Origin of the sequence: Streptococcus sp. S5, assembly GCF_034134805.1 — a bacterium.
GTDB classification, from domain to species: Bacteria; Bacillota; Bacilli; order Lactobacillales; family Streptococcaceae; genus Streptococcus; species Streptococcus lingualis.
This window is the reverse complement of sequence record NZ_CP139419.1, coordinates 1,035,628-1,497,000: the sequence shown is the minus strand read 5'-3', so window position 1 is coordinate 1,497,000 and position 461,373 is coordinate 1,035,628. Positions and strand designations below refer to the sequence as shown.

The 461,373-nt window shown below is 41.8% G+C and carries 455 protein-coding genes, 5 tRNA genes, 1 other RNA gene, 6 pseudogenes, 2 riboswitches and 2 other annotated features (1 of these 471 only partly in view); of the genes and pseudogenes, 283 read left to right on the top strand and 184 right to left on the bottom strand.

Annotated elements, in window-relative coordinates; translation table 11 throughout:
• From glgB to SM123_RS07065, 23 genes are all read left to right on the top strand, one after another.
• On the top strand, positions 1–1,672 hold the 3' portion of the coding sequence (glgB, locus tag SM123_RS07175; protein ID WP_320909331.1) for a 1,4-alpha-glucan branching protein GlgB. 236 nt of this gene lie to the left of the window's left edge; only the last 1,672 of its 1,908 coding nucleotides appear in the window; the start codon falls outside the window, past its left edge; its stop codon occupies positions 1,670–1,672.
• Positions 1,673–1,722: 50 nt separating this feature from the next.
• Positions 1,723–2,865: a glucose-1-phosphate adenylyltransferase gene (locus SM123_RS07170; RefSeq protein WP_320909330.1), complete on the top strand. Its 1,143-nt coding sequence runs from the start codon at positions 1,723–1,725 to the stop codon at positions 2,863–2,865.
• On the top strand, positions 2,855–3,991 hold the full coding sequence (glgD, locus tag SM123_RS07165) for a glucose-1-phosphate adenylyltransferase subunit GlgD (protein WP_151190975.1): 1,137 nt from the start codon (positions 2,855–2,857) through the stop codon (positions 3,989–3,991). Before SM123_RS07170 ends, glgD begins: the two co-directional genes overlap by 11 nt.
• Positions 3,991–5,418 carry a glycogen synthase GlgA gene (gene glgA, locus SM123_RS07160; protein WP_320909329.1) on the top strand — a complete coding sequence of 476 codons (1,428 nt, stop codon included), beginning with the start codon at positions 3,991–3,993 and terminating at the stop codon, positions 5,416–5,418. The genes glgD and glgA overlap by 1 nt, the downstream gene beginning before the upstream one ends.
• A 234-nt stretch (positions 5,419–5,652) precedes the next feature.
• Positions 5,653–11,607 (top strand): ZmpA/ZmpB/ZmpC family metallo-endopeptidase, encoded by a 5,955-nt coding sequence (locus tag SM123_RS07155; RefSeq protein WP_320909328.1) that lies wholly within the window; start codon positions 5,653–5,655, stop codon positions 11,605–11,607.
• A gap of 228 nt (positions 11,608–11,835) precedes the next feature.
• Positions 11,836–12,036 carry a F0F1 ATP synthase subunit C gene (locus SM123_RS07150; RefSeq protein WP_003006433.1) on the top strand — a complete coding sequence of 67 codons (201 nt, stop codon included), beginning with the start codon at positions 11,836–11,838 and terminating at the stop codon, positions 12,034–12,036.
• A gap of 33 nt (positions 12,037–12,069) precedes the next feature.
• Complete coding sequence (atpB, locus tag SM123_RS07145) at positions 12,070–12,783, top strand: F0F1 ATP synthase subunit A (RefSeq protein ID WP_023917700.1); 714 nt, start codon at positions 12,070–12,072, stop codon at positions 12,781–12,783.
• 19 nt (positions 12,784–12,802) lie between these two features.
• Complete coding sequence (gene atpF / locus SM123_RS07140) at positions 12,803–13,297, top strand: F0F1 ATP synthase subunit B (protein ID WP_004219970.1); 495 nt, start codon at positions 12,803–12,805, stop codon at positions 13,295–13,297.
• Positions 13,297–13,833 carry a F0F1 ATP synthase subunit delta gene (locus SM123_RS07135; protein WP_013903319.1) on the top strand — a complete coding sequence of 179 codons (537 nt, stop codon included), beginning with the start codon at positions 13,297–13,299 and terminating at the stop codon, positions 13,831–13,833. Before atpF ends, SM123_RS07135 begins: the two co-directional genes overlap by 1 nt.
• Positions 13,834–13,848: 15 nt before the next feature.
• Positions 13,849–15,354 carry a F0F1 ATP synthase subunit alpha gene (gene atpA, locus SM123_RS07130; RefSeq protein ID WP_009732555.1) on the top strand — a complete coding sequence of 502 codons (1,506 nt, stop codon included), beginning with the start codon at positions 13,849–13,851 and terminating at the stop codon, positions 15,352–15,354.
• A gap of 15 nt (positions 15,355–15,369) precedes the next feature.
• On the top strand, positions 15,370–16,251 hold the full coding sequence (locus SM123_RS07125) for a F0F1 ATP synthase subunit gamma (protein ID WP_013903320.1): 882 nt from the start codon (positions 15,370–15,372) through the stop codon (positions 16,249–16,251).
• 85 nt (positions 16,252–16,336) lie between these two features.
• Entirely contained in the window at positions 16,337–17,743 is a 1,407-nt protein-coding gene (atpD, locus tag SM123_RS07120; RefSeq protein WP_070589431.1) for a F0F1 ATP synthase subunit beta, read from the top strand.
• A 13-nt stretch (positions 17,744–17,756) separates the two neighbouring features.
• Entirely contained in the window at positions 17,757–18,176 is a 420-nt protein-coding gene (locus SM123_RS07115; RefSeq protein WP_003002471.1) for a F0F1 ATP synthase subunit epsilon, read from the top strand.
• Positions 18,177–18,272: 96 nt separating this feature from the next.
• Positions 18,273–18,503, top strand: a complete 231-nt coding sequence (locus SM123_RS07110) for a DUF1146 family protein (protein ID WP_195529252.1) — start codon at positions 18,273–18,275, stop codon at positions 18,501–18,503.
• Between the two features lie 66 nt (positions 18,504–18,569).
• The gene (murA, locus tag SM123_RS07105; protein ID WP_320909327.1) at positions 18,570–19,853 is read left to right on the top strand and encodes a UDP-N-acetylglucosamine 1-carboxyvinyltransferase; all 1,284 of its coding nucleotides are present in this window, start codon (positions 18,570–18,572) and stop codon (positions 19,851–19,853) included.
• The gene (locus SM123_RS07100) at positions 19,843–20,031 is read left to right on the top strand and encodes a DNA-directed RNA polymerase subunit beta (protein WP_024056063.1); all 189 of its coding nucleotides are present in this window, start codon (positions 19,843–19,845) and stop codon (positions 20,029–20,031) included. The genes murA and SM123_RS07100 overlap by 11 nt, the downstream gene beginning before the upstream one ends.
• Positions 20,032–20,114: 83 nt before the next feature.
• The gene (locus SM123_RS07095; protein ID WP_320909326.1) at positions 20,115–20,954 is read left to right on the top strand and encodes a DNA/RNA non-specific endonuclease; all 840 of its coding nucleotides are present in this window, start codon (positions 20,115–20,117) and stop codon (positions 20,952–20,954) included.
• An 81-nt stretch (positions 20,955–21,035) separates the two neighbouring features.
• On the top strand, positions 21,036–21,758 hold the full coding sequence (locus SM123_RS07090) for a M57 family metalloprotease (RefSeq protein WP_009732560.1): 723 nt from the start codon (positions 21,036–21,038) through the stop codon (positions 21,756–21,758).
• A gap of 103 nt (positions 21,759–21,861) precedes the next feature.
• The gene (locus SM123_RS07085) at positions 21,862–23,769 is read left to right on the top strand and encodes an ABC-F family ATP-binding cassette domain-containing protein (protein ID WP_320909325.1); all 1,908 of its coding nucleotides are present in this window, start codon (positions 21,862–21,864) and stop codon (positions 23,767–23,769) included.
• A gap of 205 nt (positions 23,770–23,974) precedes the next feature.
• Positions 23,975–24,331: a hypothetical protein gene (locus tag SM123_RS07080; protein ID WP_320909324.1), complete on the top strand. Its 357-nt coding sequence runs from the start codon at positions 23,975–23,977 to the stop codon at positions 24,329–24,331.
• Positions 24,332–24,335: 4 nt separating this feature from the next.
• Positions 24,336–25,211 carry an XRE/MutR family transcriptional regulator gene (locus SM123_RS07075; RefSeq protein WP_320909323.1) on the top strand — a complete coding sequence of 292 codons (876 nt, stop codon included), beginning with the start codon at positions 24,336–24,338 and terminating at the stop codon, positions 25,209–25,211.
• Positions 25,212–25,232: 21 nt separating this feature from the next.
• On the top strand, positions 25,233–26,411 hold the full coding sequence (locus SM123_RS07070; protein ID WP_320909322.1) for an MFS transporter: 1,179 nt from the start codon (positions 25,233–25,235) through the stop codon (positions 26,409–26,411).
• Positions 26,412–26,519: 108 nt separating this feature from the next.
• On the top strand, positions 26,520–27,707 hold the full coding sequence (locus SM123_RS07065) for an MFS transporter (RefSeq protein WP_320909321.1): 1,188 nt from the start codon (positions 26,520–26,522) through the stop codon (positions 27,705–27,707).
• Between the two features lie 52 nt (positions 27,708–27,759).
• On the opposite strand, the gene SM123_RS07060 is transcribed toward SM123_RS07065, so the two are convergent.
• Genes SM123_RS07060 through murT form a run of 3 tightly spaced genes read right to left on the bottom strand, consistent with a single transcriptional unit; the run spans position 27,760 to position 30,156 of the window.
• Positions 27,760–28,014, bottom strand: a complete 255-nt coding sequence (locus tag SM123_RS07060) for a LapA family protein (protein WP_031573378.1) — start codon at positions 28,012–28,014, stop codon at positions 27,760–27,762.
• Between the two features lie 10 nt (positions 28,015–28,024).
• Positions 28,025–28,813: a lipid II isoglutaminyl synthase subunit GatD gene (gatD, locus tag SM123_RS07055; protein WP_320909320.1), complete on the bottom strand. Its 789-nt coding sequence runs from the start codon at positions 28,811–28,813 to the stop codon at positions 28,025–28,027.
• Positions 28,813–30,156: a lipid II isoglutaminyl synthase subunit MurT gene (gene murT, locus SM123_RS07050; protein WP_320909319.1), complete on the bottom strand. Its 1,344-nt coding sequence runs from the start codon at positions 30,154–30,156 to the stop codon at positions 28,813–28,815. The genes gatD and murT overlap by 1 nt, the downstream gene beginning before the upstream one ends.
• Positions 30,157–30,259: 103 nt before the next feature.
• Here murT and cdaA point away from each other — a divergent pair, with 103 nt between their 5' ends.
• From cdaA to whiA, 11 genes are all read left to right on the top strand, one after another.
• Entirely contained in the window at positions 30,260–31,108 is an 849-nt protein-coding gene (gene cdaA, locus SM123_RS07045) for a diadenylate cyclase CdaA (protein WP_320909318.1), read from the top strand.
• Positions 31,105–31,854 carry a CdaR family protein gene (locus tag SM123_RS07040; RefSeq protein ID WP_049523653.1) on the top strand — a complete coding sequence of 250 codons (750 nt, stop codon included), beginning with the start codon at positions 31,105–31,107 and terminating at the stop codon, positions 31,852–31,854. Before cdaA ends, SM123_RS07040 begins: the two co-directional genes overlap by 4 nt.
• A 22-nt stretch (positions 31,855–31,876) precedes the next feature.
• Positions 31,877–33,226, top strand: a complete 1,350-nt coding sequence (gene glmM / locus SM123_RS07035; RefSeq protein ID WP_129824250.1) for a phosphoglucosamine mutase — start codon at positions 31,877–31,879, stop codon at positions 33,224–33,226.
• A 45-nt stretch (positions 33,227–33,271) separates the two neighbouring features.
• Entirely contained in the window at positions 33,272–34,633 is a 1,362-nt protein-coding gene (locus SM123_RS07030) for an Ig-like domain-containing protein (RefSeq protein WP_320909317.1), read from the top strand.
• A gap of 117 nt (positions 34,634–34,750) precedes the next feature.
• Positions 34,751–34,882, top strand: a complete 132-nt coding sequence (locus SM123_RS07025; RefSeq protein WP_003011566.1) for a DUF4044 domain-containing protein — start codon at positions 34,751–34,753, stop codon at positions 34,880–34,882.
• 33 nt (positions 34,883–34,915) lie between these two features.
• On the top strand, positions 34,916–36,229 hold the full coding sequence (gene obgE, locus SM123_RS07020) for a GTPase ObgE (protein ID WP_320909316.1): 1,314 nt from the start codon (positions 34,916–34,918) through the stop codon (positions 36,227–36,229).
• Between the two features lie 51 nt (positions 36,230–36,280).
• The gene (locus SM123_RS07015; protein ID WP_003006512.1) at positions 36,281–36,445 is read left to right on the top strand and encodes a hypothetical protein; all 165 of its coding nucleotides are present in this window, start codon (positions 36,281–36,283) and stop codon (positions 36,443–36,445) included.
• Positions 36,446–36,463: 18 nt separating this feature from the next.
• Positions 36,464–36,847 carry a RidA family protein gene (locus SM123_RS07010; protein ID WP_003006514.1) on the top strand — a complete coding sequence of 128 codons (384 nt, stop codon included), beginning with the start codon at positions 36,464–36,466 and terminating at the stop codon, positions 36,845–36,847.
• Positions 36,848–36,924: 77 nt separating this feature from the next.
• Positions 36,925–37,815, top strand: coding sequence for an RNase adapter RapZ (gene rapZ, locus SM123_RS07005; RefSeq protein WP_049483889.1), 891 nt, complete (start codon positions 36,925–36,927; stop codon positions 37,813–37,815).
• Positions 37,812–38,789 carry a YvcK family protein gene (locus SM123_RS07000; protein WP_129824247.1) on the top strand — a complete coding sequence of 326 codons (978 nt, stop codon included), beginning with the start codon at positions 37,812–37,814 and terminating at the stop codon, positions 38,787–38,789. Before rapZ ends, SM123_RS07000 begins: the two co-directional genes overlap by 4 nt.
• Positions 38,786–39,703, top strand: coding sequence for a DNA-binding protein WhiA (gene whiA / locus SM123_RS06995; protein ID WP_003006525.1), 918 nt, complete (start codon positions 38,786–38,788; stop codon positions 39,701–39,703). Before SM123_RS07000 ends, whiA begins: the two co-directional genes overlap by 4 nt.
• 290 nt (positions 39,704–39,993) lie before the next feature.
• Here the strand turns inward: whiA and SM123_RS06990 are convergent, their stop codons facing one another.
• Entirely contained in the window at positions 39,994–40,962 is a 969-nt protein-coding gene (locus tag SM123_RS06990) for an NAD(P)/FAD-dependent oxidoreductase (protein ID WP_049490569.1), read from the bottom strand.
• Between the two features lie 178 nt (positions 40,963–41,140).
• Between SM123_RS06990 and rpsU the strand changes: the two genes are divergently transcribed.
• Positions 41,141–41,317: a 30S ribosomal protein S21 gene (rpsU, locus tag SM123_RS06985; protein ID WP_000048054.1), complete on the top strand. Its 177-nt coding sequence runs from the start codon at positions 41,141–41,143 to the stop codon at positions 41,315–41,317.
• Between the two features lie 100 nt (positions 41,318–41,417).
• On the opposite strand, the gene mscL is transcribed toward rpsU, so the two are convergent.
• The gene (gene mscL / locus SM123_RS06980; protein WP_021152922.1) at positions 41,418–41,798 is read right to left on the bottom strand and encodes a large conductance mechanosensitive channel protein MscL; all 381 of its coding nucleotides are present in this window, start codon (positions 41,796–41,798) and stop codon (positions 41,418–41,420) included.
• A gap of 214 nt (positions 41,799–42,012) precedes the next feature.
• Between mscL and dnaG the strand changes: the two genes are divergently transcribed.
• The 14 genes from dnaG (at position 42,013) to SM123_RS06910 (ending at position 56,435) form a co-directional block, all read left to right on the top strand.
• Complete coding sequence (gene dnaG, locus SM123_RS06975; protein WP_049496671.1) at positions 42,013–43,791, top strand: DNA primase; 1,779 nt, start codon at positions 42,013–42,015, stop codon at positions 43,789–43,791.
• A 2-nt stretch (positions 43,792–43,793) separates the two neighbouring features.
• Positions 43,794–44,903 carry an RNA polymerase sigma factor RpoD gene (gene rpoD, locus SM123_RS06970; RefSeq protein WP_021152924.1) on the top strand — a complete coding sequence of 370 codons (1,110 nt, stop codon included), beginning with the start codon at positions 43,794–43,796 and terminating at the stop codon, positions 44,901–44,903.
• A 171-nt stretch (positions 44,904–45,074) separates the two neighbouring features.
• Positions 45,075–45,404 (top strand): metal-sulfur cluster assembly factor, encoded by a 330-nt coding sequence (locus SM123_RS06965; RefSeq protein WP_004220168.1) that lies wholly within the window; start codon positions 45,075–45,077, stop codon positions 45,402–45,404.
• A gap of 168 nt (positions 45,405–45,572) precedes the next feature.
• Positions 45,573–46,280, top strand: coding sequence for an ABC transporter ATP-binding protein (locus SM123_RS06960; RefSeq protein WP_118228334.1), 708 nt, complete (start codon positions 45,573–45,575; stop codon positions 46,278–46,280).
• 9 nt (positions 46,281–46,289) lie between these two features.
• The gene (locus SM123_RS06955; RefSeq protein WP_070586565.1) at positions 46,290–47,084 is read left to right on the top strand and encodes a hypothetical protein; all 795 of its coding nucleotides are present in this window, start codon (positions 46,290–46,292) and stop codon (positions 47,082–47,084) included.
• A 102-nt stretch (positions 47,085–47,186) separates the two neighbouring features.
• Positions 47,187–47,535, top strand: a transfer-messenger RNA (tmRNA) gene (ssrA, locus tag SM123_RS06950).
• A 10-nt stretch (positions 47,536–47,545) separates the two neighbouring features.
• Positions 47,546–47,633: transfer RNA gene (locus SM123_RS06945), tRNA-Ser, on the top strand.
• An 83-nt stretch (positions 47,634–47,716) separates the two neighbouring features.
• Positions 47,717–50,818 carry a DNA polymerase III subunit alpha gene (locus SM123_RS06940; protein WP_320909315.1) on the top strand — a complete coding sequence of 1,034 codons (3,102 nt, stop codon included), beginning with the start codon at positions 47,717–47,719 and terminating at the stop codon, positions 50,816–50,818.
• An 84-nt stretch (positions 50,819–50,902) separates the two neighbouring features.
• Complete coding sequence (pfkA, locus tag SM123_RS06935; RefSeq protein ID WP_021152956.1) at positions 50,903–51,916, top strand: 6-phosphofructokinase; 1,014 nt, start codon at positions 50,903–50,905, stop codon at positions 51,914–51,916.
• Between the two features lie 69 nt (positions 51,917–51,985).
• A complete protein-coding gene (gene pyk, locus SM123_RS06930) occupies positions 51,986–53,491 on the top strand; it encodes a pyruvate kinase (RefSeq protein WP_013903352.1) in 1,506 nt (501 codons plus the stop codon).
• A gap of 164 nt (positions 53,492–53,655) precedes the next feature.
• Entirely contained in the window at positions 53,656–54,216 is a 561-nt protein-coding gene (lepB, locus tag SM123_RS06925; RefSeq protein WP_003006560.1) for a signal peptidase I, read from the top strand.
• Between the two features lie 98 nt (positions 54,217–54,314).
• Positions 54,315–54,956, top strand: a complete 642-nt coding sequence (locus tag SM123_RS06920) for an amino acid ABC transporter permease (RefSeq protein ID WP_049490580.1) — start codon at positions 54,315–54,317, stop codon at positions 54,954–54,956.
• Positions 54,957–54,968: 12 nt separating this feature from the next.
• Positions 54,969–55,598 (top strand): amino acid ABC transporter ATP-binding protein, encoded by a 630-nt coding sequence (locus SM123_RS06915; protein ID WP_003014104.1) that lies wholly within the window; start codon positions 54,969–54,971, stop codon positions 55,596–55,598.
• Between the two features lie 9 nt (positions 55,599–55,607).
• Complete coding sequence (locus SM123_RS06910) at positions 55,608–56,435, top strand: amino acid ABC transporter substrate-binding protein (RefSeq protein WP_014713119.1); 828 nt, start codon at positions 55,608–55,610, stop codon at positions 56,433–56,435.
• A 295-nt stretch (positions 56,436–56,730) separates the two neighbouring features.
• Here SM123_RS06910 and SM123_RS06905 read toward each other — a convergent pair whose 3' ends face one another.
• On the bottom strand, positions 56,731–57,921 hold the full coding sequence (locus tag SM123_RS06905) for a cation diffusion facilitator family transporter (protein WP_320909314.1): 1,191 nt from the start codon (positions 57,919–57,921) through the stop codon (positions 56,731–56,733).
• Positions 57,922–58,072: 151 nt separating this feature from the next.
• Between SM123_RS06905 and pcrA the strand changes: the two genes are divergently transcribed.
• The 4 genes from pcrA (at position 58,073) to SM123_RS06885 (ending at position 63,285) form a co-directional block, all read left to right on the top strand.
• Complete coding sequence (gene pcrA, locus SM123_RS06900; protein WP_049488187.1) at positions 58,073–60,358, top strand: DNA helicase PcrA; 2,286 nt, start codon at positions 58,073–58,075, stop codon at positions 60,356–60,358.
• 367 nt (positions 60,359–60,725) lie between these two features.
• Entirely contained in the window at positions 60,726–62,000 is a 1,275-nt protein-coding gene (locus SM123_RS06895; protein ID WP_320909313.1) for a DUF2130 domain-containing protein, read from the top strand.
• A 9-nt stretch (positions 62,001–62,009) separates the two neighbouring features.
• Complete coding sequence (locus SM123_RS06890) at positions 62,010–62,453, top strand: GNAT family N-acetyltransferase (protein WP_320909312.1); 444 nt, start codon at positions 62,010–62,012, stop codon at positions 62,451–62,453.
• A gap of 31 nt (positions 62,454–62,484) precedes the next feature.
• Positions 62,485–63,285 carry an alpha/beta fold hydrolase gene (locus SM123_RS06885; RefSeq protein WP_320909311.1) on the top strand — a complete coding sequence of 267 codons (801 nt, stop codon included), beginning with the start codon at positions 62,485–62,487 and terminating at the stop codon, positions 63,283–63,285.
• 34 nt (positions 63,286–63,319) lie between these two features.
• Here the strand turns inward: SM123_RS06885 and SM123_RS06880 are convergent, their stop codons facing one another.
• Entirely contained in the window at positions 63,320–64,636 is a 1,317-nt protein-coding gene (locus SM123_RS06880) for an FAD-containing oxidoreductase (RefSeq protein ID WP_320909310.1), read from the bottom strand.
• A 181-nt stretch (positions 64,637–64,817) separates the two neighbouring features.
• Here SM123_RS06880 and truB point away from each other — a divergent pair, with 181 nt between their 5' ends.
• From truB to SM123_RS06815, 13 genes are all read left to right on the top strand, one after another.
• Positions 64,818–65,714 carry a tRNA pseudouridine(55) synthase TruB gene (gene truB, locus SM123_RS06875; protein ID WP_320909309.1) on the top strand — a complete coding sequence of 299 codons (897 nt, stop codon included), beginning with the start codon at positions 64,818–64,820 and terminating at the stop codon, positions 65,712–65,714.
• Between the two features lie 4 nt (positions 65,715–65,718).
• Complete coding sequence (locus SM123_RS06870; protein ID WP_320909308.1) at positions 65,719–66,654, top strand: bifunctional riboflavin kinase/FAD synthetase; 936 nt, start codon at positions 65,719–65,721, stop codon at positions 66,652–66,654.
• Between the two features lie 309 nt (positions 66,655–66,963).
• On the top strand, positions 66,964–67,365 hold the full coding sequence (locus SM123_RS06865; protein ID WP_021152971.1) for a Spx/MgsR family RNA polymerase-binding regulatory protein: 402 nt from the start codon (positions 66,964–66,966) through the stop codon (positions 67,363–67,365).
• Between the two features lie 12 nt (positions 67,366–67,377).
• The gene (locus SM123_RS06860) at positions 67,378–67,656 is read left to right on the top strand and encodes a UPF0223 family protein (RefSeq protein WP_214259817.1); all 279 of its coding nucleotides are present in this window, start codon (positions 67,378–67,380) and stop codon (positions 67,654–67,656) included.
• Positions 67,646–68,416: an inositol monophosphatase family protein gene (locus SM123_RS06855; RefSeq protein ID WP_061455451.1), complete on the top strand. Its 771-nt coding sequence runs from the start codon at positions 67,646–67,648 to the stop codon at positions 68,414–68,416. The genes SM123_RS06860 and SM123_RS06855 overlap by 11 nt, the downstream gene beginning before the upstream one ends.
• The gene (locus SM123_RS06850) at positions 68,417–69,721 is read left to right on the top strand and encodes an RsmF rRNA methyltransferase first C-terminal domain-containing protein (RefSeq protein WP_320909307.1); all 1,305 of its coding nucleotides are present in this window, start codon (positions 68,417–68,419) and stop codon (positions 69,719–69,721) included.
• 107 nt (positions 69,722–69,828) lie between these two features.
• Entirely contained in the window at positions 69,829–70,695 is an 867-nt protein-coding gene (locus SM123_RS06845; RefSeq protein ID WP_320909306.1) for a phosphate ABC transporter substrate-binding protein PstS family protein, read from the top strand.
• Positions 70,696–70,711: 16 nt separating this feature from the next.
• Positions 70,712–71,623 carry a phosphate ABC transporter permease subunit PstC gene (gene pstC / locus SM123_RS06840; protein WP_049483388.1) on the top strand — a complete coding sequence of 304 codons (912 nt, stop codon included), beginning with the start codon at positions 70,712–70,714 and terminating at the stop codon, positions 71,621–71,623.
• Positions 71,613–72,497: a phosphate ABC transporter permease PstA gene (gene pstA, locus SM123_RS06835; protein WP_003006597.1), complete on the top strand. Its 885-nt coding sequence runs from the start codon at positions 71,613–71,615 to the stop codon at positions 72,495–72,497. Before pstC ends, pstA begins: the two co-directional genes overlap by 11 nt.
• Before the next feature lie 10 nt (positions 72,498–72,507).
• Positions 72,508–73,311, top strand: a complete 804-nt coding sequence (gene pstB, locus SM123_RS06830) for a phosphate ABC transporter ATP-binding protein PstB (RefSeq protein WP_003006600.1) — start codon at positions 72,508–72,510, stop codon at positions 73,309–73,311.
• Between the two features lie 29 nt (positions 73,312–73,340).
• Complete coding sequence (pstB, locus tag SM123_RS06825) at positions 73,341–74,099, top strand: phosphate ABC transporter ATP-binding protein PstB (protein WP_003003393.1); 759 nt, start codon at positions 73,341–73,343, stop codon at positions 74,097–74,099.
• A gap of 12 nt (positions 74,100–74,111) precedes the next feature.
• Positions 74,112–74,765, top strand: a complete 654-nt coding sequence (phoU, locus tag SM123_RS06820) for a phosphate signaling complex protein PhoU (RefSeq protein ID WP_320909305.1) — start codon at positions 74,112–74,114, stop codon at positions 74,763–74,765.
• 130 nt (positions 74,766–74,895) lie between these two features.
• The gene (locus SM123_RS06815; protein ID WP_320909304.1) at positions 74,896–77,439 is read left to right on the top strand and encodes a M1 family metallopeptidase; all 2,544 of its coding nucleotides are present in this window, start codon (positions 74,896–74,898) and stop codon (positions 77,437–77,439) included.
• Positions 77,440–77,971: 532 nt separating this feature from the next.
• Here SM123_RS06815 and SM123_RS06810 read toward each other — a convergent pair.
• On the bottom strand, positions 77,972–79,249 hold the full coding sequence (locus SM123_RS06810) for a sensor histidine kinase (protein ID WP_320909303.1): 1,278 nt from the start codon (positions 79,247–79,249) through the stop codon (positions 77,972–77,974).
• Positions 79,249–79,959, bottom strand: a complete 711-nt coding sequence (locus SM123_RS06805) for a LytR/AlgR family response regulator transcription factor (RefSeq protein ID WP_070660283.1) — start codon at positions 79,957–79,959, stop codon at positions 79,249–79,251. Before SM123_RS06805 ends, SM123_RS06810 begins: the two co-directional genes overlap by 1 nt.
• 106 nt (positions 79,960–80,065) lie before the next feature.
• On the opposite strand from SM123_RS06805, the pseudogene SM123_RS06800 reads away from it, so the two are divergent.
• Positions 80,066–81,021: pseudogene (locus SM123_RS06800) on the top strand (ABC transporter ATP-binding protein).
• 1 nt (position 81,022) lies between these two features.
• Positions 81,023–81,745, top strand: coding sequence for an ABC transporter permease (locus SM123_RS06795; protein ID WP_320909302.1), 723 nt, complete (start codon positions 81,023–81,025; stop codon positions 81,743–81,745).
• Between the two features lie 152 nt (positions 81,746–81,897).
• Here SM123_RS06795 and SM123_RS06790 read toward each other — a convergent pair whose 3' ends face one another.
• Complete coding sequence (locus SM123_RS06790; RefSeq protein WP_320909301.1) at positions 81,898–82,431, bottom strand: biotin transporter BioY; 534 nt, start codon at positions 82,429–82,431, stop codon at positions 81,898–81,900.
• A 205-nt stretch (positions 82,432–82,636) separates the two neighbouring features.
• Between SM123_RS06790 and SM123_RS06785 the strand changes: the two genes are divergently transcribed.
• From SM123_RS06785 to SM123_RS06765, 5 genes are all read left to right on the top strand, one after another.
• Positions 82,637–83,158 carry a hypothetical protein gene (locus SM123_RS06785; protein WP_320909300.1) on the top strand — a complete coding sequence of 174 codons (522 nt, stop codon included), beginning with the start codon at positions 82,637–82,639 and terminating at the stop codon, positions 83,156–83,158.
• A 135-nt stretch (positions 83,159–83,293) separates the two neighbouring features.
• Positions 83,294–83,974, top strand: coding sequence for a response regulator transcription factor (locus SM123_RS06780; protein ID WP_021152983.1), 681 nt, complete (start codon positions 83,294–83,296; stop codon positions 83,972–83,974).
• The gene (locus tag SM123_RS06775) at positions 83,958–85,316 is read left to right on the top strand and encodes a sensor histidine kinase (RefSeq protein ID WP_320909299.1); all 1,359 of its coding nucleotides are present in this window, start codon (positions 83,958–83,960) and stop codon (positions 85,314–85,316) included. The genes SM123_RS06780 and SM123_RS06775 overlap by 17 nt, the downstream gene beginning before the upstream one ends.
• A gap of 32 nt (positions 85,317–85,348) precedes the next feature.
• Positions 85,349–85,729, top strand: a complete 381-nt coding sequence (gene gloA / locus SM123_RS06770) for a lactoylglutathione lyase (protein ID WP_023917784.1) — start codon at positions 85,349–85,351, stop codon at positions 85,727–85,729.
• Between the two features lie 258 nt (positions 85,730–85,987).
• Positions 85,988–87,370, top strand: coding sequence for a polysaccharide deacetylase family protein (locus tag SM123_RS06765; protein ID WP_320909298.1), 1,383 nt, complete (start codon positions 85,988–85,990; stop codon positions 87,368–87,370).
• A 42-nt stretch (positions 87,371–87,412) separates the two neighbouring features.
• Here the strand turns inward: SM123_RS06765 and SM123_RS06760 are convergent, their stop codons facing one another.
• Positions 87,413–88,498 carry a DEAD/DEAH box helicase gene (locus tag SM123_RS06760; protein ID WP_320909297.1) on the bottom strand — a complete coding sequence of 362 codons (1,086 nt, stop codon included), beginning with the start codon at positions 88,496–88,498 and terminating at the stop codon, positions 87,413–87,415.
• Positions 88,495–89,475, bottom strand: a complete 981-nt coding sequence (locus tag SM123_RS06755) for a Gfo/Idh/MocA family protein (RefSeq protein WP_201037161.1) — start codon at positions 89,473–89,475, stop codon at positions 88,495–88,497. The genes SM123_RS06760 and SM123_RS06755 overlap by 4 nt, the downstream gene beginning before the upstream one ends.
• Before the next feature lie 127 nt (positions 89,476–89,602).
• Between SM123_RS06755 and SM123_RS06750 the strand changes: the two genes are divergently transcribed.
• The 16 genes from SM123_RS06750 (at position 89,603) to SM123_RS06675 (ending at position 107,604) form a co-directional block, all read left to right on the top strand.
• A complete protein-coding gene (locus SM123_RS06750) occupies positions 89,603–90,313 on the top strand; it encodes a glycosyltransferase family 2 protein (RefSeq protein WP_049472007.1) in 711 nt (236 codons plus the stop codon).
• Position 90,314: 1 nt separating this feature from the next.
• Positions 90,315–90,650 carry a DUF2304 domain-containing protein gene (locus tag SM123_RS06745; protein ID WP_049472006.1) on the top strand — a complete coding sequence of 112 codons (336 nt, stop codon included), beginning with the start codon at positions 90,315–90,317 and terminating at the stop codon, positions 90,648–90,650.
• A complete protein-coding gene (locus tag SM123_RS06740; protein ID WP_320909296.1) occupies positions 90,640–91,917 on the top strand; it encodes a lipopolysaccharide biosynthesis protein in 1,278 nt (425 codons plus the stop codon). Before SM123_RS06745 ends, SM123_RS06740 begins: the two co-directional genes overlap by 11 nt.
• A complete protein-coding gene (locus SM123_RS06735; protein ID WP_320909295.1) occupies positions 91,901–92,683 on the top strand; it encodes a glycosyltransferase family 2 protein in 783 nt (260 codons plus the stop codon). Before SM123_RS06740 ends, SM123_RS06735 begins: the two co-directional genes overlap by 17 nt.
• Before the next feature lie 98 nt (positions 92,684–92,781).
• A complete protein-coding gene (locus SM123_RS06730) occupies positions 92,782–93,756 on the top strand; it encodes a glycosyltransferase family 2 protein (protein ID WP_320909294.1) in 975 nt (324 codons plus the stop codon).
• Positions 93,757–93,812: 56 nt separating this feature from the next.
• Positions 93,813–94,739 carry a glycosyltransferase family 2 protein gene (locus SM123_RS06725; RefSeq protein ID WP_320909293.1) on the top strand — a complete coding sequence of 309 codons (927 nt, stop codon included), beginning with the start codon at positions 93,813–93,815 and terminating at the stop codon, positions 94,737–94,739.
• A gap of 65 nt (positions 94,740–94,804) precedes the next feature.
• Entirely contained in the window at positions 94,805–95,656 is an 852-nt protein-coding gene (rfbD, locus tag SM123_RS06720) for a dTDP-4-dehydrorhamnose reductase (protein ID WP_320909292.1), read from the top strand.
• Positions 95,657–95,762: 106 nt separating this feature from the next.
• Positions 95,763–96,911, top strand: a complete 1,149-nt coding sequence (cps2T, locus tag SM123_RS06715) for a beta 1-4 rhamnosyltransferase Cps2T (RefSeq protein WP_320909291.1) — start codon at positions 95,763–95,765, stop codon at positions 96,909–96,911.
• Positions 96,908–97,846, top strand: coding sequence for a glycosyltransferase family 2 protein (locus SM123_RS06710; RefSeq protein ID WP_320909290.1), 939 nt, complete (start codon positions 96,908–96,910; stop codon positions 97,844–97,846). The genes cps2T and SM123_RS06710 overlap by 4 nt, the downstream gene beginning before the upstream one ends.
• A gap of 2 nt (positions 97,847–97,848) precedes the next feature.
• The gene (locus SM123_RS06705; RefSeq protein WP_214259797.1) at positions 97,849–98,655 is read left to right on the top strand and encodes an ABC transporter permease; all 807 of its coding nucleotides are present in this window, start codon (positions 97,849–97,851) and stop codon (positions 98,653–98,655) included.
• Positions 98,655–99,878, top strand: a complete 1,224-nt coding sequence (locus tag SM123_RS06700; protein ID WP_023026986.1) for an ABC transporter ATP-binding protein — start codon at positions 98,655–98,657, stop codon at positions 99,876–99,878. Before SM123_RS06705 ends, SM123_RS06700 begins: the two co-directional genes overlap by 1 nt.
• Before the next feature lie 12 nt (positions 99,879–99,890).
• Positions 99,891–101,240 carry a glycosyltransferase gene (locus SM123_RS06695; RefSeq protein ID WP_320909289.1) on the top strand — a complete coding sequence of 450 codons (1,350 nt, stop codon included), beginning with the start codon at positions 99,891–99,893 and terminating at the stop codon, positions 101,238–101,240.
• A 1-nt stretch (position 101,241) separates the two neighbouring features.
• Positions 101,242–102,987 carry a rhamnan synthesis F family protein gene (locus SM123_RS06690; protein WP_320909288.1) on the top strand — a complete coding sequence of 582 codons (1,746 nt, stop codon included), beginning with the start codon at positions 101,242–101,244 and terminating at the stop codon, positions 102,985–102,987.
• A gap of 10 nt (positions 102,988–102,997) precedes the next feature.
• On the top strand, positions 102,998–104,485 hold the full coding sequence (locus SM123_RS06685) for a DUF2142 domain-containing protein (protein ID WP_320909287.1): 1,488 nt from the start codon (positions 102,998–103,000) through the stop codon (positions 104,483–104,485).
• A 22-nt stretch (positions 104,486–104,507) separates the two neighbouring features.
• On the top strand, positions 104,508–107,033 hold the full coding sequence (locus SM123_RS06680) for an LTA synthase family protein (RefSeq protein ID WP_320909286.1): 2,526 nt from the start codon (positions 104,508–104,510) through the stop codon (positions 107,031–107,033).
• A gap of 94 nt (positions 107,034–107,127) precedes the next feature.
• Positions 107,128–107,604 carry an EbsA family protein gene (locus SM123_RS06675; RefSeq protein WP_023917814.1) on the top strand — a complete coding sequence of 159 codons (477 nt, stop codon included), beginning with the start codon at positions 107,128–107,130 and terminating at the stop codon, positions 107,602–107,604.
• 9 nt (positions 107,605–107,613) lie between these two features.
• On the opposite strand, the gene SM123_RS06670 is transcribed toward SM123_RS06675, so the two are convergent.
• Positions 107,614–107,814, bottom strand: coding sequence for a ferredoxin (locus SM123_RS06670; RefSeq protein WP_320909285.1), 201 nt, complete (start codon positions 107,812–107,814; stop codon positions 107,614–107,616).
• 45 nt (positions 107,815–107,859) lie between these two features.
• Here SM123_RS06670 and SM123_RS06665 point away from each other — a divergent pair, with 45 nt between their 5' ends.
• The 17 genes from SM123_RS06665 (at position 107,860) to SM123_RS06585 (ending at position 121,764) form a co-directional block, all read left to right on the top strand.
• Positions 107,860–108,315 carry an SAG1386/EF1546 family surface-associated protein gene (locus SM123_RS06665; RefSeq protein WP_320909284.1) on the top strand — a complete coding sequence of 152 codons (456 nt, stop codon included), beginning with the start codon at positions 107,860–107,862 and terminating at the stop codon, positions 108,313–108,315.
• 14 nt (positions 108,316–108,329) lie between these two features.
• Positions 108,330–109,010 carry a (d)CMP kinase gene (gene cmk, locus SM123_RS06660; protein WP_031574170.1) on the top strand — a complete coding sequence of 227 codons (681 nt, stop codon included), beginning with the start codon at positions 108,330–108,332 and terminating at the stop codon, positions 109,008–109,010.
• Between the two features lie 23 nt (positions 109,011–109,033).
• Positions 109,034–109,162, top strand: a sequence feature (ribosomal protein L20 leader region).
• Positions 109,163–109,178: 16 nt separating this feature from the next.
• Positions 109,179–109,709: a translation initiation factor IF-3 gene (gene infC / locus SM123_RS06655; RefSeq protein ID WP_003003721.1), complete on the top strand. Its 531-nt coding sequence runs from the start codon at positions 109,179–109,181 to the stop codon at positions 109,707–109,709.
• A gap of 33 nt (positions 109,710–109,742) precedes the next feature.
• Entirely contained in the window at positions 109,743–109,943 is a 201-nt protein-coding gene (gene rpmI / locus SM123_RS06650) for a 50S ribosomal protein L35 (protein WP_001125942.1), read from the top strand.
• Between the two features lie 49 nt (positions 109,944–109,992).
• The gene (rplT, locus tag SM123_RS06645) at positions 109,993–110,352 is read left to right on the top strand and encodes a 50S ribosomal protein L20 (RefSeq protein WP_000124830.1); all 360 of its coding nucleotides are present in this window, start codon (positions 109,993–109,995) and stop codon (positions 110,350–110,352) included.
• Positions 110,353–110,604: 252 nt separating this feature from the next.
• Positions 110,605–111,072: a deoxycytidylate deaminase gene (locus SM123_RS06640; RefSeq protein ID WP_129824413.1), complete on the top strand. Its 468-nt coding sequence runs from the start codon at positions 110,605–110,607 to the stop codon at positions 111,070–111,072.
• Between the two features lie 173 nt (positions 111,073–111,245).
• Positions 111,246–111,686: a hypothetical protein gene (locus SM123_RS06635; protein ID WP_320909283.1), complete on the top strand. Its 441-nt coding sequence runs from the start codon at positions 111,246–111,248 to the stop codon at positions 111,684–111,686.
• Between the two features lie 138 nt (positions 111,687–111,824).
• Positions 111,825–112,256: a hypothetical protein gene (locus tag SM123_RS06630; protein WP_320909282.1), complete on the top strand. Its 432-nt coding sequence runs from the start codon at positions 111,825–111,827 to the stop codon at positions 112,254–112,256.
• A 135-nt stretch (positions 112,257–112,391) separates the two neighbouring features.
• Positions 112,392–113,624 carry an ABC transporter permease gene (locus SM123_RS06625; protein ID WP_320909281.1) on the top strand — a complete coding sequence of 411 codons (1,233 nt, stop codon included), beginning with the start codon at positions 112,392–112,394 and terminating at the stop codon, positions 113,622–113,624.
• Between the two features lie 262 nt (positions 113,625–113,886).
• Positions 113,887–115,077 (top strand): methionine adenosyltransferase, encoded by a 1,191-nt coding sequence (gene metK / locus SM123_RS06620; protein WP_320909280.1) that lies wholly within the window; start codon positions 113,887–113,889, stop codon positions 115,075–115,077.
• Positions 115,078–115,268: 191 nt separating this feature from the next.
• Positions 115,269–116,528: a UDP-N-acetylglucosamine 1-carboxyvinyltransferase gene (locus SM123_RS06615; protein ID WP_320909279.1), complete on the top strand. Its 1,260-nt coding sequence runs from the start codon at positions 115,269–115,271 to the stop codon at positions 116,526–116,528.
• A gap of 56 nt (positions 116,529–116,584) precedes the next feature.
• The gene (locus SM123_RS06610) at positions 116,585–117,136 is read left to right on the top strand and encodes a GNAT family N-acetyltransferase (protein ID WP_003003737.1); all 552 of its coding nucleotides are present in this window, start codon (positions 116,585–116,587) and stop codon (positions 117,134–117,136) included.
• Positions 117,129–118,406, top strand: a complete 1,278-nt coding sequence (spxR, locus tag SM123_RS06605; RefSeq protein WP_049515543.1) for a CBS-HotDog domain-containing transcription factor SpxR — start codon at positions 117,129–117,131, stop codon at positions 118,404–118,406. Before SM123_RS06610 ends, spxR begins: the two co-directional genes overlap by 8 nt.
• Positions 118,407–118,427: 21 nt before the next feature.
• Positions 118,428–119,288, top strand: a complete 861-nt coding sequence (locus SM123_RS06600) for a methionyl aminopeptidase (protein ID WP_003003694.1) — start codon at positions 118,428–118,430, stop codon at positions 119,286–119,288.
• 83 nt (positions 119,289–119,371) lie between these two features.
• Positions 119,372–120,343: a YihY/virulence factor BrkB family protein gene (locus SM123_RS06595; protein WP_320909278.1), complete on the top strand. Its 972-nt coding sequence runs from the start codon at positions 119,372–119,374 to the stop codon at positions 120,341–120,343.
• A gap of 252 nt (positions 120,344–120,595) precedes the next feature.
• On the top strand, positions 120,596–121,060 hold the full coding sequence (locus SM123_RS06590; RefSeq protein WP_003006732.1) for a MarR family winged helix-turn-helix transcriptional regulator: 465 nt from the start codon (positions 120,596–120,598) through the stop codon (positions 121,058–121,060).
• Complete coding sequence (locus SM123_RS06585) at positions 121,057–121,764, top strand: B3/B4 domain-containing protein (protein ID WP_320909277.1); 708 nt, start codon at positions 121,057–121,059, stop codon at positions 121,762–121,764. The genes SM123_RS06590 and SM123_RS06585 overlap by 4 nt, the downstream gene beginning before the upstream one ends.
• Before the next feature lie 25 nt (positions 121,765–121,789).
• Here SM123_RS06585 and SM123_RS06580 read toward each other — a convergent pair whose 3' ends face one another.
• Positions 121,790–122,233, bottom strand: a complete 444-nt coding sequence (locus tag SM123_RS06580) for a GtrA family protein (protein ID WP_320909276.1) — start codon at positions 122,231–122,233, stop codon at positions 121,790–121,792.
• Positions 122,234–122,261: 28 nt separating this feature from the next.
• A riboswitch (PreQ1 riboswitch) is annotated at positions 122,262–122,368 on the top strand.
• On the opposite strand from SM123_RS06580, the gene SM123_RS06575 reads away from it, so the two are divergent.
• The 4 genes from SM123_RS06575 to pulA all read left to right on the top strand — a co-directional run bounded on the left by SM123_RS06575 (position 122,366) and on the right by pulA (position 128,277).
• Positions 122,366–122,875 carry a QueT transporter family protein gene (locus SM123_RS06575; RefSeq protein WP_049471983.1) on the top strand — a complete coding sequence of 170 codons (510 nt, stop codon included), beginning with the start codon at positions 122,366–122,368 and terminating at the stop codon, positions 122,873–122,875. Its footprint overlaps the riboswitch before it by 3 nt.
• A gap of 85 nt (positions 122,876–122,960) precedes the next feature.
• Entirely contained in the window at positions 122,961–124,919 is a 1,959-nt protein-coding gene (gene ligA / locus SM123_RS06570) for an NAD-dependent DNA ligase LigA (protein WP_320909275.1), read from the top strand.
• 9 nt (positions 124,920–124,928) lie between these two features.
• The gene (locus tag SM123_RS06565) at positions 124,929–125,891 is read left to right on the top strand and encodes a diacylglycerol kinase family lipid kinase (protein WP_003006748.1); all 963 of its coding nucleotides are present in this window, start codon (positions 124,929–124,931) and stop codon (positions 125,889–125,891) included.
• Between the two features lie 76 nt (positions 125,892–125,967).
• Positions 125,968–128,277: a type I pullulanase gene (gene pulA / locus SM123_RS06560; protein WP_320909274.1), complete on the top strand. Its 2,310-nt coding sequence runs from the start codon at positions 125,968–125,970 to the stop codon at positions 128,275–128,277.
• 52 nt (positions 128,278–128,329) lie between these two features.
• Here pulA and SM123_RS06555 read toward each other — a convergent pair whose 3' ends face one another.
• Positions 128,330–130,489, bottom strand: a complete 2,160-nt coding sequence (locus SM123_RS06555) for an LTA synthase family protein (protein ID WP_045759328.1) — start codon at positions 130,487–130,489, stop codon at positions 128,330–128,332.
• Positions 130,490–130,719: 230 nt separating this feature from the next.
• On the opposite strand from SM123_RS06555, the gene SM123_RS06550 reads away from it, so the two are divergent.
• The 23 genes from SM123_RS06550 to SM123_RS06440 all read left to right on the top strand — a co-directional run bounded on the left by SM123_RS06550 (position 130,720) and on the right by SM123_RS06440 (position 149,722).
• On the top strand, positions 130,720–131,883 hold the full coding sequence (locus SM123_RS06550; protein ID WP_320909273.1) for a class I SAM-dependent rRNA methyltransferase: 1,164 nt from the start codon (positions 130,720–130,722) through the stop codon (positions 131,881–131,883).
• Complete coding sequence (aroD, locus tag SM123_RS06545) at positions 131,880–132,557, top strand: type I 3-dehydroquinate dehydratase (protein WP_003014374.1); 678 nt, start codon at positions 131,880–131,882, stop codon at positions 132,555–132,557. Before SM123_RS06550 ends, aroD begins: the two co-directional genes overlap by 4 nt.
• The gene (aroE, locus tag SM123_RS06540) at positions 132,547–133,419 is read left to right on the top strand and encodes a shikimate dehydrogenase (protein WP_320909272.1); all 873 of its coding nucleotides are present in this window, start codon (positions 132,547–132,549) and stop codon (positions 133,417–133,419) included. Before aroD ends, aroE begins: the two co-directional genes overlap by 11 nt.
• A 161-nt stretch (positions 133,420–133,580) precedes the next feature.
• Positions 133,581–134,654 (top strand): 3-dehydroquinate synthase, encoded by a 1,074-nt coding sequence (gene aroB, locus SM123_RS06535; RefSeq protein WP_320909271.1) that lies wholly within the window; start codon positions 133,581–133,583, stop codon positions 134,652–134,654.
• A gap of 6 nt (positions 134,655–134,660) precedes the next feature.
• A complete protein-coding gene (gene aroC, locus SM123_RS06530) occupies positions 134,661–135,827 on the top strand; it encodes a chorismate synthase (RefSeq protein ID WP_195487124.1) in 1,167 nt (388 codons plus the stop codon).
• A 16-nt stretch (positions 135,828–135,843) separates the two neighbouring features.
• Complete coding sequence (locus tag SM123_RS06525) at positions 135,844–136,950, top strand: prephenate dehydrogenase (protein ID WP_320909270.1); 1,107 nt, start codon at positions 135,844–135,846, stop codon at positions 136,948–136,950.
• A 100-nt stretch (positions 136,951–137,050) separates the two neighbouring features.
• On the top strand, positions 137,051–137,389 hold the full coding sequence (locus SM123_RS06520) for a YlbF/YmcA family competence regulator (RefSeq protein ID WP_003014453.1): 339 nt from the start codon (positions 137,051–137,053) through the stop codon (positions 137,387–137,389).
• 172 nt (positions 137,390–137,561) lie between these two features.
• The gene (gene aroA, locus SM123_RS06515) at positions 137,562–138,845 is read left to right on the top strand and encodes a 3-phosphoshikimate 1-carboxyvinyltransferase (RefSeq protein ID WP_320909269.1); all 1,284 of its coding nucleotides are present in this window, start codon (positions 137,562–137,564) and stop codon (positions 138,843–138,845) included.
• Positions 138,838–139,323 carry a shikimate kinase gene (locus SM123_RS06510; protein WP_320909268.1) on the top strand — a complete coding sequence of 162 codons (486 nt, stop codon included), beginning with the start codon at positions 138,838–138,840 and terminating at the stop codon, positions 139,321–139,323. Before aroA ends, SM123_RS06510 begins: the two co-directional genes overlap by 8 nt.
• Positions 139,314–140,168 (top strand): prephenate dehydratase, encoded by an 855-nt coding sequence (gene pheA / locus SM123_RS06505; RefSeq protein ID WP_320909267.1) that lies wholly within the window; start codon positions 139,314–139,316, stop codon positions 140,166–140,168. Before SM123_RS06510 ends, pheA begins: the two co-directional genes overlap by 10 nt.
• On the top strand, positions 140,165–141,478 hold the full coding sequence (locus SM123_RS06500; RefSeq protein ID WP_320909266.1) for an LCP family protein: 1,314 nt from the start codon (positions 140,165–140,167) through the stop codon (positions 141,476–141,478). The genes pheA and SM123_RS06500 overlap by 4 nt, the downstream gene beginning before the upstream one ends.
• 64 nt (positions 141,479–141,542) lie before the next feature.
• Positions 141,543–142,901, top strand: coding sequence for a 23S rRNA (uracil(1939)-C(5))-methyltransferase RlmD (gene rlmD / locus SM123_RS06495; RefSeq protein WP_320909265.1), 1,359 nt, complete (start codon positions 141,543–141,545; stop codon positions 142,899–142,901).
• A 391-nt stretch (positions 142,902–143,292) separates the two neighbouring features.
• Positions 143,293–143,721, top strand: a complete 429-nt coding sequence (gene aac(6'), locus SM123_RS06490) for an aminoglycoside 6'-N-acetyltransferase (protein ID WP_002912789.1) — start codon at positions 143,293–143,295, stop codon at positions 143,719–143,721.
• Between the two features lie 47 nt (positions 143,722–143,768).
• A complete protein-coding gene (locus SM123_RS06485; RefSeq protein ID WP_320909264.1) occupies positions 143,769–144,377 on the top strand; it encodes a Type 1 glutamine amidotransferase-like domain-containing protein in 609 nt (202 codons plus the stop codon).
• A gap of 106 nt (positions 144,378–144,483) precedes the next feature.
• Positions 144,484–145,362 (top strand): aminoglycoside phosphotransferase family protein, encoded by an 879-nt coding sequence (locus tag SM123_RS06480; RefSeq protein WP_195487132.1) that lies wholly within the window; start codon positions 144,484–144,486, stop codon positions 145,360–145,362.
• A gap of 131 nt (positions 145,363–145,493) precedes the next feature.
• Positions 145,494–146,270, top strand: a complete 777-nt coding sequence (locus tag SM123_RS06475) for an alpha/beta fold hydrolase (RefSeq protein ID WP_195487133.1) — start codon at positions 145,494–145,496, stop codon at positions 146,268–146,270.
• Positions 146,271–146,302: 32 nt separating this feature from the next.
• Positions 146,303–147,040, top strand: a complete 738-nt coding sequence (locus tag SM123_RS06470) for a DUF4336 domain-containing protein (RefSeq protein ID WP_070665972.1) — start codon at positions 146,303–146,305, stop codon at positions 147,038–147,040.
• A gap of 259 nt (positions 147,041–147,299) precedes the next feature.
• Positions 147,300–147,593, top strand: a complete 294-nt coding sequence (gene relB, locus SM123_RS06465) for a type II toxin-antitoxin system RelB/ParD family antitoxin (protein WP_049474732.1) — start codon at positions 147,300–147,302, stop codon at positions 147,591–147,593.
• Positions 147,586–147,924 (top strand): type II toxin-antitoxin system RelE/ParE family toxin, encoded by a 339-nt coding sequence (locus SM123_RS06460; protein WP_320909263.1) that lies wholly within the window; start codon positions 147,586–147,588, stop codon positions 147,922–147,924. Before relB ends, SM123_RS06460 begins: the two co-directional genes overlap by 8 nt.
• Before the next feature lie 14 nt (positions 147,925–147,938).
• Positions 147,939–148,376 (top strand): hypothetical protein, encoded by a 438-nt coding sequence (locus SM123_RS06455; protein WP_195487134.1) that lies wholly within the window; start codon positions 147,939–147,941, stop codon positions 148,374–148,376.
• Between the two features lie 172 nt (positions 148,377–148,548).
• Positions 148,549–148,749, top strand: coding sequence for a helix-turn-helix transcriptional regulator (locus SM123_RS06450; RefSeq protein ID WP_003003382.1), 201 nt, complete (start codon positions 148,549–148,551; stop codon positions 148,747–148,749).
• Entirely contained in the window at positions 148,736–149,254 is a 519-nt protein-coding gene (locus tag SM123_RS06445; protein WP_037615666.1) for a DUF3278 domain-containing protein, read from the top strand. Before SM123_RS06450 ends, SM123_RS06445 begins: the two co-directional genes overlap by 14 nt.
• A gap of 24 nt (positions 149,255–149,278) precedes the next feature.
• Positions 149,279–149,722, top strand: a complete 444-nt coding sequence (locus SM123_RS06440) for a GNAT family N-acetyltransferase (RefSeq protein WP_407073122.1) — start codon at positions 149,279–149,281, stop codon at positions 149,720–149,722.
• A 278-nt stretch (positions 149,723–150,000) separates the two neighbouring features.
• Here the strand turns inward: SM123_RS06440 and SM123_RS10280 are convergent.
• The 4 genes and pseudogenes from SM123_RS10280 to SM123_RS06425 all read right to left on the bottom strand — a co-directional run.
• A pseudogene (locus SM123_RS10280) lies at positions 150,001–150,138 on the bottom strand (CPBP family intramembrane glutamic endopeptidase); the annotation flags it as partial.
• Between the two features lie 125 nt (positions 150,139–150,263).
• Positions 150,264–150,977, bottom strand: coding sequence for an ABC transporter permease (locus tag SM123_RS06435; RefSeq protein WP_320909262.1), 714 nt, complete (start codon positions 150,975–150,977; stop codon positions 150,264–150,266).
• Positions 150,974–151,789: an ABC transporter ATP-binding protein gene (locus tag SM123_RS06430; RefSeq protein WP_320909261.1), complete on the bottom strand. Its 816-nt coding sequence runs from the start codon at positions 151,787–151,789 to the stop codon at positions 150,974–150,976. The genes SM123_RS06435 and SM123_RS06430 overlap by 4 nt, the downstream gene beginning before the upstream one ends.
• Positions 151,786–152,589 (bottom strand): MerR family transcriptional regulator, encoded by an 804-nt coding sequence (locus SM123_RS06425; RefSeq protein WP_320909260.1) that lies wholly within the window; start codon positions 152,587–152,589, stop codon positions 151,786–151,788. The genes SM123_RS06430 and SM123_RS06425 overlap by 4 nt, the downstream gene beginning before the upstream one ends.
• Before the next feature lie 128 nt (positions 152,590–152,717).
• Here SM123_RS06425 and SM123_RS06420 point away from each other — a divergent pair, with 128 nt between their 5' ends.
• The 15 genes from SM123_RS06420 (at position 152,718) to SM123_RS06350 (ending at position 166,384) form a co-directional block, all read left to right on the top strand.
• Positions 152,718–153,737, top strand: coding sequence for a DNA/RNA non-specific endonuclease (locus SM123_RS06420; protein WP_320909259.1), 1,020 nt, complete (start codon positions 152,718–152,720; stop codon positions 153,735–153,737).
• Between the two features lie 119 nt (positions 153,738–153,856).
• Positions 153,857–154,033, top strand: coding sequence for a hypothetical protein (locus SM123_RS06415; protein WP_320909258.1), 177 nt, complete (start codon positions 153,857–153,859; stop codon positions 154,031–154,033).
• Positions 154,034–154,425: 392 nt separating this feature from the next.
• Positions 154,426–156,177, top strand: coding sequence for a glycoside hydrolase family 13 protein (locus tag SM123_RS06410; protein WP_320909257.1), 1,752 nt, complete (start codon positions 154,426–154,428; stop codon positions 156,175–156,177).
• A 102-nt stretch (positions 156,178–156,279) separates the two neighbouring features.
• Positions 156,280–156,798: an RDD family protein gene (locus tag SM123_RS06405; RefSeq protein ID WP_320909256.1), complete on the top strand. Its 519-nt coding sequence runs from the start codon at positions 156,280–156,282 to the stop codon at positions 156,796–156,798.
• Positions 156,799–156,858: 60 nt separating this feature from the next.
• Positions 156,859–157,302 (top strand): 8-oxo-dGTP diphosphatase, encoded by a 444-nt coding sequence (locus SM123_RS06400; RefSeq protein WP_320909255.1) that lies wholly within the window; start codon positions 156,859–156,861, stop codon positions 157,300–157,302.
• 220 nt (positions 157,303–157,522) lie between these two features.
• The gene (locus SM123_RS06395) at positions 157,523–158,383 is read left to right on the top strand and encodes a MerR family transcriptional regulator (protein WP_320909254.1); all 861 of its coding nucleotides are present in this window, start codon (positions 157,523–157,525) and stop codon (positions 158,381–158,383) included.
• A 150-nt stretch (positions 158,384–158,533) separates the two neighbouring features.
• Positions 158,534–158,845, top strand: a complete 312-nt coding sequence (locus SM123_RS06390; protein WP_003006843.1) for a hypothetical protein — start codon at positions 158,534–158,536, stop codon at positions 158,843–158,845.
• Positions 158,846–159,007: 162 nt separating this feature from the next.
• The gene (locus SM123_RS06385) at positions 159,008–159,784 is read left to right on the top strand and encodes an Ltp family lipoprotein (protein WP_227038537.1); all 777 of its coding nucleotides are present in this window, start codon (positions 159,008–159,010) and stop codon (positions 159,782–159,784) included.
• A gap of 160 nt (positions 159,785–159,944) precedes the next feature.
• Entirely contained in the window at positions 159,945–160,832 is an 888-nt protein-coding gene (locus SM123_RS06380; RefSeq protein WP_003003357.1) for a DUF4300 family protein, read from the top strand.
• Between the two features lie 3 nt (positions 160,833–160,835).
• On the top strand, positions 160,836–161,252 hold the full coding sequence (locus tag SM123_RS06375) for a hypothetical protein (RefSeq protein WP_320910002.1): 417 nt from the start codon (positions 160,836–160,838) through the stop codon (positions 161,250–161,252).
• Between the two features lie 22 nt (positions 161,253–161,274).
• Entirely contained in the window at positions 161,275–162,030 is a 756-nt protein-coding gene (locus SM123_RS06370; RefSeq protein ID WP_320909253.1) for a CPBP family intramembrane glutamic endopeptidase, read from the top strand.
• The gene (locus SM123_RS06365; protein ID WP_320909252.1) at positions 162,027–162,782 is read left to right on the top strand and encodes a CPBP family intramembrane glutamic endopeptidase; all 756 of its coding nucleotides are present in this window, start codon (positions 162,027–162,029) and stop codon (positions 162,780–162,782) included. Before SM123_RS06370 ends, SM123_RS06365 begins: the two co-directional genes overlap by 4 nt.
• A 157-nt stretch (positions 162,783–162,939) precedes the next feature.
• Positions 162,940–163,611, top strand: coding sequence for an ankyrin repeat domain-containing protein (locus SM123_RS06360; protein WP_320909251.1), 672 nt, complete (start codon positions 162,940–162,942; stop codon positions 163,609–163,611).
• A gap of 187 nt (positions 163,612–163,798) precedes the next feature.
• The gene (glpK, locus tag SM123_RS06355; RefSeq protein WP_320909250.1) at positions 163,799–165,319 is read left to right on the top strand and encodes a glycerol kinase GlpK; all 1,521 of its coding nucleotides are present in this window, start codon (positions 163,799–163,801) and stop codon (positions 165,317–165,319) included.
• 300 nt (positions 165,320–165,619) lie between these two features.
• Complete coding sequence (locus SM123_RS06350) at positions 165,620–166,384, top strand: (S)-acetoin forming diacetyl reductase (RefSeq protein WP_320909249.1); 765 nt, start codon at positions 165,620–165,622, stop codon at positions 166,382–166,384.
• Between the two features lie 114 nt (positions 166,385–166,498).
• Here SM123_RS06350 and SM123_RS06345 read toward each other — a convergent pair whose 3' ends face one another.
• The 4 genes from SM123_RS06345 to SM123_RS06330 all read right to left on the bottom strand — a co-directional run bounded on the left by SM123_RS06345 (position 166,499) and on the right by SM123_RS06330 (position 168,526).
• Positions 166,499–166,741 carry a type B 50S ribosomal protein L31 gene (locus tag SM123_RS06345; protein ID WP_003016441.1) on the bottom strand — a complete coding sequence of 81 codons (243 nt, stop codon included), beginning with the start codon at positions 166,739–166,741 and terminating at the stop codon, positions 166,499–166,501.
• A 161-nt stretch (positions 166,742–166,902) separates the two neighbouring features.
• On the bottom strand, positions 166,903–167,160 hold the full coding sequence (locus SM123_RS06340) for a hypothetical protein (protein ID WP_320909248.1): 258 nt from the start codon (positions 167,158–167,160) through the stop codon (positions 166,903–166,905).
• 12 nt (positions 167,161–167,172) lie between these two features.
• Positions 167,173–167,487, bottom strand: a complete 315-nt coding sequence (locus tag SM123_RS06335; RefSeq protein ID WP_320909247.1) for a hypothetical protein — start codon at positions 167,485–167,487, stop codon at positions 167,173–167,175.
• A 94-nt stretch (positions 167,488–167,581) separates the two neighbouring features.
• Positions 167,582–168,526: a DHH family phosphoesterase gene (locus SM123_RS06330; RefSeq protein ID WP_320909246.1), complete on the bottom strand. Its 945-nt coding sequence runs from the start codon at positions 168,524–168,526 to the stop codon at positions 167,582–167,584.
• Positions 168,527–168,674: 148 nt separating this feature from the next.
• On the opposite strand from SM123_RS06330, the gene SM123_RS06325 reads away from it, so the two are divergent.
• The 19 genes from SM123_RS06325 (at position 168,675) to SM123_RS06235 (ending at position 181,622) form a co-directional block, all read left to right on the top strand.
• A complete protein-coding gene (locus SM123_RS06325) occupies positions 168,675–168,944 on the top strand; it encodes a TIGR04197 family type VII secretion effector (protein ID WP_320909245.1) in 270 nt (89 codons plus the stop codon).
• A 17-nt stretch (positions 168,945–168,961) separates the two neighbouring features.
• On the top strand, positions 168,962–169,321 hold the full coding sequence (locus tag SM123_RS06320; protein ID WP_320909244.1) for a DUF3958 family protein: 360 nt from the start codon (positions 168,962–168,964) through the stop codon (positions 169,319–169,321).
• Complete coding sequence (locus SM123_RS06315; RefSeq protein ID WP_320909243.1) at positions 169,311–171,293, top strand: DUF3114 domain-containing protein; 1,983 nt, start codon at positions 169,311–169,313, stop codon at positions 171,291–171,293. The genes SM123_RS06320 and SM123_RS06315 overlap by 11 nt, the downstream gene beginning before the upstream one ends.
• Positions 171,214–171,861: a hypothetical protein gene (locus SM123_RS06310; RefSeq protein ID WP_013903472.1), complete on the top strand. Its 648-nt coding sequence runs from the start codon at positions 171,214–171,216 to the stop codon at positions 171,859–171,861. The genes SM123_RS06315 and SM123_RS06310 overlap by 80 nt, the downstream gene beginning before the upstream one ends.
• A 97-nt stretch (positions 171,862–171,958) precedes the next feature.
• On the top strand, positions 171,959–172,657 hold the full coding sequence (locus SM123_RS06305; protein ID WP_229099228.1) for a hypothetical protein: 699 nt from the start codon (positions 171,959–171,961) through the stop codon (positions 172,655–172,657).
• A 162-nt stretch (positions 172,658–172,819) separates the two neighbouring features.
• Positions 172,820–173,263, top strand: coding sequence for a flavodoxin (locus tag SM123_RS06300; protein ID WP_009730912.1), 444 nt, complete (start codon positions 172,820–172,822; stop codon positions 173,261–173,263).
• A gap of 62 nt (positions 173,264–173,325) precedes the next feature.
• A complete protein-coding gene (locus SM123_RS06295) occupies positions 173,326–173,598 on the top strand; it encodes a chorismate mutase (RefSeq protein ID WP_320909242.1) in 273 nt (90 codons plus the stop codon).
• Positions 173,599–173,644: 46 nt separating this feature from the next.
• Positions 173,645–174,808, top strand: a complete 1,164-nt coding sequence (locus SM123_RS06290) for a chloride channel protein (RefSeq protein WP_320910001.1) — start codon at positions 173,645–173,647, stop codon at positions 174,806–174,808.
• A gap of 123 nt (positions 174,809–174,931) precedes the next feature.
• Positions 174,932–175,279 carry a 50S ribosomal protein L19 gene (gene rplS / locus SM123_RS06285; protein ID WP_003003254.1) on the top strand — a complete coding sequence of 116 codons (348 nt, stop codon included), beginning with the start codon at positions 174,932–174,934 and terminating at the stop codon, positions 175,277–175,279.
• Between the two features lie 43 nt (positions 175,280–175,322).
• Positions 175,323–175,394: transfer RNA gene (locus SM123_RS06280), tRNA-Arg, on the top strand.
• 204 nt (positions 175,395–175,598) lie between these two features.
• A complete protein-coding gene (locus SM123_RS06275; protein WP_320909241.1) occupies positions 175,599–175,853 on the top strand; it encodes a hypothetical protein in 255 nt (84 codons plus the stop codon).
• Positions 175,853–176,407: a hypothetical protein gene (locus SM123_RS06270; protein WP_320910000.1), complete on the top strand. Its 555-nt coding sequence runs from the start codon at positions 175,853–175,855 to the stop codon at positions 176,405–176,407. Before SM123_RS06275 ends, SM123_RS06270 begins: the two co-directional genes overlap by 1 nt.
• Before the next feature lie 69 nt (positions 176,408–176,476).
• On the top strand, positions 176,477–176,899 hold the full coding sequence (locus tag SM123_RS06265; protein WP_320909240.1) for a hypothetical protein: 423 nt from the start codon (positions 176,477–176,479) through the stop codon (positions 176,897–176,899).
• Positions 176,900–176,914: 15 nt separating this feature from the next.
• Positions 176,915–177,343, top strand: a complete 429-nt coding sequence (locus SM123_RS06260) for a hypothetical protein (RefSeq protein ID WP_320909239.1) — start codon at positions 176,915–176,917, stop codon at positions 177,341–177,343.
• Between the two features lie 101 nt (positions 177,344–177,444).
• Positions 177,445–178,104, top strand: coding sequence for a DUF6572 domain-containing protein (locus SM123_RS06255; protein WP_320909238.1), 660 nt, complete (start codon positions 177,445–177,447; stop codon positions 178,102–178,104).
• 346 nt (positions 178,105–178,450) lie between these two features.
• Complete coding sequence (locus SM123_RS06250; protein ID WP_320909237.1) at positions 178,451–178,738, top strand: hypothetical protein; 288 nt, start codon at positions 178,451–178,453, stop codon at positions 178,736–178,738.
• 287 nt (positions 178,739–179,025) lie between these two features.
• Positions 179,026–179,994: a DUF6287 domain-containing protein gene (locus SM123_RS06245; RefSeq protein WP_320909236.1), complete on the top strand. Its 969-nt coding sequence runs from the start codon at positions 179,026–179,028 to the stop codon at positions 179,992–179,994.
• Between the two features lie 170 nt (positions 179,995–180,164).
• A complete protein-coding gene (locus SM123_RS06240; RefSeq protein ID WP_049513773.1) occupies positions 180,165–180,656 on the top strand; it encodes a hypothetical protein in 492 nt (163 codons plus the stop codon).
• A 153-nt stretch (positions 180,657–180,809) separates the two neighbouring features.
• Complete coding sequence (locus SM123_RS06235) at positions 180,810–181,622, top strand: PrsW family glutamic-type intramembrane protease (RefSeq protein ID WP_320909235.1); 813 nt, start codon at positions 180,810–180,812, stop codon at positions 181,620–181,622.
• 38 nt (positions 181,623–181,660) lie between these two features.
• Here SM123_RS06235 and mnmE read toward each other — a convergent pair whose 3' ends face one another.
• A complete protein-coding gene (gene mnmE, locus SM123_RS06230) occupies positions 181,661–183,034 on the bottom strand; it encodes a tRNA uridine-5-carboxymethylaminomethyl(34) synthesis GTPase MnmE (protein WP_320909234.1) in 1,374 nt (457 codons plus the stop codon).
• Between the two features lie 161 nt (positions 183,035–183,195).
• Here mnmE and rpiA point away from each other — a divergent pair, with 161 nt between their 5' ends.
• The 9 genes from rpiA (at position 183,196) to SM123_RS06185 (ending at position 191,209) form a co-directional block, all read left to right on the top strand.
• Complete coding sequence (rpiA, locus tag SM123_RS06225) at positions 183,196–183,867, top strand: ribose-5-phosphate isomerase RpiA (protein ID WP_247913680.1); 672 nt, start codon at positions 183,196–183,198, stop codon at positions 183,865–183,867.
• A gap of 248 nt (positions 183,868–184,115) precedes the next feature.
• Positions 184,116–185,327, top strand: coding sequence for a phosphopentomutase (locus SM123_RS06220; protein WP_129824785.1), 1,212 nt, complete (start codon positions 184,116–184,118; stop codon positions 185,325–185,327).
• A gap of 1 nt (position 185,328) precedes the next feature.
• Entirely contained in the window at positions 185,329–185,871 is a 543-nt protein-coding gene (locus SM123_RS06215; protein WP_320909233.1) for a DUF1697 domain-containing protein, read from the top strand.
• 13 nt (positions 185,872–185,884) lie between these two features.
• Positions 185,885–186,694 carry a purine-nucleoside phosphorylase gene (locus SM123_RS06210; protein WP_320909232.1) on the top strand — a complete coding sequence of 270 codons (810 nt, stop codon included), beginning with the start codon at positions 185,885–185,887 and terminating at the stop codon, positions 186,692–186,694.
• Between the two features lie 4 nt (positions 186,695–186,698).
• Positions 186,699–187,934, top strand: coding sequence for a chloride channel protein (locus tag SM123_RS06205; protein WP_320909231.1), 1,236 nt, complete (start codon positions 186,699–186,701; stop codon positions 187,932–187,934).
• Positions 187,931–188,641: a type 1 glutamine amidotransferase gene (locus SM123_RS06200; RefSeq protein ID WP_320909230.1), complete on the top strand. Its 711-nt coding sequence runs from the start codon at positions 187,931–187,933 to the stop codon at positions 188,639–188,641. Before SM123_RS06205 ends, SM123_RS06200 begins: the two co-directional genes overlap by 4 nt.
• 358 nt (positions 188,642–188,999) lie before the next feature.
• Positions 189,000–189,710, top strand: coding sequence for a purine-nucleoside phosphorylase (deoD, locus tag SM123_RS06195; RefSeq protein ID WP_003007097.1), 711 nt, complete (start codon positions 189,000–189,002; stop codon positions 189,708–189,710).
• Positions 189,710–190,477, top strand: a complete 768-nt coding sequence (locus tag SM123_RS06190; RefSeq protein ID WP_320909229.1) for a hypothetical protein — start codon at positions 189,710–189,712, stop codon at positions 190,475–190,477. The genes deoD and SM123_RS06190 overlap by 1 nt, the downstream gene beginning before the upstream one ends.
• Positions 190,478–191,209 (top strand): NAD-dependent protein deacylase, encoded by a 732-nt coding sequence (locus tag SM123_RS06185; RefSeq protein ID WP_223141946.1) that lies wholly within the window; start codon positions 190,478–190,480, stop codon positions 191,207–191,209.
• 182 nt (positions 191,210–191,391) lie between these two features.
• Here SM123_RS06185 and SM123_RS06180 read toward each other — a convergent pair whose 3' ends face one another.
• Positions 191,392–192,300, bottom strand: coding sequence for a LysR family transcriptional regulator (locus tag SM123_RS06180; RefSeq protein WP_003003594.1), 909 nt, complete (start codon positions 192,298–192,300; stop codon positions 191,392–191,394).
• Between the two features lie 242 nt (positions 192,301–192,542).
• On the opposite strand from SM123_RS06180, the gene SM123_RS06175 reads away from it, so the two are divergent.
• The 27 genes from SM123_RS06175 to SM123_RS06045 all read left to right on the top strand — a co-directional run bounded on the left by SM123_RS06175 (position 192,543) and on the right by SM123_RS06045 (position 216,998).
• Positions 192,543–193,979, top strand: a complete 1,437-nt coding sequence (locus tag SM123_RS06175; protein WP_320909228.1) for a DUF6688 domain-containing protein — start codon at positions 192,543–192,545, stop codon at positions 193,977–193,979.
• Positions 193,980–194,164: 185 nt separating this feature from the next.
• On the top strand, positions 194,165–194,971 hold the full coding sequence (locus tag SM123_RS06170) for a dihydroorotate dehydrogenase electron transfer subunit (RefSeq protein ID WP_320909227.1): 807 nt from the start codon (positions 194,165–194,167) through the stop codon (positions 194,969–194,971).
• Between the two features lie 9 nt (positions 194,972–194,980).
• Positions 194,981–195,919: a dihydroorotate dehydrogenase gene (locus SM123_RS06165; RefSeq protein ID WP_049504335.1), complete on the top strand. Its 939-nt coding sequence runs from the start codon at positions 194,981–194,983 to the stop codon at positions 195,917–195,919.
• 180 nt (positions 195,920–196,099) lie between these two features.
• Complete coding sequence (gene pyrF / locus SM123_RS06160; protein ID WP_195529500.1) at positions 196,100–196,792, top strand: orotidine-5'-phosphate decarboxylase; 693 nt, start codon at positions 196,100–196,102, stop codon at positions 196,790–196,792.
• A gap of 353 nt (positions 196,793–197,145) precedes the next feature.
• The gene (gene pyrE, locus SM123_RS06155) at positions 197,146–197,778 is read left to right on the top strand and encodes an orotate phosphoribosyltransferase (protein WP_003003338.1); all 633 of its coding nucleotides are present in this window, start codon (positions 197,146–197,148) and stop codon (positions 197,776–197,778) included.
• A gap of 142 nt (positions 197,779–197,920) precedes the next feature.
• Positions 197,921–198,520: a hypothetical protein gene (locus SM123_RS06150; protein WP_320909226.1), complete on the top strand. Its 600-nt coding sequence runs from the start codon at positions 197,921–197,923 to the stop codon at positions 198,518–198,520.
• 55 nt (positions 198,521–198,575) lie between these two features.
• Positions 198,576–199,067 carry a DUF3592 domain-containing protein gene (locus SM123_RS06145; RefSeq protein WP_320909225.1) on the top strand — a complete coding sequence of 164 codons (492 nt, stop codon included), beginning with the start codon at positions 198,576–198,578 and terminating at the stop codon, positions 199,065–199,067.
• A gap of 66 nt (positions 199,068–199,133) precedes the next feature.
• Positions 199,134–199,631, top strand: coding sequence for a hypothetical protein (locus SM123_RS06140; protein WP_239681882.1), 498 nt, complete (start codon positions 199,134–199,136; stop codon positions 199,629–199,631).
• Positions 199,632–199,829 (top strand): hypothetical protein, encoded by a 198-nt coding sequence (locus tag SM123_RS06135; protein ID WP_049506507.1) that lies wholly within the window; start codon positions 199,632–199,634, stop codon positions 199,827–199,829.
• A 76-nt stretch (positions 199,830–199,905) separates the two neighbouring features.
• Positions 199,906–201,411, top strand: coding sequence for a glycosyltransferase family 39 protein (locus SM123_RS06130; RefSeq protein WP_320909224.1), 1,506 nt, complete (start codon positions 199,906–199,908; stop codon positions 201,409–201,411).
• Between the two features lie 277 nt (positions 201,412–201,688).
• Positions 201,689–202,342 (top strand): uracil-DNA glycosylase, encoded by a 654-nt coding sequence (locus tag SM123_RS06125; protein ID WP_023917989.1) that lies wholly within the window; start codon positions 201,689–201,691, stop codon positions 202,340–202,342.
• 9 nt (positions 202,343–202,351) lie between these two features.
• Positions 202,352–202,816, top strand: coding sequence for an NUDIX hydrolase (locus SM123_RS06120; protein ID WP_254742026.1), 465 nt, complete (start codon positions 202,352–202,354; stop codon positions 202,814–202,816).
• Positions 202,817–202,827: 11 nt separating this feature from the next.
• Positions 202,828–204,096 (top strand): dihydroorotase, encoded by a 1,269-nt coding sequence (locus SM123_RS06115; protein ID WP_049522562.1) that lies wholly within the window; start codon positions 202,828–202,830, stop codon positions 204,094–204,096.
• A gap of 14 nt (positions 204,097–204,110) precedes the next feature.
• A complete protein-coding gene (locus SM123_RS06110; RefSeq protein ID WP_049522561.1) occupies positions 204,111–204,953 on the top strand; it encodes an SGNH/GDSL hydrolase family protein in 843 nt (280 codons plus the stop codon).
• Entirely contained in the window at positions 204,922–205,554 is a 633-nt protein-coding gene (locus SM123_RS06105; protein ID WP_320909223.1) for a YpmS family protein, read from the top strand. The genes SM123_RS06110 and SM123_RS06105 overlap by 32 nt, the downstream gene beginning before the upstream one ends.
• A gap of 561 nt (positions 205,555–206,115) precedes the next feature.
• Positions 206,116–207,678, top strand: coding sequence for a 2-isopropylmalate synthase (locus SM123_RS06100; protein ID WP_320909222.1), 1,563 nt, complete (start codon positions 206,116–206,118; stop codon positions 207,676–207,678).
• A 12-nt stretch (positions 207,679–207,690) separates the two neighbouring features.
• The gene (gene leuB / locus SM123_RS06095) at positions 207,691–208,728 is read left to right on the top strand and encodes a 3-isopropylmalate dehydrogenase (RefSeq protein WP_320909221.1); all 1,038 of its coding nucleotides are present in this window, start codon (positions 207,691–207,693) and stop codon (positions 208,726–208,728) included.
• A gap of 1 nt (position 208,729) precedes the next feature.
• Positions 208,730–208,999: a DUF1294 domain-containing protein gene (locus tag SM123_RS06090; protein ID WP_320909220.1), complete on the top strand. Its 270-nt coding sequence runs from the start codon at positions 208,730–208,732 to the stop codon at positions 208,997–208,999.
• Between the two features lie 33 nt (positions 209,000–209,032).
• Complete coding sequence (leuC, locus tag SM123_RS06085) at positions 209,033–210,415, top strand: 3-isopropylmalate dehydratase large subunit (RefSeq protein WP_023917999.1); 1,383 nt, start codon at positions 209,033–209,035, stop codon at positions 210,413–210,415.
• Between the two features lie 11 nt (positions 210,416–210,426).
• Positions 210,427–211,017 carry a 3-isopropylmalate dehydratase small subunit gene (gene leuD, locus SM123_RS06080; protein ID WP_201090147.1) on the top strand — a complete coding sequence of 197 codons (591 nt, stop codon included), beginning with the start codon at positions 210,427–210,429 and terminating at the stop codon, positions 211,015–211,017.
• Positions 211,018–211,115: 98 nt separating this feature from the next.
• Positions 211,116–211,901 (top strand): L-threonylcarbamoyladenylate synthase, encoded by a 786-nt coding sequence (locus SM123_RS06075; RefSeq protein WP_201090146.1) that lies wholly within the window; start codon positions 211,116–211,118, stop codon positions 211,899–211,901.
• Between the two features lie 98 nt (positions 211,902–211,999).
• Positions 212,000–212,365 carry a hypothetical protein gene (locus SM123_RS06070; RefSeq protein ID WP_201090145.1) on the top strand — a complete coding sequence of 122 codons (366 nt, stop codon included), beginning with the start codon at positions 212,000–212,002 and terminating at the stop codon, positions 212,363–212,365.
• Positions 212,366–212,421: 56 nt separating this feature from the next.
• Positions 212,422–212,832 carry a hypothetical protein gene (locus SM123_RS06065; RefSeq protein ID WP_320909219.1) on the top strand — a complete coding sequence of 137 codons (411 nt, stop codon included), beginning with the start codon at positions 212,422–212,424 and terminating at the stop codon, positions 212,830–212,832.
• A 358-nt stretch (positions 212,833–213,190) separates the two neighbouring features.
• Positions 213,191–213,967 carry an SDR family NAD(P)-dependent oxidoreductase gene (locus tag SM123_RS06060; RefSeq protein WP_320909218.1) on the top strand — a complete coding sequence of 259 codons (777 nt, stop codon included), beginning with the start codon at positions 213,191–213,193 and terminating at the stop codon, positions 213,965–213,967.
• Positions 213,964–215,106 (top strand): glycosyltransferase, encoded by a 1,143-nt coding sequence (locus SM123_RS06055; RefSeq protein WP_320909217.1) that lies wholly within the window; start codon positions 213,964–213,966, stop codon positions 215,104–215,106. Before SM123_RS06060 ends, SM123_RS06055 begins: the two co-directional genes overlap by 4 nt.
• Positions 215,099–215,755, top strand: a complete 657-nt coding sequence (locus SM123_RS06050) for a hypothetical protein (protein ID WP_320909216.1) — start codon at positions 215,099–215,101, stop codon at positions 215,753–215,755. Before SM123_RS06055 ends, SM123_RS06050 begins: the two co-directional genes overlap by 8 nt.
• Positions 215,715–216,998, top strand: coding sequence for a glycosyltransferase (locus SM123_RS06045; protein WP_320909215.1), 1,284 nt, complete (start codon positions 215,715–215,717; stop codon positions 216,996–216,998). Before SM123_RS06050 ends, SM123_RS06045 begins: the two co-directional genes overlap by 41 nt.
• A gap of 82 nt (positions 216,999–217,080) precedes the next feature.
• On the opposite strand, the gene plsY is transcribed toward SM123_RS06045, so the two are convergent.
• Entirely contained in the window at positions 217,081–217,725 is a 645-nt protein-coding gene (plsY, locus tag SM123_RS06040) for a glycerol-3-phosphate 1-O-acyltransferase PlsY (RefSeq protein WP_320909214.1), read from the bottom strand.
• A 187-nt stretch (positions 217,726–217,912) separates the two neighbouring features.
• Here plsY and parE point away from each other — a divergent pair, with 187 nt between their 5' ends.
• The 12 genes and pseudogenes from parE (at position 217,913) to SM123_RS05980 (ending at position 229,220) form a co-directional block, all read left to right on the top strand.
• Positions 217,913–219,862: a DNA topoisomerase IV subunit B gene (gene parE, locus SM123_RS06035; protein WP_277839315.1), complete on the top strand. Its 1,950-nt coding sequence runs from the start codon at positions 217,913–217,915 to the stop codon at positions 219,860–219,862.
• 51 nt (positions 219,863–219,913) lie between these two features.
• Complete coding sequence (locus SM123_RS06030) at positions 219,914–221,161, top strand: YecA family protein (RefSeq protein WP_320909213.1); 1,248 nt, start codon at positions 219,914–219,916, stop codon at positions 221,159–221,161.
• A 280-nt stretch (positions 221,162–221,441) separates the two neighbouring features.
• On the top strand, positions 221,442–221,816 hold the full coding sequence (locus tag SM123_RS06025; protein WP_215195180.1) for a GNAT family N-acetyltransferase: 375 nt from the start codon (positions 221,442–221,444) through the stop codon (positions 221,814–221,816).
• 66 nt (positions 221,817–221,882) lie between these two features.
• Positions 221,883–222,101 (top strand): annotated as a pseudogene (locus tag SM123_RS06020) (GNAT family N-acetyltransferase); the annotation flags it as partial.
• A 16-nt stretch (positions 222,102–222,117) separates the two neighbouring features.
• A complete protein-coding gene (locus SM123_RS06015) occupies positions 222,118–222,960 on the top strand; it encodes an aminoglycoside 6-adenylyltransferase (RefSeq protein ID WP_315377516.1) in 843 nt (280 codons plus the stop codon).
• Positions 222,961–223,174: 214 nt separating this feature from the next.
• A complete protein-coding gene (gene parC / locus SM123_RS06010; RefSeq protein ID WP_320909212.1) occupies positions 223,175–225,628 on the top strand; it encodes a DNA topoisomerase IV subunit A in 2,454 nt (817 codons plus the stop codon).
• 176 nt (positions 225,629–225,804) lie between these two features.
• Entirely contained in the window at positions 225,805–226,827 is a 1,023-nt protein-coding gene (locus tag SM123_RS06005) for a branched-chain amino acid aminotransferase (protein WP_320909211.1), read from the top strand.
• A 236-nt stretch (positions 226,828–227,063) separates the two neighbouring features.
• Positions 227,064–227,294 (top strand): DUF2969 domain-containing protein, encoded by a 231-nt coding sequence (locus SM123_RS06000; protein WP_023918020.1) that lies wholly within the window; start codon positions 227,064–227,066, stop codon positions 227,292–227,294.
• A gap of 52 nt (positions 227,295–227,346) precedes the next feature.
• Positions 227,347–227,427: transfer RNA gene (locus tag SM123_RS05995), tRNA-Tyr, on the top strand.
• A gap of 49 nt (positions 227,428–227,476) precedes the next feature.
• Positions 227,477–227,548: transfer RNA gene (locus SM123_RS05990), tRNA-Gln, on the top strand.
• A gap of 168 nt (positions 227,549–227,716) precedes the next feature.
• Positions 227,717–228,916, top strand: coding sequence for a 30S ribosomal protein S1 (rpsA, locus tag SM123_RS05985; protein ID WP_003011990.1), 1,200 nt, complete (start codon positions 227,717–227,719; stop codon positions 228,914–228,916).
• 232 nt (positions 228,917–229,148) lie between these two features.
• Positions 229,149–229,220 (top strand) — tRNA-Arg (locus SM123_RS05980).
• A gap of 93 nt (positions 229,221–229,313) precedes the next feature.
• On the opposite strand, the gene SM123_RS05975 is transcribed toward SM123_RS05980, so the two are convergent.
• Positions 229,314–230,300, bottom strand: a complete 987-nt coding sequence (locus tag SM123_RS05975; RefSeq protein ID WP_320909210.1) for an L-lactate dehydrogenase — start codon at positions 230,298–230,300, stop codon at positions 229,314–229,316.
• Between the two features lie 198 nt (positions 230,301–230,498).
• On the opposite strand from SM123_RS05975, the gene gyrA reads away from it, so the two are divergent.
• The 4 genes from gyrA to radC all read left to right on the top strand — a co-directional run bounded on the left by gyrA (position 230,499) and on the right by radC (position 234,898).
• Positions 230,499–232,955, top strand: coding sequence for a DNA gyrase subunit A (gene gyrA / locus SM123_RS05970; RefSeq protein WP_320909209.1), 2,457 nt, complete (start codon positions 230,499–230,501; stop codon positions 232,953–232,955).
• A 13-nt stretch (positions 232,956–232,968) separates the two neighbouring features.
• On the top strand, positions 232,969–233,712 hold the full coding sequence (locus SM123_RS05965) for a class A sortase (RefSeq protein WP_014713268.1): 744 nt from the start codon (positions 232,969–232,971) through the stop codon (positions 233,710–233,712).
• Positions 233,713–233,881: 169 nt separating this feature from the next.
• On the top strand, positions 233,882–234,160 hold the full coding sequence (locus SM123_RS05960; protein WP_049474901.1) for a hypothetical protein: 279 nt from the start codon (positions 233,882–233,884) through the stop codon (positions 234,158–234,160).
• A gap of 54 nt (positions 234,161–234,214) precedes the next feature.
• Positions 234,215–234,898, top strand: coding sequence for a RadC family protein (gene radC, locus SM123_RS05955; RefSeq protein WP_287312491.1), 684 nt, complete (start codon positions 234,215–234,217; stop codon positions 234,896–234,898).
• A gap of 202 nt (positions 234,899–235,100) precedes the next feature.
• Here the strand turns inward: radC and SM123_RS05950 are convergent, their stop codons facing one another.
• The 6 genes from SM123_RS05950 to SM123_RS05925 form a co-directional block, all read right to left on the bottom strand.
• Positions 235,101–235,748 carry a redox-sensing transcriptional repressor Rex gene (locus SM123_RS05950; protein WP_049472498.1) on the bottom strand — a complete coding sequence of 216 codons (648 nt, stop codon included), beginning with the start codon at positions 235,746–235,748 and terminating at the stop codon, positions 235,101–235,103.
• Between the two features lie 130 nt (positions 235,749–235,878).
• Entirely contained in the window at positions 235,879–236,094 is a 216-nt protein-coding gene (locus tag SM123_RS05945) for a DUF4649 family protein (RefSeq protein ID WP_254728082.1), read from the bottom strand.
• Position 236,095: 1 nt separating this feature from the next.
• The gene (locus tag SM123_RS05940; RefSeq protein ID WP_009730974.1) at positions 236,096–236,443 is read right to left on the bottom strand and encodes a DUF1831 domain-containing protein; all 348 of its coding nucleotides are present in this window, start codon (positions 236,441–236,443) and stop codon (positions 236,096–236,098) included.
• Positions 236,444–236,452: 9 nt separating this feature from the next.
• Positions 236,453–237,565 (bottom strand): cysteine desulfurase family protein, encoded by a 1,113-nt coding sequence (locus tag SM123_RS05935; RefSeq protein WP_320909208.1) that lies wholly within the window; start codon positions 237,563–237,565, stop codon positions 236,453–236,455.
• A gap of 9 nt (positions 237,566–237,574) precedes the next feature.
• Positions 237,575–238,531, bottom strand: coding sequence for a ribose-phosphate diphosphokinase (locus tag SM123_RS05930; protein WP_320909207.1), 957 nt, complete (start codon positions 238,529–238,531; stop codon positions 237,575–237,577).
• A gap of 72 nt (positions 238,532–238,603) precedes the next feature.
• Positions 238,604–239,161, bottom strand: a complete 558-nt coding sequence (locus tag SM123_RS05925) for a CYTH domain-containing protein (RefSeq protein ID WP_320909206.1) — start codon at positions 239,159–239,161, stop codon at positions 238,604–238,606.
• Between the two features lie 95 nt (positions 239,162–239,256).
• On the opposite strand from SM123_RS05925, the gene SM123_RS05920 reads away from it, so the two are divergent.
• From SM123_RS05920 to mutY, 5 genes are all read left to right on the top strand, one after another.
• Positions 239,257–239,928: a GTP diphosphokinase gene (locus SM123_RS05920; RefSeq protein WP_023918039.1), complete on the top strand. Its 672-nt coding sequence runs from the start codon at positions 239,257–239,259 to the stop codon at positions 239,926–239,928.
• Complete coding sequence (locus tag SM123_RS05915; protein ID WP_282188909.1) at positions 239,912–240,730, top strand: NAD kinase; 819 nt, start codon at positions 239,912–239,914, stop codon at positions 240,728–240,730. Before SM123_RS05920 ends, SM123_RS05915 begins: the two co-directional genes overlap by 17 nt.
• Positions 240,727–241,620, top strand: a complete 894-nt coding sequence (locus SM123_RS05910) for an RluA family pseudouridine synthase (protein WP_320909205.1) — start codon at positions 240,727–240,729, stop codon at positions 241,618–241,620. Before SM123_RS05915 ends, SM123_RS05910 begins: the two co-directional genes overlap by 4 nt.
• 21 nt (positions 241,621–241,641) lie before the next feature.
• Positions 241,642–242,616: a phosphate acetyltransferase gene (pta, locus tag SM123_RS05905; protein WP_320909204.1), complete on the top strand. Its 975-nt coding sequence runs from the start codon at positions 241,642–241,644 to the stop codon at positions 242,614–242,616.
• A gap of 92 nt (positions 242,617–242,708) precedes the next feature.
• A complete protein-coding gene (mutY, locus tag SM123_RS05900) occupies positions 242,709–243,863 on the top strand; it encodes an A/G-specific adenine glycosylase (protein ID WP_257738670.1) in 1,155 nt (384 codons plus the stop codon).
• Between the two features lie 27 nt (positions 243,864–243,890).
• On the opposite strand, the gene SM123_RS05895 is transcribed toward mutY, so the two are convergent.
• The 5 genes from SM123_RS05895 to SM123_RS05875 all read right to left on the bottom strand — a co-directional run bounded on the left by SM123_RS05895 (position 243,891) and on the right by SM123_RS05875 (position 248,147).
• On the bottom strand, positions 243,891–244,238 hold the full coding sequence (locus SM123_RS05895; RefSeq protein ID WP_320909203.1) for a DUF6568 family protein: 348 nt from the start codon (positions 244,236–244,238) through the stop codon (positions 243,891–243,893).
• 257 nt (positions 244,239–244,495) lie between these two features.
• A complete protein-coding gene (locus SM123_RS05890) occupies positions 244,496–246,211 on the bottom strand; it encodes a phospho-sugar mutase (RefSeq protein WP_320909202.1) in 1,716 nt (571 codons plus the stop codon).
• A gap of 151 nt (positions 246,212–246,362) precedes the next feature.
• A complete protein-coding gene (locus SM123_RS05885) occupies positions 246,363–246,923 on the bottom strand; it encodes an ECF transporter S component (RefSeq protein ID WP_003007203.1) in 561 nt (186 codons plus the stop codon).
• Positions 246,920–247,459 carry a phosphopantothenoylcysteine decarboxylase gene (gene coaC, locus SM123_RS05880; RefSeq protein WP_049490880.1) on the bottom strand — a complete coding sequence of 180 codons (540 nt, stop codon included), beginning with the start codon at positions 247,457–247,459 and terminating at the stop codon, positions 246,920–246,922. The genes SM123_RS05885 and coaC overlap by 4 nt, the downstream gene beginning before the upstream one ends.
• Positions 247,460–247,469: 10 nt before the next feature.
• Positions 247,470–248,147 carry a phosphopantothenate--cysteine ligase gene (locus SM123_RS05875; protein WP_320909201.1) on the bottom strand — a complete coding sequence of 226 codons (678 nt, stop codon included), beginning with the start codon at positions 248,145–248,147 and terminating at the stop codon, positions 247,470–247,472.
• Positions 248,148–248,322: 175 nt separating this feature from the next.
• Between SM123_RS05875 and SM123_RS05870 the strand changes: the two genes are divergently transcribed.
• Complete coding sequence (locus tag SM123_RS05870; RefSeq protein WP_070674055.1) at positions 248,323–249,993, top strand: formate--tetrahydrofolate ligase; 1,671 nt, start codon at positions 248,323–248,325, stop codon at positions 249,991–249,993.
• Between the two features lie 68 nt (positions 249,994–250,061).
• Here the strand turns inward: SM123_RS05870 and SM123_RS05865 are convergent, their stop codons facing one another.
• Positions 250,062–251,405, bottom strand: coding sequence for an MATE family efflux transporter (locus SM123_RS05865; protein ID WP_320909200.1), 1,344 nt, complete (start codon positions 251,403–251,405; stop codon positions 250,062–250,064).
• A gap of 96 nt (positions 251,406–251,501) precedes the next feature.
• Here SM123_RS05865 and SM123_RS05860 point away from each other — a divergent pair, with 96 nt between their 5' ends.
• Positions 251,502–252,056 carry a GNAT family N-acetyltransferase gene (locus tag SM123_RS05860; RefSeq protein WP_003011957.1) on the top strand — a complete coding sequence of 185 codons (555 nt, stop codon included), beginning with the start codon at positions 251,502–251,504 and terminating at the stop codon, positions 252,054–252,056.
• Between the two features lie 185 nt (positions 252,057–252,241).
• Here the strand turns inward: SM123_RS05860 and SM123_RS05855 are convergent, their stop codons facing one another.
• A complete protein-coding gene (locus SM123_RS05855; protein WP_320909199.1) occupies positions 252,242–253,270 on the bottom strand; it encodes a YdcF family protein in 1,029 nt (342 codons plus the stop codon).
• Positions 253,271–253,405: 135 nt separating this feature from the next.
• Between SM123_RS05855 and brnQ the strand changes: the two genes are divergently transcribed.
• The 3 genes from brnQ to SM123_RS05840 all read left to right on the top strand — a co-directional run bounded on the left by brnQ (position 253,406) and on the right by SM123_RS05840 (position 256,410).
• Positions 253,406–254,722, top strand: a complete 1,317-nt coding sequence (gene brnQ, locus SM123_RS05850; RefSeq protein WP_070665849.1) for a branched-chain amino acid transport system II carrier protein — start codon at positions 253,406–253,408, stop codon at positions 254,720–254,722.
• Between the two features lie 395 nt (positions 254,723–255,117).
• A complete protein-coding gene (ccdA2, locus tag SM123_RS05845; RefSeq protein ID WP_003007221.1) occupies positions 255,118–255,825 on the top strand; it encodes a thiol-disulfide oxidoreductase-associated membrane protein CcdA2 in 708 nt (235 codons plus the stop codon).
• Between the two features lie 21 nt (positions 255,826–255,846).
• Positions 255,847–256,410: a TlpA family protein disulfide reductase gene (locus tag SM123_RS05840; protein ID WP_083312671.1), complete on the top strand. Its 564-nt coding sequence runs from the start codon at positions 255,847–255,849 to the stop codon at positions 256,408–256,410.
• Positions 256,411–256,447: 37 nt separating this feature from the next.
• Here the strand turns inward: SM123_RS05840 and SM123_RS05835 are convergent, their stop codons facing one another.
• From SM123_RS05835 to SM123_RS05825, 3 genes are read right to left on the bottom strand one after another with little or no spacing between them, the layout of a single operon-like run.
• A complete protein-coding gene (locus tag SM123_RS05835; protein WP_049507732.1) occupies positions 256,448–257,692 on the bottom strand; it encodes an NAD(P)H-dependent oxidoreductase in 1,245 nt (414 codons plus the stop codon).
• An 18-nt stretch (positions 257,693–257,710) separates the two neighbouring features.
• Positions 257,711–258,316, bottom strand: coding sequence for an NADPH-dependent FMN reductase (locus SM123_RS05830; protein WP_320909198.1), 606 nt, complete (start codon positions 258,314–258,316; stop codon positions 257,711–257,713).
• A 25-nt stretch (positions 258,317–258,341) separates the two neighbouring features.
• Positions 258,342–259,265, bottom strand: a complete 924-nt coding sequence (locus tag SM123_RS05825) for an FAD:protein FMN transferase (protein ID WP_320909197.1) — start codon at positions 259,263–259,265, stop codon at positions 258,342–258,344.
• 224 nt (positions 259,266–259,489) lie between these two features.
• On the opposite strand from SM123_RS05825, the gene nox reads away from it, so the two are divergent.
• The 15 genes from nox (at position 259,490) to ilvD (ending at position 276,931) form a co-directional block, all read left to right on the top strand.
• On the top strand, positions 259,490–260,866 hold the full coding sequence (gene nox / locus SM123_RS05820) for a H2O-forming NADH oxidase (protein ID WP_320909196.1): 1,377 nt from the start codon (positions 259,490–259,492) through the stop codon (positions 260,864–260,866).
• 346 nt (positions 260,867–261,212) lie between these two features.
• Complete coding sequence (locus tag SM123_RS05815) at positions 261,213–262,757, top strand: ClC family H(+)/Cl(-) exchange transporter (RefSeq protein WP_320909195.1); 1,545 nt, start codon at positions 261,213–261,215, stop codon at positions 262,755–262,757.
• A gap of 110 nt (positions 262,758–262,867) precedes the next feature.
• Complete coding sequence (efeO, locus tag SM123_RS05810; protein WP_320909194.1) at positions 262,868–263,740, top strand: iron uptake system protein EfeO; 873 nt, start codon at positions 262,868–262,870, stop codon at positions 263,738–263,740.
• A 5-nt stretch (positions 263,741–263,745) separates the two neighbouring features.
• A complete protein-coding gene (gene efeB, locus SM123_RS05805; protein WP_320909193.1) occupies positions 263,746–264,951 on the top strand; it encodes an iron uptake transporter deferrochelatase/peroxidase subunit in 1,206 nt (401 codons plus the stop codon).
• Positions 264,929–266,614 (top strand): FTR1 family iron permease, encoded by a 1,686-nt coding sequence (locus tag SM123_RS05800; protein WP_320909192.1) that lies wholly within the window; start codon positions 264,929–264,931, stop codon positions 266,612–266,614. The genes efeB and SM123_RS05800 overlap by 23 nt, the downstream gene beginning before the upstream one ends.
• Positions 266,601–267,320 (top strand): twin-arginine translocase subunit TatC, encoded by a 720-nt coding sequence (tatC, locus tag SM123_RS05795; protein ID WP_150906053.1) that lies wholly within the window; start codon positions 266,601–266,603, stop codon positions 267,318–267,320. Before SM123_RS05800 ends, tatC begins: the two co-directional genes overlap by 14 nt.
• Positions 267,320–267,517, top strand: coding sequence for a Sec-independent protein translocase subunit TatA/TatB (locus tag SM123_RS05790; protein WP_320909191.1), 198 nt, complete (start codon positions 267,320–267,322; stop codon positions 267,515–267,517). The genes tatC and SM123_RS05790 overlap by 1 nt, the downstream gene beginning before the upstream one ends.
• A gap of 715 nt (positions 267,518–268,232) precedes the next feature.
• Positions 268,233–268,850: an SAP domain-containing protein gene (locus SM123_RS05785; RefSeq protein ID WP_070450088.1), complete on the top strand. Its 618-nt coding sequence runs from the start codon at positions 268,233–268,235 to the stop codon at positions 268,848–268,850.
• A gap of 303 nt (positions 268,851–269,153) precedes the next feature.
• Positions 269,154–269,696, top strand: coding sequence for a hypothetical protein (locus SM123_RS05780; RefSeq protein WP_320909190.1), 543 nt, complete (start codon positions 269,154–269,156; stop codon positions 269,694–269,696).
• A 24-nt stretch (positions 269,697–269,720) separates the two neighbouring features.
• Positions 269,721–270,446 (top strand): alpha/beta fold hydrolase, encoded by a 726-nt coding sequence (locus tag SM123_RS05775; protein WP_195327141.1) that lies wholly within the window; start codon positions 269,721–269,723, stop codon positions 270,444–270,446.
• Positions 270,447–270,628: 182 nt separating this feature from the next.
• Positions 270,629–271,612 carry a GMP reductase gene (gene guaC, locus SM123_RS05770; RefSeq protein ID WP_320909189.1) on the top strand — a complete coding sequence of 328 codons (984 nt, stop codon included), beginning with the start codon at positions 270,629–270,631 and terminating at the stop codon, positions 271,610–271,612.
• Positions 271,602–271,697: riboswitch (purine riboswitch) on the top strand. It overlaps the preceding gene by 11 nt.
• A 91-nt stretch (positions 271,698–271,788) precedes the next feature.
• Positions 271,789–272,370 (top strand): xanthine phosphoribosyltransferase, encoded by a 582-nt coding sequence (locus SM123_RS05765; protein ID WP_003001484.1) that lies wholly within the window; start codon positions 271,789–271,791, stop codon positions 272,368–272,370.
• Complete coding sequence (locus SM123_RS05760; RefSeq protein WP_254732508.1) at positions 272,370–273,632, top strand: nucleobase:cation symporter-2 family protein; 1,263 nt, start codon at positions 272,370–272,372, stop codon at positions 273,630–273,632. The genes SM123_RS05765 and SM123_RS05760 overlap by 1 nt, the downstream gene beginning before the upstream one ends.
• A 110-nt stretch (positions 273,633–273,742) precedes the next feature.
• A complete protein-coding gene (locus SM123_RS05755) occupies positions 273,743–275,086 on the top strand; it encodes an MATE family efflux transporter (protein WP_061604233.1) in 1,344 nt (447 codons plus the stop codon).
• A 126-nt stretch (positions 275,087–275,212) separates the two neighbouring features.
• The gene (gene ilvD, locus SM123_RS05750; protein ID WP_320909188.1) at positions 275,213–276,931 is read left to right on the top strand and encodes a dihydroxy-acid dehydratase; all 1,719 of its coding nucleotides are present in this window, start codon (positions 275,213–275,215) and stop codon (positions 276,929–276,931) included.
• Between the two features lie 59 nt (positions 276,932–276,990).
• Here the strand turns inward: ilvD and SM123_RS05745 are convergent, their stop codons facing one another.
• Positions 276,991–277,173, bottom strand: coding sequence for a 4-oxalocrotonate tautomerase (locus SM123_RS05745; protein WP_001117401.1), 183 nt, complete (start codon positions 277,171–277,173; stop codon positions 276,991–276,993).
• A 114-nt stretch (positions 277,174–277,287) separates the two neighbouring features.
• Here SM123_RS05745 and SM123_RS05740 point away from each other — a divergent pair, with 114 nt between their 5' ends.
• The 10 genes from SM123_RS05740 (at position 277,288) to SM123_RS05695 (ending at position 285,557) form a co-directional block, all read left to right on the top strand.
• On the top strand, positions 277,288–277,872 hold the full coding sequence (locus SM123_RS05740; RefSeq protein ID WP_003007269.1) for a thymidine kinase: 585 nt from the start codon (positions 277,288–277,290) through the stop codon (positions 277,870–277,872).
• Positions 277,873–277,893: 21 nt separating this feature from the next.
• Complete coding sequence (locus SM123_RS05735) at positions 277,894–278,373, top strand: GNAT family N-acetyltransferase (RefSeq protein WP_195227400.1); 480 nt, start codon at positions 277,894–277,896, stop codon at positions 278,371–278,373.
• Positions 278,374–278,382: 9 nt separating this feature from the next.
• Positions 278,383–279,462, top strand: a complete 1,080-nt coding sequence (gene prfA, locus SM123_RS05730; protein WP_003007273.1) for a peptide chain release factor 1 — start codon at positions 278,383–278,385, stop codon at positions 279,460–279,462.
• The gene (gene prmC / locus SM123_RS05725; protein WP_320909187.1) at positions 279,462–280,298 is read left to right on the top strand and encodes a peptide chain release factor N(5)-glutamine methyltransferase; all 837 of its coding nucleotides are present in this window, start codon (positions 279,462–279,464) and stop codon (positions 280,296–280,298) included. Before prfA ends, prmC begins: the two co-directional genes overlap by 1 nt.
• Entirely contained in the window at positions 280,285–280,896 is a 612-nt protein-coding gene (locus SM123_RS05720) for an L-threonylcarbamoyladenylate synthase (RefSeq protein WP_320909186.1), read from the top strand. The genes prmC and SM123_RS05720 overlap by 14 nt, the downstream gene beginning before the upstream one ends.
• Before the next feature lie 38 nt (positions 280,897–280,934).
• Positions 280,935–282,191 (top strand): serine hydroxymethyltransferase, encoded by a 1,257-nt coding sequence (gene glyA, locus SM123_RS05715; protein WP_150906071.1) that lies wholly within the window; start codon positions 280,935–280,937, stop codon positions 282,189–282,191.
• Between the two features lie 8 nt (positions 282,192–282,199).
• Entirely contained in the window at positions 282,200–283,174 is a 975-nt protein-coding gene (locus tag SM123_RS05710; protein WP_023918106.1) for a nucleoid-associated protein, read from the top strand.
• The gene (locus SM123_RS05705; RefSeq protein WP_003007284.1) at positions 283,174–283,776 is read left to right on the top strand and encodes a lysozyme family protein; all 603 of its coding nucleotides are present in this window, start codon (positions 283,174–283,176) and stop codon (positions 283,774–283,776) included. Before SM123_RS05710 ends, SM123_RS05705 begins: the two co-directional genes overlap by 1 nt.
• Before the next feature lie 238 nt (positions 283,777–284,014).
• Positions 284,015–285,025 (top strand): DUF1002 domain-containing protein, encoded by a 1,011-nt coding sequence (locus tag SM123_RS05700; protein ID WP_021153192.1) that lies wholly within the window; start codon positions 284,015–284,017, stop codon positions 285,023–285,025.
• A 157-nt stretch (positions 285,026–285,182) separates the two neighbouring features.
• On the top strand, positions 285,183–285,557 hold the full coding sequence (locus SM123_RS05695) for a DUF805 domain-containing protein (RefSeq protein WP_195529450.1): 375 nt from the start codon (positions 285,183–285,185) through the stop codon (positions 285,555–285,557).
• Positions 285,558–285,758: 201 nt separating this feature from the next.
• Here the strand turns inward: SM123_RS05695 and guaA are convergent, their stop codons facing one another.
• Positions 285,759–287,324, bottom strand: a complete 1,566-nt coding sequence (gene guaA / locus SM123_RS05690; RefSeq protein ID WP_320909185.1) for a glutamine-hydrolyzing GMP synthase — start codon at positions 287,322–287,324, stop codon at positions 285,759–285,761.
• Between the two features lie 128 nt (positions 287,325–287,452).
• Between guaA and SM123_RS05685 the strand changes: the two genes are divergently transcribed.
• From SM123_RS05685 to xerS, 12 genes are all read left to right on the top strand, one after another.
• Positions 287,453–288,151, top strand: a complete 699-nt coding sequence (locus SM123_RS05685) for a GntR family transcriptional regulator (RefSeq protein ID WP_003007291.1) — start codon at positions 287,453–287,455, stop codon at positions 288,149–288,151.
• A gap of 239 nt (positions 288,152–288,390) precedes the next feature.
• Positions 288,391–289,668, top strand: coding sequence for a glycosyltransferase (locus SM123_RS05680; protein WP_320909184.1), 1,278 nt, complete (start codon positions 288,391–288,393; stop codon positions 289,666–289,668).
• Positions 289,665–290,642, top strand: a complete 978-nt coding sequence (locus tag SM123_RS05675; RefSeq protein WP_320909183.1) for an NAD-dependent epimerase/dehydratase family protein — start codon at positions 289,665–289,667, stop codon at positions 290,640–290,642. Before SM123_RS05680 ends, SM123_RS05675 begins: the two co-directional genes overlap by 4 nt.
• Complete coding sequence (locus SM123_RS05670; protein ID WP_320909182.1) at positions 290,617–291,444, top strand: MBL fold metallo-hydrolase; 828 nt, start codon at positions 290,617–290,619, stop codon at positions 291,442–291,444. The genes SM123_RS05675 and SM123_RS05670 overlap by 26 nt, the downstream gene beginning before the upstream one ends.
• Positions 291,410–292,675, top strand: a complete 1,266-nt coding sequence (locus SM123_RS05665; RefSeq protein WP_320909181.1) for a F390 synthetase-related protein — start codon at positions 291,410–291,412, stop codon at positions 292,673–292,675. The genes SM123_RS05670 and SM123_RS05665 overlap by 35 nt, the downstream gene beginning before the upstream one ends.
• A 12-nt stretch (positions 292,676–292,687) precedes the next feature.
• Complete coding sequence (locus SM123_RS05660) at positions 292,688–293,632, top strand: 3-oxoacyl-[acyl-carrier-protein] synthase III C-terminal domain-containing protein (protein ID WP_320909180.1); 945 nt, start codon at positions 292,688–292,690, stop codon at positions 293,630–293,632.
• Between the two features lie 80 nt (positions 293,633–293,712).
• A complete protein-coding gene (locus SM123_RS05655) occupies positions 293,713–294,045 on the top strand; it encodes a putative DNA-binding protein (RefSeq protein ID WP_003001435.1) in 333 nt (110 codons plus the stop codon).
• A 2-nt stretch (positions 294,046–294,047) separates the two neighbouring features.
• Positions 294,048–294,263: a hypothetical protein gene (locus SM123_RS05650; RefSeq protein ID WP_037606554.1), complete on the top strand. Its 216-nt coding sequence runs from the start codon at positions 294,048–294,050 to the stop codon at positions 294,261–294,263.
• A 17-nt stretch (positions 294,264–294,280) separates the two neighbouring features.
• The gene (gene ffh / locus SM123_RS05645; protein WP_024055635.1) at positions 294,281–295,852 is read left to right on the top strand and encodes a signal recognition particle protein; all 1,572 of its coding nucleotides are present in this window, start codon (positions 294,281–294,283) and stop codon (positions 295,850–295,852) included.
• Positions 295,853–295,918: 66 nt separating this feature from the next.
• Positions 295,919–296,686 (top strand): alpha/beta hydrolase, encoded by a 768-nt coding sequence (locus tag SM123_RS05640; protein WP_320909179.1) that lies wholly within the window; start codon positions 295,919–295,921, stop codon positions 296,684–296,686.
• 104 nt (positions 296,687–296,790) lie between these two features.
• On the top strand, positions 296,791–297,774 hold the full coding sequence (locus SM123_RS05635) for an acetylxylan esterase (protein WP_320909178.1): 984 nt from the start codon (positions 296,791–296,793) through the stop codon (positions 297,772–297,774).
• 191 nt (positions 297,775–297,965) lie between these two features.
• Positions 297,966–299,036: a tyrosine recombinase XerS gene (gene xerS, locus SM123_RS05630; RefSeq protein ID WP_003001539.1), complete on the top strand. Its 1,071-nt coding sequence runs from the start codon at positions 297,966–297,968 to the stop codon at positions 299,034–299,036.
• A gap of 83 nt (positions 299,037–299,119) precedes the next feature.
• Here xerS and SM123_RS05625 read toward each other — a convergent pair whose 3' ends face one another.
• From SM123_RS05625 to SM123_RS05550, 16 genes are all read right to left on the bottom strand, one after another.
• Positions 299,120–299,761, bottom strand: coding sequence for a hypothetical protein (locus SM123_RS05625; protein WP_320909177.1), 642 nt, complete (start codon positions 299,759–299,761; stop codon positions 299,120–299,122).
• 109 nt (positions 299,762–299,870) lie between these two features.
• Complete coding sequence (locus tag SM123_RS05620) at positions 299,871–300,860, bottom strand: lipoate--protein ligase (protein WP_014713327.1); 990 nt, start codon at positions 300,858–300,860, stop codon at positions 299,871–299,873.
• Positions 300,861–300,928: 68 nt separating this feature from the next.
• Positions 300,929–302,635: a dihydrolipoyl dehydrogenase gene (lpdA, locus tag SM123_RS05615; protein ID WP_155167736.1), complete on the bottom strand. Its 1,707-nt coding sequence runs from the start codon at positions 302,633–302,635 to the stop codon at positions 300,929–300,931.
• A gap of 41 nt (positions 302,636–302,676) precedes the next feature.
• Positions 302,677–303,720, bottom strand: a complete 1,044-nt coding sequence (locus SM123_RS05610; protein ID WP_070665775.1) for a dihydrolipoamide acetyltransferase — start codon at positions 303,718–303,720, stop codon at positions 302,677–302,679.
• A gap of 316 nt (positions 303,721–304,036) precedes the next feature.
• Positions 304,037–305,029: an alpha-ketoacid dehydrogenase subunit beta gene (locus tag SM123_RS05605; RefSeq protein ID WP_023026810.1), complete on the bottom strand. Its 993-nt coding sequence runs from the start codon at positions 305,027–305,029 to the stop codon at positions 304,037–304,039.
• A 16-nt stretch (positions 305,030–305,045) separates the two neighbouring features.
• Entirely contained in the window at positions 305,046–306,014 is a 969-nt protein-coding gene (locus SM123_RS05600; RefSeq protein ID WP_320909999.1) for a thiamine pyrophosphate-dependent dehydrogenase E1 component subunit alpha, read from the bottom strand.
• Between the two features lie 219 nt (positions 306,015–306,233).
• Positions 306,234–307,400, bottom strand: coding sequence for an ATP-grasp domain-containing protein (locus tag SM123_RS05595; protein ID WP_320909176.1), 1,167 nt, complete (start codon positions 307,398–307,400; stop codon positions 306,234–306,236).
• A 21-nt stretch (positions 307,401–307,421) separates the two neighbouring features.
• Positions 307,422–308,162, bottom strand: a complete 741-nt coding sequence (locus SM123_RS05590) for an esterase family protein (RefSeq protein WP_320909175.1) — start codon at positions 308,160–308,162, stop codon at positions 307,422–307,424.
• A 38-nt stretch (positions 308,163–308,200) separates the two neighbouring features.
• Positions 308,201–309,028, bottom strand: coding sequence for an alpha/beta hydrolase (locus tag SM123_RS05585; protein WP_320909174.1), 828 nt, complete (start codon positions 309,026–309,028; stop codon positions 308,201–308,203).
• 93 nt (positions 309,029–309,121) lie between these two features.
• Positions 309,122–310,456, bottom strand: coding sequence for a methylenetetrahydrofolate--tRNA-(uracil(54)-C(5))-methyltransferase (FADH(2)-oxidizing) TrmFO (gene trmFO / locus SM123_RS05580; RefSeq protein WP_320909173.1), 1,335 nt, complete (start codon positions 310,454–310,456; stop codon positions 309,122–309,124).
• Between the two features lie 203 nt (positions 310,457–310,659).
• Positions 310,660–312,741, bottom strand: coding sequence for a type I DNA topoisomerase (gene topA, locus SM123_RS05575; protein WP_320909172.1), 2,082 nt, complete (start codon positions 312,739–312,741; stop codon positions 310,660–310,662).
• Between the two features lie 86 nt (positions 312,742–312,827).
• Positions 312,828–313,676, bottom strand: a complete 849-nt coding sequence (gene dprA / locus SM123_RS05570; RefSeq protein WP_118398370.1) for a DNA-processing protein DprA — start codon at positions 313,674–313,676, stop codon at positions 312,828–312,830.
• Between the two features lie 60 nt (positions 313,677–313,736).
• Entirely contained in the window at positions 313,737–314,666 is a 930-nt protein-coding gene (locus tag SM123_RS05565) for an ROK family protein (protein WP_201089147.1), read from the bottom strand.
• Between the two features lie 3 nt (positions 314,667–314,669).
• Complete coding sequence (locus tag SM123_RS05560) at positions 314,670–315,437, bottom strand: ribonuclease HII (RefSeq protein WP_320909171.1); 768 nt, start codon at positions 315,435–315,437, stop codon at positions 314,670–314,672.
• Positions 315,424–316,275, bottom strand: a complete 852-nt coding sequence (ylqF, locus tag SM123_RS05555) for a ribosome biogenesis GTPase YlqF (protein ID WP_254732486.1) — start codon at positions 316,273–316,275, stop codon at positions 315,424–315,426. Before ylqF ends, SM123_RS05560 begins: the two co-directional genes overlap by 14 nt.
• A 111-nt stretch (positions 316,276–316,386) precedes the next feature.
• A complete protein-coding gene (locus SM123_RS05550; RefSeq protein ID WP_003001449.1) occupies positions 316,387–316,725 on the bottom strand; it encodes an ATP cone domain-containing protein in 339 nt (112 codons plus the stop codon).
• A 738-nt stretch (positions 316,726–317,463) separates the two neighbouring features.
• On the opposite strand from SM123_RS05550, the pseudogene SM123_RS10275 reads away from it, so the two are divergent.
• Positions 317,464–317,511 (top strand): annotated as a pseudogene (locus SM123_RS10275) (hypothetical protein); the annotation flags it as partial.
• Between the two features lie 8 nt (positions 317,512–317,519).
• On the opposite strand, the gene dapA reads toward SM123_RS10275, so the two are convergent.
• From dapA to SM123_RS05315, 46 genes and pseudogenes are all read right to left on the bottom strand, one after another.
• The gene (gene dapA, locus SM123_RS05540; protein WP_049483556.1) at positions 317,520–318,455 is read right to left on the bottom strand and encodes a 4-hydroxy-tetrahydrodipicolinate synthase; all 936 of its coding nucleotides are present in this window, start codon (positions 318,453–318,455) and stop codon (positions 317,520–317,522) included.
• Between the two features lie 252 nt (positions 318,456–318,707).
• Positions 318,708–319,784, bottom strand: a complete 1,077-nt coding sequence (locus SM123_RS05535) for an aspartate-semialdehyde dehydrogenase (RefSeq protein WP_254732483.1) — start codon at positions 319,782–319,784, stop codon at positions 318,708–318,710.
• 144 nt (positions 319,785–319,928) lie between these two features.
• On the bottom strand, positions 319,929–320,480 hold the full coding sequence (locus SM123_RS05530; protein WP_024055977.1) for a LemA family protein: 552 nt from the start codon (positions 320,478–320,480) through the stop codon (positions 319,929–319,931).
• Positions 320,477–321,478, bottom strand: coding sequence for a DUF3137 domain-containing protein (locus tag SM123_RS05525; RefSeq protein WP_070846332.1), 1,002 nt, complete (start codon positions 321,476–321,478; stop codon positions 320,477–320,479). The genes SM123_RS05530 and SM123_RS05525 overlap by 4 nt, the downstream gene beginning before the upstream one ends.
• A gap of 285 nt (positions 321,479–321,763) precedes the next feature.
• Entirely contained in the window at positions 321,764–322,423 is a 660-nt protein-coding gene (locus tag SM123_RS05520) for a DNA alkylation repair protein (protein ID WP_320909169.1), read from the bottom strand.
• Positions 322,424–322,438: 15 nt separating this feature from the next.
• Positions 322,439–324,013: a cardiolipin synthase gene (gene cls / locus SM123_RS05515; protein ID WP_320909168.1), complete on the bottom strand. Its 1,575-nt coding sequence runs from the start codon at positions 324,011–324,013 to the stop codon at positions 322,439–322,441.
• A gap of 105 nt (positions 324,014–324,118) precedes the next feature.
• On the bottom strand, positions 324,119–324,628 hold the full coding sequence (locus SM123_RS05510) for a GNAT family N-acetyltransferase (RefSeq protein WP_320909167.1): 510 nt from the start codon (positions 324,626–324,628) through the stop codon (positions 324,119–324,121).
• 112 nt (positions 324,629–324,740) lie between these two features.
• Positions 324,741–326,768, bottom strand: coding sequence for a right-handed parallel beta-helix repeat-containing protein (locus SM123_RS05505; RefSeq protein ID WP_320909166.1), 2,028 nt, complete (start codon positions 326,766–326,768; stop codon positions 324,741–324,743).
• 190 nt (positions 326,769–326,958) lie between these two features.
• Positions 326,959–328,737, bottom strand: coding sequence for an ABC transporter ATP-binding protein (locus tag SM123_RS05500; RefSeq protein ID WP_070673966.1), 1,779 nt, complete (start codon positions 328,735–328,737; stop codon positions 326,959–326,961).
• Between the two features lie 13 nt (positions 328,738–328,750).
• The gene (locus SM123_RS05495; protein WP_320909165.1) at positions 328,751–330,487 is read right to left on the bottom strand and encodes an ABC transporter ATP-binding protein; all 1,737 of its coding nucleotides are present in this window, start codon (positions 330,485–330,487) and stop codon (positions 328,751–328,753) included.
• Positions 330,488–330,664: 177 nt separating this feature from the next.
• The gene (locus SM123_RS05490) at positions 330,665–331,114 is read right to left on the bottom strand and encodes a hypothetical protein (RefSeq protein WP_045759482.1); all 450 of its coding nucleotides are present in this window, start codon (positions 331,112–331,114) and stop codon (positions 330,665–330,667) included.
• A gap of 108 nt (positions 331,115–331,222) precedes the next feature.
• Positions 331,223–331,675, bottom strand: a complete 453-nt coding sequence (locus SM123_RS05485) for a hypothetical protein (RefSeq protein ID WP_003007432.1) — start codon at positions 331,673–331,675, stop codon at positions 331,223–331,225.
• Between the two features lie 147 nt (positions 331,676–331,822).
• Positions 331,823–332,266 carry a hypothetical protein gene (locus SM123_RS05480; protein ID WP_023918201.1) on the bottom strand — a complete coding sequence of 148 codons (444 nt, stop codon included), beginning with the start codon at positions 332,264–332,266 and terminating at the stop codon, positions 331,823–331,825.
• Between the two features lie 238 nt (positions 332,267–332,504).
• Positions 332,505–332,873 carry a 50S ribosomal protein L7/L12 gene (rplL, locus tag SM123_RS05475; RefSeq protein WP_003001622.1) on the bottom strand — a complete coding sequence of 123 codons (369 nt, stop codon included), beginning with the start codon at positions 332,871–332,873 and terminating at the stop codon, positions 332,505–332,507.
• Positions 332,874–332,948: 75 nt separating this feature from the next.
• Positions 332,949–333,449, bottom strand: a complete 501-nt coding sequence (gene rplJ, locus SM123_RS05470; protein ID WP_003001722.1) for a 50S ribosomal protein L10 — start codon at positions 333,447–333,449, stop codon at positions 332,949–332,951.
• A 38-nt stretch (positions 333,450–333,487) separates the two neighbouring features.
• Positions 333,488–333,622, bottom strand: a sequence feature (ribosomal protein L10 leader region).
• Positions 333,623–333,683: 61 nt separating this feature from the next.
• A complete protein-coding gene (locus SM123_RS05465; RefSeq protein WP_070594841.1) occupies positions 333,684–334,481 on the bottom strand; it encodes a formate/nitrite transporter family protein in 798 nt (265 codons plus the stop codon).
• A gap of 166 nt (positions 334,482–334,647) precedes the next feature.
• The gene (locus tag SM123_RS05460; protein WP_021153281.1) at positions 334,648–335,352 is read right to left on the bottom strand and encodes a glucosaminidase domain-containing protein; all 705 of its coding nucleotides are present in this window, start codon (positions 335,350–335,352) and stop codon (positions 334,648–334,650) included.
• Positions 335,353–335,501: 149 nt separating this feature from the next.
• Positions 335,502–336,104 carry a ribosome biogenesis GTP-binding protein YihA/YsxC gene (gene yihA / locus SM123_RS05455; protein WP_003016353.1) on the bottom strand — a complete coding sequence of 201 codons (603 nt, stop codon included), beginning with the start codon at positions 336,102–336,104 and terminating at the stop codon, positions 335,502–335,504.
• 11 nt (positions 336,105–336,115) lie between these two features.
• A complete protein-coding gene (gene clpX, locus SM123_RS05450; RefSeq protein ID WP_049493014.1) occupies positions 336,116–337,348 on the bottom strand; it encodes an ATP-dependent Clp protease ATP-binding subunit ClpX in 1,233 nt (410 codons plus the stop codon).
• Positions 337,349–337,556: 208 nt separating this feature from the next.
• Entirely contained in the window at positions 337,557–338,066 is a 510-nt protein-coding gene (locus SM123_RS05445) for a dihydrofolate reductase (RefSeq protein WP_320909164.1), read from the bottom strand.
• 146 nt (positions 338,067–338,212) lie between these two features.
• Complete coding sequence (locus SM123_RS05440) at positions 338,213–347,524, bottom strand: CshA/CshB family fibrillar adhesin-related protein (RefSeq protein WP_320909163.1); 9,312 nt, start codon at positions 347,522–347,524, stop codon at positions 338,213–338,215.
• Positions 347,525–347,727: 203 nt separating this feature from the next.
• Positions 347,728–348,567 (bottom strand): thymidylate synthase, encoded by an 840-nt coding sequence (locus SM123_RS05435; protein WP_195487589.1) that lies wholly within the window; start codon positions 348,565–348,567, stop codon positions 347,728–347,730.
• Positions 348,568–348,645: 78 nt separating this feature from the next.
• Positions 348,646–349,605: an ROK family glucokinase gene (locus SM123_RS05430; RefSeq protein WP_320909162.1), complete on the bottom strand. Its 960-nt coding sequence runs from the start codon at positions 349,603–349,605 to the stop codon at positions 348,646–348,648.
• A gap of 86 nt (positions 349,606–349,691) precedes the next feature.
• Positions 349,692–350,210: a hypothetical protein gene (locus tag SM123_RS05425; protein ID WP_201089121.1), complete on the bottom strand. Its 519-nt coding sequence runs from the start codon at positions 350,208–350,210 to the stop codon at positions 349,692–349,694.
• A gap of 9 nt (positions 350,211–350,219) precedes the next feature.
• Complete coding sequence (locus tag SM123_RS05420; protein ID WP_320909161.1) at positions 350,220–352,088, bottom strand: ABC-F family ATP-binding cassette domain-containing protein; 1,869 nt, start codon at positions 352,086–352,088, stop codon at positions 350,220–350,222.
• The gene (locus tag SM123_RS05415; RefSeq protein WP_320909160.1) at positions 352,085–353,296 is read right to left on the bottom strand and encodes a CCA tRNA nucleotidyltransferase; all 1,212 of its coding nucleotides are present in this window, start codon (positions 353,294–353,296) and stop codon (positions 352,085–352,087) included. The genes SM123_RS05420 and SM123_RS05415 overlap by 4 nt, the downstream gene beginning before the upstream one ends.
• Complete coding sequence (dapB, locus tag SM123_RS05410; protein WP_045759494.1) at positions 353,293–354,060, bottom strand: 4-hydroxy-tetrahydrodipicolinate reductase; 768 nt, start codon at positions 354,058–354,060, stop codon at positions 353,293–353,295. The genes SM123_RS05415 and dapB overlap by 4 nt, the downstream gene beginning before the upstream one ends.
• 10 nt (positions 354,061–354,070) lie before the next feature.
• Positions 354,071–354,919, bottom strand: a complete 849-nt coding sequence (locus tag SM123_RS05405; RefSeq protein WP_070449946.1) for a DegV family protein — start codon at positions 354,917–354,919, stop codon at positions 354,071–354,073.
• Between the two features lie 3 nt (positions 354,920–354,922).
• Positions 354,923–355,297, bottom strand: coding sequence for a DUF1149 family protein (locus SM123_RS05400; RefSeq protein ID WP_003001888.1), 375 nt, complete (start codon positions 355,295–355,297; stop codon positions 354,923–354,925).
• Positions 355,298–355,436: 139 nt separating this feature from the next.
• Positions 355,437–356,519: a hypothetical protein gene (locus SM123_RS05395; RefSeq protein WP_320909159.1), complete on the bottom strand. Its 1,083-nt coding sequence runs from the start codon at positions 356,517–356,519 to the stop codon at positions 355,437–355,439.
• A gap of 57 nt (positions 356,520–356,576) precedes the next feature.
• Entirely contained in the window at positions 356,577–357,014 is a 438-nt protein-coding gene (locus tag SM123_RS05390; protein WP_320909158.1) for a hypothetical protein, read from the bottom strand.
• 123 nt (positions 357,015–357,137) lie between these two features.
• Positions 357,138–359,110, bottom strand: a pseudogene (locus SM123_RS05385) (PTS fructose transporter subunit IIABC).
• Positions 359,107–360,018: a 1-phosphofructokinase gene (gene pfkB, locus SM123_RS05380; RefSeq protein ID WP_320909157.1), complete on the bottom strand. Its 912-nt coding sequence runs from the start codon at positions 360,016–360,018 to the stop codon at positions 359,107–359,109. The pseudogene SM123_RS05385 and the gene pfkB overlap by 4 nt, the downstream one beginning before the upstream one ends.
• Positions 360,015–360,758, bottom strand: a complete 744-nt coding sequence (locus tag SM123_RS05375) for a DeoR/GlpR family DNA-binding transcription regulator (protein ID WP_320909156.1) — start codon at positions 360,756–360,758, stop codon at positions 360,015–360,017. The genes pfkB and SM123_RS05375 overlap by 4 nt, the downstream gene beginning before the upstream one ends.
• Positions 360,759–360,987: 229 nt before the next feature.
• Positions 360,988–363,309: a CAP domain-containing protein gene (locus SM123_RS05370; protein WP_320909155.1), complete on the bottom strand. Its 2,322-nt coding sequence runs from the start codon at positions 363,307–363,309 to the stop codon at positions 360,988–360,990.
• Between the two features lie 138 nt (positions 363,310–363,447).
• On the bottom strand, positions 363,448–364,164 hold the full coding sequence (gene trmD / locus SM123_RS05365) for a tRNA (guanosine(37)-N1)-methyltransferase TrmD (protein WP_003007469.1): 717 nt from the start codon (positions 364,162–364,164) through the stop codon (positions 363,448–363,450).
• Positions 364,154–364,672, bottom strand: coding sequence for a ribosome maturation factor RimM (rimM, locus tag SM123_RS05360; RefSeq protein ID WP_070675786.1), 519 nt, complete (start codon positions 364,670–364,672; stop codon positions 364,154–364,156). The genes trmD and rimM overlap by 11 nt, the downstream gene beginning before the upstream one ends.
• 36 nt (positions 364,673–364,708) lie before the next feature.
• Entirely contained in the window at positions 364,709–365,491 is a 783-nt protein-coding gene (locus tag SM123_RS05355; protein WP_070675480.1) for an alpha/beta fold hydrolase, read from the bottom strand.
• 75 nt (positions 365,492–365,566) lie between these two features.
• Positions 365,567–365,899 (bottom strand): MazG nucleotide pyrophosphohydrolase domain-containing protein, encoded by a 333-nt coding sequence (locus tag SM123_RS05350; RefSeq protein WP_003001737.1) that lies wholly within the window; start codon positions 365,897–365,899, stop codon positions 365,567–365,569.
• Between the two features lie 42 nt (positions 365,900–365,941).
• Complete coding sequence (kphA, locus tag SM123_RS05345; protein ID WP_003001620.1) at positions 365,942–366,181, bottom strand: RNA-binding protein KphA; 240 nt, start codon at positions 366,179–366,181, stop codon at positions 365,942–365,944.
• Positions 366,182–366,201: 20 nt separating this feature from the next.
• Complete coding sequence (gene rpsP, locus SM123_RS05340) at positions 366,202–366,474, bottom strand: 30S ribosomal protein S16 (RefSeq protein WP_003007475.1); 273 nt, start codon at positions 366,472–366,474, stop codon at positions 366,202–366,204.
• 123 nt (positions 366,475–366,597) lie between these two features.
• Complete coding sequence (locus SM123_RS05335; RefSeq protein ID WP_155124859.1) at positions 366,598–367,287, bottom strand: pyrimidine 5'-nucleotidase PynA; 690 nt, start codon at positions 367,285–367,287, stop codon at positions 366,598–366,600.
• On the bottom strand, positions 367,287–367,781 hold the full coding sequence (locus tag SM123_RS05330; protein WP_003001664.1) for a YkgJ family cysteine cluster protein: 495 nt from the start codon (positions 367,779–367,781) through the stop codon (positions 367,287–367,289). Before SM123_RS05330 ends, SM123_RS05335 begins: the two co-directional genes overlap by 1 nt.
• 232 nt (positions 367,782–368,013) lie before the next feature.
• Entirely contained in the window at positions 368,014–368,658 is a 645-nt protein-coding gene (locus SM123_RS05325) for a hypothetical protein (RefSeq protein WP_320909154.1), read from the bottom strand.
• 308 nt (positions 368,659–368,966) lie between these two features.
• Positions 368,967–370,793, bottom strand: coding sequence for a translation elongation factor 4 (gene lepA, locus SM123_RS05320; protein ID WP_031577086.1), 1,827 nt, complete (start codon positions 370,791–370,793; stop codon positions 368,967–368,969).
• A 66-nt stretch (positions 370,794–370,859) separates the two neighbouring features.
• A complete protein-coding gene (locus SM123_RS05315) occupies positions 370,860–371,297 on the bottom strand; it encodes a GNAT family N-acetyltransferase (protein WP_195326822.1) in 438 nt (145 codons plus the stop codon).
• A 197-nt stretch (positions 371,298–371,494) separates the two neighbouring features.
• Here SM123_RS05315 and SM123_RS05310 point away from each other — a divergent pair, with 197 nt between their 5' ends.
• The 3 genes from SM123_RS05310 to pepT are packed head-to-tail and all read left to right on the top strand — an operon-like array spanning position 371,495 to position 374,291.
• Positions 371,495–372,250, top strand: a complete 756-nt coding sequence (locus SM123_RS05310; RefSeq protein ID WP_031577084.1) for a LexA family transcriptional regulator — start codon at positions 371,495–371,497, stop codon at positions 372,248–372,250.
• Entirely contained in the window at positions 372,247–373,068 is an 822-nt protein-coding gene (locus SM123_RS05305; RefSeq protein WP_315376393.1) for a Cof-type HAD-IIB family hydrolase, read from the top strand. The genes SM123_RS05310 and SM123_RS05305 overlap by 4 nt, the downstream gene beginning before the upstream one ends.
• 2 nt (positions 373,069–373,070) lie before the next feature.
• Complete coding sequence (pepT, locus tag SM123_RS05300) at positions 373,071–374,291, top strand: peptidase T (RefSeq protein ID WP_320909153.1); 1,221 nt, start codon at positions 373,071–373,073, stop codon at positions 374,289–374,291.
• A gap of 250 nt (positions 374,292–374,541) precedes the next feature.
• On the opposite strand, the gene SM123_RS05295 is transcribed toward pepT, so the two are convergent.
• The 20 genes from SM123_RS05295 to SM123_RS05200 all read right to left on the bottom strand — a co-directional run bounded on the left by SM123_RS05295 (position 374,542) and on the right by SM123_RS05200 (position 391,420).
• On the bottom strand, positions 374,542–376,281 hold the full coding sequence (locus tag SM123_RS05295; RefSeq protein WP_320909152.1) for an ATP-binding protein: 1,740 nt from the start codon (positions 376,279–376,281) through the stop codon (positions 374,542–374,544).
• On the bottom strand, positions 376,278–377,369 hold the full coding sequence (locus SM123_RS05290; protein WP_061590598.1) for a carbamoyl phosphate synthase small subunit: 1,092 nt from the start codon (positions 377,367–377,369) through the stop codon (positions 376,278–376,280). The genes SM123_RS05295 and SM123_RS05290 overlap by 4 nt, the downstream gene beginning before the upstream one ends.
• A gap of 124 nt (positions 377,370–377,493) precedes the next feature.
• On the bottom strand, positions 377,494–378,417 hold the full coding sequence (locus tag SM123_RS05285; RefSeq protein WP_003007497.1) for an aspartate carbamoyltransferase catalytic subunit: 924 nt from the start codon (positions 378,415–378,417) through the stop codon (positions 377,494–377,496).
• 46 nt (positions 378,418–378,463) lie between these two features.
• The gene (pyrR, locus tag SM123_RS05280) at positions 378,464–378,982 is read right to left on the bottom strand and encodes a bifunctional pyr operon transcriptional regulator/uracil phosphoribosyltransferase PyrR (protein WP_003001719.1); all 519 of its coding nucleotides are present in this window, start codon (positions 378,980–378,982) and stop codon (positions 378,464–378,466) included.
• 259 nt (positions 378,983–379,241) lie between these two features.
• The gene (locus tag SM123_RS05275; RefSeq protein ID WP_129824599.1) at positions 379,242–379,880 is read right to left on the bottom strand and encodes a Pr6Pr family membrane protein; all 639 of its coding nucleotides are present in this window, start codon (positions 379,878–379,880) and stop codon (positions 379,242–379,244) included.
• Between the two features lie 44 nt (positions 379,881–379,924).
• On the bottom strand, positions 379,925–380,260 hold the full coding sequence (locus SM123_RS05270; protein ID WP_009731127.1) for a zinc ribbon domain-containing protein YjdM: 336 nt from the start codon (positions 380,258–380,260) through the stop codon (positions 379,925–379,927).
• A 128-nt stretch (positions 380,261–380,388) separates the two neighbouring features.
• A complete protein-coding gene (locus SM123_RS05265) occupies positions 380,389–381,141 on the bottom strand; it encodes an HAD family hydrolase (RefSeq protein WP_320909151.1) in 753 nt (250 codons plus the stop codon).
• Positions 381,116–381,520: a PaaI family thioesterase gene (locus tag SM123_RS05260; protein WP_003016342.1), complete on the bottom strand. Its 405-nt coding sequence runs from the start codon at positions 381,518–381,520 to the stop codon at positions 381,116–381,118. Before SM123_RS05260 ends, SM123_RS05265 begins: the two co-directional genes overlap by 26 nt.
• Before the next feature lie 84 nt (positions 381,521–381,604).
• The gene (locus SM123_RS05255) at positions 381,605–382,702 is read right to left on the bottom strand and encodes a hypothetical protein (protein ID WP_320909150.1); all 1,098 of its coding nucleotides are present in this window, start codon (positions 382,700–382,702) and stop codon (positions 381,605–381,607) included.
• A 3-nt stretch (positions 382,703–382,705) separates the two neighbouring features.
• Positions 382,706–383,410 carry an ABC transporter ATP-binding protein gene (locus SM123_RS05250; RefSeq protein WP_320909149.1) on the bottom strand — a complete coding sequence of 235 codons (705 nt, stop codon included), beginning with the start codon at positions 383,408–383,410 and terminating at the stop codon, positions 382,706–382,708.
• Positions 383,411–383,701: 291 nt separating this feature from the next.
• The gene (locus SM123_RS05245; protein WP_320909148.1) at positions 383,702–384,169 is read right to left on the bottom strand and encodes an 8-oxo-dGTP diphosphatase; all 468 of its coding nucleotides are present in this window, start codon (positions 384,167–384,169) and stop codon (positions 383,702–383,704) included.
• 26 nt (positions 384,170–384,195) lie between these two features.
• Positions 384,196–384,627 (bottom strand): hypothetical protein, encoded by a 432-nt coding sequence (locus SM123_RS05240; RefSeq protein ID WP_320909147.1) that lies wholly within the window; start codon positions 384,625–384,627, stop codon positions 384,196–384,198.
• Positions 384,624–385,154, bottom strand: coding sequence for a hypothetical protein (locus tag SM123_RS05235; protein ID WP_320909146.1), 531 nt, complete (start codon positions 385,152–385,154; stop codon positions 384,624–384,626). The genes SM123_RS05240 and SM123_RS05235 overlap by 4 nt, the downstream gene beginning before the upstream one ends.
• A 30-nt stretch (positions 385,155–385,184) precedes the next feature.
• Positions 385,185–385,808 (bottom strand): NAD(P)H-dependent oxidoreductase, encoded by a 624-nt coding sequence (locus SM123_RS05230; RefSeq protein WP_320909145.1) that lies wholly within the window; start codon positions 385,806–385,808, stop codon positions 385,185–385,187.
• A 93-nt stretch (positions 385,809–385,901) separates the two neighbouring features.
• Positions 385,902–386,399 carry a GNAT family N-acetyltransferase gene (locus tag SM123_RS05225; protein WP_320909144.1) on the bottom strand — a complete coding sequence of 166 codons (498 nt, stop codon included), beginning with the start codon at positions 386,397–386,399 and terminating at the stop codon, positions 385,902–385,904.
• Positions 386,365–386,928 (bottom strand): GNAT family N-acetyltransferase, encoded by a 564-nt coding sequence (locus tag SM123_RS05220; RefSeq protein WP_320909143.1) that lies wholly within the window; start codon positions 386,926–386,928, stop codon positions 386,365–386,367. The genes SM123_RS05225 and SM123_RS05220 overlap by 35 nt, the downstream gene beginning before the upstream one ends.
• A 9-nt stretch (positions 386,929–386,937) precedes the next feature.
• Positions 386,938–388,926, bottom strand: coding sequence for an excinuclease ABC subunit UvrB (gene uvrB, locus SM123_RS05215; protein ID WP_320909142.1), 1,989 nt, complete (start codon positions 388,924–388,926; stop codon positions 386,938–386,940).
• A 299-nt stretch (positions 388,927–389,225) separates the two neighbouring features.
• Positions 389,226–389,915 (bottom strand): hypothetical protein, encoded by a 690-nt coding sequence (locus SM123_RS05210; protein WP_151378828.1) that lies wholly within the window; start codon positions 389,913–389,915, stop codon positions 389,226–389,228.
• Positions 389,896–390,708 carry a hypothetical protein gene (locus SM123_RS05205; protein WP_320909141.1) on the bottom strand — a complete coding sequence of 271 codons (813 nt, stop codon included), beginning with the start codon at positions 390,706–390,708 and terminating at the stop codon, positions 389,896–389,898. The genes SM123_RS05210 and SM123_RS05205 overlap by 20 nt, the downstream gene beginning before the upstream one ends.
• A 1-nt stretch (position 390,709) precedes the next feature.
• Positions 390,710–391,420 carry an ABC transporter ATP-binding protein gene (locus SM123_RS05200; RefSeq protein ID WP_023918267.1) on the bottom strand — a complete coding sequence of 237 codons (711 nt, stop codon included), beginning with the start codon at positions 391,418–391,420 and terminating at the stop codon, positions 390,710–390,712.
• Between the two features lie 158 nt (positions 391,421–391,578).
• Between SM123_RS05200 and SM123_RS05195 the strand changes: the two genes are divergently transcribed.
• Positions 391,579–392,250 carry a response regulator transcription factor gene (locus tag SM123_RS05195; RefSeq protein ID WP_070662304.1) on the top strand — a complete coding sequence of 224 codons (672 nt, stop codon included), beginning with the start codon at positions 391,579–391,581 and terminating at the stop codon, positions 392,248–392,250.
• Positions 392,235–393,311 (top strand): sensor histidine kinase, encoded by a 1,077-nt coding sequence (locus SM123_RS05190; protein ID WP_320909140.1) that lies wholly within the window; start codon positions 392,235–392,237, stop codon positions 393,309–393,311. Before SM123_RS05195 ends, SM123_RS05190 begins: the two co-directional genes overlap by 16 nt.
• A gap of 102 nt (positions 393,312–393,413) precedes the next feature.
• Here SM123_RS05190 and SM123_RS05185 read toward each other — a convergent pair whose 3' ends face one another.
• A complete protein-coding gene (locus SM123_RS05185) occupies positions 393,414–394,352 on the bottom strand; it encodes a CPBP family intramembrane glutamic endopeptidase (protein WP_320909139.1) in 939 nt (312 codons plus the stop codon).
• A gap of 83 nt (positions 394,353–394,435) precedes the next feature.
• Between SM123_RS05185 and SM123_RS05180 the strand changes: the two genes are divergently transcribed.
• The 3 genes from SM123_RS05180 to SM123_RS05170 are packed head-to-tail and all read left to right on the top strand — an operon-like array spanning position 394,436 to position 397,538.
• Positions 394,436–394,588 (top strand): hypothetical protein, encoded by a 153-nt coding sequence (locus tag SM123_RS05180; protein ID WP_320909138.1) that lies wholly within the window; start codon positions 394,436–394,438, stop codon positions 394,586–394,588.
• Between the two features lie 26 nt (positions 394,589–394,614).
• Positions 394,615–396,798: an amino acid ABC transporter substrate-binding protein/permease gene (locus SM123_RS05175; RefSeq protein WP_320909137.1), complete on the top strand. Its 2,184-nt coding sequence runs from the start codon at positions 394,615–394,617 to the stop codon at positions 396,796–396,798.
• On the top strand, positions 396,798–397,538 hold the full coding sequence (locus tag SM123_RS05170) for an amino acid ABC transporter ATP-binding protein (protein ID WP_003007564.1): 741 nt from the start codon (positions 396,798–396,800) through the stop codon (positions 397,536–397,538). Before SM123_RS05175 ends, SM123_RS05170 begins: the two co-directional genes overlap by 1 nt.
• Positions 397,539–397,780: 242 nt before the next feature.
• On the opposite strand, the gene SM123_RS05165 is transcribed toward SM123_RS05170, so the two are convergent.
• The 7 genes from SM123_RS05165 to SM123_RS05135 all read right to left on the bottom strand — a co-directional run bounded on the left by SM123_RS05165 (position 397,781) and on the right by SM123_RS05135 (position 406,617).
• A complete protein-coding gene (locus SM123_RS05165) occupies positions 397,781–399,523 on the bottom strand; it encodes an ABC transporter ATP-binding protein (RefSeq protein WP_320909136.1) in 1,743 nt (580 codons plus the stop codon).
• Positions 399,520–401,247 carry an ABC transporter ATP-binding protein gene (locus SM123_RS05160; protein WP_320909135.1) on the bottom strand — a complete coding sequence of 576 codons (1,728 nt, stop codon included), beginning with the start codon at positions 401,245–401,247 and terminating at the stop codon, positions 399,520–399,522. The genes SM123_RS05165 and SM123_RS05160 overlap by 4 nt, the downstream gene beginning before the upstream one ends.
• Before the next feature lie 116 nt (positions 401,248–401,363).
• A complete protein-coding gene (locus tag SM123_RS05155) occupies positions 401,364–402,563 on the bottom strand; it encodes an MFS transporter (protein WP_320909134.1) in 1,200 nt (399 codons plus the stop codon).
• Positions 402,564–402,621: 58 nt separating this feature from the next.
• Positions 402,622–403,359, bottom strand: a complete 738-nt coding sequence (locus SM123_RS05150; RefSeq protein WP_320909133.1) for a DUF1003 domain-containing protein — start codon at positions 403,357–403,359, stop codon at positions 402,622–402,624.
• Between the two features lie 70 nt (positions 403,360–403,429).
• Positions 403,430–404,776 (bottom strand): asparagine--tRNA ligase, encoded by a 1,347-nt coding sequence (gene asnS / locus SM123_RS05145; RefSeq protein ID WP_003007581.1) that lies wholly within the window; start codon positions 404,774–404,776, stop codon positions 403,430–403,432.
• Between the two features lie 148 nt (positions 404,777–404,924).
• On the bottom strand, positions 404,925–406,103 hold the full coding sequence (locus SM123_RS05140; protein ID WP_049506462.1) for a pyridoxal phosphate-dependent aminotransferase: 1,179 nt from the start codon (positions 406,101–406,103) through the stop codon (positions 404,925–404,927).
• A gap of 16 nt (positions 406,104–406,119) precedes the next feature.
• Positions 406,120–406,617 (bottom strand): cell wall elongation regulator TseB-like domain-containing protein, encoded by a 498-nt coding sequence (locus SM123_RS05135; RefSeq protein WP_320909132.1) that lies wholly within the window; start codon positions 406,615–406,617, stop codon positions 406,120–406,122.
• A gap of 207 nt (positions 406,618–406,824) precedes the next feature.
• Between SM123_RS05135 and SM123_RS05130 the strand changes: the two genes are divergently transcribed.
• A complete protein-coding gene (locus SM123_RS05130) occupies positions 406,825–407,271 on the top strand; it encodes a MarR family winged helix-turn-helix transcriptional regulator (protein WP_003001765.1) in 447 nt (148 codons plus the stop codon).
• A gap of 118 nt (positions 407,272–407,389) precedes the next feature.
• Here the strand turns inward: SM123_RS05130 and yaaA are convergent.
• A pseudogene (yaaA, locus tag SM123_RS05125) lies at positions 407,390–408,115 on the bottom strand (peroxide stress protein YaaA).
• Positions 408,116–408,181: 66 nt separating this feature from the next.
• On the opposite strand from yaaA, the gene SM123_RS05120 reads away from it, so the two are divergent.
• The 3 genes from SM123_RS05120 to SM123_RS05110 all read left to right on the top strand — a co-directional run bounded on the left by SM123_RS05120 (position 408,182) and on the right by SM123_RS05110 (position 410,672).
• Positions 408,182–408,682, top strand: a complete 501-nt coding sequence (locus SM123_RS05120; protein ID WP_320909131.1) for a DUF1836 domain-containing protein — start codon at positions 408,182–408,184, stop codon at positions 408,680–408,682.
• Positions 408,657–409,304, top strand: coding sequence for a PAQR family membrane homeostasis protein TrhA (trhA, locus tag SM123_RS05115; RefSeq protein WP_003011253.1), 648 nt, complete (start codon positions 408,657–408,659; stop codon positions 409,302–409,304). The genes SM123_RS05120 and trhA overlap by 26 nt, the downstream gene beginning before the upstream one ends.
• A gap of 63 nt (positions 409,305–409,367) precedes the next feature.
• Positions 409,368–410,672 carry an aminotransferase-like domain-containing protein gene (locus SM123_RS05110; RefSeq protein ID WP_320909130.1) on the top strand — a complete coding sequence of 435 codons (1,305 nt, stop codon included), beginning with the start codon at positions 409,368–409,370 and terminating at the stop codon, positions 410,670–410,672.
• 17 nt (positions 410,673–410,689) lie between these two features.
• On the opposite strand, the gene SM123_RS05105 is transcribed toward SM123_RS05110, so the two are convergent.
• The 14 genes from SM123_RS05105 to SM123_RS05040 all read right to left on the bottom strand — a co-directional run bounded on the left by SM123_RS05105 (position 410,690) and on the right by SM123_RS05040 (position 424,566).
• The gene (locus SM123_RS05105; protein ID WP_320909129.1) at positions 410,690–410,938 is read right to left on the bottom strand and encodes a hypothetical protein; all 249 of its coding nucleotides are present in this window, start codon (positions 410,936–410,938) and stop codon (positions 410,690–410,692) included.
• A gap of 92 nt (positions 410,939–411,030) precedes the next feature.
• Positions 411,031–412,785: an ABC transporter ATP-binding protein gene (locus tag SM123_RS05100; RefSeq protein ID WP_320909128.1), complete on the bottom strand. Its 1,755-nt coding sequence runs from the start codon at positions 412,783–412,785 to the stop codon at positions 411,031–411,033.
• Positions 412,772–414,526, bottom strand: a complete 1,755-nt coding sequence (locus SM123_RS05095) for an ABC transporter ATP-binding protein (RefSeq protein WP_320909127.1) — start codon at positions 414,524–414,526, stop codon at positions 412,772–412,774. Before SM123_RS05095 ends, SM123_RS05100 begins: the two co-directional genes overlap by 14 nt.
• A gap of 1 nt (position 414,527) precedes the next feature.
• Positions 414,528–415,193 carry an MmcQ/YjbR family DNA-binding protein gene (locus tag SM123_RS05090; protein WP_155124838.1) on the bottom strand — a complete coding sequence of 222 codons (666 nt, stop codon included), beginning with the start codon at positions 415,191–415,193 and terminating at the stop codon, positions 414,528–414,530.
• Positions 415,194–415,296: 103 nt separating this feature from the next.
• Positions 415,297–415,932: a copper homeostasis protein CutC gene (locus tag SM123_RS05085; RefSeq protein ID WP_320909126.1), complete on the bottom strand. Its 636-nt coding sequence runs from the start codon at positions 415,930–415,932 to the stop codon at positions 415,297–415,299.
• A gap of 21 nt (positions 415,933–415,953) precedes the next feature.
• Positions 415,954–416,556 (bottom strand): hypothetical protein, encoded by a 603-nt coding sequence (locus tag SM123_RS05080; protein WP_195189585.1) that lies wholly within the window; start codon positions 416,554–416,556, stop codon positions 415,954–415,956.
• Positions 416,557–416,831: 275 nt separating this feature from the next.
• Positions 416,832–417,788 (bottom strand): ABC transporter permease, encoded by a 957-nt coding sequence (locus tag SM123_RS05075; RefSeq protein ID WP_003007618.1) that lies wholly within the window; start codon positions 417,786–417,788, stop codon positions 416,832–416,834.
• Positions 417,788–418,849, bottom strand: a complete 1,062-nt coding sequence (locus tag SM123_RS05070; RefSeq protein WP_003007621.1) for an ABC transporter permease — start codon at positions 418,847–418,849, stop codon at positions 417,788–417,790. The genes SM123_RS05075 and SM123_RS05070 overlap by 1 nt, the downstream gene beginning before the upstream one ends.
• Positions 418,842–420,377, bottom strand: a complete 1,536-nt coding sequence (locus SM123_RS05065) for an ABC transporter ATP-binding protein (RefSeq protein WP_118095264.1) — start codon at positions 420,375–420,377, stop codon at positions 418,842–418,844. The genes SM123_RS05070 and SM123_RS05065 overlap by 8 nt, the downstream gene beginning before the upstream one ends.
• A 128-nt stretch (positions 420,378–420,505) precedes the next feature.
• Complete coding sequence (locus tag SM123_RS05060) at positions 420,506–421,567, bottom strand: BMP family lipoprotein (RefSeq protein WP_003001669.1); 1,062 nt, start codon at positions 421,565–421,567, stop codon at positions 420,506–420,508.
• Positions 421,568–421,642: 75 nt separating this feature from the next.
• Positions 421,643–422,032, bottom strand: a complete 390-nt coding sequence (locus SM123_RS05055; RefSeq protein ID WP_227038338.1) for a cytidine deaminase — start codon at positions 422,030–422,032, stop codon at positions 421,643–421,645.
• Positions 422,019–422,681, bottom strand: a complete 663-nt coding sequence (gene deoC / locus SM123_RS05050; protein ID WP_320909125.1) for a deoxyribose-phosphate aldolase — start codon at positions 422,679–422,681, stop codon at positions 422,019–422,021. Before deoC ends, SM123_RS05055 begins: the two co-directional genes overlap by 14 nt.
• Positions 422,682–422,698: 17 nt before the next feature.
• Positions 422,699–423,976 (bottom strand): pyrimidine-nucleoside phosphorylase, encoded by a 1,278-nt coding sequence (locus SM123_RS05045; RefSeq protein ID WP_320909124.1) that lies wholly within the window; start codon positions 423,974–423,976, stop codon positions 422,699–422,701.
• Complete coding sequence (locus SM123_RS05040) at positions 423,973–424,566, bottom strand: class I SAM-dependent methyltransferase (protein ID WP_118095266.1); 594 nt, start codon at positions 424,564–424,566, stop codon at positions 423,973–423,975. The genes SM123_RS05045 and SM123_RS05040 overlap by 4 nt, the downstream gene beginning before the upstream one ends.
• 90 nt (positions 424,567–424,656) lie before the next feature.
• Here SM123_RS05040 and coaA point away from each other — a divergent pair, with 90 nt between their 5' ends.
• The 3 genes from coaA (at position 424,657) to SM123_RS05025 (ending at position 426,498) form a co-directional block, all read left to right on the top strand.
• Positions 424,657–425,577: a type I pantothenate kinase gene (coaA, locus tag SM123_RS05035; protein ID WP_118228093.1), complete on the top strand. Its 921-nt coding sequence runs from the start codon at positions 424,657–424,659 to the stop codon at positions 425,575–425,577.
• Between the two features lie 96 nt (positions 425,578–425,673).
• The gene (rpsT, locus tag SM123_RS05030; protein WP_003007640.1) at positions 425,674–425,922 is read left to right on the top strand and encodes a 30S ribosomal protein S20; all 249 of its coding nucleotides are present in this window, start codon (positions 425,674–425,676) and stop codon (positions 425,920–425,922) included.
• Positions 425,923–425,988: 66 nt separating this feature from the next.
• A complete protein-coding gene (locus SM123_RS05025; RefSeq protein WP_151191204.1) occupies positions 425,989–426,498 on the top strand; it encodes a DNA topology modulation protein in 510 nt (169 codons plus the stop codon).
• 476 nt (positions 426,499–426,974) lie between these two features.
• On the opposite strand, the gene ldcB is transcribed toward SM123_RS05025, so the two are convergent.
• From ldcB to hemW, 20 genes are all read right to left on the bottom strand, one after another.
• Positions 426,975–427,754: an LD-carboxypeptidase LdcB/DacB gene (gene ldcB / locus SM123_RS05020; RefSeq protein WP_151191205.1), complete on the bottom strand. Its 780-nt coding sequence runs from the start codon at positions 427,752–427,754 to the stop codon at positions 426,975–426,977.
• 10 nt (positions 427,755–427,764) lie between these two features.
• The gene (locus tag SM123_RS05015; RefSeq protein WP_320909123.1) at positions 427,765–429,549 is read right to left on the bottom strand and encodes a TcaA second domain-containing protein; all 1,785 of its coding nucleotides are present in this window, start codon (positions 429,547–429,549) and stop codon (positions 427,765–427,767) included.
• Between the two features lie 66 nt (positions 429,550–429,615).
• Positions 429,616–430,791, bottom strand: a complete 1,176-nt coding sequence (locus tag SM123_RS05010; RefSeq protein ID WP_320909122.1) for a DUF6574 domain-containing protein — start codon at positions 430,789–430,791, stop codon at positions 429,616–429,618.
• A gap of 165 nt (positions 430,792–430,956) precedes the next feature.
• The gene (locus SM123_RS05005) at positions 430,957–431,241 is read right to left on the bottom strand and encodes a rhodanese-like domain-containing protein (RefSeq protein ID WP_201087731.1); all 285 of its coding nucleotides are present in this window, start codon (positions 431,239–431,241) and stop codon (positions 430,957–430,959) included.
• A 13-nt stretch (positions 431,242–431,254) separates the two neighbouring features.
• Positions 431,255–431,746 (bottom strand): prolyl-tRNA synthetase associated domain-containing protein, encoded by a 492-nt coding sequence (locus tag SM123_RS05000; RefSeq protein WP_003001656.1) that lies wholly within the window; start codon positions 431,744–431,746, stop codon positions 431,255–431,257.
• Positions 431,747–431,758: 12 nt separating this feature from the next.
• Positions 431,759–432,343, bottom strand: a complete 585-nt coding sequence (locus SM123_RS04995; protein ID WP_254726799.1) for a uracil-DNA glycosylase family protein — start codon at positions 432,341–432,343, stop codon at positions 431,759–431,761.
• A 52-nt stretch (positions 432,344–432,395) separates the two neighbouring features.
• The gene (gene pepV / locus SM123_RS04990; RefSeq protein ID WP_320909121.1) at positions 432,396–433,802 is read right to left on the bottom strand and encodes a dipeptidase PepV; all 1,407 of its coding nucleotides are present in this window, start codon (positions 433,800–433,802) and stop codon (positions 432,396–432,398) included.
• A gap of 34 nt (positions 433,803–433,836) precedes the next feature.
• Positions 433,837–434,442, bottom strand: a complete 606-nt coding sequence (locus SM123_RS04985; RefSeq protein ID WP_003001591.1) for a nitroreductase family protein — start codon at positions 434,440–434,442, stop codon at positions 433,837–433,839.
• 148 nt (positions 434,443–434,590) lie between these two features.
• On the bottom strand, positions 434,591–435,433 hold the full coding sequence (locus SM123_RS04980) for a metallophosphoesterase family protein (protein ID WP_320909120.1): 843 nt from the start codon (positions 435,431–435,433) through the stop codon (positions 434,591–434,593).
• Between the two features lie 108 nt (positions 435,434–435,541).
• Positions 435,542–436,339, bottom strand: a complete 798-nt coding sequence (imm47, locus tag SM123_RS04975; protein WP_320909119.1) for an Imm47 family immunity protein — start codon at positions 436,337–436,339, stop codon at positions 435,542–435,544.
• A gap of 172 nt (positions 436,340–436,511) precedes the next feature.
• Positions 436,512–436,919, bottom strand: a complete 408-nt coding sequence (locus tag SM123_RS04970; protein ID WP_320909118.1) for a hypothetical protein — start codon at positions 436,917–436,919, stop codon at positions 436,512–436,514.
• Positions 436,916–437,656 carry a hypothetical protein gene (locus tag SM123_RS04965; RefSeq protein ID WP_320909117.1) on the bottom strand — a complete coding sequence of 247 codons (741 nt, stop codon included), beginning with the start codon at positions 437,654–437,656 and terminating at the stop codon, positions 436,916–436,918. The genes SM123_RS04970 and SM123_RS04965 overlap by 4 nt, the downstream gene beginning before the upstream one ends.
• Positions 437,657–438,205: 549 nt before the next feature.
• The gene (uvrC, locus tag SM123_RS04960; RefSeq protein ID WP_320909116.1) at positions 438,206–440,038 is read right to left on the bottom strand and encodes an excinuclease ABC subunit UvrC; all 1,833 of its coding nucleotides are present in this window, start codon (positions 440,036–440,038) and stop codon (positions 438,206–438,208) included.
• A gap of 136 nt (positions 440,039–440,174) precedes the next feature.
• Complete coding sequence (locus tag SM123_RS04955; protein ID WP_320909115.1) at positions 440,175–440,645, bottom strand: hypothetical protein; 471 nt, start codon at positions 440,643–440,645, stop codon at positions 440,175–440,177.
• A gap of 205 nt (positions 440,646–440,850) precedes the next feature.
• Entirely contained in the window at positions 440,851–441,834 is a 984-nt protein-coding gene (locus SM123_RS04950; RefSeq protein WP_049485450.1) for a CPBP family intramembrane glutamic endopeptidase, read from the bottom strand.
• Entirely contained in the window at positions 441,831–442,451 is a 621-nt protein-coding gene (locus SM123_RS04945; RefSeq protein ID WP_320909985.1) for a TIGR01906 family membrane protein, read from the bottom strand. The genes SM123_RS04950 and SM123_RS04945 overlap by 4 nt, the downstream gene beginning before the upstream one ends.
• On the bottom strand, positions 442,444–443,214 hold the full coding sequence (locus SM123_RS04940; RefSeq protein ID WP_320909984.1) for a TIGR01457 family HAD-type hydrolase: 771 nt from the start codon (positions 443,212–443,214) through the stop codon (positions 442,444–442,446). Before SM123_RS04940 ends, SM123_RS04945 begins: the two co-directional genes overlap by 8 nt.
• Positions 443,215–443,901, bottom strand: coding sequence for a hypothetical protein (locus SM123_RS04935; RefSeq protein WP_320909983.1), 687 nt, complete (start codon positions 443,899–443,901; stop codon positions 443,215–443,217). It abuts the gene before it with no gap.
• Positions 443,891–444,646 (bottom strand): acyl-ACP thioesterase domain-containing protein, encoded by a 756-nt coding sequence (locus tag SM123_RS04930; protein ID WP_254732417.1) that lies wholly within the window; start codon positions 444,644–444,646, stop codon positions 443,891–443,893. The genes SM123_RS04935 and SM123_RS04930 overlap by 11 nt, the downstream gene beginning before the upstream one ends.
• 3 nt (positions 444,647–444,649) lie before the next feature.
• Positions 444,650–445,780 (bottom strand): radical SAM family heme chaperone HemW, encoded by a 1,131-nt coding sequence (hemW, locus tag SM123_RS04925; protein ID WP_320909982.1) that lies wholly within the window; start codon positions 445,778–445,780, stop codon positions 444,650–444,652.
• A gap of 318 nt (positions 445,781–446,098) precedes the next feature.
• On the opposite strand from hemW, the gene SM123_RS04920 reads away from it, so the two are divergent.
• Entirely contained in the window at positions 446,099–447,622 is a 1,524-nt protein-coding gene (locus tag SM123_RS04920; RefSeq protein ID WP_320909981.1) for an ATP-binding cassette domain-containing protein, read from the top strand.
• Between the two features lie 34 nt (positions 447,623–447,656).
• Here SM123_RS04920 and proC read toward each other — a convergent pair whose 3' ends face one another.
• From proC to lacA, 14 genes are all read right to left on the bottom strand, one after another.
• Entirely contained in the window at positions 447,657–448,472 is an 816-nt protein-coding gene (gene proC / locus SM123_RS04915) for a pyrroline-5-carboxylate reductase (RefSeq protein ID WP_320909980.1), read from the bottom strand.
• Between the two features lie 3 nt (positions 448,473–448,475).
• Entirely contained in the window at positions 448,476–449,723 is a 1,248-nt protein-coding gene (locus SM123_RS04910; RefSeq protein ID WP_320909979.1) for a glutamate-5-semialdehyde dehydrogenase, read from the bottom strand.
• Positions 449,724–449,733: 10 nt separating this feature from the next.
• Positions 449,734–450,843, bottom strand: a complete 1,110-nt coding sequence (gene proB, locus SM123_RS04905) for a glutamate 5-kinase (RefSeq protein ID WP_320909978.1) — start codon at positions 450,841–450,843, stop codon at positions 449,734–449,736.
• A 224-nt stretch (positions 450,844–451,067) separates the two neighbouring features.
• Positions 451,068–451,958 carry an RluA family pseudouridine synthase gene (locus SM123_RS04900; RefSeq protein WP_320909977.1) on the bottom strand — a complete coding sequence of 297 codons (891 nt, stop codon included), beginning with the start codon at positions 451,956–451,958 and terminating at the stop codon, positions 451,068–451,070.
• Positions 451,948–452,409, bottom strand: a complete 462-nt coding sequence (gene lspA, locus SM123_RS04895; protein ID WP_320909976.1) for a signal peptidase II — start codon at positions 452,407–452,409, stop codon at positions 451,948–451,950. The genes SM123_RS04900 and lspA overlap by 11 nt, the downstream gene beginning before the upstream one ends.
• 3 nt (positions 452,410–452,412) lie before the next feature.
• A complete protein-coding gene (locus SM123_RS04890) occupies positions 452,413–453,315 on the bottom strand; it encodes a LysR family transcriptional regulator (protein WP_003001728.1) in 903 nt (300 codons plus the stop codon).
• A gap of 279 nt (positions 453,316–453,594) precedes the next feature.
• Entirely contained in the window at positions 453,595–455,001 is a 1,407-nt protein-coding gene (gene lacG, locus SM123_RS04885; protein WP_320909975.1) for a 6-phospho-beta-galactosidase, read from the bottom strand.
• Positions 455,002–455,214: 213 nt separating this feature from the next.
• Positions 455,215–456,915 carry a lactose-specific PTS transporter subunit EIIC gene (locus tag SM123_RS04880; protein WP_155124827.1) on the bottom strand — a complete coding sequence of 567 codons (1,701 nt, stop codon included), beginning with the start codon at positions 456,913–456,915 and terminating at the stop codon, positions 455,215–455,217.
• A complete protein-coding gene (locus tag SM123_RS04875; protein WP_049498249.1) occupies positions 456,915–457,232 on the bottom strand; it encodes a PTS lactose/cellobiose transporter subunit IIA in 318 nt (105 codons plus the stop codon). Before SM123_RS04875 ends, SM123_RS04880 begins: the two co-directional genes overlap by 1 nt.
• A gap of 34 nt (positions 457,233–457,266) precedes the next feature.
• Positions 457,267–458,100 (bottom strand): PRD domain-containing protein, encoded by an 834-nt coding sequence (locus tag SM123_RS04870; protein WP_049498248.1) that lies wholly within the window; start codon positions 458,098–458,100, stop codon positions 457,267–457,269.
• 309 nt (positions 458,101–458,409) lie between these two features.
• Positions 458,410–459,390, bottom strand: a complete 981-nt coding sequence (lacD, locus tag SM123_RS04865) for a tagatose-bisphosphate aldolase (RefSeq protein WP_049498247.1) — start codon at positions 459,388–459,390, stop codon at positions 458,410–458,412.
• Between the two features lies 1 nt (position 459,391).
• On the bottom strand, positions 459,392–460,321 hold the full coding sequence (locus tag SM123_RS04860) for a tagatose-6-phosphate kinase (protein WP_049498246.1): 930 nt from the start codon (positions 460,319–460,321) through the stop codon (positions 459,392–459,394).
• A 10-nt stretch (positions 460,322–460,331) separates the two neighbouring features.
• Positions 460,332–460,847, bottom strand: coding sequence for a galactose-6-phosphate isomerase subunit LacB (gene lacB, locus SM123_RS04855; protein ID WP_003002763.1), 516 nt, complete (start codon positions 460,845–460,847; stop codon positions 460,332–460,334).
• Between the two features lie 16 nt (positions 460,848–460,863).
• The gene (gene lacA / locus SM123_RS04850) at positions 460,864–461,289 is read right to left on the bottom strand and encodes a galactose-6-phosphate isomerase subunit LacA (RefSeq protein WP_003007724.1); all 426 of its coding nucleotides are present in this window, start codon (positions 461,287–461,289) and stop codon (positions 460,864–460,866) included.
• Positions 461,290–461,373: the final 84 nt, after the last annotated feature.

Sequence of the window (461,373 nt, the reverse complement as noted above, 5' to 3'; positions counted from 1 at the left end):
AGAGGGAGATATATACAAGTATTTGGTGACTCGACAAAATGGTCATCAGGTGCAAAAAATCGATCCTCTAGCATTATGGATGGAAAAGAGACCCAATACTGGATCTATTATTAAGACCATTCCAGAGAAAAACTGGAAAGATGGTCTCTGGAGAGCACGCCGCAAAAAACTTGGTTTTAAGGAACGACCTGTTAATATTTATGAGGTTCACGCAGGATCGTGGAAACGTAATGAAGATCACAGTTCCTATACCTTCAAACAACTAAAAGAAGAATTGATTCCATATTTGGTGGAGATGAACTACACCCACGTGGAATTTATGCCAGTGATGGCCCATCCATTGGGCTTGAGTTGGGGCTATCAGCTCATGGGATATTTTGCACTCGAGCAGACTTATGGTAGCCCAGAAGAGTTTCAAGACTTCGTGGAAGAATGCCACCTCAACAATATCGGAGTGATCGTGGATTGGGTACCAGGACATTTCATTATCAATGATGATGCCTTGGCTTATTATGATGGAACACCAACCTTTGAATACCAGGATGAACATCGTGCCCATAACTACGGATGGGGAGCCTTGAACTTCGATTTAGGGAAGAATCAAGTCCAGTCATTCTTGATTTCTAGTTTGAAGTTTTGGATTGATACCTATCATTTAGATGGGATTCGGGTCGATGCTGTGAGCAATATGCTCTATCTTGACTACGATAGTGGTCCATGGACACCAAATATTGATGGTGGAAACCTCAACTACGAAGGCGTTCATTTCCTTAGACGTTTGAATGCGATTATCAAGAACGAACACCCAGATGTCATGATGATTGCAGAAGAAAGTTCTGCTGGTCAAAAGATCACGGGTCCTGAAGAAGAAGGTGGACTTGGCTTTGACTATAAATGGAATATGGGTTGGATGAATGATATCCTTCGATTCTACGAAGAAGATCCCATCTACCGGAAATTTGACTTTAACCTGGTAACCTTTAGTTTCATGTATGCATTTTCTGAAAACTTCTTACTACCGTTTTCACACGATGAAGTGGTGCATGGTAAGAAGAGTTTGATGCATAAGATGTGGGGAGATCGGTACAATCAATTTGCTGGACTCCGTAACCTCTTGACCTATCAGATCTGCCACCCTGGTAAGAAACTACTCTTCATGGGTTCAGAATTTGGTCAATTTTTGGAATGGAAGTCAGAAGAGCAACTGGAATGGGGCAATCTAGAGGATGAAATGAATGCTAAGATGCGTCGTTTTACTTCTCAGCTCAATCATTTCTACAAAGAACACAAGGAATTGTGGGAGATTGATGATAGCTTTGATGGCTTGGAGATTATAGATGCAGATAACCGGGATCAGAGCGTCTTGTCTATGATCCGGAAAAATCGTAAAGGCGATCTTTTGGTTTGCGTCTTCAATATGGCACCAGTAGAACGCAAGGACTTTACGATTGGTGTGCCTGTATCAGCGGTCTATGAAGAAATTTGGAATACAGAATTAGAAGAATGGGGAGGTGTCTGGAAAGAGCACAATCCGACAGTTCAGTCTCAAGATGGACTGTGGAAGGATTATGAACAAACTTTGACCTTTACTTTGCCGGCTTTAGGGGCTAGCATTTGGAAGGTGAAACGGAAGGTTCGCAAAACGAAATCTAAAACATCAGATAAAAAATGATGATCGGTTGACTCTAAGGGAGTCCAAGCTTTAAAAAGAGGAAGTAGTCAATGAAGAATGAAATGCTCGCTTTAATTCTTGCCGGAGGGCAAGGAACACGTCTTGGAAAATTAACCAAAAACATCGCGAAACCTGCGGTTCAATTTGGTGGGCGCTATCGGATTATCGATTTTGCTCTCTCAAACTGTGCCAACTCAGGAATTCACAATGTTGGTGTGATTACACAGTATCAACCACTTGCCCTTAACAGCCATATTGGGAATGGTTCCAGCTGGGGCTTGGATGGAATCAATACGGGTGTGTCTATTCTCCAACCTTATTCAGCTAGTGAAGGAAATCGGTGGTTCGAAGGAACTAGTCATGCGATTCTTCAAAATATCGACTATATTGATAGCATCAATCCGGAGTATGTCTTGATTCTATCTGGGGATCATATCTACAAGATGGATTACGATGACATGCTTCAAGCACACAAGGATAATAACGCAAGCTTGACTGTTGCCGTCCTAGATGTACCTTTGAAGGAAGCAAGCCGTTTTGGAATCATGAATACAGATGCCAATAATCGGATTGTCGAATTTGAAGAAAAACCAGCTGAACCAAAATCAACTAAGGATTCAATGGGGATTTACATCTTTGACTGGGCTCGTCTGCGCAATATGTTAGTTGCTGCTGAAAAGAGCGATATCGATATGTCAGACTTCGGTAAAAATGTCATTCCAACGTATCTAGAATCAGGCGAAAGTGTTTATGCTTATGAATTCAATGGCTATTGGAAAGACGTTGGTACAATTGAGTCTCTTTGGGAAGCCAATATGGAATATATCGATCCAAATAATGCCTTGGATAGTCGCGATCGTCACTGGAAAATCTATTCACGCAACCTCATTTCTCCACCAAACTTCTTTGGGGAACATGCTCACATCGAAGATTCTCTTGTCGTCGATGGTTGTTCGGTAGACGGTACAGTCAAACACTCCATCTTATCAACAGAAGCTCAAGTTCGTGAAGGAGCAGTTGTCGAAGATGCTGTCGTGATGAGCAATGCCATTATCGGTAAAGGAGCTGTTGTGAAACGCGCGATTATTGGAGAAGGCGCAGTCATTGCAGAAGGTGTCGTGATTGATGGAACAGAGGAAGTACAAGTTGTCGGTTACAATGAAAAAGTGGGGGTAGCAACAGATGAAGATTGATAAATATTCAGCCATTTTAGGAAATACAGTTGGGTATCATGATATGTCCACTTTGACCAGCCATCGTCCGGTAGCCTCCCTACCGTTTGATGGGAAATACCGCTTGATTGACTTCCCATTGTCTAGCCTTGCGAATGCTGGTATTCGTAGTGTTTTTGGGATTTTCCAACAAGAAAATATTAGTTCGGTCTTTGACCATATTCGTTCAGGTCGTGAGTGGGGCTTGTCTACTTTATTGAGCCACTATTACCTTGGAATCTATAATACTCCAGTTGAAAATACAACGGTAGGGCCAGAATACTACCAACAATTATTGACCTATTTGAAACGGTCTGGTTCCAACCAAACAGTTGCTTTAAACTGTGATGTTTTGATGAATATTGACCTCAATCAAGTTTTCCACTTGCATAATAGCGTTGACCGTCCGATTACAGTTGTTTACAAAAAGTTGCATCCTCAAAATATCTCTGAAGTGAATGCGATTCTACAGATTGATGAGACAGACCATGTTACGGAGCAAAAACTGTTTGACAGCAAGTCTCCTGATGAAGTCTACAACATGTCAACAGATGTCTTTATTGTGGATACCCCTTGGTTGATTGAAAAAATAGAAGAAGAAGCCAAGAAAGAATACCCACAAAAACTGCGCTATATCTTGCGTGATTTGGCGGTGGAATACAATGCTTTTGCCTTTGAATATACAGGCTACCTTGCCAATATTCATTCAGTGGAATCCTACTACCAGGCAAACTTGGATATGTTGGAAAACCAAAAATTCATGAAGCTCTTTTCACCAAATCAAAAAGTGTATACGAAAGTGAAGAATGAAGAACCAACGTATTATTCCAAGACTTCACATATTAAATCGTCTCAATTTGCTTCGGGTAGTATTGTAGAAGGAACCGTTGAACGCTCCGTTGTTTCACGTCGGGTACACCTTCATCAAGGTTCAGAGGTCCGCAGTAGTCTTCTCTTCCCTGGTGTTGTGATTCATGAAAATGCAATCGTCGAACATGCCATCCTGGATAAGGGTGTCGAAGTGGCTGCTGGTGTGACGATTCGTGGGACAGAAGAAGCACCTGTCGTGGTTAAAAAAGGAACGATTGTTACAGAGGATATTGTCTAATGAAACTATTATTTGTTGCAGCTGAAGGAGCACCGTTTTCTAAAACAGGTGGTTTGGGAGACGTTATTGGCGCTCTTCCTAAATCCTTAGCGAAAAGTGGTCATGATGTGCGCGTGATCCTCCCTTACTATGATATGGTAGAGGCCAAGTTTGGAGATCAAATCGAAGATGTCTTGCATTTTGAGACCAAGGTTGGCTGGAGAAGTCAATATGTTGGTGTGAAACGCATTGTACGTGATGGAGTCACCTTTTACTTTATTGATAACCAACACTATTTCTTTAGAGGACATGTGTATGGTGACTTCGATGATGGCGAACGCTTTGCCTTCTTCCAGCTCGCGGCCTTAGAAACGATGGAACGAGTTGACTTCATTCCAGATGTTCTTCATGCCCATGATTACCATACAGCGATGATTCCTTTCTTGCTGAAGGAAAAATACCGTTGGATTCAAGCTTATCATGGAATTAAGACAGTATTGACCATCCATAATTTGGAATTCCAAGGTCAGTTTGACCCAGGAATGTTGTGGGACCTATTCGGAGTGGGATTTGAACGCTATGCAGATGGAACGCTTCGGTGGAATGATTGCCTGAACTGGATGAAAGCTGGTATTCTATATGCTGACCGTGTAACAACCGTTTCTCCTAGCTATGCGCAAGAGATTATGACTGCTGAATATGGTTGTGGCTTGGATCAGATCCTTCGGATGGAGTCTGGCAAGGTGACCGGTATTGTTAACGGGATTGATGCGGATCTGTATAATCCTGAAACGGATCCACTCTTGACTCATCACTTCAGTCTCTCAGATCTTTCAGGTAAAGCAGCTAGCAAACGAGCTCTTCAAGAACGTGTGGGTCTACCTGTTCGCGATGATGTTCCTTTGTTTGGGATCGTCTCTCGTTTGACACGTCAAAAAGGTTTTGATGTGGTGGTAGAAGAGTTGCATCAACTCTTGCAAAAGGATATTCAGATTGTCTTGCTCGGTACAGGAGATCCTGGATTTGAAAATGCCTTTGCTTGGTTTGGTCAAGCCTACCCAGATAAACTTTCAGCGAATATCACATTTGATGTCCAATTGGCTCAAGAAATCTATGCAGCATCAGATGTCTTCTTGATGCCAAGTCGCTTTGAACCGTGTGGCCTTTCTCAAATGATGGCCATGCGTTATGGAACCCTTCCTTTGGTGCATGAAGTCGGCGGACTTCGTGATACGGTTCAACCGTTTAATGCTGTTGATGGAAGTGGAACAGGCTTTAGCTTCAATAATTTGTCTGGCTATTGGTTTAACTGGGCAGTTGATGAAGCCTTGGCTGTCTACTACAATGATAAACAGGCTTGGTATGGTCTCCAAGAACAAGCTATGACGCGTGACTTCTCATGGGATACGGCTAGTCAACGATACAATGATTTGTACCAATCCTTATAAATAGATCTATGATACAAACGCCTTTCGAGGCGTTTTTTTGTGTTGCTTTCTTCCTATAAAGAAAACGGTTTATATTTTTGAGTTTTAGAGCTTGCTAAAATAGAATAAAAAAGATAAGATAGGTAAAGGTAAAAAATCCCGGGAAGGTTCTTATTTCTGGAAAGGATCCCAGCCTCTCTAAAAATAATCAGGTCCCTGCTCGAGGATTAAATATTACTATATAGGAATTTTAGGATGAAAAAAGCGAAACAAACGTTTGAAAAAATGACCAAATATTCGATTCGAAAATTATCTGTCGGTGTTGGTCCGGTAGCCATTGGAGCCTTTTTATTAGGAGGAAGCTTGTTAGGAGCTCGTCCTGTCCAAGCTGATCAGATGACTCTACCTGCTCATGTGCACTTAGGATATGTGACAGAAGAAGAGCTGACTGCTGAAGAAAAAGCACAGGTGATTCATGCAATCCCTGAAGCATATCAAAATGAAGATACTTTCTATCTCGTCTATAAGAAGAAGGAAGTAACTCAGTCGGTTCTTCCTCAAACAGGAAGTCAGGAAGTTGCCCTTTTTGGGCTAAGTCTAGCCACTGCTTCCTTTGCGGTCCTCTTACTCTCTAAAAAGCACCGGAAGAAGGTCATGGGCGTCCTTTTGATTGGAGCCATGGGACAAAGTCTTCTACTTCCAGTTGAAGTCGCAGCCCTACAAAATCAAGTTTTGCGCGCCTATAATCAGGATCTTGCGATCGCATCGAGCAAAGATCTTGCAAATGGCGTGATTCAAATTGACGGCTATGACTATATTGGTTATCTGCGCTACCCGTCAGTCCAAAAGACGAGCTTACAAGAGCCAAAGGCTATGCAGGAAACGAAACCTTCTGTAGAAGGAACGATCAAAACAAGTACAGGGATTCCACAAGTGGAACCACAAGCGCGTGTGACCCCAGAAGTCGCTCCAGCCTTTCCTCAAGTTGAAAAACCAAGCCTGGAAGTCTCTACTGAGCCTGTGCCATTTGAAACTGTCAAACAAGCTGATCCTACATTACCTAAAGGGCAAACCAAGGTGCTGACTGCTGGTCAAAATGGGGAGCGAACCTTATTGACGGAAGTGAGTATGGTAGATGGACAAGAAGTTCGCAGAGTCGTTGAAAGCAAGGTCACTAAAGAACCAGTTTCACAAATTCTTGCTGTTGGAACAAAAGAAGATGCCCAACCAACCCCTCAACCCATTCCTTCTCAAGTTGTAACGGCTAAGGGGACACAAGAAGAAGGTCATGTCGGTGAAGCTCCTGTTCAACCAGAGAATCCAGTCTATACAGGTGTGGTAGAAGCTAAGGGAACGCAGGAAGAAGGCCATGTAGGCGAAGCCCCTGTTCAACCGGAGAACCCAGCCTATACAGGTGTGGTGGAAGCTAAGGGAACACAGGAAGAAGGCCATGTCGGCGAAGCTCCTGTTCAACCGGAGAACCCAGCCTATACAGGTGTGGTGGAAGCTAAAGGGACACAAGAAGAAGGCCATGTCGGCGAAGCCCCTATTCAACCGGAGAACCCAACCTATACAGGTATGGTGGAAGCCAAAGGGACACAGGAAGAAGGCCATGTTGGCGAAGCCCCCGTTCAACCGGAGAATCCAACCTATCAAGTTACGGAAGGGACGGTAACCGAGACAGAAACGGTAATCCTTCCATATGAAACAGAGTATGTAACGGACGCCAATCGTTACACCGATGAAGAAAGCCTCCTTCAAAAAGGAGAGGCTGGTAGCCAGGAGATTCGTCGTGTTTATAAGACGGTCAATGGTGAGAAGATTGGAGAGCCTCTCAGTACGACCACTGAAACGGTCAAAGCTCCTGTGACAGAAAAAATTAGTCGTGGGACTAAGGCGATTGAAGGCCAAAAAGAGGAAGTTGCTTTTGAAGAAATTCCATTTAAGACGGTAACCGAACAAGATGCCACCTTGCTAAAAAGAACTGAAAGGGTTTCTCAAGTCGGTAAAAATGGGAAGAAAAAAATCACCAAGGTCTATAAGACCATTAAAGGTGTCAAAACAACGGATGCTCCTACAATTTCTGAAGAAGTAGTAGAACAAGCCCAAGATCAGATCATTCAACAAGGGACAAAGGAATTAGACAAGCCAACCTTGACCTTGACCAATCTTGATCAGGAAGAATTGAAGCGCAGTGCTAAAGCTACTTATCATTTGGATAAACCAGACGGTGTGACCATCAAGTCCATCCAGGCTGTATTGAAGAAGGGTGATCAAGTGGTGAAAACCCTGACCCTTTCAGAGACGGACTTGGCAGCTGCTTTAGCGGACTTGGACTACTACAAGGATTATACGCTCGCAACGACCATGGTGTATGACCGTGGAAATGGGGATGAAGAAGAAGTTCTCAAGGAAGAACCACTGAGAATTGATCTTAAAAAAGTTGAAATCAAAAACATCAAGGAAACCAGTCTGATTAGCGTGGATGACCAAGGTCTTGAGACCGATAGCAGCCTCTTGTCTGAAACACCATCAGATGTGAAGCCTTACTACTTAAAGGTCACTACCTATGATAATAAGGTTACAAAACTAGCCGTTGATAAAATTGAAGAAGTAACGGTAGATGGCGTGACCCTCTACAAAGTAACAGCCAAAGCTCCTGATCTCATTCAACGGACTGCGGACAACCAGTTCAGTGAGGTCTATGTCCACTATATTGCGAAACCCAAAGCACATGAAGGTGATATCTACTACAATTTCAACGAACTTGTAAAAGCTATGCAAGCCAATCCGACTGGTACCTTTAAACTGGGTAGCAATATGAATGCGGCTAATGTCCAGCCAGCAGGGAAATCCTATGTGACCAATGCCTTCAAGGGAATTTTGGAAAGTACGGATGGGAATACATTTGCCATCCATAACATTACAAGACCATTGTTTGGGAACATCGAAGGTGGCTCGGTTAAGAATCTCTTGCTTGAAAATGTCAATATCGACCTACCTGGGACAGATAGAGTAGCCCCAATCGCAGGTGTTATCAAAAATAATGCAACTGTCGAGAATGTTAAAGTAACAGGAAGTGTTGTCGGGAACAATGATGTAGCAGGAATTGTCAATAAAATTGATGGTAGTGGGAAGGTCAGCAACGTTGCCTTTATCGGTAAACTGCACGCTGCTGGGAACAAAGGTGGCTATCTAGCGGGTGTTGTTGGTGAGAACTGGAAAGGTGTCGTTGAAAAAGCTTACGTTGATGCTGAAATCACTGGTAATAAAGCTAAAGCTGCAGGTCTCGTTTATTCCTCTCAAAATGGTGGAAATAACCACACAGTAGGTAAAGAAGGGGTTCTCAGAAACTCCGTTGCTAAAGGTTCGATTGAACTAAAAGAAGCTGTTCAGTCTGGTGGATTACTAGGGACCAACTGGGCCTTGGGGACTATTGAAGACAACATCACCATGATGAAAGTCAAAACTGGTGAGATGGTCTTCGGACACTCCGATATCGACGCAGATGATTATTTCACCTATTCAAGAACCAAGCGCAATTACAGTGTGGAAGGCGTGAGTGAAGGGAAGAAATCCTTTAACAACTCCCGTAAAATTCCAAGCATCTCACTAGCAGAAGCTGAGCAGAAAATCGAAGCAATGGGAATCACTGCTGATAAATTCACCAGCAGCAAACCGATTGAAGATACGCTCAATCACCTTGTTAGCAAAGACGATCAATACAAGGCCATCACTGGTTACGATGCGACTCGTGAGCTAGCTTACCGCAATATTGCTAAATTGCAACCATTCTACAATAAAGAGTGGATTGTCGACCAAGGGAATAAATTGGCTGCGACGAGCCCTCTTTTGACCAAGGAAGTCTTGTCTGTGACCGCTATGAAGGGCAATGATTTTGTCACTGAACTAGCAGATGCTGATCACATCCTGATCCATTATGCCGATAAGACCAAAGATGTCTTTAGCATGACACCGAAAGATTCTAAAGTCAAACAAGTCAAAGAGTACAGTGTGGCGGAGCTCGGTGAAGTAGTCTACACGCCAAATATGGTGGACAAGGACCGTAGCGATCTCATCAGTGCCATCGTAGAGAAATTAAGTCCTGTAGAATTGCAATCAGATCCAATCTACACTCACTTAGGTCGAACAGGACCTAACAAAGTCAATGCCATTAAGAACCTTTACCTCGAAGAAAGTTTCCAAGAAGTCAAGGATAATCTGACTCACTTTGTCAAACAACTGGTTGAAAACCAAGACCATCAATTAAACACAGATGAGGCTGCTAAACGTGCCCTTATCAAGAAAGTTGATGACAACAAGGCGGCCGTTCTTTTAGGGCTTTCTTGCCTCAATCGCTATTACGGAGTGAAGTTCGATGATGTCAATCTTAAGCAGCTCATGTTGTTCAAGCCAGACTTCTATGGGAAGAATGTTGATGTCTTAGACCGTTTGATTGAAATTGGTTCAAAAGAAGACTACATCAAAGGAACTCGTACCCATGATGCCTTCCGAGAAGTCGTTGCGAAGTCTACTCTTTCTAGCAACCTAAATGACTTCCTGAAGTACAATATGGACCTCTTTACAACTGATACAGACTTGAATGATTGGTTCATCAAAGCAACCAAAGACAATGTCTATATTGTGGAGCCTGAGACGACCAATCCAGCTTTCGCATCTGCTAAGCATAGAGCCTATGAGGGCTTAAACAATGATATTCACGGTAAAATGATCTTGCCACTCTTGAATCTTAAAGATGCGCACATGTTCTTGATTTCAACATACAATACCTTGGCCTATAGTTCCTTCGAGAAATACGGTAAAAACACTGAGGCAGAACGAAATGCCTTCAAGGCGGAAATTGATAAAGTAGCAAAAGCCCAACAGGACTACTTGGATTTCTGGTCGCGATTAGCAGCTGATAATGTTCGCAACCAGCTCCTAAAGAGCAATAATATGGTGCCGACCCCTGTCCTTGATAATCAAAACTATAAAGGCATTAGTACAGACCGTTATGGCCATACGAATAGTGGAAAAGATGTCGCTCCAATTCGTGAATTATATGGACCAACTGATCGTTACCATGCGACAGATTGGCGCATGGGAGCAACCGCTCGTGTCTATGGAAATCCTTATAAAGATGATTCGGTCTTCTTTATGGTGACGGATATGATCAGTGACTTTGGGATTTCTGCTTTTACCCATGAAACGACGCACGTCAATGACCGTATGGTATACTTGGGTGGCTGGAGACACCGTGAAGGAACGGATCTAGAAGCCTATGCTCAAGGCATGCTCCAAACGCCATCCGTATCCAATCCAAATGGGGAATACAAAGCTCTAGGTCTCAACATGGCCTATGAACGTCCAAACGATGGCAACCAATGGTACAATACCAATCCAAACAATCTTCAATCACGTGATGAGATTGATCGCTACATGAAAGGTTATAACGATACGCTCATGCTTCTGGATTACCTAGAAGGGGAAGCTGTATTGGACAAACATAGTAAGGACTTAAACAATGCTTGGTTCAAGAAGGTTGATAAACAATACCGAGGAGCGAACACCAAGAATCAATTCGATAAGGTTCGGGCTTTGAGTGATGAGGAAAAAGCGATCACCTTACATTCAGTAGATGATCTCATCACCAACAACTTCATGACCAATCGTAGTCCTGGAAATGGAGTCTATAATCCATCTGACTTTGGCTCAGCCTATGTGACGGTACCGATGATGACAGGTATCTATGGTGGGAACACCAGTGAAGGGGCTCCTGGAGCCATGTCCTTCAAACACAATACCTTCAGACTCTGGGGTTACTATGGCTATGAAAAAGGATTCCTGGGTTATGCTTCAAACAAGTATAAACAAGAGTCCAAACAAGCTGGACGTGCCACTCTAGGAGATGACTTCGTCATTCAGAAGATTTCTGATGGAAGATTCAGTACCCTTGAAGACTGGAAGAAAGCTTACTTCAATGAAGTGGTGACCAGTGCCAAAAATGGAATTCAGGCTATTGACATCGATGGGAAGACCTACAATAGCTATGAAGGCTTGAAACGTGCATTTGCTGAAGCAGTGGATAAAGATAAGGTTACTCTAAGTAACGGTTCTGTCAAATTTGACAATACGGTTGCACTGAAAGAAAAAATCTTTAAGAAATTGCTGCAACAAACAGACAGTTTCAAAACGTCTATCTTTAAATAATCGAATTCTCTCATCTGCTGAGCAGGTGAGAGTTTTTTAGAAGAAAAAATGAATAGAGGTGGACAAAGCGTCTAAAAATTAAAAGAAATCAATCGTAGATAGGAAAAATTATCATATTAAAAAAATAACGTAATTTCACTAAAACGCTTACTTTTATAGGAAATATTTGACTATTATATCTTTTAGGAGTAAACTAAGGTATTAAAATTTATAAAAGGAGAATTCATCATGAATTTAACATTTTTAGGTCTTTGTTTAGCCTGTTTTGGTGTATCACTGGCAGAAGGTTTGATGATGAGTAGCTTATTGAAATCTGCGTCTCGTCAACCAGAAATTATCGGTCAATTGCGTAGTCTCTTGATTCTTGGTGTTGCCTTTGTCGAAGGTACTTTCTTCGTAACCTTGGTTATGGCCTTTATTATCAAATAGACGCTTCTATTTTAGAAAAGGAGGTGTCAAACCTTGGAAGAAAGTATCAATCCAACGATTACTCTTGGACCTGTATCTTTTAATTTGACCCTACTTGCTATGACCCTGATTTCTGTTTTCGCCGTTTTTGGCTTCATTTATTGGGCCAGTCGAAAAATGTCGATCCGACCAAAAGGCAAACAAAATGTGCTGGAATACGCATATGACTTTGTCGTAGGCTTTACAAAAGGAAATATTGGGGAACATTACATAAAGGACTATTCCTTGTTCTTGTTTGTTCTTTTCCTCTTTCTTTTAGTAGCCAATAACATTGGATTGATGGCTAAAATCGAAACGACCAATGGTTACAATTTGTGGACATCACCAACCGCTAACCTGGGTTATGACTTTGCCTTTTCATTTTTGATCACCTTAATCGCCCATGTAGAAGGAATTCGCAGACGTGGTGTGAAGGAATATTTAAAGGCTTTTGTGACACCCGGATTTATGACCCCCATGAATATTTTGGAAGAATTCACGAATTTTGCCTCCTTGGCCCTTCGGATCTTCGGAAATATCTTTGCGGGTGAGGTACTAGCAAGCTTGCTTGTGACTTTGTCGCATCAAGCTGTTTATTGGTATCCATTTGCCTTTATTGGAAGCATGGCGTGGACAGCGTTTTCGATTTTCATTTCATGTATCCAAGCCTATGTGTTTACCATGTTGTCATCAATCTATATTGGTAAGAAAATTAATGGTGAAGAGTAAGTAGAGGAGGAGTAGAAGAATGCATGTATCAATGAGTGAAATTATTGGTAACTTTATTCTCATTGCTGGTTCCTTCCTATTATTAATCTTTTTAATAAAGAAATTTGCATGGAACAATATCAATGGAATTTTAGAAGCGCGTGCCAAAAAGATTACAGATGATATTGATGGAGCAGAATCAGCTCGTCAAAAAGCTGAGGAACTAGCAAGTAAACGTGAAGAAGAGTTGGCAGGTAGCCGCAAAGAAGCTGCGTCTATTGTCGAAAATGCAAAGGAAACTGCAGAAAAGAACAAATCTCAGATCCTTTCAGAAGCCACTCAAGAAGCAGTACGTTTGAAAGAAAAAGCGCAACAAGAAATTGCGCATAACAAAGAAGAAGCATTGAACAGTATCAAAGGCGATGTGGCAGATCTCACTGTCAATCTTGCCAGCAAATTGTTGAGTCAACAGCTGGATGCTGAAGGTCAACGCCAACTGATCGATCGCTATCTTGATGAATTAGGAGAAGCCTAATGGACAAAAAGCAACTGATGGTGATTGAGAAATATACCCAGCCTTTTGTTCAATTGGTCTTTGAAAAAGGAGAACAAGATCTTGTCTTTGAAAAATTGACCCAAATCAAGGGCATTTTTGAGGAGACTGGACTTGCTAACTTCTTAGCTCATATCGGTGTAGAGGATGAAGAGAAAGCAAAAAGTCTAAGACTTTTTCAACCCTCTGATTCACAATTACTCGACCATTTGATTGAAGTGGTTATTCTCAATCATCGTGAAGCCTTATTTTATGACATTGTAACGATTTGTTTGGATCAGATTCAACTGTTGAGCAACGCATTTGTCGTCACTGTTACGACAGTTGCTGGTTTGGATCCTGTTCAAGAGCAAAAGCTAGTACCCATTATCGAAAGAAAATTTGGGATTCAAGTTCGCTCGATCCAACAAAAGATCGATCCAGATTTAATTGGTGGCTTTGTCGTGACAGCCAATCATAAAACGTTGGATACCAGTCTCAAACACCAATTGCAAGTTATAAAATCTAAATTGAAATAGAAAGTGGTGTGAATTTTGGCGATTAACGCACAAGAAATCAGCGCTTTAATTAAGCAACAAATTGAAAATTTCAAGCCAAACTTTGACGTCACTGAGACAGGTGTTGTAACCTACATTGGTGACGGGATTGCCCGCGCTCATGGGCTTGAAAATGCCATGAGTGGTGAGTTGTTAATCTTTGAAAATGGCTCATACGGGATGGCCCAAAACTTAGAAACAACGGATGTCGGGATCATCATCTTGGGTGATTTCACGGATATTCGTGAAGGAGACTCTGTCCGTCGTACAGGTAAAATCATGGAAGTCCCTGCAGGGGATGCCTTGATTGGTCGTGTTGTTAACCCACTTGGCCAACCAGTAGATGGTTTGGGTGAGATTGTGACAGATAAATTCCGTCCAGTTGAAACACCAGCTCCTGGTGTTATGCAACGGAAATCTGTCTCAGAACCCCTACAAACTGGTTTGAAAGCCATTGATGCCCTTGTTCCAATTGGACGCGGTCAACGGGAATTGATCATCGGGGACCGTCAAACAGGGAAAACTTCGATTGCCATTGATACCATCTTGAACCAAAAGGGTCAAGACATGATCTGTATCTATGTGGCGATTGGTCAAAAAGAATCAACAGTTCGTACGCAAGTAGAAACTCTCCGTAAATACGGAGCTATGGATTATACGATTGTGGTAACCGCTTCGGCTTCTCAACCGTCTCCATTGCTTTATTTGGCACCTTATGCTGGGGTTGCCATGGCAGAAGAGTTCATGTATAACGGTAAACATGTTTTGATCGTCTATGATGATTTGTCAAAACAAGCCGTAGCTTACCGTGAATTGTCCCTTCTTCTTCGTCGTCCACCAGGACGTGAAGCCTTCCCAGGGGATGTCTTCTATCTCCACAGCCGTTTGTTGGAACGTTCTGCGAAAGTTTCGGATGAATTGGGTGGGGGTTCTATTACAGCTCTTCCAATCATTGAAACCCAAGCAGGGGACATCTCCGCTTATATCGCAACCAATGTGATTTCGATCACAGACGGACAAATCTTCTTGCAAGATAGTTTGTTTAATGCCGGTATTCGTCCAGCCATTGATGCCGGATCTTCTGTTTCCCGGGTTGGTGGATCTGCTCAAATCAAGGCTATGAAGAAGGTTGCTGGTACCCTTCGTATCGACCTCGCTTCCTACCGTGAGTTGGAAGCCTTCACGAAATTTGGTAGTGATTTGGATGCGGCCACTCAAGCGAAATTGAACCGTGGTCGTCGGACAGTGGAAGTCTTGAAACAACCTGTTCATGAACCATTGACAGTTGAAAAACAAGTCGTGATCTTGTATGCCTTGACTCATGGTTTCTTAGATAGTGTTCCAGTAGACGACATTCTTCGTTTCCAAGAAGAGTTGTTTGATTACTTTGAAGCACATTATCATCAAATCTTTGAGACGATTCGTTCGACACATGATCTTCCAGCAGAAGAAGAACTGGATGCAGCCCTTACTGAATTTGTCAACCAGTCAAATTTCAAATAGAAATAGGAGTGGAAGATGGCAGTTTCATTAAATGATATTAAAAATAAAATTGCATCCACAAAAAACACCAGTCAAATCACCAATGCCATGCAGATGGTGTCCGCTGCCAAACTTGGTAAATCTGAGCAGGCAGCCAAGGATTTTCAGGTTTATGCTGCTAAGGTTCGTAAGCTCTTAACAGACTTGCTCCATGGCCACGAAACAGAAAATACCAAGTCCCATCCGATGTTGGTGAGTCGGCCGGTAAAAAAGACAGCTTATATCGTGATTACATCCGATCGTGGTTTGGTCGGAGGCTACAATGCCTCCATCCTTAAAACCATGATGGAAATGAAGGCAGAATACCATCCAACTGGGGATGACTTTGAAGTGATCTGTATTGGAAGTGTCGGGGCGGATTTCTTCCGTGCCCGTGGGATTCAGCCGGTTTATGAATTGCGTGGTTTGCCTGATCAGCCTAGCTTTAAGGAAGTTCGTAAGATCATTTCGAAAACAGTCCAAATGTATCAGGAAGGCTTGTTTGACGAGTTGTACGTCTGTTACAACCATCACGTCAACAGTTTGACTAGCCAAATGCGGGTGGAACAGATGCTTCCGATTATTGATTTGGACCCCAATGAAGCAGATGAGGATTATGTATTGAATCTAGAATTGGAATCTAGTCGAGATGCCATCTTGGATCAATTGCTCCCTCAATTTGCTGAAAGCATGATCTATGGTGCCATTATTGATGCTAAAACAGCTGAAAATGCTGCGGGGATGATGGCCATGCAAACTGCAACAGACAATGCCAAGAAAGTCATTGATGAATTAACGATTCAATACAACCGTGCTCGTCAAGCAGCGATTACACAAGAAATTACCGAAATCGTTGCAGGTGCTAGCGCCCTTGAATAGTTGTCGGATACAATTTTATATACAAAAACAGATGCTCGAAAGAGAACTTTTGAGCAGTAGAAATTACTTAGAATAGGAGAATGACATGAGTTTAGGCAAAATTTCTCAGGTCGTAGGTCCCGTCGTAGACGTTGCCTTTTCCGTTGGAGATAAACTTCCTGAGATCAATAATGCGCTTGTAGTCTATAAAAATGACCAACAAAAATCAAAAGTCGTTCTTGAAGTAGCTTTGGAACTTGGTGATGGGGTCGTACGGACCATCGCCATGGAATCAACTGATGGTTTAACACGTGGAATGGAAGTCTTGGACACAGGTCGTCCAATCTCTGTTCCAGTCGGAAAAGAAACCTTGGGACGTGTCTTCAATGTTCTTGGAGATACCATTGACTTGGATCAACCTTTTCCTCAGGATGCTCCTCGTGACTCCATCCACAAAAAAGCTCCATCCTTTGACGAGCTCTCTACTTCAGAAGAAATTCTTGAAACAGGGATCAAGGTTATTGACCTCTTAGCCCCTTATTTGAAAGGTGGGAAGGTCGGACTCTTCGGTGGTGCCGGAGTTGGGAAGACCGTCTTGATTCAAGAATTAATCCATAATATTGCCCAAGAACACGGTGGGATTTCTGTATTTACCGGTGTTGGGGAACGTACTCGTGAAGGGAATGACCTTTACTGGGAAATGAAAGAATCTGGCGTTATTGAAAAAACAGCCATGGTCTTTGGACAAATGAATGAGCCACCTGGAGCACGGATGCGTGTTGCTTTGACTGGTTTGACCATTGCGGAATATTTCCGTGATGTTGAAGGTCAGGACGTTCTCTTGTTTATCGACAATATCTTCCGTTTCACCCAAGCTGGATCTGAAGTATCAGCCCTTTTGGGACGGATGCCATCAGCCGTTGGTTACCAACCTACTTTGGCAACTGAAATGGGGCAATTGCAAGAACGGATTACGTCAACGAAGAAAGGTTCTGTTACATCGATCCAAGCCATCTATGTGCCAGCCGATGACTATACAGACCCAGCGCCAGCAACCGCTTTTGCCCACTTGGATTCAACCACCAACTTGGAACGTAAATTGGTACAATTGGGGATCTACCCAGCGGTGGATCCATTGGCATCAAGCTCACGTGCCCTTTCTCCAGAAATCGTAGGAGAAGAACACTATGCAGTCGCTTCTGAGGTCAAACGCGTCCTTCAACGTTACCATGAATTGCAAGATATCATTGCTATCTTGGGGATGGATGAATTGTCTGACGAAGAAAAGACCTTGGTTGCTCGTGCTCGCCGGATCCAATTCTTCTTGTCACAAAACTTCAACGTTGCGGAACAATTTACAGGTCAACCTGGTTCTTATGTCCCAGTTGGAGAAACTGTTCGTGGCTTTAAAGAAATTTTGGATGGGAAATATGACCATCTTCCTGAAGATGCCTTCCGTGGTGTTGGATCGATCGAAGATGTGATCGCCAAAGCTGAAAAAATGGGATTCTAAGAAGAGGTGAAAGATGAGTCAAATGAACGTCCAAATCGTTACACCGGATGGACTGGTTTATGATCATCATGCCGCATTTGTATCTGTCAAGACAATTGATGGTGAATTAGGGATTTTACCTCATCATATCAATACCATTGCGGTTTTGGCTGTAGACCAAGTAAAGGTTCGTCGTGTCGACGATGACAAACATATTGATTGGATTGCAGTCAATGGTGGGATTATCGAAGTAGCTGATAATGTCATTACCATTGTTGCTGATTCTGCCGAACGTGCTCGAGATATTGACATTAGTCGTGCAGAACGTGCCAAACTGCGAGCTGAAAAAGCGATTGAAGAAGCCAAAGATCAGCATTCGGTTGATATGGAACGTCGTGCTAAAATTGCTCTTCAACGCGCCATTAACCGGATTAATGTCGGAAATCGTTTATAAGATATTCAAAATAAGGTGGAGGTATGTCCTCACCTTATTTTTGTTGGGAGAGAATCAAAAGAAGAAAGTACGGACCAAATATGGTATAATAGCTGTATGATTCAAATGATTTTTAATCTTTCAAGCCATCTATTGTTTATCTTTTTTGCCTATTACCTATTGATGAACCTGGTTCAATGGGAAAAGTTTTTAAAAGTAAGTGCTGAAAATGCGGTTAAAATCCGTTTTTTGATCTTGATGATCAGCATTGGAATCGGCTATCTAGCCAGCTCATTTTTTATCAGTGTCTATGAGATGAGTCGGCAGATTTTTATTGGCCAATTCTAGCCACATTTTATAAAAAATATGGTATGATAGAAAGCGTGACTTTAAGAAATTGGAGAACAATCCCGTATGGAAAAAATAATCGTTAATGGTGGTCATAATCGACTGGTTGGAACCGTCAAAATCGAAGGAGCAAAAAATGCTGTCCTTCCTCTTCTTGCTGCAACAGTTCTAGCAAGCGAGGGCGTGACAACCTTGAAAAATGTACCTGTTTTATCAGATGTCTTTACAATGAACAATGTTGTTCGTGGGTTGAATGCACAAGTAACCTTCAATGAAGAAGACAATACAGTTGTCGTAGATGCGCAAGCAAAATTATCAGAGGAAGCGCCTTATAAATATGTGAGTAAGATGCGGGCTTCTATCGTTGTCCTAGGTCCTGTCTTGGCACGCAATGGCCATGCCAAAGTTTCCATGCCTGGAGGCTGTACGATCGGTAGTTGTCCGATTGACCTCCATCTCAAAGGTCTGGAAGCTATGGGAGCTGAAATTACCCAAACGGCCGGCTATATTGAAGCAAAAGCAGATCGTCTCAAGGGTGCACACATCTATATGGACTTCCCATCAGTAGGGGCGACACAAAATATTATGATGGCGGCAACCTTGGCAGATGGAGTTACTGTGATTGAAAATGCAGCTCGGGAACCTGAAATTGTTGACCTAGCACTCTTGCTAAATAAAATGGGGGCTAACGTCAAGGGAGCAGGAACTGAGACCTTGACCATTGTTGGTGTGGAGAGCTTGCACGGTGCAAACCACAATGTCGTGCAAGACCGCATCGAAGCTGGAACTTTTATGATTGGGGCAGCCATGACTGGTGGAGATGTCTTGATCGAAGATGCCATTTGGGAACACAACCGTCCGCTTCTATCTAAGATGCAGGAGATGGGTGTAACGGTAACCGAGGAAGAAAATGGAATTCGGATTCAATCGGATATCAGTAAGCTTCGTCCAGTAACCGTTAAAACTCTTCCGTACCCAGGATTCCCAACTGATATGCAGGCTCAATTTACAGCCTTGATGGCCATGGCTAAGGGTGAGTCCACCATGATTGAAACCGTCTTTGAGAATCGTTTCCAACATTTGGAAGAGATGCGTCGAATGGGCGTTCACTCAGATATTATGCGGGATACAGCTCGTATCGTAGGAGGTGAAAGCTTCCAAGGTGCAGAGGTCATGTCGACCGATTTGCGCGCGAGTGCAACGCTTGTCTTGATGGGCTTAGTGGCAGAAGGAGAAACAAAGGTCAGCAAATTAAGTCACTTAGATCGTGGTTATTATCAATTCCATGAGAAATTGGTGGCACTAGGTGCAGACGTGAAACGTGTAGAGGAAGAAGACGATGAAAACTAATCTTCGCTATGTTGGAAAACAGCTAGGAATTGTCCTCCTGTTGGCTGTGATTGCCATCATCATTTTTGCAGTTGGCTTGGTCATTGGCTATGGAGTGATTGGCGATGGGAAAAATCCATGGTCCATTCTCTCTCCGGACACTTGGTCAGAGATCATTGGAAAGCTAACAGGCAAATAAGCTTTTAACTAAAATTGAGTAAAAAGGAGAGCAGCGAATCGAGTCAATGACCCATCTAGCGCTGCTCTTTTTTGGAGAGAGATATGGCAAAACAAACAGTAAGCAAACGAACCAAACAAACCCTAGCAGGTTTTGTGGTGGCAACGGCCCTAGCTATTGGGGGCTATTATTTTAATCAACCGGCGGTAAAAGAAGCAACGGATCAGGTTGTTTCGGTGGTAACTAGTAGCCAGCAAGAAACACCTAGTAAAGAGTTAGCTAGCTCTGTACTAACGAAATCTGCCCGTTCACAATTAGGAAATGACTTGGAATGGAATGGTGCTGGAGCCTTTGTAGTTAAGGGAAATCGAACAGATCTGGATGCCAGTGTGGCTAGTCAACCCTATGCAGATAACAAGACAAAAGAAGTCAATGGAAAGACCGTGCCGACGGTTGCGAACGCTATTATGACCAAGGCGACTCGCCAGTATAGAGATCGGGAGGCAACAGGAAGTGGTCTAACCGATTGGAAACCAGCAGGTTGGCATCAGGTCCATCATCTGTCAGGCGAGTATGACCATGCTGTGGATCGCGGTCATCTATTGGGCTACGCCTTGATCGGTAATCTCAAAGGTTTCGATGCTTCGACTAGCAATCCCAAAAATATCGCTGTACAAACGGCTTGGTCCAATCAAGCCAATGATCCTCATTCCGCCGGTCAAAACTATTATGAGACCCTGGTCCGAAAAGCACTGGATAAGAACAAGCGGATCCGCTATCGGGTGACCTTGATCTACAACCATCCAGAAGATCTGATTCCATTAGGATCACAGATCGAAGCCAAATCGAGTGATGGGTCCCTTGAGTTCAATGTCTTTGTTCCTAATGTTCAAAGTGGGATTAGCCTGGATTACCAGACAGGAAAAGTAACCGTTCATCAATAAGCTGGAAAACGTAGTTATTTAAGTTATTTTTAAGAATGGGGTGTTACAATTGCATACCTTCTTTAAGAGAAAGGAGAATGTATGAGAACCATTTTTCGATTTTTCAGAGGAATCCTTCGCATGGCTTGGAGTCTTTTTTGGGGATTTTTCTGGACCATTGCGATCAGTTTTCTCGTCCTAGTGGGGATCATCTATTTCACAGATTCTCCTAGTTCTGGTATGGATGGATTTGGACGAGCTGCCCAAAAGGTTGTCTATCAGGTTGGCAATTTATTTGGTGATCAGGGCTTTGCATCGCGGTTTGGAATGACACCTAGCTCACAGACCACGCAGACGGACAATCATGAGCATAGTGGCGCTCGCTGGGAAAAAGCGGAAGCTACGGTCTACCTGGATCCCAATATCAGTCAAACTTTTGTAAAAGCTTATCGGGATGCTATTGAGGCTTGGAACCAAACAGGCGCCTTTACCTTCAAGCTGGTTACAAATGAAAAAGAGGCTAATGTGGTCTTGACGGAAATGGATAACGCATCGGTTTCTGCTGCTGGAGAGACTGCCTCTCAGACCAACCTCTTAACCAACCGCTTCACCCACATCACAGTGCGTCTCAATCGCCATTATCTTTTAAATTATGTCTATAACTATAGTTATGATCGAATTGTCAATACAGCTGAGCATGAGCTAGGCCATGCGATTGGGCTGGACCACACTGATGGAGAATCGGTCATGCAACCGGCTGGCTCCTTCTACAGTATCCAGGATACAGATGTGGAAGCAGTCCGACAATTGTACAAGGAAGAATAAAATACAATTTATCATTGAAAAGTTCTGGGCCCCAAGGGCTCAGGATTTTTTTGATGGCTCGTCTTTCCTTGTTTAATATGAAAAAAGATAGTAAAATAAGGACATGATTATTTTACAAGCCAACAAAATTGAACGCTCTTTTGCAGGGGAGGTTCTTTTTGATAATATCAGCCTGCAAGTGGATGAACGAGACCGGATTGCCCTGGTCGGAAAGAACGGAGCAGGTAAGTCTACGCTCTTGAAAATCTTGGTGGGGGAAGAAGAACCAACTTCTGGGGAAATCAATAAAAAGCGCGACCTTTCTCTCTCTTATTTAGCCCAGGATAGTCGCTTTGAGTCGTCCAATACTATCTACGATGAGATGCTCCACGTCTTTGACGATCTCCGTAAAACGGAGAAAACTTTGCGCCAGATGGAACTTGAGATGGGGGAAAAAACTGGGGCTGACTTAGAAAAACTCATGCAGGACTATGACCGACTATCGGAAGAATTCCGTCAGGCAGGTGGCTTCACCTATGAAGCAGATATCCGAGCTATTCTCAACGGCTTCAAGTTTGATGAGTCTATGTGGCAGATGAAGATTGAAGAGCTATCTGGTGGGCAAAATACCCGTCTCGCTCTGGCCAAGATGCTTCTAGAAAAACCAAATCTTTTGGTACTGGACGAGCCGACCAACCACTTGGATATTGAGACCATCGCCTGGTTGGAAAACTATCTGGTCAATTATAGCGGGGCCCTTCTCATTGTCAGCCACGACCGCTATTTTCTCGATAAAGTTGCTACCATTACACTGGACTTGACCAAGCATTCTTTGGACCGCTATGTCGGCAATTACTCTAGCTTTGTCGAGCAAAAAGAGCAAAAATTGTTGACCGAAGCCAGGAACTACGAGAAGCAACAAAAAGAAATAGCTGCTCTCGAAGACTTTGTTAATCGCAATTTGGTGCGGGCTTCGACTACCAAGCGGGCTCAGTCTCGGCGTAAGCAGTTGGAAAAAATGGAGCGCCTAGACAAGCCTGAAGCTGGGACCAAGTCTGCCCATATGACCTTCCATGCTGATAAGACTTCGGGAAATGTCGTCCTGACAGTAGAAGAGGCAGCCGTCGGCTATGACGATCAAATCCTCTCAGAGCCTATTAATCTGGATATCCGCAAGATGAATGCGGTCGCTATTGTGGGACCAAATGGGATCGGGAAATCGACCTTAATCAAGTCCATCGTCGGGCAGATTCCTTTTATCAAGGGTGAAGCTCGTTTTGGGGCCAATGTCGAGGTGGGTTACTATGACCAGACCCAAAGTAAACTAACGCCTCACAACAGTGTCTTGGATGAGCTCTGGAATGACTTTAAACTGACGCCAGAAGTAGAAATTCGCAATCGACTGGGAGCCTTTCTTTTCTCTGGGGATGATGTCAAGAAAACCGTCGGCATGCTGTCGGGTGGAGAGAGGGCGCGTCTGCTCTTGGCCAAGCTGTCCATGGAGAATAACAACTTCTTGATTCTCGATGAGCCGACCAACCACTTGGATATCGATAGTAAGGAAGTGCTGGAAAATGCCTTGATTGATTTTGATGGCACCCTGCTCTTTGTCAGTCACGACCGTTACTTTATCAATCGGGTGGCTACACAAGTCTTGGAACTGTCGGAAGAAGGCTCAACTCTTTATCTAGGAGACTATGATTATTATCTGGAGAAAAAAGCGGAGTTAGAGGCCCTTGCTGCAGCACAAGCAGAAGCTATGCCTGTTTCTTCGGCCGAAGAAGTCACCAGCAATGACTATCATCTGCAAAAGCAAAACCAAAAGGAACTCCGGAAAATCACTCGTCGCATTGAGCAATTGGAAGCAGAAATGGAAGAGCTGGATCAGAAAATCCAAGACATCACCGAAACCATGCATAGCACCAACGATGCAGCCGACTTGGTCCAACTCCAAAGCGAGCTGGATCAACTAACTGTCCAGCAGGAAGCAGTCATGGAAGAGTGGGCAGAACTGTCAGAGCAGGTGGAATAGATGGACGATCTTGGCAAAGTTTTTCGTGAATTTCGAATCAGCAAAAATTATTCGTTAAAAGAAGCTGCGGGCCACTGACGCTGGCGAACTCATGGAGAGCCAGTAGCAAATCAACCAGCTGACCACGGCCCAAGAAGAAGCCATGCTAGAATGGGAAGAACTAGCGCAGTAAGTATAGTTTTCTAATTTGTATAAGGAGAACATTATGGCGACTGAAAATGATTGGTTTATGAAGCAGGTTAAAGGTGTAGCCGACATGATTGGTACAACTTTGCGCCTACAGATTCAAAATTTAGATTTGGGTCAGTATGAGGATGAGGAAGGAAGACTCATCAACGGGTCTCACTATCTTCAGCAAGTTCTAGAAGAGCAGCGCTTTGCAGAGGCCATTTCTTTTGTTGAAGAGCAGATGAAACGCCTACCTCTTCATCAGTATGATCTATTGGTTGATTGGCTGATTTCCTACTTAAGACAATTAGATGTTTCCGTGAAAGAAGATCAAGGATTCTACGAAGGGTACTTGCAAGAGTTAGAAAGGCACTTAAAGGAATTTAAGTGGTAATCAAATGGAAGATTTAGGCAAAGTTTTTCGTGAATTTCGAATCAGCAAAAATTATTCGTTAAAAGAAGCTGCAGGAGAAGCTTGCTCGACCTCCCAATTATCTCGTTTTGAATTGGGGGAGTCGGATCTGGCTGCGTCGCGCTTCTTTGACATTTTGGACAATATCCATGTGACGATTGAGAATTTTATGGATAAGGCCAGAAATTTTCAACACCATCAGCATGTCGCTTTGATGGCTCAGATTATTCCGCTATACTACGCAAATGATATTGCAGGTTTTCAAAAACTTCAAAGAGAACAACTTGAAAAAGCCAAACATTCCACCAATCCCCTCTATTTTGAACTGAACTGGATCCTGCTACAAGGCCTGATTTGCCAGAGAGATGCCAGCTTCTCGATGAAGCAGCGTGATCTGGACAAGGTGGCGGATTATCTCTTTCAAACGGAAGAATGGACCATGTATGAATTGATCCTCTTTGGCAATCTCTACAGCTTTTATGAGGTGGACTATGTCACACGGCTTGGGAGAGAAGTGATGGAGCGTGAAGATTTCTACAAGGAAATTGGTCGCCATCGCAAACTGGTCTTGATTCTAGCCCTGAATTGCTACCAGCATTGTTTAGAACACTGTTCTTTTGAAAATGCCAGCTATTTTGAAGTCTATGTAGAAAAGATTATCGGCAAGAGCATCAAGCTCTACGAACGCAATGTTTTTCATTATCTTAAGGGATTTGCTCGGTACCAAAAGGGGCAAACAGAAGAAGGGCGGCAGCAAATGCAGGAAGCCATGCATATTTTTGACGTGCTGGGACTGCCGGAGCAGGTGGCCTATTATCAAGAACACTTTGATAAATTTGTAAAAAATGAATGTTCTAAATAGGACAGTGATAAAGGAGATTTTATGAACCGACATGCGGTCCAATTAATTAGTCGTGGAGCTATTAACAAAATTGGAAATATGCTCTATGACTATGGAAATAGTGTCTGGCTAGCCTCGATGGGGACTATAGGAAAGACGGTATTAGGGATCTATCAAATTTCTGAGTTAGTGACAGGGATTCTCGTGAATCCTTTTGGAGGAGTGATTTCAGACCGTTTTTCTCGTCGCAAGATTTTGATGACGACCGACCTGGTTTGTGGACTCCTTTGTTTGGCGATTTCTTTTATCACAAATGATAGCTTGATGATTGTGGCTCTTATTTTTGCCAATATTGTTCAGGCCATTGCCTTTGGTTTTTCTCGACCTGCCAATAAAGCTATTATTACCGAGGTAGTAGAGAAAGAAGAGATTGTGACCTATAACGCTCACTTGGAGTTAGTCTTACAGGTTGTTAGTGTCTGTTCACCTGTTTTTTCTTTCCTAGTTCTACAATTTGCCAGTCTTCATATGACCCTCTTATTAGATGCGCTGACCTTTTTCATTGCCTTTGTCCTAGTGGCTTTCCTTCCGAAAGAAGAAGCTAAGGTGCAAGAGAGGAAACAGTTTACCGGGAAAGATATTTTTTCTGATATCAAGGATGGGTTAGACTATATCTGGCGTCAGAAAGAGATTTTCTTTCTCTTATTAGTGGCTTCTAGCGTCAATTTCTTTTTTGCGGCTTTTGAGTTTTTACTTCCCTTCTCGAATCGTCTATACGGGGTTAAAGGAGCTTATGCGACCATTTTAACGCTGGGAGCTATTGGATCTATTCTAGGAGCACTTGTTGCCAATAAAATGATATCAAGTATGAGAATTCTCCTGTTTTTACTGCTTATGGCAGGGATAGGAGTGTTCATAATGGGCTTGCCCCTTCCACCTTATCTTTCCTTTTCAGGAAATCTGGTCTGTGAATTTTTTGTGACCATTTTCGACATCCACGTTTTTACCCAAGTACAAACCAAGGTGGAAGATGATTATCTGGGGAGAGTCTTGAGCACAATTTATACCTTGGCTGTTCTCTTTATGCCCATCGCCAAAGGGTTGATGACTTGGTTGCCAAGCGTCCGTATGGAATCATTTCTCTTGATTGGAGCTGGGGTTATTCTCTTTTCACTCTTGGCTCAACTAGTAGCTAAGCAGCTTCAATCAAAAGAACAGTAGGGATCCTTTGATAAATTTGTAAACCATTATTTTTCCCAAATAGGGGACAAAATGAAAACCTCTTTCATGAACTGATACAATAGTTTCAGAAAATGAAGGAGGTTTTTTATGAATCGACATGCAGTCCAATTAATTGCTCGTGGGGCGATCAATAGAATGGGAAATATGCTCTATGACTATGGGAACAGTGTTTGGCTGGCCTCGATGGGGACGGTAGGAAAGACAGTGTTGGGGATCTATCAGATTTCTGAACTCGTCACCTCCATTCTAGTCAATCCATTTGGAGGCGTGATCTCAGACCGTTTTTCCCGTCGCAAGATTTTGATGACAACCGACTTGGTTTGTGGTCTCCTTTGTTTGGGCATTTCTTTTATCACGAATGATAGCTTGATGATTGCGGCCCTGATTTTTGCCAATATTGTTCAGGCCATTGCCTTTGCTTTCTCTCGTACAGCCAATAAAGCCATTATCACAGAAGTTGTAGAGAAGGATGAGATTGTGACCTATAATGCCCACTTGGAGTTGGTCTTACAGGTTGTTGGTGTCAGCTCTCCTGTGTTCTCTTTCCTTGTTTTACAATTTGCCAGTCTCCATGCGACCCTCTTGCTGGACGCGCTAACTTTTTTCATCGCCTTTGTCCTAGTGGCATTCCTTCCGAAAGAAGAAGCCAGAGCTCAAGAGAAGAAACGGTTTACGGGAAAAGATATTTTTTCGGATATGAAGGATGGATTGCACTATATCTGGCATCAGAAAGAGATTTTCTTTCTCTTGTTGGTGGCTTCCAGCGTCAATTTCTTTTTTGCAGCTTTTGAGTTTTTACTCCCCTTTTCCAATCGCCTTTACGGGGTCAAAGGAGCCTATGCGACCATCTTAACCTTGGGCGCTATCGGCTCTATCATCGGAGCCTTGATCGCCAATAAATTTAAATCAAGCATGGAGATGCTACTTTTCTTATTGATTTTAACAGGAGTAGGAGTCTTCATGATGGGCTTGCCCCTTCCGCATTTTCTCTCCTTTTCTGGAAATTTGGTCTGCGAACTCTTTATGACAATTTTTAACATTCACTTTTTTACCCAGGTTCAAACCAAGGTAGAAGGAGACTATCTGGGCCGGGTCTTAAGCACCATTTTTACCCTAGCCATTCTCTTTATGCCCGTAGCTAAAGGATTGATGACCTGGTTACCAAGTGTCCGAGTAGAATCCTTTCTCCTGATTGGAGCTGGCGTCATCCTCTTTTCACTCCTAGCTCAAGTAGTCGCCAAGAAATTACAAGCAAAAGAAGGTACATCAGCATGAAAAAAGCACCGACCGGTGCTTTTTAGTTGTTTTCTTTTTCTTCTGTCTTGATTTATTTTTTTGCTTCTTCCAGTTGTTTTTGAGTGCTCTTGAGTTCTCTTTTTAGGGAGAAGCCCTTTGAAAAATTAATCAAATTCATGACGAATGCACCTAAGAGGACACAGAGCAAGATCAGAATGATCAAAGGCAATTTAAATTGGACCAAGAGGAAATTTACGGTAACCGATTGCATGTTTGCAAGGGAAATACCAGCAATCAATAAAATTAAAAGTAATAAAGCAATGTAGTGTAGATTATTTTTGTTCATCATTATCTCCTTATTGTTCAGCAGGGGCCTTGCTTTTCACATCAGCGTATTCTTCCGGCTGCTCTAGGCTTAGAATCTCCTCATAAGCCGGTAGGGAAAGGTCCTTGCCATATTTATTTTTTAAAGCAGTGCTCACTAGGCGATAGGCCAAATTGGCATTTCGGGACAAGATAGGACCGTGGAAGTAGCTGCCAAAGACGTTCTTGTAATGAACCCCTTCGCATCCATCTTCTTTGTTGTCCCCATTTCCATAGACGACCTTGCCCAGTGGTTTTTCATCCTCAGCCAAGAAGGTCCGACCTTGGTGGTTCTCAAAACCATAATAGGTTTCGTTAAATTCTTCGTTATGGATTTTGATATCACCGATATAGCGGTTGTTGACTTGGTTGAGCGTATAGTGGCCCATAATACCGAGGCCCTCAATGCGTTTGCCAGAAGCTTCAATGTAGTATTGGCCTAGAAGCTGAAAGCCACCACAGATGGCAAGGACTACCCCGTCGTCATGAATGAAGCGTTCGAGGTCTTCTTTTTTATCTGGTAGGTCTTCAGATACAATGGTCTGCTCGTAGTCTTGTCCGCCGCCGAAAAAGGCGATATCGTAGGCATCAGGATCGAACCGGTCTTTGAGAGAGACGATATCAACAGTGACATGGGCTCCAAGCTTTTCCGCAACGTACTTGAGCATGAGGATATTCCCATTGTCCCCATAGGTATTCATTAAGTTGCCATAGAGATGGGCAATGCGCAGGCTGTAGGGATACTGTGCCTGATCAGAAGATTCTAGGGAAGTATAAGTCATTAGTGCATCTCCTTTTCAATCAGGTGTTCTTGGGCCAAGAGTTCACGGAATTCTAGCATGGCTGTATAGGTAGCTAAAATGTAAGCGTGAGGGGTTTCCTGTTGCTTGATGTGTTGGAAGACCTCTTTTAAATCAGCCATTTCTGTGATCTTTTCAGCAGGATAGCCAGTGACCCGAAGTCGTCGAGCAATCTCAGAGTGGCGCACCCCGCCAGCATTGATCTCTGGAATATCCATCTGGGTGATTTGCTCAAAGTCGGCATCCCAAATCCAGCTCGTATCGATTCCGTCTGCATAATTCGCATTGAGGAGGACCGACAAGCTAAAGGAATAAGGCGCTAGTTTGATCATTTCAATGGCTTGGGTCGCACCAACCGGATTTTTGATCAGGACCAAGGTACATTCCTTATCCCCAATCTTAAAGGTTTCCTGACGACCAAAGACAGCGCGACTGCGATCAAATCCTTGCTTAATGACTTCAGGTTGCACTCCAAAGAATCCGGCAACAGAGACAGCTGCTAAGGCATTGTAGATGTTGTAGAGACCACCGATATTGATGTGGTAGTCTTGCCCTTGGATACGGAAGTTGGAAGAGCGCTGGGTTAAAGAGAGGAGGTCCGATACGGCATAGGTCAGAGGTGGCCGGTGGAAACCACAGTGCTCACAAACATAGTCGCCAAGGTTAGCATAGGTATTGAGCTTGTACTTGAGGATGTTGTGACAATGCGGACAGAGGATTCCTTCCGTATTGTAATGGGCTAGTTGTGGCTCTGATTTTTCTGTATCAAATCCATAATATTGAATCGGATTGGATAAGGTCTGACTATGAAAGAGCGGACTATCTCCATTTAACAGAACCGTCGCAGTTGGGACCTTGTGAATGGCATCCAAAATCATTTGGTAGGTTGTATAGATCTCACCGTAGCGGTCCATCTGGTCTCGGAAAATATTGGTGACCACAAAAAGGCTGGGCTTAATATAATCACAAATCCGAGAGAGGCTGGCCTCGTCAATTTCAAGTACCGCAATCGGTCGATTTGATTTCGAATGTTTGGCTCGTAAGAAGGTTGTTGTAATCCCAGAGATCATATTGGCCCCACTTGGATTGGTTAAAATCGGTCCAAAAGCTTCTTGGAGAATACCTACGGTTAGCGCAGTGGTTAGGGTTTTCCCATTTGTCCCTGTAATCACAACAATCTCATAGTTTTTTGCCAGTTGACTGAGAATATCTTTATCAAATTTGAGGGCTACTTTACCTGGTAGGGTAGATCCCCGCCCCATTTTTTCTAGAATAGAGCCGGAAAGCTTTCCTGCCAGAAGGCCCAAGGTTGTATTTATCTTCATAAATCATATTTTATCATAAAAAGCACCAGAAGGTTACAGAAAAATCTGTTGAAACGTGTTATAATAGGATGATGTCTTTTAGAGAAGTGGTAGGTATGAGAATATGAATATTCAACAGTTTACAAATCCACAATTTTGGACCAGTTTGTTCCCGAATTGGTGGAGTGTTGTTATCAATATCATCGATATTGCCCTGGTGGCTTGGTTGTTGTATTTTTTGATCAAGGCCATCGTCGGGACCAAGATCATGATTTTGGTTCGTGGAGTTATTATCTTTTTCTTGGTGCAGTTTTTAGCCAATTTCTTAGGTCTTACGACTATTTCATGGCTGATCAATCAAGTCATTACCTATGGGGTTATCGCTCTGGTTGTGATTTTCTCCCCTGAGATTCGGATTGGTTTAGAACGTCTGGGTCGAGCGACAGAATTCTTTACGACGAGTGAAGTCAGTCAAGAAGAGAAGATGGTACAGGCCTATGTTAAGGCGGTGGCTTATATGAGCCCACGTAAGATTGGTGCCTTGGTAGCCATTCAAGGAGCCAGAACCCTTCAGGAATATATTTCCACAGGGATTCCATTAGATGCAGATATTTCAGGAGAATTGCTGATTAATATCTTCATTCCTAATACTCCCTTGCATGATGGAGCCGTCATTGTCCGCAATGATAAAATCGCTGTTTCTTGTGCCTACCTGCCCTTGACCGAAAACACTGGAATTTCAAAAGAGTTCGGAACGCGTCACCGCGCAGCCATTGGTTTGTCTGAAGTTTCGGATGCCTTTACCTTTGTGGTATCAGAAGAAACGGGCGGGATCTCTATGACCTATAATGGAACCTTCCGACACGATTTAACCTTAGACGAGTTCGAGGCAGAATTGAGAGCCTTCTTGGTTCCTGAAGAGAATAAAACGACTAGTTGGAAAGAGCGTCTATTTGGGAGGGTGACAAAATGAGATCGAAAAAAGAATTTCTTTATGTTTTTGCCTCCGTCTTATTGTCCTTTATCTTGTTTATTAATGCGTCATCCTTTAATTTTCAAAATAATAGCAGCGCTAGACAAGTGAGTTCAGAGACCTACACCAATACCTTGACCAATATTCCGATTGATGCCAAGTACAATGACAAGACATACTTTGTCAGTGGGTTAACATCGGAAGTAACAGTCTTTCTAAAGGGTTCAAACCGGGTCGCTCTAGCAAGCGAAATGCAGCCGGGAACTCGGAAGTTTCGCGTGGTAGCGGATATTCGTAAGGCCAAGGAAGGTACCGTCGAAGTTCCTTTGATTGTAGAAGATCTTCCAGCAGGTTTGACCGCAACCGTAGAGCCTCAAAAAGTTTCTGTAAAAATCGGGAAGAAAGCCAAAAAATCGTTTGCTGTCAGGGCTACGATCCCGGACAATCAAATTGTGGATGGAATAACGGTTTCGAATATTTCTCTTGAAACCACCAAGGTAGAAGTGACCAGCGATCAAGAAACCTTGAGTCGCATTGATCATGTCCAAGCGGTCTTCCCATCCAGTGAGATCATTAGTGGAAATTATAGCGGAACCATTTCCTTAAATGCAGTAGATGCCCAAGGAAATGTTCTACCAGGTCTGGTCAATCCGAGTGAAACACGGATTCAAGTGACCACAAAGAGTAGCTCGTCTACGTCAAGCTCAAGCAGTTCGTCGTCGACCTCCTCCAGTTCAAGTAATTAGAAAGTAAAAAAGGTAATGAAGAATGGGTAAATATTTTGGAACGGACGGTGTCCGTGGAGAAGCAAATGTAGAATTAACGCCAGAATTGGCTTTTAAACTAGGCCGTTTCGGTGGCTATGTCTTGAGCCAACACGAAGAAGAAACGCCCTTGGTATTTGTTGGACGTGATACACGTATTTCTGGTGAAATGTTAGAGCATGCCTTAATTGCTGGCCTCTTATCTGTTGGAATTCGCGTCTACAAGTTGGGTGTGATTGCAACACCAGGTGTCGCTTATCTAGTTCGTACGGAAAAAGCCAGCGCCGGAGTTATGATTTCTGCTAGCCACAATCCAGCCTTGGATAATGGCATCAAATTCTTTGGTGGTGATGGCTTCAAATTGGATGACGATCGCGAGCTTGAAATTGAAGCCTTGCTTGATGCTGCTGAAGATACGCTTCCACGTCCAAGTGCCCAAGGTTTAGGAACAGTCATGGAATATCCAGAAGGCTTGCGTAAGTATCAAGAATTCCTTGTATCGACAGGCGTCCAACTCGAGGGCATGCACGTAGTCTTAGATACAGCAAATGGTGCAGCCTCTACTAGTGCCCGTCAAATCTTTGCAGATTTGGGAGCTCAATTGACTGTCATCGGTGAAAACCCAGATGGTTTGAACATCAATGATGGGGTTGGTTCTACTCACCCAGAGCATTTGCAAGAGAAAGTCAAAGAAGTAGGTGCAGCGATTGGTCTTGCCTTTGACGGAGACAGCGATCGCTTGATTGCTGTTGATGAAAATGGAGAAATCGTTGACGGAGATAAGATCATGTACATCATCGGTTCTTATCTTTCAAGCAAGGGCTTGCTCGAAAAAAATACGATCGTCACAACCGTCATGTCCAATCTCGGCTTCCACAAGGCATTAGATGCGAAGGGAATTCAAAAAGAAATCACAGCTGTTGGAGATCGTTATGTGGTCGAAGAAATGCGCAAGTCAGGATACAATCTTGGTGGTGAACAATCTGGTCACGTAGTCATCATGGATTACAACACAACAGGTGATGGTCAATTAACAGGCGTTCAATTGACAAAAATCATGCAAGAAACCGGCAAGAAATTATCTGAATTGGCTGCTGAAGTAACCATTTATCCACAAAAACTGGTCAATATCCGGGTTGAAAATAGCATGAAAGACAAGGCGATGGAAGTGCCTGCTATTCGTGAAATCATTGAAAAAATGGAAGCGGAAATGGCAGGAAATGGACGCATCCTCGTGCGTCCAAGTGGAACTGAACCCCTCCTTCGTGTCATGGCAGAAGCTCCTACCGACCAAGAAGTCGATTACTATGTGGATACCATTGCTGCAGTTGTCCAAGCAGAAATTGGTCTTTAAATCTATAAAAAATAGCTCGCAAACAGGCGAGCAGAGGAGGAATTTATGAAACAGGTCCGTCAAATTGTATGGTCACTTGTCTTAGTGCTAACGATTCTATTCACAGCTGGTTTGACTAAAACAATTCAGGCCGCTGAAGTCTCGTCTTATACACAGACAGCACGCTTAACGAAAGATGGCAATCCTTTAACGAATGGCAGCAAGGTGTTGACGAATGAAAAATTGTCAGCAAGCATTTCTTTGACCTTCCCTGATTCGCAAGCCATTCAAGCTGGTGATACTTTAACAATTAGCTTACCAAAAGAATTAACCCTCTACACAGCATTGGAATTCAATGTTCTTGAGGAAGGCCAATCAAATGGTCAAACTGTGGGGAAAGCTGTCGTTGATACAGGTAAGAAAACAGTGACCGTTACCTTTAATGATTATTTCGCATCTCATCCACTTAACAAGCGAGTTGCCTTGCATTTTGATGTAAAAGTAGACTCAGAAGTGGTCACTAAAACATCCCCAATCCAATTTAAACTAGGCAATACAGATTTTTCATTGAATTATGAAAAGACTGATGGAGAAGCTGGAGACTATGAGATGAAATATGGCTACCAAGATAAGTCTGATCCAACCATTATTAAATGGCGAATTATCTTAAATGCCCGCCAAGATATGCTTCGTGGAATGGTTATTAAAGACCAGTTCGGAGATGGTTTAACTTTAGTTGAAGGTAGCTTGCGTGCGGTTCGCTATGCTCCTGTAGAAGGTGGGATCAAGAACGAAGCTCAGATCTTGAGTCTCCCAGTTCTAGATAACTTTACTAAAAAAGCTGTTTTCGATAAGAATGCAGATGGAAAGATCACAGGTTTTACAATTGAATTTGGTGATAATTACAATTGGCCAATGTATATTGAATATTCTACAAAAGTAGCTCCTGGAACTAAAGTCGGTGATATTGTCCATAATACATTAACATGGACGGCAACCAATTTCCCAGCACCGCGTAGTTTAACCCGTGAGGTGAGATTGGAATCAGGAACCGGAGAGGGATTAGGTGAGAAAGATCAAACGCCACCGACATCTAGCTCAACCTCCTCATCAAGTTCTAGTTCTTCATCAAGCTCATCATCTTCAACGAGTTCTAGTTCTTCATCAAGCTCATCATCTTCAACGAGTTCTAGTTCTTCATCAAGTTCATCATCTTCAACGAGTTCCAGTTCTACATCGAACTCAATATCCACATCAAGTTCTTCATTGAAATCATCTTCATCTTCTGTTAAAGAAGAAGCCCCAAAACCTGGTAAGAAAAAAGTTCTTCCAAGTACAGGTGAAAAGATGACACCGGTGGTTCTTATCATGGGTGTCTTCCTAGCAGTTCTATCGGTTGGTATTTTACGTGTAAAAAAAGATTCTTAAAATGATCAATGAAAGATCAGACTTCTGTCTGGTCTTTTTGTGTAGGCTCGATTTGAAAAATCCCCTATTTCGTGGTAAAATAGGGCTAATGAATTTATAGTAATCGAGGTATTAGAAGTGGCTTTTGGAGATAACGGAAAACGTAAAAAAACACCATTTGAAATGATCACGATGGTTGTCATTGTGATTATGTTGATTGTAACGGTTGGTGCAATCTTTGCAACCGCAATTGGTGCTCTTTCTTACTAAGACGCACGCAGAAATAAAGGAAATCATCTATTTATGAGTATGTTTTTAGATACAGCCAAGATTAAGGTCAAGGCTGGAAATGGCGGCGATGGCATGGTGGCCTTTCGCCGTGAAAAATATGTCCCTAATGGCGGACCTTGGGGTGGTGATGGAGGTCGTGGTGGCAATGTCATCTTCGTTGTAGACGAAGGCTTGCGTACCTTGATGGACTTCCGTTATAACCGGCATTTCAAAGCCCAAAATGGGGAAAAAGGAATGACCAAAGGGATGCACGGACGGGGAGCAGAAGATCTCTATGTGCGAGTACCGCAAGGAACGACCGTCCGAGATGCTGAGACTGGCAAGGTCATTACGGACCTAGTCGAGAATGGACAAGAGTACATTGTTGCCCACGGTGGCCGTGGCGGACGTGGAAACATTCGTTTTGCCACTCCTAAAAATCCAGCCCCAGAGATTTCTGAGAATGGGGAGCCTGGTCAGGAACGCGAACTCGAATTAGAACTCAAGGTCTTGGCAGACGTTGGTTTGGTTGGCTTTCCTTCTGTTGGAAAATCAACCCTTCTCAGTGTGATCACTTCAGCCAAACCAAAGATTGGAGCTTATCATTTCACAACCATCGTTCCAAATTTGGGCATGGTTCGGACACCGTCAGGTGAATCCTTTGCAGTCGCAGACCTTCCTGGATTGATTGAAGGGGCTAGCCAAGGGGTCGGACTCGGAACCCAGTTCCTTCGCCACATCGAGCGCACCCGTGTTATCTTGCATGTTATTGATATGTCAGCCAGTGAAGGACGTGACCCTTATGAAGACTATGTTCAAATTAATAAAGAGCTTGAAACCTATAATCTTCGTTTGATGGAGCGGCCTCAGATTATCGTGGCAAATAAGATGGACATGCCAGAGAGCCAAGAAAACTTGAAAGAGTTCAAGAAGAAATTGGCTGCCAATTACGATGAGTTTGATGAACTGCCACAGATCTTCCCGATCTCTAGTTTGGCGCATCAAGGTTTGGACAACTTGTTAGAAGCAACGGCAGAATTGTTAGACAAAACACCAGAATTCCTCTTGTATTCAGAAGACGAAATGGCTCAAGAAGAAGTCTACTATGGCTTTGATGAAGACCAGCCAGCCTTTGACATCAGTCGGGATGATGATGCCGCTTGGGTCTTGTCTGGTGAAAAACTTGAAAAACTCTTTAATATGACGAATTTCGATCGTGATGAAGCGGTCATGAAATTTGCTCGTCAATTGCGTGGCATGGGTGTTGATGAAGCTCTCCGTGCGCGTGGGGCAAAAGATGGCGATATCGTCCGGATCGGTAATTTTGAATTTGAGTTTGTAGATTAGGATAGATCCCCAGCGGATCAAGGATTCCAAATAAGAAGTGAGGCTTTTTCAGTGGGAGATAAACCAATATCTTTTCGAGATGAAAATGGAAATTTTGTTTCAGCAGCCGATGTTTGGAATGCTGAAAAACTAGAAGAACTCTTTAATACGCTAAATCCTAAGCGCAAATTGCGCTTACAAAGGGAAAAATTAGCAAAAGAAAACCAGCAGAAGTAAATAGACTTGGAGAATACTATGGCAAAAACAATTCATACAGACAAAGCACCCGCAGCAATTGGACCTTATGTTCAAGGGAAAATCGTAGGGAATCTTCTCTTTGCAAGTGGACAAGTTCCCTTGTCACCTGAAACAGGCGAAATCATTGGCGAAACCATCCAAGAACAAACAGAACAAGTCTTAAAGAATATTGGGGCTATTTTGGAAGAGGCTGGGACAGACTTTGACCACGTGGTGAAAACCACTTGTTTCTTAAGTGATATGAATGACTTTGTACCTTTTAATGAGGTCTATAAAACAGTCTTTACTACAGAGTTTCCAGCTCGATCTGCTGTTGAAGTAGCACGCCTGCCACGTGATGTGAAGGTTGAAATTGAAGTTATTGCGGAAATTAAGGCCTAATAACCATTCAAAGACAAAAAGACAGAGTGGAGAGCAGGAAACTGTAGGCCACTCTGTTTTATTTATGGGAGGAGAAAATGACAGAAAGTAAGATTCAACTGGTCATGGTAACAGGGATGAGCGGTGCTGGAAAGACCGTCGCCATCCAATCGTTTGAGGATTTGGGTTACTTTACCATCGATAATATGCCACCCGCGCTCTTGCTGAAATTTATTGAGCTCATGCGCCACAGTCCCGATAACAATAAATTAGCCGTTGTTGTGGATATGCGGAGCCGTTCTTTTTTCAATGAAATTCGCACCATTTTGGATGAATTGGACAACCAAGAAGACCTCGATTTCAAGGTCTTGTTCTTGGATGCCACTGATAGTGAGTTGGTAGCACGATACAAGGAAACCCGTCGTAGCCATCCATTAGCGGCAGATGGCCGTGTCTTAGATGGGATTACCCTAGAGCGCGAACTCTTGTCCCCTTTAAAAAATATCAGTCAAAATGTGGTGGATACGACTGAGTTGACGCCTCGTAATCTGAGAAAAACGATCGCAGAACAATTTGCCAGTCAAGATAATCAGCCAGATTTTCGGGTTGAGGTCATGTCATTTGGGTTTAAATATGGCCTTCCGATCGATGCTGACCTTGTCTTTGACGTGCGTTTCCTTCCAAACCCCTACTACAAATTGGAACTTCGGAATTTAACCGGTCAGGATCCAGCAGTCTATGATTATGTCATGGATCACCCTGAATCAGAGGAGTTTTACAGTCATCTTCATGACTTGATTGTTCCTATTTTACCGTCCTATAAACGTGAGGGTAAATCCGTTCTCACCATTGCTATGGGATGTACCGGTGGGCAACACCGTTCAGTAGCCTTTGCAGAGCGCTTAGCGCATGATTTAGAAAAAAATTGGCAGGTCAATTGCAGTCATAGAGACAAGGACAGACGGAAAGAAACGGTGAATCGCTCATGAGAAAACCTAAAGTAACCGTTATTGGAGGAGGAACAGGGATTTCTGTTATTCTCGATAGTCTGAGAAAGAAACCGGTCGATATCACTGCCATTGTAACCGTTGCAGATGATGGCGGGAGTTCAGGTGAATTGCGGAAGAACATTCAAAAATTGACACCACCTGGGGATCTTCGAAATGTGCTGGTTGCCATGTCAGATATGCCTCGTTTTTATGAGAAGGTCTTTCAATACCGCTTTGCTGACGATGATGGCCCTTTGGCTGGCCACCCTTTGGGAAACTTGATCATTGCAGGGATTTCAGAGATGCAAGGCTCGACCTATAATGCCATGCAGTTGTTAACTAAATTCTTCCATACGACCGGCAAGATCTATCCTTCCAGTGATAGTCCTTTGACCCTTCATGCCGTCTTTCAAGATGGAAAAGAAGTGGTAGGAGAAAGCCACATTGCCAACTACACCGGCATGATTGATCATGTCTATGTGACCAATACCTTTGATCAAGAGCGTCCAAAAGCTAGTAAGAAAGTGGTGGAAGCTATTCTTGAAAGTGATATGGTCGTCTTGGGTCCTGGTTCGCTCTTTACCTCTATCCTTCCTAATTTGATGATCGATGAGATTGGGAAAGCCATCCTTGAAACCAAGGCTCAGGTAGCCTATGTTTGTAACATCATGACCCAAAGAGGAGAAACCGAGCATTTCACAGACAGTGACCACGTTGCCGTTCTCCATAAACATTTGGGAGAGAAGTTCATCGATACCGTCCTTGTCAATATCAATCAGGTTCCCGCAGTTTACATGAACAGTAACAAATTTGATGAATACTTAGTGCAGGTAGAGCACGATTTTAAGGGGCTACACTCACAAGTTCCTCAAGTGATTTCTTCCGATTTCTTGAAGTTGGTCAATGGAGGAGCCTTTCATGATGGCGAAAAAGTGGTCGAAGAGCTGATGCAGATCGTGCAGGTGAGAAAATGAGTTTTACGGTTCGTGTCAAAGAAGAATTATTGTCTCTCAAGCGATTTGAAAAGAGCGAATTGGCTGCCATTATCAAGATGTCTGGAAGTCTTGGGATTTCAATGGGGGGCTTGACGCTTTCGGTGACGACAGAAAATGCCAAGATTGCCCGCCATATTTATGAATTGTTGCATCATTTCTATGAGGCCAAATCGGATATTCGCCACCACCAAAAAACCAATTTGAAAAAAAATCGTGTCTACACAGTATTCTTGGATGAAAAGGTGGAAGAGATTCTAGCTGACTTGCATTTGGCAGATGCCTTCTTTGGGATTGAAACAGGTATTGATGCCAGTGTTTTAGAAGATGAAGTAGCCAGTCGTGCTTATCTTCGAGGAGCTTTTCTGTCGAGTGGTTCCATCAAGGATCCTGAAAAAGGGAAGTACCAGTTGGAAATTCATTCTGTTTATACAGACCACGCAGAAGGAATTGCCCTTCTTATGCAAGGATTTTTACTAGATGCGAAAACCATCGAGCGGAAAAAAGGGGTGGTGACCTATCTGCAACGAGCGGAAGATATTATTGATTTTCTCATTGTAGTAGAGGCCATGCAAGCCATGCAGGAATTTGAGTCTATCAAGGTCATGAGAGAGACGCGCAATGACCTCAATCGGGCCAATAATGCCGAAATGGCCAATATCCAGCGCACAGTCACAGCCAGTATGAAAACCATTAATAATATTAGTAAAATTGTGGATACGGTCGGTCTAGGAAGTTTACCAAGTGACCTGCAGGAAGTTGCCTATATCCGGATGAACCATCCAGATTATTCTATCCAGCAGATCGCCGATAGTTTGCAACAACCTATTTCAAAAAGCGGTGTTAACCACCGCTTGCGTAAGATCAATAAGATCGCAGACGATTTAGACAAATAAAAAAGGCCAAAGGCCTTTCATAATGAGGTTAAAGTCTTTTTAAAAACTTTCCTTAGGTGAGTACGGACGTCAGCGAACTTCGTAGAAGTTCCATGACTTAGTTTTTAGCCTAATGTCTCAAAACTCCCGAGTGCCTGAAACGTAATGTTTCAGGCACTTTTCTCGCAGCGGAAAGTTTTTGTATTTTCTTGATTCATACTAAAAATAGGAACTCATTTTTACTTCTTTGCAGAATCGATTAACTTAAAATAGTTTGACTTCAATTTAAAAAAGGCCAAAGGCCTTTTTTATTATAAACTAGTTGAGTGGGTTGGTTGGACTTTCTTATCTGGATAGATGTAGTTGATGGCATTGTTTACGGCTGTTGGAGCTTCCCCCAGACCTGTAGCGATGAGATCGATCTTTCCTTCATAGAAGCAGCAGTCTCCACAAGCATAAATTCCAGGAAGGCTGGTTTCTTGTTTTTGGTTGACCTTGATTTTATGGCGTTGCAATTCTACACCCCATTCTTTCAAGTTTCCGATTGAAGATTTAAAGCCATAGTTGACAAATAAGTGATCAATCGGAATGAGTTCGGTTTCATCGGTTTTAACTTTTGTGATTTCAAGATGAGTGGCATGACCATTTTCGCCAATCAAGCGGCTAGGAACAAATGGTGTTTTGATGCTAACAGAAGATTGTTTGAGTTCTTCTACACTATGTTCTAAAGCACGGAAGTTATCCCGACGATGAATGATCGTAGTTGGAGCAATCTTGTCAAAAGCAAGAGCCCAGTCTACAGCAGAGTCTCCACCACCAAGGACGGTCACCTGCTGTCCTTCATATTGTTGGATGTTCGAAACATGATAGTGGACGTTATCAAAGTCTTCAGCTCCCTCAATGTCAAGGGCGCGTGGCTTAAAGGCACCACCGCCCATGGCTATAATGACTGCTTTAGACTGATGCACTTGGCGAGAAGTAGTGATGGTGAAGAGGTCGCCTTCTTTTCGAATATCCTCTACAGTTTCATTGAGAAAGATCGGTGTATCAAACCGTTTGACTTGCTCGATCAAGCGGTTGCTCAATTCTTCACCAGTCAAATTGGTAAAGCCAGGTACATCGAGGATACTCTTTTCTGGATAGAGAATAGCTGGTTGCCCTCCCAGTTGAGGTAAGGAATCAATCAGTTTGACTTTTACTTGGCGCATATTGCCATAAAAAGCAGCAAACAGACCAACTGGTCCGCCCCCAACAATTGTAATATCATAAATTTCTGACATAGTATCTCCTTCAGGGTTTTCTTTGTTTCCATTGTATCATAAAATGGGAAGAATGAAAAAGTTGGAAAAAGAAATGACATGAAGGCTAGGAGGGCTAGAAAAGTTTCAAAAGATCTTGACAGCGTCCTTAAAGTGTGATAAAATTATTAAGATTTTAGGCTTGAAGGGAGTGAAAAATATGTCAAAAACAGTAGTACGTAAGAATGAATCTCTTGACGATGCTCTTCGTCGTTTCAAACGTGCGGTTACTAAAGCTGGTACTCTTCAAGAAACACGCAAACGTGAATTCTATGAAAAACCTTCTGTAAAACGTAAACGTAAATCAGAAGCAGCTCGTAAACGTAAAAAATTCTAATTGAATACAAGAACAGACTTCGGTCTGTTTTTTGTTTTTTTCATCCGTTAAAGACAAAAAAACCGATCTTCTAGCTAGAAGATCGGATCTTTTTATCTGATTATTTGTTTGCAAGCAAGTCGCGGATTTCAGTAAGCAACTCTTCTTGAGTAGGAGCAGGAGCTTCTTCTTCGACAGCTTCTTCTTTTTTACCAAGGTTTTGAGCTTTTTCAGCAGCTTTCACTACGAAGAAAAGAACAGTACCAACAACAAGGAAGTTGATCACAGCGCTCAAGAAGCTACCGTATGCAACACCGTTCCATGACAAATTAGCAATCTTATCAACACCAGCAGCTTTCATAGCTGGTTTCAAAATAAGTGGAGTGATGATATCGTTAACAAGTGATGTTACGATAGCTCCAAATGCAGCTCCGATAACGACTGCTACAGCAAGGTCAACAATATTCCCACGAAGGAGAAAAGCTTTCAAATCTTTTAACATATCCTAAATATGTCCTTTCATAATAATTTTTTACTATGATAGTATAACGGAAAAATATTCGACTGACAAGGAATATGCCTCATTTTTTAAAATTAGTGATAAAGGTTGAAAATCTTTTCTTTTATGTGTGAAATCGGTAGGAAAAAATTTACTTTTACTAACTTTTAGTATAAAATATAAAGTGATAATCTATGGTAAAATGGAGGCACTGTTTATGGTTGATAAAGAGCTAATTGCAGAAATTAAAAACAGTGTAAACATTGTTGAAGTTATTGGAGAAGTTGTTTCTTTGACCAAGGCTGGCCGTAATTTTTTAGGGCTCTGTCCTTTTCATGGTGAAAAGACTCCTTCTTTTAATGTCGTTGAAGACAAGCAGTTTTACCATTGTTTCGGATGTGGTCGCTCGGGAGATGTCTTTAAGTTTATTGAGGAATACCGTGGAGTCGCTTTTATGGATGCGGTCCAGATCGTAGCAGAAAAAGCGGGTATTGCGCTTCAGTACCAAGCAAGGCCGGCTCAACCAACGTCTATCAATCCCAACCAAGAACTTTATGAGATTCATCAGGAAGCCAGTAAGTTCTACCAGGCGATTCTGATGACGACAAAGATGGGAGAAGAAGCGCGAAATTATCTGTATGAACGTGGATTGACGGATGAGGTCATCCGACATTTTCAATTGGGCTTAGCCCCAGCAGAAGGGAATTATCTCTATCGAAATCTCTCTGAGAAGTTCTCTGAGAAAGTGATTACCGATTCGGGGTTATTCACAATCTCAGATGCTGGAACAGTTTTTGATGCCTTTCAGGATCGGATTATGTTTCCTTTGACGGATGATAGTGGACGTGTCATTGCTTTTTCTGGTAGACTGTGGAAACTAACGGATGATGGCAGTCATCAAGCCAAGTACAAGAATAGTCGAAGTACCCGTCTATTTAATAAGAGTTATGAACTTTATCATTTGGATCAAGCTAAGACGAGCGCCAAAAAGCAACATGAAATGTATATCATGGAAGGCTTTATGGATGTCATTGCGGCTTATCGAGCTGGGATTGAAAATGCAGTCGCCTCTATGGGGACAGCCTTGACACCAGAGCACGTCCAGCACCTGTCTCATTTTACCAAAAAGGTCATTTTGACCTATGATGGGGATAAGGCGGGACTTGAAGCAACCGCTAAGGCCTTGGATGTCTTGCAGGATCTGGAGTTGGAGATCGTCCGTATCCCTGATCAGATGGATCCCGATGAGTACCTCAAAAAGACCTCCCCAGAAGATCTAGCTTCCCTCTTGAAGAATTCGCGGATCAGTAAGGTTGAATTCTTGATGCACTACTGGAAACCCCAGTATATTGAGAACTTACAGGCACAGATTGAGTTTGTCGAGAAGCTGGCACCGATGATCGCCCAGACGCGCTCCATCACAGCGCAAAACACCTATATTTATAAGTTGGCAGATTTATTGCCAGACTTTGATTATTTGCAGATTGAGCAGATTGTCAATAATTGTCGCTTGCATCAACGGCAGGAGGATCAAAGTGGTGGACGATCAAGAACGTCGAATTTTTCAGTCGATCTCCTGCCTAATCGTGGGATGACGCGCTTGATCAAGGCGGAAAATCATTTATTAAGTAGGATGAAAGATTTTCCAATGGTGCTTAATGATTACCGTTTGCGACCTGATTTTGTCTTTGACACACCGGAGTTACAGATCTTGTACCAATTACTCTGTCAAAATGGAGAAGTCACATCTCAGGATTTGTCCGAGCAACCTGAAGGGGTCCAGCACGCCTGGTACCGGATGGTAGAAGAAGATTTGCCAGAAGAGATAGCGGATGGTGAATTAGAAGAAGTGGAAGAAACGCGAAATCGTGAGCTTCTTCGCAAAGAAAGTCAACAAATTGGAAATAAAGTGAAGGAAGCTTCCTCGACAGGGGATGCGGAAAAAGCTTTATTGGAACTCGAGCGTTTGATCGCTCAAAAAAGAAGAATGGAGTAGGAATGGCTAAAGAACAAAAAGATATTACAACATTGGACGTTCAAATTGCAGAGTTTATTCGCAGCCACAAGAAAAGTGGAACTGCAACAGATGATGAAATTAATGACAAGTTGGTTATTCCATTCACACTAGATGCAGATGGGATTGAAGATCTTTTGCAACGGATTCAAGATGCAGGAATTTCGATCACGGATAAAGATGGTAACCCAAGTGCGCGTGTGTTGAACAATGAAGAAGAGCCAGAATTGTCAGATGAGGAATTGCTTGGAAGCAACTCTGCCAAGGTCAACGACCCAGTACGGATGTACTTGAAAGAAATTGGGGTTGTTCCTCTTTTGACAAATGAAGAAGAACAAGAATTGGCTATCTTAGTGGAACAAGGTGACTTGGAAGCCAAGCAACGTCTTGCAGAAGCCAACCTTCGTTTGGTTGTATCCATTGCGAAACGTTACGTTGGTCGTGGAATGCAATTTTTGGATTTGATCCAAGAAGGAAATATGGGCTTGATGAAGGCCGTTGATAAGTTTGACTATACCAAAGGGTTCAAGTTCTCTACCTATGCTACTTGGTGGATTCGTCAGGCTATCACTCGTGCCATTGCAGACCAAGCACGGACCATTCGGATCCCTGTTCACATGGTGGAAACCATTAACAAGTTGGTTCGTGAACAACGCAATCTCTTGCAAGAATTGGGACAAGACCCAACGCCTGAACAAATCGCTGAACGCATGGATATGACGCCTGATAAGGTACGCGAAATCTTGAAGATTGCCCAAGAGCCTGTTTCTTTGGAAACGCCAATCGGGGAAGAAGACGATAGCCATTTGGGAGATTTCATCGAAGATGAAGTGATTGAAAATCCAGTAGACTACACCACTCGTGTGGTTCTACGTGAACAATTAGATGAAGTCCTCGATACCCTGACAGACCGTGAAGAAAACGTACTTCGTTTACGTTTCGGTTTGGATGATGGAAAAATGCGGACCTTGGAAGATGTGGGTAAAGTCTTCAACGTGACCCGTGAACGGATCCGTCAGATCGAAGCCAAAGCCCTCCGTAAACTCCGCCACCCAAGCAGAAGCAAACCATTGCGTGATTTTATTGAGGATTAAAAAGATCCTGCGGATCTTTTTAACGGCCACCTAAAAATAAGAGAGTGGCCCAGGTCCAGTGGACATTTTTAACGGCCACCTAAAAACCAAAGAGTGGCCAGATCCTGCGGATCTTTTTAACCCGAGCCAAGAAATTCTATCGAGAGTAAAATAGCAAAAAAAGGAAGTCATATGGCATATACAACTGAGCAAATTGAAGAAATTAAAAATAAAATTTTAAATGCTTTGGAAGAGGTAATCGATCCTGAGCTTGGGATTGATATTGTCAATTTAGGTCTTGTCTACGAGATCCATTTTGACGGTGAAACTGGAGCAACCATCATTGATATGACCTTAACGACCATGGGATGTCCATTAGCGGATCTTCTGACAGATCAGATTCATGATGTTTTAGCAGAAGTAGAAGAAGTGACGTCTGTGGATGTGAAGTTGGTCTGGTATCCTGCTTGGACGGTTGAAAAAATGAGCCGCTATGCACGGATTGCACTTGGAATTAGTTAAAAATTCTATTCATGAAAACAAGAGGTTAGGGGCTTCCCTAACCTCTGATTTGTTTACATCTGTATTTTTGAACAACCATTTTCAAATTCTTAGCAAATTTTCAGATAAAGTTGCAATCATCAAGAGGACAAGGTATAATAGCATAAATAGAAAATAAAGGAGATTTACATGAATCAGTATCCTTTGGTCTACTTGGACCATGTGACAAAGAATTATGGGCATGAAGTTGCTCTCATGGATGTTAGTTTGAACATCCAACCTGGCCGTATTATTGGCCTTTTGGGGCCTAATGGTAGCGGGAAAACAACCATCATTAAATTGATTAATGGTTTATTGCAACCAAGCCTTGGAAATATCTATATTCATGGGCAATTACCATCCCCAGCTTCTAAAAAAGTTGTTTCCTATTTGCCGGATACGACTTATCTGAGTGAAAATATAAAAATTAGTGATGCTATTAGCTATTTCCAAGATTTTTATTCAGATTTTAATGTCCAACGAGCTTACCAATTGCTCAACGATTTGCATTTGCATCCAAATCAAAAATTGAACAGCCTTTCAAAAGGGAACAAGGAAAAAGTGCAATTGATTTTGGTGATGAGTCGTGAAGCTGACTTGTATGTTCTTGATGAACCAATCGGTGGGGTTGACCCAGCGGCGCGTGATTATATTTTGCGGACCATTATTCAAAACCGACGTCCAAATTCTTCTGTCTTGATTTCTACTCACTTGATTGCGGATATTGAGCAAGTTTTGGATGAGGCCATTTTCATCAACCAAGGAAGAATCCTCTTGCATGAAAATACGACTGTTATGCGCAATCAACACGGAAAATCAATCGATGAGATCTTCCGTGATCAATTCCGTGTTTATTAGGAGGAACCCATGTTTGGTAAATTATTAAAATATGAATTTAAATCGACAGCTAAGTGGTATTTATTGATCACCCTGATTGCACTAGGTTTGTCAGTGATTACAGGTGTTATTGGTGGAAGTGCTACAAACGGTTTTGTGGATATGGAAACCAATAGTATGCAAATCATAACAGGGACTCTTGGGATTCTCATTTTTGGAGGAGTCATTGGTCTTTATCTTAGCAACTACTATATTATTATCCGTCGTTTCTATTCCAACTTATACGGACGTGAAGGTTACTTGACCTGGACTCTTCCAGCTAGCCCCCATGCGATCATTTTGTCAAAATTTGTGGGAGCTTTAGTAGCGAGTCTTTACTGCCTATTCCTTCTATTTTTTAGTGGTTTTATCACAATTATTGTGATGGGTGCTGTCATTGGACAAGACCTCTCTCCTGTATTTAGTATTATCGCTGAGGCTTTTAGTCATTCTATTGCTTATTGGATTATCGTTTGGTGGATTTTTACCACAGCTTCAGGAATCTTACTATTTTATGTATCGATCGCACTTGGCCAACTCTTCCAAAATCGTCGTGGATTTAAGGCTATTCTGTTTTTCTTTCTCTTGTGCATTGTTTTAAGTATCATTGGTACAGCATTTAATCCATTAAAAGATTCATATGCTGTCGGGTCTGCATTGGTTTATGGAAATATTGATGATTTTGGACCTAACTTTATTCCAGGTCTCATTTATGAAGTCATTAAAATTGTTTCTATGTACTTCACCATTCACTATATCAGCAAGTACAAGTTGAATCTTCAATAATAATATGGAATTGAGCAAGAAACTTCCAAATGGAAGCCTTCTTGTTCAATTTTTTCTTTTGCATTTTTAGCTACATTTTGATATACTAATTGTATTCGTTTTGGGGTCGTTACGGATTCGACAGGCATTATGAGGTATATTTTGCAACTCATCTAGCGGATGTAAAACGCCAGTTAAATATAACTGCAAAAAATAATAATTCTTACGCTTTAGCTGCCTAAACACCAGCAGGCGTGACCCGATTCGAATCGCTCGTGTTTGATGACAGGTCTTTATTTTAGCGAGATACGATCTAGCTTGGTCTAGGAGTTAGATAAGAGATTGATAGACTCGCAGGTACAGGGCTTGAGTTATGTGTCATGTAGCTGTTAAAAGAAGACATAACCTATGGTTGTAGACAAATATGCTGGCAGGTGTTTGGACGTGGGTTCGACTCCCACCGGCTCCATATTTTTATTCATGGAAGATTACTCAAGAGGCTTAAGAGGCCGTGTTGGAAACGCGGTAGGCGTGTAAAAGCGTGCGTGGGTTCGAATCCCATGTCTTCCGTTGTTGAGACATCATTGTGTAGCAGTGGTGTTTTTTTGTACAAAAAAGAGTCCCAAAAATAGACAAGTGAGGGAGGAGAAAAAGTGATTGCACAGCTAGATACCAAATCAGTCTATACTTTTATGGAAAGCCTTGTGACCATAAAAGACTATGTCCAAGTGGCTAAAAGCATGGGGTATGGCGCATTGGGAATCATGGATGTAGATAATTTGTATGGTGCTTATGAATTTATCGAAGCCTGTCAGGCCCATAAGCTCAGCCCCTTGGTCGGTTTAGAAATTGGATTAGAGGTAGATAATGAAACAATTCCGTTTAGGCTGATCGCCCTGTCCACGAAGGGCTACCAGAATCTGATGAAGATGTCGACCGTCAAAATGATGGGGAAGAGCAATTGGGAGGATGTGAAGCACCTAACAGAAGGCGTAGCAGTTATTGTCCCAGCTCCTTTTGCTAGTGGAGACTTGCCGCTTGGTCTAGATTACTTCATCGGAGTTTTTGCGGATACGCCGGTCCAAGAGTTTAGCCACCCTGTGCTCCCTCTTCATACTGTGCGTTTCTTTGAGGTGGAAGATGTGGAAGCCATGCAGATGCTGGCAGCCATCAAGGACAATCAAAGCTTGACGGAAACAGGGCCAATTGATCCGACAACAGTCCTAAAAACTCCTCAGGATTTAAAGAATGATTTTGCAGAGCGATTTCCTCAAGCCATCACAAATCTGGAAAAACTAGTCCAAGGGATTCAATACGATATTGATACTCAGTTGAAATTGCCTCGCTTCAATCCCCAGAAATCAGCAGTTGAGGAACTGAGAGAATTAGCCCAAGCGGGTCTTCTTCGAAAGAACTTGACCAGTCCGGTCTATCAAGAACGTCTGGAGCATGAATTAGACATTATTCACCAAATGGGCTTTGATGATTATTTCTTGATTGTCTGGGACCTTCTTCGTTTCGGACGGAGTCAAGGCGATTATATGGGAATGGGACGTGGGTCTGCTGTAGGCTCACTGGTAGCCTATGCCCTAGGGATTACAGGGATTGATCCTGTGGAGAAAAACCTCCTGTTTGAGCGCTTTTTAAATGTGGAGCGCTACACCATGCCGGATATTGATATTGATATTCCAGATATCTATCGTCCAGAATTTATCCGCTATGTGCGAGACCGTTACGGGAGTTACCATGCAGCTCAGATCGTGACCTTTTCAACCTTTGGGGCCAAACAAGCCATTCGAGATGTCTTCAAACGTTTTGGGGTACCTGAGTATGAATTGACTTCCATTACCAAGCGGATTGGCTTTAGGGATACACTGACGACTGCTTATGAACAGAACCTAGCTTTTCGACAAGTGATTCATAGCCGAGCAGAATTTGAGCGTGGCTTTGAAATTGCTAAAAGAATTGAAGGCCAACCAAGACAGACCTCTATCCATGCGGCTGGGGTTGTGATGAGTGACCAGGATTTGACGGATCACATTCCTCTCAAGTATGGAGAAGACATGTTTGTCACCCAGTATGATGCCCATGCGGTTGAAGCCAATGGTCTGTTGAAGATGGACTTTTTGGGTCTGCGAAATTTAACCTTTGTTCAGAAAATGAAGGAAGCCGTCTATGAAAAGTACCAAGAAGAGATCGTGATTGAAGCCATTGATTTAGAAGATCCAGAAACCTTGGCCTTGTTTGCTGCAGGGGATACCAAGGGGATTTTCCAATTTGAACAGGCTGGAGCCATTCGCCTCTTGAGACGTGTGAGACCCAATCATTTCGAAGAAGTGGTAGCGACCACCTCTCTCAATCGTCCAGGGGCTAGTGATTACATTGATAATTTCGTCAAAAGAAAGCACGGCCAAGAAAAAGTTGAGATTTTAGATCCAGCTATTGAAGAAATCTTAAGGCCCACTTATGGGATCATGCTCTACCAAGAACAGGTCATGCAGGTTGCCCAGCGTTTTGCAGGCTTTAGTCTAGGGAAAGCCGATATTTTACGTAGGGCTATGGGCAAAAAAAATGCGGCTGAAATGCATCAGATGGAAGACGATTTTGTCTCAGGTGCTCTTAAACTTGGGCATACGGAAGAAAAAGCCAAAGAGGTCTTTGCGATCATGGAAAAATTCGCAGGCTATGGGTTTAACCGTTCCCATGCCTACGCCTATTCTGCCTTGGCCTTTCAGATGGCCTATTTCAAGGTCCATTATCCAGATGTTTTCTTTGATGTCATGCTCAATTATTCGAGTAGCGATTATCTGACAGATGCTCTCCAGTTTGATTTTAAAGTCGCGCCATTATCCATCAACACCATCCCTTACAGAGATAAGTTCCAGGATCGAAAAATTTACTTGGGAATGAAAAATATCAAGGGACTCCCAAGAGATTTCGCGTATTGGATCATTGATAATCGTCCCTTTGAAAGTGTCGAAGATTTTATTTTACGCCTCCCCAATCAGTATCATAAATTACCTCTGTTAACACCTTTAGTGGAGCTTGGATTGTTTGATATTTTTGAAAAAAATAGACGCAAGGTGCTTCACAATTTGCCGAATTTGTTTGTCTTTGCTGATGAGCTAGGCAGTTTGTTTGCGGATTCTAACTATTCCTGGACAGAAGCGGAGGACTTTAGCCAAGCTGAAAAATATGAGAAGGAAGAGGCCATTATTGGCATCGGGCTCAGTACCCACCCATTGGTTGCGATTGGACAAACGAGTCCCTACGAGATCCAACCAATTTCTCAACTCATATACGGAGAGCAGGCACGCATTCTCATTGAGGTACAAAGCATTCGAACCATTCGAACCAAGTCGGGTGATCTCATGGCTTTCTTACAAGTCAGTGATACCAAGAAAAAATTGGATGTGACCCTTTTCCCTGAAACCTACAATCGATTTTCCTCCTTGATAAAAGAAGGCGGCTTTTATTACTTGACAGGGAAGATACAAGAGCGTGATGGGCGCTTGCAGATGATTCTAGCAGAGGCGCAACTGGCAACCAATGAAAAGTTCTGGATCCAGTTGCTCGATCATCGTCAGGATAAAACGATTCTTTCTATCTTGAAAAAATATCCGGGCCCATATCCTGTAATATTACGCTATGAAGACGAGAAAAAAACTCTTCAATTGAAGGGCTATACAGTCCAGAAAAACAAAGAATTGGAAGATGAATTAAAGAATCTCGTTATGAAAACGATTTATCGGTAAAAACTGCGAAAAATACGAGAATTTTAGTCTTCTTTGTGTTATAATTACGTAGAATGTAAAAGAAAAAAAGGAGCAAACAACGAAATGAAACGTATTGCTGTTTTAACTAGTGGTGGAGATGCCCCTGGAATGAACGCTGCCATCCGTGCAGTTGTTCGTCAAGCAATTTCAGAAGGAATGGAAGTTTTCGGTATCTATGATGGATATGCGGGAATGGTTGCTGGTAAAATTCAGCCCCTTGACGCCTCATCCGTTGGAGATATTATTTCCCGTGGTGGTACCTTCCTTCATTCAGCTCGTTACCCTGAATTCGCACAACGCGAAGGTCAATTAAAAGGGATCGAGCAATTGAAGAAACACGGGATCGAAGGTGTTGTCGTTATTGGTGGAGATGGTTCTTACCATGGTGCGATGCGCTTGACTGAGCTTGGATTCCCAGCTGTGGGTCTTCCTGGTACGATCGACAACGATATCGTCGGAACTGACTTTACAATTGGTTTTGATACGGCAGTCACAACTGCAATGGACGCGATCGATAAGATCCGTGATACTTCATCTAGTCACCACCGTACTTTCGTTATCGAAGTGATGGGACGTAACGCCGGAGATATCGCTCTTTGGGCAGGGATTGCATCTGGTGCAGATGAAATCATCATCCCTGAAGAAGGATTCAAGATCGAAGATGTTGTTGAGAGCATCAAAGAAGGTTACGCAAAAGGTCGTACCCACAACATCATCATCTTGGCTGAAGGCGTGATGTCTGCAGATGAATTTGGTAAAGCGTTGAAAGAAGCTGGTGATGAAAGTGACCTTCGTGTGACTGAGCTTGGCCACATCCAACGTGGTGGTTCACCTACTGCGCGTGACCGTGTTCTTGCTTCACGTATGGGAGCACACGCTGTTAAATTGTTGAAACAAGGAATCGGTGGTGTAGCCGTTGGTATCCGTAATGAAAAAATGGTTGAAAACCCAATCCTTGGTAAAGCAGAAGAAGGAGCCCTCTTTAGCTTGACAGAAGATGGTAAGATTGTGGTAAACAATCCACATAAAGCTGATCTTGGTCTTGCCGAGTTGAACCGTAGCTTGTCTTCAATCTAATTTTATTTCATAAATTCGTTAACCTTGTCTTAAAAAGACAGATATATTTAAAAAGGAGTCATATATATCATGAACAAACGTGTAAAAATCGTTGCAACTTTAGGTCCTGCGGTAGAAATCCGTGGTGGTAAAAAATTCGGTGAAGATGGATACTGGGCTGAAAAACTTGACGTTGAAGCTTCAGCACAAAACATTGCTAAATTGATCGAAGCTGGTGCTAACACTTTCCGTTTCAACTTCTCACACGGTGACCACCAAGAACAAGGTGAACGTATGGCGACTGTTAAACGTGCAGAAGAAATCGCTGGTAAAAAAGTTGGTTACCTTCTTGATACAAAAGGTCCTGAAATCCGTACTGAATTGTTCGAAGGCGAAGCTAAAGAATATTCATACAAGACTGGTGAACGTATCCGCGTTGCTACAAAACAAGGCATCAAATCAACTCGTGAAGTGATTGCTTTGAACGTTGCTGGTGCGCTTGACATCTTTGATGATGTTGAAGTTGGTCACCAAGTATTGGTTGATGATGGTAAATTGGGTCTTCGCGTTGTAGAAAAAGACGCTGCAAAACGTGAATTTGTTGTTGAAGTTGAAAACGATGGTATCATCGCTAAACAAAAAGGTGTAAACATCCCTAACACTAAGATTCCTTTCCCAGCACTTGCTGAACGCGATAACGACGATATCCGCTTCGGTTTGGAACAAGGTATCAACTTCATCGCGATCTCATTTGTACGTACTGCAAAAGACGTTCAAGAAGTTCGTGCTATCTGTGAAGAAACTGGTAACAGCCACGTTCAATTGTTTGCGAAAATCGAAAACCAACAAGGTATCGAAAACTTGGATGAAATCATCGAAGTTACTGATGGTATCATGATCGCTCGTGGTGACATGGGTATCGAAGTACCATTCGAAATGGTTCCAGTTTACCAAAAAATGATTACTTCTAAAGTAAATGCTGCTGGTAAAGTTGTTATCACTGCAACAAACATGCTTGAAACAATGACTGAAAAACCACGTGCAACTCGTTCAGAAGTATCTGACGTCTTCAACGCAGTTATCGATGGTACTGATGCTACAATGCTTTCAGGTGAATCTGCAAACGGTAAATACCCACTTGAATCTGTAGCTACAATGGCGAAAATCGACATGAACGCTCAAACACTTTTGAAAGAATATGGTCGTTTGAACCCAGCTTCATTCGAACGTAACTCTAAGACAGAAGTTATGGCTTCAGCTGTTAAAGATGCTACAAACTCAATGGATATCAAATTGGTTGTAACATTGACTAAGACAGGTCACACTGCACGTTTGATCTCTAAATACCGTCCAGATGCTGATATCTTGGCATTGACATTTGACGAATTGACAGAACGTGGATTGATGTTGAACTGGGGTGTTATCCCAATGTTGACAGATGCTCCTTCATCAACTGACGATATGTTCGAAATTGCTGAACGTAAAGCGGTTGAAGCTGGTCTTGTTAAATCTGGTGATGATATCGTTATCGTTGCTGGTGTACCAGTTGGAGAAGCTGTTCGTACAAACACAATGCGTATCCGTACAGTACGTTAATAGACAATTATATCTAAAGCCTTGCTGGTTGGTCCGAAAGGATTGACCGCGAGGTTTTTCTTTTTCTTCTGGTGTGTGTTGATAAGAATTCTCACTAATGCTTACTTTCTCTTTTTTAAAGATCAAAAACATGGTATAATAATTAAAAAGGAAGGGAGACATACATGCCAAGGAGAGATTTAATTAGAAATGTCATCATTGTCGGTGTACTGGTTTTGGCACTGATTTTGCTTCGAATCTTTGTATTTCATCCATTTAGTATCAATGATAAAATGGCCAATGCTTCTGTGAAAACTGGAGATCTTGTGGTAGCGACTAGAAATGCTCAGGTAGATCGCAGTGATTTGGTCTTATACAAGGTCGGTGGAAAAGAATACCTTGGACGTGTCATTGCCAAAGAAAACGACGAAGTCAGCTACGTAGATGACGTCCTCTATTTGAATGGACAGGCAACACCAGAACCTTACCTGAATAAAATGCTGAACAAACATCTAGCTGCTCCAACGAGTAATGGGTATTATACGGATGATTTTTTCTTATCAGAGTTAAAAGGGACCAAGGCTGGTCGTGTACCATCCGATACTTACCTAGTCTTAAATGATAACCGTGGAGATACAGAAGATAGCCGTGAGTTTGGTTATATCCATAAAAATCAGATCGAAGGAGTCGTGAATCTACGTCTCTATCCTCTCAATAAATTTGGATTTATAAAAGTAGAAGAATAGCCGAAAGGCTATTTTTTTATAAATATCAAAATGAACTAGTTTTTTTTCCATTTTTGTGGTAAGATGTTCATTAAATTATTTTTTAGGAGGAGAATGCTATGCAGTATGCTTTGGAAATTTTACCAAGTTTGTTAAAGGGAGCAAGCCTCACCTTGCAAGTGTTTGCTTTCGTATTGATTTTATCGATTCCACTAGGAATCGTTGTTGCCTTTTTGCTTCAATTGCGCTCAAAGATCCTGCATGGACTCCTAACAATTTATATCTGGATCATGCGAGGAACTCCTCTTTTGCTTCAGTTGATCTTTATTTATTACGTCCTTCCAAGTATCGGGATTCGGATTGATCGGTTGCCTGCGGCTATTACAGCCTTCACCCTCAATTATGCAGCCTATTTTGCGGAAATCTTCCGTGGAGGAATTCTCGCCATTCCGACAGGTCAGTATGAGGCGGCCAAGGTCTTAAAATTGAGTTCATGGCAAACAATTCGATATATTATTTTACCTCAGGTGGTGAAGATCGTTCTTCCAAGTGTCTTCAATGAAGTCATGTCCTTGATTAAAGACACCTCCTTGGTCTATGCTCTGGGAATTAGTGATTTGATCCTGGCTAGTCGGACGGCAGCTAATCGTGATGCCAGTCTAGCACCCATGTTTTTAGCGGGAGCTATTTATTTAATCCTCATTGGGATCGTGACCATCATTGCTAAGCGAGTTGAAAAGAACTTTTCATATTATAAATAGGAGGAGAAGCATATGTTAGAATTAAAACAAATTTCGAAACGGTTTGGGGATAAGCAGATCTTATCAGATTTCAATCTTCTCGTTCCTGAAAAACAAATTGTCGCCATTGTTGGTCCTTCTGGGGGAGGAAAGACTACTTTGCTTCGCATGCTAGCTGGTCTTGAAACCATTGATTCTGGTCAGATCATCTACAATGGTGAAAACTTGCCTCTGGATGCCTTAGAAAAACGAAATCTTCTCGGTTTTGTCTTTCAAGATTTTCAATTATTTCCACATTTATCAGTCATGGAAAACCTTATCTTGTCTCCTGTTAAGACCATGAATGTGACCAAGGAAGAAGCGAGTAAAAAAGCCATGAGCTTACTGGAGCGTTTGGGACTCGAACAACATGCGGATGCTTATCCCTTCTCTCTATCTGGTGGTCAGAAGCAACGGGTGGCACTGGCTCGTGCTATGATGATCGATCCAGAAATTATTGGCTATGATGAGCCGACTTCGGCCTTGGATCCAGAATTGCGATTAGAAGTTGAGAAGTTAATCTTGCAAAACCGGGAACTGGGGATGACTCAGATCGTTGTTACCCATGATATTCCATTTGCAGAAGCAATTGCGGATGTTCTTCTCAAGGTTGAGCCTAAATAGGAGGAGAGGATGAAACGAGTAATACCATGGCTGCTAGGTGTCCTTAGTCTCGTTCTTCTGACTGCCTGTGGACAGACAGTGAGTGATCCTAAAGTGGACAACTGGCAAAAATACCAAAAAGAGCAGTCCATCACGATTGGTTTTGATAATACTTTCGTTCCCATGGGCTTTGAACAAAAAGATGGGAGCTACGCTGGTTTTGATATTGATTTGGCTAATCAAGTCTTTGAATCTTATGGGATTCATGTCAACTGGCAACCCATTGATTGGGATATGAAAGAGACGGAACTGAAAAATGGTACCATTGATGCCATCTGGAATGGCTATTCGGCAACAGATGAACGCCGGGAAAGTGTTGCTTTTACCAAGCCCTATATGAAAAATGAACAAGTCTTGGTCACTAAGAAAGCCTCTGGGATCCAATCAGTCGATGGGATGAAAGAGAAACGATTAGGTGCCCAGACCGGATCGTCTGGCTATATGGATTTTGAAGCTAATCCTAAAATCTTAAAAAATAAGGTTAAAAATCAAAAGGCTACCCAATACCAGAGTTTCAACGAGGCGCTGATCGATCTTCAGAATGATCGGATCGATGGGCTCCTAATCGACCGTGTCTATGCCAACTATTATTTGCAAACGGAAGGAATTTTAAAAGACTACAATGTCTTTCCTGTCGGTTTTGAGACAGAATCCTTTGCGGTAGGGGTGCGCAAGGCGGATAAAACCTTGAAGAAAAAAATTGATGAAGCCTTCGTAAAACTCTATCAAAAGGGCCAGTTCCAAAAGATCTCTAAGAAGTGGTTCGGAACGGATGTAGCAACAGACGATATCAAGTAAAAAAGCTAGGAAATGATTCCTAGCTTTATATTAAAGACAAAGTTATCTCAAAAACTTTCCTTAGGTGAGTACGGACGTCAGCGAACTTCTACGAAGTTCCATGACTTAGTTTTGAACCTAAGGTTTCAAAACTCCCGAGTGCTAGAAACATCACTGTTTCTAGCACTTTTCTCACAGCGGAAAGTTTTGGTATACTTTTGATTCATTTTAAAAATTAGAAAATTTTTAGAGGATCAATTAACTTTTTTTATAAGGTTTGGCTGCTCTCTCAAGCTAGGAAATACTTCCTGGCTTTTTAATCTGTTTTATTTGTAATTTGATGGAAAATCTTCTGCCAAGTTTCGTGGCGACGCCAGAGACTGGTATGGATTTGACCGTCTAGTTCATAGCGTATGAGTTTGGTTTTTTGACTGATGGACTCCAGTTCAAAGTTTTGGAATTGAACTTGGTCGCTTGCGAGAGCCTCTATTAATTCTGCCTTGTTGTGTTCGTGACCGGTATCGTCAATCAAGGTATAATTATCCGCTAGCAGTGTATCAAATTCTTGCTTAGCATAGAGGATTTTTTCGTAGGTCAAGAGTTTCTTTTCAACGTTTTCGATCAGCTCATCTTCAGGAATTGAGCTAGGTTCTACATGGACGTCAATGTCAAAGACTCCAAATTCTTCTTTTAGGAGATCCTCGACTTCTTCAGTGATGGCATGACTTTCATAAACTGAAAGATCGGGATTCATTTCCAAGACAACGTCCAGATAGATATTGCTTCCATAGGTCCGTCCGCGTTGAGATTTCACACGCGCAATCTTAGGGAGTTTTAAAATAGCTTTTTCGTAATCTTCGAGGAGACTATCGTCAAAGCCGTCTGAAAGACTAAAGGAAGATTCCATAAAAATATCGTAGGCAGTTTTGAGGATAAAGAAGGTGATGATGATGGCTGCGATTTTATCGACAATTGGATAGTTAAAAGCACTAGCGGCAATCGCAATCGACGTCCCAAGAGATGTGATGACGTCTGAAAGATTGTCTTTTGCGGCCGCTTTTAAGGCTTTTGATTTGGCCCGTTTTGCTAAGCGAAGATTGTAGAAATAAACGCCTAGCATGACAAGGGCTGAAACCACTCCGACACCAGCACCGAGTGGATCAATGCTAACGGTTTCATTGCTGAAGATCTTTTGGAGGGTATCGCGTAAGACATCAAAACCGACATAAAACATAATGATGGAGGTGACTAGACTAGCTAGATCCTCGATTTTCCAGTGACCAAACTTGTGATCACGGTCAGCAGGTTGGCGAGCGAGACGAATCCCGATGAGCAGGGCAGCATTGCTGATAATATCTGATAAGTTGTTAAATCCATCGGCTACCAAACTAGAGGAGTGAAGCAGATGGCCAGTAGCTAATTTTGCTGAAGAAAGTAGTAAATAGGCTAAAATACTGATGATGGCACCACGTTCGGCCAGTTTTAAGTTACTGTATGGTTTTTCCAAAATTTCCTCCTACAACCTCGGATATGAACCTGTTTTCTTTAAACTACTATTATATCGCTTTTGGAAGGGAAATTCAAATGAGTCTTTTTTAAAAGAAGCTAGGTCGGTTTTTGTGGTATAATAGAACGATTGAATGAATGAGGAGAATGAGATGAATCCTTTATTGAATGGTATGAATGACCGCCAAGCGGAGGCGGTCCAAACGACAGAAGGTCCCCTCTTGATCATGGCGGGGGCGGGTTCTGGTAAGACACGTGTCTTGACCCATCGCATCGCTTACTTGATCGATGAAAAAATGGTCAATCCTTGGAATATTTTGGCCATTACCTTTACCAATAAAGCCGCTCGGGAGATGAAGGAGCGGGCTTATCAATTGAATCCAGCCACCCAAGATTGCTTGATTGCCACCTTCCACTCCATGTGTGTGCGTATCCTCCGTCGCGATGCGGATCATATTGGCTACAATCGCAATTTTACCATTGTCGATCCAGGTGAGCAACGGACCTTGATGAAGCGCATCTTGAAGTCTTTGAATTTGGATCCTAAGAAATGGAATGAACGGACCATTTTGGGGACCATTTCCAATGCCAAGAATGACTTAATTGATGAAGTGGCTTATGCCGCCCAAGCGGGGGATATGTACACCCAGATCGTCGCCAAGTGCTATGAAGCTTACCAAAAGGAACTCCGTCAGTCAGAAGCGGTGGACTTTGATGATTTGATCATGCTGACCTTGCGTCTCTTTGACCAGCATCCTGATGTGCTGACTTATTACCAGCAGAAGTTCCAATACATCCATGTAGATGAGTACCAAGATACTAACCATGCCCAATACCAATTGGTCAAACTTTTGGCTTCTCGCTTTAAAAATATCTGTGTTGTAGGGGATGCGGACCAGTCTATTTATGGCTGGCGGGGAGCAGATATGCAGAATATCCTGGACTTTGAGAAGGATTATAAGGAAGCTAAGGTCGTCCTCCTAGAAGAGAATTACCGCTCGACTAAGACGATTTTGCAAGCAGCTAATGATGTCATCAAAAACAATCGCCACCGCCGTCCGAAGAATCTCTGGACACAAAATGAAGACGGGGAAGAGATTGTTTATTACCGGGCTAATGACGAGCAGGATGAAGCAGTCTTTGTTGCTAAAACCATTGAAGAGCTTAGTCGCGAAGCTGGCTACAAACACCGTGATTTTGCCGTTCTCTACCGGACCAATGCCCAGTCACGGACCATTGAAGAAGCCCTGCTCAAGTCCAATATTCCCTACACCATGGTAGGGGGCACCAAGTTCTACAGCCGGAAGGAAATTCGGGACGTCATTGCTTATCTGAACTTGATTGCCAACCTCAGTGACAATATCAGTTTTGAGCGCATTATCAATGAACCCAAGCGGGGAATCGGGCCAGGTACAGTGGATAAGATTCGTGACTTTGCTCAAATGCAAGAGTCCTCACTCCTGGATGCTTCAGCCAATATCATGCTCTCTGGCATCAAAGGAAAGGCTGCCCAAGCCATCTGGGACTTTGCCAATCTCATTCTTGATTTGAGAGAAAGATTGGACCAGCTGACCATTACAGAGTTGGTCGAAGAAGTCCTTGATAAGACGGGCTATATGACGGCTCTAACCAATCAGGGGAATCTAGAAAGTCAAGCCCGCATCGAGAATATCCAAGAGTTCCTGTCTGTTACTAAGAATTTTGATGAAAATGGGGAAACCGTCGACGACGAATCAGGTGTGGAGACCTTGAGTCGTTTCTTGAACGATTTGGCTTTGATTGCCGATACAGATGATGGGGCCCAAGAAACTTCAGAAGTGACCTTGATGACTCTTCATGCAGCCAAGGGATTGGAGTTCCCAGTCGTCTTCTTGATTGGGATGGAAGAAAATGTCTTTCCTCTTAGTCGTGCGGCAGAGGATCCAGATGAGTTGGAGGAAGAACGGCGCTTGGCTTATGTAGGGATCACGCGGGCAGAGAAGGTTCTCTTCTTGACCAATGCCAACTCACGTTTGCTCTTTGGACGGACCAGCTACAACCGGCCAACGCGTTTCATCAATGAAATTAGCTCGGATTTATTGACCTACCAGGGCTTAGCCCGTCCAGTTAATACCAGCTTTAAGGCTTCGTATAGCAATGGAGGCGGAACGACCTTTGGAAAAGGCATGAGCCTGTCACAAGCCCTTCAAGAGCGCAAGAGACAAGCAGCTCCAAGTACTCTCACATCATCAAGTCTCCCCTTTGGCAATAGCAACCGAGCTGCTGTTAAAGAAAGCGTCGCTTGGTCCATTGGCGACATTGCCATTCACAAGAAGTGGGGTGAAGGGACTGTCCTAGAAGTCTCTGGTAGTGGTAGTACCCAAGAGCTCAAGATCAACTTCCCAGAAGTGGGTCTAAAGAAACTCTTGGCCAGTGTCGCGCCAATTGAGAAGAAATAAGTGGAGACCAGTAAGCTAAGTCCACTGTTTCAGATTATAAACAAGCAACATCTTTTCAGAAATCTAAAGTTATTACTGAATGAGACTATTGAAAAAATATTTTGGAACTAGTGCAAAATAGATTGAGACTTTTCGCCGTGAGGAAAGCATCAGAAACGCATTAGTTTCTGGTGCTCGGTAGATTTGAGACGTAAGGCTCAAATCTAAGGTATGGAATCCCAAAGGGAGTCGCTACCGTCCGTCCTCACTTAAGGAAAGTCTCTATAGAGAAATGAATATTCAGTTAAAACCAGCAAGCTTCGTTTGCTGGTTTTGATTTTACTGGTGGCATGATATAATATACTAAGAATAGAGAAAGAGGCATGCTATGAACGAAATCAAGTGCCCCAACTGTGGGGAAGTTTTTACAGTCAATGAAAGTCAATACAGCGAACTCTTGTCACAGGTACGGACAGCAGAGTTTGACAAGGAAATTCATGAGCGAATTCGGCAAGAGTTGGCTTTGGCTGAGCAAAAGGCCCTTAATGAGCAGCAAGAGAAGTTAGCAAAGAAGGATCAAGAAATTGCTCAGTTACAAAACCAGATTCAACAGTTTGATACTGAAAAAGAATTGGCCAAAAAAGAGGTAGAGCAAAGCGCTAGCCAAAGTCTGTTAGAAAAAGAAAAAGAGGTCCAAGCTCTTGAGAATCAATTGGCCACCTTGCGCTTGGAGCATGAGAATCAACTACAAAAAACACTTTCTGACCTGGAAAAAGAACGCGATCAGGTCAAAAATCAGCTCCTTTTGCAAGAAAAAGAAAACGAGCTTTCTCTTGCTTCTGTTAAACAAAACTATGAAGCACAGCTTAAAGCAGCTAGTGAGCAAGTTGAGTTTTACAAGAATTTCAAGGCACAACAATCTACAAAAGCTATTGGTGAAAGTCTAGAACAGTATGCAGAGAGCGAGTTTAACAAGGTTCGTAGTTTTGCCTTTCCAAATGCTTATTTTGAAAAGGACAACAAGATTTCTGCGCGTGGTTCTAAAGGAGACTTCATCTTCCGTGATTTTGATGAAAATGGGCTGGAATTCATTTCCATCATGTTTGAGATGAAAAATGAAGCGGATGGAACTGAGAAGAAGCACAAGAATGCTGATTTCTACAAAGAGTTGGATAAGGACCGCCGTGAGAAGAACTGTGAGTATGCTGTATTAGTATCGATGTTAGAAGCCGATAATGACTACTTTAACACAGGGATTGTGGATGTCAGTCATGAGTATGAGAAAATGTACGTCGTGCGTCCTCAATTCTTTATTCAGTTGATTGGACTCTTACGAAATGCTGCCCTTAATTCCCTAAAATACAAGCAAGAATTGGCGCTTATCCGTGAGCAAAACATTGATATTACTCATTTTGAAGAAGACTTGGATGCCTTTAAGGTTGCCTTTGCTAAGAACTACAATTCAGCTTCGGTCAACTTCGGTAAAGCCATTGATGAAATTGACAAGGCAATCAAGCGGATGGAAGAAGTCAAGAAATTTCTTACCACATCTGAAAACCAACTTCGCCTCGCTAATAACAAGTTGGATGATGTTTCCGTTAAAAAATTGACACGGAAAAATCCAACCATGAAAGCTAAGTTTGATGCCTTGAAGGAAGACTAGGAGGATCCTATGAAGATACGAAAAGCAACCTTGAAAGATGCTGAAGCCCTACTGTCTCTATACGAAGACTTGGGCTATCCAACGACCGCTTCTAAGCTGTCTCGACGTTTAGAAATGATTCTTTCTCAGCCACATTATGGCTGTCTTCTAGCTGAAAGAAACGGAGAAATTTTAGGTTTCTTAGGTTATGCAAAGCTCTTCTTTTTTGAAACAGATGGATCTTACTATCGTATTTTAGCTTTGTCAGTTGCAAAAAAAACAAGACGACAAGGAATTGCTAGTAGGCTAATTGATGAATTGAAAAAACAAGCGATAAAAGAAGGAGTTAAGGCACTGGCTCTAAATAGTGGATTAACCGCTGAACGAAATGCTGCACATCAGTTTTATCAGGCAGTTGGATTTGAAAAAGTGACTGCCGGCTTTGCCTTGCATTTAAAAACTCAACCTAAATAAATCATGAAAAAATAGTAGAGGGAACGAAGTAATGTCTTCAACAAAAGGGGAAACCTTATATTTTAACGAAAAGAGCATGGACTATGTGACATTTGGAAAAGGAAAGGACCCTCTAGTAATCATACCAGGCTTGGGGGATGGGTTGCAGACGGTTAAAGGAAAGGCCCAGCTCTTTTCCCTCTCTTATCGTCTACTTGCTAAGCGTTATAAAATCTATGTTTTTTCTAGAATCAATGAGTTGAGGCAGGGCTATACGACGCGGGATATGGCAGCAGATGTAGCAGAAGCAATGGAGGTGCTGAACTTGGATACAGCCTATGTCATAGGGATTTCACAAGGTGGAATGATTGCCCAATGGTTGGTGGCGGATTTCCCTGAAAAGGTACAAAAGATCATTTTAGCTGTGACCACTGCAAAACCTAGTCAACTTGCTAGAGAACGAATTGAGCATTGGCAAAAACTTAGTCAATCTGGAAATTTTAAGCATCTCATGCTGGATATTGCAAAGCATTCCTATACGCAAAAGAGCTATCAAAAGTGGCGGTTGCTTTATAATACTATGGGTCTCTTGGGGCGAATCAAAGATGAAAATAGAATAGCCATTCAGTCTCAGTCTTGCCTGGAACATAATAGCCGTGAGATCTTAAAGGAAATTCAGTGTCCAACCTTTGTCCTTGGTGCGCTTGAAGATGATGTGATTGGTGTGGACGGATCTAAGGAACTAGCAAAAGCGATTTCGGGTTGTCAACTCCTCATTCTTAAGCATTCTGGCCATGCTCTTTATGAAGAAAATAAAGTATTTCAGGAGACTGTCTGTGAATTCTTAAACTAAAAAAAGCTGGAATTTTCCAGCTTTTTTATGTTAGTTAAATCGCAAAGAGATCGTTTAGGTTTTCTGCCATGGTTGGGTGAGTAAAGATTTGTTTTGCGATGTAAGTATAAGGGATCTTGTTGTCCATCGCCATGGTAATCAGGTTGATGATTTCGCCTGCAGCTTCTCCAAAGAGCGTCACTCCAAGAATTTCTTTAGTTTCTGGGTTGACCACGGCTTTGAAGGCACCTCGAAGGTCTGCATTGACGTGTCCGCGTGGCATAGCAGCAACTGGCAATTCTTTAACAGCAACTGGAAGTCCTTTGTCACGTGCTTCTTGCTCGGTCAAGCCGACTTGGGCAAGTGGAGGAGCAATAAAGAGTGTTGTCGCATAATTTCTACGAGTTTCGAGATTGTAGCTACCATCGCCTGTAAGGTAGTTGAAGACAATGCGGAAGTCATCGAGTGACATGTAGGTGAATTGAGGACCACCATTAACATCCCCAACTGCAAAGACACCAGGAACGCTGGTTTCCAAATGACGGTTGACTTGGATCGCTCCACGATCAGTGACTTGGATATCTGTGTTTTCAAGACCAAGTCCAGCTGTGTTTGGTTTACGTCCTGTTGCGTAGAGAAGGATATCAAACTCGAAGTCTCCCTTATCTGTGACAACCGTTAAGCTGTTTTGGCCATCTTTGATTTCTTGGGTATGAACACCTTGCAAGAATTGAATACCGTCTTCTTCAAGGTAGCTTTTTGCAAGAGCTGCAATACTTGGTTCGATCCGTGGCAAGAATGTGTCCGCAGCATCCAATACTGTTACTTGGCTGCCCAAGGTATTGTAGAGATGAGCAAATTCCAATCCGATTGGTCCACCACCAAGGACGCCGAGGCGTTTAGGTAGGTTTTCCAAACGTTGAATACCGGTTGAATCCACAGCAAATTTACTTTCAGCCAATCCTGGAATCGGAAGGACATTTGGCACAGCACCAGTATTAATAATAATGGTTTCAGCTGTCAATTCTTCCTTTTCATCTCCAGCTTGAATTTCGATGACCTTGTTAGAAACGAAACGAGCCGTCGCGTCGATAATGTCTACACCAGTTCCAGCAATCGTTGCGTAGTTCTTGCCATTGAGACGAGTAGTGACTGCATTTTTCTCATTCATGGCTTGCTCAAAATCCAAGCCTTTTTCTGCTGCAACAATCAAGGTCTTGGTGGGAATACAAGCGATATTGATACAAGTACCACCATACATAGACTTGCTCTTTTCAAGAAGAGCGACTTTTTTTCCTTGGCTTGATAATTTCGCTGCGAGTGTTTTACCAGCTTTACCAAATCCAATCACAATAACATCATACATTAACATATGTTACACCTTCTTTCGCTTTCTATTGTATCAAACCCATTTTAAAAAGTCTGAAATCTGCTACAGGATTTTTTAGGAGTTCATGGGAAGGGGGAAAGAGGGACAAGAAGTCTTGTTTCATGGTATAATAAAGGGTCGGTGGACCGGATGGTCACACAATCAGTTAGAAAGAGCAAATCAGATGGACGGAATTATCAATGTAAAAAAAGAAGCAGGCATGACCTCACATGATGTGGTCTTTAAACTGCGAAAAATTTTAGGAACTAAGAAGATCGGCCATGGGGGAACGCTGGATCCGGATGTGGTGGGAGTGCTTCCGATAGCAGTTGGAAAGGCGACCCGGATGGTCGAATTCATGCAAGATGAAGGCAAGGTCTATGAAGGAGAAATCACTTTGGGATTTTCTACCACGACGGAGGATGCCAGCGGGGAAGTCGTAGAGCGGACCCCAGTGGAAGCACCTTTAGATGCAGGAGAGGTCGATCGCATGATTGCCCAAATGGTGGGAAAAATGGAGCAAGTACCACCTATGTATTCCGCTGTCAAGGTCAATGGACGTAAGCTCTATGAATATGCGCGGGCAGGAGAAGAAGTGGAACGCCCTGTCCGACAGGTAACCATTTATGAATTCACGCGCACTAGTGAGATTGGCTATGAAGAAGGCCTGGCCCGTTTTCGTTTCCGGGTCAAATGCAGCAAGGGCACCTATATCCGGACCTTGTCGGTGGATTTGGGTCAAAAACTGGGCTACGCAGCGCATATGTCCCATCTGACACGGACCAGTGCTGCCGGTTTGTCACTAGAAGATGCCCTGACCTTAGAAGAAGTGGCTGAAAAAGTAGCACAAGGAGATTTGAGCTTCCTTCACCCACTTGAAATTGGCACCGGGGATCTGGAAAAAGTAGAGCTGACAGTAGAAGAGGTTGGCGAAGTCCAAGTGGGACGCTTTATTCCAGTTGAGAGTGACTCCAAAGAGTTAGCTGCTTTTTACCAAGGAAAATTGGTAGCCATTTTAGAAAAAAGAGAAGAACTTTACAAACCTCGAAAAGTCTTTCTAACAGAAAGTGTGTTACAATAAATTCATGAATATTCGTACGATTACTACTGCTAACCAGATCCATTTGGAAAATGAGACAGTTTTGGTTCTGGGCTACTTTGATGGCCTGCATCTGGGGCATCAAGAACTCTTTAAAAAGGCGCGTCAGATAGCGGATGAAAAAGGCTTGAAGGTCGCTTTGTTAACATTCCCTGAATCTCCTAAGTTAGCCTTTGTTCGCTACCAACCAGAATTACTACTCCATTTGCAAAGTCCTGAGGATCGGTTCCAAAAATTAAACGAACTAGGAGTGGATGAGCTCTTCCTCATTGATTTTACGACCGATTTTGCTTCTAAAACAGCCAAAGAATTTGTTGATCAATTTGTCACAGCTTTGAGGGCCCGAGTTTTAATTGCTGGATTTGATTATAGTTTTGGCTCTGATAAGAAAACGGCCTCTGACTTAGCTGATTATTTTGATGGTCAAGTGGAAGTCATTTCTCCTGTATTGGATCAGGGTGAAAAGATTAGTTCGACCCGCATTCGTCAAGCTATCCTAGAAGGACGCGTCCACGAAGCTGCCCGTCTACTTGGTCACCCTTTATCCAGTCGAGGAATCGTTGTGCATGGGGATGCGCGTGGCCGCACCATTGGCTATCCTACAGCCAATCTAGCACCGATTGACCGGACCTATCTACCATCAGATGGGGTTTATGTAGTTGATGTCGATTTTAAAGGGCATACCTACCGTGGGATGGCTTCTGTCGGGAAAAATGTCACCTTTGATGGAAAAGAGCTTCGTTTCGAAGTCAATCTCTTTGATTTTACAGGAGATATCTACGGTCATACCCTGACCATTCATTGGTTAGATAAGATTCGAGAAATGGTCAAATTCGATGGAATCGATCAACTAGTGGCTCAACTAGAAGAAGATGAAGCAGTTTCACGAAACTGGACCAAGAGGCTGGGACAGAAGTCCTAGCCTCTCAATTGTTTTTGGATTGTCGAGCAAGACGCAGTGGTTGAGTGGGCTCTACTACGCTGATTTCATCAGCTTTTACAGCCCTACTCAACTGTGCGGAGGTGGGACGACGAAATCGAATTCTAACGAATTACCGATTTCTGTCCCACTCTCTTTTTTCGGGCCTCTTCTTGGGAAAAATGAAAGGGATTTCTTTTTTCCACTGAAATTCAGAAAAATCGTCGAGAAATCAAAAAAGCGCTTTTCAAGCACCTATTTTTTTTGTATAATAGAGTCAGATAGTTATATATAAAAAAAGAAGTGAACCACATGATTACATTATTTTTATCACCGAGTTGTACATCATGTCGAAAAGCTCGGGCTTGGTTAAAAAAGCACGATGTTCCATTTAAAGAACACAATATTATGACAAGTCCTTTGAGCAAACAGGAGTTGACAAGTATATTGGCCTTGACCGAAAACGGAACAGACGACATTATTTCAACTCGTTCAAAAATTTTTCAAAAATTGGATGTTGATGTTGAAGATTTATCCATCTCAGCTTTGATCCGTCTGATTGAGGAAAATCCTAGTCTCTTGCGGAGACCGATTATTTTAGATAACAAACGCATGCAGATTGGCTTTAACGAAGATGAAATTCGGGCCTTCTTGCCACGGAGTTATCGCAAACAAGAGTTACGCTCTGCCACTCTAAGAGCAGAAATAAACTAAGAAGTATGTCGAATGCAAAAAAATTATAGTTACCCACTGGACTTATCGTGGAGCACTGAAGAGCTTGCTTCAGTGCTTTCTTTTTTCAATAAAGTTGAAGAAGCCTATGAAAGTAAGGTAGAAGCCAAAGAATACATGGAAGCCTACCGCGCTTTTAAGAAGGTCGTACCTAGTATCGGAGAAGAAAAGCGTCTTGGACGGGAGTTCGAAGAAGTGAGCGGTTATTCTCTCTATCGTGTGACCCAGGCTGCAAAGCAAAAAGAGGAAGGATGGTTTTCTCTTGAAGAATAAGTTAGAGTTTGCCAAACAAATCGTTTTAGAGGCTGGAGACTACTTACGTCTTCATCTCCATGATGACTTGATGATCTCAAAAAAGACTGGGCCAACAGATTTAGTAACCCAGATGGACCAACAGGTTCAAAAGGATTTGGTTGAAAAAATCACACATCGCTACCCAGAAGATCGGATTTTTGCGGAGGAAGATGGCCTTCGCTCCCCGATTTCAGAAGGATCCGTTTGGGTGATTGATCCCATTGATGGGACCAATAATTTTGTGACCCAAAAGGAAGATTTTGCGGTGATGGTGGCCTATTTTGAAGACGGAATTGGTCAGTTTGGCCTGATCTACGATGTGATGCGGGATCACCTTTTTTACGGGGGTGGAGAATTCCCTGTTTATCGCAATGAGGTTGAACTGACGCCCTTTGTGGACCAACCTCTGGAAAACCTTTTGATTGCTTCAAATGTCGGCATGCTTGAGAAAAATGACTGGGGCATGGCCGATCTTGGTATGGACTCTCTTGGCATTCGGGTCTACGGAAGTGCCGGTATTAGTTTTTCAAAAATTCTCTCAGGTGGGATTCTAGCTTATTTTAGCTATATCTGGCCTTGGGATTATGCCGCAGCTGCGATCATGGGGGAACAGTTGGGCTATACCGTTTTAAATCTAAATGGAGATAAACCTAATTACCAGTCAGTGGAACCCATTATGATGGTTCCAAAAGTGAAGTTAACAGAAATTCAAACTTATCTTAAGAAAGGGAGAAGTTAAATGAATTTTCCCAATGGTTTTAAAGAAAAATACCAGCATCTTCTAGGTGAGGATGCTGCTGCTTTTTTTGCGACCTTTGAACAAGAAGCAGTATCTGCCTTTCGGACTAATCCTTTGAAAGAAACTCAAAAAGCATTTGATGATCCGATTCCCAATACCCCTTGGGGCCATTATGGAAAGGTCTCAGGAAAATCCATCGAGCACGCAACGGGCTTGGTCTATTCGCAAGAGCCAGCAGCTCAGATAGTGGCCCAAGTCGCCCAGCCTAAGCCAGGAATGAAGGTCTTAGACTTGGCCGCAGCTCCTGGGGGAAAGACCACCCAACTCTTGTCTTATTTGGACAATCAGGGACTCTTGGTCTCCAATGAGATCCACAAGGGCCGCTCGAAAATTCTTGTAGAGAATGTCGAACGCTTTGGTGCGCGAAATGTGCTAGTAACCAATGAGTCTGCCGATCGTCTAGCAAAGGTTTTCTCAGGCTTTTTTGATCTGATTGTACTAGACGCCCCTTGTTCAGGTGAGGGGATGTTCCGCAAGCAACCAGATGCCATGGACTATTGGTCTGTCGATTACCCTCGAGAGTGCAGTCTCCTTCAAAGAGAGATTCTAGAGGATGCCCTCAAGATGTTGGTTCCAGGTGGTTCCTTGGTGTATTCAACCTGCACCTGGGCTCCTGAGGAAAATGAAGAGATCGTATCCTGGCTTGTGGAAAACTATAATCTGGAGCTGGAAACGATCGAGAAGATCAATGGTATGGCAGAAGGCATTGACCATCCAGAAACGGCGCGCATGTATCCTCATCTCTTTAAAGGGGAGGGACAATTTGTTGCTAAGTTCCGTTATCTAGGAGAGAATCGACCTGCCAAAATCCCTTCCAAAAAGGACCAATTATCTGCAGAACAAAAGAAATGGTGGCAGGAGTTTGCTAAGAAACACTTGAAGATCACTCTAGAAGGTGTCCTCGAAACCTTTGGGGACGAACTCTACTTGGTTTCACTTGGTTTACCAGATTTGCGAAAAGTAAAAATCGCCCGAAATGGCTTGCATCTAGGCACCTTCAAGAAAAATCGATTTGAACCTAGTTTTGCCCTTGGCCTTGCTCTAAAACCGAGTGAGGTCAAAGAGACCGTTTCGATCACGCCTGAAGACTTTGTTCATTATGTGGCGGGAGAGACGGTTCAATTAAAGGAAACGCATCCAAATGGATGGTACCAGGTCCTGGTTGAAGGCAATGGTTTGGGCTTTGCCAAAGTGACCGGACAGACCCTGAAAAATTTCTATCCAAAGGGGCTTCGTTTTAGGTAAAATGCTGGGCAAAGAACCCGTTCTATGATATAGTGGAAGTACAGGTTTTTTTGAAAAAAACTTGTCAAAATCATAAGTGAAATAGTGAAATATCAAGGAGACATGATTTGAAAAAGTCTAAAAAGCTGATCCTAGGACTAGCGACGATCGCATTAGCAGGAAGTTTATCTGCTTGTGCGTCTTGGATCAATCGCGGAGAATCCATCACTGCTGTCGGATCGACTGCCTTACAACCCTTGGTTGAAGGAGTAGTAGATCGCTACATTGAAGAACATCCTGGTAAGATTGTGAATGTACAAGGAGGAGGTTCTGGTACAGGACTTTCACAAGTTCAATCAGGCGCTGTTGATATCGGAAATAGTGACCTTTTTGCAGAGGAAAAATCTGGGATTGATGCTTCTAGTCTGGTCGATCACCAGGTAGCCGTAGCAGGGACAGCCATCATTGCCAATAAAAATATCTCAGTAGATAATTTGACAACAGAGCAATTGCGAAAGATCTTTACGGGTGAATATACCAACTGGAAGCAATTGGGAGGTCCAGATCTTGAAATCACGATTGTGAACCGAGCGGTTGGTTCTGGTAGCCGTGCTGTCTTTGATGCCATTATTATGGATGGCAAACAACCCAAGCAGGCTCAAGAGCAAGACTCTAATGGAATGGTGAAAAACATCGTTTCTCAGACGCCAGGAGCCATCTCTTATCTAGCCTTTACCTACTTGGATAGCAGTGTTAAAACCATGAAGCTTAATGGCTATCAACCAACTAAAGCCAATGTCGTCAACAATAACTGGCCAATCTTGTCTTACGAACACATGTATACTAAGGGAAAACCTAATGAGTTGTCTAAAAAATTCATTGACTACATGATGACCGATGAGGTTCAGCAAAAAGTTGTTGGCAAGATGGGTTATATCCCGATCAATGACATGAAAGTTACCCGTGATTTAAAAGGGAATGTGACAAAAAAATAAAAGAATTAGGTAAAAAATGAACGAAGTAGCAAAAAAAATGCTGACGAAATCAAAAAACTCCCGCCTAGAAAAATTTGGCAGAACCATTACTTTTCTATGCATGAGTTTGATTGTTGTCGTCGTTGCCATGATTTTGATTTTCGTGGCCCAAAAAGGTTTATCGACTTTCTTTGTCAATAAAGTCAATATCTTTAGTTTTCTATTTGGGAGCTCTTGGAATCCTGCTGCAAAGGAATTCGGAGCCCTACCAATGATTCTAGGTTCCTTTATTGTAACCTTGCTTTCTGCCCTCTTGGCAACGCCGTTTGCCATTGGTGCAGCTGTTTTCATGACAGAAGTCTCTCCTAAAGGAGCTCGTTTCTTGCAACCAGCGATTGAGCTCTTAGTGGGAATTCCTTCAGTTGTTTACGGATTTATTGGCCTTCAAGTGGTCGTCCCATTTACGCGTAGTCTCTTTGGTGGGACTGGTTTTGGGATTCTCTCAGGGGTCTTTGTCCTCTTTGTTATGATCCTGCCAACTGTCACCTTTATGACGACCGATAGCCTCCGAGCTGTTCCCCGTCATTACCGGGAAGCTAGTATGGCCATGGGTGCGACCCGCTGGCAAACCATTTGGCATGTCACGCTCAAGGCAGCCCGCTCAGGAATTTTTACAGCGGTTGTCTTTGGTATGGCGCGTGCCTTCGGGGAAGCCTTGGCTATCCAGATGGTGGTCGGAAACTCGGCAGTGGTACCAACCTCGCTCACAACACCAGCTTCCACCCTCACCTCTATTTTGACCATGGGAATCGGAAATACCGTCATGGGTACGGTCAATAACAATGTTCTTTGGTCACTAGCCTTGGTATTGCTCCTCATGAGTCTTGCCTTTAACAGTGTGATTAAACTGATTACGAAAGAAAGAGGTAAGAAGAACTATGCACGCTAAACGAATGGATAAAATTGCAACAGGAGTGCTGTATGCTATTTCAGGGATCATCGTTGCGATTCTTGCCTCATTGATCCTTTATATCTTGGTCCGTGGCTTGCCCCATGTATCTTGGCACTTCTTGACTGGGAAATCTTCTTCTTACCAAGCAGGAGGAGGGATCGGAATTCAATTGTATAATTCCTTCTTCCTCTTGGTCATTACCTTGGTGATTTCCTTCCCACTTTCTCTTGGAGCTGGGATTTACCTCTCTGAGTATGCTAAAAAAGGTCGTTTGACCAATTTGGTTCGTACCTGTATTGAGATCTTGTCTTCTTTGCCATCTGTCGTTGTAGGTCTCTTTGGTTACCTGGTCTTCGTTGTCCAGTTCAAATATGGATTTTCGATCATTTCAGGGGCCTTGGCCTTGACCGTCTTTAACCTGCCACAGATGACCCGCAATATCGAAGATAGCTTGCAGCACGTTCACCATACACAGCGCGAAGCAGGTCTAGCACTGGGCTTGTCTCGCTGGGAAACTGTGATCCATGTCGTGGTTCCAGAAGCTCTTCCAAGTATTATCACTGGGGTTGTCTTAGCCTCTGGACGGATCTTTGGGGAAGCTGCAGCCTTGATCTATACAGCAGGTCAGTCGGCTCCAGCCCTTGATTGGTCAAACTGGAATATCTTTAGTGTGACCAGTCCAATTTCGATCTTCCGTCAGGCTGAAACCTTGGCCGTCCATATCTGGAAGGTCAACAGTGAAGGAACTATTCCAGACTCGATCGAAGTCTCAGCCGGTTCTGCCGCCGTTCTTTTGATCTTTATCTTGATCTTTAACTTTGGAGCGCGCAAACTCGGAAGTTACCTCCATAAAAAACTAACATCTGCTTAAAGGAGAAGAAATGTCAAAATACAATTGGGATGAGAGACACATCATTACTTTTCCTGAAGAAAAGGTGGTCCTATCGACCAAAGATTTGCATGTCTATTATGGAACGAACGAGTCCATTAAAGGCGTCGACATGCAGTTTGAAAAGAATAAGATTACAGCCTTGATCGGTCCCTCAGGATCTGGGAAATCAACCTACCTTCGTAGTTTGAACCGGATGAATGATACCATCGATATTGCGCGTGTAACGGGTGAAATTTGGTATGAAGGAATCGATGTCAATCGTCCAGATATCAATGTTTATGAAATGCGCAAGCACATTGGGATGGTTTTCCAACGGCCCAATCCTTTTGCCAAATCGATTTATAAAAACATCACCTTCCCGCATGAACGTGCTGGGGTGAAAGACAAGAAGATCTTGGACGAATTGGTCGAAACTTCTTTGAAACAGGCAGCTCTATGGGATCAGGTCAAGGATGATCTTCATAAATCAGCTCTGACACTTTCAGGTGGCCAACAGCAACGACTTTGTATTGCCCGGGCCATCTCTGTGAAGCCAGATATCTTACTCATGGATGAGCCTGCTTCAGCGCTTGATCCGATCGCGACAGCGCAATTAGAAGAAACCATGCTTGAGTTGAAGAAGGATTATACCATTGTCATCGTGACCCACAGCATGCAACAAGCAGCCCGTGCTAGTGATTATACTGGTTTCTTCTACCTTGGAAACCTCATCGAGTACGATAAGACTTCGAATATTTTCCAAAATGCGAAATTGCAATCGACCAACGATTATGTATCGGGTCACTTTGGATAAAGTAAAATGACAACAAAAAGGAAAATAGAATGACAGAACCAATTTTGCAAGTCAAGGACTTGTCGGTTTATTACAATAAAAAGAAGGCTCTAAATAGCGTCTCCTTGGACTTTGCTCCAAAGGAGATTACGGCCTTGATTGGTCCTTCAGGATCAGGGAAATCTACCCTTTTAAAAGCCATTAACCGCATGGGCGACCTCAACCATGAGGTCACTACCACAGGAACCATCCTCTACAATGGACATAATATCTACGGACCACGGACCGATACGGTCGAATTGCGTAAGGAAATCGGAATGGTCTTCCAACAGCCCAATCCTTTCCCAATGTCCATTTATGATAATGTGACTTATGGATTGATGATTAATGGTGTCAAGGACAAGGCTGTCTTGGATGAAGCAGTTGAAACCTCTCTGAAACGCGCTTCCATCTGGGATGAAGTCAAGGATCGCCTGCATGATTCAGCGATCGGACTTTCCGGTGGTCAGCAGCAGCGGGTCTGTGTGGCGCGGGTTCTTGCGACCAGTCCAAAGATTATTCTTTTGGATGAACCAACTTCAGCGCTGGACCCAATTTCAGCTGGGAAAATTGAAGAAACCTTGTATGGACTAAAAGACCGCTACACCATGCTCTTGGTGACACGTTCCATGCAACAAGCAAGTCGGATTTCCGATAAAACAGCCTTTTTCTTGGATGGAGATTTGATCGAGTACAATGACACCAATGAAATGTTCTTGAACCCAGCTAAGAAAGAAACAGAAGACTATGTCTCTGGTAAATTTGGATAGGAAGAAAATAAAATGTTACGAGTTCAATTTGAAGAAGATTTAGATAAGTTGCATAACCAGTTTTATGCAATGGGAAATGAAGTGTTGAGTCAGATCAACCGTACGGTTCGTGCTTTCGTGACCCATGACCGTGAATTGGCCCGTCAGGTCATCGAAGATGATGCGGAGATCAACGAATACGAAGTGAAGCTTGAGCGCAAGTCTTTTGAGATTATCGCGCTTCAACAGCCGGTTTCACAAGACCTTCGCGTCGTGATGACCGTCTTAAAAGCAGTCTCTGACTTGGAGCGGATGGGGGACCACGCAGTATCGATTGCCAAGGCAACGATTCGCATGAAAGGGGAAGTCCGTATCCAATCTGTTGAGGAAGAAATCAGCAAGATGGGCCGTGAAGTCAAAGATTTTGTCGAAGCGACACTAGATGTTTACCTCAAAGGCGATGTGGATTTGGCCTATGAAGTTGCTTCACGAGATGAAGTCATCAACCATTACTTCGATAGCATCCAAGAATTAGCAACAGAAGAAATTCGGAAAAATCCAGAGTCCATCGTGACTGGTCGTGATTATTTCCAAGTGATCAACTTCTTGGAACGCATCGGAGATTATGCAAAAAATATCTGTGAATGGGTAGTTTACTTTGAAACAGGTAAAATTATCGAAATGTAAGATCATGGAGTCTTTTCGATCTCAGACAGGCATTGTCATGCTTGTCTTTTCTTTTATCCCAACTTTGTGATAAAATAGTTTTATTAGGGCTTTTGATTGGAAAAGCGTGAAACATTTAAAGGAGGAAATTATGCAAGCAGTTGCACATTTTGTAGAAACATTCGTTCCAGAACATTATGAAGTGTTTTTGGATTTAAGTCGTAAAACCAAGACCTTTAGCGGTCGTGTGGTGATCACGGGTCAAGCCAAGGCGGACAAGATCTCGCTTCACCAAAAGGATTTGACCATTGAAACAGTAGAAGTAGCCGGTCAAGCCCGTCCATTTACGGTTGATGATGCCAATGAAGCAGTTTATGTTGAATTGGAAGGCACAGGTCAAGTGACAGTTACCCTGACCTATTCTGGTAACATCACAGACAATATGACAGGGATTTACCCATCTTACTACAGCATTGATGGCGTGAAGAAGGAAGTCCTCTCAACTCAGTTTGAGAGCCATTTTGCGCGTGAAGCCTTTCCAAGTGTGGACGAGCCTGAAGCCAAAGCAACGTTTGATCTTTCTTTGAAATTTGACCAAGAAGAAGGGGAAATTGCCCTCTCCAATATGCCTGAAATCGATGTGGAAAACCGCAAAGAAACAGGAATTTGGAAATTTGCTACGACTCCACGGATGTCTTCTTACCTCCTTGCCTTTGCTGCAGGAGACCTTCAAGGAATCACAGCTAAAACCAAAAATGGTACTCTCGTAGGTATCTATTCAACCAAGGCCCATCCGTTGAAAAACTTAGAATTTTCTCTTGATGTAGCTGTACGTGTCATCGAATTTTATGAAGACTATTATGGCGTGAAGTATCCAATTCCTCAATCTCTTCACGTAGCGCTTCCTGACTTCTCAGCTGGAGCGATGGAAAACTGGGGCTTGGTGACTTACCGTGAAGTCTACCTCCTCGTAGATGAAAACTCAACTGCAGTTAGCCGTCAACAAGTCGCTCTTGTAGTTGCTCACGAATTGGCTCACCAATGGTTTGGTAACCTAGTAACCATGAAGTGGTGGGATGACCTCTGGTTGAACGAAAGTTTTGCCAACATGATGGAATATGTATCTGTCAATGCCATCGAACCAAGCTGGAATATCTTTGAAGACTTCCAAACAACAGGTGTTCCATTGGCTTTGAAACGCGATGCAACCGATGGGGTTCAATCTGTCCATGTAGAAGTCAAACACCCTGATGAAATCAATACTCTTTTTGACCCAGCCATCGTCTATGCGAAGGGAAGCCGTCTCATGCATATGCTTCGCCGCTGGTTAGGGGATGATGCTTTCCGTAAAGGACTCAAAGCTTACTTTGAAAAACACCAATATGGCAATACCATCGGTCGTGACCTTTGGAATGCCCTAGGTGATGCTTCTGGTCGTGATGTAGCAGCCTTCATGGATTCTTGGTTGGAACAACCTGGTTATCCAGTCCTTACAGCAGTGGTAGAAAATGATACCTTGAAGATCAGCCAAAAACAATTCTTCATCGGAGAACATGAAGACCAAGGCCGTCAATGGGTTGTGCCATTGAACAGCAACTGGTCTGGTATTCCAGATACACTTGAAACAGAAACGCTTGAAATCCCAGGTTATGCTGCCCTTGCTGCTGCAAATAGTGAACCGCTTCGTTTCAATACGGAAAATACAGCCCACTACATTACCGATTACCAAGGAGAGCTCTTGGATGCGATTGTAGACAATATGGCTTCCTTGGATAACTTGAGCAAGCAACAAATCCTTCAAGAACGCCGTCTCTTGGCAGAAAGTGGTGTCATCTCTTATGCAAGTCTCTTGCCAGTCATCGAGAAATTGACCCAAGAAACGACTTATTTGGTTGTATCTGCAGTTTCATCAATCCTTCAAGGGCTCAGCCTCTTTGTGGATGAAGGGACGGAAGTAGAAGCAGCCTATAAGAAGTTGCTCGTAACCTTCAACCAATTCAACTTTGAACGCCTTGGTTTTGAACCAAAAGCTGGAGAAGCAGATGAGGATGAAATGGTTCGTCAATTGGTTATTTCAAATATGATCAAGGGTGATGATGCAAAAGCAAGCGCTAAAGCAAGTGAAATCTATGCAGCCCATGCAGAGGATATCAGCAAGCTTCCAGCCGCTATTCGTTTACAAATCTTGATTAACCAAATCAAACACCATGAAAGCAAAGAATTGACTGATTTGTACTTGAACACTTATGCTCAAGCGACAGATGGTAACTTCAAGCGTCAATTGTCTACAGCTCTGGCTTATACAACCGATGCAGACACAGTTGAAAAGATTTTGACAGAGTGGAAGAACAAGGATGTTGTGAAACCACAAGACTTGGCAATGAGTTGGTATTTCACCTTCTTACACCATGAGTTCACTCAAGAATCTGCCTGGACTTGGGCGCGTGAAAATTGGGAATGGGTCAAAGCAGCTCTTGGTGGAGACATGAGCTTTGACAAGTTTGTCATCTACCCAGCCAATACCTTCAAAACAGCAGAGCGCTTAGCAGAATTCAAAGCCTTCTTTGAACCACAATTGTCTGATATGGCTATCAGCCGAAACATCAGCATGGGAATCAAGGAAATCGCAGCGCGTGTGGATTTGATTCAACGGGAAAAAGCAGCAGTAGAAGCCGCTATCCTTGCGACAAAATAGATTTAAAAAAGATGCTACAGAATTCATTCTGTAGCATCTTAGAATGTAGACAACGTCATCTTTGAAACTTTCCTTAGGTGAGCACGGACGTCAGCGAACTTCTTTGAAGTTCCATGACTTAGTTTTGAGCCTAAGGTCTCAAAACTCCCGAGTGCCTGAAACAATTGTGTTTCAGGCACTTTTCTCACAGCGGAAAGTTTCAGTGTATATTTGATTGAGACTTAAAAAATATATTATTTTAATTTCTGGGGCATCATTTAGGTTGGTTAATGATAGTTTAACTACATCCTAATGGAGTGGGAAAGAAGTCCTCTCTTTTCAATTTTTCCACCCCCGCATAGATACAACAGTCTGGGAGAGTGTTGGAGGTTGCAGATAAAGGAAATACTGTTTACGTCACCTCAAAGCAGTGCTATGAGCAATCAACCAATGTGTTAAACTGTTATTTCTATCTAACATCAAAGGCTGGACAGATTTTGCCCAGCCTCTTTTTCTATAAATAAGCTGAATAAGACCTCGAGGAGAAGGATCATTAGTTTATTGGACTTGGTAAGAGAATTTCCGTTCGATAGTGGCCATTTTCTTTGAATCGTTTGATAGTTCCTTGGTATTCTTGTACTAGGGCATCAACGTTTCGCAAGCCCCAACCATCTCTTTGACGTGTTTTACGAGTCTCTTTTTCCTGTTCATTAAAGGTATTGTTGATCGAAATAAATAGATTTTGTTGAAAATAACGTATATTCAGAGACAATGTTCTCTCTGATTTATCAGTCAATCGAAGACAGGCTGAAATACTATTATCCAAACAATTTCCTAAAATAACAGCTAGCACATCTGGCTGAATAGATAGTTCTTGTGGTATAAAGCAGTCAATTTCCAATTCAATTTCATCTTCCACATCGTGCAGTTTTTGATTCAGTAAATAATTAACCGTTGGATTTTTGGAGTAAAAGGTTTGTTTTCCTGAAATACTATCGGTTAACGATTGAAGGTACTCTCTAGCCTCATCAGGATTTTCTTCTAGAAGTGCCAAGAGGGTTAAATGTTTATTTTTTAAGTCATACCGAAGACTTTGCAATCGTTGGTATTCTTCTTGAGACTGTTGTGTTTCTCTTAATTGGAATTGAAGTTGTTCTTTATCTAATTTATTTTGATAATCAGCGTGCTGTTGTTGAGAAAGATGTAAGGTAAAATACAGCGAGGAAAACGACAATACAATAAGAGATAAGAGTGAAATGACAGAAAGATAATCTGGTCCAAATACTTGCCCTTGAATAGCAGATACAGTAAAGGCAAAAATAATCGATAAAATCGGCACGATAAATTGATAAAGCCAATTTCTTCTAGATGTTGCCATGGTTAACTTTTGATGTGTTCGAAATAGTTGTCGAAGAACAAGAGTGATCACAGTTGAAAAAAGAAAACTGATGGCAAGGTAACCACTAATCAGTTCTAAATTTTTCGATACTTTTGACAGTGGAAGAAATAGTTGGATAGCTTGATTGAGGACAGCTCCGGCTAATAATGTCAGGCTTGTTTGTAAGAATATCCAAAAAGAAGAATCACGAAAGGAGAAATCAAAATAGAGTCCTACAAGAGCGGATTCTACAATACTCAGAAAGAGATTGCTAACTAAAAAAACGCGACTTTCTAAAAATAGAAAAACAAGAGCCACATGAAAAAGCAAGAAACAACAAAGGGCTAAAAGTGTCTCTTTTGAATGTTTACTTTTGGATATTGGCCTATAAAATAAAACACTTGCCAGAAATAAGTCAAACAAGATACTAATGATCCGCAATCCTATTAGCATTAGAAATTCCTTTCACTGAGATAGTTATAGTATTTTTCTTTAAAAGAAGACTGGAACTTACGACTAATTGGAAGTGAATGTTCCTCGGTTCCATTTAGCAAAATAGTTACTGTTTTCGCATCAAAATCTTTGATATATTTGGGATTTACAATATAAGAAGCATGAATTTGAATAAAATAATCAGGTAGTTTATCTAAAATGTCTTGAGTTTTCAGTAAGGACTTATAGGTATCTGCTAGTGTGTAAATAAAAACGGAACGCTTATCTTTCTCAAAATAGGTAATGTCACTTAAAGGAATAGAGTAACTTTGTTTTCCAAATGAGAAGTTAAAGATGGTTTGTCCTAAATCTAAATAACGTAAAATTCTGTCTACTACCTTATTTAGCCTTTGAGGTTCGATTGGTTTTACTAAGTAATCAAAAGTCTGTACTTCAAATACTTGTTCCATGTAATCACGATAGCTGGTCACAAAAATAATGGGGATAAAAGGATTGAACTGACGAATTTCACGTGCAAGGTCAATTCCAGTAATTTGTGGCATATCAATATCCAAAAAAACACAATGTGTATCTCTTGTTAACTGTTCTAGCATTTTTTGTGGATTTGTATATAATTTTGTTTCTACAGGAACCTTGTCGTAAGAAAGTAAATACTGTTCTAACTGACTAGCATCTCTAGTTGAGTCATCACAAATAACGACGTTTAACATAAGTCCCCCTTATCAAATTGAGTTGGCTAATTATGACACTAAAATGGTCAATCATGACGTAAACCATGGAAAGTCATATGTTTATTATACAATAATCTTATCAAAAATGAAGGAAGCTGGGAAAATCTTCTCAGTCTTGAGTGATGAGATGAAGACATTTGCGACACTGACTATTAAAGATTTGACAAAATCATTTGATAAGCAACATTTTGCTAATAACCATATTTCCTTAGAAATAGAAGCTGCTAAAATTACAGCTTTTTTAGGACACAATGGTGCTGGTAAGTCCACCCTCTTAAATCAAATGATTGGTTTTACCAAACCTGATAAAGGAGATGTATGCTATGGAGATATTTCTTTTGTACAGAATCGTAAACAAGCTCGCTCAATGATGAGCTATATGTCGCAACAGTATGCACCACTTGAAAAATTAACGGTGGAACAAAACTTAGAAATGCTTGGAAGAATGAGAGATTAAACACCTTAGATTTACAAAAAGAAATGGATCAGCTCTTAACCGACTTGGAAATTAAGGAGTACCGGGCAAAACAAGGGAAGGATCTCTCAGGCGGTTTAAAGCGTCTAACTTCTTTTGCAATGGCTTTGATCGGATCTCCGACTATCATTCTTCTTGATGAACCCACGAACGATGTTGATCCAATACGTCGTGAAAAACAGTGGCAATTATTACAGAAGCTAGCCCATAAAGGTCATACCATTATTATTGTGACACATAACTTGTTGGAAGTTGAAAAATATGCAGACAACTATGCCTTATTTAACCATGGGAAGTTAATCAAATCAGGCCCAGTTCAGCAAATAACCTATCAAAAGCAGTATCAAATCTCTTTTGAGTTTAGGAATGAAGATAGCTTAGCTCTATTCCAAGATTATACCATTATCAATGGTTCGATTTGCCAGATTGAAGTAGAAGAGAAGGAGATAACGATTCTGCTACCAAAAATAACACAGGAATTGGATAGAAAGAATATTTTTAATCTGTCACTTACTCAGAAAAACGTATCCATTTCAGATCTTTATAGAGAGGAGTTGACAAACTGATATGACTCAATTTTTTTACTTACTTCGTTGGAACTATCTTCGTCAAAAAGATCTATTTCTACTCTTTACGCTAGCTCAGGTTCTGTTATCCATTTCACTTCTTTTTGGTTATCCACTAGTGATTGGTGAGATTGATACGACAGCTGCCTACTATCTCTCTTCTGGTTCAGTTCTGATAGGAATCATTTCTATTGGCTGTACGATCTCATCCCCTGTTATAGCAAATGCGAAGTCAGAAGGACATGTAGACTATGTACGAGCCCTTCCAATACCTCGAATTCTGATTTCCTTAGCAGATCTTTGGATGTGGATGATTGCTATTTTGCCTGGAGTATTCATTTCTGTTATACTGGGCTATTTTCGTTTTTCTGTCCGCCTAAATGTATCTGTTCTGGCTGTTTTCATTCTATTTCTGATCTGTCTTACGATGATTAGTCTTGGATTTGCCATTGCTTATACTTTTTCTCCCAATATTGTCACGCTGATGTCTCAGTTGATTCTCATGATTGGTTTGATGTTTTCTCCAATCATGTACCCAGCGAGTCGTCTTCCAGATTGGATAAACCATCTCTACCATGTTCTTCCATTTGTCCCTTCTGTCAACCTCCTACGAGCTTGTGTCTATAGTCATGGTCACGTCTCATTTTTTGACTTCACCATTCTGATCATCTGGACTTTGTTAACACAGTTACTGATCTTGAGAGTTCTTTATAAGGAAAAATAAAGGAAGGAGGATCTATGTTTTTCATCATTAAAACAGTGTTCTCTTTAAAAGGAATTCAATTGAAGAGATTTACCAATGCATCCCTACAACAAAAATCAACATCTGCGTTCAGATGTTGATTTTTTTAATATATCCGCTAAGCCCTTTGTATCTTATTTGAAATACCAGTGGTGTTTGAGGCTGGCAAAAATTGCCTTGCTGGTGATCGTGATGATGACCAGTTTGATGAGGTCAGCAAGGATAAAGGGAGCAACGACCAAAGCAAATGCTTTTTGGAGATCGGTATGCGTGACCAGCATAAAGCCGATAGCTCCTGACACGAAGAGGAGAGCACTACTGAGGAGATTGGCCAAAAAGATAGTGACAAGGCTGGATTTAGCACTCGTGAACAGAGACGTGATCCATGCTCGGAATGGGAAGAAGAGGAGGAAACCAGCAGTAGGACCAAGGAAATGCGAAGCACCACCAGCACCTCCGGCAAATACTGGGAAACCTAAGAAGCCTAAAAGCAGGTAAAGACAGACAGTGACAAAGGCATGGCTGGGTTTATAGATGGTCCCGATGATCCCGATCATGAGTGTCTGTAGGGTCAAAGGAATTGGACCAAAGGGAATAGTGAATTGAGATAGGACGGAGATCATGGCCACTCCAATGGAGATGAGAACTAAGGGAAAGATTTTCTTCATAACAGTTAACCTCTGATTTATTTTATGGTAACTATTCTACAATAAGGGGCTCAACCTGTCAATAGCCCACGCTTGTTTTAGGATTTTTTAAGTAAAAATTTAGGCAGGCTTAAGACTCCTAAAGTATAATCGCCTTACTAAAGGATCGAGCTCCCTTTAAATTTTAAAAGACAAGTACTTGTACAAAAAGATAAAAGGTAAAAAGATGAATCAAAAAGAAACAAAACAAGTAGTCGAAACGCAAGAATCCAAAGAAAAAATGGTTGTCCTCAAACGAAGTCCTAAGTGGTGGATTGGCATGGCAGCCGTTGGTGGATTGTTGGTTGGTGCTGGAAGTGGCTTTGGTGTCGGTGTCATCGCCTCACAATCTTCCAATAATCAACAATTTTCTCAACCGGTCCAAACGGCTCAGAACCAAGGATCCAATCAGCAACAAAATAGTCAAAATGGCCATGCTTCACAAGGAAACCAGCAAAATGGTGGCCCACAGGACGGCGGTCCTCAAGGCGGTGGTCCTCAAGGTGGCCCGCAAGGAGGTGGACCTGGTCAAATGCCACAGGAAGGCAATGGTGGCCCTCAAGGAAATGGTCCAGAAAATGGCATGAACCAATCTGGCGGACAAGATGAAAACCAGGGTTCTTCTAAGAAGTCCAATAAGAAGAATTCAAAAAATAAAAACAAGACGAGTGATAGTCAAAATAACAAAGAAAACACGACAAACTCATAAAACAAGCCTTCCTCAGATAGACTGAATTTGATCATCAAACCAGGTTCTAAACTATAGGAAATGAAGGCAAGTCGTGTTATAATGGTTAAGAATAGATTAGAAAGACTCACTCAGGAAAGAGAAGAGGATACGACGATGATTAAAATTCTATTGGTCGAAGATGACCTTGGTTTATCAAATTCAGTATTTGATTTTTTAGATGATTTTGCGGACGTTATGCAGGTCTTTGACGGAGAAGAAGGTCTTTACGAAGCAGAAAGCGGGATCTATGATTTGATTCTGCTGGATCTCATGCTTCCTGAAAAAGACGGCTTCCATGTTCTAAAAGAGTTGCGTGAAAAAGGCGTGACAACCCCTGTTTTGATCATGACAGCTAAAGAAAGTCTGGATGACAAAGGGCACGGCTTTGAGCTAGGTGCAGACGATTACCTCACCAAACCTTTCTACCTAGAAGAACTCAAGATGCGGATTCAAGCCCTCTTGAAGCGCTCAGGAAAGGTCAATGAAAACACCCTTAATTATGGCAATTTGAAGGTCAATTTATCTACCAATTCGACTTATGTGGATGGGAAAGAAGTGGAACTTCTTGGGAAGGAATTTGATCTTTTGGTCTATTTCCTTCAAAACCAAAATGTCATCCTTCCAAAGACCCAGATCTTCGATCGTCTCTGGGGCTTTGATAGTGACACAACCATCTCAGTGGTTGAAGTCTATGTTTCAAAAATCCGTAAGAAATTAAAAGGTACTGATTTCGTTGAGAACTTGCAAACATTGCGCAGTGTGGGGTATATCTTAAAAGATGCTAACCAGAATTAAGAAAACCGTCGGGGAAGATGATTTTTCCTACTTCATCCGATATTTTGGGCTCTTTACTTTGATATTCTCAGCCATGACCCTGATTATTATCCAGGTCATGCGCTCGAGTCTCTATACAACGGTCGATGAGAACCTCAAGACTCTCAGTCAGGATCCCTACTCACTTGTAGCGATTGCTTATCGAGACCAGCGACAGTCAAATACCAAAGGAGATGATAATGATCATGAGATGATGATCCCAGATCATGATAAATCAGAACCTAAAGGGGATGTCACATCCAATACCACTGTTGTTTTGCTCAATAAAAAATATGAAAACTTGACAACCGGTAATGGGTTTTTAAACTTCAAAACGGTGACGTTTGGTCGAAAGCTCCTCAACAAGGTTTCCCAGCTTCAAATTACAAATAGCTATGGGAAAAAAGAAAGTTACCGGGCCTATATGGCAGAGTTGAGTTTATCTGATGATGAAAGTGATAGTGACATCAAGTATGCGGTTGTCATGACCAATATTAGTCAGCTAGAGCAGACCAGTGAGGAACATGAAAGCCAGATCGCTCTTGTCATGATTTGCTTCTGGGGAATCTCCTTGTTTGCGAGTCTCTTCCTTGCCCGTCTCAGCGTTAAGCCGCTGCTTGAGAGTATGCAAAAGCAAAAGTCTTTTGTAGAAAATGCTTCTCATGAGTTGCGGACGCCTCTAGCAGTCTTACAAAATCGCCTCGAAACGCTTTTTAGAAAGCCTGAAGCGACCATTATGGAATCGAGCGAGAGCATTGCATCTAGCTTAGATGAAGTTCGAAATATGAAGCTCTTGACCACCAACCTTCTCAATATCGCCCGAAGAGATGATGGCTTGAAGCCAGAGATGGAAGACATCGAACCAAGCTTTTTCGATCAGACCTTCTCGAATTTTGAGATCATTGCGGAAGAAAATGACAAAATCTTCCGAGGAGACAATCAGGTGGACAAAGTCATTTGTTCTGATAGAACGCTCCTCAAGCAATTGATGACCATTCTCTATGATAATGCCTTGAAATATACCGATGAAGATGGCGAGATCCAGTTTGAAGTTCAATTGAAGGACAAAAATCTACTTTTGAGGGTGCTGGATAATGGTCCAGGGATTCGAGATGAGGATAAGAAACGGATCTTTGATCGTTTTTACCGGGTCGACAAGGCCAGAACCCGTCAAAAAGGTGGATTTGGTTTGGGGTTATCCCTCGCTAAGCAGATTGTAGAAGCCTTCAAAGGGACCATTCAAGTCAAAGATAATAAACCCAAAGGGACCATCTTTGAAGTGAAATTATCCATTAAGACGGAAAGTCGTAAAAAAAATCGTTGATAATTTTTTAAAAATAGAAAAGAGGAATACCTATGAGTTCAAAAATGTTACACACTTGCCTTCGTGTGGAAAACTTAGAAAAATCAATCGCTTTTTACCAAGATGCATTTGGTTTTGAAGAAAAACGCCGGAAAGATTTCCCAGACTACAAGTTCACTATCGTGTACTTAGGCCTGCCTGGAGATGACTATGAGTTAGAATTGACTTATAATTACGATCATGGTCCCTATGTGATTGGAGACGGCTATGCTCACGTGGCATTGAGTACTCCTGATCTAGAAGGTTTGAATGCTGAACACAAGGCTAAAGGCTATGAAGTGACAGAACCAAAAGGTCTTCCAGGAACACAACCGAATTACTATTTTGTTGTAGATCCAGATGGTTATAAGGTAGAAGTCATTCGCGAAAAATAAGAGGGACTAAAAATAAGGGGGCTGGGACAAAAGTCCTAGCCTCTCAATTATTTTTGGATTGTCGAGCAAGACGCAGTGGTTGAGTGGGCTCTACTACGCTGATTGCATCAGCTTTTACAGCCCTACTCAACTGTGCGGAGGTGGGACGACGAAATCGAATTCTAACGAATTACCGATTTCTGTCCCACTCTCTCTTTTTTATGAAACCATTTACAAAAAAGGACTGTTTTTTCGAGAGAAATTTGCTATAATAAAGTTATGAGATTCAAACACACGAAAACTATTTTATTAATCATTATAAATCTCCTTTTTCTGAGTCTTTTGTATATCGGGTATCAAAAGATTCAAAGGCTTCGTGAGCAAAAAGCCTATCAAGATCAGTTTGCTAAGGTTACCCAACTAGAGAAAAGCTCTGAAAAAGGAAAAGATGCCCAGGTTCAGGAAGGAATTTTAGGAACTTCTTATGTGACTGCTTTTTATCCTACTAAGGATGGACAGCCTGTTGAGATTATTAAAGAGAAGATCCAAGAAGACCTTCAGCGTCTAGGAACCGATGAGAAAACCAAAGAGCCTAAGCATCTGACCTTCTACCATAGTGAAGAAGCAGAAGCACCTTTTGTTGGTTATCATCCTATCCAAATTAAACGGGCTGAATACCAGTACAAAAAAGGAAAATTCATCAAAGATGAGACGGTGAAGTTGCCTCTCTTTTACTTGGATGATGAGGACAATCCTTTGACCCTGAGCCAGGTTTTTGCGGATCCAGATGGAGCCAAACAGATCTTTTTGGAGGAACTACGAGGGAATCTAGCCTTTCGTCAGCTAGATGAGGAAAGCATTGATCAAATGGTTGCCCACTTCTCAGAGTTGGACTTGAGCCAATGGGAATTCCAATATGAAAAAGGGAATTTCACCATCCCGTTTCCAAGCAAGGTCAAGGGAGATGATACCTTTACTGTTCCCTTATCTAAATTCTATGATGTGATCGATTCAGAGCGCTTGCTTCCTGATGATCTAGCTTCTTACGAATCCTATATAGAAGAACGCCACCGTAAGATGATTGCTCTGACTTTTGATGATGGACCAGATCCAACCACGACTCCTCAGGCGCTGGCCATCTTAAAGAAATACAATGCTAAAGCTACCTTCTTTATGGTTGGAAAAAATGTCAGCGCGAATCCGGATATTGCTAAGCAAGTCCGCAAAGAAGGTCATCAAATCGGGAACCATACCTGGGATCATCCTCAGTTGCCAAAATTGAGCTTGGATAATGCTAAAAAAGAGATCTTGGATACCCAAGAAGCTATTCAAAAAGCGACAGGTGTGCAGACCAAGATTACCCGTCCTCCGTATGGAGCCATCAATAGTGCCATCCAATACGGTGTCGACCAATCCTTCATCATGTGGGATGTGGATAGCCTAGATTGGAAGACGCATAATACGACGGCTATTCTCAATGAAGTGAAAAAAGAAGTCAAACCGGGTTCGATTATCCTCATGCATGATATCCATCAAACCACGATTGATGCTCTACCGACCGTCCTTGACTACCTCAAATCACAAGGCTATACTTTTGTAACGGTGGATGAATTGTTGGATTATCAACTTGAAAGCCATCGCATCTATTACAATGGAAATTAACGTAAAAATCCTCTGCAGTTCATTCACTAGCAGAGGATTTTCTTATTCATTTAAAAAGAGTTCGGAATTTTTTAAAACTAGTTCACGGACAGAAGCGTATTTTTTTAAGGATTTGAGTTCTTCTGAGTGGGTGATAAAGGTGATTACATAGCCATCACGCCCCATTCGTCCTGTTCGACCGGCACGGTGGGTATAGGTCTCCACATCACGAGGAATATCGTAGTTAATCACACACTCAAGATGTTCAATGTCGATTCCACGAGCGACTAAATCGGTGGCCAGCAAGAGGGTCAGCTGATGGTCTTTGAAGCGTTCCAGAATGACCTTGCGGTATTTGACATTGACATCACTGGCGAGCGATACAGCCTCAACACCACGGTATTGTAGTTTTTCCTCAGCACTACCCAGATCAGACAGGCTATTGAAAAAAGCCAGACCACGAAAATCTTCGACGTAGGCGAGTTTGCGGAGCAATTCGACCTTGTCCCGCTTATCCACTTGCATATAAAAATGTTGGATATTGTCCAAAGAAACTCCATCAACCGTAACGCGAAGAGTATTTTCCTCTAATTGGTCTGGATCGACCTTGGCTGTGGCGCTCATGTAGATATATTGGTGGTCACGGGGAACATAGTGGTTGATCTTGTCGACGAAGTGGTACTGAGAATCGCTCAGTAATTGGTCGAATTCATCTAAAATGATGGTTTCCACATTCATCATTTTGATCTTTTTCAGCTTGATCAGTTCAAAGATCCGACCAGGCGTCCCAACCAGGATTTCGGGTCCTTTTTTGAGGCGTTCGATTTGCCGTTTTTGACTAGATCCTGAAAGGAAGAGTTGTGTCTGGAGACCGAGAGGATCTGCCCATTGTTTGGTGACATCAAAAATTTGTCCTGCTAACTCTGTGTTAGGAGCCAAAATCAAGAGTTGTTGGGCCTTCTTCGGTTTGAGTTTGAGCAAGCTCGGAAAGAGGTAGGCAAGTGTCTTACCAGTACCGGTAGGACTGATCCCGAGGACATTTTCTCCTTCATAGATAGGGGAGAAGATCTGTTCCTGAATTTCAGTGAATGCATCAAATCCGAGTGTTTCTAACTGGTCTTTCCAGGTTTGTGGAAATTGTTCTTTCATTCTTTTTCATCCTTAAATTGTATTCCAGCGCTTTGACGCATATGGTAGAGGGTTTCATGGACCTGCTCAGCTGTTTGTAACCATTCAAGATAAGCAGCTGGCTTTTGATGAGCGATGGCAAGGGCAAAGGCTTCCGCCTCTTCTTGCATTTGGTGCGGGCAGGGCTGGATCGGAAGGTCGATAACTTCCCCAGAATGGCTGACGAAGCGAGCCTGGTTGATGGCTGCTACAGCATTGAGAGTCAGCGTTCCAGTCTTGGTGTAGATTTCAGCAGGTAGATGGCTGGTGATATTTTTCCCTGCCTGAATGGCAACCTGAAACTCTGGATAAATCAAGACACCTTGACCATAGAGATCAACCGAATTGGGTAATTGCTGAGCGGTGTAGTGACTGGAGATCGGTTCTCCAAAGAAGCCAATCGCCAAGTAGAGGCAGTAGACACCCAGATCCATCAAAGCTCCACCTGCATAGACATCTGAGAAAATATTGGGCATCTCACCTGCAAGAAGGGCTGGCAATTTGGAAGAATATTTGGCAAAGGTGAAGTTGGCGCCCAGTATTTCCTGATTAGAGAGGAAGTCTTTAACTACTTGAAAGGCTGCTTCTTGGTAATTTCTGGCAGCTTCAAAGAGATAGACCTGGTGCTCCTTAGCGAGCTTGACCAGCTCCTTCCATTCAGAAGGCTTGGTCACAGCCGGTTTTTCAATGATGACATGCTTCTTGGCCAGAATAGCAAGCTTGGCCTGAGCGAAATGAAGAGAATTGGGGCTAGCAATGTAAATCACATCCAGCTCACTGTCTAAGAAGTCGATGAAATCCGTGTAGCAAGAGACCGCCCCATAAGGCTCACAAAACTCTTGAGCTGTCTTCATCTTTCTCGAATACACAGCATGCAAGTGATAGTGGCCTGTCTGATGAGCAGCTGTAATAAATTCATGTGAAATCCAACTCGTACCAATAATTCCCAGCTTTAACATAAGGTGTCCTTCCGTAATCGATTCACTCTATTATACCATGAAAAGGGGGAGGGGACAGTATAAAGTAGAAAATATGCACTGATTATTGTATAATGAAGTGATATGCTTAGAAGGGAAAACAATAGGATTGAGAAATTCAGAATTACTGATCATTATTCCTGCTTATAATGAGAGTGGAAATATTGAAAAAACAATCAAGATGATTGAAGAACATACACCTGAATTTGATTATGTCATTATCAATGATTGTTCTACAGATCATACACTTGAAATTTGTCGCAATAACAACTTTAACGTTATCGATTTACCGATTAATTTAGGAATTGGTGGTGCTGTCCAGACTGGTTATCAATATGCAGTTAAAAATGGCTATCAATATGCTGTTCAAGTGGATGGAGATGGTCAGCATAATCCTGAATTTATCAGAAAGATGCTTCAAGTCCTTCAAGAGAAGAATGTGAACATGGTGATTGGCTCTCGTTTCATTGAAAATCAAGGTTTCCAATCCTCCTTCGCGCGACGGATTGGAATTTCATTTTTTGAAAAATTAATTAAGATTTTAACCGGTCAAAAGGTAACAGATCCAACCTCAGGATTGCGAGTGGCTGATCGAAAGGTGATTGAAGAATTTGCTAAACAATATCCAAGTGATTATCCAGAACCAGAGACGATTGTGTCCCTCTTAACCTCAGGCTATTCCGTTGCAGAAGTGCCGGTCTTGATGAACGAGCGAGAACATGGAGAATCATCGATTACATTCAGTAAGTCTGTTTACTATATGATCAAAGTGACAATGGCAATGCTATTGGCTAGAATTGGTGGAGGATATAAGAAATAACATGCTAAATATTTGGTTAACCCTTATTGTAATTATTTTTATCGTTTATATTCTACGCCTAGTTGCAAAGAAAGTCGTTGAACTGAGAAATGTCATTTCTTGGCTCATTCTTTGTTTGCTATCGTTGCCAGTCATTTGGTTTCCTAATTTGATTGGAGCAATATCTTTATTTCTTGGTATTCAGACGCTAAGTAACTTTATTTTTTTATTAAGTACATTTTTATTAATATTTTTAATTTTTTCATTAACTCGTACTGTATCAAAACAATCAGTACAGATTAAGAAATTGTCACAAACGATTGCTTTATTAAGAAGTGAGAATGAAAATGAACAATAAAGTAAATAGGAGTATTTATTTTTGGAATTTTGCAGGAAATATAGCAGCAGCTGCAGTCTCAATATTGTATTTGATTATTGTCTCTCGTTATACTTCCGCAAGTGATGCTGATAATTTTAGTTTGGCTTATGCAATTGGAAACCTATGGGTTGTAATTGGTATTTTTCAAGTTAGAAATTATCAGGCGACTGATTTGAAAGAAACGTACTCGTATTTGGAATATTGGCTAACTAGGGTTATTACTGTTTGTTTAATGTTAGTTTCACTATTTCCGTATTTATTTTTTAGTGGAAATAATGTTGGAAAAGGGGATTTATTTTTAATTATCATCCTAACGGTGCTTTATCGTTCTTGTGATGCTTTTTCTGATTTATTCCAAGGATTATTTCAACAACATGAACGTTTAGATATTGCAGGGAAATTAATGGTGCTTCGTTATAGTTTAAGCACAATCATTCTCCTAATTAGTTTGTTACTTTCAAATTCTTTAATTTTTTCTTTAATTTGTTTATGTTTTTTTAATGTTCTTTTTGTTTTTGGAGGTGATTACATCCAATCCAAACAAATAAGAACGATACCTTTTAATCAGATTTCATCTGCTACATTTAAGCGATCAATTAGCATCATGAAAACTTGCCTTCCATTGTTTGTCAACGGCTTTTTATTGGTATATGTATTGAATTATCCAAAACAAGTGATTGATAAATTGCTAGTAGAGGGCGTATTACGTGAAGGTGCTCAAAGGGATTTCAGTATTCTATTCATGCCTGTTTTCTTTATGAGTTTATTTGTATTAGCACTAAGACCGTTAATAACCGATTTGGCAAAACAATGGTCAGAAAAAAGATTTCATACATTTAATGCTATGATTCGTAAGATTTTATTATTGCTTATGATTTTGGGACTAGTAGTATCAATACTGGCCTATTTGATAGGGATTCCTATTTTGAATATTATAAGTGGTATTGATTTATCAAATTATAGTTTATTACTTACTATTTTAGTGCTTTCCGGCTTTTTATATTCTATAGCTTCTGTCATAGGTGATTTTTTAATTATATTGAGGAAACAAGTCTATCTACTCTATGTTTATGTCGCAATGGCGTTATTGACGAATATTCTTACGCCTATAGTGATGAGGGAGTTTGGCTTGTTTGGAGCAGGGCTTAGTTTTGTTATTGTTATGTTGTTTTACACCATTGCTAGTTGGATTGTCTTTGTGATTATGAGAAGGAAGGAGATTCAAAAATATGAATCAGTGGAATGATCATACATTTGTAATCTGTGCTTATGGGGATAGTCCTTTTTTAGAGGATTGTATAAATTCGTTATTAAGCCAAACCGTAAAAAGTAATATCATTTTGTATACTTCTACTCCAAGTGTATTTATCGAAAGTATTTGCCAAAAATATGCCATTCCGTTTAATACAACTGTAGGTGGCGGGATTGGGAAAGATTGGAATAATGCTTTATCTTTTGTTACTACCCAATATGCTACAATAGCCCATCAAGATGATTATTACGAACCAACCTATTTAATGGAAATTCAAGAGAGGATAAAGAAGCATCAAGATGCTATCATTCTTTATTCTGATTATTTTGAAGAAAAAAATGGAGAGGTCATTAAACCGACTTCAAATCTAAAAATCAAATCATTAATGTTAAAAACAATCTCATTATTCCCTAAAACTAAGTGGTGGAGAAATCGGATTCTTGCTTTTGGAAATCCAATTTGTTGCCCTGCTGTAACTTATAATTTAAAATTGGTTAAGGGCTTTAGATTTGATGAGGAATGGAGAGTTAGTCTAGATTGGCTTGCCTGGTACCATTTGGCTAAATTTGATGGCAGATTTGTATATGTTCCAAAGAAATTAATGTGTCATCGTATTCATGAAGACTCTGAAACGAGTAATACCATTAGTGACAATACTCGAACAAAGGAAGATTACATGATGTTTAAACTCTTTTGGCCAAACGTATTAGCGAAATGTTTAAATCGTTTTTATAAAAAGAGTCAGGATACGAATGGTTAAAGATTGCGTGCTCGAGGTTTGATAACAATATAAAAGTTTGAATATCTTAATTATTTGCAAAACTATGGGTTCTATTAAAATATATAAAGGATAAGATTGTGAAAGAAGCGCCTAAGATTAGTGTCATTATTCCAGTATATAATGCAGAATTATATCTCAAAAGATGTATAGATTCCGTTTTAAATCAAAGTTTTAAATCATTTGAAATTATTGCAATTGATGATGGTTCAAAGGATAATTCGTTTAAAATATTGAATGAATACCAACAATTTTCTCCAAATATTAGAACTTTGAGTCGAGAAAATAAAGGTGCAGCCTATACTAGAAATGAAGGTATCAAGCTTGCAAAAGGTGAATTCATCATGTTTATCGATAGTGATGATTATATAAACCCAGATTACTTGCAGGTGTTTTATGATGAAATATCAAGTGGGATAGATGATGCAGTTATTGGAGGTCTTCAGAGAGTAAACCAAGATGGTAAACAACTATTTTCTATCCAATTGGGTAAAGATAAATGGTCGAAATATAGATCGATTTCACCATGTGCTCGCATCTATAGAAAAAAATTTTTAGTAGATCACGAACTTTCTTTTCCAGATATTCCGCTGGCTGAGGACTTGTTATTCAGCTTAACGGTATATACAAAATCTGAAAATATAAGAACTATCCCATATTGTGGATATAATTGGTTTTTCAATGAGAATAGTGCGTCTAATACATTAAATAAAGGATTTAATCCAAATTTAGATATCAAGAATGTACTTGATAAAATAGCAGCGATTATCCCTAAAGATTTTTCTGAAACTAAATTAATTAAATTTTTTATAAAAAAATTTACTCTTTATTGGTTATTGGACGGTGGGAGACATTCTACAAGTGCAGAGTTTTTACGTCAATATAAAGAAATTAATGATTGGATCAGGATAAATGGAATGAAGTCCACTCTTTCTGTTTTTAATCGAGAAATTAGAGATGAGAGGTTTATGGTTAAACTAGCTATCTTTACAATGAACTTGATTGAAAAGTTCGGTTTATTAAAACTGTTTGCAAAACTGTATTGTAAAGGGTAGTTAGAAGATATACAGTTTACTGATAAGTTAGTAGCAGATGTTAATAGGAGCAATGAATGGTTATATCAGTTGTAGTCCCATGTTTTAACGAAGAAGAATCGATTCCATTATTTTATCGAGAAATGGAACGTGTTCGGATGAAGATGGGAGAAAAGTTTGAATATATTTTTATAAATGATGGCTCTTCAGATGGTACACTATCCGTTCTTCGAAAGCTACATGTTACAGATTCAAATGTGCACTACCTTTCTTTTTCTCGAAATTTCGGGAAAGAGGCGGCGCTGTACGCTGGACTTGAGCGTGCTAGTGGTGAATATGTGACCGTCATGGATGTAGATTTGCAGGACCCACCGGAGTTATTGATTGAAATGAAGCAGAAGTTGGAGGAACAGTCGGATTTAGACTGTGTCGGAACGAGACGCGTAACCCGTGATGGGGAACCACCGATCCGCTCTTTCTTTGCGCGTATGTTTTATAAATTGATCAATCATATTAGCCAAGTGGAAATGGTTGACGGGACGCGTGATTTCCGTTTGATGCGCCGTCCCATGGTCGATGCCATTATGGAGTTATCGGAGTACAATCGTTTTTCAAAAGGGATTTTTGCTTGGGTAGGATTCGAGACAGAATACCTCGAATATAAAAATGTAGAACGCGTAGCAGGAGAGACGTCTTGGAATTTTTGGTCCCTTTTTAAGTACTCGATTGAAGGGATTATCAATTTCTCGGATGCCCCATTAAACATTGCCTTTATTGGTGGACTGTTATCTTGGATTTTGGCTTTTATCATGATGATTTTGATTGTAATCCGCACCTTAGTCTTTGGGGATCCTACTTCAGGTTGGCCATCCCTTATGACAGTGATTCTATTCCTTGGAGGATTCCAATTATTGACCATTGGGATTTTAGGAAAATATATCGGAAAAATCTTCATGGAAACCAAGAAACGTCCAATCTATGTCATCAAAGAGAAAAGTGAGTAAAAAGCAGAAAACTTCTGCTTTTTTTGCTATAATGATAGGGAAAAAGCATTTGAAAGGAATTTAACATGATTTTAATTACAGGAGCAAATGGGCAACTTGGAACAGAACTTCGCCATTTGTTGGATGAACGAAATGAAGAATATGTAGCTGTTGATGTGGCTGAAATGGATATCACTAATGCAGAGAAAGTAGATGAGGTATTCGCAGAAGTGAAACCAACCCTAGTCTACCACTGTGCTGCTTACACAGCTGTTGATGCGGCTGAAGATGAAGGAAAAGAGTTGGACTATGCTATCAACGTGACGGGTACGGAAAATGTAGCAAAGGCATCTGAAAAGCACGGTGCAACTTTGGTCTATATCTCAACGGACTACGTTTTTGATGGGAAAAAACCAGTGGGACAAGAATGGGAAGTAGATGATCAACCAGATCCTCAAACTGAGTACGGTCGTACCAAACGTATGGGGGAAGAATTGGTTGAGAAGCATGTGTCTAACTTCTATATCATCCGTACGGCTTGGGTATTTGGGAACTACGGTAAGAACTTTGTCTTCACCATGCAAAACTTAGCTAAGACGCACAAGACTTTGACCGTCGTCAATGACCAACATGGTCGCCCAACCTGGACCCGTACTCTTGCAGAGTTTATGACCTATTTGGCTGAAAACCGTGAGGAGTATGGTTATTACCACTTGTCTAACGATGCGAAAGAAGATACAACTTGGTATGACTTTGCAGTTGAAATCCTCAAAGACACTGATGTAGAAGTGAAACCAGTGGATTCTAGCCAATTCCCAGCTAAGGCGAAACGTCCACTTAACTCTACGATGAGCTTGACTAAGGCTAAGGCTACAGGGTTCGTCATTCCAACTTGGCAAGATGCCTTGAAAGAGTTTTACAAACAAGAAGTGAAATAAGTGAAAATTGAAGCGACCCTTGTGGTCGCTTTTCTGTTTGGATTAGGCAAAAAGCCTAGAAAATGGTATAATTGAATAGACTGTAAATTGTTAGAAAGGAAATTTTATGCAACACGTTTTTATTATCGGAAGTCGTGGGCTTCCGGCTCAATATGGCGGTTTTGAGACTTTTGTGGACCAATTGGTTTCGCATCGAGTGTCTCCAGATATCCAGTACCATGTTGCCTGCCTTTCTAATGATCAAGCCTATTACCATTTTGACTACAAGGGTGTCGATTGTTTTACAATTCAAGCCCCTAAACTTGGGCCTGCGCGTGTCATTGCCTATGATATGATGGCCATCAACTATGCCTTGAAGCTTATTAAGAAACAAGGAATTGAACAGCCGATTTTTTACGTCTTGGGAAATACAATCGGAGCCTTTGTGGCGCCTTTTGCGCGTAAGATCCATAAGATAGGCGGACTATTTTATATCAATCCAGATGGACTGGAGTGGAAGCGGGCCAAGTGGGCCAAGCCGATCCAAGCCTATCTCAAGTATTCTGAAAAGATCATGACGCGCCACGCTGACTTGGTGATATCTGACAACCCGGGTATTGAGTCTTATATCAAGGAAGCCTATCCTTGGTCCAAGACGACCTATATTGCCTACGGAACGGACTTGTCTCCAACCAGCCTGATCAGTCAGGATAATAAGGTCCGAGAATTCTATCAGAAATGGCAGACACAGGAGAAGAACTATTATTTGATCTTGGGCCGCTTTGTTCCAGAAAATAATTATGAGCCTGCCATTCGTGAATTTATGGCCTCTTCCACCAAACGGGATTTGGTGATTATTTGTAACCACGAAGGCAATCCTTATTTTGAGGAACTCCGAGCTCGAACTGGATTTGATCAGGATCCACGCGTCAAGTTTGTAGGAACGGTCTATGATCAAGAACTGTTGAAGTATATCCGTAAAGAAGCCTTTGCTTATATCCATGGTCATGAAGTGGGCGGAACTAATCCTGGTCTCCTAGAGGCTCTTGCCCAGACGGATCTCAATTTGGTTTTAGGAGTCTCCTTTAACCAAACAGTCGCAAAGGACGCAGCTCAATATTGGACTAAAGAAACTGGGAATTTGGCGCATTTGATCGACCAGGTCGATCCTTTAGAAGACGTATCTGAATGGGGTCAACGAGCCAAGGTCAATATGAAGCAAAACTTTACCTGGGAAAAAATTGTAGGTGAGTACGAGGAATTATTCTTATCATGAAAGTAAATATCTTGTTGTCCACCTATAATGGTGAACAGTATCTAAAAGAGCAGGTCAAAAGTATCCAAGACCAGACTTATCAGAATTGGCAACTCTTGATCCGAGATGATGGGTCAACAGATGGTACGGTGAAGATCATTCAAGAGTTGGTGGCCCAGGATGAGCGCATTCGCTTTATCAACCAAGGAGCTATCGAAAATCTTGGTGTTATCAAGAGCTTCCATACGCTTCTGAAATATGAAAAAGCGGATCTTTATTGCTTCAGTGACCAAGATGATGTTTGGCTACCAGAAAAGATTGCCCTGCAAGTAGCAGAAGCAGCCAAGCATCCTCAAGAAGAGCCTTTGCTGGTTTACACAGATTTAAAAGTGGTCGATGAAAACTTGAATGTGCAACATGAGAGTATGATTCGCACCCAGTCTGATCATGCCAATACAGAACTGATTCAAGAGTTGACGGAAAATACGGTAACTGGCGGAGTGGCCATGATTAACCACGCGCTGGCTGACTTATGGACAGGTCAAGAAAAACATGCCCTCCTTATGCATGATTGGTACTTGGCTTTGTTGGCAACTGCCTTTGGAAAGCTCATCTATATCGATCAGCCGACAGAATTGTACCGTCAGCACAGTAGCAATGTTCTGGGGGCTCGTACCCTTAGAAAACGGGTCAAAAACTGGGTTCGCCCTCATATTTTGTTTGCTAAATATTGGAATCTCATCGAGTCCAGTCAAGAACAAGCAAAAAATTTATTGGATCTGCCTGTCAGTTCCCAAACTAAAGAAATCATTGAAAACTTTGTCACCATTATGGATGTTCCACTAAAAGAACGTTTGAGACGGATTCGTCAGTACGGTTACCGGAAGAACCGGGCTTTTCATACGGTTGTGTTTACCAGCTTGATTCTGACAAAGTTTGCATATCGAGGTAAATAATAATGTTTGACGTTTTTAGTCAGAAAAATCGAATTTTATTACGAGAGTTAATTAAAACGGACTTTAAATTACGCTACCAAGGGTCAGCGATTGGCTATCTTTGGTCCATTTTAAAGCCCCTGATGACCTTTACGATCATGTACGTCGTCTTCATCCGCTTTTTACGCTTGGGTGGGGATGTGCCCCATTTCCCAGTTGCCCTCTTGTTGGCCAATGTAATCTGGGGCTTCTTCTCAGAAGCCACATCCATGGGGATGGTGTCGATCGTTAGTCGAGGCGACCTGTTGCGCAAGTTGAATTTCTCCAAACACATCATTGTTTTGTCTGCGATTTCAGGAGCAGCCATCAACTTTGTCATTAACCTGGTTGTCGTGTTGATTTTTTCATTCTTCAATGGGGTGACATTCTCTTGGACAGCTTTGATGGTGATTCCGCTATTCTTTGAGTTGTTCTTGATGGCGACAGGATGTGCATTGATTTTAGCGACATTTTTCGTTCGTTTCCGTGACCTAGGTCAAGTTTGGGAAGTGCTCTTGCAAGCTGGATTGTATGCGACGCCAATTATCTACCCAATTACCTTTATCGCAGACCGCAATCCGTGGGCTGCCAAATTGGTCATGATGAATCCTTTGGCTCAAATCATCCAAGACATGCGTTATTTCTTAATTGATAAGGCCAACACCCCTGTTTGGCTTTTGGTAGAGAATAAGTTCTTGGTTCTGATTCCTTATGTTTTACCAATTCTTATTTTTGTCGCTGGCTTTGCTTACTTTAACAAACATGCTAAGAAATTTGCGGAGATTCTCTAATGACAGATAAACAAATTGCAGTAAAAGTAGACCATGTCAGCAAGTACTTTAAGTTGCCAACGGAGGCAACCAATAGTCTTCGAACTGCCCTGGTCAATCGCTTTAAAGGCATTAAAGGCTATAAAGAACAGCACGTTCTCAAGGATATTTCTTTTGAAGTAGAAAAAGGAGACTTTTTCGGGATCCTCGGAAGAAATGGTTCTGGGAAATCAACCCTCTTAAAAATTATTTCTGAAATCTATGTACCAGAAAAAGGTACTGTCACTATCGATGGGAAACTGGTGTCTTTCATTGAGCTTGGAGTGGGCTTTAACCCGGAACTGACTGGTCGTGAAAATGTCTATATGAACGGGGCCATGTTGGGCTTCTCAACGGCTGAAATTGATGCCATGTATGATGATATCGTAGACTTTGCTGAGTTGCATGAATTCATGAACCAAAAGCTCAAAAACTACTCATCAGGGATGCAGGTTCGTCTAGCCTTTTCGGTCGCGATTAAGGCCCAAGGTGATATCTTGATTTTGGACGAGGTCCTTGCAGTAGGAGATGAGGCCTTCCAACGCAAGTGTAACGATTACTTCCAAGAACGCAAGAAATCAGGGAAAACCACGATCCTGGTTACCCATGATATGGGAGCCGTCAAGAAATATTGTAACAAGGCTGTTTTGATTGAAAATGGATTGGTGAAAGCAATTGGTAGTCCTGAGAATGTTGCAAACCAATATAGTTTTGATAATACAGCTCCTTTGCAACAGGGAGGAGAAGCTAATGGAGCAGGTAATTCAAACCAGGAAGAAAATGCCTTGGTTGAAAATTTTCAGCTTCAGTTGTTAAGTTCGAACAAATTACGCCCTCAGGATCCTATTCAATTCCAGATTGATTTTGATGTTCGTGAAGATATCCAGACATATATCGCTCTGTCTTTGACGGATATCGATCGGAACATATGGATCTATAACGATAATTCTATGAATCAGCTGATCAGTGGGGCTGGACATAAAACGGTTCATTATACTTGTTCACTGCCAACAGTAAATGACTTGAAAATGAAATTAGAAGTGACAGTAAGGGATGCTGAAGGGCAGATGTTGGCTTTTTCAGATGCTACCCAAACTCCACTGATCTTTATCAATCGAGATGATATCGCTTTGGATGATAAATCAGCAATGGATGCGGCAAGTGGCTTAATCCAACGCAATGGAACATGGTCAATGACTGACTAGACTGAGGGAAATATGGAAACGACGCCTTTTGTTTCGATTATTTGTACGGTTTTTAATAAAGAGCCCTGGTTAAAGAAGACGATTGATAGCTTCTTAGCCCAACAAACTGAGTTTGATTATGAGATTATCTTGGTGGATGATGCTTCAAGCGATGGATCTCGTTCTATCATTCAGGATTATCAAGCCAACTACCCTGATCTGATTCGTGCCTTTTATCAGGATGAGAATCAGGGAATTTCTAAAACCTGGGTCTCTATCTGTAAAGAAGCACGTGGAAAGTATATTGCCCGCTGTGACGGAGATGATTTTTGGTTAGACCCTTTAAAACTTCAGAAACAGGTTGACTTATTAGAAAGTGAGCCTGATTGCAAATGGTCCAATACGGATTTTGATATTTATGATGAAAACGGAACTCTCGTTTCTAAGGCTGGCTTTGCTAATCATACAATTCCATTAGCAGATACCTATGAAAAGATGCTTGCAACAAGAGGTTTTACCATGGCCTCTACATGGCTAGTTGAAAGAGATCTGATGTTAGAAGTCAATCAAGAGTTAGATTTAACGACATCAGATGATACTTTCAACCTCCAATTGGAACTCTTTCAACGGACTTCTTTAGCCTATCTGGATGAAGCGACAGTTGCTTATACCATTAATCAAGGATCGGATTCTCGTCCTACTGATTTTAAAAAATTAGAACGACGATTTCATAAGTTGTTGAAAACACAACTTGAGTATCTTGATAAATATCCAAATGCCGATTATAAAGAGATGACGAAGATCCTTTTAGATCGTAATAATACTTATGAGATTCGTCTTTCCAAACCAATGGATTCTCTTTCACACATCGGAATGGAGTCTGTTACAATTTATTTTGGTGACGAAGAAAATACTTATTCGGAAGATCGTACCATGACCAAACTTCTTCAAAAAGAAGATAGTCTGGCAATCGAAATTCCGAAGGGAACTTCTGTTATCCGAGTTGATCTGTCTGAAAGTCCAAGTTATTACTATGATGTTGAATTGAGAGATTCTAACGGAAAGGTTTGCTCGCCAGTTTATAGTAATGGTATCGTTACAGATAATTTGTTTCTTTTTAGTGAACCAGATCCTCAATTGATTTATGAAGTTGAAGAAGAAGTTGTGTATCAACTGAGCTATAAAATGATTTCTATAGATAATCCCTCTGCACCGGATTATATTGGAAAAGTTTTTGCTGCTGAAATGTTAGATTGTCAAAATAGTTTGAAAAATCTTGAGGCAGAGTTGCAAGCTACGAAAGAAGCATATAATACAGTCATCCATTCTCGTCGTTGGACCATTCCAACAAAGATCTTGAAATTCTTTAGAATAAGGAAATAATATGCAACGTTTACTTTTATATGTTCACTACAATAAGTTTAATTTTATTAGTGGACATGTACTTTACCAATTAGAAAACATTCGTCCCTTGTATTCACGGGTGGTCTTTATCTCTAATAGTCAGCTACCAGAAGATGTGAAGTCTAATTTAGTAGCACAGCATCTGGTAGACGATATTCTAGAGCGCCAAAATAGTGGCTTTGACTTTGCGGCCTGGCGGGATGGAATGAAGACAGTCGGCTTTGACCAACTGGCTCATTTTGATTCGGTTACCCTCATGAATGATACCTGCTTTGGACCTCTTTGGGATCTAGAACCAATCTATCAGCGGTTTGAAAATGATAATGAAGTGGATTTCTGGGGAATGACCAATTACCGGAAAGACAAGGATTTTAACGAGCATATTCAGAGTTATTACCTTAGTTTTAAAAAACAGGTGCTGACATCAAGTGCCTTCCATGAATTTTGGCAGGGAGTTCAAGACTTCACTAATGTTCAAGATGTGATTGATAACTATGAAACCAAGGTCACAACGAATTTATTAGATGCTGGTTTTCGCTATAAGACGGTCTTTGATACCATTCATGAAGACACCACAGGGATGCTCTATCCAGACTTTTCTTACTACAATCCTACCGCCATTCTCAAACATAAGGTTCCTTTTATCAAGGTCAAGACCATTGCAAACAATGAAGGAATCATGCCTTACATTTTTGACGAATTGGAACGTATATCGGAATATCCATTAGATTTGATTCTTAACCATATGTCTATGATTGATCGTCCGGACTATCCGTATTTGTTATCGCGTAAGTACTTGATAAACCAAGAATTGGCAGATGATTTTGATAAAAAAGTTGCGGTGCATCTCCATGTCTTTTATGTGGATCTTTTAGAAGAGTTTCTAGATGCTTTCCAAGCTTTTCATTTTGCTTATGACTTATGGATTACGACAGATGTAGAAGAGAAGAAGCAGGATATTGGACAAATTCTTTCTAATCGGGCACAAGATGCGACGGTTGTGGTGACTGGAAACATTGGACGAGATGTATTGCCAATGCTGCTCTTAAAAGAGCAACTCTCTCAATATGATTATGTTGGCCATTTCCATACTAAGAAATCTAAAGAAGCAGATTTCTGGGCAGGTGAATCTTGGCGAAAAGAATTGATCGAGATGTTGGTCAAACCGGCTGATAAAATCCTAGCCAATATGGAAGTCAATCCAAAAGTCGGAATCACTATCGCAGATATTCCAACTTTCTTCCGTTACAATCGAATAGTGGTTGCTTGGAATGAGGCTCTTATTTCACCAGAGATGAACAAGCTCTGGGAACGAATGGGAGCGACCAAGACGATTGACTTCAAAAATCTCAATACCTTTGTCATGAGTTATGGGACCTTTGTTTGGTTTAAATACGATGCTTTGAAACCACTCTTTGATTTGAATTTGACAGTAGCAGATGTTCCGGCTGAACCACTACCTCAAAATTCGATATTGCATGCGATCGAACGTTTGTTGATCTACATTGCTTGGGATCAAAAATATGACTTTAGGATCTCTCAAAACCCACATGTTCTGACACCATTTATTGATAATAAGCAATTGAACAATCGCGAAGATCTTCAACCCCATACCTTTGTGGACTTTAATCAAATTGGGGGGATCAAAGGAGCCTTGAAGTATATCGTAATTGGTCCTGCAAGAGCTGTGAAATATATACTAAAAAGAATGATAAAAAGAAAGTAGAGTCAATTATATGGGAGTTATTGATAAGACTAGAATTAGAAATATTTTAATCGCTATATTTTTAGTATTATTTTCAAGGGTGTTTTTGGCTAGTTTATTTCAGTTTACTATCAACCTCAAAATTATACTATTAATTATTGGTATTGTGATTTATTTTATTCTTTTTGATCCAAAAGATAAAAAGAAATTGCCAATTAATGCTTTTTTTCTGATAATTATTTTTGGTAGTGTAATTTCAGTAGTGAAACCAGTCCAATATGGATTAGATGAAGAGTCTCATTTACCAAACGTAATTAGTATTTCGGATAGTCCTATTTTTAAATATTCTAATGAGAAATTGGAAGATTATAATTCAGTTTTTAAATATGACGCACTAAGAAATCCTAGTAAAAAAGATAAAAATTATTGGTTCAATGTTGAGCATAAGGAAAGTAAGATTAAAGGAGTAAGAGTTGGATTTGATAATCCAGCCTTCATTCCTAGTGCAATTGGATGGAATATAGGTAGATTAATCTCTAAAAAAGTGTTTGTTTCCTATTATTTGGGAAGAATCTTCGAAGTAATAGCATATGCCATTCTAGTATTTATTGCATTAAAAATCAGCAAAGTTTATAGAGAAGCGATATATTTATTTTCTACATTCCCTGCAGTATTGTACATCATAGCAGGTTATCATTATGATTATTTATATTTTGGAGCCACTTTAATTAGTCTTGCTATATTGACAAATATTCTATCAGGTGAACGTAAAATTGATAGAAAATATGCTTTTGTATTTCAATGCTCTACATTATTATTTTCATTTGCAAAATTTCCGTTTGTATTAATTGGAAGTCTATTTTCAATATTGCCAAATAAGTATTATCAGGATAAATCAGTAAGAAAATTCAGTTCAATACTGTTTGGTTTAAATTTATTCATTTCCTTTACATACGTTGGAATCATTAAATTGTTTGCTTCAGACAATGCTTTGTCAGGCAAAGGCCCAGGACTATTATATTTTGTAACACATCCATTACCATTAATTAGAACTTTACTTTTAGCGCCATACGGTATTATTCATGATTTTGTTTCTGAACCATTGAAATATGTTTCAGAATCGTCTCCGTTTTTAATTGCAATTTCGATAGTTATTTTCTTTTTCGCTATGTTTGTCATTGTATTAAAAAATAAAATTGAAATGCCAACATTTTTTAAATATTACTGTCTTCTTTTACTTGCAGGTATTGCCTCATTAATAGTAATTGCTATATCAGGAGATCCGAGGGTATACCACAAAGGTGATATTACTGTAGGTGGTGTACAAGGTCGTTATTATTATTTTATTCTGATGTTTTTGCCACTTTTTTGTGGATCCTGGTTTAGAAAATTATTTGGTTTTTTAGATATGACTATTCAGAATGAAGATTCGAACTTCGAATGTAGCTTGCAATATATGTTAGTGTATTTAAATATTTTAACAATTAGTATCGGAATTTATACTCAATTGCAGGGATAAAAAATTTTAGGAAGGATAAAAAATGAAGAGAAAGAGGAAATTAGATTTTAGAGATTTTCTTTTTAAAATTTATAATAAAATAACAAGAACACAAAAGTACTGTATAGCTCTCTTTCTTTTATTTTTTATAAGCAACACTTTCTTAACACAAAATTTGATTTCTAAAGAGATCAAATCAACAGGATCTGTATTATTCTTAGTTAATCAGTTTGGTATTTGGTTTGGAATAGCCTTCTTAATTCTGGTTTTACTAATTTCACAATACACTTTAAAATGGATTTTTTTCCTTAAAATTTTAGTTTCATACGTAATCTATTTAATACTATCATACTCGATTGATGTTTCGCTTAATATTAATAATCCTAGTTATAAGATTGATCATTTCCAAAAAAATAATTTTTGGCAATTTAATTCTCTAGTATTTATTTTATCATTGTTAGTGATTTCTTATGTTTTGGGTCAGATAAGAAAATCATATGATAATAAAGCGAATAGAAAAAAATTAGAACCTATTGGGAAACTGTTCGAATATGTCTTGCATTCTAGCATAGTTTGTTCGTTCATTTTTACTGATTCTAAAATTCTTTCTTTTTTGAATCGTACATCATGGTATGTATCTGGAAATTTTGAGAAATTAGGAGCAGGAAAGTACTCCTTGAGTCAATTTTGGATTTTAGAATTTTATTTGCTACTCTTAAGTATTTTCCTGACTTTAGTTGGCTTGCTTTTTGTAAAAGGACAAGTTGATGTAGTAAAAAATAGGTCTAGTTTTTCGCTAGCTGTATTTACAAGTATTAGTCTTGCAATATTATTTAATACAGGAATTCAATTGGGGCTAGGACATGGGGAACCTTTGGTTGGATACTCAATATTTCCTGGTGGTGTAATCTTTCAGATATTATGCTTATCTTATCTGTTTATTTTTCTATACATACTTCTTAATAGATATTTATTTACGACAATATTGATTTTATTTGGTGGGGTTCTGTTTATTGTTGCGAATGCTTTAAAATTTAGTATGCGTGCGGAACCAATTTTGCCAAGTGATTTGGTCTGGGTATTTCAACCTTCTGTTTTATTTAGTTTTGTAGATGCTTCGGTTTTAATGACTGTAAGTATTTCCTTACTCATTTTTACGTTTATCTATATAATAGGACGGAGATATATTTATCCAGGTAGAATTATTCGTGCAACGATCTTAAGATTTATTTTATTAGGACTTATACTCTTATTGTCCATTAATGTTTATTCTATTTTTAAAAGAAAAGATAATGGAAAAATTATTGATGACGTTCCGATTATTACTTTGTTAAATAATTTCCAAGATACAAAATGGTTAGGAAATTCTATAAACGCTAGATATCGATCGTTGTCATATGTATGGTTGAATCAAATAACAACAGATCCAATTATAGAACCGAAGGGATATAGTAAAGAAAAAATCAAAGAAATTGAGAAGAAATATGATCAAGTAGCTTTAGAAATCAATAAAAATAGAAATGAGTTAATTGATAATCAAACGATTGTTTATGTTTTAAGTGAGAGTTTTGCTGACCCATCAAGAATTGAAGGGGTAAGTTTATCTAGAAATCCTATATCAAAAATTCAAGAAATTAAGGCAAAAGTTACAAGTGGATTAATGCAATCGGATGGTTATGGTGGTGGAACTGCAAATATGGAGTTCCAAACATTGACGGGGTTACCTTTTTATAATATTAATCCTACAGTTTCTGTATTGTACTCAGAGGTTGCTCCTAAAATGAAAAAACTAATTTCAGTTAGTGATTCATTTAATAATAAAGAAGTTATTCATTTCGAATCTCCAATTAATTATTCTAGAAATGTAATTTACAATAGATTGAAATTCAATAAATTTATAAGTATTGATGATAAAAAGAATTATGATTTAGGTTATCAAGAAGTGCATATAAGTGATGAATCTACGTATAAGGCAGTATTAAAAGAGATGGATGCTAAAAAGAATCAGTTCTTTTCTGTCATTACAATTCAAAATCACTCCCCATTTATAGCAGGAGAACCTTCAGACTTAACAGCAACAGGCAGAGGTTTTTCAGATGATGAAAATACCAAGCTAACGAATTATTCACGTCTTTTAACCTTTACCGACACCGCCACCCAATCCTTCCTGGAAAGTCTTTCTAAAATCGATAAGAAGATTACAGTGGTATTTTATGGGGATCATTTGCCAGGTCTTTATCCTGAGTCCGCCTTTAAGAATAATCCGGAGAGTCAGTATCAGACAGACTACTTCATTTGGAGTAATTTTGATGCACCGAAATTGAACTATCCTTTGGTTAATTCAAGTGATTTCTCTGCTATGGTCTTTGAACAGACCAATTCAAAAGTTTCACCTTACTATGCTTTGTTGACAGAAGTGCTGAAAAAAGCAAGTGTCGATAAAAAGGCCTTAGAAGGAGAAGCGCAAGAAATTGCAGAGGATTTGAAAATGGTTGAATACGACTTGATTAGTGGGAAAGATTACCTTTCTAAAGACTTCTTTAAAGTTCCAACTAATAAATCCAATTAAAAGGAGAGCAAGCAGTTAAAAATCTTTGTGATTTTGGCTGTCTGGCTCCCTTTTTTTTGTTTTTTATGCTAAACTATTAGATGGGGGTGCGCTCATGATTAAGATATTTGGAAAGGTCCATTATCATTGGCAACCGGACTTATCTATTCTTGTGACTTATTGGTCCATTGCAGTGATTCCGGTCTTTATTGGACTGGCCTTGATGTATGAGAGCTCTAGTGTGCCAACGCTAGTTTTGTTTTCGTTCTTTTTATTTATGGTCTTGCTCGCGATTGGGGTCCATCGTTACTTCACGATCTATGAGGATGGGATCTTGCGGATTATTACAGCTAATCCTTTTACTCCAATCAAGGTGAAGATTGACTCGATTGAAAAGGTCGAAGTAAATAAGAAATCGATCAAGCTCATTTTTAATGATGGTTCGCGCAGTCGGACATTCTGTATGCGTAAATGGCCGAAGAAATATTTTATCAATGCACTTGCCTTAAATCCTTATTTTAAGGGAGAAGTAATCCTGACGGACAATTTCATCCATGTGGATTACTACGAGATGTATTATGCAAACAAATAAAAAGCCCTCTTAATCTTTTAAGAGAGCATGAGTGGGGCATTCTTTGATAGCCTCGAGAACATCGTTTGTGACAGAAACTTCCTTTTCAAGGAGGTCGTCCTCTTCAGAAGCAAATTTAACGATGCCATTGTCATGGTAATCAAATAATTCAGAATAGGTCTGACAGAGACCGCAAGCGATGCAACGATCTGGAATTAACGTAACTTTCATACTTCTATTGTAATGATTTTTACGAGAAAAAACAAGGAGGAAGTCATGGCAAAAGAACCATGGGAAGAAGATATTTACGATGATGGAGAAGAAACATTGAAAAGAACGAGTAAGTTAAACGGAATCAAGGCAGATCGTCTGTTGACGATTTTAGCCATTATTTTCTTTGTAGTAGTAGTGGCGATGGTCTGCTTGTTGATCTTCCTTTCAACAGGTGGCAGCAATAAATCAAAACAAATGTCTGGTTTCTACAATGGAGAGACAAAGATTGAACAGAAATCATCAGCCCCTGCAGCACAAACTGACCAAGCGGCTAAAGACGATAGTTCAAAAGATGAGAACTCTGAAGAAGGTACGATCACTGTTCAAGCAGGTGAAGGGGAAGCAGCGATTGCTGCGCGTGCTGGTATTTCCATTGCCCAATTGGAACAGTTAAATCCATCTCACATGTCTACAGGATCTTGGTATGCCAATCCTGGTGATGTCGTTAAGATTCAGTAGGAGTTGAGGACAGCATGAAACAAATTCAAATTGCCATTGATGGACCGGCTTCCAGTGGAAAATCCACGGTTGCAAAGATCATTGCCAAGGATCTAGACTATACGTATCTAGACACAGGAGCTATGTACCGTGCGGCGACTTATCTAGCTTTGCAAAATAATCTGACAGCTGAACAGGTTGATGACCTCTTAGCCCTTTTAGATCAGTATCCAATTAGTTTCGGTCGTTCAGAAGAAGGAGAGCAGCTTGTCTTTGTAGCAGACGTGGATATTACCCACCCAATTCGCGATAACCAAGTGACCAACAATGTTTCATGGGTTGCAGCGCTTGCGCCAGTCCGTGAAAAACTTGTCGCTCTACAGCAAGAAATTGCAGCAGAGGGAGGCATCGTTATGGATGGACGCGATATTGGGACGGTCGTCCTTCCACATGCAGAGTTGAAGATCTTTTTGGTTGCTTCGGTTGAGGAGCGGGCAGAACGTCGTTATAAGGAGAATGTTGAAAAGGGCATCACAGCGGATCTTGAATTGTTGAAAAAAGAAATCGCTGAGCGGGACTATAAGGACAGTCACCGTGCCGTTTCTCCTTTGAAACCTGCAGCTGATGCCATTCATTTTGACACAACGGGTGTTGGAATTGCAGACGTTGTTGCCTTTATTGAAGAAAAAGCAAAAAAACTTCTTGACAAAGAATAAAAAACTTGATATCATATAAAAGTTGAGAAAAGCAGAAGTGAGAACTTCTCGCCTTGTGACGCAAGTTGCCTGGCTCCTACGGATCAAGTTTCAGAAATGAAATACATCATGTAGTTCGGGCCTATTTTGCAGGTCCGTTCTTTGTTTTTCTCGAATAATAAAAAAGAGGTGAAAACCATAGCAAAGCAAGACTTATTCATCAATGATGAAATTCGTGTACGTGAAGTTCGCTTAATCGGTCTTGAAGGTGAGCAATTGGGTATCAAACCACTTAGCGAAGCGCAAGCACTTGCGGACGACGCTAATGTTGACTTGGTTCTCATTCAACCGCAAGCTAAACCTCCTGTTGCGAAAATTATGGACTACGGTAAGTTCAAATTTGAGTACCAGAAGAAGCAAAAAGAACAACGCAAAAAACAAAGCGTTGTGACCGTTAAAGAAGTTCGTTTGAGCCCAGTGATTGACAAGGGTGATTTCGATACAAAACTTCGCAATGCTCGCAAATTCCTTGAAAAAGGAAATAAAGTGAAGGTATCCATTCGCTTTAAGGGTCGTATGATTACCCACAAAGAGATTGGTGCTAAAGTTTTAGCCGACTTCGCTGAAGCGACACAAGATGTGGCGATCATCGAACAACGAGCTAAGATGGATGGACGTCAAATGTTCATGCAATTGGCGCCAGCAACTGACAAGAAATAATCTGTCAGAAAGTTAAAAAAAGGAGAAAATATCATGCCAAAACAAAAAACACACCGCGCATCAGCTAAACGTTTCAAACGTACAGGTTCTGGTGGACTTAAACGTTTCCGTGCTTACACTTCTCACCGTTTCCACGGAAAAACTAAGAAACAACGTCGTCATCTTCGTAAAGCATCTATGGTGCATTCAGGAGATTTCAAACGTATCAAAGCAATGCTTACTCGCTTGAAATAATCGCGTATTCGTAAGTAAAGAATTCTAGGAAATATTGGAGGAAATATAAATGGCACGTGTTAAAGGTGGCGTTGTATCACGCAAACGTCGTAAACGTATTCTTAAATTAGCTAAAGGTTACTATGGAGCTAAACATATCTTGTTCCGTACTGCAAAAGAACAAGTAATGAACTCTTACTACTATGCATACCGTGACCGTCGTCAAAAGAAACGTGACTTCCGTAAATTGTGGATCACACGTATCAATGCGGCAGCTCGTTTGAACGGACTTTCATACTCACAATTGATGCATGGTTTGAAATTGGCTGAGATCGAAGTAAACCGTAAAATGCTTGCTGACTTAGCTGTTAACGATGCAGCAGCTTTCACAGCTCTTGCAGATGCAGCTAAAGCAAAACTTGGTAAATAATGTTTATAATAGGCTGGGCAAAAGTTGTCCAGCCTTTGATGTATGATAGAAATAACTGTATGACGCAGTGGTTGATTGGTATCTTTATTCGCTTTTTAAGCTCTAAAGATGACCTAATCAACTGTGCGGGGGTGGGAAAACGAACTCTTTTTTACTAGTCAGAGTTCTTTCCCACTCCCTTTTTTTCTTGTTGATTTCATGCTATAATGAAAATAATCGTAACTGATATGAGGAGAGATGGAGGATACAAAGGTGACACACAATCGACTAGCATGGGATGAGTATTTTGCAGCTCAGGCCTTACTGATTTCGAATCGGGCGACCTGTAATCGGGCGAAAGTAGGGGCTGTTCTGGTTAAGGATAATAAGGTCATTGCAACCGGCTATAATGGATCTGTTTCTGGAACAGATCATTGTTTAGAGGATGGCTGCCTCATGGTCGAGGGACACTGTGTCCGCACCATTCATGCAGAAGTTAATGCGATATTGCAAGGAGCTGAAAGAGGGATTCCCAAAGGCTTCACAGCTTATGTCACGCATTTTCCTTGTCTCAATTGTACTAAGCAGTTACTCCAAGTTGGCTGCAAGCGGGTGGTATACATCCATCAATACCGCATCGATGAATATGCCGAATACCTCTACCGTGAAAAAGAAGTAGAACTGGTTCATCTGCCAATTGAAGAAGTCAAAAAGGCTATTGCAGAGGCAGACTTCATTTAAAAAAATCCTGTCTAAAACTTGATATAGATCTAATAGAAAGCTTGTTTTTGAGATCACGCTTGCCTGATTCGTCTAGAGGAAGGAGAGTGTGATGATACGTATAATTTGCTATCTAATTTTCTTATTCGCCCAGGGACCTGGGTTTGTTGTTATATGAAAGGTATGAAACCGTGATGACAGACAAAGAGAAGCATTTTGAAGAAAATAAGGAACATCGTAAGATCAGTGAAGATCATCCCAATTCTGTATTTGTTCAGAATCCTCTAAAAGAAAATGGCTTACATTCTATTCTTCTTTCAGTGACCTTTTACTTATCCATTATCTATCTTGTATTGTTTGTCTCTCTCTTTGCACTTTCGGGTTATGGATGGGGATTTGTGGTTTTAATTTTCCTTGGACCAAACTTATTAAGTCTTGCGATTGGGGCCTTTTTACTTCGACTAGGGATGAAGAAGGGGAATAAAAGCCTTCTTTATGCGAGTATTGGACTCTATCTGCTGTCAATCATCTTGGCTTTTGATCCAGACTGGGAAATTTTTCGAATTGCTCCCTTATGTTTAGGTGTTCTGGATTTAATCGGAACACTCCTGGTTAAAGAAGAGAAAAACTATTAATGAAAAAGGTAGGTATTGACAACTTTACTCAATAAAAAGTATTCGGGTCGATCAAAACGATCGTTAAATCAATTCTTTTTGTCGATGTTTGAGTACTATTATTTTAAAGGACGACTAAGAACTTTAGGAGAAAATGAAATGTCAGATCAACCAAAACATTCTGAAGTAAAAAAAGAGAAAGAGGAAAGGATTACAGATGAAGTTCGTTCACCTGTTGGTGAATTTGATTCAGAAAAGAGAATTGGGAAATCTGGAATACTTGCTTTTGCCCTGCTCATAGCCATTGCTTATATCATTTTGCTTTTATTAGGTCTCTTTTCACTAGGATCATGGGTTGGTGGTTTTTTGTACTTTTTGGGAATCCATATGATTAGCTTTGTGATTGCAACCATCCTACTTTGGAATGGAAATGTGAACGGCAATAAAGCAACTCTTTATATAGCAGCAGCTATTTATGTTCTTTCATTTATTGCTGCGGGTGATCCTTCTTGGGTGATTAATCATATACCACCGTTTGTGGTAGGAGTGTTGGTATTGATTGGAACTGTATTGTTAAAAAATGAAGAGTGATGATAGCAGGTAGGGTGTTTAAACCTATCTTTTTTATTTATTTCTGACAACTCACTAGGAAAACGGTTACAAACTGTGTTATAATTTAAATAAATGGATCGTTAAATACTTTTCTTAGAAAGCGGAGGAGAATCTATGTCTAGAAAAAAATGGTATGGTATACTGCTAATTCTTGAAGCAATTCTTTATCTTGTTTCTTATGGTAGTAGTCTAGTAGAGAGCTATAATGTCCAAAATTTAAATGGAAATACACCACTGATCACTACCTCTAGTATTTTTTCTATATGGAATGGAATGATTATTTGCTGGGTAATTTGGAGAATCATGAAGCAACGTTTAAATGTTGAAGGATTGATAGCTGTTCTTCTCCTCTCAATTACTCAACTACTGATGTTTTTTTTACCACCTTTTTCCCCAACAAATCTGCTGAACATTTCCTTTGTGCTAAATATCATTTGTTTAATATGGATTTGGTTGCTTATAAAGAATGTAGAAATGAGGGAGCTTTTAAACAATTGGAAAAGTAAAGATGGTTGGAAATCATCGATAGCTTATTTAGTACTATTTGTTGCCTCTACAAATATTTCTCCACTATTTATATTGATTGGTATGGATAGAACGAGTGATATTTACGCTTTTACACTTCGATACAGTGTAATGGAGTTAATGTTTTTACTTCTGATTAATGTTATGATCACAAGTACAAGTGATAAACTTCAGAAAGTCTTTTCTCTTTTGCTCATTTTATCTTCCCTTGTTGAGATAGGTATAGTATACTCTTTCATCACTCGTATAAGTTTTTACGGTCTCTTTTATCTTCTCTTATCGATTTATATTGCTTGTCGTGTTTTTAGTTTACTTGAGAAAGTTGCAGCTAGCTGGGAGTCCAAGGTGAAAGTACAAGAAGTATCATCTATTGAAATTAAACCAGAGATGGAATACCCTCAAGTAGAAGGAGAGATAGATGTAAACGATCAGTTGAATGCTGATATACAATCAAACAATGATAAAGAAAATTCGCCAAAGAGGATCATTCTTCATTCGTCTTGGTTATGGAGCGCCCTTATAATAGCAGTCTGCCACCTTGGTATTATGATTTTTCCTTTATTTTTAGGAAACCCCATGTATCTACTGATCTTATATATTGGTGCCATCCATTATATTTGTTTTATGATTGCGACTATATTACTTTTCATAGGTATGAGGAATGGAAATGTGGGTCTCTTAAATACATCAGCCGTCTTATTTATTGTTTCCATCATAGGTACGCTAGATCCTTATTGGACAGGTCCAAATATTTTATCCTTGGTTTTAGGAGTCCTGGTATTTATTGGAGGTATATTTCCTAAAAATCTAAATAAAGAATAGGAAAATTTGGAGTATTCTACTAAATGTGGCAACTGTTATATCATTCGCGTTCAACTTTCTACTTTAAACAACTTGAAATTTCCTATTAGGGATTAAGGAAAAAGATATAGTTTTAAACTATATCTTTTTCTTTTTAGAAATAAAGAAGTTATGAGAGAAATTGTGTTATAATTAGATGTTATATGGTCCCGATAAGGTGGTAGAAATCTTCTATCAGTACTTTGTAACTCTATAACAATATTTTTTAAGGGGGGACATTTTTATGTCAGAACGTAAACTTTTCACGTCTGAATCAGTATCTGAGGGGCATCCAGATAAGATTGCAGACCAAATTTCAGATGCTATTTTAGATGCTATTTTAGAGCAAGATCCAGAAGCTCACGTGGCTGCCGAAACAGCTGTTTATACTGGTTCCGTGCATGTCTTTGGCGAGATTTCAACGACTGCTTATGTGGATATTAATCGTGTGGTTCGTGATACCATTGCAGAGATTGGTTATACTAATACGGAATATGGATTCTCAGCTGAAACTGTTGGAGTACACCCATCATTGGTGGAACAATCTCCTGATATCGCTCAAGGGGTAAACGAAGCCCTAGAAGTACGTGGGAATACGGATCAAGATCCACTCGATTTGATTGGTGCAGGAGACCAAGGTCTCATGTTTGGTTTTGCGGTGGATGAAACAGAAGAACTCATGCCATTGCCAATCTCACTCAGTCATAAGTTGGTTCGTCGTTTGGCAGAGCTTCGTAAGTCTGGGGAAATTAGCTATCTTCGTCCAGATGCCAAATCACAAGTCACTGTTGAGTACGATGAAAACGATCGTCCAGTGCGCGTGGATACGGTTGTTATTTCAACCCAACACGATCCAGATGTCAGCAATAAACAAATCCACGAAGATGTGATTAATAAGGTCATTAAAGAAGTGATTCCAGCTTCTTACCTAGATGATGAGACAAAATTCTTCATCAACCCAACAGGACGCTTTGTTATAGGTGGTCCTCAAGGAGACTCAGGATTGACAGGTCGTAAGATCATCGTCGATACCTATGGTGGTTATTCACGTCACGGTGGTGGTGCCTTCTCTGGTAAGGACGCAACCAAGGTGGACCGTTCGGCTTCTTATGCAGCTCGTTACATTGCTAAAAACATTGTGGCAGCTGGTCTTGCTAAGAAGGCAGAAGTGCAATTGGCTTATGCGATCGGGGTGGCTCACCCAGTATCTGTTCGTATCGATACTTTCGGTACTGGAACAGTCGCTGAAAGCAAGCTTGAAAAAGCAGCGCGTCAAATCTTTGACCTTCGTCCAGCAGGAATCATCCAAATGCTGGATCTCAAACGTCCAATCTACCGTCAAACAGCGGCTTATGGACACATGGGACGTACAGATATCGATCTTCCATGGGAACGCTTGGATAAGGTTGATGCCTTGAAAGAAGCTGTAAAATAATTAGTTGAAATGGAAAAGTTAGGGTCAAGTTGATCCTAGCTTTTTTCGTTTTGAAAATTCCTACAGATGGAAAAATAGGTCGATCTGTGGTATAATAGATGCAGTATTTTGAATACGTTGTCCCTTTTATTTCCGTTACAAAAAACGATAGTAAAAGGAAAAAGACTTGAAAGAGCTAATAAATTATTAAGATGAAAAAAATTGTAATAAATGGTGGTCGCCCTCTAAAAGGAGAGGTGACCATTAGTGGTGCAAAAAATAGTGTAGTAGCCCTGATTCCGGCGACCATTCTGGCGGATGATATCGTGACCCTTGATGGGGTACCGGATATCTCCGACGTGGCGAGTCTGATTGAAATCATGACCATCATGGGGGCTAAGATCGAGCGCAAAGAAGACAGTTTGATTATTGATCCACGTGGGGTGAAGAATATGCCCATGCCATTTGGAAAGATCAACAGTCTGCGAGCTTCCTATTATTTCTATGGCAGCTTACTAGGACGCTATGGTCAAGCAACGGTTGGACTACCTGGTGGGTGTGACCTTGGACCACGTCCTATCGATTTGCATTTGAAGGCCTTTGAAGCGATGGGAGCCGCTATGACCATGGATGGCTCTAGTATGAAACTTGCGACTGATGGCAAGCCTCTTCAAGGAGCTAACATTTATATGGATACTGTTAGTGTCGGTGCAACGATCAATACGATTTTGGCAGCGGTCAAAGCTGAAGGTCGGACAGTGATCGAAAATGCGGCTCGAGAACCTGAAATTATCGATGTGGTGACCTTGCTCAACAACATGGGAGCTCATATTCGTGGAGCAGGAACAGACATCATTATCATTGATGGTGTTCCACAATTGCATGGAACGAGACATCAGGTGATTCCAGATCGCATCGAAGCAGGAACCTATATTGCGCTTGCAGCTGCTATTGGGGAAGGTATCCAGATCAATAATGTCCTATATGAGCATTTAGAGAGCTATATTGCCAAGTTAGAGGAAATGGGTGTGCGCATGACCATTTCTGAAGATAGTATCTTTGTAGAAAAGCAGACGGGTTTGAAGGCCATCCAGATCAAAACGTCTCCTTATCCTGGTTTTGCGACTGATTTGCAACAACCGATCACACCTTTGCTCTTAACGGCTGCAGGACGTGGACGAATCGTTGATACGATTTATGAAAAACGGGTCAACCATGTACCAGAATTGGCTAAAATGGGGGCCACCATTTCGACCTTGAACGACCACATTATCTATGAAGGGCCAAATCAATTGGCAGGATCCAGTGTGAAAGCGACGGATCTTCGAGCTGGTGCGGCTTTAGTGATCGCCGGTCTCATGGCTTCTGGAACAACAGAAATTACAAATGTGGAATACATCCTTCGCGGGTATTCAGATATTATTCATAAATTGACCCAACTTGGAGCAGACATCCAGTTGGTTGAGGAATAGTGACAGAACGAGAGATCTGATAGTGGCGGCTGGATACACGAACAATGGAGTTTGAAATGAATATTTGGACGCACTTAGCTGCCTATTCACTAATTGAAACACAAAGGTTGTATTTACGACCTTTTCTCTTTGAGGATGCGGAAGATTTTTATAAGATTGCTTCGAATCCTGATAACCTACAATTTATCTTTCCTGCACAAGCCGATCTTGCTGAAACTCAATATGTACTAGCCAACTATTTCATGAAAAATCCCTTGGGGGTTTGGGCAATCTGTGATAAGGAAACTAATCAGATGATCGGCTCTATCAAGTTTGAAAAGTTGGATGAAATTAAGGGTGAGGCTGAGTTAGGCTACTTTTTACGCAAGGATTTTTGGGGAAAGGGCCTGATGACAGAAGCGGTCAAAGAGTTGGTTTATCTATCATTTGAGAAATTTCAACTGAAGGAGCTTAAGATTGTCACCCATGTTGAAAATGCAGGGAGTCAAAAGGTCGCTTTAAAGGCTGGTTTTCGTCTCTTTCGTCAATTCAAAGGGAGTGACCGCTATACGCGTAAAATGCGCGATTATTATGATTTCCGCCTAGGTAGAGGGGACTTCTATGAGTAAACACCAAGAGATTTTAGACTATCTCGAAAAATTACCGATTGGAAAACGTGTCAGTGTCCGCAGTATCTCCAATTTTTTGAATGTCAGTGATGGGACGGCCTATCGTGCCATTAAAGAAGCTGAAAATCAAGGAATTGTGGAAACGCGTCCTAGAAGCGGAACCATCCGTGTCAAATCGCAAAAAGCTGTACTAGAGCACCTGACTTATCGGGAAATTTTAGAAATCACCGGTTCTGAAATATTAGCTGGTGAAGAGGGACTCGAAAAAGAATTTAATAAATTTTATATCGGTGCCATGACAGAAAAGCACGTCCTTGACTATGTGTCTGAAGGGGGGCTTTTGATCGTGGGTGACCGCACTAGCATCCAACGATTGGCTCTTAAGCATGACAATGCGGTCTTAGTGACGGGTGGCTTTGAAGTGAGTGAGGATGTGATTGATCTGGCCAATCAGGTACAAATCCCAGTCATCCGAACTTCACACGATACCTATACCGTCGCGACCATGATCAATAAGGCCTTGTCTAACATGCAGATCAAGACGGATATCTTGACAGTCGAGCAGGTCTATCGGCCCTTCCATGAGTACGGCTATCTTTCTGAGACGGATACGGTCCGGGATTATTTAGATTTGGTTCGAAAGAATCGCTTTAGTCGTTTTCCGGTTGTCAATCAGCACCAGATGGTGGTGGGGGTCGTGACCATGAGAGATGCTGGAGATAAGGCGCCTCAGACGACCCTTGATAAGGTGATGTCACGGACCATTTTTACCACTAATTTGTCCACCAGCATTGCGACGATTAGCCAACGGATGATCGCTGAAGATTATGAAATGATTCCTGTTGTTCGTAATAACCAGACCTTGCTGGGTGTTATTACGCGTCGGGATGTCATGGATCGGATTAGCAAGGTGCAGTTTTCGAGCTTACCAACCTTTAGTGAGCAAATTGGTCAAAAGATTCAAACAGAGAACGACCATTACCAATTCACAGTGGAGCCAAGTATGCTGGAGAAAAGCGGTGTTTTGGCCAATGGGGTCATGATCGAAGTGCTGATGAAGGTTATTCGCAAGATGATGCAACACAGTGGGCGTAGCTTGATTGTCGAACAGTTGATCATCAATTTTTTACAGGCTGTGCAGGTGGATGATGTGATCCGCATTGAACCCCAACTTGTTCGGCGAACTAGACGTTCGGCCTTGGTTGATTTTAGCTTGTATTTAGATCTGCAGCTAGTCGCGAAAGCAACCATTACGATTAAGATTAATTAAACAAAAAGAAATGAGGAGACAATGATTACATTAAAATCACAACGTGAAATTGAAGCCATGGATCGTGCAGGAGATTTCCTTGCCAGCATTCATATTGGATTACGTGACTTGATCAAGCCAGGGCTTGACCTATGGGAAGTTGAAGAATATGTCCGTCGTCGCTGTAAAGAAGCCAATGTCTTGCCGCTCCAGATCGGTGTAGAAGGCAGTCTCATGGATTATCCTTATGCGACTTGCTGTGGTTTGAATGACGAAGTAGCCCATGCTTTTCCACGTCATGTCATTCTCAAAGATGGTGATCTCCTCAAGGTAGACATGGTCTTGTCAGAACCACTGGATAAATCTGTTTTGGATGTATCGAAATTAGATTTTGATAATGTAGCCCAAGTGAAGAAATACACGGAGTCTTATAGTGGTGGCTTGGCGGACTCTTGCTGGGCTTATGCGGTTGGAAATGTTTCGCAAGAAGTCAAAGATTTGATGGACGTGACCAAAGAATGTCTCTATAAGGGAATTGAGAAAGCAGTCGTAGGTAATCGCTTGGGAGATATTGGTGCAGCGATTCAAGAGTATGCCGAAAGCAAAGGCTATGGCGTGGTGCGTGACTTGGTCGGACACGGTGTCGGGCCTACCATGCATGAAGAGCCAATGGTCCCACATTATGGTCGTGCTGGACGCGGTCTTCGCTTACGTGAAGGGATGGTCTTGACGATTGAGCCAATGATTAATACCGGTACTTGGGAGATTGATACAGATATGGAAACTGGTTGGGCCCATAAGACCCTTGACGGCGGCCTTTCTTGTCAATACGAGCATCAATTTGTGATTACAAAAGATGGTCCAGTGATCTTGACTAGTCAAGGTGAAGAAGGAACATACTAAAAAATAGAGAGGAAAGAATGGAGCTGAAGGCAAGTGTCTGGTTTCGCTCTTTGCTCTTTTTTAGTAAAATGGGGAGGTGACGAATGAAAAAGGTCCTACAAAAAATACTGGGACAGCCATTTATAAAGGGCTTCGTGCGGTTTTATCAGAGTGCAGAGTCTGATATCACCAGCATTGCGGTGGCTTATTATTTGCTGATCTCCATTTTCCCTTTGATGCTGATTGCAGCCAATATTTTACCCTACTTTCATATTCGTCCCACTCAGATTCTATTAAGCTTACAAAAAATTTTGCCAGCCTCCTTATATCGAATAGTGGCACAGATGATTTCGAGTGTCTTGACCAAACCTTCGACAGGCTTACTGAGTTTCTCGATTATTTCTGCTTTGTGGATCTTCTCTCAGAGCATTGCCTACCTCCAAAAAGCCTATAACAAGAGTTATGGGGTGGAAAAGGAGCGTGGTATTATCTGGGGGCGACTCTTTAGCTTTCTGATCAGTTTTGCCTTGCAGGGCTTGTTTGGACTTTCGCTCATTCTTTCCATGTTTGGGAAAATGATCGTTCGATATCTCTATAAGACCTTTTCATTTGATCGGACGATTTATGTGCGCTTACTGAATTTGACAGAGCCGACCATCTACCTCTTACTTTTTGTCAGTCTGGTCTTGCTCTATTACACCCTTCCAAATGTCAAAATTCCAAAATTTAGATATGTATTGCCAGGGGCGACCTTTGTTGTTGCTGTCCTGTATGCGATCTTGAATATCTTTTGGAAATATGTGGATCGTTATGTGAGTCATTTCTTAGATGCTCGTTTCTTCGGTTCGGTCGTCCTAGCGGTCATCATGTTCTGGTTCATCTTGGTGGCTAAAATCATGATTATTGGTTGTATTTTAAACGCCAGTATCCAATTTGCCAGAGAAGCCAAGTTCCAAACGCGCAGTGGAGAAATTGTCTCTAAGTTAAAATCAGAAGAAGTGGACTTTCGGCATAGAGAAGTTTCACAAAAATTAAAGCGTCGGTTACGCTTGATAAAAAAAGAAAAAACGGAATAAGGGAGAGTGGGACAGAAATCGGTCATTCGTTAGAATTCGATTTCGTCGTCCCACCTCCGCACAGTTGAGTAGGGCTGTAAAAGCTGATGAAATCAGCGTAGTAGAGCCCACTCAACCACTGCGTCTTGTTCGACAATTCAAAAATAATTGAGAGGCTAGGACTTTTGTCCCAGCCTCTTTTTTGTTATCTATTTTTATTGCATTTGCAATAAAAATGTGTTATGCTATTGTCAATAGGAAAGGAGGAGTGAGATGAGTATTTTGCGTGAGATAGGCATCATTGCGCGAGCACTGGATTCTATAGCAAATATTGAATTTCGAGATTTAGATTTGGCGCGTGGTCAATACCTCTATCTGGTGCGAATTGCCGAGCAACCTGGAATGATTCAGGAAGAACTCTCTGAGCTCTTAAAAGTCGATCGCTCAACTGTTGCCCGATCCGTAAAAAAACTAGAAGAACGAGGATTGATTCAGCAGCGCCCAAGGGGTGAAAACCTTAAAACCAAGGAATGGGAATTAACTGAAAAAGGCAAGCAGATTTACCCCTTCATTTTAGGGGAACATCTTTACTCTGAGACAACTGCCTTAAAAGGATTTTCCAAAGAAGAAGTCGCACAGTTAGAGGAGTATCTGATCCGAGTTCGTGAGAATATCACCCTGGATTGGGAACTAGTCAAAAAAGGTCAAAAAAGAAATTATAGTGAGGTAAAGCAATGAAAGTGACAGTCGATCAAGCATTTTGGGATTTATTTCCAACAGCTAGAATTACAGTGATGTCCTTGTATGGCATTGATAATACAGTAGATGAAGCCAAGGATCCTTATTTCAAAGAATTATTGGACAAGGGTGCCAAGCGAGCATGGGAATTTATCGATGAAGAAAACTATACCCAGAGTGAGTTTGTTCAAGAGTGGCGCCAAGCTTTTGGCAAGTTCAAAACAAAAAAAGGAGCTCGATCTTCCATCGAGGCACTCTTAAAACGGGTTCACCAGGGGCGTGAATTCTATCCGATTAATCCTTTGGTGGATCTTTACAATAGCGTTTCTATGGCTTATGCCCTTCCTTGTGGGGGAGAAGATATGGATAAATTGGTGGGTGGACTCTCTCTAGGCCAAGCGAAAGGGGGCGAACCTTTCTTTCCATTAGGAGCTGACGAAGATGCGCCAGCTTTGGAAGGGGAGATCATCTACTACGACCAAGAAGGCGCCGTTTGCCGTTGTTTGAATTGGCGTGAGGCTCAAAGAACCATGCTAACTGAAGATACCAAGGACGCTATTTTAGTCATTGAAGCCATCAACGAGGAGCAGGCCAAACGGGCACAAACAGCCATGCAGGAATTGAAAGATCTAGCTAAGGATTATTTTGGGGTTGAAGGCACCATCTATCAATTAAGTGCAGAGCATGCAAGTATAGAAGTTTAAAAGAATAAGGCTTGAAACAATCGTTTCAAGCCTTGTTTTTATTTTTAAAGACAAAGAGTTTACTAAAGACGTAATTGAGGACCACAATGGCCACTTGTGCAAAGAGGGTTTCGATCAGATTGATCTGGCTCTTGTTATTGTGGACGAATTGCCCGATAATTCCTGGGAACTGCTTGACAAAAATCTCGGTCAAGGCCATGTCCAGTATAAAGGTCCCAGAGCGCGCAATTGCAAATCGGATTAAGCGCTGAAACCAGCCCTTTCTTTCTTGTTTAAAGACGATGGTATCGTTGGTCGCAAAGGCAAAGAGGATCCCAGCAATGTTTCCAATCGCTGTCGCTAATCGTTCATCACGAGACATATGATAGATGAAGAGGCGGGTTCCGACGGAAACAAAGGTTGTTGCCACACCAAAGAAGAGATAGGATAAAATTTCATTATCAAAAAATTTTTTAATTAGTGTTTTCATAAATTCAGTCTACCATAAAACCTCAAAATATGCTATACTTGAAAGGTTGAAGAAATCAAACCTTCAACCCTTGGCGCTTAAGATCCTTTCGCCAAGCATATTACACGCGGGAAAACCGCTAAAGGAGAATAGATGAAACAGTTAACTGCTCGTGATATGGCACAAATTGCCATTGTTGCTGCGATTTATATCGTATTGACCATTACCCCACCTCTCAATGCTATGGCCTACTATGGCTATCAATTCCGTGTTTCGGAGATGATGAATTTCTTAGCCTTCTACAATAAGAAGTACCTGATTGGGGTGACGCTTGGTTGTATGATTGCTAACTTATTTAGTTTTGGATGGATCGATGTCTTTGTCGGTGGAGGTTCGACCTTTGTCTTCTTAGGACTCGGACTCATTTTATTTGGTCGTTTTAAAAACAAGTTCTTGTTTGACGGTCTTATTCGATTGGACCATTTCTTGTTTGCGATTTTCTTTTCCATTTCCATGTTTACGATTGCCTTGGAACTTTATTACCTTCAAGGCCAACCATTCTTCTATAACTGGTTGACCATGGGATTGGGTGAATTTGCATCCTTGATTTTTGGAGCGATTGTGATCAATCAACTTTCAAAACGGATCGATTTTACAAAATAAGAAAAGGGAGCTTTGGCTCCTTTTTTTAATGCTAAGAATGCAGTAAATTCAAGGCTAAATTAAGATTTTATGATAAAATAAGAACATGAAAACCAGAATGAAAGAATTAGTGGAATTACTCAATCGATATGCTTACGAGTATTACACAAAAGACGCTCCATCTGTTTCAGATAGTGAATATGATCAATTATATCGGGAGTTGGTGGAACTAGAAACCGCTCATCCTGATGAGATCTTACCAGAGAGTCCAACTCACCGTGTAGGTGGGGTGGTTTTAAAAGGTTTTACCAAATACCAGCACCAGTATCCCCTTTATAGTTTGCAGGATGCTTTTTCGCGTGAAGAATTAGAAGCCTTTGATCAGCGTGTCCGTAAGGAATTTCCTTCTATCAGCTATGTATGTGAGCTGAAAATCGATGGCTTGTCCATTTCCCTCACCTATGAAAATGGTGTCCTTGTAACAGGAGCGACACGTGGGGATGGTTCTGTCGGTGAGGATATTACAGAGAACCTCAAGCGGGTCAAGGATATTCCTTTGGTGTTACCAGAGCCAGTGAACATTACAGTTCGAGGCGAGTGCTACATGCCACGGGCTTCCTTTGATCGGGTCAATCAGATCCGTCAAGAAAACGGTGAGCCGGAGTTTGCTAATCCGCGGAATGCTGCTGCAGGAACACTTCGCCAATTGGATACGACAATCGTGGCCAAGCGAAATCTTGCAACTTTCTTGTATCAAGAAGTGAGCCCGACGGATCAAAGCAGTCAAGAAGGCGTGCTTGAGAAATTAGCCCGCTTAGGCTTTGTCGTGAACCAAGAGCGAGTGCTGGCTGAGGATATGGAGCAAATTTGGGACTTTATCCAAAAAGTAGCTCAACTTCGAGAGGATCTTCCCTACGATATCGATGGGATCGTCATCAAGGTCAATGACCTAGCTGTTCAAGAAGAACTAGGCTTTACCGTAAAAGCCCCTAAATGGGCTGTCGCCTATAAGTTTCCAGCTGAAGAAAAAGAAGCGAAAATCTTATCGGTGGATTGGACGGTTGGACGAACCGGTGTTGTGACGCCAACTGCCAATCTAACTCCAGTCCAGCTAGCAGGAACCACTGTTAGTCGGGCAACCTTGCACAATGTGGACTATATTGCTGAAAAAGATATCCATCAGGATGATACCGTCATTGTCTACAAGGCGGGTGATATCATTCCTGCGGTCTTACGTGTCGTCAAAGATAAACGGGTATCTGATCAAGCATTAGCCATTCCAACTCATTGTCCGAGCTGCCAGAGTGAGTTGCTTCATTTTGAGGATGAGGTGGCCCTTCGCTGTATCAATCCGCTCTGTCCAGCTCAGATTAAGGAAGGATTGAACCACTTTGCAAGTCGGGATGCTATGAATATCACAGGCTTGGGTCCAGCTGTTGTAGAGAAACTCTTCGCGGCTCAGTTGGTAGAGGATGTAGCTGGGATCTACCGGCTCACTGTAGAGGATCTATTGACCTTAGAAGGCTTCAAAGAAAAATCGGCTGAAAAACTCTATGAAGCCATTCAAGCTTCAAAAGAGAATTCAGCTGAAAAGTTACTCTTTGGTTTGGGAATCCGCCATGTCGGAAGCAAGGTCAGTCAAATCTTACTCCAAGAATTCCATGACCTCGATCAACTGGCTACAGCTGATCCAGAACGGATTGCAGGTATTGATAGTCTCGGTATGGTCGTGGCTGAAAGCCTCAAGTCTTATTTTGCACAAGAGGGATCCAAGCGCCTATTGCAAGAGCTTAAAGAAGCTGGAGTCAATCTGTCTTATCTTGGTGAGAAAGTCGCTGCTGATGCGGCCCTTTCAGGGATGACAGTCGTTTTGACTGGGAAGCTAGAGCGACTCACGCGTTCAGAAGCCAAGGCAAAATTAGAAAGTCTGGGCGCTAAGGTAACTGGATCGGTTTCCAAAAAAACAGATTTGGTCGTTGCAGGTAGTGACGCTGGTAGCAAGTTAACCAAAGCACAAGAATTAGGAATCCAGGTAGAAGATGAGGCCTGGCTTGAAAGTTTATAGAGGATCTTTATGGTAGAACGAATCAAAAAAGCCCGTTTAATTTATAATCCGACCTCTGGGCAAGAAATTATCAAGAAAAATATTGCGGAAGTCTTGGACGTACTCGAAGACGTGGGCTATGAAACCAGCGCTTATCAAACGACTCCAGAACCATTTTCTGCCCAAAATGAAGCAGAAAGAGCCGCTAAAGCAGGCTTTGATTTAATCATTGCCGCTGGTGGAGATGGTACGATTAACGAAGTGGTCAATGGGGTCGCAGGTCTGGAAAATCGTCCGCAGATGGCCTTTATCCCGACCGGTACCACCAATGACTATGCGCGTGCCTTGAAGATCCCGATGGGTGATCCTGTGGCGGCTGCTCGCATTATCGAAAAGAATCAAACCATTCAGATGGATATTGGTCGTGCCTATGGCAGTAAGTATTTCATCAACATTGCTGCTGCAGGAACCATGACAGAATTGACCTTCAGTGTTCCAAGCAGTGTTAAGTCTCGCTTGGGTTACTTTGCCTATGTGGCTGAGGCAGCTAAAATGTTGCCGCGAAACAAGGCTCGTAAGGTGCGGATTGAGCATGACAATGGTGTCTTTGAAGGGCCAGCGTCTATGATTTTTGTGGCCTTGACCAACTCGATTGCTGGCTTTGAAAGTGTCGCACCAGATGCTAAGCTTGATGATGGGAACTTTACCTTGATTATCGTAAAAACTGCTAAGCTCTTTAACATGTTGTCCTTGATGATTCAGGCCATCAATGGGGGCAAGCATGTGCACGATGAAAATGTAGAATATCTCAAGACCAAGAAGTTGACGATCGAAATGTTAGGGAAAAATGCTCAACCATTCCGCATCAATCTAGATGGGGAATACGGGGGAGATACGCCAGTTGAATTGGAAGTCTTCCATAATCATTTGGAGTTCTTTGCAAATATTGATGAAATCAACAACGATGCTTTGGTTCACCCATCTGAAGAGTAAAAACAAATAGTTGAGCCATGTACGTGTTTTACGAGGAATGGTTCCTTCGGTATTAAATTGGAAATAGGAAAATGTTATGCGACAATACCATGTAAAGCTTCATTTTCATAAGCAAAAAGGAAATTATTTTGCCTATGATATGTGGCAATGGCAGGATCAAGTAGAAGGAAAATCAGTCTCTTTCTCCAAGTTGGATTATTTTGGAGTAGAGGGAAATCTGGTATACGAGAGTGAGCATGCCTTGAACCGGGGCCATGTCCTGGTTAAAGAAGGGGATTGGCTCACTAAGACCCGTGATTTTGAAATCGAACTCTTACCAGAAGGGCATGTTCGAGAAGTGTGGATTCTCGATGGAGACGATACAGTCTATTATTCTTTGCAAGCTGCTTTGACGAGTCATGCATACAGCCATCGTCAGCCTCATGCCTACGATATGGCGATGCGTCCTAGAGAGTTTGATGCTAAATGGGCGTATCAAGGATGGCTCGGTCATCGGGAGGAAGAAGGGGAGCATTGCTTTAAACTGTGGGCACCAACGGCTAAGAAAGTTGAATTGTTGCTCTATCAATCTACAGACTTGGATGCGCCTATTTGGAAGAGCATGCCGATGACGCGTGGTAAACAAGAGTCTAGCTACCACCCAGAAAATACCCATGGTGTTTGGATTTTAGATTTTTTAGGAAATTTAAGTGGCATGGCCTATCAATATCGTGTGCATTTTGAACACCATACTCAAGTGACGCGTGATCCTTATAGCATTGCAACGACAGCGGATGGGATGCGCTCAGCCATTCTTTCAAGAGTAGATCGTCAGTTTGATTGGGGCACTAAAAAAGGCGCCGATGCGACTCCTTGGCGCTTGGACAATCCTTGTCAAGCAGTGATTTATGAGATGCATCTTCGAGATTTGACCAAGTCACCGACTTCAGGTGTGGACGAGTCTTTACGTGGGACTTATCTGGGGGCTTGCCAAGAAGGAACTGTCAATAGCCATGGCGATGCAACTGCCTTTGATTATATTCGTCAGTTAGGGGTTAATGTCGTGCAACTGCAGCCCATATCTGATCGCTTTAAACAGTACGATGAAGAAGGCCAGGTGACCTACAATTGGGGTTACGACGTTCAGAATTATTCTGCACCAGAAACTAGTTTTTCAACGGATCCATCCAATCCGAAACAAACCATGAAAGAGCTCAAAACCATGATCCGGGCTTATCATGAGGCAGGAATTTCTGTGGTCATGGATGTAGTCTACAATCATATCTATTCGACCGAACATGGTCCTTTCCAAAATACAGTACCCGATTATTATTACCGGATGGAGCCAGATGGTCGCTTCCAAAATGGGACAGGTGTTGGGAATGAAACGGCTAGTGAGCATGAAATGTACCGCAAGTACATGATTGATTCCCTCACGTACTGGGTCAAGGAGTACCAGATCGATGGCTTCCGCTTTGATTTGATGGGCATTCACGATGTAAGGACGATGAATGCTATTCGGGAGGCTATGGATGCTCTGGATCCTCGTATTCTCCTTTACGGAGAAGGTTGGGACATGGGGACAGGTCTCGCACCAGAAGACAAGGCTAAGAAGGACAATGCAGCGCAATTGCCTCGAATTGGATTCTTCAATGATACGGAGCGCGATGCCATTAAAGGGGCTGAGGTTTATGGTTCCATCAAACGTGGCTTTGTCAGCAGAAAATCAACAGAGTATATCGTTGCGCGTGCTGTATTAGGTAGTGCAGAGCTTGGCAATTATTTAAGTCCCAATCAGGTCTTGAATTATGTGGAGGCTCATGACAATTATAATCTCTATGACTTGCTTCAGACCCTTCATCCGAATGAAAAAGTAGCAGGATTGGTCAAGCGCTCAGAGTTGGCTACGGCTATGAATCTGCTCTTTCAGGGCATGGCCTTCATGCAATTGGGTCAAGAGTTTATGCGGACCAAATTGGTAGCGACAGGTCCTGATGGGGAAATCACACCTTTGGATCGTGAACGGGCCATGAATTCCTACAATGCTCCAGATTTTGTGAATCAGGTCAACTGGGATCTGGTCAGTCAAAACAAGGAATCAATTGCCTATATCCGAAGCTTGATCAATTTGAAGACAAGTCTTCCTGTCTTAGGGCTTGAAAGCTATGATAAAATCTACCAACAAGTCTTTATCCAATCTGCAACTGATTGTAGTGGACTTCTGATATTTGAACTAACAGGAGACAAGAAGTACTTGGTCATCTTCAACGCCAGCGGACTTCCATATTACCTCCAAAATTCAAATAAATTGAAATTGATGGTTGGGAATAGTCGTCATAAACGACCATTCTATGTGGAGAATTTAACAGCTTCTGTTTTTGAAGTCCTAGATGAAGGTAAAGCGTAATCTTTTTAAAGAAATCACAAAATCCCTGAGTTTTTAAACTCAGGGATTCTCTTTATTTAGAAGAACTGCTACTGGTCTCTGTTGAGGAAGAACTATCGTCTTCTGGGTGCAATTCTTTATAAGTAGGTGCCTTGAAGAGATCAACGGTGGACTGATTGCCACGTTGGTTATAAAGGCTGGTTGATTTGTCACCTTTTTCCTTTTCAATCTTCTTCAATGCCTTGAAGGAATTAGTGTAGGAATAATCATCTGGATTGACTTTTCCAAGATCATTGCCCTTGAAGAAGCGAAGGAGGTCACCGGTCTGGATGCTATCGCTAATCTTCAATTGCAGGTTAGCAGCCTCCCTAATCTTGTCCAGTTCTTCCTTGGTTTTTTCGTCTGGGTTCGTGATTTCCTCACCTGTTTTGGTGTAATAGGTCCGGCCACTATAGCTTGTATACTCTGGAGTTACAAAGTAGTTAGCAGAGCGGAAGGCGACGATTTGATCATGTTCTGGTGAGAGCATATCTTGACCAACTTGGAGGAATTTGTTGGATTCAATGCCTAGCAAATGTTCCAAGGTTGGGAGCATATCGATTTCGCCACCATAGGTATCAATGATGCCACCCTTATCCATACCTGGAATAACTACCATATAAGGAACGCGTTGCAACATGGCATTGTCATAACTTGACCACGTTTCAGAGTTCTTACCAAGTAGAGGAGCAAGAGCTGGGTTACGAGAGTTTGAAATTCCGTAGTGGTCCCCATAGAGAACGATGATGGAATTTTTGTAAAGACCAGATTCTTTCAGGTAATCAAAGAAGGCCTTGATCGAAGAATCTAGGTAGTTAGCGGTCGCAAAATAGCCATTGATGGTTTCGTCCTGTGTCTTAGCTAGAGGGAAGCCAAGATCATCTCCTGACAAGCTGGTTGTATAAGGATAGTGGTTGGAAACCGTAATGAACTTCGTATAGAAAGGCTGTTGCAATCTTTCTAGGTATTTGATGGAATCCTTGAGCATGTATTTGTCATTAAGACCATACTGGAAGGAATTGCTGCTGTTTTGTTTGGTGAAGTAGCTGGCATCAAAGAAGTAATTGTAGCCCCATTGTTTATAGGCGGTATTTCGATTCCAGAAACTTCCAGCATTTCCGTGGAAAACAGCGCTCGAGTTGTAACCATTTTTTGAAAGAATAAATGGTGCAGCCTGTTGGGTATTGGTTCCACCATAGTTCACCATAAAGGAACCTTGGTTGAGTCCGAAGAGCCCAGTTTCAATCATGGTCTCAGCATCGGACGTTTTCCCTGCCTTGACTTGGTTAAAGACATTTGAAAAGGCAAAGGTTTCTTTCGAGTGGTAAAGTGAGTTTAAGAAAGGTGTTACTTCGTATTCTTTATCGTCTACTTTCAACTTGTAATCGATCAAGAATTGTTGGAAACTTTCCAAGTGAATGTAGATGACGTTACGGCCTTTGGCCATTCCAAAGTACTCAGGATTAGGCTTGGCGTAATGCTGTTGGATATATTCTTCCACCGGTTTTAGATCTGCTTCGGAGGCTTTGGAACGTTCTTTGTTGGCAGCATAGGTCTGATTAGCGCTATACCCCAGAAAGGCTGGTAATCCTAGGGCACGAACGACATAGTAGTTTGAGAACCCACGAGTCAAGAGCTCAGGTCGGTCAATTTCTGCGAGGAAAAGGTTGGCCGAAAAGAGCATAGCCGATAAAGAGGTAACCGCAAAACTAGCTCGTTTATTGAAGGGACGATTGTCCATTCGAATCCATTTCTTAAAGAAGAAGAAAGCGAGGATAGGGAAATCTAGAATGTAGATCACATCCCAAGGGCGGAACAATTCTAAAGCAGCAGCTCCGAGACCGGCAGAAACCTTGCTGGAAGCCAACATGGTATTGACCGTTACGAAGTCTGTAAACTCTCGATAATAGATGGAATTGGAAATCAACCAAATAAATAAGAGAAGGTAGATCCCAAAGGCCAAACTATAAAAGAGCTTGGTTCGTTTGATATAGAGTGCTAGACCGATGAAGAGCAGACTGATCGGCAATGGGTTGATCACTGCTAGAAAAATCTGATAGGGTCCTTGAATGTCTAAGTTAAAATCAACTGAATAGGCCCACATGGTTTTGAACCAGTAGAGCAACAGAAGGGTCAAGACAAATCCTAGTCTGGTACTCATGAAATTGAGTATCGAATTCGTAATTTTTTTCACAAAATGTTACTTCCTTGTCTTATTTCCTAAAAATTTTCATATACAAGTATACCACAATTTTATGGAGAAAGAAAAAAATGACTGTAAAGGAGAGGAAAGAAATAGGAAAGATCAGCTATATGAATTCGTAAAAAGCTAAAGGAGAAGAGCTGAAATAAAATAGCAAAAAAAGTTCTAGTAAATAAAGCCTCCCTTTGTGAAAAACACAGACTTTTGCTATAATAGAGGATATGAAAAAACTCACAGTCAGTCGCCAAGTCGCAACAAAAATCAAACAAGGACAATCTCTTCTTGAAAAGCAAGATTTTGACTCACTTCCTGCTTTGGATCAAGCGGTTCAATTGCTTTCAGGAGATGGACAATCCCTCGGGGTCGGATACTTATCTGAACAAAATAAAGGGATTGGATGGTTTGTTTCGCAAGAGTTGGTCGCTTTTGATCAAGACTTTTTTAAAAAGCTTTTCATCAAAGCCAAGCAATACCGTCGTTCTTATTATGCGGATGAAACGACGACGGCCTTTCGTCTCTTTAACCAAGAGGGAGATGGTTTTGGTGGTTTCACGGTTGACTTGTATGGTGAGTTTGTTGTTTTTTCTTGGTACAATCCTTTCGTATTTCAGATCAAGGGAACCATTCTAGCGGCCTTTCAAGAAGCTTTTCCAGAAGTCCGAGGGGGCTATGAAAAGATTCGCTTTAAAGGCTTGGACTATGAATCGGCTCATGTCTATGGAGAAGAAGCTCCGCAAGAATTTTTGATTCTTGAAAATGGAGTTTCTTACCAGGTCTTTCTCAATGATGGCTTGATGACGGGGATCTTTTCGGATCAGCATGAAGTTCGAGGTAGCTTGGTAGAGGGCTTAGCAGCTGGCAAGTCCTTGCTCAATATGTTCTCCTATACGGCGGCCTTCTCTGTGGCTGCGGCAATGGGTGGAGCAGTTGAGACAACATCGGTCGATCTGGCTAAGAGAAGTAGAGAATTATCAGAAGCGCATTTTGTGGCAAATGGCTTGGCGCTGGATGCTCATCGTTTTGTCGTGATGGATGTCTTTGACTATTACAAATATGCCAAACGCCATGACCTAAGCTATGATGTGATCGTGCTCGATCCGCCTAGCTTTGCGCGGAATAAAAAACGGACTTTTTCAGTCGCTAAAGATTACCATCGGTTGGTCAGCGAGGCCCTTGAGATTTTAAATCCAGGTGGGACCTTGATTCTCAGTACCAATGCGGCAAATGTGACCAAAGATAAATTTAAAAAACAAATCGAAAAGGGATTTCAAGGTCGTAAGCATCGCTATGTAGCGGAATATGGACTTCCGGGTGATTTTCGATGGAACAAGAAAGAAGAAAGTAGTAATTACTTAAAAGTATTTACGATTAGGGTGGATGTATGAAGTTAGTTGTTTCGATTATGCCTCGCTCCTTAGAAGAGGCGCAACAACTAGATAGTTCGCGTTACGAGGATGCAGATGTTATTGAGTGGCGTGCGGACTTTTTAGAAAAAAGCGAGATCTTAACCGTCGCTCCTGCAGTTTTTGAGAAATTTGCTGGACGCGAAATTTTATTCACCTTGCGGACTCGAGCTGAAGGTGGAGAGATGGAGCTGACCAACGAGGAATATGTTGGAATCCTGAAAGATATTCAATCCATCTATCATCCGGATTATATCGATTTCGAGTATTATAGTCACCGTGAAGTCTTTGAAGAAATGTTGGAATTTTCAAATCTTGTTCTCAGCTACCATAACTTCCAAGAAACTCCGGAAAATATGATGGAGATCTTATCGGAATTGACCAGCTTTTCTCCAAAATTAGTCAAAGTATCTGTCATGGCCCACAATGAACAAGATGTTCTTGACTTGATGAATTATACGCGTGGTTTCAAGACACTGAACCCTGAGCAAGAATATGTAACGATTTCCATGGGCAAGGTCGGGAAGATTTCGCGCTTGACAGCTGATTTGACAGGTTCTTCCTGGTCTTATGCTAGAGTCGGAGATGAAAGTGCCCCAGGTCAAATTCCTCTTGAAAATATGAGAAGAATTCGGGAGTTATTAAATGAAGATTGACGGATATACTCGGATGGCAGCGGTCATTGCCCATCCCATTCGTCATAGTATTTCTCCTTTCATCCATAATCTAGCTTATGAATTAACAGCGACCAATGCTGCTTATCTAGCTTGGGATATTGCTGAAGAAGACTTAGAAAGCACCATCAGCCAAATTCGTAAGTTGGATATGATTGGGGCCAACATTTCCATGCCCTATAAGCAGAAGGTCTTTCCTTATCTAGATGAAGTGGATGAGATGGCCCGAAAGATCGGTTCTGTCAATACCATTGTTCACCGTGATGGCAAGCTTAAAGGCTATAATACGGATGGAATTGGTTTCTTTCGTAGTTTACCTCCTGCTTTCTCTATTAGGAGAAAAACAATGGTTCTCTTAGGTGCAGGTGGTGCAGCTTTAGCGATTATTGCACAGGCCATTCATCTAGGTGTGAAACGTATCCTTGTCTTTGTGAGAGAGGAAAGATTGGTTCATTATCGTTCAATAGTTCAGTTGATTGAAGATGGCTTTGATTTCTTGATAGAATTGTATGCGATTGAGAAAGATGAAGAAGTTCAAAACTCTTTTAATCAAGCCGATCTCATCTTAAATGCCACTGGTGTAGGCATGGATGGTCATTCTCTTCCGATAGCGAGTTACTTGACCTTTCCCCTACATGCCTTAATCGTAGAGATGGCCTACTATCCGGCAGTGACCCCCTTTCTGCAATTAGCAGTGAATCAAGGAAACCAGAGGGTAAATGGGCTGGGAATGCTCTTTTATCAAGCTGAAGCTGCCTTTGAATTAATGACTGGGAAAGTATTTCCTACAGAGTCTGTATGGGAAGCATTGACAACAGAATATCGCCAATTTGTATGTGACTAAGAGAGAGTTTTACCTTTCCCTATTGAAAAGCTTTATGAGATTAGAACAGGAACTGATTTTTTAAAAAACAGTCTTGCTCTAGTCTCTTTTTCATTTTGTTTGAGACATGTGCCCTATTTCATGATAAGATAGAATCAAAGAAAAACGTGAAGGAGATTCCTATGAACGTATCGGTACCTATTCCAGGACATTCCTATGGTATTGTGATTGAAAGAGGTGGTCTTAACCAGGTTGGAGACTGGTTGCGCACTCTTTGGAGCGATAAAAAAGTCGCGATTATTTCCGATAACCGCGTGGCTAAGCTATATGCGTCTATCGTAGAGAAGAGCCTTGAGAAAGCTGGTTTTCAAGTGGTGCGCTTTGAGTTTCTTCAAGGGGAAGCCAGTAAGAATCTAACCACTGTTTCAAAAGTTTATGAATTTCTAGCTACCCAGGGCATGACGCGCAGTGATGGAATCGTTGCTCTTGGGGGTGGCGTAGTTGGTGATTTGGCTGGTTTTGCTGCCTCGACCTATATGCGGGGAATTTCCTTTGTTCAGATCCCGACTAGCTTGACCGCACAGGTAGATTCTTCTATCGGGGGAAAGACGGGGGTCAACACAGCACTTGCTAAAAACATGGTAGGGACCTTTGCTCAACCAGACGGTGTGTTTATTGATCCTGAAGTGTTGAGCACGTTGGGGCAACGTGAATTGATCGAGGGGATGGGCGAAGTCATCAAGTACGGCCTCATCCAAGATACTGAACTCTGGGAAGAATTGGAAGCCATGGATGGTTCTGTCCAGAGTATTTTAGAGCATGCAGAGAGCATCATTTCTCATTCTTGCCTGGTGAAGCGAGACCATGTTGTGGCAGACGAGTTGGACAATGGCATTCGCCTGTATCTCAACTTTGGGCATACTATTGGACATGCTATTGAAGCGACAGCTGGTTATGGGCAGGTTATGCATGGAGAAGCCGTCAGTATGGGCATGGTGCAGCTCTCCCGAGTTGCAGAAGAAAAGGGCTTGATGCCAAAAGGAATCAGCCAACAAATCGAAGAAATGTGCCGGAAATTTGGCCTTCCGGTGACCTATGAGAACTGGGATAAAGAAGCCCTTTATCAAGCCTTGACCCATGACAAAAAAGCGCGTGGGACGAACTTGAAATTAGTAATTGTTCCAGAGTTGGGGCAAGCAGCGATTCATCAAATCCCTCTTCAAGAAATGAAGGACTTTTTAGAAAGAAAGGTATAAGGTCGTATGAGATATTTAACAGCAGGAGAGTCCCATGGACCTCGACTAACAGCCATCATCGAGGGGGTTCCGGCAGGCCTTCCTTTATCTGAAGAGGATATTAATAAAGAACTCAAACGTCGACAAGGTGGCTATGGTCGTGGTGCTCGGATGAAAATCGAGAGTGACCGTGTTGAGATCACATCAGGGGTCCGTCATGGCTTGACTATAGGAGGTCCGATTACTCTGAATGTGACAAATCTGGATCATCAAAAATGGCTAGAGATCATGAATGTAGCACCGGTCGAAGAGAAAAAGAAAAATCTGCGTAAGATCACCAAGCCACGTCCTGGTCATGCCGATCTAGTCGGAGGGATGAAATACCGTTTCGATGATCTCCGTAATTCCTTAGAGCGTTCTTCTGCCCGTGAGACAACCATGCGTGTAGCCGTTGGTGCAGTTGCTAAACGGATTTTAGAAGAGATCGGCCTTGAAGTAGCCAGCCACATTGTGAATTTTGGGGGAATCGAGATTGCAATTCCCGAGAATCTAACCGTTTCAGAAATCAAGGAAAAGGCAGCGAAGTCGGAAGTTTCGATCGTTGTGCCAGAACAAGAAGAAGCAGTTAAGGCCTACATTGACCAAGTAAAAAAAGATGGCGATACCATCGGGGGAATTGTGGAAACCTTGGTTGGTGGTGTGCCTGTTGGACTAGGATCCTATGTGCAATGGGACAAGAAATTGGATGCCAAAATCGCTCAAGGAGTGGTCTCTATCAATGCCTTTAAGGGTGTTGAGTTTGGCCTTGGTTTTGACGCAGGTCGCCTAAAAGGTAGTCAAGTTATGGATGAAATCATCTGGTCTGAAGAAGCTGGCTATACCCGTCGCACCAATAATCTTGGAGGTTTTGAAGGGGGGATGACCAACGGAGAGCCCATTCTGGTTCGTGGCGTCATGAAGCCTATTCCGACCCTCTACAAACCCTTGATGAGTGTGGATATTGAGACCCATGAGCCCTATAAGGCAACGGTTGAGCGCAGCGACCCAACGGCTCTACCAGCTGCAGGAGTGGTAATGGAAGCAGTGGTCGCAACGGTCCTTGCTACAGAAGTGCTTGAAAAATTCTCATCCGATAACTTGGAAGAATTGAAAGAAGCCGTTGCTAAGCACCGGGACTTTACGAAGAATTTTTAAGAGAAAGAGTTTTCCTTTGGAGAAGAAAGTTGTATATATTGCAGGCTTGGGCTTGATTGGTGCTTCACTCGCTCTAGGTATTAAGAGAGCCCACCCAAACGTGACGATTCTTGGTTACAATCGTAGTGAAGCCTCTCGAACCATCGCCCTTGAAAGAGGAATGGTGGATCAGGTGACGGATGATTTCGCAGCCTTTGCCCCTTTAGCAGATATCATTATTTTGGCCCTTCCCATCAAGCAAACCAAGTCTTACTTAGAAACCTTAGCTAGATTGCATTTGAAAGACCGGGTACTAGTGACAGATGCAGGCTCTACCAAGGCAGAAATTGTCGCACAAGCTGAAAAAGTGTTTACAGATAAGGATGTACGCTTTGTGGGAGGACACCCCATGGCTGGTAGTCATAAGACAGGTGCTGCAGCAGCAGATGCAACCTTATTTGAAAATGCCTATTATATTTTTACCCCTTCCAGCTTGACGACAGGGGGTGCCATGGAAGAGTTGAAAGAGCTTCTGAGTGGATTGGGATCTCGATTTATTGAAATCGATGCCGAGGAACACGATCGAGTGACTTCCCAGATCAGCCATTTTCCTCATATTTTAGCCTCAACTCTGGTCGAGCAGGCCGTAGCTTATGGGGAAGAGCATGAAATGACCCGCCGTTTTGCGGCTGGTGGCTTTCGGGATATGACACGGATTGCGGAAAGTGAGCCAGGCATGTGGACTTCTATTCTCTTGTCCAACCCTCAAGCGATATTAGAGCGGATTGCAGATTTCAAAGACCGTTTGGATCAGGTGGCTGAGACCATTCAAGCAGATAACGAAGAGGCCCTTTGGTCCTTTTTCCATGAGGGGCGCAAGCACCGAAAAGAAATGCAGATCCATCAGCGTGCTGGACGCGATAGTGCCTATGATCTCTTTATCGATGTCCCAGATCAGGAAGGTGTGATCCTCGAAATCTTACAACTCTTACAAGGGATTTCCTTGGTCAATATTCACATCAATGAAGAGAATCGGGAAGATATCCACGGGATTTTGCAGCTGACCTTTAAAAATGCAGAGGATCAAGAGCGGGCTCAAACATTGATCAGCCAGGCGACGTCTTATACCGTCCTTGCTCGCTAGGTCTACAGAAGGATTTGCATCAAAAGGCCTGCTTCATTTTAGGAATATTGAAGGAAAAACAGTATAATAGAAGTATCTTATCAGTAAAGGAGCCTAGAAAATGGCAAATATTTATGATGTAGCAAATGAACTCTCTCGGACCCTTCGAGATCTTCCTGAATACAAGGCTGTCGTAGAAAGCAAACAAGCGATCGAAGCAAATCCAGAAGCGAAAACACTGTTTGACGAATACGTCGCTTTCCAAAATCAACTGCAAGGCTTGATGCAATCTGGTCAACTTCCAACAGAAGCTGTGCAACAAGAAATGAAGGACTACATGGAAAAAATCCAAGCAAGTCCGATTGTGAATGAATTTTTCACTAAACAACAGCAATTGTCTATTTATCTTGCAGATCTTGAAAAGATCATCTTTGAGCCAATTCAAGATTTATACAAATAGAAATTTCTACCAGAGTTGTCATTTCGACTCTGGTATTTTCGTTCGCCACTAGAGGAAAACAAGCTCAAAAAATGCTTGGAAACATTCGTTTTTTGTTCCAAATTTTTGATCAAAAATTGAATTCATGTCCTATTTATGATAGAATATGTGGAAAAGCACTCTGGAGATGGCAATGAAATTAAGAACCAATAGCAAGGGTCTAAAGGGAACCATTCGTGTCCCTGGTGACAAATCCATCAGTCACCGATCCATTATTTTTGGAAGTCTTGCAAAGGGCGAAACCAAGGTTTATGATATCTTGCGAGGCGAAGATGTGCTTTCTACCATCCAGGTGTTTCGAGATTTAGGAGTCTCCATCCAAGATGACGGGGATGTGATTCGGATTCAAGGAGTAGGCTTTCAAGGTCTTCAAACTCCGACCGCTCCCCTTGATATGGGCAATTCAGGAACTTCTATTCGTTTGATCTCCGGTGTCTTAGCAGGTCAGGATTTTGCTGTGACCATGGTTGGAGACGACAGCCTATCCAAACGTCCCATGGATCGTGTCGCGATTCCACTGCGTCAGATGGGAGTAGAGATTGCTGGTCAGGGAGAGCGCGATTGCCCACCTTTACATGAAAAAGGGACCCATCAGCTTCAAGCCATTCATTACCGTTTGCCAGTGGCATCGGCCCAAGTCAAGTCTGCTCTCATTTTTGCGGCTTTACAGGCTGCGGGTGAATCGACGATTATCGAGAAGGAAAAGACGCGTGACCATACGGAGGATATGATTCGCCAATTTGGTGGAGAGATCCAGGTGGATGGAAAAACCATCCGCATCCAAGGTGGACAAGAGTTCCAAGGTCAAGAAGTCATCGTTCCTGGAGATATTTCCAGTGCAGCCTTTTGGTTAGTGGCTGGCCTCGTTCTGCCAGATAGTGTGATCAAGATTGAAAATGTGGGCACCAACCAAACGCGGACTGGGATTCTCGAAGTGATTCAAGAAATGGGGGGAGATCTCACCATGGAGGATCGCGATGAAAAAGCGGTCTCTGCAAGTCTCACTGTTAAGACTTCGTCCTTAAAAGGGATTCGGATTGATGGGGAGTTGATTCCACGCTTGATTGATGAATTGCCGATTATTGCTTTACTAGCGACACAAGCAAATGGCCAGACCGTGATTGCGGATGCTGAGGAGCTTCGTGTGAAAGAAACGGATCGCATCCAGGTCGTAGCAGATAGTCTCAATGCTATGGGTGCCAATGTCGTGCCAACGGAAGACGGTATGGTCATCACCGGACCAACTCCCCTACATGGAGCTGACTTAGAGACCTTTGGAGATCACCGGATTGGGATGATGGCTGCCATTGCTGCCTTATTGGTGAGAGATGGAAATGTGGTGTTGGATCGGGCAGAGGCCATTAACACCAGTTACCCTAGTTTTTTTGAAGATTTGGAGACCTTACTGCATGGCTAAAATTTTACTTGGTTTTATGGGAGCTGGGAAAACGACCGTTGGTCGCATTCTTGATCCAAAGTTCCATGATATGGATGAATTAATTGTTGAAGAGATCGGTATGTCGATCAATGACTATTTCGCAGTGGAAGGAGAAGCTGCCTTTCGTCGTCGCGAGGCTGAAATGCTGGAGCGTTTATTGGAAAATGAAGCAGCCATTATTTCTCCTGGAGGCGGGATTGTCGTCAACCCTCATAACCGTGCGCTCTTGGAAAAAAATCCTCACAACATATATCTGCGGGTAGATTTTGAAACCTTGTACAGACGCATTCAAAATGACAAAGCCATGCAACGTCCCCTCTTTTTAAACCACACCAAAGAAGAATTCAAGAAGATTTTTGATGGTCGTTTGCCTTTGTATGAGGATATTGCTACCCATATTGTGGATGTCGAGGACAAAACACCTGAAGAAATTGCGGAGATCATTCGATGCTTGTAGGCTATCTTGGTCCCAAGGGATCTTTTACCCATGATGTGGCCACTCATAGCTTTCCGACTTCTGAACGCATCGCCTATCGGACGATCACAGATGTCATCAAGGCTTATGAGAATCAAGAGATCGATTTTGCAGTCGTCCCAGTTGAAAACTCGATTGAAGGCAGTGTCCATGAGACCATTGATTACCTCTTTCATCAAGGGACGATTCAGGCCGTTGCAGAAGTGGTCTATCCCATCAAGCAACAGCTCTTGGTGGCTAAAAAAGATCGCCCCATTCGAACAGTCTATTCGCATCCACAGGCCATGGCCCAAGGGAAGGCTTTTCTAAGGGCCCATTATCCAGATGCGGCTATGGAAATGACGGCTTCAACAGCCTATGCGGCCCGCTATGTAGCAGAGCATCCAGACTTGGAAATTGCAGCGATTGCCCCTCTGGCAGCAGCCAGTGAGTATGGCTTGGAAGTCCAGGCCAAAGATATTCAAGAAATCGAGGACAATTATACACGTTTTTGGATTTTAGGAGCCAAAGAGCCAGCGATCTCAAAAACTTTAAGTCCAGCCCTTCAAAAAGTTAGCTTGGCCTTGACCTTGCCAAGTAACTTGGCAGGAGCCCTCTATAAAGGATTGTCTACCTTTGCTTGGCGGGGGATCAATTTGACCAAGATTGAAAGTCGTCCCCTAAAAACAGCTTTAGGAGAATACTTTTTCATTATTGACCTCCTAAACGAAGCGCCTGATCTTTTGCAATTTGCCTATCAAGAATTAGACAGTTTGGGCATTCAGACAAAAGTCTTGGGTCAGTATCAGGTCTATACCTTAAAAGATAAAGGAATGGAGAAAAAATGAGTAAGGAATCCAACTTTCTATCTCACCATGAGCGAAAGCGATTAGAGTACTTATACTCAAATTTTCATTATTTGAATGAACGAGAACAACTAGAATACAATTACCTGCTCAAGAAGAGCCAAGGAGCTTATGAGGAAGCAGAAACCCTTCAACCTGAGGTAGACGCTACAGAAGAAGTGCAAGGTGAGATTGCTGAACCGATTGGAGATCTCCCTGTTTACCAATCACGTAGCAAAAAGTCTAAGAAGAAAGCAGTTGCTGCGACGAGCGATATACCTAAGAAACCACGGAAAAAGATCCGCGTCAAACGGATTCTCAAGTGGATTGCTGTCTTTTTCTTGCTCATTATCGGTGGCATGGTCTTCATGTTTGTGAAAGGCCTCAACAGCAAGCCGACAGGTCCAGATGCCAAACCGGCTGTCGTTGAGAAATTTAACGGCAAGAAGTCGCGAGATGGGGTCAATATCCTGATCTTGGGGACAGATGGTCGGATCGGTGAGAAATCGGATGAGACACGGACAGACTCTATCATGGTGGTCAATGTCAATAACAAAGAAGGCAAAATCAAGATGGTCAGCTTCATGCGGGATACATTGGTCCATATCGATGGTGTCAGCCAGCAAAATATTCCAGAGTATGATGGCTACTACGACCAGAAGCTCAATACGGCCTTTACTATCGGGGAGCAAAATAACAACCAAGGAGCTGAATTGGTGCGTCAGATGCTCAAAGACAACTTTGACATTGACATCCAATATTACGCCATGGTCGATTTCAAGACCTTTGCGACAGCGATCGATACCCTCTTCCCAAATGGGGTCGAGATGAATGCGCAATTTTCAACGGTTGATGGCGAAAAAGTCAGTGAAGTAGAAGTACCAGATGATTTGAACATGAAAGACGGTGTCGTTCCGCAGCAAACCATCAAGGTTGGAAAACAACGGATGGATGGCCGGACCCTTCTCAATTACTCGCGTTTCCGCAAGGATGATGAAGGAGACTTTGGTCGGACCCGTCGCCAGCAAGAGGTCATGTCCGCTATCATGCATCAGATCAAGGATCCAACCAAACTCTTTACGGGATCTGAAGCCCTTGGGAAAGTCTTTGCCATGACGTCTACCAATGTTCCTTTCTCCTTCCTATTGACCAATGGACTTGGACTAGTCGGAAGTGCTGGAAAAGGAATTGAACGAGTGACCATCCCAGAAAATGGGGATTGGGTCGATGCCTACGATATGTACGGTGGCCAAGGCTTACTCGTCGATTTCGATGCTTATAAAAAGAAATTGTACCAAATGGGACTGAGATGATATAATAAGGGGATAGGAGTTTTGAAAACTCCATCCCATTTAATTTGTAGAAAGATAGAAAACGATGTTAAAGAAAAATGAAATTGTAACGGTTGAGATTGTCGATTTGACACACGAAGGAGCAGGAGTGGCTAAGGTCGATGGCCTGGTCTTTTTTGTGGAGAATGCCCTGCCAGGCGAAGTCATCCGTATGCGCGTGCTCAAGGTCAATAAGAAGATTGGCTACGGAAAAGTAGAGGAGTACTTGGAAAAATCTCCTCACCGCAATGAAGAGTTAGACCTGGCTTACTTGCGAAGCGGTATTGCCGACTTGGGCCACCTGGCTTATCCAGAGCAGCTGAAATTCAAGGCCAAGCAGGTCAAGGATAGCCTTTACAAGATGGCAGGAATCTCTGATATCGAAGTACCCCTGACCTTGGGGATGGACCACCCTGTTCAGTACCGCAACAAGGCCCAAGTCCCTGTCCGTCGTGTCAATGGTCAGGTAGAGACAGGCTTCTTTCGCAAGAACTCTCATGATTTGATGCCGATTGAAGATTTCTATATCCAAGATCCAGTCATTGACCAAGTGGTCTTGGCACTTCGGGATTTGATTCGTCGGTTTGACCTCAAGCCTTATGATGAAAAGGAACAGTCTGGCTTGATTCGCAATCTTGTGGTCCGCCGAGGTCACCATTTAGGAGAAATCATGGTCATTTTGGTCACTACTCGTCCTAAGATTTTCCGTGTGGACCAGTTGATCGAGCAGTTGATCAAGCAATTCCCAGCCATCAAATCCGTTATGCAAAATATCAACGACCAGAATACCAATGCCATTTTTGGAAAAGAATGGCGGACACTTTATGGTCAGGATTACATTACTGACCAAATGTTGGGCAATAGCTTCCAAATCTCTGGACCAGCCTTTTACCAGGTCAATACCGAAATGGCAGAGAAGCTCTATCAGACAGCCATTGACTTTGCGGAGTTAAGAGAAGATGATGTCGTGATTGATGCCTACTCCGGAATTGGGACCATTGGCTTATCCGTTGCCAAGCACGTCAAGGAAGTCTATGGCGTAGAAGTCATCCCTGAAGCTGTGGAGAATAGCCAGAAGAATGCTAGCTTAAACGGTATCACCAATGCCCATTATGTCTGCAATACAGCAGAAAATGCTATGAAGAATTGGCTCAAGGAAGGTATCCAGCCAACTGTTATCCTAGTCGACCCGCCACGCAAGGGCTTGACCGAGAGCTTTATTAAAGCAAGTGCCCAAACAGGCGCTGACCGCATCGCTTATATTTCCTGTAACGTCGCTACTATGGCGCGTGATATCAAACTCTACCAAGAGTTGGGTTATGAACTGAAGAAAGTGCAGCCGGTGGATTTATTTCCGCAAACGCATCATGTCGAGTGTGTTAGCTTGTTAGTGAAACGCAATTAATCCTCAAAAGGTTCACCCAAACCTTTTGAGTCCCACAAACGCACCATGTCGAGTGTGTAAGCTTGTTGGTAAAACGCAGCTAATCCTCAAAAGGTTCACTGAACCTTTTGAGTCCCACAGACGCACCATGTTGAGGTCGTATCACTACTTGTACGAGCTGAGGCATCAGCGAAGTAGAAGTAGATGCTCCGCCCATGCGATATGACTCGCAGAATGAGGAAGGAAACCGACGAAATGATACGGCAACAGCGAAGCGCCGAGTGTGTGGCTTTGCTCTTCCGATCTGAGACAGTCGAAAAGTAGAAGGGGATGGTATTGGTATCAATCAATGAGTAACAAAGTAACGGCATGATTCGAAACATTTTCTTGTAATTTGCGGAGGAACATCAATATGGATGGAATAACAAAAGATTCTATAAAAACGGCTAAACTAATGAAACAATTATGGCCCCAATTGACCGATAAAGAAGCTATTGATGAAGTAAAAAGATATACGAATGGCAAAAATACTGCAATCTTTACTGAAGTTGAAGGTGACACAATTGTAGGTCTAGCACTATGTTCACTCAGATTTGATTATGTTGAAGGTTGTAAATATAGTCCTGTTGGATTCTTAGAAGGGATTATTGTCGACGAGGAATATCGTTTAAAGGATATTGCTAAAAATCTCTGTACAAAATGTGAGGAATGGGCGAAAAATAAAGGATGTAAGGAATTTGCAAGTGACTGTACTTTAACGAATACGGATTCTATAAGATTTCATCTCAATATTGGATTTCAGGAGGCAAATAGAATTATTCATTTTAAGAAGAAATTATAATTTCAGAACGTGGTCAAAATTTATGTATCTTTAGGAAGTGTGAAAGATTGGACGAACAAATTTTTTTGATGGGTGGAAATCCGCCGATAAAGAACCATACGATTGTTAATAAAATTGTGTCATCAAGGAAGATCGAAAGAATTGTCATTTTTACAGTTTATCGAGAAAATTGGCAACCCTATATGAAAAAGTACACGGAAGTTTTCCAAAGTCAATTTTCTAACCTAAACACTGATTACTTACTCTTGGACACTGAGCAGATTGATTTTGATAGCTATCTAGATGCTGATGTCATCATCATCGGTGGTGGAAATACGGAAAAGTATCTAGCTACTTATGTCAATCAGGAGTTCAAAAATTATATCGTTCATATGCTGAATAAAGGGGCGAAAGTTATGGGATTTTCTGCAGGAGCCCTATTATTAGGAGAAAAAGTCTATGTTTCACCTAATGATCATTCAGATCATCATATAAAGATAAAAAATGGATTAGGACTCTTTAGTCAGTTTTTAATTAGTGTCCATTATGATTCCTGGAATGATAAAGCTAATAAGGATAGAGCTGAAGAACTCGTTCATGTTCCCATAATTCCACTAAATGATCATTCATGTCTTGTATTGGATAAACTTGGAAACATTATTGAGAAAATTGACTAGTTTTCATTATCTAAATCTTGATCTAGGTAACTAAAGTGTAGACAAACTGGATGGGTTACTAGTGAAAACTGCAAGAAGTGTTGGAAAGTGAATCGGAGAGTGCGTGATGAATTTTAGTAGTAAGATAGCCATAAATAAAGGCTGGTCAGATGATAAAAAATATTGTGTGACAGATCAAAATCAGCAAAAATATTTCTTGCGTGTTTCTGATAAGGAGAAGTTAGATTCTAAAAAATTTGAATTTGATATGATGGAGAAAGTGGCTTCTCTTGGAATTCCGATGTGTAAGCCAATTAGCATAGAACTCTGCGATGACGAAGTACATTCTTTACACGAATGGATAGACGGGAAAGATGCTCGAGAAACCATTTTAACTGTTTCGAAAGAACAACAATATACTTATGGAGTAGAAGCAGGAAGTATACTTCGAAAAATTCATTCACTTCCTGTTACAGAAGTTCGTGAAGATTGGGAGGTCTTTTATAATCGAAAAATTGATGACAAAATCTCCAAATACAAAGAATGTCCCGTTCAATATAAAAATGGTCAGATCTTTATTGATTTTTTAAATGCAAATCGTGAATTGTTAAAAGATAGACCTCAGGTTTTCCAACATGGAGATTATCACATCGGGAATTTCATGATTGGTGAAGATCATAAAATTTATGTCATTGATTTTGATCGCTTTGACGTCGGGGATCCTTGGGAGGAATTCAATCGTATTGTATGGTCTGCTCAAGTCTCTTCCTCTTTTGCGTCTGGTATGATAGATGGATATTTTGATCATAAGGTTCCGGATTTATTTTGGAAGCTTCTCGCTATCTATATTCTAAATAACATAGTTGGTGCTCTGTCATGGGCTGTACCTTACGGAGCTGAAGAAATATCAGTAATGCAACAACAAGCTAAGGAAATTTTAGAATGGTATGATGATATGAATCAAATCATTCCTAGTTGGTACTTGAACAAGAAGAAGACTGAATAATGTAAACGTTGGAATATCATTTTTGGAAAATATGACACGATTATTTGCCCAAATTTAAACACATCTGACTATCTTTAATATGGGTGATTTTAATCAATACAAGTTAAACTGGTATAGTAAGGAGTTTAAATATGAAATTCCATGAATTTGGTGATAAGAATTTGTCTCCTATCTTACTGATACATGGCGGTGGCAGTTCTTGGTGGAATTATCTTCGTCAAGCACGGATCTTGTCAGAAGAATACCGTGTTATTCTACCCACGCTGAATGGCCACGGTGAAGAATATCCACTCGATTATGTTTCTACGGAAGATTCTGCTTTGGAGATCCTAAACTATGTCAAAGCAAACTGTGGTGGAAAGGTGTTTGCGATCGGTGGCGTTTCACTTGGTGGTCAAATTGCCATGGAGCTTTTGACATTAGACAGCGAGATAGCTGAGAAGGCCGTCATAGATGGAAGCCTCTGTATTCCTCAACCAAGGCTAGCTAAAGTCAGCATCTTTCTAGTAGCTCTATTTGGTAAATTGATGTTCAGTAAATTCTCTTGCAAACTTCAATTAAGCATGATGGACAAACTCTATCCTAAACTGGCTTATCCAGAGGAAATAAAAGCATATTATTTGGAGGATCTCCCAAGGACGCCTATCAAAACATTGGTGACCATTTACAAAACCTATATGGGGCGTTACAAGCTCAAGGACACAATTTCTGCTAGCAAGGCGCAGGTTCTGTATATCTACGGTGAAAAAGAATTGAACTGTGTGAAAGCATCAGCGAAATTATTTCATCAGCTACATCCCAACACGATCCTGTATGAAGCAAAGGGCTATAACCATGGCTATTTATCAGCTTACCTGCCTCAAGAGTGGATTGATTTGGTGGTACCATTTTTGGAGAATAACGATTGATTATACTTTATTAATTTAGAAAGCAGAGTTTCATGGAAGTCAAAAAATATAGTCCGCTCAATTCCTTAAAAAAGATAGCAGATAACCTCTGGATTGTAGATGGGGAAGAAGTACTGATGAATTTCAAACTCTTCAAAGTGCCTTTTTCAACTAGAATGACAGTTATCCGTCTGCAGAATGGTGGTCTTTGGGTGCATTCGCCGATTAAGCCTAGTGATAATTTACTTTTTGAAATCAAGCAATTAGGTGAGGTAAAACACCTTATTGCACCCAATGTCTTACATTATAGTTATATAAATGAGTGGCACGAACTATTTCCGGAAGCAGAAGTATGGCTAGCTAGTGGTGTTCAAAAGCGTGCCGGAAAATCGGGAATGAATTTATATTATGGTCATGAACTAGAGAAAGCCAATTGGAACGAGGAAATTTGTTTTACAACATTTGAGGGAAGTTTTTACGTGAAAGAGGTTGTTTTTTTCCATACTGAAAGTTCAACTCTAATTTTAACGGATCTTATTGAAAACATAGAAACAGAAAATTTATCGATTTTTGAAAAGCTACTGTTAAAAATAGGTGATAATCACTATCCAAATGGTAAAACACCAAGAGATTTAAGAATGACTTTTTTATTTGGTAAAAAACAAGCATTGAAGAGTTATCATAAAATAAAGAAATGGGAACCTAAGAATATTATTATTTCTCATGGACCGTGTATCATTGGACAAACAAAAGAGATGTTAAACCAAGCGTTCTTTTGGCTAGAGAAATAGGAATTTACTATAAAGAAATTAATAAAATATATCTAATATAATTGACTAAAATTACTTGGAGTTGTTAAATTAAGATGTGGAATCTACTTAAATTGTTGATTCTAAGAGGTATCAGTTGACACGAGAGAAAGAATATAGATTAACTAACGGTATCTCTTAATTAGATTTAGTGAAAGAAGAATCCATTTTTCACTTGAATCCCTTCTCTTTCGTATGGTAGAATGTATATACAAATTGTATGTACAAAGGAGAGGTAGAAATGGCAAACACGAAAGCAGTGAATTTTCGAGCAGATGAGATGTTTTACCAGAAAACAAAAGAGGTACTTGCTGATGAAAAAATTTCTGTGTCAGATGTCCTAAATGCAGCACTTCGAAAAATTGCTAACGGGACTGTGGATCCAAGAGAATTTGTTTCAAGTGATTTGCAGAACACGCAGTATCAAGTGGCCTTTGAGGATTTGAAGAAGGAGATTTTAGTTGGGCACCAGGAAATTGCTCAAGGGAAAGTCACTTCTGTAGCCGATGTGAGAAAGGAATTTGGTCTTGACTAAGTTGAAACGCTATCAGGTCTTTCTTGCAGATCAGGCTAAGCAGGACTTGCGTGGCATTCACGACTATATTCTTGTGAATTTTTATAGCCAGCAAGCTGCAGATGGCAAAGTTGATTTGCTATTAAGTGCTCTTGAGACCCTAGAACTGTTTCCAGAAGCCTGTCCTCTGGTATCAAGCCGGGGCTATGGTGAGATGACGAATGATGTGAAACCCTATCGTTATATGCCAATAGAGAACTATCTCGCATTTTATTATATGGAGAAGCATAGGGTGTATGTTGCTCGTATCCTCAGTGCAAAGCAGGATTTGGTCAAGATTTTTTATAAGTAGATTGAGGAACCTCCATGTTAAAATCAAATAAGCTAATCATTTTTTTAATTTCTCTACCCTTTCTGATGGTCCTTGTTTTCTATTCTCTTAGTGAGCATCCTGGATATAGTGATGATGGGAATTTCGTCAGAAATCATGAGACTGCTATTAAGCGTGAGATCATCGCAAACTTAGCTCGGGAAAAGCAGGGCATAGAATCTGTGACCTTATTGCCAAATACTGCTAGGGGCGAGTATGATAATGGTGGTGATGTGAGTGGACATTACCATATCTATTTTACAGCCTACGTCAATCATAATCGCGAGCGAACGATAAGCGTAGAACTATTCTTCCCAGATGCCAGCATCCCCCCTTTCACCTTGTTTCCTCCTAACCCTTATAAAGACAAGGGCAAAAAGATGTCCAATTGGGTGATGGGGAATATTGAAGTATCGGAAGAAACCTCTAGATAGTATATAAAAGAAATCACAACGATAGCTACAGAAGTCTATCGTTTTTTAATGCTTTTAAAGTTGAGAAAATAGTTTTAGGAAACGATGTCAAATATACTTGACATCCAGCAACTAGTATTGTAAAATAAATGTATCAAATATATTTGACACATTTACATTTAGGAGGTGCCAAGTGAACCGTGTGAAAGAATACAGAGTCAATCTTGGTCTTTCTCAATTGGCTTTGGCAAAAAGTATTGGAGTTTCCAGGCAAACGATTAATATGATTGAGAATGGGAAGTATAACCCTTCCCTAGATCTCTGTATCAATCTAGCAAAAGAGCTTGGGACGGATTTGAATTCTTTATTTTGGAGGATCGATGATGATGAATAAAAACTGGCAATTGAAATGTGTGAAAGCTTTCTACGATATTACAGGTGAGCTTGACGAATACAAGGAAAAAGAATTGAGTACTTTTGGGAACAACATGTACATGCTCTTTATGTCGGGAATTATCCTTGGATTCCTGCTCAGTTTCATGTTTAATACGGATTATGTCAGTGTGATCACGTTTTTAGTATTTTGCTACTCCCTGTACCAACAAGAGCAAGTGATTCATCGTTTGGAACTCGACATCTATGAGGTTTCAGAAGATGAAGTAGGAGAGGCAAAGAAAAAGATGCTAAAAAGAACTTTCCTTCAAACCTTGATTGTGATGGGACTAGCTATTTTTGTTGCGATTGGTCTTTGGAGAACAGGATTGCTACAAGAAAATAAGATAAGCTTTGAAATGTATTTCACTTTTATTTTCCCTCTTGTCATTGGGCTGATTACCATGATTAGTTTCTTGAGTAATTTCATTGCAAATAGAAGAAAAATCAAAGTGATCCGGGATTAGATCCATCAGAAATAAGAACAAGTCATGATGAATAGAATAGTAGACGAACAGATAACGCTTATTCCTTATTATAGGAATGATGACATTTCCCTTCTTTGGTATCAAGATAGTGAGGTTTGCAAACAAGTAGATAATACTGATCAGATTTACGATCTAACAAAACTTCATAAAATGTATGATTACCTAACTTCACACGGATCTTGCTATTATATCCAATATGAGGGAGTGTTAGTTGGAGATGTGACACTTCAAGATAACTCGGAACTTTCTATAGTGATCAGCAAAGAGTATCAGAATTTACAGATCGGAAGACGATGTGTTTCTGAAATGATACAGCTGGCGAAAGAACAAAAAATGGTAAAGGTCTCTGCACAAATATATCCTTTTAATACTCAAAGTCAAAGAATGTTTTTGGCTTTGGGATTTCAGAAAGTAGATGAAGAGTGGTATGAATTTAAGTTGATATAGAACAGTTGTATATTTCCATATATATTAAGAATGTAATCTGCTGTTTATAAAATAATGTTCATGAAAAAGGAGATAAAGGGTACCTACTGATCCATGGACAAGAGTTTTGTTCAGAAATCTAAAAATGAAGAGAACACCAACAGATGATATTTTGTTGGTGTTCTCTTTATGTGATTTTACATTCTATCTCGTTTTTTTGTTTGCAACAAGTTAGATAGACAGTTTGTAAGAAGAATTCAAACTCAAAATTTTGTACAATTAATGAAAGCTTTTCCCCATTATAATCTGTCCACAGTTCTATTACGTATATGTATTGCAATCGGTGTGATGATTAGGTATAGCAAGGTCAAAATGATAAAAAATCCGACATCGGCATCCAAAAATACATAAACTATATTAAATCCAAAATGCATGAAAAAAATGACATAGAGTAACCTAGTTAGAAACCACTAAAAACAGCAAAGCGACGAGATCAGAAACAATCTCGTCGCTTTTTTCTTTTTAAAGTAAATGCTGCCATGGAATCATTTCAGGCACTTAGTTAGATTTTTTGTTTATTCAACAGGAGGATACATGATATTATTGCAATGCAAGATACAAGAATCAGATACCAGAGATTTTCAAGACTACAACCATTTTCTAGCATCAATCTATATCCCCAATAAGCTGGGAAAACTTGTCCTATTACTTGGAGAAAATCAGGCAGTAAGGTGATAGGAAACATGATTCCTGAGAGCATAATTGAGGGTAAAAAGACAAGTTGTGCTATCATGGTCAGCTTTGCTTGATTTTTTACAGTAAGACCCAGTATACTTCCGATACTCAACGATACAAAAATATAGATAGCTAGTGCGAGAAAGAATAAGGGAAGTTGACTCGGTAGACTTGCGTTAAATAAAATTGGAGCAAGTAGTAGGATCACCATGCAGGTCATTGTCAAATGAACAAAGGCAGAAAGAACCATTGTCACCAATCCTAAGTGAATAGGTACACCATTTGCTTTATAAATCTTTTTTATGTTGCTTCCGTATGTTTCAATCAAGGAAGGCGGTAAACCGAGAAAGGCTCCCATTGAAACACTCATGACAATCATTGACTGTATAAGTGTGCTACCCATTTCAGGCATAACGGAAGTAAAAATACCACCCATGAGAAGAAAGAAAATAAGCGGTACAATATAGTAAGTAACCAAGAGAGACTTACTTCGTATGTCCAATTTCCACTGTAATGTTAGGCTATATAAAAACCCAGTCATTTCAAACCCCTCCTTGCCATTTCGATGAAATGCTGCTCCAGTGTGCCACGATCAACCTTGATATCCAATATCTGGATATTTTTCTGTTTGCATTCTTCCAATAATGAAATCAAGGTATCCTCGATTGTATCTGTTTCATATGTTTCCTCTCCTTTTTGTGTTTTTAAATGGATGAAATATTTTCTTCCAAGTTTTTCTGTTAGTTCTGAAGGAGTACCACAAAAGGCAATCTTTCCGCGATTCAAAATGGCAATGCAGTCACATAGGGTTTCAACTTCTGCCATATCGTGACTTGCCAAGACGATTGTCTTTCCCTGTGATTTGAGCTTTTGGATTTGTTCGTGGAGGGATAATCTTCCTTCAACGTCAAGTCCCGCTGTCGGCTCATCGAGAAATAGAATATCGGGATTGCCGATAAGTGCAAGAGCAAGATGTAGTCTTCTTTTTTGCCCAGTAGATAATTGTATGTATTGCAACTGTTCGATTTCTTTTATGCCAAGAGTCTTTAGCATGGTAGCATCAATGTTTGTATGATTCCATTTTGCAAAAAGCTTTATAGCTTCCATCGGTTTGATATGGGCGGGTAGAGAGGCGGACTGTAGTTGAATTCCGGTTTTCCCGTTTACAACTATAGTGCCTTCATCATATTTTCTCAGGCCTTCGATACATTCAAGAGTTGTTGTTTTACCAGCTCCGTTCACACCGAGCAGAGCAAATATTTCTCCTTGTTTGATTTGAAAATCGAGATCTCTAAGAATCAATTTGCTACCATAACTTTTCTTTAATCCAGAAATCTTTATCGCGTTTTTCATGGTTCCACCTCTTCAAAGGGATTTGTTCCAAGCCGTGAAAAATAGACTTGTAAGGCGGGTCCTATATAATCATTGACGATTTTTTGCTTTTCTTCCCAAGCGTTTGAGGCGGTGTCAATAGTACCAACTTCCATCAACTTCGGAAGCATGCTCATATCACCATTTGTAAACTCCATAATCAAGCCCCAATATTCTTTCACAACTTGTTGGCTTTGTTCGCTTTCAGATGGTACGTTTTCTTTTTGAAGTTCCACGATTTGATCACTTAGGTGGTTCAATCTGTTCATAAAGTCTAGTCCACTTTTTTTGTCAAAACGATTGCGTATCTGGTCGAGTGTATCATCATCAAAGCGCTTAATGAGAGAGTAGGAGTCATTCTTCATCTGTAGATTGACAATGATGTCTGCATACTTCTTAAAATTGACCGTTTGTATTTGTAAAACTTCGGCCTTTAGCTGCTCTAGTGCGGCCAAAGAATCCTTAAGTTGTACTATATTTTTACGAATAGTATCTGCCTGCTCTGTAAGAGCTTTAGCAACATCATCAGGTGTTTTTAAAGAGATCAAACGCTCCTTGATATCCTTGAGAGAAAAACCCAGTGATTTTAAAGACAATATCTGGTGGAGCAGCACTAAATCTTTATCAGTATAAAGTCTGCGACCACCCTCACTTTCTGCCGATGGGGAAAGTAGCCCCTCTTTATCGTAGTATTGTAGAGTACGGATGGTAACGCCCATTTTCTTAGCAAGTTCCCCAACTGTCATAAATCCTTCCGGAATTGCTCTATATTTAACCATCATTACCCACCTCCTCATCTCTATTATACATCGTTACGTAAGGTCATGAACAAGAGTTTTTTTAAAAAATATTTATTTGTAACCGCTTTTTTCTGCTATAATAATACTAGATAGTAATGCGGGAGTTTATTATGGTTACAAAACGGTTTTTGAAAAATGTCATCGTTGGGATAGTCGCGGTTTTCATGTCCTTAATCTTTGTTCAAGGGGCTCAAGCTCAGCAAACTGGACTCGATTACCAAAGTCTTAACCTGCTCCCTTTTACTGGTAGCAAGCAGCTCGTTTTAGGTGAGTTTGATCATTTAGGTCGTGCGACTTCAGCTCATATACAGTTACAAGACAAGGATGAACCAAAGCAGAAAAGAGAGCCGCGGCTTACCTACAATCCAGTTGGCTGGCATAATTATAAGCTGTCCTATGGAAACAAAGGGAAGAAGGCCTGGTTGTTCCATAGAGGGCATCTGGTCGGCTATCAATTTAGTGGCTTGTCTAATGATGGGAAAAATTTAGTTCCCTTAACTGCATGGACCAATACGGGGAATTATAAAGGGACGGCGGATAGCAATGTGGAGGGCATGCTCTACTACGAGAAACGACTCGATAGCTGGCTATCCACCCACCCCAATTATTGGCTGGACTACAAGGTGACTCCGGTCTATACGGGGGATGAATTAATTCCTAGACAAATCACCTTGCAGTATGTAGGGATTGATCAAGAAGGTAATTTACTCCGTATAAACCTAAGAAGTCCTAAAGAATCAGTTGATGCTTATGGGATTACCACCGTTACCTTAGACAACTACTCTAAGAATGCAACGATTGATTATCTGAAGGGAACAGCTAAGCCGTCCTTGGTGCCAACGGAGCCAAGTAGTCAACCACAACCTGCCAGTCCTCCTGTCGAGACCCAACCAAGTCAAGCTCCTCAACCGAGTCAAGCAGTAGAACCAGCTCAGCCAGTTCAACCTGTGGAGCCTACAGAACCAAGTCGTCAATTGGCTCCAGTAGTATATGTAGCAAGAAATGGGAGTGCGGATGTTTATTGGTATTCTTTGGACAGTATGCCTCGCAATACTAATTTTTCTAAGGTTGTTCAAATGTCAGAAGAGCAAGCGCTAAATCTTGGAAAGAGGCATACAAGTAAGGAATGAGTATCAGTTATTTTGATAATGAGAAAGCCCAATCGCTGGGCTTTTTGTGTAGGGTAAGTACTAAATAGGAGAACTAAAATGATTGAAAATATGCTATAATAATAGGACGGAGGTAGAATATGACCTTAGATGTAGATAAAGAAAAAATGATGATTATGGGTGTGGTTTTTGACAACAAAAAGGTTTTTAAGAGTGTCTGGTTTGCCCTGAGCACCAATATGATTGAAGGATGGCATCCCACGGTAGAAGACGTGGAGCGACTGAGAGAAGAGGCCATTCTGGAAAGTGCAAACTAGAATGGCCTGTTTTTGAACTATACTTGTAGGTTTAATTTTCTGATTGTATGAATAATTGCGTTAGTAAATGTTAAAAATACGAATAACACTTGAATTATCTAGTAAAGACTGTACAATATAATTAATAGGACCGCCCACCTCTCTTTGATGTGACAAGGCGGACATTTTGTATAAAAATATTGAAATAACTATTTAAGAATAATTCCACCAAGATCTTTAAGCCCAATTGTTGGGCTTTTTGTGTGCAATACAATTATAAAAAGTGAGGAATCTAAAATGATCTCTCAGAATCTTGCAAACGTTTTTATAAAGTAGTATACTAGAAATAGTTTATGGAATCGTTTGCATAAAATGGTAAATGATAAAAGAGAGTATAGTAGGAGACGAGACAGATGGAATTAACAGCGATTTATCATCGGCCTGAATCGGAGTATGCCTATCTTTATAAAGATGGCCAGCTCCATATTCGCATCCGGACCAAGAAAGAAGATATCAAACGGATTGTCTTGCACTATGGGGATCCCTTTATTTTTATAGAGGATCTTTATGAGGCAACTAAGGAAATGGACAAGGTGACGACAGACGACCTCTTTGATTATTGGCAAGTGTCGGTATCTGTCCGCCATGCCCGGATCCAGTACCTCTTTGAATTAGAGGACACAGCGGGAGAGAAGGTCTTGTATGGGGATCGGGGTGTGGCAGCCTACACCAAGGAGAACCTGGACTTTGTCATGAACGGCTTTAAGCTTCCTTTTATCCATGAGATTGATGGGTGTGCTGTTCCAGATTGGGTGGCGCAGACGGTTTGGTACCAAATCTTTCCTGAGCGCTTTGCCAATGGGAATCCAGCTATTTCGCCAAAAGGCGTTCGCCCTTGGGATGCCTCTATTGCTCCTCAAGTATTGGATTTCTTTGGTGGAGATTTGCAAGGGATCATCGATCATCTGGACTACTTGCAGGAGTTAGGGATCACAGGGCTCTACCTTTGTCCTATTTTTGAGTCTCCAAGCAACCACAAGTACGATACCATTGATTATTTTGAAATTGATCGACATTTTGGTGATAAGGAGACCTTCCGCCAGCTAGTGAAAGAGGCCCATGCGCGTGGGATGAAGATTATGCTGGATGCCGTCTTCAACCATATTGGCTATGATTCACCCCAATGGCAGGATGTGGTCAAATACGGGGAGGATTCGATTTACAAGGACTGGTTCCATATCAAAGAATTCCCTGTCTCCTCAGAAAATCTGTGGAATAGTCGCGACTTGTCTTACCATGCTTTTGCCTTTGCAGGCTATATGCCTAAGCTCAATACGGCTAATCCAGAGGTGAAGGCTTATCTCTTGAAGGTGGCGACTTACTGGATTGAAGAGTTTGATATCGATGCTTGGCGTCTGGACGTAGCCAATGAGATCGACCATCAATTCTGGCGAGATTTCCGTAAGTCGGTCCTGGCCAAGAAGCCGGATCTCTATATCCTCGGGGAAATCTGGCATTCGTCCCAACCTTGGCTTAAGGGCGATGAGTTCCATGCCGTGATGAACTATCCGCTCTCTGAAAGTATCAAGGATTATTTCCTACGGAGGCATAAGGAGACCCAACGCTTCATTTGGGAGATCAATAGCCAGTCTATGTACTACAGGCAACAGATCTCTGAGGTCATGTTCAACCTCTTGGACTCGCATGATACAGAGCGCATCTTGACGACGGCCAAAGGCGATCTTCAGTCTGTCAAGTCTGCCCTCGCCTTCCTTTATCTGCAACGCGGAACGCCGTGTATCTATTATGGAACGGAACTAGCCCTCATCGGTGGCCCAGACCCAGATTGCCGCCGTGTCATGCCTTGGGAACGCGTGGCAGCGGACAATGATATGCTGAACTTTATGAAGGACTTGATCCAACTCCGAAAAGAAGTGGCAGGAATAATCCAGCATGGTAAAGTAAGCTTGGAAGAAGTAGAGCCAGATGTAGTAGCAGTAGAATGGCAGCATGAAGGCCATCTTCTCAAAGCCTACTTTAACCACTCGAAGAAAGCCTTTGTCTTAGAAAGAGGACAAGCAGATCTGATCAGTCATGGGACCATTTCCGATGATCGAATGGTTATCCAACCAAATGGCTTTGTTATTTATAGAGAAGATTGGTAAGAAATAAGCCTGGAATCGAAAGATTGCGGGCTTCTTTTATAAATAGTATCTTTATTCGTGCCCTTATATTATAATAGGAGATGAGAAAGGGGAGAGACAGTGATGAAGATGTTAGCAATCAATCCTATTTCGTTTAGAAAAAGAATGACAGAATTTCTGTTTGATTATCTTTTCATTCTAGCTTATTTAGTACTTCTGTTTTTAGGTTCGATGCTTATTTACATTATCTTTTTTAAAGGTGTCCCAGAGTTTACAGAGATTCAGTCGCAGTGGCTTGTATTTTTTACCTCTGTTTTGCCAATCACGCTCCTGTTCACATTCTTGGATTATAAAAATGATGGCAGTTTTGGGAAGGTAAAAGCGGGACTGGAACTGGTCTACCAGAAAAAAACAGTGCAGGCTAGCTTGATCAGAAACGTCATCAAATTTTTACCTTGGCAAATTGGTCATATGGGCACGATTCATGGCTTTTATAGTGATTTTGATGGGTTATCCATTATCCTTTCTATTTCAGCGACTTTACTCGCAGTTTTGCTACTAGCAATGACGATATTTAGGAAAGATAAGAGGCATCTAGGAGACTTGCTAGCTCATACGCAAGTCCAACCAAAAAAAGAATAGGGTACAGATTGTTTATCCTATCCTTAAAGAAAAAGACAAACATAGTTAGGAAGTATCTGTATGAATGAGACTGTTGAGTTTACAAATCTTTGTATGGTAAGAGATGGCGATAGAGTTCTTATTATTGATCGTAAAAAAGAGGACTGGCCAGGCATAACCTTTCCTGGTGGTCATGTCGAAGCAGGAGAATCATTTACGGAAGCAGTGATCCGTGAAGTGAAGGAAGAAACTGGCTTAAAGATTGCTTCTCCCCAGATGTGTGGAATGAAAGATTGGGTGGAAGACGGGATTCGTTATGTAGTTCTCTTTTATAAGACAGAAAAGTTTGACGGAGACTTAATATCCTCTGAAGAGGGTGAAGTCTGGTGGGAGAACCTGAAAGAATTGCCAAATCTAGACCTCTCCTTAGATATGGAGGATATGCTTCGTATTTTTCTTGAAGAAGACCTGTCTGAATTTTTTTACTACCAAGATGGAGGAGATTGGAAGTACGATTTAAAGTAAAATTAAATGCTGATACTTCTAATAATTAACTTAATAATTTTTTTAAGTAGCTAACCCAATGGTTGGCTGTTTTTCTTTTTTAATGACTGATTTATTCGTGGAAGCTTGTTATAATAGGAAATGAAAGTGATTTGAATAATGATCGTCTTCTGTTTATAAGGTAAAGGTTGACATGCCCCTTGGGGACAGGAGTATCATATAGTAAAGGGGGTGCAAGATCATGTTAAGAAATGATATTCAAAGAATAACAGGTTTAACTCGAAAAGCACTAGAATACTATGAAGAAAAAGGTTTTATTCATCCTCGGAGGTTAGAAAATGGGTATAGAGAATATTCGGAAAAGGATGCAGAGATTTTGAATAAGATTGCATTGTTTAAAAAATTAGGGCTAACCATAACAGAAATAAAGGACTGTCTGAAGACAGATGGGGCTACTGCATCTATTTTTCTCAGAAGAAAAGAGCAGGAACTAGAAAGTGATAAGAAACGGAAAGCAGTGTTCGATCTCTATATCAAAGGCGAAGACACGGATCTGATCAATGAAAAACTTACGGTCATCGAAGCTGAGGACTCCATTTATAAGAGACTCGAAAGAGCATTTCCAGGATACTTAGGTCAATGCTTATTTGCTGCCTATCAACCTTTTTTACAAGAGCCTTTGTCAAAAGATGGAGAAGAGGCATTTGAGAAGTATATTCAATATTTAGATAGCCTTCCAACCTTTGAATTAAGCAGAGAAGAACAGTATTATATTGATGAACTCAGTTCTAGTTTTAATATGCAGACCCTAAAAGACGTTAATGAAGCCAAGATAGCTGCGGTAGAAAATTATGAAAAGTGGCATAATGAAAATAAGGACACAATTTCTATTTATGATCGCTATTTGAACAGTGATGATTACAAAACAAGTCCAATGAAAAATATTCAAGATCAACTGAAAACATTTTTGATGGACCATCACTACTATGAGGTCGCTATTCCGCTGATTAGACAATTTAGTAAGAGTTACGATCATTATTATAAAAAACTAACTGAGGCAAGTGACTATTATTTAAAGCAAAAGGGTGATGCTCCACAGTAAATCGGAAATTAATATCCTTCATAAGATTTTACGATTAAGAGATAGAGTGAGGGATGACTTGCCCTTGCTCTATTTTTCGGTTCCTTTAATTGTACTTTTCTCTACATAGGTGTATAATATGTCCTTAGATAAACAAATGAGGAATTTACTATGGAATTAAAAGATTTTACAGAAAAAGAACAAGAACAAATCAAGCAAGGATTGAGTACAGCTGAGATTTCTGATAAAGAAGCAGCGAAGAAGTTGCTCGCTTTAGTCCCGCAAGAATGGATCAAGCGTATTCCATTCTTTGTCAGAGGGCATGCGACGACCAAGACAGTTGAGCGTGTAGCCAAGCAATACCCTGAACTTTATGCAGTGGCCAAACGTCAAGGGGATCTTCCTGAAAAAGAAGGAGAAGAGCTCCGCAAGATTATGACAGCCATCTTTGAAGAAAAGATGAACAAACACAAGATCAAATAATCTTTTATAACACTTTGTTATTTTTTATCTCACAAATGAACGAGTGATTGCAGTTGAACTATTGCAGTCGCTTTTTTGTTTACTAGTATGAAGACTTTTACATTAGTTAATAAAAAAGAAGAATATTTCATGATATAATACTAATGAAAGTAGTTCAAGAGGATGAAAGATTCCATTGGAGAAAAACAAGCAAAGGTATTCATTATGAAAAAATTTGTTATATTTATTTTTACGATGTTTGGATTGATGGTAGGAATGTTAGCTTTGATGGCAATTGAGTATCAAATAAGTTATAATAAATGGATAAATTCACGTTCAGGATCACAGCTGACTAAACCTGTACAAAAATACTCTTCTTCAACTGATGGAAATAAGGATGATTTTGAATCATCAAAACAAGAATACGCTTCTTCAAGTGACAAAAAAAATAAGGATGATTTAGAATCATTAATGAATATGTTTAAGAAAAGAGTTTATCCTTTACCTTTACTAGATGCAGAATATACAAGTGCATATGCAACAGCTAAAGAATTTTTAAAGAAATCTCCTTTATCGATGCAGCAAATTAAAAATGATCTTACTAAGAATGACAGGTATTCAGAAGATGCTTCCCTGTATGCTATCGATAAGCTTAATATAGACTGGAAAGAGCAAGCACTTTTAAAAGCAAAATCATATCAAATGTATCATTATTCAAAAGAAAAGTTAGTTGATCAACTTATAAAATTTGATCTATTTACTCAAGAAGAGGCTGACTATGCTGTGGAGCAAGGTCATTTTGATTGGAAAGAGGAAGCTGTTAAAGCAGTGGAATCTTTTGGAAGCGGTGGCAACTATTCGAAAGAAAGATTATTAGAAAAACTTGTTGAAATAAGAAAGTTTACTCAAGAGGAAGCGGAGTACGCAATAGAACATGCCAAAATAGATTGGTCTGATTAAACGATAATTTTAATTTTGATTTTTGTTACTTATAAACTTTTCTCATTTCGTAAAAAATAGTTGGAGCAAAGCTAGTTTTAAACTATAATAGAGGAAAAGGATTATCGATATGAAAAATTTATAGAACAAACATTTTAATCAATAGAGAAGGAACCAGTTTATGAAACCATCTAAAAAATTCATGCTCCTTACTAGCTGTGCCTTGGCGATCTTTGCTTTAGTGGCTTGTAGTAGCAACCAAAAGCAATACAAGGAAAAGCAGGCAAGTTCCACTGTACAGAAATCTAGTTCAGATAAGGAGCGCTACAAGGGAAGCTACAGCAACCTCAACAGCAAGGCGAGTGTCGAAGAAGTGCGGACTCTCTTGTCTGCTTATTTGGATCAGGACAGTGTAGATAAATTTTTGGGTCTGGTAACAGATTACGATAGCATTGTCGGCTCGGTCGGCTTAACGGGTGACTTCAGCACCTTCAAGAAAACAGACTACAATGTTGAGAAGATCAGTGACTTGTGGACCAAGAAAAAGGGCGATTTCGTCGGGACCAACTGCCGGATCAATAGCTATACTCTTCTGAAGAATCGCATCGAGATCCCTAAGATGAAAGCGGATAGTGAACTCTTGTTCGTGGACAATGATGCCATTGACAAAGGCAAGGTCTTCGATGAGGCAGACAAGGAAGCCTTTAACATTCTGTATTCACGGGTTCCGACAGAGGCGACAACGGATGTCAAGGTCCATGCCAAGAAGATGGAAGAGTATTTTTCTCACTTCAAGTTCAATGAAAATGCGCGCATGCTTTCTGTTATAGTTCATGATAACCTGGATGGAAATACCCTTTTTGTCGGCCATGTCGGCGTTTTAGTTCCTGCCAAGGACGGCTATCTCTTTGTTGAAAAGCTAACCTTTGAAGAGCCCTATCAAGCCATCAAGTTTGCGACCAAGGAAGATGTCTACAAATACTTGGAGACCAAGTACCAAGACTACACAGGCGAAGGTCTAGCTAAGCCCTTTATCATGGATAATGAAAAATGGGTTGAGATGAAGTAGATGATGAAAGACAGCGTGTTAGAATTTAGAAAGATAATGGAGTATGCTCCGATTCTATATGTGCTCATTTTCTTGCTCGTTTTCACTGTTTTCCTTTTCCTGAGAAGAAGGGCAATCGTGAGACGGAGTAGTGGTCCCTTCTTTGCTCCCTTCCATATTAACCGTGGCATCTTCTACATTCATGTGCCTTTGTGTTTCAGTCGGCGAATGATCCCACTGAAAGAGATCAAGCAAATCACCTATGCAATTTTTCGTGGACGATCTGGTGGTGGGAGTCGCTATGCTTTCTATATCGAGCTTAGAAATGGAAAGACTATTCCCTTCTTTTTTGGAAAAAGTAAGCGGAATGAAGAGCTAGTGAATAAACTCAAACGAAATGCTGGCAGGTATGGGTTTAAGGTAGATAGCACTGGAAATTAATTGAAAGAAAAAGGAATCACGAATGAATAGAAAGCAAGCCCTATCCATGTATTTGATAGGAACCTTTGGTCAAGTATTAGGAGTCAGCCTTCTGGTTTGTTTTTTAAGAGCAGGAGGAGTCAAGGTTGATTTTACATCATCATTGGGGATCATCGCTGTTGCTTTAGCTGGCTTATCATCTGCTTTTTGGGGGAGTCTTGCTAGTATTGGCTACCATCAATCTAGTTTCAAACAAATTCTAAAAGATTTTTTTCAAGTCAAAGACAGTTTGGTTAATTATTGTTTGGTACTTGTTTTCTTGCTACTCGACTTTTTACCTTTTATCTTTGGCGGTAAGATCACCACTCAATCGTTGGTCTTGCTAGTAGGGCTTTTTTTCAAGGCTCTTCTTTTTGGTGGAGTTGAAGAAATTGGCTGGCGTTATTTCTTTCAACCAACTTTGCAGGAAAAAATACCTTATTTTTCAGCTACTTTGATCACCTTTTTAGCCTGGTCTAGTTGGCATCTTTTCTACTTCTACATCGATGGTTCTTTAGGTGTCATTCAATTGTTTCCGTTTCTAGTAGGTCTGCTAACTAACTGCTTTATCTTATCGGCCTTGTATCATAAAACGCAAAATTTATGGCTCTGTGTCATGACCCATGCCTGCATCAATTCCTTGTCTCAGATTCTAGTGAATGAAGAGGTATGGCTATCTATCGTCAGTAAAATTCTTATTATTAGTTTAGCAATCATGATTGCAAGAAAGAAGTATGTAACTGTAAAGGAAGAAAAATGAGCAAATTTATTTCAAAACAATCAGTCGCTATCTGGTATGCATTGACTGCTCTCCTTGCTACAGTTCTAGTAGGGCAAGTTATTCTTTGGTTTTTCCCAGATAGGACTAGTATGGGTGCCTCACTACTATTTATCCTAATGAACTTGATTCCCATGATTGTGGCTGCTGTCTTTTCTCTGGTGTTGAGTGAAGTCAACTCCTTGGGTGAATTTTTCAAAAAGGTCTTTCTTCAAAAAGAAAGTTACCTATCTTGGATCCTAGCTTTCTTCATCCCCGTCATCTATTATGGGATTTCCATCCTGCTTATGAACGTTCGCTTTACTGGGAACTCCCTCTTGGCCTTCTTCCTTTATTTCCCCTGGACCTTATTATATGGAGGCCTAGAAGAAGTCGGTTGGCGTTGGTTTTTACAAGATCATCTTTCCTTTAGTAAGCACTTTATACCTAAAATGATGGTTCTTTCCATTGTCTGGTTCCTCTGGCATATTCCTATCTATCAACTCCCTTGGATTACAGCTGGCTCGTCCAACTATCTCATCTTTTACCTGATGATTTTAGGGAATACCTTCCTATTTGGAGCACTTAGGGAGTACTCGAAAGGAGCTGTCCCTTGTATCCTCGCTCATATGCTAATTGATAGTCTGGCTGTCCTTATGCTGGTTCAAAGTTCTCTTCCTCAGATTATCCTTCTGGTTAGTTTCGAAATCCTAGTAGCCTCTTGGCTGGTGGCTGCACGAAAATCAGAGAAATAGAATTGTACCTCTTTCGGTGGGAGTCTGTCATCTTTAGCCTTTAGGACTTCAATGTAGAGTCTATAAAATGCTATAATCAGTTTAACGAAGATGCTAGAGTTAGGATCAAAGTATCAACATAGTGTTATTTTTATCTATAATGAGAGGGGGAAAGACCATGCAAAAAACCTTTCAGCTGTTGCGAAGAGGAGATCTAGAGGCCGTCCGTCAGATATTGGACAAAAAGCCTGAAGAAGTCAATGCTGTTTCGGGTGACAAACCTAAAAGAGATCAGGGACAGTCGCTTCTTCAAGTCGCTATCAAATCGGGACATTTAGATATTGCAGACTTACTTATTGATAGAGGAGCAGATCTTAACTTTATTGAAGAGCCGACAGAGCTGAATCCATTTTGTCAACCAGTCCTCCAAACAGCGGGTGGACGAGCTGTATTTGACTGCAGGCGCATGATCAAACGTTGGAATGGCCAATATGAGATGTATTCGTCTAAGGAAAAAGCTGACAAGTCTTTCAAGGTTTTTGAGAAAATGTTGGAACTTGGGGCCGATATCTCTCAGAAGGACAGCCATGGTGGGACTTTGTTGCAAACTATTTTAATTGAAACCAAGGAAGTGCTGCCATCTTATTATTGGAAAACAAAAGAAACCAGCGATAATGTCCTCATAACGGATGAATTACGACATGATTTAAATCGTATTTATGATCTATTAATTCGTTACGGTGTGACTGCGGACGAAATAGCTGTCTATCAGAAGATTCCTCTCAAAGAACTTTACCAAGACAGCCCTACCATGGAGTTCTTAAATCGGTTAGATCAGAGCAGATCTTGATAAGCATTTGAACTACTAGTTAAAAGAGCCTCAGGGCTCTTTTTGCTTGGTCTGATAGAGCTGGAAGTACTAGGAAAATGTTAGACCGAATTTTCTTTAAAAAATGGATACAAATCCATGATGAAATAGAGTATACTAGTTGATGAAAGAACAAGATTTTTAAGTATCGAATTCAGGAGGGCAGTTTATGTCTCAAGAAACTTTCATCATGGCGATTGACCAGGGAACAACTAGTTCGCGGGCTATCATTTTTAATGAAAAAGGCGAGCAAGTCAGCTCTAGTCAAAAGGAATTCACTCAGATTTTTCCGCAGGCTGGTTGGGTGGAGCACAATGCCAATGAGATTTGGAACTCGGTGCAGTCGGTGATCGCTGAGGTCTTTATCGAAAGTGGCATCAAGCCAAATCAAATAGAGGCGATCGGCATTACCAATCAACGGGAGACGACAGTTGTTTGGGATAAGAACACGGGGCTTCCTATTTACAATGCCATTGTCTGGCAATCACGGCAAACTGCTCCAATGGCTGAGGAACTTAAAAACCAAGGCTATGTAGAAACCTTCCATCAAAAGACAGGTCTAGTTATCGATGCCTACTTTTCAGCGACTAAAGTTCGTTGGATTTTGGACCATGTTGATGGGGCGCAAGAGCGTGCGGAGAAGGGCGAATTACTTTTTGGAACCATTGATACTTGGCTGGTCTGGAAGCTGACGGATGGAGCTGCCCACGTGACAGACTATTCCAATGCTGCCCGGACCATGCTCTACAATATTAAAGAGCTGAAATGGGATGATGAGATTTTGGAAATCCTCAACATTCCTAAGGTAATGCTTCCTGAGGTGCGGTCAAACTCTGAAATCTATGGTAAGACAGCGCCTTTCCATTTCTACGGTGGACAAGTGCCGATTGCAGGGATGGCGGGGGACCAGCAGGCTGCTCTCTTTGGCCAATTGGCCTTTGAACCTGGGATGGTCAAAAACACTTATGGAACTGGATCTTTCATCATCATGAATACGGGTGAAGAGATGCAGTTATCAGAGAATAACCTGCTGACGACGATTGGATATGGGATTAATGGCAAGGTCTATTACGCCCTTGAAGGATCTATCTTTATCGCTGGAAGTGCCATTCAATGGCTTCGTGACGGTCTGCGTATGATCGACAGTTCTCCTGAATCTGAAGCTTATGCTCTGAAGTCTCAGAACCAGGATGAAATCTATGTGGTTCCTGCCTTTACTGGTCTTGGAGCGCCATATTGGAATCAAGAGGCGCGTGGTTCTGTCTTCGGACTTACCCGGGGAACGACCAAGGAAGACTTTATCAAAGCAACCCTTCAATCCATTGCCTATCAAGTACGCGATATCATCGACACCATGCAGGTAGATGCCAAAACTCCTATCCCTGTCCTAAAAGTAGACGGAGGAGTAGCGAAAAATGATTATTTAATGCAGTTTCAGGCAGATATTCTTGGAATTGCAATTGCTCGCGCGAAAAATCTGGAAACAACGGCTTTAGGAGCGGCCTTCCTAGCAGGTCTGACAGTAGGCTATTGGAAGGACTTGGAAGAATTAAAATCTCTTCATGGAGCAGCCCAAATCTTTGAACCAAAGATGGATGAAGCTCGTAAAGAGGATCTGTACAAGGGGTGGAAGAAAGCAGTCAAAGCCACTCAACCACTGCGTCTTGCTCGACAATCCAAAAATAATTGAGAGGCTAGGACTTGTGTCCCAGCCTCATGTAGTTTTTACAGAATAGAACAATAATCCGTTTTGGCTAAAAGCTATATTCTATTTCTCGTTCCAGTTCATTTATCACTAAATAAAAATATCATATAAATAAACTATTTTTTTAAAAAAATAGGCTAGAGATTGAAATATTTTTCACAAAAGAGTATACTGTTAGCATAGTTTTGTCGGATATTTATAAAAGACCCCATCAAAACTAGTTGTCAACCCTTGCTGTTCTGATAGGAACGTTTGCTGGTATCGTTGATACCAAGGAGGAATCATATGTCTAAAGTAGCTATTGTCACAGGTGCTGGTCAAGGAATTGGTTTTGCAATCGCAAAACGCTTGGTACAAGATGGCTTTAAGGTTGGAGTATTGGACTACAATGCTGAAACAGCTGAAAAAGCAGTTGCTGAGTTGTCCGCAGAAAATGCTTTTGCGGTCGTTGCTGATGTATCCAAACAAGCAGAAGTAGCTGCAGCTTTCCAAAAAGTTGTTGACCATTTTGGAGATTTGAATGTTGTCGTGAACAATGCAGGTGTTGCGCCAACTACACCACTTGATACAATTACAGAAGAACAATTTACACGTACATTTGCTATTAACGTTGGTGGCGTGATTTGGGGTGCTCAAGCTGCACAAGCTCAATTCAAAGCGCTTGGCCATGGCGGAAAAATCATCAATGCAACTTCACAAGCAGGTGTTGTAGGTAACCCTAACTTGACTGTTTATGGTGGTACTAAATTTGCAGTTCGTGGTATCACACAGACTTTGGCGCGTGACTTGGCGGATTCAGGCATCATTGTCAATGCGTATGCACCAGGTATCGTCAAGACTCCAATGATGTTTGACATTGCCCATGAAGTTGGTAAGAACGCAGGTAAAGATGACGAATGGGGTATGCAAACATTCGCTAAAGATATCACTTTGAAACGTCTTTCAGAACCAGAAGATGTAGCAGCAGCGGTTAGCTTTCTTGCTGGACCTGATTCAAACTACATCACAGGCCAAACCATTATCGTGGATGGTGGAATGCAGTTCCATTAAGATGAAAAAAGAGGTTGGGATCAATGTCCTAACCTCTTATTTTGTGCATTCACAATAAAAGAAACAGAGATCAAAAAAACCACTCCCGAAAGGGAAGTGGTTCTGTGTTGGTTCTTATTTGAGACCGTATTTTTTGTTGAAACGATCCACACGTCCATCTGCTTGAGTGAACTTTTGACGTCCAGTGTAGAATGGGTGTGAGTCTGATGAAATTTCAACACGGATCAATGGGTAAGTTTCACCTTCGAATTCAACTGTTTCGCTAGAGTACTTAGTTGAACCGCTGAGGAACTTGTAACCAGTAGTAGTGTCCATGAAGACAACAGGGCGATATTCTGGATGGATATCTTTTTTCATTTTGCAATATTTCCTTTCTGCCATGGTCTCTTTCCGAGCCATAGATTGTTACTAAGCTAGTGTACCAAATTTCCAGGATCTTGACAAGTATTTTCACTAATTTTATTTAAATTAATGATCAAAAAAATCACCCTAGCTATGCTAAGGTGATGATCATCTTATTATTGTTCAGATTGATTTGGATCTTTTGGTGCTTCTACTGGTTGATCAGCTTGTCCTTCAGTATGTTCGTGTGTTTCTTTTTTGATTTCATCTACAGCAGTTTTTACAGTAGAAGTTGTCACGCGTCCAACAGATTGGGCAAATCCTTTACCAGATTCAGCAAGTTCTTCGAAGGTTCCTTTTGTGATTTTACCACCTGACATCGCCAAGAGACCAGTTACAACAATAGCGATGCTTGCAATTAAAGCAAGGATCAAACCAAAGCCAATTTAAACGCCATAACCATTGAAGTCAACAGCGTATTTGTTCACACCGAAGACATCGATCAATGTTACGATAGTTGAGAGAGCTCCTGCTACGATAACACCAATTGCAAAACCTTTTGGTAGTGAAGATTTTACATCGTTCAAGCAAGCAAGGACAATCGCAACGACTGCGAAGATAATAACGAACCATCCATCTCCGCGAAGGCCATTCCAGCTGTATGAACCAAAGGCACCAGCATTCAGGCTTGCCCATGGCAAGAAAGAGCTAAGAATCGCTACCGCAGCAGAGATAATGATAAACAAACGATTTTTTTCCATAATAAGTCTCCTTAAAATTTATTAGCTTTATTTTACCATAAGAAATATCAAATGAAAACCCCGTGACCAAGATAAAAAGGCTGAGAAACCGTTCTCAGCCTTCGTTTGTGCGTGCCACTTCTTGTAGCTCTTTGTAGATTTGGTCGTTTTCCTCAAGAGAGTAGGAGTTGGCTCCACTCGCTAGTGGATGGCCACCACCGTTATGGCGTTTAGCAATTTCGTTGATCACTTTGCGTTTGCTACGCATCCGGACACGGAAGTGACCGTCGGCCTGCTCAACAAAGATAGCCCAAACAGATACGGTATCGATGCGTCCAGGAGCTCCGACAATTGCAGCAGTCTCTGAATCACGTAGATCAAATTTCTTCAAGAGTTCTTGTGTTAGGGTCACACGCGCAGCGCCATGTTCATCGATCTCAAGATGGTCATAGACATAGCCTTGAAGCTTAGCTGTCTTAAGGTTGATCGTATCCATCTGCCGAGCAAGTGCTGTAAAATCAAAGGGAATGCTTCGAAGATAGGCAGCGATCTCAAAGGTCCGAGTCGAAGTAGCAGGATAAAGGAAGCGACCTGTATCGCCGACAATCCCAGCATAGAGAAGACGCGCAGCACTAACTGGAAGCTCAAGATCCAATTCCTTAGCAAAAAGTGCGATTAACTCACTGGTAGAGCTAGACTCAGTATCGACCCAGAGCAGATCGCCATAAGCATCGTCATTTGGGTGGTGGTCGATCTTGATCAGGAAATCACCATTCGTATAGCGCTTGTCATCGATGCGAGGAGTATTAGCCGTATCACAGACAATCACCAAAGCTTCAGCATAGTCCTCATCCTTGACTTCATCCATTTCAGCAAGCCAAGTCAAGGTCGGTTCATCATAGCCAGTTGCTAAGACCCTCTTTTGAGGGAAGTGCGCACGCAGGAGATCCCGCAAGCCCACCTGGCTACCAATCGCATCCGGATCCGGATTCTGATGACGGTGGATAATAATCGTGTCATAAGCCTGAATCTTTTCAAAAATTTCATTCATTATGTTCATACATTACCTCATTTTCTCTGTCAATTTTAACATAAGAAAGGCCCATCCAGCAAGCATTTATCACTAATTAGGAGCTATGGAAGCGGTTTTACATTAGTTCAATATTTTGGTAGAATGGATAAATAGATTTAGTATGGGAGGGACTAGGATGATTGAAATTAAAAGTAATGCTGATACGGCGCAAGAGTTAGCGGCTTCTTTAAAAAGTAGTGGAGAGGCACTTTTGGGAGTTGCATCAGCTTCAAAAGATGAACAAACCAAACTATCTGGTAATGATGCGGCCCATCAAGCCATTGATACTGCTAAAACCAAAGCAGAAGAAATTGCAGCGGCGATTGAATCAATCGGGACCAACTTGCAAAGTGTTTCAATTGGATTTACAGCAGTGGATGAAGCGACTGCTGCGAGCATTCAATAGCTTGAAAGAGTAGGAAGATGAATCACGATCAACAACTATCGGAATTAAGAATACAAGAAGACCAACTTTCCCAAAAAGAAAGAGAAATTGTAAGAGAAAAAAGAAATCTGGAAGATGAGTTGAACCGCTTTGAGGGCTATAGCTCTGATGCGCACCGTTATTTATGGGATGCATTTGAATCCTATCCTTCCTCTAGAAATTTTTTTGACCAACTTCAAGAGGGATTTCTTCATGAATCGCGAAAAATTTCAAATAGTTATTTAGAAGAGCTGGATGAATTAGCTATTCAAAAAAGAAAAGTCGAAGATGATTTAAATGATATCTATCATGAACGGAAAAAATTAATGATTGAAGAGGAGTGTGACGATGGGAATTGAAGTTTATCGCGGTAGTTTGGATAGCCAAGCTAGTAGCACAGGTACTATGATTGAGCAACAATTGAAAGCTTATGAATCACTAGAAACATCATTAACTCAAATAGAAAATTCTGCCTCGCGCTTGTCTGGCCAAGCTTACGACTCTTTTAGAAGCTTTGTGACAAGTGTTGTCCAGCCATTGAAGGAGGCCGGTGTAGCTTTAGCAGAAGCTACACAAGAAAGTGTGAAGAAGCTTCCAGCATCCTATCGCTCGGAGGTGGCTGACGAGGACTTACAGGAAGAAAAGTTGGTTTCTGATATTGAACAGTGTGATCGGATGATTGCTATCTTTCATGCAGAGATCAATGAAATTGCTGCTAGTAAATCGACTAGTGCTGGAGATTTTCAACGGTTGCAGAGATTACAGAGGATTCAAGGATTAAATGTATTAAATGGTATTTTTCAGGCTGCTAGAAACAAACTACAAGAAAAATTAAATAAACTCAGAGCATTTAATGCGACATCGCCAAGTATCTTCTGGGAAATTGATGTTTTAGCCCAAGCTATTCAAATAGCTGTCAATCAAATTAACGTAGCGTGGAATCCAAATACTGGAATGTATTCTATTCCAAAGGATTTATCCTGGTCTGATCTCGTAAATGAAACGATTAAGAATAAAGAGTTTGAAAATGAATATTTGCCAAAGAAACCAAAGGATGTAACAGCGTTTGAATATAACCAATTTCTTACGGGATTACGTGAACAATCAGTGAACCTTAAAGAAATAGATGGCTGGGATAAGGATGCCATCAAAGGTTATGTTAAAGGCGTTTCAAAAAGAACTGCTGATGCCAAGACAGGCAGTGAGTTAAATGCAAGGAGAGATGCTTTGTATGCAGAAACCAAGGAGATTGGATCAGATATCTATACAGAAATGTATGCTAGTAGTAAACTAGATTCAAAAGCAAAAGTAGAACTGGTTCTTAAGCAATTAGGTGCAGAAACGGATGATAATCAGTTTATGCATTTGACAAGCAAAACGCATAAGATTTCAGAGAATCTACCACCACATGGTGATTTCAACATGTATTTCAGACGTGATGTTGTAAAAGCATTCGGTGATAAACATCTTAATTCATTGAGCGGTGAAAAACTTACTGATAAAGAACGTAAAGAAGAACTTAAGAAAATTAGTCAAAAAGAAATAGCATTGCGACAGCAAGTTCATTTTTTCCGTTATTATCTGGATCGCCAAGCAATTTACTATATTCGCAATCATTACGAAGGCGCAAATGATTACGAAAAACTGTTAGCATATGGTAAAGAAAATAATATTGAATTTGATTACACAACCGGCTCTAACTACCATAACCGCTTTAATCCAAAAGATGGCTTCAAACGTCCCTATAATATGAAAGTTCAAGTCCCTCAGGGCAATTCAGCTAAAGGAAAAGATTTGAACAATGCCCGGATGGTGGAATTTATTGTGAATTTGGATACCGGCGAGTTTGACAGTCAATGGGATGCCTATGATAATCACAAGCTAGCAAATGGTCGCTATGATTCTAATCCAAATAATTATTTTAAAGATGAATTAAGGGAAATTGCTAACACGGAATCATTTAATTACGGCCCTTCAAAAGGTAATAATACGGATGTTTCGGGAATTTATCAAGGAAAACATGGAATGCTTGATGTGGATGGTACTCCTGAGCCAGCTACTCGAACTGAAGCAAAAAGACTATTTCGCTATGAAAATGATTTGGGTAAAACAGATGAAAAAACTGCTCATGTAGGTCAATTTGCGGATATTGTAAAAGGAGGAGGACATGAAGACTATGAAGCATGGCAACGTAATACAAAAGGAATGTCAGAAAAAGAAAAAATGGAAGAGTATAATAAATATAAAAGTTATGCTAGTGGCATTAAGCCTAGCGATCGCGGGTATAATAAGTATACTCGTAGCCCTGAGTACATCAAAGAGCATAAGTGATACTCATTCAATATTAATAAATAAACGTTATATTGAGACTCAAAGTATTTCAGATAATGATAAAAAATTATCAATCAGTGCAGGTTTTGATTTAAAAGAAAAAGATTTTTTTTATTACCATGGAGCTGCAATAAAAAATAATAAATTGTATGGTGGTAGTCAGGAATATAGTGCTGCGGAGTATTATAAAAGAGCTTTGGATATTGAGCTCACTTCAGCACTTTTAAATCACCAAATTAATATTAAAGATATAAAAGATTCCAACTATCAAATCACTCGTTCAACTGATTCATTCATCAATAAAAAATTATTAGAAGAAAAACATCCGCCTGAATTTGAAGGTAGATATTCTATCAAGGATAGTCAGTTTTCCAAAGTCCGTATCACCTACAACAAAGAATTTCTACCAACAAAAATTGAGTGGTACTATAAGGGTGAAGAAGGACTAAAATGGTACACTTGGCGCACCTATTCGTATCCCTTCAAAAATAAGTCTGATTTTGATAAAAAGCTGGATGAAGAAATTGAAAATATTAAAGAAATTCAAGAGGAAAATGAGGGAGATTAACCTAGTTTTGAGATAAAGCTGAGCTTACATATGTCTCAGCTTTTTGAATAGTTTAACACTTCACTTTGGATGTATATTTTGCTAGAATGTGATGGATATGATGAAAGAAATTAAACAGAGAGGATTCAGTTCGAAAGTCTTTCTAGTTGCTTTGTCTCTAGTAGTTGTTGCTGGTGTTTTCATTGCATTCCGCAGAGGCAAGATTCAAGAAAATTCAAAATCGATATTAGAACAACAGCGGTTTATTGTTGTGGATGATTCGGGCGATGAAAATTTATATCGATCTTATTTTGAGAATGGCTATGACTTGAGGAGCAATAATTCTTATAGTAAAACTCAAGTAGTAGTAAAAAATGGGAAAAAATATGGCAGTTATTCGGACGAAAAACCATCCGATAGGTATCATAGAGACTTATACCGAAATATTACTTCCGCAATTTTGAACTTAAAAGTTTCGAGAGAAGAGATCGAAAAATCAAACTTTGTTATTGAGCGAGATCCGAAATCGTTGATTACTAAATCTCTAGTGAAGGAAGGGAAGACACCTGATTTTGAAGCCAAAGTTTTAAATGAAAAGAATCAATTTTCCAAAGTTCGGATCACCTATAATCAAGATTATTTACCGATCAAACTTGAATGGTATTTTAAAGGGAAAGATGGGTTGAAGTGGTATACCTGGAGCCGTTTTTCATATCCATATAAGACTGAATCTGAATTTAATAAAAAACTAGATGAAGAAATCCAGCGTATTAAAGATATTAAAGAGGAGTACGAGTTGGAGAAGGAAAACAGATAATAATTGAACTATTAAAGCAATTCAAGAAGAAAATGAGGGTGATTAGGTTGAATCGGTCCAAATTCTTGAAACGTGTCCCTTCTTTCAGCTTATCGGGAAAGGTTTCGTGCAAAATGCTTGAAAAAGTGGTATAATACGGGAAATAGCTTTTGGGAGGAAATTATGACTGTAGCGAAGATTGTTTTTGCTAGTATGACTGGAAATACTGAAGAAATTGCTGATATCGTAGCGGACAAATTCCGTGATCTTGGTGTCGAAGTAGATGTGGATGAGTGTACAACTGTGGATGCGGAGGACTTCCTTGAAGCAGATATCGCAGTGGTAGCGACTTATACATACGGTGATGGAGAGCTTCCAGATGAGATCCAAGATTTCTACGAAGATTTGGCTGGCCTTGATCTCAAAGGCAAACTTTACGGTGTGGTAGGATCAGGTGATACCTTCTACGATGAATTCTGTAAAGCAGTTGATGATTTCGACCGTTGCTTCGCTGCGACTGGTGCTGAAAAAGGTTCTGAGTGTGTCAAAGTTGATTTGTCTGCAGAAGACGAAGACATCGAAAAATTAGAAGCCTTTGCAGAAGAACTTGTAGCAAAAGCAAATTAATGACTAAGAGGATGGATCGATGGATTACAGCCTCGATTTATATCCAAAAAAAGAGGAGACACATGGATTTAGATCAGATTCGTAAGGACATTGACCAGATCGATCAAGAGCTTGTAGCCTTGCTGGAAAGACGGATGGTCTGTGTCGGTCAGATTGTAAAATATAAGGAGCAGCAGCGCTTACCTGTGCTCGATCAAGGAAGGGAAAGAGAGGTACTTGAGAAAGTCGGCTCTCTCGTGACGGATGAACAGTATCGTGCGACCATTCAAGCTCAGTTTCAAGATATGATGAAGCGCTCGAGAGACTATCAAGAGGAGGTGAGGGCGCGTGACTAGTCTATCGATCAAGCAAAAAGCACAACAGTATGTGGTCCTAACAGGGATGGCGCTATTCATTGGTCTCTTGGTCGGTGCCATTGACATGATTTTTGGTCAAGGTCTTCTCTTGATAGGAGATTTCCGTAGCCAGCATTGGCCTTTGATTCTTTTTCTAGCCTTAGCGGGGCTTGTCATCGTTTATCTTTATAAACGTTTTGGTGGCAAGGCTTCAAAAGGGATGGGCCTCATCTTTGATGTCGGACACGCGCGTGAGGAGAGAATCCCCTTGGTCTTGGTACCTTTGATCATGCTGACGACCTGGATGAGCCACCTCTTTGGTGGTTCGGTCGGTCGGGAAGGCGTAGCGGTCCAGATCGGAGCGACCCTTTCGCATCGTTTTGCGCGTCATATCAAGATTCCAGATGCTTCGCGTATCTTTCTCATGACCGGGATGGCAGCCGGTTTTGCGGGTCTCTTTCAGACGCCACTGGCAGCAACCTTCTTTGCTCTTGAAGTCTTGACAGTTGGGGAGTTGCAGTTGATGGCTCTCTATCCAGCGCTCATTGCCTCAATCGTGGCTAGCTTCACCTCTCATGCCCTTGGCTTGGAGAAATTTGCTGTGCCACTAAAAGAAACGCTGAGCTGGACACCAGAGACCTTGATCAAAGTTGCCCTTCTTGGCCTAGCTTTTGGTCTCGCTGGGAAACTCTTTGCTGTTAGCCTTTCATGGTTGAAGAAAACAGTCGCTCAAGTCTTACCTAATCCTTATATCCGGATTGCGCTTATAGGGGCTGGACTTAGTTTGGTCCTCTTAACCCTCCAGCTGACCAAGGTCGGAACATACAGTGGTCTTGGAACCAATCTGATTGATATGGCTTTTCATCAGGGCAGTGCGCAGAGTTATGACTGGATCTTGAAGCTCCTCTTTACCGTAGTGACCATCTCTGCTGGATACCAAGGGGGAGAAGTGACCCCGCTCTTTGCGATCGGAGCTACGCTTGGAGTCTTCCTTGCTCCTATGCTAGGTCTTCCAGTCTTAGTCGTGGCTGCTATCGGATATGCCAGTGTCTTTGGCAGTGCGACGACGACCTTGCTCGCACCGATCTTGATCGGAGGAGAAGTCTTTGGCTATGCCAACCTGCCATTCTTTGTCATTGCTTGCGCCATCGCCTATTGCCTACCAAAAGAGTGGAGCATTTATTCCGGACAAAAAGTTGCGAAAAAGTAGAGAAAAGAGCTTTACAAACCTGAAATTATCTGATATGATAGTTTCTGTGCGTAATGGAAGCACAAAAATACAGTTTATCCGCTGAGGGAGGTCCCTCAAGATTGACGAAGATAGGAGAATAAAATGAATCCATTAATCCAAAGCTTGACTGAAGGTCAACTTCGTACTGATATCCCTGCATTCCGTCCTGGTGACACTGTTCGTGTACACGCGAAAGTTGTCGAAGGATCTCGTGAACGTATCCAGATCTTTGAAGGCGTTGTTATCGCTCGTAAAGGTCAAGGACACACTGAAATGTACACTGTTCGTAAAATCTCTAACGGTGTCGGTGTTGAACGTACATTCCCAGTACACACTCCACGTGTAGAAAAGATTGAAGTTGTACGTTACGGTAAAGTACGTCGTGCGAAATTGTACTACCTTCGTGCATTGCAAGGTAAAGCAGCTCGTATTAAAGAAATCCGTCGTTAAGACGAACAAGGAGGCGGGAGTGATCTCGCTTCTTTTTTTATCGGTCCCCTTAGTTCAATGGATATAACAACTCCCTCCTAAGGAGTAGTTGCTGGTTCGATTCCGGCAGGGGACATAAATAGAAAAGAACACTGAATCTTCAGTGTTTTTTTGTTGGTTTATGCAAGGATGGATCTTGGGGAAAGTTCTTGTATGGTATAATAGTGGAAAACGTAACATTGATTTTTAAGGTAATTCTATTATGTTGGAATACCAAATTAAGAAGATTATGAGTGCTCTATAAGTTTAGTCTAAAAGGGATATAAGAAAAGGAAGTAAAATGAAAATTTCTAGTACAAGGTCTATCATCACTTTTGATTATGAAAATGGTATTGTTTTAAAAGCAAAGGGAGAATTGTTGATTGATGGAAATTTTACTGTATATAGGCCAAGTATACAGAATTGTGAGGCAGCATTCAACCACATTCGTATCACACAGAACGAGATAGATAAACTTGTCGAGGAAGTGCAGTCCATGATGACTGAGCAAACGATACATCTCGAATTTATCTTAGTTAGAGTAGGAGAAGGATGATGAAAATCGTTTACGGTGAACGGATGGTCATATGGGAGTGGGATGGTTGCGTAATAAAGATAGAACAACCAGATATCATTCATGCGGAATATAATAAAGATGATAACATTGTTATCGTCTATAGTGGAGAAAACTTTGTAAGCAAAATCATTTTCTACTTTAGTTTAGAAGGAAAATTGTTAGGGCAACAAAATCTACTAGAAGGAACCCTAGATTGGAATCATAATGGGAAGCATCAGATTAGTCTTCATCATTTACATTATCTTCGCTTTAGCCCTAAATATCAGCGTATCTTCAGTATATTTCGCTCATCCAGCGATTTTGACGTTCCATCAGAACTAGAGGTTTATAATTTAGAAGGTGAGAAAATCGACCAAATTGAATCTCCTGCAGGATTTACTATGCTATATATTTCTGAGATAAGTAAGAAGAAACTGAGAATTGTATGCGAGGCTCTTAAAGAGGATTGTTTTGATAAATCTGGTCGAAGATATTTCTATTTTAATTTGGAGTTAGAAATTAGAAAATGGGTAAAAGATGGCATCGCCTATTGAGGAAGAGAAAAAGAAGCCTGATTTTATGATAATCTGGTTGAGAGAATAACTTGCACTAGGAGAATACAAATGAAACCAACAAAACTAGAATGGGAAGATGTTATCCAGTTTGAAGAAGTTGAAGGATATGGGAAATCCATCTGGAAAAATGAGGATAAATATTTTTTAGTTTCAGAAGAGGGAACTGTGGCTTCTTGGTTAGCAGTCTATGATTTACCCCAAGAATTATTCTCTCTATTAGATAGTGGAGAGAGATCACTACTCGAAATATCTTGGAAGATTAAGCACGATTCTTGGCCACCGACGGAAGAAGAAAAGAAGGCTAGTGAGAAACAATTTGTATTAAAAGGCTTAACTCCTTTAATAGCTAATCCTAAGAGTTGGGAATTATTTACTCAGGAAGAGCTTGAGGCATTAATTCCACTTGCTGAACAAATGTGGATTGACTGGAGAGGCAAACTTCCAGACGATTATGTATCACCATTGAAATAGACAAAAAGAAATAGTATGACAACAGAAATTCAACAATACAAAAATTGTACGGTATTAAAAAACAATAATGATTATCAGATTTTGTGGAGTAGAGGGAAAGAAGTATTTAATTTTCCCATTAGCCAGGAATTAGCAAAACGTGTTTCAAAATCAAAAAAAGATGCTTTAGAAGTAATGTTTTATTGTGAACATCATCGTTGGCCAAAGGCAGATGAGTTAGATGATTATAATCATTCCAATACGATTGTACATAGAGGCGACGGATTTGTTGTATATGAAACAGATGGTTATTACGAAATTAGCTTCTTTAAAGAAGTTGGAGGAGCTATGGGCCCAGAAGTATGCTATCCTATTACTAAAGAACTGATGGATAAAGCATTTGAATCTTCTAGGGGAGCATATGAAGTAATGATTTATGCTGAAACAGGGCACTGGCCTATATAAAATAGTGATAAATAAAAGATTCAAAAAACTTCATATAAAGTTTCAATAGTTGGCTTCTCTTTTTAGCTAATAGATAATTATCAAATAGTAAAGGTGATAAAATGGAAACTATTTATTTAAGTCAAAAAGACATGTTGGAAATCTGTCAAGACGGTGACAAGTATTTTTTACGTTATCCAACTTTTAATATTACCTGCCCAGAAGTGGTTAGAGAAATCCCCAAAGAAGCTGCAGACAGTTACATGTCGGGAGAACATACTGGTAAAGAGTTGATGAATTATGCACAATATGGTTTTTGGAAATCTAAAAAGCAATATACACAAGATGAATCCGATAAGCTCTTCATCGAAGATCATCCTTCCTTTATTTTGAAAAATCCTGAAAATAGTCGTTGTCTTTTCACAGCAGAGGAATTTAGACAAATTGTCACCAAAGCCATTGTTTCAGAACTGGAACCTAGCGAACTTGACGCTATTGGTATAGTTGATAATCATTTAGAGCTTCTTCTGGTGGATCCAGTTGGCTGGGAGGAAGAGATAGAAGCAGTCCATCTGGAAATTCTGCAGGAAAAAATTAACAATTACATTCACTTCCTCGAAAGCAAGCAATATGTGGAGAGATATGGCGATAAGTTTGATAAGAAAATCGTCCATATCACCTTCCAATATTCTCCATCGGATAACGGCTTAGCCTTCCTCGCAGCGGTTCAGAAGGTATTGCAACCGACGGATATGAGCTTGAAGGTAGAATTGCCGGAGTAAAGAACAACTAAGAAGAATAAAATTAATCAATTTATGAGGGATTAAAAGTATTAAAGCGAAGGTCAGTCAAAAAATGAGATAGTTAAAAAGTAGACCAAAATTTTCTAAAAGCCCATTAGAATAGGCTTTCTAAGCATATTTTATATTTCGGCAGGGGACAGAGATAGAAAAGAAAACACTGACAGTTGAACTGCACCCCAAAAGTTAGATTTTTTCTGTCTAACTTTTGCGGAGTAGTTCACTTATGACCGAGTGTTGATGTTTTAGAGCTGTGTTCTTTCGAATGGTCCCAAAACTTATTTTTTGTATGTTATAAAAGAATATTTTAAAAATGAAGGTTTTTTCTATGGAAAATGATGTGTTTTTTGATTATTTTTTAAAATCACTTAGGTTTCATTTGGGTGATAGGTGTAAGGATATTGGATTTATAAAGTTTTTTAAAGATGAAAATAATTGTTTTATTACTATAGAGGATTATGTTTTGGAATCATTTGTAATATTGTCAAATATTTTGAGTGAGAAGAGGATTGTGTTTTCTTGTGGAATTATTTATAGTAAGGGGGTAGTTACTGGAGTAGAAGTATATATGAATGTATCAGAGTTAGAAAGATTAAATAATTTGTTTAAGATATAGTTTTGAAGAATACAAAAAAAGATAAGGGAAGCTGTCTAAATGAGATGTGTTGATTGATAGTATCAATGTTTCCTAGTTTTAGAGCTGAGTTCTTTAGAATGATCCCAAAACAAGAAAAACAAAAAATGATGGTCTAGGAGCTCGATACATTGAGCTTCTTTTTCTTTAGAAATTCAAATCATAATTTTACAGACTTTTATGTCATTAATTTATTTACCCACTCCACTTTTTCTTTGACTCTCCTTTCTTATTTTTCTAAAATAGTAGGTGTGTGAAGGAAGATTAATATGAAAAAAGCTTTGGTAATTTTGCTTTCTGCTTTGGTCTTGGCTTCGTGTGGTCGTCCTCAGAGGATGGTGACGCCTAAGAGTTCGGATACCAAGCAGACCAGCACTTCAGAAAAGAAACAGTCTGGTATGGACTTGAAAGCCATCAAGGCTAAGGACTACTCGAGTATCAAGGGGACTTGGATCGATGGGCGTGGCAATGAGCTGGTCTTTGATGACAAGGGCTTGGTCAGCGAGGATGCTGAGCTTGATGCATCGAGCTTTAAGCAGAAGGATCAGATCGCTGAGATGACGGTCAGTGCCAAGTCGGGTGTTGGAGGCTACGGTCTCTTGCTCCTTCCAAAAGGTCAGAAAGCGGGCAAAGACGATGCTTCGGATAAGTCCAAGGATCGGATCTGGGCTGGTCAGTCACCAGCTTATGGCGATGATGACAATTTCTACTATCGCAAGAAAGAGCAGCCGAAAGATCGGGAGCAAGTAGATACAGATGATAGCAGTAGTACGTATAAGACGAGTAAGGCCAAGAAGTGGAATACTCGATCGGATAGCGAGGTCAAGTCTTCGAAGAAGGCAGATCAGAATGATTATCCAGGCTACACCGCTGCTCAAGTCGAAGCTGCGCGTGTCTGGGCTTATGTGATTAAGTCTGTACCGACAGAATTGAGTATTAATGAAAAGAGTGCTGGTACAAAAATTTACTTTGGTGGGTTAGGAGTTGACTATCCTAAAGATGTTCGTCAGTTGTTTACACCAATTTCCGCAGAAGGTCATGTGACTTATGCATCCAACGGTGATGGGACAGTGACGATCTATCCTGTACCGAGTCACTGGCAACAGTCTGCAGATGAACTCAATAGTGAAGAGTTTATGACGCAATTTACCCAAGGGATCTTGGACCATGCTGAGACGGTGACCTTGCCTGACGGGGATCCAGACATGATTCGCCAGATCCTAGCTGTACTGAAGTAAGAGTGATTATGGTAGAATAATATTGGATAAAAATTTTTTTAAACTATTAAAGATCTAATGACCTATTAGGTTATAAAATTAAAGGTTTGTAATATCTTTTACAGGAAGCTTATGCAATTTTGGTTAATTACAGGTCGTTTTCTACTTGTAAAAATAAAAGGAGAAAATCTATGAAAAAAACTATGTTTGCAACAATGACCATTCTCTCGCTATTTCTGTCATCGTGCGCGCAAAAAGAAGTGAAGAATGAAGACAAAAAAGAGCAGTCTACTGAACAGAATGTAAAAGATTCTACAAAGGAAAGTAAAGAATCAGTGGTCAAAGGGATGAATCAAGCCCCTACCTCATTGGTTGGAAATGAAAAACCTAATGTAGTATTTGCTTATATGCTTCAAAATCAAATCAATGGCGAAATTGAGATGGCGAAAGTGTATTATAATGAAGAGTATTTGATCCTTGTCTTCTCTGTATCAGAAAATATGCTATCTTTAGCAAATATAAATCCAAAAGATTATTGTAAGACGCTTTTTGATTTAAAAGAAGAGATAGTAAAGCAATACAATGCAACTCAAAACAAACCGAGCAGTATAAAACTTAAAATATATGATAAAGATGAGAAGCTCTTGGCGACTGAGGAAAATGGAGCGTTGGTGATTAAGTAACTAAATTTAGTCAACAATTTGTCGCCATCTACGTTTTATATTTTTCTCACTAATCCACATTTATTGTTTTTTTAAGCTGATCCTGTTACAATGATAGTACTCGGAAAAGACTGGGCTTCCAGCCTTTTTCATTTCACTTTAGAAAGGTCTTTTATGAAACGCAAATCGATTTTGTTTCTCTATTTACTCTTGCTAGCGATTGGCCTAGCCTATGAGACCCAGTCACTGACAGAAGGCTGGATGTCTGGTAGCCAGTACGGGATTATGGGACTTTCTACCCTAATCCTTTTGGTCTATGCACTTCCTGCTGTTTGGGCTCTCTTTCATTTTGCTAAGAAGTGGAAGTTGTCTTGGGTACCGGTTCTCTTTTCTTTATTAGGAGGGGGCTTTGTTGCCGGTTGGTTGTCTAGCTTTGCCAATACCTATTTCCATGACATGATTCAAGCGATCGCTCCAAATAGCGACTTTTGGAACCAGTACGAGAGTGCCATCGCTGCGCCCCTCTTTGAGGAACCCTTTAAGTTGATTCCGATCTTCTTTGTCCTCTATTTATTCAGTGTCCGTCGCATCAAGTCGATCTTCCTCTTGGCGATTGCCTCTGGTCTTGGTTTCCAGATCGTGGAGGACTTTGCCTATATCCGTCAGGATCTGCCGGGAGGGTTCTCTTACACGGTGTCAGGGATTCTCGGCCGTGTGACCAATGCGCCCATGTCTCACTGGGTATACACAGGTCTTGTCATGCTAGGGCTCTTCCTAATTGTCCAAGCAAGCAGAGGACGCAAGGATCTACGTCTAGCAGGCTGGGGATACTTAGTAGCTGGGTTTGGACTCCATTTTGTTGGCAATTCACCCTTCTCACAAATCGTGACCGAGTTGCCGATTGCGATTCCAGTCTTGAATGCTACTGGTCTCTTCCTGATCTACCAAGCGTATCAAACCGTCGAGCGATTAGAACAAGGAAAATAAAAAAATAATGCGTATGTTTGCACACATACGCATTTTTGTTATTTTCCAAGACAGAACTGGCTGAAGAGTTGGGTAATGAGCTCATCTGGAGCAGCATCCCCTGTGATTTCTCCGAGAATTTCCCAGGTGCGGGTAAGGTCGACTTGAAGCAGGTCTACCGGCATACCAAGGGCCAAGCCTTCGTTGACCGCTTGCAGGCTTTCAACAGCTTTCTCGATAAGTGAGATGTGACGCGCATTAGAAAGATACGTCGCATCTTGCTCAACCAGCCCAGCATTTTCGAAGAAGAGGGCGTTGATCCGGTCTTCAATTTGATCGATGTTTTGGTTTTTCAGAACGGAAATCTTGATATGATCTTCCGGCAGTTGGTCGATTTCTATCTTCTCTGGGAGGTCGACCTTATTGAGGAGAATGATGCGGTTACTGTCTTGAGAGATTTCAAGGAGTTGGCGGTCTTGATCGGTCAAGGGCTCGCTAGCATTGAGGACGAGGAGGACCAGATCGGCTTCCTTGAGGGCTTTTTTCGACCGTTCGACACCAATCTGCTCAACGATGTCTTCGGTTTCCCGGATCCCGGCCGTATCGACTAGTTTGAGGGGAACCCCGTTGATGTTGACGTATTCCTCGATAACGTCACGGGTGGTTCCTTCGATATCTGTTACGATGGCTTTTTCTTCACGCAGGAGGTTATTGAGGAGGCTAGACTTGCCGACGTTTGGACGACCGATGATAGCAGTAGAGATCCCTTCACGCAAGATCTTACCGCGACGGGCAGTCTTGAGAAGGTTGGTCAAGAGGGCTTCAAATTCACTGGTCTTCTCGCGGATGATCTCAGTGGTTGCTTCTTCGACATCATCGTACTCAGGATAGTCGATATTGACTTCGACCTGGGCCAGGGTATTGAGGATCTCTTGGCGCGTGTTGTTGATGAGATAAGAGAGGGATCCGTCCAACTGTTTGACAGCGATGTTCATAGCCTTATCGGTCTTAGCGCGGATAATGTCCATGACGGCTTCGGCTTGGGTTAAATCGACCCGACCGTTCAGAAAGGCCCGCTTGGTAAACTCACCAGGCTCAGCTAATCGAGCACCTTCACGGATGACTAATTGTAGGATTTCGTTGGTCACAGCAATTCCACCGTGAGTATTGATCTCGATGATGTCCTCACGGGTGAAGGTCTTCGGCGAGCGCATGGCTCCCACCATGACTTCGTCGAGAATCTCGTCCTTATCTGGATCCACGATATGACCGTAGTTGAGGGTGTGGCTAGCGACCTTGCTTAAATCTTTCCCTTTGAAGATCTTTTGCGCAATGGCAAAGCTGTCTGTCCCGCTCAATCGGACGATACCGATCGCCCCCTCACCGAGAGGAGTCGAGATGGCAGCAATGGTATCAAATTCTTTAGTAATCATGTCATTTCTCTTTTCCTGTAGATTCATCTCTATTCTATCGTAAAGTCAGCGGACGGGCAAGGTTTTGCTTTTAGAACTAAAACTGGAAAGGTTTTCAAATAATTAGTGAAATCTCTTACAGAATATGCTATACTGTAAGAGAATATAAAAGGAGGTCTATGATGGTAAACCTAAAAGAACAGGTAGGAATTAAAGCGGCTGAGTTTGTCAAAGACGGCATGATTGTCGGTCTCGGTACAGGGTCAACTGCTTATTATTTTGTGGCTGAATTGGGTCGTCGCATCAAAGAAGAAGGCCTGCAGATCACAGCTGTCACAACGTCGAGTGTGACCTATGATCAGGCTGAAAGTTTAGGCATCCCGCTCAAGGCTATCGACGATGTCGAAGTGGTCGATGTGACAGTGGATGGCGCAGATGAAGTGGATCCTCAATTAAACGGGATCAAAGGTGGCGGTGGTGCTCTCCTCATGGAAAAAATCGTCGCAACCAATTCAAAAGATTGCATTTGGATCGTGGATGAATCCAAACAAGTTGCAACTCTTGGTGCTTTCAAACTTCCAGTGGAAGTAGTGCAATACGGGGCTGAAAATCTTTTCCGTCATTTTGAGCAAAAAGGCTACCATCCTGCTTTCCGTCTCGCGGATGACCAACGTTTTGTCACCGACCAAGGCAACTTCATCCTTGACTTGGATCTCAAGGTAATCGAGGATGCAGAAGCTCTAGCCAATGAATTGGATCACACCGTAGGCGTCGTAGAGCACGGTTTATTCTTGAACATGATTTCAAAAGTGATTGTAGGGACACCAGATGGCCCTGTCATCATAGAAAAATAGAGAGTGGGACAGAAATCGGTAATTCGTTAGAATTCGATTTCGTCGTCCCACCTCCGCACAGTTGAGTAGGGCTATAAAAGCTGATGAAATCAGCGTAGTAGAGCCCACTCAACCACTGCGTCTTGCTCGACAATCCAAAAACAATTGAGAGGCTAGGACTTTTGTCCCAGCCTCGGATCAAATAACGGCTCTCTTCTTATAGGGATATGGTATAATATAGCTAGTTTAATAAAGGAAAGAGGCAGTATATGTCAAAATTTAAACGCATGCACTTAGTTGTGCTGGATTCAGTTGGGATCGGTGCTGCACCAGATGCCAATAACTTTGTCAATGCAGGAGTTCCAGATGGAGCATCTGATACTTTGGGACACATCTCTAAAACCGTCGGTTTGAATGTACCAAACATGGCGAAAATCGGTCTTGGAAATATTCCTCGTGAAGTACCATTGAAGACTGTGCCAGCTGAAAGCAACCCAACTGGTTATGCGACAAAATTACAAGAAGTCTCTCTTGGGAAAGACACCATGACTGGACACTGGGAAATCATGGGGCTCAACATTACAGAACCGTTTGATACCTTCTGGAATGGTTTCCCTGAAGAAATTATTACAAAGATTGAAGAATTCTCAGGACGTAAGGTCATCCGTGAAGCTAACAAACCTTATTCTGGTACAGCGGTCATCGATGACTTTGGTCCACGTCAAATGGAAACTGGTGAGTTGATCATTTATACATCAGCAGACCCTGTTCTTCAAATCGCAGCTCACGAAGACATCATTCCTTTGGATGAACTCTACCGTATCTGTGAATACGCTCGTTCCATCACTTTGGAACGTCCAGCTCTTCTAGGCCGTATCATTGCTCGTCCTTATGTTGGGGAACCTGGAAACTTCACACGTACAGCCAACCGTCGTGACTTAGCTGTTTCACCATTTGCGCCAACTGTTTTGGATAAGTTGAACGAAGCGGGTATCGATACCTATGCAGTTGGTAAGATCAACGATATCTTCAACGGAGCTGGTATCAACCACGATATGGGCCACAACAAATCAAATAGCCACGGTATGGATACCTTGATTAAGACCATGGGACTTCCTGAGTTCCAAGAAGGGTTCTCATTTACCAACTTGGTAGACTTTGATGCTCTTTACGGCCACCGTCGCAATGCTCACGGCTACCGCGATTGCTTGCATGAGTTCGATGAGCGTTTGCCTGAAATCATCGCAGCCATGCGTGAAGATGACCTCTTGATGATTACGGCTGACCATGGTAACGACCCAACCTACGCTGGTACTGACCATACGCGTGAATACATCCCATTCTTGGCTTATAGCCCATCTTTCAAAGGCAATGGCGTGATTCCGGTTGGCCACTTTGCGGATATCTCAGCTACTGTGGCGGAAAACTTTGGTGTTGAGAAAGCCATGATCGGAGAAAGCTTCTTAGATAAATTGGTTTAAGATGATGCGCTTTGCTCTCCTCGTAAGAGGAATCAATGTTGGCGGCAAAAACAAAGTGGTCATGGCTCAACTTCGTCAAGAATTGATGGAGCTGGGATTGGAACAAGTGGAAACCTATATCAACAGTGGCAATATCTTCTTTACGACAGATCTTTCTCGATCTCAGTTAGTAGAGTGCCTGTCTACTTTCTTTGAGAAACACTATCCCTTCATCCAGCGCTTTTCTCTTCTGAGTCGTGAAGACTATGAAGCAGAATGTGCAAACCTACCGCAATGGTGGCCAGAAGAGATGGCTCGCAAGGATGTGCTCTTTTACACCGAGGGCTTGGATAGGGAATCCGTAGAAGAAAAGTTGCTTGCTTTGAAGCTAGGCGATGAAGTGCTTCACCTTGGCAAAACAGCGGTTTTTTGGGGGAAATTCTCAGAAGCAAGCTACGCTAAAACCGCCTACCACAAACATCTGATGAAGATGCCTTTCTATCGCCAAATTACTATTCGCAACGTTAACACCTTTGACAAAATTGGTAGATTACTTAAGAAATAAAAGGAGATACACAATGACATTGTTAGCAAAAATCAATGAAACAGCTGCTTTCTTGAAGGACAAAGGAATGGAAGCGCCTGAGTTTGGCTTGATCCTTGGATCAGGTTTGGGTGAACTGGCTGAAGAAATCGAAAATCCAGTCGTAGTAGACTACTCTGACATTCCAAACTGGGGACGTTCGACAGTTGTCGGCCACGCTGGTAAGTTGGTTTATGGTGATCTTGCTGGACGTAAAGTTTTGGCTCTTCAAGGTCGTTTCCACTTCTACGAAGGAAACCCATTGGAAGTGGTGACTTTCCCAGTTCGTGTCATGAAAGTGTTGGGATGTGAAGGAGTGCTAGTAACCAACGCTGCTGGTGGTATCGGCTTCGGTCCTGGTACCTTGATGGCTATTACTGACCACATCAATATGACTGGTCAAAACCCATTGATCGGTGAAAACTTGGATGACTTTGGTCCACGTTTCCCAGATATGTCTAAAGCTTACACACCTGAATACCGTGAGACAGCCCACAAAGTAGCTGACAAATTGGGTATCAAATTGGATGATGGGGTTTATATCGGTGTGACTGGTCCTACCTATGAAACTCCAGCTGAAATCCGTGCGTTTAAGACTCTTGGTGCAGATGCTGTCGGTATGTCAACGGTTCCTGAAGTCATTGTTGCAGCGCATTCTGGCTTGAAGGTTCTTGGTATTTCATGTATTACCAACTTTGCGGCTGGTTTCCAAGAAGAGCTCAACCACGAAGAAGTAGTGGAAGTGACTGAGCGCGTCAAAGGCGACTTCAAAGGTTTGCTAAAAGCGATCCTTGCTGAACTCTAATCCAATGAAAGTACGACTCCAAAGTCTACCCTACGGACTGAGGTTGCTTCTAGCCACCTTATCATTAGGGATTGGGACGGGCCTGGTCGGAATTGCCTGCCATTATCTACTGGAAGGGGTGCAAGGACTGGCCTTTGGCCAAGATACATCGGATTTGCTCCAGCAATTTCAAGAAGCTGGAGGTCTCCGTAGATTCCTGGTCTTGTGTGTGACTGGGTGCTTGGCAGCTGGCTTCTGGTATGTCCTGCAAAAGCGTTATAAGATCCTGTCTATTCGTCAGCAAATTGACTTTGCTGGAGACAGGGATCCAGCACTCTTAGCCCACCTCCTTCATGCAGGGATGCAGGTGGCAATTGTTGGAGCAGGCGCATCGGTCGGAAAAGAAGGAGCCCCACGTGAGGTCGGGGCTCTTCTAGCTGGTCGCTTGGCGAAGGGATTCTCACTAGCTCTCAAAGAGCGAAAAGTCTTGATCGCCTGTGGGGCTGGAGCTGGTTTGGCTGCGGTCTATCAGGTTCCCTTTGCCAGTAGCTTGTTTGTCTTTGAGACCCTGGGACTTGCCTATAGTTGGCAGAACTTTCTACTAGTTTTGACCAGTACTTATCTGGCCACCTGGGTCGCTCAGTCCATCGTTGGTCAGGAGGCCGTTTATCACCTGTCCGCAGTCTCATGGTCGGCTAGCGGCTTCTTACAGGCTATTGTGATTGCTTTCTTGGTCACTCCCTTGGCTCTGGTCTTTGCTTTCCTAGCCAAGCGGGCTAGTCACAAACGGCGGAAGGATAGGACGATTCTTTGGGCTCTTCCTCTAGCCTTTCTAGTGCTGGGGAGCCTAGTAGCCTTTTTCCCTATCTTTATGGGAAATGGCCAGGTACTAGCGCAAGCCCTCTTGTCTAGCCAGTCGATTCCTTATCTTCCATTGACTCTTGCAGTGAAGGGGCTTATGGTTTACCTCCTCTTGCGCAATGGTGCTTATGGGGGTACCTTGACACCATCATTTGCCCTTGGGATTGGTTCTGGCTACCTAGTGACCTTGCTTTTGACAGTCCTTGGGATTCATCTGGATCCTGCTCTAGGGATGTTACTAGGAGCGACAGTCTTTTTAGGGACGACCCTAGAAGCTCCTCTGACAGCCATTGCCCTGAGCCTTGGATTTACAGGCCAAACTTGGAGTTTGACAATCCCGCTGGTACTTGCAGCTGGTCTGTCTTATGTGATTCGAAAGAGATGGGAGAAGAAACGATGAAGGTACATTTTGTACTGCATGAAACCTTTGAAGTGCCGGGAGCTTATCTAAAATGGGCACAGGAGCGTGGCCATCAAGTGACCACGACTAAAGTCTATGAAAATGAAGCCCTACCAGAGACAGTGGATGAGATCGACTTCTTAATTGTGATGGGAGGTCCTCAATCGCCAGATGAAGATCGGGAAACTTTTCCATACTATGATCCTCAGGCAGAGATCGAGTTGATTCAAAAAGCCATGAAGGCAGATCGTTATATTGTTGGGGTCTGTCTTGGTGCCCAGCTCCTGTCTGTTGCTTATGGCGCAGAGTATGAACACAGCCCTGAGCGCGAGATTGGGGTTTATCCTGTGAACTTGACGCCTGAAGGACTCACAGATCTGCATGTCGGTGAGTTTGGAGCAACTCTTGAAACCGGTCACTGGCATGGTGATATGCCCGGATTGACAGAAGATGCTGTTGTTCTTGCGACCAGTCAAGGCTGTCCACGTCAGATTATTCGCTTTAGTCCGAAACACTATGCCTTCCAAGCCCACTTGGAATTTGATCCAGAAGCAGTTGATCTCTTGATTGCTGCTGACGGTGAAGATGTTTTGGAAGAACAAAGCCAAAACCTGACCTTTGTTCAAAAACCTGAAGCCATTCGTGTTTACGATTATCGAGAAATGAATGCCAAACTCTATGCGTTTTTGGATTCATTAACAAATTAAATATAAAAAGGAAAGGAAGAGCATGTGTTCTGATTTGAACACGAGCGGAAAGCTCTCCTAATTACTCAATAAAAAAAGAAAGGATGGGTTTACCGTATTCGCTGAACTGAATACGGGCGGAGAACTGTGTAAAAAAGATAAACTGTCTAGCATCTGCGATGCGTCGTCAGTTTCCTATTTTTACTTTGTTCTCTGTCGCCTGTCCTGTATATAAAAAATGAAAGGAAAGGGAGTTCGGGTTTGAAACTGAACCCGGGCTAGAGGCTGTGTAAAAAAGATAAATCCTCCTATATGCGATGCATCTTTGTCGGATTTCCTATTTTTACTTTGCCTCTTTAACGCCCTTGGTATCTTAATTATGTCTATCCATATTGCTGCTAAGCAGGGTGAAATTGCTGATAAAATTCTTCTTCCTGGGGATCCTCTTCGTGCGAAATTTATCGCTGAGAACTTCCTTGAAGACGCTGTTTGCTTCAACGAAGTTCGTAACATGTTTGGTTACACAGGAACTTATAAAGGTCACCGTGTATCTGTCATGGGTACTGGAATGGGGATGCCATCGATCTCTATTTATGCGCGTGAGTTGATTGTCGACTACGGCGTGAAGAAATTGATCCGTGTGGGAACGGCTGGTTCTTTGAATGAGGATGTGCATGTTCGTGAATTGGTCTTGGCACAAGCAGCTGCAACCAACTCAAACATTATCCGTAACGACTGGCCTCAATACGATTTCCCACAAATCGCTAGCTTTGATCTTTTAGACAAGGCTTACCACATTGCCAAAGACCTTGGTATGACGACTCACGTCGGCAATGTCTTGTCATCAGATGTTTTCTATTCAAACTATGGTGAAAAGAACATCGAGCTTGGTAAATGGGGCGTCAAAGCTGTGGAAATGGAAGCAGCGGCTCTTTACTATCTTGCTGCTCAACACCATGTTGATGCCCTTGCTATCATGACCATTTCTGATAGTTTGGTCAATCCAGATGAGGACACAACTGCTGAAGAACGTCAAAATACTTTCACTGACATGATGAAAGTCGGTCTTGAGACCTTGATTGCAGACTAATGGCAAAATTCTTTCATGATGAATGGCTCTACGATCTCCAAAATTATCACTACAGCCGGGCTCTGCGTTCTATCAAGCAGCAGGAAGAAGTACCGGATTTGTTGGTGAGTTTACTGCAGTTAATGGCGGAGCGTCGAGAGCTCAATATCCAACCCGTCATGAATCAAAAGTTGAGAACCGAGTTGCTAGAAGCGACTGGTTTTCAGCTTTTTTGGCATGAAGAACCAGAAGATGAGCAGTTGGCCAACTACCTCTATGATCTAGAAGCGAAATTGCGAAATGAGCAGATTATTGACTTTGTTCGTGCCGTTAGCCCAGCTATCTATCGGATCTTTATGCGATTGATTCAGTTGAAAATTCCTGATATTACCAACTATATTCATAACTCCAAAGAATCCAGTTATGACCGTTGGAAATTTGAGAGCCTGCATGCGTCCGACAACCCTATCCTGCAGCAATTCCACAGCGAAAGTGTGGTCAATTCGCCCAGTTTGACGGAGTTGATTGTGCAGTTGGACTTTCCAGATAGCGTCAAAGTTGCGGCCCAACAATTGCGGGAGTTAGAAAAATCAGTTCGCAACCCCTTGGCCCACTTGATCAAGCCCTTTGATGAAGAAGAGCTCCATCGGACGACGGGTTTCTCTTCTCAGGATTTTATGAAGAATTTGATTGACCTTGCAAGCTACACAGGCATCCATTATGATCAAGCTAACTTTTATTTTGATCAGGCCAATGCTGTCATGGAAGAGCTACTAAAGGAGAAGTAGATGGATAAGATTGCTCAACTACAGGAGATGATTGATCAGAGTCAACGGATCGTGTTTTTCGGAGGGGCAGGAGTTTCCACGGAGTCAAATATTCCTGATTTTCGAAGCTCAGACGGTGTCTATAGTGTTCAGGTAGGGCGGCATTTGACAGCTGAGCAATTGGTCTCCCATACCATGTTTGAGCGCTATCCAGAGGACTTTTTCGACTTCTATAAGAAATACCTACTCTACCCAGATGCCAAACCCAATGCTGCCCATCGCTATCTGGCTCGGCTTGAGGAGACTGGTAAGCTCAAGGCAGTAGTGACACAAAATATTGATAGTCTCCATGAAATGGCTGGTTCTAAAAAAGTCTTGAAGCTCCATGGTAGCGCCGACCGCAATTACTGTACGGGTTGCCAGCGATTTTATGATTTGGAAGCTTTTTTAGCTTTGGAAGGCCCGGTTCCACACTGTCTGGACTGTGGCAAGGTGGTCAAGCCTGATGTGACACTCTACGAGGAGCCTCTTGATATGGAGGTCTTTAGTCAAGCAGCCCAAGCCATCCAAGAGGCTGATCTCCTGATTATCGGTGGAACCTCTCTTGTGGTCTACCCAGCAGCTAGCTTGATCCAGTATTTCCAAGGGAAGAAGCTGGTTGTCATCAATAAGACCAGTATCCCACAAGACAAGCAAGCAGACCTAGTTATCGAAGGAAAGATTGGAGAAGTATTTTCACAATTAAGACAATAAAAAGAGAGTGGGACAGAAATCGGTAATTCGTTAGAATTCGATTTCGTCGTCCCACCTCCGCACAGTTGAGTAGGGCTGTAAAAGCTGATGAAATCAGCGTAGTAGAGCCCACTCAACCACTGCGTCTTGCTCGACAATTCAAAAATAATTGAGAGGCTAGGACTTTTGTCCCAGCCTCTTTTTTACTTATCAAACTTCACTTCCTCAAGTAAGTACTCGATGAATTTTTCTCCCATTTTTGAGAGGGCTGTTTTTTCATGTTTGATGTAGACCAGCTCGATTGGGTCTTCGATATCAAGGGGAATGGAGACGATGTTGTTTCCGTTGAGATTGCTGTTGAGGATCCCGGTCGCAATGGTGTAGCCATCCAGACCAATCAAGAGATTAAAGAGGGTCGCGCGGTCACTGACGACGATGGATTTCTTATGATGCTCTTGAGAGAGGATCTCTTCTGAGAAGTAGAAGGAGTTGTGGGTTCCTTGGTCATAGCTAAGGTATGGGAAATCTTCCAGATCAGACAAGTGAACGATCTCTTTCTTGGCAAGAGGATTGGTCTTGCTGACAAAGATATGAGGTTGCGCTGTAAAGAGGTGGGTGGCAATCAAGTGATTATCATCCAGCATCTTAGAGAGGACATCTCGGTTGTAGCTATTCAAAAAGAGTACGCCAACCTCGCTTCGGAAATTCTTGACGTCATCGATGATCTCCCAAGTCCGCGTCTCCCGTAGGAAGAGCTCGTATTTTTCCATGTCGCTTTTCTTCAATAGTGAAACGAAGGCCTCAACCACGAAGGCGTAGTGCTGTGAAGAGACACTGAAAAGCTCACGAGAACCCACAGGATTTTTATAGCGCTCGGACAAGAGGTCAATCTGCTCCACCACCTGGCGGGCATAAGAGAGGAACTCCATCCCATCGCGGGTCAAAGTGATCCCTTTAGGATTCCGGATAAAGATTTCAATTCCCATCTCATTTTCCAAGTCCTTAACGGCATTGGAAAGGCTAGGTTGCGTGATGAAGAGTTGTTTTGCGGCCTCATTCATAGAGCCGGTTTCGACGATTTTGATAATGTATTGTAATTGTTGTATTCTCATGCTTTTATTTTAACATAAAAGAGCGCGTTTTTCCCGTAAAATGTGGTCTTTCAAGGACTGTATGAGAGAATAAGACAGGCTGAGGTAGGTAATAGGAAGTAGGCTAGATCGAATAATTAAAAATAGAAAATTGGAAACAAAATCTCCATCTGGGGACTGATTTTGATGGAAAAATACAGTTTTGTCTTGATTAAGGGGAGATCTGATTGATAGAATGGTAAAAAATTGATTGAGGAGATCTTATGAAAAAACTAGTTTCCTGGTATAAGAAAAAGGATAAGGAATTGGAACCCCATTTCACAGCCGGTCTGTTGCAGATCAATTTTGTGACAAATGCACTGATTCTATTAGCCTTTTACATTTATTTTGTGGTTAGTGAGTCGATTTATGCAATTAAGGATCCATTCATTCAATTTAGTGTTTGGGAGATCATATCCTTTACGATGAAGATCTTACCCTACGGTCTAATCATAGCCCTCTTTGTTCCCAATATTTTTGTCATTATCTATGGGATCGGTCGGTGGTCTAGCCTCCAGTTCAAAGAAGCTGAAGAAGAAGCTCTCAAAGATCCGGATTTGTTTGAAGATAGGGTGCCAAAGGAAGGAAAAGGGACAAGAGAAGATGACGCATCTCTTATGAAGGAAAAGCAAGAATCACCTAGTCCTAAGCCTGTCAAAAAGAAAAAGCAACAGCCTACCATTGTTCTTTGGTTTGGACTCTTTGGTTGCTTTCTCGAAGCGATTTTCATTTACATCGTCAAGGAGATGACTTTTTACGATTGGAGTGAGAGTTTAATCAATTCTCAGAAACATGCCCTGATCTGGTCTGGAGCCTATCCGACCTTCTTCACACTGGCAGCTCTTACTTTACTTGCCTTGATTATCTATTCCTACCGGGATGCGAATTCACTCTCGCCACTAGCAAATGTCTTCTGCATCAGTGGCATTCTAGGAGGAGTGGTTCTCCTCTTAGTTTTTGATAATCAACTGCAGGTAGCAAGTTTTCACACCTTTTTCTTACTGATCTATTCCATCCATCTCTTATGGGTTCGTATCAAGGAGTGGCAGGAAGATCGAACAGAGATAAGCTATAAGAATCGTCTACTTCAATGGCTCCATCAGCTCTTAAACAAGTCGCGCAACTGGCCTTGGCTAGCGGTCCTTGTCGCTCTTCCAACTCTTGCTCTTGTTGTTTTCGTTCTCATGCTCTTTGGGCAGCAACCGGATTCCATGATCAAGGCCTGGACCAATACAGCTGACTGGGCCTTCTCACAGAAGATCCCTCCTCAGAATCTCATCATTGATGAGCACTATCTCTGTACGGTTGCGGCTGGTGGGCATGAAAAAGTTGTCAAGCCACAGCGGATGGGCGTCCGCCACGGTCATCCAGTCGTTGTCAATCGCCAGCTCTGTATCGCCAATGCCTTTGAACAGGTACTAGAAGAAAAGGCGCCGCGATTCCATCGCTTCTTGCGTCGCAATTATGACCGCTATGGCTATCCCTTTGCTAAACACATCAAGAAGAAATGGGCTATGGACCTGATTTACTACCTAATGAAACCCTTGGAATGGCTCTTTTTACTGGTTCTTTATCTAGTTGATCGTAAGCCTGAAAACAGAATCGCCATGCAATACATCAAACCGATCCCAGAAGATTTTGATCCCAAGAAAGCTTCGTAAGCTACCGATTTCTACTTGACAAGCGAGAAGGAGCGCGATATAATGAGACAAATTTAACCTTTAAGAGGTCCAGAGAGGCCTGCAAGGAAAGACAGAAAAAAGATCAGCAGACTGTGTCTAGCTGATCATTTGTAGGGCCTTGCTTTTGCGAGGTCTTTTTTGCTGAAAGAAAGAAGAGGAAATCAATGGTCAGTGACAGTTGTAAAAAACGCTTTGGCAAAATCATGATGGAGGAGATGGAGCTAGTCGCTCAAGAAGAGATCGCTCCCCGCATCTATTCTATGATCCTGAAGGGCGAAATGGTGGCGCAGATGCTGCCAGGTCAATTCCTTCATATCCGCGTCCCTGATGGGTCCAAGCTCCTTCGCCGTCCGATTTCAATTGCTGAGATTGATCCTGAGACACAGACGTGTCGCTTGATCTACCGCATCGAAGGTGGGGGGACAGCTATCTTTTCCCAATTGCCAATCGGTAGCAAACTCAGTGTCATGGGGCCTCAGGGAAATGGCTTTGATCTCACCAATCTTGGCCAAGGTCAGAAAGCCTTGATTATTGGTGGCGGGATCGGTGTTCCTCCTTTGGTCCAAGTGGCCAAACAACTCCATGAGCAAGGGGTAGAAGTTGAAGTGGTTGTCGGCTTTGCGACCAAAGACGCCGTCATTTTGGAAGAAGAGCTTTCTCAGGTGGCTCATGTCACTGTAACGACAGACGATGGGACTTATGGCACTAAGGGCTATGTCTCTACGGTTATTGATCAGATGGACCAGGAGTTTGACGCTATCTATTCTTGTGGAGCACCTGGCATGCTCAAATATGTCAATACCAAATTTCATGACCATCCCCGCGCCTACATTTCCATGGAATCACGAATGGCTTGTGGGATGGGGGCTTGCTATGCCTGTGTAGTGCATCTGGAAAATGAAAGCCAAGCAGCTAATAAGCGCGTGTGTGAAGACGGACCGGTCTTTGAAACCGGTACGATTGTGATGTAGGAGGACCTTATGACAGCAAATCGACTAGCCGTATCCTTACCTGGTTTAGACTTGAAAAACCCGATTATTCCGGCATCTGGCTGTTTTGGTTTCGGTCAGGAATATGCCAAATACTATGACTTAGATCTGCTTGGATCCATCATGATCAAGGCGACAACTGCTGAGGCTCGTTTTGGTAATCCAACGCCACGTGTCGCCGAGACGCCTGCCGGCATGCTCAATGCCATTGGGCTCCAAAATCCAGGGGTAGACGTGGTCCTGGCAGAAAAACTTCCTTGGCTGGCCCAACATTATCCCGACTTACCGATTATTGCCAATGTAGCTGGCTTCTCCAACGAAGAGTATGCGACGGTATCTGGCAAGATCTCGCAAGCGCCAAATGTCAAAGCCATTGAGCTCAATATCTCTTGTCCAAACGTAGACCATGGCAACAACGGTCTTTTAATCGGGCAGGTTCCTGAGTTGGCCTATGCGGCTGTGAAAGCAGCGGTAGAAGCATCCTCAGTCCCTGTCTATGTCAAGTTAACGCCTAGTGTAGCAGACATCACGCAGGTCGCAAAAGCAGCAGAAGACGCAGGTGCAACTGGTTTGACCATGATCAATACCTTGGTCGGCATGCGCTTTGACCTCAAGACTGGTAAGCCCATCATTGCCAATGGAACCGGAGGCATGTCTGGTCCAGCCGTTTTCCCAGTTGCATTAAAACTCATCCGCCAGGTCGCCCAATCCACTAAACTTCCGATTATCGGAATGGGAGGTGTGGATTCAGCAGAAGCAGCCATTGAAATGATGATTGCTGGTGCCTCTGCGATTGGAGTTGGAACCGCTAATTTCACCGATCCTTATGCATGTCCAACCATCATCGAAGATCTGCCACAGGTCATGGATCGCTATGGTATTGACACACTTGAGAACTTCCGAAAACATGTACGGGAAAATCTACTGTAAATCCTTGACTTTTCCCAAATATCGTACTACAATAAATAAAAACCTTTAAAGCAGTCCAGAGAGGCTCCTAAGGTCTAGACGGTGAATCATGGTAGTTGTTCCTACCTAATTTTCGTGTAACCTTGCCTCGGGCAAGGTTTTTTTGTAGACAAAATGATCAATCAAAAAAAGGAGTAATCCATGCGTGAAGAACGTCCTATTATCGCCCTTGACTTCCCAGCTTTCGATGATGTCAAAAACTTTTTAGAGCATTTTCCAGAAGACGAAAAATTATTTGTAAAAATCGGAATGGAATTTTTCTATGCAGTTGGTCCTGAAATTGTACATTACCTCAAAGGGCTTGGACACAGTATTTTCCTTGATTTAAAATTGCATGATATCCCAAATACAGTCAAATCAGCCATGTCCGTACTGGGGACTTTCGGAGTAGATATGGTGACGGTCCACGCAGCCGGTGGTGTAGAGATGATGCGCGAAGCCAAGGCAGCTCTTGGTGAAGGAGCTAAATTGGTAGCCGTGACCCAGTTGACTTCTACCAGTGAGGAAGACATGCGTGATTGCCAAAACATCCAAACAACGGTCCAAGAATCTGTAGTTAATTACGCTCGCAAGGCGCAAGAAGCAGGCTTGGATGGCGTTGTTTGTTCAGCCCATGAAGTAGCTTTGATCAAGGATGCCACTTCATCAGACTTTGTCTGTGTCACACCAGGGATTCGACCAGCAGGAGCTGAAATTGGTGACCAAAAACGGGTTATGACGCCACAAGAAGCTCATAAAATTGGATCTGACTATATTGTTGTTGGACGTCCAATTATTCAAGCAGAAAACCCATGGGATGCTTACCATGAAATTAAGAGACAGTGGAATAGTTAAGAACGTCTAAGAAGCTGTGCTTCAAGACGTTCTACGGGAAGCCCGATAGGGCCTTCCCTAAACTATTCACTAGATTTAGAGGATAAAAATAATCGTTTTATCCTCTAAATCGTCGGAACACTAATCGCTACTAAAAGTGAAACTTTTGTAGCTCTACGGGAAGTCCTACGGGACCTTCCCTAACGCATTCACTAGATCACAGAAGAGAAAATGATCGTTTCTCTTCTGTGAACGTCGGAATAATCGGAGCCCGATAGGGCCTTTCCTAACGCATTCACTAACCTGTAATGTTGTTGTTTAAATCAATAATTGATTTAATTCGTATATGATTAAAATCGTAAAAAGGAGTTGTCATGTCATTAGCTAAAGATATTGCTAGCCATCTTTTGAAAATCGAAGCGGTTTATTTGAAACCGGAAGAACCTTTCACTTGGGCATCTGGGATCAAATCCCCTATTTATACAGATAACCGTGTAACCCTCGCTTATCCTGAAACTCGTACCTTGATCGAAAATGGATTTGTAGATAAAATCAAGGAAGCTTTCCCTGAAGTAGAAGTGATTGCAGGTACAGCAACTGCAGGGATTCCTCACGGAGCGATTATTGCGGATAAGATGAATTTGCCATTTGCCTACATTCGTAGCAAACCAAAAGACCACGGTGCTGGAAACCAAATCGAAGGCCGTGTACCACAAGGTCAGAAGATGGTCGTAGTGGAAGATTTGATTTCTACTGGTGGATCTGTCTTGGATGCTGTCGCAGCTGCCAAGCGTGAAGGTGCGGACGTTCTTGGTGTCGTAGCTATCTTCACTTACCAATTGGAGAAGGCCGATAAGAAATTTGCGGAAGCTGGCGTTCAACTTGAAACCTTGTCTAACTATACAGAATTGATTCATTTGGCAGAAGAACAAGGTTACATCACTTCTGAAGGCTTAGAGTTGTTGCACCGTTTCAAGGAAAACCAAGAAACTTGGCAAAATAAATAAAACAACTGAAGCGTTTTTAACGCTTCTTTTTTATACTCTTTTCACTAGTTGGTGGTTAACTTGATTCTCAAAGTAAAATCCGGTATGATAGTAGTAATTGTTTTTATGGATGAAGGAAAAACTATTTTTAAGGGAGAATAAGATGTCAAAAGAAGATTATTTGCAAATGAAGAAGCAGGCTCGGGTCTGGTTTACCGTCAATATCATCATCAGTTTGATTGCTATTGCAGGAGGAATTTTAGTGGTCATTAGTAAATCACGTCATATCCCATTTTTATTGATGGCCTTGGGGGCACTGACCTTGATGAACCAATTCTTGGTTACCCCTGCTTTCAACGCCAAAAAAGAAGCTGAGGAAGAACATCCAGACTGGAAAGTCTTGTCTACTAAAGATACTAAACTTCCTGAGGAGAATCTGCAGAAAGGGTTTCTTGTATCCATTACGGCTCTTCTGATTGTCATTATTGGTTTCTTCATGTTCTATCGTCCTCTTCCGACAACAGACGCAGGAACTGAAGTGATCAGAACCTATCGAGAGATTCAGTCTGTTCCAGAAAGTTCGACAGAAAAAGAATCTAACTCGATCTCCAATTTGACTCCGAAAGATGTTCAAACTTTACAAGAATTGAAAGAAGAGATTGAATCCAATGCCCCATCAGATTCAAATTCACTAGATATAAACAAAGCAAAAGATTTTGCAGAAAAAGCGCAGCAACAGAATTGGTTGAAAAGGGGAGAATAAAAATCTTTTCAAGGGATTTGAAATCAACTAGTTTATGTGAAAGGGTAAAAAATCAATGACAGTAACAATATTCTGGCTTAGTTTGGGCATTCTTACCCTTATTTTCCTGATCATTCTGCTCATCTTTTACATCTTTTATCGTCGTGAAATAAAAGTGAAAACAGAATCTACCGCAAAAGTTATGGGAGAAGTAGTTGCTTTTGATTCCAAAAATCAACTGCTTATTTCTCTGCCTGAGGTGGAGTATCAAGTCGAGGGTGAAAGATACCAAAAGACCTTTACCTACGCTTATTTCAGAGAGACTTCTTCTAAGTCAAGACAAACCAATGTTTTCGATAGAACCTATGTTCTTGGAGCAGGTAAAAATCTAGATTTGCGGATGATATTCCCAATTGGGTCTCCTATGACAGTCTTTTATAATCCAAGCAAGCCACAGATTGGTTTTGTCGAACGATATGCCGGCTTAGTCGGTTTCTATAAAATCGGAATGATTCTAACGGTTGGAATTTATCTTGGGTTAGTATGTATTCTAGCTTTGTTAGGTTGAATTGTTCCGACCTATCTGAAATAAAAAGCACATTCATATATGTTTGGTTGAATGAGAGGATTTTCAATGATCAAAAGAGGTCAATGTTTTAATATCAGTTTGAATGGGAAAAGGCCACTCTGGGGGTACTTTTTGTTGGTGACAGATCAAGGGGAAGAATTCATCGTCAAACGCAATAGTAAAATCCCTTTCGACAAGTACCGAAAAGTGTACCAGACCAACCATTCGTTTAAAGATCAAATTTTTTCAAAGAAAGCACCAGCAAATATTTATTCTTTGATTGGTGTTCCACTAGGCCTATTATTAGCAAGGACATTTATAAAGATCCTTCCCATGGACCTTTTCTTTGGGAAAGCAAATCTTGATTTGAATGTTAGAGAAGGGGCGATAAATGTCTTTTTGTTTCTATTTGCAGTTATGATCACTTTATGGCTGGTCGCTATTGCTAGATATGTGCAGTTGAAACGGTTTGTTAAGAAAAATGAAGCAGAACTAGTATTTGTTGGTCAGATAAAACCAGTAGAGTATCTTCAAAAAACAGCAAATGGAATCGAGGTGTGGTGAATGCGAAAAATAAGAAAACGTCAATTGTTTGCCCTGGTTTGTTTAAGCATGATAGTCCTGTTTTTAGCATATTTTGTTCAAATGCGCTTGTTTTTGGGATTGATTTTATATTTGTTGGTCGTTCTCTTTTATAGAGGCCTTGAATTCACAGAGCCTCGGGAAATTGAGTTTGATTTTAAGGAAGATCCTAAAGATTAAAGATTATTCCCCAACCTTAATGATTTCCTACCACCCCATAACAGCAGAAATGCTGTTTTTTTGATATAATGGACCTATGTTATCGAAAAGTAAACGTATTCTATTTGGGATGCTTCATGTTGTCATGTTGCTAGTGATGGTCCACTGGTTCTTGATCAGTGTGATCTATCTGAGAGAGATTTCATGGCTAGCCATTTTAGGTGCTGGATTGTTATTTCTGCTAGCCTGGCTGAAACGCGATGGGCTAAAGAGTGCCTTTGCTTGGTTGACTCGGCATAAAAAAGGCTTCTTACTTGGAGCGGTTGTCTTTCAGTTGATTGTTATGGTTTGTGCGGAGCTCTTTATCCGTCGGGATGCTGCGGTTGTTTTCAAAGGGGCTTTTGATCTTCTTAAGCAATCTTCTATCACCAACTACCTCAGTCGCAATCCCAATAACATTCCGCTCTTTCTTTACGAGAAGTTTTTCTATGTTTTATTTGGCTCTAGCGGTCTGTGGGTCATGCAGGCTCTCAATATCCTCTATGTCAATCTGGGTGCAGTCCTCTTGTACAAGCTGTCCCAGAAGCATTTCAATCAAAAAACGGCTGATCTAGTCTATCTCTTCTATGTGAGCTTGATCTGTTACTCGCCTTATTTCTATTCCATGTATACGGACATTCCGCCGCTTCCTTTGATCGCTCTTCAGTTATGGTGGGCCTTGGATCTCTTGAAGGAAGACCAAGCAAGCATCTCTTGGAAAAAGATAGTTGGCTTGGGCATCTTATCTGGCCTATCCATGTTGATTCGTCCAACGACAATTATTGTCTTGATTGCCTTTTGGACTGTGCTTTTCTTTAGAGGAAATTGGAAGGCCTTTGGAAAGATTGCTACGGTGACCGTGGTGATGACGGGCTTTGTCTTTGCAGGATTGAATACGGCGGTCAATCATCAAAGAGTTGTACCGATCTTGAAACAAGAAGGGCTGGCTAAAGGACCTCTCTTGTTTATCAATCTGGGCTTGACGGATATGGGCCACAATCAAGAAGATATGAAAGAAGGCTTGTTGGCCTATATCGATGAGGATAAGCGCTCGGATTACAACAATGGACTCTTTAAAAAAGAAAATGTGATCAAAGAAATCAAGCGCCGTCTCAAGGAGTACGGTCCGTTCGGTTTGATCGGGCATATCTACTACAAGCAATCCTTGACGGTAGCAGAAGGAACCCTGGGCTGGCTCTACCGAGATGTAGAGTATGAGAAGACGCCTTTTATCAATCCTCTCTATGCACCCCTGACTAAAAATAATGGTCTGGCAAAATGGGTGCGGACCTATTTTCTCAGCATTGATCGCCCGCAGTACAGGTATTATGAATTTGTCAAGCAGCTGATCTGGATCGTCCTATCAGCTGGTTTGGTTGGAGCTTATCTCAAACGCCGAGATACAGATGACTTTAACTTCCTTTCCTTAGCGGTTTTTGGTGGCTTGCTCTTCTTAACCATCTTTGAAGGAGGGAAGACCCGCTACCTCATCCAATTCTTACCGCAAATTTTACTAGTCGCTTCGATCGGTCTAGCAGGATTTACCAAGAAAGAAAATACATAAAACACCTGCTTGTTTGACAGGCAGAAAAAGAGAGTGGGACAGAAATCGGTAATTCGTTAGAATTCGATTTCGTCGTCCCACCTCCGCACAGTTGAGTAGGGCTGTAAAAGCTGATGGGATCAGCGTAGTAGAGCCCACTCAACCACTGCGTCTTGCTCGACAATTCAAAAATAATTGAGAGGCTAGGACTTTTGTCCAGCCTCTTTTTTATCCAGTGGATCTGCACCAAATGTGGTATAATGAAAGGTAAGAATTTATTGGATAGCGGAGAGTTTCCATGCAGCATTCACCCTGGCATGAAGCCATCAAATCCCATCTTCCAGAAGGGTATTTTCACCAGATCAATGACTTTATGAATGAAGTCTATAGCAAAGGAGTGGTTTATCCACCGCGTGACAAGGTCTTTAAGGCCTTGCAGACGACAGAGATGGATCAGGTCAAGGTCTTGATCTTAGGCCAAGATCCTTACCATGGACCGGATCAAGCGCAGGGCTTAAGTTTCTCTGTTCCAGATCATGTACCAGCGCCGCCTTCTTTGCAAAATATTCTCAAAGAATTGCGCTCAGATATTGGAGAGAAGCGGTCGCATGATCTGACCTCTTGGGCGGAGCAAGGGGTGCTCTTGCTCAATGCCTGTTTGACGGTTCCAGCTGGTCAGGCTAATGGTCATGCAGGACAAATTTGGGAGCCTTTCACAGATGCTGTGATCAAGGTGGTCAATGAGTTGGAGGAGCCAGTTGTCTTTATCCTCTGGGGATCTTATGCCCGTAAGAAAAAGCCGCTGATTACCCACGATCGACATTTGGTCCTTGAATCAGCTCACCCAAGTCCTTTATCGGCCTACCGAGGATTCTTTGGTTCCCAACCCTTTTCAAAAACCAATCAATTTTTGAAAGAGGCGGGACGCGAGCCGATTGATTGGTTAAGATAGGAGAAAGAAATGCCACAATTAGCAACGATTTGTTACATTGACAATGGGAAAGAATTTCTCATGTTGCATCGCAATAAAAAGCCCAATGATGTCCATGAAGGTAAATGGATCGGAGTTGGTGGAAAATTAGAACGCGGAGAAACCCCACAGGAGTGTGCTGCGCGTGAGATTTTTGAGGAGACCGGCCTGAAAGCAAAGCCAGTCTTGAAAGGGATCATTACTTTCCCTGAGTTTACTCCAGATCTGGATTGGTACACCTATGTCTTCAAGGTAACTGAGTTTGAAGGGGATCTCATCGAGTGTAACGAAGGGACCTTGGAATGGGTACCTTATGATCAAGTCCTCTCAAAACCAACCTGGGAAGGGGACCACACTTTTGTCGAGTGGTTGTTGGAAGATAAACCCTTCTTTTCAGCAATGTTTCGCTATGATGGGGATCGCTTGCTAGAGACCCATGTTGATTTTTATAAATAAAGGAGAATGCAATGGTTGTCATTAAAAATGGTCGTGTCATGGATCCAAAGACCGGTTTGGATCAAGTCTGTGACCTTCGCATCGAAGGAAAGAAAATTGTAGAGATCGCTGAAAATCTCCCAACGGATGGACAAGAGGTCCTTGATGCGTCTGGTCTAGTGGTAGCTCCTGGTTTGATCGATGTGCACGTGCATTTCCGTGAACCCGGTCAAACCCATAAAGAAGACATCCATACAGGTGCTTTAGCAGCAGCTGCGGGTGGGTTTACCCGAGTGGTCATGATGGCTAATACCAATCCGACCATTTCAGATATTGCTACCTTAGAGGAAGTCTTAGCTTCTGCAGCCAAGGAAAATCTCCACATTCATACGGTTGCGACGGTGACCAAGAATTTTGACGGTCAACACCTGACAGATTTTGAGGGCTTGCTTAAGGCTGGTGCGGCTGGTTTTTCAGATGATGGGATTCCCCTTCAAAGCACCAAGGTTGTCCGTGAAGCCTTGGAAGAAGCTAAGCGTCTAGGAACCTTTATTAGTTTGCATGAAGAAGACCCTGAGTTGAATGGCATTCTTGGGTTGAATGAAAACATTGCCAAGGAACATTTCCATGTCTGTGGAGCGACGGGTGTGGCCGAATACTCGATGGCTGCGCGGGATGCCATGATTGCCCATGCGACAGGTGCCCACCTTCATATCCAACACCTTTCCAAGGAAGAAAGTGTCAAGGTGGTAGAATTTGCCCAAGGATTAGGAGCTCATGTGACGGCAGAAGTGGCACCTCAACACTTTTCGAAAACCGAGAGTCTCCTCTTAACAAAGGGAAGCAATGCCAAGATGAACCCACCTCTTCGCTTGGAATCTGACCGCCTAGCAGTGATTGAAGGCTTGAAGTCAGGCGTCATATCCGTAATTGCGACAGATCACGCGCCTCACCATGCGGATGAGAAGAATGTTCCTGATATTACCAAGGCACCATCTGGAATGACCGGTCTTGAAACCTCACTTTCTCTTGGTTTGACCTACTTGGTCCATGCAGGACATTTGAGCCTCATGCAATTGCTAGAAAAGATGTCCTATAATCCAGCACGTCTCTATGATTTTGATGCTGGCTATATCGCAGTGGATGGACCGGCAGATTTAACCATCTTTGATCCAGAAGCAGATCGTCTGGTATCGGATCATTTCGCTTCAAAAGCAGGCAATTCACCATTTGTAGGTGAAACATTAAAAGGAAAAGTTGCTTATACGATCTGTGATGGACAAGTGATTTTTCAAGGATAAGTGATCGTATTCATATGAATCTTAAAAAAATGATGCAAGGCTTGGTTTTCTTTTTAACCAGCCTTCTTGTCTTTGTCTTTCTATTTTGTGCTTTGCTACCAATTGCATCTCCTCGCATGACCAAGCCCAAAACGGCTGCGAAAGAAATCACCTATACTTATGTAGCTCTAGGGGATTCACTGACCGAAGGAGTAGGGGATAGCACCAAGCAAGGGGGCTTTGTGCCTATCCTTGCCCAAAGCCTGTCCAATGAAAATGACGGCCAGTACCAGCCTGTCAACTATGGAGTAGCTGGGAATACAAGTTCTCAGATCTTAGATCGGCTCAAGAAGCAAACAGATCTTCAGAAGGATCTCAAAAAGGCGCGTGTCATGACATTAACGGTTGGGGGAAATGATCTGCGCAAAGTAGTTGTTGATCATCTGAGTGATTTTTCTCTATCAGATATTCAAAAACCGCTCAAGAATTATACAGCGAACCTCAAAGAAATTATTACAAAGGCCAGAAAGGACAATCCCCATCTTCCCATTTATGTAGTGGGGATCTACAATCCTCTTTACCTGAATTTTCCTGAATTAACTAATATCCAGACGGCTGTCGATCGTTGGAATGAGACGACGGAAGAAACCATTGCGCAATTTGATCAGGTTTATTTCGTTCCGATCAATGACCTACTCTATAAAGGAATTGATGGCAAAATGGGCGTATCAGAAGTCAGTGACGGGAAGACAACCGTTATCAATGATGCCCTGTATGAAGAGGATAGTTTTCACCCCAACAATACGGGCTATGAAAAGATAAAACAAGCAATATTGGAGAAAATCAATGCCACGAAGAAAACTTGGAGTCAAAAATAATCCCATCAAAGAGAAGGTCCCCTTCCTTCAAAAAATCAATATTTGGAAATGGTTATTTTTAGGTTTAGTCAGCCTTCTCTTAGCCTTCGCTTTAGTTGTGCAAGGACGCTTAGCGACGCCAAGAGAAGATGTTAGCCAGCTTCATCAAGCAGTTGGCACCAAAGATGTCAAAGTTGGAACCATGACAACGACTCGGGATCAACTCAATGATACTATCAAATCGCTACTGAAAAAATATAAGCTGTCCGACTACAAGGTCTATGCGGACAATCAGCAAATCCTATTAGAAGGGCAGTTGAGTCTCTTAGGAAAGGAGTATCCCTTATATATTTACTTCCAACCATCCAAATTGGAAAATGGGAACATCCTCTTGACGGTGAAGGATTTTTCAGTTGGAACCTTTCAAATTCCACAAAAGATGGTCTTGCAGCTCTTGAGTAAAAATAAAAATATCCCAAAATTTGTTCAGATCTCAACCAAGCAGTCTACCATCACCATTGTATTGCCAGAAATTGACAATGACTTTGAAATCTATGTCAAGGCCAATACCATTGACCTCTATAATGACAAGATCGTTTTTGATTTGTATCAGAAGAAGTAGAGTAACAGGGTCTATTCAGATTGATGGAAAATTGTATTTTACATAAAACAACTAGAATGATGCTGCAAATAAAAACGATAGTTACTATTAGGCTTATTCAATAAATATTGAAACTTTCCGCCGTGAGAAAAGTGCTAGAAACACTTTTGTTTCTAGCACTCGGAATTATTGAGACCTTAGGCTCAATAATTAGTCATGGAACTTCTTTGAAGTTCGCTGACGTCCGTCTTCACCTAAGGAAAGTTTCTAAGATGACTTTATCTTCAATCTAACTAGAACTGAAAGCTTTATTTTGTTTCTATTCAAAAAATTCAGAATATTACAGAAAATTCTTGACATTGCTTTTTCCCTATGCTAAAATACTAAACAAGACATTGAACAAAGGAGAAAGTCAAACATGAAAACAGCTAAGTTTATTCAATTTGCTTTGTTGTTGAGGTATAAGGGCTAGTGCAGAAGCATTAGTCCTGTTTGGCTTACCAAGCGGGCAAAAACATCTCGCTTGGTTGACCGAGTGAGATGTTTTTCTTTATATCCACTACATAGAAATGAGGAGACCCTATGCGTAAAGTTGAATTTTTTGATACCAGCCTTCGGGATGGTGAACAGACTCCGGGAGTGAATTTTTCTATCAAAGAAAAGATTGCCATTGCAAAACAATTGGAAAAATGGGGCATTTCTGCTATTGAAGCAGGTTTTCCTGCAGCTAGTCCTGATTCCTTCACAGCTGTGCAAGAGATTGCCAAGGTCTTGACCAAGACAGCCGTGACAGGTTTGGCCCGTTCTGTCAAATCAGATATTGATGCTTGTTATGAAGCCTTGAAGGATGCTAAGTATCCACAAATTCACGTCTTTATCGCGACCAGTCCGATTCACCGGGAGTTTAAACTCAACAAGACCAAGGAAGAAATTCTTGAAGCGATCAAAGAGCACGTTTCTTACGCTCGCTCAAAATTTGAGATTGTTGAATTCTCGCCTGAAGATGCGACCCGGACAGAATTGGATTTCCTCTTGCAAGTCGTACAGACTGCAGTTGATGCTGGTGCTAGCTACATCAACATTCCTGATACAGTCGGTTTCACGACACCAGCGGAGTACGGTGCCATTTTCAAATACTTGATTGACCATGTCAAGACAGATCGCGAGATTATCTATTCCCCTCATTGCCATGATGACCTAGGAATGGCGGTGGCTAATAGCCTCGCTGCTGTTAAAAATGGTGCCCGTCGTGTCGAAGGAACCATCAATGGCATCGGGGAGCGGGCCGGCAATGCGGCACTTGAAGAAGTAGCGGTCGCTCTTAATATTCGCGAAGACTATTTCCAAGTGGAGAGTCCCATTGTCCTTAATGAAACCATCAACACCTCTGAGTTGGTTTCTCGTTACTCTGGGATTCCAATTCCTAAAAACAAGGCGGTTGTTGGTGGCAATGCCTTCTCACATGAGTCTGGTATTCACCAAGATGGCGTTCTTAAAAATCCTCTTACCTATGAAATCATCACCCCTGAGTTGGTAGGGGTTAAGAGCAATAGCCTTCCACTTGGTAAATTGTCTGGTCGCCATGCCTTTGTCGAAAAACTGCATGAGTTGGGACTGGATTTCACAGAAGAAGACATCAAGCCATTGTTTGCTAAGTTCAAATCTCTTGCAGACAAGAAACACGAGATCACAGATGCCGATATCCGCGCCCTTGTTGCCGGTACAGCAGTGGAAAATCCAGAAGGATTCCAATTTAACGATCTCCGCTTGACAACCAATGCAGACGAAACGATTACAGCAGCGGTTAGCCTCCGCAATGAAGAAGGGGAAGTACTTGAATTCCTTGCCAATGGTCAAGGGTCTGTTGAAGCGATCTTTAATGCAATTGATAAATTCTTCAACCAAACTGTTCGCTTGACCTCATACAATATCGATGCAGTGACTGATGGGATCGATGCCCAAGCCCGTGTCTTGGTATCCGTGGAAAATGTTGATACAGATACGATTTTCAATGCCTCTGGTTTGGACTTCGACGTATTGAAAGCCTCTGCCATCGCTTATATCAATGCTAACACGCTGGTTCAAAAAGAGAATGCGGGTGAGATGGGACGAGCTGTCTCCTACCGTGATCTTCCACAAGCCTAAGAGGAACTGAACATGACAAAGAAAATTGTAACACTTGCAGGAGATGGGATTGGCCCTGAGATCATGGCAGCTGGACTAGAGGTCCTCGCAGCCGTTGCTCCCAAAATTGGCTTTGATTATAGCCTAGAAGACAAACCTTTTGGGGGTGCTGGAATTGATGCCGCTGGCCACCCACTTCCCCAAGATACTCTAAAAGCAGCTAAAGGAGCGGATGCTATACTTCTCGCAGCCATCGGGAGTCCTGAGTATGACAATGCTCCTGTTCGTCCCGAACAAGGCCTGCTCGCTATTCGCAAGGAATTAAACCTCTTTGCCAATATTCGTCCTGTACGGATTTTTGACGCCTTGAAACACTTGTCTCCTTTGAAGCCAGAGCGTATTGAGGGGGTCGACTTCGTGGTCGTGCGTGAATTGACAGGTGGGATTTACTTTGGAGAGCATATCTTGAAAGAAGATACAGCGCGTGATATCAATGATTACAGTGCAGAAGAAATCCGTCGGATTATGCGCCAAGCCTTCAAGATCGCGCAAGGACGTGGTAAGAAAGTGACCAGTATCGATAAGCAAAATGTCCTTGCAACGTCTAAATTGTGGCGCCAAGTGGCAGAAGAAGTTGCCAAAGAATTTCCAGATGTGACTTTAGAGCACCAGCTTGTCGATAGTGCGGCCATGATCATGATTACCAATCCAGCCCGCTTTGATGTTGTAGTGACAGAGAATCTATTTGGAGATATCCTATCTGACGAATCCAGCGTCCTTCCTGGAACACTAGGTGTGATGCCATCTGCCAGTCGTTCTGACCAAGGACCAAGTATGTACGAACCGATTCATGGTTCAGCACCTGATATTGCTGGTCAAGGCATTGCCAATCCGATTTCCATGATCCTGTCCGTTGCTATGATGCTCCGAGACAGTTTTGGAGAAACAGCAGGTGCAGAAATGATCGAGGAAGCCGTCAATCAAACCTTGAATCAAGGAATCTTGACACGAGACTTAGGTGGTCAGGCTTCTACTGCAGAGATGACTGCAGCCATTATTGGGAATCTCTAAGATGACTTGGAGAGATCGCTGTTTAGTTGTTATTGCTATTTGGAATAGTATCGTATTTCTGACCTATGGTTTAGATAAACGAAAAGCTATCCAAAACAGGTGGCGGATTCCTGAAAAGGTCCTGTTACTTGAGAGCTGGCTGCTTGGTGGATTCGGAGCTCTACTAGGTGGATATCTCTTTCACCACAAGGTGCGGAAATGGTATTTTCAAGCCACCTGGTGGGGCAGTAGCCTTCTTTTAGCAGGTGCCCTCTTTCTAATCCTTCAATAGATTTCCTAACAAGAAGATAAATGGAGAAAGACGATGAGTGGAAAATCTATCTTTGATAAACTTTGGGACCGCCACGTGATTACAGGAGTGGAAGGGCAACCCCAACTCATGTATGTGGACCAACACTACATCCACGAAGTGACAAGTCCGCAAGCCTTTCAAGGATTACGGGATGCAGGACGTAAGGTCCGACGACCTGATTTAACCTTTGGAACCTTTGATCACAATGTTCCAACGGTCAATATTTTTGATATTCGAGATGTGATTTCAAAAGCCCAGATTGATAAATTAGCTGAGAATGTGGTGGACTTTGGGATTGATCATGCTGCCCATGGTTCTGCTAAGCAAGGGATCGTTCATATGGTGGGGCCTGAAACCGGTCGGACCCAGCCTGGGAAATTTATTGTCTGTGGAGACAGCCATACCGCAACCCACGGAGCCTTTGGTGCCATTGCCTTTGGGATTGGAACCAGTGAAGTGGAGCATGTCTTTGCTACCCAAACCATCTGGCAAGTCAAACCCAAAAAAATGTTGGTTGAATTCACCGGAACCCCACAAAAAGGGATCTATTCAAAGGATTACATCCTAGCTTTGATAGCGCGCTACGGTGTTGCTTGTGGAGTTGGCTATGTCGTAGAGTATCGGGGAGAAGCAATTGATCGTTTGACTATGGAAGAACGCATGACCATCTGTAACATGTCGATCGAGTTCGGGTCCAAAATGGGGATCATGAATCCAGATGAGACGACCTTTGACTACCTCCGGGGACGCGAATGTGTGCCAGATGATTTTGAGGCCGCAGTAGCAGATTGGAAGACTCTGGTTAGTGATGACGATGCCGTTTATGACAAGGTCATCCGTATGGATGTATCTGATCTTGCTCCGATGGTGACTTGGGGGACCAATCCTTCTATGGGAGTGGACTTCGAGACTCCTTTTCCAGAGATTCGCGACATGAATGATGAACGGGCTTATCATTATATGGATCTTGAACCTGGCCAAAAACCAGCAGACATTGAATTAGGCTATATCTTTATCGGTTCTTGTACCAATGCGCGTCTCAGCGATTTGGAGTTGGCAGCCAAGTTTGTGAAAGGCAAAAAAATTGCGCCAAACTTAACTGCTATTGTGGTACCTGGCTCTCGTCCGGTTAAGCAAGCCGCCGAAAAATTAGGCTTAGACAAGATCTTCATGGATGCGGGCTTTGAATGGCGTGATCCAGGATGCTCGATGTGTCTAGGAATGAACCCAGACAAGGTTCCAGATGGGGTCCACTGTGCCTCTACTAGCAACCGGAACTTCGAAGACCGCCAAGGATTTGGGGCTAAGACCCATCTCTGTAGCCCAGCAATGGCCGCTGCAGCAGCAATAGCTGGTCGCTTTGTCGACGTGCGCCAGATGCCAGAAGTCGAGTAAAAGGAGGAAGCATGGAGAAATTTACCATTTATACGGGAACTACGGTTCCCTTGATGAACGATAATATTGATACCGACCAGATCCTCCCCAAGCAATTCTTAAAGTTGATTGATAAAAAAGGCTTTGGGAAATACCTCATGTATGCTTGGCGCTATTTGGATGACCAGTATACCGAGGATCCAGATTTTATCTTTAACAAGCCAGAATACCGCAAGGCAACCATTTTGATCACTGGTGACAATTTTGGGGCTGGATCCTCTCGGGAGCACGCAGCCTGGGCTTTAGCTGATTATGGCTTTAAAGTCGTTATCGCCGGATCCTTCGGAGATATCCATTACAATAATGAACTCAATAATGGCATGCTACCGATTGTCCAACCACTAGAGGTTCGTCAACAATTGGCAAGTTTGAAGCCGACAGATCCAGTGACAGTAGATTTGGAAGAGCAGAAGATCATCTCGCCTGTAGGAGAGTTTCGCTTTGAGATCGATCAAGATTGGAAGCACAAATTGCTCAACGGCTTGGATGATATCGGGATTACGCTTCAGTACGAAGACTTGATCGTAGCTTATGAGAAGAACCGGCCAGCTTACTGGCAATGATAAAATTGTATACCGAATTACGAATTTTCTGAAAATATATTGAATTTGAGACTATTTTTTGATACAATACTAAAAAGAATAGAAAAGGAAAGAGACTTATGACAAAACACATTCAATGGGACGGAACACTTTCACAAGAAGGATTTGACATTCTTAAAGGAGAGGGTGGCTGTATCGTCTGCCCTACCAAAGTCGGCTACATCATTATGACCAGCGACAAAGCTGGCTTGGAACGGAAGTTTGAAGCTAAAGAACGCAACCGTAACAAACCAGGTGTGGTTCTTTGCGGAAGTATGGATGAACTTCGTGCCCTTGCGCAATTGAATCCTGAAATCGAAGCCTTCTACCAAAAACATTGGGATGAAGATATCTTGCTTGGTTGTATCCTTCCTTGGCGTGAAGATGCCTATGCAAAATTGCAAGCCTTCGGAGATGGACGTGAAGAACTCATGACAGACGTTCGTGGAACTTCATGCTTTGTCATCAAATTTGGTAAAGCTGGTGAGCAAATCGCCAAAGAAATGTGGGAAAAAGAAGGCAAGATGGTTTACGCTTCTTCAGCCAACCCTTCCGGTAAAGGAAACCGCGGGAAGGTCGAAGGAATCGGTGAGCGCATCGAAGGTGCCGTTGACTTGGTTATCGAAGCCGATGATTATGTAGCTTCTATCCAACCAGACAAGACCATTGAAACTCGCTATGAACAAGGTGTGATGGTTTCTATGGTTGATGCCGAAGGAAATCTCATCCCAGAACAAGGAGCAGGTAGCCGTTCTGTCAATACTTGTCCAGTTGTGATCCGTAAAGGATTGGATATCGATAAAATCATGATGCACTTATCTGATCATTTCAACTCTTGGAACTATCGCCAAGGGGAATACTATTAAGAAACAGAAAAAGCATTCCATTTGGGATGCTTTTTTTGTGAAAGGATAAAAGATGGTATAATAGAGTCAAACGATGTTCCAGTAGAAGGGGAAGTGGTATGGTCTCCAGAAAAGCATTTATCGATAAAGCCAATCAGGAAGGTTTTTCTTTCAACATCCAAATCCCATGGTGGACGTACAATAACTTCAAGTCATTGGTTTGGAGAAAAAGGCTCTCTGAGGAGCAACTCTATCAGATCTTTCTTTTACTTTGTAGAGAGGTAGAAGACCGGCAAAAGCAAGCTGTAGCGGATAAGAGAAAGTATCAGACCGGATTTTATGTAGTGGCATGCAATGGTCGCGAATTTCGCTTTGAGTTTGCTTTTAAAAAGAACCAAGAACTAAGAGTTTATAATTTATTTGAGACCGTCAATGGTCGCAAGAAACTCACCCTGATGGACCTGCTTGATTACATAATGGATTGACTGTGTATAGAAACAATAAGGGTTCACTACAAATTGATAAAAGAAAGAGTAGTTCTATGATTTCAAGAGATGCATTTTTAGAAAGAATCAACCAAGAGGGATTCTCATTTAGCATTGAAATCCCGCGCAGAAATTTTTCGGATTTTACATCATTAGTTCGGAGAAGAAGAATTTCAGAAGAAGCCCTCTATCAGCTGTTTTATAACTATTGTCAGGAGCTAGAAAACTGTTTGAAAGAAGCAGGGGAGAAACGACGCTTGCTCTTCAATAAGTTTCCAGTTAGCCCCGTTCATGATAAATATAAAACGAAATATGATACAGTGGCACCCAACGGACGCGAATTCCGCTTTGAGTTTGTATTTAGCAATGACAATCGTTTAAAAGTTTATCATCTTATCGAAACTGTTAATGGTCGTAGGAAAAAAACTCCTATGGAAATACTGATGGACCTAGTCGATGCTTTATAGTGGATACTGATCTAAGAGAAATCTTATGAGATACCTATTTCTTCTTGATTCCATTGGGCCTAGTAACTATAATGAATGAGTTTAATAAAGCTACAGGTAGACTCTTATTCCTCTGCTTGTTTGCTCTTACTTTTTCATGTTGGTACTATTTGTAATCATCACAGCTATTAAACCGACCTTTCCTATTTGATCGCCTAATAGCTAGTAGTTATCGAAGTACGGTTGGGAAATAGACAAAAGACAAAAAAGGACTCTATTTTTACGTTAGAGACCTTTTTGACAAGTAGGGGTTGAACTGTAAAGCTGGAGAATGGTAGTAAGAGTTTTCTAACTGGTTGAAATTTGGTACACTAGAGCTATGAAGATAGAAGATACTATTAAAAAAGCAATCATTTTAGGAGCTACAGGAGGGATTGGCCGGCAGCTAGCGAAAGAACTGGCAAGAAGTCTGGAGCATCTGGTCTTAGTGGGTCGTGATGCTGACAAACTCTCCCAAGTTCAAAAGGAACTAACTGGGAGCAAGGCGCAACTGTCAATCCTAACGTTAGATATGCTAGATCAAGTAGCCCTAGAAGCTTTTGTAGAGAACCTAGATGCAGATCTTCTTGTCAATTGTGCGGGACTAGCCTATTTTTCCCTAGGATGTGTCCTTGATTCAGCCAGTGAGCAAGACCTCTGGCAGCTCAACTACCATAGTCCAGTCCAGCTAATCAAGCAGGTGGTGCAAAAGAATCAGAATATCAAGCTGGTCCAGCTGTCTTCGTTGGCAGCTCTTTTTCCTCATCCCTATCTAGCAGCCTACAGTGCTAGCAAGGCTGCCTTGCAGACCTACACTCTTGCTCTCCAGGAGGAACTGAGGCAATCAGATTCCCAGGTCCAGCTAGGTCTCTATATTCTTGGACCAGTCCAAACAGCTATTTTTCCTCCCAAACTAGTAGAAGCATTGGGAGGTGGTAGCTTGCAGATGAAGCCTGAGAAAGTCGCTCAGCAGTTGATCCGATTTATAGAAAGGGATACTTCCTATGCGATTATCGGGCTTCGCTATCGCTTGCTAGTTTGGCTAGGTCGCTTGCTTCCCCAAAGGTGGATCATCCGTCTCCTTGCTATATATTTAAAAAAGGGACTGAATAGATGAAATTTGTATTTATATTTTTAGCCGTTACTTATCTTCTCTTATTTCTCATCCGTTGGTTGCTGTCCTTCACTTATTATAAAAAAAGTCAGGCTCATATTGCGGACTTCCCAGAAGAGCTTTTTACGGTGGTCCAACCCATCCTCTCAGGGGATCCTCGTTTAGAGAGTGATTTGCGGGCCAATCTCCAGCAAACTGAAGCAGTAGAATTCTACTGGTTGATTGATCAGTCTGATATAGAAGCCCAACGAGTAGCAGATCAGATTTGCCAAGAGGCTTCCTTTGCCCAACGAATTCGTACCTTTCTCATTGAAGACGTCCCTCAGGGGATTAATCCCAAGAGTTACAAGATTGAGCAGGTTGTAGAAGAGCTGACCCGGCCTTATCTGATTGTTTTGGACGATGATAGTGTGATTGATTTTTCTAAAATGGGTGAGCTAACTGACTATCTGGGTCAAGAGGTCATTCTGACAGGCATTCCCTATAACCAGGAGAGAAGCAATTTCTGGTCTAAGCTGGTCGCAGCATTTGTTAATGGCAATTCTTTTATTACCTATTTTACCATGGCAGAAGTTGAGGCGAATCACTCCATCAACGGGATGTTCTATATCCTACCGGTAGAACTTGCAAAAGACCAGGGGCTCTTCACAGCGATTAAGGATTTTCTATGTGATGATTTAGCCGTGGCCGATTTTTTAAGGAGTAAAGGAGTATCCATTATCCAAACAAGGGTCACCTGTAATGTTCGAACGACTATCAAGGATGCCAAGCAATATTTGCTCCAGATGAAGCGTTGGCTTCTCTTTAGCTCTATCTATCTCAAAGAACACCTGGATTGGAAGCTGTTTAGTCTCATAGGTTTACCGAGTTTTCTACCTCTTCCAACTTTGATCTTAAGTCTTTTTTTAGGTTGGCCGTATTTTCTTCTAGTATTGGGCTTACTGGGATTCAAGGCAGTATGGATGCTCCTCTATCGACAAAGCATCCTATCCAATCGCCTACACTTGGATGAAGTCATCTACGAAGTGCTGAATGATCTCCTGCTTCCTTGGCTGTTTATCTATGTTCTGGTGACTCCTCCTGTGATTAATTGGCGGGGGCGAAAGATTCGTGTGACGGACGGAAAGATTCGTTATGAGTAAGATGAAGTCCTATCTAGATCGCTTGTCTGATTTATCTCTTGATCAGACCATGCTAGACTCTAATCGCTTGGTCCTCTTTCTCAGTGGGAGCAGTGACTACTCCTGTGCCGGACTGACAGCAGGACAACTGGAACTCCTCTATGCGATTTGTCCATCAGGTTATAGAGTAGTAGAGAGTAATTTCCCCTTCAATCAAGATTTTGAACATATAAAATTTCCTCAAGTATCCCTAATGTCGGCCTCTGCATCCAATATCATCTACTATTGGCATACGATTTTGAACCCTCGCTTTCAAAAGCTCTTACAACAACACTTGTTTCCCTTGCTGGAAGTGCAGGAGGTGGTTCTTGTTTGTAAGAGTTCAGGGGTCAATATGCTGACGCAGTGGCTTAGAAGTGTAGGGAAGGAGGTATCCTTGCCAAGGTTGCGCGTGATAGCGCTTGGCCCTGTTTCCCAGCTTCTCTTACGTCAAAAGGAGGTAGAGGCATTGGTTATCAAAGGCAAAAAAGATCCTTATTCACGAATTTTGGACCGCCATTCAGCGAATATCCAAGTGGATACGGATCATTATAGCTATGAATACAGAGAAGATGTGAAAGGAATCATTTATGACTGGATTAGACAAAGTGATAAAAATCGATGTGATTAGCGTCCCCTTTAGTGGTCATTTATTTCCGACTTTGACTTTGGTCAAGCCCTTGCTGGAGGATCCTCGTTTTCAGGTTCGAGTCATCACAGGTTTTCAAAAAAAGGAATTGGTCGAGCAGATTGGTTTTGACTGCCTTGCCTTGTTTCCTGACCGTCCGACAGTCATGGAAGATATAGCCAATACAGCCAAGCAAGCAAATCTCTTTATCATGTACCAACAATTAGGGGCTAATAGCAAACTGATTCCTGAAGTTTTCAACGAGATAAATCGAATTTGGGACTCTGAAGGACAACCAGACTTGATTATTGCAGATTTTGTAGCCGCTCCTGCTGGAGTTTTAGCAGATCGTTTGGGCATTCCCTGGATTACGACCATTCCAAGTCCGGTAGCGATTGAAAGTCGCACGACTACCCCTGCATATCTAGGAGGATGGAAACCGCACCAAGGGACCTTCTACAAGTGGAGAGATGCTCTGGGTAGGCAAGTCATCCGTCTGGCAAAGAAAGTTGGGTTTGCGCTGGTTAAGAAGAATCTGGATACCATAAAGGATTTTAAACTCTACCGTGAAGATGGGACAGAAGGGGTCTATTCTCCCTATTCAATCTTGGCTCTGGGCATGAAAGAGTTGGAGTTTCGAGACGATTTTCCTTCCCAGCTTAAATGGGTTGGTTATCGCTGTCTCTCTTTTGATCGACTTCCTCAAGAACAGAAACAGTATTTTACGAGTTCTAAAAAGCGGGTCCTCGTTACCTGTGGCACTCATTTAAAATGGGAAAAAGAGCGGATGGTGGAGTTGGCAAAGCTTTTGAGCCAAGAACATCCTGACTATGTCTTTTACGTAACCCTAGGCGACCCGAGTGGTTTGGAGCATCCACCAAGGATGTTGTCAGATAATCTTCTGATTTTTGATTACCTCCCTTATTCAGATGTTCTGGATCAAATGGACTTTGCCATTCATCATGCAGGTGCTGGGATTTTGATGGGATGTATCGAAGAGGGGATTCCTAGTCTGATTTTGCCCCAGGACTATGACCAGTTTGACAATGCGGTTCGGGCTGAGTTATTCCAAGTAGGATTGGTATCTCGTAAAAAGACAGATTCCGAAGTTTTGCGCTTATTTAATGAATTGGTTTCTCGGGAAGATTGGTCGCACCTAAAGGATCTGGCTCAGAAAAGCAAAGCCTACCAGCCAACAAAGATTCTTTATCAAGAAATTGAGAGACTCCTGAAAGTGAAGTTATAAAAGAAAGAGAAGGGAGAGACTCCTATTTGCTTTCTTCCAGAGATCTTCTATTTAATGAATATAAAAAACTAGAGCGCCTGCTCTAGTTTTTTGGTTGTTGATGGGTGATGTTCTTTCCCCAAGGGATGAGATTTTCTTTTTTCTCTTTGATCCGTTGGATATTGTCCTTGTGTCGTAGAATGATCAAGGTAGCTAAGGCCAAGACAATGATTGTAAAAAGTGGATCATAGTTGTGCAAGATCCATCCAGTCAAAGGGAGAAGGAGGACCGATAGAATTGCGAGTAGCGCAACGGTAACACTCGAAAACGAAATCATACTGGTTAAATACAGGCTAGCTACAAAATAAACAGCTAAAATGAGAAGCAGGATAGGCGAGAAACCAAGTAAGACACCAGCACTCGTCGCCACTGCTTTTCCACCCTTGAATCCAGCAAAAATTGGGAAAGTGTGTCCCAAAACGGCTAAGAGACCAAAGACCATCGGCGAGATCCCCTGAATTCCAAAGAAAGTCGGAAGGAGAACGGCCAAAGTTCCTTTCAAGAAATCAATCGCAAAGACAATGATTCCAGCTTTCTTCCCTAAAATCCGAAAGGTATTGGTCGTTCCTGTATTGCCCGAGCCATGTTCCCGTAAATTAATATGGAAAAAGATTTTCCCAATCCATAATCCCGAAGGAATGGAGCCTAACAGATAGGCTAAAATTAAAACACTTATTTCTTTTATCATACTTTCATTATATCAAAAAGCCAACGATAGAAAAAGCAATTTCTGGAGTTCAAGTGTGACATCTGAAGAAAGTGTCCAGCCAGCTTTTTGTACTGAGATATAGAAATCTCCATATAAAGAGAAAAAATTTTGCAAAATTTCCTAAAAAACTGTAATATAGAAAAGATGAACAAACAGGAGGTTCCTTGTGGCAAAAAAGGAAATCAATATTAATAATTATAATGACGATGCCATTCAGGTACTAGAAGGGTTGGATGCGGTCCGTAAACGTCCAGGGATGTATATCGGATCGACCGACGGAAATGGCTTGCATCACATGGTCTGGGAGATCGTGGATAATGCGGTCGATGAAGCCTTGTCTGGCTTTGGCTCACAAATCGATGTTACGATTAATAAAGATGGTTCTCTATCGGTAGAAGACCAGGGACGTGGAATGCCGACCGGGATGCATGCTATGGGTAAACCAACCGTTGAGGTGATCTTTACGGTCCTCCACGCCGGAGGTAAGTTTGGTCAAGGAGGCTATAAGACATCTGGAGGTCTTCACGGAGTGGGATCTTCTGTCGTCAATGCCCTTTCTAGCTGGCTAGAGGTAGAAATTACACGTGATGGAGCTGTCTACAAGCAACGTTTTGAAGATGGGGGAAAACCAGTTACGACCCTTGAAAAGATTGGCTCTGCTCCCAAGTCTAAGACAGGGACCAAGGTCACCTTTATGCCAGATCCAACCATCTTTTCAACGACAGATTTCAAATTCAATACCATTGCTGAGCGAATCAAAGAATCAGCCTTCTTGCTGAAGGACGTGACGCTGACGCTGACCGATCTCCGTAAGGAAGAAGACAACCATGTGGCCTTTCATTATGAAAATGGTGTCCAAGATTTCGTAGAGTACTTGAACGAAGACAAGGAAACTTTGACACCGGTTCTCTACTTTAGTGGCGAATCAGATGGGTTTCAGGTAGAAGTGGCTATGCAATACAATGATGGCTACTCAGATAATATCTTGTCCTTCGTTAATAATGTCCGCACTAAAGATGGGGGAACCCACGAGACAGGTCTGAAGACAGCCATTACCAAGGCTATGAACGACTATGCAAGAAAGACAGGACTCCTCAAAGAAAAAGACAAGAATCTGGAAGGATCAGACTACCGTGAAGGTTTGTCTGCTGTTCTCTCTATCCTGGTTCCAGAAGCTCATTTGCAGTTTGAAGGGCAAACCAAAGACAAATTAGGAAGTCCCTTGGCTCGTCCAGTAGTCGATAGCATTGTTTCTGATAAATTGACCTTCTTCCTCATGGAAAATGGGGAATTGGCTTCTAATCTCATTCGTAAGGCTATTAAAGCCCGGGATGCGCGTGAAGCCGCTCGTAAAGCGCGGGATGAAAGCCGAAATGGCAAGAAGAGTAAAAAGGACAAGGGACTTTTGTCTGGGAAATTGACACCAGCCCAGTCTAAAAATCCTAAGAAAAACGAACTCTATCTAGTCGAAGGAGACTCAGCCGGCGGTTCTGCCAAACAAGGGCGGGACCGTAAGTTCCAAGCGATTCTTCCACTTCGTGGGAAGGTTCTTAATACTGAGAAGGCCAATATGAGTGATATCCTCAAAAACGAGGAGATCAACACCATGATCTACACCATCGGTGCTGGCGTTGGGGCAGATTTCTCAGTGGAAGACGCCAACTACGATAAGATCATTATCATGACCGATGCGGATACGGATGGTGCCCACATTCAAACCCTCCTCTTAACCTTCTTCTATCGCTATATGCGCCCTTTGGTAGAAGCAGGGCATGTCTACATTGCACTTCCTCCTCTTTATAAGATGTCGAAAGGCAAAGGCAAGAAAGAAGAAGTAGCCTATGCTTGGACAGATAGCGAATTAGAAGAGTTGCGTCGGACCTTTGGCCGTGGAGCAACCCTCCAACGGTACAAAGGGTTGGGGGAAATGAATGCGGATCAGCTTTGGGAAACGACCATGAATCCAGAAACTCGTACCCTGATCCGTGTTACCATTGATGATTTAGCGCGTGCAGAACGCCGTGTTTCCGTCCTTATGGGTGATAAGGCTGCACCACGTCGTCAATGGATTGAAGATAACGTTAAGTTTACCTTGGAAGAAACGACTGCGTTTTAAGGAGTGTGATGCAAAAAAAATAAATATACATTATAGAAAGGATGGGGAGAGGTGTCTATCGGTAGAAACGATAAATGTCCATGCAATTCAGGCAAAAAATACAAACATTGCCATTTGAAAATAGAGAAGTTACTAAAACAAATGGAACGAGACAATCTTCGTGATATTTCGGAAGGTGAGAGAAAACAGCTTCAATCCCATGATAGAAATAGAGTTAAGCAATTTTTCGATTCTAAAGGAAAAAAGTGCCTGTATTCCAACTGTGATAGAAAACCGATTAAATCACATACTTTTCCTAGAAATATATTAGAAAAGCAGATTGCAAGAAAATCTGATAATGGATATTCGGTTTTTTCAACTGATATAAAAAATATTATTAGCAATCTTCAAAATCCTAGATTATATAGAGAATTATTTTATGAAGTCAATATAAATAGTGCTGGAACTATGCCACTTTTTTGTAAAGAACATGACAGTCAGATTTTTTCGCCAATAGAAACTTTTAACCCCCTGCCTACTGAAAAACAATATATATTTTTATATGCTTATCGTTTCTTTTTATACCATTTTTCTAAAGAAAAATATGCCTTGATAGATTACCATGATGTGATTGCTTCAGAAAAAGGAGTAGGCAAATCACTTTCTTTAGTTACAAGACATAAAAGAAATTCTATTTATGCTAATGCAACAAAAATTGCAAACACTAAAACAAACATAACAAATTTAGATGTATTAAAGATTAAATTTGATCAAGTAATGAATCATACTCTACCAAGTGATGCTGAAATTGATAAACATTTTAAAGTATACGTTTATAAATTGAAAAACGATATTAAGTGGTGCGGTGCCGGCTGTACAGAGTTTTCTTATAACGATACTGGCATTATAAATCATTTAGGTTGCAGTTTTGGTTTAATCCCACAAAATAGTGATTTTCCAGCATATTTTTATTGTGTTGTACCAAACGAAGAAAATGATTATTTGAAAGATAAATTGCTGAAGTTACTTAATGATAAGTATGATAGTTATAAGAACGAAAAAGATACTGCTTCTTTTGAAAATATTATAAAATATTACATCTTTGATAGTTCAGAAAATATTATAATTTCTCCTGATATTATTGATGAATTGAGGGAGAAAGAAATTTGGTTTAATATTGAAAAAGGTAAACTTTTAAAAAATAGCCAATATGAATGGCTTTTAAAAGCGAATAATCTATTATGTCAAGTCAAAGGAGAACAGAACAAGGAAGTACGCAATATTGTGTATAATATACTGGAAACAATCGAATTGTTTTAAAAAACGGATAGATTGGACTCATCAAATTTCAAATCACCAGAATTTCTGACAAGCTTACTAGGGTTAAAGTGAAGTCGCCAGTTTTTCTGACGGTGTGCTTTAGAGCAAATTCTGTTTGGCAGAAAATCCGGCGAGTGTTTTTTGAGTAAAAGACGAACGTTTATTTTTCTTGCGAGCAGTTTTAAATCAAAAAAACTTTTCAGAAAATCAGGAAAGGTAAAAAAAGGAATTAAAGTTAAAATAAAAAAATTTAGGAGATTATAGATTGGGGGAATAGAAGATGATTATCAGACCTGCAAGCAGAAAAGATTGTCAGGCTATTTATAGCCTTTATAAAAGTGAAAAATGGCTTTCTTTCACAGAGGAAAAAGTGAGATCTCTATTTTCAACAAATCTGTCTCATTACTTGGTGCTTGAAGAGGACCAGAAAATCCTTGGCTTTGCCCGTTATCTGACGGATGAAGTGCTGACGACCTTTTTAGCTGAAATAATTATTGATAAATCCCACCGCAGAAAAGAACTGGGACAGCAGCTGATTGAGGAGATCCATAAAAAATATCCTTTAACACGGATTGAATTAATATCTGAAGCAGATGGATTTTATCGGGCAATAAGTTTTAAGCCTGTTGGCACAGGATTTAGAAAATCTGAATGAACGGAGACAGCCAATGACGCTTGACAACAAACTGGGTCTGACAGATTCGCTTGAACTAGCCAAGATGGTTATGCGACGGAGGTTGCCCAACCCTGTCTAGACTTTGTTTTTCAGCAATCTAGCTTGTCATAAGTTTACTCTTTTACATCCTTACTCAATCAACTTTCGCAAAAAGTCATGCAAAAACTGAGCATGGAATTTGTCGAAGAATTTGATAATGAAAAAGTTCCAGCAGACAGTCCGCTTTATAGACATGTCCTCTACAGAATCAAGAGTTTCCACTAAAAAGGCAGGTATTCCCATGAAAACTGAAACTGAGATGTTTGATGTGATTTTGCAAACTGCAAAAGTGCTACAGGTCGATGCAGTCGCTATGTCCGGCTCGCGGACAAACCTAAAGGCTCCCAAGGACGTGTTCCAAGACTATGATGTAGTCTATATCGTGGAGAATTTGGATGGTCTGATAGCCGACCTTTCTTGGCTGGACCAGTTCGGCAAACGTATCATCGAGCAAGAGGTTACTTTGGGACATCGCCGTCTCTACCTCATGTTTTTTGAAGATGGTAATCGCATTGATCTAACCCTCTGTCCTAAAGAACACATTAACGAGTGGGTAGCTAGCGAAGCTGATTATACAGTTTTAGTAGACGAGAAGGGCTTGTTCGAGTCCTATTCTCCCAGTCCTCAGCGTTTCTGGACAAGCCCAGCTAGTGAGACGGATTATGAAAAAACTTGCAATGAATTTTGGTGGGTGTCAGCTTACGTGGTCAAAGGAATTTGTCGTAAGCAAGTCAGTTATGCAACTGACCATCTCTACGGTATTTGCCAACAAGAACTCTTGAAAATCTTAGCTTGGCAGGTCGCGAGAGATAGAGGAGTAGTCGACATCGGTAAGAACTACAAGTATCTTTTCCAGTATTTCCCTACAGAGAAAGAGAAGGAATTCTCTGCTCTTCTTGATTTCTCAAGTTTAGACCAAATCACTCAGTCTTTTTTAGCAACCATGGAATTTTTCCACCAGGAAGCTCAAAGTCTTGCTCAAAAGATGGGATTTAAGTATGAAAAAGAAGTGGCCGAGAAGATGATGAGATATGCTAAGGAAAAACTTCCTAATCACTCAGTAAATAAAGAACACAAATTATAATTTTAAACTACAGAAAGGATAGTTTAGTTACTTGTAGTAACTGAACACGGGACTAATTTCCTAGGAAAAAAGATAAATCGATTCGGGTTCATCGAAACCTGCATCGATTTCCTCGTTTTTCTACAGCCGTTACCAATTCGAAAAATTACGGATGTGGATGCCCTAGGGTACTACAGAAATTTTCGGCTTGCCGAATCGTCCCTTTGTATCTTATATGAGTAATATTCAAAATATGTCCTTGGAGGACATCATGGGGGAGCGCTTTGGTCGCTACTCCAAATACATTATTCAAGAGCGGGCTCTTCCTGATATTCGGGATGGCTTGAAACCTGTACAACGGCGGATCCTTTATTCTATGAATAAGGATGGCAATACCCATGACAAAGGCTATCGCAAGTCTGCCAAGTCTGTCGGTAATATCATGGGGAATTTCCACCCTCACGGGGACAGTTCCATCTATGATGCCATGGTCCGCATGTCTCAGGACTGGAAGAACCGTGAGATCCTTGTGGAAATGCACGGAAACAATGGTTCCATGGACGGTGATCCACCAGCGGCCATGCGTTATACCGAAGCACGTTTGTCTGAAATTGCGGGTTATCTTTTGCAAGATATCGAAAAGAACACAGTGCCATTTGCCTGGAACTTTGACGATACAGAAAAAGAGCCAACTGTTTTGCCTGCCGCTTTTCCAAATCTCTTAGTCAATGGGGCAACAGGGATTTCAGCTGGTTATGCGACAGATATTCCGCCACACAACCTTGCTGAAGTCATCGATGCCGTGGTCTACATGATCGACCATCCATCTGCCAAGGTAGACAAGCTCATGGAGTTTTTACCTGGACCTGATTTCCCAACGGGTGCCATTATCCAAGGCCGGGATGAGATTAAGAAAGCCTATGAAACTGGTAAGGGTCGGGTGGTTGTCCGCTCTAAGACAGAGATCGAGCAGCTCAAAGGTGGTAAGCAGCAAATCGTTGTCACCGAGATCCCTTATGAGATCAACAAGGCTGTTTTGGTCAAGAAGATCGATGATGTCCGAGTCAACAACAAGGTAGCTGGCATTGCGGAAGTTCGCGATGAATCTGACCGAGATGGTCTTCGCATTGCGATTGAGCTCAAAAAAGATGCCAATGCCGATCTAATCTTGAACTACTTGTTCAAGTATACGGACTTGCAGGTCAACTACAACTTCAATATGGTGGCGATTGACAACTATACCCCTCGTCAAGTGGGGGTCGTACCGATTCTCTCTAGCTACATTGCACACCGTCGGGATATCATTGTCGCTCGCTCGCGCTTTGATAAGGAAAAGGCCGAACGGCGGCTCCACATCGTAGAGGGCTTGATCCGCGTGATTTCCATCCTCGATGAAGTGATTGCTTTGATTCGTGCTTCTGATAACAAGGCAGATGCCAAAGAAAACCTCAAGGTTAGCTACGATTTCACGGAAGAACAAGCAGAAGCTATTGTTACCTTGCAATTGTACCGCTTGACCAATACGGATATTGTCACCTTGGAAGAAGAGCATGCTAGTCTCAAGGAGCAAATCGCGACCTTGGCAGCCATCATTGGGGATGAACGGACTATGTTTAACCTTATGAAGAAGGAGTTGCGTGAAGTCAAGAAGCTCTTTGGCAACCCTCGTCGCAGTGAGTTGCAAGACACTGCTAAGACGATTGAGATTGATACAGCCAGTCTTATTGTCGAAGAGGAAACCTTTGTCAGCGTAACCCGTGCTGGTTATATTAAACGGACCTCGCCTCGTTCTTTCAATGCCTCAACACTGGAAGAAGTCGGTAAGCGGGACGATGACGAGTTGATTTTCGTAGAGCCTGCTAAGACCACTCAGCATCTCTTACTCTTTACCAACTTGGGGAATGCCATTTATCGACCAATTCACGAATTGACAGATACCAAGTGGAAGGATATCGGAGAGCACCTCAGTCAGACCTTGACCAATTTCGAGCAAGAGGAAGAAATTCTCTTTGCGGAGATTGTGGATCAGTTTGAGGGAGTAACCTACTTTGCAGCAACTCAACAAGGACAAATCAAGCGCTTTGAACGCAAGGAATTGAGCCCATGGCGGACTTATCGTTCTAAATCGACTAAGTATGCTAAGCTAAAAGATCAAGACGACCGTATCGTAGCAGTTGCGCCAGTTGTCCTTGAAGACATCATGATTATTACTAAAAATGGGTATGGGTTGCGCTTCAATATTGAGGAGGTCCCTGTCGTAGGAGCCAAAGCAGCAGGGGTCAAAGCCATTAACCTGAAAGACGGAGATCAAGTTGCTGCCGCCTTTAAGTCGACAACTCCAAGCATGTACATTCTGACTCAACGAGGCAGTCTCAAACGGATGTTACAAGACGATATTCCTGTGACCAGTCGGGCTAAACGGGGACTACAGGTCTTGCGTGAGTTGAAAAATAAACCACACCGTGTCTTCAAGGCAGGTCCAGTCTTCACTGACCAGGGAGATTTTGATCTCTTTACGAGTCAAGAAGAAGTGGTAGAACAAGATCAAATTCTTCAGATCACTTCTACAACAGGTCAGGTGACAGAAGTTGATTTGACACAATTAAGTATTTCTGAAAGAACAAGTAATGGATCCTTTGTCAACGATACCATTTCGGATCAAGAAGTTTTTTCGGCTACTATCAAATAAAAGAGAGCGTCGGTCCATTCTAGGACTGACTTTCTTTAAAAATAAATTTTCTGAAAATTGAAAATTTCGCTTGAAATTCTCATGAAATGGTGTACAATAGTGTACATAGATTGAGAAAACTGAATCGACCTGCATCAGATCGACTAGGAATAGAAAGAATTAAAAGGAGCACTATCATGACAGTATCACTTGATTGGGAAAACCTTGGCTTTTCATATATGAAATTACCCTATCGCTATTTGGCACATTATCGCAATGGAGCTTGGGAAAAAGGAGAATTGACAGAAGATGCGACCTTGCATTTGTCCGAATCTTCTCCAAGTTTGCATTACGGTCAGCAAGCCTTTGAAGGGTTGAAAGCCTACCGTACAAAAGACGGAAGCGTCCAATTGTTCCGTCCAGATCAAAATGCTAAACGTTTGCAACGCACGGCAGATCGGTTGTTGATGCCTCAAGTTCCAACGGATATGTTTGTGGATGCTTGTAAGGCAGTGGTAAAAGCCAATGAAGAGTATGTTCCACCATATGGTACAGGAGCTACCCTTTACCTTCGTCCTCTTTTGATCGGTGTTGGAGATATTATTGGTGTAAAACCTGCAGATGAGTATATCTTTACCATCTTTGCCATGCCTGTCGGTAACTACTTTAAAGGTGGTTTGGTTCCAACGAACTTCTTGATTCAAGATGAGTATGACCGTGCTGCACCACATGGTACAGGGGCTGCAAAAGTTGGTGGGAACTATGCAGCTAGTATGTTGCCAGGTAAGATTGCGCATGATCGTAACTTCTCTGACGTGATTTACCTTGATCCAGCGACGCACACCAAGATTGAAGAAGTTGGTTCTGCAAACTTCTTTGGTATCACTGCTAATAACGAATTTGTGACCCCATTGAGTCCTTCTATCTTGCCATCTATCACCAAGTACTCTTTACTTTACTTGGCAGAACACCGTCTTGGTATGACACCAATTGAAGGGGATGTCTTTATCAATGATTTGGATCGCTTTGTAGAAGCAGGAGCTTGTGGTACCGCAGCTGTCATCTCTCCAATCGGAGGCGTTCAACACGGAGATGACTTCCATGTCTTCTATTCTGAAACAGAGGTAGGTCCTGTCACACGGAAACTCTATGACGAGTTGACTGGTATCCAATTTGGAGATGTCGAAGCACCAGAAGGATGGATTTTCAAAGTCGATTAAACCGAAAGCATCTGAGATCAAAGTGTCCAGGCTTCAATGAGAACAAGTCTTAACGAAAAGACGCAGTAGCTAATGTTTCTCTTCATTCGCTTTTAGGAATAGAAGAGTGACAAATGACTCTTGCGGGGGTGGGATAAAGAAGGAATTTCTAACTAAATTCTTTCTGACCCACTCCCTTTTCTCTTGCGTCATCAAGAGAATTTTTGTAAAATAGAAAAAGTGAAAAGAGGGTTGAAATGAGTAAAAAAGATAAGAAAATTGAGATTCAAATCGTTGATAGTAAAGTAACTGTCGGAAAAGACACTTTTGATGGTTTCACTTTGTCCATTGGAAAGAAAACGATTGGTGAAATTGCAGATATGGCTGGTCAATATGCCATTATCAAAAATGGAAATGTGGATTCTCTTTACAAAAAACTTGAAAAAGCCGTTGAAATTTTGATAGAAAATTATAATTTGAATAAATAAGGGCTTGCAATCATAATAAATCAATGGTATAATAGATCCTGTTGATTTATATGGAGAGATAGCGAAGAGGCTAAACGCGGCGGACTGTAAATCCGCTCCTTCGGGTTCGGGGGTTCGAATCCCTCTCTCTCCATTAGCGTTCATTGTGACGATGATAAAGTGACTAATGTCAGCGCTCTTTTTGGGGTATAGCCAAGCGGTAAGGCAAGGGACTTTGACTCCCTCATGCGTTGGTTCGAATCCAGCTACCCCAGTTCTTAGGTAATATCAGATGAGTGATAAAATATCTATCCAGGTATTTTATTTCTTTATAGGATGAGTCGTTAAAGATTGTAGTTGATCTCATTGCGAGTGCTTGCTTAGGAAAAATAATTATAAGTATGTCAAGTTTTAGAAAACTTGATTGTTGGAGGATTTTTTAGATGAATGAATTTGAAGATTTGCTAAACAGTGTTAGCCAAGTTGAACCAGGTGACGTTGTTACTGCTGAAGTATTGACAGTTGACGCGAACCAAGCTAACGTTGCAATCTCTGGAACTGGTGTCGAAGGTGTCTTGACTCTTCGCGAATTGACAAACGATCGTGATGCTGACATCAACGACTTGGTAAAACCAGGTGAAACACTTGAATTGCTTGTTCTTCGTCAAGTAGTTGGTAAAGATACTGATACAGTAACTTACCTTGTATCTAAAAAACGTTTGGAAGCTCGCAAAGCATGGGACAAATTGGTTGGACGTGAAGAAGAAGTTGTTACTGTTAAAGGAACTCGCGCTGTTAAGGGCGGACTTTCAGTAGAATTTGAAGGACTTCGTGGATTTATTCCAGCTTCAATGCTTGATACTCGTTTTGTACGTAACACTGAACGTTTCGTAGGTCAAGAATTTGATGCTAAAATCAAAGAAGTAGATCCAAAAGAAAACCGCTTTATCCTTTCACGTCGTGAAGTTGTTGAAGCTGAATCAGCTGCAGCACGCGCAGAAGTATTTGGTAAATTGAACGTTGGTGATGTCGTAACTGGTAAAGTTGCACGTATCACAAGCTTCGGTGCTTTCATCGACCTTGGTGGTGTTGATGGATTGGTTCACTTGACAGAATTGTCACACGAACGCAACGTATCACCTAAATCAGTTGTAACTGTTGGTGAAGAAATCCAAGTGAAAGTTCTTGACTTGAACGAAGAAGAAGGTCGTGTATCACTTTCATTGAAAGCTACAACACCTGGACCTTGGGATGGCGTTGAACAAAAATTGGCTGCTGGTGATGTTATCGAAGGAACTGTTAAACGTTTGACTGACTTCGGTGCATTCGTTGAAGTATTGCCAGGTATCGACGGTCTTGTACACATCTCACAAATTTCACACAAACGTGTTGAAAATCCAAAAGATGTTCTTAAAGTTGGACAAGAAGTAACTGTTAAAGTTCTTGAAGTAAATGCTGCAGATGAACGTGTATCACTTTCTATCAAAGCTCTTGAAGAACGTCCAGCTCAAGAAGAAGGCGAAAAACAAGAAAAACGTCAATCTCGCCCACGTCGTCCAAAACAAGAAAAACGCGACTTTGATCTTCCAGAAACTCAAACTGGATTCTCAATGGCTGACTTGTTTGGCGATATCGAATTGTAATATTCAAAAGAGGCTGGGACCAAAGTCCTAGCCTCTTTAATTGTTTTTGGATTGTCGAGCAAGACGCAGTGGTTGAGTGGGCTCTACTACGCTGATTTCATCAGCTTTTACAGCCCTACTCAACTGTGCGGAGGTGGGACGACGAAATCGAATTCTAACGAATTACCGATTTCTGTCCCACTCTCTTTTTTACTTGTAAAATTTTTGAAAATTTGATATACTATAACAGTTGCCACCCTTAGTGTAATGGATATCACGTAAGATTCCGGTTCTTGAGATGGGGGTTCGATTCCCTCAGGGTGGAAAGAAGAAAAGGTTGAGAAGTCTCTCAGCCTTTTTATCTTATGTTCATAGCTCAAAAAAAGACTCTCAAATTTGAGAGTCTTTTCTAATTGAATTAGTTGATTGATGCTTCTTGGAATTCAGGGTTTTTCCATGCTTCATCGATAATTGCTTGCAATTCATCAGCAGAAGCTTTCATTTTTTGTTGTTCCGCATCGTTCAATGGGATGTTCACTGGACGTACAATACCGTGTGCACCTACGATGGCAGGTTGACCGATAAAGACGTTGCTAACACCATATTGACCTTCTTGGAATACAGAAAGTGGAAGTACTGCATTTTCGTCATCAAGGATTGCTTTAGTGATACGAGCAAGGGCAACAGCGATACCGTAGTATGTAGCACCTTTTTTATTGATGATGGTGTAAGCAGCATCACGAACACCTTCGAACAATTCGATCAATTCAGTTTCTTGAACGTTTTGAGTATCTTTAAGGAATTCTTCAAGGTTTACACCAGCGATGTTAGCGTGTGACCATACAGCGAATTCTGAGTCACCGTGTTCACCCATGATGTAGGCGTGTACTGAACGAGCATCCACATCCAATTTTTCAGCCAAAGCTTGACGGAAACGAGCTGAGTCAAGAGAAGTACCTGATCCGATAACACGTTCTTTAGGGAAGCCTGAGAATTTCCATGTAGAGTATGTCAATACGTCAACTGGGTTAGCAGCTACAAGGAAGATACCGTTAAATCCAGATTTCACTACTTCTGTAACGATTGATTTGTTGATCGCAAGGTTTTTACCAACAAGGTCAAGGCGAGTTTCACCTGGTTTTTGAGGAGCACCTGCAGTAATTACAACAAGGTCAGCGTCTGCACAGTCAGCGTACTCAGCCGCATAGATCTTCTTAGGTGAAGTGAAGGCAAGGGCGTGGCTAAGGTCAAGCGCATCTCCAACAGCTTTTTCGTGCAATTGAGGAATTTCGATAATTCCAAGCTCTTGTGCAATTCCTTGGTTGACAAGTGCAAATGCATAAGATGAACCTACGGCACCGTCACCGACAAGGATAACTTTTTTGTGTTGTTTAGTCATATTCATGAGTCTAAACGTCTCCTTCATATTTTTTTGAGATAGATTCTCATACGTTTTCATTTTACCACTTTTGAAAGTCTTTGTCATCTGATATAGTATGAATCCTTGATGTAAACGTTTTTACGTTTGTACTCCTTAGAAGAAAAATAGGCTAAAATGTGTTATAATAGTATGGTGAATTAAGTAAAGAGAGGCATTTTTTGAATGCAGGATAAGAATCTAATTGATGTGAATTTAACATCAGAAATGAAGACGAGTTTTATCGATTATGCCATGAGTGTTATCGTTGCTCGTGCCCTCCCTGATGTTCGTGATGGTTTGAAACCTGTTCACCGTCGTATTTTGTACGGAATGAATGAATTGGGTGTTACACCAGATAAACCACATAAGAAGTCAGCCCGTATCACAGGGGATGTTATGGGTAAATACCACCCACACGGGGATTCCTCTATTTATGAAGCCATGGTTCGGATGGCGCAATGGTGGAGTTATCGCTACATGTTAGTGGACGGTCATGGAAACTTTGGTTCTATGGACGGTGATGGCGCCGCTGCTCAACGGTATACAGAAGCCCGTATGAGTAAGATTGCTCTTGAAATGTTGCGGGATATCAATAAAAATACAGTTGATTTCGCTGATAACTATGATGCTAGCGAGCGCGAACCTTTGGTCTTACCTGCACGTTTCCCTAACCTTCTCGTCAATGGTGCTACTGGTATTGCCGTTGGGATGGCAACCAATATTCCTCCTCACAATTTGGGAGAAACCATTGATGCAGTGAAGCTGATGATGGATAATCCGGAGGTAACGACCCGTGAACTTATGGAAGTTCTTCCTGGTCCAGATTTTCCGACAGGTGCTTTGGTCATGGGGAAATCAGGTATCCACAAAGCCTATGAAACAGGAAAAGGATCAATCGTTCTTCGTTCTCGTACAGAGATTGAAGTGACCAAGAGTGGCCGTGAACGGATTGTTGTTACTGAGTTCCCTTATATGGTCAATAAAACCAAGGTGCACGAGCACATCGTTCGCTTGGTGCAAGAAAAACGGATCGAAGGGATTACAGCTGTACGTGATGAATCAAACCGTGAAGGGGTTCGTTTTGTGATTGAGGTCCGCCGAGATGCTTCGGCTAACGTTATTTTGAACAACCTCTTTAAGATGACACAAATGCAAACCAATTTTGGATTCAATATGTTGGCGATCCAAAATGGAGTTCCAAAGGTTCTTTCTCTTCGCCAAATTTTAGGTGCTTATATTGAGCACCAGAAAGAAGTGGTGACTCGACGGACCATCTTTGATAAAGAAAAAGCGGAAGCCCGTGCCCATATCTTAGAAGGTTTGCTCATCGCCTTGGATCACATCGATGAAGTGATCCGGATTATCCGCAATAGCCAGACAGACGCTGAAGCACAAGCTGAATTGATGGCTAAATTCAAGCTTTCTGAACGTCAAAGTCAAGCCATTTTGGACATGCGTCTTCGTCGTTTGACCGGTTTGGAACGAGACAAGATCCAAAGTGAATACGATGATTTGGTTGCCTTGATTGCTGATTTAGCTGATATTTTAGCGAAACCAGAGCGTGTAGCTACTATTATCAAGGAAGAATTGGAAGAAGTCAAGCGCAAGTTTGGCGATGCTCGTCGGACTGAGTTGATGGTTGGTGAAGTCCTTTCTCTTGAAGATGAGGACTTGATTGAAGAAACAGATGTCTTGATCACCCTTTCTAACAAAGGCTACATCAAACGTCTGGACCAAGCGGAATTTACGGCTCAAAAACGTGGTGGACGTGGGGTTCAAGGAACTGGTGTGAAAGATGATGATTTTGTCCGTGAACTGGTATCTACGAGCACTCATGATCATCTGCTCTTCTTTACCAATAAGGGGCGTGTTTACCGTCTAAAAGGCTATGAGATTCCAGAATATGGTCGGACAGCCAAAGGATTGCCAATCGTCAATCTCTTAAAATTAGACGAAGGTGAATCGATTCAGACCATCATCAATGTGGAGCAAGACCGCAGTGACGAAGCTTATCTCTTCTTTACGACGCGACAAGGATTGGTCAAGAGGACCAATGTAGCTGAATTTTCAAATATTCGACAGAACGGTCTCAAAGCTCTGAATCTGCGTGATGAGGATGAATTGATCAATGTTTTCCTTACAGATGGTAATGCTGACGTCATTATCGGTACCAAGTATGGTTATTCTGTCCGCTTTAATGAGGCTGTAGTCCGGAATATGGGACGTTCTGCCACAGGTGTACGTGGTGTGAATCTCCGCGAAGGAGATAAGGTTGTTGGGGCTAGCGTCGTTACGGATCAAGATGAAGTATTGATCATCACTGAAAAAGGGTATGGTAAGCGGACAATGGCTGGCGAATATCCAACCAAAGGCCGTGGCGGTAAAGGAATCAAGACAGCCAATATCACAGAGAAAAATGGTCCCTTAGCTGGTCTTTTAACTGTTAAAGGGGATGAAGATCTGATGATCATTACCGATACCGGAGTTATGATCCGCACAAGTGTTGGGAATATCTCTCAAACGGGTCGTTCAACTCAGGGTGTGAAAGTTATGAGACTGGATCAGGATGCGAAAATTGTGACCTTTACAACAGTCCAACCCGAAGAAAAAGATGAAGAAGTAGTGGAAGAAAACGAATAGATAAGGGGACAGCATGTCACGCAAAAGAAAAAAGAAAAAGAGTTTACGCAATACTCTTATCAACATCGTTGCAACACTTTTGATTATTCTCTCGCTTCTCTTAATTTTCAATGCTCCGATCCGAAACATGATTATGGTTTGGCATACCAACCAATACCAGGTTAGCAAGGTCGATAAAAAAACCATTGATAAGAATAAAGAAGTGAAGACGAGCTTTGATTTCCAACATGTCCAGTCACTCTCGACGGAAGCCGTCATCAATGCCCAATGGCAAGCTCAAAAGCTACCAGTAATTGGGGGGATTTCGATTCCTGAATTAAACATGAACCTTCCGATCTTTAAGGGGCTTGAAAATGTAGCCCTCTACTACGGAGCAGGGACCATGAAGGAAAACCAAGTCATGGGGCAAGGCAATTATTCTCTTGCTAGTCACCACGTATTTGGCCTAACTGGAGCAAATGCCATGTTATTCTCACCATTAGAGAAAGCCAAGGCTGGTATGAAGATCTACATCACGGACAAAGAAAAAATCTATACTTATGTCATCTCGTCAGTTGAGACAGTGACTCCAGATCGTGTAGATGTCATTCAAGATCGTGAAGGCGTTAATGAGATCACCTTGGTGACCTGTGAGGATGCTGCAGCGACTTACCGTACGATTGTAAAAGGAAATTTGGAAACCTCTGTTGACTATGACAAGGCTCCAAAAGACATCCTGGATTCATTCAGCAAGTCTTATAATCAAATGCAACTTTAAGAAAATAAAGCCCGAGACAGAAATGTCTGGGCTTTTTCTATGTAGGAAGCTAGGAGAAATTCTTGTAAAATTGTAAGAGATTGGTAATATAATGTAAGGAACTTGTCATAATATTAAGGGAAAATCAGTATATAATAAAGGGGAAAGAGTATGATAAGGAGGTAGAATAGTGACAAAAGAGCGAATTTACCATCTCTTGCATCATTTCTATAATCTCTTAGTAAACGATTTTCCACGAAATGGTTTAATTACGAAAGGAATCTATGAAGTAGAGCAGGTCTACCAAGCTTTAGAGGCCATTCCTCAGAGCCAGGAGTACTTGATTCGCTGTGAAATTCAACAGTTTTTAAAAGAGCTTGAACAAGTTCAAACAGGTTACCAGATCCGCTTTAATAAAGATGAAGTCTTAGTGTTAGATGATTTGAAGGAAGAAATTGCCTGTAAATAATGCAAGGTCGTCGTTTTCTCTATTTATTACGAATTAATAAGTGAGGAGGAAATTATGTACGACATATCATTTATTGAACCATCTTTGCTTCCTAGAGAACGTTTGGTTTCTGAAGGGGTAGATAAGCTAAGTCATCAAGAATTGCTATCCATTCTCTTACGGACAGGCAATAAGAAAAAAAGCGTTTATGAGATTGCACAAGGTCTTTTGAGTTCGGTTAATAGTTTAAAGGAGTTAAGTCAATTAACCCTAGAGGAGCTACAGGAAATCTCAGGTATTGGCCGGGTGAAGGCCATCGAACTTCAGGCTGTGATTGAGTTTGGACGAAGGATTCATAAAGACGAATTGATGAGTTCTGAACAGATCATGAGCAGCCAGAAATTGGCCCATAAAATTCAACAGGAAATCGGCCATAAGAAACAGGAGCACCTGGTTGCCCTCTATTTAAATACGCAGAATGAAATTATTCATCAGCAGACCATTTTTATTGGAACCGTGAATCGAAGTATTGCGGAGCCACGTGAAATCCTGCATTATGCACTGAAGCACATGGCAACCTCTATCATCTTGGCGCACAATCATCCATCTGGTGCCGTATTTCCCAGTAAAAATGATGATGAAGTAACGCAACGAGTTTTAGAGGCCTGTGAAGTGATGGGTTTAACCCTATTGGATCACTTGATTGTATCTGAAGAAAACTATTATAGTTACCGTGAAGAAACCGATTATTTGGCATAAAAAAGAGAGTGGGACAGAAATCGTTAATTCGTTAGAATTCGATTTCGTCGTCCCACCTCCGCACAGTTGAGTAGGGCTGTAAAAGCTGTTAAAATCAGCGTAGTAGAGCCCACTCAATCACTGCGTCTTGCTCGACAATCCAAAAATAATTGAGAGGCTAGGACTTTTGTCCCAGCCTCTTTTCTTGTTAATGTATAAGTCTTTATTCTTCGTTTTTTCGCATGAAATAAAGGAGTGTTTGCAATTCACTGGTGAGATCGACATATTGAACGACGACATCTTTAGGGACTGTTAGATGTACTGGTGAGAAGCTGAGAATTCCCTTGACACCAGCGTCTACCAAAAGACTAGCAACTTCTTGAGCCTTGACGCTAGGAACAGTAAGGATGGCTGTTTGAATGCCTTCTTGTTTGAGCTTTTCTTTGATGGTGGAAATACCGTAAATGGGAATTCCGTCCTTACTTTTGGTATTGATCAGCTCATGATCGTCTAGATCAAATGCCATGACAATTTTCATCTTATTGCGTTCATGGAAGCGATAGTTGAGAAGCGCACTTCCCATATTTCCGATCCCCACAATAGCGACATTGGTAATGGCATTGTCATTTAAAAGATCTGCAAAGAAGTTCATCAGTTTTTTTACGTCATAACCAAATCCACGTCTTCCTAATTCACCAAAATATGAGAAATCTCGTCGAACAGTAGCAGAGTCAATCCCAATTGCATCAGCAATTTGCTTGGAATTGGCGCGCTCTATTTTTTCAGAGTTAAAGCGTTTAAAAATGCGGTAGTAGAGCGATAAGCGTTTTGCTGTTGCGCGTGGAATTGGAGTATTTTTATCATGTTTCACAATATCACAACCTTTCCCTCTTATTGTATAGGAAGATTGTGAAAAAATCAACTATCTAGAGTGGTTTTTCAAAAATATTTTTGTCTAAAGAAAAAGCTGATGACGATGGGAGAGTTCCATCAGCATCAGCTTAGTTTTCAGCTTGTTCTACCTTTTTCAAAAAAGCATAGAGTCCATCGACTCGTCCTGTATAGGGTAGCTTTTCCCCCTTGTATTCAATCGATACAATTGAGTAAGAGTCAGGCAAGGTTACACAGCCTGAAAATGCTAGGATACAAGCCGCAAGGTCAGTATAAGTAGTCGTTCGTTCTACTTGGTAAGCGTCGATATAAGTTAGGGTTACCATATTAGGCCTCTGTTTTGTTGAAAATTTCTCTTTCGACAAGACTATCCATTAAGAAATAGAATTTTTGTTGGATAATGTCATTTTCTGGATTTTTAAAGATATTAACCAGGCGAAGTCCAGACTTGTCTGTAATATTGATCTTAAAACCTGTCAAATCTTTATTGAAAATAATTTTAAGTAGGAAGCCTTCGCCGCTATTTGGAACGGCTTCGAGCAAACGATTTAACTCGTAATTTCCAACTTTGGTAACAGCGAATGTATTGTCACGTAAGGTATATTTTTTAACATTTGGGTGTAGACTATAGGTATATTTGCAGTCTTTCAATGAAACACTTGTTTCAAAAGCCATATTGTTCTCCTATGATAAAATTTCTTTAAGTTTTGCGAGGAAGTCTTGAACCTCCTCTACGGTATTGAGTTCTGAAAAACTAATTCGAAGGGATTCTTTTAGGCGTGAGCTATCTTTTCCATAGAGCGCCTCAAGGACATGGCTGGGTTGAACTGTACCGGCGGTACAAGCAGAACCTGTAGAGACAGAAATTCCAGCAAGATCGAGTCGCATCAATAATACATCATTTTGGACACCCGGAAAGCCAAGGTTCCAAACAAATGGAAGATGATCGTCATTCGCATTTACGTAGTAGTCGTAGGCTGCTAAACCATTGACTAGTTCTTGGCCGAGTTTTTGAACCTGGTTGAAATTTTCTACTTGATGTAGTGTAGCTTGCTGAAGCGCAGTTGCCATCCCGACAATAGAAATGAGATTTTCCGTGCTGGCTCTCATCTTACTTTCCTGATCACCACCATGGATGAGATTATCAAAATCTGGGACGGCTGCATAAAGGAAACCGACTCCCTTGGGGCCATGGAATTTGTGGGCAGAAGCACTGAGAAAATCAATCCCTAACTCTTCGGGATAGACCGGGACTTTCCCAATTGCTTGGACAGCATCAACGTGAAAGGCAGCTGGATGATCTTTTAAGAGTTCTCCGATTTCTTTAATCGGAAGAAGATCGCCTGTCTCGTTATTGGCAAACATGGTAGAGACAAGAATGGTATCCGGTCTAAGTGCAGCCTTGATATCACTAGCCTGAATGCGTCCATCTCTTGGTTGGACGATCGTAACTTCAAATCCGAAACGTTCTACAAGATATTCGATGGGTTCAAGAACCGCATGGTGTTCCAAAGCGGTCGTAATGATGTGTTTGCCATCTGCTTGGTGTTTCAAGCAGTAGCCTTTTATAACGGTATTATTACTTTCTGATCCACCTGAAGTGAAGAAAATACGATTTGGAAGAGTATGGAGAGACTGAGCAATTTGCTCGCGAGATTCTCGGAGAAGTTTACTAGCCATCCGTCCATGAGCATGAAGGCTCGATGGATTTCCAAAAGTGGTCTTCATAGTTTCAGACATTTTATCAATGACTTCAGGTAGAAGGGGAGTTGTTGCGGCATTATCAAAATATATCACATTAAGACCTTATTTCTTATGGTAGGCAAATAGAGGACTAACAGGTTTTCTTTCTTGAATGCGAACAATAGCTTCAGCGATCAGTTCGCTAGCTGTCAGATAGTTAATATTTTTTGGTGTTGGTCCATTTGGAGCGACAGAATCAGTTACTAAGATTTCTTTGATCGGAGCTTGGTCTAATAATTCAACAGCACCTTTTACAAATAAACCATGGCTTGATACAGCATAAATTTCAGTAGCACCTTCGCGTTCGACGATTTTCGCAGCTTCTGAGAATGTCTTACCAGTATTGAGGATATCGTCAATCAAGATCGCTTTCTTATCTTTGACATCCCCGATAATATAGCCATAATCACGGTTCGCATCATCTTGCTCGTAATCAATGATCGCAATCGGTGCATCAAGATATTCTGCTAAACTGCGAGCTCGTTTGACACCAGAGTTTTTAGGGCTGACGACTACGACATCAGGACCAGTTAGACCTTTGTTGATGTAGTGTTCTGCAAAAAGTGGAATGGTAAAGAGGTTATCCACGGCAATATCGAAGAAACCTTGGACTTGCACTGCATGGAGATCCAGTGTGACGACACGATCCACCCCAGCTTTGACCAACATATTTGCGACAAGCTTAGCAGTAATTGGTTCGCGAGGAGCAGCAGTCCGGTCTTGGCGGGCATAGCCGAAGTAAGGCATGACCACATTGACAGTATTTGCGCTGGCCCGTTGGCAAGCATCCACCATAATTAAGAGTTCCATCAAGTGATTGTTGACAGGGAAACTGGTTGATTGAATGATATAAATATCATATCCACGAACACTTTCCTCAATATTGACTTGGATTTCACCATCTGAGAATTGACGGGATGAAATTTTCCCAAGTGGAACCCTAGCATGATCCGCGATTTTTTGCGCAATCTCTGGATTTGAATTGAGAGAGAAGAGCTTCATATTTTTTTTATCTGACATGTGATTCCAACCTCATTTAGATTTTTGATCTTAGCACTATTTTAGCAAAAATTTGCGATAATTTCAGCTATTTTACAACCTTTCCGCCAATCTGGCGATTTTATTTTTTGCAGCTTTGTAGACGATTCCATGCTCTTTGATGAACTGATGGAAATTTTCTTCCTGTTCAGCAGTTTCGACCTCGATTTCCAACTCATAATCTTCAGTGTCTAGATAGAGACTGTGGTCTAGTGCTACCAAGCCTGCAGCTGTTTCTTTTTCGAAGCGTTCTGTTGTAAGGCTTCCCCAGACAGCGAGTTGCTCAACGGGGATTTCTTTAGAGATCAAGAGATTTTTGATTTCTCCGTCAGGAAACTGTTGGTGTTGAAGGATCGTCTCGGTTTCTTCTGTGCTGAGGTTTTGATTGTACTCGAAATGGCCAACTGCCTCAGGGACTTTGAGAGTCAACTCAGCTTGATCTGTGAAAGTACGCACCCGCAAGGCCATTTTTTCCTTACGGATGAGCTGGTCGGGGGTATCGATATAGTGATTGGTTTGGACAACCAATTCTGTATCATCAAAAAGTGGAAGGAGGGATTGGTATTCCTCCTTGTCTAGCAAGGTTTTGTATTCAATTTCTAAATGGTTCATTTTGTAGTCCTTTGCTTTTTTTCGAAAGCGATTCATGATATAATAAGAGATGTGTTTATTGTATACAAAAATGGTTCAGATTACAAGGTGGTAGGATGGCAATTGATTGGGAAAACTTCTTAGATCCGTATATCCAAGCAGTTGGGGAATTAAAAATCAAACTGCGTGGGATTCGTAAGCAATATCGTAAGCAACAAAAGCATTCTCCAATCGAGTTTGTCACAGGTCGTGTTAAGCCGATTGAGAGTATCCGTGAAAAGATGATCCGAAGAAATATTTCTGAAGAAAATTTGGCTCAGGATATGCAAGATATTGCTGGTCTTCGTATCATGGTCCAGTTCGTAGATGACGTCGAAGAGATCCTAGAGGTTCTGAGACAACGGCAGGATATGCGCGTGGTCCAAGAGCGAGACTACATCCGCCACAAGAAATCAAGTGGCTACCGGAGTTACCACGTCGTGGTCGAGTATCCGGTCGATACTATTGATGGAAATGAAACGATCTTAGCAGAGATTCAAATTCGGACCTTGTCCATGAATTTTTGGGCAACCATTGAACACTCGCTCAATTATAAATATAAAGGAGACTTTCCAGACGAGATCAAAAAACGCTTAGAGACGACAGCAAACCTGGCCTATCTCTTGGATGAAGAGATGGGGGCAATTCGGGATGCGATTCAGGAGGCTCAAGCCCTGTTTGATCCACTTCATCGTAAGTTAAATGATGGCGTTGGAAATAGTGATGACACAGATGAAGACTACAGGTAAAAAAGTATCCATTATTCGCAATCGCAAGCGTCAAAGTGAAGAGGTTTTTCAGCAATTGCGCTATAAGCTTCGGAAAAATAATTTTATTTTGACGGAGAAGCACCCGGATATTGTGATTTCAATTGGTGGCGATGGGATGTTGCTATCGGCCTTTCACAAGTATGAACACCAGTTGGATCGGGTGCGATTTGTTGGCGTCCATACCGGACACTTAGGATTCTATACGGATTACTTAGACAGTGAAATCGATAAGCTGGTTGAGAACTTAAAATATGATACAGGCGCTAAGGTTTCCTACCCTATTTTGAATGTCAAGATTACTTTCGAAAATGGGGAAACCCGTACCATGAGAGCGTTGAACGAAGCAACGATTAAGAGAAGCGACCGGACCATGGTTGCCGATCTCACGATTAATGGAGTGGATTTTGAGCGCTTCAGAGGAGACGGGATTACCGTTTCGACTCCGACAGGAAGTACGGCATACAACAAATCCTTGGGAGGAGCAGTCCTTCACCCAACTATTGAGGCGCTGCAGATTGCTGAGATCGCCAGTCTCAACAACCGTGTTTATCGTACCTTGGGTTCTTCTGTCATTGTCCCTAAAAAGGATAAGATCGAGATTACACCGACGAGACCTGGCTTCCACATTATCTCTGTTGACAATTCAACCTATTCTTACCGTAATATTGCAAAGGTAGAATACCAGATTGACAACCATAAGATTAATTTTGTGGCAAGCTCCAGTCACACCAGCTTCTGGAATCGGGTCAAGGATGCCTTTATCGGAGATGATAGAGAATGAGATTTGAATTCATTGTCGATGAGCATGTCAAGGTCAAGACCTTCCTGAAAAAGCATGAGGTTTCTAAGGGTCTCTTAGCAAAGATTAAGTTTCGTGGTGGCCAGATCCTTGTCAATGGACGTCCGGAGAATGCGATTTATTTGTTGGATATTGGGGATCGCTTAGTCATTGATATTCCAGCAGAAGAAGGGTTCGAAACCCTAAAACCCATGGATCGGCCTTTGGATATTTTATTTGAAGATGATCATTTTTTGGTCTTAAACAAACCCTTTGGGATTGCTTCTATTCCAAGTGCGATTCATTCCAATACCTTAGCCAATTTTGTAAAAGGCTACTATGTGAAGCAGGGCTACGAGAACCAGCAGGTTCACATTGTCACTCGCCTGGACAAGGATACAAGTGGCGTTATGCTCTTTGCCAAACATGGCTATGCCCATGCCCGCTTGGATAAGCAATTGCAGTCTAAAACGATTCAGAAACGTTATTACGCCTTGGTCAAGGGATCTGGGGAGCTTGATCCTGTCGGAGAAATTATTGCTCCGATTGCGCGTGATGAAGATTCAATTATCACCCGAAAAGTAGCTAAAGGTGGCAAGTATGCTCATACTAGCTACCAGGTCGTTCAATCTTTTGGTGATATTCACCTAGTGGATATTCAGTTACACACAGGTCGGACTCATCAGATCCGCGTTCATTTTTCCCATATTGGTTTTCCGCTCTTGGGAGATGATCTTTATGGCGGGAGTTTAGAAGACGGCATTGAGCGTCAGGCCCTTCATTGTCATCGTCTATCCTATTATCATCCATTTCTAGAGGAAGAGTTGGTCATAGAAAGTCCACTACCTCCAGATTTCCAAGCTGTATTAACACAGCTTCAAACTAGTTATTAATTATTAAAAGGAGTAAAACTCATGGAAGTTTTCGAAAATCTCAAAGCCAACCTCGTTGGTAAGAATGCACGTATTGTATTACCAGAAGGTGAAGAACCTCGTATCCTCCAAGCGACAAAACGCATTGTGAACGAGACAGAAGTAACCCCTGTCTTGCTTGGTAATCCAGATAAAATTCGGATTTATCTTGAAATCGAAGGGGTTTTGGATGGATATGAAGTCATCGATCCTCATTCTTATCCAGGTTTTGAAGAAATGGTAGCTTCCTTGGTAGAACGTCGTAAGGGCAAAATGACTGAAGAAGAAGCGCGTCAAGTCTTGAAAGACGACGTTAACTATTTTGGTGTCATGTTGGTACACATGGGAATCGTTGATGGAATGGTATCTGGTGCGATTCACTCAACAGCTGCAACTGTTCGTCCAGCTCTTCAAATTATCAAAACTCGTCCAAATGTAAAACGGACTTCAGGAGCTTTCCTTATGGTTCGTGGATCTGAACGCTACTTGTTCGGGGACTGTGCCATCAACATTAATCCAGATGCTGAAGGATTAGCTGAAATTGCCATTAACTCAGCTATTACAGCCAAGATGTTTGGTATTGATCCAAAAATTGCTATGTTGAGCTATTCAACAAAAGGTTCTGGTTTCGGTGAAAGTGTTGATAAGGTTGTCGAAGCGACTAAGCTTGCCCATGAACTTCGTCCAGACCTTGAAATTGACGGGGAATTGCAATTTGACGCAGCCTTTGTCCCTGAAACTGCAGCCTTGAAGGCTCCAGGAAGTAAGGTGGCAGGACAAGCTAATGTCTTTATCTTCCCTGGTATTGAAGCAGGTAACATTGGATACAAGATGGCAGAACGTCTTGGTGGCTTTGCAGCAGTAGGTCCTGTCTTGCAAGGGTTGAATAAACCAGTCAACGACCTTTCTCGTGGATGTAATGCAGATGACGTGTACAAATTGACCTTGATCACAGCAGCTCAAGCTGTCGAACAATAAGAAATATATATAGGCTCAGGAAAATCCTGAGCCTTTTTCTTTATAAAATCAGAATTTCTAAACTCTAACTCATTCTATGGTATACTAGGAATATGTTAGATTTAAAAGATTACGGGATTACCATGTGGGAGGAGGAGAAAATTGCTTCCTTCCGAAAAAAGTTATTAGTCTGGTATGATGCCCATAAACGGGATCTTCCCTGGAGAAGGACCCAGGATCCTTATAAAATTTGGATCTCAGAAATTATGCTCCAGCAGACACGTGTCGATACGGTGATTCCTTATTATGAGCGTTTTTTAGACTGGTTTCCGACGGTCGCTGATTTGGCTCAAGCTCCTGAAGAAAAACTCTTAAAAGCTTGGGAAGGCTTGGGGTATTACTCACGTGTCCGCAATATGCAGAAAGCTGCCCAGCAGATAATGGAAAATCACGGAGGAGTGTTTCCATCAAGCTATGAGGAAATATCTAAACTCAAGGGAATTGGGCCTTATACAGCTGGTGCTATCGCTAGTATTGCCTTTGGATTACCAGAGCCAGCAGTAGATGGCAATGTCATGCGTGTTCTAGCCCGCTTGTTTGAGGTGGACTACGATATCGGAGTTCCAACTAATCGCAAGATTTTTCAAGCCATGATGGAAATCTTGATCGATCCGGCCCGTCCGGGTGATTTCAATCAGGCTTTGATGGATTTGGGGTCCGATATTGAATCGCCAGTCAATCCACGGCCGGAAGAGAGTCCTGTTAAGGAATTTAGCGCGGCCTACCAACATGGGACCATGGATCGTTATCCCATTAAGGCTCCTAAAAAGAAACCGGTACCTGTCTATCTAACAGCCTTTATTATCAAGGATAGTCAAGGACGCTACTTGCTGGAGAAAAATGAGCGAGAAGGACTCTTGTCAGGCTTCTGGCATTTCCCCTTGATCGAAGTGGATAGCCTATCTGAGAACCTAGGTCAATTATCTCTACTGGATGGGAAGGGGGATGCAGAGAGTAACCCAGAAATTCTTTCTTTTGAACAGGATTATGACTTGGCCATTGAATGGCAGGACAGATCGTATCCTATCGTCCAGCATATCTTTTCGCATCGCAAGTGGCAGGTTCAACTTCGTTACGGCCTAGTAAAAGAAGGAGAGCAACCAGCAAGTGAATCGACTGTTTGGTTAACACCAGAAGAATTTTCCAATTATCCTTTTGCTAAACCTCAGCAGAAGATCTGGACGACTTTTTCGGAAAATGAAAAATAGCTAGAGACTGATCTCTAGCTATTTTTTTTATAAATGAGCGAATGCTTTGATTTCTTCTTCAGACATAGATGAGTCGCAACGAACAGTGACTTCACCGGATTCGACATGTAAAAATCCTGGGACAGTTGGGATGCCGTAAGTTGAGCGGAAGGCTTGTAATGCGTCTAGCTGACTTGGTTCTTCACTATTGATAAAATAGATATGAGCTTTTGTTTCAGCTACGACAGTTGCTAATTTAGCAGCGAACTTCCGGCAGTAAGGACAAGTCTTGCGTCCGATAAAGAAGGTCGCTGTTTCTTTTTGATTGATCGCTTCTTGCGCACACGCGACAGTTGTGACTTCAAGATCTTTAATATCTTCTAAAAATTGTTCCATGAGATTACCTCGCTTTCTTCTATGTCTAGTATGCCATATTTTCTATAAAATCGCTGGTATTTGCTACGAAAAAAAGAGAGAGTGGGACAGAAATCGGTAATTCGTTAGAATTCGATTTCGTCGTCCCACCTCCGCACAGTTGAGTAGGGCTGTAAAAGCTGATAAAATCAGCGTAGTAGAGTCCACTCAACCACTGCGTCTTGCTCGACAATCCAAAAATAATTGAGAGGCTAGGACTTTTGTCCCAGCCTCGTGTTTTAGCCTACAAAAGCATTGATTTCTGCTTCGATATTTGCAATTTTTTCTTTAGCATCTGCTTCAGATTCACCAACTGTAGCGATGTAGAATTTGATTTTTGGTTCTGTACCTGAAGGACGAACGGCAAACCATGAATCATCAGCCAAGATGTATTTAAGAACGTTGCTTGGAGGAGTTGTCAATTTTTCAACGCCGTCAGCAGTAGTAGCTGTTTGTTCCAAGAAGTCTTCTGTCTTAGCAATGTCTGTATTGTTAAATTGTTTAGGAGCATTACCACGGAATTTATCCATGATTTTCTTGATTTCAGCAGCTCCATCCACACCTGAAAGGGTAACAGAGATGGTTTTTTCTGCGAAGTAACCGTATTGTTTGTAGATTTCTTCGATACCATCTGCCAAAGTCATACCACGTGAGCGGTAGTAAGCTGCGATCTCAGCAACGATAAGAACGGCTTGGATAGCGTCTTTGTCACGTACGAATGGTTTGATGAGGTAACCGAAGCTTTCTTCGAAACCAAGCATGTAAGTATGGTTGTGTTGTGTTTCAAATTCATGGATTTTTTCACCGATAAATTTGAAACCAGTCAAGACGTTAAACATTGTTGCGCCGTAGCTTTCTGCAATCTTAGTTACCAACTCAGTTGATACGATGGATTTACAGAGGGCAGCATTGGCAGGAAGGGTACCAGCTGTTTTGTGAGCTTCAAGAATGTATTTAGCAATGATCGCTCCGATTTGGTTACCAGAAAGGTTGAGGTAAGAACCGTCTGGTTGGCGAATTTCAACACCAAGGCGGTCGGCATCTGGGTCAGTTGCAACCAATACATCAGCGTCTACTTTGCGACCAAGTTCTTCAGCAAGAGCAAAGGCAGCTTGGTTTTCAGGGTTTGGAGATTTAACAGTTGAGAAGTCAGCATCTGGAACAGCTTGAGCTTCAACAACTTGAACAGCTTCAAATCCAGCTTGGGCAAGAGCACGACGAGCCAACATTTCACCAGTACCATGAAGTGGAGTGTAGACAATCTTCATGTCGCGACCGTATTCATTGATCAAGTCTTGGTTGATGTTAACGCCTTTCACTTCTTTCAAGTATTCAGCGTCGACGTTTTCACCGATAACTTCAATCAGGCCGTTAGCTTTGCTTTCTTCAAGGTCAGCCAATTTCACAGCGAATGGATTTTCGATAGCACGGATGTAATCTGTCAATGCATCAGCATCTGCTGGAGGCATTTGTCCACCGTCTTCACCGTATACCTTGTATCCGTTAAATGGAGCAGGGTTGTGGCTAGCGGTTACCATGATCCCAGCAAATGTGTGGAGGTGGCGAACAGCAAACGACAATTCAGGTGTTGGACGAAGGCTTTCAAATACATAAGATTTGATCCCATGAGCAGCCAAGACTTGAGCAGATTCAAAAGCAAACTCAGGAGAGAAGTGACGGCTATCGTAAGCGATCGCAACTCCGCGTTTCTTCGCTTCCTCACCTTTTGAGTCGATCAATTGGGCCAATCCTTCAGTAGCTTGGCGAACAACATAAATGTTAATACGATTGGTACCAGCACCGATTAACCCACGCATACCAGCTGTACCAAACTCTAAGTTGGTATAGAAGGCATCTTCTTTGGTTTTTTCGTCCATTGCGACCAACTCTTCACGAAGGTAAGCTGGTAATTCAGCAAAGTCGAGCCATTTTTGGTAGTTTTCTTGATAGGTCATGCAAGCGTCTCCTTTTTGCTTATAATTTAATCGCTTACATTATAGCAAATTTTTTCAGAAAATTCTAGCGATAATTGTAAATCTTTTCAAAAAAAATAGGGTTAATTCACCATCAAAAAAAGCCAAGATAAATTGGTCTTGGCTTTGAAGGTTATTTTAATTTTTCAAGAGATGGAACGACTGCACTGGTAATGAGTACTGTCGCAATGACTTCGATGAGTGAGTTAGTAGACACAATCAACCCAAGGAAATTTTGAATTCCCCCTCCAAAACTGTTACCAAAGAAGAAGTAAATCCCACTTAGAACGAAAACAGTATTGGTCATAGAGCCGACAATTCCAGCGATCACAAGTCCAGTACGATTGCGAATCCAGCGATAGACGAAGTATGGGGTTACTCCGATGAGAATCCGAGGGACTATGGCAATGATAAGGGAGTAGAGATTCCCGTGAGGGACAAAGGGACTAAAGAGATAGCTAGCGGGTGTTATAACCAGGGTATTCATAGTGAGGCTAAAGAGTCCCATGAGGAGTCCTAAGATAGCTCCAATCCGTGGACCGTATATGATAGAGGCGATCACGACAGGAATATGAACCAAGGTTGGTTGAATTCCTGATGGAACAAATTGCAGAATGAAGGACGTCACAAAGTGAATGGTGATCATCACCGCAAAAAAGATGGCAATTCGTGAAATAGAAGATGATTTTCTCATAAACAATTCTCCTTAACAGTTTCTACAATAGTTTCTACAGGCGCTAGAGCTCCAGCACCTTTGTCCCCACAAGCAAGAACAGCATCACGAGGTTGGATAATCTGGTAACCATAGTCTTGTAAGAGCTTTAGATTTCGTTGGGTAGCGGGATGTTCTAGCATTTTTGTATTCATAGCAGGGGCCAGTAATTTTTTAGTCCTTTGAGGCAAGGCTAGAGCTGTGCTTGTGACCATATTATCTGCCAGTCCCATAGCCAATTTAGCAATGGTATTGGCACTGGCTGGCGCGACAAGAAAGAGGTCAGTTTCTTTCCCAATGTCGATGTGCTCGATCCGCTGTGGATCGTCTTCCATCATAACATCTAGCCCTACTTGATTCTTTGAAAGAACTTGCAAGGTTAAAGGGGTGATAAATTTTTGGGCTGAAGGAGTCATGAGGACCTTCACTTCAAATCCCAATTTGGTTAGTTGGCTGGTAATATCAGCAGCCTTATAGGCGGAAATACTACCGGTAACCGCTAAAGTAATGTGTGTCATATGTTCCTTTTTATTTGATATAACGTAGGATAGCCTCTGCGATTTCTGTTTTCGTAGAAGCTTCTAGGACCTGATCATCTGTCACTAGATAGGCTTGATGCTGGCCGTTTTGAATCTTGGTCAGATCATTGGCAACGATCATGCTGGCATGATTTTTAACGAGGCTTTCACGCGCTACCTGGATCAACTCTTCAGAAGAAACGTCGACTAAAAGCTTAAAGCCGATCAGTTGAATGGCAGGGTTCCATTCTTTGACGAGCGAGATAATCTTCGGATTTTTCTTTAAGAAGAGCACCTGATATTCTTCTTTCGAAGAGATTTTGGTTTCGTGATTTTCGCGATGGATAAAGGTATGAAGATCCTGAGCATTCTTAACTTCATCAAGGCCTGTCATGTAAACAGGCGTATAGTCTGAGACTGCCATAGCATGGATTAATACCTGGTGACGAGGAACTTCCTTTTTCATTTGAGAGAGAAGTTCCTCAACATTGTCGATCAATAGAAGTCGAAGCTGTGGGTGAGGATCGGGTTTAAGCGCGGTAGGCGTTGTGATCAAGGTCACCTGATGTCCCTTTGCAAGAGCCATTTCTGCAAGGATTTTCCCTAGGCTCCCGGTGGAATGATTGGTGATCGAACGAACACTATCAATGGCTTCGCTCGTCCCACCTGATGTAATTAAAATATGCATATGCTTATTTTACACAAAAAAGATACGTAAGTAAAGTTCTGAAGCTATTAGGATTAACTATGTATAGCCATAAAATTTAGATAAAAAACGAACGTTCGATTCAAAAGGTGGAAAAACCATGTTATTTTCGCGAATTTTAGGTATAATAGATCTATCAAATATAAAGGAGTCCCTTATGAAAACAGATATCGAAATTGCTCAAAGCATTGAACTCCAACCGATTGTGGACGTTGTTAAGAAAATTGGTTTGGTTGACGATGATCTTGAATTGTATGGAAAATACAAGGCAAAATTGAGCTTTGATAAGATTCGTGAAGTTGAGAAAAATCCAGTAGGAAAACTTATCTTAGTCACTGCGATCAACCCAACTCCAGCTGGAGAAGGGAAATCAACCATCACCATTGGTCTAGCAGATGCTTTGAATAAAATCGGTAAAAAAACCATGATTGCCATTCGCGAACCTTCTTTAGGTCCAGTTATGGGGATTAAAGGTGGTGCTGCTGGTGGTGGTTATGCCCAAGTTCTACCGATGGAAGACATCAACCTTCATTTCACAGGGGATATGCATGCGATCACAACGGCTAATAACGCTCTCTCAGCATTGATTGATAATCATTTGCACCAAGGAAATGAGCTAGGAATTGACCAACGTCGGATTATCTGGAAACGGGTAGTGGACTTGAATGACCGCGCTCTTCGTCATGTTTCTGTCGGTCTTGGCGGTCCTTTAAATGGGATTCCGCGTGAAGACGGTTTTGATATTACGGTTGCTTCTGAGATCATGGCCATCCTTTGCTTGGCGACAGATATTGAAGATTTGAAACGTCGTTTGGCCAACATTGTAATTGGTTACCGCTATGATCGTAGTCCAGTTTATGTCCGTGATTTGGAAGTAGAAGGGGCTCTTGCCTTGATCCTTAAAGATGCGATTAAGCCAAACTTGGTTCAAACCATCTATGGAACGCCTGCCTTTGTTCACGGTGGTCCATTTGCCAATATCGCCCATGGATGTAACTCTGTATTAGCAACGACGACAGCTCTTCATTTAGCAGATTATACGATTACAGAAGCAGGTTTTGGTGCTGACCTTGGCGCTGAAAAATTCCTCGATATTAAAACGCCGAACTTGCCTACTTCACCAGATGCAGTCGTGATCGTTGCGACTCTCCGTGCTCTTAAGATGAACGGTGGAGTGACCAAGGATGCTTTGACTGAAGAAAATGTAGAGGCTGTTCGTGCTGGTTTTGCCAACTTGAAACGTCACGTTGAAAATATCCGTAAGTTTGGCATTCCTGCAGTGGTTGCCATCAATGAATTTATCACCGATACAGAAGCAGAAATTGCTGCTTTGAAAGAATTGTGTGCTGAAATTGATGTGCCAGTTGAACTTGCGAGTGTATGGGCGAATGGTGCTGACGGTGGAGTTGAACTTGCTGAAACGCTGGTCAAGACTATTGAAACAAGTCCAGCTAACTACACACGCTTGTATGATAACAACCTTTCTGTTGAAGAAAAAATTGAAAAGATTGTTACAGAGATTTACCGCGGTACGAAGGTGAATTTTGAGAAGAAAGCCAAGACACAAATTGCCCAAATCGTGAAAAATGGATGGGATAAGTTGCCAATCTGTATGGCCAAAACACAATATAGTTTCTCTGATAATCCAAATGCCTTGGGAGCTCCTGAAAACTTTGAAATCACTATTCGTGAAGTTGTTCCAAAATTGGGTGCAGGCTTTATTGTCGCTTTGACTGGGGATGTGATGACCATGCCTGGTTTACCAAAACGTCCAGCTGCTTTGAATATGGATGTGGCCGCTGATGGAACAGCCATCGGTTTGTTCTAATAGCTAGATATCTAAAAACAACTTCTATTCAAATGAGCAGAAGTTGTTTTGGTCTTGTTAATCAATCATTATTCAGTAAGGAGTTGGTACCTGATTTTTCGATAGATTATGATGAGCTGTAGGGTCATGGGAATCCAGATAAGGGGTTCGCAGAGAATGACCCCCATGTAGCCGGTGTGAGGAATAATCCACAGAACAAAGAAAATTTTTCCAAACAATTCAATAAAACTGGATGTGAGTGGGGTTAATTTTTTACCCATTCCCTGTAGGGCATTTCTCAGGATGATGAGACTCGCCAAAATAGGATAAAAGCAAGAGCTGATCTGGAGATAAAGACTGGCATTTGCAATGAGATCAGGATTTGTCGAGCCGGAAATAAAGCTGGTTATAGACGGACTTGTGAAGAATAGAAGAGCAGCAACCAAGACAGACCAAACCCAAGAAAGAAGGTTGGCAATGGTAACGCCTTTTTTGATCCGCTGGAATTGCTCTGCGCCAAAATTCTGCGAGATAAAAGTTGTGATACTTGAGGCGATAGCTGTAATCGGTAAAACGGCAAAGGACATGATGCGACGGGCTGCGACCTGTGCACTGATAATGGTTGTTCCAAGCTGATTAATAGCGGATTGGAGGATAACCGTTCCAATCGAAACGATGGAAGTCATGAGGCCCATGGCAAGGCCCTGACTTAGCAGATCCTGATAAAGCTCCTTGTCCCAAACAAAATCCTTACGATGCGGGGGCAGAAAAGGGACCTTCTTACGAATATAGAGAAGACAAAGAAGGGCCGAAATACCCTGGGCGATGATGGTAGCAATCCCAGCGGATTGGACTCCGAGATGGAGTTGGGTAATAAAATATAGATCGAGAAGAATATTGAGAATGGCAGCGATAATTAGGAAGTAGAGTGCCGCTAAGCTATCGCCAACCGCTCTAAGAAGTCCAGCGCAAAGATTATAGGCAAAGGTCACAGCCACACCATTAACAATAGTAGCGATATAGAGATAAGACTGAGACACAATGGCTGATGGAGTCCCTAAAAACTGGAGCAGGGGAAAAAGTCCAACAGCACCAATGAAGACCACGAAAAGACTGAGGATACCTCCAATAATAGCAGTTGCGGCGACTGATTTTCGTAATTGGTCTTCGTTTTTGGCTCCATAATTTCTCGCGATAATAATCCCCATCCCATTGCCAACACCGACGGCAAATCCAACGATCAAATCAAATATAGCAGAGGTTGCTCCAACGGCAGCCAATGACTTTTGACCTAAAAAACGCCCTACAATCATAACATCCGAGGTATTGTAGAGTTGTTGGAAGATATTGGACAAAAGAATAGGAAAGGCAAAACTCAAAAGAGCGGGTAAAATAGGACCATTTATGAGATCTACACGTTGAATTCTTTTCATAGTGTCATTATACCAACTTCAGTAACCAGCGACAAGCATCGGTAGTTGAATCCCCTTACATTTTTTGGTATAATCAGGGCAGAAAAGGAGGCTTTTATGAGCTTAACCAGCCAATTAATCACGGAAACGTTCCCAGATCTGGACAAGGTCGAGAGGCTGAATATCGAGGCATTTCCAGAAGAAGAGCGAGTTCCTTTGTCGGAATACCTGCGTTATACGGACAATGACGATGCTAATTTTTTTGCTTTTTATAACGAAGAAGAATTTGTAGGATTTGCTTTTTCTATCTATAATCAGAAAGTTTTTTATGTTAGCTTCTTTGCCATTATGCCCCACCTACGTAGCCACGGTTATGGTCAAGAAATCATTGAAAAATTGGTAGAATTTTACCAAAGAACCATGATTCTTGAAGTGGAACGTTTGGATGAAGAATGTGACAATCTAGAGCAACGTCAGTCTCGGATGGATTTCTATAAGCGAAATGGATTTAAAACTGCCAATGCCTTTTTAGAATACGAAGGACTTAGCTTTGAAATTCTCTATCGGGGTGACCACTTTGACGAAGAGGCTTATCGCGATATTTTCCGTAAACTGCAGGAAGAAAATTATTTCGATTTCCGCATTAAATATAGACGCTTTAGTGACCACTAGACAAGAAAGAGGCTGGGACAAAAGTCCTAGCCTCTCAATTATTTTTGGATTGTCGAGCAAGACGCAGTGGTTGAGTGGGCTCTACTACGCTGATTTCATCAGCTTTTACAGCCCTACTCAACTGTGCGGAGGTGGGACGACGAAATCGAATTCTAACGAATTACCGATTTCTGTCCCACTCTCTTTTAGTTTAGATATTTAATGAAGAACTCAATCAGTTTCATGATTTGTGTAAAGAACCAAGGCAGAAATAGAAGAGCTAGGAAGGTAACATGCCATTTCCAATAAAGTGAAACCAAGCCAACGGTTTCTCGAATCCAAGCGGATGGGAGATAGTAAAAAGCTGTTCTTGAACCGATACTTCGACCAGGTATTTTCAATCGTCTCATAAAGACACCTGCACGGAGCGCGTGAAATGAATTGGTTACTACAAGGACTCGCTTGCCAAGCCCCTCTTCTTCAAGGAGACGCTTGCTAAAGGTCAGGTTTTCAAAAGTAGTACGAGAGCGATTCTCGATGAGAATGGCGTCTTCTGGAACCCCGTGTTCCATCAAGTATCCGGCCATAGCTTCTGCCTCAGCGATCAGCTCATCTGACCCTTGACCACCAGAAACAATCAGCTTTGGTCGTCCCTCGAACTGCTCATAGATGGCCTTTCCCTTCTCAAGACGCTGGGCCAAGAGTGGGGGAACCTTGTCTCCGATCAAACCTGAGCCAAGGATGATGATGGCGTCTGGCTCTTTGCGAACTGGAAAGAGATTGCAAAAAGTCCCATAGGATACATAAGAGAGGTAGAGAAAGGTCATGTAAAATAGGGCAAAGTCAGTCAGATAAATGAGGATGTCATTCCCTGGGAAATAGGGTAGAAAATGTAGTGCCAAAGCTCCGATAATAAACAGTCCATAGAGCAGCGATAGGAGGTTGGCCAGTCTTTTTCCTTCAAAAAGCATCATTTGACGGCCGTTAAAGAGAAGAAAAAGAGAGGAGAAAATAATGCTGAGAAAAACGAGGATGGAAATCACCACAAAGACAATCATTGCAATTTGTTGATTAAACCATAGCTCAGTTCGAACGACTAGTAAAAATGCAGAAATCAGTAGAAGAAGCCCTAGGTTTATCGAAAATAGATAAGCATTGAACAGTCTTCTGCGATCACTCATAAAGAACAATAAAAAGATAAGAGCTGGAAATAACCAGAATAGATATAGATACATGTTTTGCACCTCGTAAAATCTTACATCCATTGTACCATAATGACTGATAGAACTAGCGGATTGTTCATGCAAATAAGTTGCTTTCTTCAAATGAATTTGATAAAGTTAAGATTATCGTTTTTTTAAGGAGATAGTATGTTACGAAAAGGTTCCCTGACAGGTTTATTACTGTTCGGTATTTTTTTTGGTGCTGGAAACCTGATTTTCCCACCGGCTCTTGGTGCTTTATCGGGTAATCAATTTTGGCCAGCTATTGCTGGGTTTGTCCTTTCAGGCGTGGGAATTGCCATTGTGACCTTGATTATCGGGACACTTAATCCCAAAGGATATATTCATGAGATTTCTCGTAAGATTTCACCTGTTTTCGCGATTGTATACTTAGTTGCGCTGTATCTTTCGATTGGTCCTTTCTTTGCCATTCCAAGAACGGCGACGGTATCTTTCGAAGTGGGGATAGCCCCCTTATTAGGTGGAATGAATGCCAGTTTAGCACTTTTCATTTTTACCCTGGTCTATTTTTTGCTAGCCTTTCTGATTGCTTTGAATCCATCTAAGATTCTAGATCGGATTGGTCGTATATTGACCCCGATCTTTGCGATTCTCATTTTGATCTTGGTCGTTCTTGGGGCTCTGAAATACAGTGGACATGCTCCAATGGTGGCCACAAAAGCCTATCAGGCATCTGCCTTTGGGCAAGGATTTTTAGAGGGGTACAATACCTTGGATGCCTTGGCATCTGTTGCCTTTAGTGTGATCGCAGTGACTACCTTGAATCAACTTGGATTTTCAAGTAAGAAAGAATATATCAAGACCATTTGGTTGGTTGGAATTGTTGTAGCCCTTGGTTTTAGTGTGCTGTATATCGGTTTAGGATATCTGGGGAATCATTTTCCAATTCCGGCTTCCGTTATGGCATCTGATAGCAATAAAGGGGTTTATGTATTATCAGAAGCGACCAAAGCGATCTTTGGTCCGACTGCTCAGATTTTCCTAGCAGGAATGGTGACGGTAACTTGCTTTACCACAACCGCTGGTTTAATCGTCTCTACTAGTGAATTCTTCCATAGCACCTTCCCTAAGGTTTCTTACAAGGTCTATGCAAGTGTCTTCACTCTGATTGGTTTTGCGATTGCAAACCTTGGCTTGAATACCATTATTGCTTTCTCATTGCCGGTCTTGATGATTCTTTACCCAATCACCATTACCATTGTATTGATTGTGATAGTGAATAAATTTGTGGCTCTTTCAAAACCAGGAATGCAATTGACTATTTTCTTGGCTAGCTTGGTCTCTGTTGCAAGTGTTCTGGCAAGTACCTTTAAAATTTCTCTAGTAGAAAAGGGGATTGCTTTGCTTCCATTTGCGGCTCAATCTCTTCCATGGTTAGTGCCAGTAGTCATCGGGATTCTTTTATCGCTCGTATTACCAAATAAACAAACAGCAGAAAAATAAGTTATATTAGAAACTCTAAAGTTTTGTGCTTTAGAAATAGATTGAAGATAATATCCTCTTAGAAACTTTCCTTAGGTGAGTACGGACGTCAGCGAACTTCATAGAAGTTCCATGACTTAGTTTTGAATCTAAGGTTTCAAAACTCCCGAGTGCTAGAAACATCACTGTTTCTAGCACTTTTCTCACGGCGGAAAGTTTCAATGTATACTTGAATGTGCCTTATATATTCTTTTAGTTTTTCACCACAACTTAGACTCTAAAGTTATTGGCTTTAGGGTCTTTCTTTTGAAACTAGTACCCAAATCCAAACTTTAGTAAAAAAACGTAGCAGAAATTTTTCTTTTTTGTCAGTCAATGCTATACTGAATGTAGCATATCAATATACGGAGTGAACTATGAATCCAATCATTTTTTCATTGACAGTTTTTCTTGCGGGTATTCTGTCTTTCTTTTCTCCCTGTGTCTTTCCTTTGCTACCGGTTTATATTGGAATCTTGCTAGGAAGTGATCAGGAAAAGGCTATCCGATTGTTCGGGAAAAAAATTCGCTGGCATGGCTTGTTGAAAACCCTTTGTTTTATTGCCGGTATTTCTGTTATTTTCCTCCTCATTGGTTTTGGAGCGGGTTTGCTAGGAAAGATCATGTACACCAATTGGTTCCGTTATCTGATGGGAGCCCTCATCATTATCCTTGGTCTTCATCAAATGGAAGTCTTTCATTTTCATTTCCTTGAAAAGCAAAAATCAGTAGATTTTGGAGCCAACAAACAGAAGAATGAATTGTTTTCAGCTTTTCTCCTTGGTCTTGGCTTTAGTTTTGGTTGGACGCCTTGTATTGGTCCGGTATTAGGATCAGTTCTTGCTTTAGCAGCATCAGATGGACAAGATGCTCTTATGGGAGCTATTTATCTCCTTGTTTATACCTTGGGAATGGCTCTTCCGTTTTTACTGTTGGCCTTAGCATCTAGTCTGGTCCTACCTTACTTTAATCGTCTCAAACCCCATTTGTTATTGCTGAAGAAAATCGGCGGAGCCATCATTATTCTGATGGGAATTCTCTTACTTTTGGGACAATTGAACAGTTTGTCATCTATCTTTTCATAAAATAATCCGGAGGTTTAACGCATGATGAAAGGTTTTAAATACGCTTGTTTCTCAGTAATTTCTCTAGCTTTGCTGTCAGCTTGTTCCATGAATCAATCCAGTGAGAGTGGTATGGACAATCAGCCAACAATGAATACAACAACGAATAAGAATCCTTTGGTGGGAAAAGACGCCAGTGACTTTGAACTAAAGGATATGAAGGGGAATACGGTCAAACTTTCAGACTACAAAGGGAAAAAGGTTTATTTGAAATTTTGGGCAACCTGGTGTGGTCCTTGCCGGCAAAGTATGCCCGAATTAGAGAAATTGGTCAAGGATACAGATAGAGACTTTGAAATTCTGACCATTATGGCACCAGGACTCCAAGGTGAAAAAACAGAAGAAGAATTCGTCAAATGGTTTGATCAACAAGATTACAAGTCAGTACCGGTCTTGTACAATCCAGATGGTTCTGCATTTGCAGATTATCAGGTTCGCTCTATTCCTACAGAAGTCTTTATAGACAGTCATGGGAAAATTGGACATGTCCAATTAGGGGCTATTTCAAACGAAGATGCTAAGAAGATCATCAAGGAGTTACAATAAAAAAATGAAGCACGAAGCTTCATTTTTTTCTAGTTTCTTAGTTGCTTGCACCAGAAGTGGCATCGGCATCTCCGTGCCCTCCGTCACCATGTCCTCCAGCATCAGAAGCACCAGAAGTTGCATCTGCACTACCGTGTCCACCAGCAGGAGCAAATGGACCGCTTCCGCCAACTAGACGTTGACCTGTTGTTTGCAGGTACCAGTCCAACCATGGTTTGAAGTTGAAGACAATCTCATTGATACCAGCGTAAGAACCATCTTCATAGTACATAGCTTGGTAGTTGTGAGTGTTGATCACGCCTTCAGGAGATCCTGGAACAATGGTCCGAACATAGTCTTGGTTACCGTTACGAAGGGTACCAATCACCCATTCCACGTTTTTCATACGTGCTGGTGGTAGGGAGCCGTGAACGGTTGACATCCGGCTTCCTGATTGAGGTGGCACGCGTTTAGCAAACATGGTATCTGGATCTTGATGGGCATTGTTGTAGTAGAGGAATTGGTTGTTATCATCGGCATAAGTCAATTCAAATGGCATAGCCTTTAAGAACATATCAATTTGGTTAACGGTTAGGATACCGTGGTCGAGTTTGACATAGGTATCGCCAGAAACGGCACCAGTGATTTCAGCTACTTTTTCTACCCAATCTGGATCGTCAGGATCGACTTCAGTAACAGTTGTAGCGATTGGATGATTACAATCCAAGTCTTCTGGTTCAATTGGTTTTGGTTTTTTCAATTTAGATACAACCTCAACGTATTTCATAAAATTATCCAAGCAGGTTTCAAGGAATTTGACGGTTCCCTCGTTGATGATATTGCCGTTTTCGTCAAAAGCTTCTTTCGCTTTTCCAAGAAGGAATTCATTTCCTGGAAGGGTATAAGCATTGACACCTGGGGCATCGAGGATCTTACGGAGGTGAACTTGCGCACGTGAAGTCCCTTGATCATAGTAAGAAGCACCGACGATCATAACCGGTTTGTTTTCAAATGGATGCACCTCGAAAGAGAGCCATTCAAGAACAGACTTGAGAGCAGCAGAGATCGTATGGTTGTGCTCTGGAGTGGCAATGATAACACCATCTGCACGAGTGATTTTGTTATATAAAAGACGCAATTGGAAACTTTCGTCCCATTTTTCATCTTGGTTAAACATTGGAACTTCGTCGATTTCAAGAACTTCCAATTCAAATTTGATTTTAAATTGGCGGCGAATGAATTCCAAAAGTTTACGGTTATATGATTGATCGTAGTTTGAGCCTACAAGTCCAACAAATTTCATTCTTTTCTGTCTCCTATCTTACAAGTTTTCCCAGTCAAATTCTTCAGCATCTTTGCGAAGCAATTCTTGGGCGTTGCGCAATTTGTCTGTGATTTTCACAAACACACGGAAATCATCAAAGATGGCATCTAATTTTTGAATGACATCTAAATCCACCAAGTCTCCATTTTGATCAAAGGCTTGCAATGAATGAGAGAGCAAGAATTCATCTGGCAAAACAGTCGCTTTAATTTCTGGAGCATTTAAGATTTGGCGAAGTTGGAGTTGGGCGCGTGAAGATCCCAACGTACCGTACGAAGCCCCAGTAATCATGACTGGTTTATTCAACAATGGGAAGACTCCGTATGAGAGCCAAGCGAGTGCACTCATCAAGACTGCTGGAATAGAGTGGTCGTATTCTGGAGTCCCAATAATGACCCCATCAGACTCCTCAATTTTTGCAACAATATCCAAGACAGCTTCAGGTACTTGTTTGTCGGCTGGTTTGTTAAAGACAGGGATATCTTTAATTTCGACCAATTCGATCTCAGCCTTATCAGCAAAATGTTTTTGCATGTATTGAAGCAGTTGACGGTTTGTAGAACGTTTGGAGTTTGTCCCCACAATCGCAATAAGTTTTATCATGGAAAATTCCTTTCTGATAGGAGAATTATAAATAAGATTGAAGCCCACTTGTATAGGCGATCTTGCCTGATTGAGAAACCAATAAGGTATCTATACCAGGAAGTGATTCAACAGTGTAGAGGATAGAAGCAGGAGATTCCCCGAACAAGCGGGTAGTCCATATCTCCCCGTCTACGGATCGATCAGATATGATGGTGATACTGGCTAAGTCTGTCTCGACCGGATAGCCCGTCGCGCTATCAAAGATGTGATGAAACGACTGGCCGTCAACTTCTAAATGACGCTCGTAGATGCCAGAGGTGACAATAGATTTATCCTTGACAGAGAGGACCAGTAGGTGCTGACCTCTTTTTTCGACTGGATTTTGAATGCCAATCCGCCAAGGCTGTTGTTTGATGGGGTGTTGACCGACAGTGAGGATATTTCCTCCAAGATCGATCAAGGCATCTGTTACTCCCTGGCTCTTTAAAAAGGTAGCAATGCAGTCTGCACTATAACCCTTAGCCAAGGCTCCTAAATCAATCTTCATTCCAGGACGCATCAGAAAGACTGTATGGTTTTCTGGGTCGAGCTGGATTTGGTGAGGATCGATCTTGGCCAGGGCTTGATCAATTTCCCCTTGCTGGGGACGTCTAGCATCTGAAAATCCAATTCGCCAGGTCTGTACAAGAGGACCAATGGCGATGTTTAAATGGCTGTTTTGAGCTTGACTATGCAAGGTACCTAATGCAATCAGATCAAAAAGATCTGGATGAACTTGGACAGGAACAATACCAGCTTGGTGATTGACCTCCATGAGTTCAGAACTTGCATCATTAGCACTGAAGCGATGTTCGTAGGAGCGAAGAAGTTCAAAGCAGCGGGCTAAGAGTTCATTCGCTTGTGGGTGATAGATCGAAACAGTGATGGTCGTTCCCATCAACCGTTCGGATCGACTACTTAGGTCCACTAAAAATCTATCCTTTCCTATTTTCACTTACTTACAGTATATCAAAAAGATATCGTTTTCACAATCCTTTCAAGCATATTGTTTGACATTTTTTGAAACATGTGAAATGTGATTTTCTGGAAAATTGAAAAAAAGATCACAAATTCTGAGCAAAATAATTGTAACCGATATCATTTTTATGATATACTCAAGAAGTAAATTAAATTAAAGGTAGGATTTATTCTATGAGTAAAATCGTTGTTGTAGGGGCTAACCATGCCGGAACAGCTTGTATCAACACTATGTTAGATAATTTCGGAAATGAAAATGAAATTGTGGTTTTTGACCAAAACTCAAACATTTCATTCCTTGGATGTGGGATGGCACTTTGGATCGGTGAACAAATCGATGGTCCTGAAGGTCTTTTCTACTCTGACAAAGAAAAATTGGAAGCAAAAGGTGCAAAAGTCTACATGAACTCTCCTGTTCTTTCAATTGACTATGACAACAAAGTGGTGACTGCAGAAGTTGATGGAAAAGAACACAAAGAATCTTACGAAAAATTGATCTTTGCGACTGGATCAACACCAATCATTCCTCCAATTAAAGGAGTTGAAATCGTTCCTGGTAACCGCGAATTCAAAGCAACTCTTGAAAATCTTCAATTCGTTAAATTGTACCAAAACGCTGAAGAAGTGATCGAAAAATTGAAAGACAACAGCAAACACTTGAACCGTATCGCCGTCGTTGGTGGTGGTTACATCGGTGTTGAACTTGCTGAAGCTTTCGAACGTCTTGGTAAAGACGTTGTCTTGGTGGATATCGTGGACACTGTCTTGAATGGTTACTACGACAAAGACTTCACTGACATCATGGCGAAAAACTTGGAAGACCACAACATCCGTTTGGCACTTGGACAAACGGTTCAAGCGGTTGAAGGAGATGGTAAGGTAGAACGCCTTGTAACCGATAAAGAAACCTTCGATGTAGATATGGTTATCTTGGCTGTTGGTTTCCGTCCTAATACAGCTCTTGCTGATGGTAAGATTGAACTCTTCCGCAACGGTGCTTTCCTTGTTGATAAGAAACAAGAAACTTCACTTCCAGGTGTATACGCAGTTGGTGACTGTGCGACTATCTTTGATAACGCTCGTAACGAAATGAGCTACATCGCTCTTGCGTCTAATGCGGTTCGTTCAGGTATTGTTGGTGCCTACAATGCGACTGGTCATGAATTGGAAGGAATCGGTGTTCAAGGTTCTAACGGTATCTCTATCTACGGCCTTCACATGGTTTCAACTGGTTTGACTCTTGAAAAAGCGAAAGCTGCAGGCTTCAATGCCACTGAAACTGGCTTCAACGACCTTCAAAAACCTGAATTTATCAAACACGATAACTACGAAGTTGGTATCAAGATCGTCTATGATAAAGATACTCGTCAAATCCTTGGAGCTCAAATGGTATCACGTGATAGCGCCATCTCAATGGCTATCCACATGTTCTCACTTGCGATTCAAGAACACGTAACGATTGATAAATTGGCTTTGACAGACTTGTTCTTCTTGCCACACTTCAACAAACCTTACAACTACATTACAATGGCACCTTTAACTGCTGAATAATAGCTAAAGTTCTATTAAAAACTTTCCTTAGGTGAGTACGGACGTCAGCGAACTTCATAGAAGTTCCATGACTAATTATTGAGCCTAAGGTCTCAATAATTCCGAGTGCCTGAAACAATACAGTTTCAGGCACTTTTCTCACAGCGGAAAGTTTTGATTTTTCTTTATTCGTTCCATTTATATTTCTTTGTAGAAATTCTTAACTTATTTTTATTAGATAAAATGGTTTGTCTACATTCTAAACAAAACTAACAAGGGTAGTTTTGTTTTTTTCTGTCTTTACATGTATTCAGAGGCAGTGAAATAAGGTATAATGAATAGGATAAGAGTTTGAAGGAGTTAGGGAATGTCTGAAAAAGAAGAAGCCTTAAAAAAGGAATTTCATTTTGCCTCTAGTTCGATTGTGGCCCATATTGTCAGAGGTGTTCTGGTTGGGATTGTTGTAGGCTGCATCGTCTCGAGTTTTCGTTTTTTGATCGAACATATTTTTCATTTTGTTCAAGGCGTTTACAAGGAGATGTCTGGTCAACCACTTTATTTACTTGCTATGCTATTGGGTTATGGGGTGATCGTATTGATTGCTGGTCGCCTTATTCGCACCAATCGGGATATCAAGGGATCAGGAATTCCGCAAGTCGAAGCAGAACTCAAGGGGCTCTTGGCGGTGAGTTGGTGGGATACCCTGTGGAAGAAGTATATTTTAGGTGTCTTGGCCATCGGAAGTGGCTTGATGCTTGGTCGTGAAGGTCCTAGTATTCAATTAGGAGCAATGGGGGGAAAAGGAGTGGCCCATCATTTGAAGGTCAGCCCGGTTGAGGAGCGATCTTTGATTGCAAGTGGGGCTGCTGCTGGCCTTGCTGCTGCCTTTAATGCACCTATAGCGGGGCTCTTATTTGTGGTTGAAGAGGTCTACCATCATTTTTCACGTTTCTTTTGGATTTCGACCTTGGCTGCTAGTTTGACTGCTAATTTTATTTCACTCAATGTCTTTGGTCAAACACCAGTGCTTCATATGCCACAAAATATTCCACCGCTCCATCTGTCTCAGTACTGGATTTATCTTTTTCTTGGAGTCTTTTTAGGGGCAGCAGGGTATGTCTACGAAATAGTGGTTCTCAATATCGGTCGATTGTATCGCTTACTTGAGAAGATTTTCCATGTTCCTTCTCATTATTCTTCTTTATTTGCCTTTGTCTTGATTCTTCCAATCGGCTATTTTCTTCCCCAAATTCTTGGTGGTGGGAATCAATTGGTCTTGGATTTAGCTCGAGTACCGTATCCAGTGCTGACCATCCTTCTTTATTTTGCGATCCGTTTCATCTGGAGTATGTTGAGCTATGGTAGTGGCTTACCAGGTGGCATCTTCCTGCCTATACTAGCATTAGGATCACTTTTAGGGGCCATCGTTGGAACCTTCCTCCAAAACATTGGCTTTATCTCTCAAAATCAGCTGCCTCTCTTCATTATTTTAGGCATGAGTGGGTATTTTGGGGCTATTTCAAAAGCGCCATTAACGGCTATGATCTTAGTGACAGAGATGGTCGGTGATATTCGCAGTTTAATGCCCCTAGGCATGGTGACCTTGCTAGCATATATGATCATGGATCTCTTCCATGGAGCGCCAGTCTATGAAGCCATGCTCGAGCAATTGTTGCCGGATAAGGCGCAAGAAGAAGGAGAGTTGACTTTAATTGAGATCCCTGTATCAGAAAAGATTGCAGGAAAACAAGTTCATGAACTGCACCTCCCTCAAGATATCTTGATCACCACGCAAATGCGAAGTGGTAAGAGCTATACGGTCAATGGTGCAACCCGCTTGTATCTAGGGGATAGTATCTTTGTGGTGGTTAAAGAATCTGAAATCGGACGGGTCAAAGATATTCTTTTGTAAAAGACTGATTCTCAGAAAATTTTTTCTATTATTAAATTTTCAGACAATTATTGAAAAATGAGAAAATATCTGGTAAAATAAGGGCAAGAACAAATGAGGAGAAGTCTTTCATGAAAAAATATAGTCTACTCTTATTGAGTGTTGCTCTTTTAGCAGGGTGTGCAAATTCTACTAGCAAACATTCGAGCCAAAAGACGCAAACCAGCTCAACGGTGCAGTTGTCAAAGGCTGACCAGAAGACCTTGGACAATGCGACAGCTGAATACAAAGACTTTGTTGAAATGCAAATTGACCAATTGCTCAAAGATACAGAAGGATTCCGAGCTACCCTAAAAGATGGTAATTTGGAAGAAGCTAAAAAGCAATATCCCTTGATTCGTATGGCCTATGAACGGTCTGAGCCGATTGCTGAAACCTTTGGAGAATCGGATGTCAAAATCGACTACCGCTTGGTGGATTATGTAGATGAAAATAAATCAGAAGATGGCTGGTCAGGTTTCCACCGGATTGAGCGTATCCTTTGGGAAAACAATACTACAGATGGAACAGACAAATACGCTGACCAACTGGTGAACGATATCAAGGAGTTGAAAGCTAAAATTGCTACAGTAGAAGTCACACCGGATATCATGTTGACCGGAGCTGTCGATCTGCTCAATGAAGTGGCAACGCAAAAGATTACGGGTGAAGAAGAAGTCTTCTCTCATACAGATCTTTACGACTTCCGTGCCAATATTGAAGGGGCTGAAAAGATCTTCTCTCTCTTTAAACCCTTGATTGAGAAAAAAGATGCTAAATTGGTTAAAACCTTGGAAGCAGAATTCAAGAATGTAAATGCTTTATTGGACAAACACATGACAGATGATTCAAACTATAAGTCTTACACAGATTTATCCAAGGAAGATACCAAGGAATTGGCAGAAGCTGTGACCAAACTTGGTGAACCGTTGTCTCAAATGGGTGTGATTTTAGATGGGAAATAAGAAAAATGGCTGACGAAAAATTTTTAGATAAAAAAATGGACCGTCGTGAATTTCTTAAAAAAGCAGGTATTGGAGGGGCTGGTCTAGCGCTGGGTCTCTCTGGTGCATCTGCTTTTTTCGCTAATCAAGACAGTTCCAGCAAAAAAGTTTATGATGGAGATGAAGACATCTCCTTTTATGGCAAGCACCAAGCAGGGATTACGACACCTATGCAGAAGGCTTGCTACTTGGTTGTGTTAGATCTTCATACGACAGACAAAAAAGAAGTCATCCAGCTCTTTAAAGACTGGACCGATTACAGTAGTAAATTAGTCGAAGGAGAGTTAGTTAAAAGAGATGGTTCCAATGCCCTCTTGCCACCAACAGATACAGGTGAAACAGTGGGACTCAACCCCTATCGTTTGAGTCTGACTTTTGGGGTATCGGCTTCCTTTCTAAAGAAACTGGGCTTGGAGTCCAAACGTCCGAAACTCTTTCGTGATTTGCCTCCATTTCCAAAGGAGCAGTTGCAGGACAAATACACTAGTGGCGATATCGTCATTCAGGCCTGTGCAGACGATGAGCAAGTAGCCTTTCATGCGGTGCGAAATCTGATTCGTAAGGGTCGCAATACCATTACCATGAAGTGGAGCAAATCAGGATTTGCAGCTATTGGTGACCGAAAAGAAACACCGCGCAACCTCTTTGGTTTCAAGGATGGAACAGCAAATGTCACGACTGAGAAGGATTTTGACAAGGTCGTCTGGACTGATAGCAAGGATTGGATGAAGGGTGGTTCCTATATGGCTCTTCGCCTAGTGCAAATGCACCTGGAAACTTGGGACCGGACCAATTTGCAAGAGCAAGAAAACACCTTTGGTCGCTACAAGGAGTCTGGCGCTCCCTTTGGTAAAACCAACGAATTTGATGAAGTAGATTTATCTAAACTACCAGTAGATTCACATGTCCGTTTGGCCAAAGAAGTGGATCGGCCGATTTTACGGCGGTCATATTCCTATTCGGATGGCATCAATGAACAGACTGGGCAATTTGATGCCGGCTTGATCTTTATCGCCTTTCAAAAGGATCCGAACAGCTTTGTCAAAATCCAAACCAACTTGGGCGCGGTGGACAAAATGAACGAGTACATCACCCATATCGGAAGTGGACTCTTTGCTTGCTTTGCAGGCGTCGAGAAAGGAGGGTATCTTGGTCAAGCACTCTTTGAATAAACTCTTGATCTTGTTAGGCCTTCTTGCCTTGTTTTGGACTCATCCGGTAGCTGCGGAATCTTATAGCGATCTCTTTATCAAGATCACAGATGCAACAACCGCTGTACAAAATAAGGACCAGGATAAGGCCAAGGAATTGATCGCTGAGATTCAGGCTGATTTTGAATCCAAAGACCACCATGATTCCAAGGCAGGGAAAAAAGTTAGCCAAGCCCTGGCTATAAAAGGAGAGGTAAGCAAAGACGATCTCACCAAGATCTCATCTGCCTTGCTCGCTTTTGAAAAAGAGCAAAATCCGGTCGATTTAGAGGCGGAAAAAGACAAACTCGTGAGTCGCCTCGCACCTTATTTTAAGAACCTACAAGAGGCTATTACAGCTAAGGATCTGGATAAAACCCGTCAAACCTATGCAGATCTCAATAACACATGGACGCGAAACGAAGCGGTGGTAAGAGATCACAGCACAGCCTACTATGGCAAAATCGAGACGGCCATTTCGCTCTTACGCAGTAGTATTGAAACAGAGCCTACCGATTTTACCAACATCCAGTCCTCTTATGACGACCTCAAAAATGGGATTGATGCCTTTGTAAAAGGAGAGGCCATTAGCAGTGCCAGTACGGATTTGACGCTGAACGATGGGATCAAGCTTTTGGAGAAGGCGCAAAGCCAATTTCAATCCGGCGACGATAAATCTGCTGCAGCGACTATGAAGCAGTTCATCACGATCTGGCCAACCATCGAGGGAGATGTTAGCACGACCAATCCAAGTCTCTACACGCGCGTAGAGAGTGAATCCCCGGTTATAATGGTCAAGGGGAAAGAAAAGGCCTATCAAGAGAAATTACAAGCCTTGATCAGGGATCTGTCTGCGGTCGATACGACAGCTTCTTACAACGCCTTTGATGCCATGTTGATCCTTCTGCGTGAAGGAGTAGAAGCCCTTCTGATCGTGATGGCGCTTGTGACGACCCTTAAGGCTGCTAAGATGAGGAAAGGACTCAAATGGGTTTATGGTGGAGCTATTGCTGGTGTTCTTGCCAGTGCAGCGATTGCTCTTGTTCTGCAAGTAGCATTTCCAGCTGTTACTTCGGGGTCTAATCGGGAAATCATTGAAGGTGGCGTTGGGATTTTCGCTGTGGTCATGATGATCCTCATCGGAATTTGGCTCCACAGCAAGTCCTCTGTCAAACAGTGGAATGCCTTTATGGACCGTCAAATGAAGACAGTGACGGCTACAGGAAGCTTTGTCTCTATGTTTGCCCTCAGTTTCTTAGCAGTCTTTCGTGAAGGGGCTGAGACCATTCTCTTTTATGTCGGGATCATTCCGCGGATTACAACTGCGAATTTCTTACTGGGAATCGGGCTTGCTATAGCTGTTCTCATCATTATTGCAGTGGCCATGACCAAGGCTAGTCAAGCTATCCAACCTCATCGAATCTTTTTCATTCTGACGTGGTTGATTTACGCTTTGGCCTTCAAGATGCTCGGTGTCAGCATCCACGCCCTTCAGTTGACCAATATCCTACCTAGCCATTTGGTCAATGGACTTCCAACCATCGATTGGGCGGGGATCTATCCAAGCTGGGAAGTTCTTCTTCCTCAGTTAATGTTTGTGGCCTTGATCGCCCTTATCACGGTGAGACAGCATGGCAAAGAGTAGAGCAGATGAAATGACCATTGTTGAGCACTTGGTCGAATTTCGAAAACGATTGATCGCAGTGGTCTTGTGTTATATTATCGTCTTTCTGGTGGCTTTTGTATTTGGTGGAGAGCTTTACCAAGCCTTGACGGCTAGCCTGCATCAAAAACTGCTGGTACTGGGACCAAATGATATCCTCTGGATCTATGTATCGCTGGCTAATCTCACAGCCTTTAGCCTGACCTTGCCCTTTATTGTCTACCAGATCTGGCAATTTGTAAGGCCGGCTTTGAAGGAGAAGGAGGCGCGTGCAGTCTTTGCTTACATCCCAGCTAGCTTTATTTGCTTTGTGCTGGGGCTTGCATTTGGTTATTTCTTTGTCAGTCCAGCTATTTTAGAGGTCCTGATGCGCTTGGGAGAAGGGTTGTTTGATACCCAATTAACGGCACAAAATTATTTAACCTTCTTATGGCACACCACCTTGCCTTTAGGGGTCTTGTTCGAGTTACCAGTTTTGGTAGCTTTTCTGACCTCGATTGGACTTTTGACACCGCAGTTTTTAATAACCTACCGACGTTACGCTTACTTTGTTCTGCTGGTCTTAGCCGTCGTGTTAACCCCTGCAGACTTTATCAGTGACTTGGCCATGACACTCCCTTTGATCCTCTTATTCGAAGTCAGTGTCGCCATCAGTAAAGTCATCTATTTAAGAAAAAGGAGAAACTAATGGGAATTTTACGTGATATTGGTGCACCAGGTTTGATCATCATCATCCTGGGCGCCCTCTTGATTTTTGGACCAAAACGCCTGCCAGAGTTGGGTCAGTCCATCGGCAAAATGTTTGCTGAATTTAAGTCAGCTGTCAATAAAGGCAGTGAAGAAGCTGATCAAGACGCTAAAGAAGCTAAAGAAGAAAAAGAATAATCAGACAATTTTCAAAATTCTATTGAGTTCGATTGCATAAAAAGGTATAATAAGACAAGTACTTGCAATCGACGAAGGAGGAAACCATGATTATTACGATTTTGTCACTTATTTTCTATTTTAGCTATATCGGATTCTTATGCTGGTTGGTCGTAAAAATTGTCGAAAAATTGTTCAATTTCTTGTTGAACCGTTAATAAAAAAAACAATCCATTTCACCTACGAGTGAGTGGATTTTTTGTATCCAATTCAGTTAGAAAGATTAAAACAAAGAGGTTTTATCGGTCTCAGATTGAAGATAAAGTCCTATAAAAAACTTTTCTTAAGTGAGTGCGGACGTCAGCGAACTTCGTAGAAGTTCCATGACTAAATCAAGATACAAAGGGCGTCTGCGGATAAATTCAAAAGAGGAATTTAGAAAGCAAGTGAAACAACACAACAAAACCATCGTTTTACTGACTGTTTTGTTTATTGCTATGCTTTCCATTTCAATGTTTTTATATCTTTCAACTTCTAGTATTTCTTGTTACTAGTGATGGACTATATCGTTTGTTTTTCTTATTTATTTTATAAGAATGTTAAGCTTAATAGAAATACAGTAATTACAAAATTGTAATATTTTCTGTTATAGCTTTATGTGGCATGGGTATAAATTGATATGACTTTTATTATCTATGGTATAATGAGATAAATTTTGAGTTGTAGAGGTGAGCATTTGGAAGAACATAGACCTGATTTTAGAGATATAAAATCATTTGAAGAATTTAACAGATACTACTGGTATCGAGAAGAGCTTTCACAAATTTGTAAGTACCTTGGATTAGAATACAGATGTACAAAAAAAGAATTAAATCATATTATAGAACAATATTTTAGGGGAAATAGAGTAGAAAAAGTTTTGAGGAAAAGAAACAAAAATCAAACCGAAATAATAACCCTAAATACATCATTACTTGAATGTGGGTTTTCCTTTAATCAGAAATTTCGTGATTATTTTTCAGCTGTAACAGGTGTTAATCCGTTTAAGTTTAATGCTGATATGGCTACTGCTTGGCGAAAAGTAAAACGGGACAACAACATAAATTTTACAATCCAAGATATGATTAAAATATACTATGGAGAGTCAGACTACGCCAAGTATGATAATTCAGCTTGCCAATGGAATCAATTTCTAAAAGACTTTTGTGCAGATGAATTTAGCAATCATTACTCCAACAAGTTAAAAGTTGCGGCTATCCTTTGGAAAGAAGTTAGAGATTCAAAAAATAAAAAAATTTATTCACGGGGACTTCTAAAAGAATATAGCTACAAAATAGAGGAATACTGTAAGTAAACAACTTCAAGTTTGTCGAACGGAATATAAAGTATTAAAGACGATGGCACTCTGTTTTTGCAGAGTGCTTTTTTGTTTTATAGAATATTAGAGAATGTGGGATACTTTCTTTTTCTGCCAGATGATCGAGCAGAGAAAAATTTATTAGATATGACATCAGTCAGCTGAGTCATATTAGCTGGCTTTTTTTGCTAGCGACTCGGTCACTAACTTGCTTATCAAAGTATAATTCGGTATCATAGATATATAATGCTTGGTAAGTAAGCCTTATTGTCAGTTCGTAACAAGTAGATAGGTGAAGAGGTGAAGAAACCAGTGGATAAAGACCAATTGATAGAGAAACCAGAAATAAATACTGTTGGGGTTATTACAAATCATCAGTTTAACTGGTATATTTGTTCAAACGATATGTGGACAATGGATATCGATAAATATATTCAGGCATACCAGGAAGCAGGTCTGGATATTGATTTCTCCTATTTACCTGAGATTCAACAGAATCTTCATGTGATTACAAAAAGCAATCTTGAGAGCTACTTAGAAATGTATAAAGATGATTGGCTGAAGGTGACGGTTGAAGAATTGATCGAAATGATCAAACGCTCAATGGATTGTGAGGACTTACATTCAGAGATTATTTTTGAAGGAAAAGGTTTACTCCCGAATCTTTTAATCGATTTTGATAAAGAGGAGTTTTATTCAAACCATCTGGGAATGAAAAACTACGAAAGATATGTGCCGAACGGATGGAAGATTTTTTCAGGGAAATTCGATCATTTGATACCCAAAGAGGAGCGATATTGGATTGAAAAGACTAGTGCGGACCAATTAAGGAATTCATTATAAAATAAAAAGGAAGAGACAAAACACATGCAGTATTATTTTATCGGTGGCCTAGGTGGTAATAGCTACCATCTGGCTCCACTAATGGATGAGCTAGGCTTTCCTGTGACCTTTCTAGATCCCTATAGGGAAATGATTCAGACAGAAAACGATCTTCGTGATTGGTTCCAAGGTCGGGTTGGCCAGGTGGGAGAAATCTGTTTATTGGGTCATTCCTTAGGTGGAGATTTGGCTCGTTATCTGGCTAGTGAGTTTCCTCAGATTCAGGCTTTGATTCTCCTGGATGGGGGGTATCTGGATATGGAAAAGATCCTGCCTCTTGAAGAAGAACTAGAAGGCACGTCGTCTTTCATGAAGCAACAAGTCTTTGCAACTTTAGAAGAAGCCGTGTTATCAGAACTTGGTGATGGAGAAGATCCTACTCCTATAGCGCGAAAAGCAGTAGAGGCTAGCTTTCGCTGGAATCCAGCAAGTGAACAATATGAATTAAATCTGGATCTCGAAAAGGTCATGGCCTTATTTCGTCTACGGCGTCAGATCAAGGCTTACCAAATTCCACTGGCAGACCTGCCTGTCCTCTTTATTGGACCTCGATACCAAGAAGAACCTGAATGGAGAAAAGAAGCTCTGAAGCAACTAGATCCCCAGATCAAGCAAGTTTTGCTAGATGCTTTGGGGCACGAACTGTATACAGAGGCGCCAGAAATTGTAGCTAGAGAAGTCAACAATTGGCTCCAAAATGTTCATAAATAAAACCTGTTTTCTTTTTTGAAACAGGTTTTTATCTTGTAATTTCCGAACGTTATTTCCTATAAAATCATTCCCATTGCATTAGGTCCGTATCTTTGGTATAATCTATCAAGGAAACGTCAAGAGACGTAGCGATGCGCTTGCGCATAGGTAGGTCAGTTTTTAGAAAAGAGATTTTTCAATCTATGTTAAATGAATTTCCTATTTTCGACTATGAAGATATTCAGTTGATTCCCAACAAATGTATCATCAATAGCCGCTCAGAAGCAGATACAACCGTTCAATTTGGAAACCATACCTTCAAGCTTCCAGTTGTTCCAGCCAATATGCAGACGATTTTGGATGAGAATGTAGCAGAGCAGTTGGCGCGTGGTGGATACTTCTACATCATGCACCGTTTTGATGAAGAGGGTCGGATTCCTTTTGTCAAACGCATGCATGATCAAGGTTTGATCGCTTCCATTTCGGTTGGTGTTAAGGAATACGAATACGACTTTGTGAGTCAATTAAAGGCAGATGCGCCTGAGTACATCACTATTGATATCGCACACGGTCATGCGGATAGTGTCATTCGGATGATTCAACACATCAAGAAAGAATTGCCAGATACCTTTGTCATTGCTGGAAATGTCGGAACACCTGAAGCTGTTCGTGAATTGGAAAATGCGGGAGCTGATGCGACTAAGGTCGGAATCGGTCCTGGTAAGGTTTGTATCACCAAAGTGAAGACTGGATTTGGTACAGGTGGTTGGCAATTGGCTGCTCTTCGCTGGTGCTCAAAAGCAGCTCGTAAGCCAATCATTGCGGATGGTGGTATTCGGACCCATGGTGATATTGCCAAATCGATTCGTTTCGGGGCGTCTATGGTCATGATCGGTTCTCTCTTTGCAGGACATGTTGAAAGTCCTGGTAAAACAGTAGAGATTGATGGAGAGTCTTTCAAAGAATACTATGGATCTGCTTCAGAGTACCAAAAAGGTGCATATAAGAACGTCGAAGGTAAGAAGATTTTATTGCCTGCCAAGGGTCATTTGCAAGACACCTTAACGGAAATGGAACAAGATTTGCAAAGTTCGATCTCTTATGCAGGAGGCCGAAAATTAGCAGATTTGAAACATGTTGACTATGTGATCGTTAAGAATTCTATCTGGAATGGCGATGCACACTAATTGAATTACTTATTTATTTCACGAATGGGCGTGATGTTTCTACAAGGTGCCAGAACACCTAACAATAAGTAAGTCGGGACTATTTCTCTTTCTAGAGAGATTTCAAGGCTTGCTTAGCAGGCCTTTTTGTGTTTTATGAATGAAGTAGAGGATTTTTTAAAAAAGTAGGAGGAAGTATGAAATTACTTGAAGAGCGCATCTTAAAAGATGGCAATGTTTTAGGTGAGAATATCCTCAAGGTGGATTCCTTTTTGACCCACCAAGTGGATTTCAAATTGATGAAAGAGATTGGTCAGACTTTTGCGGACCGGTTCAAAGATGCTGGTGTGACGAAAGTCGTGACCATTGAAGCATCTGGGATTGCACCAGCCCTTTATGTAGCTGAAGCCTTGGATGTTCCCATGATCTTTGCTAAGAAGGCGAAAAACATCACGATGAATGAGGGCATCTTGACGGCTGAGGTTTATTCCTTTACCAAGCAAGTGACCAGCACCGTTTCGATTGCAGGTAAATTTTTGGATCCATCAGATAAGGTTTTGATCATTGACGATTTCCTTGCAAATGGGCAAGCAGCCAAAGGATTGATTCAAATCATTGAACAAGCCGGGGCTCAAGTCGAAGCGATTGGAATTGTGATTGAAAAATCCTTCCAAGATGGACGGGGATTGTTAGAAGAGTTGGGATATCCTGTTGTATCCCTCGCACGTTTGGACCGTTTTGAAAATGGTCAGGTTGTATTCAAGGAGGCAGACATCTAATGCAAAAACAAGAAAGCCATTCACAGGCGGCCATTCTAGGCTTGCAACACCTTTTGGCCATGTATTCGGGATCTATTTTGGTGCCGATCATGATCGCAGGAGCTTTGGGCTATAACGCTCATCAACTAACCTACCTCATCTCTACAGATATCTTCATGTGTGGGGTCGCAACTTTCCTTCAAGTGCAGCTCAATAAATACTTTGGGATCGGTCTTCCGGTAGTCCTTGGGGTTGCCTTCCAGTCTGTAGCACCTCTCAGCATGATCGGTGCTAGCCATGGTAGTGGTGCCATGTTTGGTGCCTTGATTGTCTCAGGGATTTATGTCATCCTTGTCTCTGGTTTCTTCTCTAAGATTGCCAATCTCTTCCCATCAATTGTAACGGGATCCGTTATTACCACCATTGGTTTGACCTTGATTCCAGTAGCGATTGGAAATATGGGAAATAATGCGCCAAAACCAACCGTTCAAAGCTTGATCTTGGCTGTGGTGACTATTCTCATCATTTTAGTCGTTAATATCTATACGACTGGCTTTATCAAGTCTATCTCTATCTTGATTGGCTTGATTGCAGGGACAGCTATTGCGGCTTCTATGGGCTTGGTAGACTTCACACCTGTATCGCAAGCACCAGTGGTTCACGTTCCAACGCCATTCTTCTTTGGAGCTCCTAAGTTTGAAATCACCTCCATCTTAATGATGTGTATCATCGCAACAGTTTCTATGGTGGAATCAACAGGTGTCTATCTCGCTCTTTCTGATATTACCAAAGATCCAATTAATAGCACGCGCCTTCGCAATGGTTACCGTGCTGAAGGGTTGGCCGTTCTCCTCGGTGGTATCTTCAACACCTTCCCTTACACCGGATTCTCACAAAACGTTGGCTTGGTGAAATTGTCGGGTATCAAGACCCGTCTTCCAATCTACTATGCGGCTGGTTTCCTTGTTCTTCTTGGTCTCCTTCCTAAGTTTGGAGCTTTAGCGCAAATCATTCCAAGTCCAGTTCTTGGGGGAGCGATGCTAGTCATGTTTGGTTTTGTGTCAATTCAAGGGATGCAGATCCTTGCGCGTGTTGATTTTGAACACAATGAGCACAATTTCTTGATCGCTGCTGTATCGATTGCTGCAGGGGTTGGTTTGAACAACAGCACTCTCTTCAATGGCCTTCCAACAGGATTCCAAATGTTCTTTGCTAACGGAATTGTCGTTGCCAGTGTCTTAGCGATCGTTCTCAATGCTATTTTAAACCGCAATAAACACTAATCTCACATGAACCGGAGGTCCTTGGATCTTCGGTTTTTTTGACTTTTAAGGAAACATATAGTAGAGTGGAAGAGGAGAGAATCTTATTTGATGAGAAGAGAGTTAGAATCATGTATTTAACCTATCACTTTAAAGAGCGCTTGCGCTTGTTTTTGAGTTTATTTTTGCCGATTTTAATCTACCAATTGGCCAATTATTCAGCCAGCTTTGTCGATACAGCCATGACCGGTCAGTACCGGACCCTTGATTTGGCTGGTGTTTCTACAGCTACCAGTCTGTGGAATCCATTTTTTACTTTCCTGACAGGGATTGTCTCCGCACTGACGCCGATTGTTGGGCATCATTTAGGCAAGGGAAATAAAGAACGGATTGCTGGCGATTTTTACCAATTCCTCTATATGTCATTTGGTATGGCCATTCTCTTAATAGGCTTTGTTTGGGGCATTGCACCCATGATTCTCAAGCAGATCGGTTTAGAAAATGTTGTTGCCCAAATAGCCATTCGCTATTTATATTTCCTTTCTCTAGGAATCTTACCTTTGTTGCTCTTTAGTATCGTGCGGACCTTCCTCGATACTTTGGGAATGACGCGTCTATCCATGTACTTGATGCTCTTGCTTTTGCCTCTCAATGCTTGTTTTAACTATATCCTGATCTATGGGGCATTTGGTTTTCCTGAGATGGGAGGAGCAGGAGCAGGTCTTGGAACCTCTCTGGCCTACTGGGTCTTGTTGGCCATTGCGGTTTTGATCTTGTGCAAGCATCCCAAGGTAGCACCTTTCCAATTGTGGAAGCCACAGCCTTATGATTTTAAAGGGATGAAAGAAGTATTGCGACTTGGGCTTCCAATCGGTGGAATTGTTTTTGCAGAAGTTATCATCTTCTCGCTGGTTGGTTTGTTAATGGCAAAATTCCCATCACTTACCATTGCGAGTCACCAATCAGCCATGAATTTTTCAACCCTGATGTATGCTTTCCCGGTTAGTATCTCCAGTACCATGGCGATTATCGTATCTTACGAACTGGGAGCAGGAAGACCAGAAGTGGTCAAACAATATTGCCGTTTGGGACGACTGACAGCCTTTGGCTTTGCGATTGTCACCCTCGTCTTTCTCTATACATTCCGCTTCCAACTGGCAGGGCTATACGGCAAGGACCCAGTCTTTGTGCAACAAACAGCTATTTTCATGACCTATAGCCTCTTTTTCCAAGTAGCCGATACCTTCGCAGCACCCCTACAAGGGATTTTGCGGGGCTATAAGGATACAACGGTTCCTTTCTTATTAGGAGTCTTTAGTTATTGGTGCATTTCTATCCCACTAGGGATTTTCCTTGACCATGTGACCAACTTGGGTCCATATGCTTATTGGATCGGCCTTATTTCTAGCCTTGTCGTAAGTGGAATTTGTTACCAACTTCGGCTCTGGCAGATCGAAAAAAAGCAAACAAACTAAAAAGAAGTCTGGGAAACCAGGCTTTTTGTGTACCGTGAATATTATAAATTTTCTGAAAGTTCTTGACAATTGATGTCAAAGTGGTAAGATTAGGAGGTAGAAATGAAGAACTAGAAGGAGAACAAGATGAGAAGTGATATGATCAAAATGGGGATCGACCGAGCACCAGCGCGTGGTCTCCTCTATGCAACAGGGCAAGTAAAATCAGCAAAGGATATGCAAAAGCCCTTTATTGCCATTTGTAACTCCTATATTGATATCGTTCCAGGCCATGTCCACCTGCGTGAATTAGCAGATGTTGCTAAGGAGGCTATCCGCGAGGCTGGTGGGATTCCTTTTGAATTTAACACCATCGGTGTCGATGATGGGATTGCGATGGGCCATATCGGGATGCGTTATAGTTTGCCATCTCGCGAGTTGATCGCAGATGCTGCTGAAACAGTCATCAATGCCCACTGGTTTGATGGTGTTTTCTATATTCCCAACTGTGATAAGATTACACCAGGAATGATTTTAGCAGCCATGCGGACCAATGTGCCAGCCGTATTTTGTTCTGGTGGACCCATGAAGGGCGGCGTTGACATGACGGGGCATCAAGCGACGCTCTCAAGTTTGTTTGAAGCTGTAGGTACTTATCAAGCTGGTGATATGAGCATGGATGAGCTGGATTTCTTGGAAAAAAATGCCTGTCCAACTTGTGGCTCTTGCTCTGGTATGTTTACTGCCAATTCCATGAACTGTTTGATGGAAGTATTAGGCCTTGCTCTTCCAGGAAATGGTACCATCCTAGCTGTTTCAGATGAACGCCGGGAATTGGTTCGTCAAGCAGCCAAACAATTGGTAGAGAATATTAAAAAGGGTATCCGTCCACGGGATATCGTGACCAAAGAAGCCATCGATGATGCTTTTGCGCTCGATATGGCCATGGGTGGTTCAACCAATACGGTGCTTCATACGCTCGCTATTGCGCGTGAAGCGGGGATTGATTATGATCTCAAAGATATCAACGAGATTGCCAAGAAGACACCTTATCTTTCTAAAATTGCCCCTTCAAGTGTTTACACTATGCATGATGTCCATGAAGCTGGTGGTGTACCAGCCATTATCAATCAGTTGATCAAAAAAGGAGCCATTAAGGGTGATCGTATCACAGTTACTGGTAAAACCTTGAAAGAAAACGTAGCTGGCGCTGAAATCAAAAATGAAGAAATTATCCATCCAATTGAGCATCCTATTTCACCTGTAGGTGGTTTATCGATCCTTTATGGAAATATCGCTCAGGATGGGGCTGTTATCAAGGTCGGTGGGGTCGATCCATCTGTGACCACTTTCCGTGGAAAGGCCATCTGCTGTGATTCACAAGATCAGGCCCTTGAGTTGATTGACAATGGAACAGTTAAGAAGGGCCATGTCGTTGTCATTCGTTACGAGGGTCCTCAAGGTGGACCTGGTATGCCAGAAATGTTGGCACCAACCTCTAAGATTGTCGGACGCGGTCTTGGTAAGGATGTGGCTCTGATTACGGATGGTCGTTTCTCAGGAGCTACTCGTGGAATTGCGATTGGTCACGTTTCTCCAGAAGCAGCAGAAGGTGGAAATATCGCCTTGATTGAAGATGGGGATGAAATCGTGATCGATCTTCCAAATCGTACCATTGATTTGCTTGTCGATGATGCAACTCTTGCTGAACGTCGCAAACATTTGAAACCTTTCAAATCAAAAATCTCCAGCGGTTGGTTGCGTCGCTATACAGCCTTTGCCAAATCAGCCAATGTCGGCGGAACCTTGATGAGTGACGAAGAATTCGAAGAACGGAAAGCAGAACGTCAAGCACAAGAAAAATAAGAAAAAACCTTTCCTGCTATGTGATATCACAAGCAAGAAAGGCTTTTTTAGTGGAACCATTATTTGGTGCGCATTTCACCTTGAGGGAAGTAGGTTCCTTCGGGCATATCGTTAATGATGACGTGAACAGCTGACTGAGGAGCGCCTGTATTGCGGACAACAGCTTCGGTTACTTCCTTGGCCAAGGCCTTCTTTTGTTCCAAGGTGCGTCCTTCAAATAGGTCAATTCGTACAAATGGCATATGGCCACCTCCTAAATTTTATATAGGACTATTTTATCACATTTTGGGATACAAAGCTTAGCAAAATTATGGTAAAATGATAATGAAACACATTTTAGAGAGAACAAAAGGAAAATGGCACAATTATATTATAAATATGGGACCATGAACTCGGGGAAAACCATTGAGATTTTGAAGGTGGCCCATAATTATGAAGAGCAAGGCAAGAGCGTCGTTATCATGACCTCAGCAATCGACACCAGAGATGGAGTAGGGGTGGTTTCTAGTCGAATCGGTATGAAACGAGAAGCCGTTGCAATTGAAGACGATACGGATATCTTTGGCTTTATTAAAAACCAAACAATCAAACCTTACTGTGTGTTAATCGATGAAGCTCAGTTTTTGAAACGCCACCATGTCTATGACTTGGCAAGAGTCGTGGATGAACTGGATGTGCCGGTTATGGCTTTTGGCCTCAAAAATGATTTCCGAAATGAACTCTTTGAAGGTTCCAAACACCTCCTCTTGTTAGCCGACAAGATCGAGGAGATCAAAACCATCTGCCAATACTGTTCCCGCAAGGCAACCATGGTCTTGCGTACCCAAGCAGGTAAACCTGTCTATGATGGAGAGCAGATCCAGATCGGTGGACACGAGACCTATATCTCCGTTTGCCGCAAGCATTATTTTAATCCAGACATTCCAACTGAAAGCGTCTAGAACGTTTTAGAGAGGATAATAATGTCTATTTGTTTAAAAGATATTACAATAGAGAATTATTTTGACGTTTTAAATCTAGAAGTTCATCCAAACCAAAGGAATTTTATTGCATCCAATTCCATTAGCTTAGCTGAAGCCTATGTATATGATAAAAATGGTGATTTTATAGCTCCCTTAGCAGTTTATGATAAGGAAGTATTAGTTGGTTTTGTTATGATTGCCTATGACCAGAAAATTGGAATCAGCAAGGGGAACTACTTGTTATTTCGTTTTATGATCGATAAACGATTTCAAGGTTTAGGCTATTTTAAACCGACTATGGATGCAGTCATTGACTTTGTTCGAACAGAGCCAGCTGGAAAAGCAAGAAGTCTTTGGTTATCTTATGAACCGGAAAATAATCAAGCGAGATCTTGCTATCTCCATTATGGATTTAAAGAAACTGGCGAAGTCATAGAAGACGAAATTGTAGCAATCTATGATCTAACAACCAAGAATTAAGGAGCAAACATGAATATCTATGATCAACTACAAGCTGTAGAAGACCGTTATGAAGAGTTAGGAGAATTGTTGAGTGACCCAGATGTGGTCTCTGATACCAAACGATTTATGGAGCTTTCAAAAGAAGAAGCTTCCACTCGTGATACGGTGACAGCCTACCGAGAGTACAAGCAAGTCCTTCAAAACATTGTTGACGCTGAAGAAATGATTAAGGAAGCCGGCGGCGATGCGGACTTGGAAGAAATGGCCAAGCAAGAGCTAAAAGATGCTAAGGCTGAAAAAGAAGAGTACGAAGAAAAACTGAAGATCTTACTTCTTCCAAAAGATCCAAACGATGACAAGAACATTATCTTGGAAATCCGTGGAGCAGCTGGAGGAGACGAAGCCCAATTGTTTGCTGGTGACCTCTTGCAGATGTACCAAAAATACGCGGAAAGCCAAGGTTGGCGCTTTGAAGTTATGGAAGCTTCCTACAATGGCGTTGGTGGGATCAAAGAAGTCGTAGCCATGGTTTCTGGTCAATCGGTTTATTCAAAACTCAAGTATGAATCTGGTGCCCACCGGGTGCAACGGGTTCCAGTGACAGAAAGCCAAGGTCGTGTCCATACCTCTACAGCAACCGTTCTGGTCATGCCAGAAATCGAAGAAGTCGAGTACGACATCGATCCAAAAGACCTTCGGATTGATATCTACCACGCATCTGGTGCGGGTGGACAGAACGTTAATAAGGTCGCAACAGCCGTTCGTATCGTCCACTTGCCAACCAATATCAAGGTAGAGATGCAGGAAGAACGGACGCAACAAAAGAACCGCGAAAAAGCCATGAAGATCATCCGTGCGCGTGTGGCTGACCACTTTGCTCAGATTGCCCAAGACGAGCAAGACGCTGAGCGGAAGTCTACTATCGGGACTGGTGACCGTTCAGAGCGGATCCGGACTTACAACTTCCCTCAAAACCGTGTGACTGATCACCGGATTGGCTTGACCCTTCAAAAATTGGACACCATCTTATCTGGTAAACTGGACGAAGTGGTCGATGCTTTGGTCTTGTATGATCAAACACAAAAACTAGAAGAGTTGAACAAATAATGTTGTTGGGATCATTATTGGCCCAGTATGAAGAAGAATTAATAGCCGTTGGAGAGGAAGCAGAAAGCCTCTCCTTCGCGTATCGTGCTTTAAAAAACTGGACTTTTACAGACTTTGTCCTTGCCTTGCAAAAAGAAGTGGAAGTAGAGGATCAGGCCTTGCTTCTATCCATCTTTGAGCAGCTGAAACATCACGTTCCTGCCCAATATATTATTGGTAGCGCAGATTTTTTTGGCCATATTTTTGCAGTGGATGAGCGCGTGCTGATTCCACGACCTGAAACGGTAGAATTGGTCGCTCTTATTCTCGAAGAAAACGATGAGAAAGCCTTACGACTTCTGGATATCGGAACAGGAAGTGGTGCCATTGCTATTAGCCTAGCCCTTGCTAGACCTACTTGGCAGGTTCAAGCTAGCGATGTCTCAGAGGAGGCCTTAGCCCTGGCCCAAGAAAATGCCAAGCAGTTAGAAGCTGTCCTTGAATTCAAGTCGTCAGATGTACTGGACGAACTAGAAGGTCCTTATGACCTGATTGTGTCCAACCCTCCCTATATCTCTCGGGATGATGTAGAAGAGGTTGGAGCCAATGTTTTAGCCTCTGAACCCCACTTAGCTCTTTTTGCGGATCGTGATGGATATGCCATCTACGAAAAGATTGCCCAGCAAGCACCAAGTGTTTTAACACCAGACGGAAAGATCTATCTAGAAATTGGCTATAAGCAAGGAGCCAAAGTAAAAGAGCTTTTTCAAGAAGCGTTTCCTGACAAACGCGTTCGAGTTCTGAAAGACCAATTTGGACAAGATAGAATGGTAGTAGTAGACAATGGATCACATTGAGAAAGAATTAGAAGCAGGCCGTGCGGTTATTCTGCCAACTGAAACAGTCTATGGTATTTTCGCTAAAGCTTTGGACCAAGAGGCAGTTAATTATATTTACGAATTAAAACGTAGACCTAGAGAAAAGGCTCTGAATTTAAATGTAGCCGATGAAATAGCGATTCGACTTTATTCGAAAAACCAACCTGGCTATTTAACAAAACTGGTTGATTCATTTTTACCAGGGCCTCTGACTATTATTCTTCAGGCGAATAAGAAGGTGCCAGACTGGATTCATTCGGGCTTGGATACAGTTGGTTTCCGTATTCCGGCTCACCCAAAAACATTGGAATTAATTCGTAAATACGGTCCTTTGGTTGGTCCCTCGGCTAATCTTTCAGGCCATGCAAGTGGAACAAAGTATGAGGCTATTGTAAGCGAGTTTGATCAAGTGGTTCCAGGTATAGAGGATGATGACTTCTTGACTGGACGAGATTCAACTATTTTGGATATCTCTGGTTCTAAAGCCAGGATTTTGCGGCAAGGTTCGATTACAAAAGCTGATTTGCTTGCACAAGTGCCAGAGCTTTCCTTTGAGGATGATAAACTTCCTCAGTGATAATGTACATAAATAATTTTTTATAAAGGAGTAGACCGATGATTTTTGATAAAGAAGATTACAAAGCCTATGATGCAGACCTATGGAATGCGATCGCTAAAGAAGAAGAGCGTCAACAAAACAATATTGAGTTGATTGCTTCTGAAAATGTTGTCTCTAAGGCAGTGATGGCTGCTCAAGGGTCTATTCTGACCAATAAATATGCCGAAGGCTATCCTGGTCGTCGTTACTATGGCGGGACAGATGTGGTCGATGTGGTCGAAAGTCTCGCGATCGAACGGGCCAAAGAAATCTTTGGGGCTAAATTTGCAAACGTTCAACCGCATTCAGGAAGTCAGGCAAACTGTGCTGCCTATATGGCCTTGATTGAGCCTGGTGATACTGTCATGGGGATGGATCTAGCTGCCGGTGGGCATTTGACGCACGGAGCTACTGTGAGCTTCTCTGGTCAAACCTATAACTTTGTGTCTTATAGTGTAGATCCTGAAACAGAGCTCTTGGATTTTGATGCCATCTTAAAACAAGCCCAAGAAGTGAAGCCAAAACTCATCGTTGCTGGTGCCTCAGCCTACTCTCATATTATTGATTTCTCAAAATTCCGTGAGATTGCAGATGCAGTAGGAGCTAAGCTCATGGTTGATATGGCCCATATTGCTGGTCTCGTGGCAGCAGGTCTCCATCCAAGTCCAGTTCCTTATGCACATATCACGACAACGACCACTCACAAGACCCTTCGTGGCCCTCGTGGAGGCCTAATCTTGACCAATGACGAGGAATTAGCTAAGAAAATTAACTCTGCTATTTTCCCTGGTATTCAAGGAGGACCGTTGGAGCATGTCATTGCAGCCAAAGCTGTCGCTTTCAAAGAAGCGCTGGATCCTGCCTTTAAAGAGTATGCAGCTAACGTGATTAAGAACAGTCAGGCCATGGCTGATGTCTTCTTGCAAGATCCTGATTTCCGCGTTATTTCAGGCGGAACAGAGAACCACCTTTTCCTTGTCGACGTCACTAAAGTCGTTGAAAACGGAAAAGTGGCGCAAAACTTGTTGGATGAAGTCAATATCACCCTCAACAAGAACTCTATTCCTTATGAAACCTTGTCTCCATTTAAGACCAGTGGGATTCGGATTGGTGCAGCAGCTATCACCGCTCGTGGTTTTGGTGAAAAAGAAAGTCGTACCGTTGCTGAACTGATGATCAAAGCGCTGAAGAATGCGGATAATCAAGAAGTATTAGACGAAGTGCGTAGCCAAGTCAAAGCCTTGACAGACGCTTTTCCACTTTACGAGGACTAAACCATATTATGGATATTTACGTAAAAAAAGCCATCATTCATCAATTTAGCCCAGACGATACCGACCTCTATCTGGCAGATAAATTTCTCAATATCACACCTAAAATCGAGGAATACTTGCGTAAGAAGATTGAACGGGTCTACTCCGATGAAGCCAGGACCGGTATTTTCGAAGAGGACAATCCTTTTCTTGAGATGATCTCAGATGACCTATTAGAAACTTCGGTTGCAGTAGCCAATCGTTGGAAGGAAGAATTTGTCGTCTCTGAGAATCAAAAGACCAACGATTTAGTGTTCATTCAATTCTCAAAAGAAGGGGTGGACCATTTTGCCTTTCTTCGGATTGCCTTACGAGAAACCCTGACGCATCTTGGTGGTGAAGTGGACAATCCGATTAAGTTGACGCAAAATAATCTACCTGGTTTTGGGACTGGTGCAGATGAAGCTTTGGTCATCAATCTTCAAAGCCGCAAATACCACTTGATTGAAAAACGAATCAAGTACAATGGGACTTTCTTGAACTATTTTTCTGAGAATCTGTTGCAGGCGCAACCTAAGATCTCTCCTAAAAAATCGATCAAGGCACTAGAAAAAACAGCTCAGAAAATTGCGGAAAGCTTTAACACAGATGATTTTCAATTTCAATCAAAGGTTAAATCAGCTATTTTTAACCATATTGAGGAAGAAAATAAACTCTCTCCTGAGAAATTAGCGGATGATCTCTTCGACGACAATCTCACAGCTCGCCTTAGTTTTATTGACCAAGTTAAGGAAGCTGTACCAGAGCCTGTCACCTTTGAAGAGATTGATGCCAGTCGCCAGTTGAAGAAGTTCGAAAATCAGAAATTATCATTGTCAAATGGAATTGAACTGATCGTTCCGAATAATGTCTATGAAGATGCAGAATCTGTTGAATTTATTCTAAACGAGAACGGGACCTATTCTATTCTGATCAAAAATATTGAGGATATACAGAGTAAATAATGATTAAACGTATAGTGAAGATCTTCTTATTCATTCTACTAATATTTGGAATCTATAAGGGAATTCAGATCCATCATGACGTCAAACAAGTCATGCAGTACCGCTCCCTGGTTAGAGAAGTCCTTGCTGAAGAGGACACCACGGCCAATGAAAATCTCATTCTTGCTATGATCTATACTGAGACCAAAGGCAGAGAAGACGATGTCATGCAGGCGAGTGAGAGTGCAAGTGGTGAGACCAATACTATTAGTGATAATAAGGCCAGTATTCGCCAAGGAATTCAAACTCTTTCAGATGAGTTAAAAGAAGCTAAGAAAAAAGGCGTTGATAGCTGGACTGCAGTTCAAGCCTATAATTTTGGGAAAGACTACATCGATTACGTCGCAAAACACGGTGGAACAAATTCCCTAGAGTTGGCCCGCGCTTATTCACGGGATGTAGTAGCGCCAAGTCTTGGCAATGTAACCGGTGAAACTTATCTTTACCTCCACCCTATCTCTCTTTTAAACGGGATGGAACTCTACATTAATGGTGGCAATATTTATTATTCCCGTTTGGTAGAAACCAATATGACGATTATGAAGTTATTTTCATGGTTTTAATCATTTTCCAGAGAGCCGATTGGCTCTTTTTTTAGCTGATCAGTTCTGCCTCCGATTTTAAGGGATAATAAAAATGTCATGCATTCTTAAAAGAACTGTAAGCTAGTTTTAAGAAATCAACTGTATAATGAAAATCGAAGTGGGTAATCTCTTTATTTACTTCTTTTTTCATCTCTAGTGAGGTGAGAAAGGTAATAAGAGATGCCCAGAGTTGATTTGAGATAGAAAGAAGAAAAAGATGAAATTAAAGAAGATTGCATTGTTTGTAACAACGACTTTAGCCTTGTTTACAGCTGTCCCACGTGTTTCTGCAGATAGCAATGTGCAGAAAGTCATCGATGAAACCTATGTCAAACCAGACTATGTTTTGGGCTATTCGCTGGACCAAAGTCAAATCGAACAAACCTTGAGTCTCTTGAACTACGATAGTTCAAAAGATAAAGAAGAGTGGAAGACCATGACACCAGAGGTTTATTCTTCGATTATGAACGTTGCCAACGATGATAGTTTGGAACTTTATTCCTCTGTTAAAATTCAAAAATTAGGCAAAAATAAGCCACTAGAAGTGAATATCGTGACACCTCAAAATATCACCAAGGTCACTGCAGATATGTATCGTAATGCAGCCGTTACACTTGGATTGGAGCATGCTCAAATTACAGTAGCTTCCCCTATCCAAGTGACCGGAGAAAGTGCCTTGGCTGGGATCTATTACTCGCTTGAGAAAAATGGTGCCAAAGTTTCTCAAGAAAGCAAAGATCTGGCTCAAGAAGAGTTAAAGACTCTATCAGGGATCAATGAAGAGAACGCTGGTAAGAAAAACTTCGATGCGGATAAGTTAAACGTGGCATTGACCGACATTAAAACAGCAGTAGCCAATGCTAAACAGAACAATCAGGATTTAAGCAAGGATGATATTCGAAAGATCGTCGAAGAAACACTGAAAAATTATAAGCTGGATACAACTGTGACAGGTGATCAGATTAATTTGATCGTGAATTTCGCAGTCAACCTCTCAAAGAGTAGTGTCATCAGTAGCAAAAGCTTTACGAAGACCTTATCGGATCTGAAAGATAGTATCGTAGACAAGGCAGGCGATACCTTTAATAATATCAATCTCAATTTTGATACCAATGCTATTCTAAAAGACAGTGGAAACTTCTTCACAAATGCGTGGAATGCCATTGCTGGCTTCTTCGGAGCCATCTGGAATGCCATTGTCAAATTCTTTAGTGGTTTAGTTGGCTAAAAATAGCACGAAAGCACTCCTGACAAGAAGTCAGAGTGCTTTTATGTGTGTTTAGCTGATTGAAGGTTATTTTGAAAATAGATGCTGTGTAGAAGAGAACAGTTGCAAAGAATTTAAAAAGATAGTATACTTTGAAAAGCAAATTAAAGGAGGACTTATGTTAAAAGCTTATAAAAAATTTTGGGAAGGCTATGCAGATTTTACCGGTTACTCAACGGTATCTGAATACTGGTGGCCACACTTCATTCATTTGCTTATTACAATGCCATTGTTTTACGCTTTAATACAACTTCAAATCGATCCTAATGATGTGTCTGCTTATCAAATGATTTATTCGTTGCGCCCGCTTTATTCTGTATTTGGCCTCATAATTTTCCTACCTTCATTAACCCTTTCCGTTCGGCGTCTAAGAGATGCAGGATTGCATTGGTTATATCTTCTTGTTGGGCTTATTCCATACGTAGGTTGGTTTTTCATGCTTCTATTTATGATCTTACCAACAAATCGAGATAAGGAAGTAGAAACTGATTAAGTTAATAAAAGATCTTGAAATCATAATTATTTCAAGATCTTTTATTTTATATGGCTTTGCTATTTTTAAGCTCGTGAATCAAGGTCCACTGGACCTTAGATTCGCTTTTCTATTTCTTAGCTCGTGAATCAAGGTCCACTGGACCTTAGACTCGCTTTTCTATTTCTTGGCTCGTGAAAAAAAGGTCCCCCGGACCTTTTTTTATTCCCACTCTACAGTTGCAGGTGGTTTACTTGTGATATCGTAGACGATGCGGTTGACGTGGTCAACTTCGTTTACGATACGGACTGAGATTTTTTGGAGGACTTCCCATGGAATCTTCGCAAAGTCAGCTGTCATTCCGTCGATAGAAGTGATAGCACGAATGGCAATCGTATAGTCGTAGGTACGGCCGTCACCCATAACACCTACTGAACGAACGCCTGTGTTGACAGTGAAGTATTGCCAGATATCGCGATCAAGACCAGCCTTGGCGATTTCTTCACGGAGGATAGCGTCTGATTCACGAACGGTTTCGAGTTTTTCTTCGGTGATTTCTCCCATAACACGGATGGCAAGACCTGGTCCTGGGAATGGTTGGCGCCATACGATGTGGTCTGGCATACCAAGTTCAGTACCAAGAGCACGAACTTCATCCTTGTAAAGAGTGTTAAGGGGTTCGATGAGTTCAAACTGCATGTCTTCTGGAAGTCCACCGACGTTGTGGTGAGACTTGATGGTTTGAGCAGTATCTGTACCTGACTCGATGACGTCTGTATAAAGTGTACCTTGAGCAAGGAATTTCACATCTTTAAGCTTGCTTGCTTCATCATCAAAGACATAGACAAACTCGTTACCGATGATCTTCCGTTTTTTCTCAGGATCAGATACACCAGCTAACTTATCAAGGAAACGTTTGGCAGCGTCTGCTTTGACAATGTTCAAACCAAACTTACCACCAAGCATATCCATCACTTGATCGGCTTCGCCTTTACGAAGAAGACCGTGGTCTACAAAGATACAGATCAATTGATCGCCGATGGCTTTTTGAAGGAGAACCCCAACAACGGAAGAGTCAACACCACCTGAAAGACCAAGAAGGACACGTTTGTCCCCGACGGTTTCACGGATTTTTTTGATCTGCATATCAATGAAGTTGTCCATGGTCCAGTCACCTTTAGCCCCACAGATGTTCAAGGCAAAGTTACGCAAGATATCATAACCGTGAACAGAGTGACGAACCTCAGGGTGGAATTGGATTCCGTAGATTTTCTTGTCTTGATTTTCAATGGATGCAAATGGACAGTCAGCAGAAGTACCAGTGCGGATAAAGTCAGCCGGAATTTCTGTAACAGCATCCCCGTGGCTCATCAAGACCAATTGTTTGTCTGGTGTGCCAGCAAAAAGAGCGGAAGATTCTGTCAAAGTCAGTTCAGATTGACCATATTCGCGGTTACCAGCATCACCTGCAGGAACGACCTTCCCACCCAATTTATGGGTCAACAATTGCATCCCGTAACAGATTCCAAGGATTGGAATACCGAGTTCAAAAATCTCAGGATCGATATCAAAAGAACCTTCCTCGTATACAGAGTTTGGTCCGCCTGAAAGAACGATCCCAACTGGATTGATTGCACGAACTTCATCAGCAGAAATCTTATGGCTCTTCAACTCTGAGAAGACTCCAATTTCACGAATCCGACGTGAAATAAGCTGATTGTATTGGCTACCGTAGTCAAGCACGATGATTTTTTCAACATCATGCAAATCAGTTGATAGGTTTGTCATCTTATCCCCTTCTTAAAGAAATTTACTTTCCTCTATTCTAACACAAAAGCCATGTCTTTACCAATCTCTGATTGAAGAATTAGGAATTTTACGCTACAATAGAGATAACACAGAGAAAGAGCAAGGTTATGATTCCAGCTTACATTCAAATCCATGATCAGATTAAGTCTGAGATTGATCAAAAAATATGGAAAATCGGGGAGCGTCTTCCCAGCGAACGCGATCTAGCTGAGAAATTTCAAGTGAGTCGGATGACGCTTCGTCAGGCCATTACCCTTCTGGTTGAAGAAGGAGTGCTTGAAAGACGAGTAGGAAGTGGTACCTTTATTACCAGCACGCGCGTCCAAGAAAAAATGCGAGGCACAACCAGTTTTACAGAAATTATGAAATCGCAAGGCAAGGAACCTTCTAGCCAAGTGATTTCTTACCGTAAAACCATTCCTAGCCTCCAAGAAGTGGACAAATTGGGCATTGATAAGACAGAAACCATCATTCGGATGGAGCGGGTCCGGTATGCCGATGGGATCCCTGTTGTTTATGAAGTGGCCTCTATTCCAGAGAAATTTATTAAGAATTTCAATCGTGAAGAGGTTACCAGCCATTTCTTCCAAACCTTGGAGCGTCATGGCTATAAGATTGGAAAGTCGCACCAGACCATCTATGCGCGATTGGCCAAGGATAAGATTGCGGAGTACTTACAGATTTCAAAAGGGCAGGCTATTTTAGGTCTGACACAGGTTTCCTATTTTGAAGATGGGACGGCTTTTGAGTATGTAAAAAGTCAGTATGTCGGCGAGCGGTTCGAATTTTATTTAGAAAATAACTAAGCTCGCAAATCGTAAAAATAGAAAACTCTTCAAATGTGTGAGTGGCTCACTCTCTTTGGCATTTGGGAGCTTTTTTAGGTTGAAATCATTCTTTCTAAATAGTGATAGTAAAGGCAACATTGAAAATTTTTAAAAATTTTTAAAAAAAATTTTATTTTTTCTTCAATTTTTGATTTTTTTTACGAATTAATAGATAGAAGCTAGTTTTAGATCTAAAAAAAGATATAAGGCAGGAAAAAATGAAAAAAATTAAAATCGATGTGGTAGCTGTTCCCTTGAGTGGGCATCTGTACCCAACTTTAAATCTCGTTAAACCCTTATTAGATGATCCAACTATGGAAATCCGAGTTTTCACGGGTCCTCAGAAAAAAGCCGTCGCAGAAAGTCTCGGCTTCACGGTCGTTCCGATTCTAGAGGACAAAGTAGAAGAATTTGAACGTGTGGCTAATAACGATAAAAAACACAATCTCTTTTCAGCTTATCGACAATTGTCTAGGAGTCTTGATTTGATTAATCATGTATCGGATCAATTGTTAGAGGAGTGGCGCGTCAATCGTCCAGATATTGTGATTGCTGACTTTATCACTCTATCAGCAGGGTTTGTGGCAGAAGAGTTGGAAATTCCTTGGATTACCACCATGGCGACACAATTTGCTATCGAAACTCCTTATGGTCCTCCTTGCTTCTTCGGAGGGATGGGAGTCGCGCGCACGAAGAAGGAAGAGAAGATCCAAGCACTATGCCGTAAACTCACGCGCATTGGAAAATACTGTGGCGCTTTCCTCTTACGCAAACGCTTAAAACGTTACAATTTCAAGTTGTACAATCAAAATGGAGTAGAGTCTATTTACTCTCCTTATGCCATCTTTGGAATTGGTATGATGGAGCTAGAGTTGAAGACACACTTCCCTCATCAATATGCGTGGCTTGGCCCTTTGGGGACTTCTCTTGAAAAAGCAGAAGATTATCCTTTAGATCTCCGTCCTTACGAGGACAAGACGAAGGTACTCGTGACTTGTGGAACCCAGTTGCCTTGGGCAAAAGAGAATTTGCTCCAGCAAACCCAGCAGTTGGCCAAAGAGCATCCAGAATGTCACTTTTTCGTCACCTTAGGTGATGGGGCAAAAGACTTTTCTGAAGAAGAAGTAGCACCAAATGTGACGCTCGTCTCTTATCTGCCTTACAAAGAATATATTCCGCAGATGGACTATGTCATTCACCATGGAGGAGCTGGAATCTTTTATCAGTGTATCGAATTTAAAAAACCAGCCTTGATCTTGCCACATGATTATGACCAATTTGACTATGCGATTCGAGGAGTAGAAGCAGGAATTGCTTTTCAAGCACATCGTAATCGCACCGAAGAGATTCAAGCAGGTTTTAATGCCCTATTAGAAAAAGAATCTTGGGAAAAGTTAGAAAGACTAAACAAACTTTCAAAAACCTACAAGCCGTTGGATACCTTGGAGTTTGAGATTCAACGATTATTAAGACGTGGAACGGATGGGAAACTATGAAAATTCTTGTAACAGGTGCGACTGGCTTCCTTGGAAAATACGTGATCGATGAGTTGTTGGCTCACGATTATTCCATTGTAGCCTTTGGCCGAAATGAAAAAATTGGGAAGGCCCTGGAAAATGAGCGCGTCCAATTTGTGAAAGGGGATTTGAGCTCTATTGAGGAATTAAAACAAGCCTTTCAGTCTGTTGATGCTGTGGTTCACGCTGGAGCTTTATCCACTGCCTGGGGACCTTGGAAGGCCTTCTATCAGGCGAATGTAGTTGGTACTCAAAATGTCCTTGACTTGTGCCGTGAATATGCGGTAAAACGCTTGGTTTATGTTTCTTCTCCTAGTATTTACGCAGCTGGAAAAGATCAATTAAACATCAAGGAAAGTGATGCTCCAAAAGAAAATCACCTCAACAATTACATCCGAAGCAAATTGGCATCTGAAAAACTTTTTTCTGATTATCCAGATGTGCCAAGTATCATCTTACGTCCTAGAGGATTATTTGGTGTGGGGGATACCAGTATTTTGCCTCGTGTCTTACGCCTCAGTCGAAAAATTGGAATTCCTTTGATTCGAGGGGGAGAGCAGCTCATGGATATGACCTGTGTGGAAAATGTTGCCCTAGCCATTGGCTTGGCTTTGGAATCAAAAGAAGCACACGGGCAGGTTTATAATATTACAAATGGGGAACCAAAGACCTTTAAGTATTTGATCGAAACAACATTAAAGGGATTGGGAGAACCGATTCGCTATCGGAAAATTCCGGCAGGTCTTGTAGCAGGTGCGGCCTATAGCCTTGAAGGAGTGTATCGATTATTCCATCTGAAAGCTGAACCTCCATTGACTCGCTATACCTATTATCTCCTTCGATATAGCCAAACCCTCGATATTCAAAAGGCCCAAACCGAACTTGGCTACTATCCAAAAATGACTATTGAAGAAGGGATTGACAACTATGTCCAACATGATCAAGCGCATTGATTATTTTCCAGCAGGCTATTGTAGCAGTCATTCTGGTCTCTTATTTAAAGGAATTCCAAATGAAAAAATGCAATTTCCGGCAGGTGTCTTTTTGATTCATCATCGTGAAAAAGGCTATATTTTGTACGATACCGGCTATCACTACGAGATTAAGAAAAAAGCTCGGTATTTCTGGTACCGTCTAGCCACCCCAATGCAGATGAAAAAAGAAGACCAGATCGATTATTTATTGCAAGAGCGCGGAATTAATCCAGCAGCCATTTCCTATGTCATTCTTTCGCATCTGCACCCGGATCATCTCGGTGGAGCAACCCTTTTTCCAAATGCTCATTTCTTTGTCAGTCAGGAAGTCTATGAGGTGTACCAAAAACCAAAATTTAAGGATCTAATTTTTAAAGAGTTTTTGCCAGCTGATTTCAAAGATCGGGTGACTTGTCTCAAAGCAGATCAAAGGCATCCTGCTTTCCCCTATCGCCCGACTGCGGATCTTTTTGGTGATGGGAGCATTCTTGTATCGTCTATCGATGGACATGCGAGAGGGCAAGGTTGTCTTTATCTGGATGAGCTCAAACTCTTCATCGGAGCAGATCTTTCTTGGGGAGTAGACCTCTTGCCTTTCACACGGCAAATGCGTCTCATTCCTTCCTTGGTTCAGGATGATAAGAAGGCTTATTTAAAAGGAGCTGATTTGCTGGAAACACTCTTGCAAGATGGCATTCAAGTTGTGGTCAGCCACGACCCGCAAGATCGGATTGAAAGGATTTTAAATGAAAAAAATAGTCTTTCTGAAAACCTTTATTGAAACCAGATGGTGCCATCGATTCCGTTCAAAAGAGGCCTTGAAGCGATATCAAGATAAGCAATTGGCGCGCTACCATGCTTTTATCACTTCTCAGTCTCCCTATTTTCAAACCCATTCTCCCGAATTCTTTGGAACCATGGATAAAACCTTCATGATGACACATTTCAATGAGCTCAATACCCTAGGGGTGGATCGAGATCAGGCTTTAGAGATGGCAATTCGCGGAGAACAGACACGAGATTTTACTGAGATGAATGGAGAAGTAGCAGTAGGTTTGTCTTCTGGAACCTCCGGTCACCGAGGGGTTTTTGTCACCACAGAAAAAGAAAGAAGTATGTGGGCTGCAGCGATTCTAGCCAAGATGCTACCGAAAGGAAAACTGTTTGGTCATCGCATTGCCTTTTTCTTACGAGCGGACAATGAACTCTATCAAACCATTAATTCAGGCCTGATTCGCTTGGAATATTTTGATATTTTCAAGGATAGCAAGGAGCATTTAGAGCGACTCAAAGACTATCAACCAACCATTGTGGTCGCACCAGCTTCGACCTTGATTGAGTTAGCTAACTATGTCAGCAATCAGCAACTTGCGATCCAACCCGTCAAGGTTGTCTCTGTCGCAGAAATCCTAGAGGAACGAGATGCTGAGACAATCGCCAAAGCCTTTCAACTAGACACGGTTGATCAGGTCTACCAAGCGACAGAGGGATTTTTAGCTTGTACCTGTTCAGAAGGCAATCTACATCTTAACGAAGATATTTTGAATGTCGAAAAAGAGTACCTAGATGATAGCCGCTTTTATCCGATTATTACGGATTTCAAACGAACCAGTCAACCGATCTATCGCTACCGCCTCAATGATATTTTGGTAGAAGAAAAATCTCCTTGCCCTTGTGGTTCCGTCTTTACTCGAATCGCAAAGATCGAAGGACGATCAGATGATATCTTTCATTTCAAAAAAGAAGATGGCAGTAGCCAGATGATCTATCCGGATTTTATTCGACGGTGCATTCTCTTTGTCGAAAATATTCAGGACTATCAAGTGACTCAGTTGGCAGATGGATCCATTACCATTGCCTTGAGTCACCGGACAGAGTCTATGGAGCAAGCAATCTTTGCTCAATTTGAACTCTTAGCTCAGCAAAAACAATTCATTCTCCCAAGTATTCAATTTATCGATTATCAATGGGACCCAACACGTAAATTAAAACGTGTTCAACGACTTCAATAAAAGGAGAATCCTATGACTACCGTAAAAAGACATTTGCAAATTAAAGGCTATGGAACAGCGCTTCCAGCTCATACCGTAACTTTCAAAGACCAGACTCGTTACCGCGTGAAAGAAGGAGAAGAAACACAGATTGATCTTGCAGCTCGTGCGATTGAAGTGGCTTTAAACCATGCGGGGCTTGAAATGGCAGACATCGACTGCCTGGTTTCGGCTAGTGCGGTTGGCGTTCAGCCCATTCCTTGTACAGCTGCTCTGATCCATGAGCGCGTAGCCAAGGGACTGACGATTCCTGCTATGGATATCAATACCACCTGTACCAGTTTTGTATCAGCTTTAAGCACTGTTTCTTATCTGATTGAAGGTGGTGAATACCGTCGGGTTCTGATTGTATCTAGTGAAGTAGGGAGCCTAGGGCTTAATCCCAAACAAAAAGAAAGCTTTGAACTGTTTAGCGATGGCGCTGCAGCCTTTATCTTTGAAGCAACAAAGGAAGATAAAGGAATCATTGCCAGCATGCAACGTACCTGGTCAGAGGGAGCTCATGATACCGAAATTCGTGGTGGTTTGACAGCGTATCATCCAAAATTGTACTCTGAAGCAACCAAGACTGATTTCATGTTTGACATGAAAGGGAAGAAAATCCTTTTGCTTTCTGCCCGTGTTATTCCAGAAATGTTCCAAGAATTCGAAGAGAAATCAGGCGTTTCTAAAGATGCTGTAGACTATATTATTCCTCACCAAGCAAGCCGGGCCTTACCACTTGTCATGGACAAATTGGGCGTCAGCAAAGACAAGTACCTCAATATTGTCAGTGATTATGGAAATATGGTTTCGGTAGCCGTACCTTTCGGCCTAGCCTATGCACTGGATCATGGATATGTGAAGGAAGGAGATACCATCTTCTTGATGGGAACTGCAGCAGGGATGACGGTCAATATGTTGGCACTGAAACTTTAATGATGGATCCTCTCATTTCAAGCTCAAAAAGCATCAAGTCCCGCTAGTCTTTAGCGGGCTTTTTTGATATAATGAAAGGTATGGAAATTGAGAAAACCAACCGAATGAATGCGCTCTTTGAGTTTTATGCAGCGCTCTTGACGGACAAGCAGATGAACTACATCGAGCTCTACTACGCAGATGACTACAGCTTGGCTGAGATTGCAGAAGAGTTTGGAGTGAGCCGTCAAGCGGTCTATGACAATATTAAACGTACAGAAAAGATTTTGGAAGATTACGAAATGAAACTCCATATGTATTCCGATTACATTGTACGCAGCCAGATTTTTGATCAGATTTTAGAACGCTATCCGGAAGATACTTTTCTACAAGAGCAGGTTGAAATTTTATCAAGCATTGACAATCGGGAGTGATTATGGGCAGTCTCGTCATTTATCAAGGGATACCTTGCAAACTATTAGTCGCAGAGGAAGTATTTCCTACTCGACTACAGATTATCTCGCCCAATGATATCTCCAAAGCTATGCAAATAGGTTTTAGCTGTTGGGGATATCCAAATGAAATCATGAAAGAAGTCACACCCGAAGAACTAGAATGTTTGCAACATTTCGGACGATTTCCACTGAATTGAAAAAATAGGAGAAAATAATGGCATTTGAAAGTTTAACCGAACGTTTACAAAACGTCTTTAAAAATCTTCGCAAGAAAGGGAAAATCTCTGAAGCGGATGTCCAAGAGGCAACCAAAGAGATTCGTCTAGCCCTCTTAGAGGCCGACGTTGCCCTTCCTGTTGTAAAAGACTTCATCAAACGGGTCCGCGAGCGGGCTGTAGGTCATGAAGTCATCGAAACCTTGAACCCTGCCCAACAAATCGTGAAGATTGTTGATGAAGAATTGACAGCGATTTTGGGTTCAGAAACAGCAGAAATTATCAAATCTCCTAAGATTCCGACCATTATCATGATGGTCGGTCTTCAAGGGGCTGGTAAAACAACCTTTGCGGGTAAATTGGCCAACAAATTGGTCAAGGAAGAGAACGCACGTCCTTTGATGATTGCGGCCGATATCTATCGTCCGGCAGCCATCGACCAGTTGAAGACACTTGGTCAACAGATCAATGTTCCTGTCTTCTCACTTGGTACAGAGGTCCCTGCAGTAGAGATCGTTCGCCAAGGTTTGGAGCAGGCGAGAGCCAACCACAATGACTATGTCTTGATCGATACGGCTGGTCGTCTGCAAATCGATGAAAAACTCATGGGTGAGTTGCGGGATGTTAAAGCCCTTGCTGAACCAAATGAAATCCTCTTGGTTGTGGATGCCATGATCGGTCAAGAAGCAGCCAATGTGGCGCGTGAGTTCAATGAACAACTCGAAGTAACTGGTGTGATCTTGACCAAGATCGATGGGGATACCCGTGGTGGTGCGGCCCTTTCTGTCCGTCAGATTACTGGGAAGCCAATCAAGTTCACTGGTACTGGTGAAAAAATCACTGATATCGAAACCTTCCACCCAGACCGTATGTCTGGTCGGATCCTCGGTATGGGGGATATGCTGACGCTGATCGAGAAGGCTTCTCAAGAATACGATGAGAAACGCTCTCTTGAACTCGCTGAAAAGATGCGGGAAAACACCTTCGATTTCAACGATTTCATTGATCAATTAGACCAAGTTCAAAATATGGGACCAATGGAAGACCTGCTCAAGATGCTTCCAGGTATGGCCAACAACCCAGCTATGAAGAACCTCAAGGTCGATGAACGAGAAATTGCTCGCAAACGTGCAATTGTATCATCCATGACCCCAGCTGAACGCGAAAATCCAGATTTATTAAATCCAAGCCGTCGTCGTCGGATTGCTGCTGGTTCAGGAAATAGCTTTGTCGAAGTCAATAAATTCATCAAGGACTTTAACCAAGCCAAACAGATGATGCAAGGCGTCCTCTCTGGCGATATGAACAAGATGATGAAACAAATGGGGCTCAATCCAAATAACATGCCGAAGAATATGCCTGGTGGAATGCCTGATATGTCTGCCCTCGAAGGCATGATGGGACAAGGTGGCATGCCTGACTTGTCAGCTCTTGGCGGAGGCGCTGGAATGCCTGATATGAGCCAAATGTTTGGCGGTGGCCTCAAAGGAAAAGCTGGTGAATTTATGATGAAACGAGCTATGAATAAGATGGCCAAACAAATGCGCAAAAATAAGAAAAAACGGAAATAATCGTTTCTAATAAGGGCCTGGAACACACTGTTCTGGGTTCTTTTAGAAACTACTACTAGAGGAAACATGTTAAATAAACTATTTCAACAAGTCATTCGTTTCTTTGTAAGACTGTTTTCTTCTCACAGAAAGCCCTTTGAATTTCCTAAAGGGTCAAAGAAACCACCGATCAGACCAATCATCCTTGTACCTGGGAGTTCAGCCAGTATCCAGCGATTCAATGGAACCATCCGCATGCTCCATCGATTTTCTAGAAAAAAACAGAGTCTCTTAAAAATAAAAGTCAACAAAGATGATTCTATAGAGATGGAAGGAAGATTGAATACGAAAGAGCCGAATCCGATGATTGTGATTGGCTTCGAGAACAATCGAGACGGCTACAGCAATATCAAGCAGCAAATCGAATCCCTTAAGATTGCTCTAACCTATCTTCTTGATCACTATTATTTTACAGAGTTCAAGGCAGTTGGGCACTCCAATGGTGGACTAGTTTTGACTGGTTTATTGGAAAGTGGCTTTTTAGAAAAGAAAAAACTGACCGTAAGGAAGCTCGCTATTATTGGTAGTCCTTACCAATTCAATCAAGAAATGTATGACGATTTTCAAAAATGGAAGCATCGATTAGATAAAGAAGTAGAGGTCCTTAACTTTGTCGGTAGCTTTGCTGGAAAATCAGACGGCATCGTGCCTCTCTCTAGTGCCCAAGCAGCAAAATCTATTTTTGACAATCAAACCTATACAGAAGTGAATTTAAATGGTCGTAAGGCTCATCATTCAGCTTTACCCACTAATCCAGATCTAGTGAAACAATTAAGTCTATTTTTGAATCTATAGAAAATTACATAATTTCGGTTATGTAATTTTTATTTGTCTCTTGCAATCCTTAGGTAAATATGGTACATTTTTGGTAGCGATTACACATACTTAAGGAGGATTTTATGAAAGATCCCAAATTATTAGAAACAATAAAAGATTATAAGGGACGAGATGACGTTCCAGCAGATTTTGATACTTTTTGGGATCAAGCCCTAGCAAAGATGACTGAACTCCCTGAATACAAGCTCGAAGAACGAGATTTCAGCATTCCAAATGTGATTTGTTATGAATTAACCTTTAAAGGAACACGAGATGGACTTGTTTATGCGCGGGTTGTTCTCCCAAAAACGGATCAAAAAGTTCCCGTTATTTTCCATTTTCATGGCTATATGGGCCGTTGTTGGGATTGGACAGACATGCTGGCTTATACAGTATCTGGCTATGGAGTTGTGTCTATGGACGTAAGAGGTCAATCCGGTTATTCAACAGACGGAGAGCGATCACCACTTGGAAATACTGTAAAAGGACAGATTATCCGCGGAGCTGTGGAAGGTCCAGATGAGCTATTTTATAAGGATGTCTACTTAGATCTTTACCAGTTAATCGAAATTGTAGCTAGCTTTCCTCAAGTAGATGACAGCAAATTCGCCAGCTATGGAGCCTCTCAAGGTGGTGCCTTGGCCCTAGTAGCTGCCGGATTGAATCCCCGAATCCAACGAACGGTAGCCATTTATCCATTCTTATCAGATTTCAGACGGGTGTTAGAGATTGGAAACACCAGCGAGGCCTATGACGAACTTTTCCGTTATTTTAAGTTCCATGATCCATTCCATGAAACGGAAGACCAAATCATGGAAACATTAGCCTATATTGATGTGAAAAATTTTGCCCATCGCATCAAAGGACAGGTTCACTTGATTACTGGGTTAGATGATGATGTCTGTTATCCTGTGACACAGTTTGCCATTTATAATCGATTAGAGTGTCCAAAAGAGCATTTGGTCATGCCAGAATATGCCCACGAAGCTATGAATGTTCAAGTCAATGATCGAGTCTATAATTGGCTCTGTGGTAGCAAGATTTCCTTTCGATATGTAGAAAAATAAGTTAGAGCTGAAAAACAATCAGTAGATCCCGAGATTTGCTGATTGTTTTGTTTTTAAAAGGCATAGAGTATAGAAAGAAAACAAAACAGTCCTATAAATCCCCTATAACATCTTTCCGAAAAACTATAATTTTCTTGAAAAATATATCTGGCTATGCTATACTACTAGTATAGAAAGATTTGGAGAAAAACATGAAACGCGAGATCTTATTAGAACGGATTGATAAACTCAAACAAGTCATGCCTTGGTATGTATTGGAATATTATCAATCGAAACTGGCCGTTCCCTACAGTTTTACAACTTTGTACGAATACTTAAAGGAATACGATCGATTTTTTACCTGGGTTTTGGAATCTGGTATATCGGATGCTGACACCATGGCCGAGATCCCCTTAGACGTTCTGGAGCACATGACCAAGAAAGACATGGAATCCTTTATTCTTTACTTACGTGAACGTCCTCTGCTCAATGCCAATACGACAAAAAACGGGGTTTCCCAAACAACGATTAACCGTACCCTTTCTGCACTGTCTAGTCTCTATAAGTATTTGACTGAGGAAGTTGAAAATGAGCAAGGGGAACCGTATTTCTACCGCAATGTCATGAAGAAGGTTGCTACCAAGAAAAAGAAAGAAACCTTGGCTGCTCGAGCTGAAAATATCAAGCAAAAACTCTTTTTGGGTGATGAAACAGAAGGTTTTCTTAACTATATCGACCAGGAGTACCCGCAAACCCTCTCAAATCGCGCCTTATCCTCCTTTAATAAGAATAAAGAGCGAGATTTAGCCATTATAGCACTCCTTCTTGCCTCTGGTGTCCGTCTCTCTGAAGCAGTCAACTTGGACCTTCGTGACCTCAATCTTAAGATGATGGTGATTGACGTCACTCGAAAAGGTGGAAAACGAGACTCTGTTAATGTTGCTGCCTTTGCTAAACCCTATTTAGAACAGTATCTCGCTATTCGAGACAAACGTTACAAGACAGAAAAGACTGATACAGCCCTATTCTTAACTTTGTATCGAGGTGTTCCAAACCGGATTGATGCTTCTAGTGTTGAAAAGATGGTCGCCAAGTATTCTGAAGACTTCAAAGTCCGCGTGACACCCCATAAATTACGCCATACATTAGCAACTCGTCTCTATGATGCAACCAAATCACAGGTTTTGGTCAGCCACCAGCTGGGACATGCTAGCACCCAAGTTACAGACTTATATACGCATATCGTTAATGATGAGCAAAAAAATGCCTTGGATAGTTTATAAAATTACATAACGTAAATTATGTAATATATTAGTTTTAAAAAGAGCGATAGATTTTTTGAATGTCTACCGCTCTTTTATACTTTCTATAAAAATTCGATCCAATAATTACGGTGTGGCTCAATAATGACTGGTTTTCCCCAGAATGATTTTAGATAGGCCAAGTTTGCAGGGGTGACAGGTCTTTTTTCACCATTGAACTTCTCTGCACTCTCTTTCGTTAGAAAGCATTTAACAGCTTCATATGGTGTACCATCGCTCGCTATTCGATCAATTCCTAAATAAGCAATTTCATCACCGGCCTTCGGAAAATCTGTAAATAGTTTACCAATAAAATAAACCGTCTTATCTTTCATTAATTCATAAGCTTTACTATTTTCCAATCTATTATTCGCTGCAGCGTACATAATACAAAAGCTATCCACGATATCTTTCAAAGGCATTAATTCTTCTTTGCTAACGATTATTTCCTCAGGAGCAAGACCACCAATGATTAAGTTTTTATAATAAGGTTGCTGGATGATGTTATCTAAAGCCATTCCTAATGGTAGTTGGACAGCTTGATAACCTAATGGTTCTAACTCCTGCTTTTTCTGGTCAAGGTGTTCTTGTGTAATACTGACATTTAAATCGTAAGGACTTGAAGATTGTTGCTTTCTAAAAAAAGCCATGACTATACGATCTAACTGTTCAAATAGACCAAGATTTTCAACTGGAATTTTAATCATCGAATATGATCCCCTTTTTTGTTCAGATTTCCTCTATATTGTACACTCATAGTTTTCGAATATCAAGTTTAAGATAAAAGATATCCATGTTAAATGGATATCTTTAACTTTATTCCACCACTGCTTCAGCAATTTCTTCTGCAGTGATACCTGCGAAGTAACGACCTAGGTTAATGGTTTGAAGGGCTTTGAGGACGTCTTCACGTTCGTATTTGACACCACGAAGAACGTCTTCTACTGCTGCAACATCTTCGATACCAAAGAAGTCACCGTAAATCTTGATATCTTGAATTTTTGATTCAATGACGTTCGCGAAGATTTCAACCTTACCGCTTGGGAATTTGGTGCCACGACGGACATTGTATTCAGGAGACTTTCCATAGTTCCAATCCCAGGTACCGAACTTGGTTTCCTTGATACGATTGATTTCAGCCAATTCTTCATCCGAGAAGACATATTCTGTCATCTCAGGGTATTCTTTCTTCATGTAGTCCAAAAGCAAGTCACGGAACTCTTCAACCGTGATTTTTTCTGGCAATTCATCGATGATATTAGTGACACGAGCACGAACCGATTTAACCCCTTTAGACTCAAACTTGTCTTTTGATACCTTGAGAGCGTTGGCAAGGACTGACAAATCAACGTCAAAAAGAAGGCAACCATGGTGCATGATCCGACCATTGATGTAAGCTTGGGCATTTCCACAGAATTTCTTGCCATCAATCTCTAAGTCGTTACGACCCGTGAATTCAGCCTTAACCCCAAGTTGAGCCAAGGTGTTGATCACGGGAGTTGAAAAGCTCTTGAAGTCAAAGGCTTTGTTTTCATCTTCTTTTGAAATGATGGTGTAGTTGAGGTTGTTCAAATCGTGATAAACAGCCCCACCACCACTGATCCGGCGAACCACTTCAATCCCATGCTCCCGAACGTAGTCGCGGTTGATTTCTTCGATGGTATTTTGGTGGCGACCAACGATAATCGATGGTTTGTTAATCCAGAGAAGGAAGATTTGATCCTCATCTAAAAGGTGTTTGAAGGCATATTCTTCCAAAGCAATATTAAAAGCAGTATCATTTGAATAATTAATAATGTATTTCATAAGATTCCTTTATATACGATAGAGACTGGTCCAGCATTTGCTGTCCAGCCATTCTATCATTTCAAATACTATTTCTTCTTAGGTGAATGAACAGCCAAGCCAAGTACATCCGCAAAGGCTTCGTACATCACTTCTGAGAAGGTTGGATGACCATGGATAGTCTTGAGCATTTCTTCTACAGTGATTTCCATCTCAATGATGGTTGAAGCTTCGTTGATCAATTCAGCTGCTGCTGGACCAATAATGTGAACCCCAAGAACTTCACCGTATTTCTTGTCTGCAATAACTTTAACGAATCCTTGAGCCGCATCTGATGCAATGGCACGACCGTTCGCCGCAAAGTTAAACTTACCGATTTGAACATCGTATTTCTCACGAGCTTGTTCTTCAGTCAAACCAACAGCTGCAACTTCTGGAAGGGTGTAGATGGCTGCAGGAGTCAAGTTCAATTTGGCAACAGCATGATTTCCCTTAAGAGCATTTTCAGCCGCAACTTCTCCCATACGGAAGGCAGCGTGAGCCAACATCTTGGTACCGTTGATATCACCTGGCGCATAGATACCTGGAACAGACGTTTCCATGTATTCATTGACCTTGATCCGTCCACGATCCAATTCAAACTCAACTTCACCGATACCTTCAAGATCTGGAACACGCCCGATTGAAAGAAGAGCTTTGTTGGCGATAATATCATCTTTTCCTTCAACCTTGATACGGAGTTTGCTATCTTCTTCAATGATTTCTTGCAATTTCGTATCAGTCAAGATTGTCATACCCTTGCGTTCAAGGATCAAGCGAAGGTTCTTAGATACTTCTGCATCCATAGCTGGAACAATGCGGTCCATCATTTCAATGACCGTAACTTTTGACCCGAAGGTCATGAAGGCTTGACCAAGTTCGATCCCGACAACCCCGCCACCGATGATCACGAGGCTTTCTGGAACTTCGTTCATTTCAAGAATATCGTCACTCGTCATGACAAGGGATGATTCCATACCTGGAACGTTAATCTTGCTGACTTTGGAACCACCAGCAAGGATGATTTTCTTCGTTTCAAGCAATTCAGAACCATTAACCAAGACATTCTTATCTTTCGTAATGGTACCGATACCCTTGTGAACATCCACACCGTAGCTGCGAAGAAGACCCGCAACACCACCAACAAGGGTATTAACAACTTTAGATTTAGTTTCTAAAAGTTTATCCATATCTACTGAGAAACTTGGATTTTCAATGATAATACCACGGTTGGCTGCATGTCCGATATTTTCGATAATTTCAGCGTTGTGGAGATATGTCTTAGTTGGGATACATCCGCGGTTCAAGCATGTTCCACCAAGTTCAGATTTCTCAACAAGAGCAACCTTACCACCTAATTGAGCTGCCTTAATGGCAGATACGTAACCAGCAGGGCCCCCACCGATCACTACAATATCATAAGCATCATCGCTCTTATTGTCATCGTTTGAAGCACTTGCTGCAGTTGGTGCTGGACTCGTTTCTGGTGCTGCTGCTCCAGCGGTTGGGATGTTTTCCCCTTCTTCACCAAGGTAACCGATCACTTCTGTTACAGGAACAGTTTCTCCATCCCCTTTCAGGATAGCAATCAAGTAACCGTCTTCTTCCGCTTCCAACTCCATGCTGACTTTGTCTGTCATGATTTCAAGGAGCACTTCTCCTTCTTTTACAAATTCGCCGACTTTTTTATTCCACTGGACGATTTGTCCTTCGGTCATATCTACGCCGGCTTTTGGCATAATTACTTCTAAGGCCATTTTATTTCCCTCTTTTTCTTGTTTCTATTCTCTCTCGTTGATTAGACCAACATTGAAATCGGGTCTTCAATCAAGGCTTTCAAGTCTTTCATGAATTTGGCACCAGCCATACCATCGACAACGCGGTGGTCAATGGTCAAGCCCAAGCTCATGATTGGACGAATGACAATTTCACCATTTACAACAACTGGTTTTTCAACCGTTGCACTAACTCCAAGGATGGCAGAGTTTGGTTGGTTGATAATCGGTCCAAATGATTGAACGCCAAACATTCCTAAGTTACTAATGGTAAAGGTTGAGTTTTGCAATTCACTTGGAGCTAATTTCCCGTCCAAGGTACGTCCGATAACATCCTTGAAGGCTACGACCAACTCTGACAAGGTCATTTTTTCTGCGTTATAGACAACCGGTGTCATGAGTCCATTGTCCATCCCAACTGCCATCGCTAAGTTGACATAATTGTGAGTGATGATGGTTTTGCCATCTTCCGTCAATGACGCATTGATGTATGGGTGTTTCATCAAGGTCTTAACCACTGCTAGAGAAAGCAAATCTGTTACAGTGACTTTCTTACCAGTGGCTTCCATGATTGGATCCAATACCTTCTTACGAAGAGCCAACATTTGAGACATATCGACGTCGTAGTTCAAGGTGAAGGTTGGTGCTGTCAAGTAAGATTCCACCATCCGTTGAGCGATCACCTTCCGCATTGGTGTCATCGGAATCCGCTCGATCTCACCATAAGGTGTCACATTATCTGGAGCTTCCTCCACCTTCTCTATTTCAGCAGGTGACTTAATGGTCTCATTCTCAATATTTTCAGGAAGGAAAGCAAGGACGTCCTTCTTCATGATCTTACCACGATGACCAGTTCCTTGGATTTCTTGCCAAGCAATATTGTGTTCTAAAGCAATTCGTTTTGCAAGTGGTGAAATGCGAACCACATTTGTGTCTTTATAAGTTTCCACGTCTTCTTTGTGGACACGACCGTTTGCGCCTGAACCAGAAACATCATAGAGGTTGATCCCTAGATCATCCGCTAATTTTCTGGCCGCAGGAGTCGCTCTTAGCTTATCATCAGCCATGACCTCTCCTATTCTATTAAAAGATACTAAGGGCGTCAAAAGTCAAAGTGAAAATAGGAAACTTGACGAAGAAACCTTAGTTTCTAGGAAAGTTTATCTTTTTCACACTGACTTTAGCCCGAGTTCAATTCTACAAGCAATTTGGATACATGCGTATCTCAAGTTGCTACGGTTGCCGCTATCAGGCGGTCAACCTAGTAGACTTACTAATTCTTTCGTCAATATCATCGATTCGACTCTCTCATGTCGCATTTTTCAGATAAAAAACGAGAGAGAAAAACGAATTTCATTCACATAAAATAATTTATGTTATGTCTTATTCTTTATTATACGTTTTCCGAATGGCATCTTTGATGCTTTCAACTGTTGGAATCATTGCATTCTCAAGGTTTTGTGCGTAAGGCATTGGCACATCTTCCCCCGCACAACGGCGGATCGGTGCATCCAAGTAATCAAATGCTTCTGATTCAGAGATAATAGCTGAAATTTCACCAATATAGCCACTTGTCTTGTGGGCATCATTGACAAGAACTACTTTTCCTGTTTTCTTGACAGAATTAATGATGATCTCTTTATCGAGTGGGACCAAGGTACGTGGGTCTACTACTTCTACTGAGATCCCTTCTTCTGCTAATTCTTCAGCTGCTTGCATCACGCGACGAAGCATTTTTCCGTAGGTTACGACAGTGACGTCAGTTCCTTCACGTTTGATTTCTCCGACACCAAGTGGAATCGTGTAGTCTGGATCAACAGGCACTTCCCCTTTTTGGTTGAATTCTGATTTGTACTCAAGAATGATAACGGGGTTGTTATCACGGATAGATGACTTGAGAAGTCCTTTCATATCCGCAGGCGTACCAGGAGCAACAACTTTCAAACCAGGAATATGAGTAAACCATGATTCCAAGGATTGGGAGTGTTGAGCTGCAGATCCAACTCCATTACCAGCAGCACAGCGGACTGTCATCGGGACTTGCCCTTTTCCACCAAACATGTAGCGAGTTTTAGCAGCTTGGTTGACAATAGCATCCATGGCAATTACTGAGAAATCCATGAAGGTCATATCAACGATTGGGCGAAGTCCAGTCATGGCTGCACCTGCTGCTGCACCTGAAATCGCGGCCTCAGAAATCGGACAGTCACGAACACGTTCTGGACCGAATTCCTCAAGCATTCCTACTGAAGTTCCGAAGTCTCCACCGAAAACCCCGACATCTTCTCCCATCAACAATACATTTTCGTCGCGACGCATTTCCTCAGACATAGCAAGGATAATGGTATCGCGGAAAGACATTAATTTAGTTTCCATAATTCTCTACTCCCCCTTAGTCTGCGTAAATATCTTCGAAAGCTGATTCGAGTGGAGGGAATGGGCTTTCTTCCGCAAATTTCACTGAAGCTTCCACTGCTTCTTTTACTTCTTCTTGGATCTGATCCAATTCTTCTGCGCTCGCAATCTCATTTTCAAGGAGATACTTGCGAAGGTTTTCGATTGGATCTTTCTTCTTCCACTCTTCGACTTCTTCACGTGTTCGGTATTTACCAGGGTCAGATGAAGAGTGACCAAGCCAACGATAGGTGACACTTTCAATCAAGACAGGGCCTTTACCAGAGCGAACATGGTCGACTGCCTTCTTAAATCCTTCATAGACATCAATAACGTTGTTCCCATCAGGAATAAACATACCAGGAATGTCATAAGCAGCACAACGCTCATGGATATGCTGGATATTGGTCATTTTCTTGATATCGGCAGAGATTCCGTAACCGTTATTGATACAGTAGAAAATTACTGGCAGATTCCAGATGGAAGCCATATTGACTGCTTCGTGGAAGACACCTTCGTTGGTTGCGCCATCGCCAAAGAAGCAGACAACAATCTTACCAGTTTTTTTCATTTGTTGAGTAAGGGCAGCACCTACTGCAATTCCCATACCACCACCAACGATCCCGTTAGCACCAAGGTTACCAGCATCGAGGTCAGCGATATGCATGGAGCCGCCTTTCCCCTTACAAGTACCGGTATATTTCCCAAGGATCTCAGCCATCATGCCATTCAAATCGATTCCTTTAGCAATGGCTTGTCCGTGACCACGGTGGTTAGATGTCAGCAAATCATCATCGTTCAAAGCCAACATCGCGCCAACGTTAGCCGCTTCTTCCCCAACAGAAAAGTGCGTCATTCCTGGCACTTTCCCTTTTTTTACTAACTGTGCAATTTTTAAGTCCATGCGACGGATTTCTTCCATTTTACGGAACATTTCCAATAAGAGACTTTTATCTAATGTTGCCATCATTTCGCCTTTCTTAGCATTTATTCATTCATTTTTATTCTAGCCAAAAATGAAAGCACTGTCAAAAATAATGCTCAAATGATTTCACAAACTATATACCTTGGAGGAAGGTTTTATAAGCATTTTCAACTTAAAATAAACTATTTCACAAACTTTTCTTTCATGAGATTGCATTAAAATATAAAAAACCGATAGGATCCTATCCTACCGGTCGTTATCTTATGATTGGCGTTGACCAAAGTCATGAATCATTTGTTCTAATACTTCACGACTAGGCGTTGTTAACATGTAAAGGTAATCACCTTGAAGCTCAGCAAAGGCTGCAGGCATATCTTTCTTGACACGGAATTGATCATGGTATTTAGCCAAAACTTCTTCTTCTGACAGAGCATAGGCTGCATTGGCACGACGAGAAGTTGCCAAGCAATAAAGGGGTTCAAACTCAGAAGCTGGGAAGGGTTCCCCTGCTACGATGGCAGCATAGCCACGGTACAAATCAATCGAGTGAGCGTAGTTGTAGACGTCGATGGTAAAGCCACCTGCAGGGCGATTATTGTACTCGATCGCAATATAGTCATCCCCATCGCGGAAGAACTCAATGTGGAAGAAACGTTCCTTCATACCAAAGGCTTTGACAATCGCTTCCCCGTATTGACGCAATTTTGGATCCATCTCTTTAAGAACATAATAAGAATTGTCCATCTTGTAGAGCATCAAATCGAGTGGCGTATAGGCATAGTCAAAAGTCGTCGAGAAGACAATATTACCATCGCGATCGACCAGACCATCAAAGGTACAAATCTCACTAGAAGTGACGAATTTCTCAAAGAAATACTCAGTATGGCCATCCCATTCTGCCTTGAAATGGTCCACATCTTCTGGCGTTTCGATCTTGAAGGTTGCTGCTGCTCCTACCCCATTGTCAGGCTTAGCAATCAATGGTAACCCAATCTTCTTCACAGCCTTATCAATGTCTTTTTCTGTTTTAACCACAGCACCCGGAACGACTGGGACTCCAGCCTTCTTGAAGAGTTTCTTCATTTCGGATTTGAACTTGGTTTTCTTCAGATCTTTTGGCTTAGCCCCGAAGACATTGAATTGTTCCCGAAGCGCCGCATCCAATTCCAACCAGTATTCATTGTGGGATTCGATACGGTCGATTGGACCATGTTTGTAAAAGAGAAAGGCTACCGCACGCTTCACTTCATCCAGATTTTCCAAATTTTCAACACGGAAATATTCTGTTAAGCTGTTGCGCAAAGTCTCATCTAACTGTTCATATGGCTCTTGACCAATTCCCAAGACAGTGATCCCTTTATTAGCTAGTTCGATGGTAAATTGTTGGAAGTTTTGTGGGTAATATGGTGAAATAACGATATAATTCATTGAGGTCTCCTCCCTTTTTACTTATAGATACATTTGGCCTAGGAAATATGGCATTTGTTTGCGCCACCATTCCCAATCGTGGGCGACATCATGTCCCCATTCAGCGAACCATGCAGGAATATTTTTGTGATCAAAGGCTTCTTTCAGTTTGTAGAAAGATGGAAGTCCATCTTGTTCCCAAGCCCCTAAACCAGTACAAACAACGATTTCCGCCTGACGGTAACGATCAATAAACCAGCCATCATTTTGGTTCCAGATATAATCAGATGGCGAGTTTTGATAAATGGCTTCATCGCCTCCAAAGTCACCAACAAAGAAAAGAGCATCATAGACACCACTCAAGGCAATCACTTTGTTGAAGACATCTGGATGTTGCAAGAAGAAATTGAGCGCGTGGTAGGCCCCCATAGAGCAACCAGTTGTCATCATCGGATCAAACCAGCCTGTTTTGTGTTTGATAAAAGGAATGGCTTCTTCAATCACATAGCGTTCATAAGCTCGGTGCATTTCTGCTCGATCGTGAGGATTCTTCCAATTACAAAGCCAGCTATCACTATCCACACTAGAAAGGGTAAAGAATTGAACCCGTCCTTCTTCGATAAACTGAGCACAAGCATCAATCATACCAAAGTCATAGTACTCGTTATGGCTTCCACCTGATGAAGCGAAGACCACAACAGGAATACCAGCATGTCCATAGCGGTTCAGATACATTTCACGGTTGAGTTGGCCACTCCAGTGGCTTAAATGTTCAATATTCATAAGTTTCCTCTTTCCTTTATTTCTTTATTTACAGTCTATTAATCCCAATTTTCTGCCAAAAAACGAAGGCATTCTGGTAAATGTTCAGCCCAAGCTTCTTCATGGTGAATAGCACCGGATTGAATCCGAATGGCAATATGATTGAGATCGACCCCTTGTTGGATGACGTCGTGATAATAACGAAGAGATGAATCGATATAGGCTTGCTTGATGTTCCCTGCCATCAAAGTTTTATCTGTATCATCCGCCTCTTCAGTCCCCACATAGATGTAGATCCGTTGGTCTGCATATAATTTTTTGCGTTCGATATAATGATTGAAGGCATCTTGGTGCAGCCAGTTAGCGGATGAAAAGATACCTAAACAACCAATTTGATCTTGGTATTCTAATCCCAAGAATTGGGTAATATTTCCCCCCAAGGAAGAACCAATCATGGCCGTATGTTCTCGATCAGCAAGAGTCCGGTATTCTTGGTCGATAAAAGGTTTCACCACCTCCATGACAAATTCGCCGTACTCAACTCCCTTGCCACCAAATTGCATGCCAGGAATATTGGATTCCTTGTACTTCCAGGCAGAGTATTCATTCATGCGTTGGAAACCATCATTATCGATCGCAACGACAATCATGCGGCTAATATCAGGATTCCGCTTGATGGCTGGAATGACTTTCCAGGAATGACCCGCATAAGCTTCCTTGCTATACAAGACATTTTGCCCATCGTGGAAATAAACAACAGGGTAACGTCTATCTGTATCCGTTTCATAATTCTTAGGTAATAAGACTCGCACACGACGGAGTTTTCCGGTATAAGGCACTTTCAACTCGTGTGTCTTCATATCTAAATAAAAATAGGATTTGTTCATTGTCAGAAAACTCTCTATATTCTAAATTTTATTCATTATACCATTTTTAGAAGAAAAAGTCTGGATTTTCTCCAAACTTTTTCCTTTATTGGGTTATTTTTCCATAAACTGAGACAAATCTTGTAAAGAACGTTCGGCAATTTTCTCATACCGTTCCTTTTTATCCCGAATGCGTGGTCCTTCTAGCTCCTTGATAATCCCGAAGTTGACATTCATGGGTTGGAAATGTTTGCTATCGGCATGGGTGATATAGTGAGCCAAACTTCCGATAGCTGTTGTTTCTGGGAAAATCGCTGCTTCTTCTCCTTTGAAAAGGCGAGCGGCATTGATTCCAGCTACCAAACCTGAGGCAGCTGACTCAACATAGCCTTCTACCCCTGTCATTTGACCTGCAAAGAAGAGATTAGCTTGTTTCTTAGAACGGTAGGTTTGTTCCAGCAGATTTGGAGAATCCATGTAGGAATTGCGGTGCATGACGCCGTATCTGACAAACTCCGCATGTTCCAAACCTGGAATCATTTGGAAAACCCGTTTTTGCTCACCCCATTTAAGGTGAGTTTGGAAGCCGACGATATTGTAAAGGCTAGCTGCCACATTGTCTTGACGCAACTGAACAACTGCATAGGGTGTCTTAAACTCCCCATCACGTGGACCTTTGTAATCATCTGGATACTCGAGTCCAACTGGTTTCATAGGGCCATAGAGCATGGTTTTGATGCCTCGTTTGGCCATGACTTCAATTGGCATACAACCTTCAAAATACTTTTCTTTTTCAAAAGAGTTGAGCGGGGCTTCTTCTGCATTGACCAAGGCCTCGTGGAAATCCATAAATTCCTGTTTGGTCATGGGACAGTTGAGATAGGCTGCTTCTCCCTTGTCATAGCGTGACTTGAGATAGACCTTGTTCATATCGACAGTATTGACATCGATGATTGGAGCTGCTGCATCATAGAAATAGAAACCGTCGCCACCATTGAGGGTATGGATCTTTTCTGCCAAGGCATCGCTAGTTAGAGGCCCCGTTGCGACCACTGTGATGGCATCTGTCGGCAATACCGTAATTTCATCGCGAATGACTTCGATGAGTAGGTGTTGGGACACCTTTTCCGTCACTTGGTTAGCAAAGCCCTCCCGGTCCACTGCAAGTGCTCCACCGGCCGGTACACGAGTCGCTTCAGCTGCTTCAAGGATAACAGAACCCAGGCGACGCATTTCTTCTTTGAGGAGGCCAACAGCATTGGTCAGAGAATCTCCTCGAAGAGAGTTGGAACAGACTAACTCAGCAAAGTTGTCTGTTTTGTGTTGCGGAGTGGATTTGACCCCACGCATTTCATAGAGCTTGACCGGAATTCCCTGTTGGGCAATCTGATAAGCCGCTTCCGAGCCAGCAAGGCCCGCACCGATCACATTGATATAAGATTGAGACATGACACTAATACCTCTTTGGGTATCAAAACACCCTGCTGGACTGTTTTGACACCCACAAATCTTTCTAATTTTCTACTTGCTCCATTATACCAAAAAGCCAAATAAAAAGACAGGTAGGTTTTTCCTTCCTGTCCAACGAATGTCTATTATAACAGACATTTATAAAAATTGCCGTTATAATAGACATTGAATTATTTGAAAGCTTATTTCACTTTTTCTTCTTCGTAGTCGCCATTGCTACATACAACTTGTTTGCCGCCACCACGAACTTTTTTCTCAACTAAGTAGTGGCCACATTTTGGACAATCCCGACCGATCGGTTTATCCCAAGAGGTAAATTCACACTCTGGATAGCGATTGCATCCATAGAAAATACGATTCCGCTTGGTTTTGCGTTCGATGATTTGTCCCTGATGACACTCAGGACACTCCACGCCGATTTCTTTGACAATGGCCTGAGTATGACGACAATCTGGGAAATTACTACAAGCATAGAACTTACCAAAACGTCCTAATTTAATCACCATCGGGCTACCACAAACTTCACAATCAAAACCAGCTGGTTCGTCTTTGATTTGGATTTTTTCCATCTCTTCTTCAGCCTTTGCGACTTCCTTAGTGAATGGTTTGTAGAAGGCATCGATGACTTTTTGCCACTCTTCCTTTCCAAGTTCGACATCATCGAGTTTCCCTTCCATCTCTGCTGTGAAGGTCACGTTGACGATATCTGGGAAGAATTCAACAATCAGTTTATTGACGATTTCCCCTAATTCTGTTGGTTCAAAGCGTTTTGCTACCAGCTTCACATAATAGCGTTTTTGAATGGTCTCAATCGTCGGAGCATAGGTTGAAGGACGACCAACACCGTTCTCTTCCAAGGTCTTAATCAAGGTCGCTTCAGAATAACGAGCAGGTGGTTGAGTGAAGTGTTGCTCCGGCTTGCTATTGACTTGCTTGACGATATCGCCTTCTACCATATCCGGTAACATCTTGTTCTTATCTGAGTCGTTATAAATAGCCAAATAACCATCAAACTTCACCTGGCTCCCATTTGCCGTATACTGAACCCCATTTTGCCCCAAACGGACATTCATAGTATCAAAGACAGCAGCTGTCATTTGACTAGCTACAAAGCGGTTCCAAATCAAAGTGTAGAGTTTTAATTGGTCTTTGTCCAAGTATTTGGCAATGCTCTCAGGAGTATTGAAGACGCTGGATGGACGAATGGCTTCGTGGGCATCTTGGGCACCAGAAGCATTCTTCACGCGGCTTCCATGCTTGGAATATTTCTCACCAAAGCGATCCACGATAAAGTTAGCTGCTTCATTTTGCGCAACTGGGCTGATCCGTGTAGAATCGGTACGCATATAGGTAATCAAACCTTGAACACCAGAGCCAATATTGATTCCTTCGTACAACTGCTGGGCGACCATCATGGTCTTGCGTGTACGGAAGTTGATCTTATTGGCAGCGTCCATCTGCATGGAAGAGGTGGTGTATGGAAGTGGCGCATTCCGACGACGTTCTTTCTTTTCCACCTTCTCAACGGTAAAATCTTTACCATCTAAGCGCTCAAGAACAGCTTTCACCTCTTCATTGGTGTTGAGCTTCATCTTCTTGTCATCAATCCCATAGAAGCTGGCTTGGAATTGCTTGGTCCCTTTTTTAAAGACGCCATCAATGGTCCAATATTCTTCCGGCTTGAAATCATTGATTTCATTTTCACGATCAATGATTAATTTGAGGGCAACAGATTGCACGCGTCCTGCAGAAAGTCCTTTTTTGACCTTTTTCCAAAGAATAGGCGAAATCGAATACCCTACAATCCGGTCCAAGACCCGACGGGCTTGTTGGGCATCGACCAAGTCCATATCGATTTGGCGCGGTTCTTTAAAGGCATTTTTAACGGCATCCTTGGTGATTTCGTTAAAGACCACACGGTTTTTTTCTTTGGCATCCAAGTTCAAAATATGCGCTAAATGCCAAGAAATAGCTTCTCCCTCGCGGTCCGGGTCACTTGCGAGAAAGACTTGTTTGGCTTTTTTAGCTTCTTTTTTCAAATCATTGATCAAGGGACCTTTTCCGCGAATATTGATATACTCCGGTTCATAGTTATTGTCGAAATCGATCGACATGGTTGATTTTTTCAGGTCCCGAATATGGCCAACACTGGCCATGACTTTGTAGTTACGACCAAGGTATTTCTCGATTGTTTTGGCCTTAGCAGGAGACTCCACAATCACCAAATTTTTCTTGGTTGTACTGCTTTTCTTTTTTGTTACCACGTTTTATCCCTCTGTATTGTATAAATCTCATTGAGTTTAATACATTTTAAGAAAGATGTCAACTAGGAACTTCTCCTATAGGAAAATCACAATTCGTATTTCAATTCATCAAGAATGTCCTGGCCTGATGTGATAAGCTTTGCGCCTTCTTGAATTAGGTGATGGCAGCCTGCAGATTTTCCATCTAAAATATTTCCTGGAATAGCGAAAACGTCTCGGCCTTCTTCCATAGCACGCTCACAAGTAATCAAACTGCCTGAACGGAATCGCGCCTCTGCCACAATCACTGCCTGACAGAGACCAGCAATGATGCGATTTCTCTCAGGAAAATGAAACTTAAGTGGTGCCTGCCCTGGACCATACTCGCTCAAGATCAGATGGTGTTCCCCCATATGGGACTGTAATCTCTGATTGCTTTTAGGATAAAAGACATCCAGTCCCGTTCCAATCACTCCGATGGTCTTACCACCATTTCGTATACTGGCATAATGAGCTGTCGCATCAATTCCCTTAGCAAGTCCACTAACAATGACCAGTTCATTTCCAAGTTCCTTAATTATCTTCTCTACAGAACGAACCCCTTCTCGCGTGGTCTCTCGAGCTCCAACAACTGCAATCTTCGGTTTGCTTAACAGTTGCAAATCCCCTTGGTAAAAAAGGAGTACAGGAGGATTGTAGATCTGTAGCAATTCCTCAGGGTATTCTGGATCAAAAATGGATAGAGATGGGAACCGTTCAAACTCCTTGTGTAAATGGTCTTCATCTAGTTGCCGGTATTTGTCTACAAAATGAAGGATACTGCGACAGCGAGCGATCCTCGCTATCTCTTCTAAGCTTGGTAAGACTTGCTCTTTCCTACAGTAGTCCAAGACTCTCAAGACTTGCTCATTTGATAAACCGGCTTCTTTTAATTTAAAGATTTCAAATTTCTCCATGGTCACCTTCTACTTCCTCTCACTTATTTATTCGAAAAAGAAAAGAAAAAAGCTCTATTTCTAGAACTTTTTTTGATATGTCGAAGAATAAAAGTAAGATGCGGCACCAATCAAGTTGCTTTCATTATGGAAGCGAGCCGCTTGGATCGGCAAGGCCTCAAATTGTTTATGCCCTTTTTGAGAGAGCAGCTCATGGTATTGTCGACTGATCTCATCGATCAATAGTGGTTGACTACTAATGCCCCCGCCAATCGTCACTTTTTCAATCAGGAGCAATGATTGAAGATTAAAAATCAAAATTGCAATATCATGACAATATTCTTGAAACAAGGATATCAGCTCCTCATGGCCCCCTAGATCAAGAGCTTTGAAAACAGCTATACCATCTGCCTTTTCTAGGTTTAAAATATGACTAGCCTTCTCAACAAATTGAACAGCTGAACCGGTGTTTTCCAAAAGATTGGAAATGCCTTGCAAAAAGAGTTCACGATGAAAGCGGCGATTTTCTGGTGTTCTTTCTGCCTTATCAATAGACCGAATGTATTCTGTCAGTTGCCATCCTCTCAATAGGTCACCATTAGAAAGAAGAGCGAGACCTACTCCTGTCCCCAAGACCAAGGTCGCACCACATGGACAATCTTTTAGATTACCAAGCCTTGCTTCCGCTAGACCAGCGGCTTCTCCATCATTGAGAACAGTGACGGGTACTTGAAATGTTTGTTCGAGTTTACTTGCTAGAGGAATGCTGCGCAAATATGGAATGAGACCACCTCGCAAGACAAAGCCAAGGCTCTTTTGGATCTCACCGGGGCATGAAATGGCGATTCCCTCGATTTCTTCCCTTACGGGTGTAACGATTTCTTCTAATCCTTGCCAAAACTCCTCAATCGTAGGTGGTGTTGGGATCTTGTCTGTATGAACCAATTGATAGTCTGCGTCCATCAGACCGTACTTTATAAAGGTACCACCGATGTCGATAGTGAATAGCATAACCTAATCCTCACACATTGATTTGACGGGTTCAAACGAACGCCGATGGATAGGGGTCACTCCCAGCTGGTCGAGGCCAGCCAGATGCTTAGCTGTCCCATAGCCAGCGTTCTGTGCAAAATCATAACCCGGATATTTTCGATCAAACTCTTCCATCATCTGATCCCGAGTCACCTTGGCTACGATGGATGCTGCAGCAATGGATAAGGAGTTGGCATCCCCTTTGATGATACTAGTTTGGGAAATAGGAAGATCTAACCTCATGGCATCAATCAAAAGATGCTGGGGTTGAGGCTCTAGCTGACCAATGGCTTCCCTCATGGCTAGCTTCGTAGCTTCATAGATATTAACCTGGTCAATCACTTGATTATCCTTGATGCCGATTCCGATCGCAATGGCGTTTTGGAGCACAGCCTCATAGATTTCCTTGTGTTTTGATTTTGGAATCTTTTTACTATCGTTGAGTCCTGGAATTTTACAAGCTTTCGGCAAGATCACGGCAGCTGCAACAACTGGTCCCGCTAATGGACCACGTCCCACTTCATCCACTCCTGCAATGAGCTGAATCCCTTGAGTATAAAGTTCTTTTTCATAGGCTAGCATTTTTTCCAAACGTTCATCTTCATCTAAACGTTTTTGGATTTCTTTTTTTCGCTTTGCGATCGCTTGGATCACACCAGATCGGCTATCCTGTTCCAATTCAGTCAATAAAGGATCGTCTAACCGCTGAATGCTTGCTAATTGTTCTTTAATTTCCTTAATGGTTGCCATCAAATTCCCCTACGCGATCTAGCGTATAGCGTCCCAATTTTCCATCGCGGACGTCTTTAACAAAGAGTTGGTAAAAACGGTCGTAATCTTCACGAAATCCTAATTTCTGGGTCATTTCCATAATGATTTCAGGAGCTTCTTGTTCCAGATCCATTTGTTTAAAACGTTCCTGCAAAACAGCTGGATAATGCTCTTTAAAATAGTTAAGGCCAAAGATGGTCACTTCATCCATTGGAAGCAACTGATCCTTTATCGCTCCTGTTAAGGCGAGCTTTAAAGCCACTTCTTCATCTTCAAACTTTGGCCAGAGAATCCCTGGGGTATCCAAGATTTCAAGGTCTTTATTGGTTTTCAACCATTGTTGCCCCTTGGTCACCCCTGGTTTATTTCCAACAACAGCAATCTTTTTCCCCGCTAAGCGGTTCATCAGAGTTGATTTCCCGGCATTAGGAATCCCGATAATCATGGTCCGAAGGGTTTCAATCTGAATCCCTCGTTCCTTCTGACGAGCAATTTTATCGGCCATCAAGCTCTTAGCAGCATCTGTGACCTTCTTAACCGTAGATTGCTCTTTGGAGTTGATAGCCAAGGTTTTGATGCCTTGAGACTCAAAATAGTCCTGCCATTCTTTTGTTGCCACAGGATCTGCCAAGTCTACCTTGTTCAAAATCATTAATTTAGGCTTATCACCAACAATTTTGGTTAACATAGGATTTTGGCTTGATAGGGGCAAACGAGCATCTACCAGAACCGTCACAAAATCCACAAATTTTAAATTTTCTTGTACTTGTCTTCTAGCTTTGGACATGTGTCCAGGAAACCATTGTATAGTTGCCATGTTCTCCATTCCTTTCCAGTTCAATCTCTTCTATTATACCATGTTTTCTGAAATCACTGTGATTAAGAAAAATACTAAAAAGAAGCTACCGAAGTAACTTCTATTAGTATTCTAGCGAATTTGCTCAAAATGCAAATGCACGGCGATATGATCACCATAGCCACTCCGTTCCAAATCACGTTGCAAGCGATAAGAAATGTAGTGTTCTGCAATGGTAATATAACCTGCTCCCAGCAAGCGTTGTTCCACTAATGATTGGATCATACTGATGGTTGCGCGTTCTACTTGAGCTTCATCCAAATCCATAGCAACTTTCTTGGTCACTTGAGCTAGGTTTTGTCGCAAATCATCTGTCAAAACATAGACAACTTGCGCAGCTTTCAAAATAGCTTGGTAAATTTTATCTGGGTTGAATTCAACCACTTCTCCACTACGTTTAATGACTTCCATCGGAGTCTCCTTTATGTTTAAATTTTCATGAATACTCCATTTCCCTTAGAAAGAAATGAAGACCTACTACTTTATTATATAATTTTTTTGCCAAGAATCAAAGCTCTTTTCAGGACTTAGAGTAGATGATTGGATGAAAAAATCTAACGATCACTTTTTTCCATGACCACATCTTCTTTTTTATAGCTGTAGGTCAATCTCCAAAGATGGTCAGAGACATGATCCAAACGGAAGGTCTTCAAAATCTTCTTCAGAGGTAACTTCTCCATCTCTACTTTTCTAATGAGTTCCACTAATAGTTCACCACCAGCATTGACAGCAATCAGCTGATCTTCGTCACTATCATATTGGAGAAGGACTGTTTTAGTCGGTTTATAGAGAACATTATAGAGATTGTAGGCTCTATCAATTTCAAAATGTTTATCCTTGTCGGCTTCTCTTGAGTAGCGGTGAATCGTAAGGGGACCAATTTGAAAAGCTCCTGCTAAACTAAAAATAAATCCTAAAGCTGCTACCGTTTCCCAAAGAAGATTGAGTAGCTTGGAATCGAAATCAAATATGAAATGAACTAGCAATAAAATAATTCCTGTACCAAATCCAATTAAAAGTAAGAGAGCGCCGATGCATCCAGCTTTTTCGCCTGTTTTAATGGTCGGTTTATCATGGATCATCACACCATCTAACTTTTCAAGACCATGACGTTCTTTAAATTTTTCTAGTTCTGATTTTTCTGAATCCGTTTTTTCTAACTCTGTTTTTTCTAACTCTGACATACATTCCTCATGACAATTTTATTAATAATCCGGACGAAGGACTCCCGTAATGATCTCTTTAGTAGCATGGTAATCCCCATCTACTACAACCTTGATGATACGTTTCGCTTCTTCTGCCGGTGCTGGCACCAATGGCAAACGAGTTGGCCCTGCTTCAAAGCCCATATAGTTTAAGACAGCTTTGACAGGAGCTGGACTCGGATATGAGAAGAGAGCATTGACTTTAGGGATAAATTGACGTTGGATAGCCGCAGCCTTTTTAATATCATTGTGTTCAATGGCTTGGAACATCTCATGCATTTCATCTCCATTTGTATGAGAAGCCACTGAGATCACTCCATCAGCCCCAAGGTTCATCGCATGGAAAGCATCTCCATCTTCCCCTGTATAGACGAGAAATTCTTCTGGCTTGTGTTCAATCAAGTAGGCCATATTAGCCAGGGTTGTACACTCTTTTACCCCAATGATATTTGGGTGTTCTGCCAAACGAAGCATGGTTTCTGGTGTCATTTCGACAACCACTCGCCCTGGAATATTGTAGATAATAATCGGAAGATTAGATGCATCCGCAATCGCTTTAAAGTGTTGATACATTCCTTCTTGGGATGGTTTGTTGTAGTAAGGGACGATAGCCAATCCTGCTGCAAAGCCACCAAAAGCATCCACTTCTTTAACGAACTCAATCGAGTCGCGGGTTTCATTGGTTCCGACACCAGCGATCAAAGGAACTCGACCATTGACAATCTTTTGAACGGCCGCAAAGAGTTGCAATTCCTCATCGTGGGTCAGAGTTGGACTTTCTGCAGTCGTTCCAGCTAAGAGAATCCCATCTGTATGATGAGCCAAGAGGTGCTCGATCAAGGCAGGAAGAGCATCAAAATTAATGGTTCCATCTTCATGGAAGGGGGTGATAAATGCAGTGATGATTTTACAATCTTTTAAATCATTATAAGACATTGAAAAACCTTTCTCTATATAAGAAAGAGGCTGGGGCATGCTTGCCTTTGCCTCAAGATCTGTTCATAAAACAAGTTGATTCGTTAGAAAGCTGAGGAAGAAATCAAACTCTTCGAGTTGCTGATTTCTGAATCCTGACGCAGTGGTTGATTGGAACTACTCATGTTTGCAACATTCGTACTTCCTAATCAACTGTGCGGGGGCGAAACTACGAAATCAAACTCTTCGAGTTACTGATTTCTGTTTCGCTCCCTATTTCAATTCAAATTTCAATTCAGCTGTTGGACGTACGAGTCCGCGTTCGTGAAGAGTTTCTGCGATTTGGACTGAGTTCCAAGCAGCTCCTTTAAGGAGGTTATCTGAAACAACCCACATGTGGATTCCTTTTTCAGCATCCAAGTCTTTACGAATCCGTCCGACGAATGTATCACGTGAACCGACAGCATTGACTGCTTGAGGATAGATTTGGTGAGCGACATCGTCTTCAAGGACTGCACCTGGGAATTCTGCAATAGCAGCTTTCACTTCGTCAATTGGTGCCACTTCTTTTGTTTCAATGTAGACTGACTCTGAGTGAGCTGACAAGACTGGAATCCGCACACAAGTTGCTGACACGGCAATGCTATCGTCTTCCATAATTTTCTTAGTCTCGTTTGTCATCTTCATTTCTTCGTAAGTATAGTCATTTTCTGTGAAGACGTCAATTTGTGGAAGAGCGTTGAAAGCAATTGGGTAATGTTTTTTATCACCACCTGAAGGCAAGATTTCAGCTTTGACATCGCGTGGGTTGACCCCATCATTCAAGACTTCCTTCAACTCACGTTGGGTTTCAAGAATAGCTCCCATACCGGCACCTGAAACAGCTTGGTAAGTAGATACGATGATACGGTCCAAGCCCCATTTTTGACGAACTGGCTCAAGAGCGACCATCATTTGGATTGTTGAACAGTTTGGACAAGAGATGATTCCGTTGTGAGCATCAAGAGCATGTGCATTCACTTCAGGAACTACCAATGGGACATCCGGATTTTGACGGAAATAAGAAGTGTTATCAACCACTACTGCGCCTGCTTTTACCGCATAAGGTGCATATTTGGCAGATGTTGAACCACCAGCTGAGAAAAGAGCAATATCAACGCCTTCAAAAGCATCTTCAGTCGTTTCTTCGATGGTCACGTCTTGCCCTTTAAATTGCAAGACTTTTCCTGCAGAACGTGCTGACGCAAGGTAGCGAATTTTATCGATTGGAAGAGTAGATTCTTCCAACATTTTGATCATTTGAGCACCAACGGCACCTGTAGCACCGACAACAGCAACTGTGTATCCCATAGTAAATCCTCTTTCAAAATTTTCTAAAAATTGAGTATTTGTACCATTATACAATTTTTTGGCATAAATGAAAAGTACCAACAGTAGGAAAAAATCCTGATTCTAAGACCAGGATTTTTAATGGTTATTTATCATAAAAGCTCTTTAATTCAGGTCATAGTTCAAATCACTTAAATCTTTCTTACCTTGTGTTTCTTCAGCAAGAAATGGAACTTGATGGATCCCCTTTACACCTGCTACGATAGACGCTGGAAAGGAAACAATTTCTTGATTGATGTGGCTGACATTACTGTTAACAATTCGCTTCGCTGCAGCAAGATCTTCATTTTCGTCAGCAATTTCCTTTTGTAGGGCCAAGAATTGGTTAGAAGACAAGAGCTCTGGATAGTTTTCACCCACTGCACGAATTTGTGCCAAGACATCATTTTGATTGGTAATGACTTGGTTGGATTCTTGAATAGTTGCTCCTTGGCGTAAAGCAACTAAATCAGTGAAAATCTGTTGCTCATGTTTGGCATAAGCTTTGGCTACTTTTAGCATTTCCGAAATGGTATCATAGCGTTTTACGAGAACGATATCGACCGTTCTCTTTGATTCTTCAATGGTCACTAGATAGCGATTGAGACGATTTCCTACACTAATAAACCAAATAGCCAATAGGGCAACAAATATGATTAAGCCGATAATGAGATTCATGATGCTTCTCCTTCAAAAATTGCTGTTATTTCTTTAATTAAAGCTAGTTCTCTGCATAATTTATGATATTCAGATACCAAAGATAGTTGATCAATATCTTCTGGTTTTTGGGGCGTCGGAAAGATATAGCGATCGGTATACAAAGAAATAAATAGTTTCTTGTCTTTCAAAAATACACACATGGCATTTTGAGAAATTTGTCGATCAAACCATTCCAACATCTTAGGGGTGAGAAATTTACGGGCAGACAGTTCATCCGTGCAGTAGATATTGTAATTTTCGTTATTGCGAATATCCTCGGTTTCAATCTGAACTTCATCTCCTCTGGCTCCAGGATAAACCCCATTCACCTCCCTCTTAAAAAGAAATGATTTCTTGGTCGGAACCACCCGAAGATGACCAGAGAAATTGATCGGTAGACATAAAGAGAACACTTGTCCAAGGAAATCTGTAACTTCCACATGTTCCGTCCTCGTATGTCCATTAGATGTCCGGTAACGAGTCTCCGTATGATGGGCATAGAGATTTGACACCGTTAGCTCTTTGTCATCATGAAACGATAGTTCTTTGAAACATAGAAAATCAGTCGACCGAGGACATAAATGCGAGAGAGCTTCAGAAGGGATGGAACCGTCCTCTTTGATCGAAGCTCGAGGAAAAACTTCCTTTAATACAGGCGAAAGGATATCATCAAGATAGATCTCATCGTTCGAACGAATTCGATCCCCAAACAAGGCTTTTCGTTTTTTATATTGTGGCCAATAATACAAACCAACAACTAAAAGGATCAAAGGAATAGCTGCAAAACGCAATAAAATGAGAGACAGTATGGCGCAAATAATACCAAAGGATCGCAAAACATTCCACTTAAGATTGTTCTTCATCTGTTCTCGGATCAATCCGATGGCATCCTGAAATTGTTTAGAGTTTTCAAGCTCCTCAATTTTATGCGAATAGTCTGTAGATGCTGAATCATTAGAATGATAGAAATCTCCCAATCAACTCCACTCCTTTCTGACCTAGGCACTTTACTATATTATAACACCAACATAACTTTGTAGCAACTGTATTATAATAGTTTTCGGTTCTTTGAGGAAACAAAAAAATCCTGATCCGAAGACCAGGATTTGAGGCACCTTTCGGTGAGAACAGCAGGTTCACACAACTGTTCAAGGTCCGCTCCTGCGTTACAATTGAATGTAGACCTCCTCAGCGCAAAAGGCTCCAAAGGAGCCAATCGACTCATCGCATGAATCTAGTTTACCATGAACATCCACAAACTGTCAAGAAGGTAAGTACTTGCTTCCTTCCCGAATGCTTAATGGTGACAACTGATCTCGATAGCGGTCGATAAAGGCCCCTACCCAATCCGGATTGACCTTGGAATAGTTGCGTAAGCTCCAGCCAATTGCCTTATTTATAAAGAACTCGCTTTGACCTAGATTATTGAGGATCACTTTTTCTAACAAATCCGTATCTGTTTTTTCTTTCCTCATAAGCTGGTGATCAATGGCAATCCGCCTCAACCAAAAGTCCTGATCCCTACTCCAATCCAGCATAACCTGTTTGGTTTCTGGATATGTGAAAGTAATCTCTCCGATGATGCGGTCCAACTGATCAATACTATCCCACCAGGACTTGGTTTGAGCCAATTCCTTTAGCTTTGGAAAATCTTCAGGTCTAAGCTCCTTCTTCTTTTTATCCAGATAATCCATAGCAATATATTGAAACTCACGGTAAGGTTGCTGCCAACACTCTTCCACAAAAGTCCAATCAATTGGATCCTTTATGAAGGGTTTAAAAAACTCTCTTTCAATCTTTTTGAGAATTGGTTTTTGAACGCCAAGAAAGCTGAATTTATTTTTCATATAAGCTTCCATTGCTGAGACTTTCGCTGGATCAGCTTGGTTTTCTAACAATTTCAAAAGAATTTTTGTATCCATATGATTCCTCCTTTTTTACATCAAAGGTCCAATCAGAGAAAAAAGATAACCGCCCAGACGATGAGCCATAGGCATTTTAGATAAACTTTCTAGAGTGACTTCCTCTGAGAGAGCCTGGGTTTTCTCAAAATCTTCTTCAATCTTTAGCACTTCCAGAGTTTTGTAGAGATAGACCCCATCTTCAAAATTTTGATAAAGACTTCGGTAGTCTGTATTAATGGTTCCTACCACAGCTTGTTGGCTATCAGAAACATAAACTTTAGCATGGACAAAACCTGGGGTATAACGGAAAATACGGACGCCAGCATCCAAGAGCACTTTAAAATAGGTCGTCGCAATATCAAAGGCATATTGTTTATCTGGAATCCCTGGCATAATGATCCGAACATCTACTCCTCGTTTGGCCGCGAAAGTCATAGCTCTAACCAATTCGTCATCCAAGATCAAATAAGGGGTCATGATGTGAACATAATCGGTCGATGTATTCAGTAAATGAAGATAAACATCCTCAGCCACTTTGTGATAGGTCAATGGTGAATTGCCATAAGGGAGTACAAAGCCCTGACTCTTTCTTTGTTGAGGTTTTTCTTGTAGATAGCGCTCCATATCCCTTTTATCTTCTATTCCAGTCACTGTCCACATGGTCAAAAAGAGAGCTTTCAGTGTTTGAACTGCTGAACCATCTAAGCGAAGGGTCGTGTCTTTCCAATGACCAAAGCGTTCTCGTTTATTGACATACTCATCAGCAATATTAACGCCACCAGTGTAAGCAACTTGACCATCAATCACTGTAATCTTTCGATGGTCGCGGTAATTGTAATAGGTTGATAGAATGGGCTTGACTGGTGAGAAGGTCTGAGCCTTAATCCCAACCTTGTGCAAGCGCTCGATATAATCGTAGGACAAGGTAGTCATCTCATTCATCCCATCAAACATGACACGAACGTCCAGACCTGCCTTGGCCTTCTCCTCCAAAATAGCTAAAATCTCACCCCACATGATCCCTTCGTCAATAATGAAATATTCCATGAAGATATAACGTTCCGCCTTTTTCAAATCCTCTAACAAGGCTGGTAGCATGTCATCTCCAAGTGGAAAATAGGTAACCTCTGTGTTGCTGTAGATAGGAAACTGGGCTGGACTATGCTCCAAAAAATAAGCTAATTTCTGTAATTGGCGATCACTTTGGGATAAATAATCAGCAACTTCTGGATCGGTGCTTAGATAGTCAGATGCCTGCACTGTAGCATTCTCAAGCCGCTTCTTCAAGCGTCTCACACCCAAATCAGCTAACGAAAAGTAAAGCAGAGCCGTCCCAAAAATTGGAAAGAGGGCAATGATAATCACCCAGGACAGTTTGGAACGAGAATCCATGGAACGATTGAGCAAGTAAAAGAAGGTAAAGACACTCAACAAGTGTTCCCATAAGATAATGGATGGGAAATGCTCTTGTAGGCTGAGATATGAAAAGACAAGAAAGGCCAATTCCAGTAAGAAGAACAGGAGAATGGGAACCTTTCGGTTAAGTAGAATTTTGGCCCATCTGGAGGGCTTTTGAGGTAACAGCCTAGCACTTTGTTCTTGAGTCATAAAAACCTCTTTCGTATAAAAACATCTTCTATGCTGAATTATTTATGGATTGTTTCAAGTGATATGGAGTTTTCATTTTATTTAGCTACTACTCCTTAACAGCTCTTACTTAATTTTTCTCACTGGCCCTTCGATGGTCTTTTGCATCCAGACGATATCATGCCATTTGTTAAACTTATAGCCAATCTTTGGGAAATGAGCCACTTGAACATAGCCCCGCTTTTCATGCATGGAAATGCTCGCTTCGTTCGGAACTGCGATACAAGCCAGAAAGCGTAAGTAGCCTCGTGCTTGCAACTCCTCTTCTAGGGCAGTATAAAGAGCCGATCCAATCCCTTGTCCACGCGCCTCTTTTGCGACATAAATAGACAATTCAGTGGTCCAATCATAGGCAGCGCGTGCATAATAGGTCGAGGCATAGGCATACCCCACAACTTTCCCATCCACTTCTGCGACCAAATAAGGAAATTGGGTCAGCGTTTTTGCGATTCGTCTTTCAAATTCCAGGACAGTCGGCACATCAACCTCAAAGGTAATGGCTGTCTCTGTCACATAAGGTTGGTAAATCGCTCGGATAGCTGCTGCATCGCTGAGCTGAACGGGTCGAATCATCATGGAGGCCTCCTAATTAGATTATACCTAGTATACCGATATGCCTTCTCACTGTCAATGAAGGACTAGCAGCAAGCAAAAAATCCTGGAATTGTATCCAGGATTTCCATCCTTCTTAAACCGTTTGACTTAACCCCATCATCCGGTAAAGGAACAAAGCACTCGGAGCTTTCAAAAAGCTCTTTTGCTTGGAATTTGTTGCTTTCAAGACATAGTTAGGTTTGACTGTTTTGGTGACTGTATTTGCTTGTTTAAGATTCAGACCAGTTTGTTTTTTAGACGGTTGAACTTTTGATGGTTGAAGGGAAGCTTTCACTGCGCTTACTTGAAGGGGTTTTTCTTTCACTTTCAAGACTTGTCCAACTGGTTTTGAAGCGGAGGCAGACACTCCTCCTTCAGTCGCTTGAGTGAGTTGCGCTATTGTCTGATTGTTTCTAACTTCTACATGGTTTAGGATACCTCCATTTGGATTGAGGTGATCGGTCACACCTGTATCAAATGGCGCTACAAATACATTGTCCTCAATGGTGACATTTTTAATATCTCCATAGCGTGTTTCAACATCAATCGATCCACGATGCTTGTTGTAGATATCACTCTTCGTTCCTGTACGCTCCAAGAGATTGTGGTGAACCCGAATTCCTTCTTCATTCAGATCAAAGTTATGGCCCTTAAAGACAGTTGTCAAGCGAATTCCGGCATCACCGATATTGTCTTTAATCCGATTGTAGGCAATTTCATGGCCTTTTCCACCAAAGATTCCCACACCTCCAGCGCGCCAACCGAGTTCAATCGTATTGTGCAAAAATTTATTATTTTCTGCTACTGCTGATTCTGTTCCATCCGCAATACTTGACCAGCTGGCAAGTCCGTCATCTCCATTCCCACGGATACTAGAATTGCGGACAATCGAATTCTTAGTACCTTGGGCAAAGTTGACTCCGTCAGCCAGGTTGTTTCGCAAACGGACATTTTCTACTACTAGACCATCTGTGTACTTCATATCATTTTTTCCAGCATAATCGCCAATCCACATGCCGACTTCAAAATGTTCGGCCCATATATCGTGAATATGAGAGTTCTTCCCTGGCGTTCCAGAAATAGCCTTGTACTGAGCATTTTCACCATAGCGTGAACGAAGGTTGGAGGACAGATAGACATCGCTAAATTCAACATGGTTATCTTGGTGAAGGAAGTCAAAACCACCGCCACCAGCTTGGTCGCTAGTGAAATGCAGTTGGGTATGCCAGATACCAGCCCCTGAAATCTTCATATCAGAAGCATCGATACCGACTTTTCGATTGAGATTAAATCGCCCAGCTGGGATATAGACATTCTTTCCGGTTTGTTTAGCTTCATAAATCGCATCATAGAGGGCCTGGCTGTCATCAGTATCGTCGTTTGGCGTAGCTCCTTTAGATACAATATTGATAGCATTGTCCCCTTGAGCAATCGGGTCTGGAGCTTGCTCAAATTCCACAAAGTCAAGACCATAATGGACGTCATCTGACCTGTTTTTCACCAGTGAAACCACATCTCCTTTTTGAAGCTGAAGTCCTGGAAGAAGGCTGTGTACTTCATCAAATTGGAACCGAGCGCGTGTATCCTCCTGGGCACTATCATGAACACCTTTGTCATTCAAGTACTGCCAGTTAGACGTAGATGAAAGGTCCAATTGTTGAACACTGTGACCATTCACCTGTACATCGAGTTGTCCACTGGCTCCATCTGGCACTGTGTAGCGTACAGTTAAGGCATTGGCTGGCTCATTGCCCTTAAAGGAAACACCATCTCCTTTTTCTTTTAAAGCGACATAAGTCTGATCAGAAGCTTCAATAGCTGTTGAGTGACTATCTTGAGACTGCTCTACCTCTGCCTTTCCAAGGAGGTTCCCTTTGTCTGCTTCATAACGGGTGTAAGGCATAGATGCTCCATATTGGCTGGTATCTACTTGAGAGCTTGCGGGATCAGAGGTTGTCGCTTCTTGCCCTTGTGTTTGGACTTGTGCCTGCTCTCCAACTTGATCAGCTGCCACAGATTGTCCAGTTAAAAAACAAGCCCCCATGATCGCAATCACGACAGAAAAGACTCCAAGTTTAGACTTGCGAATGCCAAAAACGATATCTTTGTTTAAATGATTCATCACACATTTCTCCTTTTATTTTTTACAACGATTCTATCCTAATAAAAATTATCATGACAAACAAGGTGAATTGTGTGAATATTCTGTATCAATTTGTTGCAGAAATGTTAACCTTTTTATGTAGTAATAAAAGTGAGTAAGAAAAAAGAGACTGAGAATGCTTTCTCAAACCTCTTTTGATGACACGAGCTTATTCCGCTTTTTTATTTGAAAATTGGCTATTGTAGAGCTCATAGTAGAATCCTTTATCTGCTAACAAGGATTGGTGATTTCCTTGCTCGATGATTTGGCCATCTTTGAGGACAAGGATTTTATCTGCTTCTTGAATGGTGGACAAGCGGTGAGCAATGACAAAGCTAGTCCGGCCTTTCATCAAATTCTTCATCGCTTTTTGAATCAAGAGCTCTAAACGCGTATCGACAGAAGACGTCGCTTCATCCAAAATCAAGATTTTAGGATCGGCCAGGAGCGCACGCGCAATGGTTAGGAGTTGCTTTTGCCCTAGAGAAATATTGCTAGACTCCTGGTTCATTTCCATGTTGTAACCACCGGGAAGCGTCCGGATAAAGTGATCGACATTGGCTGCCTTTGCAGCTTCCACAATTTCCTCATCCGTTGCCTCGAGATTACCAAAGCGAAGGTTTTCTTTGATGGTTCCTTCATATAACCAAGCATCCTGAAGCACCATTCCGAATTGTTTGCGGTAATCTTGGCGAGATAGATGACGAATATCATGACCATCCACTGTAATCGATCCTGCAGTCACATCATAAAAGCGCATCAGCAAATTAATCAGGGTTGTTTTCCCTGCTCCAGTCGGTCCGACAATGGCCACCATTTCACCTGGCTTGACTTCTAGGTTGAAATCACGAATCAAGGGTTTGTCCGCTACATATTGGAAATCAACGTTTTTAAAGCTGACTTGCCCTGTCAAATCTCCAGAAAGGGTTTCTGTCACATCTGCTACTTCATCTGGTTCATCCATGACTTGGAAAATCCGATCTAGAGACGACTTAGCACTTTGTAGCTGTCCTGCCAATTGGGTCAAGTTTTGAATTGGTTGGTTGATCTGCCAAACATATTGAACGAAGGCCTGCATATTCCCGACAGTCAAACGACCTGCTATCACTTGCAAGCCACCAAACAAAGCGATAATGAGATAAGTCAAATCTGAAATCCCATTTAAAATCGGCATCATTAAGCCGGAAATGAAATTAGCCTTGAATCCTACCTTTTGAAGGTGATGGGTAATATCATGAAACTCTTCCTGAGAAGATTTTTCCCGGACGTAGAGCTTAAGGACATTAAAACCTGTTAAATTTTCTTGCACAAAGCCGTTCATTGCCCCCAAAACATCTGCCTGCTCTTTAAAGTAAGGTTGAGATTTTTTCATGATAAATCGAGCACTGAAATAAGTGATCGGAATGGACAAGATGACCACTAGCCCCAGCTGGATGTTTAAGTATAAGACCATGCTGATGACAAAAAGCAAGGTAAAGATGGCATTAACGATTTGTAAAAAGGACTGTTGCAAGGCATTCGAGACAGTTTCGACATCGCTAGTAAAACGACCTAACAAGTCCCCGAACTGATGCCGGTCAAAATAAGAAACAGGAATGTGGTTGATTTTATGAGACAAATCATTTCGCATGTCCTGAACGGTCTTTTGAACAGCATTGGTCATGAAATAGTTGGAATAATAAGATCCCAACTCATAGAGGACCCCACGGAATAGATAGAGCGTCATAATGATCGCGATATAGGAGGTATTAAGTCCAGCTCCTGCAAGGCCTTTTGCCATATCCATGAGATTTTTTGTCAACTCAGTAATGGCAAGCCCCAAAACAAAAGGTTCGACAACACTCATGACGACACTTAGAATTTTTAAGAAAATGGACAAGCAAACTTCCAAGCGATAGGCTCTCAAATAGGTCCATAGTCTACTAAAACTGTTTTGTTCTTGTTTCATCTGCTTCTCCTTTCTATTCTTCTGTCAACGATGGACTATCGAGCTGCGAATTGGCAATTTCACGATAGATCTCATTGCTTTCCATCAATTCATCGTGAGTACCTCGACCGACGATCTCCCCTTGGTCCAAGACAATAATTTGATCCGCATCCATAATGGTTCCCACACGTTGCGCTACGATCAGAACGGTCGCATCTCCTGTAACTTCTTTGAGACGTTTCCGCAAAGTGGCATCCGTCTTGTAGTCTAAGGCAGAGAAGGAATCATCAAAAATAAAGACATCTGGATCTTTGACAACGGCACGAGCGATGGATAAGCGTTGTTTTTGACCACCTGAAAGGTTGCTACCACCTTCTGCCAAATGCGTATCAAAGCGTTCCTCACGGCTGTCGATAAATTCCTTGGCTTGGGAAATTTCAGCCGCTTGTTCTAGCTCTTGTACAGAGGCATCTTCTTTCCCATAACGAAGGTTCTCAGCAATGGTTCCCGTAAAGAGCAAGGCCTTTTGTGGAATAAAACCAATCTTTTGGCGAAGGGCTTTCAGATTGTAGTCACGGACATCCACACCATCGACCAAAATCTTCCCTAGGGTGACATCATAGAATCGAGGAATCAACTGCACAAGTGAAGATTTCCCAGAACCGGTCGAGCCGATAAAGGCAATGGTTTCGCCAGGTTTGGCTTGAAAGGAAATATTATGGAGAACTGGACTCTCCGTCTCACCTGGATAAGCAAAGGTGACATTGTCAAATTCCAAATAGCCACGAGATGCTGTTTCTGTTACACCATTCTCATTTGGATCGATCGAAATGGGCATGTCCATGATTTCCTTGAGACGCCGGCTAGAAACCGCAGTCCGAGGATACATGGTAAAGAGATTGGCTAAAAAGAGGAAAGATAAGAGCGCGTGGAAGCTATACTCAATAAAGGCAACCAGATCCCCAATTTTCAAACTACCGTCATGAAGAGGATCCAAAGCAAACCAGACAATCGCCACAATCATAGCAATGATGATCTGCACAAATAAGGGCTCTGTCAAACCAGTTAGTTTGAACAATTTATTCGAGTTTTCTGCGTAGACTGCATTTTCAGCCGCAAATTTCTCTTCCTGGAATTCTTCACGGGCAAAGGCACGAATCACACGAAGTCCAGTCAAATTTTCACGTGCAAATTGATTAAGATGGTCCAGGGTCTTTTGTTGCTTCTCGGAAAGTGGACGTGTCTTAACTGCTACATACCAGACGACGACAGCAAGAAATGGTACTGATACCGCTACAATCCACGCTAAAGAAGGACTAGTTGTCAGAATCAAGAGAACACTGGAAACCATCATCAAGGGTGTGATGACCCCCATCTTCAACATAGAATCCGCAAACTGCATCAAAACAAAGGCATCCGAAGTCAAGCGAGTGACCAATGACGATACCCCGATTTGCTCATACTCGTGATGCGAGTACTCCTGTAACTTAGCATAGAGGTCATTGCGCATATCGCGGACCATGGTGGTCGTTAGTTGACCAACCGCGTAAGACAAGATAATCCGCCCCACAATCCCAAGCAAAATGATCGCAAACATGACCCAGCCCCAGAAATACAGCCGATCCACATCACGCGGGTTAATCCCTTCATCAATCATGCGAGCTAGAATCGTTGGCAAGCCCAAATTGACAATAACAAACAGGACCGCTGAAAATAGATTCAGGGCTAGCCACTTGGGATACTTTTTCAAGTAAGACCAAATATATAGCATAGATGATTCTCCTTTTCCATAAATAATAACCTTGATCACACAGAAAAGAGGGAGCGAGACGAAATCATTTTCAAAGAAAATCATTCCTGCCCCAGTCCCATCTGTAGTCTCATTTATTATATCAAACCAGTCATAAAAGTAAAGCAAAAGAGCAGGTTTTCCCACTCTTCAGTCGCTTTATTTTGTGCGTTTGAGTTTAGCATTTTTAAGAATCATAAGATCCCCTTGGTTGCTATTACTTAACTTAGAAAGATCAAATGTCAAATAGTCACCATCGACCTTGTATGTAATCTTTTCTCCACTACCATCATTTGACGAGATTGTTTTCTCTTTTTGATTGATTTTGACATCATAAGATCGCTCATTCTTTTGACCAGCGACTTCACCCGCGATGCTGAGGGTTCCTTTAGAATCTTTGATCTTAATAGAAACTTCAAAATTAATAACGTCTCCAATAGACTCTAATTGACTACCTGATAATCCTTGCTCCTCAAGAATTTTCTTGAGTTCAGTTTTTGATGGTTTGTAGACATAAGTCCCATTATCACTTTTTGCACCACATGCCACCAAGAGGACTGCTGCAAAAACTGCAACGAAAGCTAAAAGAATACGTTTAATATTTTTCATAATCAATCTCCTAATGTATTTTATAATCAGATTTTACCACTATTTTAATACCGATTCAAGATGTTTTAAAGAAGAAAAAGAGCAGATACTCTCTGCCCTTCTCTTGTATTATTTTGTACGTTTGAATTTAGCGTTTTTGAACATTTCCAAAGCAGCTTCATGACCTGAACTCTTCTCACCAGATAAATCAAAAGTGAACACATCGCCTGAAACTTTGTATTTAACCTTCTCACCTTCACCTGTTTTAGATTGAAGAGTTTTCTTTTGTTGGTCAACTTTCATATCAAATGATTGGTCAGTCTTTTGTCCCATCATTTCACCTTTAATTTTAAGGCTACCTGTTTTATCTTTAATGGTCACTGAAACTTCCAATTTAACATTGTCGATCAATGCATCTACACTTGAACTTGGAGCACCTTGTTCTTCAAGGATTTCCTTCACTTCAGTTTTTGATGGTTTGTAGACATAAGTCCCGTTATCACTTTTGGCACCACATGCCACCAAGAGGACTGCTGCAAAAACAGCTACTACAGCCAAAAGAATACGTTTAAAGTTTTTCATAACTTCTCCTTTTTAGTTAGATTAACACTATTATATCAACAATTCAGGTACACGGCAATGAAAGTTTATAAATGTCATATTCTTGTAATATTTCTTGTATCAACAAAGAAATAGAATAAGGCGGAATTTAAATCCCGCCATGATTGCTTATTTAACTTTTTTGAACTTAGCAATTTTCATGTAGTTATTAAACATGTCTGTGTCACCCATCAAAGAATTCTTCACATCCTTAATCGTTAACACATTTCCTGAAACTTGATAAGTAATTTCCGCTTTCCCATACTCATTTTCTGAGACAAGAGTTTTAGCTTTTTGGTCTACTTCCAAATCAATCACTTGATTTACATTTTGACCACCTGCATTGGTGTCTACTTTCATCTCACCTTTCTTATCATTGATTGTAATCGAAATAGTGAATGAGTAATTATCACCTATCAAAGATTGAAATTCACTTGGCATAATATCTTTGATCTCATCCTTAGTAGGCTCAAACACGTAAGTCCCATTATCGCTTTTAGCGCCACAAGCTACCAAAAGGACGGCTGCAAAGACAGCTACAACAGCTAACAAAAGACGTTTAAAATTTTTCATCATCTTCTCCTTTATGATATGATTTATAGCCATTATAGCAACAAATTAGCAACATCTCAAGGGAATATAGCAAATGTAACATCATTAAAACTGCACTATTTAGTAGGTTTAGAGAAAATAAAGAGAGCTACACATGTTAGCTTTATAAAAGCCCTCTATTCACATTCTATCATCATTATTTTCAACGACAAAAAAACCGAGGCCTAAACCTCGGTTTTCATTTTGTTTGGAAACTCTATTATTTAAGAGTAACTGAAGCTCCAGCTTCTTCCAATTTACCTTTGATTTCTTCAGCTTCAGCTGCAGCAACACCTTCTTTGATGACACCAGGTGCACCATCAACAAGTTCTTTAGCTTCTTTAAGACCAAGACCAGTGATTTCACGTACAACTTTGATAACGCCGACTTTCTTGTCGCCTGCAGATGTCAATTCGATATCGAATGAATCTTTAGCAGCACCTGCGTCAGCAGCACCAGCTGCAGCAACAGCTACAGGAGCAGCTGCAGTTACACCAAATTCTTCTTCGATAGCTTTTACAAGGTCGTTCAATTCAAGGATTGAAGCTTCTTTAATTTCAGCAATAATGTTTTCAATGTTCAATGCCATTGTTATTTCCTCCAAATAAGTTTTAATTTTATATTTTTATTTTTTTGTAGCTAGGCTACGCTGCGTAGCTTAAGATTAAGCTGCGTCTTCTTTGTTGTCTGCAACCGCTTTGACTGCAAGAGCAACGTTGCGCACTGGCGCTTGAAGTACAGAAAGGAGCATAGAAAGAAGTCCTTCGCGGTTTGGAAGAGTTGCAAGTGCAAGAATCTCTTCTTTAGATGCGACAGCGCCTTCGATTGCACCACCTTTGATTTCAAGTGCTTCAGCGTCTTTTGCAAAATCGTTCAAGATTTTCGCAGGTGCGATAACATCTTCGTTAGAAAATGCTACTGCAGAAGGTCCAACGAATACAGATGCAAGATCTTCAAGACCAGCTTTTTCAGCTGCACGACGCAAGATTGAGTTTTTGATAACTTTAAACTCAACTTCGCTTCCGCGAAGGTTGCGACGGAGAACTGTATCTTGCTCAACTGTCAAACCGCGAGAATCTACAACGACGATTGATGCAGCAGCTTTCATTTTTTCAGCTACCACGTCAACAAGTTCCGCTTTTTTAGCAATAATTGCTTCACTCATTAGTGTGTTCACCTCCGTAATTATTTTGCTTGGGGAATTTTTCCAAAAGAAAAACGCGCCCAAACCTAGACACGAAAGTACAATACGCTTCTTTTAATTGATACGTTTTGTCCTCGGTAGGATCTTTATGAGTCGAGCTCCCCTACTGTCTTAGGCAGTTTTTTCAAACCGTAGATTAGTTTATCATATATAAAAAAAGAATGCAAGTACTTTTGCAAACTTTTTTTATATTTTTTAATCGTTATAAAGACTCTTGATATTATTCAACCAAGCATAGGCTAGTCCCATTAGAACTCCTCCTCCTACCCAGTTGGCAAAGAAGGTCACGCTATAATGACGTAAAATATTTAAAAACTCAAAATGTGGTAATTGGCTAGAAACTGGATTTAAGCTTAATAATGAGAAAGAAGCAAAGTTTGCAGCCAAGTGTTCATTGGTCATAAAGACAAACATATAGATAGCAGAGAGAGCTAAGAGCACCTTCGCTGTTTCATCTTTGAAATATAGATAAGAAAGAATAGCAATATTTACAAAGATATTGGCAATAACTCCTTCAAAGAAAACCACTTGATTGCTTCGTTGGAGTTTATTTTCTGCTACCGTGGCTAGGAAACCTTTTGGATCGACATGAGCAAAGGCTGTTGTCTGATTGAAAAGAAAAGCCACGATTAAAGCACCAATTAAATTAAAGAAGGTACAATAAAGAAGAATTTCCAGTGCTTTCTTCCAATTAATTTTCTTTAGATAGGTCCCCGCCGTCAAATACATCATATTTGAGGTGGTTAATTCCGCATTTAAGAATAAGAGGTATACCAAACCCCAGGCAAAGATGAATGGAAATAGAAAACGACCAGATCCAGGTACAAAGGTATTTAATAAGTCAGCTGCAACTGATCCGACCGCCGTACTTAAAGTAAGAAATCCTCCAGCAAAAATAGAACGGACTGCATAGCGCGTTTTAGATTTCTGATAGAGATCCTCTTTCTTATTACACGCCGCTCCAACTTTTTGAATAAAATTAGATTCAGACATACTATTCTCCTTATATAATGTTTGTGAACAAAATCATTATATCCTAGAGAGAAAAGTTTGAAAAGGTTTTCAGGAAGAATTCTTAACTTTTCATCATATACGTTTTATATCGAATATCGCTGTGTGCTAAAAACAAATAAAAAACAGGCATCTGCCTGTTTTAGTTTTAATAATTCAAACGGTTCGCCCAAGCGATATCCAAATTCAAGATTTCTTGTGAAGTGAACTGTTGACGATATGGATTGTATACCGAACCTGTAATACCACCTTGAACATTTGGTGAATCGTATTGAGTCAAATTATAAGTTTCAATGATGTTATTAAGTTTTGCATAGTAGCTTGTGTCTGTCGCATAAACACCTGTCAAAGCTGCTGTTGCATCTTGATAACTAGAGGTGTTGCTCTTCCATGCACCTGCAAAATGTCCTTGTTTCAAAACAGCTACATAGTCTTGCAATGATTCATAGTAAGATGGGTAAGAACGAAAAGCATCATTAATCGTATAGGCATTTCCAGCACCGTCATCTTCCCAAGTTTGCATTACTGCAGATTGACCAGCATAACTTCCTTTAATACCGAAAAGGTTGTAATGTGGATAAGAAGACAAGCCAGACTGACCTGATCCACTTTCAAGAATAGCTTGTGCGATCATAACGGAAGCATAAAGGTCGTTCTCTTGACCGAGCTGACGAGCTGACTCACCAATTTGTGAGATGAAAGCTTCAGTAGGGTCTGAATAAGCTTGGTAAGTTCCGTCATTAGCGCCAACTGATGTGACGTGCTCGCTCATAGCAGCAGCAAATGTCCCCACTGCCAATACAGAAACGAACAAACCAAATAATTTCGTTTTATTCCGTATTTTCTTTTTCATAATACAATTTATCTCCAATTAATTTTTTATCATCTTTTATCTTTATAGAGATTATACCATATAAATAGAAGAAAACAAAGGCACTTATATTACACTTGTATTACAATTGCGAGATAAATCCAAAACAAAAATGACATTTTCATGTCATTTCAATTTATTTCGTAAAACGCATTTTCTAAAATAGCATCCCATGACTTCTCTAGTCCTTCCCTGGTTACAGAAGAAAAGACAATGAAAGTATCTGCTGGATCAAAATCCAGTTTTTTCTTAATAATGGATTCATGTTTGTTCCATTTTCCACGTGGAATCTTATCTGCCTTGGTTGCTACTAAGATCACAGGGATTTCATAATATTTTAAGAATTCATACATCTGAACATCATCTGCAGAAGGTTCATGACGAAAATCGACTAGGCTAACGACTGCTTTTAAGTTCTCACGACTGGTGAGGTATTCTTCAATCATCCGCCCCCACTTCTCGCGTTCTTTTTTAGAGACACGTGCATAGCCATAACCAGGTACGTCTACCAAACGGAGTTTATCATCGATATTGAAGAAATTTAGCAATTGGGTTTTTCCTGGTTTCCCAGATGTTCTGGCCAGGTTCTTTCGATTTAAGAGAGTATTAATAAAAGAAGACTTGCCGACATTTGATCGACCGGCAAGTGCAACTTCTGGAATCTCATCTTGAGGATAATGACTCTTATTTGCAGCGCTTAAGAGGATATCCGCATTATGTGTGTTAATTTCCATATTTTATCTTTCTAGGCTGTTTCAAGAATTGGTTTTTCTGTTCCGTCAACAGCTTCTTTTGTGATTCGAACAAGTTTGACATCTTCTTGACTTGGAATTTCAAACATGACATCCATCATGGTTTCTTCGATAATCGAACGAAGTCCACGAGCTCCTGTTTTTCTTTCGATGGCTTTATTCGCAATCTCTTGAAGAGCTTCGTCATCAAATTCCAATTCAACATTATCATAAGAGAGTAAGGTTTGGTATTGTTTTACCAGAGCATTGCGTGGCTCTTTCAAGATACGGACAAGATCGTCAACTGTCAATTGCTCAAGAGCAGCAAAGACTGGAAGACGTCCGATCAATTCTGGGATAATCCCAAATTTTTGAATATCTTCCGCAACGATTTCTTGCATGTAAGAGCTGGATTCATCAATAGCTTTATTGTTCTTACCGAAACCGATGATTTTTTCACCAAGACGTTGCTTAACAATTTCTTCGATCCCATCAAAAGCCCCACCTACGATAAAGAGGATGTTCTTGGTGTCCACTTGGATCATCTCTTGTTGAGGGTGTTTACGTCCCCCTTGAGGTGGTACACTAGCGACAGTTCCTTCGATGATCTTCAAGAGAGCTTGTTGCACCCCTTCACCAGAAACGTCACGTGTAATCGAGACGTTTTCACTTTTCTTAGCGATCTTATCAATTTCATCGACATAGATGATGCCACGTTCTGCACGCTCAATATTGAAATCCGCTGCCTGAAGAAGTTTTAAGAGAATATTTTCAACGTCTTCACCCACATAACCGGCTTCAGTTAAAGCTGTTGCATCTGCAATAGCAAATGGAACATTCAGGCTACGAGCCAAGGTTTGGGCCAAGAAAGTCTTACCTGAACCAGTAGGACCAATCATGAGGATGTTTGATTTTTGCAATTCAACATCTGTCTCGTCTTCGCGCGTATCGTGGAAGTTGATGCGTTTGTAGTGGTTATATACCGCTACAGCAAGAGCACGTTTGGCACGATCTTGACCGATCACATAGTGGTTCAAGATATTGAGCAATTCGATTGGTTTTGGAACTTCGCTAAGGTCTGCAAGAACTTCTTCTGCTAGCTCCTCACGGATAATTTCTTGTGCTAACTCGACACATTCATTACAGATAAACGCGTTGTTTCCTGCAATGATTTTTTGGACTTCATCTTGACTCTTTCCGCAAAATGAACAATAAACCATCATATCATTATTTTGATTCGTTGGCATGTATTTCCTCTTTCTGTCATTTTCTATTTCTATTTAGTTTAAAATAAGGTCATGTAAAAGGCGTGAATGGAATTCACAAGATTGGTAAAAGCATTTAGTAAGAATAAAATAGCGAGGCCAAACCGTTTTTTACGAAAGGTTTGTAAGGCGCAAATCAAACAGATGACACATAGGACAGCTGTAAAAAAACCAAAGACACTTCGCTCCATTAGTCTAAATCCTTTCTCTTATAATAGTTGACCGTAAAATCATATGGGTTCTTCTCATCTTTCGGATGATGGACTTGACGGACTCTTTCATAGTGGCTCTCTTCAAATGTTGGTGCCAATGTATCGCCATCAATCGTTGCATGAATCATGGTCTGGATCAACTCTTCTAACTGGTCAGAGAAGAGCCTTAAAATCTGACTGCCTCCAATAACATAAAGATTCTTCTCTTGCTTCTGATACCACTCCAAGACTTCTTCCTTGCTGTGCATGACGAGTACAGCATCATTTTCAGGATCATAGGCTTGATCTTGCGTTAAGATAATACTAGTCCGACCTGGTAGAACCCGTTTTTTCATACCATCAAAGGTCACTCTTCCCATGAGAATGGCTTGTCCCATGGTTGTTTCTTTGAAATGCTGAAGCTCAGCTGGCAAATGCCAAGGCATGACTTGGTCCTTTCCAATAATGCCATTTTCAGTTTGAGCCCAGATACCAATTATCTTTTTCATTCTCTCATCCTTTACACTGATACTTCTATTTTATCAAATTTTCTTATAAAAGACTGATTTCAACTATCTAGTTTGGAGGATATTTTTTTAAATACAAACAGAAAAAACCGCGAGATTTTCGCGGTTTTTCTTAGCCACAAGTTAGCTTAGTCTTCTTTTTTGCGTTTTGCAAATCCGAATAATGAGAGACCTGCTAAAGCGCTAAAGATTGCAAGACCAGCAGTAGAAGATTCTTTTGTTCCTGTGTTTGGAAGTTGTGCAGTAGGATTTTGTGGATCAATATACTTCACTTCTTCTTTCGTTTCTGGAACGACAGGAATCGTTGGTTCTTCTGGTTTTGGTTGTGGTTCTGGTGTTGGTTGCGGTTGCGGAGTAGGCTGTGGTTGTGGTTCTGGTGTTGGTTGCGGTTGTGGAGTAGGCTGTGGCTGTGGCTGTGGCTCTGGTGTCGGAGTTGGATCCGGCATTGGAGTTGGTGTCACAGTCTTCTTGTAGATATGTTGAGTGTTTCCATCTTTATCTACAACAGTCTTCACGAAGTCATAACCTGGGATATCTTTCTTCGGTTGTTCCCCATCTTCTGTTGGGTTACCTGGGATTGGATCCCCATTTTCGTCTACATATGAAGTCGTAACTTTTTCATAGACGTGTTCAGTATCACCATTAGGCAATTTCTTCGTTTCCACAAAGCGGTAACCTGGAATTTCAGCTTTTGGTTCTTCTCCATCAACTGTAGGATATCCTGGGATTTCCTTACCTTCTTTATCAACAAACTTAGTGATTGGAAGGACAGTTGGTGTGTAAGTTGCAGAAGCTTTGGTTCCGTTCACATCTTCGCGAACCACTGTTACAGCTGGTGCAGTTCCAGTAAATTCAGGTTCTGGAGTGAAGGTTACAGTTCCGTCTGCTGCCACTGTGTAAGTACCAACACCTGGAATTGTCTTCGTAGTTGAACCATCTTCAAATGTTGCTGGAACTTTGTCATTCATTGGTACACGGCTATCACCTTCTGTGAAGGTTGGTTTGCCTGTTTGGGTTTGACCCTTCTTACCAATTGAAGTAACTGGCTCTGCAGTTGGTGTAACTGGTGTTACAGTTGGTGTGTAAGTAGCGGTAATTGGTGTACCGTTCTTATCAACACGTTTCACTGTTACGCCTGTAGCAGTTCCTGTGAATGATTTTTCTGGTACGAAGGTTACTGTTCCGTCTGGAGCAACTGTGTAAGTTCCTTCACCTGGAATAACCTTAGTTGTTGAGCCCTCTTCAAAGGTTGCTGGAACTTCATCATCCATTGGCACACTTGGGTTACCAGGCGTGAAGCTTGGTTTACCTGTTTGAGTTTGACCTTGGATATCTGTTGATGTAGCAGGATCAGCTGTTGGTGTCACAGGTGTAACAGTTGGTGTGTAAGTTGCGGAAGCTTTGGTTCCGTTCTTATCTTCACGAACAACTGTTACTGCTGGTGCAGTTCCGACAAATGATTTCTCAGGTACGAATGTCACTGTTCCGTCTGGAGCAACTGTGTAAGTACCAACACCTTTAACTGTCTTCGTAGTTGAACCATCGTCAAATGTTGCTGGAACATCATCGTTCATTGGTACACGGCTGTCACCTTCAGTAAATACAGGTTTACCAGTTTGTGTTGCACCTTGGATGTCAGTAGATGTTGCTGGCTCAGCGGTTGGAGTTACTGGTGTTACAGTTGGTGTGTACTTAGCAGTAACTGGAGTACCGTTCTTATCAACACGTTTCACTGTTACGCCTGTACCTGTTCCTGTGAATGATTTTTCTGGTACGAAGGTTACGGTTCCGTCTGGAGCAACTGTGTAAGTTCCTTCACCTGGAATTGTCTTCGTAGTTGAACCATCTTCAAAGGTTGCTGGCACATCATCATCCATTGGGATTGCAGGGTTACCAGGTGTGAAGCTTGGTGTACCTGTTTGAGTTTTACCTTGGATATCTGTAGATGTTGCAGGTTCAGCAGTTGGTACAACTGGAGTGATCTTAGGTGTGTAAGTTGTCTCAGCAACTGTTCCATTTGTATCTTTACCTTGAACCTTAACTGGAACAACATCACCTGAGTAAGATTTATCCGTTGGTGTGAAGGTCACAACACCTGTTTCTTTATCAACAGTGAAGGTACCGATCACATCACCTGCTGGTGATTTCGCATCTACTGATGCTGCTGGCTGACCATTTTCATCAAGAAGAGTAATGGTATCCTTGTCGATTGGTGCAACTGGGTCACCTTCAGTGAAGGTTACAGTTCCAGTTTGAACCACACCTTGAGGTGCTTCTGATTCAGCTGGAGTTGCTGTTGGAGTTACTGGTGTTACAGTTGGTGTGTACTTAGCAGTAACTGGAGTACCGTTCTTATCGACACGTTTCACCGTTACGCCTGTACCTTCTCCAGTGAATGATTTTTCTGGAACAAATGTTACGGTTCCATCTGGAGCAACAGTATATGTTCCTTCACCTGGAATGGTTTTGGTTGTTGAGCCATCTTCAAATGTTGCAGGTGTATCATCATCCATTGGAACATTTGGATTACCTGGTGTGAAGGTTGGTGTACCTGTTTGCGTTTGACCTTGTTTGTCAGTAGATGTTGTATCTTCTGCAGTTGGTGTAACTGGTGTTACGGTTGGTGTATATGTCGCAGAAGCTTTTGTTCCGTTCACATCTTCACGAACAACAGTTACCGCTGGTGCAGTTCCGACGAATGATTTTTCTGGTACAAAGGTCACTGTACCGTCTGCTGCTACTGTGTATGTACCAACACCGTCTACAGTCTTCGTAGTTGAGCCATCGTCGAAAGTAGCTGGAACATCATCGTTCATTGGCACACGGCTGTCACCTGCAGTAAATTTAGGTTTACCAGTTTGAGTCGCACCTTGGATATCAGTTGTTTCAGCTGGTGTAGCTGTTGGAGTTACTGGTGTCACAGTTGGTGTGTACTTAGCTGTGATTTCAGTACCATTCTTATCCACCCGTTTCACTGTTACGCCTGAAGCAGTTCCAGTGAATGATTTTTCTGGTACGAAGGTTACGGTTCCATCTGGAGAAACAGTGTAAGTTCCTTCGCCATCTACTGTCTTAGTGGTTGAACCATCTTCGAAGGTCGCTGGTGTATCTTCATCGATTGGAACATTTGGATTTCCTTCGGTGAAGGTTGGTTTACCAGATTGTGTTTGACCTTGAATATCTGTCGATGTAGCATCTTCAGAAGTTGGAACAACTGGAGTAATCTTCGGTGTATATGTTGTTTCAACTGTAGTTCCATTTGTATCAGCTGCTTGAACCTTAACTGGGACAACATCACCTGAATAAGATTTATCTGTCGGTGTGAAAGTAACTACACCTGTATCTTTATCAACTGTGAAAGTACCAATTTCTTTACCTTCTGGTGACTTAGCAACTACAGATGCTGCTGGTTGACCATTTTTATCAAGAAGAGTAATCGAATCCTTGTTAATTGGAGCTACTTCATCACCTTCTGTAAAGGTTACAGTTCCAGTTTGAACAAGACCTTGAGGTCCAGTAGATTCAGCTGGTGTTGCTGTTGGAGTTACTGGAGTTACAGTTGGTGTGTAAGTTGCAGAAGCTTTTGTTCCGTTCTTATCTTCACGAACAACTGTTACGGCTGGTGCTTTACCTGTGAATGATTTTTCAGGAACAAAGGTTACAGTTCCGTCTGCTGCTACTGTGTAAGTACCAACGCCATCAACTGTCTTAGTCGTTGAGCCATCATCGAAGGTTGCTGGAACGTCATCGTTCATTGGCACACGGCTGTTGCCTTCAGTAAATTCAGGCTTACCTGTTTGAGTTTGACCTTGCTTACCAGTTGTTTCAGCTGGTTGAGCTGTCGGTGTTACTGGAGTTACAGTTGGTGTGTAAGTCGCGGAAGCTTTTGTTCCGTTCATGTCTTCACGTACAACTGTTACCGCTGGTGCAGTACCAGTAAATGATTTCTCAGGTACGAATGTCACTGTTCCGTCTGCTGCTACTGTGTAAGTACCAACGCCGTCAACAGTCTTGGTAGTTGAACCATCATCAAATGTTGCTGGAACATCATCGTTCATTGGCACGCGGCTGTCGCCTTCAGTAAATACAGGCTTACCAGTTTGTGTAGCACCTTGGATATCAGTTGTTTCAGCTGGTGTCGCTGTCGGTGTGACAGGAGTTACAGTTGGTGTGTAGGTTGCAGAAGCTTTGGTTCCGTTCTTATCTTCACGAACAACGGTTATGGCTGGTGCTTTACCTGTGAATGATTTCTCAGGGACAAAGGTCACAGTTCCGTCTGCTGCTACTGTGTAAGTACCAACGCCATCAACTGTCTTGGTAGTTGAGCCATCGTCAAATGTTGCTGGAACATCTTCATTGATTTCTACTGTTTTCTCAACGCCATCAACTGTTACGGTTCCACCCTTGAATTCAGGTTTACCAGTTTGTGTAGCACCTTGAATATCTGTTGTTTCAGCTGGTGTAGCTGTTGGAGTTACTGGAACAATTTCAGGTGTGTAGGTTGTATCTACCTTGATACCGTTTGAGCTTTCAGCTTGAACCTTAACAGGCGTTACTTTACCAGTATAAGATTTGTCAGTTGGTGTGAAGGTTACTTGTCCAGTTGCTGGATCAATTGAGTAAGTACCGATTTCAGTTGTTCCATCAGCAGCATAAGCTGGTGTGCTTGATACTTCATTACCATCCTTATCCAAAAGCGTGTAGCTATTATCTTTAATCGTAATCGCTTTATCTTGACCATTAACTTGAACAGTTGCACCTTCAAAGGTTGGTGTTCCTGTTTGTGTCGCACCTTGGATATCTTTAGATGTAGCTGGATTAGCTGTTGGAACAGCTGCTACAACTGTTGGTGTGTAACTTGCATCTGAAGTGATAGTTGAAGTCTTACCGTCTGCATTGGTAATTGTTGCAGTCGCTTGGACTTTCACGCCAGTTGCAGTTCCGACGAAGTCTTTTTCAGGTGTGAAGGTTACTGCTCCTGTAGTAGGATCGATTGTATAAGTTCCTTCACCTGCTACTGTTACAGTTGTTTCATCCGTCGGTTGACCTGTTGCAGGGTCAATCAATTTCTTGCTTGTGATTTGAGCAGTCTCATCATCACTCAAAGCAAATGTAGGTGTCTCTGTTTGAGGAACATTTTGAATGTCTTCAGAAACTTTATTTGTTGGAGTAAGAGTGACTGGATTTACAGTTGGTGTGTAAGTTGCAGAAGCTTTGCTTCCGTTCTTATCTTCACGAACAACGGTTACGGCTGGTGCAGTACCAGTGAAGCTTGGGTCTGGAACAAATGTTACAGTTCCATCAGCTGCTACTGTGTAAGTACCAACACCTTCTACTGTCCTCGTTGTTGAACCATCGTCAAAGGTTGCTGGTACAGCATCATTCATCGGCACACGACTGTTACCTGCAGTAAATTCAGGTTTACCAGTTTGAGTCGCACCTTGAACACCTGTTGATTCAGCTGGGGCTGCAGTTGGCGTTACCGGAGTCACTGTTGGTGTGTAAGTCGCTGAAGCCTTAGTTCCATTCATGTCTTCACGAACAACAGTTACAGCTGGTGCAGTGCCAACGAATGATTTTTCAGGAACGAAAGTAACTGTTCCGTCTGTTGCTACTGTGTAAGTACCAACGCCTTCAACTGTCTTAGTTGTTGATCCATCATCGAAGGTTGCTGGAACATTTTCATTGATGGCAACTGTCTTCTCAACACCATCAACAGTCACTGTTCCACCCTTGAATTCAGGTTTACCTGTTTGAGTAGCACCTTGGATATCTTTTGTTTCAACTGATTTTGCAGTTGGGGTTACTGGAACGATTTCTGGTGTGTAAGTTGTATCCACCTTGATACCGTTTGAGCTTTCAGCTTGAACCTTGGCTGGTGTGACTGCACCAGTGTATGATTTATCAGTCGGTGTGAAAGTTACTTGACCAGTTGCTGGGTCGATTGTGAAGTTACCGATCACGGTTGTACCGTCTGCCGCATAAGCTGGTGTCGTTGAAACTTCGTTACCATCTTTATCTAGCAATGTGTAGCTATTGTCTTTAATGGTAATAGCTTTATCTTCACCATTTACTTGAACAGTTGTTCCTGCAAAGGTTGGTGTACCGGTTTGAGTCGCACCTTGGATATCTTTTGAAGTTGCAGGGTTTGCAGTTGGAACTGCTGGCACAACAGTTGGTGTGTAGGTCGCATCTGAAGTAATGGTTGCAGTCTTACCATTAGCATTTGTAATAGTAGCAGTTGCCTGAACAGTTACTCCTTTTGCAGTACCAACAAAGTCTTTTTCAGGTGTGAAGGTCACCGCTCCTGTAGTAGGATCGATTGTATAGCTACCTTCACCTGCTACTGTCACTGTTGTTTCATCAGTTGGTTGACCAGTTGCTGGATCTACCAGTTTCTTGCTAGTGATTTCAGCAGTCTTATCATTACTCAAATCAAAGGTTGGTGTTTGTGTTTGAGGAACATTTTGAACATTCTCAGAAACCTTGTCTGTAGGAGTCACTGTGATTGGAGTAACCGTTGGTGTGTATTTAGCGCTTGCTGTCTTAAGGTATTCATCACGGACGGTACCGTCTTTATCTTTTCCGACAGGAGCTGTTACAGATACGGTAACACCTTGAGCTGTACCTGTGAATCCTGGTTCTGGAACAAAGGTTACTTTACCAGTAGCATCATCAATGCTGTAAGTTCCTTCGCCCGCTACTGTTACAGAGGTTGCATTGGTTACTTGACCAGTCGCTGGGTCCACCAATTTAGCAGGGTATTCCAAGCTTGGAGTGACAGAGATCTTTTCGCCATTAGCATTCGTTGTAGTTGTGTTAAAGGTAGGTGTACCAGTTTGAGTCGCACCTTGGACATCTGATGAAGTCTTATCTACCCCTTCAATTTCCGTTGGTGTAACTGTTGGGATGTATAGACCGTCCATGGTATTGATGGCAGTATCGACATTGGCTTCATCGGCTGGGAATTTTGTTGACCAACCCGTATCGTAGCCATTGCTGTCTGTACGACGGATAGAGATACCGTCAGCTGTTCCAAGGAAGTGATCTTCGGGAATGAACTCAACATCCACAGAAGTTCCGTTTGAAGTGATCTTGTACTTCCCTTGACCAGCTACAGCATAGTAGCCATCTGCACCAGGTGTTACGACTTGCCCTGTACGGTTATCTATCATTTGTGGAGCTACTGTTTCATCAATTTTTGCTGACTCAGTTAGGCTATAGCCTTGCAAACCTCGAGCAGTAAAGGCTACAGTAGCGGTTTGTTTTGCACCTTGAGGGCCTGTTGTTTCTTTAAATTCCCCTTTTGGTGGGTGAGTGATTTGAGTCTTAAAGTCTTCAACCTCACCAGAGAAAGCCATACCCGTTGGGCTTTCAATCTCCTTATCATTCTTTGCGATACGGATCCGAACGCCCAATTCATTGACACTAGGATCAATATAGGTTTTACTCTTTGTAAAGCTTAACGTAGCCGTTCCATCTTGGGTAATAGTTGTTAAATCAGAACGTTCATCTTCATCGAAGGTTCCGTTTTGGTTGAAATCTATCCAACCATAGATGTTAGCTTTTGCTGCTCCACCCGTATGAGCTTCCACTGAAATGGTGTAATTACCTGGACGTGTCCGGTCCATCTTGATCAGCTCATTAGTTTTTCCTTTGAGATCATTTGGAAGTAATTGGTCGATGCCTTCATCCGCAGTGGTCGCCTTGTCATCACCCGTCCAATCAAGGGTATTGTTTTCATCCATATCAGGACTCAAGTGACCGAGATAAGGTTGGTTCACTTTCTTACCAGTAATTCCATCTACAGTTGCAATCGAATGAATAGCTTTACCGTATGATTCAGGCGCATCTCCTTCATCAAGTGGGAAGAATCCTAGCATAGCAGACTGTTTACCACCTGAAGCGATGTAAAGACCGATTTCAGAAGCTCCCTTTGTCATAACAAGAGGAACATCAACATCATTTGCAGAAATATTTGGACCGAAGACACCTGTACCGAGACCTCCAGTTGTTAAATCAGCACTTCCAAAATACTTCCAAGCGACCTCTTTTTTGTCTGGTCCAACTTGAGTTGTTCTACGAAGTTGGTCAAGATTAGTTCTAGCGAAATTCATACCGTTTACATTGGTGGAAGGGTTTGAACCAAATAATTTGTCTGTATCTTCTGGAATGTAGGTTACATTATATCTTCTAGTCGATTTTTTCCATTCCCCTATATGTTTCCATCCTTCACCATTGGTGGTAAACAGAACCAATTCACCAGGGTTAGCTGACTCACCATCTGCCATGACAATGGCAGGTTTTACGGTTTTGCCACGGAAGGTCGCAGAAACTTCAAACTGGATCCCAATGTTCCCACCGGTTAATTCTGAACTAATAGTAGTTTTCTTAGTTGTACCAGTATCAATCCCCTCATTTTTAATTTCAGTCCAACGGTTTTGAGGCTCGGCAATAACCTTAGCTTCTTCACCGGCATTAAATTCCGCCAAGGTAAACGGATTTGCATTTCCATTCACATAACCATTTCTAGCATTGGGGTCATAGGTCGCTTTTTCAGCTTCTGTTGCTCCTCGTTCTTCAAGGCGTTTTTTGTATATTTCTGTCGCTTGGAAAGGCTTCAAAGATTTTACCTTGATGGTTACAACATAGCCAGGCATGATTTCCTTGGTGTAGGTCGCGCCGACTTGGAGAGCAAGTTCCCCTTTTGATGTTGTAGTAGTCCCTGTCCAGTTGGCTGTATCGCCAAAGTCCAACCAGGAGATTTGACTAGCAAGGTCTGCAGCATTTACATTTGTTGTAAAGCCAGGTTTTTCAACTTTTGGAGTTGAAGTTGCGTCTTCAACGTCATCCCCGATCAAGCTTGGATCATTTGGGTCACCAAGAGCACGACGATTACGACGCTTAGGACCAGAAGTCTCTGCTGTCACAGCATTGTTTTCTGAGGCTGGTGCTACGACACCAGCAGCCACTTCTTCTTTCTTATCTGTTGCAGCTGCTTCTGCTGCCTTGTTTGCTGGCGTAGTTGCTTCTAATTTTGGTGTTGCAGCGGTTGATGTTCCCGGTGCAGTTGAGGTAGCAGATGTTGCTGAAGCTGCTGTACTTGTGCTACTTGCTTCACTAGTTGAAGCAGGTGCTGTTGATGTTGCTGCAGCAGTTGAAGTCTCTGGTGCAGTGATTGCTGCGTTTGCATCATAAGTAGATGTCGTTGCAGCTGTTGATGTTGCTGAAGTTGCTGTAGCTGTTGACGCTTCAGGCGCTTCTGACGCTGTTGCAACTGCTGCTACACTTTCACTTGTCGTATCTGTCTTTTCTTCTGCGGCTGCACTTGCGGCTGTCCCAACCATAACAAGTGTTCCCAATAGTACAGAGCAAACACCCACATTCAATTTACGAATTGAGAATCTGCTAATACGATCATTAAATAAGTCTTTCCCCATCTAATGGACCTCCATATTTATCTATAAATTAACATTCTTTTTAAAATTGTTTAGTTTTTACAAACCTTATCTATTTTAACAAAAACCGAACGATTTTCAAAACATATTGACTCAAAAATGAGTAAAAATTTTTAGCTAAAATTGTTTTAATTCTAAAAGGATTTTACCAATTGATCAAGGTATCAAAAAACCTTGATTTATTACTAAATGGCAAGATCGAACTTCAATTGTGGCTTCACTGGATCATAATCGACCAGTTCAAAATCTTCTGGTTTGATGTCAAAGAAATTGGTTCCATCTGGTACATTCAAAACCAAGTGTGGCCGACAATCTGAAGGCTCCCGACGGAGTAACTCTTCAGCCTGTTCAAATTGATTATCATAAATGTGAAGATTATTAATGAAGTAAAAGAACTTTCCGACCTTCCAGCCAAAGTGCTTGGCAATCATCATCTGTAGCGCTACATACTGCATGGCGTTGATATGGTGGGCCACCAACATATCATTAGAACGCTGGGTTAAGGTCGCATCTAGATAGATTTCTCCATCCACGCGACGCACGTCAAACATGGTTTGAAAAGCACATGGCAGAAGACCTTCTGTCTCTTCAAAGGCATCATAATCCCAAAGCGAGATAATATTGCGGCGATTCCAAGGATTGGCCTCTAATTGTTTGAGGATTTTATTGGTAAGGTCATGCTTTTTGACCACAGCACCATAGCGTTGACCGATGGTGCGACTATCCCCTACTTCCCAGTCATTCCAGTAGTGGACATTGTATTTATCTTCTAACAGGTCTAAGCTATTCGATTGATCCTGGTAGATCCAGAGCATCTCTTTGATGGCTGATTTAATCGCGATGGGACGAAGGGTCGTGATAGGAAACTCGCCTTTTGAGAGGTCAAACTCCATAAAGGCTCCTGTGATGTACTTGGAGTTGGCCGTTCTGCCATCCTTGTACTTAGGACGCGCCTGCTCTGACCAGACCCCTTCTTCCATGATTTTTCGAATATTTTCTTTAAAAATTGTATCTGCTTTTGTCATATCTCCTCCTTTAATCTACTATTGCCTTCATTATATCACAGGATAAAGAAAAAAGGAGAGGCAAATCTCCTTTTAATCTTATTGTAATACAAGAGATGCGGCACCAATGACACCAGCATCATTTCCCAAAGTAGCAAGCGCCAATTGAGTAGATTCACGTACTTGTGGGAATGAGTTTTCTTCAAAGACCTTGCGCACGCCATCCAAGAGGAAGTCTCCAGCCGCAGATACCCCACCACCGATAACGATCTTAGATGGGTTCAAGGTTGAACCAATATTGGCTGCAGCAAGTCCAAGGTAGCGTGAGAAGTTCTTATAAACGATCAAAGCAAGAGCGTCACCCTCTTTTGCTAGATCAAAGACCGTTTTAGCTGTCACTTCTTCACCATTGTCGATCAAGACTTTCAATTGAGAGTCCCCTTCGTACTCATCGGCGTAACGACGAGTGAGGTTGACGATCCCTGTCGCTGATGCAACCGTTTCAAGACAGCCTTTTTTACCACAGGTACATTGGATTGGATCATCAAAGTCAACCGTGATGTGACCAAGTTCCCCAGCAGCTCCACGCACACCGTGCAAGAGACGACCTTCAGCGACGATCCCACCGCCGACACCTGTACCAAGGGTCATGAAGACAACATCTGGTTGGTTTTCACCAGCCCCTTTCCAACGTTCACCCAAAGCAGCAACGTTGGCATCATTATCGATAAAGAATGGAATATGAAGGGCAGTTTCGATCTTTTCTTTGACTGGTTGAAGGATCTTCCAGTTCAAGTTGTAGGCACCGATAACTGTACCTTTTTCACGGTCAACGACACCAGGCGAACCCATTCCAATTCCTTGGAACTCAGAAGCATCCAGCTCAAGCATCTTTAAGCGATGCGCGATGGATTCGATCATATCTTCTACGATATGGCTACCTTCATCCAAGATATTTGTTTTAATAGACCATTTTTCTTGAACTTCCCCATCCAAAGTGAGGATGGCAAACTTAATTGAAGTTCCCCCAAGGTCAATCCCAATAATTTTTTTAGACATCTGTAACTCCTTTCAAACTTGTAAACACTTACAGATCTATTATATCAGACTTTTTATCAAACGCAAAGGTTTGCACGTAACTTTTCTTAACTTTTTAACAAGAGACTAAAAGATTGAAATCCTAAAATGAGGAAAATCAAGCCAATAATATTTAATAGAAAGACGCTAATCGAAAGCGGACTAACGATTAAGAATAAGCCGATGAAGAGCTGTAGCAAGGCAAAGAAAATATAACGTTTGGACAGTTCTTCAACCTTCCTCGAGTAGAAATTGGCTTTTCTGAAGTTCAAAATCGAACGATAGATGAGCCAAATTCCTAAGGTAACTGGAAAGACAATCGGCAAGGTCTTATAGCCATAGAGCAGTAAGTAGACCGCAAAAACCAAGGCGACCATACTGTGAAAGAGCTGTTGCTGCTGAATGACACCAGCTTGGCGCAATCGGTAATAGCGTGAAAAACGCGAAAGGGAAATTAAAAAGAAGCCACAGGAAATCAACCAGCTAAATGAGCCGATGTGCTCAATCGGATTGATAAACAAGACGATACCGATAATGGTAAAAATAGTGGCTGAAATCCCAAGGGATATACGGTTCAATTGATTCATAGGGCCTCCTTATTCATCTAATTCGCTCAGGTATTCATAACGATCGTACTTCTCAAGCAATCGCTCATTTTCCTGATCCAATTCCTTTTGAAGGGCTGACAATTTGCCAAAGTCAGAGCCGTTTTCATTCATCTCCACTTCAATCTCTGCGATCCGATTTTCAATGGCTTCGATATCTGCTTCAATGCTTGCCCACTCTTGCTTTTCCATGTAGCTCATGCGTTTCTTCTCTTCTTTTGGCTTGACAGGTTTCTCTTTTTCAACCTTGTGACTGGCCGTTACTTGAGCTGCTTCAAAGGCTTTTTCATCCAGGTAATCCGTATAATTGCCAAAGAACTCTCGAATGCCCCCGTTTTCAAAAGCCAGGATCTTACTTGCGACCTTGTCCAAGAAATAGCGGTCGTGGCTAACGGTAATAACGGGACCACCAAAATTTTGAAGGAAGTTTTCCAAAACCGTCAAGGTTGCGATATCCAAGTCATTGGTCGGCTCATCGAGGAGAAGCACATTGGGTTTTTCAATCAAGAGTTTCAAGAGAAAGAGGCGCTTCTTCTCACCACCAGAGAGTTTTTCGATCAAGGTTCCATGCATAGAACGTGGGAAGAGAAATTGCTCCAAAAGATCAGCGATCGAAGTTGTTCCGACGGTCGTTTTTACTTCCTCGGCAACTTCCTGTAGAAAATTAATCACGCGCTTGCTCTCATCCAAGCCATCGATCTGTTGAGAGAAATAAGCCACCCGCACAGTTTCCCCAATGATCACTTGCCCTGACTGAGGCTGCAGTCGCTCAGCGATCAGATTGAGTAGGGTCGATTTACCGACACCATTGTCCCCGACGATCCCGATGCGGTCCTTGTTTTGCACCAAGAGGTTAAAGTCCTGTAAAAGCGGCTTATTTTCAAAAGCAAAACTCACATTCTTAAACTCGATGACTTTCTTTCCGATCCGGCTGGTCTCAAAGTTCATTTCTAAATCCGTCTGGTTGCTTTGACCAGACAAGTCTTGCTTAAGATCATGGAAACGATTGATTCGAGCCTGTTGCTTGGTCGCACGCGCCTGGGGTTGTCTTCGCATCCAGGTCAACTCCTGCTTATAGAGTTGCTGCTTCTTATGAAGAAGGGCCGCATCACGCTCATCTTGCTCGGCCTTTAAGCGGACATAATCCTGATAGTTGCCTTGATACTCAATCAAACCACCTCGATCCAACTCAAAGATCCGTGTTGAAATATTATCTAAGAAATAACGATCGTGGGTAATGAAGAGCACGGTTTTCTTAGAGTTCTTCAAGAAATTGGTCAGCCATTCGATGGTATCAATATCTAGGTGGTTGGTCGGCTCATCTAACAAGAGCAGGTCGTGGTGAGAAAGCAATACCTGGGCCAGCTGTACCCGTCGACGCAAGCCTCCAGATAGATCCCCAACTTTTGCATTCAAGTCTTCAATCCCAAGTTTCGAAAGGACTGTCTTGACCTGACTCTCGATTTCCCAAGCATTGAGCGAATCCATCTCCGCCATCACCTTTTCCAGACGTGCTTGGTTCTCTTCTCGGTAATCCGCCATCAAGAATTCATAATCACGAATCAGCTGCATTTCCCGCAAATCACTGGACAATACTGTATCCAGAACTGTCTTATGATCATCAAAGTCTGGCTCCTGCGTCAAGTAACCAATCGTATAATCACTCTTGGCAGAAAAAGGACTCACATCTCCATCAAAGCCAGAGCGACCCGATAACACATCTAACAGCGTGGTTTTTCCAGTTCCATTGACCCCGATCAATCCGATCCGATCCAAGTCATGAATGATAAAGGAAATCTCACGAAAGACGGTCTTATCTCCGACAGATTTGGTTAATTTATCGACAATAAAATCGCTCATTTTTCCTCCTCTTTTGCTTGCTGGATATAGGCGATGATGGCCTCTTTTTCATTGGCCAGTTCCCCATCGACAATGGCATATTCAATTTTTGTCAAAATCTCTCCCAAGGCTGGACCTGGTTGAAAGCCGTAGTCTTTGATCAGCATACTGCCATTGACCACCACTTCATGCTTATCATGAATGGTCAAGCTATCATAGACACGCTCAATGGCCAAATAATCCACACTCAAGGCATAGGCTTCCCGGAGCTCTTCAGCCACTAGCAACAAACGCTTCTCATACTTGTAGCAGGCACGCTTGTCTAGACTTCCATTTTCTCGGAGCTTAAGAATCTCCACGATCTGCTCCACCGTCTTGGCGAATTCTCTAGAGGTCTTCCATTTCTTAAAGAATTTTTGAATATCTTGAATCTCTAATGCTAAGACCAAAGCAGCCCAGGCTTGCTCAGAGGTTGAAAAGGTATATTCTAGCTCTATGTCAAACAAACGCTCGATCGCTGCTTTGCGATCCTTCATCTCTGGCAGATAGTGATAGGCTCCACTTGCTATCATAGCCTTCAAGCCTTGTCTCCAGTATGGGGAAAGCAAGAGTTTATCAAACTCGATAAAAGTGCGCTCTACGGAAATCTTCTCTAGTAAGGGAGCACACTCCTTCATGGCATCAAAGGTCGCCTCTTCTAATTCAAAGCCAAGACTGGCCTGAAAACGAAAGCCTCGCATGATCCGGAGTGCATCTTCGTTAAACCGTTCGTGAGGAAGCCCAACGGCCCGAAGAACCTTGTTTTCCAAATCTTCTAGTCCATGAAAGAGGTCAACAATTTCTCCTTTTTCATTTAAGGCAAAGGCATTAACCGTAAAATCACGACGCTTGAGGTCTTCTTCTAGCGAGCGTACAAAAGACACGGAACTCGGACGACGATAATCTACGTAGACATCCTCCGTCCGGAAGGTCGTAATTTCATATTCTTGACCATTTTCAAGGACCAAGACGGTCCCATGTTCGATACCGACATCTACTGTGCGATCAAAAATCGCCTTGGTCTCTTCTGGGTAAGAGGAGGACGCGATATCGACATCGTGAATTGGACGATCCAAGAGGGCATCTCGGACAGATCCCCCAACAAAATAGGCCTCAAAACCAGCTGCTTTAATCTTCTCTAATATTGGTAAAGCCTCCTGAAACTCAGAAGGCATCTTTTCTAATCTCATAGTAAGTGTTCCAAACCATAGACAAGCTCATGACGCTTGACAACTTCTTTAATTCCGAGATTTACTCCTGTCATGAAGGAAACACGATCATAGGAATCATGACGGAGAGTCAGCCCTTCGCCTTGGCTACCAAAAATCACTTCTTGGTGAGCGACTAGGCCAGGCAATCGAACTGAATGGATGCGCATCCCTTCAAACTCTGCCCCTCTTGCTCCAGGCATCAACTCTTCTTCATCTGCTGCACCTTGCTGGATCTTCTCGCGCTTCTCAGAGATCAACTCAGCGGTCTTAATCGCTGTTCCACTCGGTGCATCTTTTTTCTTATCGTGGTGCAATTCGATGATTTCCACATTCGGGAAATACTTGGCCGCTTGCGCTGCAAATTGCATCAAGAGCACAGCCCCGATAGCAAAGTTCGGCGCGATCAGGCCACCCAAGCCCTTTTCACGTGAAAGGTCTGTCAATTCTTGGATCTGCTCAGGAGTGAATCCAGTCGTTCCCACAACAGGCGCAAAGCCATTCTCAATTGCAAAGCGAGTATTCTCGTAAGCGACCTTGGGCATGGTAAAGTCGACCCAAACATCTGCCTCTAGACCCACAACATCTTCTTTGCGGTTAAAGACAGGAACTCCTGCAACTTCTGTCTCATCAGTAAATGGATCGATCAAGCCAGCTAATTCTAACTCAGGATCTTCAGAAACCATCTTGTAGGCTGCTTGTCCCATTCTACCCTTGAAACCTGCGATAATGACTTTAATTGACATAGAATTCTCCTTAAACGATAGGGATATACCCAACTGCTAAGCTATGGTCACCTAAGTGCGTCCCAATAACCCCTCCAAAAGTAGCAAAAGGAATGTCTCCTTCCACTCCTTCTTCCATGAGTAGTTGGCGAAGTGCTTCTGCTTTTTCAGGGACATTGGCATGGATGACAAAGACTTGGTAATGACCATCTGCGATATCTGATACAACAATCTCTACCAAGCGTTTCATGGCTTTCTTTTCCGTCCGGACTTTCTCAAAGACCTCAATTACGCCTTCATCATTAAAATGAAGAATAGGCTTGATGCTCAAGAGATTCCCAAGAATAGCAGCCCCATTTGACAGACGGCCACCTTTAACCAAGTGGTTCAAATCATCCACCATGATATAGGCAGAGGTACCATCGATCTGGTGTTGGACATTGGCCACAATCTCATCAAAGGAACGGCCTTCACCAGCCCATTTCAAGCAGTCTTCTGTCATCATTCCTAGAGGAGCACTGGTAATTTTTGAGTCCGGAAATTCGACGGTCAAGCCTTCAAATTCGTCCTTCAAATATTGGATATTTTGGTAGAAACCAGAGATACCAGATGACAAGAAAAGACCAATAGCATGCGTATAGCCCTTAGCTGTCAAACCAGATAAGACTTCTTCTAACTCTGCTACACTCGGCTGGCTAGTCTTTGGCAATTCCTTAGACGCAGCCATCTTTTGGTAGAACTCATCGTGTGTCAGGTTCTTCCCTTCAACATAAGACTCCCCATCGATATAGATCGGGATCTCTAAAATAAATAAGTCGTCGTGATGGAGCACGTCTTGCGGTAAATAGGCAGACGAATCCGTGATCACTGCTAATTTCATTGATTAAAACTCCAAATTAATACCCGGTAAATCAAGGGCAATTTCTGTGACTTCATAAGTCAAACGGTTGAGCATATTCAAGCAAGGGCGAGCCAATTCTTCCACTTCGTCTTTGCTGAATTCGCTTGGTTCATTGACATAACGACCAAACAAGTGGTTGATTTGAGTGATGGTTCCACTGATCACAAAACCGTCAAAAACGATCATGTAGCTCAAGATGACAATCAAAGAAGTCGTGTTTTGTTCTTGATCACGATTGATCAATTGAAAGTTTACATCTACTTTTGTTTCAGGGATGCCATTCTCTTTTTCCCACTCAAAATTACGAGCATCATAGTGGTATTGGCTGACAAATTCTTTTTCACGTTGAATATCCATTTTTATTCTCCTAAAAATATGCGATAGGCTTATTATATCATAATTCAGCTCAAGATACCAACGCCGACTGAGGTGATTTTTTTGCTAGTACAAGAAGAAAAGGCAGGGGAAGTTTGGCCATTCTTTAGCCAGAGGATAACTAGTTTTGCTCTACCAAAACTCTACGCTGCTTGTTCAGTTCATTATCTTTGTCCACATCGTAATATCTCTCAAACTCTTCTTTGGTATTCACTTGATGGACCTGTCTGTCTTTACTCAATTCTGCTGGAATCGTAATTCCTTTATAGAGATTAGTATTAGCAGGAACAAAGAGTTGATACAAGTCAATAAACTGTTGGATATTTCCGTAGACTCTAACATTTTCAAGTTTAGAGTCTATCAGAATATAAAACTTAGAGTCCTTTTTATTTAGTAATTGATAGGCTTTAGGATCTGTTGCCTCCAGCACACTATTTTTCAATGCATTCTTTTTAAAAGAGAGCATATTCTGATTTGCAAGATCAAGCGCAGTGGTCGTACCGAGATTATCTGTAGATTCGGAAATTCTATCTTTTAATTTACCTAAATCCACAAAAATGTCTTTTTGACTGTTATTCTGCACTTTTGTATCTTCCCACTCTATTTTCTTTGTCTCTAGATTTAACCAAAGATATTTACTAATAGTTTTTTCTTCAGTAGTTAGATAAGATTCGATAGGTAGATAATCTTTCCCATCTTTTTCTACAATCGCTCCAATTTCTACTGGCTTATAAGTCTTATTATATTTTTTAACAAAACTATAAAGGTCTAGATCTTCTTTTTGTAAGGTGTGTTTTTGTATTTTATAGATTGAAAGTCTGAAATAACCCTCAGAATCATCTTTTGGGAAAGACATTGTTGGTATATTTTTTAATTTTTTTATATTCTGACGAATAATATAGCGTTCATTTGATACTCCATGAACACCTAAAAATTTTTCACTATAATCTGGATTGTATTTGCTAAAAAGTTTGTCTTCCTCAGGAGTCAGAGATTTCCAATGGACCACAACACCTCGACCATCTTCTAAAAATTTATAAGAATCGATTTCCCATTTTCCAGTATAGTAATCGTAATTCTGATACTTCTCGCGTTCCTGCTTGGTATTTTCTATTTTTTGCTGATGTTGATAGGCAAAAAGTCCAAAAACAGCGACTGCAATTGCTAGAACTAACGAAGCAACAATAACTAATTTCTTTTTCATCTATCTCTTTCCCATTTCTACTAAGAATCTAATCCATTGCAAAAGTTTTTTAGAAGGCTACTCGTCAAAAAGTTTTCCTCCTACACGCAGTGGACTACCGCTACCAAAACCTTCGATTAAATCTTTCTCGCCATTTTTACCGTCTTTTAAATAGACCAAAACACTCCAACTTGAATTTTGGATATGATTAAATCCTCCATAGACTATAAGAATTTCGCCACCTCCTTGTGGCGTACCATTTCCTATCTCATCCCATTGCGTTTCATCCCAAGCGATCTGGACAGATTCAACTTTAGGACTTAACGATTTTACAAAATCTTCAATTTCTTTCGCTTGCTTCTTTACATCTTCTAACTGTTGTTCCTTGGAACTAGCTTGCTTTGCTTGATGACTATTTATTGAAAACAAGTTTGGATGTTGAGAACCGATAATGGCCAATCCAGATAAAGCAATTGCTGTAAATCCCAATATGAGAACTTTCTTCTTTTTTCTCATTGATCCTCCAAGAAAAATGCTTTCTACTATCATATCGAAATCTATAGAGATAAGCAACTTCATCACTAGTTGGTGTTTTTGTGCAATCAAAAAGGTTGGGAGTCCCCAACCTTTTTTGTTTGATTAGTTTTTAGGTTTGCGAAGCAATCCGAACAAGATACCACTTACGACTGCACCGATCAATACGAACAAGATGTAAAGAAGTGGGTTTGATGTAAGAGCGATAACGAAGATTCCTCCGTGAGGAGCCATGAGTTTCAAGCCTGCAAGACCAACAAGAGCACCTGTCAATGCTGAGCCTGCGATGAAGCTAGGGATGGCACGAGCTGGGTCAGCTGCACCGAAAGGAATGGCACCTTCTGTGATGAAGGAAAGACCCATGACAATGTTAGTCAAACCAGAATCGCGTTCTTCTTTAGTAAATTTGTCTTTGAACAAAACTGTAGCTACAAAGACTGCCAATGGAGGAACCATACCAGCTGCCATAACTGCCGCCATAACAATAGAACCACCTGAAGCAACAGATTCAGCAAGTGTACCTGTAGCGAAGACATAAGCGGCTTTGTTAACTGGTCCACCCATATCGACAGCCATCATACCGCCAACGAGAAGTCCAAGAAGGACTGCTGAGCTACCTGACAAGCTTGAAAGGAAGTTATTAAGGCCAGTATTGATAGCAGCCATTGGAATATTGATGAGGAACATCAAGAATCCTGTCAAACCAACACCAAGTAATGGCAAGAGAAGGATAGAGCGGATACCATCGAGTGAACGTGGAAGACCTGCAAGGGCTTTGCGAAGTAAGAGAATAACTCCACCTGCAAGGAAACCACCTACCAAAGCTCCAAGGAAACCTGATGATACGGCTGCTGGTAATTCACCTTTAGCAGCACCGTAGGCGATATTTCCAAATGCTGACCCTGAGCTAGCAATAGATCCAGCGATAAACCCTGCTACAAAACCAGGTTTTTCAGCGATGGAAAATCCAATGTAACCTGCAAGTACAGGAAGCATGAAGCCAAAGGCTACTCCACCAATTGTTTTAAATTGTGCTGCTAATACATGATAAGAACCAAGACTAGACAATTGATCTTGAGGTACACCCATAACTTGGTCAATCAAGAAGGCAAGGGCGATCAAGATACCACCACCGATAACGAATGGAAGCATTTGAGAAACCCCACTCATCAAGTGTTTGTAGAAGGCTCCACCCAAGCTCAATTTTTCTTGGCTAGCGCTAGCTTGTGCAGCATTTTCAGCGTGGAAGACATCTGCTTTTCCATCCAAGATGGTTTGAATCAATTCTTCTGTTTGACGGATACCGGCTGCGACTGGTTTAGAGATCAATTTTTTGCCATCGAAACGAGCGGTTTCAACTGCTTTATCAGCTGCAATGATGAGATGACCCCTTCAGCTTTGGCGATTTCTTCAGCTGTCAAGCGGTTGCCGACACCAGATGCTCCGTTGGTTTCAACGCGGACTGTGACACCCAGTTCTTCCCCTTTTTTGATGAGGGCTTCTTCTGCCATGTAGGTGTGGGCGATCCCTGTTGTACATGCTGTAACGGCAACGATGAGAGGTTTGTCAGATGAAGCTGCTTCTTTGACCGCTTCTGCTTTTTTCGCTTCTTCAGCTGCAGCTTCTTGCTCTTCTGCATCAAAGGCTGCGATCACTTGATCAGGAGTGCTGGCTTGGCGAAGTTTGTCTGCAAAACCTGGTTTCATCAAGTACTTAGACAATTCAGCTAGGGCTGCCAAGTGAGTGTCGTTTGCTCCTTCTGGAGCTGCGATCATGAAGAACAAGTCTGTTGGTTGACCATCAAGTGAAGCGTAGTCCACACCCTTGTTTGATTTTGCAAACAAGACTGTTGCTTCTTTGACAGCTTCATTTTTGCTGTGCGGCATGGCAATTCCGTCACCCAAACCAGTTGAAGTTTGTGCTTCACGATTCATGATTCCAGCCTTGAAAGTTTCAAAATCTGTCACCACACCATTGTCGACGAGCGATTGAATCATTTCATTGATCACGCCCTCTTTGTCTGTTGCTTGAAGGTCAAACAACATCACGTTTTTATTTAAAACGTCTTGAATTTTCATAGTTTTTCTACCTCTACTTTTTCATAAGTTTCTTTAATGTAGTCCGCTGTTGCCAAATCATCTGAGAAGGTGGTCGCAGTTCCACAAGCCACGCCCCATTTGAAGGCTTCGATGACATCACCTGTCGTTGCGAGCTTCCCAGTGAAGCCTGCCACCATGGAATCACCAGCCCCGACAGAGTTCTTCACCTGCCCTTTGATCGGTTTTGCGAAATAAGTACCACTTGGGCTAACCAGAAGAGCACCATCACCCGCCATGGAAATAATGACGTTTTGTGCTCCTTTTGCCAAGATTTCCTTGGCATAGCGTTCAATTTCTGGAAATTCCGTCAAGGTCACGCCAAAAATATCTCCCAATTCATGGTTGTTTGGCTTGACCAATTGGGGACTGAACTCCAAGGAATCAATCAAGGTTTGCCCTTCAAAGTCGCAAACTACCTGCGCACCTGTCGCACGGGTTGCTGCAATTAGTTCCTTGTAAACAGCATTTCCAAGTGAAGATGGGGCAGAGCCTGCAAAGACTACCACATCATCTGCTGATAAGCTGGATAGAATGCTGAGCAATTCTTGCAACTGAGCTTCCGTCACTTCTGGACCATTGCCATTGATCTCTGTTTCCTCATCGGCTTTGATCTTGACATTGATCCGTGTATCTTGGTCCACTGTCACAAAGTTGGTGGAAATGGCTTCGCTAGTCAGTACGTCTTCAATGAAGCGTCCAGTGAAGCCACCGATAAATCCAGTCGCTGTGTTCTCGATATCGAGACGCTTCAAGACACGACTGACATTGATTCCCTTACCACCGGCGAATTTATCTTCTGAAGCCATCCGATTGACCGCTCCGGTCTCTACATGATCGAGACGGACAATATAGTCAATTGCTGGATTCAGTGTTACTGTATAAATCAAACCTCTATAACCTCCGTTTTTTCTTTTAAAACCTTTAATCGTTGCGGTTCACATTGATTGGTGATAATCATGGCTCGCTTGATAGGAGCCACTTTGACAAAGGATGTCACCCCAATTTTCGAATCATCCGCTAGGATATAGGTCTTTTTCGCATTTTCGATAATCGCACGCTTGACAGATCCTTCTTCCAGGTCTGGAGTGCTGTAAAATTCATCATCGATTCCATTCATTCCAAGAAAGGCCTTGTCAAAATTCAACTGACCGATTTGATTAAGCGCGATCCCTCCGATACTAGCATCTGTAGAAGATTTTACCTTTCCACCGATGATGACCGTTGGAACATTTCGCTCGACCAACTTGGTCGCATGGTGAATCGAATTGGTCACCACAGTTACCGTTGGATTGACAATTTCTTGTACCAAGAGTTCATTGGTCGTCCCAGCATCGATAAAGATCACATCATGATCTTTGATCAACTCCGCTGCTTTTACCGCAATTTTTGACTTGACTTGAATGTTTTTGATAGATTTTTCTTTATTACTTTCTTCCTCTTGAAGAAAATGCAGGCTTTCCGCACCACCGTGAACCCGGCGAAGTTTGCTTTCAGCTTCTAGCTCATCCAAGTCTCGCCGAACCGTTGATTCAGACGTCCCCAGCTCTTGTACAAGGGTTTCTAAGGAAACAAATTTTTCCTTTAATACCTTTTCGAGGATCAATTGTTTTCGTTCAGACTTGAGCATTTCTCCTCCTTTTGCAATCGATTACAAAAACCATTATACTCTTTCTTCAAAAAATGTCAACACTTTTTATCAATTTCTTTCACTTTCTTTCAAAAATTCCAAAAGTCTACAAAAAAATAGCAGGAAAGAACTCATTTTGTTAAAAGAGTTCTTTTCCCACCCTCATAAATCTTCTTTAAAGATTTTAAGCAATAAAGTTTCTAAGCATCCACTCTATCTTCTGTATTTCTTAATCATTATTTGAAGATTGTTTCTTTTTCTTGAAACCAAACAATCCAGCAAGTAACCCAACGGCAACACCTGTTGTTGCTACTGCATATTTGGAGGAATCTGTACTTGCCACAGCTTGGCTATTTTCTTTTTTGGGTTTGATTTCTTCTACTTTGGCTTCTTGTTTTGGAGCTGGAGTAGCTGTTGGTGCTTGCACTTGCGGACTATTGGTAGTTGTTGGAAGAACCGTTGGTCTATCCGGGAAAGTTGTTGGATTGCTTGAGCGGATATCCATTGGCATATCTGCTGCTTCTAAAATAGCTGGATCTATCCGTGAGGCTAGATCTTCATATTGGGAATTCAACAGTTCCACGACACTTTGATAAGATTGAAGGGTTGTGAATTCTGCTTCCAATTTTTCTTTTTTATTCTCTAAATTAGCCACCGCAGCTGATAAAACAGATTGGGCTTTGACCAATAATTCTGGAGCATTTTTAAAGTCAGAAAGACGTTTTTCAGCTGCAACCAGGCGCTCTTGAGCTGCTTTCAAGCCCTCATGCGCTTCTTGAACGACTTGGGCTTTTTCTGCTTCTTCTGCTTTTAAACCATCTAATTTCTCACGCGCAGCCGCTAACAAATCTTTGGCTTTTTGAAGGGCTGCTTCTTTTGGCTGGATAGCTGCTTCAATCCGACCTCGAGATACATCAAGAGTCGCCTTCGCCTTTTCAACCGCATGGTCCTTGCTAACCAGAAGAATCTTGTAATTTTGGATGGTCTTTTGGACATTGGCCATCTCTACTGCCACATTTGAATTAGCATGGCGGGCATCTTCTAATTTGCCTTGCAAGATAATGATTTGAGACTCTTGATTGGCCTTGTCTAACTTGAGATTAGCGACTTCATCAGATTTTGCTTTCACATCTGATCTTGTCGTCGTTGCGCCAGCTCCCTGACGCAATTGGTAAGCGAGTGCACTGGTTGACACTGCTGAATGGACCGGGCTGTGTAAGAAAGCTGCTTCTGACATGGCACTGCTAGGGTCATAAGCGACTGATAAAGCTGTCGCTTTGTTGTCTACCATTTGGAGGTAGTGACCAACCTTAGCAAAGGCCTCAGCCCCAATTTTCATATAAATGTCATTGGCATCGATTTGTGTTTCGTCTGTTGGTAGACCATATTGAGCCGCTACTTCCTGATAAGCCGCTTTTTCATTGTACCAAAAGTCAACCGCACCAGCAGGTGAGAAGCCATAAGCGATGTTTTCGTTTGGCAAATACTTAAACATATGCCAGTTGGCTTTTTTGAAGTATTCCAACTGTACTTGACTGGCTGGAAGGGAATAGGGATCCAGTTCCAATTCAGGCAAGCCGGCATTGCGACGATAAGCGTTGATAGCATCCGCAATTTCAAGAGCTCGGAGGTTGGCTTGCAAGGATCCAGACTCTCCAACCGTCAAGCCATCTTCTTCCCGACCACGCTTGTAGAGGGCTAAAGCACTCGCTGCAGCTTCATTGCCATTGTCTGCTAAGTGTTGCAAATAACCTTCATAAGTCGCTTGACTCAACTGAACTGGGCTATTGGCCGCTGCTTGTTCTAAGGCTGCCAATTCTGCTTCCTTGGTAGCGATGACCGCTTTCAAATCTGTCAGACGCGTTTGAGCCAGTTGAATATCGTTCTCAATTTGAGCCACTGTATCTGAACCGGTTTGCTGACTCGCTTGCAAGGTTGCAAGATGATTCTGAGATTCTCGGATACTTTGCTCGACTTGACTTTGCTCCAACAAAGCCTGGTTGAGCACATTCTCATCATTTGAAATCGGTGCCTTGGCTTGGTTCAATTCATTTTGTGCTACATCGACCAAAGATTCCTGAGCAGTAACCTGATTTTCCTGTTGACGAACAGCTTCTACAACTTGATCATGTGCAGCTTCTGCTTCTCGAACCTTATTTTCTTCGATAGTCACATAAGCTTGAGCCACCTTGACGTCATTTTCTGCATTCTGAACTTGGGCATCCGAAGTTGTTGCGATGAGGTTTTCTGCATCCGTCACTTCTGCTTTCTTTTCTTCCAGTTCTTGTCCAGCAGCCTTGACTTCCGTTTGAGCATCGATCACTTTTTGCTCTTGGTAGTGGACATCTTTCACCACTTGGCCTTTTTGAGCTGTGATTTGCTTCAACTCATCAACTGTAATTGGTTTCTCGACTACTTCCGTGCTGTTGGTTTCTGGATTTTCATTTTGCTTGACCTCTTCGGCATTTGCTTTGTGATGAAACATACCAGATAGGACTGTTGTTGCAGCAATCCCTGTCGTGAAAACCGATTTTCCTAATTTCTTTCCCATTAAACTCACCCCCAAAACTTAATCATTTTTTTGAAGTTTCTCTACCCCTTAGCATACCACATTTTGTTACCAATAACTAGTAGGTTTTAAAAGTTTTTTTCATAAATTTTTGAGGCAAAAGAAAAACAGCTGACGCTGTTAGTCTTCTTGTTTAATTTGTTCCAACATCTTCTCTTCTTCTGCTGTCAACTCATAGTTTTCTAGCAAGTCTGGACGACGTTCTAAGGTCTTTTTCAAACTCTGATAGAGGCGCCACTGACGGATATTTTCATGATGGCCACTCATAAGAACATCTGGAACTGTCATTCCTCTGTATTCATAAGGCCGGGTGTATTGAGGATACTCTAAGAGACCAGAGGAGAAACTGTCATCCTGGTGACTGGATTCTTTTCCGATCACCTCTGGAATCAAGCGGACTGTCGCATCAATCATGGTCATGGCTGCTAGCTCACCGCCCGTTAGAACATAATCTCCCAGAGAAATCTCATCTGTCACCAAGGTCTTGATCCGTTCATCGTAGCCTTCATAGTGGCCACAGATAAAGATCAATTCCTCTTCCTGAGCTAATTCTTCAGCATAGGCTTGGTCAAAAGTCCGACCAGCAGGGTCCAGTAAGATCACGCGTGGATTCTTCTTCTCAATGGCATCAAAGGCATCAAAAATCGGTTGAGCTCGTAGAAGCATGCCTTGCCCACCCCCATAGGGTTCATCGTCCACATGGCGCGCTTTCTCCGCATTTTCACGGAAATTATGGTAGTTGATCTCGAGAAGTCCCTTTTCACGCGCCTTGCCGACGATAGAATGCTCCAAAGGCGAAAACATCTCTGGAAAGAGGGTTAAAATATCAATCTTCATCGTCTAACCCTTCTAAGATGTCTACATCCACACGATTTCCAGGGATATCGATATTTAAGACGACTGGTGGGATATAAGGCAAGAGAAGATCTCGTTTGCCTTTTCGTTTCACGACCCAGACATCATTGGCACCTGGTTGCAGGATTTCCTTGATCTGACCGATTAGCTGGTCATTTTCATAAACATCAAGGCCGATGATCTCATGGTAATAAAACTCGCCATCCTCCAAATCTGTCAAGTCTTCTTCTGCAACCTTGAGGCTAAATCCTTTGAATTTCTCGATGGCATTGATATGGTACATATCCTTAAACTTGATGATATCGAAGTTCTTGTGCTTGCGGTGACTGGCAATGGTCACCGTTTGGACAAACTGATCCTTCTCATCAAAGAGAGCCAACTCTGCTCCCTTTTTAAAGCGCTCATCCGCAAAGTCTGTCACAGACAAGACCCGCATCTCTCCTTGTAATCCTTGGGTATTAACAATTTTCCCAACGTTAAAGTAATTCATTTTATTCACTACATTTCTCTTTTAATTAATTTATCTCTACAGTTCTCTAATAAGAGCTGCAATTTTTTCCGATTCTGACCAGTGTAGATAGTGGTGGTTTCCACCTAGAATGAGTTTTGTATTAGAATTCCAATATTCTGAATCTCTGTACTCTTTTTCTCTATACGCCTGACAAAATACGAAAACAGGAATATTATCTGCTAAGGACAAACTATCAAAATCTTCAGCGGTAATAGTTACAGATATCTGAAATCCAGGAACTTGCTTTTCCAATTCTAAACCCTTTTCTTCCATCAATTCCCAAATCAGTCTATCAGTTTCAGGTTCAAATGTTGCTTGAGTTAGTCCCTTAAAATAATTTTCCGGACCACATTCTTCAATCATCCTCATTTGCTCTTCCATTTCTGGATAAGGATTTTTTGAAAAATCAGCAAACATTATTTTTTTTGTTGTTGGTTCAATTGCTATCAAAGCTTGACACTTAATTGGTTTACTCATTAACTTTAAAGCCAAAACACCACTTAAACTATGAACACAAAGTATGTAATCAGAAATTTCCAACCCTTTCAGGATTTCGAATACCGCTTCAACAAGATTATCCAAATTAAATCCTGTTTGACTATGAATCGGACTCCTACCTGTATTCGGAAAATCAATCGTTAAGTAACCTATTGAAGAAGGAAGTTTTTCAAGTATTGGTAGAAAATTTTCATAACTCGGTATCAAACCAGCACCATTTAAACAAACTAGTACTTTATTTCTCTTTTCATAAGTAACAGAGAGACAACCAATCTTTGTAGTTACTTCAAATCGGTTCATATCAAAACAACCCTTTCTAAACAACAATTCACTTAACATTCTTAGGTTTTATTTTATCACGTTCAGAGGATTTTCTCAAATGCTCTTTTCTGCTAGAAACTGCTCCAAATCTTGTTCATGCTGATACTTGATGGCTGCCTTCTTGTCTTTTTCAAAAATGGTCTTCGTTAGGTCGATATGGTTAATAGCTGCAATTGCCACTGTGTAGTGAATGATATCTGCCAACTCCTTTGCCAATTCCTCGTTTGAATCTTGGACCCCCTCTTTTCTACCTGAACGTCCATTTAAAACCTCAGCGACTTCTCCAACTTCTTCTACTAGTTTGATAAAAAGTCCTTCTTCTGTTCTAGATTGTTGATAATGATCAAGTAAGTATTCCTCTAGTTGTCTGACTGTTAAATCTCTCATTCCTTCTCCTTGCAACAAAAAAACGGGACAAAGCCCCGCCTTTTATTTTTCGTCAATAACGATTCTTACTTTTTTATCTTCAGTTGGGACAGAGTAGACAATCGTTCTTATCGCAGAAATGGTGCGACCTTTCCGACCGATTACACGACCAACATCGCTAGGATCAAGGTCAAGGTGATACTCCAAGAATTCAGGAGTATCTTCGATCTTGATGGTTAAAGCATCCGGTTGTGAAATCAAGGGTTTCACAATTGCAATAATGAGATTTTCAATCGTATCCATACATCAACCTACTTAAAAAATTATTTTGAGAATTTAGAATCGTGGAATTTCTTCATCACACCAGCTTTTGAAAGGATGTTGCGAACTGTATCTGAAGGTTGAGCTCCATCAGCCAACCATGCAAGAACGCGATCTTCTTTCAAAGTTACTTGGTTTTCTTCAACAAGTGGATTGTAAGTTCCAACTGTTTCGATGAAACGTCCATCACGTGGTGAACGTGAATCTGCTACGTTGATACGGTAGTAAGGTTTTTTCTTAGAACCCATACGAGTCAAACGAATTTTAACTGCCATTTTTATAAGTCTCTTTTCTATATTTTAATTTTCGGTGAAATAGACAAGCTATTTAGCACATGATCTATTATAACACATTTTATAGACCTGTCAAGAAAAAAACTTGACAGTATTTAAAAATTTTTATTTTATCAGTAAATCGGCGATTTCTTGATAGTTGCTAACGGTATAAGTCGGCACTACTTGGCTGGTATTTGCCTTGTGATCAGGATTATACCATACGGTATCAATCCCCGCAGCATTTCCTCCTGCGATATCTGCTGTCAAAGAATCTCCGATCATAAGGGTCTCTTCCTTGCTGAACCCTGGAATCAGTTGGCCAACTTTGTCAAAAAAAGCAGGTTCTGGTTTCTGAGTATGAAGCTGTTCAGAGATAAAGACCTCTTTGAAATAAGAAGCAATTGTAGAATGAGCTAAGCGTCCTTCTTGAATGGCAGTCACTCCGTTCGTTGCACCATAGAGCTGGTAACCTGCTTTTTCAAGTCGAGCCAGTAAGTCCTCCGCACCGTGGAAAGACTGCCCCTGAAGACTGATGTAATCTTGGTAGCGAAGAGCCATCTCAGCCCCATCAACCGTGATCCCAAAGTGGGCAAACCCAATCGCAAACCGACTATCCACGAGCTCTTGCTTGGTTAATTTCTTTTGTTCCAAATCCTTCCAGAGCCCTTGGTTCATGGGTTTGTAGTAATCCTTAAAGGCCTGTACATCTTGAAAATTCATGTCTTCTAACATCTGCGTCAAGGCTGTTTCTTCAGCAGATTCAAAGTCCAACAAGGTATGGTCCAAATCAAAAAGTAAAAATCTATATGCCATTACAAACGATCCTTCAATTTTTCTACAAATAAATAAGCCGCTGGGCAAGTGAGGGTATTCTTGATGGTTAGATGGTTGATCTGATAAATCTTCTTGCGATCGGTGTGAGGGAATTCCCGACAAGCTTTTGGACGAACATCATAAATGGAACAGAGATTGTCCCCACCAAGAAAGGGGCAAGGCATGGATTTAAAAACCTTGTCCCCATCTTCGTCAACTTGAAGAAATTCTGCCTCAAAAGCAGGAAGTTTCATCTTGAAATATTTGGCGATCCGCGTGATATCGGCTTCCTTAAAATCGGGCCCTAAGGTCTTGCAGCAATTAGCACAAGCCGTACAATCGATTTCTTGGAAAACTTCATCGTGGATTTCTTGCGCTATTTTATCTAAATTCTTAGGTGGCTTCTTCTTGAGATTCGCCAATACCTTGCGGTGCTCCTTTTGCTTTTGGAGAGCTAACTGATGGTATTTTTCAATATCAATTTCCTGTGTCATCCTCTATTTCCTCTTCTAAACAATAGAAGCATTATACCACAAAGACTGTGAAAAAGGGAGTGGGACAGAACTCCTACTAATTAAGAAGAGTTCGTTTTCCCACCCCCGCACAGTTGATTAGGCTATCTTTGGAGCTTAAAAAGCGAACAAAGATGCCAATCAACCACTGCGTCATACTGTTATTCTTATCAAACATCGAAGGCTGGATAGTTTAAGTCAAACTTCCTCTTCATCAATCGGTCACGGCACCTGTTCCGTCTAGGCTCCATGTGTCTTCGATGTATGGGATAAAGGTTTTCAAGGTTTCTGCATCCCCTTCAAAAGAAATGGTATAAACTTTTTCACCCTTCTGGAAAACCCAAGTAATCAGGTATTGACCAGATTTCATGACAATTTGAAGCTGGTAGGCGTCTAGACCTGCGACTTTAGTCCGCGCTCCCGTCATCTTTCCAACATCCTGGTTATCTTGCCACATTACTGCTAGTTTCTTGGCTAGAAATTCAGCATTAAACTCGATATCTGCAGGAACTTTGGCCTTTTCCCGGGTAAAGCTGTTCAAGGTGACAATATTATAGCCACTGCCATCTGTATATTGGACAGCTTCTGTCCCATCGATATCCGTGAACTTGAACCATTTACTTGGAATATCGATGTATCCATAATCTGCATTTCCAATCCGCTTGGTTTCTTGACTGGGAGTGTTTTTCTTTGTAGAAGCAGTATTCTTTGACGAAGAGCTACTTGTTTGCTTTTCGACTTTACTGCTACTTTCTTTTGTAGAAGAAACTGCTGTGTCCTTTTGAGTAGTGTGACTACAAGCCATGAGTGCGCAGGTAGAAAGAATCGTCAGTGATGTGACCAATAATTTGTGTTTCATGCTCAACCTCCTTGAGAACGTTTTCTTTCTTCTAGTCTACCATGAAAGTGGGTATTTTAAAATAGGATAAGTGTCACATCTGATGGAACCTTTCTCATTCAGTCTATTTCTTTTGAACCTAAAACAAAAGGCTGGGACAAAAGTCCTAGCCTCTCAATTGTTTTTGGATTGTCGAGCAAGACGCAGTGGTTGAGTGGGCTCTACTACGCTGATTTCATCAGCTTTTACAGCCCTACTCAACTGTGCGGAGGTGGGACGACGAAATCGAATTCTAACGAATTACCGATTTCTGTCCCACTCTCTAATTGTTATTCTTCATCCATTGACAAGACAGATAAGAAGGCTTCCTGTGGTACTTCTACAGATCCAATTGCCTTCATCCGTTTCTTACCAGCCTTTTGTTTTTCAAGAAGCTTACGTTTCCGTGAGACGTCCCCACCATAACACTTGGCCAAGACGTTCTTACGAAGGGCCTTGATATCTGTACGGGCCACGATCTTATGACCGATGGCTGCTTGGATAGGCACTTCAAACTGTTGACGAGGGATAATCTTCTTGAGTTTCTCAACGATTAACTTACCACGTTCATAGGCAAAATCCTTGTGAACGATAAAGCTGAGGGCATCGACAGTATCGCCATTAAGAAGGATATCCATTTTAACCAATTTAGAAGGACGGTATTCAGACAACTCATAATCAAAGCTCGCATAGCCACGAGTAGAGGATTTCAATTTATCAAAGAAATCAAAGACAATTTCCGCCAGTGGGATTTGATAGATGACATTTACCCGATTTTCATCGATGTAATCCATGGTCACAAAATCCCCGCGTTTCCGTTGGGCTAATTCCATAACCGCCCCGACAAACTCTTGTGGCACCATGATTTGGGCTTTAACATACGGTTCTTCGATCGAAGCGATCTTGGTTGGATCTGGGAACTCAGAAGGGTTGGAGACATCCAGTGCTTCTCCATCTGTCAAATTAACCTTGTAGATAACAGACGGTGCCGTCATAATCAAGTCAATATTGAACTCACGCTCCAAACGCTCCTGGATAACGTCCATATGAAGGAGCCCCAAGAAACCACAACGGAAACCAAAACCGAGGGCTTGAGAAGTTTCCGGTTCAAATTGAAGACTGGCATCATTCAATTGCAATTTTTCCAAAGCTTCACGAAGATCATTGTATTTGTTAGATTCAATTGGGTAAAGACCAGCAAAAACCATTGGGTTCATTTGCTTGTATCCATGTAGTGGCTCACTTGCCGGATTGGAAGCTAGGGTCACCGTATCCCCGACACGGGTATCCGCAACGGTCTTGATAGAGGCCGCTATATAGCCAACGTCTCCAGTTGCAAGGAAATCGCGTCCAACTGCTTTAGGAGTAAAAATCCCAACCTCGGTGACATCAAATGTCTTACCATTGCTCATGAGTTGGATCTTATCGCCTGGTTTGACCATTCCATTGACCACTCGGACCTGAAGGATTACCCCACGATAGGCATCATATACAGAGTCAAAGATCAAGGCTTGAAGAGGGGCTTCAACATCACCCGTCGGTGCTGGAACTTTCTCAACGATCTGCTCCAAAATCTCTTCAATCCCGATACCAGCCTTGGCAGAAGCTAAGACTGCCTCACTAGCATCCAACCCGATGACATCTTCTACTTCTGTGCGCACCCGTTCTGGATCTGCAGCTGGCAAGTCGATTTTATTGATAACTGGCAGGATTTCCAAATCATTGTCCAAAGCAAGGTAGACATTGGCTAGTGTCTGAGCTTCAATCCCTTGAGCAGCATCTACTACGAGAATGGCACCCTCACAGGCAGCAAGCGACCGCGAAACCTCATAGGTAAAGTCCACGTGTCCTGGTGTGTCAATCAAGTGAAAGATATAGGTTTCCCCATCTTTAGCCGTGTAGTTCAACTCGATGGCATTCAGCTTGATGGTAATCCCACGTTCCCGCTCTAGGTCCATACTGTCTAGGAGTTGGGCTTGCATCTCCCGACTAGACACGGTTTCGGTTTTTTCTAAAATTCGATCGGCCAAGGTTGACTTTCCATGGTCAATATGGGCGATGATCGAGAAGTTCCGAATCTTCTCTTGTCGTTTTTTTAATTCTTCAAAATTTGGCATAATCATCTTCCTAGTAAATTTAATCGTACTCTTCATTATAACAAAAAAGATAGGCCTTTGCCTATCTTAATTCATTATTTTCAAAAATCGCTTCTGTGTTTTATTCCCCTCATATCCAATCCGTTCGTAAAAGACATGAGCTTCTTTTCGATGAGAGGCAGAATTTAAACGGATAAAAGCATAATGCTTGCTTTTGGCAAGTTCTTCAACTCGCTCCATCAATTGGCGACCGATCCCACGTCCTTGAGCAGAAGGGAAAACAGCAAGTCCCAAAACATTTAGACCAGCGTCACTATAGAGACTTTCATAAACTTCCGCTTCCACATAACCAAGAATATGGCCTGTTTGTTCCTCTTCATAAACAAAGCAAAAATGATCCGAATCTGGCGAATTAAATTTATCAATCTGAGCTGCCACTTTTTCAAGGGTCGAATCATACCCCAATGCTTGGTGACATAAATCTCTAATCTGACCTGCATCTTTGACTTGAACGCTACGAATCATAGCTCCACCTCCATGAACTCTTCGGTATAATCTTAGACCTTTTTCCTCAAAAAGTAAAGGGATACCTGATAAAATTCAAAAAAAGAAAATACGATTTAGATCAAATTCATCTTTTTTCGCATTTCTCAGGGATTTCTATTTACTTTTTCGATTTAATTCATTATAATAGTAAGGGTAAATACAAGGAGGTGAGTACGTTGGCCAGAGGTCGTGGAAAAGCAAGTCCTCAAGACAAAGAGGCATTACGGATTATATCGGAAAAGATCAGAGAATTACTGAAAGAACAGGGAAAAAAGCAGATCGAATTATCTCGTATTACTGGAATCCCTGCAAGTACCCTGACTGGATATGTAAAAGGAACTTCTCTTCCCGTTCCCGAAAATTTAGAGAAGATTGCAGCCTTTTTCCAGGTAGCAGTTGCTGAAATTGACCCTCGATTGCGCAATGATTTTGTGGTCATTGATTCAGAGATTGAACGATTATATAAACAGCTCGATGAAGGAAATCAAGAAAATCTTCTTTCTTATGGAAAGAGTCTCTTGACCCATCAAAAAGAAAGACAGAAAATTGAAAAGCAATACCACTCGTATTCTGTCTATGATTCTTTTGCAGCTTACCAAAATCAAAAGCAAGCTGATATCGTCTGGTTTGATCAAAAGATTCCTTACGATTTGGCTTTTTGGATTCATACGGATTCCCTCGAGCCTAAATACGAAAAAGGGGCCGTTGTCTTAATCAAACAAACCTATTACGATCAAGCAGGGGCTATTTATGCCATTGATTTTGATGGGCAGACCTTGATCAAACGGGTATTTCGTGAGGCCAACGGTATTCGACTGGTTTCCCTTAATAAGAAATATAGTGATCAAATCATTCCACTAGATGAGGAACCTGGGGTGATTGGAAAAGTGATTGATGGCTTTGTTCCTCTTGATTTGGAGGAAATCAAATGATTCAATTAATCGCGATTGACTTGGATGGCACCCTCTTGCATGAGGATAAGACTTTATCGACAGGAAATATTGAAGCCCTTCACCGGGCTCATGAAGCCGGCTATGACATTGTGATCTGTACGGGGCGCCCCTTAGCGGGTGTACGGCCCATCTTTGAAGAGATTGGACTCCCTGATGGCAACTACTATATGATTATTAATAACGGGTGTACAACCTTGTCGATTAAGAATTGGGAAATCATTGGCAAGGAAGAATTGAGCCTTGAGGACATGCACCGGTTGCATGTTTTGACAAAAGATACAGACGTCCAGCTAACCTTATTTGATATGGATCACTACCTAGTAGTCGCACCTGAAGCCAGTGAACTTGTTACTATGGATGCGGGCATTGTTAATAGTAAACCGACACTTGTCTCAGAAGAGGATCTGCCCAACCTTGTTCCTATTTTTCAAGCCATGTACGTGGGAGATCCTTCTGCTATTGATGACTTCCAAGATCAGAATGAGGCTGCATTAGAGGCCGATTTTAACACTGTTCGTTCACAGGATATCTTGTTTGAAATCTTGCCAAAAGGCGCGAGCAAGGCTTCTGCTCTTCAAGCATTAAGTCAAACATTAGGTTACAGGAGAGACCAGGTCATGGCTCTTGGAGATGCAAACAATGACCTTGAAATGCTCCGTTTTGCTGGTTACAGCATAGCTATGGGAAATGGCAATGCTGCTGTCAAGGAAATCGCAGACTTCATCACCCTGACCAATGATGAGGATGGCGTGGCCCATGCTATTCACAAATTAATTGAAACTGAAAAAGGAGAATGATCATGAAATACCAAAATTTGTTGGACCGTTTTATTACCTATGTAAAAGTTAACACACGTTCAGATGAAAATTCTACAACCACTCCAAGTACCCAATCACAAGTTGATTTTGCAACAAACGTCTTGATCCCTGAGATGAAACGCATGGGCCTTCAAAACGTCTACTATTTGCCAAACGGCTATGCTATTGGAACACTTCCAGCTAATGATCCAAGCTTTACACGCAAGATTGGATTTATCTCTCACATGGATACCGCTGACTTCAATGCCGAAAATGTCAATCCTCAAATCGTTGAGAATTATGATGGGGGTGTCATTGCCCTTGGTGACTCTGGTTTCACACTCGATCCAGCCAATTTTGCTCATTTGAACAACTACAAGGGACAAACCTTGATCACAACGGATGGTACTACTCTTCTGGGGGCAGACGATAAGTCAGGTATCGCTGAAATCATGACAGCTATTGAATACCTGACAGCTCATCCTGAAATCAAACATGGAGAAATCCGTGTCGGCTTTGGTCCAGATGAAGAAATCGGAGTCGGTGCAGATCAATTTGATGCAGAGGATTTTGATGTAGACTTTGCCTATACTGTTGATGGTGGTCCTCTCGGAGAGCTTCAATACGAAACCTTCTCAGCAGCTGGGGCTGAAATCACCTTCAAAGGACGCAATGTCCACCCAGGTACAGCCAAAGGTCAAATGATCAACGCTCTTCAATTGGCCATTGATTTCCATAACAAACTCCCTGAAGGAGCACGTCCAGAATTAACCGAAGGCTATGAAGGCTTCTACCACTTGATGAACATCGATGGAACTGTCGAGGAAGCAAGTGCTAGCTATATCATTCGGGACTTTGAAACAGAAAGCTTTGAGAAACGCAAAGACCTTATGAAATCTATTGCCGATCAGATGAATGCGGAGCTCGGTAGCGAACGCGTTCTCCTCACCCTCAAAGATCAGTATTACAACATGAAGCAAGTGATTGAAAAAGATATGACACCAATCACCCTTGCTAAGGAAGTCATGGAAGATCTTGGAATCACTCCAATCATTGAACCGATCCGCGGTGGTACAGATGGCTCTAAAATTTCCTTTATGGGGATTCCAACACCTAATATCTTTGCCGGTGGCGAAAACATGCATGGTCGCTTTGAATACGTAAGTCTCCAAACCATGGAACGCGCAGTTGATACCATTATCGGTATTGTGACCAAAAAATAAGAAACAAAAAAGGATTCGGATTATACATCCAAATCCTTTAAATATCATTGAGAATGTACCGAAACTTTCCGCTGTGAGAAAAGTGCTAGAAACACACTTGTTTCTAGCACTCGGGAGTTTTGAGACCTCAGGCTCAAAACTAAGTCATGGAACTTCTTCGAAGTTCGCTGACGTCCGTACTCACCTAAGGAAAGTTTTAAAATATAATTTTATTTTCAATCTAAGGATTCGGATTGATTGTCCGGATCCTTTATTGTAGATTAGAAAGCTTGACAATATCTTTGACTTGATCAATGGTCTGAACCAAATGAAGGCTTGTCTCATTGATCGGAAGATAATAGACTTTATCTGCCAAAGATTCTGTAAAAGGACGATTCGTGAGTAAGATCACCTGTTGTCCTTTTTCTTTCAGCTCTTTCACCAGCTTTCTCACCTTTTGGTAAAAACGCTCATCGCGGATTTCTAGATCATCCACCAAGACACAAGCTGCGTCCAAAGCCAATGATTCATTGGTTCCATTCTGGGTCAGATAATAGGCTGCTCCCGCTTTGACCTCATATAAGCCAGCTGATGGATCAACCGGAAGAAAGGCTGGGCTTGTTGCAACTTTTTCCGCTTTTTCCATTGCTACAAGGTTGGCTAGAACCTGCAAATAGACAGGTGCTAATTTACTCAAATCCAAGAGTTCCTCAAACTCAAAACCACGTTTCAAGGCTTCTAAGATATAGAAGAGCCGGTGGGGCATATGACGAGCAATTTTCTGGATTAATTCATCATCGCTCATTTCCTCAGGAAGGATGGTCAGCAAGTTCTTGTCTTTAATGGTTTCTAGAGCTTGTTGATAAGCTTCATCGATTCTCTTCCCAAATCCATAAACTGCCCCATAAGAGTGAATTTGGGTATTGAGGCGGGCATTTTTAGCAGCATCAGAAAAAATCGGGATCTTAAAGAAGATATAGTCCAAACTCGGTTCGTAAACAGCCTTTAGATCTTTTAATAGGGGATGAGGCAAATGCTCGAGAGACCGCCCTAATTGCAACTGTACTCCTTGCTCAAACAAGGAATAGCCCAAGCCCATAGAGGCCATCGAGATACTATCTGAAGCAAATGGATTAACTTCTAGGATATAAAAAGCATAGCTCGTCGGATCCAAAGCAAACTTGATCGAAATGGCTCCTGTCAGCTTCAAATAGCGACTGATGTGGATCGCTGCTTCACGAAGATTTTGAAACTCCCGGTCAGTCAGGGTAACCGCTGGCATAAATTGATAAGAGTCACTAGAGTGGATCCCGACAGGATCAATGCTTTCAATAGAGGACGCCAGGTAGTGGTTGTCTTCGCGATCCCGCATGACGACAAAATCCAGTTCCTTAAAGCCATAGGTCGAAAATTCTAGCAAACACTGCTGACTTGGAGAGACAGAAAGTCCCGTTTCTACTGCTTCGCACAAGTCATCCAGGTTATGAGCAATCTTTCGCCCCTGCCCTTGCTTACTCGCTACCGGCCAGATCATAATGGGAAATTGAATGCCTTCAGAAAACTCGATGGCTTCGCGAACCGAACCAACCAGTGCGGAAGCGGGTACCTGATAGCCCAACTCTTGAAAGAGGCGTCGTTGATCCGCCTGCTGATAAAAACTACGGTAGCGTTGGAGGCTCGGTCCGATAATCATGATCGATGCGTCTTTGAAAAATCCAGTTTCTTCCAAACGAAACAAGAGGTTCAAAATCTGTTTATCCGCAAAGGTTAGGAGCAAACGAGATCCTGTATAGGAAAGAAGAGTCGTCCTAAGAGCATCCAACTTGAGCTTACTGACTACAACCTGTTCTCCAGCTTCCTGTGTGATAGCATTTTCTTCACCCAGATAAAGGACAAGAGCATTTCCATTCTTGGCATTCAGTTTTTGTGCTTCATTTACCGCAGCCAAGAGGCTAATATCCTGATAAGAATCTCCAAATAGGAGAAGCAATTTCTGGTTTTCTTTCATCATTCCTTCTCCCTTCTACTTTCGTGAATTTTGGCATCAATCAACTCTAAAAATTCATCGTAAAAATAGAGATTTTCCCTTGGCCCTGGACTAGCATCCACTTGGAATTGAACCCCTAAAATCGGTTGGTAACGATGGCGAAAAGCTTCGATACTATGGTCATTGACGTTTTCATGCGTGACCAATAAATCATGGGGTAGGCTATCGCGTGCGATACTATACAAGTGATTTTGACTCGTTATCTCGATTTTTCCTGTCGCAATTTCACGAACAGGAATATTTAATCCGAAGTGTCCAACTTCCATGGGAGCTAGCTCCGCTCCATAAGCTTGAGCCAGTACCTGTGCTCCCAAGCCCATGCCCCAGATCGGAATTTGACCATTGATTTTTTGGATCAAGCGACAGAGTTTTTTCACCTGATGGGGATCTCCAGGCCCACTGGATAAAATAACGCCATCGGGCTGCTGTTCCATCAGTTCATCATAAGAGATATCATAGGGATAGACCGTGACATTACAGTCCCTTTGACTCAGCTGGCGTAAGACAGAGTGCTTGACCCCTAGATCGATCAAGGCAATACTCTTTCCAAAACCTGGTACAGCATAGGCTGTTTTTGTCGAGACTTGACGCACTTGGTCTTTGGGAAGGACTGTCGCTCGCAACTGATCCAAAATATGCTCAATTGAATCCCCCTTGTTAATGACAGTCGCCTTCATCCGTCCATACTTGCGGACAATTTTTGCCACCTGTCTCGTATCAATCCCTACAATACCAGGGATTTTTTTTCGCTTCAAGAATTCATCCAAGGTCATCTGTTGCCGCCAATTGCTCGGCATCTCCACCAGATGTTGAACCACTACTGCCAAACAAGTGGGAGTAATCGATTCAGAATCATCTCGATTGATCCCTGTTGCGCCAATAACTGGAAAGGTAAAGGAGAGGATCTGGCCACTAAAAGCCTGATCCGTGATCAATTCTTGATAGCCTGTCATGGCTGTCGTAAAGACCAATTCACCAGTCACATATAAGTCTGCACCAAAGGCTTCTCCTTCAAATACAGTCCCATCCTCTAGGACCAATAATCGTTTCATCGAACCCCTCCCTTCTTTTTCACTAGTCCAATTTTATCATAGTTCCTCAAAAAAAGGAAAGTCAGATTCCATGTAGCTCTCTACTCTGTCCTCTTTCTTTCCTTTCAATGAATTGTCAGTTATCTTATTTTGCACCGCGACCTTTAAGGACGGCTTCAATAATGGCCATACGGACAAAGACACCGTTAGTCATTTGTTCTACGATACGTGATTTAGGAGCTTCTACCAAGTGGTCCGCAATTTCAACGTCACGGTTGACTGGTGCTGGGTGCATCAAGATCGCAGTATCTTTCATACGGTCATAACGTTCTTGTGTCAAACCGTGAAGACGGTGGTAGTTTTCTTTAGAGAAGAGTGATTCGTAATCATGACGTTCGTGTTGCACACGCAAGAACATCATCACATCCACTTCTTCAATGACTTCATCGATAGTGACGAAGGTTCCATAGTCTTCAAATTCCGCACTTCTCCATTCGTCTGGACCTGCAAAGTAGAGGGTTGCTCCCAAACGTTTCAAGATTTGCATATTTGATTTTGCCACACGTGAGTGATCCAAGTCCCCAGCGATACAAACTTTCAAACCATCAAAGTGACCGAATTCTTGGTAGATAGTCATCAAATCAAGCAAGCTTTGGCTTGGGTGTTGACCTGAACCGTCCCCACCATTGACGATAGATGCAGTGATCGTTGGACTTTCAACCAATTCTTTGTAGTAGTCGACTTCAGGGTGACGGATGACACAGACATCTACTCCAAGAGCTGACATGGTTAAGATGGTATCGTAAAGTGTTTCCCCTTTGTTCACAGAGCTTGTCTTCACATCAAAGTCAAGGAGATCACATCCCAATTTCAACTCTGCCACTTCAAAGGCTTTGTGGGTACGAGTTGAAGGTTCAAAGAAAAGGTTAGAGATGATGTGTTGGTCTTCGTAGGATGCTTTAGCTCCGTTTTTGAACTCAATCCCACGTTTGATCAATGCCATTACTTCTTCATTGGTAAGAGTTTCCATTGAGACAAGGTTTTTAAGAGCGATTTGATTTTCAGACATGTTGATTCTCCTTTTATAATGTGAATGCAAATAATTTACAATTTGTTTAAGCTTCTTTGATGAGGACGCGGTCTTGACCGTCTAGCTCCACCATCTCGACAATGATTTCCTCTGACTTACTTGTCGGGATATTTTTCCCAACAAAGTCTGGACGAATCGGCAACTCCCGATGCCCACGGTCTACTAGAACCGCAAGACTCACTCGAGCAGGACGACCGTGACTGACCAGATTATCAATGGCAGCGCGTATCGTGCGACCTGTATAGAGAACATCATCGATCAAGATAACTTCTCTATGAGCGATATCAACTGGTAAGACCGTTGTATCTTCTGTCGCCTTCATATCATCTCGGAAAGGCTTGGTATCTAGTTCTGCTACAGGGACATCGATTTGTTCCAGCTGAGAGAGGCGTTCTTGGATCCGGCGAGCGATGTAAACACCACGCGTCTTGATCCCCACCAGCACAATCTGGCTCAAATCTTTGTTTCGTTCAATGATTTCGTAGGTGATACGGGTAATGGCCCGTTTCATCGTCAAATCATCAACGACTTCTTTGGTTTTCATTCAGTCCTCCTTAGTTGTAAAAGAAAAACCTCCTTTTTCAAGGAGGTTCAGCAAATGAATGGTCTAAGAGGATAGAGTCTCGCTCTATGGTCCTAGCCATTGTTTTTCACAGTCTCCTTGCCTGCCTCACGGGACAGGATTAAAGGATTTATTTAATTGAGATAACTATATCACAGTTTCAAACGACATGCAAGAAAAAACTCAACATTTTTCAAAAAAATTTAAAAATATTTCTTTTCATCCGAATAACGTTCGGCTTTTACTCAGAAACAGCCGATTTTCGCTTGATATTTTTGATCCCATAGAGCACATAGCCAGCTAAGAGGTAGGCGATAAAAATGATCACCACCCATTTGCCAACAAAGGCCCAGCCGTATTTATTCACATTGATAAAGAAATAGGCAAAGGGACTATCTTTTGCACCTGGAATTGGCCACTTCAAGACCAATCCATTGAGAAGGGCAAAGAGCATGTAAGCCAGGGGAATCGAGGTCCAAAGGAAGGGATCGAGCTTACGGTATTGCTTGGCTTTATCAATCACTAGAGTATCAAAGAAGAACATCAAAGGAACGATGTAATGACAGAGGAAGTTTTCCAAACGATAAAACTTCTCTGGTGTCGCAATAGGCGCCAACATAAAGTGGTAGATGACACAGGTAATCATAATGGACATGGTAACTGCGCCTTTCATACGAAGGTAGCCCTGAGTCTGGGTCGAACGACCTCGAACCATGCGCCAAACCATATCTCCCATGAAGAACATGACCAACATGTTGGATAAAATGGTGTAATAGAGCATCATGCCAAAGCCACCATGCTTGGTCAGTTGCAGATAAACTCCGAGCACACTTAAGATAAACAATAGAAAACGATAGCTAAATAATAGTTTGAATTTCATAGCATTCTCCTGAAAGAAAAGGGGCTAGGCCCTTCCTCTTATCTTTAGATTTTCTTCACAAATTCTGATTTGAGTTTCATTGCGCCAAAGCCATCAATTTTACAATCGATGTTGTGGTCTCCTTCCACGATACGGATGTTTTTCACACGCGTACCTTGTTTCAAATCTTTCGGTGCACCCTTGACTTTCAAATCTTTGATCAAGGTCACTGTATCGCCATCAGCCAATTTATTTCCATTCGCGTCGATGGCTACAACACCTTCTTCTTCTACGACCTCAGCTGGGTTCCATTCATACGCACACTCTGGGCACACCAAGAGCGCTCCATCTTCATAGACGTATTCAGAGTTACATTTTGGACAGTTTGGTAAGTTATTCATTTTTATCTCCTTATTCAAATTAACTTTCATAGTATACCATGAAAGCGAAAATTTGACAAATCCTGCTCGACTGTAGCATTTTCAAGAAAAATGGAGGCGACTTGGCCTCCCTACATAGATGATATTTTTCAATCTTCCTGTAATTCTCGAATATCTTGAATCACGCGCACACCTGCTTGATTCTTCTCTCGAAGTTCAACATCAGAATATGGGAAGGTATTGATCAAGATACTCTCCATCCCGATACTTTGGGCCACGGCGACATCTGTCGTAAAGTCATTCCCCACCATGACCGTTTTCTCAGGGTTCAACTGGTGTTCTTTCATCACTTCCAAGAGAAACTCTGGCTGAGGTTTGCGAATACCTGCATCAGATGACAAGTAAATGGCATGGAAAAGTTCTCTCAAACCAACCAAATCAATCTCCGGATTGGTAAAATCCGCTTGGGCATTGGATAAGAGAAAGATCCGGCAACCTGCAGCTTTCATATCCTCTAATACTTCTTTCGTGTGAGGATAAAGCTCCAACCGTTTGCGAGAAAGGACACGGAAAGTCCGCGCAATCAAACGTCCCCACTCTTTGAGGTGGACAACACTATTCCCGCTTGGATGGCCTTCTAAATACAATTGCACAAAGATAACTGTAAGATCAATCTCTGGGTAGGCAACTTGTTTTTCCTTAGCCAAGTCTTCTTCGGCTTGTTGCACCAACTCTCTATAACGCAGTCGCAAGCCTTCTCCTGTGTAGCTTGCCCCGTAGGATTGGTAGATCTGAGCCATGGTATCCCATAAAAGGGAACTCGACTCATCCGTTTCGATGTCGACCAAGGTTCCATAAAAATCAAAAATATAGTTTTTAAATGCGTACTTGTGCGGATTCATCTCTCACTCCCGTAACAAACATCGTAAAGGTTGCCTTGCAGACATTGGCTCCGTCTTGATTGGTAATATCGACATCCACAACTCGAGTCGTCCGTCCACTGTGGACACATTCACCATGGATCGTGAGGACATCACCTAGACGCCCTGCTTTCAAGTAATTGATTGAGGATTGCAAGGTTACCCCATCGACCCCTTGAGAAACCACGACCAACCCACTGACTTGGTCACACAGGGTAAAGAGATAGCCTCCGTGCGCATTTCCATAATAATTGAGCGATGATTCCACGACCTTGGTTGTCACCACCACATGGCCATCTCTCATCTTTTCGATTTCATAATTTTCAAATGCAGCAATTGCATCAAAGTGAAAATCTTTCATATTACTTGCCACCTTTTCTAGCATCTTTTCAACTCCTCTATCATACTACAATTAAGGTATAGATACAAGCGAAGGAGCAATTCCTTAGAAACAGAAAAGGAGACTCCAACTAAGTAAGAAGACGATACTAGGAACAATGTATTTTCGTGGGTGCTTCCAACATTCCCTCTTTAAATTCCATTTTCTTAAAGGGAAATAGATTTCAATAAGTAAGTGCAAAACAGCTTCCACTACTGCTAGAATCATGACTCCTAGTAAAAATAGAATCCCCAAGTCAGGCAGGACCACCATTTTTAATAGTAGAGCAACAAATAGATTCACAGCTAAGAAATAAGTCAGCAATACACGGTAATACATCAAGTAAAAGAAGCGACTCTTAGGAAGGGACTTAACATGATCAATCAAATCTTTATCCGCGGAAATGAGGGTGGTTAATGGCGTATTGACAGAAGCCATCGTTAAAAGAATGATGATTTTTAAAGGAGCATCATAATCCTGTATCAGAATGAGAAGGAGGAAGATGAGGGTAAAGACAAAATTGATGGAAAAATAGCGCTCTTGAAACAAGGAAATCCAAAAATAATTTCCACTTCTTCTCTTTGCGACGAGCAACTGATCATTTTTTGAAATCGCGACCAGGTCCTCATTTTTAAAAATTAAGACAGCAAGGAGGGCTGACAGTAAGATCATATAGGACACTTGTTGGACCCATAAAGAAGATACTGTAAGAACAGTCGTTACAAAAATGAGCACCCCTCCTAGAAAACTGGGCCGTGTATTGAACTGGATAAAGACATAAAACACACTCAATACCACCAGTAAAGATAGGAGGACAAGCTTAAAGGATTGTGGCAGGTCTAACTTGACTCCCAAAAAGAGGATCAATAACAGCACGCGCTCCAGCAAATTAAGAAGAAAGGTTACTGTCAGAAAAGAACCTTTGAAACGATTGAGAGACAACGGAAGCTGGTAATAGGCCTGGACCCTGTCCATCGAAAAGTAGGAATACAACAATTGAAAGGTTGATAGAGCAGTGACAATAGCCGTACTGATCAAGAAAACTTGAAAGCTCGTAGAAAATTTGGCCCCAACAAGATGGTAATAAAGAGCAAAGGCTAAGGAAGTCAAGAACAAGAAGAGCCGATTTTTGGATACCAAATCTCTAAAAATTGCTAGTAGCATGCTCTACCCCCTTTGACGATTGACGTCATGAAACCAATCTTCTAAATTCGATTCGATCGCGTCTAGGTGACCATCTTCAATAGTATAAGCTGTATCACAGACTCGAACGATACTCTCTGCTATATGCGAACTCATCAGAATAGCGCCTTCTTCTTTATACTGCAATAGTAAACCATATAGAAATTCTGTCGCATCAAAATCAAGGCCATCAAATGGTTCGTCCAAAATAAGGAGGGAAGGTTTGAGATAAAAAGCTGTGATCAGGAAGACTTTCTTCTTATTTCCCGTTGACAAACTACCGATATCGGTATTGAGAAATTCTTCAAAATGAAAGCCTGAGATCAGGTCCTGCAATAACGTTTCATCCCTCTTTCGATGATACAAACGACAGACAAAATTAAAATAATGAACAAAATCCCAGTTTAAAAAACTATTGTTTTCAGTAAAAACTGTATAAGTACGGCTCTTATAGAAATTCGTATGAAAAGAGGTCGCCTTGTCTTCTATAGTAACAGTCTCAACTGCATACTGCCGATGATCAAAGACACTACTTAAGGCTTTTAGCAAGGTTGTCTTCCCTGCTCCATTTCGACCAATCAACCCTACTACAGAATGATTGGGTACAAGCACATTCGTGTCTTTAATAACGGGCTTGTCTTTTTTATACCAAACATTTAGCCCCTTGATGTTTAAACACTCACTCTTCATCGATGCACTCCTTTATAAAGGTAAGAAGCCCCAACTAAAAGCAACAGCAAAGCGTATAACCATTCCTTTTGAAAGGCAAAGACTAAGGCACCGATCAAGAAGCAAATTCCTATAAGGATTCTAAATTGTAATTTCATATCTTGCCTTCTTTCCATTCACAGTATAAAAGATTACAATTGTATTTTATGCTTATACTATAGTACTTTTTCTGAGCAGATTCAAGCACGAATGGAATATTCTTTCTTCTTTCACCTTACAAGCAAAAAAAGCTAGATACCTCTAGCCCTTTCCTTAAAATCTTAATTTTTCCCAATCATCGTCTGTCCGTTTGCGATAATAGAACTCTGACAAGTCCGGGTCTTCCATCACTTCCAGCAGAGGAAGCATATCGTAGGACAAGTCCAACTTTTCTAATTGATCCTTCTCAACCCAATAAACTTCTCCTTCTTCAGACGATCTTAGCTGGCCTGTAAATTCTGTCGCTTTGTAGCAAAAGACGATGTAGCGGCCGCCCTCATCTTGTGGCCAGTCTTTGACTGCGACCAGTTTTGGATCTGCAATTGTCAGTCCTGTCTCTTCGTAAACTTCACGAATGACGGATTCTGCAAGACTTTCTCCTTCTTCTATATGGCCACCTGGAAAAGCATAGCCAGCCCAGTGAGTCTTTTCAGGTGAGCGGTATTGGAGGACTACTTTCCCATTTTCAAGATCTTCGACCATGCAAAGATTGCACAGTGTAGTAGGCGTTGTACGTGACATATATTTCCTTTCTATGATGTAATACATCAATCAAAATAAACTTTTTTCTTTACTTCTTTCTTCATCGCAAAGGGATTTACCAGCTCATGGTATTCATCAAAAATATCCAAAAGAAAGCCTCTCTCAAAGATAATGGTCTCCTCTTTTAACGAATATTCCGAGTGAATCGTAACCGGACCCTGGCCATCAAAGGTAAAAATCAACTCAATGAAAAATACCAGAATCACCATATCAAAGAGACTCAAAAGAACACTAACAAGATTCTTCCAATTTGGAGCATGATTTCGATAGAAGTGATACCAGATGTGACTAAAAGCCGTCACTGCTCCAAGATACAGCCAGGGATTCCAAAGAAGTGGAGTAAATGCGTAGCCAAACAATCCTAATAGGAAGTTGGCAAACATGAAAGTCAGTAAAAGAATATAAATAATTTGAAATACTTTTATGAGTTTAATCATTCCTGCTTTCTCTTCTTTTTCCTCAATTTTATTATGAATAAGGTCAAGGCCGCTAGAATAAAGAAGATCGCATAGGTCACGATAGGAAACCAGATGTATTTCAGATTCAAGGTGTAAAGTGCTGGAATATAATCTCCCATACGTCGTCCTTTGATCCCAAACCCAATATGCACAACAGACGTAATTGCATTCACGTACAAAAAGACGGTTGCGAAAAATTCAATGGAAGCTCGGTCTTCTTTCTGCACTCGAAAGACATTAAAATACAATCCATTTAGCAATAAATATAGATTCATAAATAAGGGAAATAGATAATTAAAATCACGGTAAGTCCTTGGGATTAGATGATTGTCAAAAAGAAAGACACCTAGGGCCGCTCCCATTGCTAAAAACATGATAAAATCCAAAAGCATACCAATACCTGAATGCTTTTCAAGCCACAGGTTTAAGCGATCTAACCAGCTTCTTTTACTCTTTATTCTATTTTCATGGTTGACCTTCTTTACAGTATTTTTCTTCTGCTTCATTACCCTCATTTCCTAACGTTAAGGATTTACTCAGAGTTTTTTCACTTCTGCTGCGACCTTTTTGAGATGCAGTTCCCGCATGCTAGCGGTATTCACATCGCGGCCGACTTCTCCTAAGATGCAGACGCGCTTGGTTTTAATCCCACAGTGGTTCAAGACGGCATTCTTCAAAACAGAGATGCCATAACTATCCGGAATGTTGAGAGGGCCTGAAAAGATCTTGTACCACCAAGTAGGCGCCATGGAGGTCGCATAGATACTAGCTGTTTTGCCTTTAAGCAACTTCTTAAATTGCTTACCTCTGAGGTAATTCCAGATAAAGTTTCCTTGGTCATTGGCCGAGTAAGCAATCCCCGGTGTAAAGACCCGATCGATCCAGCCCTTCATAAGGCTAGGCATACTACTCCACCAGATGGGATAGACAAAGATCAGGTGATCCGCCCACTGGATCCATTCTTGAGAACGAAGGATAAAGGAATCTTCCTCCATCCGCTTTCGGTAGCCATAGCGAAGAACCGGATCAAAGTCCTCTTCATTGAGATTAATCACTTTAAGCTCGTGGCGATTTGAGTCAATTGTTTCGACAATGGTTTTAAAAATTGCCTGACAGTAACTTTCCTTATCCGGATGCCCATTGATGACTAGAATCTTCATTCGTCTTCTCCTTCATCTCTTTGGTTCATTCTATCTCTTTTATATTTTTACTTGATTAATTAATAATGGTTCAAAGATTGATAGATAGGTCCTTTAGGAATTTTTATTTGAAGAACATATCATCCGCAATTCCTTAACAGGTTTTCCAAGTTTAAGTATTTGTTCTTGGCCATCAAAAGTAAAACCCATTTTTTGATAGAAAGCAATGGCTCGCTTATTATCTTTCAATACCCATAAATAAATTTCAGAGAATTGATCAAGAGCAACAAATGCAGCATGCATTAACTTTTTACTCACACCTTTTCCATAGTAATCTTTTAAAACATATAAGGCAATGATTTCACCAGCTTGAATGGTCTCATCACGGTAATTTCCATAGCTGATAAATCCAACAACCTTCTTTCCATCCATCGCAATCAAGGTATTTTCTGGATATTTTTGAATAAAGAATCGACATTTTTCTAATGTCATCGTCTCCTGAAAATCCGCGGGTAAAAGGTCATCATAAGCCTCTCTCCACGTTTGCCAATGAACGAGGGACTTGCCTTCTATCTCTTCAGGAGTTTCCATCTGTTTGACAGTGATGACCATTTGCTTCCTCCCATTCTTCTCTCAAAATGCCGTATTTAATACTATCATAATAAACACCTTGATAATAACGAACTTTTGGAATATGAGCTTCTTTTTTCATTCTTAATTTTTCAGCCAATTTCATCATACCAAAATTTCCTGACCAAGTTGTTAAACCAAGATGCTCCAACTCCAAGTAATCCTGAAATGTCCGATCTATCCACTGTAGCATAGCAGCTTTTCCAATTCCAGAGTTCCAAAATTTGTTATCATAAATACAAATTCCCAATTCCATCCATCTTGTTTCTTTACATACCCAGTAGCGCGAAACAGTCCCAACTAGTTTATCATCAACAAAAATACCAAGGCGATTTGAGTTGTTTAGAGTGGATTCTAATTTTTGTAGTTTAAATTCTTGAAAATTAGGAAAATACTGATAATCGTCATAATAGGGAGCGTCATACTGCTTCCAAATTGGATTAGATTGTGAATAAGCAATTTCCCACAAAGGCACCAAATCTTCTTCTATTAGTTTTCTTAAATCGATCATATTTATCCCTCAATCCAAGGCCTTGACTTCCAACATCATATCGCGGATCTGTGCTGCCAGTTCGAAATCAAGCACTTCCACGGCTTCTTGCATTTGACCTTGCAGTTTCTTGACCAGTTCCTTACGCTCTTGGCGGTTGAGACTGGTGATATCCACTTCCTTGTCCTCTTCTTTGGCCACCGCCTTGGTAACAGAGATGAGATCACGGATTTCCTTTTTGATGGTTTGTGGCACAATGCCATGCTCTTCATTATAGGCCATCTGGATCTGACGACGCCGGGCTGTTTCATCAATCGCACGTTGCATAGACTGGGTCATGGTGTCCGCATACATGATGACATGACCTTCGCTATTACGGGCTGCACGACCGATAGTCTGGATGAGTCCGCGTTCATTGCGGAGAAAACCTTCCTTGTCCGCATCGAGAATGGCCACCAGACTAACTTCTGGTACGTCAATCCCTTCCCGAAGGAGGTTGATTCCGACCAAGACATCAAAGACGCCCAAACGCAAATCACGAATAATCTCCGTCCGCTCCAAGGTCTTAATATCCGAGTGCATGTATTTGACCTTGACACCCATTTCCTTAAAGTAATCCGTCAAATCTTCTGCCATCTTCTTAGTCAAGGTCGTAACAAAGGTCCGCTCTCCACGTTCCACACGCGCATTGATCTCACCCAGGAGATCATCCATTTGCCCCATAGTCGGGCGTACTTCCACCTCAGGATCCAGAAGACCTGTCGGACGAATGATTTGCTCGATGATAGTGTCCGTTTGTTCCATCTCATAGTCACCTGGTGTCGCAGAGACATAGACAATCTGGTGGACGTGGCTTTCAAACTCTTCACGACGCAGAGGCCGGTTATCCAAAGCAGATGGCAAACGGAAGCCATAGTTGACCAACATCTCCTTGCGCGAGCGGTCTCCGTTGTACATGCCCTTGATTTGCCCCATGGTCATGTGGCTTTCGTCAATCATAATAAGAAAATCTTCTGGGAAGAAGTCAAGAAGGGTATAAGGTGGCTCACCTTCACTCCGTCCGTCCATATGACGGGAGTAGTTTTCCACCCCATTGGTGTAGCCCATCTCTCGCAACATTTCAATGTCGTACTCGGTCCGTTGCTTCAGGCGTTGGGCTTCCAAGAGCTTGCCTTCTTTTTCAAAGACCTTTAACTGCTCTTCCAGTTCAGCCTGAATCTTGGCAATGGCCACTTCCATATGGTCGTCATTGGTCACAAAGTGAGTGGCTGGAAAAATCGCCAAATGGTCCACTTCACCGAGAACTTGACCAGTTAGAGCTTCAACTTCACGGATACGGTCAATCTCGTCTCCGAAAAACTCTACTCGAAAGGCATGCTCATCACGAGAGGCTGGGAAAATCTCCACCACATCCCCACGGACACGGAATTTTCCCCGTTGAAAGTCGATGTCATTGCGCTCAAACTGTATGTCCACCAAGTCGTTCAGCAGTTTATCACGAGAAATTTCGAGACCTGGACGCAAGCTCACTACGCTGTCAGCATATTCCTTAGGCGAACCCAAACCATAGATACAAGAAACAGACGCAACGACAATGACGTCATTTCGTTCTAAAAGAGCTGAGGTTGCTGAGTGACGAAGCTTGTCAATCTCATCATTGACCGAACTATCCTTTTCGATATAGGTATCGCTTGATGGCACATAGGCTTCAGGCTGGTAGTAATCGTAGTAAGATACGAAGTACTCGACCGCATTTTCAGGGAAAAATTCCTTGAACTCCCCATAGAGCTGGCCCGCTAGCGTTTTATTGTGGGCGATGACCAAGGTCGGCTTATTGACCTGGGCAATGACCTGACTCATAGTGTAGGTCTTCCCCGTACCAGTCGCTCCCATCAGGATTTGCGCCTTCTCACCACCCTCGATGTTATCTACCAACTGCTCGATGGCCTGCGGTTGATCCCCAGACGGTTGGTATTTGGATACTAGTTTAAATTTGTTATCTGTAATTCGATTAATCATCTCTTTGTCCTCACATATATAGACCTTATTTTACCATAAATCACCAGAATTCTCTGTGATGAGGAATGAAGAGAGAAGACAACAGGTTACAGAACGATCCATTAAATTGGTACATGAGCGAATTACAATCTAATTAATTGGACACGCATTAGCATAAAAACTAAACAAGACTCTCGCAATTACTTCGAAAGTCTTGTCTTTTATTCTAAAACCATGCAATACGTAATAAACATCAGTGTCCATGATATACAAAATTAGCAAGGTTTGCTCATCGGTATCATTTTTACGAAATCAATTTACTACTTAACTTCTTGATTCCTTACTAAGAGGTAGAGAGTTGCTCCAAGTGAGCATACAAGTCCAATAACGTAAGTACAGAGTTGCAAAGAGGAAACTCTCCCTAATATTGTTTCCGCAATAATATTATAAAATAGATAACTAGTCAATGGTTCCGCTACTCTTTCTATGAATGGTTGTACCAAAATAGGAAATAGCAGCAAAATAGCTAAACTCCCCATTGGACTTTTGAAAAAATAACTTAAGCAGTAAGAAATTAAAAAATATTGGATGGAGCCAATCAAATAGAAACTGAAAAGTTCTAAACTGACACCATTTTCGCTACTAAAAAAATGAAACCATACAAGCAGTACAATGAAATACAAGGTTGATTGTAGTACTACATCACATAATTCTACGAACAGGATCCGAATTGAACTTAAGATCCTTTTTCCACTTACCAAATAAACCAGTTTTGTTTCGTGTGATTGTAACTCAACAAATGCATTAACACACCCAATACTAACAGAGAGCATTGACGCAAAAACAAGAGCTTGCTTTATAGATAATTGTACAACAGTATCATTGATTGAAACTGGTAAAACACCTAAGAGACACACAAAACCTATCAAAAGTGACTGTATAGCTATCTGGTACTTTACGGGTTTTAAACTATATTTTTTGACGATAAGACTAAAAAATATTCTTGCCATTCTTCCTCCTCATTCGAATCATTTCTACAAGCATTATGAATACCAAGAACAAGATTCCTTCTACTACTAAAAGTGTAAATCCATAAAATTGGCTCGTTTGAATCCCTTCAATTCGGCCAAAAGCAAATGCCTTTGCTCCAATCAAAGGCAAGAGATTTTCTATTTTAGAAGAAATTCCTCTTAGAATACCTGATAAAGTGATTACCAATAACAAAACGTCTGCAATTAATGAAGTCATTGATTTTTTCGTTACTATTACGAAAAGTAAAGCTAATAAAGTAAGAACGATTGCAAATATCATAACTCTTACCGTGACATCTAAGAACAATGTAAATTCTAAATAATTCTTTAAAGTAGAATCTAGAAAAATGAGTAAGATAATAGCATTTACTATAGATAATACTAAAGTAGAAAGTATCGATAAAACAACCGAACTTGCAATAAACCCAGTAAGACGAACTTTCCAGTTTGGGATCAATAACTGAGTAAAATTATCATCACCAAATTGGTAATGGGTTGAATAAACAAGTGAAACTAAGATTGGTAAGAAAATAACACTTGCTTGGTAGGGTGAGGATAAGAGAGCATCTCTGACTGTATAGACTGGATTCGATGATAGCATAGATGGATCAAGGTTAACAGCCTGTCCATTTCCTTCTACTAAAGCATTTATCACCTGGATATTTTGAATTGAAAAAAATATGCTGACTCCCAAAATAAGAAAAAAAGTGAATTTAAAAGTAGGTAAACTACAATATTTATAGAGGTCACTAAAAAAGGAACGCTTCAACATATTATTCACCTTCTTTCCCTTCGAGTGCCTTAAAATATGCCTCCTCAAAAGATCCAAACTGTTTCAAAATGTCTTTGGTAGGAGCATCAATAACAATCTTCCCATTAGAAATCCCAACCAAATGATCTACAGTTAATTCTAACTCACTCATATAATGACTTGTCATTAATACAGTCTTACCTTCATTGACAAAAGACTGCAAAAAATTGCGTACCCAGCGTATTCCTTCTGGATCTAGTCCATTGATTGGTTCATCTAAAATTAAGATGTCAGGATTTGCTAATAAGGCTGTTGCTAACCCAAGACGTTGCTTCATTCCTAATGAATAGTCTTTTACTTTTTTATTTTTAGCTTCACTTAACCCCACCAACTCTAAACATTCGTTGCACCTATTTTTGTCAACGCCACAAGCCAAGCCAATCCACCGAAGATGCTGAAATCCTGTTCTTGTTGGATAAGGTTGACAACTGTCTAGGAATGATCCAACAATACAAAAAGGATTATCTCCCAATTGAGAGTATTTTTTTCCATCGATTAACGCCATGCCCATTTGACTATTTTCTAAACCAAGTAAAATTCTGATTAAAGTTGATTTTCCAGATCCATTCGGTCCAATCAATCCAGTAATCTCACCTTTCTTAGCTTTGAAAGACACGTTTTGAAGGACAATTTTATTATTATATTCCTTATGTAGCTTTTGAATTGTTATCATTCATTCTTTTTCCTTTCTGACTTTTAGTGAAATTCCACCTTCACTTGGAGCAAGTATAACAGGAGAAAATCAGGAAATTATCAGAATAATTATTTTCTTCATTTCTAACAAATTGCATTCTAGATTTGCTATAATATGCTCATATAATTGGAGGAACTATGAAGTATAAAATTTTAGCCATTGACGATGATGAAAAAATCTTACGATTAATAGCGAATGCATTAAAAGCGAACAACTTTCACGTGGAAACTCGTAAAAATATAGAGGAGATCAATATCTGTGACTTTACTGGATTCGATCTAATTTTACTTGATGTCATGATGCCTATTTCTGGTTTAGAAATCTGTCGTTCCATTCGTTCACAAATTACTACTCCAATTCTATTTCTAACCGCCAAAGATTTTGAAGAAGATTTACTAAAAGGAATACAAGCCGGAGCCGATGATTACATCACAAAACCATTCAGCATAAAGGAATTGATTGCAAGAATTCAAATGCATCTTCGTAGGGAAGAAAGATCTCACAACGCCTCTAAAGAAGAGATGGAGTCAAATATAACTTTTTATCGAGATAGTCAAGAAGTTTATTATCAATCAAAGAGAATTTCATTAACTAAGCGAGAGTTTGATTTACTTTATCTTTTAGCAAAAAATGAGAACCGAATATTTAGCATAGAAGAACTTTACAATTACCTCTATCCTGTAGACTCTGATGCACAACTACGATCCATTACTGAATACATCTATCAAATTAGACAAAAATTTAAGATTCATCAAATTGACCCCATCAAAACCGTTTGGGGAGGAGGATACAAATGGAAAAAGAATTGACAATCAAACAGCTCATTAAGCGTACCTATCTTAAAATCATTTGGCAATTTCTTCTATGTCTGATACTTTTTTACATAGTTCCAGCTCTTCTATCTTCTGTATCTGGAATTAATGAGAAAAATGCCAATCGCTTTGCTTTATTTTTCAGCGTCAGTTCTTGGATTTATCTTTGTATCATTTTAATTTTTATCATTGTAATGAATATTAGACAATTATTAACCAAGATTCAAAAAGAAATGAACATGGTTTATCATAGTGGTCTATATTTCACTAAAAATGAACATCACCATTTGCAGATTAAAGAATTCATTGAAACAAATGATCTGATCGAAAAAATGCAATCTGATATAAAAAATAGAATTCAAAATGAAAAAGATCAAAAAAAAGAACTCATGTTTCAAGTATCTAGTGCTGCACATGATCTTCGTAGCCCTCTAACTGTTATCAGAGGAAATGCTGAATTCTTACAATCCACTGAGCAAACACCTCAAACAATGGAATGTCTTAAAGACCTTGAGCAAGCAAGTATTCAGTTAAACGATTATTTTAACCACTTTATCCAATACTCCAAAACCTTTTACGACCATGATATTCAACTTGAAAAAATATCAATTAAACAAGTAGCTCACCAATTGAAGGAACATATCACTCCTTTACTCCCCAGAAATACACATTTTGTTTTTTCAAATACAGTAACTCCATCGACACAAATTGCCATTCATTCCAATCTATTTTTTCGAGCAATCACCAATATTATTAATAATGCAATACAGCATCAAAAAGAAAATGATGCAAAGATCCAGCTAACAATGTCACAAGAAAATAATCGATTAGTTCTAACCATATGGAATAATCAATCTAGTTTTTCAAAAAATGTATTACAACATGCTGGAAATCTTTTCTATAAAGAGGACCAAGCAAGAACACCCTCTCAAGAAAGTCACTTTGGACTTGGTTTATCTTTCGTGAAACGTGTCATGAAACTTCATAATGGAAATATGCATTTAGAAAATATTCATAATGGTGCACAAGTGATACTAACCATTCCCATTATTATATAGAAAAAGCCGAACTCATCATTATGTGTTCGGCTCAAAATGCAGACAAACGTCATTTTTGGTGTTTGTCTTTTTCTTATATGACTTTCAGACATTACAGAGAGGTTAGTCAGCAAACTTTTCTTTCCTCTCCCCTAAGCGATAGACAATCACTAGGGATACAAGAAGAACCAGAGTGGTGATGATTGATCCTTCTGCTCCAAATGCCCCTCCAGTCAACCAGTCAGGTCCATCTCCCATGGTAAAACTAAAGATAGACGCATCTGCGCCTGTGCCACTGACTTGAAAACCAAGGAGATTTCCTTGTACATAGTTCCAAGTGCCGTGTTGGGCGACCACTAGCCAGATACTATCCGTATAGATAAAAAGCAGACCAGCTAGCACTCCATCGAGGATGATATTCAGAACGGATAAGAAGGTCACTCCTGCATTTCCCATATGCAGAATGCCAAAGAGACTACTAGAAATCGCGATTGCTAAAGGCAAATTAGTTCTGGCTGCAATCCGAGTTAGGAGCCAACCCCGAGTGGCCACTTCTTCCGTTCCTCCTTGAAGGAGCCAAAATGGGAATAAGCCTAGAATAAAGAGGATGGGTTCTAAACTGAGCTCATTTAATTCAAAAGTCCCAATGCCACTTACCTGGTAGATAAGCGCAATCACTCCCATTTGAACAAGGGACATCAAAATCCCCCAGACTAGATACTTGAGCCAATTTCTTTTTACAAAGCCTAAACTTGATAAAGCATTCTTCTCTATGACCTTCACCCAAAAAATAAAGAGAAATAGTATGATTACAAAACTGAAAAGCTCATAATAGAGAAGATAATGGTAGAAAAATTCTTGAATACTTGCTGTCCCATTTCCTGGTGAAAAGAACTCCGCCAGAAAACCTATCACTAAGGAAAATGGTCCCACAAGTTCACTACCAATCCAAAGGCCTCCTTCTATAAAGAGAGATGCTAATAATACATAAAATAGTGTAGAAATAAGAACTGGCCATGAGGTGTTAGTTTTTATATCCTGAATCATCTTTACTTTCTTCATGATCAACCTCCATTTATCTGATAGTTCCATTGTAGCAAAGAAAATCTAGAGCTGCAATATCGTTTCGTGTTAGAAAACCTAACATGAAAACCGGATTTTTCTTGCAAAGCAAACTATTTTCTGATATAATAGCTCTTGTAGAAAAACATAAGACCATTCATACTCGTTTTGGTATGAATGATTTGTTTTTTTTAGGCCATCCTTTGGTCAATGTGCTCATGGGTCAAATCCCCTAAGAGAAAAGAATTTAAAGGAGACAGAAATGAAGAAAAAATTACTAGCATGTTTGCTTTTCTTATTTCCAATCGTTGCATTCGCTGGTCATGCTCATGCTGAAACGATCAAGGTCGTTTTCGATACAGCGTATGCACCATTTGAATTTAAGGATTCAGATCAAACCTATAAAGGAATCGACGTAGAGATCTTAGACAAGGTCGCTGAAATCAACGGCTGGGATTTGGACAAATCCTTCCCTGGATTTGATGCAGCGGTCAATGCAGTTCAAGCTGGTCAAGCGGATGCCATCATGGCCGGAATGACCAAAACAACAGAACGTGAAAAAGTCTTCACCATGTCTGATACTTACTACGATACAAAAGTTGTCATCGCGACTACGAAAGCTGACAAAATCACGAAGTACAGCCAATTAAAAGGGAAGACAGTCGGTGTTAAAAACGGAACTGCAGCCCAACGCTTCCTCGATAAAAACAAGGACAAGTACGGCTACAAGATCAAGACTTTTGATACTGGTGATCTCATGTATAACAGTTTAACAGCTGGTGCAGTGGATGCAGTCATGGACGACCAACCTGTTATTCAATACGCCATCCAAAAGGGTCAGGACCTAGCTATCAATATGGACGGGGAAGCAGTCGGTGGCTTTGCCTTTGGTGTTAAAAAAGGTGGAAATCATGAAAAATTGATCACTGAATTTAACAAGGCCCTCGCTCAAATTAAAGCTGATGGAACACTTGATAAGATCATAAAGAAATGGACTGGTGAAAGCCAATCATCAAGTAACAGTGCCATTCCAGAAACCACTACTCCTGCCGGTCAAAAAGCAACTCCTAAAAAATCAAAATATAGCATTTCAAGTGACTCATCTTTTGCACCATTTGTCTTCCAAAATGGAAAAAACAAATACACAGGAATCGATATGGACTTGATCAAGGCTATTGCCAAAGACCAAGGATTTACCATCGAGATTGATAATCCTGGATTTGATGCTGCGGTAAGTGATGTCCAATCCGGCCATGCGCAAGGAATGATAGCAGGAATGACCGTAACAGATGCTCGGAAAGAAACATTTGATTTTTCTGAACCATACTACACGGCCAATTCTATTCTAGCCGTTCAAGAAAGTAGCAAGATTGATTCATATGATGACCTAAAAGGAAAGACAGTCGGTGTTAAAAACGGTACTTCCTCACAAAACTTCCTTGAAGAAAACCAAAAGAAATATGGTTACAAAATCAAAACGTTCTCTGACGGAGCTTCTATGTATGATAGTTTGAATTCTGGTTCTGTTGCAGCGATCATGGATGACGAACCTGTTATCAAATACGCCATTAAACAAGGACGCAAATTCAAAACACCTATCGAAGGAACTCCAAGTGGTCAACTAGCATTTGCCGTTAAAAAAGGAGAAAATCCTGAATTGATCGAAATGTTCAATAACGGCCTTGCAAACTTGAAGAAAAGTGGCCAATACCAAAAGATTCTTGATAAATACCTTAAATCAGATAGCAAATCAAGTACTTCAAGTACAACAGCAGATGAAACAACGATCTGGGGCTTGCTTCAAAACAACTACAAACAATTGTTAAGTGGTTTGGGTGTCACTCTTGCCCTTGCGCTTCTCTCTTTCGCGATTGCTATGGTGATCGGTGTTATCTTTGGGATGTTTAGTGTTAGCCCTTATAAATGGCTCCGCTGGACAGCAGAAATCTTCGTCGATGTCATTCGTGGAATCCCACTCATGATCCTCGCTGCCTTCATCTTCTGGGGAATTCCAAACTTGATTGAATCGGTCACAGGTCATCAATCCCCAATCAACGACTTTGTTGCAGGTACCATCGCCCTCTCCCTCAATGCTGCTGCTTATATCGCAGAAATTGTCCGTGGGGGGATCCAAGCTGTACCGATTGGACAGATGGAAGCCAGCCGAAGCCTTGGAATCTCTTATGGCAAGACCATGCGCAAGATCATCTTGCCACAAGCAACCAAACTCATGCTTCCAAACTTTGTGAACCAATTCGTCATTGCCCTGAAAGATACGACTATTGTGTCTGCAATCGGATTGGTAGAACTCTTCCAAACTGGTAAGATCATCATTGCTCGAAACTACCAAAGTTTCAAGATGTATGCTATCCTTGCCGTCTTCTACCTCGTGATTATCACCTTGCTAACACGATTTGCAAAAAAATTAGAAAAGAAGGTTAACTAATGGCTAAATTAAAAATTGATGTCCATGACCTCCACAAATACTACGGTGAAAATGAGGTCTTAAAAGGAATCTCAACAAAATTCTACGAAGGGGATGTGGTCTGTATTATCGGGCCGTCCGGTTCTGGTAAATCGACCTTCCTTCGTAGTCTTAATCTCCTCGAAGAAGTGACAAAAGGTCAAATTACCGTAAATGGATATGATCTAACCGATCCAAAAACCAATGTTGATTTGGTCCGTGAAAATATCGGGATGGTTTTCCAACACTTCAACCTTTTCCCTCACATGAGCGTCCTTGAAAACATTATGTTTGCGCCAGTAGAGCACAAACTGATGACCCGTGAAGAAGCTCAAAAAGTCGGGATGGAATTGTTGGAAAAAGTTGGACTTGCAGATAAAGCCGATGCCAATCCAAATAGTCTTTCCGGTGGTCAAAAACAACGTGTGGCTATCGCACGTGGACTTGCCATGAATCCAGATATTATGCTCTTTGACGAACCTACTTCTGCCCTTGACCCTGAGATGGTTGGAGATGTATTGAACGTTATGAAAGAATTGGCAGAGCAAGGCATGACCATGATCATCGTTACCCACGAGATGGGATTTGCCCGCCAAGTAGCCAACCGAGTCATCTTTACCGCAGACGGTGAATTCCTCGAAGATGGCAAACCAGACCAAATCTTCGACAACCCCCAACACCCACGCTTGAAAGAATTCTTGGATAAGGTTCTAAACGTTTAAAAAATAGTGGTTTTTGAAGCATCTAGCAATTTTGCTAGATGTTTTTTTAGACGAAAAAAGAGGCTGGAACAAAAGTCCTAGCCTCTCAATTATTTTTGGATTGTCGAGCAAGACGCAGTGGTTGAGTGGGCTCTACTACGCTGATTTCATCAGCTTTTAAAGCCCTACTCAACTGTGCGGAGGTGGGACGACGAAATCGAATTCTAACGAATTACCGATTTCTGTCCCACTCTCTTTTCATTTTAACTAATCTGTTGCTGTGCTGTCTGCATTTTGTAGTAAACACCTTGCGCTTGCATTAGCTCTTCATGAGTACCATGTTCAACAATGTCGCCATCCACCATGACAAGGATCATATCGGCATTTTGAATGGTCGATAAGCGGTGAGCGATGATGAAGCTGGTCCGTCCCTTCATGAGCTGATTAAAGGCATCTTGAATCAAGACCTCAGTCCGAGTATCGATGGAGGATGTAGCCTCATCCAAGATCAAAATCTTAGGAACTGAAAGGAAAACACGCGCAATCGTTAAGAGTTGGCGTTGACCTTGAGACAAAGACTCTCCAGCATCTGAAAGATAAGTATCATACCCTTGTGGCAACTGCCGAATAAAGAAATCTGCATTTGCTGCTTTGGCTGCTTCTATGACTTCTTCTCTAGTTGCATCGGGACGAGAAAAGGCGATATTTTCATGAATCGTCCCAACCTTGAGCCAGGTTTCTTGTAGGACCATACCAAACTGTTGGCGGTAGGAAGCACGGGTGTAGTCCGTAATTGGTACCCCATCAATCGTGATCTCGCCAGAATTAACAGGGTAGAAACGCATGAGCAGATTAATCAAGGTCGACTTTCCTGCTCCTGTAGGCCCTACAATGGCCACTTTACTGGCAGCTGGAACCTGAATGGTTAAATCTTTGATCAAGGTCCGCCCCAAATCATAGCCAAATGAGACATGCTCAAAACCAATCGCACCTTTGACATCCTGACTTTCCAGAATCTGATGGCCTGTCTCTTCGACCTCAGTTTGATCCAAGACGCTGTACAAGCGCTCTGCGCAGGCAAGGGCACTTTGGAGTTCTGACAAGACAGAGGAGATATCATTAAAGGGCTTGGTGTATTGGTTGACATAATTGAGGAAGGTCACCAATTGACCGACAGTAAAGTGAGATCCCGAAATAATGCGTACAGCACCAAATCCAGCCACTACTGCATAAATCAAGGCATTCACAAAGCGAGTGGCAGGGTTGACAGTTGAGGAATAAAAGACAGCGGATTGGGAATAATTGGCATAGCTTTCATTCGTCCCCTTAAAAGCCGTACGGAATTGATCCTGAGCGTTAAATGACTGGATCAAACTTTCCTGGGTCAAAGACTCTTCGATCAACTGAGTTTGAAGACCACGCGCCTTGGTCTGCTTTTGGAAAAGCGTATAAGAACGCTTGGCAATAAAACGAGCAATCACCAGGGATAAAGGGGTCAAGACCAGAACCGCCACCATCATAAAGAAATCCAAATCTGCCATGGTCACGATGGTGACAAGAATGGTTAAGAGGCCAACAAAGAACTGGTTAAAGACCATCAGAAGACCGCTATTGAGTTGCTCTACATCGGTCGTGAGACGACTGACAAAGTCCCCGCTCCCTTGTTTATCTAGATAAGACAAGGGCAATCGGTGTACTTTTTCCATCACTTCTGCTCTCAGGCTTTGGCTAAACCGATAGACCAATTGATTGTAGACAAGAGGATTGATCCATTGGATCAAGGTATTGACCACAATGACCAGAACCATTTGGATCAAAACAGGCCATAAGACTGTCATCCCTTGAGGATTGATGACTAAATCAACCGCATGTCCGATCAGGATCGGTAACCAAACCGTTAAGGCCACTTGAGCGATGGTTCCAAGACTAGCTAGGATCAGGAGCCCGGGATGGTGAGCAAAATCTCTAAACAGACGTTTTAAATAACTGAAACGTTTTTGACTCATGCTTCCTCCCTCCCGTGTTGTGAATAATGAATTTCTTGATAAATCTCATTGGTAGACAAAAGGAAATCATGATTTCCCAGTCCTACTTGATGTCCCTTGTTCAAGACCAAAATCTGATCAGCAGACTTGAGACTATTGGTTCGTTGTGATACTAGGATCAAACTCGTATCACTCAATTCTTCTTTAATCGATTTTAAGAGACGAGCTTCCGTCAAATAATCCAAGGCGGAGGTCGAATCATCCAAAATCAAGAAAGGAGCCTTCTTCAAAAGGGCACGCGCAATGGTCAACCGCTGGCGTTGACCACCTGAGAAATTTCGACCAAAGGCTTCCACTGGCTCATCGAGTTGTCCTTCTTTTTCACGGACAAAATCAGCCGCCTGAGCAGTTTCTAAGGCCCACCACAAATCTTCATCCGATAGATTTTCTTCCATCCCTAGTAAGAGATTCGAGCGGATAGTCCCTCTAAAGAGCTCTGCCTTCTGTGGGACAACAGCTACCCACTCCCGCCACTCCTTGAGAGTTTTAGGAGAGTGACCTTGGTGATAGAGGGCTAATTTCCCATGACTCACGGCATACAAATGACTCAATAACTGAACCAGGGTGGATTTCCCAGATCCTGTACCACCGATAATTCCCAACATCTGTCCATGATCCAGATCAAAGGAAATATCTTCTAGAGCCGGGCTTGAAGCAGTTGGATAAGTGAAAGAAACTTTCTGGGCGCTGATCGCTTCTTGCTCTCTTGCAGTTTCTACTGGCAAAGCTTCTAAGAGGTCTTCTTCCTTCAAATCAAAAATCTCTTGGACACGCTTGGCAGAAATATAGCTGACATTTAAAGACGTGACCAGCATAGCCAGCTTGATCAATTCTGTTAAAATTTGCAATAAATAATTGACCAAAGCGACCAACATCCCTTGGGTTAAAAGACCAGCAGAGATATTCAATTGTCCTTGCCAAATGACACAAACCAAGGTCGTATTGACCACAAGGAAGGTCAAGGGACTCACCAAACTAGACCAGATACCAGCACGAATTTGCCAGATCTTGTAGTCCTGATTGACCTCTCTAAAATCCTCTAATTCACTAGCATCTTGTCCAAAGGCCCGAATCACCCGCATCCCTTGAAATTGCTGACGCGTCACCGTAACCATTCGGTCTGTGATTTTCCGAATCTTAGCAAATAGCGGATTGACAATCCGTGACATGATCACAATAATCAGGGTTAAAATCGCCACCATCCCCAAGAACCAAAGAGTGAGTTTAGGACTGATGGTGAAGGCCATGATGATAGATCCAAAGACAATGATCGGTGCCCTCAAAAAGAGACGCAAGAATTGGTTGATCCCAACCTGGATTTGATAGGTATCAGAAGTGAGACGGGTTACCAAACTAGAAGTCCCGATCCTATCTCTCTTGTCCTTTGGAAGTGATAAGATCTTATCATACAAATCCTTGGTCATCTCGCGGGTAAAGCCGACAGCTGCTTTAGAAGAAAAATACTGGGCCGTAATAGCTACGACAACACCAAAGCTCGCAAATAAAAACAAAACACCGACCGTCATCACCACCGCGCTCGTTTCCTTTTTCGGAATGACCTGATCGACTAAGTGGGCGATGATTAAGGGGACACACAATTCGAAAATAGCTTCTAAAAGCTTAAACACGGGCCCTAGAAAAGTTTCCCATAGATAGCCCTTAAAATACTTCAATAATGATTTCATACGACTCGATTCTTTTTTTAATGGATATACATATTTTACCACAAATTCTTAAGATGAAAAAACTCCCCCTACAGAGCAGAGAGAGTTGAATACTGACCAAATGAAGGTCAGAAATCTTATTCCTTCTTTGTTACCTTGCTTAAGATCTTGCCCATTTTCCCCAACCCAAACATCAAGAGAGGGAAAGAGAATAGCGTGATAAGGCCTAATACAAGAAAGACTGCTACAAATCCACAACTATCAATGAACCAACCAGTCAGTGGGAAAATGACAATCATAGATAGACTAAACATCATGGAATTGATACTCAGCATGGTTGCTCGCACACTGGAAGGCAGATAAGCTTGTAAATCATTGTAGTAGATGGGTTGATAAACGGCATAAAGGGCATTGGTCAAGAGATAGACACTTAAATAGGCGAATGGAGTCTTCACACCTACCAAAAACAAGGCCAACCCAGTCAGTGCAACCAGAATCGGAAAGACTTGATTACTATTCCATTTTTTCCCGATTTGACTAGCCAAATAAACCGCTAGGAGATTGAATCCACTACCAATCAACATGATGAGTGAAACTTGCCAACTGGCTAAGTCACTGATTTTCTGTTGGTAGTAAAAATAAAACATACACATGATGGTCCCTACCAACTGATAGGTGAGCATCCAGTAAAACAAGACTGGTTTTTCCTGCCATTCTTGTTTCACTACCTCCAATATCCGCTTTAAGGTCAAATGATTTCTTTCATCACTCTTGCTCTCTGGCTCTTTCATCAGAAAGATCAAAAGAATGGAAAGCAAGGAAAGCCCAATAGCAATATAATAGGTCCAAGCCAATGCTCCGTGAATAAAGAAGCCTGCCACCACTGTACCTAAAGTTCGGGTGACTTCGGCCACACCAGACAAGAAGCTAGAAATCTGAAGATAACGGTCTTTTTGACCTGCTTCCACCGCTGAATCAAATAAGAAAGCGGTACTGGTCCCCGAGTCAAAATTATAAGACCAAGCATTGACCATCATAGCAATGGCATAGATCCAAAAATTCCCCTGACCAAATAAAATCAAGATTGAAGATCCAATGCTAGACAAGCGAGCCAAATAGAGATTGGTCTTGTAGCTAAAGCGATCGGCTAACATACCAGATGGAATCTCGCACAAGAGACTCGTCCCATGAAAGATACTCTCTAATAAACCAATCTGAAGCAAAGAAAGACCATTTTGAATAAAAAAGAGAATCCAAAAACTGGTGATTCCAAAATAAGATGTAAATTCCAGACCTGCTAGGAGTGAAATATTGCGTTTGTAAGTTCTTTTAAACATTGTTTTTCCTCTTTCAATAGATTATATAAGTGTTTCTAAAAGACTTACTTAGATTTGCCTACATCTTCTCCACCTCCTTCATTTTTTCTTGATTCATTTCTTGACGCAGCTGGGCCACTTGATTAGACAAGGACACCAACAATTCGGTTTGCAACTTTTGAATTTCCAGTAAATCCGTCTGGTCTTGTTGCACCATATGGTCAATCTTCGTATGCAACAAGCGAATTTCTCTTTCCGACTCCATATTGACGTTAAAGTCATTTCGCGCTTGCAAGCGATCGTAATCTGCCGCCCGGTTTTGGCTCATCATGATCAAAGGAGCTTGAATCGCCGCAATCGTAGAAAGTGCTAGATTGAGCAAGATGAAAGGGTAAGGATCAAAATTCCAGCCAAAGGGATGCAAGACATTAATCAACATCCAAATAGCCATCATCAGGATAAAACTAATGATAAAAGTCCATGAACCACCAAAGTGAGCAACAGAATCCGCCACACGTTGGCCAAAAGTATAACTGGCTGTCAAGCGATCTTCAACGTTAAAGGGACGCTCGCTTTCAGGCATGACACCTGTCACCTGCTGTTTAATGGCTTCGTTTTTATCATTGGCACGCTCAATAATCTGTCCAAGATAATCCATACAATATTGGCTCAAATTTTTATAGGTGATAAAATCATCCATTTGACTTTCCGGGTAGGAGGTCTTGAGCATCTGTTGAATGCTATGGTCTAGATCTGCGATCAAAGACCCCTGACCATCCTCGTATTCTTTCCCATCAATGATATCTATTTTCAGCATTGAAATTCCTTTCATAGTTTTTAGGAGCAGATATAAAAGTTAAAAACGCCTAATGGCGTTTTTACGTCTATTAAGGTTTGATACGGTGCAACATACGTGGGAATGGAATGGCTTCACGAATGTGTTTTGTACCAGCCGCGAAGGTTACCATACGCTCGATACCGATACCAAAGCCACCGTGTGGGACTGTACCGTATTTACGAAGATCAAGGTAGAATTCATACTCTGTACGATCCATGCCAAGTTCATCCATTTTTGCAACAAGGGCATCGTAGTCTTCCTCACGCATAGAGCCACCGATGATTTCTCCATAGCCTTCTGGAGCAAGCAAGTCTGCACAAAGCACGCGCTCTGGATTTCCAGGAACTGGTTTCATGTAGAAGGCCTTGATAGCTGCTGGGTAGTTCATGACAAATGTTGGCACACCAAAGTGGTTTGAAATCCAAGTTTCATGTGGTGAGCCGAAGTCATCACCATGTTCCAAATGCTCATAATCCGCATCTTCATCATTTTCATGCTCTTGCAAGAGATCAATGGCTTCATCATAAGTGATCCGTTTGAATGGTTCAGCAATGTAGCGTTTCAAGAGCTCTGTATCACGTTCCAAGGTTTCCAAGGCTTGAGGTGCACGGTCCAAAACACCTTGAAGAAGGGCTTTTACATAAGCTTCTTGCAAGTCAAGTGATTCATCGTGTGTCAAGTAAGAGTACTCAGCGTCCATCATCCAGAACTCAGTCAAGTGACGGCGAGTCTTAGATTTTTCAGCACGGAATACTGGTCCAAAGTCAAAGACGCGACCAAGGGCCATAGCACCAGCTTCGAGATAAAGCTGACCTGATTGGCTCAAGTAAGCTGGTGTTCCAAAGTAGTCTGTTTCAAAAAGTTCTGTAGAATCTTCTGCCGCATTTCCTGAAAGAATTGGGCTATCAAACTTCATGAAGCCGTTCTTATCGAAGAACTCATAAGTTGCATAGATAATGGCATTACGGATTTGCATGACAGCGACTTGTTTGCGTGAACGCAACCACAAGTGGCGGTTGTCCATCAAGAAGTCTGTCCCGTGTTCTTTAGGAGTGATTGGGTAATCTTGAGATTCACCGATCACTTCGATGTCTGTAATATCCAATTCGTAACCAAATTTAGAACGCTCGTCTTCTTTGACAATCCCTGTTACAAAGACAGAGGTTTCTTGGCTCAAGCGTTTGATGGTGTCAAATTTTTCAAGCCCCACTTCTTCGCCGAATTTTTCGATAAAGTTTGGTTTAAAAGCCACACCTTGGAAAAAGGCAGTCCCGTCACGCAATTGCAAGAAAGCAATTTTTCCTTTACCTGATTTGTTGGCCACCCAAGCACCGATGGTCACTTCTTGACCTACATAGTCTTTTACTTCGATGATAGTAATCCGTTTTGTCATCATTCATCTTCCTTTTCTCGTTAAACTTGTCCGAAGACATTATCTTCTTAATTGTATCATAAAAAGGCTTTCAGTGCTAGGCTCTACCTGTGAAAACCAGATTTTTTTTAAAGAAAAAGATCCTCAGCTCATTACTAAGGATCTTGCTATTTTATTTTTCCATAAAGGCCTTGAGTCGGCGAACAGCCTCTTTCAGGGTGTCCAAATCTGTCGCATAAGACAAGCGAATATTTTCAGGGGCACCAAAGCCAGCTCCCGTTACTAAAGCAACCTCTGCTTCTTCTAAAATTGCAGTGGTAAATTCCGTCACATCCGTATAGCCCTTCATCTCCATGGCCTTCTTGACATTTGGGAAGAGATAGAAGGCTCCTTGAGGTTTGATGGCTTCAAAACCAGGTACTTCATTCAACAAAGGATAAATAGTATTCAAGCGTTCCTCAAAAGCTTGACGCATGATCTCAATAGAAGATTGGTCTCCTGTGAGGGCTTCGATTGCGGCATATTGGGAAACGGTTGTTAAGTTGGAAGTTGTTTGGCTGATCACCTTGGCCATAGCTCCGATAATCTCAGAATCTCCTACAGCAAAACCAACCCGCCAACCAGTCATAGCATAGGTTTTAGAAACTCCGTTAATCACGATGGTTTGCTTGCGAATCGCTTCTGATAAGCTAGAAATGGGCGTAAAGGTATTGCCATTGTATACTAATCGCCCATAGATATCGTCTGCCAAAATCAAGATATCATGCTCGACAGCCCAGTTTCCGATTGCTTCGAGTTCTTCTTTACTGTAGATCATTCCTGTTGGATTGGATGGCGAATTCAGCAAGACAACCTTGGTCTTGTCTGTCCGTGCTGCTTCCAATTGCTCTACCGTTGCCTTGAAGTGATTTTCTTCTGTTGTTTGGAAAGTAACAGGTGTGCCTTCTACCATCTTCACCTGGTCTACATAAGAAACCCAGCAAGGGGTTGGAATGATGACTTCATCACCTGGATTGATGACAGAAGTAAAGAAGGCATAGAGGATAAACTTAGCACCAGTACCGACCACTACTTCATTCCGGTTCACAGCATAGCCATAAAACTCTTTCATGTAGTCGCTAATGGCATCCTTCAATTCTGGAAGTCCAGATGCTACCGTATAAAAGCTAGCGCGACCATCCTCGATCGATGCGACTGCTGCTTCTTGAATATTTTTTGGAGTCGCAAAGTCAGGTTGACCCAGGGTCAAACTTAAGATATCACGACCTTCTGCTGCCAAAGCTTTGGCACGCGCATTTGCAGCCAAGGTCACACTTTCTTCCATTTCCAATACACGATTTGATAATTTCATATTTCCTCCTCAAATCTTAAATAACACCGGTGACTTTCCCAGTCTTGAAATCCACCACATAATAAGAGCTCCCAGCCTTGACTTCCCAGATCGGTTTGCCTTTAAAGCGTCCAAAAGTTACCCGATCAATCGCGTCCTGACTCTTCTCTTTGACGACAGAAGCTGCCTCTTTGGAACTAACTCCTTCTTTCAAAGGGTAGGTATAGACTGCATCATCCGCCTGCGCCACCAAAACCGCTAGATCTTGCCCCTCTTGGTCCTTGCCAATGAAGGAAAGATAGGCTTCTTTGCCATGAAAGAAACTCTCCGTCTCAATAGTCGCAATCGAAGAGTGAGACAGAGCTATTTTTCTTGCTTGCGCCATTTGATCCTGCAAGCGAACAGAAGTTTTTTCAGCAAGAAATAGCCAAGAAAAAAGGACCGTCAACACTAAGATACAGATTCCTATTATATGTTGCCATACTATAAAAAGATTATTTTTCTGTTTCACTCCCTCATTATACACCAAAGCCACCTAGAATTCTATAGATTTTCAAGAAAGAATTGTTACTAATATTTCATACCTGTTACAATGTTTTAGTATAAAATTGTTTGATAAGCAAAGTAAAATTAACACCTTTGCTATCATTTGTTCATAGTTTAATAAATTTGTCACAATTTTGTAACTAATTTGAAAATAAAATTAAACGACAGAAATACTATTTATTGATAAAATATAGATATGGAAAATTTAAAGAGATTATTCAAAGAAGCAAACGTAGATTTAAAAACCATGATCGTCTTCCACAAGGCAGAACGATTGATCCGTGCCTCTGAGGCTCATATCTTTAAAAAGCACCAGTTGACACCAACTCAATTCTCTGTACTTGAGACCTTGTACAGCAAAGGCGATCTCCGCATTCAAGATCTGATTGATAGCATTCTTGCGACCTCTGGAAATATGACTGTGGTTATTCGCAATATGGTCCGCGATGGTTGGATTACACGCGAAACCGATCCAGAAGACCGCCGTGCTTATCTTGTATCTATTACAGATGCCGGTCGTAAAAAGATCGAAGAAGCTCTTCCAGATCATATCAAAAATATTCAACGCTTGATGCAAGTCTTTAATAGTGGTGAGCAAGCTGAGTTGACAGAACTCTTGAAGAAATTCAAACATATCGCCTAAGCCTACTGCTCAAGACGATTCTGACTCCAAAATCCTCTATTTTGGAGTTTTCATCGTGCATTCTCTTTATCTAATAGATCAAAAAAATATTCCTGACGCTTCTCAGGAATATTTTTATTTATTCTTTCACAAAGACCCATTCCTTCTCTTGCGATAAATCCTCACGATAAGAGAAACCTGCTACTTCTAATGATTTCAGATCTTCTAGATGGATGATTTCTTCCTTCATCATAGCTGTCACCATGGCCCCACGTGCTTTTTTTGAAATCGTCGAGTGAATCTTCAGGGTCCCACCACGATTCTCCATGAATTTGATCCGAATCATTCGCTCACGAATGGCTTTTGAAAAGACTTGTTCAAACTCAGAAGACAAAAGAGATAAGATCTGTTCTTCATCTTCTACTGCCTGATCATAGTCCTCTTTCCAGAGTACCTTTAGAGATTTTCCAGCTGGTTTTAGCTTCATCATAAAATCCAAGCGATGGGGAGCAATCCCTTCATAGGCAGGTAGCACACCATATAAAGCAGTCGTGATTAACAAATGCTCCTGCAGATAAGCCTACTCTTTTTCGGATAAGTCTTGACGCTCGATACTACGATACATAAGGCCATCAAACAGTTCCAAAGCAGGATAGGTTTTAGCACTCCCAGCTAACAGAGCCCCAATTCTTTCCTTTTCTACTAGAGCTCTTTCCTCTGAGATCCCGTAAAAGGTCGCTAATTCTGTTAGCGAGAATTGATTCATAGCTTGAAGGATGGTTTTTGTCTTCTCTGACAAGGGTTGGGGCTCGACGATACGAGCCTGTTCGTTCAGTTCTTTGGCGGATGGAATTAATAGTTTCATAGGTCTATTGTACCATATTTTTCAAATTTTCTTGACAGGAGTTTTTATTAATGTTATTATCTAGTTATGAAAACTAGATTAAAGAAAGGTGAAGATTTCGTGGCCACTTTTTCCTATCCAACGTGGGAGCAACTGCCTGAGCTAGACCTCTATCTTGATCAGGTCCTACTTTATGTCAATAAAACCTGTGCACCTGTTCTCTCTTCTTCAGACAAGGGCTTGACGGCTGCCATGATCAACAATTACGTAAAACATGGCTATGTCGAAAAACCAGATAAGAAGAAATACCAGCGTAGACAGGTGGCTCGCTTGATCGCTATTACAACCTTAAAAACGGTCTTTTCTATTCAGGAGATCGCTTCTACCTTAAATTTCTTGCAGGACCAGGCAAGCTCTGATCTTCTCTATAATAGCTTTGTTGCTTATCTAAATGATCAAAAAGAGCCGATCGCTCCTATCATTCGCTCTGCCTGTCAGACGGTTCAACTTTATCTTGAAACCCTGACTTATATTCAACCAGTAAAAACGGAGGAAGAAACTGATGAATTACACCATGAAACTAAGTAAAAAATTATCCTTTGGAGAAGAGATCGCCAATAGCGTAACCCATGCTGTTGGCGCCCTCCTCATGCTGATCTTGCTTCCGATCTCTGCAGTCTATAGCTTTGAACAACACGGTCTGCTTAGCGCCTTTGGGACTTCTATCTTTGTTATTAGTCTCTTTTTGATGTTTCTGTCTTCGACCGTCTACCATGCCATGTCTTACGATTCACCTCAAAAGTATGTACTTCGCATTATCGACCATTCCATGATCTACATTGCGATCGCAGGTAGTTACACACCAGTTGTCCTCACCTTGATGAACAACTGGATGGGCTACAGCATTATCTTGATCCAATGGGGGACCACCATCTTTGGTATTCTCTACAAAATCTTTGCCAAAAAAGTCAATGAAAAGTTCAGTCTCGCTCTTTACTTGATCATGGGCTGGTTGGTTATCTTTATTATTCCCCAAATCGTAAGCCAAACCAATCCGATCTTCTGGGGTCTCATGCTCATGGGCGGTCTGTGCTACACGGTTGGAGCTGGCTTTTATGCCAAGAAAAAACCATATTTCCATATGATTTGGCACCTTTTCATCCTTGCCGCTTCTGCCCTTCAGTATTTAGCCATTGTTTACTTTATGTAATACTGCCGCCACTCTTCGGAGTGGTTTTTTTGTGATTTTTTCTGTACAATAGAAAAAAACTGTATGGGGACAGTCAGGATGAAGACGAGCAAATACCAACAAATTATCGATTTCTTAAAAAAAGCTATTCAACAAGGCCAGCTCGAAACCGGACAGAAAATTCCTTCTGTTCGTCAGTTAGCCAGTCTATTTTCTTGTAGTAAGGACACGGTGCAACGAGCCTTGCTGGACTTGACTTACCAGCACTTCCTCTATGCTAAGCCTCAAAGTGGCTACTATGTTTTGGAGCAAGAACCTAATCGACATGAGGATCTTCCACTAAAATTAGAGAAAGACCGCAACCAGGCTTTTGAGGACTTCCGAACCTGTATCAACGAAACCTTGATTGGACGGGAGAATTATCTCTTTAATAACTTTTCGGACCAATCAGGCTTACTCGAAGTACGCCAATCCATTCAAGGCTTATTGAAGGAAGAAGGTATTTATACGACTGCAGATCAGATTGTTTTGACTGCTGGTACTCAGCAGGCGCTTAATATCCTCAGCCAGATTGACTTTCCCAATAAAAAGTCTCAAATCTTGATCGAGCAACCGACTTATCATCGGATGAACCAACTCTTAGATTCGCAGCAACTTGCCTACCGTACCATTCAACGTAATTTAACGGGGATTGATCTCGAGAAACTTGAAGAGATTTTCAAAAGTGGTCATATCAAATTCTTCTACACAATCCCTCGTTTTCACTATCCGCTTGGTCATAGCTATTCGTCCAAGCAGAAAGAAGCGATCTTGCAACTAGCTGACCAATATGATGTCTACCTTGTCGAGGACGATTATTTGGGAGATCTCGATGGCCGCAATGCTCCTTCTTTTCATTATCTAGATCGCAATAATCGAGTTATCTATATCAAGTCTTTTTCGACCAATCTCTTTTCTGCTCTTCGCATTACTTCCATGATCCTTCCCCAAGCCCTTCTTAAACCTGTCTTGACCTATAAGACAATTCTGGACTATGATAGCAACCTTATTATGCAAAAGGCTTTGAGCCTCTATATCGATAATGGTATGTATCTGACCAATAAAAAGCGACTCCTCGCCAGAAAAAAAGAGGAAGAAGAAAGTCTGAAGACTTTAATGGATCAGTCTTCTCTTCTACCTCATCTGACCCTGACCCACGATGGGGTCCTAGTAGATCTTCATCAGGTCAAATCTCTTGCTGCCTTAAAACACAGTGGACTCTCTATTGATTTTTTTGAAGCAGCCTACATCACTCCTTGTCCCTATCAACTAGCAAAAATCCAATCAGCAGATGTTGCCAAAGTTTTACCAAAGCTGACGCCTTTTTTTGAAAGTGAAACCCTCGTATAGACTATACGAGGGTCTTCTTATTTCTTTAAGTGCTCATAGACAAGTTTGGCATTTTGAAGGCCAATCCGATAGTCGATGCGAATTAAGCGAATCGCTTCCATCTCTGGTTCTTTGAGGTACTTCTCTCTTTGTTCCTTGGAGATGCTACCTGGTTTTAGAAGATAGTGGGTGAATTGATTTCTAACTTTAGTAAGCTCTACTTGAAGGGTGAAATAAAGTCCAAATAAGACAATAACAACTCCCATTAGGATGAGATCGTTTGACATGATTGTTGCTTCCTTTTTCTGTTCTTTTCTTTATTTTACAGCTTTCAAGCAAGAAAAACAAGGTTAAATTTGCATTTAGACCTTGTTTGTCCTTATTTCATCATACCGGCCTGGAGGTCATACATTTTCTTATACGTTCCTCCTAGAGTAATGAGCTGATCGTGGTTGCCTGATTCGATGATTTTTCCCTTATCGAGAACATAGATGCAATCGGCATCTTGGATAGTAGAAAGACGATGGGCAATAGCAATGGTTGTCCGCCCTTGGCGCATCTTCTTCAGAGAGTTTTGGATCATTTCTTCTGTCTCTTGGTCAATATTAGCCGTGGCCTCATCCAAAATGAGAATCTTAGGTTGAGCAGCAATGGTTCGAGCAAAAGCCAGAAGCTGTCGCTGACCAGTCGATAGGGTAGAACCCCGCTCGGTTACCGGATGATTATAGCCACCAGGTAGACTCTCGATAAATTCGTCCACATCCACAAATTCGGCGGCTTGTTGGATTTCAGCCTCTGTCAGTTCCTCATGGTACATCCGGATATTGGAAGCAATGGTTCCATGATAGAGAAAAGGTTCCTGCAGCACTAGACCGATAGACTTGCGCAAGGCTTCCTGACTGTAGGCCTTGATATCCTTTCCATCAATCAAGATCCGTCCGCGATCAAACTCATAAAATCGCATAAAGAGATTGATAATGGAAGATTTACCAGAACCAGTATGACCGACAAAGGCGATGGTTTGTCCGCTTTTAACCTCAAAGGAGATATCTTTTAGGACAACTCGTTTGCCATCGTAAGAAAATGATACATGATCAAAGCGTATATCTCCCCACTCAATTTCTTTCAGACTATCCGCTTGCTTGGGCTCATAGTCAGATCGATCCATCATCTCAAAGACACGCCCTGCAGAGATGGTAGAGGTTTGCAAGGTTGCAAAATTTTGGGTAACATCAATCAAAGGTTGGAAAAGCTGGCTAACGTACTGGATAAAGGCATAAATAAGACCTGCTGTAAAACCAGAAGACTGCCAATTTAGGCCGAAAAAGGTCAGAATGACCGCATAGGCTAGGACCTGTAAAAGTGTCATAGCTGGTCTCAAAAAGAGGGAATTGACATCGACAGAACGGTTGGCATAGTCCAAATGTTCCCCATTAATCCGTTCAAACTCATCGGTCAAACGCTTTTCTTGGCGAAAGGCCTGCACGATTCGCATGCCTTCGATGGATTCAGATAATTTCACATTGATATCTGATAATTTCTGACGCGTCATTTTGACCAGGCTGTTGGATAACTTGCGATAGAGTCGAATGGAAAACCAAATGATGGGAAGAAAAGGCAGAATCCAAATAGTTAAATGCCAATCCAGGCTAAACATGGTCACTAGGGTCACTACAAAAAGTAAAAAGGATGAAACCAGACTTGAAAAGACAGTGGAGAACATATCTGCGACGGCCTGTGTATCATTGGTCACACGGGAGACAATCGAACCTGCTGCTGTCTGGTCATAAAAGGACAGGCCCAGCCTTTGCAGATTTTGGAAAATATCTAGTCGGATATCTCTTACGATGGAATTGGATACACGCGCAAAGGTTAATTGGCTCAGGTAGGTCACCAGCACGCGCCCAATGAATAACCCATAGTAAAGAATGAGAAACTGAAAAGCTGTCATGACCGGTGAACCTGCTTCTTTTGGATCCACTAGGTGGTCAATATACCAGCGTGCCGCTAGAGGGATCGCTGTCAATAAAAGGCTGGTCAAAAGGGTAAAGACTAAGGCCAAAGCCGTGAGCCATTTATAGCGCCACATATAAGCCAAGAGCCGCTTCATCACACGAGCTTCAGATGTTTTCATTCAGCTTTCCCTCCATTTCTTCTGATAATTGTTGGGCTTGGTAGGTTTCATAGTACCAACCTTTTTGAGCCATTAATTCCTCGTGATTTCCACGCTCCTTGATTTGACCATTCTCCATTACCAGAATCAAATCCGCATGAACGATAGCGGATAAGCGATGGGCTGTGATCATGGTTGTTTTCCCCTTGCGTTCCTGCTTCATATTTTCGATGATCTGGTGCTCCGTCTTCGCATCTACTGCAGAGAGGGAATCATCCAGAAGCAAGATCTCAGGATTCATGACCAAAGCACGACTCATGGCAATCCGTTGCTTTTGCCCGCCAGAAAGAGAGACCCCTCTCTCTCCAAGCACAGTCTCCATCTGGTCTGGCATAGCCAAGACATCCTCATAGACCCCACAGGTTCTTAGCGCTTTTATCAACTCTTCTTCCTTAATCTGCGGATCCGAAAAAGCTACATTCTCGCGAATAGTCATAGCAAAGAGAATCTGATCTTGAGGAACATAGCCAATCAAACTACGCAGATCTTGCAAACGATAATCTTTGATGGAGATTCCATTTAGAAAGATATCTCCCTGCTCCAAGTCATGCTCTCTAAGCAAGAGACGCAACAAGGTGGTCTTTCCAGATCCAGTTGGTCCTACAATTCCAAGGGTTTGCCCTTTTTCTAAATGAAAGGCAACCTTTTCAAGGACAGGCTCTTTCTCATAGGCGAATTCTTCAATGTCATATTCCAGATCGCCGTTTTGGATTTCTCTGACTGGTTGACTCGGATCTTGGATATCCGGTGTTTCTGCTAAAAGTGTCTCAATCCGATCATAGGAGACGCTAGCCCGCTGACTAATATTAAACAAGAAGCCCATGGCTTGAAGGGGCCAGACGAGCATATTGAGATAGGTAATAAAGGTTACAATTTGTCCAACCGTCAGGCTCCCTTCCTGAACAAATAGCCCCCCGAAGTAGAGCGTCAAAACATAGGAGAGACCTACAAAAAGAAGAGTGGTCGGATCAAACAAAGCATTGTAACCGGCGGAAGTCATATTTTTTCGAAAGACCATTTGATTGGTTTTTTCAAAAGCTTGAATCTCATCTGCCTGAAAGCCAAAGGATTTGGTCACCTTGACTCCTGATACTGATTCCTGAACAAAGTTGTTCAGCTCTGAAAATCCTTCTTGGGCCTCTTTGAAGGCTTTGTGATTTTTGCGTCCAATGGCGGAAGTCACTACCACCATAACCGGTAGGGGCAAAATAGCCAAGAGGGTTAAGCGCCAATCAATCATGAAAAACATGCTGACTAGAGTCACCAAGGCCGTCACGGAAGCATCCACTGCAGACATAACGCCGCCACCAGCAAACATGGTTACCGCATTGATATCATTAGTAGCATGGGCCATGAGATTCCCTGTCCGATAACGCTGATAAAAAGACGGAGACATGAGCGTAAATTGCTGAAACAAACGGTAACGCAAGATTCGAGCCAACTTATTAGCCGTTCCAAAAATATAGCGTCTCCAGACAAAACGAAGGCCATACATGGCTAGAGCTGCGAGGACCAAAAGGGCAATATCCATAACTAACTGCCCCAGTGTCAGCTTTCTTTTATCGATCAAATCGATCACAAGGCCCATGATTCTTGGAGGAATGAGATTTAAAAAGCTAACCAAGATCAAGGCCCCTATCCCGATCAAGTATCGCTTCTTCTCTAAATTAAAAAACCAAGATAATTTCCTCAACAGATTCATCTTATTTCCCCTTTTTTGTGAGTTGCCAACTACTATCCACTAGAGCAAACAACTCCTCATCAGCAATTGTTCCATCTAAGGGGATACTCACCCAATATTTTTTATTCATATGAAAAGCTGGATAAATCCCCTTCTGCTGGATGAAACGGGCTACTTGATCAGACTTAACATTCAAAACTTCTATTTTCCCAGACTTGCCAGCATCTAGTTTTTTCCAATCAATGGTCATAAAGACACCATACCACTTGAGGGTGTCTCGGTGGCGAATGGCACCAGATTCTGGAGATCTCTCCCACAAATACTCAATCGTTCCCTGATAGTACAGAGAGATATAGGCCATGAGACGCTTGGCTTGAGGATAGAGAAATTTCTCTACCTCAAAACAAGCTTGGCGAATCCTTGCAAGACTTTCCTGACAAGCTTCTCTGACTTGGCCAACGAAATTTCCTTGTAGCTGTTCCTGATGGATCTGGATATACTCGTCCCCTGTATCCTGATCATAGACCTGAAAAGATATCTTCTGGTCGCAGACACGGACCTTTAAGAGAAAAGAGTCCGATAAGACTGGGCACTGGTACTCATAGCCTGTCCCACTCTTTTCAAATCCATAAGCCAATCCCTTTTCTGGCTGAAAGGTGTATCGGTCAAAATAATGCTCTAAAAACATTTTCTCTCCCTTATTCATTTTTGCACTAGAAGAGGCTGGAAACAACGTCCCCAACCTTGATAACGGATCTTCAAAACTACTTCAAGCAGTGAGCGTTTCTTCTTTAAAACACGATGCGCGTGCCATGCAGTTGACAAACACCCAATTGCTCCAAAAAGAGCTGACGATTGTCAAGGGTCACACCCCCACCTGGCAGGATCTGAATCTTTCCCTTAGCCGCAGCTAATAAACGATGATAGTGGGCAAAACGTTGCTCGAGTGTGGCACCTGGATTTCCACCTCGTGTTAAAATGCGGGCCACACCCTGATCAGAAAGCCACTCAATCGCTTCTAGCTGATCTGTATGAGCTAACTCATCAAAGGCCATATGAAAGACCACCTCTGCCTCTCCACAGGCTGCTAGTAAAAGCTGCATGACCTTCTGGTCCAACTTTCGATCGCTCGACAGCGCACCCAGAACAAAACAAGTAACCCCTATTTCTTTCGCAGCACGAATATCCGTCAGCATAGCTTCGACTTCCAGATCAGTGTAGACAAAATCTCCACCACGGGGCCGAATGATCACACATAGATCCACAGACTTCGCTCTTGTCAGTTTGATTGCTTCATTGACCACACCTATACTCGGTGTGGTCCCGCCTACTGCCAGGTTGTCGCACAGTTCAATGCGACCTGCCCCAGCAGCAATCGCCTTATCAATATAAGTTAAATTCTCTGCACAAAATTCAAAGACAAGCATGACAACTCCAATTACAAAGACTTAAAACAAGGATATACTAACAGTTACCTTAGCATTGCCATTTTCCACTCTCGCTTTTGAGATACTATAGCCTGCTTGAGGGATCTCAAGGGTGATTTGATCACCATTCACTGTAAAGCCGCCTCCATTTTGATTGGATTGATCCTTCAAATAGTTGAGAACCAAGAATTTTGGAATGGGCATTTTCCCTAATTTAGCACCGGTCACGGTCAAATTCATGACATTGTTTTCGACTTGACCAGTCATGGTTAAATCTAGATAGCTATCAACTGGCCCTAATGATACAGGAACTTTGACGTGAAGGTCATTGCCATCCATTCCTAGTGCCATCTTTTGATAGTCAGAATTGTCAAGGGCGGATCCAGCACTTGCTTTTACGACCTGACTCAATTGCACAGAATTGAGACTTAGCTCAGTTGAGAGCCCTTCGGTGCTCACAGAAGCGTTTGAAACTGCATTTTTAGCCAGCTCAATCAAAGAACTCCCTGCCTGCACATTTCTCAGCTGCTCCCCTTCAGGAATTGATCCAGGAACCAACAGGATCACTAATAAAATAAATAAAACGATCACCATGCCAATCAGGCGTCTTATCCACTTAAACATCTGCTCCTCCGATACATGAAAAGTTGTATTCTTATTGTACCCTAAATCTAAAGAAATTGCGACTAAGAGGGGCCTTTACAAAGCAAAAGAGAGCGTGGGACAGAAATCGGTAATTCGTTAGAATTCGATTTCGTCGTCCCACCTCCGCACAGTTGAGTAGGGCTGTAAAAGCTGATGAAATCAGCGTAGTAGAGCCCACTCAACCACTGCGTCTTACTCGACAATCCAAAAACAATTGAGAGGCTAGGACTTTTGTCCCAACCTCTCTTTGTGCATTATTTAGATTTAATGTAGTTAACACCATCTGCTTTTGGTGCGACTGCTTGTCCGAAGAAGGCTGCCAAGACAACCATGGTCAAGACGTAAGGCGCAATTTGCAAGTAGATGGATGGGATACCTTTAAGCAAAGGCAATTGATTCCCGATAACAGCCAAACTTTGCGAAGCTCCAAAGAAGAGACTAGCCAGCATGGCCCCGATTGGGTTCCATTTCCCGAAAATCATAGCTGCGAGGGCAATGAACCCAGGACCAACAATAGTAGTCACCGCAAAGTTAACGGAAATAGATTGAGCGTATATGGCTCCTCCAATACCAGCTAGGGCACCTGAGATCATCACTCCTAAGTAGCGCATTTTATAAACATTGATTCCCAATGTATCTGCTGCTTGTGGGTGTTCCCCAACTGAACGAAGACGCAATCCAAATTTTGTCTTGAACATGATAAACCAAGCAAAGAATGAAAAGAGAATCGCAACCCAGCCGATGATGCTGGCATTGTTGAAGAAAATATCCCCAATGACCGGAATTTTAGATAAGACTGGAATTGACGTTTTCCCGAAGGCAACTTTGATATTATCAGTTTGTCCCTTGTTATACATCGCTTTAACAAGGAAGACTGCCAATGGAGGTGCCATCAAGTTCAATACTGTACCTGAGACGATATGGTCAGCACGGAAATGAATGGTTGCCACCGCGTGAATCAAGGAGAAGAGTACTCCAATCCCTGCAGCAACGATCAAGGACAACCATGGTGTCAAACTTCCTAACTCAGGTTCAAAAGTCAAGTTAAAGATAATACCTGAGAAGGCTCCCATAACCATGATTCCTTCTAGACCAACGTTAACAACCCCAGCGTGTTCTGAGTATGCTCCTCCGATACTTGTGAAGATCAGCGGCGCCGCATACACAATCATAGAGGAAACAAGAATACTTAAAATCGTTACAATACTCATTAGTTTGCTCCTCCTTTTTTAGCTGAACGCATCGAGATCATCTTTTCAATAATGTAGTGAGCACATACGAAGAAGATAATGGATGCTGTCACAATTTGAACGACTTCTTCAGGGATGGCAGCTGGCTTCATACCAACTCCCCCAATTTGAAGTGCTCCAAACAAGAAGGCAGCAAATGGAATACCAATTGGTGAATTCATCGCAAGAAGGGCAACGGCCATTCCGTTAAATCCAACACTCATTGAGCTGGTTTGAACGTAGACATTTGAGTAAATACCTAGACCTTCTGCTACCCCACCGATACCAGCAAGAGCACCAGAAATGATCATAGAAAGGATAATGGTCCGTTTTGCAGACATCCCAGCATATTCTGCCGCATTCGCATTGAGACCAACGGCACGGATTTCAAAACCAAGTGTTGTTTTCTTCATCAAGAACCAGATGACCACCACTGCGATGATGGCAAAAAAGATCCCGATGTTCATTTGTGATTTGTCTGTCAAATTACGCAACCACTCCGTTTGGTAGACAGCGTTAGCTCCCACATCAATGGTTGAGTCCTTATTTTTCATCAAGGAAGCTGGGAAGCTATGAATCAAGGCATTCCCACCATAGAGAACAATGTAGTTCATCATAATGGTGATAATGACCTCACTGGTTCCGAGATAGGCACGAAGGAAACCAGGAATCGCTCCAATAAATCCACCTGCGATAGCCGCAATCAAAACGGTCATCGGAATCATCAGTAAGCGAGGCATATTTGGGAAGGAAAGGGCAAACCAAGTCGCCATGATCCATCCTGCAAAAGCCTGACCAGGAAGTCCAACGTTAAAGAAGCCGGCCCGGCTAGCTACCGAAAATCCAAGAGCAACTAAAATCAGTGGCCCCATAGCACGGGAAATATTACCCCAACTCTTAATCGAACCAAAGGCTTTCTTAAACAGCAATTCATATCCCCAAAGGGCATCATAGCTGAAGGCCCACATAATAATGGCACCTAAGACCAGTCCTAAAAGGACAGACACCAATGGAACAGCAATTTGTTTTAAATTCTTATTCATTTGATGCTCCCTCCTTTACTTGTCCTCCTGCCATGAGGATTCCAAGTTCTTGCTTATTCGTTGTTTCAGGGGTTACGATCCCTTGGATCTTCCCATCATGAATAACTGCAATACGGTCAGAAACATTCAAAATTTCATCTAATTCAAAGCTGACAACCAGAACGGCTTTTCCATTATCCCGTTCTTGAATCAAACGTTTGTGGATATATTCGATCGCTCCAACGTCCAATCCACGAGTCGGCTGGCTGACGATTAAGAGATCTGGATCGCGATCGATTTCGCGAGCGATAATGGCTTTTTGCTGGTTCCCTCCTGAGAGAGCCTTAGCAGGTACCACTTCACTGGCTGCACGAACGTCAAACTCTTCCATCAACTTCTTGGCATAAGAGGTAATATTTGGATAATTTAAAATACCATTCTTGCTAAGAGGTTCTTTGTAGTAAGTTTGAAGAGCCATGTTTTCAGAGATCATCATATCAAGGACCAAACCATCCCGGTGACGGTCTTCAGGGACGTGCCCTACCTTCATTTCTGTGATTTGACGTGGACGTAGTCCTACAACATCCTTGCCTTTAATCTTAATTGAACCCGATTTTACCTTCCGTAGACCTGTAATGGCTTGGATCAACTCAGACTGACCATTTCCATCAATCCCTGCGATCCCAACGACTTCACCAGCACGAAGTTCCAGTGACAAATTCTTAACAGCTGGGACACCACGGTTTTCGTTTACAACCAAGTTTTCGATCGACAAGACCACTTCTTTCGGTTGAGAAGGACCTTTTTCAGTCTTAAAGGAAACAGAACGGCCGACCATCATTTCGGCCAAGTCTTGGTTAGTAGCTCCACCAATCTCTACTGTCTCAATAGATTTCCCACGGCGAATAACCGTTACGCGGTCTGAAACAGCACGGATTTCATCCAACTTGTGCGTAATCAAGATAATGGATTTTCCTTCATTCGCCAAGTTCTTCATGATTGTCATCAATTCTTCGATTTCAGCTGGTGTCAACACTGCAGTTGGTTCATCGAAGATCAGGATGTCGGCTCCACGATAAAGCGTCTTTAAGATTTCCACACGTTGCTGCGCACCAACGGAAATATCCTCAACTTTAGCATGTGGATCTACTGCCAAGCCATATTTTTTAGACAAATCAAGGATATCTTGGCTGGCTTTTTTAAGGTCCAAAACACCATGTTTAGTGGTTTCAGAACCAAGGATGATATTTTCAACAACAGTGAAGGCTTCAACCAACATAAAGTGTTGGTGCACCATTCCAATTCCTAAAGAAGCTGCTTTTGAAGGTGAGTCTAGGTTAACAGTATTTCCATTTACCACAATGTCTCCGCTTGTTGGTTCCAACAAACCAGCCAGCATATTCATCAGGGTAGATTTCCCTGCACCATTTTCTCCAAGAAGTGCATGGATTTCACCTTTGCGCAACTGAAGATTAATCTTATCATTTGCTACAAAGTCACCAAATTTTTTGGTAATCTCACGCATTTCGATGACATATTCATGTGTCATGTGGGTGTTTTCCTTTCAAAATTTTTTATTTCAATAAAATCTGCTAGAGAACTAACAGATTTTATTGAGACAAAAATGTCTCACTTTAAAAGAAACGGCCCTTAAAGGGAGGGCCGCCCAATCAAATATTATTTTTCAGGAACTTTAAGAGATCCATCAAGGATTTTAGCTTTGGCATCTTCGACAGCTTTTTTAGCATCTGCAGAAAGGTTGTCAGTTGTCAAATCAACTCCACCATCTTTCAAGCTATAAGTAATCACTTTACCGCCAGGGAATTTACCGTCAGCAGCTTTCTTAGCCAAGTCTTTTACAGATTCTCCGACTTTCTTCAAGCTTGAAGCCAAGACAAAGTTAGATTTTTTACCATCTTTAGAAGTGTATTCACCTTCAGCTTTTTGGTCACGGTCCACACCAAGAACCCAAACTTTTTCGTCTTCATTTTTCTTCTCGTTCAAGTCTTTTGCTTCAGAGAAGACACCTGCTCCAGTACCACCAGCTACTTGATAGATAACGTCAGCACCTGCAGCGTATTGTGCAGCAGCAATTGTTTTACCTTTAGCAGCGTCACCGAATGAACCAGCGTAGTCTACTTGAACTTTGATAGATGGGTCAACAGATTTAACACCAGCTTCAAATCCAGCGCGGAAACGAGTGATAACTTCACTTTCCATACCACCTACAAAACCAACTTGTTTAGTTTTTGTAGTTTTCGCAGCAGCGATACCAGCAAGGTAACCAGCTTCGTTGTCGGCAAAGACAGCAGATGCTACGTTCTTTTTACCTTCAATACGGTCGTCAATGATAACAAAGTTTGTTTCTTCGTTGTCAGAAGCCGCTTTTTCTACTGCATCACGCAAGGCAAAACCAACACCAAAGATCAATTTGTAGTCGTTAGAAACAGCTTCATCAAGGTTTGTCGCATATTGAGATTCATCTGTTGATTGGAAGTAGTCAAATCCGTTCCCTTTAGAAAGACCGTTTTCTTTCCCCCAAGCTTGCAAACCTTCCCAAGCAGATTGGTTGAATGATTTGTCATCCACACCACCAGTATCGGTAACGATAGCAGCTTTCAAATCAGTTTTTGATTCTGAGTTTGCGCTATCTTTTTTAGACGCACGATTTCCACATGCTGCAAGTCCGATAGCAGCGACAGTTACTAGACCAAGGCCTAGCCATTGTTTCTTGTTCATTACTGAACCTCCTAAATTATTGTGCAACATTGTTGCGAAGTATTGAAAGGGTCAAAAGACCGCCTCACAGAACTATTAAGTCAGGTCTGTAAAGGAATATGGAAGTAATTCCTTGACCGTCATCACGACCGTCGATTTATCTTTAGATACTAAGGTTACAGGAAGGTCTGGCTCAAAAAATTCAGCCATGACCTGGCGACAAGCACCACATGGAGAGATGGGCTTTTCTGTTTGCCCGTAGATAATGAGCTCTTGAAACTCACGAGCTCCTTCAGAAACAGCTTTAAAAATGGCTGTCCGTTCTCCACAGTTGGTTAAACCAAAACTGGCATTTTCGATATTGACACCTGTATAGATTTCGCCATCCTTCGTTAGCAGTACAGCTCCAATTGGGAAATGAGAGTAAGGCACATAGGCTTGTTTACTCACTTCAACTGCTAAGTTGATCAACTCAGTAGTCGCCATGAGCCACCCTTCCTTCCATGATGGCTACACCAGAAGAAGTCCCGATACGGGTCGCACCTGCTTCGATAAAAGCAAGAGCATCTTCATAAGAGCGAGCACCACCAGAAGCTTTAACACCCATGTCGGGTCCAACAGTTTGACGCATTAAGGCCACATCTTCAACCGTTGCTCCTCCAGTTGAGAAGCCAGTTGAAGTCTTCACAAAGTCTGCGCCAGCTAACTTAGCGATTTGACAAGCAACGATCTTTTCATCATCTGTTAAGAGACAAGTCTCAATGATGACTTTGACCAGCTTATCACCGCTCGCTTCGACTACAGCTTGGATATCTTCTTCAACTAGTGCTAAATTCTTAGACTTAAGAGCCCCAATATTAATGACCATGTCAATCTCATCGGCACCGTTTTGAATAGCATTTTTTGTTTCACACGCTTTGACAAATGGTGTATTTGCTCCTAAAGGAAAACCAATGACGGTACAAACTTTAACGTCTGAATCGCGCAAGCCCTCAGTCGCAAAATTCACCCATGTCGGGTTCACACAGACACTCGCAAAATCATAAGCCTTAGCTTCTTCGATTAGCTTTTCGATCTGTTCTTGTTGCGCATCTGGTTTTAAAAGAGTGTGATCGATATATTTATTTAACTTCATACAATCTCCTGAGCTGCTTAAGATATTATTTCAATAATTTCTTTAACGCTTTCAGCCCTTTCTAGTATTTTAACATTTTTTTTGAATTCTGTAACTCTTTCTTGTGAATTTTTTTCATTCATGAAAATGCGGGCAATGCGTTCCCCTTTTTTGACGTGCTCTCCCACTTTTTTGTCAAACACAATCCCTGTTTCATAATCGAGGGGATCTGATTTGACAGCACGACCAGCACCCAGGCGCATAGCAAACAAACCAAACTCCATGGCAGGTAAAGCAGCAATGACGCCATCTTGGTCCGCTGTTACTTCAAGGACCTGATCCACTTTAACGGGACGATGCAAATCTTCTAAGTCTCCACCTTGAGCCACAACCATTTCTTCAAACTTCGCTAAAGCCTGACCATTTTTCAAGTGTTCATGGATGGCTTCAATCGATTGATCTACATTGGCCAATTTCAACATGATTTGCGCTAATTCACAAATAAACTCTGTGACATCAGCACGCCCCTGTCCTTTCAGAATATCCAGGGCTTCCAAAATCTCTAAACGATTGCCAATACTGGTTCCCAATGGTTGGCTCATATCTGTAATAACAGCGATGGTTTTCCGACCCACTGCATTTCCAAGATCCACCATGGTACGTGCTAAGCGACGAGCATCCTCAATATTCTTCATGAAGGCACCCTCGCCCACTGTCACGTCCAAAAGAATGGCATCCGCACCAGCAGCAATTTTCTTACTCATGACGGAGCTAGCAATCAAAGGAATGGTATCCACTGTCGCCGTTACATCACGCAGAGCATACAAGAGTTTGTCTGCTTTTACGAGTTGGTCGGATTGACCAATGACCGATAAGCCGATCTCCTGCACCTGCTGGATAAATTCCTCTTGAGTCCGTTCAATCTGAAAGCCTTTAATGGATTCCAACTTATCGATGGTCCCACCTGTGTGGCCTAAGCCACGACCACTCATTTTGGCAACCGGCACTCCGAAACTCGCAACCAAAGGCACCAAGACCAAGGTCACCTTGTCTCCCACACCACCAGTCGAATGTTTGTCTACCTTGATTCCTGGAATAGCTGACAGATCAAACTGTTGCCCTGTTCGGACCATCTTCATGGTCATATGAGAAATTTCTTCCGTCGTCATCCCTTTAAAATAAACGGCCATAGCAAAAGCGGACATTTGGTAATCTGGAACCGTTCCAGCCACATAGCCCTCAATCAGCCATTCAATTTCTTCCTTGTTTAAGGCAAGACCATCTCTTTTTTTCTGAATGATATCTACTGCTCTCATGATTCTTTCTCACTTCTTAAAATATAATATCCTTTGTCTTTTTTTACGGTCTCACAATTGCCAAACGTCTCTTCCATCTTGGCCTTAGCGCTGGGAGCTCCTTGTTTTTTTTGAATGACAATGGTCAAATCTCCACTTGGTTTCAAATGTTCAAAACTACCAGTGATCACTTGGTGAACGACTTTCTTACCAGCTCGGATTGGCGGATTGCTGATCACATGGTCAAAGACCCCTTCTACTGCTTCATAGACATCTGAAGAAAAGATCTGAGCTTCCACGCCGTTTCGGCTGGCATTTTTCTGAGCCAAGTCCAGCGCCCGCTCATTGACATCGACCATAGTCACTGCAACTCCCTGGGCTTTAGCTAGAGAAAGGCCAATTGGACCATAGCCACAGCCAACATCAAGGACACTTTCCCCTTCTTGAAAATCCAAAGTTGATAAGAGCACCTGGCTTCCATAATCAATCATTTTTTTACTAAAGACGCCGGCGTCCGTATAAAAATTCATCTTTTGCCCCAATAAAACAACAGCCAGATCATGAATATCATGGGCTGCATCTGGGTTTACATCGAAATACATTTTACTCATAAGGTTATTTTATCATAATTCACTCCTTTTTTAAATCGTTTACATGACCTCTAAAAATTGGTATACTAAAGACTACAATAGGAGTGACATATGGACAAAGAATTTCTACATTTTGAAAAAATTAATAGGGAAACTTGGCAAAATTTGCACCGCAAAACCACCCCACCTCTCTCTCAAACAGAGCTCAATTCTATTAAAAGTTTTAACGACCGCATCAACCTCCAGGATGTACGTGACGTCTACCTGCCTTTGACAAACCTGATTGGAATCTACAAGCGTTCCAAAGAAGATTTGGCCTTCTCAAAAGGTATTTTTCTTCAAAAAACGAGTGAACGCCAACCCTTTATCATTGGGGTTTCAGGGAGCGTTGCGGTTGGAAAATCTACCACTAGCCGTTTACTTCAAATCCTGCTGTCGCGAACCTTCGAAGGCTCGACAGTAGAATTGGTGACAACAGATGGCTTCCTCTATCCAAATGCTATCTTAAAAGAACAAGAGATCCTCAATCGAAAAGGATTTCCAGAAAGCTATGATATGGAATTGCTCCTTGATTTTCTTAATCAAATCAAAAACAACAAGAGCGTAGAAATCCCTGTCTATTCCCACGAAATATACGATATTGTCCCAGATGAGAAGCAAACGATTTTACCAGCTGATTTTGTCATTGTCGAAGGAATCAATGTCTTTCAAAATCCGCAAAATGACAGTCTCTATATGACCGATTTCTTTGATTTTTCAATCTATGTGGATGCCGCGGTCGACGATATCGAATCTTGGTATATCGATCGCTTCCAAAAACTTCTTGAATTAGCTCAAAATGATCCCAATAACTACTACTATCGATTTACAGAGCAACCCCTAGAAGAAGTTTTAAGCATGGCCCATCAGGTCTGGGAATCCATTAATTTAGTTAACTTACAACATTACATTCAACCAACCAGAAACCGAGCTGATCTGATTCTCCATAAAGCAACCAACCATGAAATCGACGAAATTTATCTCAAACGCTAGAGAAAATGGCCTGTTAACGGTACTTTTTTAAGGAAAAGCTATTTTAGGCTTGTCAAATCTTAACTTTTCATATATAATGAGATAGTTAGATTATCAATGGAGGTGAATAACTTGGCAAACATTAAATCAGCTATCAAACGCGCTGAATTGAACGTTAAACAAAACGAAAAAAACTCAGCTCAAAAATCAGCTATGCGTACTGCAATCAAAGCTTTTGAAGCAAACCCATCTGAAGAACTTTACCGCGCTGCTAGCTCAGCTATCGATAAAGCAGAAACTAAAGGTTTGATCCACAAGAACAAAGCTAGCCGTGATAAAGCACGTCTTGCAGCGAAACTTGGTTAATCAAGAACAGCATAAAAATCAAGCTCTCCGGAGCTTTTTTTGTGCCTAATTTTTTGAGAGGTGCTTATGAAAATTGTTATTATCGGCTATTCTGGATCTGGAAAATCTACCTTGGCTGAAAACTTAGCTCGCTACTACTCCATTCCCAAGCTCCATATGGACACCCTTCAATTTCAACCGGGCTGGATAGACAGTGACCGGGATTGGATGGAGAAAGAGATGAGACAGTTTCTCAGCGATCATAGAGACTGGGTCATTGATGGCAATTACTCTTGGTGCTGCTATGAGGAAAGAATGGAGCAAGCCGACCAGATTATCTTTCTCAACTTCTCTCGTTGGAACTGCCTCTTTAGAGCCTGGAAACGATACCGCCGTTATAAGGGACGCGTCCGTGAGAGTATGGCGGCAGGTTGCCCCGAACGCTTTGACTGGGAATTCATCCGTTGGATCCTTTGGGACGGTCGCCAAGCTAGACAGGTCACACGCTATCAGACTATCGGCCAAAACTATCCAGACAAATTTCTCTCTCTCAAGAATCAAAAAGAGCTGGATGAGTTTCTAAAAAACATACAATAAAAAGGTTGGGATATCTATCCCAACCTTAAAATGTAGACAAACTATTTTAAAGTAAAATAAATTAAGCGATTCTGATAAGAAATAAAATTGAGTTCAATTTTTTAGATGAATCAAGAAAATACCAAGACTTTCCGCTGTGAGTAAAGTGCCTGAAACAATAACGATTCAGGCACTCGGAATTATTGAGAGTAAAACAGTTTGGGAAACTGTTTTAGCCTGAGCCCAGAAATTAAAGAGCGAAGAGGCTCAATACAAATTGAACACGGGCTGCGGATTGTGTCAAAAAGATAAGTTCTCCTAGAATCAAAAGATTCTGCGTCAAACTTCCTATTTTGACTTTATCCGCAGACGCCCTTTGTATCTTAATTTAGTCATGGAACTTCGTAGAAGTTCGCTGACGTCCGTACTCACCTAAGGAAAGTTTTTTATATGACTTTGTCTTCAATCTGAGGTTGGGATGTCAATCCCAACCTTTTTTATTTATCAACGTAATCGCCACCGGTGAAGCCATAGTATTCTTCCAGACTCAAACCTGAGTCAGCGATATCTTGTGCTTCTTTTCCGATATAGCGGAGATGCCAGCTCTCTGGCATGTAGCCTGTCACTTTTTCTTTTCCTTCTTGGTAGCGAACCACAAAGCCATATTTAGCGGCGTTCTTGAGCAACCACTTACTTGGTCCAGGTTCAGTTACCAAATTACCACTGGTATCGATCAAATCAAAGGTCAAACCAGTTTGGTGTTCACTATAACCCGGTCTTGCGGAATAACGATCTGCTGCCTCCTGACCATCTTGATTGACATAGTTTTGATAGAGGCCAACTTGGGTATCGTAGCTACGAAAACCACTATATTGGTCACTGATCGGATAACCTTCTGCCTGCATGGCTGCGATCAATTCATGAAGGGCTGAAACAGCTTCAGGATCTTCACCTGGGTTAAAGTCAGGCGACAAGGGATAATGTTTGTTGGCGATCATGACCTCACCATATTTCCCTTTGACACTATAGTAGGAACCATTATAGCTGACACCAGAATCCACTTTCACATCTGACTTACCAGCTTTTGACGACTCTTCTTTGCCAGTTTCTTTTGACGTATCCTTTGCAGAAGACGTTCCTTTGGAAGACTTAGTCTGCGTTTGTTTAGTTTCTTCTCTTGCAGAAGATTTAGAACTAGTGGATTGAGATTGGGAGCAAGCTGTCAAGGTTAACAAGGCAACTGTCACCAAAGTTAATTTGGAAAATCTTGCTTTCATGAGGAATCTCCTATGATTCTTTTGTTACGACAATATCCGTAATCACATAACTTGCACCTACTTTTTTCAAAGTGTAGGTCTTGTACTTGCGGTTTTGTGAATCTGGATGGCTATCGGTATAATGCACGGTAAAGTCTTCATAAGTCTTGATCGTCACCACACCATTTTCTTCAGTGACACTTTGAATGTCCAATGCTCCTGGAGTATAGTAGTCAATTTTAGCCTTTCGAACACCATCACCAGTTGTGAATTCAACCATGTCCTTGTACGCTTGACTTTGTGTGTCATAGTATTTAGAGTAGGTGTTGTTTCGGTTTGAAACGGAGCTAAAGACTGCGTCGCGGTACTCTTTCAAGAACTCTTCTGCCAAGGTCCGATTTTGTTCTTCTTTGGCTGCTTGCTCTTTCTTAGCATCTTGTGCACTCTTGATGCGTTTTAGGGTATCTTTGGCTAGTTTAAGTTCGATCGGATCGTTCTCACCCTCTTCAATCGTCACCTTAGCCTTCTCAGTTGTATAGGTTTCCCCATTCATGTTGAAGACAGCATGCACTTCAATTTCTTGATAAGGGATGCTATCTACCTCAAAGGTCGTGCTGGTTCCGACTTCTTTGCCGTTAACCACAACCTTCACATCTGTTGGGTTTTCAACTTCATCTGGAAACTCAACTTCTAAATTGCGTTTTTCAGAATTCAACTGCAATTCTAAGTTATTCTTGGTTGCTTTTTTAGGATTGAGATGGATCTTAGAAGTAACATTTCCGACCTCTGTTTTAGCAGTCAATTCCATTTCTTTTGTATTGTAATGGAAAGAACCAAGGTCTGTCACTGCATCTTTCTTCAAGGTCACCGTTTTATTGGCAGCCACTTTAAGTTTGGCTTGATCCAAATTAGTCTTGACCTTCACTTGCACTGGATAGCTAGCCACACGATATTCTTGGAAGATTCCAAATTTCTTGTCCGCCTTTTCCAAACCAAAGATCTTGTTTCCAGATTTATCCGTATAGCTGCCTTCTCCACCATTATCGATGATCTTGTTCAACTCTGTACCGATATCAATCCCTTGATCTTCCATGCTGGTAATAAAGCTTTCGGCTTCATCCTTTGTCCATTTATCGTTATCGGTTGAAAGCAGATCTGCTGCTTCGCGATAATCCTTGGTGTCCACTGCCTTAATAAATTTATCTGCAGTCACTTCGACACGCGTTGTTGACTGGAAGTAAAAGAAGGCTGCTACCAAAGCGATCACAAGGACTGCAATAGCAGAAATAATCCCAATTTTCTTCTTGGAAAGTTTCTTTTCACCCTTCGTTTTAGGGGCCTTTTGTTTTTTCTGAGCTGGGCCTGCTTCTGTAACATTTGGACCAGCAAAGACCTGCGTTTGCTCAGCGGCAAGTGGAGCCGTATACTCTTGAGTTTGCTGTTGAGGGACATATTCCTGTGTTTCTTCAGTTGCATCTGGGGTTACAAATTCTGCTTCAGGCACAGGTCCTACAAAAAACTCAAAGTTTTGACTTTTAGCCGCGGTAAATTCTTCTGCACTTGGCTTGCGCCCATAGGTTTCTTCAAAATGTTGCAACCAAGCCTGACGAGCTGCTAGAAGAGGATCGACATTCTTCACTTCTTCAACTGGTTCAAGCACCGGTTCCTCTACAGGAGCTACTTCTTCTGGAGCATTGCCTGCGATAGACTGAATTTGTTTTAAATCAAATCCACAGGCTTTCCCAGCCATAAACTCTTCTGGTGACGGTTTGCGACCAATCACTTTTTCAAATAATTCAACCCATTTCTTTTGCATGGATCTCTTCTCCCTCATTATAAAATAGGGAAAGTGGGTTCCCCCACCTTCCGTTTTGTGATATTGTTAGAATCCAAAGTTAGAGAAATTTGGAGCACTAGGAATAAATCCTACGGCTACTTGTTCTAAAATACGAGCATTCACATAAATGACAAAGATGGCAATGAGAAGCAAGACAACAGATGATGCTACTAGAAGCAAGAATTTATCTGCTTTAAAGCTTGTCTTGTTCAATCCTTGATGAACGACATAGCATGTTCCAACAAAGAACAAGAAGAAAATAAGGAAGTTTACAAAGCCATAAAATTCATAAACTTTTACAAGACCTACTAAGAAAGCAAGAAGGGCAAGTGGCAAAGTGTAAACAGACAAACGTCCAAACTCTTCAAATGAACGACCGTAACTGTATTCCTTATCTTGAAGAACCACACGACGAACAAAGAATCCAGCTACTTGGAAGGCGTAAAGGCTAAAGAATAGGGAAATCAATGTCAACATAAAGGCACGGAAATCCATTCCATAACCACCTGTAAATCCACTAGCTGTGAAGAAAGTGCCCAAGGTCAAGACAAAGGCAGTTAAGACATACTGTAAAATTCCGTTAAGAGCTTTTGGATTTTCTACAGCTGTTGGACGTTTCAAAGCTGAAAGGAACCAATTCCAGTAACCACCAACGGCTACACCAAATTGACTTGGTTGGCCAGGATAAGGTTGTCCTGGTTGACCTTGGTAAGGAGCCTGTTGATAAGCTGCTTGTGTAGGTTGTTGGTAGGTTTGTTGTGGAGCTTGTTGGAAAGCAGGTCCATTCGCTGGAGCTGCTTGAGGGGCCGGTTCTTGAACTGGAGCTGCAACTGGTTCTTCTGCAGGAGCAGCTGGCGCTGCGACAAACTCTGGAGCTTGTGGAGCTGCGACTGGTTCTTCTGTTGGGGCAGTTGGTGCTGCGACAAACTCTGGGGCTTGAGGAGCTGCTGGCGCTGCAACAAACTCTGGGGCTTGTGGAGCAGCAACTGGTTCTTCCACAGGGGCAGTTGGCGCTGTAACAAATTCTGGGTCTTGTGGAGCTGCTACTGGTTCTTCAACAGGGGCAGTTGGCGCTGCAACAAATTCTGGGGTTTGTGGGGTTTCTGGAACCACTACTTCTTCTTGAAATTCTCCTGCAGCCAGTGCTTGAGCAATTTCTTCTGCACTAGCAGAACGACCATTTACGGCTTCGAAATAATCCAGCCAATCTTGTTTTGACATAATGAATCTCCTTAACTATTGTTTATACTAGGGTATTATACAAAATTTCTGAACCATTTTCAATGAAAGACTGGGAAATCCCTGTAATATCTTTTGAAAAACATACAAATTCTACTCATTTTTAGAAATTAGTAAAGAAAACGACCTCTTTTCAGAGGTCGTTTCTTAGGATTCAAATGCATCCATGCCGCCTTGGACGTTGGTCACATCATAGCCTTGCTCTTCCAAAAATTGGCAAGCACGTGCTGAGCGTCGCCCTGACTTGCAGATGACATAATAGGGATGATCCTTCTCTAATTCCTGGTAGCGATTTGCTAACTCAGATAAGGGAAGAAGACGAACCCCATCTAAGTGAAGGGCATCATATTCCTCCTGCTCGCGTACATCAAGAACGTGTAAATCTCCTTGTTGATAAGCTTGGTAAAAGCTTGAAAATGGAATTTCTTTCATGATTTCTCCTTTGTTATGGAAGGGTTAGAATTTCATAATGAAAGCCAATAGCCTCTAAAAATCGGAACAAGTCTTGGGTTTTAATAAAGATCGTTTTTTCGTTGGTATTGGGATGAAAGGTCATGATCTCCTCTGACACAATGTCTTTATCGAAATAGACTCGAATATCTTTTTCTTCATTGTTCAATAAACCAAATGGAGAAACCGTTCCTGGCGGTAATTGCATTTTTTCAGCTAAAGAATCTGCTGAAGCCATGCGGATCCGGTTGGCTTCCACTTGCTCTTTGAAATCATCCATATCCAATGGCTTCTGGTCATCCATGATGAGCAAATAGTATTGGGTTTTCTTCTTGTTGGTCAAAAACATGGTCTTGGTCCGGACACCTTCTAAGCCTTCAATATAAGAATCCGCTTGCTCCGTCGTGAATGCAGGTGGGTGTTCCACCACATCAAATGAAATTCCCAACTCATCTAATTTTTCTTTAACTTGTTGATAAGGATCCATCTTCGCTCTCCTTTATTTTTGAATGATCTCTTGGACTAAGGTTTGCAATTCTGGGACCACTTCTGCCTCAAACCAAGGATTTTTAGCCATCCAGATTTGATTGCGAGGGGAAGGGTGAACGAGTGGAAAATAGGTTGGCAAATAATCTTTAAAATGGTGAACCCGTTCGGTTACCTTGCCACTAACCTTTTCATGAAGGTAGTATGCTTGGGCATATTGTCCAATTAAGAGGGTCAATTCAATATCCGGACACTCCTTGAGGAGTTGAGGGTGCCACTTTTCCGCAAAGCCTTTGCGAGGTGGAAGGTCACCAGATTTTCCATGCCCTGGGAAATAAAAGTCCATAGGAATGACCGCAAACAAACCAGAATTATAAAAGGTGTCTTCGTCAACTCCTAACCATTCGCGCAGGCGGTCACCACTCTTATCCTTCCAGTAAATACCAGCTTCTTCCGTCTTCATCCCTGGAGCTTGTCCGATGATATTGATGCGAGCTGTCTTTGGAGCTGCAAAGAGTGGCTCGATTCCTTTATCCGTATATTCTTTATTTTGAGGATCTGCCATAATGGCTTGTTTAATGCTTTCAATCGTTGACATAAGTCCTCCTTCTATGGAAAAACTCAGCCAGAAAAACTGGCCGAGTAGTGGATTATTTGATTAGTTCATAGATGGCTTCTGCGTAAATAGCTGCTGCACGATAGAGGTCTTCAACATCTGCGAACTCATTAGCTTGGTGCATAGTATTGACATAGTCTGGGAACATAGCTCCAAAGGCAACCCCACGTTTCAAGAGGCGACCAAAGGTACCACCACCGATCACTTGTTCATGTCCTTTGAGGCCAGTTTGTTTTTCGTAAACACGCAAGAGGGTGGATACCAATTCATCATCCATCGGAACATAGTGAGGTGTGTGACCGTGGGCTGACAAGCTTACTGTAGCCACTCCTTCGATCTTTTCAAGGGTGGATTTGATGGTTTCAGGATCTGTACCTTGAGGGTAACGGATATTGAGGGCAATAGTGTTGTCTGCTTGGCTTTCATCAAAATGGAAGACACCTGCATTCATGCTCAATGGTCCCATTTTCGCATCTGTATGGGCAATTCCTAATTTTTCACCGGCAAAATCTTCGTGAAGAAGTGAAGCTGTCACATGAAGGTAAGCCTTAGCAGCACCACCAAAATCAAATTGGTTCAACAAGAGAGCCAAGTAGGTCGCACCATTAATTCCATCTTCAGGGGTTGATCCGTGAGCAGATTTCCCAACAATCGTAACGGTATAGGTTTCTTCATCAACAGTTGAGATTTCATACTGAAGCTGGTGTTCCTTAGCAAAGGCATCTAAGAGGCCAGCAAGATCTGGTAGTTGTCCAGAAACGACTGCAGTCGCTGACTCTGGTACCATGTTTTCACGAAGGCCACCTGTAAAGCTATGAAGATGGGCACTTCCTGTGTTGTCATTTCCAAAATGAAGGTACTCAGTGATGTTTCCTTTTTCCCCATTGATGATTGGGAATTCCGCATCTGGTGAGAAGCCAAAATCTGGCTCAGGAAGTCCGACATGTTTGAAATAGTAATCCATGTCGCCCCATCCTGATTCTTCATCCGTACCGACAACAAAGCGCACGCGCTTAGAAACAGGGAGTCCTAGGTCTTTAATGATCTTCAAACCATAGTAGCAGGCCATTGTAGGCCCTTTATCATCAGACGAACCACGCGCATAGAGCTTGCCATCGATAATTTCTGGTTTATATGGATCTGTCTTCCAGCCACTACCTGCAGGCACGACGTCCATATGGGCAAAGATCCCAAGCTCTTCTTCTCCTTCACCAAAAGTAAAGTGACCGGCATAATTGTCGACATTCTTGGTTTCATAGCCATCACGTTTGGCAATTTCCAAGAATTTTTCAATAGCTTTTACAGGACCAGGTCCAAAAGGATGCTCTGCATCTGCCTTGCTGTCATCGCGTTCAGAATTGATTTCCAAGAGGCTGTATAGGTCAGCCATCATCTCATCGCGACGTTTTTCTACTTCTGCTTTAAAGTCAACTGTTGTCATGAATTCCTCCTCAATCTTCTTATTGCTAATTGGCTTAGCGTTTGTCAATGATTTCGTCCACTGGTAAGCGATAGCTTGGCTCTACTTTTTCAGCCGCATAACCAACCGTAATCAAGACTTCCGGACGGAAACGCTCTTCGATGTCCAATACTTCATTGATTTTTGATTTATCAAATCCCAAGATAATATTGGTTCCAATGCCTTGGTCCGTCAAAGCAAGTACCAAGTTCATGGCCACAAGACCGGCATTCAAAGCCAAGTAATCACTTGTTTGTTGGGCATCATAGCGCGCAAATTCAGCAGGAAGATTTTGCATAAAGTATTGCAACTGCTCGTCTGTGAAGTTTTTCACTCCACCGACACGCGCAATCTTGCGAGCCCGTTTTTGCAAATCAGTATCTGTAAAGAGGGCGATGGTCACAGGTGCTTCCATGACTTGGTCATAGTTTGCACCATAGGCTAATTTTGCCAATTCAGCATTTTTTTGACGAACGACCACAAATTTCCAAGGCTGGCTATTGTGGGCGCTAGGGGCCAAGGTGGCGATCTCAATGGCAGTCCGTACATCCTTTGGATCGACCGGTTGATCAGTGAAATGCTTGATCGCATGGCGTTTTTTATTGAGCTCTAGAAATTTCATAAGCTTCTTCCTTTTCTATTTCTGTTACCTCTATTTTAACACAAAATGAAAGAGCTTGCAGGGTTTTACAGCCTAAGATTGTGAAAAAAGAAGCGGACATTTTGAAGATCCGCTTCTTTTTTATAAGTTGAATACACAAGAGATCTATCTATGATTCATTGGAAAGATTGAAATAGGTAGCTACTTCTTTGCCATAACCGTATTTCTCAATTAAGCTAGTTAGGAGCTCGATGTTATGGCCTCGATAGTTATCCTCGTGTCTCAATTCTTCGTACATCTCAATAAAGGGAAGGCCCTTGTCCTTGGCATCTTGGAGCTCTGCTTCATAGTCATAGGCTACCTTCCGGAATTGCAGGTTGGTCACCCCATCTTCTTCGACATCGATCAGAGTATACTGGGCCCTGTGGTTTTGAATTGGTTCCCAGTCGAAATATGGCATGCCAATAGTCCCTGGATTAAGAATCTGCTGGCCCTGACTGCCATAGCGAAGCAACTGCTTGTGAACATGACCGTAGATCGCCATATCCGTCTGGTCATCCAGCAATTGGTCAAAGTTCTCCGTCACATTTGCTGGACGCAAGTCTCCACCATAATTCTTTTCTGGCAAGTTGTGGGTCAGTGAAAAACGAATACCATTGACCTCCTTCTTCTCTACCAATGGAAGCGAACGAAACCAATCGATCCGCTTAGGATCTAGTCCTTCCATGAGGTACTGAGTGAGGCGAAGAAGTTGGATCTCCTGCGGATCCTCTAACCCGTACTCGCCATCCAAGGCCTCTAGGACACAATCATCCCAATTTCCTCGAACAGCCGCTGTAATCGGAATCTCATCCAGCAACTCAAAAAGGTCCTCTCTTCCAGGCCCCGGAAGCAAAATGTCTCCTAAAAGCCAGTATTCCGTTGTGCCTAGAGCACGCGCATCCGCAATCACTGCCTCCAGGGCTGTCGTATCTCCGTGTATATCAGATAAAATGGCGATTCGATGGTTCATATCTACTCCTTTATGGATTGAAAAATCTGTGTGCCTTAAGTATAACAAAAACGAGCAAAAATAAAAAATGTGATCACACTTGGATATCACATTTTAAACGACCAGTCATCATTTGATTTCAAAACCATAAAAATATTTTCTTCCTTCGACCCAGTCTCGCTTGGAAACATCTTCAATGTAATCAATCATATTATCGATATCTTTTCTTGAAATTGTTTCGTTAACTTTTACTGGAACCCTTTTACCAGTAAATGTAGAAAGGAGAGTAGATTGAAGGTATTTATGAAACTTACCTTCAACTTGGATACCAGTATACAATGAAGTCATGATTTCCTTAGCAAACATTCCCGGAAAGACAGGAGAGCCCTTATAGTAATAGGTATCTGGTTCTTTCTGTTCGCTTACTAGCGACCATAATTCTTCAACCTCTTCTTCGGTTGCTTCCTCCGTCGATAATTTCTGATCATAAAAATAATCATCCAATGCATCTTGGATCGCATATTCAATGTCTGAATCGCTATCTTCCCACTCGTCCCAAAGTGCAAGCAAATAAGGGACTACTTCATAGGACATCGTGTCCACAGCACCAGTGACAAATGTAAAAATAGCAAATTCTGACACATCGGATAAACATCTAAGATTGGAAACATCCCTTAAATCTTCATTGGTGCATACCGAGCAAAACAATCGAATACACAAATTTAAGACAGATTCATCTTTCGTTTGATTCATCAGTTCAATCAACAATGGTTTAACTGAAAAATCCCCCTTTTTTAATATCTCTGCAATCAGTAAAATACATTCTTTTTCATCAGAAATAGACTCTAGATTAGTTTTCAACTCTTTAAGAGACAAAGGACTAACCCCACCAAAATCTACTCCTGTCAGTAGTAAGTTATTTTCCATCAAACCTAAAATCCATTCGTTCCTATTGTATTTTAAGACGTGTGATCACATCTCGCCCCGCCTAAATCAGCATACAATAAAACTAGTATAACAAAAATGAGTACAAAACGTGAAAACCATCCACATGAATATGAATGGTTTAGACTATATTATAATAAGGTTCTAGAATGAACTAGATATTCCCTTCATCATCGGCTTCTTCATCCTCTACAACCTCTACATTCAAGTAACCATTATCTAGGTATTCTTCATGAGTGATTTCACCGCTATGATACATAAATTGCTTATTTAATTTTATGGACATTTGATTAAATTCTGAAAAGCTATCTGCTAATCCGTCTAGAGCCAAAAAGACATCTACAAAACCAGTTGTATAATCTTGATCTTTTGATGAAGAAATCTTATCTTTCTTTTTGTCTAACAAGGTAATTCCATTTTTTAATTGCTCCAAGTAGTCTTCTATTTCATTCTCACAAGTTTTTAAATCAATAAGATATTCAGAATTATCTATATGCTGTTTAATATTTAATTGTTCAAAAAAATCGATATATTGTCTTATTAGTTTGCTTACTTCAATCATTTATTTAGTCTCCGCCCTGCTCCTAATTTGGTCTTCATTTTGTTTATTGTACCGTCAATATTTATTACTTTTTTAAATTCTCCATTCGACTTAAATACTTCCAAATGGTCTTTATGCATACCATCTAAATATATCTGATCACCTTTTTTAAGCCCAGGAATACTCTTATCTACTACTTCATAAATAGTTTGTCCATCATATCGCTTCTTTGTCTTTCTCACCGAACTTTTTAACTGTTCACCAAAATCCGTCTCAAAAAATTCTTGCATATTATTAACTGGTGTAGGAATCGATCTTCCCCCACCTCTACCTTCAAATGCTGCAATCTTCTGTTTGTGATCGACTGAGATTTGTTGGATGCGATCGGCGAAATCATCTATCTTCGTTGAGACGTTAGACTTTGGTAGATTAACATTTCCATCCCCTGCAAGAGCAAAGGCAGGTTGACGTTGATTTCCAATGGAATCCATCATGTTTTGAACATTTTGTCGACCTGTTTCCATCGCATCATTGAAGTTCCGAATCATTGAAGTTCCGAACTTTATTGGAAGCGCTTCTGCTCCTGCTGCAACAGTTTTGTTCTTCACATTTGAAACACGGTTCTTGAAGTTATCAAAAGCTTCTCCAGCTTGAACCTTGACATCACCCACCTTGGTCTTAACTTCCGTCCAAGTTGTTTTGACACGATCTTTAATACTAGCCTTAAAGCTAGTCGCTTCCCCACTGTGGATGTTCACATTAGCTGCTTGACTTGCTCTATAGGATTTGTATTTATTCCCGAGGTGACCAGTAGCTGACTGGTAAAAAAGTGTTAGAAGTTTAAATCAAGTATAACAAAAACTCACAAAAATAAAAAATGCGATAACACCTTAGTTACCACATTTTGGCATGGAACGAGCCTGATGGCCAATTGAAATTTTTAAATTATTGATTTTTAGCAATCTTTATAAATGCTTGTTTAAAATCCTCATACATTTCAAAAGCAATTTTCATAACATCCCGAAAATCAATATAATCAGAAATAACTGGATCTAGAATAATATACTCTCTAGAAATTAGCCATTTCAAAGGGACTACCCATGATGACTTTATCTCCTTCATATATGACCCAAATCAATTCCAATCTACCATGTTCAAAAACAAAATGAAAACCAAAACGAAAATTCTCAACTTGCTGCAAGTTAATATGGAAAAATCGTTCTCGCTTATCATATTGAACTTCATAGCCCAATGACTCTACGATTTCCAATAAATAATCAAGCTCTTGACCCTCTGGTGTCCTATCTTTACTGCAAGTCTTTTGCGGACTCCGCCACTTCCATCAATGGACTTGCTTCTTCCTGCTTTCCTTGATGGAGCTTGGCTTGCACCGCCTCCGCGACTGCTCGTGGGATGCCAACTGTGACGATCTCTTCCACAGTAGCTTCTTTGATCTTGGTCAGTGACTTGAAGTGTTTCATCAGCAACTGCTTGCGTTTTGGTCCCAAACCTTCGATGCCATCCAGCTGGGAAGAGAAGGAATTCTTGGAACGAAGCTGGCGGTGGAAGGTGATGGCGAAGCGGTGTACTTCATCCTGGATCCGTTGGAGGAGGAAAAATTCCTGCGAGGTTCGAGAGAGTTCGATGACTTGGAGAGGATCCCCAAAGAGCAATTCATGAGTCTGGTGCTTGTCATTCTTTTGTAGGCCTGCAATAGGAATATCCAGCCCCAACTCGTCTTGAATGACTTGCTTAGCGATATTGACCTGGCCCTGACCCCCATCGATGACGATCAGGTCTGGTGGCGTCAGGCCATCCCGCATGACCCGGCTGTAGCGTCTGCGAATGACTTCCCGCATGCTGGCATAGTCATCTGGCCCTACGACGGTCTTGATCTTGTACTTACGGTAGTCCTTTTTGCTTGGCTTCCCATTGACAAAGACCACCATGGCAGATACGGGACTGGTCCCCATAATGTTGGAGTTATCAAAGGACTCAATGCGCACAGGGGTTGGGATTTGCAGGAGTTTTCCAAGGTTTTCAATGGCACCTTGAGTCTTTTCCATCGATTTTTCAAGAAGATTGAACTTCTGCTCCAGACTGACACGCGCATTCTTGATAGCCAGATTGACCAACTGCTTCTTCTCCCCACGCTGGGGCTTGAGGACCTTGGTCTCCACTAGGGCCTTGACCGCTTCCTCATCGATATCCTGAGGGATCAGGATTTCATTGGGGATCAGGTGAGATTTCTCCTGGTAAAACTGCCCCACATAGGTCAAGAAATCCTCATCCGGATCATTGTAGTAAGGGAAGAGATTGACGTCACGCTCGATCAGCTTGCCCTGACGGACAAAGAAGACCTGCACACACATCCAGCCCTTGTCCACGTAGTAGCCAAAGACATCCCGGTTCTGCAAATCCTTGGCCATGACCCGCTGTTTGGTCCGCAGGGTCCCGATGGCCTGGATTAGATCCCGATACTCGGCTGCCCGCTCAAATTCCATGTTTTGCGCAGCGGTATTCATCTTGAACTTGAGCTCATCGATAATCTTATCATCCTGCCCCTTGAGGAAATCAGAAACCTCCTGCGCCATGCCCTTGAAATAGGCCTCGTCCTTGTGGCAGACTGTGTGGGCCATGCATTGTCCTAAATGGTAGTAAAAGCAGACTTTGGAAGGCGGATTGGTACACTTGCGGAAAGGGAAAATTCGGTCCAAAAGCCTCTTGATCTCATTGGCCGCTCCCACATCCGGATAGGGACCGAAATAGAGACCACCGTCCTTTTTGACCTGGCGCGTGATGATGAGACGCGGATAGCGCTCATTGGTAATCTTGATGAAGGGATAGGACTTGTCGTCCTTGAGCATGATATTGTACTTGGGCTTGTTTTCCTTGATGAGGTTGATCTCAAGAAGCAAGGCCTCAATATTGGACTCAGTGACGATAAACTCAAAATCTACAATCTCAGATACCAGCGCTTCTGTCTTGGTATCATGGCTCCCTCTGAAATAGGACCGCACCCGATTGCGGAGATTTTTGGCCTTCCCCACATAGATGATGGTACCGTTCTTGTCTTTGTGAATGTAACAGCCCGGACTCGTCGGCAAGAGCTCGAGCTTGGATTTAATCAAGTTATTCATACTCTCTATTATAGCAAAAAAGGGAGGTCTAGCACTTAGCCAACCTCTCTATAATCTACTAAATTAATTGATTTTTTTAACAAAATAAGATCTTAAAAATGACCGATCCAAATTGAACTTGTATTCTTCATTCTTCTTATAAAACCTTATAGCACCCCTTGGCATAACCGCAAGGAATGTAGCCTACTTGGTATAAAGCATACAACTCATCGAAAAATTGTGACTTAGCTTGAGGTATCTCTTTTTTGATGGTTAAGTAAATTGCCAAGCCAACAATATCAAATTTTATCTGATCTTTCATGGATTCTAGCAGTTTGCTATCTGCAATCAGGTTATCTAATCGTGCTTCAATTTGAGGAATAATTTCCTCTTTTGCACTTATTGCCAGTGAATTCCAGTGTTTATACATATCACTATGATTTTTAGAAAGATAAGCACTAAAATCCCCATCTTTCTCTAATACAAAATTCTCCCACTTCAAACTATTGATACTCTTCTCAGCATCTTTGAGAGTCTTTAACTGAATGATTGGTAAATTTATAGCTCTTTCCTCTTTCAAAAAGTCTATATTTTTTAGTGCATTGATCACATCATCATAGATCTTCATATTTATCCCCTTTCAATTACCTTATCTTTTAGATTTGTAATTTCTAATCCACTACTCTGAGATTTTAATTAGTTTCTTACATGTCACAAATCGCCGAAGAGCACTATACGCCCAGTCCAGCTATCAAACAATTTCTCTCCTTGTGTTCTACTCTCTCTATTATAGCAGAAAAGAGGGATCTAAAAGGATCCCCCTTTGATAATACTTATCCTTTGAGATTTGCCATTTGGAAGATCGGAATCACATAAGGAACAATAGACATCAGGATAGTGAATAGCACGAAGAACCAGAACCAGAAGGAAGCGAGGGCACGCTGGAAAACTCCCGGTTGAGGTTTATTGGCTTGAATATAAGCTTTGATAGCTGGCCATTTAGTCGCAAGAACCACTATCATGACAATGGAACCAATAGCTAAAACACCAATTTGGAGCCAATTCGCTAGTCCCTCGTCCACATGATAGGCCACATAATGCAAGCCTTGGGAAATCACAAAATTATTGAAAATGTGATAGAAAATAGCCCACCAGATATTGTATTCAAAGGCAATGTAGCCGAAACCTAGACCAATGATACTTGCGAAAAAGAGCTGGTCAAAATTGGCATGAAAGAGTCCAAACAAGATAGCCGTCATGACAATGGCGAAGATCTTGCCATACCGTTCCAAGCCTCGCAAGCCTGCTCCACGGAAGAAGAATTCCTCTGTGATTGGACCAAAAAAGCCAGCATACAAGAGCATAGTCCAAGATCGCTCAATCGTATCACCTAGATCAGGTGTTGGAGAATGAAGGCCAATGGTCTCAAACATGCGCTCAATCACTTGTGTCATCACAGATGAAAAGACTTGAGAAAAGCCAAGAAAGGCGAGAAGAATAAAGAAGACTGAAAGAGTCATCTTACGTCCCTTGTGCTTGAGATCATATTTATAAAGGGCCTTCTTGCGATAGGCATTAAAGAGAAAGAGTCCAATGGAAATAGAGATAAGGTAGGGAATACCAGCCCAAACATTCAGGGCATTGAGTTTCTCCGTTACTTGACTTGGATCTTTTCTGAGAGAGCCTGCTATGGTCAATCCAAGGAGGACTTCCCACAGGACGGTTACCAAGGTCATTACCAAGAGATAAATGGCAAGTGTCCCGGAATACCTTCCTATATCTTTTTTAGGGTCTAATAATCGGTTGTATTGGTTCATTTCTTCCTCCTAGAAAATAGATAAAAACTCGCACACATTCCTTCGTATAAGACAAAGAAAATCAAAAAGGCATGCATAAAGTAGTCTTCTGGTAATGCAAGAATAATCGAATCCACGCGCGGATCAAAGAGCCAAGTATTGTCCCCAGCAAATAAGACCTGATGAAAGAGCGTAAAAAATTGATCAAAGCCAATCATAACAGCCACCACTGCAAGCACTACTGGTAAAACCATCATCCAAAAGAAGAGACTACGGTACAAGGTCAGGTAGCCTTTTTTGACGACTGTCCGCATAAACTGGATAAAACCAGGTAGTGTGACCACGAAAACGACCGTCACTAAGTGAAATAGGTACTTGACGGCCTCAAAATGGTGCAAGCCATTTTTTGAAGAGGGGAATTGAGGCATCTTCAACACCCATTGAAAAGGATTGGTCAAGTAGTTCATCAAGACATTAAAATTCTTCATGATGGCAGAAGCCGAATAACCAGTCCGGCTTTGAATCCCCAACCAATGAATTTCCATGGGATAGAGGGCCCAAGCGAGAGCAATGGTAAGAAGGATTGCAGCTGACAAGATAAAGAAAAATAGGTTAATTGATTTCAGACTTTTAAGCATCAAAATCCCACTCCGCTAGACTGGCAACAACATGTGTCGGTGCGATTGGTAAGGTTGACACTTCTTCTGGTTTGGTAAAACCTGTCGTCACCAAAAGGGTTGGAATCCCATTGTCAATACCTGCACGAATATCTGTTAAATAATTGTCCCCGACCATAACCACTTCTTCTCTTTCAAGCCCCAAGTGTTCAATGGCCTTATCCATAATGATGGCCTTTGGTTTGCCAATGATCACTGGCTTGACCCGTGTCGCTGCTTCGACAAGGGCAATCAGGGATCCTGCACCTGGCAGCAAGCCACGCTCCGTTGGGATATTAAGGTCAGGGTTGGTCCCTATAAAGTGCGCTCCCTTTTGAATCGCCAAGGTTGCTTTAGCAAATTTCTCATAATCCACTTGCCAATCGAGGCCAATCACCACATAATCAGGTGCTTCTTCATCGATAATATAGCCAGCTTCTTCAATAGCATCTTTGAGCCCCGCTTCTCCAATCACATAGACCTTTTTGCCCAAGTTTTGGTCGTTCATGTAGTCAATGGTCGCAAGGGTAGCTGTATAGATGGTCGACACTGGGGTTTCAATATTGAAGTGAGTCGCCAGCATATCCCGAACAGTCTCTGGTGTGCGGGTTGTGTTATTGGTGACAAAGAGATAGGGAATTTCACGCGCCTGTAATTCATGAACAAAAGCTTCTCCTGCTGGAATTCGTGATTTTCCTTTGTAAATGGTGCCATCCAAATCAATTAAATAGCCCTTGTAGTGCATTTATTCTTCCCTTTCTGTTTCAGCTTTTTCATACAACTTCTCTGTATCGACTCGTCCACCAGATCCATACAAGAGCAAGGCTCCAGCATAGAGGATAAATTGTAAAATCAAACCTGTAAAATTGATTCCTTGACTTCCTGATTGGGTAAACAAGAAGGAAGCCACCATGAGGATCACAATGGTCAATAACAAGCCTATTACAGTTGCCTGATCCACACTGATTTGATAAACCGTGCGCTTGGTGCTCCGGTTCCGGCCGTCTGACTTGGTTTCTGGTTGCAAATTCTCCACAAAATCCGTCACCAAGGTCGCAGCGAGGCTGACTGTTGTGCTAAAGAGCACGCCTTGAGACAAGCGGTGATAGAAATTGGACCAGAAGGATCCTGATTGGCTAGTAATCCCAATCGAGAAGATCATGACCGGTAAAAGAAAGGCCAAGGTGAAATGGATCCAGACCCGATACCAGCGTACATCTTCTCTTAAAAAGCGATTAAAACTCTCTAAATTCAAGCGATAGCGGAAAAATTTATAAATTTCCTCTACCAGGATGATGCCCAAAGCACAAAGAGTCAAGAGCCAATCTCCCAACATGTACAAAGGGTTCTTTTGACGCTTGGCATAGGCCACAACCCGTTTTTGATAGCTTTCAAGTTCCTGTTTTTTATTTTTTAATCTTCTACTTTCCATAAGTCCAACCCTTTTCTTCTACTTTTTCCCACTCAATTTCAGCTTGGGCATTGATCTGACCATCTGAAATAATTTGGTGCTGAGTTTTCAAGCCCTCTTGTTCATATTGAGAGGTGATGAGACCTCCTGCTAGCACTTCTTTGACATATTTCAGATGAACTTTTTTAGGGACATGATGGGTCAAGAAGTCTGCTCCCATCACCTCAAAAACCCAGTCCAAGTACTTGCTATTGTTGACATGTCCGTTCATATCCAAGTCGTAAAACCGAACCCGGTATTCTTGTTCGACGCCCCCCTCTAATTCCTTAAAACGGGGACCGCGTAGCATGGTTTTTGAAAATTCAGAGTCAAAGGCATCCGTGATTTCACTCATAACAGGATGAACCTTGCGTGTATCCCGATCCATCAAGACAAAGGTCGCGACCATCTCAATGATAGTATTTCCTGCTTCATCCTTGATATTAAAGGCCCGGTAGCAGAAAAGTCGATTGTGACTCTTGGCATAGGTTTCGATAGTGATTTTCTCATCAAAAACAGGGAGACGCTCGATCTTCATATTGTAATCCGTGATAATCCAGACTAGATTGTAGTTCTCTAAAATGTACATATCACTCATACCCAGCTCAATCGATTGCATGCCCGATACCTGTAAAGACAGCAAGATCAATTGGGGAATCTTAATATAACCATTGACATCGCTCATATCAAACGGAATTTTCATGCTGTATTCAAATGTTTTTGCCATTTTCTACTCCAAAATAAACTTCTCTGCTACAGTGTCTGCTAAAAAGAGACCTTTCTTGGTCATTCGTACAATGTCCTTGTCAGGGACCAACAGGCCCTGCTGGGTCAATTCCTCAACCACTGATCCATATTGTTGGTCAAAATTCACACCAAATTTTTCTTCAAAACGCTTCTTGGAAACGCCTGTTTTCTTACGTAGTCCTAGAAACATCTCTTCTTCCATCATTTCTGTCTGAGTCAGATGCTCTTCTTGGACACGCGCATTTCCCTCTTCGACAGCTTGCATATAGTGACGAATGGGGCCATGATTCTTGTAGCGAATCCCATCGACATAGCCGGATGCTCCAGCTCCCAGACCATAATACTCAGCATTGTCCCAATACATGAGATTGTGTCGACTTTCAAAACCAGGCTTGGAGAAATTAGAAATTTCGTAATGCTCAAAGCCCGCTCGCTCCAACTCCTGAATAATGTATTCAAACATCTCTGCTTCCAACTCCTCTTTTGGTAGAGGAAGCTTGCCCCGTCTCATGCGATTCATAAAGACTGTGTGATTCTCCAGAATCAAGCTATAAAGACTCATGTGGGGAATGTCAAGGGTACGAGCCTTAGCAACATTCTCTTTGACCTGGTCCATGGTTTGTGTCGGAAGCGCATAGATGAGGTCGATCGAAATATTGTCAAAACCAGCCAGCTTCAGACGGTCGATATTGTCATAAATGTCCTGCTCTTGGTGACTTCGACCAATCTTCTTGAGCAAGCGATTATCAAAGGTCTGCACGCCCAATGAAACCCGATTAACTGGCGAATCCTTCAAGACCGCAATCTTATCCGGATCCAAATCACCAGGATTGGCCTCGATCGTCAGCTCTTCCATCTGAGACAGATCAAGCGACTTGGTCAGTTCCTTGAGCAGATAGGCTAGCTGATCTGCAGATAAGGCTGTCGGTGTCCCACCCCCAATATAGAGAGTCCGTAAGTGTGTGATTTCTTCCCGACGAAATTCTTGGATCAAATGATCCAAATAAGCATCGACTGGTTGGTTCTTAATAAAGACCTTCGAAAAATCACAATAAAAACAAATCTGGGTACAAAATGGGATGTGGACATAAGCGGACGTTGGTTTTGTATGCATATCTTTAATTATACCATAAAATCCCCCCGAGTCCGAAAAGAAAAGGGAATAAGAAGCAAGGAATTCCTTGACATTAACGAATAAAAGGAATAGAATAAATCTAATCATATTCGGAGGTAAGGAGATATGAACAACTAAGTTTCGTTAAATAAAATACTTTATTTAGTGGACTGCTTGTTCTATCTCTTTTTGTGTACCCTCTTGCCTATTCTCCAACTTCTTGTTGGCTATATTAGATCTTTTTCTGTTTGGGTTCCACTTGAATACAGCTCTACTAAATAGGTAGAGCTGTTTTTTGTCCCAGTAGAAAGGAATCTTATGCTAAAACTATCCCACCTCACCATCCGCCATACAAAAGATTTACGCGATCTGGTTCGCGATCTGTCCTTAACCATTCATGAAGGAGAAAAAGTTGCCATTATTGGCGAAGAAGGAAATGGAAAATCTTCTTTGCTTCATGTCCTCATGTCCCCAAAATCCCTACCAGATTATCTGACAATAGAAGGCGAAATCACCACTTCCTTTCACTCCTATGCCTATATTCCCCAGTCTTTGCCAGAAGCATTGAAGGGAAAAACATTGGAAGAATATTTTTTTGGAGAAGACGAGCTAGACTATGCCACCCTCTACAGACTGGCTGATCAATTGCATTTTGATAGCGACCGCTTTGCAAGCGACCAAGCTATTGGAAGTCTATCTGGAGGAGAAGCCCTCAAAGTTCAACTACTTCACGAACTTTGTCGTCCTCATGAATTACTATTTTTAGATGAACCTTCAAATGATCTGGATTTGAAAACCCTGGACTGGCTCCAGCAGATGATTCAAACAAGCCCCCAAACCATCCTATTTATTTCCCATCATGAAGATTTTTTGACGCAGACGGCGGATACGATCATCCACCTAAGACAGATCAAACACCGCAAGGAGGCTGAAACCATTGTAGAGCACTTAGGTTATCAAGACTACAGTAGCCAGAGGGAGCAACAATTCAAGCAACAGACTCAGCAAGCTGCCAATGATCAACGAACCTACCGAAAAACAATGGAGAAGCATCGTCGCGTCCGTCAGCAAGTCGAAACTTCCTTACGAAACACCAAGGATAGCACTGCCGGACGTCTCCTAGCAAAGAAAATGAAGTCCCTCCTCTCACAAGAAAAGCGCTACGAGCGGGAATTCCAATCCATGACTTCCCAACCCTATGATGAGGAAGTCATCAATCTGCATTTCCCTCCCCTCACTCCCTTGTCTCCTAAAAAACGAGTCCTTCTCTTAGATCAGGAAGAGCTCACAATTGGTGATCGGGTCCTGGTCAAGGACCTCTCCCTTACTCTTCAAGGGCAGGACAAGATAGGAATTATCGGTTCCAACGGTGTGGGGAAATCCACTTTCCTAAAAATGATATGGAAAAGTCTACAGAAGAATGAAAGTATCCGCACTGCCTATATGCCTCAAGATTACACTGAACGCCTCCCTCTGACTCAGACACCCGTTCAATTCTTACAGCATTCAGGCGATCGTGAAGAAATCAACACCATTCAATTGCATTTAGCCTCCCTCAACTTTACCTATTCTGAAATGCACCATCCGATCTATGAACTTTCTGGTGGCCAGCAAGGAAAACTCTATCTCCTTCAACTAGTGCTCACAAGTCCCCAGTTTCTGCTCTTGGACGAGCCTACTCGCAATTTTTCCCCCACTTCCCAACCAGAAATTCGACGCCTTTTCGCAGACTACGCAGGCGGACTAGTCACGGTCTCTCACGACCGGACCTTCCTCAAAGAAGTCTGCCAAAAAATCTATCGTCTGACAGAAAATGGTTTGGTTGAAATAGAGTCGCTCTAACGTAAAAAAGATTGGCGAAAACCAATCTTTTTTTCTATTCCTTCGCTGCCTCTTGTGCCATTTCTTGGGTGCGTTTGTAGGCTGCTTCCACTCCTGCAATGATGTCGCCCCGTAGGCCGACTTGTTCTAAGCGGTTGACACCTGCGATGGTAGAGCCACCTGGGCTACAAACTGCATCTCGCAAGCGGGCTGGGTGCTCACCTGTCTCTAGGACCATTTGACTAGCGCCTTGGAAGGTCTGTGCAGCCATCTGCAAGGCTTGCTCTCGTGTAAGTCCTAATCCTACTCCTGCATCTGCCATGGCTTCAATCATCTGATAGACAAAGGCTGGCCCACAGCCTGCGACAGCCGTTGCAGGATCCATCAATTTTTCTTCAATTTCGTAGAGGGCCCCTGCTCCTGCTAAGAGCTGGTTGACTTTGGCTACTTGCTGGTCTGTCACTGCTTGGGAGCGGGCCAGACTGATAACACCTTTACCAATGGCCACAGGCGTATTGGGCATGATGCGGATGAGACCCACCTGTTCGTTCTGGATCACGTCAGCCATCTTTTCTAATTCCAGGCCTGCAGCCATGGAAACCAGTAAGAGATTAGAGCGTTGGGCCAAGATGCCTTGATACTCTCCTAGGAGAGGACAAATCTGATAGGGTTTGACCCCTAAAAAGATTACTTCAGCCTCTTGAAAGACTTGTTCAAGATCAGACGCCGTTCCCCCATACTGACTGATAAACTCTTGCACCTTTTGAGGAGAGCGATTGACCAAGAGCAAGTCTTGCGCGTCTACTTCTTTTGCGACTGCTTTGGCTAAACTAGCCCCCATGTTTCCAAGACCGATAAATGCAACTTTCATTTCTTACCTCACTTGACCATTTCCACTGACGATATATTTGTAACTGGTCATTTCCCGGAGTCCCATGGGTCCACGCCCATGGAGTTTTTGGGTCGAGATCCCCATTTCACAACCTAGTCCAAATTGACCCCCATCTGTAAAGCGTGTAGAAGCATTGACATAAACGGCTGCTGAATCTACTTGCTGGGTGAAATAAGCGGCTGTCTCAGGATTTTCAGTCACAATGGCATCCGAATGATGGGTGCTATGAGCTTCAATGTGGTCCACTGCTTGCTCCACTCCGTCAACGACCTTAACTGCTAAAATATAATCTAAAAATTCGGTATCAAAATCCTGTTCCTGTGCTGCTGTCCCCGAAATGATTGCCTGTGCTTGCTCATCTAGGCGCAACTCAACGGATCTTTCCCGTGCATCCACTAAACGCTCTTTGACCAAAGGCAAGAAGTCAGACGCGATCGCTCGATCCACCAACAAGACCTCCATGGCATTGCAGACGGATGGACGACTGGTCTTAGCATTTTCAATAATGGCGAGTGCTTTCTGGAAATCAGCCTCCTTGTCCACATAGACATGGACGATCCCAGTTCCTGTCTCGATCACAGGGACAATGGCATTTTCAACCACTGCTTGGATCAATCCAGCACCACCACGTGGAATGAGCAAGTCCAGATAGCCCTTAGCCTTCATCATAGCAAGACTAGAAGCTCGACTCGTATCTTGGATCAGTTGGAGCAGATCTGGATTCAGTCCAGCTTCTTCCAATCCAGCCTTAAGGGCTGTCACGATCGCTTGAGCAGAATGAAAGGCATCCTTTCCAGTACGAAGGACCACTGCATTTCCACTCTTGATGGCAAGCGCTGCAGCGTCCGACGTTACATTTGGTCGGCTTTCATAAATGATGCCAATAACACCCATGGCGACTCGAACTTTCTGGATTTCAAGGCCATTTTCCAAGACTTCAGTATCCAACACTTCCCCAATCGGATCTGGCAGGTCTATTAAAGCACGAATTCCTTGTGCCATCCCGGCAATCCGCTCTTGATCAAGAAATAGGCGATCCAGCATGACTTCAGAGATTTTCCCACGTGCCACTTCCATATCGATTTGATTGGCTGCTAAAATGGCTTCCGTCGCTTTCAAAAGCTGGCTAGCCATGGCCTCCAAGGCCTGATTTTTAAGAGCTGTACTGGCTGTATTGATGCTTTTCTTAGCTGATCTCGCTAAGCTTAATTGTTCTTGTGTTGTTCCCATACGTTTTCCTCTAGAATTCTGTAAAGAGTAGGTCAATCTCAGGAGTTACCGAGATCCAGTCATCCCGGTGAATAAGGATTCCCTTGGCTTTTTTAGACTGGAGCATATCACGCACGGCTGATTGACCGAGACGGACCTTGCCTTTTCCTAGCAATTGTCCTGATTCTTGATGATAGACGCTGACGATGTCGTGGTAAGAGAAATCCCCTTCTGCCTTGGTCACACCAGAAATCAATAGACTCTTTCCATGATCCAACAGGGCTTGCGCTGCTCCAGCATCCACCCAAACGGCACCTTTGCTTTCTGCATAAAAGGCTAGCCATTGCTTCTGGGTTTTTAAGCCCTTATCCTCTGCAAGGAAGTAACTGCCATCCGCTTGCTCTTCTGCTGCTTCAATCAAAGCATCAGACTTAAGAGACGAGCAAATATAGACAGGAACCCCTGACTCGGTCGCAAGGGTCGCTGCCTTGAGTTTGGTCAGCATTCCACCAGTTCCGTTGCTACTGCCAGCACCACCAGCCATCTCGATCATCTCGCGAGAAATGTGTTCGATCCGCTCCAAGCGCTTAGCTGTTGGATCCTGAGAAGGATTGGCTGTATAGAGGCCATCGACATCCGTTAAAAGCACCAAAAGATCAGCTTGAACCATGGCTGCAACCTGCGCACTTAAGGTATCATTGTCTCCTACTTTTAACTCGGCAATCGAGACCGTATCGTTTTCATTGATAATCGGGATGGCCCCACGATTGAGCAAGACAGAAAGGGCCTGGTGGGCATTCTTATAGCGACGCTGATCCGCAAAGTCATCTTGGGTCAACAAAATCTGCGCAGAAACAATGTTGCGTAAGAGCAGGTTAGCTGTGTATTCTTCCATCAGTAAGCCTTGTCCAACTGCCGCAGAAGCTTGCTTGTCTGCCACCTTGGTCGGCCGTTTCTTAAAACCTAGGGCACCAAATCCAGCAGCGACAGCCCCTGATGAGACCAAGATCAACTCATGACCTGATTCATGTAAGAGAGCCAACTGCTGCGTAATGACCTTGACCTTCTGTCTAGAGAGGCTCCCGTCTGGATTGGTCAAAGACGAGGTCCCTACTTTAAAGACGATTCTTTTTGCTTTCATCGCTATGTTTCTTTCTAATACTATTTATTTCGTATCTAATAAAAGTGAGGCTGGACAAAAACTGTCCAGCTCTCTATGTTTGATAGTAATAACTGCATGACGCAGTGGTTGATTGGTATCTTTGTTCGCTTTTTTTGCTCCAAAGATAACCTAATCAACTGTGCGGGGGTGGGAAAACGAACTCTTTTTAACTAGTCAGAGTTCTTTCCCACTCCCATTCTTCATTATCCTTTTCGAAGGTCTTCCAGCGTTTTCTCAAAGATCACTGGCACTTCTGCTGTAAATTCCAAGGTCTCGCCTGTGCGAGGGTGGGTAAAACCGAGTGTCCGCGCATGAAGAAACTGCCCTTGTCCTTTAAGTGTCTTCTTAGGACCATAAGCAGGATCTCCAGCCACTGGATGGCCAATATAGGCCATGTGTACCCGAATTTGGTGGGTCCGACCAGTCTCCAGTTGCAACTCTACCAAGGTGTAATTCCCAAAGCGTTCCAAAACTTGAAAACGGGTCACTGCAGGTTTTCCTTTTGCCGTCACCGCTTGTTTTTTCCGGTCCTTTTCACTGCGACCAATCGGTGCTTCAATCATGCCCCGATCGTTGGGAAGGTTGCCATGGACAATGGCCCAATACTTCCGTAGTGACTTTTTGTCTTTTAGTTCTTCTGCTAAGGCGACGTGAGCTTGGTCATTTTTTGCGACCATCAAGAGACCTGACGTGTCTTTGTCGATCCGATGAACGATCCCTGGACGCAATTCTCCATTGATCCCTGAAAGGTCCTTGACATGGTATAAGAGCGCATTGACCAAGGTCCCGCTGGTATGACCCGCACTAGGATGAACAACCATGCCTTGAGGTTTATTAACCACCACAACATCTTGGTCCTCATAAACGATGTCTAAGGGCAGATCTTCTGCTTCATAGCTGACCTCTTCCACTTCTGGTACGTCATACTGGATGATGTCTCCTTCTTTAACCGTGTACTTGGCTTTTTTCACAGTCCCATTGACCAGAACTTTTCCTTCTTTGATCTGCTCATTGGCCACAGCTCGTGACAAGGGAGTCAAATCCGCCAAAGCCTTATCCAGTCGCGCACCGGCTACTTCGATTTTAATTTCCATGCGTTTCCTCTTTCAACATCAGGATCAGGAGCAAGAAAACTCCAACTGTCAAATAACTATCTGCTACATTAAAAATTGCAAAATTCATAAAGTCCAGGTGGAACATATCAACCACGAAGCCCTGACGCAGGCGATCGATAAAATTCCCCAAGCCACCTGCAATGACCAAGGTCAAGCCCGTCACAATCCAAAGCGACCCCTTGAGGTGCTTATAGAGATAGTAAAAGGCCCCTACCATCACGACTAGAGTGATGAGGGTAAAGAACCATTGCTGATTTTCAAGAAGCGAAAAAGCTGCCCCTGTGTTTTGAAGATAAGTCAGACTGACCACATGGGGGATAAAAGACTTGACGACACCCAGTGGAATGTTCTTCACTACATACCATTTGACCAGCTGATCCAGTAGGACCAAAAGGACGATCGCTACTGGGACCATTGTTTTTCTCTTCATTTCTTACCTCTTTTGATCAAAATATTCTACCATGACCTCGACAAACTTCTCTGCTACAGGAGAGAGATCCATCTCTTCTCGTTTGACATAGACCATCTTATTGTCCAGGTTATCTTCCAAAGGAATCACGGTAATGCCATTCACGGACTGGCTATCCAAAAAGCCTGATCCCGTCGCATAAGCATCTGTCCGTTCCAAGATTCCATTCAAGGTAGCCCGGTCGGTCACATTGAACATTTGTGAGCTCGAGCTGGTATCGACAAAGTTCTCTGAATAATAGAGGTACTCATCTTTTTCTTGGGTAAAACGAACAGTTGGCAACTGAGCTAGATCTTCCATGACCAGTTTTTTCTTCTTAGCCAAAGGATGTCCTTTGCGAAGGTAAATATGAGTCTGAAAAGGAATTAAATCCACCACTTCAAGCCCTAATTTATCAACCCGTTGCATAATCCCCTTGGTATTTTGACGGTTGAGATAAATAATTCCCAACTCACTATGCCCTTGAGCCACTTCGTCCAAAATTTGAACAGTCGTTGATTCAAAGATGCGGAAGTTTTTATTTTCCGGATAGCGGATTGAGAATTCCGTCATCAAAGGTGGCAAAAAGTCATAGTGCTGACTAGAAATGGAGAATTCTTTCTTCTCTTCTTCAGGACTGGCATATTGATTTTGAAAAATATCAAACCCTTTGACCACGTCCTGCGCTTTTTCATAAAATTCCATTCCCCGACGGGTCAAAAAAGTCCCAGAACTGGTCCGACGAAAAATCTTGAAGCCCAGTTCTTTTTCCAGATCTCTGACGGAGATGGACAAGCTAGGCTGACTCACATACATTTTTTCAGCAGCCTCACGAAAAGTACCACTATTGGCAATCGCCACTACATATCGTAATTGTTGTATATTCATTCTATTTTCCTTATTACAGTATCGATCTATTATACCATAAATTAGGGGCTGAAAGAAGAGATCCGTTTAAGAGACCTTCTTCTAGTAAAAATAAAAAAGAGAGTGGGACAGAAATCGGTAATTCGTTAGAATTCGATTTCGTCGTCCCACCTCCGCACAGTTGAGTAGGGCTGTAAAAGCTGATGAAATCAGCGTAGTAGAGCCCACTCAACCACTGCGTCTTGCTCGACAATCCAAAAATAATTGAGAGGCTAGGACTTTTGTCCCAGCCTCTTATACTTATTCAATCACTTGGCTTTCGGCTACTTTCTTGTACCAATGAGCCGATTTCTTTGGATAGCGCTCCTGGGTTTCAAAGTCCACATAAAAGAGACCATAGCGTTTTTCATAACCATTAGACCAAGAGAAGACGTCCATGAGAGACCAGATGAAGTAACCTTTGACATTAGCACCATCTGCAATCGCATCAGACAAGACCTCTAAGTGTTGTTTCACATAATCAATCCGTCCATCGTCATAAACCGTATTATCCACAAACTCATCTTTGTAGCCCAGTCCGTTTTCAGTGATGTAGATTTTCTTATAGTTTGGATAATCTGCTTTCACGCGCATAATTTGGTCATACAAACCTTGCGGATAGATAATCCAGTCCCAGTCAGTACGAGGTACATAGTCAGGAGCTACACGACGACCAACACCTTTAATTTGGTACTTAGAGCTTCCTTTTTCCCCTTTACCGTTGTGGATGATTTCAGTTTCACCATCAAAGGCTTCCATCCAGTCACTCATGTAGTAGTTAATTCCAAGGAAGTCGTTCAAATCTTTAGCTGCTTCAAGTGCTGCAAAGTCTTCGTCACGAAGATCCAAGCTACCACCATTAACTGAAAGAATGTGATTAACCCCTTCCATGGTTTCATCTGAATAATGACCGAGGTAAGTAGCATCCAAGATAAATTTGTTGTGAATGATATCTTCCAACTCAGCAGCACGTACGTCTGCAGGATTTTTAGGATCCAATGGATACTTAGTTGGAAGAGCATGAACAACCCCGATTTCACCTGTATACCCTTTGTCTTTGTACAATTTCACAGCACGTGCATGAGAAACCATCATATTGTGGTGTGATTGGAAGACTTTGGCAAGGTCATATTGAATACCTGGTGGGAATTTACCTACTAAGTATTGACCATCACCGATTGGGCCAATTTCATTGAAGGTTGTCCAGTAGTTGACTTCTGGGAATTCTTCAAAACAGAAGGCAGCATAATCTACAAAGTGTTCGATATTTTCACGATTCAAGAAGTCTCCATTTGAGTGAAGAGCTTCAGGAGTATCAAAGTGGTGAAGAGTTACGAATGGTTCTACATGACGTTTATGACATTCTGCAAATAACTTATGATAGAATTCTACCCCTTTTGGATTGACTTCACCATAACCAGTTGGGAAAATACGTGACCAAGCAATAGAAATACGAATTCCGTTTACGCCATATTCTTCAGCCAACTGTAAGTCTACTGGATATTTATGGTAGAAATCACTTGCTGGTTCAGCAGTATACCAATAGTTGTCTGCTAAGTATTTGTCCCATGCAACTGGTCCTTTACCATCTGTATGAGTCGCACCTTCTGCCTGGTAGGCAGCTGTCGCCCCACCAAAAATAAAATCTTTAGGAAGTGTTTTTGTCATTTTTTCACCTATTTCTTAATTGAACCAAATGAAAAGTGAGCGGAGAGGAGTTAGTGAGCCATCCATCTCCATCTCACTTCTTGTTCCAAGCCACCGAATTGTGACATGAGGAGGTAAAAACGATATATTTTTACCGACGAATTAACAAGTCGATTAGGAAAATCGCCATAGCGATTTCCGTTACGATAGGAGACTGTTTCACAGTCCCTATCGTTAATCGAATTGCGCTTGAACGAATGCAAGAGCGCCTTTACCATCACGTGTCAATTTGATGTATTGAGCACCTTCTGTCTTAGCCAATTTAATGCCTAGTTTATCTGTTTCTGCCCTCATGTCTTCATAGTTAGAAGCTACTTGAGGGGCAAGGATAACAAGGTCAAATTCTGGCAACATTTCACGGTGAGCACCGTAACCACCAGCAGCGGCCTTTACAGGAACATTGTATTCTTTAGCAGCTTTATTCAAAGCATTTGCAAGAAGACCACTTGTACCACCACCTGCACAAAGAACCAATACGTTTGTTTCTTTTGTGATATTGTTTTGAGCTGGTTCATTTTCAACACCAGCTTTTTCAAGAACAGCATCAGCTTTCGCTGTATTGAAGTTTGCAGCTACTTTTTCTTTCAATTCATCATTAGATTTACCAGAACGTTCTTCTTCAAGAATTTGTTCATCATAAACTTTAAGGAATGGGTAGTAAATAACTACGTCCACTACGATAAGTAATGCGGCAAGAACAAATGATAGAAATTGGAAGTTAGTACCAAGAACTAGACCAAGTGGGGCTGGAGTTGTCCATGGTAGGTTAGCAGTAAATGAGTTCATTCCAAGTGTATCGATAAAGAATTTGAAAATCCAAACGTTTGCAATTGGAGCAAAGATAAATGGAATGAAGAAGATTGGGTTCAATACCAATGGAGCACCGAACAAGATTGGTTCGTTAACACCAAAGAATGTTGGGACTACAGATGCACGTCCAATTGCACGGTTACGTTTTGATTTCGTTAACCACATGAACATAAATGGAACAACAAGAGTCGCACCAGTACCACCCAAAGTAACAATAAACATTTGAGTACCTGAAGTAAGAATCTTATCTGCGTGCATTCCTTGTTGAATCAATTTCAAGTTTACTTCAGCATTTGCATAAGTAATCGCTGCGATAGCTGGCTCAACAATTGAAGGACCATGGATACCTACAAACCAGAAGAAGGCATAAGCACCAAAGATAATTGTAATTCCAAGGTAACCGTCAGCAGCTGAGAATAGTGGAGCAAGAAGGGTACCGATTGATTCAGCAACCGTTACATGAAGGCTTGCTTTAACAACTAATTCAAGTGCGTACAAGAGTACAACTGATAATGTAAATGGAATCAAGTCTTTAAATACTTGTGAAATATTTGGTGGAACCTCGTCCGGCATGCGGATGGTCACATTGTTTTTCACACAGACTTTGTAAACATTAACAGTAATGAATGCAGCAATAAAGGCTGTTAACAACCCTTTAGTCCCCATGAATGCTGTTAAGAATCCACCTTCTTTAGCAGGTTCAGCAGCCATGAGCAAGAAGCCAACCATAGAAGCCAACATTGTTGAAATGAAGTTTATTTGGTTGGTTGCTGGGAGGTCACGGTTCATTGAATCTGTCAAAGCCTTAGCCGTTGTCCCACCAACGAAGAAGGCCAAGATGCCCATAGAATAGCTATATGGAGTCATCAATAAAGTTTCAATATCTTTAGACCAATGGAACCCCCAAGCGTTTGGTACATACGCAATTAGGATGAAGATAGATGAGAAGAGGATCACAGGCATCCCTGCAATGAAACCATCCCGAATCGCTCGCAAATATTTATTACGAGAAATCTTTTCAAAGAAAGGTTTCCCTTTTTCAATTAGTTCAATCAGTTTATTCATTATTTTGCTCCTCTTTTATATAGTTCAATCAGATGGTGAATCACGTCTTTTAATAAGATCGTTGTCATGAGATGGTCTTGACCATGCATCATGGTGATGCTATAGGGGATTTCTTCTCCTGCAGCTTCTTGCGCTAGCATGGTCGTTTGAGATTTGTGAGCCTCAGCGATACAGGACCCTGCTTCTTCTACTAAGGATTCTGCTTTCGCAAAATCACCATTTTCAGCAGCTTTTAATGCTTCTATTAATTTTGATCGAGCGTCACCGGCATAAGCGACAATTTCAAACCCAAGTAATTGGACTTCTTCTTTATTCATGTTGGTTCCTCCTTATGATACCTTTTGAAAATTTTTATAATAGACGTTGAATATGCAAGGCTAAATAGACTTTTTCATTAGGAGATATCTTAGCTCCAGTCTGTTCAGCGATGGTTTGGTAGATCTGATGACTAATCTCATAAGCCTTTGGATAACTTAGCTGGATCAGTTGTTCCATCTCGCTCAAGCCTTCAGGATCCTCTCTTCCCTTATCTAGGGAGTCAAGGAAATAATTAAGATGGATCATAAAGCGATCGTAGAAATGACTGTTCTCTTCTTTTCGTTTCAATCCATTTTGAGCTAATTTTTCCTCTACAGCTTTCAAAATCGCTTGGCGGTCTTGGACATCAGGATCCTGCTCATGAATGACTTCCCCTTGTGCATTGATGAAGTGATAGGCGATACGATTCACTTCGTCATCAGGAAATTGATCCAAGAGCCGCTCTCGAAAGATTTCAATCGCTTCTTTTGCAATTTTATAGGGGATCGGATGCATAGCAGACGCATCAGGAAGATCACTGTGTTTATATCTTCCCTGTTGAACTGCCTGGTAAGAACAAAAGATGTGATCTGTTAGTGTCACATAGATATATTCTTGAACAGGATAAGCATATTTCTTAGACAAGGTATCAATCACTTCATAAGTGGTTGTAATGAAATCAAGAGGAACATCCTTTAGAAGGGCCATAAAGTTTTCTCTTGACTCATCCGTGTTTAAACGAAATACTTTTTCGACCTTATCATCAGCCACTAGATCATTTTTCTTTTTCCCAAAAGCAATCCCACTCCCAATAACAATTAACTCTTGTTGTAGTTCATTTTGAACCAAAGCAACATTATTGTTCATTGGATGGATAATACGATACATGAGGCTCTCCTTTGTGAAATTTGTTAAAAGCAAATAAAAATGACCACGAAGCAACTGAAAAAACTAGCCTATGCTAATCATTCAATCTACTTGTGGTCACGCCTAATCTAACTTAGTAACGCTCACTGCTATTTAACTTATGAACTTATTCTATCATAAGTTTTTTATTTTGTAAACCCTTACAGCGAAAATTTTTAAACATTTTTTATAAAAAATAAACAAAGCCTAAAAATAATGAAGAACATTGGAAGGAATTTCTTCCTTCCAATGTTCTAAATGTTGCTTTAGGAGGCAATAACAATTTGTTTCTTACACGCGTTCTGTCCAAGGTGTTGCCACTTTAGCCAAGACTGCGTTCAATTCTTCAATATTTTGACGACCTTCTGTACGAAGCCATTCACGAGCAGCTGCTTCTCCATCTTTGATGTAAGCTTCTACTGAACCTGCCCATGTCGCACGTCCACAAAGAACACCGTTGAAGTTAGCACCTGATGCATGAGCAAATTCCAAAGTTTCTTGGAAGAGTTTTGCGGATACACCCGCACTGAGGTAGATGTATGGAAGGTTGGTTGCTTCTTCTTGTTCTTTAAAGAAGGCAGCAGCTTCTTCACGACTATAGACAACTTCACCTTCTCCAAAACCTTCCACGTAGTTGACATTGACAGGAACTTCTACTTTCAATACATCGATATTGAAACGAGGATCTGAGAAGACTTTCATAGCTTCAATGACTTTACGAGGTTTCACTTTTGCATATTCAGCAGAGGTTGCATCTGCAATTCCTTCATCATAAGCCAAGATTTCAAGGAAGAATGGAATGTCTTCTGCCACACATTCTGAACCGATGCGTTCGATATAAGCTTGTTTTTCTTGGTTGAGTTCATCTGCACTGTCTACATCATAGTAGAGCAAGAACTTCACAGCATCTGCGCCTTGTTCTTTGATGCGTTTTGCTGACCAAAGGTTCAAGCAGTCAGGCAAGCGTTTGGTGCTAGAAGTATCGTAGCCTGTCTTTTCGTATGCGAGCAAGAGTCCTGCATCTTTGTCCAAGGCTTTTGTAGCAGGTAGACCATATTCTGGGTCCAATAACATAGATGAAGCATATTTTGTCAATTCATCAGCTACAAGGACTTTTAATTCTTCCATTTGTGCTACAGTTGGCTCAGTGTCTTGGTATTTGGCCATCAAGCGTTTCAAAGCTCCACGTTGGTCGAAGGCCAAAGCTGAAATGACACCGTCTTTTGTACTAAGACGTTCCAAATAGTTGCGTTTTTGTTCTGTTAATACCATTTTATACCTCTTTTACGATTAATTGTTGATACAAGGCATCATAGTGCCCCATGTTGACATGTCCTGTTTGCGCTTCTTGCGCATTTAACATTCCAAGAACATTTGCTTTCTTAAGCAAGTCTGCGTCACTCTCATGATGATAGAGACCAGATGCAATCCCTGCAACAGTCGAATCACCAGATCCGACTGGATTGACGACATCGATCTTAGGAATATCTACCTTATAGAAGACATCCCCATGCTTAGCGAAAGCGCCATTTGCACCAAGGGAGACAATCACCCATTCGATGCCATCAAAGAGAGAATCCTGAAGAACTTCTTTTAAGTCTTCCACATTCTTACTCACTTCTTTTCCTAACAACTGTGATAATTCTTCATTGTTTGGTTTAATGACCGTAGGCTTGACAGCTGCTTGAATGGCAGCTTCTAAAGAAGCTCCCGAGCAATCGAGTACGACTGGTTTCCCAGCTTCCCTTGCAATCTTGACAAGGCTAGCATAGTAGTCCACTGGTAAACCAGCAGGAAGACTTCCAGAGATGGCAACAACCTCTACTTGTTCAACCAAGTGACGATAATGGTCTAGAAAGTCTTTCCCTTCTTTCTCAGAAATGGTTGGACCTTTTTCTAAGATTTCTGTTTGCTTGCCTTCGTGAAGGATGGCGATACAATTACGTGTATCTCCAGCAATTTCAAAGAAACGTTCCTCTATCCCTTCTCCTAAATGATCGAGAATGAATTGCCCTGTTCGACCACCAAGTAGGCCAGTCGCTGCCACTGGATCCTTTATCTCAGAAAGTACACGAGTAACGTTAAGACCTTTCCCACCAGCTGTCTTACTCACCTCAGCCACACGATTGACTGTATCCAACTGGAGTACATCCAAAGGATAAGAAATATCAATCGAAGGGTTCATCGTGACCGTTAATATCATACGTCACCTCTTAGTCGTGGTATTCACCACGGTCCCATTTTTCAAGGAATTCTGTAAAGAAATCAGCATCCGCTTGATGAGCATTATGTGTTTCCACATGTTGGATCTTAGCGATCAATTTTTTATTTTCTTCAGTTGGTTTGTATTCAGCGTGGATAAATGCTTCAATGATATCGCACATGAGCAATTCACCAGTAATTTTACCACCAAATCCGATGACATTCGCGTTCAATTCTTCTTTTGCATAGAGAGCAGTTGTCATATCGCGTACCAAAGCAGAACGGATACCAGGTACTTTGTTAACAGCATTGTTGATCCCAACACCTGTACCACAGATACAAACACCAAGATCTGCTTGGCCACTTGCTACGGCTTCACCGACTTTTTTACCAAAGATTGGATAGTGGGTACGTGTATGGTCATAAGTCCCAAAGTCGAGCACTTCATATCCTTTTGATTTCAAAAAATCAGAAACAGCCATTTTTTCATTTGTCACAATGTGATCACAACCAATTGCAATTCTCATTTGAATTCTCCTCTCATTAGCACATCTTATTCAACATATCGACACGGATTTGGTGACGACCACCGTCGTATTTACCATTGACGAAGCCTTTGGCAATGTTCTTGGCTAATTCATCCCCAACAATTTCAGCACCCATGGTAATCATACGAGAATTGTTGTGGCCACGTGTCATATAAGCAGATCGTTCATCTGAAACTTCTGCTGCTACCATTCCTTTGATTTTAGTTGCAACCATAAATGGACCAGCTCCGTAAGCATCAATTACGATTCCAAGATTTTGATCGTTTTTGTTCACTTCGCTCGCGACTGCAAGTGTCACATCTACAAAATCTTGACCTTCAGCAGTTACATCCACAACATCGAAGTTTTCTTTTACAAGAAACTCTTTCACGAGATCTTTTAATCTTAATCCTGCAGCATCTGCACCAATTACAATAGACATGTCCTGTCCTCCTTTTGTTCGTTTCAGCAAATATCCCTGTTGTTAAATTTTCACAAAGAAACATTTTCTTACTTTTGATATTAT

Excerpts from the sequence above, each read along its gene's own strand:
- pepT (WP_320909153.1), top strand. The coding sequence starts at position 373,071 with ATGAAATACCAAAATTTGTTGGACCGTTTTATTACCTATGTAAAAGTT.
- SM123_RS05675 (WP_320909183.1), top strand. The coding sequence starts at position 289,665 with ATGAAAATTCTTGTAACAGGTGCGACTGGCTTCCTTGGAAAATACGTG.
- SM123_RS06325 (WP_320909245.1), top strand. The coding sequence starts at position 168,675 with ATGATTGAAATTAAAAGTAATGCTGATACGGCGCAAGAGTTAGCGGCT.
- SM123_RS06445 (WP_037615666.1), top strand. The coding sequence starts at position 148,736 with ATGATGATGAATAAAAACTGGCAATTGAAATGTGTGAAAGCTTTCTAC.
- leuB (WP_320909221.1), top strand. The coding sequence starts at position 207,691 with ATGACAAAGAAAATTGTAACACTTGCAGGAGATGGGATTGGCCCTGAG.
- SM123_RS05060 (WP_003001669.1), bottom strand. The coding sequence starts at position 421,567 with ATGAACAAGAAACAATGGCTAGGCCTTGGTCTAGTAACTGTCGCTGCT.
- SM123_RS06265 (WP_320909240.1), top strand. The coding sequence starts at position 176,477 with ATGAAACCAACAAAACTAGAATGGGAAGATGTTATCCAGTTTGAAGAA.
- SM123_RS05400 (WP_003001888.1), bottom strand. The coding sequence starts at position 355,297 with ATGGATATTCAACGTGAAAAAGAATTTGTCAGCCAATACCACTATGAT.
- SM123_RS07095 (WP_320909326.1), top strand. The coding sequence starts at position 20,115 with ATGGCAAAACAAACAGTAAGCAAACGAACCAAACAAACCCTAGCAGGT.
- SM123_RS06270 (WP_320910000.1), top strand. The coding sequence starts at position 175,853 with ATGAAAATCGTTTACGGTGAACGGATGGTCATATGGGAGTGGGATGGT.
- ldcB (WP_151191205.1), bottom strand. The coding sequence starts at position 427,754 with ATGAAAGCAAGATTTTCCAAATTAACTTTGGTGACAGTTGCCTTGTTA.
- pstB (WP_003006600.1), top strand. The coding sequence starts at position 72,508 with ATGTCAAAATACAATTGGGATGAGAGACACATCATTACTTTTCCTGAA.
- lacA (WP_003007724.1), bottom strand. The coding sequence starts at position 461,289 with ATGTCTATTGTAATTGGTGCAGATGCTGCAGGATTAAGATTAAAAGAT.
- SM123_RS05175 (WP_320909137.1), top strand. The coding sequence starts at position 394,615 with ATGAAGAAAAAATTACTAGCATGTTTGCTTTTCTTATTTCCAATCGTT.
- SM123_RS05170 (WP_003007564.1), top strand. The coding sequence starts at position 396,798 with ATGGCTAAATTAAAAATTGATGTCCATGACCTCCACAAATACTACGGT.
- SM123_RS05395 (WP_320909159.1), bottom strand. The coding sequence starts at position 356,519 with ATGAAAAAGAAATTAGTTATTGTTGCTTCGTTAGTTCTAGCAATTGCA.
- SM123_RS05940 (WP_009730974.1), bottom strand. The coding sequence starts at position 236,443 with ATGGCTTTTGAAACAAGTGTTTCATTGAAAGACTGCAAATATACCTAT.
- pstB (WP_003003393.1), top strand. The coding sequence starts at position 73,341 with ATGACAGAACCAATTTTGCAAGTCAAGGACTTGTCGGTTTATTACAAT.
- SM123_RS05435 (WP_195487589.1), bottom strand. The coding sequence starts at position 348,567 with ATGACAAAAGCAGATACAATTTTTAAAGAAAATATTCGAAAAATCATG.
- SM123_RS06765 (WP_320909298.1), top strand. The coding sequence starts at position 85,988 with ATGAGATTCAAACACACGAAAACTATTTTATTAATCATTATAAATCTC.
- SM123_RS05670 (WP_320909182.1), top strand. The coding sequence starts at position 290,617 with ATGTCCAACATGATCAAGCGCATTGATTATTTTCCAGCAGGCTATTGT.
- SM123_RS06235 (WP_320909235.1), top strand. The coding sequence starts at position 180,810 with ATGAAACGCAAATCGATTTTGTTTCTCTATTTACTCTTGCTAGCGATT.
- gloA (WP_023917784.1), top strand. The coding sequence starts at position 85,349 with ATGAGTTCAAAAATGTTACACACTTGCCTTCGTGTGGAAAACTTAGAA.
- SM123_RS07090 (WP_009732560.1), top strand. The coding sequence starts at position 21,036 with ATGAGAACCATTTTTCGATTTTTCAGAGGAATCCTTCGCATGGCTTGG.
- SM123_RS04930 (WP_254732417.1), bottom strand. The coding sequence starts at position 444,646 with ATGGCAAAAACATTTGAATACAGCATGAAAATTCCGTTTGATATGAGC.
- xerS (WP_003001539.1), top strand. The coding sequence starts at position 297,966 with ATGAAACGCGAGATCTTATTAGAACGGATTGATAAACTCAAACAAGTC.
- cmk (WP_031574170.1), top strand. The coding sequence starts at position 108,330 with ATGAAACAAATTCAAATTGCCATTGATGGACCGGCTTCCAGTGGAAAA.
- SM123_RS06320 (WP_320909244.1), top strand. The coding sequence starts at position 168,962 with ATGAATCACGATCAACAACTATCGGAATTAAGAATACAAGAAGACCAA.
- SM123_RS06055 (WP_320909217.1), top strand. The coding sequence starts at position 213,964 with ATGAAATTTGTATTTATATTTTTAGCCGTTACTTATCTTCTCTTATTT.
- SM123_RS05100 (WP_320909128.1), bottom strand. The coding sequence starts at position 412,785 with ATGAAAACATCTGAAGCTCGTGTGATGAAGCGGCTCTTGGCTTATATG.
- SM123_RS05430 (WP_320909162.1), bottom strand. The coding sequence starts at position 349,605 with ATGTCTAAAAAAATTATTGGGATTGACCTTGGGGGAACTTCAATTAAG.
- trmFO (WP_320909173.1), bottom strand. The coding sequence starts at position 310,456 with ATGTCTCAATCTTATATCAATGTGATCGGTGCGGGCCTTGCTGGCTCG.
- SM123_RS05075 (WP_003007618.1), bottom strand. The coding sequence starts at position 417,788 with ATGAGTATTGTAACGATTTTAAGTATTCTTGTTTCCTCTATGATTGTG.
- pta (WP_320909204.1), top strand. The coding sequence starts at position 241,642 with ATGGAAGTTTTCGAAAATCTCAAAGCCAACCTCGTTGGTAAGAATGCA.
- rfbD (WP_320909292.1), top strand. The coding sequence starts at position 94,805 with ATGATTTTAATTACAGGAGCAAATGGGCAACTTGGAACAGAACTTCGC.
- SM123_RS07155 (WP_320909328.1), top strand. The coding sequence starts at position 5,653 with ATGAAAAAAGCGAAACAAACGTTTGAAAAAATGACCAAATATTCGATT.
- rplL (WP_003001622.1), bottom strand. The coding sequence starts at position 332,873 with ATGGCATTGAACATTGAAAACATTATTGCTGAAATTAAAGAAGCTTCA.
- mutY (WP_257738670.1), top strand. The coding sequence starts at position 242,709 with ATGTTAGATTTAAAAGATTACGGGATTACCATGTGGGAGGAGGAGAAA.
- SM123_RS05420 (WP_320909161.1), bottom strand. The coding sequence starts at position 352,088 with ATGAGCGATTTTATTGTCGATAAATTAACCAAATCTGTCGGAGATAAG.
- rplJ (WP_003001722.1), bottom strand. The coding sequence starts at position 333,449 with ATGAGTGAAGCAATTATTGCTAAAAAAGCGGAACTTGTTGACGTGGTA.
- SM123_RS05600 (WP_320909999.1), bottom strand. The coding sequence starts at position 306,014 with ATGGCAACATTAGATAAAAGTCTCTTATTGGAAATGTTCCGTAAAATG.
- rpoD (WP_021152924.1), top strand. The coding sequence starts at position 43,794 with ATGGCTAAAGAACAAAAAGATATTACAACATTGGACGTTCAAATTGCA.
- dnaG (WP_049496671.1), top strand. The coding sequence starts at position 42,013 with ATGGTTGATAAAGAGCTAATTGCAGAAATTAAAAACAGTGTAAACATT.
- efeO (WP_320909194.1), top strand. The coding sequence starts at position 262,868 with ATGAAAAAATATAGTCTACTCTTATTGAGTGTTGCTCTTTTAGCAGGG.
- SM123_RS05195 (WP_070662304.1), top strand. The coding sequence starts at position 391,579 with ATGAAGTATAAAATTTTAGCCATTGACGATGATGAAAAAATCTTACGA.
- SM123_RS04870 (WP_049498248.1), bottom strand. The coding sequence starts at position 458,100 with ATGTATCGTATTATCCATCCAATGAACAATAATGTTGCTTTGGTTCAA.
- SM123_RS05830 (WP_320909198.1), bottom strand. The coding sequence starts at position 258,316 with ATGATAAAACTTATTGCGATTGTGGGGACAAACTCCAAACGTTCTACA.
- SM123_RS06915 (WP_003014104.1), top strand. The coding sequence starts at position 54,969 with ATGTTAGAATTAAAACAAATTTCGAAACGGTTTGGGGATAAGCAGATC.
- SM123_RS05375 (WP_320909156.1), bottom strand. The coding sequence starts at position 360,758 with ATGCTCAAGTCTGAACGAAAACAATTGATCCTCGAAAAGGTATTAAAG.
- prfA (WP_003007273.1), top strand. The coding sequence starts at position 278,383 with ATGAATATCTATGATCAACTACAAGCTGTAGAAGACCGTTATGAAGAG.
- SM123_RS05130 (WP_003001765.1), top strand. The coding sequence starts at position 406,825 with ATGGAAAATTTAAAGAGATTATTCAAAGAAGCAAACGTAGATTTAAAA.
- SM123_RS06330 (WP_320909246.1), bottom strand. The coding sequence starts at position 168,526 with ATGAACATAATGAATGAAATTTTTGAAAAGATTCAGGCTTATGACACG.
- SM123_RS05945 (WP_254728082.1), bottom strand. The coding sequence starts at position 236,094 with ATGGTAACCCTAACTTATATCGACGCTTACCAAGTAGAACGAACGACT.
- SM123_RS05150 (WP_320909133.1), bottom strand. The coding sequence starts at position 403,359 with ATGCTGAAAATAGATATCATTGATGGGAAAGAATACGAGGATGGTCAG.
- SM123_RS06790 (WP_320909301.1), bottom strand. The coding sequence starts at position 82,431 with ATGAAGAAAATCTTTCCCTTAGTTCTCATCTCCATTGGAGTGGCCATG.
- SM123_RS05180 (WP_320909138.1), top strand. The coding sequence starts at position 394,436 with ATGAAAACCGGATTTTTCTTGCAAAGCAAACTATTTTCTGATATAATA.
- deoC (WP_320909125.1), bottom strand. The coding sequence starts at position 422,681 with ATGAAGTTAAATAAATATATCGATCACACTCTTTTAAAACCAGATGCG.
- relB (WP_049474732.1), top strand. The coding sequence starts at position 147,300 with ATGGCAAACACGAAAGCAGTGAATTTTCGAGCAGATGAGATGTTTTAC.
- SM123_RS06870 (WP_320909308.1), top strand. The coding sequence starts at position 65,719 with ATGAATATTCGTACGATTACTACTGCTAACCAGATCCATTTGGAAAAT.
- ffh (WP_024055635.1), top strand. The coding sequence starts at position 294,281 with ATGGCATTTGAAAGTTTAACCGAACGTTTACAAAACGTCTTTAAAAAT.
- phoU (WP_320909305.1), top strand. The coding sequence starts at position 74,112 with ATGTTACGAGTTCAATTTGAAGAAGATTTAGATAAGTTGCATAACCAG.
- SM123_RS06275 (WP_320909241.1), top strand. The coding sequence starts at position 175,599 with ATGAAAATTTCTAGTACAAGGTCTATCATCACTTTTGATTATGAAAAT.
- SM123_RS05840 (WP_083312671.1), top strand. The coding sequence starts at position 255,847 with ATGATGAAAGGTTTTAAATACGCTTGTTTCTCAGTAATTTCTCTAGCT.
- SM123_RS06165 (WP_049504335.1), top strand. The coding sequence starts at position 194,981 with ATGACAGCAAATCGACTAGCCGTATCCTTACCTGGTTTAGACTTGAAA.
- cls (WP_320909168.1), bottom strand. The coding sequence starts at position 324,013 with ATGACTCAAGAACAAAGTGCTAGGCTGTTACCTCAAAAGCCCTCCAGA.
- SM123_RS04880 (WP_155124827.1), bottom strand. The coding sequence starts at position 456,915 with ATGAATAAACTGATTGAACTAATTGAAAAAGGGAAACCTTTCTTTGAA.
- SM123_RS05640 (WP_320909179.1), top strand. The coding sequence starts at position 295,919 with ATGTTAAATAAACTATTTCAACAAGTCATTCGTTTCTTTGTAAGACTG.
- glgA (WP_320909329.1), top strand. The coding sequence starts at position 3,991 with ATGAAACTATTATTTGTTGCAGCTGAAGGAGCACCGTTTTCTAAAACA.
- rpsU (WP_000048054.1), top strand. The coding sequence starts at position 41,141 with ATGTCAAAAACAGTAGTACGTAAGAATGAATCTCTTGACGATGCTCTT.
- pfkA (WP_021152956.1), top strand. The coding sequence starts at position 50,903 with ATGAAACGTATTGCTGTTTTAACTAGTGGTGGAGATGCCCCTGGAATG.
- SM123_RS05275 (WP_129824599.1), bottom strand. The coding sequence starts at position 379,880 with ATGAAATTCAAACTATTATTTAGCTATCGTTTTCTATTGTTTATCTTA.
- guaC (WP_320909189.1), top strand. The coding sequence starts at position 270,629 with ATGTTAAATGAATTTCCTATTTTCGACTATGAAGATATTCAGTTGATT.
- SM123_RS06315 (WP_320909243.1), top strand. The coding sequence starts at position 169,311 with ATGGGAATTGAAGTTTATCGCGGTAGTTTGGATAGCCAAGCTAGTAGC.
- SM123_RS06145 (WP_320909225.1), top strand. The coding sequence starts at position 198,576 with ATGACAGTAACAATATTCTGGCTTAGTTTGGGCATTCTTACCCTTATT.
- SM123_RS05045 (WP_320909124.1), bottom strand. The coding sequence starts at position 423,976 with ATGAGAGCAGTAGATATCATTCAGAAAAAAAGAGATGGTCTTGCCTTA.
- SM123_RS05500 (WP_070673966.1), bottom strand. The coding sequence starts at position 328,737 with ATGAAACAAGAACAAAACAGTTTTAGTAGACTATGGACCTATTTGAGA.
- pulA (WP_320909274.1), top strand. The coding sequence starts at position 125,968 with ATGCGACAATACCATGTAAAGCTTCATTTTCATAAGCAAAAAGGAAAT.
- SM123_RS06410 (WP_320909257.1), top strand. The coding sequence starts at position 154,426 with ATGGAATTAACAGCGATTTATCATCGGCCTGAATCGGAGTATGCCTAT.
- SM123_RS05775 (WP_195327141.1), top strand. The coding sequence starts at position 269,721 with ATGCAGTATTATTTTATCGGTGGCCTAGGTGGTAATAGCTACCATCTG.
- cps2T (WP_320909291.1), top strand. The coding sequence starts at position 95,763 with ATGCAACACGTTTTTATTATCGGAAGTCGTGGGCTTCCGGCTCAATAT.
- SM123_RS06205 (WP_320909231.1), top strand. The coding sequence starts at position 186,699 with ATGAAAGTACGACTCCAAAGTCTACCCTACGGACTGAGGTTGCTTCTA.
- pcrA (WP_049488187.1), top strand. The coding sequence starts at position 58,073 with ATGAATCCTTTATTGAATGGTATGAATGACCGCCAAGCGGAGGCGGTC.
- glyA (WP_150906071.1), top strand. The coding sequence starts at position 280,935 with ATGATTTTTGATAAAGAAGATTACAAAGCCTATGATGCAGACCTATGG.
- SM123_RS05920 (WP_023918039.1), top strand. The coding sequence starts at position 239,257 with ATGGCAATTGATTGGGAAAACTTCTTAGATCCGTATATCCAAGCAGTT.
- SM123_RS04900 (WP_320909977.1), bottom strand. The coding sequence starts at position 451,958 with ATGGAAATTAAAATCGAAGTAGCCGGTGCGCGACTGGATAAGGCTTTG.
- SM123_RS06600 (WP_003003694.1), top strand. The coding sequence starts at position 118,428 with ATGATTACATTAAAATCACAACGTGAAATTGAAGCCATGGATCGTGCA.
- SM123_RS05530 (WP_024055977.1), bottom strand. The coding sequence starts at position 320,480 with ATGAATCTCATTATCGGCTTAATCATATTTGTTGCCCTATTGGCTATT.
- SM123_RS05315 (WP_195326822.1), bottom strand. The coding sequence starts at position 371,297 with ATGATTCGTAGCGTTCAAGTCAAAGATGCAGGTCAGATTAGAGATTTA.
- SM123_RS06045 (WP_320909215.1), top strand. The coding sequence starts at position 215,715 with ATGACTGGATTAGACAAAGTGATAAAAATCGATGTGATTAGCGTCCCC.
- spxR (WP_049515543.1), top strand. The coding sequence starts at position 117,129 with ATGAGTAAACACCAAGAGATTTTAGACTATCTCGAAAAATTACCGATT.
- tatC (WP_150906053.1), top strand. The coding sequence starts at position 266,601 with ATGGCAAAGAGTAGAGCAGATGAAATGACCATTGTTGAGCACTTGGTC.
- SM123_RS06440 (WP_407073122.1), top strand. The coding sequence starts at position 149,279 with ATGATGAATAGAATAGTAGACGAACAGATAACGCTTATTCCTTATTAT.
- SM123_RS05855 (WP_320909199.1), bottom strand. The coding sequence starts at position 253,270 with ATGTATCTATATCTATTCTGGTTATTTCCAGCTCTTATCTTTTTATTG.
- SM123_RS07150 (WP_003006433.1), top strand. The coding sequence starts at position 11,836 with ATGAATTTAACATTTTTAGGTCTTTGTTTAGCCTGTTTTGGTGTATCA.
- pepV (WP_320909121.1), bottom strand. The coding sequence starts at position 433,802 with ATGACAACAGTTGACTTTAAAGCAGAAGTAGAAAAACGTCGCGATGAG.
- rpiA (WP_247913680.1), top strand. The coding sequence starts at position 183,196 with ATGGTAAACCTAAAAGAACAGGTAGGAATTAAAGCGGCTGAGTTTGTC.
- SM123_RS05930 (WP_320909207.1), bottom strand. The coding sequence starts at position 238,531 with ATGTCAGATAAAAAAAATATGAAGCTCTTCTCTCTCAATTCAAATCCA.
- SM123_RS05460 (WP_021153281.1), bottom strand. The coding sequence starts at position 335,352 with ATGAAAAAGAAAATACGGAATAAAACGAAATTATTTGGTTTGTTCGTT.
- SM123_RS06810 (WP_320909303.1), bottom strand. The coding sequence starts at position 79,249 with ATGCTAATAGGATTGCGGATCATTAGTATCTTGTTTGACTTATTTCTG.
- SM123_RS05760 (WP_254732508.1), top strand. The coding sequence starts at position 272,370 with ATGCAAAAACAAGAAAGCCATTCACAGGCGGCCATTCTAGGCTTGCAA.
- SM123_RS05295 (WP_320909152.1), bottom strand. The coding sequence starts at position 376,281 with ATGATGAAAGAAAACCAGAAATTGCTTCTCCTATTTGGAGATTCTTAT.
- SM123_RS05660 (WP_320909180.1), top strand. The coding sequence starts at position 292,688 with ATGACTACCGTAAAAAGACATTTGCAAATTAAAGGCTATGGAACAGCG.
- SM123_RS06675 (WP_023917814.1), top strand. The coding sequence starts at position 107,128 with ATGATTAAGATATTTGGAAAGGTCCATTATCATTGGCAACCGGACTTA.
- SM123_RS06510 (WP_320909268.1), top strand. The coding sequence starts at position 138,838 with ATGGCTAAAATTTTACTTGGTTTTATGGGAGCTGGGAAAACGACCGTT.
- SM123_RS05405 (WP_070449946.1), bottom strand. The coding sequence starts at position 354,919 with ATGAAATTAGCAGTGATCACGGATTCGTCTGCCTATTTACCGCAAGAC.
- SM123_RS06865 (WP_021152971.1), top strand. The coding sequence starts at position 66,964 with ATGATTACATTATTTTTATCACCGAGTTGTACATCATGTCGAAAAGCT.
- dapB (WP_045759494.1), bottom strand. The coding sequence starts at position 354,060 with ATGTCAATTAAAGTCATTATCGCAGGTTTCAAGGGTAGAATGGGACAA.
- SM123_RS06385 (WP_227038537.1), top strand. The coding sequence starts at position 159,008 with ATGAAAGATTCCATTGGAGAAAAACAAGCAAAGGTATTCATTATGAAA.
- SM123_RS05225 (WP_320909144.1), bottom strand. The coding sequence starts at position 386,399 with ATGGTCATCACTGTCAAACAGATGGAAACTCCTGAAGAGATAGAAGGC.
- SM123_RS06060 (WP_320909218.1), top strand. The coding sequence starts at position 213,191 with ATGAAGATAGAAGATACTATTAAAAAAGCAATCATTTTAGGAGCTACA.
- SM123_RS04920 (WP_320909981.1), top strand. The coding sequence starts at position 446,099 with ATGCTAAAACTATCCCACCTCACCATCCGCCATACAAAAGATTTACGC.
- SM123_RS05245 (WP_320909148.1), bottom strand. The coding sequence starts at position 384,169 with ATGTCACGTACAACGCCTACTACACTGTGCAATCTTTGCATGGTCGAA.
- SM123_RS05910 (WP_320909205.1), top strand. The coding sequence starts at position 240,727 with ATGAGATTTGAATTCATTGTCGATGAGCATGTCAAGGTCAAGACCTTC.
- SM123_RS06250 (WP_320909237.1), top strand. The coding sequence starts at position 178,451 with ATGGAAAATGATGTGTTTTTTGATTATTTTTTAAAATCACTTAGGTTT.
- SM123_RS06090 (WP_320909220.1), top strand. The coding sequence starts at position 208,730 with ATGACTTGGAGAGATCGCTGTTTAGTTGTTATTGCTATTTGGAATAGT.
- SM123_RS05445 (WP_320909164.1), bottom strand. The coding sequence starts at position 338,066 with ATGAAAAAGATAATTGGTATCTGGGCTCAAACTGAAAATGGCATTATT.
- SM123_RS05350 (WP_003001737.1), bottom strand. The coding sequence starts at position 365,899 with ATGAGAGATTTAACAGTCAGACAACTAGAGGAATACTTACTTGATCAT.
- SM123_RS04950 (WP_049485450.1), bottom strand. The coding sequence starts at position 441,834 with ATGAACCAATACAACCGATTATTAGACCCTAAAAAAGATATAGGAAGG.
- SM123_RS06735 (WP_320909295.1), top strand. The coding sequence starts at position 91,901 with ATGAATCAGTGGAATGATCATACATTTGTAATCTGTGCTTATGGGGAT.
- uvrB (WP_320909142.1), bottom strand. The coding sequence starts at position 388,926 with ATGATTAATCGAATTACAGATAACAAATTTAAACTAGTATCCAAATAC.
- SM123_RS06365 (WP_320909252.1), top strand. The coding sequence starts at position 162,027 with ATGAGCAAATTTATTTCAAAACAATCAGTCGCTATCTGGTATGCATTG.
- SM123_RS05305 (WP_315376393.1), top strand. The coding sequence starts at position 372,247 with ATGATTCAATTAATCGCGATTGACTTGGATGGCACCCTCTTGCATGAG.
- SM123_RS05165 (WP_320909136.1), bottom strand. The coding sequence starts at position 399,523 with ATGAGTCAAAAACGTTTCAGTTATTTAAAACGTCTGTTTAGAGATTTT.
- SM123_RS06415 (WP_320909258.1), top strand. The coding sequence starts at position 153,857 with ATGACCTTAGATGTAGATAAAGAAAAAATGATGATTATGGGTGTGGTT.
- SM123_RS06240 (WP_049513773.1), top strand. The coding sequence starts at position 180,165 with ATGAAAAAAACTATGTTTGCAACAATGACCATTCTCTCGCTATTTCTG.
- SM123_RS06210 (WP_320909232.1), top strand. The coding sequence starts at position 185,885 with ATGACATTGTTAGCAAAAATCAATGAAACAGCTGCTTTCTTGAAGGAC.
- SM123_RS05625 (WP_320909177.1), bottom strand. The coding sequence starts at position 299,761 with ATGATTAAAATTCCAGTTGAAAATCTTGGTCTATTTGAACAGTTAGAT.
- SM123_RS06000 (WP_023918020.1), top strand. The coding sequence starts at position 227,064 with ATGAGTAAAAAAGATAAGAAAATTGAGATTCAAATCGTTGATAGTAAA.
- pyrF (WP_195529500.1), top strand. The coding sequence starts at position 196,100 with ATGCGTGAAGAACGTCCTATTATCGCCCTTGACTTCCCAGCTTTCGAT.
- SM123_RS06700 (WP_023026986.1), top strand. The coding sequence starts at position 98,655 with ATGACAGATAAACAAATTGCAGTAAAAGTAGACCATGTCAGCAAGTAC.
- SM123_RS06140 (WP_239681882.1), top strand. The coding sequence starts at position 199,134 with ATGATCAAAAGAGGTCAATGTTTTAATATCAGTTTGAATGGGAAAAGG.
- SM123_RS05890 (WP_320909202.1), bottom strand. The coding sequence starts at position 246,211 with ATGACCTATCAAGAAAACTACCAAAAATGGCTCGACTTTGCTGAATTA.
- rapZ (WP_049483889.1), top strand. The coding sequence starts at position 36,925 with ATGACAGAAAGTAAGATTCAACTGGTCATGGTAACAGGGATGAGCGGT.
- SM123_RS05120 (WP_320909131.1), top strand. The coding sequence starts at position 408,182 with ATGAAAACTAGATTAAAGAAAGGTGAAGATTTCGTGGCCACTTTTTCC.
- SM123_RS05265 (WP_320909151.1), bottom strand. The coding sequence starts at position 381,141 with ATGAATCCGCACAAGTACGCATTTAAAAACTATATTTTTGATTTTTAT.
- SM123_RS05495 (WP_320909165.1), bottom strand. The coding sequence starts at position 330,487 with ATGCTATATATTTGGTCTTACTTGAAAAAGTATCCCAAGTGGCTAGCC.
- SM123_RS05285 (WP_003007497.1), bottom strand. The coding sequence starts at position 378,417 with ATGTCTGAAAATCAAATCGCTCTTAAAAACCTTGTCTCAATGGAAACT.
- uvrC (WP_320909116.1), bottom strand. The coding sequence starts at position 440,038 with ATGAATAACTTGATTAAATCCAAGCTCGAGCTCTTGCCGACGAGTCCG.
- SM123_RS04875 (WP_049498249.1), bottom strand. The coding sequence starts at position 457,232 with ATGAATAAAGAAGAAGTCCAATTACTTGGGTTTGAAATTGTCGCTTAT.
- aroB (WP_320909271.1), top strand. The coding sequence starts at position 133,581 with ATGAACGTATCGGTACCTATTCCAGGACATTCCTATGGTATTGTGATT.
- pyrE (WP_003003338.1), top strand. The coding sequence starts at position 197,146 with ATGTCATTAGCTAAAGATATTGCTAGCCATCTTTTGAAAATCGAAGCG.
- rpsT (WP_003007640.1), top strand. The coding sequence starts at position 425,674 with ATGGAGGTGAATAACTTGGCAAACATTAAATCAGCTATCAAACGCGCT.
- SM123_RS07085 (WP_320909325.1), top strand. The coding sequence starts at position 21,862 with ATGATTATTTTACAAGCCAACAAAATTGAACGCTCTTTTGCAGGGGAG.
- SM123_RS06795 (WP_320909302.1), top strand. The coding sequence starts at position 81,023 with ATGACTCAATTTTTTTACTTACTTCGTTGGAACTATCTTCGTCAAAAA.
- SM123_RS06025 (WP_215195180.1), top strand. The coding sequence starts at position 221,442 with ATGATTATCAGACCTGCAAGCAGAAAAGATTGTCAGGCTATTTATAGC.
- lepA (WP_031577086.1), bottom strand. The coding sequence starts at position 370,793 with ATGCCAAATTTTGAAGAATTAAAAAAACGACAAGAGAAGATTCGGAAC.
- SM123_RS05465 (WP_070594841.1), bottom strand. The coding sequence starts at position 334,481 with ATGTCTGAATCTAATTTTATTCAAAAAGTTGGAGCGGCGTGTAATAAG.
- lepB (WP_003006560.1), top strand. The coding sequence starts at position 53,656 with ATGCCAAGGAGAGATTTAATTAGAAATGTCATCATTGTCGGTGTACTG.
- rpsA (WP_003011990.1), top strand. The coding sequence starts at position 227,717 with ATGAATGAATTTGAAGATTTGCTAAACAGTGTTAGCCAAGTTGAACCA.
- SM123_RS06110 (WP_049522561.1), top strand. The coding sequence starts at position 204,111 with ATGAATCTTAAAAAAATGATGCAAGGCTTGGTTTTCTTTTTAACCAGC.
- SM123_RS05415 (WP_320909160.1), bottom strand. The coding sequence starts at position 353,296 with ATGAGATTAGAAAAGATGCCTTCTGAGTTTCAGGAGGCTTTACCAATA.
- SM123_RS06710 (WP_320909290.1), top strand. The coding sequence starts at position 96,908 with ATGAAAGTAAATATCTTGTTGTCCACCTATAATGGTGAACAGTATCTA.
- SM123_RS05065 (WP_118095264.1), bottom strand. The coding sequence starts at position 420,377 with ATGACACATGAATATGTCATCGAAATGCGTGAGATTACCAAAAAATTT.
- SM123_RS06200 (WP_320909230.1), top strand. The coding sequence starts at position 187,931 with ATGAAGGTACATTTTGTACTGCATGAAACCTTTGAAGTGCCGGGAGCT.
- SM123_RS06150 (WP_320909226.1), top strand. The coding sequence starts at position 197,921 with ATGTCAAAAGAAGATTATTTGCAAATGAAGAAGCAGGCTCGGGTCTGG.
- SM123_RS06405 (WP_320909256.1), top strand. The coding sequence starts at position 156,280 with ATGAAGATGTTAGCAATCAATCCTATTTCGTTTAGAAAAAGAATGACA.
- SM123_RS05895 (WP_320909203.1), bottom strand. The coding sequence starts at position 244,238 with ATGGAACAATTTTTAGAAGATATTAAAGATCTTGAAGTCACAACTGTC.
- SM123_RS05205 (WP_320909141.1), bottom strand. The coding sequence starts at position 390,708 with ATGTTGAAGCGTTCCTTTTTTAGTGACCTCTATAAATATTGTAGTTTA.
- SM123_RS06015 (WP_315377516.1), top strand. The coding sequence starts at position 222,118 with ATGAAAACTGAAACTGAGATGTTTGATGTGATTTTGCAAACTGCAAAA.
- nox (WP_320909196.1), top strand. The coding sequence starts at position 259,490 with ATGAGTAAAATCGTTGTTGTAGGGGCTAACCATGCCGGAACAGCTTGT.
- aroD (WP_003014374.1), top strand. The coding sequence starts at position 131,880 with ATGAAGTTAGTTGTTTCGATTATGCCTCGCTCCTTAGAAGAGGCGCAA.
- SM123_RS06965 (WP_004220168.1), top strand. The coding sequence starts at position 45,075 with ATGGCATATACAACTGAGCAAATTGAAGAAATTAAAAATAAAATTTTA.
- pyk (WP_013903352.1), top strand. The coding sequence starts at position 51,986 with ATGAACAAACGTGTAAAAATCGTTGCAACTTTAGGTCCTGCGGTAGAA.
- SM123_RS04945 (WP_320909985.1), bottom strand. The coding sequence starts at position 442,451 with ATGCTTAAAAGTCTGAAATCAATTAACCTATTTTTCTTTATCTTGTCA.
- SM123_RS05835 (WP_049507732.1), bottom strand. The coding sequence starts at position 257,692 with ATGAAATTTGTTGGACTTGTAGGCTCAAACTACGATCAATCATATAAC.
- SM123_RS06190 (WP_320909229.1), top strand. The coding sequence starts at position 189,710 with ATGGCAAAATTCTTTCATGATGAATGGCTCTACGATCTCCAAAATTAT.
- SM123_RS07030 (WP_320909317.1), top strand. The coding sequence starts at position 33,272 with ATGAAACAGGTCCGTCAAATTGTATGGTCACTTGTCTTAGTGCTAACG.
- SM123_RS06290 (WP_320910001.1), top strand. The coding sequence starts at position 173,645 with ATGGCGCTATTCATTGGTCTCTTGGTCGGTGCCATTGACATGATTTTT.
- ylqF (WP_254732486.1), bottom strand. The coding sequence starts at position 316,275 with ATGGCAACTATACAATGGTTTCCTGGACACATGTCCAAAGCTAGAAGA.
- SM123_RS05080 (WP_195189585.1), bottom strand. The coding sequence starts at position 416,556 with ATGTTTAAGTGGATAAGACGCCTGATTGGCATGGTGATCGTTTTATTT.
- atpF (WP_004219970.1), top strand. The coding sequence starts at position 12,803 with ATGCATGTATCAATGAGTGAAATTATTGGTAACTTTATTCTCATTGCT.
- SM123_RS05085 (WP_320909126.1), bottom strand. The coding sequence starts at position 415,932 with ATGCTTGTCTTTGAATTTTGTGCAGAGAATTTAACTTATATTGATAAG.
- SM123_RS04955 (WP_320909115.1), bottom strand. The coding sequence starts at position 440,645 with ATGAAGATCTATGATGATGTGATCAATGCACTAAAAAATATAGACTTT.
- SM123_RS06435 (WP_320909262.1), bottom strand. The coding sequence starts at position 150,977 with ATGACTGGGTTTTTATATAGCCTAACATTACAGTGGAAATTGGACATA.
- SM123_RS06050 (WP_320909216.1), top strand. The coding sequence starts at position 215,099 with ATGAGTAAGATGAAGTCCTATCTAGATCGCTTGTCTGATTTATCTCTT.
- prmC (WP_320909187.1), top strand. The coding sequence starts at position 279,462 with ATGTTGTTGGGATCATTATTGGCCCAGTATGAAGAAGAATTAATAGCC.
- SM123_RS06895 (WP_320909313.1), top strand. The coding sequence starts at position 60,726 with ATGAACGAAATCAAGTGCCCCAACTGTGGGGAAGTTTTTACAGTCAAT.
- SM123_RS07010 (WP_003006514.1), top strand. The coding sequence starts at position 36,464 with ATGGCAAAAACAATTCATACAGACAAAGCACCCGCAGCAATTGGACCT.
- rpmI (WP_001125942.1), top strand. The coding sequence starts at position 109,743 with ATGCCAAAACAAAAAACACACCGCGCATCAGCTAAACGTTTCAAACGT.
- pstC (WP_049483388.1), top strand. The coding sequence starts at position 70,712 with ATGAACGAAGTAGCAAAAAAAATGCTGACGAAATCAAAAAACTCCCGC.
- SM123_RS05005 (WP_201087731.1), bottom strand. The coding sequence starts at position 431,241 with ATGAAAGAAATTCCATTTTCAAGCTTTTACCAAGCTTATCAACAAGGA.
- SM123_RS05925 (WP_320909206.1), bottom strand. The coding sequence starts at position 239,161 with ATGAACCATTTAGAAATTGAATACAAAACCTTGCTAGACAAGGAGGAA.
- SM123_RS05740 (WP_003007269.1), top strand. The coding sequence starts at position 277,288 with ATGGCACAATTATATTATAAATATGGGACCATGAACTCGGGGAAAACC.
- glmM (WP_129824250.1), top strand. The coding sequence starts at position 31,877 with ATGGGTAAATATTTTGGAACGGACGGTGTCCGTGGAGAAGCAAATGTA.
- SM123_RS05735 (WP_195227400.1), top strand. The coding sequence starts at position 277,894 with ATGTCTATTTGTTTAAAAGATATTACAATAGAGAATTATTTTGACGTT.
- gatD (WP_320909320.1), bottom strand. The coding sequence starts at position 28,813 with ATGACTTATACTTCCCTAGAATCTTCTGATCAGGCACAGTATCCCTAC.
- SM123_RS06685 (WP_320909287.1), top strand. The coding sequence starts at position 102,998 with ATGGGAGTTATTGATAAGACTAGAATTAGAAATATTTTAATCGCTATA.
- SM123_RS05155 (WP_320909134.1), bottom strand. The coding sequence starts at position 402,563 with ATGTTTAAAAGAACTTACAAACGCAATATTTCACTCCTAGCAGGTCTG.
- rplS (WP_003003254.1), top strand. The coding sequence starts at position 174,932 with ATGAATCCATTAATCCAAAGCTTGACTGAAGGTCAACTTCGTACTGAT.
- SM123_RS05535 (WP_254732483.1), bottom strand. The coding sequence starts at position 319,784 with ATGGGATACACAGTTGCTGTTGTCGGTGCTACAGGTGCCGTTGGTGCT.
- SM123_RS05260 (WP_003016342.1), bottom strand. The coding sequence starts at position 381,520 with ATGAAAGATTTTCACTTTGATGCAATTGCTGCATTTGAAAATTATGAA.
- SM123_RS06310 (WP_013903472.1), top strand. The coding sequence starts at position 171,214 with ATGCTAGTGGCATTAAGCCTAGCGATCGCGGGTATAATAAGTATACTC.
- SM123_RS06125 (WP_023917989.1), top strand. The coding sequence starts at position 201,689 with ATGCAGCATTCACCCTGGCATGAAGCCATCAAATCCCATCTTCCAGAA.
- SM123_RS05255 (WP_320909150.1), bottom strand. The coding sequence starts at position 382,702 with ATGCTACTAGCAATTTTTAGAGATTTGGTATCCAAAAATCGGCTCTTC.
- SM123_RS05185 (WP_320909139.1), bottom strand. The coding sequence starts at position 394,352 with ATGAAGAAAGTAAAGATGATTCAGGATATAAAAACTAACACCTCATGG.
- SM123_RS05230 (WP_320909145.1), bottom strand. The coding sequence starts at position 385,808 with ATGAAGATTCTAGTCATCAATGGGCATCCGGATAAGGAAAGTTACTGT.
- SM123_RS06120 (WP_254742026.1), top strand. The coding sequence starts at position 202,352 with ATGCCACAATTAGCAACGATTTGTTACATTGACAATGGGAAAGAATTT.
- asnS (WP_003007581.1), bottom strand. The coding sequence starts at position 404,776 with ATGATGACAAAACGGATTACTATCATCGAAGTAAAAGACTATGTAGGT.
- murT (WP_320909319.1), bottom strand. The coding sequence starts at position 30,156 with ATGAAGATAAATACAACCTTGGGCCTTCTGGCAGGAAAGCTTTCCGGC.
- SM123_RS05965 (WP_014713268.1), top strand. The coding sequence starts at position 232,969 with ATGTCACGCAAAAGAAAAAAGAAAAAGAGTTTACGCAATACTCTTATC.
- SM123_RS05000 (WP_003001656.1), bottom strand. The coding sequence starts at position 431,746 with ATGGATCCTTATCAACAAGTTAAAGAAAAATTAGATGAGTTGGGAATT.
- SM123_RS06425 (WP_320909260.1), bottom strand. The coding sequence starts at position 152,589 with ATGATGGTTAAATATAGAGCAATTCCGGAAGGATTTATGACAGTTGGG.
- SM123_RS06345 (WP_003016441.1), bottom strand. The coding sequence starts at position 166,741 with ATGAAAAAAGATATCCATCCAGAATATCGCCCTGTTGTCTTCATGGAC.
- SM123_RS05650 (WP_037606554.1), top strand. The coding sequence starts at position 294,048 with ATGGGCAGTCTCGTCATTTATCAAGGGATACCTTGCAAACTATTAGTC.
- deoD (WP_003007097.1), top strand. The coding sequence starts at position 189,000 with ATGTCTATCCATATTGCTGCTAAGCAGGGTGAAATTGCTGATAAAATT.
- SM123_RS06860 (WP_214259817.1), top strand. The coding sequence starts at position 67,378 with ATGCAAAAAAATTATAGTTACCCACTGGACTTATCGTGGAGCACTGAA.
- SM123_RS06215 (WP_320909233.1), top strand. The coding sequence starts at position 185,329 with ATGATGCGCTTTGCTCTCCTCGTAAGAGGAATCAATGTTGGCGGCAAA.
- aroA (WP_320909269.1), top strand. The coding sequence starts at position 137,562 with ATGAAATTAAGAACCAATAGCAAGGGTCTAAAGGGAACCATTCGTGTC.
- SM123_RS06175 (WP_320909228.1), top strand. The coding sequence starts at position 192,543 with ATGAAAAAACTAGTTTCCTGGTATAAGAAAAAGGATAAGGAATTGGAA.
- SM123_RS05160 (WP_320909135.1), bottom strand. The coding sequence starts at position 401,247 with ATGAAATCATTATTGAAGTATTTTAAGGGCTATCTATGGGAAACTTTT.
- trhA (WP_003011253.1), top strand. The coding sequence starts at position 408,657 with ATGAATTACACCATGAAACTAAGTAAAAAATTATCCTTTGGAGAAGAG.
- SM123_RS05520 (WP_320909169.1), bottom strand. The coding sequence starts at position 322,423 with ATGGATACAAAAATTCTTTTGAAATTGTTAGAAAACCAAGCTGATCCA.
- SM123_RS07075 (WP_320909323.1), top strand. The coding sequence starts at position 24,336 with ATGGAAGATTTAGGCAAAGTTTTTCGTGAATTTCGAATCAGCAAAAAT.
- mscL (WP_021152922.1), bottom strand. The coding sequence starts at position 41,798 with ATGTTAAAAGATTTGAAAGCTTTTCTCCTTCGTGGGAATATTGTTGAC.
- SM123_RS06295 (WP_320909242.1), top strand. The coding sequence starts at position 173,326 with ATGGATTTAGATCAGATTCGTAAGGACATTGACCAGATCGATCAAGAG.
- SM123_RS05505 (WP_320909166.1), bottom strand. The coding sequence starts at position 326,768 with ATGAATCATTTAAACAAAGATATCGTTTTTGGCATTCGCAAGTCTAAA.
- SM123_RS06375 (WP_320910002.1), top strand. The coding sequence starts at position 160,836 with ATGAAAGACAGCGTGTTAGAATTTAGAAAGATAATGGAGTATGCTCCG.
- SM123_RS06760 (WP_320909297.1), bottom strand. The coding sequence starts at position 88,498 with ATGAAAGAACAATTTCCACAAACCTGGAAAGACCAGTTAGAAACACTC.
- glgD (WP_151190975.1), top strand. The coding sequence starts at position 2,855 with ATGAAGATTGATAAATATTCAGCCATTTTAGGAAATACAGTTGGGTAT.
- clpX (WP_049493014.1), bottom strand. The coding sequence starts at position 337,348 with ATGCCAACGAATCAAAATAATGATATGATGGTTTATTGTTCATTTTGC.
- SM123_RS07040 (WP_049523653.1), top strand. The coding sequence starts at position 31,105 with ATGAGATCGAAAAAAGAATTTCTTTATGTTTTTGCCTCCGTCTTATTG.
- gyrA (WP_320909209.1), top strand. The coding sequence starts at position 230,499 with ATGCAGGATAAGAATCTAATTGATGTGAATTTAACATCAGAAATGAAG.
- truB (WP_320909309.1), top strand. The coding sequence starts at position 64,818 with ATGGACGGAATTATCAATGTAAAAAAAGAAGCAGGCATGACCTCACAT.
- SM123_RS05010 (WP_320909122.1), bottom strand. The coding sequence starts at position 430,791 with ATGTCAAAACAAGATTGGCTGGATTATTTCGAAGCCGTAAATGGTCGT.
- SM123_RS06115 (WP_049522562.1), top strand. The coding sequence starts at position 202,828 with ATGGTTGTCATTAAAAATGGTCGTGTCATGGATCCAAAGACCGGTTTG.
- mnmE (WP_320909234.1), bottom strand. The coding sequence starts at position 183,034 with ATGATTACTAAAGAATTTGATACCATTGCTGCCATCTCGACTCCTCTC.
- parC (WP_320909212.1), top strand. The coding sequence starts at position 223,175 with ATGAGTAATATTCAAAATATGTCCTTGGAGGACATCATGGGGGAGCGC.
- SM123_RS04970 (WP_320909118.1), bottom strand. The coding sequence starts at position 436,919 with ATGATTGAAGTAAGCAAACTAATAAGACAATATATCGATTTTTTTGAA.
- SM123_RS06725 (WP_320909293.1), top strand. The coding sequence starts at position 93,813 with ATGGTTATATCAGTTGTAGTCCCATGTTTTAACGAAGAAGAATCGATT.
- SM123_RS05250 (WP_320909149.1), bottom strand. The coding sequence starts at position 383,410 with ATGAAGAGTGAGTGTTTAAACATCAAGGGGCTAAATGTTTGGTATAAA.
- SM123_RS05680 (WP_320909184.1), top strand. The coding sequence starts at position 288,391 with ATGAAAAAAATTAAAATCGATGTGGTAGCTGTTCCCTTGAGTGGGCAT.
- SM123_RS04890 (WP_003001728.1), bottom strand. The coding sequence starts at position 453,315 with ATGAATATACAACAATTACGATATGTAGTGGCGATTGCCAATAGTGGT.
- SM123_RS06470 (WP_070665972.1), top strand. The coding sequence starts at position 146,303 with ATGGAAGTCAAAAAATATAGTCCGCTCAATTCCTTAAAAAAGATAGCA.
- SM123_RS05870 (WP_070674055.1), top strand. The coding sequence starts at position 248,323 with ATGAAAACAGATATCGAAATTGCTCAAAGCATTGAACTCCAACCGATT.
- SM123_RS06480 (WP_195487132.1), top strand. The coding sequence starts at position 144,484 with ATGAATTTTAGTAGTAAGATAGCCATAAATAAAGGCTGGTCAGATGAT.
- SM123_RS05710 (WP_023918106.1), top strand. The coding sequence starts at position 282,200 with ATGGATATTTACGTAAAAAAAGCCATCATTCATCAATTTAGCCCAGAC.
- SM123_RS05635 (WP_320909178.1), top strand. The coding sequence starts at position 296,791 with ATGAAAGATCCCAAATTATTAGAAACAATAAAAGATTATAAGGGACGA.
- SM123_RS05790 (WP_320909191.1), top strand. The coding sequence starts at position 267,320 with ATGGGAATTTTACGTGATATTGGTGCACCAGGTTTGATCATCATCATC.
- SM123_RS06065 (WP_320909219.1), top strand. The coding sequence starts at position 212,422 with ATGATTTCAAGAGATGCATTTTTAGAAAGAATCAACCAAGAGGGATTC.
- SM123_RS05055 (WP_227038338.1), bottom strand. The coding sequence starts at position 422,032 with ATGGCGACTACTGAGTTGATCAACTTAGCAGTTGAAGTGAGTAAACAA.
- SM123_RS04980 (WP_320909120.1), bottom strand. The coding sequence starts at position 435,433 with ATGAACCATCGAATCGCCATTTTATCTGATATACACGGAGATACGACA.
- SM123_RS06005 (WP_320909211.1), top strand. The coding sequence starts at position 225,805 with ATGACAGTATCACTTGATTGGGAAAACCTTGGCTTTTCATATATGAAA.
- SM123_RS05885 (WP_003007203.1), bottom strand. The coding sequence starts at position 246,923 with ATGAGAAAATCATCTTCTATTTCACGAATTGCCATCTTTTTTGCGGTG.
- SM123_RS05025 (WP_151191204.1), top strand. The coding sequence starts at position 425,989 with ATGAAAATTGTTATTATCGGCTATTCTGGATCTGGAAAATCTACCTTG.
- SM123_RS05270 (WP_009731127.1), bottom strand. The coding sequence starts at position 380,260 with ATGAATAACTTACCAAACTGTCCAAAATGTAACTCTGAATACGTCTAT.
- coaC (WP_049490880.1), bottom strand. The coding sequence starts at position 247,459 with ATGACACACATTACTTTAGCGGTTACCGGTAGTATTTCCGCCTATAAG.
- SM123_RS06705 (WP_214259797.1), top strand. The coding sequence starts at position 97,849 with ATGTTTGACGTTTTTAGTCAGAAAAATCGAATTTTATTACGAGAGTTA.
- SM123_RS05235 (WP_320909146.1), bottom strand. The coding sequence starts at position 385,154 with ATGAAGCAGAAGAAAAATACTGTAAAGAAGGTCAACCATGAAAATAGA.
- ccdA2 (WP_003007221.1), top strand. The coding sequence starts at position 255,118 with ATGAATCCAATCATTTTTTCATTGACAGTTTTTCTTGCGGGTATTCTG.
- SM123_RS05590 (WP_320909175.1), bottom strand. The coding sequence starts at position 308,162 with ATGAATATTGAACATTTAAGCCACTGGAGTGGCCAACTCAACCGTGAA.
- SM123_RS05745 (WP_001117401.1), bottom strand. The coding sequence starts at position 277,173 with ATGCCATTTGTACGAATTGACCTATTTGAAGGACGCACCTTGGAACAA.
- SM123_RS06745 (WP_049472006.1), top strand. The coding sequence starts at position 90,315 with ATGCTAAATATTTGGTTAACCCTTATTGTAATTATTTTTATCGTTTAT.
- SM123_RS05865 (WP_320909200.1), bottom strand. The coding sequence starts at position 251,405 with ATGAAAAGAATTCAACGTGTAGATCTCATAAATGGTCCTATTTTACCC.
- SM123_RS06920 (WP_049490580.1), top strand. The coding sequence starts at position 54,315 with ATGCAGTATGCTTTGGAAATTTTACCAAGTTTGTTAAAGGGAGCAAGC.
- SM123_RS06260 (WP_320909239.1), top strand. The coding sequence starts at position 176,915 with ATGACAACAGAAATTCAACAATACAAAAATTGTACGGTATTAAAAAAC.
- SM123_RS06575 (WP_049471983.1), top strand. The coding sequence starts at position 122,366 with ATGAAACAGTTAACTGCTCGTGATATGGCACAAATTGCCATTGTTGCT.
- SM123_RS06565 (WP_003006748.1), top strand. The coding sequence starts at position 124,929 with ATGGTAGAACGAATCAAAAAAGCCCGTTTAATTTATAATCCGACCTCT.
- SM123_RS04935 (WP_320909983.1), bottom strand. The coding sequence starts at position 443,901 with ATGGAAAGTAGAAGATTAAAAAATAAAAAACAGGAACTTGAAAGCTAT.
- SM123_RS05610 (WP_070665775.1), bottom strand. The coding sequence starts at position 303,720 with ATGGCTGATGATAAGCTAAGAGCGACTCCTGCGGCCAGAAAATTAGCG.
- SM123_RS05290 (WP_061590598.1), bottom strand. The coding sequence starts at position 377,369 with ATGAAACGATTATTGGTCCTAGAGGATGGGACTGTATTTGAAGGAGAA.
- SM123_RS06815 (WP_320909304.1), top strand. The coding sequence starts at position 74,896 with ATGCAAGCAGTTGCACATTTTGTAGAAACATTCGTTCCAGAACATTAT.
- SM123_RS06695 (WP_320909289.1), top strand. The coding sequence starts at position 99,891 with ATGGAAACGACGCCTTTTGTTTCGATTATTTGTACGGTTTTTAATAAA.
- SM123_RS07070 (WP_320909322.1), top strand. The coding sequence starts at position 25,233 with ATGAACCGACATGCGGTCCAATTAATTAGTCGTGGAGCTATTAACAAA.
- rpsP (WP_003007475.1), bottom strand. The coding sequence starts at position 366,474 with ATGGCAGTTAAAATTCGTTTGACTCGTATGGGTTCTAAGAAAAAACCT.
- SM123_RS05090 (WP_155124838.1), bottom strand. The coding sequence starts at position 415,193 with ATGTTTTTAGAGCATTATTTTGACCGATACACCTTTCAGCCAGAAAAG.
- SM123_RS05355 (WP_070675480.1), bottom strand. The coding sequence starts at position 365,491 with ATGAACCGATTTGAAGTAACTACAAAGATTGGTTGTCTCTCTGTTACT.
- SM123_RS05070 (WP_003007621.1), bottom strand. The coding sequence starts at position 418,849 with ATGAATAAGAATTTAAAACAAATTGCTGTTCCATTGGTGTCTGTCCTT.
- SM123_RS07135 (WP_013903319.1), top strand. The coding sequence starts at position 13,297 with ATGGACAAAAAGCAACTGATGGTGATTGAGAAATATACCCAGCCTTTT.
- SM123_RS05655 (WP_003001435.1), top strand. The coding sequence starts at position 293,713 with ATGGAAATTGAGAAAACCAACCGAATGAATGCGCTCTTTGAGTTTTAT.
- proC (WP_320909980.1), bottom strand. The coding sequence starts at position 448,472 with ATGAAAGTTGCATTTATCGGTCTTGGAAACATGGGGGCTAGTTTAGCC.
- SM123_RS07060 (WP_031573378.1), bottom strand. The coding sequence starts at position 28,014 with ATGAACAAAAATAATCTACACTACATTGCTTTATTACTTTTAATTTTA.
- cdaA (WP_320909318.1), top strand. The coding sequence starts at position 30,260 with ATGAATATTCAACAGTTTACAAATCCACAATTTTGGACCAGTTTGTTC.
- SM123_RS05565 (WP_201089147.1), bottom strand. The coding sequence starts at position 314,666 with ATGCTATTCACTATCGACATCGGTGGTACCTTTATAAAGTACGGTCTG.
- ligA (WP_320909275.1), top strand. The coding sequence starts at position 122,961 with ATGAAAACCAGAATGAAAGAATTAGTGGAATTACTCAATCGATATGCT.
- SM123_RS06680 (WP_320909286.1), top strand. The coding sequence starts at position 104,508 with ATGAAGAGAAAGAGGAAATTAGATTTTAGAGATTTTCTTTTTAAAATT.
- SM123_RS05325 (WP_320909154.1), bottom strand. The coding sequence starts at position 368,658 with ATGAAACACAAATTATTGGTCACATCACTGACGATTCTTTCTACCTGC.
- SM123_RS06690 (WP_320909288.1), top strand. The coding sequence starts at position 101,242 with ATGCAACGTTTACTTTTATATGTTCACTACAATAAGTTTAATTTTATT.
- SM123_RS05040 (WP_118095266.1), bottom strand. The coding sequence starts at position 424,566 with ATGAGTAAAATGTATTTCGATGTAAACCCAGATGCAGCCCATGATATT.
- rlmD (WP_320909265.1), top strand. The coding sequence starts at position 141,543 with ATGTTAAAGAAAAATGAAATTGTAACGGTTGAGATTGTCGATTTGACA.
- SM123_RS05220 (WP_320909143.1), bottom strand. The coding sequence starts at position 386,928 with ATGATCGATTTAAGAAAACTAATAGAAGAAGATTTGGTGCCTTTGTGG.
- kphA (WP_003001620.1), bottom strand. The coding sequence starts at position 366,181 with ATGGATACGATTGAAAATCTCATTATTGCAATTGTGAAACCCTTGATT.
- aroE (WP_320909272.1), top strand. The coding sequence starts at position 132,547 with ATGAAGATTGACGGATATACTCGGATGGCAGCGGTCATTGCCCATCCC.
- SM123_RS06610 (WP_003003737.1), top strand. The coding sequence starts at position 116,585 with ATGAATATTTGGACGCACTTAGCTGCCTATTCACTAATTGAAACACAA.
- pstA (WP_003006597.1), top strand. The coding sequence starts at position 71,613 with ATGCACGCTAAACGAATGGATAAAATTGCAACAGGAGTGCTGTATGCT.
- SM123_RS06390 (WP_003006843.1), top strand. The coding sequence starts at position 158,534 with ATGGAATTAAAAGATTTTACAGAAAAAGAACAAGAACAAATCAAGCAA.
- SM123_RS05705 (WP_003007284.1), top strand. The coding sequence starts at position 283,174 with ATGATTAAACGTATAGTGAAGATCTTCTTATTCATTCTACTAATATTT.
- atpD (WP_070589431.1), top strand. The coding sequence starts at position 16,337 with ATGAGTTTAGGCAAAATTTCTCAGGTCGTAGGTCCCGTCGTAGACGTT.
- SM123_RS06100 (WP_320909222.1), top strand. The coding sequence starts at position 206,116 with ATGCGTAAAGTTGAATTTTTTGATACCAGCCTTCGGGATGGTGAACAG.
- SM123_RS06550 (WP_320909273.1), top strand. The coding sequence starts at position 130,720 with ATGAAAAAACTCACAGTCAGTCGCCAAGTCGCAACAAAAATCAAACAA.
- SM123_RS05510 (WP_320909167.1), bottom strand. The coding sequence starts at position 324,628 with ATGATGATTCGACCCGTTCAGCTCAGCGATGCAGCAGCTATCCGAGCG.
- SM123_RS05480 (WP_023918201.1), bottom strand. The coding sequence starts at position 332,266 with ATGAAAAATTTTAAACGTCTTTTGTTAGCTGTTGTAGCTGTCTTTGCA.
- rimM (WP_070675786.1), bottom strand. The coding sequence starts at position 364,672 with ATGAATTACTTTAACGTTGGGAAAATTGTTAATACCCAAGGATTACAA.
- SM123_RS05370 (WP_320909155.1), bottom strand. The coding sequence starts at position 363,309 with ATGGGAAAGAAATTAGGAAAATCGGTTTTCACGACAGGGATTGCTGCA.
- SM123_RS06380 (WP_003003357.1), top strand. The coding sequence starts at position 159,945 with ATGAAACCATCTAAAAAATTCATGCTCCTTACTAGCTGTGCCTTGGCG.
- SM123_RS07100 (WP_024056063.1), top strand. The coding sequence starts at position 19,843 with ATGAAAACTAATCTTCGCTATGTTGGAAAACAGCTAGGAATTGTCCTC.
- SM123_RS05860 (WP_003011957.1), top strand. The coding sequence starts at position 251,502 with ATGAGCTTAACCAGCCAATTAATCACGGAAACGTTCCCAGATCTGGAC.
- SM123_RS07110 (WP_195529252.1), top strand. The coding sequence starts at position 18,273 with ATGATTCAAATGATTTTTAATCTTTCAAGCCATCTATTGTTTATCTTT.
- SM123_RS06740 (WP_320909296.1), top strand. The coding sequence starts at position 90,640 with ATGAACAATAAAGTAAATAGGAGTATTTATTTTTGGAATTTTGCAGGA.
- SM123_RS06180 (WP_003003594.1), bottom strand. The coding sequence starts at position 192,300 with ATGAGAATACAACAATTACAATACATTATCAAAATCGTCGAAACCGGC.
- SM123_RS06350 (WP_320909249.1), top strand. The coding sequence starts at position 165,620 with ATGTCTAAAGTAGCTATTGTCACAGGTGCTGGTCAAGGAATTGGTTTT.
- pyrR (WP_003001719.1), bottom strand. The coding sequence starts at position 378,982 with ATGAAAACCAAAGAAGTCGTTGATGATTTGACGATGAAACGGGCCATT.
- proB (WP_320909978.1), bottom strand. The coding sequence starts at position 450,843 with ATGAAAGCAAAAAGAATCGTCTTTAAAGTAGGGACCTCGTCTTTGACC.
- SM123_RS06910 (WP_014713119.1), top strand. The coding sequence starts at position 55,608 with ATGAAACGAGTAATACCATGGCTGCTAGGTGTCCTTAGTCTCGTTCTT.
- murA (WP_320909327.1), top strand. The coding sequence starts at position 18,570 with ATGGAAAAAATAATCGTTAATGGTGGTCATAATCGACTGGTTGGAACC.
- SM123_RS05440 (WP_320909163.1), bottom strand. The coding sequence starts at position 347,524 with ATGGGGAAAGACTTATTTAATGATCGTATTAGCAGATTCTCAATTCGT.
- SM123_RS06500 (WP_320909266.1), top strand. The coding sequence starts at position 140,165 with ATGAGTAAGGAATCCAACTTTCTATCTCACCATGAGCGAAAGCGATTA.
- SM123_RS05015 (WP_320909123.1), bottom strand. The coding sequence starts at position 429,549 with ATGCAAAAGAAATGGGTTGAATTATTTGAAAAAGTGATTGGTCGCAAA.
- lacD (WP_049498247.1), bottom strand. The coding sequence starts at position 459,390 with ATGGTATTAACAGAACAAAAACGCAACTATTTGGAACGTCTTAGTACA.
- SM123_RS06755 (WP_201037161.1), bottom strand. The coding sequence starts at position 89,475 with ATGTTAAAGCTGGGAATTATTGGTACGAGTTGGATTTCACATGAATTT.
- SM123_RS06305 (WP_229099228.1), top strand. The coding sequence starts at position 171,959 with ATGATGAAAGAAATTAAACAGAGAGGATTCAGTTCGAAAGTCTTTCTA.
- SM123_RS05425 (WP_201089121.1), bottom strand. The coding sequence starts at position 350,210 with ATGAATCAATTGAACCGTATATCCCTTGGGATTTCAGCCACTATTTTT.
- rplT (WP_000124830.1), top strand. The coding sequence starts at position 109,993 with ATGGCACGTGTTAAAGGTGGCGTTGTATCACGCAAACGTCGTAAACGT.
- pheA (WP_320909267.1), top strand. The coding sequence starts at position 139,314 with ATGCTTGTAGGCTATCTTGGTCCCAAGGGATCTTTTACCCATGATGTG.
- SM123_RS06070 (WP_201090145.1), top strand. The coding sequence starts at position 212,000 with ATGGTCTCCAGAAAAGCATTTATCGATAAAGCCAATCAGGAAGGTTTT.
- SM123_RS05585 (WP_320909174.1), bottom strand. The coding sequence starts at position 309,028 with ATGAACAAATCCTATTTTTATTTAGATATGAAGACACACGAGTTGAAA.
- SM123_RS05330 (WP_003001664.1), bottom strand. The coding sequence starts at position 367,781 with ATGACACAGGAAATTGATATTGAAAAATACCATCAGTTAGCTCTCCAA.
- SM123_RS05685 (WP_003007291.1), top strand. The coding sequence starts at position 287,453 with ATGATTCCAGCTTACATTCAAATCCATGATCAGATTAAGTCTGAGATT.
- SM123_RS06890 (WP_320909312.1), top strand. The coding sequence starts at position 62,010 with ATGAAGATACGAAAAGCAACCTTGAAAGATGCTGAAGCCCTACTGTCT.
- SM123_RS05335 (WP_155124859.1), bottom strand. The coding sequence starts at position 367,287 with ATGGCATATAGATTTTTACTTTTTGATTTGGACCATACCTTGTTGGAC.
- SM123_RS06520 (WP_003014453.1), top strand. The coding sequence starts at position 137,051 with ATGGCAAATATTTATGATGTAGCAAATGAACTCTCTCGGACCCTTCGA.
- leuC (WP_023917999.1), top strand. The coding sequence starts at position 209,033 with ATGAGTGGAAAATCTATCTTTGATAAACTTTGGGACCGCCACGTGATT.
- efeB (WP_320909193.1), top strand. The coding sequence starts at position 263,746 with ATGGCTGACGAAAAATTTTTAGATAAAAAAATGGACCGTCGTGAATTT.
- SM123_RS04910 (WP_320909979.1), bottom strand. The coding sequence starts at position 449,723 with ATGGGAACAACACAAGAACAATTAAGCTTAGCGAGATCAGCTAAGAAA.
- SM123_RS05700 (WP_021153192.1), top strand. The coding sequence starts at position 284,015 with ATGAAATTAAAGAAGATTGCATTGTTTGTAACAACGACTTTAGCCTTG.
- glpK (WP_320909250.1), top strand. The coding sequence starts at position 163,799 with ATGTCTCAAGAAACTTTCATCATGGCGATTGACCAGGGAACAACTAGT.
- coaA (WP_118228093.1), top strand. The coding sequence starts at position 424,657 with ATGGACAAAGAATTTCTACATTTTGAAAAAATTAATAGGGAAACTTGG.
- SM123_RS06395 (WP_320909254.1), top strand. The coding sequence starts at position 157,523 with ATGTTAAGAAATGATATTCAAAGAATAACAGGTTTAACTCGAAAAGCA.
- SM123_RS06245 (WP_320909236.1), top strand. The coding sequence starts at position 179,026 with ATGAAAAAAGCTTTGGTAATTTTGCTTTCTGCTTTGGTCTTGGCTTCG.
- SM123_RS06420 (WP_320909259.1), top strand. The coding sequence starts at position 152,718 with ATGGTTACAAAACGGTTTTTGAAAAATGTCATCGTTGGGATAGTCGCG.
- SM123_RS05595 (WP_320909176.1), bottom strand. The coding sequence starts at position 307,400 with ATGAATTATATCGTTATTTCACCATATTACCCACAAAACTTCCAACAA.
- SM123_RS05975 (WP_320909210.1), bottom strand. The coding sequence starts at position 230,300 with ATGAATATGACTAAACAACACAAAAAAGTTATCCTTGTCGGTGACGGT.
- SM123_RS06595 (WP_320909278.1), top strand. The coding sequence starts at position 119,372 with ATGAAAAAGGTCCTACAAAAAATACTGGGACAGCCATTTATAAAGGGC.
- SM123_RS05720 (WP_320909186.1), top strand. The coding sequence starts at position 280,285 with ATGGATCACATTGAGAAAGAATTAGAAGCAGGCCGTGCGGTTATTCTG.
- plsY (WP_320909214.1), bottom strand. The coding sequence starts at position 217,725 with ATGATAAAAGAAATAAGTGTTTTAATTTTAGCCTATCTGTTAGGCTCC.
- leuD (WP_201090147.1), top strand. The coding sequence starts at position 210,427 with ATGGAGAAATTTACCATTTATACGGGAACTACGGTTCCCTTGATGAAC.
- SM123_RS06300 (WP_009730912.1), top strand. The coding sequence starts at position 172,820 with ATGACTGTAGCGAAGATTGTTTTTGCTAGTATGACTGGAAATACTGAA.
- SM123_RS07115 (WP_003002471.1), top strand. The coding sequence starts at position 17,757 with ATGAGTCAAATGAACGTCCAAATCGTTACACCGGATGGACTGGTTTAT.
- SM123_RS06170 (WP_320909227.1), top strand. The coding sequence starts at position 194,165 with ATGGTCAGTGACAGTTGTAAAAAACGCTTTGGCAAAATCATGATGGAG.
- SM123_RS06785 (WP_320909300.1), top strand. The coding sequence starts at position 82,637 with ATGAATCAAAAAGAAACAAAACAAGTAGTCGAAACGCAAGAATCCAAA.
- SM123_RS05210 (WP_151378828.1), bottom strand. The coding sequence starts at position 389,915 with ATGGCAAGAATATTTTTTAGTCTTATCGTCAAAAAATATAGTTTAAAA.
- lacG (WP_320909975.1), bottom strand. The coding sequence starts at position 455,001 with ATGACAAAAACACTTCCTAAAGATTTTATTTTTGGTGGGGCGACAGCT.
- SM123_RS06430 (WP_320909261.1), bottom strand. The coding sequence starts at position 151,789 with ATGAAAAACGCGATAAAGATTTCTGGATTAAAGAAAAGTTATGGTAGC.
- SM123_RS05550 (WP_003001449.1), bottom strand. The coding sequence starts at position 316,725 with ATGGAAGTCATTAAACGTAGTGGAGAAGTGGTTGAATTCAACCCAGAT.
- SM123_RS05875 (WP_320909201.1), bottom strand. The coding sequence starts at position 248,147 with ATGCATATTTTAATTACATCAGGTGGGACGAGCGAAGCCATTGATAGT.
- SM123_RS06955 (WP_070586565.1), top strand. The coding sequence starts at position 46,290 with ATGTTTGGTAAATTATTAAAATATGAATTTAAATCGACAGCTAAGTGG.
- SM123_RS07125 (WP_013903320.1), top strand. The coding sequence starts at position 15,370 with ATGGCAGTTTCATTAAATGATATTAAAAATAAAATTGCATCCACAAAA.
- SM123_RS06255 (WP_320909238.1), top strand. The coding sequence starts at position 177,445 with ATGGAAACTATTTATTTAAGTCAAAAAGACATGTTGGAAATCTGTCAA.
- lpdA (WP_155167736.1), bottom strand. The coding sequence starts at position 302,635 with ATGGCCTTAGAAGTAATTATGCCAAAAGCCGGCGTAGATATGACCGAA.
- SM123_RS06455 (WP_195487134.1), top strand. The coding sequence starts at position 147,939 with ATGTTAAAATCAAATAAGCTAATCATTTTTTTAATTTCTCTACCCTTT.
- obgE (WP_320909316.1), top strand. The coding sequence starts at position 34,916 with ATGAGTATGTTTTTAGATACAGCCAAGATTAAGGTCAAGGCTGGAAAT.
- SM123_RS05390 (WP_320909158.1), bottom strand. The coding sequence starts at position 357,014 with ATGAGAAAAAAGAAGAAAGTTCTCATATTGGGATTTACAGCAATTGCT.
- SM123_RS06625 (WP_320909281.1), top strand. The coding sequence starts at position 112,392 with ATGTCTAGAAAAAAATGGTATGGTATACTGCTAATTCTTGAAGCAATT.
- SM123_RS04985 (WP_003001591.1), bottom strand. The coding sequence starts at position 434,442 with ATGAAATTTCTAGAGCTCAATAAAAAACGCCATGCGATCAAGCATTTC.
- SM123_RS06335 (WP_320909247.1), bottom strand. The coding sequence starts at position 167,487 with ATGGAAAAAAATCGTTTGTTTATCATTATCTCTGCTGCGGTAGCGATT.
- SM123_RS06805 (WP_070660283.1), bottom strand. The coding sequence starts at position 79,959 with ATGTTAAACGTCGTTATTTGTGATGACTCAACTAGAGATGCTAGTCAG.
- SM123_RS06220 (WP_129824785.1), top strand. The coding sequence starts at position 184,116 with ATGTCAAAATTTAAACGCATGCACTTAGTTGTGCTGGATTCAGTTGGG.
- SM123_RS06630 (WP_320909282.1), top strand. The coding sequence starts at position 111,825 with ATGTCAGATCAACCAAAACATTCTGAAGTAAAAAAAGAGAAAGAGGAA.
- SM123_RS05915 (WP_282188909.1), top strand. The coding sequence starts at position 239,912 with ATGAAGACTACAGGTAAAAAAGTATCCATTATTCGCAATCGCAAGCGT.
- SM123_RS05695 (WP_195529450.1), top strand. The coding sequence starts at position 285,183 with ATGTTAAAAGCTTATAAAAAATTTTGGGAAGGCTATGCAGATTTTACC.
- SM123_RS04995 (WP_254726799.1), bottom strand. The coding sequence starts at position 432,343 with ATGTCAACGATTGAAAGCATTAAACAAGCCATTATGGCAGATCCTCAA.
- SM123_RS07065 (WP_320909321.1), top strand. The coding sequence starts at position 26,520 with ATGAATCGACATGCAGTCCAATTAATTGCTCGTGGGGCGATCAATAGA.
- guaA (WP_320909185.1), bottom strand. The coding sequence starts at position 287,324 with ATGACAAACCTATCAACTGATTTGCATGATGTTGAAAAAATCATCGTG.
- yihA (WP_003016353.1), bottom strand. The coding sequence starts at position 336,104 with ATGGAAATTAACACACATAATGCGGATATCCTCTTAAGCGCTGCAAAT.
- SM123_RS05560 (WP_320909171.1), bottom strand. The coding sequence starts at position 315,437 with ATGGCAACCATTAAGGAAATTAAAGAACAATTAGCAAGCATTCAGCGG.
- SM123_RS05190 (WP_320909140.1), top strand. The coding sequence starts at position 392,235 with ATGGAAAAAGAATTGACAATCAAACAGCTCATTAAGCGTACCTATCTT.
- SM123_RS06880 (WP_320909310.1), bottom strand. The coding sequence starts at position 64,636 with ATGTTAATGTATGATGTTATTGTGATTGGATTTGGTAAAGCTGGTAAA.
- SM123_RS06580 (WP_320909276.1), bottom strand. The coding sequence starts at position 122,233 with ATGAAAACACTAATTAAAAAATTTTTTGATAATGAAATTTTATCCTAT.
- SM123_RS06370 (WP_320909253.1), top strand. The coding sequence starts at position 161,275 with ATGAATAGAAAGCAAGCCCTATCCATGTATTTGATAGGAACCTTTGGT.
- SM123_RS06475 (WP_195487133.1), top strand. The coding sequence starts at position 145,494 with ATGAAATTCCATGAATTTGGTGATAAGAATTTGTCTCCTATCTTACTG.
- SM123_RS06105 (WP_320909223.1), top strand. The coding sequence starts at position 204,922 with ATGCCACGAAGAAAACTTGGAGTCAAAAATAATCCCATCAAAGAGAAG.
- SM123_RS04860 (WP_049498246.1), bottom strand. The coding sequence starts at position 460,321 with ATGATATTAACGGTCACGATGAACCCTTCGATTGATATTTCTTATCCT.
- hemW (WP_320909982.1), bottom strand. The coding sequence starts at position 445,780 with ATGCATACAAAACCAACGTCCGCTTATGTCCACATCCCATTTTGTACC.
- dapA (WP_049483556.1), bottom strand. The coding sequence starts at position 318,455 with ATGTCTTATAATGATTTAAAAGATTGTAAAATCATCACTGCATTTATC.
- SM123_RS05665 (WP_320909181.1), top strand. The coding sequence starts at position 291,410 with ATGAAAAAAATAGTCTTTCTGAAAACCTTTATTGAAACCAGATGGTGC.
- SM123_RS06585 (WP_320909277.1), top strand. The coding sequence starts at position 121,057 with ATGAAAGTGACAGTCGATCAAGCATTTTGGGATTTATTTCCAACAGCT.
- SM123_RS05485 (WP_003007432.1), bottom strand. The coding sequence starts at position 331,675 with ATGAAAAACTTTAAACGTATTCTTTTGGCTGTAGTAGCTGTTTTTGCA.
- SM123_RS05110 (WP_320909130.1), top strand. The coding sequence starts at position 409,368 with ATGGGGACAGTCAGGATGAAGACGAGCAAATACCAACAAATTATCGAT.
- SM123_RS06360 (WP_320909251.1), top strand. The coding sequence starts at position 162,940 with ATGCAAAAAACCTTTCAGCTGTTGCGAAGAGGAGATCTAGAGGCCGTC.
- SM123_RS06670 (WP_320909285.1), bottom strand. The coding sequence starts at position 107,814 with ATGAAAGTTACGTTAATTCCAGATCGTTGCATCGCTTGCGGTCTCTGT.
- SM123_RS06135 (WP_049506507.1), top strand. The coding sequence starts at position 199,632 with ATGCGAAAAATAAGAAAACGTCAATTGTTTGCCCTGGTTTGTTTAAGC.
- SM123_RS05620 (WP_014713327.1), bottom strand. The coding sequence starts at position 300,860 with ATGAAATACATTATTAATTATTCAAATGATACTGCTTTTAATATTGCT.
- SM123_RS05755 (WP_061604233.1), top strand. The coding sequence starts at position 273,743 with ATGTATTTAACCTATCACTTTAAAGAGCGCTTGCGCTTGTTTTTGAGT.
- radC (WP_287312491.1), top strand. The coding sequence starts at position 234,215 with ATGTACGACATATCATTTATTGAACCATCTTTGCTTCCTAGAGAACGT.
- SM123_RS06590 (WP_003006732.1), top strand. The coding sequence starts at position 120,596 with ATGAGTATTTTGCGTGAGATAGGCATCATTGCGCGAGCACTGGATTCT.
- whiA (WP_003006525.1), top strand. The coding sequence starts at position 38,786 with ATGAGTTTTACGGTTCGTGTCAAAGAAGAATTATTGTCTCTCAAGCGA.
- SM123_RS06400 (WP_320909255.1), top strand. The coding sequence starts at position 156,859 with ATGAATGAGACTGTTGAGTTTACAAATCTTTGTATGGTAAGAGATGGC.
- SM123_RS07080 (WP_320909324.1), top strand. The coding sequence starts at position 23,975 with ATGGCGACTGAAAATGATTGGTTTATGAAGCAGGTTAAAGGTGTAGCC.
- aroC (WP_195487124.1), top strand. The coding sequence starts at position 134,661 with ATGAGATATTTAACAGCAGGAGAGTCCCATGGACCTCGACTAACAGCC.
- SM123_RS06635 (WP_320909283.1), top strand. The coding sequence starts at position 111,246 with ATGACAGACAAAGAGAAGCATTTTGAAGAAAATAAGGAACATCGTAAG.
- SM123_RS05765 (WP_003001484.1), top strand. The coding sequence starts at position 271,789 with ATGAAATTACTTGAAGAGCGCATCTTAAAAGATGGCAATGTTTTAGGT.
- SM123_RS06885 (WP_320909311.1), top strand. The coding sequence starts at position 62,485 with ATGTCTTCAACAAAAGGGGAAACCTTATATTTTAACGAAAAGAGCATG.
- trmD (WP_003007469.1), bottom strand. The coding sequence starts at position 364,164 with ATGAAGATTGATATTTTAACCCTCTTTCCAGAGATGTTTTCGCCTTTG.
- SM123_RS07000 (WP_129824247.1), top strand. The coding sequence starts at position 37,812 with ATGAGAAAACCTAAAGTAACCGTTATTGGAGGAGGAACAGGGATTTCT.
- ilvD (WP_320909188.1), top strand. The coding sequence starts at position 275,213 with ATGAGAAGTGATATGATCAAAATGGGGATCGACCGAGCACCAGCGCGT.
- SM123_RS05200 (WP_023918267.1), bottom strand. The coding sequence starts at position 391,420 with ATGATAACAATTCAAAAGCTACATAAGGAATATAATAATAAAATTGTC.
- SM123_RS05140 (WP_049506462.1), bottom strand. The coding sequence starts at position 406,103 with ATGAAATTATCAAATCGTGTATTGGAAATGGAAGAAAGTGTGACCTTG.
- SM123_RS06665 (WP_320909284.1), top strand. The coding sequence starts at position 107,860 with ATGGCAAAAGAACCATGGGAAGAAGATATTTACGATGATGGAGAAGAA.
- metK (WP_320909280.1), top strand. The coding sequence starts at position 113,887 with ATGTCAGAACGTAAACTTTTCACGTCTGAATCAGTATCTGAGGGGCAT.
- SM123_RS05240 (WP_320909147.1), bottom strand. The coding sequence starts at position 384,627 with ATGATTAAACTCATAAAAGTATTTCAAATTATTTATATTCTTTTACTG.
- SM123_RS06185 (WP_223141946.1), top strand. The coding sequence starts at position 190,478 with ATGGATAAGATTGCTCAACTACAGGAGATGATTGATCAGAGTCAACGG.
- SM123_RS06850 (WP_320909307.1), top strand. The coding sequence starts at position 68,417 with ATGAATTTTCCCAATGGTTTTAAAGAAAAATACCAGCATCTTCTAGGT.
- SM123_RS06960 (WP_118228334.1), top strand. The coding sequence starts at position 45,573 with ATGAATCAGTATCCTTTGGTCTACTTGGACCATGTGACAAAGAATTAT.
- brnQ (WP_070665849.1), top strand. The coding sequence starts at position 253,406 with ATGTTACGAAAAGGTTCCCTGACAGGTTTATTACTGTTCGGTATTTTT.
- SM123_RS06775 (WP_320909299.1), top strand. The coding sequence starts at position 83,958 with ATGCTAACCAGAATTAAGAAAACCGTCGGGGAAGATGATTTTTCCTAC.
- imm47 (WP_320909119.1), bottom strand. The coding sequence starts at position 436,339 with ATGGAAAATAACTTACTACTGACAGGAGTAGATTTTGGTGGGGTTAGT.
- SM123_RS06615 (WP_320909279.1), top strand. The coding sequence starts at position 115,269 with ATGAAAAAAATTGTAATAAATGGTGGTCGCCCTCTAAAAGGAGAGGTG.
- SM123_RS04940 (WP_320909984.1), bottom strand. The coding sequence starts at position 443,214 with ATGCACTACAAGGGCTATTTAATTGATTTGGATGGCACCATTTACAAA.
- SM123_RS05815 (WP_320909195.1), top strand. The coding sequence starts at position 261,213 with ATGTCTGAAAAAGAAGAAGCCTTAAAAAAGGAATTTCATTTTGCCTCT.
- SM123_RS05095 (WP_320909127.1), bottom strand. The coding sequence starts at position 414,526 with ATGAATCTGTTGAGGAAATTATCTTGGTTTTTTAATTTAGAGAAGAAG.
- SM123_RS06990 (WP_049490569.1), bottom strand. The coding sequence starts at position 40,962 with ATGTCAGAAATTTATGATATTACAATTGTTGGGGGCGGACCAGTTGGT.
- SM123_RS05490 (WP_045759482.1), bottom strand. The coding sequence starts at position 331,114 with ATGAAAAATATTAAACGTATTCTTTTAGCTTTCGTTGCAGTTTTTGCA.
- SM123_RS06780 (WP_021152983.1), top strand. The coding sequence starts at position 83,294 with ATGATTAAAATTCTATTGGTCGAAGATGACCTTGGTTTATCAAATTCA.
- SM123_RS07170 (WP_320909330.1), top strand. The coding sequence starts at position 1,723 with ATGAAGAATGAAATGCTCGCTTTAATTCTTGCCGGAGGGCAAGGAACA.
- lacB (WP_003002763.1), bottom strand. The coding sequence starts at position 460,847 with ATGAGAATTGCAATTGGTTGTGATCACATTGTGACAAATGAAAAAATG.
- SM123_RS06075 (WP_201090146.1), top strand. The coding sequence starts at position 211,116 with ATGACAAAACACATTCAATGGGACGGAACACTTTCACAAGAAGGATTT.
- dprA (WP_118398370.1), bottom strand. The coding sequence starts at position 313,676 with ATGGAGAAATTTGAAATCTTTAAATTAAAAGAAGCCGGTTTATCAAAT.
- lspA (WP_320909976.1), bottom strand. The coding sequence starts at position 452,409 with ATGAAGAGAAAAACAATGGTCCCAGTAGCGATCGTCCTTTTGGTCCTA.
- SM123_RS05105 (WP_320909129.1), bottom strand. The coding sequence starts at position 410,938 with ATGTCAAACGATCTCATCCTAATGGGAGTTGTTATTGTCTTATTTGGA.
- SM123_RS05605 (WP_023026810.1), bottom strand. The coding sequence starts at position 305,029 with ATGGAAACTAAATTAATGTCTTTCCGCGATACCATTATCCTTGCTATG.
- SM123_RS06130 (WP_320909224.1), top strand. The coding sequence starts at position 199,906 with ATGTTATCGAAAAGTAAACGTATTCTATTTGGGATGCTTCATGTTGTC.